The following is a 461,373-nucleotide window of genomic DNA, read 5'->3' as shown; positions in this document are numbered from 1 at the left end:
CTGTTGATAATCAACAACAAAAGGAAGAAATTGAAGCGGTTTCAGAGTTGATTAAACATGAAGTAAATATCAAGGAAATTGAACTTTTACAGGATGCTTCGGACATATTGGTAAAACAGATTAAGCCAAATTTTAAGACGTTAGGCCCAAGATTTGGAAAAGACATGAAGCTGATTGCCAATGCCATAAAGGATTTGAATGCAAATGATATTAAAACTATTGAACAAAAAGGGCAATTAGATTTACAAATTAATGGAAAAAGCATTACCTTAGGAATGGAAGATGTAGAGATTACATCGCAAGATATAGAAGGATGGCTTGTAGCAAACGAAGGTGCACTAACAGTAGCTTTAGATGTTACCATCAATGATGATTTACGTAAAGAAGGAGTGGCAAGAGAGCTTGTAAATCGTATTCAGAATTTACGTAAAGATTCAGGATTCGAGGTTACTGACAGAATTGACGTACAACTTCAAAAACACGATCAGATTGTAGAAGCTGTTTCTTCAAATGAAGCGTATATTAAATCAGAAACCTTAACAGAAGATTTAAAAATTTTAGACAACTTAAGCGATGGTATAGAAATCACTTTTGATGATGTAAATACCAAATTGTTTATAAAAAAACATTAATAAAATTATGGCAACAGAAACCAAAAATAGATATTCGGATAAAGATTTAGAGGAGTTTAAATCTATTGTTAAAGAAAAGATTAAAAAAGCTGAGCACGATTTAGAACTTATAAAAAGTGCATATATGAACGACCACGACAATGGTACCGAAGACACAGCACCAACATTTAAGGCATTTGACGAAGGTAGTGCTGTGAATAGCAAAGAATCTAACTCGGCATTAGCGATTCGTCAAGAAAAATTTATTCGCGATTTAAAGAATGCATTGATTCGTATTGAAAACAAAACTTACGGTGTTTGCCGCGTTACAGGAAAACTGATAAATAAGGACCGTTTAAAATTAGTACCACATGCCACTTTGAGTATTGAAGCTAAAAATATGCAGTAAAATTTCTTTGAAAAAAGGGATCTCATAAAAGTGATCAAAAAAATAATCAACAAAGTAAAAGATAATGAATTTCTCACTTTGTATGAATACAATGACCAGACCTCACAGATTTTTAAAGTCTATGAGGTCTTTTCTATTCTCCACATTTATTATCTGTTCCTCCATATGTTTTTCCCAAAACAAAGTTCAAAAGCAATTATCTGCTCAACATATTACGACCATTTCCATAAATGGTAATCAAATTTTTAATATATCCGTTTCAACATCAAAAACAGATAAAATTAAGGTAACTTCATCGTTAGATGGCGAATATCAAAATAACTTTCAGATCAGTATAAACGAAGACAACCAAACTCTCAATTTAAGTTTAGAACATTTACCCTTAACCGAAATCCCTGACGATAAGCGAAATGCGCACAAAGTTATTGCTGCTACTCTACAACTCGAAATACCTGAACAACGTTCCCTAAATATTCTCAGCGATATTGGCTCTGTAGATTTACAAGGTAATTATAAGTCGCTTTATATAGAATTGTTGCAAGGATCTTGTAATGTTGAGGGTGAAGTAGAATCTGCCGTTGTAAATACTATCGATGGAAACATTGACGTTGTAACCAAAAATGCTACAACTGAAGCAAAATCTAATCATGGGAAAATTATCTTAGATGAATTTTCTAACATAAATTCTATTTGGAAATTGAGATCTATAAATGGTGATATAACAGTTGTAAAGCCGAATTAAACGTCTATTTTTGCCCAAACTAAAAGAGATTTCCACTTTCGTGGGAAGTATCATGTCCCTAAAAAAAGCCTCCATACTCATCATCACAATTCTACTGATAGACCAAATCAGTAAAATTTATATTAAAACCCATTTTCACTTGGGCGAAGATATCAAGGTGTTTTCATGGTTTCATATTGCATTTATTGAGAATAACGGAATGGCTTGGGGAACCAAACTAAGCGATTTTACCACGTTAATCTCAGACCGTACCGCTAAACTTATTTTAACCTTATTTAGAATTATAGCCGTTACAGGAATCGCTTTTTGGTTAGTTGATGTGACGAAAAAGAAGAAGTCTAAAATCCTAATCTTTGCTATTTCTATAATCTTTGCTGGTGCGTTGGGCAATATTATAGATTCTGTATTTTATGGTATTTTATTTAGTGATAGTGTAATGCAGGTCGCTACATTTTTACCAGAAGGTGGTGGTTATGATAGTATATTTCATGGCAACGTTGTGGATATGCTTCATTTTCCAATTTGGAATGGTATTTTACCTGAACAACTGCCTCTTATCGGTGGGAAGCATTTTTCGTTTTTCGACCCTGTTTTTAATGTCGCAGATATGGCTATTAGTTCTGGTATTGGGATATTGATAATGTTTAATAAGAAAGCATTTCATGAAACTTCTAAAACCGATAGATCTGATTCGGAGTCACACAGTAATCCAAACTAACATCATTTTCTTCAATTTCTAAAACCTCTTGTTCAGCTTCGAAAAAAGATAATCCAATTTTTAAGGTCTCGGGTTTACAATTGGCTAAAAAACGATCATAAAACCCTTTGCCATAACCTACTCTATGCCCAAATTTGTCAAACACTAACAATGGAATAAAAACCACTTCTAACTGAGAAGAAGAAATTTCAATACCATCCACAGGTTCTGGAATATTATAGCTGTTTTTTTTAATCCTTGTATTATCCGTTAACAGATAATGATTCATTGAAAAATCTTCAAAATTACTTTTAGATATAATTATATTTTTATCCTTTCCTGAAAGGATATTTAAGATGTAGTCCGTATTAATTTCCTTATGTTCTTCAATAGTTAAAAAAATATGGTAAAAGGATTTAGACCAGATGTCTAATCGCAATAATTGATTCGCAATGGCAAGACTATAGTCGTCTATTTGAGACTCGGAAAGCGATTGTCTTAAAGTTTTATATTTAAGTCGTATTTCTTTCTTTGTCATGATTCGAACTTTGTAGAAATATGAAATATTGCATCTCCTTGATAGATAATTGGCGACTCATTAATATTAAAAATATAACCATCATTTGGTGCCTTTACAAAATGATTAAAACTACCATAAGGATCGGTTATATTCCCGATATCATCTCCCTTTTTAACTTCAGAATTAATACTGACTGTTGCTTTAAACATTCCAGAATATTTCGCTCTAACCCACTTACTATCTTTAATATAAATACAAGATTTTTTAGGGTTAGATACTTTAAATTTTCGGTTTAACATTTCGAGATGATGCAAAACACGTTTTACACCGTTTACCCCAGTATTAGTCACTGTATTATCAATATTAAACGATTTTCCTCCTTCAAATAAAAGTATAGGAATTCCTAATTTATGGCAGGTATTCCTAAATGATTTTTTGAGATTTTTAGAATAAAAAATAAACGGCGCTCCAAAGACTTTAGCCAATTCATTTAATGTTTTTTCACCTTTAATAATACGAACCTGAGCTGCATTAAAACGATCTGCTCCGCCAGTATGAAAATCTAAAACTAAATCGGCATGTGGTAAAATTTCGGTCACTAATTTAAAAGCGACTCTACTTGCGAGAGAACCTCCTCTTATCCCCGGAAACATACGATTAAGATCACGACCATCTGGAAATTCGCGATCCATATGGATAAATCCAAACACATTAATAACAGGAATACAAATAATAGTCCCACGTTTTGGTTTGTTAATTCCTTTTGAAATTATCTGCCGTACGATTTCTACACCATTAACCTCATCTCCATGAATCCCTGCAGTAATTAAAACAATAGGTCCCGGTTTTTTTGAACGTTCAATAATAACCGGAACATCAATGGTATTCTGTGTATGTAGTTTTGCCACATTAAAACTGACTTGGGCACTTTCACCTAATGCCACTTCTTTGCCTAGTATGTGCAGTATATCTTTTTTAATCATGTTAATGGCTCATGTTTATTACGCTATAACACATACAAGTGGTTGCTTATCTGTACTACATTGTGATTCGTAAAACTACTTTCTGCTACGTTCTATAAACGTAATAATAGCTTTGGCTATATTTTTGCCAGTGGCTCCTTCAATACCTTCCAATCCTGGGGTAGAATTTACTTCTAATAATAATGGCCCACGAGATGATTGTAGCATATCTACACCACAAACAGGTAGTTTTAATACCTTAGCTGCATTCATAGCTAATTTAAGTTCGTCTTGGTCTAATTTTATAATATTAGCAGAACCACCACGATGCAAATTAGAACGAAATTCTCCTTCTTTCCCTTGGCGTTTCATGGCTCCGACCACCTGGCCATCTACCACTAAAGCTCTTAAATCTGCTCCTTTGGCCTCTTTAATAAATTCTTGCACAATCACTCTGGCTTGCAAACCATTAAAAGCTTCTAACACCGATTCCGCTGCATTTTTAGTTTCAGCCAAAACAACACCAAGGCCTTGTGTACCTTCTAGCAATTTTATAATTACTGGTGTACCACCTACATACTCTATCACTTCTTCTACGTCTCTAGAATAATTGGTAAATACGGTTTTAGGCATTCCAATTCCTGCTTTACTTAAGCGTTGTAAACTTCTTAACTTATCTCTAGAACGTGTAATAGCATCAGATGGCGCAATGGTAAAGACTCCCATTTCTTCAAATTGTCTAACCACAGCACAGCCGTAAAATGTTATGGATGCCCCAATTCTGGGAATAATGGCATCAACATAATCCAAATATCTATTTTTATAATAAATTGTTGGTTTTTCCTTCTCAATGATAATATCACATTTTAAAGGATCTATGATTTCAACGGAATGTCCTCTGTTTTCAGCTTCTTCAACAAGACGTGTTGTGGAATAAAGCTCAGGATTTCGTGAAAGAATTACTATGTTCATTTAATTATTGTTTGTTTAAAGGATTGGTTTTGCAAATCGACATCGACCATAAATTTGTTTTTCAAAAATTGGCGACCAATTAGTACAGGAAACTTCATATCGTCTCTAGTGCTTAAAGTTAAGTTAATCTTATAGGTTTTACCAAAGAATACAACGGTTGATTTAATTTTGTAGCGATTTTCCCTATGTCCGTTACTACTCTTTACATCTGTATAAGTGTAAGAATCGAAAATTATTTCTTCACTTTTAAAATTAGGATGTCCTTTACTTTCAAAGATACAATGAAGTTTACCATTCACTTCTCTTATTTTAGAACAGTGTATGGCAGAAGTGTAAGCTCCCGTATCCATTTTTACATCAATATTATTAAGTTGCAAATCGGGAAAATTGACCTTATCAATACGACCTAAGATTTTTTTTGTCATAAATTCAATATATAAAAAGAGGCGCAAGATAACGAACTCATAACTACTTTTTCGGGTCGTTAAAAAATTAATCGTTTACGTTTTAAAATTATCTCATAACTATTGTACAGTATAACATCAATAATTCAAAAGCTATCAGCGCGTTAATCTGTAAAAGGTTAAATATTGAGCTCAATAACTTTAAGCACATGTAACTTTTAAATTATAACTTTTATTTACCTTTGATTATATGCCAGAATCGACTTTAGACATTCAGATAAAAACCTTGCCGCACCAACCTGGTGTGTATCAATATTTTGATACAGACGAGCGATTAATCTATGTTGGTAAAGCTAAAAATATTAAAAAACGTGTAAGCAGTTACTTTAATAAACACCATGACTACGGCAAAACACGTGTTTTGGTAAAAAATATCGCATCGGTAAAACACATCGTTGTAGACACCGAAAACGATGCTTTATTACTAGAAAACAACCTTATTAAAAAGTACAAACCAAAGTACAACGTTTTATTAAAAGACGATAAATCTTATCCATGGATTTGTATTAAGAAAGAACGTTTTCCACGCGTATTTCCAACCAGACGCATTATAAAGGATGGCTCAGAATATTTTGGACCTTATACAAGCATGAAAACCGTAAAAACGCTGTTAGGTTTAATAAAAGGATTATACCAATTACGCACGTGTAATTACGATTTATCTGAAGCTAAAATTGAAGCTGGAAAATATAAAGTCTGCCTAGAATATCATTTAGGAAACTGCAAAGGCCCTTGTGAAGGTTATGAATCTGAGGAAGAATACCAAGCCAATATTATAGCTATTAGGGAAATTCTGAAAGGCAATTTTAAGGATTCATTACAACAATTCAAAATACAAATGAAGCGCCATGCTGAAGCGATGCAGTTTGAAGACGCTCAAAAAATAAAAGAAAAATTAGAAGTTCTAGAAAACTACCAAGCCAAATCGACCATTGTAAATCCTAAAATTAGTAATGTAGATGTATTTTCTATAGTAAGTGATGAAAGTTATGCTTACGTTAATTTCTTACAACTAAGTTATGGTTCAATAATTAGGTCACATACGTTAGAATTAAAAAAGAAACTGCAAGAATCTGATGTTGAATTATTAGAATTGGCTATCATTGAAATTAGACAACGGTTCAATTCTAATTCAAAAGAAGTTTATGTACCTTTTAAAGTAAATTTGGGAGACGACATCAAAGTTACTATACCTAAGCTTGGCGATAAAAAAAGCATTCTCGACTTATCTATTCGCAATGCCAAGTATTTTAGAATGGATAAATTAAAACAAATAAAAATTGTAGACCCAGATCGTCATGCCAACAGAGTTATGGCACAGATGAAAGCCGATCTACGGTTGTCTGAAGAACCGAGACATATCGAATGTTTTGATAACTCAAATATACAAGGAACACATCCGGTGGCAGCTTGTGTTGTTTTTAAAAACGGAAAACCAAGTAAAAAGGATTACCGTCATTTCAACATTAAAACGGTTGAAGGTCCCGATGATTTTGCATCCATGGAAGAAGTGGTTTACAGACGCTACAAACGTTTAGTGGAAGAAGATGAGCCTTTACCACAGCTCATTATTATCGATGGAGGAAAAGGACAATTATCCTCGGCCTTAAAAAGTTTAGATATTTTAGGGTTACGAAATGAAATTGCAATAATCGGAATTGCAAAACGTTTAGAAGAATTGTTTTATCCAGATGATCCAATTCCCTTATATTTAAATAAAAAAAGTGAGACCCTTAAAATCATACAACAATTACGAAATGAGGCGCATCGTTTTGGTATAGAACATCATCGAAACAAAAGAAGTAAAAGTGCATTAACTACGGAATTGGAGAATATTCCGGGAGTTGGCGAGCAAACCATTATAGATTTAATGAAACGATTTAAGACGGTTAAACGTATTGCCAATGCAAAGTTAGATGAACTCGAAGCGGTTGTTGGTGTTTCTAGAGCAAATAAAGTCTATAATTATTATCATAAAGAGTAAATAAAAATTTTTATCAAATTAAAAAAAGTATACTAAACTTATTTTCAGAATTGGAACACTCGAAGGTTTAAAATATTCATTGAGAATTCATAGTTGTTGAAGTGAGCGAAAATTGAAACCTGACAAATAGATAAAATGAAAATAAAAAGTCTCATATTAATCTTATTGCTCTTTAGTCTTTTACCAGTAAAGGCTCAAGATTCTACAGCACATAAGCAACCTAAAGTTGGTTTAGTTTTAAGTGGAGGCGGCGCTAAAGGTTTTGCTCATATTGGGGTTTTAAAAGTTATAGATAGTTTAGGTTTAAAGATAGATTATGTTGCTGGCACAAGTATGGGAGCAATTATTGGCTCTTTATATGCCTCAGGATATTCGGGAAAACAACTTGAGCAAATTTTTAAAATCCAGGATTTTGATGAGTTAATAAATGATAATTTTCCAAGACAATCTAAACCTTTCTATGAACGGGAAAATACCGAAAAATACGCAGTAACCTTACCTTTCGATAAGTTTAGAATCTCCTTACCATCGGCATTATCACGCGGTCAAAATGTATACAATTTATTGTACCAATTATTACAACCAGTAAATGGTACTAATGATTTTAGCCAGCTTCCTATTCCTTTCTTTTGTATGACTACCAATATAGAAACGGGCGAATCGGTACTTCTTGAAAAAGGTAAATTAGCAGAAGCTGTTACGGCTAGCGGTGCTCTGCCTTCATTATTTCAACCCGTGGGTATTGATGGAAATATTTTTATTGATGGTGGAGTAACTAATAATTTTCCGGTTGAAGAATTACGAGCCAAAGGTATAGACATTATTATTGGTGTAGATGTTCAAGACGCATTAAGAGACCGTGAGTCATTAAAATCTGCTCCAGATATCTTATTACAAATTAATAATTTCCGCACCATCGATGCCATGAAAAGCAAAGCGGAATTAACCGATATTTACATTAAACCAGATATTACCGATTTTTCAGTAATATCTTTTGATGAGGGCGAAAATATTATTGCTAATGGAGCCGCGGCAGCCAGAACTCAATTGTCTAAATTATTAGACATTAAACAAAAACAGCCTAAATATAAAGAACGATCGGAAGTTAAAATTCTGGACAGTCTTAAAATTAATGAGGTTAATATAGAGGGAAATCAACGCTACACCAGATCTTATCTTATTGGAAAACTAAAATTAAAAGGAGATAAAAAAATAAGCTATTCCGATTTTAGACGTGGAATAAACAACCTTATTGCCACCAATAATTTTGATACGTTTAGATATTATTTAGAAAATACAGAAAATGAATTTGAATATAATTTGTTAGGCAACATTACGGAGACCAGAACCTCAACATTTTTAAGACTTGGGCTTCATTATGATGAGCTTTACAAAAGTGCCATTCTCGCCAATATTACTCAAAAAAAATTATTATTTAATAATGATATTACCTCGTTAGATATAATCTTAGGAGATAACACCCGCTATAATTTCGATTATTTTATAGACAAAGGTTTTTATATTAGTATTGGTGTAAAATCGCGCTATAATCAGTTTAATAAAAATGTAAGTCCTGTATTGGCTTTAGAGGAAGGCTCCCCATTGACGATGGGTATAAATAAAATTGATGCAAAAATTTCAGATTTTACTAATCAGTTATACTTGCAAACCATTTTTAGAAAAGATTTTGCTTTACGAATTGGTGCTGAGCATAAGCATCTTAAAATAACCTCAGAAACTATTATTGATGATAATCAAGAAGATAAAATAGTTTTTGAAAACACTGATTATTTAAGTGTATTCGGTAATTTAAAATTCGACGATTATGATAATTCATACTTTCCTAAAAACGGATTCTATTTTAATGGAGATTTTCATTTGTATCTAAGTGCTTCGGGGTTTAATAAAAACTTTAAAGAGTTTTCTATTGCCAAAGCAGATTTGGGTTATGCTTTTAGTTTTAGCGATAAATTGGCCCTAAAAACAGAGGCTAGTGGTGGTTTTAAAATAGGAGATAAGTCTACAAATGCTTTAGGCTTTGGTATTGGCGGTTATGGAGCAAATTATATCAATAATTTTTATTCGTTTTACGGCTACGATTATTTAGCCTTAATAGGAGATAGTTTTGTAAAAGCGACATTTACTTTAGATTATGAGATTTTTAAAAAACACCACATCATATTAGCAGCTAATATTGCCAATATAGATGATGGTCTTTTTGAATCTGGTCAATTTTTCTCTTCACCCGATTATAGCGGTTATGCTATTGGCTACTCGTTAGAAACATTTTTAGGACCTTTAGAAGCCAAGTATTCGTATTCTCCAGAAACTGGTGATGACTATTGGTATTTTAATCTTGGCTTTTGGTTTTAATAGAACGGATGTTTTATTATGCTAAATTTATTTTCTAATTAAATTATTCTAACCCATAAAAACAGGGCTTAATAGCTATTATTAATAAATTTTCTTATTAATTTAACCATAATCCTTCAAAATAATAAAACCGCTACTTTCTATTATATTTCATATTTATTTTCAAATTGCTACAAATAAAAGCAACACAAACTACATATAGTAGCTAATTTTACCATCTAATTTTTTGCTATCGATTTCATTTTAAGTTTTGTCTTAGACTCCAAAATTTGAGCTTTTATAATGTTATGAAGTTTTTTAATATAACATTTAAATATCGCAATTTCATATTTAAAAAAAGCGCAAGTTTAGTTTCGAGGTTTAATACTTAAAACGGAAATTTTTTTCAAAAAAAGAAAACGTTAATATTAGTCTATTATGTATTTAAACTGTCACACTTACTATAGTCTTCGTTATGGCACTATAAAGCCAGAACAACTGCTCGCTATCGCCTCAGAAAATGGAGTACAAACCCTTGCACTGACTGATATTAACAGCACCTCTGCCTGCATGGATATAATGCGCTTATCCAAAACATATAAAATAAAATCTGTACTTGGTGTAGATTTTAGAAATGGTGCACAGCAACAATTTATTCTCATTGCAAAGAACAATCAAGGATTTCAGAACATTAACAACTATTTATCTCGATTTCTTCATCATCAAGAATTACAAATACCAGACAAGCCACACGAAGTTATAGACGATTGTTTTATTATATATCCCTATCAAAAAAACAAACATTTCGAATTAAAATCTAATGAATTTTTAGGCATTACACCTCAAGATCTTAACCAATTAAAATTTTCAAAGTGGAATCAATTCAAGCATAAATTAGTAATATTAAAAACGGTCTCTTTTCAGAATAAAAAGGGGTACAATACACATCGTTTGTTGCGTGCTATTGCTAACAATACATTATTAAGTAAACTTCCTAAGTCAGAAGAAGGAAAGGCTACTGATATGATGCTGTCTTATGATACACTATGTGAAACTTACGCAGAATTTCCAAACCTTATCCATAATACCAAACAACTTTTAAAACATTGCACTATTGATTTCGATTTTGAAAACATAACACCAAAAAACCAAAAATGCCTGACAGAAAATGAAAGTTCTGATTATAAATTACTAGAAAAATTAACCTATGATGGTATTTCTTATCGCTATGGCTCTGACATTCAAAAAAATGTATATGATCGTATTGAAAAAGAACTCATAATTATTAAACAGAAAGATTTTGTTTCTTATTTTCTTATCAACTGGAAAATTCTAGAATACGCCCGTAGTAAAGACTATTATTACGTTGGTCGTGGTAGCGGCGCCAATAGTATCGTGGCTTATTTATTGCGAATTACAGATGTAGATCCCATTGAACTCGATTTGTATTTTGAACGTTTTATTAACTTATTCCGACAGAATCCTCCAGATTTTGATATCGACTTTTCATGGAAAGATAGAGATGACATTACCAATTATATCTTTAAAACCTTTAAGCATACCTCCTTAATTGCGGTTTATAACACCTTTAAATTTAGAGCTTCAGTACGCGAGTTAGGAAAAGTTTTTGGTTTACCAAAGTCCGAAATGGATTTACTAACTAGAGGAAAATACAATAATAATCAACTCGATAATCTATCGCAACTCGTCATTAAATATGCAAAGTATATCGAAGGATTTCCCAATTATTTAGGGATACATGCAGGTGGAATTTTAATTTCAGAGCAACCCATTCATTCCTACTGTGCTACGTTTATGCCTCCCAAAGGTTTTGCTACTACACAGTTTGATATGGTAGTCGCCGAAGATATTGGTTTGTATAAGTTCGATATTTTGAGTCAACGCGGTTTAGGAAAAATTAAAGAAGCCGTAGAGATTATTGACCATAATTACACAGAGCAACCCCCAATTGATATTCATGATATTAAACGTTTTAAAACAGATGAACGTATAAAAAACCTTCTCAGAAACGCTAAAGCGATTGGCTGCTTTTATGTAGAATCACCAGCAATGCGCATGTTATTAAAAAAATTACAAGTAGATAATTATTTGGGATTGGTAGCTGCGAGTTCGGTAATTAGACCCGGTGTTGCCAAAAGCGGGATGATGCGCGAATATATTTTGCGTTACCGTTATCCTGAGAAACGTAAAGAAGCACATCCTGTTCTTGCACAAATTATGCCCGAAACTTATGGTGTTATGGTCTATCAAGAAGACGTTATTAAAGTAGCGCATCATTTTGGTGGTTTAGATTTAGGCGAATCAGATATGTTGCGTCGTGGTATGTCTGGTAAGTTTCGTTCGCGAGAAGAATTTCTAAAAGTGAAACAAAAATTTTTTGATAATTGTAAAAAAGATGGCAAGTCTGACGATTTAGTTGCCGATGTTTGGCGACAAATAGAAAGTTTTGCTGGTTACGCCTTTGCCAAAGGCCATTCTGCTTCGTATGCTGTAGAAAGTTACCAAAGCCTATTTTTAAAAGCGTACTATCCGTTGGAATATATGACAGCTACCATTAATAATTTTGGTGGGTTTTACAACACAGAGCTTTATGTACACGAAGCCAGAATGCATAACGGATGTATTGAAGCACCCTGTATCAATAAGTCTTCGGTAGAAGCTAACATTTTTAAAAAAACAATCTATCTCGGTTTTATGTTTTTACAATCTTTAGAATCTAAAACCATCAACCGTATTCTTACTGAGCGTAACAAAAATGGAATATTTCAATCGCTTGATGATTTTATAGAACGAGTTTCAATTTCTATTGAACAACTATCCATTTTAATTAAAATAAATGCCTTTCGATTTACAGGAATAAACAAACGTGAATTACTTTGGGAAGCCCATTTAAAAATTAGTAAAACCATAATTCAAGAACCCGTCATTAATCTATTTAAAACTGAAAAAATCAACTACAACACACCCGAATTACCAAGTACAGCCTTAGAAAATGCTTTTGATGAAATAGAACTTTTAGGATTTGCTTTGTGCAATCCGTTTTTATTATTAACCACAAAACCAACAGGAAATTTACGCGCTAGACATCTCGAAAAACTAGAAGACAAACGCATTGTTATTGAAGGCTATTTAATTACCACAAAAAACACCAAAACAGCTAACGGTAAAATAATGCATTTTGGAACATTTTTAGATCGTGATGGTGATTTTATAGACACGGTACACTTCCCTCCTATTGCTGCCAAATATCCTTTTAGAGGCAAAGGAATTTATAGAATTGTAGGCAAAGTGATGGTAGAATTTAATTGTGTTACTATCGAGGTTTCAGAATTAGAACGACTTGCCATTATTGAAGATCCTCGTTATTCGGTAAAATCCTTAAATCCTACATTTCAAAAAAAGAAAAGTTTTCAAGATCTTAAAAAAGTAATCGCGTTATAAGACAACTCGCAAGTTGTCCGTACCTATCGCAAATTCCCCCAAACACAAGCATGAACAACAACCGCAACATCGTACACATGGATTTAGACACCTTTTTTGTGTCTTGCGAACGCTTGCTTGATAGTCGCCTTATTGGCAAACCTGTACTTATTGGTGGCACAAGCGACAGAGGTGTTGTGGCATCTTGCAGTTACGAAGCCCGAACCTTTGGCATCCATTCTGCCATGCCCATGCGAATGGCAAAACAGTTGTGCCCAGAAGCAATTGTATTGAGAGGAAATTCTGGTATTTATACCAAATTTTCAAATGACGTCACTGATGTGATTAAGGAAAGTGTTCCACTTTATGAAAAATCTTCGATTGATGAGTTTTACATGGATCTCACAGGAATGGATAAGTTTTTTGGTTGCCACAAACTCGCTTCAGAATTACGTCAAAAAATTATTAGGGAAACAGGTTTGCCGATTTCCTTTGGATTATCATTAAACAAAACTGTTTCAAAAATTGCCACAGGCGAAGCCAAACCCAATAATGAAATCCGAATACGCTCTGGTACCGAAAAGCCATTTTTAGCGCCACTTTCAGTCAAAAAAATTCCTATGGTTGGAAATGTGACTTATAAAGCCCTATGTGATTTAGGCGTTAAACGCATCAAAACGGTACAGGAAATGCCCATGGAATTGATGCACAAAGTGCTTGGCAAAAATGGACTCGTCATTTGGAAAAAAGCCCACGGCATTGATAATTCGCCTGTGGTACAATACCACGAACGCAAATCTATTTCTACCGAGCGCACCTTTGGGCAAGATACTACAGATGTTACCAAACTAAAAGGCTTGGTTATTGCTATGGCAGAAAACTTAGCGTATCAATTGCGTCGTGGCCATAAATTAACAGCTTGTGTGACATTCAAAATTCGGTATTCCGATTTTCAGACGTATACACAGCAGCAACGTATTCCTTATAGTGCCATGGATCATAGTATTATTCCTGTGGTATTGGATTTGTTCAAAAAACTATATCATCGCCGACTTTTAGTTCGATTGATTGGTGTAAAATTTAGCCATTTGGTGGAAGGTGGCCATCAAGTAAATTTATTTGAGGATAACGAAATGCAGCTCAACCTCAGCAATGCTATGGACAAAATGCGCGAACGTTATGGGGACAGAGCCGTTATGAGTGCTGCGGGTATGGAAGCTAAAAGCATTAGCCGTTGGAATCCTTTTAATGGTGAACCGCCTCCTTTATTGCCCAATCGCCGACGATGATGATGACAGACTTCACAGGATTAAAATATTTGTGAGGTCTGGTAATAATGTGCAAATTTAGTCTTCAACATATTCCAAAATATCACTAGGCTGACAATCCAAAGCTTTACAAATGGCTTCTAAGGTTGAAAATCGAATCGCCTTTGCCTTTCCCGTTTTTAAGATGGAAAGATTAGCCGTTGTAATACCAACGATTTGTGCGAGCTCATTGCTTTTCATACCGCGTTTGGCTAACATTATATCTAGGTTGACTATTATTGGCATGGTTATATGGTTAGGTCGTTATCTTTTTTAAGCTCAATACCTTTATATAAAACATTAGAAAATAGCATAAAGAACAATCCAACAACGGACACAAACACCAATGAAATATTGGTATAATCAATGATAATTCCAATTCTATCTAACAAAATAAGGTCTGCTAAAAACCTAAGAAAAATGGTAGTTAATCCAACAATGACGAATAATTTACCAGATTTTAAAAAACACTGTGAAATTTCAGTTGTAAAAAATTTTCCAAGGCTTAACTTTTTAACGCCACTTCGCATATAAAATAAGGCCAGAATGCATAAAATATATTCCACAGCAAAGGATACTAATATTATATAAGTTTTCCAACTGAATAAATCAACTGATTGATAGCGTTCTGGCATATCAATTATTATAGTTGACTTTTGAATAATAATGTAAAAGAGTACAAATACCGATACCAATAACGATAGCGACAATAGCCCAATTAATACATCAATAAATTTTCTTAACCGAGTAGCTGTTTCCATAATATATTTCAATTAAATTATTGTTTATCAATAACAAATATATTAATAATTATCGATAAACAATAATATTCATGAGCAACAGTGATTTTTTAGGTGAAGTTAAATACTGACAGATGTTCGGGTTTAAGGAATTTGTTAGCTCTCAAATTCTTTATATTATATTTGAAAGGTGAAACCAAATATCATCATTTCAGAAAGCGCAAGACCAATATGGCAAATTCCAATTGCTGCTCTATTTTTTACTATAGCTACGGTGATTCTCATCTTGGGGTTATATAACCTAACCTTTACCGAAAAAGGACTTATTGTATTTCTTTATGAACTTAAATCATCTATACTTTTTATCGCTCCTGGTATTGGGTTTACATTAACAAAAAGTATTCATATCGATATTACAAATTCACGGTTTAGACCAACCTTTAATGTAGGTCCTTTAAAATTTGGATCATGGCAAACCATTAAAAATTACGAATATGTTTCCGTATTTCATCAACCCACCATAAACGGAGATTATGTTTTTGAAGTGAATCTTTGGTACGACCAAAACAAACATTTTGAATTGTATGAGGAAAATGATTATAAAGAAGCCTTCCTCATAGGTTACGAACTCTCAGAACAATTACACATCGATTTATTAGATGCCACTGTTCCAAATAATTTTCAATGGGTTAACAAAGATGAATGGAAATCTAAAATAGCATCTGAAACAATAGAATAGTTTTTTTTAACTTGTGTATGTTTTAAAAATCTAATAGGTCACCAAAACCTTGTTATCTTTACCAAATGCAAAACACCTTCGTTACTATAGCCCAATTCCAATATTCCTCGGAAGCCGAGATTATAAAAGGCCGATTAGAATTTGATGGTATTCAAGTTTTTTTGAAGGACAATATTACCATTGACACCGACCCTTTAGTAAGTAATGCTATTGGTGGCATAAAATTAAAGGTATTAGCTAAAGACGAAGATGAAGCAAAAGCTATTTTAAAATCTATTCAACAATATTCCTTAGATAATGATGGCCATCCTATCACTTGCCCAAATTGCGGTAACAGCCACGTAGAGTTATATTCTACCATCAACGATTTAAAATCTTTGGTTTCTTTTATAGTTGGCTTTGTTACTGGAACTTTACCGTTCAGCACACGCTACCAATACAAATGTGAAGATTGCAATACTGAGTTTCCGGTTAATAATAAATGACCTTATCATAAGCGCTTTTCATTTTTTTAATCACAATTTCAATTTCTTCGTCGTTTAAGTGTCCAAAACCAAAACGAATTGCACAGGTGTTTCTATCCTGATATAAAATGGTTTTAGGTAAAAATAAATCTAATTCTTCGGCCTCTTCTGCCAATTTAATTAATGAAATTGTCTTATTAAAACGCAACCAAATTGCCAGACCACCTGTAGGGATTTCCCACGTCAAAATACCTTCAAAATAATACTTCAAACAATAACATAAATGATCTCGCCGCTGTTTATAAGTAACAATATTCTTTTTCTTAAGACGATATATTTCACCTTCAGCGATAAGTTCAGCAAGCATTTGTTCTTGTATTAAATCGCCTTGTTTATCGAGTAACTGTAAATAATTTTTGGCTTCAGAAATCAAATTTTCTGGTGCAATTACAAATCCTGTGTGAAAGCTTGGAAATAATGATTGTCCCAATTTACCTAAATAAATTACTAAACCATTAGCATCTGCACTTGCCATAGGTAACATGGCTGAACCTTCAAACTGAAAATCATAATCGTAATCATCTTCTATAATAGCAAATCCATACGTTTTTGCCATTTGCAATAATTGTAAACGACGTTTGGCGCTCAAAGTTGTGGTTGTTGGGTAATCTCTATTAGTACAGATATAAACGCATCGCACACTCCCTTTTATAAAATGCTTTTTTATGTAATCTACATTTAAACCTTCGTTATCTATAGGAACTGTTCTAATAGTTGCGCCAGCTTGCTGAAAAATCATGTTTGCCGCATAATTACTCAACTGCCCCACTAAGACTAAATCATTTTGTTTTATTAAAAGCTGAGACACTATATAAAGACTCATTTCTGTACTCCGTGTATTTACTAAATTGCTAGGTTTTACATGAAATCCGCGTGTAGCATTCAAATAATTACAAAGCTGTGCACTAAAAATTGAAGGTCGTAAAGCACTAGTCCTATTCCACTTATTTAGTAAAACTTTACGCTTCATGGCAGCACTATACCACCTTGAAAACTGATGAACAGGATGCAAGCGCAAATCGGGCTTACCATCGTTTATAATATATTTTGCTGTAGTTTCTTCTGCCGTTGAAGCCAAATGAAATGACTGCTCAAAGGGAAATCCTACTGCTTCTGGATACGCATAAACTTTATTTATCTGTTGCATTGAGGCTCTAATCTTAGGTGTGGATGCCTCAGGTACCAATACATAAGTTCCCTTATTTGCAATAATGTCTACCCAACCTTGTGTAGCCAACTCATCATAAATAGCTACGGCTGTATTGCGATGAACGTTCAATATTTGACTTAAAATACGAGTACCAGGTAACTTAGTTCCCTTTTCTAAATAACCACGCTGAATCGCATTTATAACCTGTTGCGATACCTGAATGTAAACCGGTTGCACTAAGGTTTTATCGAACCTAATAAGCTGTTTAAGAATATTATTAACCGGACTATTCATCGTTTTAATACTGGACTAGTTTAATCGTCCGGAAAGTTACGACTTTTGCAGCGTTAAAATTTAAACATACTACAATAACCATTATCAAATTAAATTCAATGAAAAATACTAACTTCATATATACCTTGCTATGCATGGCGATTTTTACTGCGAACGCTCAGCAAAAACCCAGTATTAAAACGGACGCATTAAAAGAGGTTTTGATTACCTCGACACGCATCGATTTACCTTTCAAGGAAAACTCGAGAACCATAAATATCATCACCTCTGCCGATATTAAAAATAGTGCTGCTATAACAGTTAGCGATTTACTTCAACAAGTCGCTGGAGTTGATATTAGACGTCGTGGTACAGGTGGAAGTCAAGCCGATTTATTTATTAGAGGTGGCGGATTTGACCAAACACTTTTATTAATTGACGGTATAAAAATGGACGACGCCCAAACGGGACATCACACTATGAATGCTGCCTTACCTTTAGAAGTAATTGAGCGCATTGAAATCATAAAAGGTCCAGCAGCACGTGTATTCGGACAGAATGCCTTTACAGGTGCTATTAATATTGTAACAAAATCGCGTTTAGATAGCGCTGTTTCAGCCTCTATTGAAACAGGCTCGTTTGGTCAACTTAACGGCTCTGTAACCGTTGGGTCTAAATTAGAAAACTCAACACATATCCTTCATGCGGGCAAAATGACGTCTCAAGGCTACCGAAATAATTCCGATTATGACAATTCTAACTATTTTTTGAAAAGTATTTTTAACAAAAAAGACCAACCTATAGAAATGATAGCCACGTTTTTCGAGAAAAAATTTGGAGCTGAAAATTTTTACACTACCAACCCAACTTATAATGAATACGAAGAAACTCAAAATAGTATACTCGCATTTACAACCAAATTTCAGACTCAGAAATTTAAAATTCAACCGCGTGTTTATTGGAAGCGTAACCAAGATATATTTCTTTTAAAGAGGTTTGAACCTAATTTCTTTAGAAACTTTCATATTTCAAATAAAATTGGGGCGGAAGCCAATGTTTCTCATACGTCTAAATTAGGAGTTACAGGATTCGGTATTGACATATCTAAAGTTTATTTACGGAGTAATAATCTAGGGAATCGCAACCGCTTTATGTCCACGCTATTTTTAGAGCATAGATTTCAATTATTGGATACGCGTTTAGATATAACGCCAGGAGTTGCCGTAACTTATTATTCGGATTTTAAGTTTAATGCCTTTCCTGGATTAGATATTGGTTTTGATGTTACTAACCATCTAAAAGTCTATGGAAATATAGGATTCACCTATAGAATTCCAACTTATACCGATTTATATTATAGTGACCCAAGATCTATCGGAAATTCAGATCTAGAGCCAGAAGAAGCGTTTGCACAAGAAATAGGGATCAAATACAACACTCAAAAAATTAGCGCAAGTCTTTCTGTTTTTAATCGAGATGCTAAAAATTTAATTGATTATATAAGACCAAATGCAGTTGAAGAAATTTTTACAGCCAGCAATATTGCAGAAGTCAACACTAAAGGATTAGAGTTTGATGCTGCCTATAATTTTAAGTGGAATAACTTTAATCAGACCTTAGCGTTTGGCTATGCTTATTTGGATGATAACATATTAGATCAAAATGAAGAATTATCGCGCTATTCTTTAAACACGTTGAAGCACCAATATACCACGCGATTAAGCACTAAATTATTCAAAAATATTAATCAAAATATAGTGTATAAATATGCTGAACGTACTACAGGACAAACCTATAATGTTTGGGATGCGTCTATTGTAATTCGATTAGCAGCACTTGAGTTATCCTTAACTGCAAGTAACATATTTAACGCGGATTATATAGAATCTGGTTTTACACCTATGCCACCGAGTAATGTTTTGTTTGGGTTGCGTTATAAGTTTATCTAAAAAATATTTATTTACTAAAATCTAGAAAACAGCCCTAGAGTTTCCTCAAGAGGATAATCCTATAATTAGGCATTGAGATCAGTCCTCTTGAGGATTAGTTATATGAAAATAGATTTTGTTTTAAAGCTACCGAGCGAAGCTCATAAGATTCTACTCAAAATAATTCTTAATTTTTCTGTAACAAAATTCTTTCATCAGATACTTATATATTGAAAGTCAACCTTTACCCAAATACAATTCGCAAAAATAAGTACAAAAATGACCGTACTATATAACCATCAAATACAATTAACATGCTTTAATTAGATATTAGATCTAATGAATGCTTATCAAAAAAAAACGTGACTAATTATGTCAGCTTGGTCCGATTTTGTAATTGATTACTTTTAAAATAAGATGCAATAATCTTGCAATGGTCGTATATTTATCAACTAATAATCTACTCGTTATGACTGAATGGTTCTCTAATTTAGAATTTCTTTCTAAAATGTATTGGTTAGTTGCCATTATAGGCTCTCTAATTTTCACAATAGTGATGGTTATGGCGTTTACAGGTGGCGATGCAGATGAGATTGGTGATCTCGACTCCGATATTGATGCTGATGGAGCAGGATTTCAATTTATATCTTTTAAAAATCTCGTTGGTTTTTTTACCATTTTTGGCTGGAGTGGCATTGCTTGTCTCGATGCAGGACTCTCAAAACCAATGACTATAATTATTTCGGTAATTAGTGGTTTATTAATGATGGTAATAATGGCCGCACTATTTTATTTTATTAGCAAACTCTCGGATAGTGGCACGTTAAATTACAAAAATGCGCTCGATGCAGTTGGTGAAGTCTATTTAACCATTGGTGCCGATAGATCTCGAATGGGAAAAGTAAGTGTAAGTGTGCAAGGCACAATGCGCACTTTAGATGCTTTGACCGATTCTTTTACTGAATTAAAAACAGGAACAATAATAAAGGTGGTCGATGTTACTTCTAATGGTATTCTTATTGTTGACCACACCAAAAAACCTATTGAACCCACAATAATCCAAAATGATTCTGTATTGAATATTGACGCTCAAAAAAAACTATCAAAATAATAACTAACCTTCAAATTTATTAACTATGAAACTACTAACCATTCAAGAAAATTTTAATGTGGATAGTCTTGGCGGACCAATGCTACTGATTTTCATTACTTTATTTATTGTTTTAACCTTAATTATTTTAATAAAACGTTATAAACGTTGTCCTTCGGATAGAATTTTAGTAGTCTATGGAAAAGTTGGTGGTGGACAATCTGCTAAATGTATTCATGGTGGAGCAGCATTTATAGTACCCGTAATTCAAGATTATGAGTTTTTAGATTTAACGCCGATTTCAATCGAAGTGAACTTGGTCAATGCTTTATCTAAACAAAACATTCGTGTTAACGTACCATCGCGTTTTACTATTGGTGTTTCTACAGAACCTGGGGTAATGCAAAATGCGGCAGAGCGATTACTAGGATTAGGAGCGCAAGATGTACAAGAATTAGCCAAAGAAATTATATTCGGACAATTACGATTGGTGGTTGCCTCAATGGATATTGAAGAAATCAACAACGATAGAGATAAATTTTTAACTAACATTTCGCAATCCGTTGAAACTGAATTGAAGAAAGTCGGTCTTAAGCTTATTAACGTAAACATTACCGATATTGTAGATGAGTCTGGCTATATTGAAGCACTTGGTAAAGAAGCCGCAGCGCATGCTATTAATGCCGCTCGTAAATCGGTTGCCGAGAAAACTAGAGACGGATCGATTGGTGAAGCCAATGCTGTACAAGATGAAAGAACCCAAGTGGCTGCTGCCAATGCACAAGCTGTAGAAGGTGAAAATACGGCCAAAATTGCCGTTGCTAACTCAGATTCCACTCGTCGTCAGCGTGAAGCCGAAGCGGAACGTGTTGCTATTGCATCAGAGAAAGTACAGTCTGCAAAAGCTTTACAAGAATCTTATGCCGCTGAGCAAGAAGCAGAAACTGCGAGAGCAGAACGCGAGCGTTCGTCTCAAATGGCCGATATTATCGTACCTGCGGAAATTGATAAACGTAAAGTTGAAATTGATGCCGAAGCAGAAGCCGAGCGAATTAGAAGAAAAGCAAAAGGTGAGGCTGATGCCATACTTTTTAAAGCACAAGCAGAAGCACAGGGTCAGTTTGAAGTTTTAACAAAACAAGCCGCAGGTTTACAGGAAATTGTGAGAGCTGCAGGAAACAATAGCAGAGATGCTGTTTTACTTTTAATTGCAGATAAATTACCTGAATTGGTGAAAACACAAGCTGAAGCTATTAAAAATATTAAAATTGATAAAGTAACCGTTTGGGATAATGGTTCAGGAGGAGAAGATGGAAAATCATCGACCGCTAACTTCTTATCGGGTATGTACAAATCAGTACCACCGTTACAAGAAATGTTTAATATGGCTGGTATGGATTTGCCAGAGTATCTAAAAGGAAAAGACAAAAAAGAGATAGAAGCAGAAGATGCGACAATTGATAAGTCATAATTATCTCTATTTGAATATAATTAATTCCGAAAGACCAATATCAACATTAAAATATTTTTAGGGTATTGGTCTTTTATTTTTAGGAATTCTTAGTATTAATAACTACTGTTGTATTCTATTCCTCGAGAAGACATTTACTTTTTTTGTAAAGACGGAATTGGAATTATACGTTCGAACAAAAAATTCAGGAGCACTCATAATCTGCTCAGCTTAACTTTTGGTAAATCGCAAAATATATAGTGGTTTTAAATAAAAATAACAAACTAAAAATGGCCCCAAGAACAATGGAGCCATTTGAATATTAAAATTCTAAAAAGTATTATTTACAGTTTCCTGTCATTTCAATTTTCTCAAATCCTAAGATGAACATTTTTGCCGAAATAGTAGTTCTGATATTTGTTACACCATTACTACATTTTCCTTCTAATTGTCTAAGCATATTTCCAGACTCTTTCTGAGCATTCATTGGTGTCAATCCAAAAATGTTCGTGTTTTTTTCTGTTACGCTTACTTCGTTCCCTGCGACACTATAATCTGTTGGTGTAGACACAAGTCCTACAGTTCCACAACTAGTTGCTAAAAACAATGATGCTAAAGATAATGTAAAAATTTTTTTCATAATAAATTGTATTTAAATTTGAGGACGAATTTAGCAAAGTGAATTCCATAAAACAAAAAATCACTTACTAAATTAAGGAATAATTATTGACATTAAATTCCGTTTTACTAACTTTGAAACCTAAATTTTTTTAAGCATTTGAAACTTAATCTTCAAGATATTCCTCGCGTAAAAACCATTTCAAAGGAAGACTTTATAAAACATTATTTCAAACCACAAAAACCAGTGGTTATAGAGCAGTTTATTGAAGATTGGCCGGCGTATTCCAAATGGAATTTAGACTACATAAAAAAAGTTGCAGGAGATGTCACCGTACCGCTTTACGATGATCGACCGGTACACCATAACGATGGTTTTAACCAAGCACATGCTAAAATGAAAATGGCCGATTATGTAGATTTACTAAAACGTGAACCTACAAAATACCGCATTTTTCTCTGGAATATTTTGAAAGAAGTGCCCCAATTCCAAAAGGATTTTAATTATCCAGATTTTGGACTGCGATTAATGAAAAAATTACCAATGCTATTTTTTGGAGGTAAGGACTCTTATACCTTTATGCATTACGATATTGATTTAGCCAATATTTTTCATTTTCATTTTGAAGGCAAAAAAAAATGTATTCTATTCGACCAAAACCAGAATAAATACTTGTACAAAGTACCACACTCTTTAATTACTAGAGAAGATATAGATTTTAATGATCCGGATTTAGAAAAATGGCCAGCTTTAAAAAAAGCGCAAGGTTGGGTGTGCAATTTAAACCACGGTGAAGTGCTCTATATGCCCGAAGGTTATTGGCATTATATGCGTTATCTTACACCAGGATTCTCAATGAGTTTACGCGCCATAGCTAGAAATCCTAAAAACTTAGGCAAAGCGATTTACAATATTTTAGTGATGCGTAATATTGATAATGTAATGCGACGTCTTAAAGGTCAGAAATGGATTGAATGGAAAAACAAAAAAGCCATTACAAACACGGATCGTTTCAGCTAAATTTCGGACATTATTAGATTTCAATTTGTATCTTTGCCCAAATTTTTAAAAATTAAAACATGAAAAATATTCTATTAATAGTCGCTATGTTGGCTATTAGCTTTGGAAATGCCCAAGCTTTTGAAGGTAAGGGAGATACCAAATTTCAAGTGGGTGCCAATTTCCAAGATCATGCTACAGGTATTAACGCAAGTTTCGACTATGGCTTGGGAGAAAATATTTCAGTAGGTGTAACGTCTTCTTATGCATTAGGAGGAGCCAGTGGTATTGAGGATCTCGATTTTGGTGATCGTTATGACTTAAAAGCGCGATTTAATGCTAATTTAGGAAATGTTATCAATATTGACGAAAATTTTGATCTATACCCTGGGCTTAACCTCAGCCTTAAAAATTTTGGCGGACACATCGGAGCACGCTATTTCTTTACGGAAGGTTTTGGTGTTTTTACAGAAGCTAATTTTCCTCTAGCAAAGTACGATACTGATGAAGTAATCGATATTCATAATCAGTTTACCCTTAATCTCGGAGCTGTTTTTAATATATAATAGGCATTAAGTTATTATATGCATTAACCTTTTCTTTCTTCTAAAAATATTTAGAAAAAAGAAAAGGTTTTTTATTTAATATACTCGCTTAATTTTTCATATACTAAATGCGATTCCCAACCTCTGTAAAGCAAATAATCAGCTACTTTTTTCTTTTTCTTATAACTATTTTTTTCGGTGACCTGTGCGATTCGTTTTAAAGTTAGTTCATCTAAAGTTTTAATATAATCCTCTAAATCAATTTCCTTTAAGGCAGCGTCAATACTATATTTAGAAATATCTCTAAATTTCAGTTCTCTCACTAAACGGTTTTTTCCCCATTTTTTTATTCTGAATTTCCCGCTTACAAAGGCTTTAGCAAATCGTTCTTCGTTAAGATAATTATGTTGAATTAAATGCACCAGAATAACATCGATAGCTTCAGGAATCATTTTCATATCTCTTAACTTAGCCCGTACTTCTTTATGGCAGCGTTCTTGGTATGCACAGTAGCTCTCTAGCTTTTTCTGAGCTTCATTAACGGTGTACGTTTTTTGTGAATCCATTAGTTCAAAAATACGATAGAAATGCGATTAACGTCAAATTATTCTAATAAGTACAACTAACGTTATATTATACATCTTAACAAGTGTTACACTTAAACGGAAAACTTGGTTACTCGCAGATAAAACCACCCCAAAACTTAACAATTTGTTAATAAATTTGTAATTTACAAAGTCCTGACATGCAATGATTTTGAGTTAAATTTGGTGTTAGTTAATCCTCATAATTTATCCCTTATGATTAAGAATTACTTATTTTCTTTCCTGTTTATTGGTTTTGTATTTGGCTTTGGTTATGGGCAGACTACAATTTTTAATGTAGGAGGTGGTGGAGCATATCCTTCAGCTAGTTGGTCAGATATAAATAACGTAACTAGTAATGATATAGATAGAGGTACATATTATTTATTGGATGCTGGAAATCCTTCAGATCTTATTTTAACTGCGATTTACGATTTGTCCAGTTATTCATCTGCTGAATTTAGCTTAGATGTTGCTTCTTTTGGTAGTGGTAGCCATAATCAAGCCAAAATAGAAATCTCTTTTAATGGAGGCACAACATTTACACAAACTGAAGTAAGTAGTACAACTACAGGTTCTTCATACATTGACGGCGGCACTTTTACTTTGAACAGTGTAACTAATCAAGTACAAATTAGAATTACTAATAATGGAACAAGTGGTAGAGGCGTAAGACTACGAAATTTAATATTAGAAGCTTCTGCCCCAACTGGACCAACCATAACAGTAGCCCAAGCCACTGGAGGAACAATTTCTCCAGGCACAATAAGCGTTTCTTCAGGAGATGACCAAGATTTTACGGCAACGGCAGATGCTTGTTATACATTTAATAATTGGGTTGTAGATGGCTCAAATGCAGGTAGTATAAATCCTTATTCGTTTACAAATGTTAATGATGACCATGATATTAGTGCGGTTTATACTCCAACAGGCAATACAGTAATGTTTAATAATAATGGTGGTTCAGGTACGATGGCTCCACAAATGGATTGTAATCCTGCCAACCTAACATCTAATACATTTACCAATGCTGGCTTCACTTTTAATAGTTGGAACACAGCTGCTAATGGAAGTGGCACCACTTATGCGGATGGAGCATTATATGAATTTTCCACTGATATTACTTTGTTTGCACAATGGGATGTTTTTGTTGGGCCATGTATTGGTTTAGATGACTTCGATAGTTCACTTCCTGCTGGTTACTCATTAGTTGGTACTTATATAAACACTGGTAGTGCATACTCAGGTTCTCATAAAATTGGTTTTAATGATGTAGGTGATGATTTAGAACTACCAACTATTAGTAATCCATCATCTTTGTCATTTTGGGCGAGATTATCTGGTGGTTCCGGAAGTCAAATAAAGGCACAATATGATAATGGTGGCACATGGACTGATGTTGGAACAACTCAAACTGTTACAGGAACTAGCTATACTCAATACACATTTGATTTATCATCAATCTCAGGCCTTATCAATGTTGATTTGCGTTTAACTATGGTAACAGACAATAATTCTATTTACCTTGATGACTTAGAAGTTTATTGTGGTCCAGCTGCTGCGGAAATCGAAATCCAAGGAAATGCCACTGAAATTGTTGACGGAGATGCAACTCCAACCATAGCAAATGATACTGATTTTGGAGATGTGACCGTTGATGGAGGTACTGCAACACATGCATTTACAATTTATAATACAGGAGGTGCCGATTTAACATTAGACGGAACAGCACCTAACTACGTAACAGTTTCTAATACAACCGATTTTAGTGTAAGCACGCAACCAGCGCTCACTACAATCCCAGACACAGGAACTAATTTTACTACGTTCCAAATAACTTTTGATCCGGCTTCTTTAGGTACTCAAACTGCAACGGTTTCTATTGCTAACAATGATTCAGATGAAGATCCTTATACATTTGTCATTGAAGGAAATGGCACAAACAGTGCTGATTCTGATATTATAGTTAATGGAACATTCACTTATAATTCCAATATTGATTATACGGCCTATCAAGTAGCAACTATTACCAATACTGCGCAATCTATTGACGTATTTAAACTTGATATTCGTGATGGTGGAGCTTCTAATGATGCCGATTCTGAAGCTACAGAATTAACAGCTATTACATTTGATGTAACGAACTTAGCCAATATTAGAACAGCTGCATTATTCGATGGCAATTTGCTTATTGATAACAACCCAACGTTTGGAGCAGGTACAATTTCCTTTTCAGGATTTTCTCAAACGGCAGCAGATGGTGGTTCGGCCTCCTTAACATTGAAAGTTACTTTTTTAACCGCCGTAACCGATAACGATCAATTACAATTTACTATAAGTGCTGCAACGGCAAATCCATCGGGTTCAATTTTTGGAGCAACAAATGCTGGAGGTGCTACGTCTAGCCTTACAGGAAACAGAAACCGAATAGAAGTTATTGCCGACCGTTTAAACTTTTTACAACAGCCTAGCACAACGAGCACAAACGCAACAATGTCACCTGCGGTTCAAGTGGAAGCAACAGATGTTAATGGCAACAGGGATTTAGACTGGACTGGTAATATTTCAATTACATCAGACGGAACAATGACAGGCGATCCTATTACTGTAGCTTCGGCGAGTAGTATTTCTACTTTTAATAGTATAACACATACCGCTGCAGGAACTGGATTTACTTTAACGGCAAGTGCAAGTGGATTATTGGATGATGTTTCTAATCCTTTTGATATTATTCTGTTTACCTTTAATTCTGGTGACTTTAGACCGAAATTCGCTACCGATTTTTCCTTCAATGGAGATTGGGAATACTTTGATGGTTCTGCTTGGGTAAATGTACCAGATGGTAACGCACCACAAAATACATCGGTAAGCATAACACGAATTTTAATTGACAAATATGTTACTGGTGGAGGTAGTTCTAACAATAATTATGATTGTGATATTTTAATACTATCTGGCGGAACACTTGAGTTAACCGATGATGACAATCCTCCTGTTTCTTCAGAATTTTTATCGTCAGGTAATACACTTGAAGTAAGAGATGGCGCCAACTTAATTATTAGAGGTGATATCGATTTACCAAGTTCAGCAAATTTCATTGTAAGAGATGGCGGATATATGACTATCGACCAAAGCTCTATGCATAATCAACACCCAATGTGGGAAGGTATAGAAAAATTTGAAGGTGGTTCAATGCTTGAAATTAATGATTGGGATTGGTCTGTAAATGCAACTCAGAGAAGCCTTATTAATGTTATTACGACCATTAGCGATAACGACAATGGCTATAAATTTGGCAACGTTTATTTTAACCCATCTAATTTAACTACAGAATGGACAATCGTTGGAGGTGATAATATTAATATAAATGTGACAGAAAATGATTTTGAAATTAACAATACATCTAATTATTTTGTAATGGGAATGTCGAATAGATCTGCAGGAATAGCTTCAACTTATAATGGTAACATTATTGTTTCTGATGGCAACTTTACTTTCGGAGGTTCTTTTTCAAATCATACATTCCAACAAAATTTCCTAATTAGAGGTGATGTTATCATTAATTCGGATGACGATTTTTACGTACATCGTGCTTTTAATGATACACCAACAATTGTAGCAGGAAGTGCACCTGTAATAATTGAAGGAAATCTTGAAATTGGTACAACGGTTACTTCTGTTAATAGTGATGTTACCACTAAAGAAATTTTATTTAGCGGAGATAATAACCATACTATTGAGGTCGCTCCTAACTGTTCAAACGTTCCATTTAAAATTGAAAATGGAGATACTGCTGAATTATTAATTGAAAACTTAAAATTCACTGGCGACTCTAGTTTAGAAATAGAATCTGGTGCTACTTTTAACTTTAGTTTTAATGGAACCACTGCGCTCGAAGTTCAAGATATCTCTGGTGCTAGAAATGAATTTATTTCCCAAACTAACTCAACACTATATATAACACATCCACAAGGCATATGGGATAGTAGCTCACAAGGAAATGTTCAGGACTTTGGCTCTACTTATACAACATATAACCAAACCGCGAATTTCTATTACATTGGCAAACAAAACCAAGTTACAGGTAATGCTTTAACGACGGGCTCTACCGTTAAAAACTTTTATGCCATCTTAGATAACAATACCTTAGAGTTAAGATTAACAAATAGAATCGGCATTTCTGATGGAGGAAAATTAGAGATACAACAAGGTATTGTTGTTGGAGAAGAAGCCGGTTCTAATGACCATGATTTTTATGGTTCGGGTCGTTTAGTAATGACAGGTGGAGAATACAGAATTAGTACTATAACCACCAATCAATTATCTGATTATTTGCCACAATTAAGCAATTATTCTAATTATGATTTAACAGACGGAATCGTGCATTTAAATGGTACTGGATTAAATAATACCCAAATTTTATCTGGTGTACCTAATTATGTTAATTTATCATTTAGTGGATCTAATATTTTAGAAGGCCTTCCTCCATTACCTCCTGGGTTGCCAACTTACAAAGGTATTAGCAGTGCCGCTGGTGTTTCTAATACCATCACCATCTCTGAAAACGCTATTGTTGATGTTAAAAACTTTACGTTAGGTGGTGCTGGAACTAATCTAATAATGGAAGACCAATGCCGATTCATTATGGCAGGCTCAGGAACAAAACCTGATGCTTTTGGTGCGACTTCAAACTACAACTTAGGTCCAGATACAACCATAGAATTTAACAATAACGGAGGTTTTGAGTCTATTAGATTATCCAATCCTGTGCCTAGCTATGCCAATATCGTTGTCTCAGGTGATAATGTCGGTACGGTTGCCGATGGTTCTGGCGCTAATTCATTTATACAATTTCAAACTGGTGGCTCATTTATGGTGACAGAAACTGGGATCTTTAAACAATCTAATACCAATGGGTTCTCTGGTCTTGCAAATACATCAATAAGTAGTACTAATAACCCAGAAATTATATTACGTGATGCATCTACTGTGGAATACGCTGGAGACAACCAATCTATCACGGCGCTTACAACAAATCAATTTGCTAGTAATGATTATTATGCGAATCTTACAATCTCTGGTACAGGAATAAAAACTCTTGGTGATCCTATAGATGTTTTTGTCGGAGAAGATTTGACCGTAAATTCGAGTACTTTAATTGTTAAAACCAATGAATTTATTACCGTAGATGAAGGTGTTCATGTTGATGCCAGTGCAAATTTTAATATTGAAGATTCAGGTAGCTTAATTCAAATAAACGAAACTAACACTAACACAGGAAATCTAACTATGAAACGAGACTACAATGTAGATAGTAGTTACGATTACATTTATTGGTCTTCGCCAATTACAGGTTTTGATACAAATCTACTACCCATTAATAATAACCATATTTATACTTGGGATCCTATCGCACCAAATACAGGCACTGGGCAAGGAAATTGGATCTCTGCAGTTAATCAAACCATGGAAGCAGGTATGGGTTATATTGCAAGAAACCCTAATTCTTCTACTACGTTAATCTTTGAGAATGGAGTGCCCCATAGTGGATTGGTAAATGTGAATTTATCAAGAGGAATTGATAATGATGGTTTGGATGGCGATGATGACGACGATGATTGGAACTTGCTTGGCAATCCATATCCTTCAGCTATTTCTGCAGATGACTTTCTAACAGAAAATGCATCTAATAATTCTAGAATTGAAGGTTTTATAGAAATATGGACCCATGGCGCTACACCATCTAACCTCATTGGCGATCCATTTTACGAAAATAATAATGGCTATAATTATGATACAAACGACTATATACGTTATAACAGAACGGGAGCCACAGAAGATTGCAGGAATCTACCATCCCCATGTTTTGATGGCAATATTGCTGCAGGACAAGGCTTTATGGTAAATATGGTGAATGGTGGACAAACCACACTTTTTGCACCAATATTTAACAATACAATGCGAAGTAGAGCATATAGTAATAATGATTTCTTTAGGTCAGCTGCTTCAACTACTCAAAATCAACAGGAAAATAATAATGAAGAACATCGTATTTGGTTAGACTTCACATCCGATAATAATTTTGCCGATAGAATACTATTGGGTTATGTAAATAATGCCACCAACGATAAGGATATTTTGTACGATGCTATAGTCTCAAATTCTGGAGACGAACAGAATTTCTATTTTATGATAGCAAATGATCCGTATAATATTCAAGGGAGAGGGTTACCATTTCTAGATACTGATGTCGTTCCTCTAGGTTATGTGAGCACAGTACCAGGTAATTATACTATAGCTATCAATTCTGCTAGTGGAGTTTTTGAAAATAATCAAACTGTTTACATCAAAGACAATCTGCTTAATTTCGTTCACAATTTAAGTGAAAATCCATTCACTTTTACCTCAGAAGCTGGCGAATTCAACAGCCGTTTTGAAATTGTATTTGCACCAAATGTACTTTCTATAGATGAAAATCTTTTATCTACAAACGATTTAACCATAATTGAATTACAAAATGGTAATGTAGAATTTAATACAAACTCTACACAATACATTATAACCAATGTTGAAATTTTAGACGTTTTAGGCAGACGTATTTACAACTTAAAAGGTAATAATACCATAGAAACATATAACTTATCTAAGCTAAGTCAATCAGCTTATGTTGCTAAAATCACGTTATCTAACGGGCAAGTCATTAGTAAAAAAGCAATTAAACAGCGCTAAGCGATAATACAAATCTTATAAAGGCTCATCGCTAATCCGATGAGCTTTTTTATAATGTATATCTTAAAGCTAGTATTAAATTTCTACCAGCAGCCGAAATACCGGAAGAATATGGTCGGTAACGTTGATCTGTAATATTTTCTAAACTTGCTGTAAAACTCAACTTATCATTATACTGATATTGCGTTCTAAAATTTAACGTGTGCCATGCTGGTGCAAATGGATTTCCGTCAGTGTTTAATGCATATATGTAATCCTTAGAACTTTCGGAGGCCGCCAACTGATTAAATGAAAGTTCATTGTTATACACGACAAAAGCGTCTAATAAAAATTTATTGTGTTTCCAAGTAATATGGGTACGTCCAAAATTTGGTGCTACGTGTCTAACAGGTTCTTCAACACCATTATTATCCTCAGTACCACCAATAACATTATATTGCGATAGTAGCTTTAACTGTTCAGAAAAATTGACTTCTAAACCAAGTTCAAGGCCATAAATCCAAGCTTTAGATGCATTTTGAATGGCCTGAATTGTACTTAACTCCCCATCATATATAATTTCAGATTCACCATTTAATTCATAATCTCTTCTAATTAATGCATTATCTAAAAACGTATAATATGTTGCTATATCTAGAATTATTTTATTCTTAAAATTCAAGGCTAAACCTAATTCACCACCGTAGGCATATTCAGCTTCAAGACTTTTATTCGGCACTACAACAGCGCCTGGTTCACTATCAAAAACCTTGCCTATATCATCTATATTTGGTGCTCTAAAAGCGGTAGAAGCATTTAATTTCCATTGCATTATTTCGATTGGAGACCAGGTTATACCCGCGGTGCCAGTTAATGCACCAGTATTAATATCGGCTTTGCTAAATGGTAAATTTAAAAACACATTGTTCGCTGTAAAATCTGCTTTCGCAATTACTTGATTATACCGAAGACCAGATTGAAAAACAAACTTAGTGTTAGGCTTATGTTTTAAGCTTGCATACGCCGCTATGGATTGCCAAGTAGATCCATCGGGATAGCGCGTTACGTTCGGAGCGATTTGGTTGGTTTCAATATTCTTTTCATGTCCATCAGAACCTACTTTATTATGCAGATATTCGACGCCATAAAAAATACTCGTTTCATTATTTAAATCTTTTTCTAAGTCTAAATTAAAAGATAGGGCATCCACAGATTCTGATCTTATTTCCCGTACGGCCGACTGATAATTCCTATCCTCGCGGCTTTCTTTAAAATTCTGAAATGCTAACGTTGTCTGAATTTTATCATACAAGTTAGACCTGCTGCTTAATTTGGTAAGTTGAAAATTCGCCATAAACCATTGTTGTGGTCCATAATTCCACTCAGCAGAACGCAAATTATCTCCGCTATATCTTATGAGTCTATCATACCTCGCATAATCTGAGGTAGTAGAATAGTACAAGCCAAAATCGATATTTAAATTATCAGTAGGTTCATATCGTGCTTTTTGCAATAGATTAATTTGGTTGTAACCTGTGGGCGTTTGTACTAAAGGATTAGGATTAGTAACGATAACATCTTCATCATTTTTTCGAACAATATATTCGGACCTCAAATAATCCTTAGGCCCATGGCTTCCCATTCTAAGATCATCGAAACTAGTGTAACTGGCACTGGTAAAAAATGCCCATTTTCTATATCCCAAATTTATATCAAAATGTCCCGTCTTTTCTTCGTTTGCACTTGCATATCTTACTAATGCATTAGCCGTTAAAAATAAATTATCCTTATATGATAATTGTGGTTTTTTAGTGTAAAAACTCATAACTCCGCCAATAGCATCACTCCCATAAACCACAGAGCCAGCACCTAAAGTAACCTCTGTGTTTCTTATAGCAAAAGGATCTATAGATATTACATTCTGAAGATTTCCACCTCTAAAAATAGCGTTATTCATACGGACTCCATCTACAGTTAATAAAAGTCTATTAGTTGAAAAACCTCTTATCATGGGACTACCTCCACCTAATTGACTTTTCTGTATGTAGATATTTCCGGTGTGTTCTAATAAATCTGCACTAGTTTGTGGATTCGCCAAAGCGATATCTTTAGCATCTAAACTTACAATAGTTTGAGGAATGTCGCGTTTTTGTTGTTCAAATTTGGACGCTGAAATAACAATTTGCTCTAAACCCTCTACTCTTGGGGTGAGATAAACGACATAGTTATTTTTAGTAATTTCAGCTTTTGTTAATTTCTGCTGTTCATATAAAAGATCTTGAAAAATGATAATCTCATTATTGCTAAAATGTGATAAAGAGGCTTTTCCCTTTAAATCTGTGACTCTAATCTTACTTTTCTTAAGATTATACAAGGTAATACCAGGGATTGGGGCATGACTATCTTCTTCGAGAACTGTAACGGTTTGCCCATAAGTTGTTTGTAGAAATAGAACAGAAAAAATAAGATATAAAATAAGGTTCTTCACTTGTAAACTTATTATCAATTAGCATGTTTTTCTCTAATGAAAGACTTCATTAAGTACTTGTAAAGATTTCGGTGTTTTAAAACTGCCCAAATGTAATTCAAAATAATACAACAACAGATTTAAAAATTCTTGTCTTTGTTTTGAATTAATCTTTATGGCCTGTAAGCCATCAAAGTTTATGCCTAATAGAAGTTTTAACAATGTTAAATTTTCGCCAGACACCGAGTAAATACCATGGTTGGAAGCTTCAAAAATTCCAGTTTCCAAATTAAAATAATCGTAGCCAGTATTCTGATTTTCGGGTTGAAACCCTAAATACCGTGTTAACTTTAATAGAAATAATAAATGAAAATTAGAAAACTGATCTTCATTGTCTAAATACTGAAGTGCCACCGTAATAAATTGAAACAAATCAGGATTCTTTTCTTCTTCTTTTAAAACATTCGAAAGAATTTCAGATAAAAATAATACAATGGCACTCTTATAAATATTAGAATGCAGAGTTTTGTAGATGTAATTAAATTTGACTTCACTTATAAAATGCAGGGATTGATTAAGCTTGTAATTTTCTTCAATTTGCAATTGAGATAAAGCTTGATAGTAAACCGTTTTGGATAGTCCTTTTTTTGATTTTAAAACACCTCGTAACAGATAACTTACCACTCCACGTTGTTCGGTATAGCATTTTACGATAAGATCGTAGTCTCTATATTTTAGTTTGGAAAGAACAATGCTATTATTTTTTGTGCGCATGTCTTAACGGACGATTAGAACTTTTATCACTTTGGTTTCAAAAGAATCTAAATCTGAAATCATAATTAAATAAACCCCAGAGCGTACCACCGAATTTCCTAAATTTTTTCCGTTCCAGATTGCTGTACCTCCATCAATAGCAAAATTATAATTGGCGCTCGAGGATCTTAAATTAACATTAGACTGTGCTTCAGCAACTAAATTCCCTTCGATATCCGTGATTTTAATGTTAACGCGCTCAGTTAATCCACTCACTTTTATACCCTTATTAATGTCGTTAAGATTGTTAAATCCTAGAACATTATATTCTGGCCGAACCGGATTGGGATAAGCAAAAGCATCTTCTAATGTTTCTTGTGGTGTTGAACCACCGGCTTTAAATGATAATAAACCTTTGGTGGTGGCTATGTAAATAAATCCGTTATTGGGATCTATTGAAATATCGTTAATTCGGTTAGTCGGTAATGGAGAATTATCAGTTGTAAAATGATATATGGTATTTTGACCGTCTGGTGAGAAATAAAATACACCAGAATCGAACGTTCCAATCCATTTATTATTTGAACCATCAATTTCAATATCCGTTATAATTTGATTTTCTAATAATTCCTTCGGTATACCATCTTCGAGAATAACGATTTGGTTCAACGTGGCATTCGGATTATCATAAAACCCTGCCGTATTATACAATACTCTTAAACCTTTTGTAGTACCAACCCACAGCTGTTGATTGTTATCTAAACCCAAGCTAATGACGCGAGTAAATGGCAACAAATTTTGGGCTTCACCAGTAATATTACGGAGAGGGTCGTTAGAGATATTTTCATTAAAGGCAATCAATCCGTTATCGTAAGAACCAATCCATTTTGTACCGTTATTATCGATTTCTATAGCAAAGAAACCGTCTTCATCATCAGGATCTTCTATTAAACTCGAAAAACTATAGCTTTGCCAATTTCCATTTGCTGGATCATAAGATTTTAATGGTGATTCAATTCTACTAGATACTGACCATAATAGGCCTTCTCTATCGAATTCAGTATCGGTAATTCTAATACTCGATGCTCCTAAGGGTTCTAATCCGCTATTATTTTGATTGTAGAGCACTGTAGGGTCAAAATTATTTAATTCTAATAATCCGCTATGAGTTGCACTTATAAAAACTTGTCTTCCGTCGAAGGGATTAATTGAAATTTTTGATAAATTTTTTGCTTCAAAAAGACTGTCGTAAGGAATGGTTTTCCATTGTTCATTTCTATAATAATTGAGGCCTCGACTTCTTAATGGATAAGGATTAGTTGTAGTATCGTAATCGCCAAAAGTAGCCCATACGCTTGCTGTTTCTGAATTTAATCTGAAGACATTATTAAATAATGGTCCATTAGGTAAGATTTCGGAATAGGTTTCAGCTGCATTTATATCTACTTTAAGAACTCCCAGCTTACTTGTACCAATATAAACATCATTATTTGAGATGGTTACAGCTCTAAAATTTGTATCAAAATCAGAGTTAGGCTGAAAGGAGTTTACGAGTTGAAGATTTGCATTATAGATATCAACCATATTTGGCATGGCAAACATTAAATTTGAATCTGTAACTTCAGCATCTAAAGGTAATGAAGGTAAGGTAGCTACGGTGTTAACTGTACCGTCTATTTCATACAAAACACGATTAGATCGCACCGAATAAATTTTATTATTAAGGGTGCTCATTGTGTAATAATTCCCTGATATAATTGTTTGCCATTGCTGAAAGTCTATTAGATTCGGATTAGTTAAATCGGCTTTTTTTATACCATTATTATTTAAGCAAGCTGCATAGATTTCATCGTTCAAAATTGCGGTTTGTTCTACAGATATTTGAGTACCACCATTCCCAAGAAAATAAGTATCCCCAAATTCTAAACGCTCTAAATCATAGATTGAAATACCATAGTCTGTAGATATGTATATCAAGCCATCATATTCATAAAAATGGTTAATCCGTTTATTTACGGGAGTGATATTTTGCTTTTCTAAAATGTCTACTATTGATAAGACCTCATCGTCTGTTTCAGAATATATCTCAATTAAGCCTGTCTCATAACCTATAATGAGATATTGGTAGATTTCGCTATAATATATAGTTGTTATTTGCTGCCCAGATAACCCATCTATAGTTGTTATAGTAGTAATCTGATTGGTCAATGTATCGTATTGGAAGATTGCATTATCTGCTGCCGCATATATTTTATTATCGCCGCTTACAGCGTCAACAACATTATTATAAGAGTAATGCCCCTGCCATAAGGTTGCAAAATCTTGACCATAGCATGAAGCAGTAAACCCAAATAGAATAATAAAGATTTTAAAAAGTATATTACGCATCAGCAAGTTTTAGGTTTGGTCAAAGATATTTAATAGTAACGAAAATAATGTACCAATCATATATTATGTAGACAAAAAAAGCCTCTATGAAAACATAGAAGCTTTTAATTACTATTTTCTATTATTTTAAACGACCCCCTGCGCTAACATAGCGTCGGCTACTTTTACGAAACCTGCAATATTTGCACCTTTTATGTAATCTATAGAACCATCTTCATTTTTCCCGTATTCCACGCAAGAATCATGAATATCTTCCATTATGTCTTTCAACCTAGCGTCCACTTCTTCTCTAGACCAACTAAGTCGTAATGAATTCTGACTCATCTCTAAACCTGAAGTCGCTACGCCCCCAGCATTTGAAGCTTTTCCTGGAGCAAACAAGATTTTAGCATTTTGAAACTCATGCACAGCCTCAGGTGTTGATGGCATATTTGCACCTTCAGACACACAAATACAACCATTAGCTACTAATTGTTTTGCTTCTTCTCCATTTAGTTCATTTTGTGTTGCACACGGTAAAGCAATATCACAATTTACCGACCATGGTCTTTCACCTTTAACAAATTTTGCGTTCGGGTAAGTATCTACATACTCACTAATTCTGCCACGTTTTTCATTTTTTAAATACATAACATGCTCTAACTTTTCTGTATCTATGCCATCTGCATCATAAATATAGCCTCCGGAATCTGAAAGTGTTACAACTTTAGCACCTAATTCTATCGCTTTTTCTGCAGCAAATTGAGCCACATTTCCAGAACCAGAAATTACTACGGTTTTTCCATCAAAAGAATCACCTTGTCTTTGCAACATGTTTTGAGCAAAATATACGTTTCCGTAACCAGTCGCTTCTGGTCTAATTAAAGAACCTCCCCACGATGCACCTTTACCAGTTAAAACACCAGTAAAAGTATTGTTTAGTTTTTTATACATGCCAAACATAAATCCAATTTCTCTAGCACCAACTCCAATATCTCCAGCAGGTACATCCGTATTGTGACCAATATGTCTAAATAGCTCGGTCATAAAAGCATGACAGAAGCGCATAATTTCATTATCCGACTTACCTTTAGGATCAAAATCAGAACCTCCTTTACCACCACCCATTGGTAAAGTGGTTAAAGAATTTTTAAAGACTTGTTCGAAAGCTAAAAATTTTAGAATACTAGCGTTAACAGTAGGGTGAAAACGTAAACCGCCTTTATATGGGCCAATAGCAGAATTCATCTGAACTCTATAACCTCTATTCACTTGTATTTCATTATTATCATTAACCCAACAAATTCTGAATGAGATCAATCTTTCTGGCTCTACCATTCTTAAAAGAATGTTTTTCCCCTTATAAATATTGTGTTCTTCTATATAAGGAATTACAGTTTCCGCAACTTCTTGAACAGCTTGCAAAAATTCCGGTTCATGACCATTTCTTTCTTTAACAATATCTAAAAATGCTTCTATTTTATCTTTCATTTAATTATTATATTATTGCGTTAAAATTTAATCTAACTATTATAAAAATAACCTCTTGGATTTATCTATTATTACACAAAAATCATTTTAATCAGTTTTAAGTTAGAAAAATATAATATATTTAGTGCAAATATTTTGTATACACAAAAATAAGTGTTTAATATTTATTTTTCCCTATTTAATTTTTCAAAATCAACATTAATCATTTCCTTTATAAAATTAATAGAATGTGCAGTTTAACCGTTTTATTTGGTAGTTCATCGAGTTTTTATATATTTGCTCGAGAAGAGTCTCAATTTTAAAGTTACATGAAACTAGATTTAAAAAAACTAATCACCCTATTCGTATTACTTTTATCACTCCAATTAAGTTATTCACAATTAGGTTTTTCACATGAGGTTGGCGTAATTACTGGTCCAGTTGCTTTTCAATCAGATTTTGGTGAACGTTATGATTTTGAGACTAATTCTGGGAATACAGGTTTTGGAATCGGACTTGTTTACTTTATGAACTTCGATTACCTTACTAATTACTATTACAGTTCCGCTAACAACTATTTTACAGATCACTTTAAAATTAGAGCGGAAATATCATGGAATAAGACAAAACTTAATCATTTTGGAAAATGGGTAGATACTGAAAGAACAGGTCCTAGTGCAGATAAACTAAGAGCACATTCTGGCGAATCTCAAAACTGGAATTTAGGAGCGCAATTAGAGTATTATCCTTTAAGTATAAAAGCATTTTCACAAGGAGCCTTTTCACTTACTCCCTTTGGCAGCGTTGGTATACAGTATGTATCTTTCAATCCTACCGTAAACACTACCTATGGTGATCAAAACTTTGAAAATCCTAATAATTTCTATCCGTTATGGGAACCTGGATCTATAGATGACAAAGGCGGTTCTACTTGGTCTGCAGTGGCTAGTTTAGGAGCACGCTATAAATTAACAGTGCTTTCGGATTTAATGATTGATTTAAGATTTCAACAATTTTTTCATGATTCTGTAGATGGTTTGGATCATCAATTAGCATCCAACAAAGCCAACGATTGGTTATTGTGGTTAAATTTTGGATATATTTATTACTTTGACTAAAATCTTAGTTTTCTTTAGTTATGGTGCTTCCTTTAACCAATAGCTTGTTTTAAATCGGCGATTAAATCTGCTTCGTCCTCGATACCCACACTTAATCTAATTAACGAATCTACAATTCCAGTTTTTTCACGCTCTGCTTTCGGAATGCTAGCATGCGTCATACTTGCCGGGTGACCAGCCAATGATTCTATTCCACCTAATGATTCTGCGAGCGTAAATATTTTTAGCTTTTCAACGATTTTAATAGCTTCTTCATAATTATTTCCTTTGGTAGCAAAAGATACCATCCCACCATAATTAAGCATTTGAGATTTAGCAATAGCATGATTAGGGTGATGTTCTAAGCCTGGCCAATATACGTTTCCAATTTTGGGATGTTTGTCTAAATACATCGCAATTGCTCTACCGTTTTCGCAATGACGTTGCATTCTTACATGTAGTGTTTTAATACCTCTCAATGCTAAAAATGCGTCTTGCGGTCCACAAACCGCACCACTTGCATTTTGTATAAAATATAATCGATCTGCTAAATCTTTGTCTCTTACAATTAAAGCCCCCATAACCAAATCACTATGGCCACCTAGATATTTGGTTGCAGAATGCATTACAATATCAGCCCCCAAATCTAACGGTTGTTGCAAGTAAGGAGTGGCAAACGTATTATCTACAGCTAAAAGTACATTGTGCTTTTTTGCAATTTTGGCCGTTGATACAATGTCTATAATATTTAGCATCGGGTTAGTTGGCGTTTCTACCCATATCAATTTAGTGTTGGCGTTAATATAATTTTCTATGTGTTCTGTATTATTCATACCAACAAAATGAAATTTTATTCCGAAATTTTCATAGATTTTAGTAAACAATCGGTAAGTCCCCCCATATAAATCATTTGTTGACACCACCTCATCTCCAGGTTTTAATAATTTTAAAATCGCATCTATGGCCGCTAATCCAGAACTAAATGCCAATCCATACTTACCATTTTCTATACTTGCAAAAGATTTTTCTAGAGCATGACGCGTTGGATTTGCTGATCGCGAGTATTCATAACCCTTATGTCCACCCGGTGTGGATTGTGCATATGTTGACGTTTGGTAAATGGGCGGTATCACTGATCCGTAAGCAGCATCTGGTTTTTGACCTCCGTGAATTGTTTTAGTGTTGAATTTCATGATGAAAAATTTAGAAGAATAATCGCCTTACATTACAACAAATTTAATGGATAATTCGTTCTATTCAATTCTAAACAATACCTTTATTCTTTGTTTAACATAGCACTCTTATTATTTTGAAACATATCACTCCTATTATAGCTTTATTATTTGTTTTAAATTCTTGTACCTCCGAAACTAAACCTGCAAAATTTGAAACTATTTCTATTGAAGAGCCATTTGAAGCCGAAATTTCGGCAACTTACAGCAAAGCAAAAGGCAATACTGAACTTAGTAAAGCTATAAATGCAAATGTGGAGAGCGCTATTATAAAAACCTTAAGTAAACCTAAAAATACTGATAATTTAAAAGATGTATTAAAGGCGTTTAATACAGAATATCTGAGTTTTAAGAATGAATTTTCGGAGGTTTCAGAACCCGTTTGGGAACTTCATATTGAAACCGAATTAACGTATCAATCAGACAACGTAATCACCATTGCAATTAGTAATTATGAATTTAAAGGAGGAGCACATGGTAATGACCAAATACAATTTCTTAATTTAGATGCTATCACTGGTAAAGTTTTAAGTAATGATGAAATCATCACAGATAAAGAAAACTTTAAAATATTAGCTAAAGAATATTTCGTAAAATCATTAGATAATAATAAAGACAATCTTACCATTGAAGATTTCTTTTTTGGAAAACCATTTCATTTACCCGAAAATATTGGGTTTAGTAGTGATGGCCTAATATTACTTTACAATGTTTACGAAGTCGCCTCTTACGATAGAGGTTACACCGAATTTTTACTTCCTTATGATACAGTGCAGCCCTATCTAAAAATTAACTAGACTGCTTTTCTAGTTAATTTTTTTATAATTGATCCAACGGTTAACCCTTGACCAACGATAGATACTACAACAACTACGTAAGTAATTACTAAAAATAATTCTCTATGCATTACATCGGTAAGACTTAATGCTAAAGCAATAGAAATACCACCGCGTAATCCTCCCCAGGTCATAATTAAATTTGTTTTTGGCACAAAATCAAGTCGTTTTTCGAAAAATTTAATGGGAATAAATAATGAAATGTAACGGCACACTAATATAATCGGAATAGCCAACAGACCTGCATAAATATAGTTCCCTTCTAAGGTTAATACCAGCATTTCCATACCAATCATTACAAATAAAATAGTGTTAAGTAAAACATCTACAAGTTCCCAAAATTTATCGACATAAAGTTCTGTGGTTTCAGACATAGCCGAATTTCTAACCGTATCATTACCAACAATTAGCCCTGCTGTAACCATTGCTAATGGCGCAGATAAATGAAAATGATGAGCCAACATAGTGCCTCCCATTACTGTTGCGAGCGTTAGTATGACTTCAATTTCATAATTATCTATCGATTTTAATAATTTAAAAGTGATCCATCCTAATAAAAGTCCTAATATTATGCCGCCTATAACTTCTTGCCCGAATAAAGTAGCAATATCCGAAAATTCAATGGCCGCATCTGGTTTTGCGGCTATGGCAAAAATGGTTAAAAACACTACCACACCCACACCGTCATTAAACAACGATTCCCCGACAATTTTGGTTTCTAATTTTTTAGGTGCGCCTGCTTTTTTTAGTATCCCTAAAACTGCAATTGGATCGGTAGGAGAAATTAAAGCTCCAAATAATAAACAGTAGATAAAATCGACCTCTAAATTCATGAGTTTTAATACATAAAACATGGCAATTCCTACTAAAAAAGTAGATACTAAAACACCTAAGGTAGCAAAAGCTAAAATTGGCCACCGCTGTACTTTAAGCTGATTAAAATTAGTATGTAACGCACCCGCAAATAACAGGAAGCTTAACATAATATCTAGTAGAACGGTTTCAAAATCTATCAATTCAATAAATTTTCGCTCTTGTATTAATAAGGTATCATCAAATTGTGCAATACCCACAATAATTACAGTAAACACAATAGTTATTATCATTAGCCCAATGGTGATGGGCAATTTTAAAAACTTCACATTTATATAACCAAAAAGAGCTGACAACACAATTAAAATGGTTGCGATAGAATAATAATCCATAAAACTATAGTGATTTTCTAAGTGCTAAAATATAACCTAAATGAATACCTTCATGAAAATTATTAAAGTCAAGCGCCTCTTCTACGTTACTCAGTATGCTTTTTGTTGTGACGGTATATTGGTTGTAAGTTTGAAAAATCTTAGTATCGTAATCTTCCTTGGTTTTGTCAATAGTAGAAAACAGCAATCCTTTTATGGTGTCCACTTCAGCTTGAGATAAATCGCGTTCTGTTTTAGTTCCTTTTCTAAAGGCACTTACCATATCGTCTGAAACAACCATCGGTAAACCAGATAATTTATATACCAATAATTGCTGCGTTACAATAGTATGTGCAATATTCCAAATGATGTTATTGTTAAATCCATCGGGAACTTTATTCAATTCTTCTAAAGTGTGATTTTCAATAAAACTCTTTAATAATTTTCTGTTTTTTATTGCAATGTCGAATGCCCAATCCATATCTTGATATTTTTCTTAAAAGTAATAAAATTCATTATAAATACGGTTTCTTTGCATTTTGAAAATATAAAGGTTGATTCACCGAAAATTGTCGCTTATCTAGATTATGGTAATAGCGATTACGACCGTGAAATAAATTCAGAATAATATGAACAAAATTTATTATTTAAGCACCTGTAATACTTGTACTCGCATCATTAAAGAACTGAATTTACCTCAAGGGTTTAAACTGCAAGATATAAAGTCCGAACCAATAACGGAATTTCAAATTGAGCAAATGCGCAAATACACTGATCGCTATGAAAATTTATTTAGTAAGCGAGCAAGACTGTTTAAAGAATTGGGATTAAAAGACAAATCACTTTCTGAAGAGGATTACAAAAACTACATTTTAGAACATTATACGTTTTTAAAACGACCTGTAATATTTGTAAATAATCAAATATTTATTGGCAATTCTAAAAAAACGGTTGAAGCCATTAAACAAGCTATACATGAAAAGTAGAGGTTTTGCAATTTTTGCATTATTTATGGTCCAATTATTATATGGGCTCAATTTTACATTTGCAAAAATTGTAATTAATGAAAATTACGTGAAGCCGTTTGCCTTTGTAATACTTAGAGTAGGAGGAGCAACTATTTTGTTTTGGCTATTTAGTTTATTATTACCTAAAGAAAAAATTGAGCGTAATGACTACTTTAAATTCTTTATTGCCGCAATATTTGGAGTGGTGATTAATATGCTTCTATTTTTAAAAGGCTTAGAATTAACAACACCTATACATGCTGCTTCAATAGTGACCGTTACACCAGTTATTATACTTTTATTATCGGCATTTATATTGAAAGAAAAAATAACCAATTTAAAAATTTTGGGAGTTGCTTTAGCGTTTGTTGGCGCACTAACCTTAACCTTATTTGGTGAATCTACTAGAGCAGGCGATAATGTCGTTTTGGGTAACACGTTTATTTTTATTAATGCAATATCATATAGTATTTATATTATTCTCATTAAGCAGCTTACCGCAAAATATCATCCCTTCACTTTTATAAAATGGCTTTTTCTATTCGGCTTTTTTATGGTATTACCATTTGGATATAGTGAGTTATTAGAAGTTAAATGGACAACGTTTACACCTTACGTATCGTTTTCAGTTGGTTTCGTTGTTGTTGGTGCTACCTTTGCGACTTATCTTTTAAACCCACTAGCCTTAAGCAAATTAAAAGCTTCAACTGTTGGTGTATTTATCTATTTACAACCTGTGATTGCTGGTTTATTCGCTATTATTATGGGTGCAGACGTTGTTGATGCCATAAAAATAGTCACCATGGTTTTAATATTTTGTGGGGTGTATTTGGTTTCTAAAAAACCGAAAAAGTCTACCTGATTTGTCATACACGTCTAATGTATATAAAACTGTTGATACCATTCCACAAGTCTATTGGGAAAGCCTCAACTGTTGCTCTAACCTCTATTATTCACCAGAATTTTTACGTTCTTTTGAACTGGCCAATACAGATATTGAATTTAATTATATTTTTATTTTAAAAGACAAGGTAGCCGTCGCTTTTGCCAACACACAAATTGTAACCATTGGCATAGAAACTATTACTAAAAATATTACCATGTCTAATAGAATTAGACGCGTGGTTAATAATATGTTCTGTAAGAAACAAATTCGTGTGTTATTCTGTGGGAATATTTTTTTAAGTGGAGAATATGGAACATTTTTAAAACAAAACGAACCAAAAACTGAAACCTTTACAGCTATTGCTAAAAGTGTAGAACAACTCTCTAAAAATACCAATAGACTTAGTGCTCTATTTATTAAAGATTTCAAAAACGAGTCATTATATATCACTGATCATCTAAAGTCATATGATTATGCTGCTATGCACGTGGAGCCTAATATGATAATTAAGTTAAAACCAGAATGGCAGTCTTTTCAAGATTATACCATGGCACTAAAATCTAAATATCGTGTGAAAGCAAATAGAGCCGATGCTAAAAGTGAAGCGTTGGAAACCAAATTGTTTTCTGAAAAAGACATCGAAATTTATAAAAATGAACTACAAAATTTATATCAAAACACCATTGATAATGCCGATTTTAATGCCCAAATTCTAAATCTCGATACGTACAACCATCTTAAGAAAGCATTTAGGGAAAAATTTATAGTGAAAGGTTATTTTCTCGATAACCACTTAGTTGGCTTTTTGTCTGCTATGCAAAACGACACAAATCTCGATGCCCATTTTATTGGTATAGATTATGCTAAGAACAAGGAATTTTCAATTTATCCGAGGATTTTAAATGATTATGTGAGATTAGGAATTGAAACAAATTCTAACCAAATTAATTTGGGACGCACCGCATCAGAAATAAAAAGTACTTTGGGCGCAAAACCAGAAGCACTAACTTGTTATTGTAAGCATAAACGGTATTTACCAAATCTAGTGTTGAAACCATTTATTCAAAATGTTCAGATCAAAACATTTAAACAGCACCACGTATTTAAGTAAACAAACAGTTCGAAATAAAAACTACCAAACGCCATCACATCAGTTCAATAATCTTTAGAATTCATTCACAAATCGTTTCTAGTTCATTTCCATAGGTTTCGGCTTCACACCATGCTTACGGGTATCTTCTTTTGTTAATACCTTAAAGCTTTTCGATTTTGGAAACTTTTGAGCCAAATCTAACAAAGCATCTGGTAATGCTGTTAATTTTCTGGCTTTTAAGTCTATCCAAGCCCCTTGCATTTCACAATAAGCTAAGTTTTCACCTTTATGATTATAAAAATTATGCTCAAACATAAATAGCATGCCGTCATCACTTAAACCCGAAACTTCAATAGTTACCGTAATTGGTGTCCCTATAAATGATTCCTTAAAATAATACATGTGTTCATAAAAAACTACTGGGCCAACATTATGTTTCATTATTTCTGGCATAGAAAAACCTTGTTCCCCAAAGAATGACATTCTTGCGTGGCTCATAAAATTGGTATAAGCAGAATTGGCTAAATGATTATTTGCATCTACATCGCTCCAACGAATTTCAAATTGTTTTTTATACATCGTATTTTATTTTCTTATTCGATTACAAAGTTAATAAAGTATCTTATGCATGCATAATAGTTTCTAAAAAGATTATTCCATTTTATAAACCATTGGATTTTGTACCTTTGCGCAACTTTTAAAAGTATCGTTTTAATGATTCAATCCATGACAGGTTATGGGAAATCTGTACTTCAGCTCCCGACCAAGAAAATTTCTATAGAATTAAAGTCCTTAAATAGCAAAAGCTTAGACCTCAATGCTCGCATGCCTTCAATGTATCGGGCAAAAGAATTAGAAATACGAAAACTAATTGCTAAAAATTTAGTGAGAGGAAAAGTCGATTTTTCTCTTTATGTAGAAATTACAGGTGAAGACACCAGTTCTAAAATCAACAAAACCGTAGTAAACGAGTATATAAAACAACTTAAGGAGGTTGTTGATGGAGATGCTACAGAACTATTGAAAATGGCAATTCGCTTACCTGATGCGGTTACCACTGAACGCGACGATATTGATGAAGATGAATGGTCATTAATAAGCAACGGTATTAATGACACTATTGCTAAAATAGTAGACTACCGAAAAGATGAAGGTGCAATTTTAAAGCAAGATTTTACCGATAGGATTTCAACATTAAGACGATTACTAGATGAAGTCATCGCTATGGATCCAGACCGTATTGATGGTGTAAGAGCACGGTTAGAAAAAGGTATCGCCGACATTAAGGAAAAAGTAGATGAAAACCGTTTTGAGCAAGAATTGGTTTATTATATTGAAAAATTCGATATCACAGAAGAAAAAGTACGTTTAGACAATCACTTAGATTATTTTTCAAAAACATTAAATTCTGATGATTCAAATGGAAAAAAACTAGGTTTCATTTCTCAGGAAATTGGAAGAGAAATTAATACTATCGGTTCAAAATCTAATTACGCTCCAATGCAAAAATTGGTTGTTCAGATGAAAGATGAACTCGAAAAAATTAAAGAACAAATGTTGAACGTTCTATAATTTAGTTGACCATCGTAGTGCTCATTATTCAGTAAAAAACAATCAAAGTGTCAGAAATTAAAAACGAAGTACAAGGTAAACTCATTGTGTTTTCAGCGCCGTCCGGATCTGGAAAAACAACCATAGTTCGCCATTTATTAAAACAGCAAGAACTCAATCTAGAATTTTCCATATCGGCAACATCTCGCGAAAAACGTGGAAATGAAACCCACGGAAAAGATTATTATTATTTATCGCTTCAAGAATTTAAAAACCGCATTAAAAATGATGAGTTTTTAGAATGGGAGGAAGTCTATAGAGATAATTTTTATGGAACCTTAAAAACCGAAATCGCCCGAATCTGGGCAAAAGGTAAACATGTTATTTTTGATATTGATGTCTCTGGAGGACTACGTATTAAACGAAAATTCCCAGATCAAACCATTGCAATATTTGTAAAACCACCAGATTTGAACGAACTTGTAAGACGTCTTAAAGATCGCGGTGAAGAAAGTCCAGAAAAAATAAGTATGCGTGTAGCAAAAGCACCTGCAGAATTGGCGACTGCCCCTCTTTTTGATGAAATTGTAGTTAATTCTAACTTAGATGAAGCCTTAGAAAATGCTTATAATTTAGTTTCAGATTTTATAAAAGAATAATTACAGCAATAAACTTAATTTTAAATGAAAATCGGTTTATATTTTGGCACGTTCAATCCCATTCATGTTGGTCATTTAACGATTGCTAACCACTTGGCTGAACATAGCGATTTAGACCAAGTTTGGTTTGTAGTTACCCCTTTAAGTCCCTTTAAAAAGAAAAGCAGTTTACTGAACAATTACCATCGCTTAGAAATGGTACATTTAGCGACAAAAGAGTACGACAAATTAAGACCTAGTGATATTGAATTTGGATTAAAGCAACCCAATTACACCATTGACACCCTTACGTATCTTCTTGAAAAGCACCCAGAATATGAATTTGCATTAATTATGGGAGAAGACAATTTAAAAAGTTTTCATAAATGGAAAAACTATGAACTCATTTTAGAAAATCATAACATTTATGTTTATCCAAGAATATCGAAAGGCAGCATAGATACTCGATTTAATGACCACCCTAAAATTATAAAAGTGGATGCTCCTATTATGGAAATCTCGTCTACATTTATAAGGAAGGAAATTAAAGACGGGAAAAATGTACGACCAATATTACCAGAAAATGTATGGCAGTTTTTGGATGAGATGAATTTTTATAGGTAACATTCCTGCGAACGCAGGCAACCCATAAAGCAAAACCTAGATACTTAAAGTTTAGACATAATTTGTCGCAAACTATTTGAAAGTAGTGGTATAAGCATTTAAAATGCTGTAATAATTCATGAAATTGTCGTTTTCACGGGAATTTAAAAGTGATAGAAAGCATCTTCATAATGTGTAAGGCGCTCCATCTTTTTATTTTTTAATACGGCAATAATATCAAAACGGGTTTCTAAATCGATGTCATTTTCTATAATAAAAGCATCCATTGCTTTTACCAATAGTTTAATTTTATTGGGCGTTACAAACTCTTGTGGATCGCCAAAAAAATCAGAATTACGTGTTTTTACTTCTACACAAATCATAAAATTGTTATGCCTGGCAATGATATCAATTTCCGCCTTTTGAAACACATAATTACGAACAAGAATTTTATATCCCTTTTTTATAAGATAGGCTGTCGCTAGTTCTTCACCTAGCTTACCCAGTTCATTATGCTCTGCCATGCTTTCGTTTTAATTATATAGTATGCGGTATAGGACAAATAAAATTTAGGATGATTTAGTGGGTTTCAATATACAAAATTGACACTTACTTATAGCGATTTAAACCTTCAGAGTCAAAGCATTTGTTATTCAAGCACTTTAAATATCACAATAAGAATTATCTTTGATACAGCTTTAAAACTTTTGTAATGGCTAGTCATATTAAATGTCCTAATTGTGGTGTGTATAATATAAACAAAGAGTATTGTACCAATTGTAATACACTATTGTCTTTTAAAAAAAGGCGGGAAATAGAATATGCTAATGCTGAAAAAGATCGCCGTGAGCGCGAACGTCTTCAGAAAGAAGCTTCACCTTCTTTTTATGAAAAACACAAAGATCACCCCCTCTTAATCGTACGAGTTTTAGTAAAAATGTTCCGTTCGTTTTGGTTAGGATTTATTGCTATTGGAGTACTAATTGCTTGGATAATTGTAGCCGTGGCTGCATGAAAATATTAAGACATCCCTTATTTTATTTCAGCGTTTTAGTCGCTTTAGTCCTATACGTCGCACAGCGTTTAGAACTACCACTGCCTAACTGGATAACTTTTTATGTCAATGATTTTCTATGTATGCCTATTGTTTTGAGCTTATGTTTAGCCCTATTAAGAATTATTAAACAAACCGAAAAACTCTATGTGCCATTAGCTGTGGTTTTAATATTAACCATCTACTTTTCTATCTATTTCGAGTGGTGGGTGCCAAAATTTAATCCACGCTATACAAGCGATATCATAGATGTTATACTCTATATTTTAGGTGCGGCTTTATTCTTTAAACTTCAAAAAAAATTATTCTGAAAAATCTAAAGTCGATTGGTCTTTTTTAACTTTCAAATCAACAACACGTCCCAATATTAAGGCTCGATTATCTTTTTCATGACCGGCTGGCATATTAAAAACAATTGGAAAGTTATATTCTTGTAACGCATCAATAATCAGTTCTTCAATAGAAGTCCCCCAAAGCGTGGTGTTTTTTCGCATTCTCGACATATCACCAACAACAAGCCCACTCAAATTATCAAAATAACCAGCGCGCTTCATACTTTGTAACATACGATCAATATGATACTTATATTCCCCTATTTCTTCAATAAATAATATTTTTCCGGAAGTGTCAATGCTTTCTTTAGATCCCAACATGGTATGTAAAATAGTAAGATTTCCTCCAACCAATTCACCTGAAGCTTCACCCACTCTATTATACTTAGAACCTTTTAATGTATAGTTGTTTGGAGTTCCAAAAATTGCAGATTTAAAGGTGGCAACGGTCTCTTTGATATCATCTAAATCCTTGGTTAAACTTACAGCCATTAAGGCATGTAATGATTGAAAACCTTCGTTATGTACTTGATTGTGTAACGCGGTAATATCTGAATAACCGATAATCCATTTCGGATTTTTTCTAAATCTTGTATAATCCAAGTCATCTAAAATCCTCACAGTTCCATAACCGCCTCGTGCGCACCAAATAGCACTTACACTCGGATTGTCCAAAGCATTTTGCAAATCCTCGCAACGTTCTGCATCTGTACCTGCAAAATGGTCTGCTTTTTTAAAAACGTATTTACCAACAACACTATGCAGACCCCAACTTTTTAATAAATCGACGGCCTGTTGAATTTCACGTTCTCTATGTTTTAAAATTCCTGAAGGAGCAACAATAGCTACAGTATCTCCAGCTTTTAAATAGGGAGGTTGTATTAATTTTGAAGTCATTTTGGTAGAATTATCAATTATTTTTTGCGCCTGCATATCTAGATTAACAACGATAATAATCGCAAAAATAACGTACATAAAGTGTTGTCTCAAAATCATAAATAGTACTTTATGTAAAAATACATTTTTTTTCTAATTCGCTTTAATTATGATTACTTTTGTGGCTTGTAAAAAGCGAAAACACTAGTGTTTTTATATATCAAAAAACAATCTTGATATCATTTTTTAGCAAATCCAAATATAAAACTTATGAGCACACCAAAACGATATACTATAACTGCAGCCTTACCTTACACAAACGGACCTATCCACATTGGCCATTTAGCAGGTGTTTATGTGCCGGCGGATATTTACGCACGTTATTTAAGAGGTACAGGAAATGATGTAGCCTTTATTTGCGGTAGTGATGAACATGGAGTGCCTATTACCATAAAAGCAAAAAAAGAAGGAGTTACACCTCAAGATATCGTTGATAAATATCATGCCATTATAAAGCAATCTTTTGTGGATTTCGGAATTACTTTTGACAATTATTCGCGTACAACAGCAGAAATCCACCATAATACAGCTCAAGAGTTTTTTAAAACGCTTTATGATAAAAAAGAATTTGTAGAAGAAATAACCGAGCAGTTATACGATGAAGAGGCCAATCAGTTCTTAGCAGATCGATTTGTTACAGGTACATGCCCTAAATGTGGCAACGAAGAAGCTTACGGAGACCAATGTGAAAACTGCGGATCTAGCTTAAACGCCACGGATCTTATAAATCCTAAATCGGCGATAACAGGTAATGTACCAACCTTAAAAGAAACAAAACACTGGTTTTTACCATTAAATAAACATGAAGATTTTTTAAGAGAATGGATACTTAAAGGACATAAAAAAGACTGGAAATCTAATGTCTACGGTCAAGTAAAATCTTGGATTGATGACGGCTTGCGCCCTAGAGCTGTAACCAGAGATTTAGATTGGGGAATACCTGTGCCAGTTGACGGAGGCGAAGGCAAAGTACTCTATGTCTGGTTTGATGCGCCAATCGGTTATATCTCTGCAACAAAAGAATGGGCAGCACAAGAAGGTAAAAACTGGGAAGACTATTGGAAAGACGACAACACCAAACTAGTGCACTTTATAGGGAAGGATAACATTGTGTTTCACTGTATTATTTTCCCATCCATGTTAAAAGCAGAAGGGTCTTATATTTTACCAGATAATGTACCAGCCAATGAGTTTTTAAATTTGGAAGGCAAAAAACTATCAACCTCAAAAAACTGGGCGGTTTGGTTACCAGATTATTTAGTTGATTTCCCTAACCAACAAGATGTTTTACGATATGCGTTAACAGCCAATGCACCTGAGACTAAGGATAATGATTTTACTTGGAAAGATTTTCAAGCTAGAAACAACAATGAATTGGTAGCTATTTTTGGTAATTTTATTAATCGCGTTGTGGTTCTGACCAACAAATATTACGACGGCATTATTCCTGAACCTGCTGAATATAATGAAATTGACGAAGAAACTTTAGCGGCTGTAAAGGCCTATCCAGCGGTTATTTCTAGCTCAATTGAGCGTTATCGATTTAGGGAAGCTAGCCAAGAATTAATGAATTTAGCACGACTTGGAAACAAATATTTAGCGGACGAAGAACCTTGGAAAACTGTAAAAACAGATGAAGCTAGAACCAAAACTGTGATGTTTGTCGCCTTGCAAATTGCTTCGGCCTTAGCGGTTTTATCTGAACCTTTTTTACCATTTACTTCAGATAAATTAAAAAACATACTCGGTTTGCATCGTAATAACGAAGGTACTGACGGCTTACGTTGGGAGGATGTCTCAACAAAAAACATCTTAATTTCTGCTTCACACCAAATAGGAAAAGGCGAATTATTATTCTCAAAAATCGAAGATTCACAAATAGAAACACAACTCGAAAAATTGGAAGCCAGTAAAAAAGCAAACGAAGCAGCAAATAAAATTGCTGAACCACAAAAAGAGGAAATCACTTTTGAAGATTTCACCAAATTAGATTTACGAGTTGGTACTATTCTCGAAGCTGAGAAAATGCCAAAGACAAAAAAACTCTTAGTCTTAAAAGTTGATACGGGAATTGATACACGCACCATCGTTTCCGGCATTGCCGAAAGTTTCACACCTGAAGACGTCATAGGAAAACGTGTAACTGTTTTAGTGAATTTAGCACCACGGAAATTAAGAGGTGTAGAAAGTCAAGGGATGATTTTAATGACAGAAGATGACGCTGGGAATTTAGTCTTTGTAAATCCAGATATAGCTAAGGTTTCTAATGGCTTACAGATTAGTTAATATCTCAACTTTCAATAATAAACACAAGTTGTAGATTTTCATACATAGATAGCACGATTATAAGTACTAATCGAGAAAACGGTATAATTTTAATCATCTAGATTGATTTTGTTTTGGAACGGATTATTGTGATTTCTAATCAATACGCATTTAATAAAATGATGTTTAGGAAATGCTTTGATCCTAGTATAGTTCCCATGACGATCTGAAAATTATTAAATTGCAATAGGCCTAAACGAACTACTTAATTATTATGCGCGTATTATTCCTATTTCTATTAGTTATAAACTTTAGTTTTCAGTCCTTAAAAGCACAATCCGATTGGTTTTCCATTGAAACCAACACACATTCTGAAGACCAAAAATTGCGACAAGTCATTAACGTCGTTAATGAACAAACCAACGACCTTGCTGTATTCTTTAAATATAATAGGTTCATTGTTGCTCACATTTATAATTCTAGCGGCGAAATTATAAACACCATTAGAGTGGACAACCTTCCAAAATATAATCACAATTATTTTGGAACATCCATTACAGGCAATATCTATACGCTATTTTTTAAAAATGATAATGAAACAAAATATAGTGCTTTAACCTTAAATTTTGAAACCTCTGTTGCTCAGTTTTCAGATAAAATGGAAATTTCCTTAAAATCTGAAAAAGTAATAGCCACCTTTGAATACAATTCTAAAATCCATGTGCTAACAACGTTAAGAAAATCTTCAAAATTAAAAATTTACCAACTTGAAAATTTCGAAAAATTCACGGCTGAAACCTTTGACTTTTCAAATATAGATTTTGTGACCTTTAGAGGTTTTGACACCAGTTTAAATGAGATTCTAAAAGGCCCTAATGCGGACCCAAGAGCAGCAATGATTAATCACGGAGAACCAACTTCGCTCGAAATGGTTACACCATACAACAAGATCTATCTTAATAAAGATAAATTGATATTAACCAATGACGTCGATGATTTATTTACAAACGTTATTTCAATAAACTTAGAGACTAAGGGCAAATCTTATCATAAATTCCCCAAACCATCGTTCGAAAAAAGGGACCGTGGAAGTAAATCGAATTCTTATGTTTTAGACCACTATTTATTTAATATGTATGTCTCTAAAGAAAAGCTCGATTTTTCTGTTTATGATATGACAACTAAAGCATTAGTCAAAAATATTGTGATTTCGGATAAGGATTCTATTGCTTTTAAAAATTCGCCCATTATTTTAGAAGGTGGAGATTTTCAAAGTTATAGAGAACTCGATAGAACTAAACAGTTTATGAGAAAGGTATCAAACTCAAATCCTGGCATAAGTGTTTATAAAAAAAATGGAATATATGTAGTAACTTTAGGCTGTAGCGAAACAACAACGACTTCTGCATTTGCGGTGTTTTATGCTGGTGGAGCTGTCGGAGGAATTTTAGTTGGCATTACATCCTCTATTTTAACAACGAGTTTTTTAACCTATACCAAAACAAAATCTACGCGTATTGAATGTCTTTTTGACAACAACTTAAACAGTATAGAAGGCACCATTCCCGACAACGATTTCAATATCATTAATGCGTACACCGAAAGTAAACCGGATGTAAATTTTGAATTCGAATCTATATTAAAGATCGACAATAAATATGTATTAGGTTATTTTGATAAAAATGCAGAAGCTTATAAATACATTCGTTTTTAAAATAAATTATAAATATTAAACACCACGTAATCAAAATTGTCCCTCTACGTGAATACACTGTTTAGCTTATGCATTAACATTTTATGCTTATGAAATAACGCACTTATCATTGATTAAGTAATTTTGAATTGAAACAAAACATGTAACAATGAAAAAAATAGCTATCATACTTATTACCTTTTGCTTTTTAGCTTGCGGTGCCTCAAAAACAGTTCGAGATTCTAGAAAGACCATTAAAGGAAATTGGACCTTAACGTCCATAAAATCATCGGCGATTGGAGATATTAAAATTACCCTTCTTAATGATGCCGACAAGTCCTGTTTTGAAAACAGTTCTTGGCAATTTATTCCTAATAACAATACTGGGGTTTATACCCTTTCTGGTATGAATTGCTTTAACGAACAACGTTATTTCGCATTTACAATTGACGAAGTTGTTGACGAAGCTACCGGACTATACAATTTTTTATTAAAGCCTACAAATGAGAAAGGACGATCTGATACCAACGCAGGATTTAGATTAGAACTTACCTCGATGACTGAGACTGCAATGCAATGGCAGCAAGTTGTCACTTTAGATGGAAAGCCCGTCACTATTAACATGAACTTTACAAAATTTTAAACATTATGAAATTAACGAATTATAAATCGAATTTAGCCATAACCTTATCTTTACTTTTAGTATTGATGACCAGCTGTAAAGCTGTAGATAATGCTAACAACAAACAAAAAGGCGGCGTCATTGGTGCTGCTGGGGGAGCCATTCTTGGAGCTATTATTGGAAACAATGTTGGCGACGGTAATAATAGCGAATTAGGAGCTGTTATTGGTGGTGTTGTCGGTGGTGGCGCTGGAGTGCTTATCGGTAGAAAGATGGACAAACAAGCCCAAGAAATCGAGAATGAAATACCGGGAGCCACTGTAGAACGTGTTGATGATGGTATTGTTTTAACCTTCGATGAACAAAGTGGAGTCTATTTCGACACTGAAAAGTACAATATCAATGCTAAGTCTCAAGAAGCTCTAAATAAATTAGCAGGTGTATTTACAGAATATCCTGACACTAATATTTTAGTCGTTGGGCACACAGATAATACTGGTAATGATGCTTATAATATGACATTATCTAAAAACAGAGCTCAAGCCGTAACCAATTATTTAACTGATCAAGGATTGAGCAATGGTAGATTTACAACACGCTGGTATGGTGAAGAACAACCTAAATATGACAATAATACTGTCGATGGCCGTTCTAAAAATAGACGTGTGAATATTGCAATTTTGCCTAATGAAAACATGGTAAATGAAGCTGAAAAAGAAGCAGGAATGAACTAATACCTTATGTTAAATCATTCAGCTTATAAAGCTGAGTTAAATATCTTTCAGACCTTATAATTCCTATAATTATAAGGTCTTTTTTTACGATGAATCTAACTTGACATTTTGTTTTCTACCGAAAATGTGAGGAAATTTGTTCAGATGAAACTATTTTTGAAAGGTAAAGCATCGCTACGCATCAGATAATAGCTGAATTATGGATGAATTTGATCCATATTTTAGGAACTAGAAAAAATCAATATGAGTTCAATAATAAAATATATAGCCCAACATACTCAAATACCAGAAAACAATGTTAAAAGTACGGTTCAACTATTAAATGAAGATTGTACCATCCCTTTTATTTCACGTTACAGAAAAGAAGCTACAGGAAATTTAGACGAAGTTCAAATTGGAGACATTGTTAAATATAAAGAACAATTTGAAACCTTAGAAAAACGAAAAGCGACCATATTAAAAACTTTGGAAGAACAAGATGTTTTAACCTCAGATTTAAAACAAAATATTGAAAACACCCAAGAGTTAACGACGCTCGAAGATTTATATCTACCATTCAAGAAAAAGCGAAAAACAAAAGCTGAAACCGCTCGTAAAAATGGCTTAGAACCCTTGGCTAAAATTATAATGAGTCAATCGCGAGATTTTAGAAAAAATGATTTAGAGACTACAGCTTATAGATATTTAAAAGGCGATATTAAAACTATTGACGACGCTCTAGAGGGTGCCAGACATATCATTGCTGAGTGGATAAATGAACGAACTGATATTAGAAACAGTTTACGAAATGAATTAGAACGCCGTGCTCAAATTTCAACTAAAGTCGTAAAATCGAAAATAGCTGATGAAAAGGCACAAAAATTTAAAGATTATTTTGATTGGTCTGAAAGTTTAAGTCGCATTCCATCACATCGTTTATTAGCTATATTAAGAGCAGAGAGTGAAGGATTTATTCGTGTAAAAATTGAAATTGATGATGATCGAGTTTTAGAACGGATAGGCAATAAAATCATACGGAGTAAAAATGCCTGTGCCGATCATATAGAATTGGCGATTTCCGATGCTTATAAACGTTTATTATTTCCATCTTTAAGTAACGAAGCCTTAAGTAAGGCTAAAGAAATGGCGGATGAATCGGCCATAACGGTTTTTGCAAAAAACCTAAAACAATTACTATTAGGCTCACCAATTGGCGAAAAACGAGTTTTAGCCATAGATCCTGGTTTTAGAACCGGTTGTAAAGTGGTTTGTCTAGATGCACAAGGCAATTTAACGCACAACGAAACTATATATCCACATGCCCCAAAAAACGATAGTATTGGTGCGATAAAAAAGATTTCATCGTTGGCCGAAGCTTATAAAATTGAAGCGATTGCTATTGGCAACGGTACAGCATCGAGAGAAACAGAGGCGTTAATTCGAAAAATCCATTTTAAAAACGACGTTCAAGTGTTTGTAGTTAGCGAAGCTGGTGCAAGCATTTATTCAGCTTCAAAAATTGCACGAGAAGAATTCCCCAATTATGATGTTACCGTTCGAGGCTCGGTTTCTATAGGCAGACGGTTACAAGATCCATTGGCGGAGTTGGTAAAAATTGATGCCAAATCCATTGGGGTTGGGCAATATCAACATGATGTCGATCAATCTAAACTTCAAAATCAACTAGATATGGTGGTCGAGAATTGTGTGAATTCGGTTGGTGTAAATATTAATTCAGCAAGCAAACCTTTATTGAGTTATGTCTCTGGTATTGGACCTAAATTAGCTGAAAATATTCTTGATTACAGAATGAAATATGGGGTTTTTAAATCTCGAAAAGATATTCTTAATGTACCGCGTTTAGGTGGAAAAGCATTTGAACAAAGTGCAGCGTTCCTTAGAATTAAAGACGCTCAAAATCCTTTAGACGATTCTGCTGTTCATCCAGAAAGCTATACCATAGTTAAACAAATGGCAAAAGACGAAGGTGTTTCTCTTAAAGAGTTAATTGGAAATAAATCGGTACTTCAAAAAATAGATTTAAAATCTTACGTTTCAAAACAAGTTGGATTGCTTACGCTTCAAGATATAATAAAGGAACTTCAAAAACCTGGTATAGATATTAGAGAAACCGCCAAAGTATTTACATTCAATCAAAATATAAAAACCATCACCGATTTGCAAGAAGGTCAATTATTGCCAGGCATCGTGAATAACATTACCAATTTCGGCTGTTTTGTCGATGTTGGTATTAAGGAAAGTGGACTGATTCATGTGTCCAATTTATCCGATAGTTTTGTAAAAGATGTGAATGAACATGTGCACTTACACCAGCAAATAATTGTCAAGGTTTTGAGTGTTGATGTTGCTCGAAAACGAATTCAATTAAAACTTCATAAATAATGCTCCAAATAGCTTTTCATCCTATTTACAAACATCCATTGCCTGAAGGCCATCGCTTTCCTATGGAAAAATATGACTTATTGCCGAGACAGCTTTTATATGAAGGCACGTGCACGGAAGCGCATTTTTTTGAACCCCAAAAACCTAATGACAAACATATTCTTGCTGTCCATACACCTGAGTATTACTATGACTTGGTCAATTTAACCTTAAATCAACGTGCTGCCAGAAAAATAGGCTTTCCATTAAGCGAAAATTTAGTTGAACGCGAAGTAATTATTGCAGATGGCACTATAAAAGCGAGTGAATTTGCAGTAAAGCATGGTATTGCCATGAATATTGCAGGAGGAACTCACCATGCTTATACCAACAGGGGTGAAGCATTTTGTTTACTCAATGACCAAGCGATAGGTGCGCGCTATCTTCAAAACAAGGATTTGGCAAAAAAGATTTTAATTGTAGATTTAGATGTACATCAAGGCAACGGAACAGCAGAAATTTTTCGGAATGACAGTTCTGTCTTCACATTTTCTATGCATGGCAAAAGTAACTACCCCTTCAAAAAAGAAATCAGTGATTTGGATATCGCTTTAGAAAATGACACTGAAGATGCTACTTATTTGAAAATATTAAAAAACACATTACCAAAATTAATGGAAGGACAACAACCCGATTTTATCTATTATTTATGTGGTGTAGACGTTATTGCATCAGACAAATTAGGAAAATTAGCCTTATCTATTGAAGGTTGTAAAACTAGAGATCGGTTTGTATTAGAGCAATGCAAGATTAACCAAATTCCCGTAATGTGCAGTATGGGAGGTGGTTATTCGCCAGACATTAAAATGATTATAGAAGCACACGCCAATACATTTCGTTTAGCTCAGGAAATTTACTTTTAAGCTAAAATTATTCTAATATTTAACACTTCTTGAAAACTAAAACGCCTACCGTGGCAATTTTCAATAAATTCTTCATCGGTAATTTAACTATCCTTATATTTGTGTAAAACACAGTACATATGCTATCAAAATCCATAGAAACCGCATTAAATAAACAAGTTAGAATTGAAGCTGAGTCTTCACAAATTTATTTGGCTATGGCAATTTGGGCTGAAGTCAAAGGATTGGAAGGTATTTCTAGTTTTATGTACAGTCAGTCAGATGAGGAACGTGAGCATATGTTAAAACTCGTAAAATTCATTAACGAACGCGGCGGACAAGCACATATCTCTGAGCTGAATGCACCAAACGTAAAACATAAATCTTATAAAGAAATGTTTGAAAAACTTTTAGAGCACGAAATATTTGTATCTGAAAGCATAAATGAATTGGTTCATATTTCATTACAAGAAAAAGATTATGCCACACACAATTTCTTACAATGGTATGTCGCCGAACAGATTGAAGAGGAAGCTATGGCAAGAACTATTCTTGATAAAGTAAAAATGATAGGTGACGATAAAGGTGGCTTGTATTTGTTTGATAGAGATATACAACAAATGACCATCACCTCTGCTGCGGAAACGCCTGAGTAATAAAATGTTAAAAATTATTTAGATTAAATACAAATAGTTATTTTTGTCTTCTGAACTTAAAAATTTCCTTTTTAAGAGCATTAAAGATGGGCAAAAAGAAGAAAAATAAAAAGTTAAAAAAGAAACGCATTAAAGAACTTGAAGCTTCGGGAATTGAAGCTCTCGGTAAAGTAAAGTCCAAATGCTGTAAAAAGTATAAAAAGGCAGAAAATAAGCGCTGTAAAAAATGTCCTTGTTTTGATTTACTGAAGAAAGTAGCTTAAAATTTTTTGATATCTTTTATAAAAATAGACATAGCGGCCTCATTGGCCGCTATTTTTTATTTATGTCTAACGTATTTTATTCGCTTTGGTATTAATCTTAAAATTCATTAATTGTTACTTAATGCAATTTTTACTGCTATAATTATAATCACTGAAAAATTCGGTATTAATTTTCAATGTCTTTAACAACAAAAAAGCCATCATTCCCTTTGGCTTGATATAACGGCATAAAAATATAGGCGTCCCAAGAACTTTTGATATCCTTCCCATTGAAAGTAGCGAGAGGCTCACCTTTCTTAATACGTTGAAAATTTTCAAAGCCTGCTAACATTTTAAAATCGTCATTGGCTTCAAGACCGAAACGATGTATAATTTCCAATGTTTTCTGTGGTGGAGTATCATTAATTGTTTTTAATACCGCATTGGGCATTTCTGCTAAGTCTTCAAAATTTAAATTACAGCTTTTTTCTAAGGCGATCCATATAATTCCTTCATGGTATGCTTCACTATCAGAACTGTTATGTTGTCCGGCTTCTACAGTAAAACCCGTCATACCTTGATGGCTTAAATATCCATCGATTGTGCCTTGAACAATATCTGAAAATCCTTTTATAATATGAATAGGAAATTGTTGTGCCCAAGAATTATTTTCGCCTACGTCTTGTACTGAGATATAAGGTAAACTCTCAGAAGAGGTTGTATGGCAATCTATAAAATAACGTTGGGAATGCTCGTGTTCATCAAAACTTTTTAAAAGTTCTATCAGTTCAAACATTTCTCTTTTTTCATTGCTGTCCGTAATTTTATTGTCAATATTATTAGCAGTCCATGTTCTGTTAAGATCTTCATCTAAAAACCGAACATCTTTATCTAAGGCAGATTTGTTGCCCACAACACCAATAAGCGTACCTTTTATTGGAGGTTTTTGAGCATGTAAAATTTCAAATATATTCTCTAGTGCCCTAACACCGCTAGGTTCATTACCATGAACAGCTGCAGTAACAAACAACAAAGGTCCCTTATCATTACTACTGTAAATACCAATTATTCTTTCTTTTTCTGTAAGCCTTTTCATATATTGTTAATTCATGTATTACTATTATATCGTCTTTTTAGAGATTTTCCCTTTTCTAACTATTCCATACAGACAAACCCTTAATCCATTGTAGCTAATACTTTATTAACCATTTTATTATTATAAAGTTTTTTATATTCAATTTTACGCTCAATGGCCTCTATAACAGGTGTGGTAAAACTAGGAAGACCAATACTTTCAAAGTATTCCATACCTCCTGGACTTAAAACATTTATTTCAATTAACTTATCATTTACTATATCCAAACCAACAAAGAAGAGCCCATCGTTAATGAGTTTAGGAGCTGTAACTTCAACAATTTTCTGCATTTCTTTGGTATATTCCGTTTTTTCTACTTTTGCGCCTAAGGCAATGTTACTTCTAAATTCATCCTTGTCTGAATTCACCCGTCTTATAACCGCTTTTTCTCCATTTTCTTCTAGAACTTTACCATTCATTAAAATAATACGCACATCACCTTTAGAAACTTCTGGTAAAAATTCTTGAGCAATTACATAACCTTGGCTACTTATGGTATTAAATATTTGGGTTAAATTTTTCTTGTCTTCATCAATAAGATATACATTTTGACCTCCAGAGCCTTCTAGAGGTTTCAATACCATCTTTTTCCCTACTTCTTCCCAAAATTGTAATAAATCATCAATATCTCTTGTCACTAAACTATCTGGTTTAATGGAAGACGGCAGCTCTTCAAAATAAAGTTTATCGATATAGGCATGAGACATGGCATAGGCGTCGTTAAGCACCAATACACCTTCTTGTTGAATCATACGAGCAAAAGCAATACCACTGTGTTCTGCCCAACGGCGATCATCAGCTTCTTCTGTAGGGTTATTTCGTAAGAACAGCACATCCAAATCTTTACTTGTAATTACTTTCTTTTTAGCGGCATCTTCTTGAATTTGGGCCCAGAATTCGTCGGCATTCTCATACTCCAAATTTGTTTTTACACGTGTACAACGCAAACTCATTGGAGCATTGTGGTGAAAAATAAAATCACCCACTCCCATTATATATAAGGTGTGGCCTCTTTCGTGAGCTTTTTTCATAAGAACCACAGAAGTGCCCACGGCTTCAGTTTTAATATCGCTTATTACAAAACAGATGTTCATAGTTATATCATTTTTGAAAGGGACAAGCCCTTTTTTAATTTATTTATTTTTTTATTAAAATCTTTATGCTCTAAATACCTCGGAGTTATGGTTGGAGGAACCACAAGCCCTCGGTCGGTGAGATCTTGAATTACTTTAACATGTTTTAAAGCAAACTTACCAGATAGCAGCGGTTTTAATTCCCCTCCATGTATTAAATAATCGCGCAAACGCACTAAACCTTTAAGGTATATAATGTCTTTAAGGAATCCTCCACCTTGAAACATCCTCGACGTGATATTAAACGCACGTTCTTTGGTAAAATCATACTGTGAATATAATTTGAAAAATGTTTGGTGAAAATCGGCTCCATCTAATAGTGCTGCACCTGCCACCACGCGACCTGCCAAAATACGCAGTCGATTTCCTGACAGTCCGCCACACAAATATTCGCTTAATACCGCAATACCTTCTTGCAACGCATCGTAATTAGCCAGACCAGATGCCATTTGTGTTAAAGGCTGCTGGGTACCATTATAATATGTTAGCGCATGCGTGCCTATTTCGTGTTGTATAAGGGCTTTAGCATCTTTCTTGTCCATAGTATAATCGGAAGGTAAATACAACTCACCTTTAGAAACCATCATAACATTTACGTCATCGCGAACATGAACTTTACATTTAAAATTCGGATCTTGTTTTTTTAAGAATTCAAACTCTTCATTTGCCAATTTACTAAAGGCTTTAATATCGATGTGTTCGTGCTGTTCTTTCTCATGATCTTCTGCTATGTTTTGAAGTATGAGTTCTGCTTCCGCCAATACATCTTTGTCTAATCCTTTATAAAGACGAATACTACTGTGAAAAAAACTTTTAGATCCACGCTCTTTTAACATGGTGAGCTCATGATCTATTTCCTCACGCTTTTCATCAAACAAATAGGAAATCGCTGGATCATCAATTTCGTCGATTCGCAAATTATATAGTTGTCGTTTTAAAATATCTGGATCAACAGGCAACAATCTATAATGATACCGATCTAATTTTTTAAAATGTGATTCAAAAAATTGGCTTCGTAAGGCCTGAATATTTACAGGTGCCACCAACAATAAAAATTGATAACTGGTTTCAATTTTAGTCAGTTGCCTATCTATCTTAAATACTTCTTCATGAATCGTCCGTTTTCCTAAGGCATTATAATTGGTAAGTGAAGAGGTGGTTTGTACTCTGACAAATTCAAACACAGCTCTTTGAATAGCAATAATAAACTGCGTCTTAAAATCCCTAAAATAAACTGGATAAATAGTTCCATGTTCGTCGCGATAAACGGGAGGCACTTCTAGTCCAATAAGCGTTGCTCCACGTTCTTTAATATCTGAAATATCTAATAATGGTTTTTCACCTAGATGACGATCTTTGGTTTGTTCAATACGCGCCTGTAATTTTAGATTATACTGCCTTGATTTAATTTTAAGCAGTTCATTTTTTAAAACTTGTAAGGAAACCGGAAGTTTGTGTGATGGTCCTTTTATTACAAATTCTTTACTCTTTTGATCGCCCGAAAAAATTTCAACCATTATAAAAGTCCCAAATTTTGCCGCCATTAATTCAGTAAGATCCTGTATAAATTTTTTATAATAATCGAATTCTTCGGTCCCGATAATTAAGTATGAAGCGCCGCCCCGTATTAACCGCTTGGTCGCAGTGTCCTTAGGATTATTTCGATAGATAAGTAAGGAAGGTACATCGTGTTCTAAAAATAAATAACCTCCCGATGGAAGCGTGGTGACGGTTCTTTTCCCCTCTGAGAGCTTTGGAATAAGGTGTTTTACGGTGAATGCTGCATCTTGAGTTGGCACAGTGGTGGACATAGTTTTCTCTTAAATCATTTATAAAAACTTAAGATAAAAAAAAACAATGACTCGCTAGAAAGCTTTTAGGTATGTTTAACAGTCCTTGTCTGTACTTCTTTTTTTTACTAGACCATTTTGAAGTGATTAAACCTAGTTATTTAATAGGCATCAACGGTTTTAAAAACTTACTTAAAACCATTAATGCCTATTTTATATATACAGCAGGACAATCGTCCGTTATATTATTTATTTTATTTATTTCCAAGCATTAATAGCTCATTGCAAACTACTTCTGTGATATAGCGTTTCATACCATCTTTATCTTCCCAAGTCCTAGAGGTCAACTTTCCTTCTATAGCAACTTCTTTGCCTTTAGTTACAAACTTCTCAATAATTTGAGCTGTTTTTCCCCATGCCACAACATTATGCCATTGTGTATCTGTTATTCTTTCACCTTGCGCATTTTTATAACTATCGTTAGTAGCGATAGAAAATTTTGCTAAGGTTTTTCCTGATTCAAAATTGGTGATTTCTGGGTCATTACCTAAGTTACCAATCAACTGTACTTTGTTTTTAAGCGTGTTCATAATTTCTAAATTTTAATGGTTAAACAGTTAATACTATCGAGATTAATTACTGAAACAACTTCAGCATTTGTTCGACACTGCAAAGCTATATGGGCTTTAAAATGGTATTCGGTATTTACTCATTTACATTCGTTTGTAATTAATTGTAAACGCTTAAAACTACTTAGTTACTTTTAATTATGAAATAATTGTTGATTTTAATATCTATTTATTATGTATATTTAGGTGTTGGCAAAAATTAAAAAAAAGGCCGAAAGAAGTTATTGAAGAATTAACATCGGAACTTAATTCTATTGGAGGATTTTCATTTAATAAAAAAAGCACTAATACTTTTAATTTCCGTAAGAGGATTCTGTACCCTTGGTATTATGCGTTCCAAAACATACATTTGAAAAAAATCGTCTACATATCCATTCTTATTTTCATTCTAGGCTGTAAACAAAAATCAACCAAAGAAGTAAGCTATCCTGAGACTAGATATTATCCAACTGACCGTAAATTTATAGTAGAAACCTCTAAGTTTATTGAACTAGATAATACTAGGCTAAATTTCAAACAGATAACCAACGAAATAAGTTCCTTTCAAGAAAAAGTAGATAGAAAAGCAATAATAAGTTTTGAGGATAATGAAATTAAAAAACTAATTATACCATACGTATATGGCATAGGATTAATTAAACAAAAAAATGTATTAAAAATAAAATCAGATTCAATTTTAATAGATAATGGTTATCCGATTAGCGAGCTAAATCGAATTCTAAAAAGACACTATCTTAACAAGGGAAAAATTGCACGATATTCCGCCTCACCTAGAAGAGCGTTGGTGGAAATCACCATTGACACAAATAAAACTGGAAAGGATTTAGAAAAAGTCTTAACAAAACTAACTCAATCATTCGATGAGATAAAAAAGGAAATAAGTGACACAATCCAATTAAGAGTTTTGTTTGATTATCGTCTGTAAATCCCAACACTATCATTACATAAGACGAAGAGCGAAAATCATGAATGATAAAAAACGTATAGTAATACCATGTATGATTAATTGCCCATTATAGTCTATTATTCTATCTGTGATTTATTTACTAAATTAGTCGCTAAATCTCGCCACTAAGCATACACAAAACCGCTAACACAAGTTAAAATGAAAAACTCAATCTTCATTCTATTCATTCTGTTATCACTTAAAGGGTTTAGTCAAGACATAACTGTGGATGGCAACTTTAGATTTGAATTCAAAAAAGCCATTAAAAACTCACGACATTTTGAAGTACATAATTCTGGATACTTCGTTCAAGCAAATAAAAATCAAAAAAAGATTCAGGTTAGATTTAAAATCAAATCTAAATCTAAAAAAAAGGAATATTTTGACCCAAATAAATTCTATCTAGTTTCGGACGAATACAAACAGAGATTAAGACCTGTTGACATGAAACATAATCATGCCATGGGAACTTTTTTAGGATTTAAGAGACTAATTGATGAAAAACCAAAAGATAAAAAGACCTACTGGTATTCTTACAAACCGTCGACTAAAGATTCTTTTGTAGATTACAAAATAGACGGTTATGAAGATGTGGATAATTGCATTAATTTTGGAACAGAACGTAGACCCAAAATTAAATCAATCTATTTTGATTATAAAAAAATAAAATCTAATACAGTTGACATTTATTTCATTGTTCCTAAAAACTTCAAAAGGGGAAAAATATACTTCGGAAATGAATTACTTAAAGAATTTAATGTAAAATAATGCCAACTTGTAACACTGTATATAACTTTTTTCTAGTATTAGCCTACTTAAAATCCCCGAAACGTTAAGACTCAAAGACTTTCTATCTGCAATTTATTTGCTAACTTTAGTGCTTAAACACGCCACTAATCTTAGACAAACGCATAAGCCACCAAGTAAAAATCACGATTCCTAAAGCATGACCTATCTAGACACGACCTATTACTTTGATTTTGAAGATAATTCAGTTCAGAATCTCATATCTGAATTTAAAACTATCGATTTGAATGCTAAGGGAAAAGCTATCGGAATTTACACCAAAGTGCGTGATCATTGGAAATATGACCCTTATAGCATAACCCTGTCGAAAGTAAAATATAAGTCGAGCCATATTGCAAAAAAACAATCTGGCAATTGTGTAGAGAAATCAATACTATTAATTTCTTGTCTTCGTGCTTTGGGCCTACCAGCGCGATTACATTTAGGGAAAGTTAAAAATCACATTGCGGTCGAAAGATTGACGGAAAAGTTTGGCTCAAATGAATTGACTCCACACGGAATGGTTAATGTCTATCTCAATAATAAATGGCTTAAAATGTCACCTGCTTTTAACAAATCGTTGTGTGAGAAATTAAATGTAGAACCATTAGATTTTGACGGGGAAAATAGTTCATTTTTACAACAATTTGATAGCGACGGCAATCGGTTTATGGAATATACAGACGACTATGGATATTTTGATGATGTCCCTCTTGATTTTATGGAAAAGAATATAAAAGAACATTACCCACATATATTTGACACCAATAAACATATAATGGAATATAAGCTGTGAAAACGTCTGTGATTATCGGCATATCTTGTTTTTAGAGCAATATATTATTAACCGCAATCGTACATGGATTCGATATGACCGGAGGATTTTTCAAACCAATTGACAATTACCTAAAGAAATTTAGCAGTAAAACATTTCTAAGCAAAAACTTATATTCGCTAGGAATAAGGTCGAAAGTCAAAATACTCCGCACAGCACCGTGAAAATATATCTATGGTTGTCAACCACTTACAAAGCCCGATATGTTGGAATTCGCACATTTTCTATTCGGTTTTTATTTGCTAAATTACATGCTTAAATTACATTTAAACGCTTGGGCAATAAATAGAGCAAAAATTATGGAAGCCGAGACAACTAGATTATAACAAATGAAAATAACACTTTATATTATACTCGGAATTGTAGTAATTGGCATCGGTTTTTTTGTTTGGTTTTTTGTTTTTTTTCTTCAAGTACCTGAACTAAAGATTCCTGAAAATTCAAGCGAAAAAGAAAAAATAGTTTTGATCGACAATTGGTTAGCAAACCTTAATGCTGAACGGAAATTTAATGGCGGCATATTAATTATAAAAGATGGCATCCCAACTCTTGCAAAAACTTATGGATACACGAATTTCCAAAGAACAGAAAAGTTAAATAATAACGCGTCGTTTCGTCTTGCATCAGTATCAAAACAATTTACAGCCAGCGGAATAATGCTTTTAAATGAGAAAGCACTGATTGATTATGATGACCAGGTTTCAAAATATATCTCAAACTTTCCCTATCAAAATGTTACCATTAGAAATCTATTAAATCATACATCGGGTATACCTGACTCTTATTTATATTTAGCAGAGAACGCGAAGGAAGACATAGGAATTTTAACAAATGAAAAAGCAACGAAACTTATAGTAGAAAATAAACCGAAAGCCCATTTTAATCCTAATGACCAATACCAATATTCAAATACAAACTACATTTTATTAGCTCGGATTATAGAATTAGTTTCGCAACAATCTTTTGAGAATTTTATGAAAGATAACATATTCAATCCGCTAGGAATGAATAACACAAGAGTTTGGAATCTAATTTCAAGAGATAAAACATTCCAAGGTAAAACAGATGATTTTGAAGATTTAGCTGGGGAAACCAGAGAGCTCAAACCAACCTTTGTAGACGGAGTTGCAGGCGATGGCGGTATTTTTAGTAGTATCGACGATTTTGTTATATGGGATAACTTTTGGTACGCTAATAACCTTATTAGCGATAAAAATATGAAAGAAGCTTTTAAGAAACCGACTTTGAATAATGGAGAATTATCGAACTATGGTTTTGGTTGGCTAATTATAAACGAAGATGTTGTGATGCATGATGGAGCTTGGCTAGGAGCAAATACTTATTTCACCAGAAATATTAAAACGAAAACGAGTTTGGTGCTTTTGGATAATTCCTCAAATTTGTTTTTCGACCAAATTATTGAAAATATAAAATAACTTATTGCCAACACTGTATATAGTTTATTAGTAAATAAAGCCTATTTACCAACTGAATCGTTGGAACTCGCGGATTTCCGATTCAATTTCTAATGGCAAAATTAGGTGCTTTAATCCACTGAATATATAAACACGCTTTAGGCAATAAAAACAAACACTAAAAAAAGTGAATTTTACTACTATAATTCTCAATATATTATTACTGAGTGTTTCATTAAACGCATGTCTTTTAAACAAAAAGAATAAAGATTGTCTCGATATAAAATTAAAAAACGTGCTATATTCTAAACAGCCTATAGATACTATAAAACAAAAAAATGACAATTTTTATGTATTAATAAGAGGCTCTCAAAACTATGACATCATTATAACAACTATAGAGAAAGAAGATTATGAAGAAGCTAAACAACTTAAACCGGCTAAATTATTAAACAGCGCTGTAATTCCTACTCAAGTAAATATAACAGAAAACTGTTATACGGTTACCACAAGTATTGAGACTGTAAGAAATTGCCTAGAAGATGATGAACAACTTATTAGTATATCTTATCTTGGATTCATAGAAAAATTAAATAGTTGTGTTCTTTATGAAAATTGGTTTGAATCAACTATTTCAAATCTGTTAATAAACTTAGACGATGGATCAACATCTTACATATCTGGCTACGAGCTTATTTTTTCCCCCAATTTAAAATTCATATATAGTTATGCTAATGATGGTATTGACTTCGATGGTATTTCTTTACATCAAATGATTGACAAAAAAGCACACCCAATTCTTGTTACAGATTACGATATGGAAGAAAAATATAAATTTAATTTTAGTTCTTTCGGTAAAGCCTATTGGGTTTCAGACACTAGCTTCTATGCTAGTAATGGTGATGCGTATTATAAATTTGAGATACAAGATAAACGAATTACTTATAGGAATGAGTTTCAAGAAAACAGTATACATTCTGAAAATAGTAAGTTTACAATAAAAATAGACAAACTAAAAGATGGTACTTTAAGATATATGTCTTGGAATAAACCAAATACTACTAGCGATAGACCAAGTTTGGTTTTATATAATGGGGCTATTGAACAACAAAACAAATATGGTTTGGGTTATGATTATCGATTTGAAAATGGAGAGTATCTTTATTTAATAGAAAATAATATTAGCACAACAAGTTCAAAACGTGTGATACTTAAACTTTATATAGATAATGAAGAGAAACTTAATAGCACCATGAAAGATTTAACGATATTGAAATAAAAGACATAAATACACAAGATGTAAAAATCAAATGTCTTTTTAGTAATTTCTACGAACCCACTTTTATATTCTTTGTTGCAATCTTGTTTTAATTATAAAAGTTTGTTTTAATTAAGTATTACAGACTACTATTAACGTGTTTGGCTGTTTCTACGCTGTCGTATTACAGAATTTTAGTGCTTATTTCATAACTAAACAGTTCTTTTGAACTATTTTAAAATCAAACTAAAATTTTGTTATGTTAAATATTATTTAGATATTTAACTAAATACTTAAACCAAATGAACTCTTTATTTAAAGCGCTTAACGATGCAACGCGCAGACAAATTGTCGAATTACTAAAAGATAAAGATATGAATGCTGGCGAAATTGCAGAACAATTCAATATATCTAAGCCAAGCATTTCGCACCATCTCGATCTTTTAAAAAGAGCTGATTTAATAACTAGTGAAAAAAAAGGACAATTTGTAGAATATTCTTTAAACACTAGCATCCTAGAAGATTTAATAAACTGGATACTCACCTTAAAAAATTAAATTATGAACCTAAAAAAGGAACTGCCGCTAATTGCAATCGTACTATTACCTTTTATCTATTTGGCATATATCTGGGATCAGTTGCCCGATAAAGTTCCGATGCATTGGAATATGGAAGGAGAAATAGACCGATATGGAGAAAAAGTGGAATTAATAATTATTCCAATTATACTACCACTTCTGGTATATCTTATTTTTTTAGTGGTCCCTAAAATTGATCCAAAAAACAAATTGCATAAAATGGGCGACAAACTTCAAACTATAAAATTTTTATTGACCACATTTATGTCAATATTGGCTATGTTTATTATTTATACAGCCGAAAATGAATCTTTTACCAATCCGAATTATTTGGTAATGTTCATCGGAATTTTATACATAATCCTTGGAAATTACTTTAAAACAATAAAAACAAACTATTTTATAGGAATCAAAACCCCTTGGACTTTGGAGAGTGAAACCGTCTGGAAAAAGACGCACATATTAGGCGGAAAACTGTGGTTTGCAGGAGGCATCATTGTTGTGATTTCAAGTTTAATTTTAGAGCAACAAATGAATTTCACACTATTTCTAATTATTACAGGGATAATCACAATAATACCAATAGTTTATTCATATTTCATATTTAAAAATGAAAGAAAAACGATATAAAATAAACAGTTTAATCCATAAACAGTTTAATCCATGGTTTGCCGCTAATACTTACAAAAATCTTGCACTTTTAATATCTTTGATTAGTAGTGGAAATCTGATTGAATTATTACATCACGAAACCATACATTATCCTTAATTTTTAAACTCAAATAACATGGAAAACGAACATAACAATAACAAGAAATACGGGAAATTCTTTGCGATGATTATCACCTCGATGTTAGCAATGTTTCTATTAATGTACACTCATTCTTATCAAATAGTCGACCACTTTTGGTTTAGTGAAACCCGTTTGTTTATGACGATTATTATGGGTGGATCAATGATAATTATTATGCTTCTCTATATGCACAATATGTACAAAAACACCAAGGCCAATATTGCCATATTAGGATTGGGAGCTATAATGATTGTCGGCGGCATTTGGTTGGTAAGAAGCCAAATGACAGTAACCGATACCGATTATATGGAAGGGATGATCCCCCATCATTCTATCGCGGTATTAACTAGCGAAAGAGCAATGATAAAAGATGTAAGAGTTCGAAAATTAGCGGATGACATTATTAAAGCGCAACGCAAAGAAATTATGGAAATGGCATGGTTGATAAAAGATATTAAAGAAAACGGTATTGTGGAAAATGAATCTGATAAAGAAACGAGACAAATTCCAAATTTTAAAGGTCATTTAGATAAAGAAACGACAAATATTAAATAATAATTATTTGATTAGTTATAATATAAATCAATAAATTATTTCAGATTTTAATTAGCGATTTTTTGTTTAATCACATCTTTCAGCGGAAGTAATTTTAATTCTCGAATGCACAATAACTCTTCTATTTTTCTTCCAAAAAACCCAAAACACAGCTCAAGTAATCTGATTAAATTTTAAATTACGAGATAACATTAAACCTTTTATTTTTTAAAATGCTAGAGACAAAACGACTGAGATTAAAACGATTGCACCCTAATTACATCAATGAATTAGAAAAATTGTTCTGCAGCAATAAACTCGTAATGCAAACCGTATTAAAAGGGCGTACTTTCACACAAAAAGAATTTAAGGAGTTATTAAAAACCGACTTTATAGACGCTGACAATCGTAACATTGGCTTTTGGTGTTTAACCACTAAAAATGATGATAAGGTTATTGGAATTTCAGGATTATTGAAATGCAATTACCTTGAAAAAGACAGTTATGAATTTGGATTTATACTCAATGAAAATTATTGGGGCAAGGGATTAGCAACAGAAATCGGAAATTTTTGGTTCGAATATGCTAAAAACGAAATGAATTTAACCGAATTAATCGCTACAGTAAGCCCTGAAAATATAGCCTCTAAAAAAGTTTTAGAAAAACTAAATATGAAATACGTCACTAAGTTCACGTCTATAGAAAGAGGCGATCGGTTGGTCTTAAAAAAAGACTTCTAAAAAGCGAACAAATTATTGTATAAATTTAATTGCTTTTACAAATTCTATTATTAGAATCCATTAAGATTTTTTTATTTGCTAGCTTAATAGTTGAATCATGTAATTAAAACAAGCTTCAAAAATATTACCATTTTATAAAACAGAACTAAAACATTAATCTTATGAGTAATTTAAAAATTATTAAATCGGAAATTGAAAAATACGCGAGTGCGTCAAATTTATCTGAATTGCAAATCGTTGACAAATTAGAAAAACATTTCTTCAACAAAAAGTTAAATGAGAATTTAAAACTATATAAAGAAGGTAAGAAAAAAGTGCAAGATATAACCAAAGATCTCAAAATTTCCCCACGGAAATTCTATGCTATTTTAGAACAGAAGAAAATAGAGCATAAGAAATATAACAAGAGCTGAGTTGAAATCTGAGACACTTCATTTTACAAGTTTGCAAACGCACACATTCTGTTCAATAAAAAATACCGCAATTGCTCAACCATTATTGAAGCATTTCACTTAATAGTAATGGCTAAAAAAACCAAACGCAGATAGCCAATACTACAAGTTTATACGAATTTTAGTTATCTTGTAAAAACTAAAACTTAAAACCATGCGCAAAAAGTGTCCGGAATGTGGTGATGTTATTATTGGCAGAATCGATAAAAAATATTGTAGTGATGGTTGTAGAAATGCGCAAAATAATCGTCTAAATAAAGATTCTAAAAATTTGGTGCGAAATACCAATAACCGCTTAAGAAAAAATTACAGAATATTAGAGGCATTGAACCCTAATAAAAAGATGAAATGTTCTAGAGCTAAACTCATAGAACGAGGATTCGATTTTAATTATTTTACAAGCATATATACTACAAAAGCAGGCACAGTGTACTATTTTGTTTACGACCAAGGCTATTTACCCTTAGAAGGTGAATATTATGCGTTGGTGAAGCGTAACGATTAAGATCCACCTTTGGTGGTACTGTTCCAGTTTTCACCTTTAAGTTCCAACGCAGCGATTAAAATATCCTTTTGGCTAATTTGTCCGACCAGTTTACCATTTTCTACAATAGGAAATCGTCGTCGTTTCGATTGCAAAAATTTATTGGCCGCATCAAAAACATCGAGATTACCGTCAATAGTCTCAACATTTGTCGCCATACGTTTTTCTACATTATCATGGTCTAGTGGCATATTGTAATAACGACTTTCGCTTAACTGTTTAAGACAATCTCCTTCAGAAATAATACCCACCAATTCTTGCTTATGATTAACAACAGGGCCACCAGATATTTTATGTCTTATTAAAGCCTCCACAACTTCTTGCACGGATTGGTCTGGCCTAAATGTAATAAGATTAGTCGTCATATAATCTCTCACTTTGAGTTGTGAAGATCCTGCAGTATTTTGCTGCCTTCGCGATCCTTGAAAACTTTTTATGGCCATAACAATTGTCTTTTATATTAGTTAGTGTGAATATTAAAGTTACTGAATTTTAATGATTTAAAAAAATTGAAATTTAAAAGGATTAATAAATCGTATTTTTGATGTAAAATTCTCTCACTTTATTTTGAAAACACAAATTAGCGTTATTGGTTGTGGTTGGTTGGGCTTACCTTTAGCTAAAACTTTAGTTCACAAAGGATATACCGTTCATGGCTCTACAACCTCAAAAGAAAAATTTAAGACCTTAAGTAATTTTAAAATTAATCCATTTTTAATTGTTTTAAATGTCTTAGATCTCACCGGGAATACGACTGAGTTTCTTGCAGGAAGTGAAACCGTAATTATTAATATTCCCCCGGGTTTACGAAAGAATCCAACTAAAGATCATGTCGCAGAAATAAGACATTTAATGCATGCTATTGAAGTATCTGCGGTGAAACATGTGCTGTACATAAGTTCTACTTCAGTTTTTAAAAACACAACTGATTTTCCTATAATTACTGCAGAGACAGAGCCAAATGCTACATCAGATACGAGTAAACAACTCATTGCGATTGAGAAAATGCTGCAAGCCAATCCTAATTTTAAAACCACCATTTTGCGTTTTGGAGGACTAATAAATGAAGAACGTCATCCTGCAAAATTTTTATCAGGCAGAACTCAAGTTTCAAATCCAGAGGCTCCAATAAATTTAATACATAAAACAGATTGTATACAAATTATTTTAAGCCTTATAGAACAATCCATTTGGGGCGTAACCTTAAATGCTGCTTTTCCATTACATTCTACCAAAAAAAACTATTATTCAAACTATTGTAAACAACATAATTTAGCCGTTCCCAATTTTAATTCTTCTGAAGAAAGTAAAGGAAAAATTATCGATAGTTCTACATTGGTACAACTTTTGAATTACACCTTTTCAATGGAATTGTAGAAATTATCAGTTTTTTAAGACCATTTCTTATTAATTTTTATAGTTTTAGCGCAATAATTTAAAAACAAACTAAGAACAAACAAATGAAGACTATTACCATTGCTATACTTATGCTATTTTCAGTAAGTATGTTTGCACAGACAAATACAGAATTGAAAAATCATTATGAGGCTTTTTATAAGCAAATGAAAAAACAAGGTGACGTACAGGGTATTATTAATGCCATGACGCATCTCGAAGTTTTAGAGCCTTCTATAGCCCGCAAAGATACATTAGCCTATATTTATCTTTCTGATGGCCAGCACATGCAAGCGTTGAATACTATTGGCGTAGAAAAGAATTCAACTGATTCTGATATGAATGTTGAAGTGAAAGCTCTAGCTCTAAAAAACCTCAATCAGCCAAAAATGGCTTTGGAGCATTTCGAAGTACTTTATAAACGTGATCCTAATGTCTATTTGGCCTACGAAATGGCTGATATGAAAATTCAAACTAATGATCTAGCAGGAGCAAAAGTGAATATAGATTACGCACTAGCCAATGTAAAGGATGACATGAAACGTGCGTTTTATGAAAGACAACAACCTTATGAAACTTCCTTGAAGGCTGCTTTAATCTATCTTAAAGGCATTTTGACTTTTACAGAAAATAAAGCTACTAATTTAGATGCGGCATTAGCCTTAATGAACGATGCATTAGATATCGATCCTAATTTTAATCTAGCAAAGGTAAGTCGTGAAGCTTTAGAGGCTCAAAAAGCACAACGCGCTCAAAAAGCAGCTGCTGAGAAGAAAAATTAATATATTACGTTTTATTATATAAAAAAATGCAGCATAAATAGCTGCATTTTTTATTTAAAAACGATATTCCTAAAGCTAGTGTTTATTCAGGTTGAATTTTATCGTACATATCGCGTTCCAACTTTTTATTTATTTGGTAATTTAGATTAGAAAACGCCACAAACATCTCCTTTATACTTACTAATTGAGCAGTTCTTTCAATATTATCTAACGTTAAATTCTCATTCAATTTTAACAGCGTTGTTTCTACAATAGCATTTCGAGATACTACAGGATTGGTTTTTAAACCCTCTGGCAATTGTGACTTAAACTCTTCAATAAATTTTTTTAATTGTTCTTTATCGCCATTAAAAAACGAAAAATCACCACGTTTTAAATAACTAATTTGTGTGGCTAATTCCTGATGTTTTTCCCAAGTAACGACTGCATTTTCTCCTTCAGGGCTTAATGCATAGTCATTGTATTCTATATTTTCGATGGTTTTAGCCGAAATACGCGCACTTTGTTCTGTAGCATCTTTAGTTTCCGTTTCAACCGTATTGTTTTTTTCTTCACCGCAGCTCATAAAAATAACACAACACACACCTAAAAGAACAGAAGTAATTTTCATTATTGACTAAATTTGAATGGTAAATATACTTAAACTATCCTTTTTATATATTCAGTACTTTCACTTTTAATGAGACGATGAAAATTTCATAATAAAACAGACTTATTTTTAAATAATTTAATGAATCAATGCATTAATTCTTACTATTTTTGACGATAATTTAATCTGAACGCATGTCTTCAAAAATTTTAATCATTGGTGCCTGTGGGCAAATAGGTACAGAATTGACCCTCAAATTACGTGAAATCCATGGTGTTGATAACGTTATTGCTAGCGATATTAATACTCGAAAACTAGATTTAGTTAACGCTGGACCATTTGTAATTTTGGATGCTAAAAACTTTAATGCAATTAAAGATTGCTGTATCAATCATAATGTTGATACCGTTTATCTTATGGCTGCCTTACTCAGTGCAACCGGAGAGAAATATCCGATGGAAGCTTGGGATTTAAATATGAACTCATTATTTCATGTGCTGAATTTAGCTAAAGTAGGGCAGATTAAAAAAGTTTTCTGGCCAAGCAGTATCGCTGTTTTCGGACCGACCACTCCTAGAGAAAACACACCTCAGCATACCATTTGTGAGCCTACCACTGTTTACGGTATTACTAAACAAGTTGGGGAAAGATGGTGTGAATATTACCATGACAAATATGGGGTAGATGTAAGAAGTTTACGTTATCCTGGTATTATTAGTCATAAGGCGATGCCTGGAGGTGGTACAACGGATTATGCTGTAGAAATTTATCATGAGGCTATAAAAGAAAAGAAATATGAAAGTTTCTTATCTGAAAACACCAAATTACCAATGATGTTTATGGATGATGCTATTGCAGCCACTACAGAACTCATGGCGGCACCGCCTGAGAATATAACAATAAGGTCTTCTTATAATTTATCTGCAATTAGTTTTACACCACAGGATGTTGCCAATAGCATTAAAGCAGAAATACCAGAATTTACCATGACTTATAATCCCGATTTTAGACAAGCCATTGCAGATAGTTGGCCATCGTCTATTGATGATGCTGTGGCCAGAAAAGATTGGAATTGGGACCATCAGTTTAATTTAAGCCGCATGACCGAGGTGATGCTAAAAAATTTACACGTTAAGTATAATTCTTAAATTAAGTGCTTTTCTATATTTTTATGGCTTATCAAAATTGAACTATTTATCTGTCCTTATAGTAAAAGGACTAACAATTATAGCAATAACAACAAGTTATTATACCGTTTTACAATAGATTGAGTCCGAACCGTAAAACAAAACATAAATGGAAAGCCTAAAAGACTTATTTGAAAAAGAATTTAAAAACTTATATGCTTTAGAAAAGCAAATTCAAGACACCTTAGAGACCCTAAAATCTCCGAGACCAAAAGAGTTGAAAGCTAACGTTGAAGAATTTAAAAAGAATAACACTTCAGATTTCAACACTGTACAAAGCATTGCACAGAATCTTTCCATAAACCCTGGGAATACTGTAGATAGCGTTGCTCAAGAAATGTTGACTAATATTTCTGAAATAGCCGATATGGAAGATATTCCTAATAGAGTTAGGAATGCAGGTCTAGTGGCTTCGCTATACCGCTTAGTAAGCTATAAAACGGTAAATTATTACAGTGTGAGGCAAATGGCCAAAGCATTGAACATGAAACATGAAGCACGACTACTTCGCCCAATCAAAGTTAAGAATGCCAATATTGAATATAACTTAAAGGTTTTAGCTCGAAAAAAAGTATTTAAAAAAGCGGCTAAATAATTCTTGAAATATTAATTAAATTTTCATTTGAGTATTTGAGCTTTGTTCTATTATTCCAGTTTTAAAAACTAGGTTCCGCCAAAATTCGCCTGAAGTTTGAATGAGTCTTGACCTGGTTTTAGATCACATTTTGAAATTCCAATTGGCTAATTCATAAAATATAAAAATATCTATGCCTAATATATAAAGCTAATGATACGATAATCATTAGCTTTATTCTTTTCTGCCAGTTGGTGTAAGTTCACTAAATACTATATTCGCTTATTAGTCATTTATACAGTCGCTTCCAAAACGTAAACGGTCAACACCTAGTCTTAATTCAATTTTCTTCTCAACTGGCGCTAAGTTAATATTAACCACATTCCAAGTATCGTTAAAGTCTGGCAAACCAACTACATTAACTAATAACGTAATATCTCCTCCGTTCTCAACGGCTTCCCAAGTCCCATCAAATATGCTGGTATCCGCAACAACTACAATAGTGCCATCTGCATTGAATGAAAACATATAACCAATATAATTGTTTTCTAGACTATTATTATTTCGTCTTAATTTACTGATTCTCCATTCTTCACATTGCGCAAAAGCATCTTCTAATTCATTAGTAGAACATGTCTCACAATCTTCATCGTCGTCATCATCAAAATCATTATCATCATCTTCATCGCATGTATTATCCGCTGTTACGATAGCATTTTCTAACTCCGCTATGGTATTTATAAGTTGCGTTGTATTATCAGTAAAACTTACTGAAAATGGAAAATTAATTGTAACGGCAGCATACGCTTCTATGTCTTCAATAAAATTATACAATTGGTTATCATTGTAAATTGTAATTGTATCTATGGCATCATTATCTTCGTCAAAAACAGAAATAACAATAGGATATTGAAAATCAACACATTCTATATCTTCGTCATTATCACTGTTAAATGTTAGAGCTTCAAGTTCGGCATCAGAATTCACTTGAACAATAGAATAATCAGTAAGAATCACTGAAGCTGGGTAGGAAATCACTACAGAATCCGTATCGTTATTATCCTCATCAATGATATCTTCTATATCTAAATAATCTTCTTCATCGATGATTTCTAATTCTACATTGTTTACAGTGACGGTCACCGGAAGCTGAACGGTTAGATTACTCGCGCCATCTATTATATTATCTGCAGAGCCGTCATTAGTTGCAACCCTTGCCATTAAGTTGGCGATGGTAGAATTTGGTGCAATATTTGTTTCTGCCGGAGGGTCGATACTTAAATCGTCTTCGGTCCGACAAGAAAACAGTAGTATCATTAGTATAATGCCTATTAAGATATGGGATATGTTCAGTTTATTGTACATCATATATTTTTTTTAAAAGCATTCCGTATTGCACATTCAACATGCAATAGTACCAATTATTCCTTAAAAATAACCATTGGTGTAATAAGTTTTAGTTTTCTAAAACTAAGATTTGATGCTTTCTATTTTCTTTTCTAATTGTTGTAATCCTGCTGCAGTTTCTTTTAATTGATCGTAGCGCAATTTTGCAAACTTGTATTTATACTCATTTATAAGATTATGATCTTGTTCCAATACTGCTTTTAACTCTTGAGTTTTCTTACGGTATAGCGCAATCTCCCTCTCCTTTAGATCGGTTATATAACCTAATAATTTAGTTGTATTTTCTATTTCTAAAGCGTAGATCATTAATATTAGTAGGGCATTTGGGTTAAAACTGATTATAAGATAGTAAACAGTTTTTGTGATCGTAATAGGGTTACATGTCGCAACACTATAGCATAAATAGTATTAGAGTCTTCGATAAGGGTCTAAGACATAAAACAATATTTGAACATTTTAAGTTAATTTCTTCTAGTCAGAATTACGAATCGCTTAGGTTATAACTTAATTGATCCGTTATAATCATTAGAAGTAATTGGTTGCGCTTTGTATTATTCTTTATTCCTTTTTTAAAATAATTTAATTCAGAAAAAATATATCATCCTAAGAATCATACATCACTGAAATTTAAATCGTGTTAAAGAAATATTTCATGCATTATGCTGAAAACCAAATCGGTTTTCACTTTTCGTTTTAGATATGCATTACTCTTCTGCGGTAATAATTGGCTTCTTCAACTTTTAATTCGGCTAAAACGTCATCTAAATTAGGACGAACATTCATATAGCTTAATTTTAATTCGTTTAATGCTTCGTTCAATGTAGTTTGCATAATAAGTAGGATTAAAAGGGGTTATATTATTAAAACAACTCAAGTTTAAAATGTCCCAAAAAAAATTTACATTTTTTAATATTTAAGATTTGTGAGTCGAGTCTTTTATAGTCGATTTAATATCTGAAATCACTTTAGTACTAACACAATTAATTTCTTTTGTTTTTAATTCATTTAAAACTTCTTTTAAGCTGGGACGGAAATCCATATGGCTTAATTTTAATTCGGTCAATGCCTCATTCAATTTGGTTTTCATTATAAGTAGGATCAATCAGGTTTATACTATTAGAACAACTCAAATAAAAAATGTCCCAAGAAAATTTTATTTTTTATATATCTTCACTTTTTATAATATGATCATCTGAATTTTTGTTTGAAACCGAATAACGAATAATTATCGGAATCGCTTTTGTATTGTAATGCAATTGTTTTTTCTTAGCATAGCGTTATTTGTGTCACTGAAGTTTTAGAAGAATAATCGCTACGATTAAAAAAGGGCAGGCCGGCAGATTAGTAGGATTAAATGGAAATTCCTATATAACGGTAACGAGATAAAACAAAAAGACAAGATGAGATCAAAAAAAATCAACCTATTTAATGCCTAAGTCTTTACACGAAAATATCTGTGATAAGTTGCGCTTTTCAAAACTCTACGAAAAATATGCACAGACCTTAAGTAATATTCTTCTATATAAATATGGCCATCTCTTAAATCCATCAGACAAAGTACAAGAAGCTTTTATTAAACTATGGGAAAACTGCGCTAAGGTAACACCAGAGACTACAAAATCGTATTTGTATACTACGGCAAATAATATGATGCTCAATGAAGTAAAACATCAAAAAGTGGTTTTTAAGCATCAAGCAGTAAAGCCAAAAGATTATACTAATGAATCGCCAGAATTTGTATTGCGAAAAAAAGAATTTTCCAAACGCTTTGAGGATGTGCTTTCAAAATTAAAAGACGAAGAACGAGAAGCTTTTCTTCTCAATAAGGTCGATGGCAAAACACATAGAGAAATTGCAGAAATTTTAGGAATTACTAAAAAGGTCGCTGAACATAGAATATATGCGGCATTCAAGAAGTTAAAAACTGAATTAGAAGAATTAAATTAAAAATAATCGGGATTTTATAAACTTCAGTTGTTTTAAGTATATAATAGCATATTATGGAAAACGAGTATTTAGTAAAAAAGTGGTTGAATGATGAATTATCTGCAGCAGAGGAAAAATCATTCAATGCTCTAAAAAACGCCTCTTTATATAAAGAGATTATTGAAGAAGCGCAATACTACAAAGGTGATGATTATGCTAAAGTTGCCGATTTTAATGTATTAGAAGACCAATTATTCTCAACCAAGAAAAATAAGGTTATTCCGCTTAATTGGATCAAAATAGTATCGAGCATTGCCGCTGTATTGGTAATAGGTTTTGCTGTTTTCTCACTTTTAAATAAAAATAATATTAATTCGTTTGCGACCGATTTGGCACATCATGAAGTGATAACACTTCCAGATAATTCAATTGTAAAATTAAATCAGTATTCGCAACTAGACTATAATGCCTCAGATTGGGAAGACAACAGGTTATTGAATCTCAATGGTGAAGCCTATTTTGATGTTGAAAAAGGCAATCGTTTCGAGGTCAAAACCAACCATGGCATCGTGAGTGTTTTAGGAACCGAATTCAACGTGTATTCTAGAGATAACATATTTAAAGTGGCTTGTTACGAAGGATTAGTACAAATAACCTATAATAATGACATCGTTAAAGTACCTGCTGGTACTGAATTTACACTACAATCTGGAACTGCAAATAATACTGAAATTGTAATTGCAGAACCTTACTGGATTAAAAAAATGAGTGTTTTTGATAATGCTTCAATTAATGACGTTATAAAAGAACTTGAAAAGCACTATCGCGTTTCAATTTCTCTTGATTCTGACGTAAATTCCAAATTTACTGGTGCATTTGAGCATAATAATCTAGAAAATGCTTTGAAATCAATTACACAACCCCTTAATTTGACTTTTAGAATTACCCCAAACAAAGTCCTAATTAAGAATGCCAACAAAAACTAGACCTAGCTTAATCTTATTAATTGCCGTTATATGTTGTTTTACACTACAAGGACAAGTCCTAAATAAAAAATTACCTATTAAAGATGTTTTAGACAAGATTATTACGTTTCATAACATCACGTTTAATTATGAAAGCAGTTTTCTTACTGGCATAGAAGTATTTCCACCGCCGAAAAACTTAAGTTTATCCCAAAGTATTGAAAATTTACAGAAGCAAACGAATCTTATATTTAAGAAAGTTAGTGATTATGTCATCACCATATCTAAACCCATAAAAATTTGTGGTTATATTAAAGATGCCTATTACCAGCAACCGATACCTTCCGTAACTATAAAAGGTTATACTAACTACACGGTTACAGATGACAATGGATATTTTGAGTTAGAATTAAACTCGTCTGATGAGCTCGTATCCATGCGACACATTGGCTTTAAGACAATTACCCAACAGGCAGGTAAATTCAATATCGAGAATTGTGAAACCATACTTTTGGCAGAGCAACTAGAAGAAATTAGTGCCGTTTTAATTGATGCCTATTTGGTAAAAGGTATAGACGTAGAATACGACTGGACTACATCTATTGATTTTAGTAAATTCAGCTTATTACCTGGTTTAATCGAATCTGATGTGATGCATACCGTACAAGCTTTACCAAGTGTACTTAGTGTGGATGAAACCGTATCTAACATCAACATTAGAGGTGGATCTAACGACCAAAATCTCATTTTATGGGATGGTATAAAGATGTACCAAACCGGCCATTTTTTTGGACTTATTTCAAGTTTCAATCCGCAAATGACCCAAATGGCAAGCGTTATCAATAACGGATCTGATGTTTCTCTTACCGACGGCGTGTCGGGCACCATACAAATGCAGACTGAAAAAAAAATAAATTCAGAATTTGAAGGACTAGTAGGAGTGAACTTCCTAAATGCTGAATTGTTTTCAAATATTCCTATCGGTCAAAAATCCTCGTTACAAGTAGCCTCTCGAAAATCTTTAAATGACATGGTAAGTACCCCAACCTACAATGTTTATTTCGATAGAATTACTCAAGAAACGGAAGCCCAACAAAATGAAAGCGACGTCACAAATTCTAATCAAGCATTCAATTTTTATGATGCCTCGCTAAGATGGTTATACCAACTAAACACAAAAGATTTAATTAGGCTTAATTTTACGCTTGCTAGTAATGATTTAAGCTTTAACGAAACGGCGACTATGAATGGTATTGCTCGCACAAGAGAAAGTAAGGTCTCTCAAAACAGTATGGCCTTTGGGCTTAATTATAAAAGGCAATGGAATAACAACATCCACTCTGTAATTAACATCTATAATACCGATTATCAATTAGAAGCGGAAAATGCGGATATTTTAGAAAGTCAACTTTTTCTTCAAGAAAATAGTGTGTCTGAAACAGGTATCAACTTCGAAAATGTATATTCTAATAATCATTGGCAATACAAACTTGGCTATAGTTTTACCGAAACGGAAATCATAAACCTTAACGACATCGATTTACCCAGATTTGTGAGACGCGATGAAGAAGTTTTAAGAGAACATGGAGCTTATACACAAGCTTGGTATAATAATAAAAATTATGGTTTTTCAGTTCGTGGTGGTATACGAGCTAATTATATTAGCAAGTTCGAAGAGTTTATTATTGAACCCAGAATCAGTGTACGTAAAACATTAGGAGACCATTTTAAAATTGAAGCTCTTGGAGAGTTTAAACACCAGAATACTTCCCAAATAATTAATTTTCAAAACGACTTTTTGGGCATTGAGAAAAGACGTTGGCAATTAACGGACAATGAAACTATCCCTATTTTAAAGAGCAAACAAGCGTCATTGGGCTTGTTATATACTAAGGAAGGGTGGCTAATTGATGCAAAAGGTTATTTTAAAAATGTTGACGGTATAACTACACAAAGTCAAAGTTTTACTACTAAATACGAATCGAGTAGAGAAAATGGCAGCTATGATGTTTTTGGTTTTGAATTTCTTTTCAGGAAAAAAATTGAATACCTCAGCAGTTGGTTAAGCTATTCGTATATAAATAATACGTATACATTTGAAACTCTCGAGGAAGTTGAGTTTCCAAGTAATTTCGATATAACACATTCGGTTACACTCGGAAGTACATTTAGTAAAAACCATTGGGATATTTCAGCTGGTCTTAATTACAGGTTCGGAAAACCAACGTCGGTTCCAATGATTGAAAATGCAGTAAAAGGAGATAATATTAATTTTGATGCCGCTAATAGTCAACGATTAGACAACTACCTTAGATTAGATGCCTCTGCCCTTTACGACCTTAATATTAGTAAAAAGTTTCGTTCTGAAATTGGAGCTTCGGTTTGGAATCTATTAGATAGACAAAATCCTATTAATAATTACTATAGTATAGATGCTGATAATACTGCAAAAAAATCCTCGAGAGTGTCGCTAGGTTTAACCACCAATGTTGTTTTCCGAATATATTTTTAATGTTTTTTCAGTATTATAACTAATGTTAATGTAAGCTGCGCCTATTACGCTATTCAACATAAACCCACTTTTTTTTCATTTTCAAAAAATTTTATAAGCCCTTTTTGGTTAGCGCTTAGAGTGCAATTTCACGAACTTTAAAAAACAAAGCCTTAGGGTTATTGGCTTTATTTTTTTTAGATATACCCTCGTATTATATGCAATGCCAGATCACATCTCGTTTCCAAAATCGATGACATTTGGTTAAGCTATAATTGGTATAAGCGCTACTCGAGAATAGTAACTTAGTTTTTTTGATTGCTAAATTTCCTTGATCTACTCCTGTAATTAATAGTAAAGCTTCAATTTTAGAGACCGTGAATTCAATTTTTTAGTATTCGATCCGTATATAATTTCTAGCTAAACCAATGTGACACGTATTTATAGAGTACGACATATTTGTGCTAAATTATTAACATCTAGTAATTTATTTATTTCAAATATTAAATATCTGCTTAATGTATTTTCAATATTAAAATAATTTAATACGTATATTCGATAAAAATAATTTTAATGTTTCCATCCCTTGCAAAAAAAGAACTTGGAATTTCTTTTTTTTCTTTTCTCCTACTTAACCTAATTGTTTTAGCCATTTGGAGCATTTCTATCAATACACAAAAATTGGTTTTAAAGAACCAAGTTCAAATTTCTGGTCAGATTTTAACTGAAAAAATTCATACCATTGTAATTCGCGACATTCAACGCTTAGAAAACTTAAAAGATCGCTTTGAAAAAACTGATGGTCAATATTTTCAGTATTGGGAACCCGATGCTGAAATGATTCTAGAACAAAATCAATCTTTCAAATTTGTAGAATGGATAGATAGCTCAATGGTTATCAGAAAAATTAATCCACTTAGAGGCAATGAAGCGGTTATTGGGTTAGATATTTCTAAAATTGGCTATCGCAAGGTCGAATGGTTAAGACACAGTAAAGACGGCTCAACCAATATAACTCCTTGGGCAAAGTTAACACAAGGCGGACATGCCTTTTTAGTCGATGTTCCTGTTTATTTTAATAATAGATTTCAAGGAACAATTACTGCCGGAATGGATTTTAAGAATCGTTTGGATGATTTTGCAGATAATATGCGAGACTATAGCATACAACTTACAGATGGCAAAGGCACTGTATTTTATCAATACAATCCTATATTGAGTGATGATATAAACATGGAGTATCATTATAAAAGTACCTTCACCATAGATCAGTTAGATCAGCAAGAGTGGCAAATAAAAATAACGCCTACATCATCTAGTTTTTTCTTAGATAAGAGTGCGTCTTTATTGAACATGCTTTATTTCGGCATTGTCCTATCAACGCTAATGAGTCTTATCATCTATTTTTATTTAAGGGCTAAAAAAGAAGCTTCGCGTACCATACTCATTAATGAGGAATTAATAAAGACCAATAAAAAACTGAATAAAGAAAGAAATCGAGCCGAAAAAGCCTCAAAAGCGAAAACCGAGTTTTTGTCTAATATGAGTCATGAAATAAGGACGCCTCTCAATGCCATACTTGGTTTTATACAGTTAATAAAACATGCCAAACAAACGTCTGATCACCACACCTATTTAGATTTAATGGATCAATCTTCTAAAAATCTTTTAGCACTAGTGGATGATGTGTTGGATATTGATAAAATAGAATCTCGAGAAACAAAACTCGTTAATGTCACCTTTACCCCTTCCAAAGAAATTAAAGCCATTGTAAGTCAATTCATACCTTATTTTGATGAAAGAAATCTGAAATTAAATTTAGAGTTAAAAACTAATCTTAATGCTAATGTTATTGGAGATGAAGGAAAATTCAACCAAATTATTATTAACCTTCTAAAAAATGCTCTAAAATTTACCGATAAAGGTGGCGTACATGTGCGCTATGAGGAATATATAGAGAATGGAAAATTAAATGTAAGTATAAATGTTAGCGATACCGGAATTGGAATTCCGAAAGAAAGTCTGTCTCGGATTTTTGAGCGCTTCGTTCAAATAGATTTTGGCCTAAAGAAAAAACACTCTGGAAGCGGCTTAGGACTTTATATAAGCAAAAATTTAGCAAATTTAATGGGTGGTAATATCACTGTAGAAAGTGAATTACTAAAAGGTAGCGAGTTTACATTCAGTATCCCGTTTACCATTTCTAACTATGTGAAGGAAGAAGATTTATCGCTTAACCTTAACACTACAGATTTAGAACATTTACATATTTTAATAGTAGACGATAATAAAATTAATAGATTGGTACTATCAAAAATTTTAGAACAGTTAGGCATTACATCTGACAAAGCTAATGATGGTAAAGAAGCATTAGAAAAAGCAACAAGCCACAGCTACCAATTAATTTTAATGGACATCCATATGCCTATTCTTAATGGCTATGAAGCTACCAAAATGATCCGCAACATCGATAAAGATATTTTAATTGTAGGATTATCTGCTAACGTAACCAAAGAGGCTATAGAGCAATCGTTGATGGTTGGTATGAATGATTATTTAACCAAACCCTTATCTAAAGGAAAATTAATACTATTATTAAATAAGTATTTTTCAAAATCGTAATTCTATAATCCCTACCAGCGCAATTCATCTGGTCAGCAATTACAATAAATATAAACGCTTTTTATATAGCTAGGCTTATTAATGTATTTAAGCACGTACCATGGTAAAACTAGTTGTTTGTCTCAGTATATTTAGATTGAAGTCGTTAAATAACTTTTGAAAGAATCTATTTTTTTCGATTTGAGTCTTAGTAATTCCAAAATAGAGAGTAGCTATAACCCCTATAATTCCAAGTAATAATTTTTCATCATACTTGCAATAGAGATAAACCCAAAAAACTATAGTTACTAAAATTATAGCCACAATTGATATCTTAAATTCTTTTAATAATTTTTTCATTTCTAACTATTTTCAACAATTGCAATTTCATCCTCAGTTAACCCATACAACGCATACACCATAGCATCAATTGCTGCATCGGTTTGGTTAATTTGAGTTTGTAAGGCCTGTGCTTTTTAGTTTGTTGTCTTCAAAAAGGCCTAACCACTCAAATTCATCTTTTTCAGTTAAAGTTGGTATACTGTTCGGTTAAAAATATACCTTGATACTCCTCTTCTTTAGAGCTTCTAACATTATCTTGAATCGTTGGGTTTAAAAAGTATTTAGAATACCTTTTATAAGCTTTAAAAACTACAGCTTCGTCTTGCAGTTTGAGGTGCTGATTTAATACGGATACTTGATATAAAGACATTAATAGCTATTATGGATTGAAGTCTTAAAAATAGGAATATATATTGTTTTTATATTATGGTTTACCGTATTTTCTTTATAGAGAACAATCATAATCACAACAGCATAGCAGTAAAATTTATAACTGGTTTATTTTACAGAATATAAACCATGGGTAGTCCGTAGATACTCCGTACATACTCCATAGATACTCCGTACCCACTCCATGGCTGTTGTACAGTTTAAAAACCGACTATCAAAGTGGTGAAAATTTCTGAATAATATCATTTATATTTGAAAGGCAGACTCTAAAAATTTTTCAATTAAGCTAAACATGAAATTTGCCTTAACCATTACATTTATTCTATCGGCATTCATAATAGATGCACAATCCTATATTAGACAAGGTAAAGGTGACTACAACATAGTTTTAAACACTTGGGATGGAAAATACTTAAGACAAGGCAAAGGTGATTACAATACGGTTTTAACCACTTTTGACGGTAAATATTTTAGACAAGGTAAAGGCGATTACAACACGGTTTTATATACTTGGGATGGGAAATACTTCCGGCAAGGTAAAGGAGATTATAACACAGTACTTTACACTTGGGATGGCGAATATATTAGGCAAGGAAAAGGCGATTACAATACCGTTTTATACACTTGGGACGGTAAATACCTTCGGCAAGGTAAAGGCAGCTACAACACCGTTTTATATACGATTACAAATGATATACCTATTGCAGTTTTGATGTTTATCGTTAAATAGTTGCATGTAAATAATAACGAAACAAAGCGTTATTATTCACTAAAACCACATCAACATAGAGTCATTAGGGATTCAGAGCAGTTTTTACCAGAACGATGTAAAAGCGTGATTCAAAAAACAGAACTGTTTAACCTATGTTTGACCAAAAGAAAAAACCTAAGCTTTTCAAATCTCAATAAAACACAAAAAAACCACTACTTTCGTAATGGCTTTGTTTGCTCCTCTTCTTAGGCTCGAACTAAGGACCCTCTGATTAACAGTCAGAAGGCGCACCATGCAAAAGGGTAGTAAAATAAGACGTTCCAGCGGTTTTGTATATTCACGTGCAAGTTATATGCAAGTTTTTAGCTGATTTGTTAATGAACATATTGATATACCAAAGATAAGGTTTTCATTCCGTTCTTCCAATCTCGTCATACTTATTATAAAAGAAATTATGACTAAAGAAGACCTCTCTAATAAAATAAATTTAAAAAGTCCAGAGTTGGTAATAACCAACAAATTAAAAAAAAGACAACATCTCAATATTGATAAAAGAAGTTTCCATTACCGAAGAGCAATAGAAAACATCAGAGAAAAAATAAAATTATTGACTTCAACTGCTTTACAACTTCATCCCATACATACGCTCATCCAGTTCCTTCCAATGTTCAATATGTTTTGATAGTTCCGCCCAAAATTCCTTCGAGTGACTTTTAACTTTGGTATGTACTAATTCATGTACAATAAGATAATCTATTAACGAGTACGGAAGTTTAATGGCTTCAATATTTATAATAATATTATTGGTTGGTGTACAACTCCCCCAGCGCTTATCTAGTTTCCTTATTTTTAATTCGTTGAATTCTAAACCCGTTTTTTTAGACCATTTTTTAAGTCTTGGTGTAATTTTATCAATCGCTTTTTCTCTAAAGAAATTTTCAAAAGCAAGTTCCAAGGCTTCTTGGTTGTTTAATACATGAGGTAATGACACTTTAAACTTAGATTCATTAAAATCTATGGATATAGCATCAAGTTCTTCATTAATTAAGACCTCAACATAATATTTACGTCCAAGGTATTGCATCCTGGACCCCGTAACAATAACATCGTAGTTGATAGCTTCTACCAATTCTAGTTTGTCTAATATCCAACGTGCCTTTTTTAAAATTAAAGCGTGTTCTTTTTCAACGGTTATTGGACTTCCTTTCAAAACAACGCCAGAATCTTTTTCTACACTTATATAATGAGACTTTAACCCTTCTTTTGGTTGTACTGTGTATTCTATGGTTTTATTTCCGTACTGTACGCTAGGCATCTTTATTCTTTATTAAAACATCAATCATTTCCTTAGCTTTTGTTTTTGCTTCGGTTCGTTCAATTTTAGCAGTAGTTAAGTACCTTCTAATTTTGTTTTCTATATCTTTTTTAACACGTCCTTTGGCTTGCCATCCTACTATATCTAATTCTCCTTTTATAAGGTCAAATATCGTTTTTGTAGCATCTTCTGCATCTTCGTTAAATAAGACTTTCATAGAATCATAAACCGCTCGTTCTCGCTCAGTTTTAAACCCTTTTTCTTCACCTTCCTTTTGCTGGTCAATGATTTCGTCTTGAATATCTGCAAACGCTTTAAGAAGTTCTAATTGAGTTATGCGTTCATCCTTTTTAAGCTTTAATAATTCATCTAAACGCTGTGCCAATGGCTTATAAAAATCTGGATTTTTATCCATCCCAACTTTTATGGTATGCTTTAAATTATTTCGCATCTTCAACTCTTTGGTTGCTGGAGATGCATTCATAATTTCTTCTTTAAATTTCTCTTTATCAATAATTGAAATAGGCTCCGCCAATAAACTCTCTACGCCTTCAGAGTGTAAATGCTCATCAATAATACTTTGCAGCATTTTACTCTCATCTTTACTAACTTTTAACTCATCATCATCTGGAAACGCATTCCTGGCCCTCAATTTTATCTCATTAAAAAGCTTGAAGTCACCTTGATACTTCATCGCTTTTACATTAGGTAATACAATATTAACCGACTTATTAAAATCCTTCAACAACACCTTAAAATCATCTCTTTTATTAATAGGCTCAATGTATCTTACTGCGGCATCTATATAATCTTCACGATTGTAATTTCTATCAATCTTCATTGGTTTAAAGAAATCGACTAGCTTGGTATGATTCATTTCTAGTTTAGGCAGCTCTTCGTTTATATTTTTTAAAATATCGTCTGGTCTAATATCACCAGAAAAGATTTCTAAGGCTTGAAGAAGATACCCCGAAATTCCATTATAATCTATAATAAACCCAGCACTCTTACCTTTTCTTGAACGGTTTACCCTAGCAATTGCTTGTAGAAGATTATGCTCTTTAAGCGGCTTGTCTAAATATAGACATGATGCAATTGGCGCATCCCAACCCGTAAGTAACATATCTGATACTATGATTATAGCCGTATTATCATATTTCTTTTTTCCAGATTTCTCCGTTGTACTTTCATCACCAAAAGGCAATTTAAAATTATCAGTAACATCTTTAATAGCTTCTGGAGGCACTACCCAAGTTGGTCTCTGGTCTTGTGGTTTATTCTTATTCCATTCTAAGGTTTCATAATATTCTTTTGCAATAACATCAGATTTTGGTGAACCGATGCTCATGATTACTTTAGTATCAAAATCATGATACCCTTGCGCTTTTAGTTCTAATAAGGTTTGTTGATATTTTAATGCTTGAGGTCGGCCAGAACAAACCAGCATAGCTTTATGTCCATCTGGATAGATTTTATCTCTATAATGATTTATAATATGTTTTGAAATATCATTAATTCGAGCTTTTGAAAGCTGATACTTCCTTAGAGCTTCACTTTTAAGCTTATCTTTTTTCTCTTCAGAGAAATGCCCGAATTTTTCCTCGAATTCTTTATCTAACTCTTCTTTTTTAACATCTAACTTCGCAATGCCTTCATCGTATAAAAGCTCTACCGTTGCACCATCGGCTACCGCTTCTGTAATGGTATATACATCTATATAATTACCACCATAAAACTCTCCTAAAGTAGACTTATCTTCCTTAGAAATTGGTGTACCTGTATAGGCTACAAATTTAGCATTTGGTAGCACGGTTCTCATAAAAGAAGCAAGGAAACCATAATGACTTCGGTGTGCTTCATCTACTAATATGTAAAGATTTTCTTTTTTTGAAAGTTCTTCTAATTCAATTTCTTCACGCTCAATTTCAATCCATTTTCCTTTTTGGAGTTCCTTAGTTATTTTTATCAGCGTTTTTTCTTTTAGATGTTTTTCAATCATCAAATTGCCACGTTCTTCCAATTCGGTTTGGTCCGCAGAACTCGTTGCATCCTTATCTGTTTCTTGAAACTTCTGTATGGTTGTAGTTATAATACCTCCGTAATCATTACGCAAAAGTTTATCTAAATGCACTACAGAAGAGGCTTGATTAACATTTTTGAAACCAACATTTTGAAACGTTGTAGTTATCTGTCGGTCCAAATCTTTTCTATCGGTCATTATCATCACCGTAGGATTCTCAAAACCATATTCGGGTGCTTGTAACTTTCTAGCCACATAAGCCATGGTTAACGATTTACCAGAACCTTGTGTATGCCAAACCACACCACCTTCACCAGCTTGTAAGCGTGCAATAGTTTTATTTGTTGCTCTTAATTGTTGGTATCGTGGTAGTTTTTTAATGGTTGTACCTTCCTCTAATTCAAACAATACAAAATGGCGTATAATATCTAAAAGGCGCTCTTTTTTAAACAGCGCAATAATAAGCTTGTCTTGTTCTTTTTTAGCCAGGTTAATGATTTCTGTATCTTCTTTACTGGTTTTAAAAACAGAATAGAATTGTTGAGGTGAATTAATAGCTCCATACTTACCACCAACATCCCAAATACCAGCGCATATTTGATTAAAATGAAAGAGCTTTTCAGAGTTTTCTTGGTAATAATCTAAATCTCCATAAGCTTTTTCCCAAGCATTTTGTGCAGTGGGCGATTTACATTCTATAATACCAATAGGTAAACCGTTTATATAAACCACTAAATCTGGTATAGAGTTTTGATACCTTCCATGATACCTTATCTGGTTTACCACCAAGAAATCATTATTATCTGGAGTCTTATAATCAATAAAGTGAACCGATTTAAATACTTCTTCACCATCAATGACTTGCTTTACCGTAAATGTTCCGCCTCTAATAAGCTCCCAAATCTTATGGTTAATCTCCATTAAAGATGCGCCATTAACAGACGTTAAAACCGTATATGCTTTATTGAGGTTATTATCGTTTATCCATGGATTTATTCTTTTAATAGCCTCTAGTAGTCGGTCTTTAAGTAATACTTCGGTAATATTTTCTCGCTCATCGTGTTGGCTGGCGTTAAAATACTGATACCCTAATTGCTGAAACAATTGAATGGCTGGTAACTCACTGTGTATGTATTCTGGTGTTTGACTCATTTTATTATTTTGAAACTTTTATCGACCATATATTGACCATATATCGACCATTTATCGACCATATATCGACCGTGCATTAATTATTTGTTAGATTTTGGTCGATAAAATACTTTGTTCCCTTTTTCTCTCCGATAGAATAAACAGTTTTATTCATAACCATTTCATCTAACTTCCTTTTTACTTTTCTTCTGCTGATTTCAATTCCAATACGTTCATTAATATCTCCAATAGAACAAGGTTGATAAATTTTTAAATCCTCTAAAATAAGATGTTCTAAACGATGAGGCTCAATCTTTTTTAAGTCAGTTTTACCTTTAAATTCATTGTCTTTAAGGAGTTCTGGATTTACAAAATACTCAGTTGCTTTCGTTTTTCCTTTACTTAAAACAATTTCATTTTTAAGTAACTTTCCTATCCAATACTTTAAAGAATCATTGTTACGAACACATAATTTATTAGATAAGGAAATAGCTGAAACAACACCACTTTGCGCAATTAGCCCTAATGCAATAATCTCTTTTTGATTGAGATTAAAATCGTCATTAACTCTAGACATTAACCGAACCACTTCTTTACTTATTATTTGCTTTTTTAGGGTTACAATAACACGGTCGTCCCATTCTTCTACTATGGGTTCTGGTTTACCATTAAACAATTGAATTTCATAAACCTTGTCATAACCACTACCTTCTTTTTCAATTAATTTTAAATCGTGAAATACTTTAGAAAGGTGCTGATTACGTTGTACCGATTTTGAAATAATATTTGATGGTGTTACACCCAATGGTAAGCGACCTGGTGAATGAACCTCTAGTCTGTCGTGATATAGATTTATAAAAATATCACCTCGCATAGTATATGCTTTATGGACTAATGCATTAGCTATAATTTCTCTAATCACTTCAATATCATAATTTGGAATTGTTTTTCTAAACAAACCATCTGAAATTTCTATAGATTCCCTCCAATCTGGCAAGGCAATAATTTCATTTAATAATTCTTTTGGATTTTTTGTGTAATCATCCCAAACCGTCTTATTTATTTTATTACCATCTTCATCATACTTAATAAACTGAACCGTAGGAGCGTAATGTAACCTAGCTCTATCCTTACGGCTACCAAACCACAAGACACCCAAATTAGTTAAATAGCCATCTGTAGTAAATAAATAATGCTCCATCAACTCTTCTTGCCCCATCTCTTTTACAAAACCACTCACACGTTCAGAATTCACAATATCCGATAGTAAAGCATCCCTTTTTTGATAATCGGCATCTTCTAACGCTATTTTACGCACCACTTTTTCCTCCCAAATAAAAGCTTGTTTTTCGGCAGCTACTCTAGTCATATCTTCGGGCAAAATGGGTCTGCACTCATCTGCCACACGTATATAATACTTACCACTAGAAGTACACGCAATGGTTTGACTACTTCTAAAAATTTTAAGGTTAATAAACTCTCCACCATTTGAAGCTGTTGTAATAGCAGCCACAACACCTACATTTAAGGTAAGCTGTGGTATGATTTTATTTATTTTATCAACTAATGATTGTTGAATTTTCTGATTAGCATCTGGTAAGTCCTGGTCATCTTCTATACCAATATGTATTTCGCCACCTACACCATTAGCAAAACAAACACAATCTTTAGCAAGCTCACTCCAATCGGCAGTTTTGCCCTGTACTAGCTTTAAAGACTTTTTATCAAAATGACTATTCTCTTCCATAATAAAACGTTTTTTTTTTAAACCGTTACCCTAACCTTACCTGTTAACAACTGTTGCATTAAGCCTTTTTTTAATTCTTGGTATGTGGCTTTCTTTTCTGATAACACCTCTAGTTTTTCATAAATAGAAGTTAATATCTCTGCTATCTTTTGTTGTTCAACTATATTAGGAATAGGTACAAATAATCTTTTAAACTTAACGATTGTTAGAGCTTTCTGACTTGAACCACTAGAAACTATATCTATTGAGTTTTGAAAAATATTTGACCTGAAATAATGCATCAAAAAACTTTTATCTAACTTATTTGTAATTTTTCTAATCCACATAAGATTTCCATCCTTAAAGTAAAATTCATCATTTTCTTTTACTAAATATATGGAGCCGATAGTACCAACAGCAGTTATTAAAACATCACCTGCTTCTGGTGCTCCATATTTCTCCCTAAACTCTTGAAATTTAGATTCCTTTATGTAAACTGTACTATTAAGCTTTTTCCCTTTTGCAAGTTGAGTAATCTCTTTTCCTCTAAAAAAAGGTATTCCTTTATTCGTATAATCAGCTTTATGAACCCTTTTACTAGAAGTTATTTCTCCTATAATATCAGTTGAAACAACCTCCCAATCCACTGGAATCTCACCCAAAGCAGAATCCTTAAACTCGGTATGACCAATACCTTTGATTAACAAGCGTTGCATTAAGCCTTTTTTAAGGTCTTGGGTTTCGGTAATTTGTTGGTCTATGACTTCTATTTTAGCATCTACGGTGCTTAGTATGTCTGCTATTTTTTGTTGTTCTGGGAGTGGTGGTAATTGTATTAATAATTTCTCCATTCCTCCTTTAGTAACATGCATCATTGTAGAACCATGGGATTCGTTCTTCATTCTTCTTGTTACATCATCTAATAAGTAGTAGTGAAAGGCTCTATCTAGTTTTTCTTGATTATGTTCAATTTTCCAAATATGATAATGAAATATTGCCTTTTCCCCAAACCACCAAACTGGTCCAAAAGTAGCAGACCACATATAAAGCAAATCTCCCCTACAACAATATTGATGTTCTGGTAATTGAAGGTTTGAATAATAATATTCTTTCCCAGACCCCGTCAAATTTTGTAATCGAATTACGGGAATCCCTTCCGTCTCCCATTCAGAAAGTTTATAAGCTCTACCATTGAAAAAAGTTGCCACCTCTACTTGTTTTACGACACCCCAATCTTTTGGTAAAATTCCAATTTTTGTTTCCTTATATCCTTCCATCATATCCCCAACTCCTTTAAAAATCGAGCCAATTTATTATTAATATCCGCTTCTTTAGCTTCTAAATCCTCTAAATTTTGTTGTACAGCCTTAATATCAACAATAGGTTCTGGTTCACTGGTATCAATAAAACGAGATATATTTAAGTTGTAATCATTATCTGCTATTTCATCTAACCCAACAATACGCATGTATTTGTCAACGTCTTTAGCATCATCATAAGCGTTTACAATTTTAGTAATATGTTCTGGTAAAATTTCGTTTTGGTTTTTACCATCTTTATAATCGCTACTGGCATCTATAATAGCAACCTTGTTTTTTTGCGCTTCGGTTTTATTTTTATTAATAATCCAAATACTTGCTGGTATGCCCGTATTATAAAATAAGGCAGATGGCAAACCTACAATACCTTCTACCAAATCAGCTTCTAGCAAGGCTTTACGTATTTTACCTTCTGTGCCACTTCTAAACAAAGTACCGTGTGGCAATACAACGCCCGCTTTTCCGTCTTGTTTTAATACGGCTATCATGTGCTGTAAAAAAGCCAAATCGGCGTAACCTCTTGGTGGTATACCGTATTGAAAACGCCCAAAAGGGTCACTTACCACTTTGTTGTAGTTAGGAGATACTTTCTTTTCTTTTCCGTTTTTATCTATTTTAACTTCTATAGAATTTTCGGCTGGTGTCCACCAAGCGTCCATAGAAAATGGCGGGTTTGCAATCACTCTATCAAACAGCGTTAGCTCATTGTTCTCATTTTTATGCTGAGGTGCTACTAAGGTGTCTCCTTTTCGGATATCGGCATCCATAAAGTTATGGAGCAACATGTTTAATTTACCAATGGCCCAAGTGCCTAAGTTTTTCTCTTGCCCATATAAAGAGACATTAATGTTATTGCCCACTTTTCCGTTGGGTTGTTCTGCAATGTACCTAGCAGATTCAATAAGCATACCACCAGAACCACACGTTGGGTCGTACACTTTTTGTTTTGGCTCTGGCTTAATTAGTTGAACTATTAACTGTACCACACCTCTTGGTGTATAGAATTCGCCTCCTTTTTTACCAGCATCATCCGCAAACATCTTAATTAAATACTCGTAAGCATCCCCTAATAAATCATTTGACTCCAGATGGTCGTTACGTAAGGAATGCTGATTGAAGTGACGTAGTAAGCGCTGTAGTAACTCATCAGATAACTTTTCTTTATCACCAAACTTAGTCGCTGTCATTACACCTTCTAAAGCTGTGTTTTCTCGCTCTATACCCGCAAAGGCTTTGTCTAAAGCAATACCAATGTTTTCGGTTTGTTTTTTAATACTGTCCCATCTAGATTCTTCTGGAAGTTGAAAATAAGTATCCTCTTCAGCATCTTCCCTTGAGTAGCCTTCACGTGCCATGATAGCCTCTACTTCTTCTTCAAAAACATCGTTAGAACGCTTTAAGAATAATAATCCGAAAATGTAATTTTTAAAATCTGAAGAATCAATACTTCCTCGTAATATGTTTGCAGAATCCCAGAGCCAGGACTCTAGGGTTTCTAATGATAGTTTTGTATCTGACATGTCTGTTTTAAATCGTGTTTTTTGTTATCAATTAATAAATCCTTCACACTAACATCTAAGATATCAGCAATTTTATATAAGGTTTCAACACTAGGCTGGCGCTTGTTATTGGTATAAGATAATACCATATTATAACTTTTACCAAGCTCTTGAGATAGCCAAATTTGCTTTAATCCTCTTTGGACCAATACATCTTTAATGCGATTCATAATCTTGAATTTTAACGAGTTCCGAATATAGAAAAAAACTATCATTTTATGATTTTTTCTTATTCCTTCCTTTAGCTTAGTTGGTTAGGTCATTACTTCACTTTATAGCACAAAAAAAGTCCAACATTTCTGTTGGACTTCTTTATCTAATAAGCTCCTCTTCTTAGGCTCGAACTAAGGACCCTCTGATTAACAGTCAGATGCTCTAACCAACTGAGCTAAAGAGGAAGGTTATTTTTCGCGTTAGCGAGCGCAAATATATATACTATTTTCAATTTTACAAAACTAAATATTATTTTTTTTGTAAAAATTTAAAATTTTTAATTCGTTATAGCTTTAAAAACATCATTACCATTGGCAAATAACACCAAAGCGATTAAAATAAAGAAACCTATAACTTGTGCGCGCTCTAAAAACTTTTCGCTTGGCTTACGTCCACTAATCATTTCATACAATAAAAACATTACGTGACCGCCATCTAAGGCTGGTATTGGCAGCAAATTTAGAATGGCTAACATTATAGATAAAAACGCCGTTAATCCCCAAAAATAAGGCCAACTCCATACTGGTGAAAATTGATCGTAAATTGCTTTAAATCCACCCAAACCTTTATATGCTCCTGTACTCGGACTAAATATAGCTTTTAACTGATCGAAGTAATTAGATATTGTTTTTGTGAATTTATGGCCACCAGCTGCAAAACTTTCAGCGAAAGTATATTCTTTTCTGAAAATATCGTAATACCCTAGTTCTTCAAATCGCGTAGGGTTCATGTAAGGTAAGATCCCAAACTTCCCATTAGCATCGAGTTGTAATTCTTTGTTGACCACTGAATTGTCTTCTCTCAACACCTCAACATTGACTGTAGAATTTTCTAAACCTTCTGTAACAAGGTCTAGTTGATCAAAATACGTTAGGTCTCTATTATTAATACTTTTTATAATATCGCCTCGTTTTAAATCTTTCTTTGCATTTAAGGATGAATCTGCAACTTCACCTACCATAAAAGGAATACGATATTCAAAATTACGTTTACTCTTACTCGATGAGTATTGTCCTAAAAAGTCTTCAGGTAACTCAATTACTTTTTCTTCCCCTTGTCTATTAATCGTTACGGTTTCTGCACTAATAAGATTAAAACCAATATCAGAATCATTTACAATTGGTGTATCGTTAATGGCTAAAACCTTATCACCTGTTTTAAATCCTATATCTAATAAAGCAGGGTTATCTATCCAGTAACCATCTTTTAAACTGTTTACTTTTACGTCAGAATCTCCATAAGCAAAAGAAATAGCTACATAGATAACGTAGGCCAAAATAAAGTTGACAGTAACTCCACCAAGCATAATAATTAAACGTTGCCAAGCTGGTTTAGAACGAAATTCCCATGGCTGTGGTGGTTGTGCCATTTGTTCCTTGTCCATACTCTCATCAATCATTCCGGCAATTTTAACATAACCCCCTAGTGGCAACCAACCAATACCATAAACGGTGTCACCAATTTTCTTTTTGAAAAGTGAAAATTTCACATCAAAGAAAAGGTAAAACTTTTCTACTTTAGTTTTAAAAAGTTTAGCTGGTATAAAGTGCCCAAGCTCGTGCAGTACGATAAGCAAGGAAAGACTAAGTAAGAATTGAGATATTTTAATTATAAATTCCATGTCATTTTTTCAAAATTCGATTTGCAAAAGTACGGTTTTTATATGAATTCATATTTAAAAAAATGCTACAACATAAAATTATAGTTTAACCTGAAAATCATTTTACCACACTTACACAAATGTTATCCATTGCGGTTAAATTAGAATTATAGTTTGAAGAATAATTCACATCCATCTCGTACCCATTTTCTTTTTACAAAGTACGCGATTGAGAACCCTTCTAATAAAAATTTATAGCACCACTAATGTTTTACAATTCGTTTATTAATGATCTTGTTTTGCGTTTGAAATTGTACAAATAATAAGCCTGAAGCTAAAGCGTCTAAATCTAATTGTGTAGTCCAGCCCGATTGCAACAACAACTGACCTAAGCCATTAAAAATCTTTATACTTTCAATAGTGGTGTGCTCCGATTTTTCCATATAAATTACGGACGATGTCGGATTTGGATATATCTTAATATCGGTTGTAATACCCAAATCTGAATTACTCAAAGTAACAGCGTTGTTTTTTGAAATCAAATGACTCTCGGGATCAAATAACACCTCTTGAACCGTAAAATTTACAGTTTCAAAAAACTCCTCATTATTAAATGTATGGTCTAAAACAATGTCTAAACGTTCACCCATTGTGCCTAAAATTCTAACAGGTACACCGGCTTCGAAAAAAGAAACCGACTCATGACTTTGGGTTTGCGAAAGCTGCAATCGCAATTGATTTTCGTTCTGATTCCAATTAACCGCATAACTTGGATAACCTTGATTGTAAATCCAATCCTCAAAAAATTCATCTAAATTTTCACCAGTTGATAGTTCTATGACATCTTTAAAATCTTGCGTTTTTGCATAAGCGAACGCTAGTTCTGGTGCCATTAAATAATCTTGTAAACCTCGGTAAAAGTTAGCATCACCAAGTTTCTTCCTCAGCATATGCAAGACCATTGATCCTTTATTATAACTAAGTCGACTACTAAAAATTCGATTCACACTTGTGGTGTCTTGATCGGTAAGATATACCGCTCCTCCGGGCTGAGATGTTATACTATTAATTTTCTGTGCTCTCCAAGTTTTAAAATTAGCATCACCATCTAAATTTTCAACAACCAAGCCCGACAAATAAGTAGCAAAACCTTCGTTTAACCAGATGTCTTTCCAACTTCCACAGGTTATTTTATTGCCAAACCATTGGTGCGCCAGTTCGTGAGCAATAAGACCTCTGTTAAAAGAACCCATAAAGGAAACCGTGGTATGCTCCATACCACCTCCCCAACCAAATTGCGCATGACCATATTTTTCGTCTGAATAAGGATATTCTTCGAACAAGTCTGTAAATAAATTCATAATATCTACTGTAACTGCTGTACTCGCCTGAGCAACCGCTAAATCTTCAGGATAAACATAATTAACGATATCAAAAGGTGAACCATTATTAGGAACTTCATGGGTATAAACTTCGTAATTGGTCACTGCAATAGCAATTAAGTAGGCTGGTATGGGATGACGATGCTTAAAATGTGTAATTTTTTCAGAGTTCGAAACTGTTTGACTCATTTCTAAACCATTTGAAACGGCAATATAAGGCTCGTTAGAGGGATTGTATTCTGGAGTTTTAAGATACACATCTATGGCATCTATTTTATCATTTAAATCTTGTTTGCAAGGCCACCAACCTTTTGCACCATAAGGTTCAGACAGCGTCCAGATTATTGGATCTCCGTTATGTGTAGTTTGTTCAAAAGACCCAAAACCCGAGCTCACCGGATTCCCAGAATAGCTAACTGTTAAAGAATCTAAGACCCCTTGTACTTGAGGTTGGGGTAAAGTGATTACTAATTCATCATCGGTGTTTTGCGTAAAACTTAGACTATTACCCCGTTGTAATACTTGAGAAACCGTCATATTATCCGTCAAATCAAAAGTGATATCGGTCATGGTTTCTTTAGCTTCAAAATACGTAGTTACATCACCAGAAATTTGTGCGAATGACGGATTTACATTTAATTCTAAGCGATGGTATTTTACATCATAATTGCCAGTATTTGCATTCTGATTATTCATCATTTGACGCAGGGCAGAATTCGCTTCTGCAGCACGAATGGCATTTAAAGTATCATTATAATCTTGGGCATGTAATTGTAGCGCTAATAAGAATACTAAACAGGTAATAATTTGCTTCATAGAACTCATTTTAGTGTTAAAAATAAGGCTTTTATTGAGATTCAGTCGTATTTTTGCTGTTCAACTTTCTTTAACTTCTACGTAATGTCATTTCTTTCATTTTTTAAAGGTTATAAAAACTTCGGGATTTTCTTTTTGGTGCTTTCTATCATCATTTTAACAATCATTTATAATGTATTAAATGTTAAGCAACCACTTCCTATTTATCAACCAGGAATGGTCAGCGAAGAATTGGTGGACAGTACTATTCAACACCAATTAAAATATCATAAAATTGCTGATTTTAGTCTTACCAATCAAAATGGTAAAACAATTACACAAAACGATTACAAAGACAAAATTTATGTGGCCGATTTTTTCTTTACAACCTGCCAAACCATTTGCCCAATTATGACCGATAATATGGTTCAGATACAAGAGGAAATTATGAAGGATGATGATGTAATGTTATTGTCGCATTCGGTTACTCCCAAAATTGATAGCGTTGCACAACTTAAAAAATATGCCAAAGCAAAAGGGGTTATAGATAAAAAATGGAATTTGGTTACTGGCGATAAAAAACAAATTTACGCACTTGCAAGAAAAAGTTATTTGGCTGTAAAAACAGATGGTAATGGAGATGAATACGATATGATTCATACCGAAAATTTTATGCTTATTGATAAGAAAAGACAGATAAGAGGGTTTTACGATGGCACAAAACCAGAAGATATTGAACGTATTTTGGAAGATATAGAAACCTTAAAGTATTTTGATGAGGAATGAGATTAGTAGGCAGTAATACGTAAAATATCCAGTTGTTAAGTTTTAGTACAAAAATCAAACTGCAGCATGTTCTAACACTAGATATGAGTTGAATGTAAGCCCCACGCCGTCTCTTTTCTATTCTTTCATTTCTAGCGTCTAACTTCTTTTCTTTTACAGCAAAAAGCTTGACATAATTAAATATTCATGGTCTGCCTTTTTACACTAATAAATTTCTCTTACTTTTGCTTCTTTAAAATTAATCTAAATAAGGATAAGGTTGACATTAGCTGAACTAAAACGCGGGCAACAAGGCATTATTACTGATGTATCATCTATTTACATTCCGTTGAAACTTTTGGAAATGGGTTGTTTACCTGGTAATTCAGTTCAACTTGTGCAAGTAGCGCCATTTGCCGACCCCATGTATCTCAATATTAACGGCACCCATTTAGCTATTAGAAAAGAAACAGCGATTCACATTTTAATTGAAACTGTAGATGAGTAAGCAGATCAACGTTGCCTTAATAGGAAATCCTAACACAGGAAAAACCTCTGTGTTTAATGCCCTCACAGGTTTAAATCAGAAAGTAGGAAATTACCCAGGTATTACTGTCGAAAAAAAAGAAGGCATTTGCAAATTACCTCGAGGAGTTAAAGCACACATCATTGATTTACCTGGAACTTACAGCTTAAATGCCTCATCTTTAGATGAAAATGTGGTAATTGAATTATTACTGAATAAAAAAGGTAAGGACTATCCCGATGTGGCTGTTGTAGTTAGTGATGTCGAAAATTTAAAGCGTAATTTATTGTTATTTACGCAGATAAAGGATTTACAAATTCCGACGATATTGGTTATCAATATGTCCGATAGAATGGCTTATAAAGGTATTTCGTTGGATCTCGATTATTTAGAAAAAGAATTAAATACCAAAATTGCTTTAATCAGTACCCGAAAGAAAATGGGCATAACTGAACTTAAAGAACTGATAACAAATTATAAGGAATTATCGATAAAACCTTGTCTAGACGCATCCACTATAGATGAAACCTATTTTAACAACTTAAAAAAGGCTTTTCCAAATCAGTTATTGTATAAATTATGGTTGGTTATTACTCAAGATGTCAACTTCGGAAAAACAGACCGAACAACCTTTGATAAAGTTGAAGATTTTAAAACCAAGTCGAAAGTCGATTTAAAACGTCTTCAACAAAAAGAAACCATAAAACGTTATCAGTTTATTAACCAAACGCTTAAAAAAGGCCAAACCATTGACTTAAAATCAGCAAAAGATTTAAGGATAAAATTAGATAGAATCCTTACCCATAAAGTTTGGGGATATTTAATTTTTGGCGTCATTCTATTAACCATTTTTCAAGCTATATACGATTGGTCCAGTATTCCTATGGATTTTATTGATGGTGCATTTGCATCGTTAAGTGAATGGACAAAAAACACTTTACCAGCAGGAGCTTTTACCAATCTTTTAGCAGAAGGTATTATTTCAGGTCTTGGTGGAATTGTGATTTTTATACCACAAATTGCGTTTTTATTTCTATTTATATCTATTCTTGAAGAGAGTGGTTATATGAGTCGTGTAGTGTTTTTAATGGACCGAATTATGCGACGTTTTGGACTTAGTGGAAAAAGTGTGGTACCTTTAATTTCTGGTACAGCATGTGCAATTCCTGCAATTATGGCAACGCGTAATATTGAAAGCTGGAAAGAACGCTTAATCACCATATTGGTAACGCCATTCACAACATGTTCTGCAAGATTACCAGTGTATCTTATTATTATTGCCTTAGTGATTCCTGAAGGCCGAATTTTAGGATTAAGCTACCAGGCGTTAACTTTAATGTTACTCTATCTTATTGGTTTTGGTGCCGCAGTCGGTTCTGCTTGGATTTTAAACAAAATATTGAAGATAAAAAGTAAAAGCTTTTTTGTAGTAGAAATGCCAAATTACAAATTGCCTTTATTTAAAAATGTAGCATTAACTGTTTTAGAAAAAACAAAAGCCTTTGTTTTTGGTGCTGGTAAAATCATTTTAGCCATTTCTATTGTGCTATGGTTTTTGGCATCCTACGGTCCAGGCGAAAGTTTTAATAATGCAGATGATATTGTTACCGAACAATATGCTTCCGAAAACTTAAATGAAAACGAATTAGAACAAAAAATAGCTTCTCACAAATTAGAGCATTCTTTTATTGGTATTGCTGGCCATGCTATTGAACCCGCAATAAGACCATTAGGTTATGATTGGAAAATAGGAATTGCCATTGTGAGTTCTTTCGCTGCGCGCGAAGTGTTTGTAGGCACCTTGGCTACTATATATAGTGTAGGTAATGATGAAGAAGAAACCATCAAAAACAGAATGGCAGGGGAAGTCAACCCTATTCTCGGTGGACCCTTATTTAATTTCGCTTCTGGTATTTCGTTGCTCTTGTTCTACGCTTTTGCGATGCAATGCATGAGTACTCTAGCGATTGTAAAAAAAGAAACAAATTCTTGGAAATGGCCAATCTATCAATTAGTAATAATGAGTGCTTTTGCTTATATTGTAGCATTAGTGGCTTTTCAAGTATTAAAATAGACTTACAAGTTTTCAAGTTTAGTAGATCAAAAATGTTATATTATGAATATGATCATTCAAAACATATTAGTTTTTTCAGCACTAGCAATAGCACTGCTATTCTTAGTACGTAAATTTATCTGGTCTCCAAAGAAAAAATCTTCAAAAGCTTGTGGAGGAGATGATGGTTGCGGATGTCATTAACAACCTTTCAAACAAAGAAATTTCACTAATTATCATTGGTACATTTTAGATAGTCCCTCAGTATTCGGTTTTAAAAAAAACCATATAAAAAACATCTCTAGAGTATTTTTTTAGAGCTTATAAGTAATGTCATTATGCAAATCATAAAAAGCGTTGATAACGGTTTTAAATTTAATGATTATCCATAGTATTTTCTTGGTAGCGATTAATAGGGTACAACTATTAAACTCACGTATTATACCATCGAAATTTATACACTGTGCTCATATAAGAACACTTATTATCATCACATAATTCATTTCTATAAGTTGATAAACAGTCTCAAGAATAGACGTTAAGGCAACTAAGCTTCTCGATTTAAATAATTCAATTGAATGAGCTGATTTTAAAAAAGTGAAGTGAGAACAGATTTTGAAACTTAATTACCTCCATAATAACATCAATGCACAGCGTCACCCTAGATTGAAATCAAACTTTCTTTAAGTACAAGTTTTTAGCTACACTTTGAGAAACGACCATTTCTGAATTTTCTAAAGATATTTTAATAGAATTATCAAAAGGCTCTTTATGATTAACGGTAATGATGCTTCCTAGCGCTATATTATTACTATCTAAATATTTGAGAAATTTTGAAGACGTGTCATCTACACCTACACATTTATAACTAGAACCAACGTCCGCCTTTGCTAAAACAATTTTTTCAATGTGCTTAAAATTGCCCGCCTTATCAGGTATAGGATCACCGTGAGGATCATGTGTAGGAAATTCTAAAAACGCATCAAGTTCATCAACCAGCTTATCTGATTTAATATGTTCTAAATGTTCTGCTACTTCATGGACTTCATCCCATGAAAAATTTAATTTTTCAACTAAAAACACTTCCCAAAGTCTATGCTTTCTAATAATATTAACTGCTACTCGCCGGCCATCGTCTGTTAAAGTGACTCCTTGATATTTTTTATAATCGGCATAACTCTTATCTGATAATTTCTTAATCATGTCTGTAACAGAAGATGCTTTTGTTTGCATTACTTCAGCTATGGCGTTTGTATTCACTGATTTCTCACCATTGCTTCCTAGATGATAAATAGCTTTAATATAGTTTTCTTCCGTTAGTGTAATCATAATTCTAAAGTGAATAGCAAATATAGAAAAGATAAATTTCTAAATATAAATTTAGATTAATCTAAAAATAATTTTATGTTTGCTTAAAATTAATAAAAGATGAGACTAACAATACTATTACTATTTGCTTTTTTGATGGGTGTAAATGCTCAAAACAATTATGAAATTAGTGGCAAAATAACTGCTGAAGGTGAAGTATTACCTTATGCAAATATTTATATTGAAACCACAACCAAAGGATCTACAACAGACGAAAATGGCCTTTATAGCATCAAAAATTTAGAACCTAAAACATATTATGTTACAGCATTTTTTGCTGGTTATACTCCACAGAAAAAGAAAGTTGACATCACTAATGCGAACGTTACTCTAAATTTTAATTTAAATTATAATAAAAGTTTAGACGAAGTGATAATTTCTGGAACTTTAAAACCCGTTTCTCGACTAGAAAGTCCAGTGCCTGTTGAAGTTTACTCACCGACATTCTTAAAGAAAAACCCAACTCCAAACGTATTTGAAGCACTTCAAAATGTCAATGGAGTCCGACCTCAATTAAATTGCAGTGTTTGTAATACTGGAGATATTCATATTAATGGACTAGAAGGTCCGTATACGTTAGTTCTAATAGATGGTATGCCAATAGTTAGTGGCTTATCTACCGTCTATGGACTTTCTGGTATTCCCAATTCGCTTATTGAACAAGTGGAAGTTGTAAAAGGCCCCGCGTCATCATTATATGGTAGTGAAGCTGTTGGTGGACTTATCAATATTATTACAAAACTACCAGAAAATTCATCCCGTTTCTTTGCAGATGGTTTTGTAACAGGTTGGGGCGAAATGAATTTAGATGTAGGATTTAAAGCCAAAGTAAGCGAAAAAGCCAATGTATTATTTGGGACTAATTATTTTAAATATGATAATCCTATAGATAATAATAATGATAATTTTACGGATGTTACGCTTCAAGATCGAATTTCAATATTTCAAAAATGGGACTTTAAACGCGCTTCTAATCGTAAGTTTTCTGTAGCCGGACGTTATTTTTACGAAGATCGCTGGGGCGGAGAACTGCAATGGAATAAAAACTATAGAGGTGGTGATGAAATTTATGGAGAAAGTATATATACGTCACGTTTTGAAATTTTAGGAAATTATCAACTCCCAATGACCGAAAAAGTGAATCTTCAGTTTTCATATTCTGACCACGATCAAAATTCCGTTTATGGAAATATGCCCTATTTAGCACAACAACGCATCGGTTTTGGTCAATTAATTTGGGATAAGACCGTTAATAAACACGATTTATTATTCGGAACTGCACTCCGTTACAATTATTACAATGATAATACAACGGCGACCATAACAGCAGACGAAGTCACTATACCTTCACTTTTTATACAAGACGAAATCGAATTTACGAAAAAGCAAAGTTTACTTTTGGGCGTAAGATACGATTATGATAGTCGGCACGGTAGCATTTTTACACCAAGATTGGCTTACCGCTATAAACCAACGGACACCGATATTATTCGGTTAAATGCGGGTACAGGATTTAGAGTGGTCAATTTATTTACAGAGGAACACGCTGCACTAACAGGAGCAAGAGATGTTATAATACAATCTGAATTGCAACCTGAAGAATCCTATAACATCAATTTAAATTACTTGAAAAAATTGTACCTCAACAATGGCATGTATTTCACCTTTGACACCTCAGCTTGGTACACTTACTTTACTAATGCCATAATACCAGATTACGATACTAACCCCAACCAAATTATTTATGACAACCTTGATGGTTACTCCACCTCTAAGGGTTTAAGTTTTAATATAGATGCCGTTTTTGGCAGTGGTATAAGTGCTTCAATCGGAGCTACACTTCAAGATGTTTCACAAACTGAAAATGGTGAACGTACCAAACAAATTCTAACAGAGGAATTCTCTGGTGTTTGGTCCTTGTCCTATAAAAATTATGCAACTAACCTTACATTCGATTATACAGGTAATCTCTACGGACCTATGCGTTTACCTTTACTTGGAGACTTAGATCCTAGAGACGAATACTCTCCAACTTGGAGTGTTCAAAATATACAAGCAACCTATGATGGTTTCGATAATTTTGAAGTCTATGGTGGTATAAAAAACTTGCTCAATTGGACACCCAATAAAGGTAATCCCTTTATAATCGCCAGAGCAGATGACCCTTTTGATGAAAACGTACAATTTGATGGAAATGGTGATGTTATTGCTACACCAGATAATCCTTACGCATTAACATTCGATCCGGCTTACGTGTATGGCCCTAATCAGGGAATACGTTTGTTCTTTGGGTTACGCTATACTTTGAAGTAAATCAGACATTTTTTTAGTACTTTCGTAATAAATTTTTAGATATATGAAAAAAATTATTGTTGTTTTAAGTATAGTAATAATACTGCTTAGCTGTAAAAGCGAAACCAAAGACAACGGTAAACTTAACGTAGTTACCACCACCACCATGATCACGGATTTGGTTAAAAATATAGGTGGCGATTCTGTAAATGTACAAGGCTTAATGGGAAGCGGTGTCGATCCGCATTTGTATAAAGCCAGTGAGGGAGATGTTTCAAAATTGGTAAATGCCGATATTATTTTTTACAATGGATTGCATTTAGAAGGCAAACTGGTTGAAGTTTTCGAAAAAATGGGAAGCGCTACAAAAACACCGATTGCCTTAGCTGATCAAATTGATAAAACGACCTTAATCGGTTCAGATTATTTTGCTTCTAACTACGATCCCCATGTATGGTTTGATATTAATTACTACAAACAATTTGCACAAAAAGTAACTGCTATTTTATCTGAAAAAGACAAAGAAAATGCTTCTAAATATGAAGAAAATAAATCAAATTATGTAGCAAGGTTAGAAGAACTTCAAAATAAAGTAAAACAAATTATTGAAACACTTCCTAAAGAAAAACGCGTATTAGTCACGGCTCATGATGCCTTCAATTATTTCGGAAAAGCCTATGGTTTTGAAGTGGTCGGTCTACAAGGTTTATCAACGGCTACTGAGGCAGGTGTTCAAGATGTTCAGAAATTAGCTACCTTTATTATCGACAAACAGATCAAAGCAATCTTTGTAGAAAGTTCGGTTCCAAAACGTACTATTGAAGCCTTACAAGCTGCAGTAAAATCTAAAGGTCATAATGTTGAAATTGGAGGCACCCTATATTCTGATGCTTTAGGAACAACAGGAACCGTTGAAGGTACCTATATTGGAATGTTTGAGTATAATGTGAATACAATTGTTAATGCACTGAAATAACTCCTGCGAAAGCAGGAATCCATCAAGTTTAGTTGCTCCTTAAATATGGAAAAAGAATCAAAGGAAAATATAAAAATTAATACTCCTATTCAGGAGACTCCTGCGTCTGCAGGTGTGATAGCCGTTAAAGTAGACGATTTAACCGTAGCCTACAACTACAAACCTGTACTTTGGGATATTGATTTAGAAATTCCAGAAGGGGTTCTTATGGCCATTGTTGGTCCAAATGGAGCCGGAAAATCTACATTGATAAAAGCAATTTTAGGCATATTGAAACCTATTGCTGGTAGTGTATCAATTTACGACAAACCTTATGATAAACAACGTCAACTCGTCGCTTATGTTCCTCAAAAAGGAAGTGTTGATTGGGATTTTCCCACGACGGCATTAGATGTTGTAATGATGGGTACTTACGGCAGTTTGGGCTGGATAAAACGTCCTGGTCAAAAAGAAAAGAAAGCGTCACTTGAAGCTTTAGAAAAAGTAGGGATGTTAGCTTTTAAAAGTCGACAAATAAGTCAATTGTCTGGAGGACAACAGCAACGGATTTTCTTAGCAAGAGCTTTAGTACAAAATGCTTCTATCTATTTTATGGATGAACCGTTTCAAGGCGTAGATGCCACAACCGAAATCGCCATTATTAATATTTTAAAAGAATTAAGAAAAGCAGGTAAAACAGTCATCGTAGTGCACCACGATTTACAAACGGTACCAGAATATTTTGATTGGGTTACTTTTTTAAACGTGAAAAAAATTGCCACAGGTCCAGTTAGAGATATTTTTAATGATGATAATTTAACAAAGACTTATGGTATTAATTATAAAGTGAGTATTCAGGAGTGACACAATCCTCCGAAGCAGGTACCTCATTAATTAAAACTAAAAACATAAAGTATTGTAAAGACAGAATGATCCCGAAAGCTTTCGGGACTGCTTTTACAGGAATTATGGATATAACAGAATATATAAAATTAGTCTTCACAGACTACACACTAAGAACCATCACCCTCGGTACCGCAATTCTAGGAGCTGTTACAGGTATGTTAGGCAGTTTTGCCGTACTCAGAAAACAAAGTTTATTGGGTGACGCTATTTCGCACGCCGCATTACCAGGCATTGCGATTGCCTTTTTAATTACCGGCGCAAAAGATAGCAATACTTTATTAATTGGAGCATTAATAAGTGGTTTAATCGGTACGTTCTGGATACGAGGAATCGTTACTAAAACGCATTTAAAATCGGATACCGCTTTAGGTTTAATTCTCTCTTTATTTTTTGGCTTTGGAATGTTGTTACTCACTTTTATTCAAAAACAACCTAATGCCAATCAAGCAGGTTTAGACAAGTATTTATTTGGGCAAGCTGCAACTTTAGTAGAAAGTGATGTATGGCTTATGGCAATTGTTACAGGTATTTGTTTAATTGTAATGCTTACCTTTTGGAAAGAATTCAAGATCTTATTATTTGATGCCGATTACACTAAAACCCTAGGGTTCAATACAAAATTTATTGACATTCTTATTACATCTTTCATTGTGTTAGCCATAGTTCTAGGCTTACAAACTGTAGGAGTCGTTTTAATGAGCGCCATGCTTTTAGCACCTGCTGCTGCTGCCAGACAATGGACAAATAGTCTATCGGTCATGGTACTTTTAGCCGCTATTTTTGGCGCATTTTCAGGTGTGTTTGGAACGGCCATTAGCGCGAGTCAGAATAACTTATCTACAGGTCCCGTAATTGTTTTGGTTGCTGGAGTTTTTGTGGTGGTTTCTTTTATATTTTCACCAAGTCGTGGTTTATTGTTTAAACGTATTCGGTTTATTAAAAATCGACGAGATTTAGAATTGCATAAAACTTTGGCCTTTATGCACCACATTGCAGAAACACATGAAGACATTTCGCATCCACACTCTACAAAACTTTTAAATAATTTTCAAGGGTATACGCGCTCTACACTTCAAAAATTAGTAGATAAAAACTATGTACAGCTCAATGGAAACATGTGGAGCCTAACCAAAACTGGTTTTGAAACCGCTTCGAATTTGTACACTAAACAATCCACAGACGATGAGTAACGCGCAACTAGAAATTCAACTCATAGCTTGTATAGTGGCGGTTGCTTGTGCTATACCTGGAACGTTTTTAGTGCTTCGGAAAATGGCCATGATCAGTGATGCCATTAGCCATTCTATTTTACCAGGTATTGTGGTTGGGTTTTTTATCACTCAAGATTTAAATTCCCCTTTATTAATTCTTTTGGCCGCTCTAACCGGAATAATCACAGTGGTATTGGTGGAGTATATTCAAAAAACAGGCTTGGTTAAAGAAGATACTGCGATTGGATTGGTTTTTCCGGCGTTATTTAGTATCGGCGTTATTTTAATCGCCAAAAATGCTAATGATGTTCATTTAGATGTTGATGCAGTATTGTTAGGTGAATTGGCCTTTGCTCCTTTTGATAGATTATTAATTAGCGGGACAGATGTTGGCCCAAAATCACTTTGGGTTGTAGGCACTATCCTTTTAATTATCATTACACTTTTAATACTCTTTTTTAAAGAGTTAAAAGTAAGCACATTCGATAAAGGTTTGTCGGCTTCCTTAGGATTTTCGCCTGCCATTATTCATTACGGCTTAATGTCGGTTTCTTCAGTAACCACTGTAGGAGCGTTTGATGCTGTTGGAGCTATTTTGGTTGTTGCCCTAATGATTGCACCTGCTGCGGCAGCATATTTACTGACTACAGATTTAAAGAAAATGTTAACTTTGGCTGTAGGCTTCGGTATTTTTAGTGCCATTTTCGGATATTGGGTAGCACATTGGTTAGATGCCTCTATTGCCGGTTCAATAACAACGGTTCTTGGCTTGGTCTTTTTATTGGTGTATTTGTTTGCACCGTCAAAAGGTATTATTGCAGTAATGTACCGAGAAAAGCAGCAACGGACAGAAGTATCTCTACTCACATTTTTACTGCATTTAAAAAACCATGATGAAATTGAAGAACGCCATGTCAATCATCTCAGCGAACACATCAACTGGCAAAAAGTACGTTCTAAAACCGTACTCGACTTAGCCCAGAAAAACAATATGATTCATATTGAAAACGAAGTAGTTTCACTGACCAAAAAAGGCGATGAGTTTACTTCTAAAGCCATTGATTATATCATAACCAATGAAGATGCGCAAATCGAAGATATGAAGGATGATTTCTTTTTGTTTAGAGGATAAATTGATTTACGATTGGTGATTTTTACTTTAAGATTCCCAAACAAAAATGATAACTACTTTTGATCAAGCTACCTAAAACTGAAAACTGAGACTGTTATTTAAACCCACGCTCCTGCTGAATATGCTCATAAGCTTCCTGCACTTGTCTAAACTTGGCTTCTGCTCCTTCTCGATGCTCCTTACCAAGATGTGTTACACGATCGGGATGGTATTTTTTAGCCATTGTTCGGTACGCTTTTTTAACTTCGTCATCAGGTACAGACTTATCAATTTCTAAAATTTTATAAGCGTTATCGCTACTATTATAAAACATCGCTTTTATGCTTTGATAATCTCTGTTGCTAATACCTAAATATCCAGTAATGGTATAAATCTGTCGTAATTCATCTTCAGTAACCATACCGTCCGCTTTGGCAATTCCGAACAAAAAGTGAAGTAGTTGTAATCGTGAGGCATGATCCATCATTTGACGGATCTGGGTACAAACCTGACGTGTAGAAATATTCTGTTTACTAATGCGTTTAAACAATTCAAAAGCATGATTGGCTCTTTCCTTGCCATACATATTACTAAACTGCTGACGAACATAATCTAATTCACGTTGGTCTTGTTTACCGTCGGCTTTAATAACAATGGAAGCTAAGATCAGTAAACTAACTTCAAAATCGCCAGACTGAGTTTGTGGTTTCGATTTCCGTTGTCCATAAGACGATGTTCCTCGGTACGTATCTCGTTGTCTTCCTGCTTGACGGTCACCTAATAATGGAATTCCATCACCTGCAAATTTATCGACAAAACTACCTAAAGCCAACCCTATAATCGCACCTATTGGGCCACCAAAAGACCAACCTAGCGCACCACCAATCCATTTTGCAAAACTCATATTATTACTTTTATTTGAAATTCAAATATACTATTTGTTAGTGGGTTGAAAATGGAAATTGTTACGTTTTATGTAAGCTATTGTTTAGAATTTACTTCTTAAAATAAATCTGTACCCCTTAAACAAAAAACGCTTTGATCTCAATGCTAATTATAACGTAGCATAATACCCAGTTCTAAATTATATTTTGGTAACTTTTAGATGGACTTAATTTCGATTTCAAATCGGAAAATATATATGAAAAGTCATCGAAATTAACTTCAACTTTTTCTAATACCGATACTATTATTTCATATAGTTTAAACTACTATAGACAACTAAAATACCTTCATTTAAACTGCTAACTAAATACCGTCATCTGCCGACTATTTTTCATTATCTTTGCAATTCAAATTTTGATTAATTAAATATTAAAAAATATGTATCCAGCAGAATTAGTAAAACCAATGCGTGAGGATTTAACTAACGTAGGTTTCGAAGAATTACATACATCTGAAGCTGTAGATAATGCCATTGCAAAAGAAGGGACAACATTAGTCGTTGTAAATTCAGTTTGCGGGTGTGCCGCAGCAAATGCCAGACCAGGAGCTAGAACAAGTTTGCAAAATGCCAAAACACCAGACCATTTAGTAACGGTTTTTGCAGGTGTAGATAAAGATGCCACAAATAAGGCAAGAGAATATATGATTCCTTTTCCTCCAAGTTCACCATGTATGGCTTTATTTAAAGATGGAGAATTGGTACATATGTTAGAGCGTCACCATATTGAAGGTCGTCCGGCTGAATTAATCTCCGAGAACCTCATGGATGCTTATAACGAGCATTGTTAAAACTATATACTGCTTGAAATCTGAATAACATTCGGGATAAGCACAAAGTTAAAAAACCACGAAATTGTTCGTGGTTTTTTTGTGCATAAATTCCATTGATATACATTTGTATTATGAGAAAACTATTGGCTTATCCTCTTACGGTTTTATTTGCGGTTTGCTTTTTATTAACCTTGTGTATTTTTCATATTATACAATGGTTTTGCCACAAAGTGTTTGGCTATATTGGTCTCAAAAAAGCAGTAGATACGCTGCAATTTTTCATAATGCGCTGCCTTAATGTTTTGGGCACAAGAATTTCATTCTATAATCCTTATAACATTTCCACGGACCGCCCCTTAATTATCGTTTCAAATCATCAAAGTATGTACGACATTTCACCTATAATGTGGTATATGCGCAAACATCATGTAAAGTTTGTTTCCAAAAAAGAGCTAGGTAAAGGTATACCGAGCGTCTCTTATAATTTACGTCACGGTGGGTCAGTTTTAATAGACCGCAAAAACCCGCGACAGTCCTTATCTGCCATGATGAAATTTGGAGAATATATTGAAAACACTAAAAGAGCAGCAGTCATTTTTCCAGAAGGCACGCGTAGTAAAAACGGATGCCCTAAGCCATTTAAAACTAAAGGCTTGGAAATGCTATTAAAAAAAGTGCCCTCTGCCCTTGTCGTTCCCATTACAGTAAACAACTCATGGAAAATGCTTAGGTATGGTAAATTCCCAATGGGAATCGGAAATCATATGACATTTACTGTGCATAAGCCATTAGAAATTATTAACTTTACTAATAAGACCGAATTAATTCAGCAAATTGAACAGACTATTGTTGAAGGAATCGAGAAATAACCCCTAAATAATCAATACATATGTCGTTGAAAAATATAAGATTGGAAGTGATGCAACATCTCGAAAAAGATGTAGATTCTCTTATTGAGAAATATTTAATTCCTATTGAAAAGATATGGCAACCTACCGACTTTTTACCAGATTCCACCAAAGATTCTTTTTATGAAGAGCTTAGGGAAATCAGGGCTTTGTCTAAAGAATTAGATTATGATTTCTGGGTGGTTTTAGTCGGGGATATGATTACCGAAGAAGCTTTACCTACCTATGAATCTTGGTTAATGGATGTTGAAGGCGTAGATCAAGTAGATAAAGAAAATGCTTGGGGAAAATGGGTAAGACACTGGACTGGTGAAGAAAACAGACATGGTGATGTACTCAATAAATACTTATATCTGTCAGGTCGTGTTAACATGAAAGAAATTGAGAAAACCACGCAATATTTAATAGCTGATGGTTTTGATATCGGTACCGATAGAGATCCGTACAAAAACTTTGTTTATACAAGTTTTCAAGAATTGGCAACGTACGTATCACACAATCGAGTTGCTAAAATTGCCAAGGAAAAAGGCAATAAACGATTGGCTAAAATGTGTAAAATAATTTCTGGAGATGAGATGCGTCACCACCACGCTTACGCTGAGTTTGTAGAGCGTATTTTTGCTGTAGATCCTAACCAAATGATGATGGCTTTTCATGATATGATGAAACGGAAGATTGCCATGCCAGCACATTTTTTAAGGGAATCTGGTGATAAAATCGGTACAGCTTTCGAAGAGTTTTCTAATACAGCACAGCGTATTGGAGTTTACACCTCTAATGATTATGTTGATATTCTACAGAAGCTAATAGACCGTTGGGAAATAGGAAATTTAACAGGTTTAAACGAAGAAGCCGAAAAAGCAAGAGATTATTTAATGAAATTACCTCCAAGAATGTACCGTTTGTCTGAACGGATAAAAATTCCTGAAAATTCGTTTCAGTTTAAATGGGTCGATCCAGCTTAACAATTTTAGATGCAAACCACTAGCCGACTAATTACATCAACCAAATCATTTGTAAAACTTGAGCTCAAAAATGCTGAAGGTGGACATGATTGGTTTCATACAGAACGTGTTTATAAAAACGCACTTTTAATTGCCAAAACCGAACCGGTTGATATTTTAGTGGTTTCACTGGCAGCACTGTTACACGATATAGCCGATTCGAAATTTTATGATGGAGACGAAACCATTGGACCAAAAAAAGCACAAACATTTCTTCTAAATAACGATGTGGACAGCAAAGTTATTGAACACGTTACCAAGATTATCGAAAATATGTCTTTTAAAAATTCGTTCGATTTACAATCTTCTTTTAGCTCAAAAGAAATGGAAGTGGTTCAAGATGCTGACCGACTCGATGCTATTGGAGCTATTGGTATTGCCCGCAGTTTTAATTATGGAGGATTTAAGGACAGAGGACTTTATGATCCTGAGATAAAGCCTAATCTCAATATGACAAAGGCAGAATATAAAAACTCAAAAGCACCAACAATCAATCATTTTCACGAAAAACTTTTGCTACTAAAAGACCAAATGAATACAAAAACTGGTAAGCGTATGGCCTTAGCCCGCCATAAATATATGGAAGGATTTTTAAAACAATTTTATGCCGAGTGGGAAGGTAAAAAATAAAAAAAGTTAATTCTCTTCAGCACTTTTGAGAGGTGTCAATTTATATTCAATAGCTGTCATTTCTTCTCCAAAATGAATAATAATTTTGTCTGCGTCTAAAATATTTTAGCCTTTTAGTATAATGAGATAACAACCAGATTTGAATTACTGAACAATCAACTTAAGCTCTCCTCTATATTTAGAAGCACTCTTACCCGTAAATTCTTTGAATAGTTTATTAAAGTGCGAAAAGTTATTAAACCCACATTCATAACTAACATCGGCAATGCTCATTTGGCTTTCTGAGAGTAGTTTAGTGGCGTGTACAATTCTATATTCATTAACGAGCTTAGTAAAGGTTTTACCCGTCACTTTTTTAAAGTATCGACAAAATGCAGGCACCGTCATACTCACCTTATCTGCAATTTCATCTAAACTAATATGTTCTTTAAAATTTTGGTTAACATGTTTAAATACAATATCTATTTTGGCACTATCCTGTGGTTCGGTTTCAAAGGCAAATCCGTCGGCATTTAAAATGGTGTAATCTTCTGATTTCGCCAATCCATGTAAAACTTCTAGTAAAATTAATATTTTCTTAAAGCCTTCTTTTTCATTTAACTTTTCAATTTTAGGTCCTAATTTTCTTTTAGTTTTAACTCCAAATAGAATTCCTTTTTTAGAACGCTCAAACAATTTATTGATTTGTCCCATTTCAGGAATATCAAAAAAATGATTGCCTAGAAACTCAGGTCTAAATTGTACAACAGTTTCACTACCATTTATAGTCAATCGATCGGTAAAGCCATTATGTGGAAGATTAGGACCCAAAAGTAATAGCTGACTATTATTAAAATAAGATAAGTGATTACCAATATGGCGCTTACCTTGACCTTTATTAACATAAACCAATTCTATTTCTGGGTGAAAATGCCAAAATGGTTTGTTCTCGCCAATATAAGCCTCATGTTTATTAACTTTTAATGAACTACCAAATTGAGGACTTATTTTTTCTAAAGTAGGTTTTCTAGCTTTCATATTAATTCTGTTAGTACAAAGTTAATTCAATTTAAACCAAAAACCTATATACAATTACCTGCAACATATACTATTTTACCTAATTAACACAATATTATCAATTATTCGGTTAAATATGCATACATACTCATCAAAAGATATATGCATAATTTACAGTCTGTGTATTTTAATTTAAAGAAGATACGTAATCATTTCTCCGAGCTAATCACCTTCTAAAACTCAGAACCTCTGATTATAATTCGGTTTGCCTGGTCTATATTTTCTGGCGTTCGAGTAATTAATGAAATTAAGGTAATTTCAATATTGTTATCAGAGGTTCTTATTGGTTCAATAATCGTTTTTAAAATATATTTTGTATCCACTATATAGTCATCGTAGTTTTCACTAATTATAGACTTATCAATTTGAAATATAATCGGATTAGAATTTAGTTCTAGATAATTTTCGGAAAATGCAGTAAGAGACATAAAACTCGGTTCGTAGTCCAATTTAGTTTTGATGAATATTTGCCCTTTATTTGTGGTTTCCGCTTTATCGGAATTCTTATTATTAATTTCTACAGTTTCAATTTTATTTTTGTCAATGGTTCTAAGAGCTGATTCATTTTTAATTCTTTTTCCATTAATAAAGATAGCTGGTTTAATATGGATATGCTTCGTTTGTTTATTGTCTTTGTATATAACTTTCATTTCAGAGCTTTCGCTATATCTCGGTTCTGAAGTCGTTGATTTCTTCTCCGTCGTTTGACTAAATAATTGAAATGTAACTAACATGATTATAATGACACTACGATTTTGCATAAGTTGAGATGGTAATAATTTATCATTCAAGTTTAAAACTATTTTAAATATTTAGAAATAAATAATTAGTTAACTCTACTTAGAAGTAAGTTAAACCCACTTACCATTTAGAGAATCGATTTTATGAGTTAAGAAAGTATAACAAATCCACATAACATGGAGTTGAAATATCAATCCTATGGTAAATTATCACCAATGTATACTATATTAACACCACACACAACCTCAGTCTAACTTACGGTTAATTGTGTATACAATGCTGCCAAAATGCTTGTTTTCTAAGGTTACAATGCGCTATATATTTGTACTAGAAATCATTTAAAGATTTTTATTATGAAAACAGTAATTAAAAGTATTTTAATATTAGCAGTAATGTTCGGAACATTTACAAGCTACGCCAACAACGTTATGGAAGTTCCCCCAACTTTCAATTTCGTTAAGAAAGGAAATCAAATTTCAGTAACAGATGCTACTGGTGAAGTTATTTATAGTGGTGAAATTAATTATAACGGAAACCTTACGACACTTTTTGATTTTTCACAATTAAAAAATGGTCAATATACTGTAGAAATTACCAAAGGTTTTGAAATTGAAATCAACACTATTGAAGTTAAAGAACATATCGTATCTTATATCCATGCGAATAAAAAAACCATTTATAAGCCTGTAGTAAGAAACGTAAATGGAAAAATTTTAATTTCAAAATTAGCTATAAATACAAATGAAATGGATGTTGAACTTTATTTTGAAGGCGACATCATCCATACCGAGAAAGTTACTGAAAAAGAGAGAAACACCTTAAACCGTATTTACAAATTAGACCAATCACGTCGTGGTAATTACACCACCATTATAAAGTCTGACGACAGGGTGTTTGTAACAAGTTTTAGAATATAAATTGTTGTTTATTTATATATTTATTAGTTTATTTATTTAGTAAGAAAGTGGGCAGTAGACAGCCCACTTTTTTTTATTTAAAAGAGTTTCATCTGTCCATTTTTGTAGGGCTCGTGAAGCTTTGTATTTAACTTGGGCATCACTTTATTTTTGAAGTATTTCATCTTTGCCAAATTTACCATATCGTTGATTTGTTTGGCTATTTGCCCTTCACCTCGCATCCTAACACCATATCTACTTTCATTGAGTGTGCCTCCATGGCAATTTTCTATTTGATGCAATACTTTTTCTGCTCTGTCTGGTAGTGTTTTATGAATCCAATCGGTAAAAATCTCACCAATTGCACCATTTAATCTTACTATGGTATGCCCAATGCTCAATGCACCAGCTTCAGAAACCGCTTTTGCCATGGGTAAAATTTCATGACTATTTATAGATGGAATTATTGGTGCCAGCATCACATTTACAGGAATACCATATGCACTTAGCTCCTTGACGACTTTTAATCGTCTTTTTATAGTTGCAGTTCTGGGTTCTAAAATACGTCTGGTGTCTTCAGATAATGATGTAATAGAAATATTTACCGAGATTAAGTTATCCGCAGCCAAAGATTTTAAAAGGTCCAAATCCCTTAATATTAAAGCATTTTTGGTAATGATGCCCACAGGATGTTTGTACTTTAAAAACACTTCCAAGCATTGCCTTGTAATCTCGAATTGTTTTTCAGCCGGTTGGTAACAATCTGTATTGCCAGACATGACAATGGTTTGTGCTTGCCAACTTTTCTTTTTGAGATGTTGTTCCAATAGTTTTGGAGCGTTCTTTTTTACTAAGATGCGACGTTCAAAATCCAGTCCGGCGCTGTAACCCCAAAATTCGTGACTGTTCCGTGCATAGCAATAAATACAACCATGTTCGCAACCTTGGTACATATTCATGGAATAGGCCATGCCAACATCTGGACTTGCTACCTTATTAACAATGGTTTTAGGAAATACGTTAAGAAATTGTGCTTTATTTTTGTCGGGGAGCTCCCCTTCTTTTTCACAGAATTCCAAAAAATCATCCCGAACTTCATGAGACAGCTCAAAGAATCGGTTGTGGGTGTTTTGTTGCGCTCCTCTACCTTTTATGTTTGATTTGGGGTTTATCATGTCCCAAAGTTAGATCGAAATATAATCAGGTCTTGCTATCGGTTGTAGTTTTAACGATTATAGTTCTTTATTTATTATAGGTAAAATTTGATCTAATTTATTAATCGTTTAAAGGTGGTTATGGTATTTCAGGAAAATTATAATCTTGGTAAAGAATATAATGCTCAAAAAAAACTTTACCCTGCTGGGTTTCAATTTTATTGAATTCGTCGTATATCCTACTTAAAACCTTTTTGTTAAAGACATCGGATACTTATTGTCAATATTCAACCTTAAAATTGTCTTTTTGAGTTTATCTTCATTATTTCAATAATTGTAAGGTTTTGAAATAAGACTATCTGTATATTCTCCTGAATTTTGAATGAGAACTTTAGTTTGATCGGGTCCTATTTTCATATATAGTGAATCGTTGTGAACATATATACGGTTGACTCTAAAATAGCATGAAGCACCATAAATTGTGGTTAGACATCCAACATATCCCATTAAATTATACTCAACATCATTGTAATTGAAATTCAAAGCAGATGCTTTTTCCTTACAAGTGACAGTACCCATTCTATCTATTAAGGATGAAAAATTCTCAATATCATCTAAGTCGATCATCTCTAAATTGTCTTGGCGCTCATTTTTCAAATAATCAGCAGGCTTAACAACTTTTTTCAGAGTACTATTTTCTGAATGGACTCCATTACATGAGTAAATCAAAATCAAGAAATAATATGTAAAATCCTCTATTCAAGATAAAACTATTTCCCTGGAAATTCAGCTTTACGCTTCTCTAAAAATGCTGTTGTACCTTCCACAAAATCTTCGGTCCCAAAACAGTTTCCGAAACCTTCAATTTCTACATCATAACCATTTACTCCATCTTCGTAATTGGCGTTAATAGCTTTAATGGCTTCCGCAATCGCAACCGATGAATTTCGCATAATTTTGCTCGCAATTTTTTCGGCTAATGGTATTAATTCATCTTGTTCTACAACATGATTTACCAAACCATAAGTCAGTGCTTGGTCAGCATCAATCATACCGGCGGTCATAACCATTTCCATAGCTCTGCCTTTACCAACTAATTGTGGTAAGCGTTGTGTGCCTCCGTAGCCTGGAATCACGCCTAATGAAGTTTCTGGCAAACCCATTTTAGCATTGTTACTTGCAACCCTAAAGTGACAAGCCATGGCCAATTCTAATCCGCCACCAAGGGCGAAACCATTGACAGCCGCAATAACCGGTGTGCTAAGGTTTTCTACAAAATTGAATAATAATTGTTGGCCTTGGGCTGCTAATTTGCCGCCTTCTTCAACACTAAAATCGGCGAACTCGCTAATATCAGCTCCTGCTACAAAGGCTTTTTCACCGCTTCCTGTGATGATGATGACTTTGGTGTGCTCATCATTGTCTGCTGCCTCAAAAGCATCATGCAGTTCTTGGATTGTGGCTTTGTTTAAGGCATTTAACTTTTTTGGTCTGTTGATGGTAATTGTTGTAATGCCGTTTGTAGTTTTGGATAGTATGTTTTCGTAGTTCATTGAAAGTTTATTTCATTCTCACGTAAGTGGGAATCTCGTTATTTTGTTTTCTAAATTTCTTTGCCACCTTGCTGGCAATCCCTTAAGCATTTGCTTCATTATAAAGAGATTTCTGCGTTCGCTGGAATCGAGACCGTGAAAATTGTCCCTTTTCCAAGTTGCGATGTAAAGGTAATACTTCCATTATAGGTTTCCACAATGTTTTTTACCATTCCCAAACCTAAGCCCATGCCACTTGATTTAGTGGTAAATTTTGGTTCGAATATTTTTTCTTTTGTATCTTCTGCTATTCCTGAACCATTGTCTTCGATTGTTATTATCACATTTTCTGCCTCGCTAAATACACACACTTCAATTTTTGGATGATTTACATCTTCAGGAATTGCCTGAATGCCGTTTTTTACTAAATTGGTAACCACTCTAATTAATTGCGTTCTGTCGAATTTAGCTATGATTTCTTCAGCTTCAGAATGAAATACAATATAATCTTCATTAAAAATATCGAGAGCTAATTTTACGATATGGACTACATTGAGGTTTTCATTTTTCTGTGCTGGCATTTTAGCAAAATTAGAAAACGCCGAAGCAATAGAACTCATGGTATCAATTTGCTGAATCAAGGTATTGCTGTATTCATTCACTTTTTGATTGATATTTTCATCGTTAGGATTAAACTTACGCTGAAAACTCTGAACGGTCAATCGCATTGGTGTTAGTGGATTTTTAATTTCGTGGGCGACTTGTTTTGCCATCTCTCGCCATGCTTGCTCACGTTCATTGGTTGCTAAGACTACAGCACTCGCCTCAAGTTCATCAATCATACTATTATAAGAGTTCACTAAGGTTTCTATTTCTTCACTCGACGATTCAATCTGAATTTTTTTATTCCGTTTTTCCAACCGCGTTTCATTCATTTTGTCACTTATAGTACGTAGCGATTTGGTAATAAATTTTGAAATAAGATAGGCAAATATGATGGCCACCAATATCAATACTAAATAAGCATAAGCCAATCGCGTTAAGAACTCTTTTAATTCTTTATTAAGAAAATCATCGTTTTCTAAGTAGGGTAAATTAAGTATCGCTAAATTTTTGAATTTGTCATCGGTAATATAGGTGTAAGAGGATTGAAACGTTTCACCCGCTTCCTTATTTTTTACGACGTAACGATGTTCTAAAGTATTAGACAATGTATTTAGAATTTCGGCATCTAAACAACTATCTAAAGGATCTTTTTGAATGGTTCGTTTTGAACTTTTTAGTAACTGACCTTCTAAATCGTAGAGATTTATCTGAAGGTTGTGAATGGCATCAATTTCAAATATTTTATCCTTAAAAATTAAAGGAATGTTTTCCGTAGTAACTTCATAGGTGTTTTCCCTGCCGTTGAGTATAAAATCAATGTGCTCTTTTATGGCTATCTCTTTTCGTTCTAAACGCTCTTTGTGATAATCTTTTGCTTCTTCACGATACTGATAGATGGTTACCGCAGCAATTAACACTGAAGCCACCAATACCAAAAGTATCATGTTTATAATGATTCGAGCTCTTAAAGACAAACGTTTTCTATTCATAAAAATGCCCATAAAAATGGGTATCTTTTAATTGTAAATTTCTAAGGATTAAATATAGCAATAATCAATCCAAAAGCGCGACGTGTAAATTCCATAATCAAATAACAATATTTTGAGCTTGTATTTTATGAAATTTCAACTATTAGGCTTCTGAATTTTTAGAACGGATATTTTTATACAATTTGAAACCTAGCATTAGTAATATGCCCAAAACAATGATGCCGAGAACACCAAAAATCCAATTGATAGAACTTTTAAGAATCACTAAAAATACAACTGCAAATAGAATAAATGTGGCCCCTTCATTCCAGATACGCATAAAATTAGAAGTAACCTTTACCTCATCGTTTTGAAGTTGTTTGTAATAAATATGTGTTTTATAATGGTAGATAAACAACAGTAGTACAAACCCTAATTTTACATGCATCCAACCTTGATTTAGCCAACTTGGCATTAAAACTAAAAGCCAAATTGCAAAAATCGTAGCCAATATTGCAGAGGGCCATGTGATGATAAACCACAAGCGTTTAGACATTAACTTTAGTTGCTTCCCTAAAATTTCCTTTTTGGGAGAAGACTTGTGAAATGCTTCAATTTGATACACAAATAATCGAGGAATGTAAAACAAACCAGCAAACCATGTGATCACAAAAATGAGATGAAGGGATTTGATGTAGTTATAATATTCCATTAGTCCTCAACGAATAAATAATTCAACTTTTTGCTATTAAACGCCTCATTAAACGCTTTTACCTCATCCTTCAAAATAGTATTAAATACTGATAATTGTTTATCAATCTGTGCGGTTAATTCATTCTTTACCGCAATATCTTGTGCTGTAGGTGGAAAGTCCCCCATACTTACCAATGCATTTAAATGTCCTAATTTGTTCGTTAATTTTATCGGAAAATTTAAAGGGTCTTGCCCACTTTTATTCTGAGTTTGATATAATTCTTTTTCAATATTAATTAATTGCTCTTCTAAAACCTTAGCTTTTTCAACTAACGCTTTTACATTATCGTTATTTTTATACTGCTTTTGGAAACTGTTCAATTGTTTATTTACATTTCGAATTTGTTTAATGGATTTGTGCGCATTATCCATCGTTTTATTCACATCTTTTATAAAGGTAAATTGTTTTTCCATATCTGCTAAAGAGCTCTCAGCTCTTGGATCTGCCAAAATTTTGAAGGTTTTAGACATCTCAATGGCATTTTTATTTCGCTCATTTTCCACTACGGTAGAATCTTTAGTAGGCACAATATTTAGACTTACCTTGTAATTTCCAGGAATTGCGCGCGGACCTTCTAGACTAGCCCACCACAAAATCATACCATCTAAACGTTCTGCCCCATCATAGGTCATATCCCATACAAATTGATTGGCACCTTTTTCTACTTTCAGTTTGTTCGTTTTATCTTTATTTGAATAGGTTTTGATGGTATCGCCTTTGGTATCAAAATAGGTTAAGGATATTTTATCGGCTTCGTTAAAATTCTTCAAGTTAAAATAAGTGATAACACCATTAGGATGATTTGTTCCAGCGGTTTTACTTCCAGATCGACTTCCTCCACGCATTCTATAAGTATCTTTTGGTTTGAACAACAAATTCTTACTTAGATCCGCATCATACAATTGATGAATTAAAGTGAGGTCATCAATCATCCAAAGGCTTCGTCCTTGTGTTGCAACAATTAAATTATTGTCTTTAATTGTTAAATCGGTTATAGGTACAATCGGTAAATTCAATTGAAAAGGCTTCCAATCTTTACCATCGTTAAATGAAATATACATTCCAGTTTCTGTTCCTGCATATAATAACCCTTTTCGTTTTGGGTCTTCGCGAATTACTCTTGTAAAATGCTCTTCATTGATGCCGTTTGTGATCTTTGTCCAACGCTTTCCGTAATCTGTAGTCTTATATAAATATGGAGCAAAATCTCCTGTTTTATATTTTGTACCAGCGACATAGCAGGTACCTTCATCAAAAGCGCTTGGCTCTATGCTATTAATCATCATCCATTCTGGCATTCCGCTTGGTGTTACATTGGTCCAAGTTTCACCTCCATTTTTTGTTACATGGATTAAGCCATCGTCACTACCGACCCAAAGTAAGCCTTCTTTTAATGGCGATTCATTGGCGGCAAAAATGGTACAATAATATTCAACTGAGGTATTATCTTGAGTAATTGGACCCCCTGAAGATTTTAATTTTTCAGGATCATTTCGTGTTAAATCCGGACTGATAATATCCCAAGACTGCCCTTCGTTCTCAGTAACATGAACATGCTGTGAAAAGGTATATAATCGATCTGAATGATGTTTCGAAAAAATAATAGGAAAATTCCACTGAAAACGATATTTCATCCCTTCTGCTCCATGACCCATTGGATTATCGGGCCAAACATTTATAGCTCTAACAGTTCCTGTTTTATGGTTTACACGTGTTAGGAAACCGTCGTAACTGCCACCGTAAACAATATCATTATTTTTAGGATCGACTGCAATATGGGCAGATTCACCTCCAGCTGTACTCTCCCAATCATCTTCTGTTATACTTCTGCCATCAGTTCTGTGTGGAATTCTAACCGTGGAATTATCTTGCTGTGCTGCGTATATGCGATAAGGAAATGCATTATCAGTCGTTACTCTATAAAATTGCGATGTGGGTTGGTTATGGTAAGTGCTCCATGTTTCACCTCCATCGTATGTAACTTGTGCTCCGCCGTCATCACCAATAATCATTCGTTGTGGATTCTCTGGCGCAATCCACAAATCGTGATGATCTCCATGTGGTGCGCTGTAAGTTTCAAAAGATTTGCCTCCATCTGTACTTTTATGGTAACGTACATTTAAAACGTACACTGTATTGACATCTTCCGTATCTGCATAAAGTCTGGTGTAGTACCAAGCACGTTGTCGTAATTTACGTTCACTATTTACTTGACTCCAAGTTTCACCACCATCTTCACTTTTGTATAAGCCACCGTTTTCTTTATTTTCAATCATCGCCCAAACGCGTTCACTATTTACAGGAGACACAGTAACACCAATAATACCTAGCGTTCCTTTTGGAAATCCTTTCTTAGTTGAAATTTCTGTCCAAGTTTCACCACTATCAGTACTTTTCCAAAGGGCGGAGCCTTCTCCCCCTGAGTTTAGACTGTATGGAGTTCTATTAATTCTCCATGTAGATGCATATAAAATTCTCGAATTATTAGGATCCATTATTAAATCTACAACTCCAGCATGCGCATTCGCAAACAGCGTTTTCTTCCACGTTTTGCCGCCATCAACACTTTTATAAACTCCACGTTCTTCTGTAGGTTTGTAGAGATTTCCCATCACTCCTGCGTAAACAATATTGTGATTGGATGGATGTACAGCAATACGCGGTATATGTCTCGATTTTTTTAGTCCAGATGCGGTCCAAGTTTTACCTGCATCTTCACTTTTATAAATTCCATATCCTGAGGATACATTTCCTCTCACCGTTTTCTCTCCACCACCCACATAAATTACATTCGGGTCACTTTTAGCGACCGTAATAGCACCTATACTTCCTCCAAAAAAACCATCTGAGATATTTTCCCATTGGCGCCCACCATTGATTGTTTTCCAAATACCACCTCCGGTTGCTCCAAAATAATATAAGTTAGGCTGATTGGAAACTCCGGTTACTGCCGCACTTCGTCCACCACGAAATGGTCCCAAAAGACGATACTCTAAAGCATCATAATTTGATTCTTGAAAGTTTTGGGATTGAAGATTTAGCGCACAAAAAACTAATAGTAAAATGACCAAGATGTTAGGAAACTTCATAATAAGAAAAACGTTATTTATAGAAACTTAAAATTACGGATTATAATTTATTCAATAGCTTTTGCTGGTAAATTTAACTTGACTTCGCGATATAAGAAGTAGCCAGTTACGATGGTAGACAACACATCTGAAATCGGAAATGCCATCCACACACCCAAAGCTCCAAAATAATGAGGTAAAATAAAAATCAACGGAATGAAGAAAAACCCTTGACGCGTTAAGGTGAGTAATAATGCTGGAATCGCCTTACCTACCGCTTGGAAATACGCCGCACCAATCAGCTGAATCGCAATTATTGGCACAGCTGCAAATACCCAACGCATCGCAGAAGGTGTTTCATTTAATACGTCATTATCTTGTGTAAATAAGCGCGTTATAAATTCAGGAAAAACCATTAGAAATACAAATATGATAGCCGCTAATAGAGCAGCGTATTTAATAGCTGTTATGATTGAGGCTCTTACCCTATCGTATTTTTCTGCTCCATAATTAAATCCGGCAATAGGTAAAAATCCTTGGGTAATGCCATAAATTGGAAAGAGTGCAAACATTAGCATTCGGCCAACAATAGCATAGGCCGTAACCGAAGTTTCGCCACCTAAATCAAAAAGAATATTGTTCATTAATAAGTACGTTACACTTACAATGGCTTGTCTGGCTAAAGTCACAAAGCCGAGGGCTCCGATTTCCTTTACGATAGGTTTGTCTAATCCGAAATGGTTAAAATTAATTTTTAATTCAGAATGTTTTGAGAGAAAGAACCAAAGAATAAATATAAAACACAAGACATAAGAAATGGTTGTTGCCCAAGCTGCACCAGCCATTCCCCAATCAAAAATTTTAATAAAAAGCACATCTAAGAGCAAATTCCCAACTGACGGAAACATCATGGCGTACATGGCAAATTTCGGTTTACCTTCGGCTCTAATTACCGTATTTCCCATCATACAAAGTGCCAAAATTGGCACACCGTACAGTACAATTCTATAGTATATTTTTGCGGGTTCAAAAATGGCGCCTTTACCACCAAAAGCGGGTACAATATCATTGATATACCATAGACCAAAAAACACAAATACCACGGTTACTAAAATGGTTAATGTAATTTGATTTCCAAATGTTTTTAAAGCTTTTATAGAGTTATTGGCCCCTAATGCCCTAGAGATCATGGAAGATCCACCAATCCCAATGGCCATACCAAGTGCCGCTATAAAAAACGATACGGGAAGCACCACATTAATCGCTGCAATTGCCGTTGAACCAATCCAATTTCCCACTAAAATAGTATCGACTAAAATATTTAGTGACATCACTAAAATACCTATAGATGCTGGTACAGCTTGCTTAATTAACAATTTACCAATAGACTGATTTCCTAGCTCAAATGACGATACTTTAGCCATTAATTATTTATAGTTTTTCAGTCAGAGATGTTAAACTACTTTGGTGGAATTGATTAGAAGTCGCCCATTCATTAATCCATTTAGCTAAAAGACTCACCCATTCAGCATCATCATTGAGGCATGGTATAGTTGTAAATTCTTTACCACCCATTTCGTGAAAAATCTCTTCACCTTCCATCGCAATTTCTTCTAATGTTTCTAAACAATCACTCACAAAAGCAGGTGTAACAATCGCCATTTTTTTAATTCCTTGTTTACCGTAACGCTCAATAGTTCGGTCTGTATAAGGCTTTAACCATGGATCGAAACCCAATCGGGACTGAAAAGAAGTAGAATAAGTATGGGCTTTAAGCTGAAGTTTTTCTGCAACTAATCTTGTGACTTCTAAACATTGATGCCTGTAACAAAACTCGTGAGCAGGAGATGGTGTTGCGCAACAACTTCCATCTATAGTACAATGCGATTTGGTAACATCTCTTTTTCTAATATGGCGTTCTGGCACTCCATGATATGAAAATAATAAATGTTCGTAATCGTTACCCTTTAAATGTTCTGAAATACTATTTGAAAGTACTTCAATATAATCTGGTCGGTTATAAAAAGCCGGTAAATCTGAAATTTTTAAATCAGGAAAGTGTGCGTTTCTAATCTCTTCAGCTAAAACCAAAATAGTTTCGGTTGTTGCCATAGCGAACTGCGGATACAATGGCATTAGAAAGACTTCCTTTACACCCTTATCCACTAATTCTTGTAGCCCTTTCTGAATGGTCATACTGCCATAACGCATGGCTAATGCTACAGGATATTCAACTTCCTGCTGTATTTTGTTCTGAAGCCTCTCAGAGATAACAATCAACGGAGAACCTTCGTCCCACCAAATTTTTTGATATGCTGTTGCCGATTGTTTAGGACGCGTATTTAATATAATCCCTTTAACAAGTGCGGTTCTAGCCGCAAATGGAATATCAATGACACGCTCGTCCATTAAAAATTCGCCTAGATATTTTTTAACATCTTTTGGCTTTGGACTATCTGGAGAGCCCAAGTTGATTAATAAAATTCCTTTCATGCGTTTATATGTTTTTAATGGTCACATGGAATATTCATATGATCATTTTCCTTAAATATCAAAATTTAATTAAGGAAGTTTCATGCTGAATTTATTTCAATAATCCTCAGTAGAGGTATATGTTTTCAAATGCAAAAATACAATACTTAATGCAATACTCGTTACTGCTTTTCTTTGGTTTTATTTGTGCCTATAAACGTTAAAAAATCTAAAAACAACCACAATAATTATCGTTTTTTATCGACTTTAACCAATTCTATAGGGCCGTTTAATGGAATTAAATATCTTTACAAGCCCTGATTATGTTTTTATTATGAAGAAAATCCTATCCTTATTCCTAATATTTTTTACCATAATTGCTTTTTCTCAACAACAATATCAAAGTTTGCTATGGAAAATTACTGGAAACGGACTTGAAAAACCATCCTTCCTTTATGGCACTATGCATGTAAGCAAAAAAGTCGCCTTTCGTTTAGATGATGTGTTTTATAAATCGCTAAATCAAAGTGAGTGCATTGCGTTAGAATCAGACCCAACGACATGGCCTGGTTTTAATTATGAAACCATGCTGGATCAAATGGCTGCTTATAGCAATAATACTAACGATTTTTACACCAATCTTTTTAAACTTTCTCATCCAGACGAAATGGCCATTAGAGGCTCAGTTCGGATGGATAACAATGCGGTAAACTCGTATTTATATCGTAAAAGTAGTGCTTCGGATAATTTTGAAGAGGAAACGTATTTAGATATGTTTATTTTTCAGGCAGGTAAAAAGAATAATAAGAAAATATACGGATTAGAAGACTTAGCCGAATCGCGGTACTTAACTACGAAAGCCGCTTACAATGCTAACAAAAAAGAATTAGATCCTTGGGTGCAAAAATTGTATGCTAAGGAAAATGCTTATTTAATTCAAGAAAATTTATATCGTGACAGAAATCTTGATCTTTTAGATTCTATTGGTGCAGGAGTAAATACAGAATTCTACAGGGAAAATATGCTCTATATCCGAAATGAAAACATGGTCATTTCCTTAGAGGAGCTTATGCCTAACAAATCAGTCTTTGCCGGCGTGGGTGCCGCACATTTACCAGGCAACCAAGGCATGATAAATATGTTGCGTCAACGCGGTTATACCGTAAAAGCCTTGACCTCTAAACAAACAGATTACAGTAAAATAGAAAAAGCGAAACTCGATAGTTTATTTGTAACTCCTGAACTCAAAAAGCACAGTACACCAGATGGATTTATAACTATTAATACCTATGATGAATTGCGTGAATTTTCTTTTGGCGGACAAAAATATTATCTCGACCCAGACATGACCAATGGCGCGTATTTAACTTTAAATAGAATAAGTCGTTTCACTTATTTACCCAACCAAAAAGAAAATATTACCTTAAAAGATATTGATCATTTATTATACGAGGATATTCCGGGGGATATCATCGCCAAAGTAGAACTAACAACACCATATCGTGGTATCGGTATTGTAAATAAAACAAAGAAAGGTGAGTTTCAGAAATATCATATTTACCAGACACCCTTAGAAATTATTATTATCAAATTTGCAGGTCGCAGTGATTTTGTATTGCAACATGAAGACAAAATATTCAATTCCATAACTTTAAAAACCCCCTCGAATGACAATCAACTATTCGTAGCGCCAAACAATAAATTTCAGGTTGATTTTCCTGCATATTACGCTGCAAGCAATATGAATAATTATGGCAAAAAATTAGTGGAAGGTTATAAAAATGACGCTTATTATTTCTTTGAAGAAGCCGTTTTAAACGATTTCACCTATATTGAAGAAGATAGTTTTGAAGCTAAATATTTTCATCACGCACTATATAAAAATTATAAACTTACAGAAGCCAAAGGTGGTTTTAAAGCTGGTGATTATAAGACTTATGAATCATATGCTGTTTTAGATTCAAAAACAGATAAAAATTTATATTTAAAAACCATAGTAAAAGATGGAAGTTACTACCTTTTAGGTTATGTTGGCTCCAATGAAGCCGATAAAACCGCCTTTTTCAAATCTTTTAAATTCAATAAAATAGACTATTCAGGTTTTGAAAAAGTAACCGATACGTCATTACATTTTTCGGTGAGCACCAATGCTAAAGTTCCGAATCCAAACCCTTACAGTTACGATAACTACGGCGGACAAAAACCAAAAGATTACGAACAATCTTTAAAACAAAGCACTTACTCTACAGATGCTAATGAGCAAATCTCGGTGTCTAGAACCAAGTTTCACGATTTGCAAATGTTTCATAATGCAGACAGCCTTTGGAAGGATTTAGAGGAAAAAGTAAGTTATAATACCCAATATTATCATAGTAAAAAAAAGTTCAAGATTTCAAACCGAAAATCAACCAAAACGGATGCTTTTTATACCCATAGTTTTAGTTACACCGATTCGGCAAGTGCGAAACAAGTGTTGGTAAAAAATATTTTGAAGGAAGGCGTTCTTTTTGAACTGAAAACTTTGATCGATTCCATAAGTGGGCCTTCAAAATTTGTAACCGAATTTTATAACACCTTCACTCCGAAGGATACGCTTTTAGGAAAAAATGTACTTCACGATAAAACTAAACCCTTTTTTGAAGCGCTGAGAGCCAATGACAGTTTGGTTTTTGAATCTTACAACCTCATTAAATTTAAAAAACATAACAGTAAGGATATTGTTTCTGTGCTCAAGGATTTTGAATTCGATAAGGAACGTTTAAACATAAAATCGTACCTGGTAGAGCAACTTATTGACATCGATTTAAAGAACCATTTGCCGTTTATAAAACAATTATATCGTGATAGTTATTCAGATCCACAGACCCAAACCTCTATTCTAGAAGGCTTATTGCAATCTAAAAAAAAAGAAAATTATGATATTGCTTTAGAACTTATGGAACGCGATTTACCATTAGGAAGTGTTGGTTCAATGTTTTATAGTTATTATAAAAAAGACTCATTAAAGTTGAAGGCTTCATTGTTCCCAAAAATTCTTGAATACAGTACCATTTCAGAATACAAACAACCACTTTACACCTTGTTAGCAAAAGTAAAAGACAGCGGTCTGGTAAAGCCAAAAACCTATAAAAAATACAAAAACCAGCTGATTAATGATGGTAAAATGGAGGTGAAGCGGAATTTAGGAAACTCTAATAATTACGGTTACAATTCGTATTCTTATAATTTAGCAACTTATGTGCGATTGATTTTTCCGTATAGAAATGAGCGCAGTGCAAAAGATTTTTTCGAAAAACTTTTAAATGTAGAAGACACTAAGGCTTTAGTGAAGTACTATGTATTACTAACTAAAGCCAAGGAAACCATTCCAAATCAACTATCTGAAAAGTTGGTAGAAGATGAAGGAAATCAATATTTGCTTTTGGAAGAGTTAGACAAAGCGAAGCTTTTAAACAAATTGAAATCTATAAATATCAGTCAGGAACAATTCGCCAAATCAAAACTCTTAGCTGATGCCAATTTTGAAAAAGAAAAAGATTCAATTCAGTTTCTTTTTAAACGGAATTTTGTAACCGATAAAGGTAAAGCCGCAGCCATGTATTTTTTCAAAATTGACAAGGACGATGAGTATGCTGGTAAGGTTGAAGCCTTGCATTACATTTCCTTTATACAACCAAAAGACCACAACCAATTGGCAATCGATTATTATTCTAAATCCGAAAGTTACGGCACCATCGTTGATAAAACGAAGGAATTGGAAGAACAATATACTGAAATTCTTAACCTAGCGATTTATAAGGACAGGCAGCGTGTAGCATCTAGTGGAAATGATGGATATTATGATTATTAACTAGACCCCATAATATACTTCTTTGGCGTCGTCCCAAACTTCTTTTTAAAAGCTGCAATAAAATGGCTTCCTGTGCTGTAACCAACTCTTAGCCCAACTTCATTGACATTATAATTACCAGATTCTAAAAGTTTGCGCGCTACTTCCATTTTATAATCGAACAAAAAGCTAAAAACAGAATCCCCATAAATTTGTTTAAAGCCTTCTTTTAATTTCTTTAAGCTTAAATCTATTTCATCTGCTAATTCTTGCAATGTTGGCGGCTCGGCCATATTGGCGATGATGATGTCTTTTGCTTTTTTGAGTTTCGCTACATTCACCTCATCCACTAAAAACGGACATTGTTCAATATCGGCATCTTCACTGCGGTTAAAAAACAAGCTCAATAATTCGTAAGCTTTTCCTTTAAAATATAACGGCTTAATAGAATTGTTAAGGTTAAAACTGATTAGCTGATTCAATACTACAGCCATGGAAGGAGAAATTTTACCATCCTTATAGTATTTTTTATCCTTGTTATCGTCTGTTAAAAAAGTCACATAATTCGCATCTTCCGAAAACAGGCCATGAAACTTTTTAATGGAAATGACCAAAGACACCAACCAAGAATGCGGTTTCAACTCTAAATGAATCGGTAAATCCCGCTGTGGATTATAAAGCAATAAGGACGTTTCCTCATTAATATTCAGCGTGTAATTACCTTGATTAAACATAAAATCTGCGGTTCCCTTAGTGCAAAAATGGAATTGAATGTAATTACTATCAATCTTGCGCTCAAGAATATTGGTATTTATATCATCGTTTTTGCACGTCAATATAAAAAAGCCTTCTTCTATATAAATTTCATCAAAAGTACCTCCAGCGATACTTTTTGAAACCATTTTTTCGAATTTCATTTTTATCTTATTTAGATTGGTTCTAAACAAAGCTGTAAAAAACCCTCGTTTTCTCTACAAAAATATGATAATTATCATGTTTTAATAAAAAACAAACATAAAAAACCAGAAGCGATACTTTAAGTTCCTCTAGCGTTGTTTTTATTTGAATAACAAATTTATTTTTGCCGTGCAATATCTCAGTCAGGTAAACGAGCGAATGCAACACATGCCAAATAGAAGTAAATATTTTTATGCCATAGGACTCAGCTATCAAAAAGCAGATGCTGAAGTGCGCGGTCATTTTAGTTTGTGCGAGACAGCTAAACAAAACGTTTTGTCTCAAGCCAAACAAAATGGTATTGAAAGTCTTTTGGTGGTTTCTACCTGCAACCGCACCGAACTTTATGGTTTCGCAGAACATCCTTTTCAATTAATTCAACTATTATGCGAAAACACCAAAGGAACGGTTGAGGAATTTCAAGATGTGGCTTATGTTCATAAAAATAAGGAAGCCATCAATCACATGTTTCGAGTCGGCTCTGGGTTAGACAGTCAGATTTTAGGAGATTTTGAAATTATCTATCAGTTAAAAGCTGGTGCGCGAATGTCCAAAGCAGTCGGTTTATTAAATTCATTTACAGAACGTTTAGTAAACTCTGTAATTCAAGCTAGTAAACGTATTAAAAACGAAACTCAATTATCCTCTGGCGCCACCTCGGTGTCCTTTGCCTCTGTGCAGTATATTATGAATAGCGTAGAGCGGATTTGTGATAAAAATATTTTACTCTTCGGTACAGGTAAAATTGGTAGAAACACTTGCGAAAATTTAGTAAAGCACACCAAGAATTCACATATCACTTTAATTAACAGGACTAAGGATAAAGCGGAAGAAGTTGCCGGAAAATTCAATTTGGTTGTAAAAGATTACGATAATCTAGCTGAAGAACTTAATGTTTCGGATATTGTTATAGTAGCCACTGGTGCCCAAAATCCTACAGTTTATAAATCTTTAATTTCCACCAAAAAACCGTTGTTGATTTTAGATTTATCCATTCCAAAGAATGTTAACGACGACATTAGAGAACTTGAGAATATTACGCTAGTGCATTTAGATGATTTAGCAAAAATCACTGATGATACTTTAGAAAAACGAAAAACTTATATCCCAAAGGCCGAAGCGATTATATCAGAAATTGCAACCGAATTTAATGCGTGGTTAAACACCTTAAAATTTGTTCCTACCATTCAGGCTATAAAACATAAATTGACTGATTTTAAAAATTCTGAATTCAATACACAACGCAAAAAAATGTCTGATTTTAATGAGGACCAAGCGGAGTTGATTACTAATAATTTAATTCAGAAAATAACAAATCAATTTGCGCATCACCTTAGAGAAGATAGTAATTCTTCCGATGAAAGCATCGAGCTTATCAAAAAAATATTTCAGTTAGAAACTACCGATAATGTCTAATAAAATTATTCGCATTGGCACACGCGACAGCCAGCTCGCTATGTGGCAAGCAAAAACTGTTCAATCTCAGCTTGAACATTTAGGTCATAAGACTGTTCTTGTACCTGTAAAATCTACTGGAGATTTAGTCCTTGACAAACCCTTATACGAACTTGGCATAACTGGTATTTTTACTAAAACCTTAGATATTGCAATGCTCAATGGTAGCATTGATATTGCGGTGCATTCTTTAAAAGATGTCCCAACTGTTTTGCCAAAAGGTATTGTACAAGCGGCAGTTTTAAAACGAGGTAATATTAACGACACTTTAGTTTTTAAAACCAACGAAGAATTTTTATCAGCTAGAAATGCTGTAATTGCGACAGGAAGTTTAAGACGACGCGCACAATGGTTAAATCGCTATCCAACACACACTATAGTTGGTTTACGAGGCAACGTGAATTCAAGATTAGAAAAACTTGAAAATAATGAGGATTGGAATGCAGCGATATTTGCAGGTGCAGGTTTGGGACGTTTAAATATTACACCCGAAAATTCAATCAATCTGCATTGGATGATTCCTGCGCCAGCACAAGGTGCTATTATGATTACTGCTTTGGAATCTGATGATGAAACAAGAGCAATCCTTACCGAAATTAATGATGAAGTAACTCAAATTTGCACCTCGATTGAGCGCGAATTTTTGAATCGATTAGAAGGTGGTTGTACAGCACCAATCGGTGCCATTTGTTATATCAACAAAGAGGAAGAAGTCAACTTTAAAGGGGTTCTTTTAAGTAAAGACGGCACTAAAAAAATTGAAGTCACTAAAGTAGTTCCCTTAGGAAAACACGAAAATATAGCGGAATTCTGTGCTGATTATGTTATTGGAAAAGGGGGTAAAGTATTGATCGACGAATTAAGCCAAGGCGATAAAATTACCAATATTTATTCCACTAAAAAGTTAACGAACGACCAAATGGCCAAGTTTCATGAAGACGTGGTTGCGGAAAGTAGTGATGCTGTAAAAATTAATCCGAATCGCTTAACTAAAAATGTGGTTCGAAATGAAATTGAAAATGTCATCATTACGAGTAAAAATGCGGTTGATTCTTTACTTACTAATTTTTCGCCTGTAGAGTTACAATTTAAGAATATTTATTGCGTTGGCAGAAAAACCAAACGTTTGGTTGAAAAACGCATCGGAAAAGTAAAACATTATGAAAATTACGCCAAGGACTTAGCCGAACACATGGCTGAATTTATGGATGGCACAGAAGTAACCTATTTCTGTAGTAATTTGAGATTAGACACTATTCCAGATATTTTAACTGACAACAATATTAAAGTCAACGAAGTAGAAGCCTACGAAACTAAGTTTGATGCTGAAAAAGTAGATGGCGATTTAGATGGTGTTATGTTTTATAGTCCTTCAACAGTGCAAAGTTTTTTAAAACTAAATAAGGCAAAAGGTATTGCATTTTGTATCGGTGAAACAACGGCAACGGAAGCTAAGACATATTTTAAGGAGGTTAGAGTGGCAAAGGTGCCTTTAGTAGAGAGTGTTGTGGATTTGGTGAATGACCATTTTAGTGCTTAATTAAAAAATATCTATAAGGTTTTTGAAAACCTAACAGGTCTGAAATAATTTACTTTAGCCATAATCTCTAATAAACAGATTCCTACGTCAAGCAAAAAAAGCTTAATTCGCATTGACCGAACGTATAAAAACTAAGAGTTTAATTAAAAAGATTCCGATTTTCACGGGAAATGAGCATGATTAAAAACGATTTATTCCTAAGAGCATTAAGAGGTGAGACTGTTGAACGACCACCAGTATGGATGATGCGCCAAGCCGGTCGCTACTTACCAGAGTTTATGGAAATCAAAGCAAAATACGATTTCTTTACACGATGCCAAACACCTGAATTAGCCAGTGAAATAACAGTGCAACCAATTCGTCGATACGGTATGGATGCAGCTATTTTGTTTTCGGATATTTTGGTTATTCCGCAAGCGATGAATATTGAGGTGCAGATGAAACCTAATTTTGGCCCTTATTTGCCTAACCCTGTACGTTCTCAAAAGGATGTGGATAATGTTATCGTTCCAGATGTTAAAGAGGCATTAAACTATGTTTACGAAGCTATAAAAGCGACCAAAGAAAAATTAAATGATGAAATTCCATTAATTGGTTTTGCCGGTTCGCCATGGACAATTTTGTGCTATTGCGTACAAGGACAAGGGTCTAAAAACTTTGATAAAGCCAAGGAATTTTGCTTTACCAATCCGATAGCCGCGCATCAACTTTTACAGAAAATTACGGATACAACGATTGCTTATTTAAAAGAGAAAGTAAAAGCAGGTTGTAATGCTGTCCAAGTATTTGATTCTTGGGGAGGCATGTTGTCGCCTGTGGATTATCAAGAATTTTCTTGGCAATATATTCAACAAATCATCGATGCATTAAAAGATGATGCACCTGTCATTGCTTTTGGCAAAGGCTGTTGGTTTGCTTTAGATACCATGGCAAAATCTGGAGCTTCAGCTCTAGGAATTGATTGGACATGTTCTGCTAGAAACGCACGTTACTTAACGGGTGGGAACATAACATTACAAGGTAATTTTGACCCAACACGTCTATTTTCTCCACCTTCAGAAATTAAAAAGATGGTCACCCAAATGATTAATGAGTTTGGAAAAGATAAATACATTGTGAATTTAGGTCATGGTATTTTGCCAAATATTCCTTTGGAAAATGCTAAAGCCTTTATTGATGCTGTAAAAGAATACAAAAGCCCGTCCTAATTTTCCCTAAGGGAAGAAACTGTTGCTCTTACTGTGTTCTTACTCATACTTAAAAAAAAATCAAAGTTTCTATTGAAATTCTTAACTTTGAAAAACTGAATTTTTTTAATTAAAATGAGATTCCTGCTTTCGCAGGAACTAATGATGATAAAAAACGTAGTACAAGGTATTAAGGCATATTCTGGTGCATTGGCAATAATTTCAAAATTAAAACTTTGGAAATATTTTGCTGTACCTATAATTATTAGCGTAATCACAGCTACTTTAATCGGACTTTCAGCTTATGGTTTATCTGATAATATGGGCCGTTTTATTGCGAAAGCTTGGATATGGGACTGGGGAAAAGAAACCTTTACTTCCATAACTACTTTCATCGGAGCCATCATTATTATTGCTATCGGCCTAATATTATATAAACATATCATCATGGCATTATCTGCGCCATTTATGAGTCCGGTTTCAGAGAAAATCGAAGCGTATTTAACAGGAGTAGAAAAACATCAACATAGAAATACCAGTTTTCAAGAACAACTTTGGCGTGGTATCCGTATCAATGTTAGAAATTTAGGCAAAGAACTGCTAATTACGATGCCCATACTTTTATTGAAATTTATTCCCGTTGTCAATATATTTTCAACGGTGTTATTATTTTTAGTTCAAGCTTACTATGCAGGTTTTGGTAATATGGACTATACTTTAGAGCGTCATTTTAAGTATCGCGAAAGTATTCGTTTTGTAAGACAGCACAGAGGTATCGCTATAGGAAATGGCCTTGTATTTATGCTCTTTTTACTAATACCTGTAATTGGTGTTATTTTAGTTTTGCCTATGAGCGTGACGGCTGCATCACTAAAAACGGTTGAGCTTTTAAAAGATAAAGATCTTTTGCGAAATGACCATCCTGTTTTAAGAACTGAGGTATGATTGCTCAGTTCAATGGTTTCGAAATCAATAAGATTCACAACGGAGATGCTTGGAAAATCTGTAATTTCGTAATTTCTAATGAAGACCGACTAAACCATTATTTTCCTAAAACCTTAGAACAAAATCTCACTCCGACGCTTTCTAACAATTTTGTGGAACAAAAAACAAAACAGTTTCAGAATAATGAAGAACTATTATTCACCCTTAAACATTCTGATACCAGAGCACTTGTTGGCTTATTTTTTCTAAAGGAACTGAATTGGGAAATTAAACAAGGAGAATTCGCCTATTGTATTGGTTATAATTTTGAAGGGCAAGGCTTAGCTTCCAAAGCTATTCAACACTTATCGCAATATGCTTTTGATTTGGGATTAGAAACACTTCAAATTATTGTACATAAAGATAATATGGCAAGTGTTAGAGTGGCCACGAATAATCAGTTTGAATGGATTAAAACTTTGCCGAATGAATTTACACCAAATAGAGAACAGCCTTTGGATATGGAACTTTATGAATTAAATTCTAAAAAATAGCATTATAACCTACACGGTTTTAAAATCGTGACAGATATTTATCAGAATGATACTAATTGGAAAAATGAAAATTACCTTTAAAACTGTTTAGTTCTCTTCATTTCAAAATTTTTTAACCAAAGACGAAAGTTTAATAAATTCAAAAAAAGATTATGTAATTTCATAATTTGAAGATTTATAAAAAATTTAATTTCATGCCTAAAAATAATTCTATTGAAGACCTCTCAAGTTCTGAAAACACTACAGGACAAGGAAAACAATTCAACGAAGAAATAAAAGATAAGTTCTTCAACTATATACACCAACTACAAGACACTATAACCTCAAAACTTGAAGATGTTGATGGTAAGGCAAAATTTCAAGAAGACCTTTGGGAACGACCAGAAGGTGGTGGCGGCAGAACACGCGTTATAGAACATGGAAATGTTTTTGAAAAGGGAGGTGTTAACATTTCTGGAGTTCATGGTAAATTACCAGACAGTATGCAAAAATACTTTGGTGTTGAAGATGCAGATTTTTTTGCTTGTGGATTGAGTTTAGTTCTTCATCCTACTAATCCGATGGTGCCGACAGTTCATGCGAATTGGCGCTATTTTGAAATGTATGATCAAGACGGAAAGATCGTTGATCAATGGTTTGGTGGTGGACAAGATTTAACACCTTACTATTTGTTTGAAGTAGATGCTAAACATTTCCATCAAACTTGTAAGACAGCTTGCGATCCTCATAATGTCGAATTTTATAAAAAATACAAGGCACGTTGCGATGAATATTTTTACAATGCACACCGTAATGAAGGGCGCGGAATTGGTGGTTTGTTTTTTGATTATTGTAAAGCTTCAGAAGAAATGAGCATGCAAAATTGGTATGACTTTGTTACTGAAGTCGGTAATAGTTTTTTAGAAGCTTATGTCCCTATTGTTGAAAAACGAAAAGACATAAAATATACAAAACAACAACGCGACTGGCAAGAAATTAGAAGAGGCCGTTATGTTGAATTCAATTTGGTTCACGATAAAGGTACCTTGTTCGGCTTAAAAACCAATGGACGTATTGAAAGCATTTTAATGAGCTTACCACCACATGTACAATGGGTTTACGACCATCATCCGGAAAAGGGAAGTGAAGAAGAAAAATTGATTGAAGTTTTACAAAATCCTGTAGATTGGGTGTAAGCTATAGACCTGTAAGGTTTCAAAAAAATCTGCCAAATCTAAAAGGAGTAAATACAATTATGAACTGCTATTGCGGAAATAACAAAACCTATAATGAATGCTGCGAGATTTTTCATATAAATCATGGAATAACAGCTACAGCCGAACAATTAATGCGCTCTAGATATAGTGCGTTTGTTTTAGCAAATGGGGATTATTTAATGGCAACGCATCATACATCTACACGACCAATAAAAGAGAAAAAAGCTATTGTAAAATGGGCAAAATCAGTACAATGGATACGATTAGAAATAATAGAATCCTCAAAGGGTTCTAAAGAAGATAATGAAGGTACGGTAACCTTCAACGCCTATTTTTTCGAAAATGGAAAAGTAGATGTTATCAATGAAAAATCCGCTTTTGTAAAAGAAAATAATTGCTGGTTTTATATAGGCTTAAGTAAATAATATCATTTGAAAAGTCTACAGCTTTCTAGCGATAAAAAACGGGTAATTATGAGTAACTTTGTGATTGATAACCGTAATTTTTATCAACCTAAATTTAGATCCTTATTATGTTTCCAATTAGAAGAAATAGAAGACTACGAACCAACGAAGCTATTAGAAGTTTAGTTAGGGAAACTTACATCACACCAAACGATTTTTTGGTACCATTATTTATTGTTGAGGGTAAAGGTGTAAAAGAAGAGATTGCATCGATGCCAAACTACTATCGTTTCAGTTTAGATTTATTAAAAGAGGAAGTAAAAACACTATGGAATTTAGGCCTAAAATCGGTTTTGCTTTTTGTTAAGGTAGACGATAATTTAAAAGACAATAAAGGCACGGAAGCTTGGAATACTAATGGATTAATGCAACGCGCTATAAAAACCGTAAAAGATGTATGTCCAGAAATGTTAGTAATGACAGATGTGGCCTTAGATCCATATTCAACTTATGGACATGATGGCATTGTAGAAAACGGAAAAATAATAAATGATGCCACTGTTGAAGCTTTAGCGGAAATGAGCCTATCCCATGCAGAGGCTGGTGCAAATTTTGTGGCACCTAGCGATATGATGGATGGCAGAATTATTGGAATCCGCGAAGCCTTAGACCAATCTAATTTTATTGATACCGGTATTATGAGTTATTCGGCTAAATATGCTTCGGCGTTTTACGGGCCTTTTAGAGATGCTCTGGATTCTGCTCCTGTAGATTTGGTGGATATTCCTAAGGATAAAAAAACCTATCAAATGGATTTTGCCAACAGAGATGAAGCTATTAAAGAGACCGAAATGGATATCAACGAGGGAGCAGATATGGTAATGGTAAAACCTGGTTTATGTTATTTAGATATTGTTAGAGATATTAAAAATACATTTAATGTACCGGTTGCTGTTTACCAAGTTTCAGGCGAATATGCTATGTTAAAGGCTGCGGCTGAAAAAGGGTGGTTAGACCATGATGCGGTGATGATGGAGCAAGTAACCTCTATTAAGCGTGCTGGTGCAGATATCATTGCAAGCTACTTTGCTAAAGATGTCGTAAAATTAATCGGCTAATTGATCAATGCATAATTATCTTTTCGAAACCAAAATCTTAAAATCTAATATTGCTCAAATAATTATACGGGTAAACTAATTACAAATTTGGCACCTTTATCTTTTCCTTTACTGAAAGGCTCAATAGTACCTCCATGTTTCTCAATAATCTTTTTTGAAAGATAAAGCCCAAGCCCTGTAGTTGGTTCACTGTGCGTACCCAAATGTCCAGGCACAAATTTACTAAAAAGCGTTTTTTTAGTTTTCCTAGTAAAACCTGTACCATTATCGCTAATCTCTATTTGCATCCTATTTCTTATTGGTTTAATAGTAATATCAATCTCACCATTAGTTTTAGAAAATTTAATAGCATTGCTTAATAAATTGGTAAATACCTGTTTTATGCCAAGAGCATGACCGTTGATTCTAATATGTTTAGGGATATTATTTCGCACCTCTAACTGTTTAGAAGTTATTTCTTTTCTATAGTCATTTATCACCTCATTTACTATGTCAAAAACAGGTAATTGCTCAAAATTATTGGAACTAATCTCTACTTGTTTCGCTTTTAAGATTTTTAACATACCATCTAAAAACTTAAGTTGTTTAGACGATATATCGCTTAATAAATTAAGATACTCTTCTCGCTCCACCGCATCTGTTCCATCCGTTTTTAAAAAATTAATTATTTCTAATGATTGAATTACTGGTGTCCGTAAATCGTGCGAAATCAATTCGGTAACATCTTGTTTTTCCTTATCAATTTCATCTAAGCGTTCAATAGTGAGCTGAATGTTTTTGAGAATTTGTCCGACCTCGTCACTATATGTTAAAGGTAAGGTCGGTAGTGTATTATTTTTCACATAGGCATTTAACGCCATTTCACCTTTAATAATTGGCACTAATAATTTGTTTAGAATATGTAGTGTTAATCCTGTTGCTGCAAGCGTTAGCCCTAAAATGGCTACAACTAATTTAGTTGTAGAGATATTTGAAGCAAACAGTGTATAAAACAATATACCTAACAACGGAATATGTATTCCCAAAAAGGCTACAAATAAAAATTTGTAAGAGTACTTTTTTAAAAATGGTATTTTGGAAAGTGAGTGATATATTTTCATAAATATTAATATAAGGCAGCTTATGTCACCTATTACTGTTAGGTTTTAATATATTAAATTTTATATGTTTTAATGAAACTTTTCGTGGAAATGGAGCCAAATTATTACGATATAGACACATATTTATATTCTACTTACCTTTTTTCAATACAATCAAAAATTTACACTTTCTATTATTTCTGAAAACCAGTTAATCTGTCTTTAAAAAAATTGCTTCTATGTTGTAACATTAAACTGAATGTATCTTTCTTAACTTATGATTTCAAAATCGATTTACTTAGGACATTTTTGTACATGTAACTTGTTTTGAATTAATGATTAAATCAATACAGCAAACCTTCTTCTAATTCTCGAAGTATATTTAAAGGAGAATATCAAGATTGTCGTACTAGGTTGACTTACAGTTCAAAGACTTAAAAACATCATGTACGACACAGAAATAATTAACCAAAAAAAACACATTATTATGGCAGAAATTAAAATTGAAAAAAAGAAACCCATATGGCCTTGGATATTACTAGCGATAGTAATCTTGGCATTACTCTATTTCTTGTTCGTGGGAGGTAATGACGACGATGGAGAAATAGACGATGGACCAGACGATGTAGAAATGATTACAGACGATACCGTTAATGATAACAGTATAGACAATGATAGCATTAAAGATGATGAATTTATGATTTCGGATAGTGCGAACTCAAACGTTTCAACATATCGTACGTATATAGACAATAACGACAAAATGGGTATTGATCATGAGTATACTAACCGTGCACTTACTAAGCTTATTGCTGCAACTAAAGCTGTAGCAGATTCATTACAGGTAGATGTGAGTGCAGATCTTTCAACTGCAAGGACCAATGCAGAGTCTGTCACCGAAGATCCTTATAAGGTAGATCATGCAGATAAAATAAGGAATTCTGGGGAAATCATAGTAAATGCATTGAAAACCATACAAACAGCAAAGTTTCCAGATTTAGATAATGATTGGTCTCAATTACAAAATTCGATTATGGCGATTAAGCCAGATACTAAAACCTTAGAACAGAAGACCGCAGTAAAAAACTTCTTCGCTAATGCCGAAGAGTTATTAACTAACATGAAAAAAAGATAAATTATGAGTACTAATAACGAAAAGAGCGTATACTATTTAGAGGAGCTATCCAACTATAAAGTAGCTGACAGTGATAAAGATGTTAGAGGTTGGGACGTAAAAGACAAGGACGGAAGGGTTATTGGCACCGTAGATAACTTAATTGTTAACAAAAACACAGAACGTGTTGTATATTTAGATGTTGAAGTGGATTCATCTATTATTGAAGCCAATTATAAACCTTACAGTGCAAAAGCTAAAGATGGGGTTCACGATTTTATAAATGAAAAAGGTGAAAATCATCTCATTATACCTATTGGTATGGCGCATCTCAATTTAGAAAGCGAACTAGTTTTTACTAAAGAGGTAAATCATAAAACCTTTGCAGAAACTAAACGCTTAAAAAAAGGGACTGACATTTATAGGGATTATGAAATTCTAATTTTAGACTCGTACAATAGAAATGATGATGTAGCGTCTTATCCGCAAGATGAAATGTTTTATGAACGGTCAGAATTCAAAGTAGAGTAAGTGATTTTTAAAATTATTTTATTCTCAATTGAACCTAATATATAAATTGACCTTGACGTAAAAAGTTTCAAAATCATAAGATTTTGGGACTTTTTATTTTAAATCTGAACTTAAACATTCATTTTGTAACTTTGTAACTCTAAAACTTCAAACTATTAATGGGCTTACTCATTTTTTACGCTGTCATATCCATCTTCTTTTCATTTCTATGTTCCATTTTGGAGGCTGTACTTCTAAGTATAACTCCTACATTTATCAATCTTAAAAAGAAAGAAGGAAACGCCTACGCTACTAATTTAGAAGAATTAAAAAAGGATGTAGATCGTCCGTTAATTGCCATTCTTACACTAAATACAATTGCACATACTGTGGGAGCAATCTTAGTTGGTGTACAAGCCAAAGTAGCTTATGTTAAACTTTATGGCTCTACAGAACATACTGTTTTAGGTATAGCGTTCACCGAAGATCTCATGGTTGGTATCGTTTCCACTATAATGACTATTCTTATTTTGGTCGCTTCAGAAATTATCCCTAAAACTATTGGAGCTACTTATTGGAAAAAATTAGCCAATTTTACTTCCAAAGCACTAAATATTTTAATTTTTCCTTTGAAATATACCGGTATCCTTTGGATGCTTCAACTCACTACAAAATTAATTGGCGGTAAGGGCCATGGGAGTGTTTTGAGCAGGGAAAGTTTTGCCGCTATGGCAGAGATTGCCCAAGAAGAAGGAGTTTTTGAAGAAAACGAAAGTACCATTATTAAAAACCTATTAACGTTTAAAGAGGTTTTTGCAAAAGATATTATGACTCCACGAACGGTTATGGAAGCTGTTGATGAAAACACAACTGTAGAACTATTCTTTAAAGAAAATATGAATCTTCGTTTTTCTAGAATTCCTATTTATTCTGATAGTCCAGATAATATTAAAGGTTTGGTTTTAAAAGATGAAGTTTTTAAGGAAATGGCTTTAGATAATGGGAGTAAAAAGCTTTCTGAGTTGATAAGAGACATTATTGTTATTGAGCGTAACTTACCTATTCCAACCTTATTTTCAAAACTGGTTGAAAGTAGAAACCACATGGCATTAGTTGTGGATGAATACGGTTCGGTAAGTGGTTTAGTAACTATGGAGGATGTTATTGAAACGTTGCTCGGTTTAGAAATTATGGACGAAAGCGATGATGTATCAGACTTACAACATATGGCTAGAAAGAGCTGGGAAGTACGCGCTAAAAAACTCGGAATTTTAGAGGAAAAACCTACTACGGAAGAAAACGAATAAAAATGCCAACTTGTATCATTGAAACCCCTTTAGGTTGTGCTAAAATTAATGGCGATAAAGATGGTATAATATCAGTTTCAATTGTAGATACGCAAGAAGAATTATCTCATACAATTCCAGAAGCATTGCTAGATTGTACTACTCAAATTAAAGAATACTTTAAAGAAGAACGTACTTCTTTCGATTTAAAACTTAATCCTGAAGGCACTAGTTTTCAGAAAAAAGTGTGGGAGCGACTTAAAACTATTCCTTTTGGAAAAACCGTATCATATCTAGAATTATCCAAACAATTAGGAAACGTTAAAGCGATTAGAGCCGTCGCAAGTGCCAATGGCAAAAATCCACTATGGATAATCGTGCCCTGCCATAGAGTAATTGGTAGCGACGGAAGCCTTACAGGTTATGCCGGCGGATTATACAGAAAACAATGGCTCATCAATCATGAAAGTGATTACACACAACAATCTTTATTCTAATTTATATATTTTAAATCCTCCTCATGAAGTTACTAAAAAACCTATTAAAATGGCTAATCGGCATAATCGGATTGCTAATCATTGCCGCTTATATTTTTGATTATGATTATATCTTAAAAGGTATTAGAGTAGTGTATTTTACAGGACACTCCACGGCATATATAGATGATTATCCGCATTTTGAAAATGATACTATTAAAAAAGGATCTATAACCGATACTTGGCCTTTGCACGAAAAATACAATTCGGTTAAAGCTACAGAACCGTTAGAAGACATAAATACTCAATTGGGCACCATAGCATATCTCATTATAAAAAATGATAGTATTTTGTATGAACAATACGCAGAAAATTATGATGAGGATTCCAAAACCAATTCGTTTTCTATGGCTAAAAGTATAACTTCCTCTTTATTAGGCAAGGCTATAATGGATGGATATATCAAAAGTTTAGAACAACCAATTAGTGATTTTTTTCCAAAATTTAAGAATACCAAAACCACCGTTGGCGATTTATCCTCAATGGCGTCAGGTTTAGATTGGGTAGAGTCTTATACAAGTCCATTCTCAATTACAGCAAGAGCGAATTATGATGACGATTTGGCTGAAACTATTTTAAATCAAAATGTAGTAAAAACACCTGGAAAAGAATTTGAATATTTAAGCGGAAGTACTCAACTGCTAGGTATGGTGATTCAGAAAGCTACAGGAAAGCAATTGGCAGATTATCTTTCTGAAAGTTTCTGGCAACCTTTAGGAGCTAAAAGTGACGCTTTATGGCAATTAGATGACGACGACAATAAGTTGGCTAAAGCATTTTGTTGCATATCTAGTAATGCTCGAGATTTTGCTCGCTTTGGCAAACTCTATAAAGACCATGGAAAATGGAAAGGAAAGCAACTTCTTGACTCTTCTTTTGTAGCGAAAGCGACACACTCAAGATTTACGGATCAGCCTTACGGCTATGGTTTTTGGATAAGTGACTATAATGGTAAACATACATTTGCAATGCGCGGCATTCTAGGCCAGTACGTAATCGTTATACCAGAAGATAATTTAATTGTGGTTAGATTAGGACATCACAGAAGTCCTGACACCGTTAATTCTTTCCCTTCGGATTTTTATGTTTATATTGATGAGGCTTATGAGATGATGAAGAATTTATAAAAAAACTACAAACTGAATATGATTAGTAAACTCAACTTAGAAAACATCCTATTCCTAGATATCGAAACCGTCCCTGAAACAGAAAATTTCTCTGACTTAGATATTGCTAAACAAGAACTTTGGGAAGCCAAATCCCGTTACCAAAGAAAAGAAGAGTTTACGGCAGATGAGTTTTATGATAGGGCTGGTATTTGGGCAGAATTTGGAAAAATAGTTTGTATATCGGTTGGGTATTTTAAAATGGAAGGTGAATCTAGGACGTTTAGAGTAACTTCTTTTTATGGTGATGAGATTAAGATTCTAAAAGATTTTAAAAATTTATTAGTTACTCATTTTAGTACCAATAAACATCTACTTTGTGCACATAATGGTAAGGAATTCGACTTTCCTTATATAGCAAGACGTATGATTATCCACAACATAGAATTACCATACAAATTAAATCTCTTTGGCAAAAAACCATGGGAAGTACCGCATCTCGATACTTTGGAGTTATGGAAGTTTGGCGATTATAAATCTTATACTTCTTTAAAACTATTAACGAATGTTTTAGGCATTCCTTCACCAAAAGACGATATTGACGGTAGTGAAGTCTACCATGTTTATTATAAGGAAAAAGAAATAGACCGCATTATTATCTATTGCGAAAAAGATACCATTGCAGTGGCCCAAATTTTCCTAAGATTACGAGGTGACGAATTACTTCATAACAATGAAATAAAACATGTGTAATTCTAGTTTAGATACTAACGTTATTTATGGCAAATTTAATAGACATTGAAAATATCAATATTTCATTCTTTAAGAATAAGGTTGAAAAACACATTATAAAAAATGTATCCTTCTCTATTCAACCTAATGAAATTGTAGCGGTAGTTGGCGAATCGGGTTCTGGTAAATCCATCACCTCTTTGGCATTAATGGGATTATTACCAAAAAAAATATCTAAAATAACCTCTGGTTCTATTCTATTCGGAAATAAACAATTAGTTAATTTGGCTGAAAAAGAATTTCAAAATTTAAGAGGAAAAGAAATTGCGATGATTTTCCAAGAGCCAATGAGTTCCTTAAATCCGTCAATGCGTTGTGGTAAGCAAGTACAAGAAATATTGAAACAACATTTCAAACTTACTGCTGCAGAAATAAAATCGGAAGTTATCCATCTTTTTGAAAAAGTAAAATTACCTCATCCCGACCGAATTTTTAAAGCCTATCCACATGAAATTTCAGGAGGTCAAAAACAACGGGTAATGATTGCCATGGCTATCGCTTGTAAGCCAAAATTATTGATTGCAGACGAGCCTACGACGGCATTAGACGTTACCGTGCAAAAAGAGATTTTAGAACTTCTAAAAACGATTCAGAGCACAACTAAAATGAGCGTATTATTCATTTCACATGATTTGTCTTTGGTTTCAGAGTTAGCCGATCGGGTTTTGGTAATGTATCAAGGTGAAATTGTGGAGCAAGGCACAACCGCTACAATATTTAATACACCTCATCATAATTACACCAAAGCACTTATTGCCGCTAGACCTTCAACTGAATTTAGATTAGAACAATTACCAACAATTTCAGATTTTATGTCTGATAATGTGAGTAAAGCTATTATTTCTGATGCTGACAGAGCTAAAAATCATAAAGATCTGTATGCTCAAAACCCGTTATTAGAAGTCATTGATTTGGAAAAAACGTACCTGTCAAAAACAGGCTGGCTTTCTAAAGATGTCGCATTTAATGCGGTAGATGGTGTAAGCTTTAAGGTGTTTCCTGGGGAAACCTTAGGTTTGGTCGGAGAATCTGGCTGCGGAAAGTCGACTCTAGGTAATGCTATTTTACTATTAGATAAAGCCACATCAGGACGTATTTTATACAAAGGAATAGACATCTCTAAATTAAATACGGCCGAAATGCGATCGTTACGAAAAGATATCCAGATTATATTTCAAGATCCGTTCGCCTCTTTAAATCCACGTTTAACAATTGGGAATGCCATATTAGAACCTATGAAAGTCCACGGCATAGGATCTTCAAATAACGAAAGAAAAGAAAAAGTAATTGCTATTTTAGAAAAAGTTGGTTTGGATGCGTCTGCTTTTGATCGTTATCCGCATGAATTTTCTGGTGGGCAACGTCAACGAGTGGGCATTGCTAGAACTATAGCTTTAGAGCCACAACTTATTGTGTGCGATGAATCAGTTTCGGCATTAGATATCTCCGTTCAAGCCCAGGTTTTAAATCTATTAAACAATTTAAAGGAGCAATTTGGCTTTACCTATATCTTTATTTCACACGATTTAGCGGTTGTAAAATATATGGCAGATCAATTATTAGTAATGAATAAAGGAAAAATTGAAGAAATTGGTGATGCCGATATAATTTATGCATCGCCAAAACAAGCTTATACAAAAAAGTTAATTCATGCTATTCCGAAAGGTTTATAGCATGAATACTTTTTTTGCTAATTTAAAAACATTCGAGACTAACTCAAAAGTATTTTCTAAAACTGAAATTCCGTGATCTTCATTAGAAGTAGGTTCTGGTAAAGTAGATTTAGATTTCATAAGCGGTCAATTAGGTAGATTTAGGGCAAAAAGGTTAATTTAGGTTTATGCTAAATCAGGTTAATTTCAGTTTTAATTATTGGGGACTGCTAATATCAAACTTAATTTCAATATATCAGTCTAAATACACTATAAATCGATGAAATACATTATTTTTTAACATTTAAAACATTTTACAAAGAATTTACGCACAAAAAAACCGCTAATTTATTGCGGTTCATATTTATTTAATGCTCTATTTATACATTCATTTCAGGAATTTCACCATCGACAAAAAGATCGCCCTCCGTGGCATTTTTAATGTCTTCCACTGAAACTCCAGGTGCCCGTTCTAAAAGCTTAAATCCATTTGGTGTTACCTCTAAAACTGCCAAGTTTGTTACTATTTTCTTTACACAAGCCACTCCAGTTAATGGTAAAGAGCACTTTTTTAACAACTTAGATTCACCAGCTCTATTCGTATGCATCATAGCCACTATAATATTTTCTGCACTTGCTACTAAATCCATAGCTCCCCCCATACCTTTGACCATTTTCCCGGGAATTTTCCAATTGGCTATATCCCCATTTTCCGAAACTTCCATTGCTCCTAATATGGTTAAATCTACATGTTGTCCTCTGATCATTCCGAAACTCGTTGATGAATCAAAAAATGATGCCCCTGGCAATGTCGTTATCGTCTGTTTCCCTGCATTAATAATATCGGCATCTTCATCTCCTTCGAAAGGAAAAGGCCCCATTCCTAAAACTCCATTTTCACTTTGAAATTCGACTTCAATATCATCTCTAACAAAATTAGCTACTAAAGTGGGTATACCTATGCCTAAATTAACATAGTAACCGTCTCTTACTTCCTTTGCGATGCGCTTTGCTATTCCGTTTTTATCTAACATTTTTTTTGAATTAAAAGTTTTAAGTGCCTATACTGTTATAAAAGTGTGAGTTGAATGGTAGTTATAAAGTTTTATTTTCTGTCTGAGTTGGTAAACCTTAGGCGCTTAACTTATAACTACTAGAGTACATTATTAAAATTAAGAATTCTTTTGCCTCACTGTTCGTTGTTCAATTCTCTTTTCATAGGTCTCGCCTTGAAAAATACGTTGCACAAAAATTCCAGGAATATGAATTTGGTTAGGATCTAATTCACCTACTGGCACTAACTCCTCAACCTCAACAACAGTTACTTTTGCTGCACCACACATATTAGGATTAAAATTCCGAGCTGTACCTTTAAAAATTAAGTTTCCGGCAGCATCACCTTTCCAAGCTTTAATAAAAGCAAAGTCGGCCTTAAAAGCGTGTTCTAAGACATACATTTTTCCATCGAATTCGCGTACTTCTTTACCCTCTGCAACTTCAGTTCCGTAACCTGCAGGAGTAAATATGGCTGGAAATCCAGCTTGTGCCGCTCTACAACGCTCTGCTAATGTTCCTTGAGGAATTAATTCAACATCCAATTCACCAGACAGCATTTGGCGTTCAAACTCATCGTTTTCACCAACATAAGACGATATCATCTTTTTTATCTGTTTTTGATGTAGCAATAGACCTAAGCCAAAATCATCGACTCCAGCATTATTAGAAATACAGGTCAATTCTTTTAAATTAAGTTTCACGAGTTCGGCTATAGCATTTTCTGGAATTCCAGATAGCCCAAAACCGCCAAACATAAAAGTCATATTATCAGATGCACCTTTCAATGCTTCTTTAATATTCTTCACTTTCTTATTAATCATATATAGAAAAATTTTGCTGTTGAAAAATACGAAACTTAGTCTTAAACTTAGAATATTAAGTCATAAAATAAGATGTAGATATTAAAGAAATTAGAAATCGAAATCCATGGAATCTTCAGGATCTTCGTCACTACCAAGATCTCCTTCATCTCTAGCTTCGCAATTAATATCAATCTTTAGATCAGATGGTTTTTCAAACTGACCATCAGAAACTTCTAGGGTTTCATCTTCATAACAAGCTTTCATATATAATCCCCATATTGGTAAGGCCATGGAAGCACCTTGACCGTAGGTAATAGACTTAAAATGAACGGCTCTATCTTCGGCACCAACCCAAACGCCAGTAACCAAGTTAGGAACCATTCCCATAAACCAACCATCACTTTGATTCTGAGTTGTTCCAGTTTTTCCTGCAATTGGATTTTTTAATTCATACGGGTAACCCGTCATGATTTCTCTATATACATGGTTGTATTTATCAACACCTTTATGTCTAAGTCTTCTACCTGATCCGGCTTGGGTTACACCTTCCATTAAATTTACGGTAACGTAAGCCACCTCTTCACTCAATACATCTTTACTCTCTGGTGCAAACTGGTATAATACTGTTCCGTTCTTATCTTCAATACGGGTTACCATTACAGGTTTATTATAAACTCCCTTATTTGCGAAAGTAGAATACGCCGCGACCATCTCATATACACTAATATCAGCAGTACCTAACGCAATTGCCGGTACAGGCAAAATATCTGCAGTAACTCCCAATTTTTTTGCCATTTCTACCACAGGTTGTGGACCGATTTCATTAATTAAACGTGCAGTTACCGTATTGGTTGAACTTGCCAACGCATCCTTTAATGTTTGTTTTCCTGAATAATTACCATCAGAATTTTTAGTGGTCCAAGCTTCTGGGTTTCCAAATTTATTTGCCTCAATGGTAATAGGCGTTCTCGGAAATGAATCGCAAGGGGAAAACTGTAATTGGTCAATGGCTGTGGCATAAACAAATGGCTTAAATGTAGAACCGACTTGCCGTGTGCCTTGCTTTACCATATCGTATTGGAAGTGTTTATAATTCATTCCGCCGACCCATGCCTTTACATGTCCCGTTAACGGATCCATAGACATCATACCAGGACGTAAAAACGACTTGTAATATCGCATGGAATCTATAGGCTTCATAACAGTGTCCACCTCACTTGCTTTACCATCTTTCCATTTAAAAACAGTCATTTCCGTAGGTTTATCAAATGAAGCTCTAATTTCTTTGTCTGATTTTCCTTGAGCCTTTAGTATTCTCCAACGTTCACCACGTTTCATACCATCATTCAATAATTTCTTAACCTCAGCTTGGCTGAGTTCTAAAAATGGGGTGGTTTTGTTTCTTTCTGGAGTGTTTTGAATATCAAACTCAGCTTGCAATCTTGGCATATGTTGAGCAATGGCATCCTCAGCATATTGCTGCATACGAGAATCTATAGTGGTATAAATTTTAAGACCATCTGTATATAAATCGTATTTACTCCCATCTGGCTTTCTGTTAGTTTCTTCTTTTGCCCATTCTTTCATAAAGCCTCTCAAATATTCTCTAAAGTAAGTGGCAATACCTTCACGATGGTTTTCTGGTGTAAAGTCTAAATCGAGTTCTGTTTTTTGAAGTGAATCTTTAATCTCTTCAGAAATATACTCATACTTCTTCATTTGAGCCAATACTACATTTCTTCGGTTTTTTACCCCAACAGGATTCTTTGAAGGTATAGGATTGTACAATGATGAATTTTTGAACATACCGACTAACATAGCAGATTCTTTCAAATTTAAATCTTTGGGTTCTTTATTAAAATATATTCTTGAAGCAGATCGGATGCCATCACCATTATTTCCAAAATCGTAAATATTAAAATATTGGGCAATAATTTCTTCCTTGGTATATTGACGCTCCAAGCGGATCGCTATAATCCATTCTCTAAATTTTTGAAACAACCTTTCTATTTTGTTTGAAGAAACTTGTTTTGTAAACAATTGTTTTGCCAATTGTTGCGAAATTGTACTCGCACCGCCGCCACTTCCGAATTTAGAAAACGCTCTTAGTGTTCCCCTAGCATCTATACCCGAATGGTCATAATATCTAATATCTTCAGTAGCTATTAGCGCATCTACGATATTTTGAGGTAAATCTTCAAACCCTACAGGTGTTCTATTATCATTAAAATAAAATTTACCTAGTGTTTTATTATCTGAAGAGATAATTTCAGTAGCTAAATTTGTTTCTGGATTCTCTAATTTGGTATGATCGGGCATTTCACCTAAAAAGCCCCAAGAAGCGAATAGAAATAACATTACTACGGCTAAAATGCCAGCTAAAAATACCATCCAAAACCAACGTACGTATTTTGAAAAATCTAAAGTTTCCGTCTTAGATTTCGTTGTTTTCTTTTTTGCCATAATTACTACTTTTGAGCCTGTTCTACTCTAAAACCAATATCTGTTATACCTTCTAGATTTTTAACACCATCAACATCACCATTGTTTCGCATGGCGTGTTGAATATTTACCGTGTAATCCCCTTCTTCGTTAAATTTAAAAGGTTCTTTATAACCTCTAAACCACAATTTATTTTCTTTTAGATCTGAAAAACCACTACCCAACAACTCTCCATTTGGTGCTGCCATTTTATATTCTAAGGTATCTTTTACTGCTTTTCCGTTGGGGTAATTCAATTCTACAATAAGAAATAAGTTGCTGAATTTATAGGCATTTGTATTTCTTAAGTTAACGTATAAGTTATATTTTTTTGTAGTGTCTGGTGCTTTAAAATTAAAACTAGCAATAGAATCTTTATTCCATTGATTAGGAACTGAAGTATACTCATCAAACACAGCATCCGAGTCGCAACTTGACAATAAAAAACAACCGATTACAACTAAAAATAACCGACTAGTCTTTTTTAGTATTTGCATTGGATTTGGATTTTGGTTTTTGATTACGGTTTCGATTTTGAGATTTATTTTTAGTATTGTTATTGCTGTTTCGGTTTTTATTACTTCTCTTGTTCTTATTGTTTTTACGTTTCTTATTCGATTTTGGACTATCGAAACGCGTTAAACTGTCTTGACCTACAACGTTCTCAAATTCTGTTTTAGTATCCTCTATATGCTCAGCGGCATATTCCTCAAGGCTTGCCACTTTTTCTTTTTTCTTATTTTTCTCTATAATTTCATTGGCCTGATCTGTAGTAATGACATGCCAATTCATCCACTCTCCCTCATAAGCATACCATATTAATCCTTTAAAAATATCGGTTTTTTGGCAAACTGCTGTTCCTTTTTGAGTGTATAGTTTTATGTCGTTTTTTGGAAAAGCTTTTAATGCATCTAAATAGGCATCTAGCTCATAATTTAAGCAACATTTTAATTTTCCGCATTGACCAGCCAATTTTAATGGATTTAGCGATAATTGCTGATAGCGTGCTGCAGAAGTACTTACCGATCTAAAATCGGTTAACCAAGTAGAACAACATAACTCTCTACCACAAGAGCCTATACCTCCAAGTCTCGCCGCTTCTTGTCTAAAACCGACTTGTTTCATTTCTATTCGCGTTCTAAACTCACGAGCAAAAACCTTAATTAATTCTCTAAAATCAACACGTTCTTCAGCAGTGTAATAAAAGGTTGCTTTACTGCCATCTCCTTGAAATTCGATATCCGAAATTTTCATTTTCAGATTTAGATTGATGGCAAACTGACGGGCTTTAACTTTCATAGGTTCTTCTCTATCTCTAGAAGCAGACCAAATGTCAATATCTTTTTGCGAAGCTTTTCTGTATATTTTTAAAACATTTTCTGTGTCAGTAAGTTTTACTTTTTTACGCTTCATTTGCACTTTTACAAGTTCGCCTGTAAGTGTAACCATGCCTATATCGTGACCAGACTTTGCTTGTGTAGCCACAATATCACCAATGCTTAATGTAAGATTTTCTGTGTTTTTATAATAGTGTTTTCTGCCGTTTTTAAAACGTACTTCAACACCAATAAATGGGTCTTGTCCGTTTGGAAGCGACATGTTGGCTAACCAATCAAAAACAGTTAATTTATTGCAGCTATCTGTACCACAAGTTCCGTTGTTTTTGCATCCTTTTGGTTGGCCGTCTTTACCAGTTGTGCAACTGTTGCAAGCCATAAAAATTGTATATATTAAATCTAAAAACTAATGAGTTCTAGATACAGGATTCGTAAATAAATAATGAGTAAAGATAAGATTATTTATTGAGTTATCTAAAGTCTAATTTGTTATTGCTAAAGCAACGATTTTAATCGAAGTAAAAAATTTAATGCTCACATTTTTATATTGTTTCGATAATATTATGAACCAATACATTATAATATTATGAATTCTAAAATTACAACTTGTGTTTTTTTTCTATTCTTTTTAAGTTTTAGCACAGCACAAAGCACGAGGACACCAGACGGTGGCGGAGAAGTTATTTTTAACTCTGAAAACAGACCATGCGTAACTCCTGAACAACGCAATAAAATGATTAATGATGTTCAAACTAGTATTGCAAAATTACGTCGAGAAAATAGATTGTCATTTTCACATCAACGTGGAGGAAATCATCCTTTTTTCATCTGGCCCGTACAAAAAGCTAATAATATAACTTTCAACGAAATTTATACAATAACGGCTTATGTGGATCATAACACTGAATTTCCGAACCAGCTAACCGATTATACGGGTGGCGCGAGAACTTATGATACAAATGCTGGATATAATCATGAAGGTACTGATATTGCAACATGGCCTTTTGGATGGCAAATGATGGACAACGATGGAGTGGAAATAATCGCTGCAGCTCCTGGACAAATTATTATAAATGATGATGGCGCATTTGATCGTAGTTGTGATTTCAACACAACTACACCTTGGAATTTAATCGTTATACAACATAATGATGGAAGTGTCGCTGCCTATGGACATATAAAAAATGGATCTACGACTACAAAAAACGTTGGAGACATGGTAGTTGCAGGCGAATATTTAGGCATTGTTGGTAGTTCGGGCATATCCACTGGTCCACATTTACATTTTGAAGTTTTAACGGATGAAACATTTACGGAAATAATTGACCCTTACTTTGGGACTTCTAATTCTACAGTTTCAGAGTCCTGGTGGATGACTCAAAGACCCTATAATAGTGCTGGAATTAATGCTGTTTTAACGCATAGTGCCGCACCAGATGTTTTCCCTCCTTGCCCAACAAGTGAAACACCAAATTTAAGAAATGATTTTAATACTGATGATGACATCTATTTTACGGTTTTTGTAAGAGATCAAACTTTGGGAGACATTATAAATTTCGAAATTCTTAGACCAGATAACACCTCATTATTTGATGAGTTTAGTGCAACAGCAACTACTACAGCATACACTTGGTATTATTTATTTGGTCCTTATAATGGCTATTTTGATATGGTTGGCGAATGGAAATGGCGTGCAACTTTTGGTGGAGAAACCGTTACACATACATTTAATGTAACTAATACCTTAAGTGTTGATAAAATTAAGTCTACCGAAACATCAATATATCCAAACCCATTTAGCACTATTGTAAACATAAACTCTACAACCAAAATAAATAAAGTGAGTATCGTAGATATACTTGGTGAAAAAGTATTGATGATTAACGAAAAATCTGATAACGGAATTAAAGCATTAGATCTGCCTCAACTTTCTAATGGCCTCTATTTTGCCATACTTGAAGGAGATTATAACTACAGAAAAATGATTAAATTACTTAAGAAATAGGTCTACATGCGTCAGTCCGAGTGCAGTCTTGAAGCAACTATAATCAATGTTATAGTTTCAAGACTGCCATCGAATGACCAAAAGTATTAATGTATTATTCTGAAGTGTTCATCGTTTCAAAAATATTTCTTAAGTCCTTTTTAAAAGGCAAATGATCTGCGCGTCCTTTTTTGAAAATATCATTACTATTTCCTTGTCCTTTTCTCAGGGCCTTTTGCTCTTCATAAGATAATTTAATAATATCTTGACAATTTGTAGAGCAACAATTTTCCATTTTTTCTTTACAAGAACCGCACTGGATAAATAATAAATGACAGGCTTCGTTAGCGCAATTGGTGTGTAAATCAGCAGGGTTACCACATTGGTGACACTGCGCAATAACATCATCAGAAATACGCTCGGAACGTCGTTGATCAAATACAAAGTTTTTACCTAAGAACTTATTTTCCAAGCCTTCAGATTCAATTTGACGCACATAATTGATTATACCACCTTCTAGCTGAAATACATTTTTAAACCCTTTATGTTTGTAATAGGCACTTGCTTTTTCGCAACGTATTCCACCAGTACAATACATCACCAGTTTCTTATCTTCTTTGTGTTCTCTTAAATCTTCTTCAATTAAATCTAAAGATTCTCTAAAGGTATCCACATCTGGGGTTACGGCATTTTTAAAATGACCTATTTCACTTTCGTAATGGTTTCGCATATCTACCAAAACCGTGTTTGGATCTTCAATGAGTTCGTTGAATTTTTCAGCATTAACGTGAACTCCTTTATCAGTAACATCGAAGGACGCATCATTTAAGCCGTCTGCAACAATTTTGTTACGTACTTTAACTTTCAATTTTAAAAAGGCAAAATTATCGTGCTCAACAGCAATATTCAATCTTACATTTTCTAAAAATGAAATGGTATCTAAATGTTTTTTGAATGGCTCGAAATTTTCTGCAGGTACAGATAATTGAGCATTAATACCTTCGTTTGCCACATAGATTCTTCCCAGAACCTCTAACTGGTCCCAAGCAAGAAATAGATGATTTCTAAAGATTTCGGTATTGTTAATTTTAGCGTACTTGTAGAAAGAGATGGTTAAGCGTTCTTTTCCCGCTTGCTCAATAAGTTCTGCTCTTTCTTTAGCACTTAAGTTGTTGTACAGTTGCATGCTATACTAATTTTAAGGTTAAAGAATTATAAGTTGCAAAGGTATTGTTTTTACTGAAACCGCTTTAAAATTGAGCATAAAAAAAGCACTTTGATATATCAAAGTGCTTTTAGATCAACTTACCAACTTAAACTAAAAAGTTAATCTTCATCGGTTTCACAATTGCAGAGGGATAAAGAACGGCAATTGAAACACCTAATGTTACTAATACTTTTTTGAAAGTGAGCATTAATTTGTTAAACCTAAGCCCATTTTTCTATCAGTACTCATAGCAATTATTTCCTTTTTCATTTATTAGATGTAAAAAGTGTAAAAGGGTTGCGTCATAAAAGTAAAAAAAACAATTTATTATAAACTCACACATCAATCAATACCTTATCAACATTATAAATATCATAATACAAGCATTTTAAACCTCACACCAAATCTATTTATTAATTATAAAATCGATACTTCTTTGAACATTAAATGACATAAAATTCGATGTTATTTATTTATCATGTTATAAAATAACCCATCTTTCACTCAAGCAACTTCTAATCAGACATTAAAAAATAAATTACCCAAAATTCATTATTTTTATTTGGAATGAATAAAAATAGAGATATTTTTGTCAAAAAATTTTAGGTGTTACAATTCAAGGTATTTTCTGCTTTTTTATTACTCTTATGTAGTTTTTCGGCTTTTAGTCAGAATGGAAATTTTTACGGAAAGGTTAAATATGATTCTAACGAACCTGCAGTTTCTACATTTATTATTCTAAACGGCAACAACATAAAACAAGAAACAAACTCTAATATTAATGGGTCTTTTACTTTTAAAGACATCCCATACGGAAACTATACGATTGCATTTTACTCTTTAAATGAGCAACCGAAAACAGTTGACGTAAAATTAGATTCAAAAAATAAGGAGGTCAATGTTACTTTAGAAGTTGCAGCCTTAGATGAAGTTTTTGTAAAATCTAAAACCGTACAGCAAAAAATTGAAGAAAAAGGTTTTGCTGTAAATGTTATAGAAACCAAAGAGATTGCCATACAATCCATTCAAGTAAATGAATTATTAGATCAGTCTGCGGGTGTTAGAGTACGTCAATCGGGTGGTTTAGGGTCTCATGCGCATTACAATTTAAATGGCATGACTGGCAATTCAGTCAAGATTTTTATTGATGGTGTTCCTATTCGGAATTTTGGTCCTTCCTTTTCTTTAAACAGTATTCCTCCGTCGTTAATTAAACGAATTGAAGTTTATAAAGGTGTTGTTCCTCCACATTTGTCTGACGATGCCATGGGTGGAGCTATCAACATTGTATTAAATGGCATTACTAAAAATGAACTAAAAGCCTCTATTTCTGCTGGATCTTTTGGAACCTACAGAGCTGATGTTAATGGTGGTTACCGAAATAACAAAAACGGATTCACAGCTAGAGGTTCTGCGTTTGTAAACTATGCAGATAACGATTATGAAGTTTGGGGAGACCAAGTCGCAGTGGCACTTTCTGCTGGAACTCCAGATGTCTATATACGAGCCAAACGTTTTCATGATCGTTATAGGTCACAAGGTGGAAAGGCTGAATTTGGATACACTAATGTAGGTTGGGCCGATAAATTTTTGGCTGGTGTTTTATTGTCTAACATGGATCAACAAATTCAAACTGGTGCTACCATGGAAATTGTTTACGGTAATCGATTCACCGAACAAAACACCAACATGTATAGTTTAGACTATGCAAAAAAAGGGCTTGTCAAAAATTTAGATGTGAGTGCTTTCGCCTCATATTCTCGACTCAATCGAAAAACAATAGACACCATTGCTACGCAATACAGCTGGTTGGGTTACCCAACAAGTTATTACAATGACCCTGATGTTTGGGCAACCGGTGCCGAAGCTGGCGATCCAACACTTCAGAAAGATATTGATGAAACGATTAACGCACGTACTAATGTAGCCTACAACATCAATGATAACAATGTTATTCAATTAAATCATTTACTAAACACCTTCACTCGAGATTCTGATGACCCCATGCTGCCTGCAGTTGAAAATGCACTAAAGGAAACGCGTGAATATTTGAAATCTATTTTGACGCTTTCCTTCGAAAACAAAGCCTTCGACGAGAAATTAAGAACTTCTGTTTTTGGGAAATCTTACTATATGGATAGAACTTCTAAATTACGCACACGAAGTTCTAACACATCAAGTTCCACTATAATCATAGAAGAAAATAACATTAACTCTAACGACTTTGGTTACGGTGGAGCCATTTCATATACATTCTCACCAAAATTCACCGTATTTGGTTCTGCTGAAAAAGCTATTCGCCTACCTGAAGCCAATGAGGTATTTGGAAATGTTGCCGCCAATGTGAATGCTTCAATAAATCTGAAACCAGAACATAGTAATAATTATAATCTAGGTTTTACCTACGATAATATAAAATTCAAAAAACACACGTTTGGAGTCACCTCTAATATATTTATTAGAGATACTGAAGATTTAATTATGCAGTTTCCTACGGGAAGTAATGAAGAGTTTTTTGAAAACTCTAATGTCGGTAAAATTTATACAGAAGGTTTTGATTTTACATTAAACTATAATTATAACGAAAAGCTATTTTTTAGTGGAAATACTTCGTTTTTCAATGCAAGAGACTACAATGTCACGTATGATGTAGATGGCAATCCAATAACACCAAGTTATGAAAGGCTGGCCAATACACCATACTTTACAATGAATTATAATTTAAAATTTAAAACACCGAATCTTATACAAAAAGGATCCATGGTATCTACCTATACGAATTTACTATATGTACATGAATTTTTTAGAGGTAGTAGTGTTCTTGGTGGTTCCGGAAAAACGGTAATACCGACACAAGTATCTTTGGATGCTGGTTTTGCTTACACCTTTCCTAAAAACAAAGTCACTTTAAGTTTCGATGTTAAAAACATATTAAACAATCAAATATTCGATAATTACGCGCTTCAAAAACCAGGAAGAGGGTTTTACGGAAAACTTTCATTTACAATTTTATAAAACAACTTTAATTTAAAAATTATGAATTTCAATATCAAATCTATTTTAAGTATCGCCTGTATATCGGCTTTAACGTTAACCTCGTTTTCATGTAGTGACGATGACACTCCATCTTCAGGCTCTACAGATTCTGCTTACAGACCATACCACTTAGTCATTGGTTCTAGTCCAACTGGAGAATCGGAAACCTACACACAAGGTGTAACTGTAGAAGAATTAAACGATCCTAATAAAACATTTTCGTTTAATGGTTTTGGGCAAGAAATTCCATCAACACGAACTGCAAGATTATACACTTCTAATGATGGAGAAACAGTATATAACCTAAATTATGGTGGAGGTGATATCGCAAAATATGACTATATCAACGGACAAAACTATAACCTACTTTTAACAACCGACATTCAAGCGGTTATGGGAACAGCATATCCACGTTGGACAAAAATTGATGACAACTACGCGATGTTACACAACGTAACCACAGAAAACATCTACGAAGATCCTACAGATGAAACGTCACCTTACGTAAAAACTAATGCGACAGTTACACTTGCACGTGTAGATCTCAATACAATGACAGTTTTAGAAAACACATCGTTTGAATTTCCTTATAGTGAAGATGAATCTACAGAAGGTATTCATACCTTTAGGATTGATGCTCCTGTAATTACCAACGGAAAACTATATTATGGTGTAGCCAAACGATTTTTTGATGCGTTAACAGGCGAAAGAGGCACAATGGTTTACGATAATATTGAAACCTTAGTTGTAGATTATCCGTCTTTAGAAAACGAAACAACGATAATGTCTACATTAGCACAAGGCTCTACCAATGGGTATAGAACACCTGTTGCACATAAAGATGAAAATGGTGACACTTACCAACTTGTAACTGCTGGAGATGCTTCTATTATGAAAATAAGTAATGGAGCTTATGATACAGCTTACGGTAAATTTGATATAAAATCACTTTTAGGTCATAATGCAGAAGCAAATACGGGGTGGTTTTATGTTGGTAATGGTATTGGTTACGTACCTGTTTTAAACACAGATTTAGGAGACAATGCAAGCTCTAATTGGGATATTGTTCGAGTTGATGTGTATAACAAAACAGCTATTAAAATGAATATTCCATTAGATTTATGGTTACGTCAGTACCAATGGGCAAGTGTCATCGATGGCAAATTATATATGGCTTTAGCATCTTTAGGAGGTGTTGGTAACGTTTACATTTTTGATCCTAGTTCTACAAGTGCAGATGGTTTTACAACAGGTGCTGTATTAGAAACAGGAACTACCGATGCTTCTTACATTGGACTTTTCTAAAACGAATTAATTGATTTAATATATGAAGCCAGAACATGTAATTGTTCTGGCTTTTTTATAATCATAAATTCTAAAAGAACATGAAGCGGTTTCTAAAACTTAAAAAAATGACTAGCATTTGTAGTAATTTGAAACGAGAAATGTTATTAAGTAAAATAAGTGGTATTTTTGAATTATAATTTATAAGGAATTCTAAGAAAACAGAACATATGAGTAGTGAAAAAGACGCAAAGTTAAAAGCTTTAAAACTAACTTTAGACAAGTTAGATAAGGCTTATGGAAAAGGAACAGTAATGAAAATGAGCGACCAGGCTGTAGTTGATGTAGATGCTATACCTTCTGGTTCATTAGGATTAGATATTGCATTAGGTGTTGGCGGTTACCCAAGAGGACGTGTTATTGAAATTTACGGACCAGAATCATCTGGTAAAACAACCTTAACACTTCATGCTATTGCAGAAGCTCAAAAGGCAGGTGGTATTGCGGCATTTATTGATGCAGAGCATGCTTTTGACCGTTTTTATGCTGAAAAATTAAACGTTGATATTGACAACTTAATTATTTCTCAACCAGATAACGGAGAACAAGCTTTAGAAATCGCAGATAATTTAATTCGATCTGGTGCTATTGATATTGTAGTGGTCGATTCTGTTGCTGCCTTAACGCCAAAAAGTGAGATTGAGGGTGAAATGGGAGATTCTAAAATGGGCTTACATGCCCGTTTAATGTCGCAAGCCCTTAGAAAATTAACAGCTTCAATTAGTAAAACAAATTGTACGGTAATTTTCATTAACCAATTACGTGAAAAGATTGGTGTAATGTTTGGTAACCCTGAAACTACAACTGGTGGTAACGCCTTAAAATTCTATGCTTCTGTACGTTTAGATATTAGACGTTCTACACAAATAAAAGATAGCAACAGTAACGTTATGGGTAATAAAACCCGAGTTAAAGTGGTTAAAAATAAAGTCGCTCCTCCATTTAGATTAGCGGAATTTGATATTATGTATGGTGCAGGTATTTCTAAAGTAGGAGAAGTTTTAGATTTAGCTGTAGAACAAGAAATAGTTAAAAAGAGTGGTTCTTGGTTTAGCTATGGAGACACTAAACTTGGTCAAGGGCGTGATGCGGTAAAAATGCTTATTAAAGATAATCCTGATTTAATGGATGAATTAGAAGAAAAAGTGAGAGCTTTTATTAACGATTCTCAATAAGAGTGCTTTAGTTACTTTTTTACATCTTAAAAGATGTGATCATTAAAAAAAATCCTGTTTTTTACAGGATTTTTTTTTGGTTAAATTTTGCTTTACAGAATTTCTTCTATATTATACATTGTATAAAAATAAAAATGGCGTTCCTAAAATACAATAACTGATTTTTTTATGACGACATATTAAAATTTATTTGGTAATAGACGCAACCCTTTTGAGTTTGCTACATCTATATATTGAAATTGATTATTTATATTATGAAAAAATATGCCCTTTTAACCATTTTATTTTTAACAATACTGACCTCGTGTAGTGTTGATGATGGTGATTCTACTTATATTAGTACAGAAACACTGCCGATTGAAAGTGTAGAACTCCCAGAACAGTTTGCATTTAATGAAACTTACGAAATTCTAATCACATACAACAGACCTACTGCCTGTCATCGGTTTTATAATTTTTTTTACGACATACATGAAAATGAACGTACGATAGCCGTTATTAACTCGGTTTATCAAGATGCTTCTTGTGAAGAAAGCCCAGAGTCAGTTACAGTAAGTTTAAATTTTATCGTAACCGGAACAGAAACGTATGTATTTAAATTTTTTCAAGGATATGATGAAGAAGGAGAAGAACAATATCTGGTGGTAGAAGTTCCTGTTTTAGATTAAAAAACCCAATTTGAAAACGTAGCGAAACTAAATATTAATTAATTCCAAAATTCATGTGAGTTTAGAGAAGCTCATTAAAAAATGTATTAATAATGATGCGCAAGCACAAAGCCAATTATACAAGCTATATGCAAGTAAATTATTTTCGCTTTGTCTTAAGTATTCAAAAAACTATGCCGAAGCCGAAGATAATCTGCACGATGCTTTTATAACTATTTTTAGCAAAATAGAACAGTATAATTATAAAGGATCTTTTGAAGGTTGGTTAAAACGAATTGCAATAAACACCGCGTTACAGCGCTACAGAGAAGATGTTGGAGTTTATGCTATCGTTAATGAAAGTGATATTGAAGAAGTCTCTGTAGAAATTAATGATAATGATGTTAGTATTGAATATCTACTAAAAATTATACAAGACTTACCAGACCGGTATCGATTGATATTCAATTTATATGTGCTAGACGGGTATTCTCATGTTGAGATTAGTGAATTAGTACAGATTTCCATTGGGACATCAAAATCTAATTTAGCACGCGCAAGGATGATTTTAAAAGAAAAAATTGAATCCTACAATGCCACTGTCAATTCGCAGCGATTAAAAAAATAGTCTGCAGAGAAACAGACCATAATAATGAACGATAAAAAAAACATAGATAGACTTTTTCAAGAAAAGTTTAAAGATTTTGAAGTTACCCCTAACGATACTGTTTGGGAGAATATCAGTGAGAGTCTTCCTAATAAAAAGAAAAAACGAAAAGTTATCGGTCTTTGGTGGCAGCTTGGGGGAGTTGCTGCTGTAATTGCATTATTACTTACCGTTGGTTTTACAATTTTTAATTCTAATAAATCTAATACTCAAGAATTTCCTATTGTTAATACCGATAAAACAGATTCCGCATCTGAAAATGATTCCAATAATTATTTAAAAGATAATAAGCAAATTGAACTCAATACAGCTGACTCTGATAGTTCAAAAGTTGCAGATTCTAATTCCGATATAGAAGACAATTCGTATTCAAATATATCAGAAAATAATTCTTCCCAAACAACCAGTACTTCGAACCAATTAACCAATTCTAATACTATTAGTAAACCTTTAAATAGGGTTGCTAATAATACTAATGTTGAAGATAATGGTAATGATTTATCTACTCCGACATCTAAAGATAAAAATGGCAAAATTGCGACGCAATCCAAAATATCTAATTCTAATTTAAAAAATGATAATAAATCGATTGTAGAGAAAAACGATAAATCGTTTTTGAATACAGACATAGAACGAAAGTCAACTATTAAAACCGCCATTGAACAACATAAAAATGCTATTGCTGATAATTTATCGACCCAAAATCAGAACAGTAAAACATTAGAAAAAGATAGCAATAAAGAGGATAGCTTAGAAAAAGAAAATTCACTATTAGAAGCTTCCGAACAGGCAACTATTGAGAATGCTATTGCCGAAAACGAAGATACTACTGATGACGGAGAAAAAGACAATAAACGAAATAGATGGAGTATTTCACCCAATATTGCACCTGTCTATTTTAGTTCTATGGGAGAAGGATCTTCAATAGATCAACAGTTTAATAACAATTCTAAAAGCAGTGATGTTAATATGAGTTATGGTATTGCTGGTAGTTATGCTATTTCTAAAAAATTAAAAGTTAGAGCCGGTATCAATCGTATTAATCTTAATCAAACCACTACAGATGTATTCGCTTTTACTGGAGCAGCAACAACTGCACGAGGTGTAGGTGCTCAATATAAAAATATTGCTTTCAACAATGGTAAAGAACATACGTCTTTGATGAGTTCCACTATGATGAATAAATCGTCTACTCCAGAATTATTCAACACTAAATTCCCTGGCGAGATTGAACAAAAATTTGGTTTTATTGAAATACCTGTTGCATTAGAATATGCATTACTCGACAAGAAATTTGGTATTAATATTATCGGCGGATTCAGTACATTTATTTTAAACGGTAATGAAATTTATGCCGATGTTAATGGAACAACAACATTGATTGGAGAAGCAAGCAATATTAATAATACTAGTTTTAGTGCCAATTTTGGTTTGGGAATGGATTACAATCTTTCAAAACAATGGGATATAAATCTCGAACCAACTTTTAAATATCAATTAAATACATTCGATAATACTACAGGAAATTTTAGACCATTTATTATTGGTGTTTATACTGGGTTAAGTTTTAAGTTTTAGGTTAGGTTAGGTTATTGCAGAAAAGCTATGATGAATGCAATGATGACAAAAGCTACTCTTGGTTAGGGTAGCTTTTTATTTGAATTTAAATCACTACTTAGCTCATCCCAAATAATAGCTTTTACTGTGGCGTTTAAAGGTTTTGTATCTGCTATGGTTAAATCTTTGGTAGAAATGAATTTATGAATTCTAGCTCTCATTTTCCCAGGACTACCGCTAAAAAAAGTATATGAAAATCGTTTCTTATTATCGTAAAATGTAATTGGGACTACAGGTATTTGATGATTTATAGCTAATCGGAATGCACCATCTTTAAATTCATCTAACATAATGTGCTCCTCAGGCACGCCACCTTCAGGAAAGATACAAATACTTAAGTCTTGTTTTAGCCGTCGTTGTGCTCTTAAAAATACCGCTTGTCTACTTTTAGCACTCGTTCTATCTACCAAAATACACGTGCGTTTGTAAAAGAATCCAAAGAGTGGAATTTTAGCCAATTCTTTTTTGCCTACAAAAACAAATGGATTTTTAACCGTAACCAACATCAGCATAATATCAGCCATCGAGGTATGATTGGCCACAAACATATAACTCTTATTAGGATCTGGTGTTTCTTCTCTAACAATCTTATAGCCAAAACCCATACCTATTAGAATAAATTTAGACCAAATACGAGCTAATCGAAAAAAATAGGGATACCATTGCTCTCGTGAGATGGATACTATAAGAAAAGGAAACAAAACAATAATCGGAATAGCCACCAAAATATAGAACCATATACGATATAAAAGCCAAAATGGATATTTAAAAATTGCCATGGCACCAAAACTAGTTAATTAAATTAAAGGACTTCTTATAGTCTACTAAAAAATTTACCTTTGCTTTTTACAAAAGTTAAATTTGAAAAGATTCCTGCTTAATTCAATTACTAAATATAATTTCAAAATGGATTAAGATAAAGGAACAATTAAAGAGATACCTGCTTATACAGGCATTATTATGGCAAGAATACTAACAGGAGTACAAAGTACAGGAACACCACATTTAGGTAACATCTTAGGGGCAATTTTACCAGCAATAGAAATGGCAAATGATGCTAAAAATGAATCGTTTCTATTTATTGCAAATTTGCACACACTCACCCAAATTAAAGATGCTGAAGAATTAAGAAATCATACGTATTCCGTTGCAGCAACATGGTTGGCTTGTGGTTTAGATATTGAAAAAACCGTATTTTACAGACAAAGTGATATTCCACAAGTTGCTGAATTATCGTGGTATTTAAGTTGTTTCTTTCCGTACCAACGCTTAACATTAGCACATGGTTTTAAAGATAAAGCAGACCGTTTAGAAGATGTCAACGCAGGTTTATTTACCTACCCAATGCTTATGGCTGCAGATATTTTATTGTACGATGCTGAAATTATTCCGGTAGGAAAAGATCAATTACAACATATTGAAATGACTCGTGATGTTGCGTCTCGTTTTCACGCTAAAATGGGTGAAGCTTTTGTTTTACCTGAAGGAAAAATACAGAAAGATGGTATGCTTATTCCTGGAACAGACGGTGAAAAAATGAGTAAGAGTAGAGGAAATTTCATCAATATCTTTTTACCAGACAAAAAGCTACGTAAAAAAATAATGTCTATTGAAACTGATAGTACTCCACTGGAAGACCCAAAAGATTGGACCACTTGCAATTGTTTTGCGATTTACAGTTTATTAGCTTCTGAAACTCAAATAGAAACGATGAAAGCAAATTATGAAGGAGGCAATTACGGTTACGGACACGCTAAACAAGCTCTATACGAATTGGTGGTAGATCGTTTTGAGACACAAAGAGAACGTTATCATTATTATATGAATAATCTCGACGAAGTTGATGCAGCCTTGGCTAAAGGCGCTGCAAAAGCTAAACTTGTAGCCGATGACGTTTTACAACGAGTAAGAGAAAAAGTTGGTTATTAGAACTAATTCAGGTCTTACATGATTTGTGGTGACTGAATTGAAGTCAAAATCAAAACATGAAAGGCCTTTATTTTCTATATTATCTCAAACAACTTACCTGGTAAAGGACGCACAACACCTTTCAATTCCATATTAAGAAGCAATCCTGCTAATTTATAAGTTGGCATTTCGCACCGTAATGCAATAACATCTAATAATTCCTTATTATTCTCCTTTAGGAAATTATAAATTATTTTTTCGTCGGGTTCCAATTCTACAAATAGTTGTTGTTGTATGGCTGGTTTCTTATCGGATTCCAACTCCCAATTCAGCATATACGGTACATCTAACGGATTAGATAATAAATGGGCTTTCTGGAATTTTATTAAATTATTACAACCTACGCTTTGGCTGTCCGTGGTTCTACCTGGTACAGCAAAAACTTCCCTATTATACGAATTGGCAATATCAGCTGTAACCAAACTACCTCCTTTTTCGGCAGATTCTATAACGATTGTAGCTTCACTGAGTCCTGCAATAATACGGTTCCGTTTTAAAAAATTGTTTCTATCAAAAGTATCCGCACTCCAAAAATCGGTATAAAATCCCCCATGGTTTTCAATATTAGCAACATACTTTTTATGCACTTTAGGATAAATTTGGTTGAGACCATGTGCCAAACAGCCTATGGTTTGTAAGTTATGTTTTACGGCAGCTTTTTGTGCCGTAATATCTGTTCCGTAAGCAAAACCAGAAACTATAATTGGGTTAAAGGATGCTAATGCTTCTACCAGTTTTTCACAGAATGCAATGCCGCTCGTTGTGATTTTCCGAGCTCCCACAATACTAATAATACGTTGCTGTTTTATATTAATATTTCCAGATTGAAATAATACAATCGGACCATCAATGCAATGTTTTAGGCGTTCGGGATACGTATCTTCCGTAAAATAATGAGTTTTGATGTTATTGTCTTTTATAAATTTCAGTTCCTCTTCGGCTTCATTAATATGGTTTTTATCAAAAAGCCCTTGAATCGTTATCGTACCGATACCATCAATTTTTAAAAGTTTAGATTTCTTTTCAGTTAAAACCGCTTCCGCTGATCCACAATGATTTATTAATTTTTTAGCAGTGGTCGCGCCAATTTTAGGCACATGTTGCAATGCTAAAGCATAAATAAGCTGTTGATCGGTCATTGAATAATAGGTTTTTGAAGAATTAAATCGTCTGTATACGAATATAATTATTTAATTTTGAATGGGTTCGGATTATATATGGTTCTCAACCTCTTCAAAAGAAACTGTTGGAATATTTGAAGTTATACGTATTTTAATAGTCACAAAATTCAACGGGAAAAATAATTGTGTATGCTTTGTATAAAACAGCTTACTTAAAAAATTTTATATTGAGAATCCTTGGTAAATCAATTACATAGATAAATATAAGTTTCTATGTTAATAACTAAACGGAACTAACCTCTATTCAGCAACAAAAATTTATAACTTTGCGTTACTATGCAGTTAGAGACTTACATTAGCGACCTATTATACCGTTACGATTGTGTTACCGTTCCTGAATTTGGAGCATTTTTAACACACCGTGTTTCAGCCACAATACACGAAACCACACATACATTTTATCCACCAAAAAAAGCGTTGTCGTTTAACGAGCAATTACAGCAAAATGATGGGTTATTAGCCAATTATATTGCTGAGGTAGAAAAAATACCGTACGCAACGGCTTTAAATAGAATCTCAAAACAGATTAAATCGATTAAATCGTATTTGGTGGAAGGTGAAACTATTCAGCTTAAAAATATTGGTGAATTGGTGCTAAACACTGATGGAAAAATACAATTTGATCCATCTAGTCATGTTAATTATTTAACTGATTCTTTTGGTTTATCACATTTTACATCTTCGGACATTACGCGCGAAGTTCTTAAAGAAACCGTTGAAACTGTAGAAGAAACTGCTCCGATTACATTGACACCAGAAAAACGTGCTAATCGTAATTGGTTTAAATATGCTGCTGCAGCTGTAGTTTTACTAGGACTTGGTGGTTTTGGCGCCGCAACGTACTACAATAATTCTATTGAAAATCACAATCAACTAGCGCAAGAACAAGCCAACGACAAACTCGATGCTAAAGTACAAGAAGCAACTTTTGTAATAAGCAACCCTTTACCCGCTGCGACGTTATCTTTAGAAAAACAAAGTGGAAACTACCACATTATAGCTGGTGCTTTTAGAGTAGAAGCCAATTCTGAAAAAAAAGTAAAACAATTAAGGAGTCAAGGATTTAAAGCACGAAAAATTGGTGCAAATCGTTATGGTTTGCATGAAGTAGTTTATGCAAGTTTTGAATCGAGAGGTGAAGCACAACAAGAACTTTCTAAAATTCGTCGTGAACATAACCGTGATGCTTGGCTGTTGATAAAGCGACTTAAGTAAAGATTTGATTCGATTTTACTAATTTTCACTAATCTTTGCTAAAATATACGGTGATTTTTTTTTGACATGGATTTCACGGATTTTCATAGATGCGTAACGTTGATATGGCCGCTTAGTATAATACATTTTAGGCGATCCGTAAAAATTCCGATGGCTACATTAGACTGTTCAAGAGGATAGTTATAAATATTTCCTTTAAATCTAAAAAATCAAACTGAGCCTAAGACTCAATTTAGCACTTTTCACTTAAAATAGCACGTCTTCATCCCAAAATCCCATTATCTTTGCACAAATTTTAAAAAAATATATGCAATCAAGAACCGCATTTCAGTCTAAAACCATTGTTACCGATTTAGTTCTACCGAGCGAAACCAATCCTATAAATAATTTATTTGGTGGTGAGCTATTGGCCCGTATGGATAGAGCTGCTAGTATTTCTGCCCGAAGACACTCAAGACGTATTGTAGTAACCGCATCAGTAAACCATGTGGCATTTAATAGATCTGTACCTTTAGGAAGTGTGGTAATGATTGAAGCCAAAGTATCACGAGCATTTACTTCATCAATGGAAGTTTATATGGATGTTTGGATTGAAGATAGAGAGTCTGGAGAATGTATTAAAGCCAACGAGGCCATTTATACTTTTGTAGCTGTGGATGAAACTGGCCGACCTGTAAAAGTACCAGAATTACTGCCTGAAACTGATTTAGAAAAAGAACGCTTTGATGCCGCCTTGCGAAGAAAGCAATTGAGCTTATTGTTGGCTGGAAAAATGAAACCAAACGAGGCTACGGAGTTGAAAGCACTTTTTGAATAAGTTTTAAAATTTAGCTAGCCATGGTTCTGGATTCATTACTTGATCGTTTTTGTAGATTCTAAAACCTAACAAGGATTCGCCTTTAATCTTATTAGTAAATACTTCTCCAATAATTTGACCTGCCGTGACTTTATCCCCTTTTTTAACATGAACTTTAGACAAGTTCATATAGACACTAAAATAAATACCGTGTCTAATAAACACCGCTGGATTACCATTTTTAATGACCAAAACTCTGGTTACTTCACCACTAAATACAGACTTTACTTCTGATTTGTCTTCAGTAGCAATATAAATACTTTTATAGTTTTGGGTTACGGCATTATCTACTAAAGAGCGTTGTTTTCCATATTTCACTTTTACCACACCTCTAGAAACAGGCCAGCCTAATTTTCCTCTATTAGATTCAAAATTCGACGACAATGCTTTGGCTTCTGGTGTTAATACAAACTTTCCTTTGGAAGTGGATGTGCCGGTTTTCTTATTTTCAGCTGCAATCGTTTCTTTAATTATTCGATTGATTTCTTTATCTAAACGAGCAGCTTCTTGCTCTTTCTGTTTAATTTGAGAAGCGAATTTGCCCATATCAGCCTTTATAGATGCCATTAAAACTTCACGTTGTTTTAATTCACCTTCTAATTCTCTTTTGGCTATTCTGTTCTCCTCAATAAGTTTTTGCTTGTCCTCTTTTTGCTTCGATAATTGAATGTTAAGCTCTTGTAATTCTTTAGTTTTGGTCTTAATGGATTCACCCTGTTCTTTCTGATAGTCTCTATATTGTTTGATGTATTGCAGTCGTTTATAAGCTTGTTGAAAATTGCTTGAAGACAATAAAAACATTACTTTACTCTGTTCCGATTTACTTTTATATGATTTTACAACCATAGCGGCATAATCATCTTTAAGCTCTTGTAATTGTGTTCTGAGACTTGTGATTTCTGTTTGATTCGCGTTGATTTCCCTTGTGAGCAAATTGGCTTGTTCGTTAGTAATTCTAATTAGGTTTTTTCTAACGTTTACCTTATAATTAATATCCTCAATGAGTGTAATTGCTGATTTTTCCTCTTTCTTTTTAGTGAATAATAAAGCATTAATTTGCTTCATCTCCTTTAACACCTGCTGACGTTGTTGCTCGAGTCTCTTTTGCTTATCGCTTTGTGCAAAGAGTGAAGTGTAGGACATTACAAGTCCAAATAATAAAATAATATAAAACCGATTTTTAATCATTCTTTGATTTCAATTTCTTTATAACCTGCCGGAATATTAAACGGAAAACGCACATCACCATTCAGAGATACCGATTTAAAATGCAAGGTAATTGTTACTTGGTCGGTATCATCTACAGCGATAATTCGAATATTTTCTGGTATAATTTGTTTTTTTACTTCTTGATACGACGAATAATCGACTTGTAACATACGTTTTTTAAGCTGTTGTTGCAGTTGTAAGCTATCCATTTTAAAATGCGAAGGATTTATTAAATAGAATAATTCCATGAGTGCATCCTGATCTTTTGGACTTAGAGCATAAGAATTACCATTAACATTAACCTGATGCTGCGCGTCTTTTAAATCATAAATCGATTGCCCTAACAGAATGTTTTGCACTTTTAAAAAATCGAGGTCGACGCCAACAACATCACTTAATAATTTATAATCACCATCAAAATATTCATTGTCTAGTTTATTATAGAATCTAACTTTCTCTGGCGTAATCATCATACGAGCCATACCCAAAGTGGCACTTAACCATATCACTTTATCTTTTTCCATACGAAGACTAAACGTGTGGCCTTGCTCTTTTTCTCCTTCAATGAGATCTATAGAAACTCTTGCCGTCATAGTCTTAAAATCAGCCTTATGCTTTTCATGCTGTTTTATCACTTGTTTTGCAGACAGCTTATCACTTGCTACACCAGATTCTATAACACTTTTAGTGGAACTACAGCTCACTGTCAACACAATGAGTACTGCACTAACTATAACTTTTCTATTTAAATATACTTGAGATAATGTCATTTACTTTTGTGACTTTAAGACCTTTGCCTTTTTAGCAAACGCTTCAGATTTACTAATATTATTTAAAGCTTTGTATGCAATGCTTAACTCAGAATAAAAATCGGCTTCCATATTAGGGTTGTCAATTAAGTAATCGAGTCCCATTTCTAAATTATCGATGGCTTCTTGGTGTTCCCCCAAGTTGTTACGTGCTACTCCATTTGTTAAGTATAAAATAGGCTGTGCTGGGTACAACTCTAAGGCTTGTGTGCTATCACTAATAACAGCTTTATAATCTTTTATATCTATTTGCAATAACAACACATCCTTTATAAGTTTAAAGTTATTAGGATCTTGCTTTAATGCGGCTTTAAAATTAGACAGCGCTTTCGCCTTATCACCTGCTTTTAAATAATAATGTCCCAAATCGCTATGCGTTTGCGCATCTTTATTGTCATCTATAAGTGCGGTAATATCAATTAAATTTGATTCGTACTCAGGATTTTTAGCCACAAAAGCCACAAAATCTTTCAGAACTTTTGCTTTGGCGTCTGCATTTATGGTTGGACTCGTTAATATTATTTTCACCGAATTGATAGCTTCCTGGATTTTTTCATCTTGAAGATAAAACTTGTAGAGCGCCAAATGCACAAATTTTGAATCTGGCTTCACTCTTAATAAGTTTTTAGCGGCTTTATACGCGTTTTTATGATCACCTGTTTGGCTATATCTATATATTAATTTTAAGTGATTATCCTCATTATTAGGATTGTTTTCAATACGTTGTTCCAAATTCTCGATTCTATCGTCTGCATTACCTGTAATGCTGTATATATCATTTCGCATAGCATCTCTAGACTCACTTAAACCGAATTCTGCATCTAACTCATCTAATAAATCTAAAGCTTGTTTGTAATTTTCTTCGCGTACATAAAGCGACGCTAAATCCTCTTTATAATCCGGATGATATTTAACCAACTGTTTAATGGTCTTCAAAGCATTTCTAATATCGTCTTGTTGAAAATAGACATCATAAAGCTCATCTAAAAACCATACATTATCGGGTTGCATGTCTATAGCTTTTTTTAAATTTTCTTCTGCTGCCCCGAAGTTTTTAAGCTTATTATAATTTTTACCCAGTTCAAAATAAATGACTGGTTTTTTGCTATCTAGATTCAAACATTTGTGAAGGGACTCAACTGCCCGATCATAATTCTCGATGCCTTTTTGCTTTAATGCTTCGAAAAAATGCTCTTGAAATTCGTCTTCAACATTTCCCAAATCATCATCTGGACTTTTATTGAAATCGACTTGAGCATAACTCGTCTGCGGAACTATTAATGTTCCGAAGAAAAAGAATAATATCAAGATCAGTTTTTTATTCACTCGGTAGTTGCTTTAACAAGTCTTCAATCATTTCAAATTTTTCTAAAACCTCAAACGTTTCACAAGTTTCTCTCATTGTATCTCTAAAATGATTAACCTCTTCTGGTAGATTTTCTCCAGCATTATCAAACGTGTTTTTATCTGGCCATTGTGCATAAGCAAAGAAATTTAATGCATCTTTTTTGTGCAATCTAGAGCCTAAACTTCCTTCGTATTTATAAATTAATTCTGTTAAACCTTTCCAAGCTTCGATGAATTTTTCTTCTTGGTTGGGCTTTATTACGATATTGTATAAAACTATATACATGCTGGTTAGGTCCCATTTCTAAAGTTATTCCGAAAATAATTTGAACTTAATAGTTTGTAAACAATTCATCTCAATCTTCGATTAATGCTTTATATATTTAGACTTGTATCTTGAGAAGTTTTAGGTTCTGAGTTAAACTTGAACTAAACTTCATTGGATTCCCGCTTTTGCGGGAATTTATTCTATAGTCGTATAATCACCTATACTAATCTTAGTAAACTCGCCATTATACTTTACATGATTACCAATCATAGCTTCGTCTAAATTAGCATTTTTAATACTTGTTTGGTTTTGTATTAAGCTATTTTTAACGCTTGAATTTTCAAGTGTACAATCTTTTCCGATTGAAACGTTAGGGCCAACGGTTGTATTTTTCAATACGGTACCTTTACCGATATAACACGGTTCAATTACTTTTGAGTTGTCTAAAACCACGGATTCATCAATTAATTGTTCTTCATTATCTGCGGATAAAAAGCCCAACATTTTAGCATTGGTTTCTAAAGTAACAGTTTTGTTTCCACAATCCATCCATTCATCAACTGTACCTGTTTTAAATATTTTGCCATCAGCCATCATGCGCTTTATACCATCGTTGATTTGGTATTCACCACCATTCATTACATTTTCATCTAATACTTCTTGTAATTTTTCTTTTAGAACGGCCACATCTTTGAAATAATATATTCCGATTACTGCTTGGTCGCTTACAAATGTTTCAGGTTTTTCAACCAATTCAACAATATTTTGATCAGCATTTAATTTTACTACCCCGTAGGCTTCTGGGTTTGCAACGCATTTTGTCCAGATTACACTATCTGCGGTAGGGTCTAAATCAAATTCAGCCCTAATCAATGTATCAGCATAAGCAATTACAGCAGGTCCTGATAAAGATGGCTCTGCACTCATTATGGCATGCCCGGTTCCTAAAGGCTGATTTTGTCTGTAAATGGATGCTTTTGCACCCAAGCCTTCAGCAAGTTCTGTTAAACTTTCCACCACATCATCTCCAAAAAATGCTGGATCACCTAAAACAAAAGCAATTTCTTCGATTGGTTGTTTTAAAACTTTGGCTATATCCTTCACCAAACGATGTACTATCGGTTGCCCTGCAACTGGGATTAATGGTTTTGGTACGGTTAAACTATGTGGTCTAAGACGAGATCCTCGTCCTGCCATTGGTACTATTATTTTCATATTACTGTCCGCGAAAGCGGGTATCTTTTAGATTCAACTATATTTCCGTATTTACAGAAATCTTTTTAATTTTTTCTTAATTTATTAAAAGTTAGATTTCAATTAGTTCTTGAATCAGAATTCTAATATCTAACTTCTATACATCTTTTAAATTGGTTTACACAATCTCCAGCTTTATTACCATTTATTAACGTATTAAAACACCATAACTTATACCTTACCGTAAAGGACTTTAGATAAGCTTTCAATGTATATGTCTTTACGCTGTTCTCAATAGTATTAGTTGCACCGGTATAGGTTAAACTACCCCTGTGCTCCCAAAGCCACCTTCACCACGATCAGTTTCGGACAATTCTATAGCATCTACCCATTCTGCACGCTCGTGTTTTGCAACAACCAACTGTGCGATGCGCTCACCATTGTTAATTTCAAAATCTTCGTTAGAAAGATTGACCAAGATCACTCCGATTTCGCCTCTATAATCAGCATCGATAGTTCCAGGTGCATTTAAGACTGTAATTCCTTTTTTGGCAGCCAATCCGCTTCTTGGTCTTACTTGAGCTTCTGTACCAATTGGTAATTCAATAAATAAACCTGTGCCAACAATACTGCGTTCTAATGGTTTTAAGATTCTAGATTCTGATAAATTAGCACGTAAATCCATACCAGCAGAAGCTACAGTTTCATAGTGTGGTAAATCGTGTCTTGATTTGTTTATTATTTTTATTTTCATAACATTTCCCTCGAATATTGGGGATCTGATTTTAATTAAACATTGGTTTTTTAAAATGCCTCGACTGTTCTAACGCTAACCAACTTAGCATTAGCGCCTACTAAGGCCGAAAAGCATCATCAACACGCGTGCGCTCAATAAGTCAAAATTCTTATCGTTTCAACAATTGTTTTAATTCCTTCTTTTCAAGTAAAATAACTAATCCCAAAAATACAATTATCATTGTAATTCCGAGAATATATTGCTCTCGATATCGATAGAAAAAGAGAAATGAAAACGATATAGATATCGTAAGGTATAGGCCTATTTTTTTCAAATTATAAGGAACTGGATAATATTGTTTTCCAAAATAAAAAGATAGCAGCATCATTATTGAATAAGCTGAGAGCGTTGCAATAGCTGAACCTTTAAATCCTATAATCGGAATTAAAACATAATTTAAGACTAAGGTTATAACGGCGCCAAGTATTGAAATATAAGCCCCAAATTTTGTACGATCCGTAATTTTATACCATACTGAAAGGTTATGATAAATACCTAAACAAAGATTTGCCAATAGAATGAATGGCACAATCCACATCGCTTCGTAATAAGCTTCACTTCTTATAATAAACGGTTTTAATACATCTGCAAAAACGACTACTGTTAATAAAATAACTGACCCCAAAGCCACAAAATATTCTAAGATTTTAGCATAGTTTTTTTGCGGATTATTAGTATTAGAATGACTAAAAAAGTAAGGCTCTATACCTAACCTAAAGGCGGTTGCAAACAATGTCATGAATAAAGCGAGTTTGTAGCAAGCGGAATACATGCCTATATTCTCGTCTGCGACCTCTGGTGGTAATAGGGATTCCAACAAAATTCGGTCGAAGGTTTCATTTACAGAATAAGCTATACCTGCAATGAGAACAGGCATGGCATATTTCATCATTTTTTTCCATAAATCGGTATCGAATTTGAAAGTGATTCGAGCATAGAACGGCAGTAATAATGCTAAGGTTAATCCACTTGCGATTAGATTAGAAATAAAAATGTAATTAATTTGATAATCTTGAATATAAAAACTGCTGAAAAATGAACTGCCCTGAGCTAAATCTTTTAAATATAATAACAAAAAGATATTGAGCCCAAGATTAACAGCTACATTAAATATTTTAATAATGGCATAGCGCATTGGTCTTGCTGTGGCACGCAACCAAGCAAATGGTATTATAACCAAAGCATCTAAAAGTAGAATGATAAAGACTAAATTGAGATATTTGAGATCGATGTTTATGAGTGTTGAAATCTGATCTCTAAATAGAAAAGCAATGGCTAATAATGCAAAAGAACTTAAAACTAGGGAGATTGCCGATGTGCTTGTCACTTTTTCTTGGCTTGCCTCTTTGTTGAAAAACCTAAAAAAAGCGGTTTCCATACCGTAAGCCAAAACCACATTAAAAAGCACAAAATAAGCGAATATAAATGACACACGTCCATACTCTTCAACCGATAAAACAGAAGGATCTGTGTAAAGTGGCACCAAAATAAAACTCAACATTCGTGGCAATACAGTCGCTAAGCCATATATAAATGTCTGTTTAAAAAGTGATTTGAATCCGCTCAATTGTTTAATTTTTCAACGCTAAAAATAACTATATATTGCTAGCAAACAAAGTTGATTACTATCAATCTCTAGTGAGGTAAAAAGGTAGATGCGACACATCTTTTACGTGCTTTATTTTATTGTATAATTTTATACTATCATGTTTATAGGTGACAATACATTCATCTTCTCCTAACTGGGCATAATATTTAGACGCTTCAATAGAATTATTTATATTGAATTTAGAATTCTTGTAAAATCTACCTATAAAATAATTGATTTCATCATGATGCCAAGTGGTAAGCTTTGCTGTCATATTTTTAAAATATACACTATCTAATTCAACATTTTCAGGATTATATTTAATTGGTATCAATAAATCAAATCCAGAGGTATTTTGATCATCTAAAATCCAATTTTGGTATGTAACATCGTAGGTTGATATCTTTGAAAGTTCGCTAACGTGTTTTTTTGAAACACATTGAGAACACAACAGTAAAATTGTAATGTACAATAAGGTCTGTATAACTAATGACTTCATCTTTAAACTATTTTAAAATTCAATTCATTAAAAGTAATAAACACATTGTTCGTTTTGTGGATTAAAACAAAAAAGCCTTGCGTTTTAGGCAAGGCTATATATTATAAATTTAAAGCACTAGTTTTCAACCATGTCATCATCGAGAGCAGCTAAACCAGTGGAGGTCTCAGTTTGGTAAATTGTAGGTGGCCCGTTTTCATAATAAGTACCCGCAACTTCATTGATAGTTGAAATTTTAAAATACTTTACAATGTCATTCTCTATATAACTAATAATACATTCGTCATCCTTGAGCGTAAATGGATAATCCGCGGGTTTTTCTGATTTTCTAAAAGTATAATTTCTAGATTTGTTTTTGAGTGTTGCAAAATATCGGCCATCTTTTTTACTCAGCTGACCTTGAAGATTTCTGAAATAGATTTCATTTATTTCAACATTTTCAGCAAGATCGATAATTGGAAGAAAAATGTTTATTCCTGTACCTCCCACTTTAATTCCTGCATACCACTCTTGAAAATATACATGATTCACCGTAAATGGTGCTCGAGTCTCTATAGTAGTTACCGTTGTGTTTTGTTGGGCGGTACAAGGAAATGAGATACCATAAATCACTGCAAAAATTAGGGCGTAGGTTGCCTTTTTAAGTAATTTCATTTTAATTTAGGTTTAGATTTGGTAGACCAATATAGCTAAAAAAAATATTTTTATCTTTTAAAAACATATTTTATCGACGAAATACAACTTAGACTTAATAAAATGACTATTCCTATTTTTTTTCATTATGTTAAGCAATTACAGCCGATGATGTGTTTTCGTAAACCGAAAGAGGTCCGTTTTCGTAATAAGTTCCTTCTACTATATTAACCTGTGCAACCTTAATATATTTTGTTTTGCCATTATCAATGTAGCTAATTGCACATTCAGCATCATTTAAGGCAAAAGGATAGACAATACCTTTTTCACCTTTGGTAAAAATATAATGTGGTGAATCATTTTTTAGCACGGCAAAATACCTGTCATCTTTTATAATAAGTTTTCCTTTTAGATTTCTGAAATATACACTGTCTATAATAGTGTACTTAGATTTATTGACAATTGGAACAAAAACATTAATCCCAGTACCGCCAACTTTAATACCAACATACCATTCTCGAAAAGAAACAGAACTAACGTTAAACGTGGTTGGTTTTTCGAAAGGTTGTTACTTGATCTTTTGAACTAGAACATTGAAAAGTGAATAATATAACGAATAAGCAAGCTAGCCTTGTGTGGAATCTCATTGTATTAAAGGTTACGATTTGAAAGCCGATATATATTAAGAACCAATTTATCCTTCAAAGCATATGTTTTAATTAGATGTAATGTATTTATTTATAAGAATATAACCAACTGCAACGTGTCAATATGGGAAATAGTCTATGACAATAGTAAATAAAACTATAGATTGTTTGAGTTAAGAGTCGTATGATGTAATGTTAGATAGTATCACAGTTTATATTATAATACATTCGCCCATTTAACAGTGTCTACAAGTTTCATATCGCTTTTTGAAACGTGTGTAACAAAAAAAGCCTAACTCACTAAAGTTAGGCTTTCATAATTTTGAATCTTCTCTCTCAATATTAGGGGAAGGAACAGTTTAGTGTAATTCGTTAGTTATTTAAAGCTTCAGCTCCACCAACAATCTCAAGGATTTCGTTGGTAATTGCTGCTTGCCTTGCTTTATTATAAGTTAATTTTAACTGATCTCTCAACTCCGTCGCGTTATCCGTTGCTTTATGCATTGCAGTCATACGAGCACCGTGCTCAGAAGCAAATGAATCTCTAATACCTTTGTAAAGTTGCGTCTTTAAAGACTTAGGTATTAATTCTTCAACAATTTCTAATTTAGACGGTTCAAAAATGTAATCTAAATTCACGTTTTCATCACTTTCTACCGGTACAATTGGTAAAAATTGTTCAGTTATTACAAGTTGTGTTGCAGCGTTTTTAAAGTGATTGTAAACAATCTCAATTTTATCGAACTCACCAGATACGAATTTCTCCATTAACATTTCTGCTATTTTAGAAACGTTATCAAACGTTAAGTCATCATACAACTCACTTTCGTTGGCAATAACTTTATTCGTTTTCTTAAATGCATCATTCGCCTTCTTACCAATAGCTAAATATGACACTTCTTTATTGGTATAAGTCTCATTAGTCAATTTTGAAACTTGCTTAATGATATTAGAATTAAATGCACCTGCTAAACCTCTGTTAGAAGTAATGGCAACAATAAGTACTTTTTCAACTTCGCGTTGTTCGGCATACTTACTAGCAGAATCAGCTTCTGAAGTGGCGCTCAAACTCTGAAGTAATTCAGTTAACTTATTAGAATAAGGACGCATTGCCGTAATAGCATCTTGAGCTTTCTTTAACTTAGCAGCAGATACCATTTTCATAGCACTGGTAATCTGCATGGTTGAAGACACTGATGATATTCTGTTTCTAATTTCCTTTAAATTCGCCATTCTATATAATATTAAAGACTCCTCTATACTTTAGCTGTGTTTAGCACAGTAGATATTCCGAGTAACATTAATTTAAATTTTGAGTTATGAAAGCGTAAAAACCAAGATCTCATAACTCAAAACTCATTACTTTTTTTAAGCTCTATATTTTCCTGAAAGATCTTTAGCTACTGTAGTCAACACGTCAATAACTTCATCAGTTAATTTACCTGCTTTCAGCGTATCTAATGTATCTCTATGCTTTGCATTTAAGTACTCTAAATAATCGCGTTCAAATTCTTTTACTTTCTCTACAGGAACATCTTTTAATAAGTTCTTCGATCCTGCATAAATGATAGCCACCTGATCTTCTACTTTAAAAGGATCGTTCTGCGCTTGCTTTAAAATTTCTACGTTACGCTTACCTTTATTAATTACGTTTAAGGTCACGGCATCTAAATCTGAACCAAACTTAGCAAACGCTTCTAATTCGCGGAATTGTGCTTGATCTAATTTTAAGGTACCAGATACTTTCTTCATAGATTTAATCTGAGCGTTACCACCAACACGAGATACAGAAATACCTACATTAATCGCTGGACGTACACCAGAGTTAAATAAATCACCATCTAAGAAAATCTGACCATCAGTAATAGAAATTACATTGGTAGGAATATATGCTGAAACGTCACCTGCTTGTGTTTCGATAATAGGTAAAGCTGTAAGAGAACCACCACCTTTCACTAAAGGTTTTAAAACCTCTGGTAAATCGTTCATTTCTCTAGCAATAGAATCATCGTTAATTACTTTCGCAGAACGCTCTAATAATCTTGAGTGTAAATAGAATACATCACCAGGATATGCCTCACGTCCTGGAGGACGTCTTAATAATAAAGATACTTCACGGTATGCCACGGCTTGTTTTGACAAATCATCAAACACAATTAAAGCAGGACGACCAGTATCTCTAAAATACTCTCCAATAGATGCTCCTGTAAACGGCGCATAAACTTGCATTGCAGCAGGGTCTGATGCATTCGCAGCAACTATAGTTGTGTATGCTAAAGCACCTTTTTCTTCTAAAGTTTTAGCAATTAAAGCTACTGTTGAAGCCTTCTGACCTACAGCAACATATATACAATATACAGGCTCACCTGCATCGTAAAATTCTTTTTGATTTAAGATAGCATCAATACAAACTGCAGTTTTACCTGTTTGTCTGTCACCAATCACCAACTCACGTTGTCCTCTACCAACTGGGATCATAGCATCAATTGCTTTAATTCCTGTTTGTAATGGTTCAGTTACCGGTTCTCTATAGATTACACCTGGCGCTTTACGCTCTAAAGGCATCTCATAAGTTTCACCAGCAATGGGTCCCTTACCATCGATAGGGTTACCTAAAGTATCTACTACACGACCAACGATACCTTCACCTACTTTTACAGAGGCGATACGTTCAGTACGTTTTACTGTAGAACCTTCTTTTACACCTACTGAAGTCCCTAAAAGTACAATACCTACGTTATCTTCTTCCAGGTTAAGTACGATACCTTCAGCACCACCTTCGAATTCCACTAATTCGCCATATTCTGCGTTAGCCAATCCGTAAGCACGTACAATACCATCACCTACCGTTAATACAGTTCCCACTTCGTCTAATGAAGCACTTGCTTCAAAGCCTGAAATTTGTTCTTTTAAGATTGCTGATATTTCAGCTGGTTTTACTTCTGCCATCTTTATTTAGATATTAGATATTAGGCACTCACATCGCATAGGCTCAGTGAACGAATATCGTTTAATTAAATGTAAATTCTCTTTTTAATTTATCGAGTTTATTTGCGATACTAGCATTATACTGAATATCACCAACTCTTAAAATGAAACCACCTAAAATGCTTTCATCTATAATATTTTTTACTTCTGCTTCTTTACCCGTTAATTCCTTCACCTTAGCCATTACCTTAAGTTTTAAATCCTCAGTTAAAGGTACTGCTGTAGTTACTTTTGCTATTTGTGAATCTCTTAACCTGTCGAACAATGTATTATAACTAGAAGCAACATCGTTTAAGAGTGCTAATCTTTTATTATCAATCAACGTGTCTATTAAGTTCATCGTTGATGCATTAGCGTCCTTGAATACTTTGGTAAGTACTGCTTTTTTATCAGATGATTTTACAACCGGACTTTGTAGCATTTGATTTAAATCTTCACTTCCAGCAATAGCGTTAACGATTGATTTCATATCACTATTAACCGCTTCCGCTGATTTTTGATCTGTCGCTAAACTTAAAACTGCTTTAGCATATCTTATGGCTGCTCTGTTCATATCCTTTTCAACTTTTATATTGAGTGCATTTTTAGTACGTTCAATATGACACCTTGGTTACTAATTAGTTTAAAGTTGCTTCACCTAACATAGACTCAACCAATGCCAGTTGCTTGTCTTTATCAGATAATTCTTTTCTTACTACCTTTTCTGCAATCTCTAGAGATAAACCTGCAACATGACTTTTTAATTCTGCCATAGCCGCTTTCTTTTCACTTAAAATAGCTTCTTGTGCTTGTGAAATTATTTTATTAGCTTGGTCTTGTGCTTGTGCTTCTGCATCAGCAATCATTTTAGCTTTCAATTCACGCGCTTCTTTAAGCATTGTTTCTCTTTCTAAACGTGCTTCTTGTAATAACTTTTGGTTATCAGCTTGAAGATTTGCCATTTCAAGCTTTGCTTTTTCAGCTGCATCTAAAGCTCCTTGAATACCTTCTTCTCTTTCATTTAATGATGTCAAAATTGGTTTCCAAGCAAACTTTACCATTAATGCAATCAATACCAACAAAAGTATGGTCGATACTACAAATAATCCTGGCGAAAAATCGTTTAATAATGTTTCCATCCTATTAACTAATTAGGTGTTTGTTTTTTTTTAATTTAAAAAACACGTCCTGCAACCAACCGTTACAGGATAGTGTTCTTGTAATTTTGATTTGGTTCTTATTTTCCTAAGAATAAAGCACCAAATGCTAAACCTTCTAAAAGTGCGGCAACAATAATCATTGCTGTTTGAATTTTACCTGCTGCTTCTGGTTGACGTGCAATACCTTCCATTGCTTTTCCACCAATTTGACCAAGTCCAATACCTGCTCCGATTACGATTAATCCTGCTCCAATTAAATTGTACATAGTAAATAAATTTATATAGTTAAATTAAAAAAAACTCTTGTTAAATAAAATCTCCTCTTACGTCTTCCACATCCGCTGTTTCACGCTCAAGATCATGTCCATGATCATGCTCTGCTACAGCCATACCTATAAATAATGCTGAAAGCATCGTAAAAATATAGGCTTGTAAGAATGCTACTAATAATTCTATTAATAAAAGGAAAAATGATAATACAAATGATAAACCCGTTGCACCAGCTACGCCCAAAGAATCTTTAAGTGTAAACATAATAGCAATTAAACTCATTAGTACAATATGACCTGCAGAAATATTTGCAAACAAACGCACTAGTAATGAAAACGGCTTAATGATAAAGGCTCCTACCAATTCTATAACTGCTAAAATTGGCTTAACAAAAATCGGTACTCCTGGCATCCATAAGATGTGCATCCAGTAGTCCTTATTACCACTTATAGTATAAATTACAAGTGTAAAGATTGCTAAACACGCCGTTACAGCCAGCTGACCAGTAACATTAAAACCAAGCGGTGTTAAACCTGCCATGTTTAAAATCCAAATAAAGAAAAATACAGTTAATAAATAGCCTGTAAATTTGCGATAATGCTTCTCACCAACATTAGGTCTTGAAATTTCATCACGTACATAAAGCACCAAAGGCTCTAACACACGTCCAAACCCAGTTGGAATTTGTTTCTTCTTGTATTGATTTGCCAATCTAGAAAACCAGAATAACATTAAAAGGCCTATTAATAAGATTCCAACAACACTTTTAGTAATTGAAAAATCTAAAAGCTTAGTTCCGTTTGTGGCATGATGATCCGCATCGAAATTAACAGCAGTAGCTCCTTTTTCTAATTCATATATTTTAGAATGAATCTTTGTAAACTTAAGTCCATTTTTCTCAACGATAACTTCGCCATTATCGTCATGATGAAACTCAGAAGACATAAAAGTAACTAAACCTTCCGAAGACCAAAGAATCACTGGCAACGGAAAACCAACATGCTTACGCTCACCAGAATCATCTGTATATGAGAATAAATTAAAATCGTGAGAATCTTTAAGGTGATGTAAAATATACCCTTCTACTTCTTGCTTCGTTGAAACACGACCACCATCTCCCTCTGCAATATTTGCAAAAATAGTTGTTGGCAAAATCACCAATATTGCAAGTACGAAACTTCTAAAACTTTGTTGAAATATCTTCATTATTATAAAATCAAAAAAACCTCTTCTCAAATTCCGTGCAAAAGTACGCAATTTATTAAAATAACAATGTGTTTTTATACTAATTATTCATAGCTCATCTTTATCAATGATTTTTACTACAAAAAAGACCTCCAATGCTAAGAATAAGAGCAATGGAATTAAAAGACTTAATCGTTCTGTCATATTTAACACCTCAATTTTGAAAACAGAATCCTTAAATGCTACATAGAATAAAACACCTTTTATAAATAGTGTAGGTAAGTAAATAAAACCTAGTTGAGTTTCTAAGTTCTTAATAAGTGAAAAAAATTGAAAATGGATACATATCAGTAATGAGGCCGCCGCGAAATAGACATTGGTATCCCATAGACTAAATCGAATATTTGATTTGTCCATAAGGTATTCTTGCGAAAAATGGATTAACACAAATAATACCAAAAAAGATATTATATAAACCATAAGAGCCTTAATCATCTTCCTTCGACATTTTAATGACCTGAGAAATTACCAAATACATAGATAGGAGGACTGAAATAAGCGTTATGGTGGTTTCCCAAAAATCAGTACTGTATTTGGCGTCTAGCCATTGTCCTAAATAGTTACCAAGGAAAATGGTGCCCCCCATTTGAAATGCCACAGCGGTAAACCTTATAAACTTATTTGGACCTTTATTTGCTTTCAGCTTTAACTTGTTGTTGTGGTTGTTGTAATTTGTTTGGCTCGCCTGATAAAGATTTTACAGTGCCTTTCATGCTACACGTAGCATTGAATGTTGCACCAGGCTCAACAGACAACTTATTAATATGCACTTCGCCTTCAATATGCGCAGTAGACTTTAATGATAACGTGCCCGATAAAATAAGTTTACCAGAAAATTTACCTTCAAAATCGGCATTTTCACCTTGTAAAGTTCCTTTAATATATCCCGATTTTCCAACAACCACTTTACCCGAAGTTTTCACATTACCTTCTACGGTACCGTCGATTCTAAATGGGCCTTGGCTAGCAATATCACCTACAATTTTTGTGCCTTGTGCTATAATATTTTGCTGCGTACTTGTTTCCATGGTTGCTTGTTTTGGTTTTTTGTTGTCTGAAGAAAACATGTTGATTTGGTTTTTGATTTTAAGTTACTCTAAATCTAAATATGCATTTAAGTTTTTATGTCTCTGAATTATAGCATAGTTTGGTGAAGAAATAGCAAAATAAGGTCGAGTGATTTTTGGCTTTGCGACGCGACCTCGGTTATCTTTTTCACCAGATTTAAGCAATTCGGCAAATCCATTTGCGCCTCCTATACTTTTTAATCCATGAACCACTACAAAGGTAGTGTTTTCGTCATAAACATCTTTTGAGGTGGTTAAATCAAAATAATCAATTTTAGCGACCTCTTCGTCTAATGTCTTTATAAAAGCCTCTATATCTTCACCTGCATTATTTTCGAATTGAAAAATTACATTAAACTTGTTGGCCGCATCATTAGCTACAAAATCTTTCTTTGCTAAAACCGGAAAAGCATTTGATATAATGTCTTGCGCTTTTTTTCCTGCCTCAGTATTAGCATAAGTTAGCGCAATATAATTAATGCCTTTTTTATAAGCTTCAAAACCATAAAGCCTTCCTTTTGCCGAAGCTTTTAAAATTTCGAATTTAGGTACAAAATTATCACCTTCTAATCGTTTTATTTGTGTTTCCGCTTCCGCAATTACAGCTGTATATTCCTCGTTTTCGAATTGTTTATAGAGTTTAGTATAAATAGCCTCTGGACTGTTCTCGTCTTTAGATAATTCAGATTGTGGATTTAATAAAATTTCGGCATAACGGGACTCTGGATATTCATTAATAATTGCCGTTTTCATCGCTTCCGCCTTTCGGTTTAAACCAAGTTCAACATACAGACGGTACAAATTATATTTTGAAGGCAAAATTAATCGGTCTTCAGGGTTGTTTTCCAATAGATTTTCGAACCTTGTTTTAGCCAATTCAAGCTCTTTAAATTTCTCCTTATATATGATTCCCAATTGGTAATAAGCAAAATTACGCTCCTTAGCGATGCTATCTAATTCTATTTGCTCGGTTGGTAGAGAAGCCAAATAAGTGTCGGGATTAAATCGTATATCGTCTACAACAGTATCGGTTAAACTATCATTTGCTACAGTGTTAGCCATACTGGAACGCTCACTAGAAAGTCTCCAATTATCTTGAAGCTTACGATCTCCCCAAATTTTTAAAAACTCATTTTTACCATAAGCCACCGTTGTTTGATTGTAAAAATAAAAACTGCTATTTTTATTATTGACGTTTCTAGTGGAGTTTTTGGTTTGAATGGCTTTAGATTGCGAACCCCTAGATATACTTGGTGGACCGTTGACACTTCTTACGTTTCGTGATTTTCTTTGATCAATATTAGTCATTATCGGCTGACTTGTTTGTCGCTCTAAGGCTGCTTCTTGCGCTTTTTGCGCCTCTAAAGCTCTTACCCTTTGGTCTTCTGCCAATTTTGTGTAAATCGCCAATTGTTCTGCTTTTGGAAGACTGACCATTCTTAAAATACTGTCATTGGTTTGAGCAATACCTTCATAATAAATAACGTCAACAAGATTTTCCCGTTTCTTTTTAATTACTCTGTAAGGTTTAGTATTGTCAACCATAGCAGTCATCGTAGAATCGTAATATGCTCCCGCAGTTTTATAAGAATTTCTGTCGAAATACATATTCCCCAACGTTTCGTAATTGAGAGATTTTAAGTACTTATCTGATGTTGTTTTTCGAAGTGACTTATTATAATAGACTTCCGAAAGACTGTCTGATGCCTTATGGCGGTGGTGTTCTGCAATTCTGTAATAGATTTTATCTAAAAACGGCCTGTTTTCCCTGTTTTCTTCTAATTCAGCTAAAAATTCTTCAAACTCTATTTCGTTGCCATTTAAAGCATCAAAATTGTTTGATTTTTCAATATGAGCATTAATATAGAAAGACCTTGGCACTTGGCGATGCATATCAATAATGGCGTCGAACTCTATGTTAGCACTGTCTTTTTTTCCGAATTCATTATAAATTTGTCCTTTAATAAAATGGTAACGGGCCTTTTCTCTTTTAATTTCTGTGTTTTCCGCAGCAATAGTTAGTTGGGCAAGCGCACTATCTTTAGATTCTGTGTTTAGGTAAGCCTGAGCCAAGGCTGCCGAGGCGTCTGCCAAATCTTGTCCTTCAATGTCCTCCTCCCTAAGCAGTCTAGTTAGTTTCTCAATGGCACCTACGTTATTATCTAAACGCATACTTGTTTTTTCGCGCCAGATTTTAACTTGATTTATTTTATCGCTTGTTGGATATTTATTTAAAATATTATTAAAAGCAGCCATCGCCGGGACAAAACGTTGATCGAAATAACGTGCTTGACCTAACAATAAATAGGCTTCGTCAATTTGAGGATTTTTTTCCTTACCCCCAATATTCATTCCGTGTGTCTGAATAGCTTTAATGGCTTTTTCTTCGGCACGTTCAAAATCAGCATTTTTAGTTTGTCCTGGTAGAAATATATCTTCGGACACATCCATACGCTCTATAGGCAACGGTTCCCAAAAATTTTCGGTAAACTCATCATTCACTCCCTCAATGCCTCTTTGCAAAGCAATGTTACCATTATACAACACATTATATTTTGTGCCTAAAGCATGAAATTGACGGTTAATGAATTTGTCTTTTTTGCGTGAACAGCTTTGGGTTAGGATGGCTGTGCAGAAAAGCAATAATATGATTTTGTAATAGGTTTTCAAACGTTGATTCTCTTTGGTTTATAGATAACTAATATGTGTTGAATATATTATGTTAATTGGTAAAAATACGTAGTTTTTTAATATTGAGGCTGAAATTCTAGTTGAAAATAAGATATCTCGTTGAAGCTTAAAACTATAATTCTAAAGAATATCGCAAAGCCGCAGAGACGCTAGGACCAACTCGAACTCTAAAATTATTAACAGCATGGCGCAAAATCATCAATTTTAGGAAATTCTACAGTATTACCATTATTAGAGTTATATAAGGCTAAATACGTATTAGCATTTAGCGCCTCGCTGCACTTGTCCGTGACGAGTGCAATACGCTTTTTTTAATTGCACTCGTTTATAAAAGTGCGATATACTTTGTTGCTATTATTTGCTATATTCTTAATTTTTTTCTACGGCACTCGTCGAACACGAGGGCTAGCGGGGTTTAATAAAGATTTTTAATAACCCATAAATCTGTATCCATCAATGATTTTCCAGTTTTTATTTTCCTTTCTTAATAAAAATAGACCACTTCCATTTGGATGCCTGTCTTCATAGCGTTGTAAATAACGTATTACAGCGTGAGTCTTATCTTTGTTATAATAAATTTTAGAAAAATTAAACCTATAATCTATTCCTTGATAACTTCTGTATTTGGTTAAATGTTTAGATGGATTAAAGTACGTTATGGAATCATAGTAAATTATATTTTTTCTCTTTTTTAAATTAATTTTATTTATATCGATTTTTATTTTTTGAAGGCTGTCAGAACTTGGGTTAATTGTAGCAAATATATCACGTGCTTCAATAATTTTTTTTGTGGTTTCATAATCTGGCAAATTAAGTGCTAAACTCGTATCTATTGCAATTGTTCTGAATAATTCAATATATTTAATAGTTCCCTGTTTAGCCTTAAGTGAATCTTCTCTGGTTAATGTTTTTTTTATTCTATTTTGTGGTGGTGGCCCTGGCCATAAACTTCTTGGGCTATCATAAGCAGCAATACTATCTATTACTGCGGCAATAATCTCTGTATCTTCTTGTTCTATTTTTAAATGCTCTATTGTTTTTTTCTTTCTACAAGAAAAAAACAATAGTATTAAAATTATATATTTAAATTTATTCATCGCAAAAAGTGCCTATTGCAGTAGTCTCTAGAATCTCTTCTAATTCTGAATAATAATTAATATGCTCAAATTGATTGAACTCAAGGTCATCATTATAATAGCCATCGAAACCATAATCTCTTAAACCATCCCATCCAAAACCTAGATACTGTTCTACAGGAAACCTGAATCCATCTAGTTCCCTTATGGCTTTGGTTATTGGATAAGCATATCTATCTGACAAATACGTATTTTTGTGCCTAAGCAACAACATTGATTGTTTTTTCATATATTTTAATAACCAATAAAAAAATGAGATTTCAATATTGCCCAATCATCCTTTCTTTTCTCCAACAGGAAGATAGCACCATTAGGGTAACGGTCTTCAAATCTATAGATACACCTTAGGGCTGCTCTGGTTTTCTCTTCATTATAGATGATGTTAGAAAAATTGAACCTATAATCTATATTTGTGTAACTCCTGTACTTCGTTAAATGATCTGATGGGTCGTAATAAGTAATCGAATCAAAATAAATAGCGTTTTTTACCCCTTTCAGTTTTATTCTATCAATATCTATTTTTATCTTTAAAAGACTGTCGTAAGCTTTGTCGATGGGTGAAAAGTCCTTTGTTTTAAACATATTTTCTGTAATCGCATAATCTGGTATGTCAATCACCAGACTTGTATCGATGCCAATTGTTCTAAATTCGTTAATATATCCTATAATTAACCTCCTAGCTTTAAGAGAATCTTCCTTGGTAAGTGTTTTCTTAAATCTATTTTGAGGTGGCGGTACGGGCCATAAACTTCTTGGTCTTTTATACATTGCAATACTATCAAGTACAGCACTTAAAATTTGGTGGTCACTCACTAGCTCTAATGAGTCCGAAGAGCGATTTTCTCTCTCGCTACAAGAAAATACCAATATCAGTAAAATAAAAAGTTTAAAATTATTCATCACAATTATCTCCTACTGCTGTTGTTTCTACTATTTCTGCCTTTTCTGAGTGGTAATCTATATGTTCAAATCGAATGTACTCAAGATTGTCATTATAGTAGCCATCGAAACCATAACCTCTTAAACCATCCCACACAAATCCTAAATATTTTTCTACAGGAAAGCGGAACTCATCTAAATTCCCTATTGCTCTGCATATCGGATAAAGATGTAAATTAAAGTTGTTTTATCAATTTAATCGTTTGATTATTCTTTTTAAGCTCAATATAAGTATCGGTATGCTCAATAATTTTATATTTTTCTACTTCATTTTTAATCGCTGTAGGCTTGTTAAATTTCTTTCTTAAAAAAACATCTACCTCATAGTTAAATTCAGAATTTATTTTAAAAGAATAATTACCACAACACAAATCAGATATCTCAATTTTTCTACTACCTTTTTCTTTTTTAAATTTTAGATATGCAATTCCTTCACCGTTTGATTCCACGCCATATCTCTCTTTTGAACTTCCTAAAACCGAGACATGAGCTAGTCTCTTCTTGTCTAGATTGTAAATATTAATTTTTAGTATTATAGAATCTGAAGTATTTATGTAGTTTTTAAATTTGTGATAGCTATTATCTTTTAAATCGGTTAAATCATACTGTAAAATTAAACTATCTTTTTTAATAAAATAATGTCCATTTCCATATTTATCATCGCCTAAGCTTGCCCCTGAATGATAATCAAATAACCCATTTTTATAAAACGAGTAATAATTGTAATTTTCTTGATTAGTTGCTAAACTCGAATAATTTCCGTTTAAAAGCATGTTTTGACCATAAAAAATTGCCGGCAAAACCATTATACACGATAAAAAGAGGTATTTAATTACATTCCGTTCCATTTGCGTTTTCGTTGTTTTTTTGTTCATTTATTAAAATGTCCGCTATTTCTTGTCTATCATCTTGACCAGATACTAATTCACTGAAAGCATCAACGAATGAGACAATATTACCGCTAGTATCAACTTGAAACATACCTGAATATGCCATCGATTTATAATAGTTCCATCCAAGATTTCCACCTGTACCATAATCTTTATCCACTCATAAAGTGAAACGGCTATACCATCAAGATATTGACCCATAAAATTATGATGAAATTCATTCGTACCAATTACATATCCGTTATCTTCTGCGTATCTTTCTATTTTTTCTCGATAGGAAAAATTATTAATAGATACTACATTAGAGTATAATGCATTAATATAAGCATGAACCATTTCATGTATCATTGTTCTTACAATTGACAGTTGTGTCGCATTTGCTAAATAACTATTACTAATTAAAGTTGATGCGCCTGTGGTTTCAGCATTTTTCCCTGTTAAATCACTATTAGTTATTGTATAGTCTGTATTATCGGAATTATTAAAAAGCGCAAGAATGGATTCAGCAAAATTCAACTCACCGAGGTTTGGCACTTGTACTTCAGGCTTTACAGGGTAATCCATAAAAATTCCATCCTCTAATTGAGTGAAGAGATTATTCGCACATGGGTTAAGTAAATTATTTTCAATCTTATCCTCTTCAACACAACCACCATTTGCGCCTGGAACTAGTCCTTCTGCACAATTATTAGTATCATCATCAATGAATACAAAGAGCTCTTCAACTTATCTCAATCCATATTCTTTATCAGATTTACATACAGTGATCACTACATCTTTAACTAATATTCAATAATTTACTATCTATTACTTCCCATACCCCGTTTTTTTTCTCGCAAATAATTAAACTACTAAACCCATTCAATTTACCTCTAGAAACACCTAATTTAAGAATTGCTTTATCATAATTGGGATTAAATAAAATTTCAGAGAATGACAAAACAATATCTACATTCTCAAAATTATCTAAAGTATTAGATTTTATCTCAAATAAATTAATACTTTCTCTACTCTCAATTTTAGTTAAGTTAATAAATTTTATCCTACTATAAATTTTATTAGATAGATTAATAAAAGGATAATTATCTATTATCTTTTTATTAATTTTTCCAATTTCAGAAAGAGGTTTTAGATATACTGTGAATTCTTTATCACTATTATAACCTTTAGCATACAAATCATTTATCGAATCTAACCTTTGATTTATTTCAAGCTTACCTAAAGAAGATGGTGGAGGGGTAGGAATGGGTACAACATATTCATTAATAAGTATTGAAATCAATTTATAGGCTTCTACTTCGGTAGTATCTTGTTTGTTACATCTAAACAAAATCACAAAACATAATAAAAATAAACTTCTAATTACAATTGACATCTGTATTTTGATTTACTATTGATTGATAATAATTGTAAGCAGTTTCTAATTCTGGTGATAATTTATCTTGATGATCATATTGATCTAAACTTTCCCAACCGTACCACATGTAATAATCTAAAGAATATTTATTAGAGTCAAGCTCTCTAATTGATTCTGCAATTGACTTAACATAGTTCTCTGCCATATAAGACGTGTTGTGCATCTGATATGGCATAGAATTCATTCGGATTCCCTTTTCGGGAATTAAAGTGGATTATTCTTCCTCTTCTTTTGATGCCATAGATCCACCAGCAAAATGCGCCTCCAATTCCTTTAATGTGGCAGGATTGGTTTCCAAATCTTTTATCACGTTTCCTTTTTCCAAAACCACAATGCGTTCACAGACATCCGTAACGTGCATTAAATCGTGACTAGATACTAACACGGTAACGCCTTTTTTTTGTGCTAAATCTTTTATGATTTCCTTCAATCGTATCTGTGTGGTTGGGTCTAAGTTCGCGAAAGGTTCATCAAGGATTATAACTTCAGGATTTCCGATAAGTGCTGCTACGATTCCGGCTTTCTTTTGATTCCCTTTACTTAAATCCCTTAGATATTTTTTCTGATTAAGAATTTCGTCATGGAAAAAATCTTCAAACTGTGATAATAAAGCATCAACATCTGCTTTGTTCTGTCCACGCAGTTCGCCAATAAAATAAAAATATTCTTCTGGTGTTAAATAACCGATTAAAAAGGTTTCGTCAATAAATGCTGATGTAAATGGTTTCCAGTCTTCGCTTTCATTTACTAAAATAGTGTTGTTTTTAATATGACCTGTGGTGGGCTGAATTAAGTCTAACAATAAACTAAAATACGTTGTTTTTCCTGCTCCATTGTTGCCTACAAGTCCAAAACTTTGGCCTTTAGGAATCTCTAAACTATCGATTTTTAAAACCGTGTTGCTGTTATATGTTTTTGATAAATTGGTTGTAATAATCATAATCTAATTGTTTTGTTTGTAAGCGACTAGTGTTTTATACTTTTCAGCTTTATAAATCTTCTCGATAATACTAAATACCTTGTTTTTAAATAATAATCCTATAAGTCCTGTTACCGCAACCAGAGCAAAACCTAAAACTTCGCTGTAAGCAAAATGACCGATCGCATAAATTACCATTGGTAATACCAATTTTGGAATGGTTAACAGCAACGTTTTTACATTAAAGGATTTTTTGTCGCCAAATGCTTTTTTTGCAGACGATAAATCTATTGGTGTCTTTATGTACGCGCCTCCCCAAAGTACCATGTGGGAATTTACACCAATATTATAAATGGCTCCTACCACAACAGCGGCATAAGCTTGCCAACCAAAATAGAGATAGAATGAGGCAATAAGTGTTGTGAATACCGTAGCAATAACCATAAGATACCATTTGGATTCTAAATATTCCTTATACCTAATATTCTGACTCATTAAGAGCGGATAATAAGCACTGTCCCAACTCGGCACAAACTGACCAAAGCTAAATAGGAAACCGCCCGATACAAAAATACCTGCAAAAATGCGCCAAAAAGGGCCGTCGTAGGCTTCAATACTTCCTGTAAAAAATAATAGGCCATAGAAAATAAATAGAAAGCTCATAAAGATGGTCATTTTGGAACGTTTATTACGTTTTATGAGTTTAATATCGTTTTTTAGAAAGGTTGAAATGCTACCAAAACGATTTAAATAATCCATAGTATCCGTTTCCGCGATATCCACTTTCTTTGCCAAACCAGCATCTAAATAGAAGTTGTTCCTGAAATATTTGAATGCCATTTTATACAATACAAACGCCAATATTAATGGGGTTATAGCTAAATAGGGCTGATTATAAAATGCTGAAAATAATGGTGCTGTAAATTGTGTAACATCAAAAATGTCGAAATAAAGCAGAGCGCCTAAAACTGCTATGACACCAATTACAGCGAAAAAAACAACATCTTTACTGTTAACAAAAATATTTATGAAATTGTTACAATAAACAAGTGCAAGCATTGCTAAATGCCATCCTAAAACATTTAAAAACGGATGACCTTCTATGATTAAAACAATTGAAAAAGGAATAAAAAAGAAAGCATGCCAAATATTGAAAAATGAAATCATTGTTTTATTGATTCCGAATTTAACAACTTGATCCTTCTTTAGTGGTAAATACAATAAAGGTTTAATGTTTACAATAGGCATTTTTTGTAGAAAATACTTGAAAACCAAATCGAAAATGAAATAGAAGATTAAAAATTTATTGATGATTTTTAAGGGATTTGGATCTACCATATCCTCAATAATGTAGTACGCGCCAATTCCTAATCCCAAAGCATACAATATCATAAAAAATGCCCCAGCAATCATTAAGATTTTTAGTGCGAGGTTGACTTTAAATGACGCTGAACGTGTAAACGCTTTCCATTCGAGATTAATAAATTGTTTTATCATAGTGTTATGATGGATTGGTTTGTTAGATAAGTAGTGAAAAGTTGAAATTTGTTACAAACTAAACTCTGGATAGGTTTCTTTGAGTAGTTTTTCGGCTTTATTTGGAATGAGTTCTAGGCTGATATAATTGATTAGGACAACCGCAGTGAAAGCTACTGAAAAACCAATAATGGCATAAATATTATCTAAATATCTATCTGACATTATAAAAATATTTCCAATTTGCGAAATAAATATCATGGCAGCACCTCCAGCTTGTTTAAAAATCAATTCTTCGAGCATCCATTTTTTGTTAGATATTTTTTTTCTGTGATTAAATTGTTTTTTAAGCTTAATACCTTTAAATATAGACCAAATGGCAATAATTAGAAAAAAAGTAAAAACTAAAACAGATACAAATCTTGATGAAAAGGCGAAGTAAAACACCAGAAATAAGGTAATTGTTGCTACGAATTGCGGCAACTCAAACCATTTTTTGAGTTCGGTCCAAAAATAACGCATATAACGTTTATTCATCGCTTTCCCTTTCTGCTCAATAGCATCCATAAAACCAAATATGCCGAATTTCTTGAAAGCTCTGTTTTTAGCGTCTTCAAATAATAATTGAGGTTCTACTTGCCATTGCGATTCAATATCGTTGGCTAAATGGTCAACGAGTTCGGTTTGCAAATCGTAATGCTCCACATAATGCTCTCTTGTGAAGGTGTAGAGTTGTTTTATTTGAGGTTCGGTGAGTTTCATTTTTTCTTTTTAGAATTCAGAAAAGGATAATTACATACTAAATTGTGGATATGTATCTTTTAGCAATTCTTCCGCTTTGTTAGGAATGACTTCAAAACTTATATAATTGATTAACATTAAGACTGTAAATAATAGTGACATAAAAAGTAGTCCATAAACAGACTTAACTGAATCATTGAGTATAAAAATATTTTGCAAATGCAATAAAAAAAGAAATGAAACATAGCCAGCCTGTTTAAAAATTAACTCTTCTAAGAGCCACTTTTTATTCGTCATCTTCCTTCTTTTTATAAATTTTCTGTGCAATATGAAACCTTTAACCATACACCAAAGGGCTACAAATACATAAAGTGAAATAGAGAAAAGTTTAACATAACTTGAAGCGAGTGCAAAATAAATCAATACAAACAGAGTAATTGTTGCAATTATCTGTGGCAGTTTGAACCATTGTTTCAATTCACGCCATAAATAATATCTATAGCGTTTATTCATGGTTTTTTGTCTTTGCTCAATAGCATCCATAAAACCAAAAACGCCAAATTTTTTGAAGGCTTTGTTTTTAGCGTCTTCAAAACTAAGTTTAGGTTGCTTTTGCCATTGGGTTTCAATATCATTGGCTAAATGGTCAACGAGTTCGGTTTGTAAATCGTAATGCTCCACAAAATGTTGTCTTGTGAAGGCGTAAAGATCTTCTATTTGAGGTTCGGTGAGTTTCATTTTAGACAACACTTTTAAATCGGCTTTCATAATCCACAAATAGTTTTATACTTATTATTACCAATATCAACATTAATGTTAGTGCTATACTTGCACTCCCAATTGTCCAGAATAAATCACTTGTTCCGTTTATGTCTTTTGTTCTACTAATAAAGATATTAGGCAATTGGTAAAAAGCTAAAAAAGGAAATGCTAAGCGTTCTACTACTGAGAATCTTTTATTCTGTCTTACACCTTGATAAACGACATAGGTTAGGATAAATCCAGTAAATCCAACGAGCGGAATTATAGAAATAAACTGCCTAAACGTTTCTATGGAATAATTTTGAAATAAGGCATCAAACCCAATACAAGATGCTAAAAAAAGTAAAGGTGTAAGTGGGTTTTTAAGCTGTTTCACAAAGGTTTTCCATATTTTTTTATCAGCGGATTTTAAAAATTGTTTATTATCATCTAAAAGTTGTGCTTTGTTTTCAACCATGTAATCTTTAAAAATGTCATAAAAACTTCTTGTATCACCAGCTTCTATTCTGTTTTCAATGTCTGAAGCTACGTGATCAATCATTTCCATTCTTATATCAACGTAAATAACTTCAGAATTCTCTAGGTAGTTATCTATAAATTGTATGTCTTCTTTTGTTAGTTTCATTTTCTAAATAAAGTTAGACCTACTAGGTTTTAAAAACCTAGTAGGTCTGAAATATTTTAAGCCAATTTAGGATTCACCAAAGCTTGCATCGTCTTTATATATTCCGCTAATTCTTCCAATTTATTAACGGTTTCTTTGGTGCCAGTTTCTGTGAGTTTGTAGTATTTGCGTAATCGATTATCGACTTTCGCGACCTCAACATCCAGCAAACCTTCGGCTTCTAATTTGTGTAACGCAGGATATAATGCACCTTCCGTGATTTTTAGTTCGCCTTTAGTCAATGCTTTTACCTTTTGGGTAATTTCATAACCATACATTTTATCGTGCTCATTTAATAACTTTAAAATGATGGTGGTTAAACTGCCTTTGTATAATTTTGAGTTGCTCATCGTATTACGAATATATACATAATTTTCTTATGTATAAGAATTTTAGGTATGTTGCGTATAAAAAAATACATGTCAGATTCCAAAAATCTCTCAGCTCTATAGAAGATTGTTTATCTTTGCGAAAAATTATTTTTAATGTCACAATTTCATTCACTCACTATAAAATCCATTGATAAGGTAACCAACAATTCAGTTGCCATTACTTTTGATATTCCTGAAACGCTTAAGGACAAATTCCGTTTTAAAGCCGGACAGTATATTACCTTAAAGACCACTATTAATGGCGATGATATTCGTAGAGATTATTCTATTTGTGCCTCTCAAAACAGTGGAAATGTAACTGTTGCCGTAAAAGCGGTAGAAGGAGGTACATTCTCTATTTATGCCAATACAACTTTAAAAGCCGGTGACACCTTAGAGGTTGCAGAACCCAATGGCCGTTTTACGTTTGACGCTAATGCAGCTAAAACCAGAACTATTGCTGCTTTTGCTGCAGGAAGTGGTATTACACCAGTTCTCAGTATTGCTAAAACCCTTTTAGAAGAAGAACCGTTTAGTAATTTTATATTGGTTTATGGTAACAAAACTTTGGCTGATGCCATGTTTATAGATGAGTTATTGCAACTAAAAAAACAATACGACAATCGTTTTCATGCTCACTTCATTTACAGTCAGGCACAAGAAGAAGATGCCTTATTTGGGAGAATTGAAAAAAGCACCGTTAATCTCATTGTAAAAAATAAATACAAAGATGTTACCATTGAACAGTTCTATCTCTGTGGACCGGAGCAAATGATTAATACTGTTAATGATGTGTTGATTGAGAATGGAGTAAAAAAACAAGCCATTAAATTCGAATTGTTTACACCGCCTGTTGAAGAAAGTGCTGCAGTTGTTTCAGATTTACCTTCTGGTGAAACTAAAATTAAGGTTGTTGTTGACGATGAAGAATTTGAATTCAACATGTCGAAAAAACAAACTATTCTTGAAGCGTCATTAAAGCAAGATATTGATGCGCCTTATTCGTGTCAAGGTGGCATTTGTAGTAGCTGTATCGCAAAAATCACAGAAGGAACTGCTGAAATGCGCCAGAATAATATATTAACCGATGGTGAAGTTGCAGAAGGGTTGATATTGACTTGCCAAGCACATCCGACTTCAGCTCATGTTGCTGTAGATTATGATGATGTTTAGGAAATAAATCGCAAATTAAGACCGCTACGCTTTTAGAATCAAGAATTCGGACTTATTAGGTTTTTTAATTACGAAGTCTTATCGTTGGTTATAAATTCTAATAGGTCTTTTTTATTTGGAAAAAAATTAAGGTTTCTTTGTTCCGCATTAAATGACAGATGCTACTTTAGCAACTATTTTTTCTACTGAAACACTGCCAGCCGCATCCTCGTAACCTTCAGGAAATTTATTTCCGTAGATTGAAGTTGGGATTAATGGGAATTTTACTCTATCCGCCGTTAATGCAAAATCCTCACGCTGATTGAAAGGTGCAAAGCCTGCAAATGGATGTGTCACACCCCAAATGGTGATTACTTTTTGCCCCAACATGGCTGCAATATGCGCGTTGCCTGAATCCATAGCTAGCATAAGATTCAAATTTGAAATCAGTACTAACTCATCTTCGAGGTTTAATTTTCCTGCTACTGATTTTACAGTGGTGAATTTGCTTTCAAGTTGATTTAAAATTTCAATTTCATTTTTACCTCCTCCAAATAAAATTATATTGTAATCTTTAGACAGTGTTTCAATTACGCTTTCCATTTGCGCTAAAGGATACATTTTACTTTGGTGTGCTGCAAAAGGTGCAATTCCTATAGTCTTTAAATTTTTGTTTGAAATAAAAGTCTTTAGATTTTCGGACCATGGTTTTGGTTTCGGAAATGTAGGTTCTGATAAATCAATTGAAAAACCTAATGCTTCAAAAACGTCCCCATAACGTTGGTGTGTCGTTTTTAATGCCGTAAAATTTTTTCCGGTGGTAAGCGCTTTTTTATCGGCTCTGCCTTTATCTAACTGTACCACTTTCTTTCCAAAAAAAAAGAATTTTAGAATTTTGCTTCGTAGTACATTGTGCAAATCTGCAACGACATCAAAACCTAGAGCTTTTAATTCTTTCGCCAATTTATACAGTCCTAAGATGCCCTTGTGTTTGCCTTTTAAATCTGCTTCGTAAACACTTACATTTTCTAAATCGTTAAAGAATGGTTTAAAAAATGCCTTCGTAACGACTGTAATTTTTAGGTCTCGATGTTGCTCAGATAGCGCCCTTAAAACAGGAATCGTCATCGCCACGTCTCCCATGGCAGAAAACCTAAGGACTAATATGTGTTTTGGTTTTGGCATTTTATAGGATTAGACCTGTTTAATATTGAAAACCTAAAAGGTCTATTGGAAGTTACTTTTGTCCTCGCAAAACAGGATTAAGCTCATCGTCATTGTACATTTTCATTTGTTTGTACACCTTCATATACTTATCACCATTAGAGATATCATTTAGCAAATCGTCAATAGCGGTACTTAAATCTTCACGTTGCTCTAATAAAACATTGAGTTTTGTTTGGCATGCTGCTTTGTGTGCATCACTGGCATCGTCTCTGACTGTTTCTTGATGCATGTGGTATATTTTTAATGCTAAAATCGATAAGCGATCTATGGCCCAAGCCGGACTTTCAGAATTGATTTTGGCATCAGGTTTTACCGTCACATCTTTGTATTTATTCAAGAAATAGCTGTCAATAAATTCAACCGTGTCCGTTCTATCTTGGTTAGAGGCGTCAATCATCCGTTTTAATTTCAAAGCCGCAACAGGATCAATGTTTGGATCTCTAATAATATCTTCATAAGCCCATTGGACGGTATCTATCCACGATTTTCTATATAATAAATGCGCAATAAGATCGCCATTTTTATCGTACTTGTTTGTAAAAGGCTGATCTACTGAATTTAAAACTTTATAAGTTTTTATAACCTCTTGAAAAATAGCGTTAGCTTTTTGTGAAAACATAATAAAATCAATTTAATCTTTACAAAAGTACATGAAATTATTAAGTTGTAATTTCTTTATAGTAACTTAAAAAATACATGGACTAACTTAGCGGTTCCTTTTGTATGGTTTATTTTTACTACTTATTTTTTAAAAATTAATCTTACAATAAAAATTTAGTAGGAATTATTAACTTTAACGCTTGAATCAATTTTCTTAATATGCAAATTCATAACCTTTCTAAAACACCTTCAATTCTAAATACGTTTATGTCTGAATTACGAGATAAAACGGTCCAAAAAGATAGTATGCGTTTTAGGAGAAATATTGAGCGTATTGGCGAAATAATAGCCTTTGAATTGAGTAAATCACTTCAATTTGAATCACACCGCATTGAAACTCCGTTAGGCGCCTCTGAAACAGTTTTGCATCATAGCGATATTGTGCTATGTTCTATTTTAAGAGCAGGTGTTCCGCTTCATAATGGTTTGTTAAATTATTTTGATGCTGCGGAAAATGCTTTTATCTCGGCTTATAGACAGCACAAGCATGATCCAGAAAGTTTTGAAATTGTGGTGGAGTATTTAGCGTGTCCTAGTTTAGAAGGTAAAACTTTAATATTAGCAGACCCCATGCTCGCCACAGGACAATCTATGGTAGCAACTTTTGAAGCCTTAAAACCCTTTGGTACGCCAAAAGCAATTCATTTGGTAAGCGTTATTGGTGCACAACCTGGTATAGACTATGTTACTAAAGCGTTTGATGCTGACGTACAACTTTGGATAGCAACAGTTGATGATGAGCTAAATGATAAAGGTTATATTATTCCGGGATTAGGAGATGCTGGTGATTTAGCTTTTGGAAATAAGTTACAACAGTAAACTGATTATAGGAACAATAAGTAAAAGAGCTACAAATACTTCTTTAAACCATCGCTCTGAAATCACTTCGATATAATTGGCCATTATTATAGAAAACGGAACGAACAAAAATATAAATTCACTTCCATTTTTAGTAGACGCAATAATAGCGACTAAGACGGCTATAATTGAAGCCCATGCCATAATAAAATAAGATGGCTTTAGTTTTTTACTTTTATCCGGAATATTTTTAAAATAATAAATAAGCGTCCACACCAATGCGGTGAATAATACCGTGAGTTTTAAAATGCCTGCTTTACTATTATATGCTGTAAATTCTAAACTCGCATAGCGTTTAAAGTTAGTTGGTCGCAAAAACACGTCGTGGACCATAATGTTATAAGTTAAGAGTAAAATAAAAACGGTTGCAATGCCTGCAAAAGGAATAATAATGTTCTTAAAATCATTTTGGGAATGGTAAATTAAGGCTACAATGACCAAGGCAAAAAAGAGAATGGCCCAAAAATAGAATAAGGCCGCCAGTGCAATCCAAAAAGCAGCATCGAACAACTTCTTTTTTATATTGAGTTTAGAATGTAAACTTATTAATCGTCTTAAGGCAAAAATTATAAATAAGTTAGACACTAATAAATCTAAATGGGACATGGCTTCAGGGAACATGCCAAAGAGCAGTCCAAAAGTTAATATAGCATAACTGTTTCTTTGGGTTAAATTATTTTTTGAAACAATGAAATCGAGCAAAAAAATCAAAAACAGTGTAATTGCCCATTTAGAAATTGTAACTAGAATAGTATTTAGGTTTGAAAAAAGCTGGGTATAATTAGTAATAACGAAAAGTAAGGAGACACAAACTGCAACAATTATGAAGTTTATAGGCTGAGATTTACTAAAAATTCGTGTAATCATATAGGACTAATAAAAAAATCACTTAAATTTTTATGCCTTTTTTAAGGCATAATTTCACTAACATTCTGAACCGTAATTAGGTTCTGATTTAAATTTGTACTTCATTTTGAACTAAAATAAACTATAAAAATTCCATCTACACTTTTATAACAGTATCAATCAGATTTTGTATTTTTGTTGCTTCGAATCCCAATTCAATATTAGAATTGGTGTAAATTTATAAAGTTATGAAAGATTTCTTTTACGCAATACAAGATTTATTTGTCGATGTCTTACTTGCTCCATTGGATTGGCTTAGAGCCTTAGAGCTAGAAAGCTGGTTTGGTGCCAACTTTATGTCTTGGATTTTTATGGCTATTGGCTTTGTGGCATTTGTTTATTGGATGCTTGAGCTTAAAAAATATAACGATAATGGTGAAGAAGATAAAAGTATTTCTTCACATTCTTATTTATAGATCAAAACCAATATCCTTACGATAATTCATCTTATCAAAATGTAGATTTTCTATACTTTGGTAAGATTTTTTTATGGCCTCAGGATACGTGTTTCCATAAGATGTAATGGCCATAACACGGCCGCCAGAAGTTACTATTTTACCGTCTTCTTGAGCTTTGGCACCAGCATGAAATACTATTGAATCTGTAATATTTTCTATTCCTGTAATTTCTTTCCCTTTTTCATAAGCTTCCGGATAACCACCTGACACTAACATTATGGTTGTTGCTGCACGCTCGTCAATTTCGATATTGATTGCAGATAAGCTTTGGTTGGCCATGGCTTCAAACACTTCAACCAAATCTGTTTTTAATCGTGGTAAAACGACTTCCGTTTCCGGATCTCCCATTCTTACATTGTATTCAATGACCTTTGGGTCGTCTCCAACTTTTATCAAACCTATAAAGATAAAGCCAACATAAGGGAGATTATCTTTCTTTAAGCCTTCAACCGTAGGTTTAACAACGCTGTTTTCAATTTTATCCAAAAATTCTTTGGTTGCAAATGGTACTGGCGACACGGCTCCCATACCACCTGTATTAAGTCCGGTGTCCCCTTCCCCAATACGCTTGTAATCTTTTGCAGTTGGTAGAATTTTATAATCTTTTCCGTCGGTTAATACAAAACAGCTCAATTCTATACCATCTAAAAATTCTTCAATGACCACTTTAGTACTTGCGTCACCAAATTTTGCATCAACAAGCATACTTTTTAGTTCGTCTTTCGCTTCTTGTAAATCATTTAAGATTAAAACGCCTTTTCCAGCAGCCAATCCATCGGCTTTTAATACGTAAGGTGGTTTTAAGGTATCTAAAAACTTGTAGCCGTCTTCAACATTATCTTTTGTGAAACTTTCGTAAGCAGCGGTTGGAATGTTATGGCGCATCATAAATTCTTTCGCAAATTCTTTACTACCTTCCAGTTCAGCTGCGGCTTTTTGAGGTCCGATTACAGCGACACTTTTTAACTCATTATCTTGTAAAAAGAAATCGTGAATACCTTGAACTAAAGGATCTTCCGGGCCAACGACTACCAAATCAATATGATGTTCTAAAACAGCAATTTTAATGGCTTCAAAATCAGTAACCCCAACATTTAGATTTGTGGCAATTGCTTCTGTTCCTGAGTTTCCCGGAGCTACAAAAAGTGACTTACAACGGTCGCTTTGCGCTAATTTCCATGCAAATGTGTGTTCTCTTCCGCCAGAGCCAAGTATCAAAATATTCATATCTAAAAAGGATTTAAGAATTCGTCTCGACAATTCGATATTTTCTCAAAATTAAAAGTCAAAATGAGTTCTTTGCAAAAATAATTGGTTTTAAGTTTAAAAAACAATTATTTTACCAAAGAACTCAACTTAGTACTGGGATCCAAATTTAAAAAGCAAAAAAAACAGCTTGAGATTATTCGATTTTTCTTTAAAAGTAAACGGCTTTGATATAGATAAGGCAAAATTGGCTTTAGCTAAAATCCAAGCTAAATCAGATATAGATTTTGAGTCTTATGTTCTACATCAGAAAAAAGACATTATTTCGTATCATTTAGAACATAATTCATTTTATAAAATCTTTGGGAAATCGATTGATCTAAACCATTGGAATTCTGTACCAATTATGACCAAACGTCACTTGCAGCAACCTTTAGAGCAACGTTTAAGTGATGATTTTTCACCTAAAAATGTCTACGTAAACAAAACATCCGGAAGTTCTGGTGATCCGTTTATTTTTGCGAAAGATAAATGGTGTCACTCATTGACATGGGCGGAAATTATAAATCGATTTGGTTGGTATGGTATTGATTTTAATACATCTAAGCAGGCCCGTTTTTATGGCATTCCATTAGACCAGAAAGGTTATTATAAGGAACGACTGAAAGATTACTTTAGTAACCGCTTTCGATTTTCGGTATTTGATTTAAGTGATGATGCTTTTGAGAACACTTTGGCCAAATTTAAGAGAACCGATTTCGATTATATAAATGGTTATACAAGTTCAATCGTTCAGTTTGCAAAATTTTTGAAGCGTAAAAATAGTATCCTAAGTACTATTTGCCCTTCTTTAAAAGCCTGTATAGTGACTTCAGAAATGTTATTTGAAGATGATAAGGAATTATTAGAAAAACACCTTGGACTGCCTATAATTAATGAATATGGGGCTTCGGAATTAGATTTAATTGCGTTTCAGAATATAAATGATGAATGGCAAATAAATAGCAAAACGCTCTTTGTTGAAATTTTGGATGAAAATAATATGGTGTTGCCAAATGGTGAAGAAGGTAGAATCGTCATTACATCCTTATATAACAAAGCGCACCCTTTTATACGCTACGATATTGGTGATATAGGCGTATTATCTAAAAATAGCACAATTAAAAAACCTATTTTAAAAACACTAATTGGTAGAACCAATGACCTAGTCGTTTTACCAAGTGGAAAAAAAGCAGCAGGATTAACTTTTTATTACATTACCAAAAGCGTAATAGAGAATGATGGCAATGTTTTAGAGTTTATTGTGGAACAGTTGCATATAGATACTTTTAAAATTAGTTACGTTAGCAATAATGCTCTTTCTAACGCTGATGAAGTTAATATTAAGCGTGAAATGATTCGGTATCTCGAACCGGCTATTGAAATTAAGTTTGAGCGTGTTGAAAAGCTCAAACGTTCTAAAGCTGGGAAATTAAAACAATTCACATCACATTTAAATTAAAGCATTCGTGAAGCCATTGATGATCATAACAAGTTACTATCCTCCTGAAATTGGAGCCGCTTCTAATCGGATTCATCATTTGGCAGTAGGTCTAAAAAATGACTATGCGGTGCACGTTATCACTCCACTGCCTAACTACCCGACTGGAAAAATTTTTTCAGATTATAAAGGGAAATTCAGCTCTAAACCAGAAGAAAATGGCATAACTATTAATCGTTTATGGATATATGCATCGGTTTCAAAAAATAAGTTTTTACGCTTAATTGCCATGCTTTCCTATAGTTTCAGCCTGATTTGGTTTTTTATGTGGCATAAGATTCCGGAAAAAGTGATAGTGCAATCGCCACCACTATTAGTGGCATTTACATGTATGTTCTTTTTAAAGTCTAAAAAAAGGAAACTCATACTAAATGTTAGTGATTTATGGCCAAGTGCCGGTTTGGAATTGGGAGCTTTAAAGGATGGATTTTCGTATAAAATGCTAAAGAAGCTTGAAGCTTTTAATTATAAAAAAGCGGATTTAATTTTAGGTCAAAGTAATGAAATTCTTACTCATGTTAAAACGATAACCTCAAAACCCGAGCTGTTTTTATATAGAAATTTTCCTGAAATTGAGTTTCCAAAACTTGAACAAAAAGAGGACTCGAATAATAAAACAAAAATGGTTTATGCAGGGCTTTTAGGTGTAGCACAAGGGATCCATAAACTTTGTAAGGAGATAGATTACACTTCTATTGAATTTCATATTTATGGTTCTGGCGCGGAAGAGGAAGCGATAAAAACCTTAATTGCTTCAAACAAAAATCTACCACTATATTTTCATGGTAGAGTAAATAGAGGTGAATTGCATAAGGAACTTTTACATTATGATTTAACTATAATTCCGTTGCTGAATAGGATTTATGGTTCTGTCCCTTCTAAAATTTTTGAATATGCTAAATTAGGTCTGCCAATGCTTTATTTTGGAGGTGGAGAAGGAGAAACGATTATTGAAAAAAATAATTTGGGTTGGGTTGCAAATGAAGGAGATTACCGTCACTTGAATGTCATTTTAAATTCAATTTCTCTTAATGATTTAAAGATGGAGCGAAAACAAATGATTCAACAAAAAGCTAAGGTTATGTTTGATTTTGGGACACAATTAGAGGAACTTAAAAAGATACTTTAATAGGCTTTGTCTTCACCTTTAACAGCATTAACAAAAGTTTGAATAATAATCTTGAGATCTAAAAGCAAAGACCAGTTTTCAATATAAAATATATCGTATTTTACTCTACCAATAATATCTTTATCGGTTTCTACCTCTCCTCTAAATCCACTAGTTTGTGCAAGGCCTGTTATGCCTGGTTTTACAAAATGCCTTACCATAAACTTATCGATTTTTTTTGCATACATCGTTGTGTGGCTTACCATGTGTGGTCTTGGTCCTACTACAGACATGTCGCCGAAGAGTACATTAAAAAATTGGGGCAATTCGTCTATACTGGTTTTTCTAATAAATTTTCCGACTTTGGTAACACGTTGGTCTCCTCTAGTCGCTTGGTATAAATGAGCATCTTTATTGGGCATCATAGACCTAAACTTATAGCAATCGAATTCTTTATAATTAAACCCGTTTCTAGACTGTTTAAAAAACACGGTTCCGCGCGATTCTAATTTTATTAAGATAGCAATAATTGGTGTCAACCAAGATAAAATAAAGACAATAACGATACTAGAGAATATTATATCGAAGCCCCGTTTTATAAAAGTGTTAACATTATCTTCTAAAGGAATATTTCTTAAGGTCAATATGGGAATATAGTCGTAATATTCGTAACGGAGTTTTTTTGAATAAATCTCTTTACTATCTGGAATGAATTTTAAGATTTTAAGATTATTATCTGCAAAATCTACAATATCTGCAATTTGAGTATTTGTAAGTTCAGAAATTGAACAGTAGATTTCATCTATTCCTTCATCTAAAATATAGTGAAAACATTCTACAAGTGTATGTTCCTTATTTTTAAAATTAAACGTTTTTTGATGGGAATAACCGTACTCTGGGTTCTTATTAAAGTAGTTATCTAACGCTATTGTTTTTTTATTTAAACCTAAAATCACAGTTTTTCTAAAGTTACCACCAAACGAGGTTCTGTACTTCTGTAATAAATAATATATAGTAAACTTAAAAATTGCAATTAGTAAAAAACACAGCAAAGTGTATTTTACAATTGGTCTTGGGTATATATCTAGCTCATGGTATAAACCAGCTAACGCAAATACTAATAGCAAAAACAATATAAATTGCTTTACTATAAGCGCTAAAATATTAATTGGTCTTGTGTATCTATATACTTCGTAGAAATGTGAATAAACAGACAGTAAAACCCAACTTATAGACATTATGGTTGAAAAAACAAAAGGATCTTTCCCGTTCAGTAAATAGAATATAGCTACTCCATTAATAATTGTTAAATCAATTATATATGAAATAGGTCTTAAATAGCCCGAATATCTTCCGTGTTTAAATAAACTCAAATTGCTTAAAAATGATTGACAAAAGTAGTTTTTTTCCTGAGTTTATCGGTTTAATGAATGAATGTATTTTGTTTGTATAAATTTAGGACAAAAATTTGATATTGGCAATACGGTGTCAATGATAAAAAAGACATATATTGGGTATTAAATCAGTCGTTAACAGCGTTGAAAACCAGGTGTGATTTTGGAAATATAGCTATATAATTAATTAGCTTTAAAACGATTATACTCTTCTGTCACAAAATCGTGCATTTCTTTTTCGAATCGTTCTTTTGAAAATCGCATAGCATTCTTTCTAATTAATAAAGGATCAAAGTTAAGTTTTTCAAAATCTGATATGGCATCAATTAAAGATTTCTCATTTTGATGACTAAATAATATGCCTGTTTCTTTGTCTATAACCGTTTCTCTTGTGCCTCCTTTGTTATAAGCTATAACAGGAGTTCCACAAGCTTGCGCTTCTACAGGTATAATGCCAAAATCTTCTTCTGCTGCAAAAACAAAAGCTTTTGCTTTAGATAAATATATTTTTAATTCTTTTGCTTCTAAAAAACCCACTAATTCTATATTAGATTTAGCAATTGCTTTAATATTTTTATATTCTGGCCCATCACCTGCAACTACCAGTTTTTTATTTGGCATGTTGTTAAACGCTCTTACAATAAGTTCTATTTTTTTGTAAGGTACCATTCGAGATGCCGTAAAGTAATACTCTTCTTTTTGTTCTACTAATTCAAAATTAACGACATCCACTGGTGGATAAATAACCTTGGCATTTCTATTATAAACCTTTTTTATTCGACCTTTTATATAGTTTGAATTGGCAATAAATATATCGACACGGTTAGTATTAATAACATCCCACATTCTAATTTTGTGTAAAACACGTTTAGCGTATATACCAGACAAGAACCCAAAATTAGATTCTTCTAAATATTGATGGTACAAATCCCACGCATATCTCATGGGAGAGTGACAATAGCAAATATGTAATTGATTTTGGTTGGTCATTACTCCTTTTGCGATGGATGATGAAGAGCTTAAAACTAAGTCATAATCGTGTAAATTAAATTGTTCTATAGCGTAAGGGAATAACTGTAAAAATTTGCGATGATTAGATTTTGAAGTAGGCAATTTCTGAATAAAGCTTGTGTTCACATTAGCTCCATTTAAAATATACTCGCGATCAGATTCATTTAAAAAGTCTACTAAAGCGTAATGCTCAAAGTCTTTCCAGATGGTGTTAAAAGAGTGAATTACTTTTTCAGCACCTCCATTTACATAATACCAATCGTGTATTAAGGCTTTTTTCATTTAAATAGTTATTCTAAAAATTCTATAGTAAATTTTGCAAAAGTCCAACATCCAATTCTTCTAAATCTTGGTAATATGCATCAGTATGCTACTTATTTTTATTTAAATTGTCATTTTTTTGTTTAGAAACTATTTTATCGTCTTGAAAACATTCAATAATAAAATGTCTTTATTGCATTTGAATAATTAATCTTTAGTTTCTTTAAATTTTAATATTCTCTCTCTTTTATTTTTCAAAATTAAAATAGTAATAAATGCGAACAAGTAGCATCCAACCTGTCTATGTAGTATATTTTCAACTAACATAATTAAAATTAAAACAACTAAAAGCCCAATTCCTAAAAAACTAACACGACCAATTTTTATTAAATGATATAGATATAAAAGAAACAATAAAAGAGCAATAGAACCTGAGCTTAAAAGTATATCAAAAAATTGATTGTGAGTATTAAATCTACTTTTTATAAACCATTCCTTTCTTTCAGTATCTTCAATGTTATTGGAGTAGCAATTCACTAAAAGATCCTTTGTTTTATTGTAACCATTTCCTATTAATAGTTCTTTATTATAATCAATAAATCCTAAGGAACAATTCCAAATTTCATATCTTGGTTCGTGTTTTTTTATTTTTTCAAAAAATGAATCACTGTATTTATGATGAATATGAAAAAAACGTTTTGAAAGATTTGGGTTCGCTAAAAATAATAGTCCTGTAATAACGATTGTCCCAAACACAATAATATACTTGTAATTAGACTTAAGCTTAGTTATTATAAAGTATATACATACTAAAACAGCCGATATGATAGCGATTCTTGCTGCTATAAAAAGTAAAAAAATCAGAATTATTAAAGCATTTATTAAAAATAATAATCGAACAGCTTTTTTTAAGTTTAGCGTATTATGATTATAAAGTTGTAATGATAATACTAAACTAATTACACAAGTAAATCCTATATATAAGCGTTCAGCAATTAAAATATCGTTAATAATATTTCCCTGCGAAAAGCTGAATTCACCTATATTATTTATGTATAACACAATATTATAAATTGAAATAAGTATAGCCAATAAAACAGCTATAATAAATGTGATTTTTAAATGAATTGTGGTCTTTAATGGAATAGAAAGGGGAATAAGAATAAGCGGTATCGCTAATTTTTGAAAAAAGAATAAGTCATTTTCAATTTCACCGTTAATAATGGAAAATAGTAATATGACACCAAAAAATATAGCAAAAACGGCATAACTTTTTTCCTTTTGCATAAATGCTTTAAATGCATTTCTTTTAATGATGAATACACTTAAAAGTATCAAAGTTATTAGCATAACATTTGGAGCCGCAGACAACACCTTCTCAAAAGGTAAAGTAAAGCACAACACACAAAAAAACAGGTTGTAGGTTTGATGAAGGTATTTATTTAATGTCATTGCTTTTTAATAACTGATTTTAATTTGGTTGTAGTTTCTCTAGATAGAAAATAAAGTAAAGAGCTTCTAGCAATACCATAAATGGGATAAAACCCAAAGTAAAAGTTGTCTTTTATTATATTAATCCGACTCTTAACCTGTAATTTTCTTCGTTTCGAAGAAATAGAATTTAAGGACATTTCGTAGATTAATAATGCTTCAGGATAATTAGCTGTTTCATATTTTTTTACGATTCTAAAGAACAATTCGAAGTCTTGCGCTGCTTTCGTATATTTTATATTATAATCCCCAAGATCACTAAAAATATCGGTTCTCATTATTACTGAAGGATGCACAAACATGTTATTGAGATACATGTTTTTCTTAATTTTTTTATGATTGATTGGATGCTTTAAAATATAAAGTTGATTATTATGTTCGTCAACCATTTTTGCCCAGGTGCCTAATAACTTTATATTTTTATGAGACTCTAAAAAAGCCAATTGCTTGGTGCATTTATTTTTAACAAATAAATCTCTACAATCTAAGCGACCCGTATACTTATAATTGTTTTTTAGAGCAAATTCAATTCCTGTGTTTAGCGCATAACTTAGCCCTTTATTTTCTTCTAAATAATTGAAAAATATTTCACCATTACTATAACTGTCTATTAATTCTTTTTCGTTTGGTTTTAAGCTACTTCCGTCATCAATAACAAAAACATCTACCTGAGATTCTTCATCAATAGATCCAATAGACTTTTGCAGTCCTTCTGGATCATTGTAATGCGGAATTAGGACTACTAATTTTTTCTTCATAATTCTTTTTCTTTTCTTCTTTTTGCAGCATAATGATTAAGGTCAAACAAAGCCAAAAAAAGTATATTCTAAATGTATCGGATTTAAACCAATTCAGCAAAAAACCCACCATAGATATGGCAATTACAATTGGTATTATAGTTTCACTTCCTTGTTTTTTAAATGCTTTATTAAAACACCAAAGCAATATTAATAAAATGAAAAACATAAATAGGGAAAACCCGATAATACCTGTTTCTGCTAACAACCTAACATACAAATTATATCCAGGGGGAAAGCTTTTATGGTTCTCATTTAAATATTTATACTTAAACTCCCAATTATCCTTTACTGCCCATTCAGGATATAAATCTTTTGATTCATAAGCTTGCAAGCCATAACCAGTACCTTTAATAGGGTTCTCTAAAAAAACTTCGAATAACGCTACTTGAATTCCAAAGCGGGATTTGTTAGAGATCGCATGCACATCGTCTGAGGTTTTAAAAGAAGAGATCTTTGATAATGCATATTCATAAATAGGATTTGCAAAAAATAATAAAGCAAAAAATACCAATACTGCACCGACTGAAAATATTCTTGCAAATAGTTTATGAAACTTTTTATCCTTTATGATATAAGCCAAAAAGACCATTATTTGAATAATAATTATAAAAATACCGGCCCTAGAACCTGATAGAAAAGACAATACAATGGTTAATAAAATTGGGAAAAATCGACTGAGCTTTTTATCTGTAAGGACATAACTAAACATCCATCCAGAAATACTTAATAAATAGGTCGCTAACGCCGGAGATTCAAATGTAACTGAAGATAATCGATTTGAAGTTGTATCAATACGCACTTCAGTAAATGGGAAGTAATCAAAAACCCTTAAAATATCTAATAACTGAACCATATTGAACTTTACAATGAAAAGTTCGAATACAGCATAAACTGCTACAACATACAATGAATAGGTTAATACCTTTCTAATTTTATAAAAAACCACTGTGGTATCGTAGTTTTTAAATACATTGTAAAACAACCCAATGAGAAATAAAGATGATAATATCAGGGATGTATATTGTCTCGCAAATCTTGATAAACCTGAAGTTTTTTTGAAATAATAATTGGATAAATCGTAAAAATTTAAAATTCCAGTTAAGAAAAAATAAAGAATAACTAAGATAAAAACCTGAAATAACATATTGTTAACAGGTAATTCTAGTTTCTTTTTATTTATAACAAATAAAGCGGCAAGTAAGAAAAACAAAATACAAGAGTCGCGCTTAAATTCGCCTAAAAATTCAATACCTTCAAAAGAGTTAAACGGCATAAAGAATATACCGAGTAAAACAATAAAAAAAGTAAATTCATTTAATTTAATCACTACGCTACTTTTAAATTTATCTAAAAAATAGAATCATAAATAGAGACAATAACATCTGAAGCTTTCTAAATATATTCATTATTCTCTAAGCACTTAATTAAATAAACTTATGCTTTAATTTATATTGTCGATTATAGTTAAAAATACACGTATCTCTTATGAAACTAATTCTTTTTTTATTTTAGCAGGACTACCTGCAACAACAACATTTGAGGGAATATCATTTAACACAATTGAACCTGCACCAATAATTACGTTATCTCCAATAGTTATATCTCCAATAATAATACTGTTAGGATAAATAATTACATTATTTCCGATTTTAGGATAGCGCCCTTCTTTGAAATTTTGAGTGTCTTTGGTTCCTATTGTTACATTCTGAAATATTTGACAATTATTGCCTAATTCTACTTTAAAGCCAATTACAATGCCTATAGGATGATGAAAGATTGTTTTCTTTTTATATAACGTCCATATTCCAATATTAAAATGATTACATAGGTAGACTTTAATATTTCTGTAACAGTATATACTTAATATTAAACCAATAAAAAACCGAATGAATGCTTTGGCAGAACGTAATAGTTTCATCATTTATAATATGTTATATTTTCTACACATAATATATCTATATAAAGCATCAACCATAAAAGAAAACACAAATATTAAACTCAGTAAAAATAGAGATATTTGATTTCCTAAACTAAAATATACGATAATTATTGTTAAAATATATACTAGACTAGATAAGGCCATACTATATAACACGTCTTTATCATAACCGTGTATAATTAAGCAATTACGCCCAAATAAACCACTTAAGATTTCTAAAGGGACAAAAAAGACCACCACCTTTAAAATAAATATGGCTTCGGTCATATCTTCACCTCCTAAAATTGAAACTAATAAAGGAGCTAAAAACTGAACTGCAAGAACAAAGCCGAAGGATAAAGCTATACAGATATAGATTATTTTTCTTAAAAAGAATTTGTTTTTATCTCTACTCATTTTTGGAAAAATAGAAATACTAATCAATTCTAAAAATGACATACCTATCCTGGATATTTTAAGGGCTAAATCAAAATAAGCTACTTCCTTATACGAGAATAGAAACTTAACAATAACAATATTCAAATTTGTTTTTAACGTATTTGATGCATATGCCAAAGCCATTATATAAGACTTTTTTATGTATAATTTTAAAATTCTTAATGGCTGCCAAGCGTACCTTATACCTTTCTTAATTATAATATATTGAGAAACAATCCCAGCAATTAAAGCTCCTGTTCCATTAATTATCGGAACTAGTAAATAATCTCCGGTTTCATTCACTAATAAAAACGTTAACAACAAAAATATACTTCGGCTTATTAAAGTTATAATAGTTATGTATTTCATTTCTTCAATACCTTGAAAGTAATACACAGGAAAAATAAGCTCGTAAACACACAACCAAAGCGTTAAATAAAATAAAAGTTTATTATCTCTAAGCTCGGGAATAAAGACTATTAGCGCAGTAAGAATTACAACTGAAATTATAAAGAATATACCTTTCAATATAAAAACGCTACTAATTATTTTGTTAAGTTTTTCGCTATTATCTTTATTAATACTTATTTCTTTGGTTGCAGTTATATTAAACCCAAAATTTATTAAAACAACAAAGTAACCGATAATAGCTTGTGCATAAATTACTAAACCGTAGGTAGTACTTCCTAATACTCTAATTAAATAAGGAAATATAACTAAAGGGATAAGCATATTTAAAACCTGTAGAACAGATAAATATGAGAAATTCTCAATTATTTTTCTGTTTCTATCTAGGATTTTAGAAAACTTAGGATTTAATTTCATTCTATTTTTTTGTCGCTCAGACTATTCTACGCAAATATTGTATTATTTTGTTAGAATATTCTATATAGTTTATAAATCCGAGCTGTACCTATTTTTATACACTTCAATTATCTTAGCAACACTTTGTTGCCATGTAAAAAGTTCACGATAATTTTTTTCCGTGTTTTTTAAGTTTAAAACACTATATCGTGGTCGTTTAGCAACGGTCTTAAACGTGTTGGTTGACAGAATATTATCTTTCTTTTCGGGACTTAAATTAATCACTATTTCCTTAGCAAATTCGTACCAAGTGGCACTACCATTCGCCGAGAAATTATAAATGCCATACGGTATGTTGTCTGTTTTAATAATGTATAAAATAAACTGAGCCAATTCCACACAACTCGTCGGAGTGCCCTCTTCCTCTGTTGTAATATTTAAAACAGAGTCGTTTTCAATTTTATTAATTATTGTTTTTAGAAAATTTTTACCAAATAAGGAATACAGCCAAGATGTTCTAATAATATAATGTTCTTTTAGATGGTCTTGAATGTATTGTTCGCCTAATAATTTAGATTTGCCATATTGGTTTATAGGATGCGGTTGATCTATAGTGGTATAAGGCATTTCTGATTTACCATCAAACACGTAATCTGTAGAAATATGAATTAATTTAACCTGATATTTTTCACATACTTCAGCGACATTTTTTGCTCCTTCCGCATTTATTAAAAAGGCATCTTCAACATTACTTTCGGCCCCTTCTACATTGGTATACGCAGCACAATTAATACAATAATCAAAGGCTGTACTCTCAAAAAATGATACTAGCTTATTTTTATCGGTGATATCAAGATCATTTTTTGATATAAAAACGAAATTATTAGCATCGGTTTCTGTAATAGATCTGATCGTTTTACCCAATTGTCCACTCGCACCAAGCACAATTACCTTTTTCATAGCTTTGCATTCTTAAAATTAGGCAATAATAAATCCTTGTCCGAAATAATTAGTTCTTGCTCTGAAAATCCCCAATCTATATCTAATTCTTGATCATTAAATATTATACCACCCTCAGAGGCTACATGGTAAAAGTTATCGCACTTATAACTTAAAATAGTTTCATTTTCTAATACAACAAAGCCATGTGCAAACCCTCTAGGGACAAACAATTGCGTTTTATTTTCTTCAGTCAGTTTAATTGAAAAATGTTCTCCAAAAGTTTCGGAACCTATTCTTATGTCTACAACCACATCTAAAACAGCACCTTTTATCACGCGTACTAGTTTAGCCTGAGCATGTTTTCCTATTTGATAATGTAGTCCCCTTAAAACACCTTTAGAAGACTGAGATTCGTTATCTTGAACAAAATGAACTTTTAAACCCAATTTATTATTAAATGTTTCCAAATTGAAAGTTTCAAGAAAATAACCTCTCTTGTCTTTAAAAACTTTAGGTTCAATAACAAAACAGCCCTTTAGTTTTGTTTCTTTTAATATCATATTATTCTGATAATAAACTTAAAAAATGAGTTCCATAACCACTTTTAGTTAATGGCTTCACTATTTTTTTAAATTGTTTCTTGTCAATATAACCCATTCTATAGGCTACTTCTTCTATTGCACCAATTTTTAATCCTTGACGGTCTTCAATGACTTGAACAAACTGAGAAGCTTGCATTAAGGATTTAAATGTGCCTGTGTCTAACCAGGCGGTGCCCTTGTCTAAAACGCTAACTTGTAACTTACCCTGACTTAAATACGTTTTATTTACATCTGTAATTTCTAACTCACCTCTATGACTTGGTTTTATGTTCTTCGCAATTTCTACAACAGAGTTATCATAAAAATAAATACCTGGAACGGCATAATTAGACTTTGGCTTTTTAGGCTTTTCTTCAATCGAGATGGCTTTGTCGTTTTCATCGAACTCAACAACACCGTAACGTTCTGGATCATGAACATGATACGCATATATAATTCCACCAACAGGATCATTATTTTGCTGAAGTAAATCCGCTAAACCAGTACCATAAAAAATATTATCTCCAAGAATTAAGGCTACCTTATCTTCTCCAATAAATTCTTCTCCAATAATAAAGGCTTCCGCTAATCCGTTTGGTGATTCTTGGACCGCATATTGAAAATCACAACCATAAGATGTTCCATCCCCTAAAAGTTTTTTAAATAATGGGAGATCCTGAGGTGTAGAAATAATTAAAATTTCGTTAATCCCTGCCCACATTAAGGTAGACAAAGGATAGTAAATCATAGGTTTATCATAAATAGGCATTAACTGCTTGCTTACAGCTAATGTTAATGGGTGTAATCTTGTACCTGATCCTCCTGCTAAAATTATTCCTTTCATACGTATGGACTATATTAAAATATATATTTAAAAAATCTAAAAACTATACTGCTCTTCGTATTTTTCTAAATACCATTCTATGGTTTTAATAATTCCTGTTTCAAAGTTTTCATCTGCTTTCCAACCCAATTCTTTTTCAATTTTTGAAGCATCTATAGCATATCTAAAATCATGACCTGGTCTATCGGTAACAAAAGAAATTTGTTCAGAATAAGATGTATTCTTTGGTTTTAACTCATTTAATATATCACAAATTTTATGTGCTATATATAAATTATCACGTTCATTTTTTCCACCAATATTGTACGTTTCTCCAGCTTCCCCTTTTCTATAGGCTAAATCAATACCTTTACAATGATCCTCCACATATAGCCAATCTCTAATATTTTTCCCATCTCCATATATTGGTATAGGTGCATTGCGCAATGCTTTTCTAATAATAGTAGGTATCAGTTTTTCATCGTGTTGTTTAGGGCCATAATTATTACTACAATTGGTAGTTACGACGTTCATGCCATACGTGTGAAAATAACTTCTCACTATGAAATCTGACGAGGCCTTTGAGGCACTATATGGGCTGTTTGGCGCATAGGGGGTCTCTTCAGTAAACAGTCCGTCTGCACCTAGTGTACCGTAAACCTCATCTGTAGAAATATGGTGAAATCGATTAGATTCACAACCTTCTTTAAAAGTAAAAGGAGCATCCATCCAATGGTGCTTTGCGGTATTCAATACATTGAATGTTCCGTTAACATTGGTAGTAATAAACGCATCTGGATTTTTGATAGAATTATCTACATGAGATTCTGCGGCAAAATGAATTACTCCTGAAAATTGATACTTTATAAAAAGCTCATTTACTAACTCAGAATCGCAAATATCTCCTTCTATAAATGTATAATTTGCATTAGATTCAAGAGTTTTTAAATTAAACAAATCACCAGCATAAGTAAGTTTATCCAAATTTACAATCCTTACATTTTTATGATGTTCTAAAAAATGAAAAATAAAATTAGATCCAATAAATCCTGCACCACCAGTGATTAATATTGTTTTACTCATAGTTTTTAATGTAGTTGAATGCTTTTACAATTAAAAACCCACAGAGGATTAAAATTAAAGCTATAATTGGAAAAGAGATTGAATAGCGTTTTTCAAAACTTTTATCTTTTTTACCAACTTTATCAAACGAAGATAAGACATCAAAGTAGGTGTTCTCCTTAGCTATTTTTTGATTCAAATAATTTAAAGTATTTCTAATTTCTCTCTCCTTTAAAAATAACTCGTATTCTTTAGTGGCAGTTTTTTCTTCTTGTAATGGTAATACACTATTCAATCCGAGTGAAAGCTTAGAGTTTTTAGATTCATTTTTAATGACTTCTAAATACGTTTTTTGGATGCTATCTAAGCGCGATAATTCTGTAGTTAACGATAAACGTTCAATATAAGCCGTCGTATCTCTCACCCTTTTTTGATGTTTTGAAAAATCATTTTCAAAAGTTTTTCTAAAGCCTTCATGTAGCTTAGGGAAAATATCACTTTTAAAAGACTTCGCTTTAATAGCAAACAAACTACCAGATATGAGATCTCTATTCTTTACATAATCTACATAACTCAATTCATCCACCAAAGACGTATCAATAGATTTCACATATTTATCATATTCTATAAATAAATCATTTTGAGTTTCAGGGCCCGCCTCAATATCAAAACTCACAAGTTCTTTAGCATCTGTGCTATCGATTTCAAAAATATTTGATAATTCAGTGATATTTTCTGAATTGATCAATGAATTAAAATAATTGATATTGTTAAATAATTGATATTTAGAATCGAAGTACGGTTTTACCACCATATTAGAATAGTAAACAGGTTCTTTAACCTTTTCTAACGTATATCCTAAAATAGCTGCAATTATTAATACCACCGCAACCATTTTAAAGTAAACGACTAACGGTTTTATGATGAAAATAATTAAAGAAAAAAGACCTTTTAAAATCTTACCAATAAAATTAAAAAATCTTTGAAATAAATTGCCAATGGCATTAAACAATTGCCCTAAATCAACCTCCTCATTTTGGGATTGTTGTGGTAATTTTTCACTCATGTTTTATGAATTAAATATTTGTTCTAAAATCTTTTTTGTAATGACATATGTTGGCTTTACGCCAGAAGTTCCTAAACCACCAGAAGCTAATGTACTTCCTGTTTCTAATGGATTATCACTAGCATAATAGGCGTATCTTACTTTAACGTCTTCATTGATACTACTCCTTACTTTAGATGCCGCTTGTACGGCTTTTTGATAATGTGCTCCTTCCATCTCTAAACCAATAACATTCCAAGTAGAATTCTTAAAGAATTTTAAGATTTCTTTATTTTGAAGTGAGGTGCCTAGAACGGTAACCATGGTACCCTCATATACATCTACACCACAATCTTTTAAATCGTTTTTACTCAACTCATTTTTAAATGGGTAGTTGTCTGCGGTACCTTCAAATATATGAGCATTAGGTATCATAATGTCACCTTTTCCGCCTTCTAATATGCCTGCCTTGCCCATTATTGAAATCGACTTTACATCTAGATGTACATTTTTACCATCAACATCAATGGGTTTTAATAACTCGTCTAATGTTTCGTAAGCCTGCTCACCAAAGGCATAATCCATGACAAAAATGACCGCTTTATTTGCTTTGGTTTCTTCTAAATACTTAAATTCAGAATTCGAAAAATCAATCTGATCCGTATCAAAAATCTGAATATCTATATTCGTTCCAGAACTATCTTTTATGTGAATCATTCCATTTTGCAACGCTGATTTTTCCACTTTATTGCGCAATACTGAGTTTTTAGAATTGCTTAAAGCTTCATAGGTCTGAAAAATATCTTTTTTAGCGTCTGCTCCTTTTAATGTGCCTTTAGCAAACAAAGAATTCATAACGCTATGCATATTGGCACTGATAATATGGATTGGTCGTTCTAATAAACCGTTTTTACGTAATGCCGATTTAATAGTGTCTGCCCAAATTTCTCCATGGATATGATGTCCGAGACGCTCTCTTAAAACTGGACTAAATGTAATAGTACGTTTATTGTTATTTATCGTCTCTTCTATAGCTAATTTACCTAACCAATACACGATGTGCAATAAACGCTCTGGTTGGCTTTCTGTGGCAAACTTCGGATAAGCTTCTGTTAATTCATTAAACGTCCGTCCTAAAATATTTGCCGTATGTGTTATAGCTATTTCGCGTTCTTTTTGTGTCAATTTTTTTGTTGAAGTAACGGCGTTTTCTAACTTTTGCCAATCTCTAACTGTTGTGCCTTCTTCATCTATAATAACCCGTTTACTTATTTTGTGAGACTCTACAAATATAAACGTAAGGTGTGTTAGAATATCGTAAATCTCAGAACGTCCTCTTGTGATTTCAATATTCATTTGTTCATCGTCTATACGGTAACAATTACGTCTTCTTTTTGGAGGAATAATAGGCTTAAAATGCGAGTTAGCATAACCCTCATCACTAGTAAGGTTAATAAATGTACATTCTTCTATTCCTTGTGGTAAACGGTCTACTACGTAAAGCAAGCCTTCTAATTCAGCTTTTTCCTCTCCGATAGAACCATAGATTTCTGGACGCAAAAGCAATAATGCTTCGCGTAATGTTTCACCAGAAACTCCCATAGGTTTATAAAATCCACGATTAAAAAGATGACGCATCGTAATATACATGCGCTCTATAGCACTAGAACTTTCTTGTGCTCTAGTCCTTCCTAATATTTTCTTATTTGTGATTATCATATGTTATTTTAGCCCGCAAATATAGCGTTATTTAGTTAAATTTAATTCGTATAGACGGTCTGCGATTTTTCGGTCATTTGAAAGCCTTGGTATTTTATTCTGACCCCCTAATTTTCCAATAGACTTCATATACGTCTGAAAACCATCTTTTTTAATTTTTGTGAGTTTTAAAGGCTTCAAGACTTTCCCGTTAATTAAATCTAAATAATAACTGTTTTGTTGTTGTAAAGAGGTTTCTAAAGCTTCAATTAATTGGGGTTCATTATCTGGTTCGTTTTCAAACTCAACTAGCCATTCGTGATATGGTAAACCTTCCTCAGGGTTTATCTGTGGTGCCACGGTAAATTCATTGACAGAAATCGAGGTATTTTCAATCGCATCCTTTAAAGCTTGCTCTACTTCTTTTCCTATAACGTGTTCTCCAAAGGCCGAGATAAAATGTTTTATTCGTCCACTTACAATCACGCGATACGGTTTAAGTGATGTAAACTGAATGGTATCTCCAATATTGTATGCCCAAAGTCCAGCGGTTGTAGAGATAATCATCACATAATTTACGCTTAACTTTACATTAGCAATGGTTATACGTTTTGGGTACTTTTCAAAAAAATGTTCGGCTTCTACAAATTCATAAAAAATTCCTGAATCGAGTTGAAGTAACATGCCTTTTTCGCCTTGTTTATCTTGAAATGCAAAAAAGCCTTCACTTGCAGGATACAATTCTATACTATCCACTTTTCTACCGATTAAATTTTCGAATTTAGCTCGGTAAGGTTCATAATTGACACCTCCAAAGATGAATAAATTGAAATTCTTAAAAAGATCTCCAACATTTTGACCTGACTTTTCTATCAGTTTTTCAAAATACATTTGCACCCAAGACGGAATTCCAGATATGATGCTCATATCTTCATTTATGGTTTCATCTACTATAGCTTCAACTTTAGTTTCCCAATCCTCAATACAATTTGTTTCTAAGCTTGGCATTCTGTTTTTTTGAAGATATTTTGGTACAAAATGCGCTACAATACCAGACAACCTACCCAATTTTATACCATTCTTTTCTTCTAAAACCGGACTGCCTTGAAGAAAAATCATTTTTCCATCTACAAATTTCGAATTTCCAGTTTCATGAATGTACATTAAAATAGCATTTCTGGCAGCTTCTACATGAGTTGGCATACTTTCTTTGGTAATAGGAATGTATTTTGCACCAGAGGTTGTGCCCGAAGTTTTGGCAAAATAAGTAGGTTTTCCTTTCCATAGAATATCTTCATCTCCAGCAACAACACGTTCAACATAAGGTTTTAGGTCTTCGTAATCCCTTATAGGTACATTGCTTTGAAAATCTTCAATAGATGAAATTGCATTAAAATTATGATCCTTGCCAAATGCAGTGTGTTTGGCTTCGGAAATTAAATTTTCAAACACCTTTTGTTGGGTTTCCACAGGTTTGGTGGCCCATTTTTGAATTCGCATTGCAATAAACTTTGCGAATAGTTTTGATAACGCAGCTTTAAATGATGCCATTATTCGAAATTGATAAAATTAGTTGGATCCACAGAATACCCTTTACTCCATAATTCAAAATGAAGATGTGGCCCTGTCGTATATTCACCGGCATTCCCAGACATGGCGATAACTTCACCTGCCTTTACTAAATCACCTTGAGTTTTTGTAATAGCGGAATTGTGTTTATATACCGAAATTAACTCTCTGTTATGTTCTATAATAACCACATAGCCCGTTTCCACAGTCCATTCGGCAAAAATAACCGTACCATCCGCCGTTGCTTTTACTGGTGTGTTTTCTTGTACAACCACGTCTACAGCAAAATGTTTATCTTCTAAATTATAACCTTCTGAAATCGTACCATTTACTGGTGGAAATAATACATAATTAGATTGATCTCCAGAGACTTCAAACAGATTATACTTATCCTCTTTTGCCACTTTTAGTCTTAACAAAGAATCTTCTCTGTTGGTTGGTACCTGTAAAATATCGAGGTCATTTTTAGCCGCTTCTAAAATTGAATCCTTATTAAATTCTGAAGACGTCACATCCCCTGTAAGTACTTTTCGTATAGATGCGTAATAACGTTTATTTAATTCTAATTCTTGAACTAAAGAATCGGTTTTGTAATTTAATATAGTGGCTTTCTTTTTTAATTTCGCTGATGAATACCCAGGGATATATTCTCTTAATGGTGTAAATGCAATAAGAAGAACCGTAAAGAATACTAATGAAATAGCAGAAATCGAGGATAAAATAAACACGTTGAGTCGTGTTAACTTTATAGCAAAACGCTCCTCAAAAGTATCTTCATTTAGAATGACCAAACGGTACTTATGCAAAAGCTTTTTTGCTAATTTTTTTTCTTTTTTTTTCTTTTTTGCCATTAAAACAAAATTAGTGAAATTAGTGAAATAGCACCATGATTAACTCTTAAAGTTCTTAGCTACCAATTTAGCCACAAGGCAGTATTATTAAATTTCGGTTTTCCAATCTGTCCCAACCATACCTTAAAACGAGCTAAAGTTGTACTTTCATTTTATAATATTTATTGAAATCATAATCACCATTCCGTTTTCATTTTCTCAAAGTTAAAATGGGATGAACATTACTAATATTAAACTATAATTACTTAACTTTGCAATCTAAATTTAAAATTATGAGTTTAACTATTATACCTTTAATGATTGGTCCATGGCAATGGGTTATCATAGGACTCGCAATTCTTTTATTGTTTGGCGGTAAAAAAATTCCGGAATTAATGAAAGGCTTAGGTAGTGGTATTAAAGAATTTAAAGACGCTAGCAAAGAAGAAACTGCTGAGAGCAAAGAGAAAGAATAACATCTAGCATTGAGGTTTTATTCATTCTAAACATATAAAAAAGAGGATTTCTAAATAATTAGTATTAGAAGTCCTCTTTTTTTATATAACATACCGAAATGATTTGAAAGATCTTTGGCAACCTCAGAAAATGATAAAAGTTCTGTATGGCGAATTTTATAATTTTTATGTCCCTCCAATTAAAATTTACGATAGTTAAAAAAATTGAAAAATGTATAGTTATTCATTAATAGATATTGACCTTTGTAAGTAACATGTATCTCAAAAACCCTACTGATATTTATATTTAGTACTTTTCATTTGTAATACACCTAAGAACCATCTAACTAAAATAATATGAAGAAATTATTTATTTGTGCCTTTCTTATTGCACTAACTTCCTCAACAGCAATTGCTCAAGTTTTAGAGCCCGTAGAATGGTCCACAAGTACTGAAAAAATTTCAGAAACGGAATATGATTTAATTATAAATGCCACTATAGATTCGGGCTGGCATCTCTATTCTCAGGAAGTTCCTGATGACGGGCCTATTCCGACAACTTTTACCTACGTAGAATCTGAAGATTACACATTGGTAAATAAAACGTTAGAAGAAGAAGGACATACCGTGGATGATCCAATCTTTGGTATGATGATTAAGTTCTTTGGAGACAAAGCAGAATTTAGACAGCGTGTAAAAATCTTAAATAATGAAATTTCGGTTATTAAAGGCGAAGTAGAATTTATGGTTTGTGATGATTCTAAATGTTTACCTCCAACGTATGTTGATCTCAATTTTAATATTCAGAATATTGAGTCCTCCGAACAAGATGATGATAAAAATGGTATAGGATTTTCGGAAATAGCACCAAAGGATACTTATACTCCAGAAGGTAAAGATGAGTCACAAAAAGGATTATGGACCATTTTTATTTTGGCTTTTATTTCGGGTTTCGCAGCTTTATTAACTCCATGTGTTTTTCCTATGATTCCTATGACCGTGAGCTTTTTTACGAAGCAAAGTAAAACTAGAGCAGCAGGAATTAGAAATGCAATTATTTATGGTCTGGCAATCATAGTTATTTATGTACTATTGGGAACAGGTGTAACGGCAATTTTTGGTGCAGATGTACTCAACGCCTTGGCTACAAACGTATGGTTTAATGTTATATTCTTTGTACTATTAATCATTTTTGCACTCTCATTTTTAGGCGCCTTCGAAATTATGCTACCAAATTCTTGGGCCAATAAGGTCGATAAGCAAGCTGATCGTGGCGGTCTCATTGGTATTTTCTTTATGGCACTGGCACTGGCAATTGTCTCTTTTTCATGTACAGGACCTATTGTAGGAACTCTTCTCGTGGAAGCAGCTTCTAAAGGTGGGATTGCACCAATAATAGGTATGCTAGGATTTTCCTTAGCTATTGCCTTACCGTTTGCTCTATTTGCAGCGTTTCCAGGATGGCTAAACTCGTTGCCAAAATCAGGTGGTTGGTTAAATACTGTGAAAGTGGTTTTAGGTTTTCTGGAACTGGCTTTGGCATTCAAATTTTTATCGCAGGCCGATTTAGTTTTACAACTTCATATACTCGAAAGAGAAGTGTTCATAGCCATTTGGATTGCTATTTTTGGAGCGTTAGCCATGTATTTATTCGGAAAAATTAAATTACCTCATGATTCTCCTCTAACGCATATTTCTGTTGGACGATTGAGTTTGGCCTTAATAGTTTCTACATTCACAATTTATATGATTCCTGGATTATGGGGCGCACCACTAAATTTAATTAGTGCTTTTCCTCCTCCTATGGAATATAGCGAATCGCCGTATGGAGTTGGATACTCAAAAATAACCGGTGGTTCGTCAGCAAATCACGAAGAATTACCTGAAGGAGCTCATTTACTAGCTCCGCATGATATTATGGCATTTAATGACTATGAGACTGGTTTGGCCTATGCTAAAAAAGTGGGTAAACCGGTAATGATTGATTTTACAGGTTGGGCTTGTGTAAATTGCCGAAAAATGGAACAAAATGTATGGCCAAAAGCTAAAATTTTGAGTATACTAAAAAACGATGTGGTATTAATTTCACTCTATGTAGATGATAAAAGAAAATTGGCTGAAGGTGATATTGTAGAATCTCAATTAAAACCTGGAAAGAAACTTAAATACATTGGCCAAAAATGGAGTGAATTGCAAACTATTAAATACAAGGCCAACACACAACCATTTTATATTTTAATGGATCATGACGAAGAAAATTTAATAAAACCCGTGGCTTATACTCCCGATGCGGATGTCTATTACGAATGGCTAAAAACAGGTGTGGAAAATTTCAATAAATTAACAGTTGATTAATTATATATTCAAAATTGAAATTATAAATTTTTCAGGTGGATATAATCCTTCTATCCGATAATGGGTAATGTGGTTAAAGACCTACCTTATTTACCGTTACAGATAACTTTCAATTGCGGTCTAATCTTCACAAGCAATTAACTCATCATTTAAAATATCGATAATTAATTGGTATTAGAGACAATTGATAGTATTCTTAAACCATAAAAACATATGAGATTAACTCCATTTTAATTAAAAGCAGAGCTTCCTTTTCATTTATTTGAATTCATTTTTTTTTAACCCACGTGAATTTTTGCTCAGACAACTCAAGCTCATTATCAAAGCTGTAAGCTACTAAATGACCATTTTTAGCCACACTATAATCTAAACAACAAATATTGTCCCTGAATAATGTTGGTTTTTGTTTCGGCCCATCTTCGACCCTCAACCAATAATGCCCAAAAAACACGGACTTATCGTCTTTTTTGTAATAGTTTTTGTCTTTTATTTCTGATAAATCAATAGTACCCGTAGGAAGATTTGTTATGGGATGCATTTTAATTTCTTCATAAGTCATCTCAGAAAGATTTTCCCACCATTTGTACCTCATTTCATCTCGTTTATTGCCATCTGAATCCATAAAAAATTCGTTATTAGGCAATTTTAACTCTTTACCTTTTAAAGTATTCTCAATAGCTTCATACAATGCTGTATCTTTCTTTACAGATTGATGGATTAAATCATCTGTTAACCGGTTGTTACTCAAATGCTTTTTGAGATAGTCAATACTTTTATAGTCCCAACATGCGTGGACAGCTCTGAATGATTCTGTTTCGTAGAATAATGGGAGTGTTTTAAACCATTCTAAATATTCAGCATACTTCTCTTCTCCTTTTGGAAACTCTTTTCTAGTTCGAAATTGATTAAGTGTTTGGTAATGTTGGTGAATATTCTTTATGGAGTGTTTGCGTAAATGACCACCTTCAGGATTTTCGAAGTTAAAAGTTAGTGCATTATATTCGTGATTCCCCATTAATGCAATAGCACTATCATGGTCCACCATTTGCTTTACAATTTCTAAAGTTTCTCTAATTTTTGGCCCTCTATCTATATAATCCCCAACAAATAAAACTTTCCTGTCTGGATTAATATGAGAATAATAGTTGTCTTTTTTACTATAGCCCAATTTGGCAAGTAATTCTTCTAGTTCGTCGGCGTGCCCATGCACGTCTCCAATTAAGTCAATCATTATTATAAATTTTTTATTAGTTCTATAATCTAGAAATATAATTAAATCGCATTATAAGTTTACAATAATTAAAAGTTAAAACTCTAACGATTCATTAACTGACGTGCAGCTCAGCTTCTGTTAAATAAATTCTTATATCGTTAAAAGAATGATGTCTATATAACGCTTATTAACCACCATCAAAATGGGCTCAAAATTAGGTGATAAATCTCAAATAATATTTTAACTTTAATTATCTTTTTAGAAGTACACCAAGTGATAGCAATTTGCAACAAAAAGCGATAGTGTTAGCGCTATGAGCTCATTTGTTGGGGACATATGATTTCTTCCTATTTAATGTAGAATCCATATTAATTTTTCACCTTGTTTTAAAAGTTTAAAATCATTTAGCACTAAATTCTCTGAATCAAAAGTCCTTATGAAAAAATTGAAATTATGCTTAATTATAAAGTGTGCAAACAACTGTTAATCGTATTGTTTTATGCTAAACTTATGGTGATTCTATGTAATAATGAATACACAATAATTAAGAAATTATAACCGACTTAAATATATCGAATATGGAAGCATTGACTATCAAGAAAATCATAGAAGACTACAGAGAATATTTAACAGACCGTGAAATTAACGATTTAGAACGTATTCAATTATCCGTACCCTATAACATTTCCGCTGACAGCTTAAAACTTGCCTTATTCGGTGAGGAATGGGATTTTATGACATACGAAAAATCTAATCCTTGGTCTCAGGAGTACACCAATCGCGTGAATAGAAAAAGAAAAGCTTTTGGGATAAAACCAATAGATGGACAAGGATCGGTTTCTGATATGTCTTCAGAATTATTTTGTGAAGAAGTGATAAAGCAATCTAAAATCGTTAAATGAATATTTACCATATACTACAACTTTAAGCGTCTAAAATTCCGAACTAACCATTTTTAAATATGATGTCCGTAATAATCTTTTCACTTTACCATTGGACACAGCAAATTAAATACTACTCAAATTTATCTAAAATCTTTACCGACAAAGATTTTAGATGAATATAATGCAAAATTAAACACCTTTTCTTAAGCCTAAAAAGAGAAACAATAAAAAAAATCGTTTAAAATGTATGATAGAGAAAACGAACCAAAAATATAGAACTCATAATTCAATGTCCATTCGGACGTACGGGTTCAAGTCCCATCTTCAATACAGATGAAAAGTCGAAACGAAAGTTTCGACTTTTCTCAAAATGCTGAAACTGGGACTCGGCGACGCCAATTCCTGTCTTTAGGACTAAGCCTTAACAAGATTTCGTGTAAAGGCTTTTTTGTTTAGGTACAACAATTGAATAAAATTGTTAAATTTATTAAGTTTGATGAATTTTCATATCAATTACTATTATTTTGCTTTGGAACTACCATTATTATTGAGAGGAAAGCAAAAGAATTAAATTTAAGATGTAAATTTAATCGTTTATGGGAAATCTTTCATAAATCATTCATCTCTAAACGCAGTTGATTTGAAGATCATATTTTTCAAATGAATTAATTAAAACATCACTTGAGAAACACCCGGGTAAAAGACATCGAGACCAAATGGAAGAATAGTTTACAGAAGAAAAAACGTTCGATAGAAAAGACTTTGCAAAAAATGGACTCGAAAAGGAGAATACGAATTGTGTGTTTTTTCAAATTGTAAGTTCTCGAAGTCTGACTTATAGCGCTTTTGCTTTATAAAAATCTATTTACAACAAAACTTTTTAGATATTTGTTCAAGAGGTAAAATAAATTATTGTCCTTAATGACTTCAAGAAAAAAAGCATCAAGATTAATTCGTGTACTTTCAATATTATTTTTGGTTACACCCTCTCTTTCTTACACCCAAAATATTGATTCCTTGCTTGTGGTATTAGAAGATACAATGTCAAAACAAATGGACTACGATCTTTTAAAAGAGAAAAGAATTAATAACTTAAAAATATTACTCGAAGACCCTAATGCTTCATTAGAAAACCAATATTATATAATAAATAGATTAATTGATGAATATGAATACTATAGCTTCGATGCTACCTTAAATTTCATAGAAAAGAATTTAAAACTAGCGAATGAGTTAGATAATAATTTATTTAAACAAGAAATAACTTTAAGACTAGCTAAGCTTTTAGCAACAACAGGTAGGTACGATGAGTCTATAAAATTACTTGAGGAAATTAACCCGTCAAATTTATCACAAGATTTAATTAGGGAATATTATATCATTTATAAAAGATGCTATTATGAGCTTAGAAGTATTTCGAGAGTAAATCATATAAGCGATAAATATAACCAATTGTATTTTGCTTATAAAGATTCTTTAGATGCACAGATATCCAAACTAGGTAAAAACTCAAAACTTTATTTAGAAGTTGCTGAACAAAATTATAGAGATGAGGGCATTACAAAAAAAGCACTAGAGATAAATGCTCAAAGATTAGCACTGGCAAAAATGGGAACTAGAGAATATGCTATGATAGCATTTAATAGATCTTATATGAGCCATGAATTAGATGGCAATACATTAAACCAAAAGAAATATTTAATTCTGTCTGCCATTTCAGACATTAAATCATCGGTAAAAGATAATGCCTCTATGGCAAATTTGGCTGTAATTTTATTTGAGGAAGGTGATGTTGAAAGAGCACATAAATATATAGACTTTTCCTTTGAAGATGCTAAGTTTTATAACTCAAAATTGAGGTTTTTAGATATATCTAATGTATTACCAGCCATATCTAAATCTTACGAGAATGAAAGTATAATACAAAACAACAAACTTAAAAAACAGCTAATTTTTATTAGTGTTCTTTCTGGCGTTTTAATGATAGCATTATTTCTTATTTTCAAACAATACAAGAAGATAAAGTTGGGAAGAGAACATTTGAGAACTGCCAATATGCAACTCAGTGAATTAAATGAAAAATTAAATTTTACAAATAAAGATCTAAAAAGATTATATGAAGAACTTTCAGCTGTTGACCTCATTAAAGAACAATATATAGGCACGTTTTTAAATTTATACTCAGATTATATAGATAAATTAGATTCATACAGAAAAACAGTACGAAAATATATAGTTACTAATAAAACAAATGATTTGTTAGAACTTATTAAAACTAAAAACATCGTAGATGAAGAATTGAAAATATTCTATAAGAATTTTGATAAATCCTTCTTGCACATTTATCCAAATTTTATTAAAAATTTTAATGCCCTCTTAAAAGAAGATGAAAGAATTGTTGTAAAAGAGGACAATTCTTTGTCAGTAGAATTAAGAATCTTTGCTTTAATCAGATTAGGAATATCAAATAGTTCACAAATCGCAAAAATACTAAGGTATTCTGTAAACACCATTTATAACTATCGTGTTAAGATTAGAAATATAGCTATTAATAGAGAAGAGTTTGAAAATAAGGTTAAGGAGATTACATAACTTAATCCCTCTTTTTTAATAGTATTTTATATTATAAATTAACTCAATAGTGTCCTATATTGATATTTTAATCCACTTATCAGTTATATATTCACTACTTTTTGAAACACAGGTATTTTTTATAAAAAACTAGTAATCTGATGTTTAATTATATTTTTTATATTTAAAATTCTACTTTAAAGGTACTTCCCATTGTACCACCAAAAGATCTTCGTTTAATTTGTTAAATAATTCCAAATATTTAGATGTTATAAAGATTCGTAACTAACTAAATTAAACTTTTATAAAACAAATTATTCTGTTTTGTCGAAAAAGTGGCAAAACAGGATGAAGTGTTTCTCGAATGAATAGAGAAATAAAAACGAAAAATTAAAATTAACTAATATGAAAAAACACAATTTGATTATGAAATCATTCGTGATTTTATTTACGATTTCTACATGGTTTTCTTTTGCACAAGAAATAAATATAAATGGAGTTGTAAATGATGAAACAGGAATACCTATTCCTGGTGTAAACATTATTATAAAAGGAACTACTATTGGTGCAACAACAGATTTTGATGGTATTTTCGAGATTACGACCGAAATTGGATCTACATTATCATTTAGTTATGTTGGATATCTGACGCAAGATATTGTTGTAACTAACAACGATAATTTGACAGTTATATTAATTGAAGACCTCGCAAAACTTGACGAAGTGGTTGTTATTGGTTACGGTACCCAGAAAAAAAGCGTAGTAACTGGAGCTATTTCTGGAGTTAAGCAAAGTGAATTGGAAGATTTACCAATAACAAGAGTTGAACAAACTTTACAAGGTAGAGTGTCAGGTGTTACAATTGCAGCTAATTCAGGACAACCAGGTTCGTCGTCAACGGTAAGGGTTCGTGGTATTACTACCTTAGGTAATAACGAGCCATTATGGGTTGTTGATGGTGTAGTTGTAGATGCTGGCGGTATTGGTTTTTTAAATCAATCAGATATTGCTTCGGTAGAAGTTTTAAAAGATGCTGCATCTCAAGCTATATATGGTGCAAGGTCAGCAGCAGGCGTTATACTTATTACCACTAAAAAAGGAAAGTCTGGGAAGATGAGTATTAACTACAACGGATATGCTGGATTTTCTTCCGCTACAAGAGAGTTAGATTTATTAAACGCTACACAGTACGCAACGCTTTTAAATGAAAAATCGGTTAATGGAGGTGGCAATATTTTATTTTCCAATCCAGAGGCTTTAGGAGAAGGAACAGATTGGCAAGATGAAATATTTAATAATGGTGCGCAGAGGACAAGCCACGAACTAAGTTTAAGCGGTGGAAATGACGTTTCTAAATTCTATGTTTCATTTGGACTTACCGATCAAGAAGGAATTGTACTCAGCGATATTTCTAACTATAATAGAAAAAATATTCGTTTAAACTCTACACATAAAATATCAGACAAACTTACTTTTGGACAAACAGTTGGGTATTCAAACGAAAAAAATATAGGTATAGGGAATACCAATAGCGAATTTGGAGGACCATTAGCTTCAGCTATAAATTTAGATCCGTTAACACCTATCGTAGAAACCGACCCAATACTTGTAAATCAAGCACCTTACACTAACAATGGTATTTGGAGAGATTCTAATGGAAACCCTTATGGTATTTCTAATCTTGTAGCCCAAGAAATGTCAAATCCATTAGCCTATCAGCAAACTTTATTAGGAAATTATGGTTGGGCAGACAATTTTGTTGGTAACGCCTATTTAGAACTAGAACTTATAGAAGGTCTTAAAGTTAGAAGTACTGTAGGAGGAAAATTGGCATATTGGGGTTACGAAAGCTTTACGCCTGTATCTTATTTAAATGCATCTTCCATAACCACACAAAATAATATTTCTCGAGGTACTAATAAAGGGTTTGGTTGGAATTTAGAAAATACAGTTTCCTATACGAAAGAACTAAAAAAGCATAATTTCAGTCTTTTACTTGGACAAGGTGTTTATGTTGATAATATATCATCTGGAACAAACGTAACATATTTCGATATACCTGTTGATAATTATAAAGACGCTTCATTCAATTATAGTGTGCCTACAGATCAAATTACCGCTTCTGCTTATACAGGAAATGAGCATATAGTAACATCATTGTTTTCTAGATTGAATTATAACTATGACGAAAAATATTTGTTTACAGCAATAATAAGAAGAGATGGATCTTCTCGTTTTGGAGACAATAATAAATATGGTTATTTTCCTTCATTTTCTGCTGGTTGGGTACCATCTAAAGAAGATTTTTGGAACGATAATGATATTTTAAACCAACTAAAAATTCGTGGAGGTTATGGTGTAACAGGAAATGATAATATTGGCGATTTTCAATATTTATCAACAATTGGAGGTGGAAGAGACTATACGATAGGTACTTCTGGTTCGGTAACTATTGGTAATAGTCCTAATGCTCCTTCGAACCCAGATTTAAAATGGGAAGAAACGAGTCAACTCAACATTGGTTTTGATGCGAGGTTATTTGATAAAATTTCGGTTGCCTTTGATTGGTATAAAAAAGAAACTACAGGTATTTTACAAGCTGTTACACTTCCTGGCTATGTTGGTGCAATAGGTAGCCCAACAGGAAATGTTGCCGATATGGAAAACACAGGTATAGATTTAGAAATTGGCTATAATACACAAATTAATGATCTAAATCTTTCTCTAAATGGAAATGTTTCATATTTAGAAAACGAAGTTACATTTTTAGGAAACGGTGTAGATTTTTTATCTGGCGGTGCAACTATTCAATCTAGTACGTTCCCAATAACAAGAACTCAAGTTGGGCAACCCGTAAATTCATTTTATGGATTTAGAACCAATGGCATCTTTCAAAATCAGGAAGAGATTGATAATTATGTAAATTCTACAGGAACTGTAATTCAACCTAATGCGCAGCCTGGAGATTTTAGATGGAAAGATTTGGATGATGATGGCGATATCGATTCTGATGATAGGGATTTTCTTGGGAGTTCAATACCAAAATTCACTTTTGGTTTAACTTTAAACTTAGACTATAAAAACTTTGACTTTTTAGTATTTGTTCAAGGTGCTACAGGAAATAAGATTTTTCAAGGCCTAAGAAGACTTGATATATCTAACGCCAATTATCAAACATCTGCTTTAGGAAGATGGGTTGGTGAAGGAACATCTAACAGTTATCCTAGATTAACAACAAATGATACTAATAACAATTTTTCAAATCCCTCAGACTTTTATCTTGAAGATGGCGATTATTTAAGGTTTAAAACTATTCAAATTGGTTATACACTTCCTTCTGATCTATTGAATAAATACGGAATTGATAGAATTAGAATATATTTTACTACTGAAAATCTTTTCACATTTACAAAATATAGTGGATACGATCCAGAGATTGGTGGGGGAATATTTGGAATAGACCGTGGCTATTATCCACAGGCCCAAACAAATCAACTTGGAATTAATTTACAATTTTAAAAAAAAGGAAAATGAAAAAACTAGGAAAATTAATGAATATATGGATTGGACTACCGATTCTGATATTTATGACATCATGTAACGAAGAGTTTTTAGAAGTGAAGCCGTCAGGGACTGCACTTGAAGATAATTATTATCAAAACGAAGCCGAAGCCTATTCTGGGTTAATTGCCGTTTACGATGTTGTAGGAAAACAATCTAGAGGATTTGAAAATATGATTGCGCTATTAAATTCTGGTTCTGATGATCATTTTACAGGTGGCGGTAGTTCTTCTGATGGTCCGCAATTGCAGGCATTTTCAAACTATACTATAAGCGAGTCAAATATTGCTGCAAGTTATTGGAACGATTTTTATCAAGGTATTTTTAGAGCAAACACCTTATTAACGAAATTGCCTGGTGTTGATATGCCTGATGAAACCAAAGCTAGATTTACTGCTGAGACAAAAGCTTTGAGAGCGATATATTATTTTGAATTGGTAAGACTATTCAGAAACATTCCGCTTATTACTGCACCTCTTGCAACTGATGAATTTTACAGTGTAACACAAGCAGACCCGAACGATGTATACACTCAAATAGAAACAGATTTAATAGATGCTATTCAAAACTTACCGGTAACATTAGATATTGAAAATGAAGGTGGACGTATTTCACGAGGATCAGCTAAAGCACTTTTAGGCAAAGTATATTTATATCAAGGTAAAAACACCTTAGCTGTTGCAGAATTTGCTGAGGTAAACGGAACACCAGGCGCAACTAGTGCTTTTGGATATAGACTTCTTGATAACTTTTCAGATTTATGGGAAATTAGTAATATTTATAATACGGAATCAATCATTGAAGTGGCACACACTAATCAGAGTAATGCAGACTGGGGTAACTGGGGCTGGTCTGATGATGAAGGTAACAGTTTAGCTCAAATGATAGGGCCAAGAGGTTTTGTTAATTCATCTGGTTCTCCTGAAACAGATTATGCTGGTGGTTGGGGATTTAATGTTGTTACGCAAAGTTTATATGATGCATTGAATGGAGATCCAAGATTTGACCAAACCATAGTAGATATCGGAGCACTTGCAGATGCAGGACAAGTAGAATATGAGCAAGGTTATCAAGACACGGGCTATTTTCTTAAAAAGTTTTTGCCAATGGTATCAGATAGGTCAACTGGTGGAGGAGCTACTGAATTAAACTTTAAACAACACACTTATATAATGCGATTAGCGGATACGTATTTAATGGAAGCTGAAGCATTAGGTGGCACTGGAGCTAGAGCTCAGGCTTTACTTGACGCGGTTAGGGCAAGAGTAGGCTTACCATCTGTTCCTGTTTCTATGGAGACCATTATGCAAGAAAGACGTTTAGAACTAGCTGGTGAAGGTCATAGATGGTACGATTTGGTAAGAACTGGTAATGCGGCTATAGCATTGGCCTTTAAAGGATTTACACCTGGTAAAAATGAAATATTACCAATACCACTAGCTGAGTTAGAGAATACTTTGTTAGAACAAAATCCTAATTATTAATATTTAAAAAAATTATTATGAAATTAAATATAAAATCAAAATGGGGTATTAAGTTTTTACCTGTTGTTTTAGTTACGGTAATTTTATCCTGTCAACCCAATGAACTGGGAAATGGTAATGGGCTAGCTACAACTGAAATAGATGCTGGATTTACAATAACTGAGGTAGCTGCCTTAAACAATACATATTTACTTACTGCTAATGAAAGCTATATTACCTCAAGTTGGGATTTAGATAATGGCACAGGCCTTGTTTCTGGAGGACCAATTCAAGAAGTGTTTTTACCAGACGCTGAAGAGTATACGATAACAAGAAAAGTTACTGGTTTAGGAGGAGCTTCTGACATTGTAACACAAATTATAGATGTAGAAACACCCGATCCTGTAGTAGGAAACTTAATAGTTGGAGGGAGATTTAAGGATGCAGACGACCATGCAGAATGGACCATATTGAATATTTCAGGTGAAGGTGCAGATTGGACATTTAGTGAAGGAGGCGCAACTATTGTAGCTAATAACTATAACCAACAAGGCATTTATCAAGCCGTTGAAGTTGTTGCAGGAAGAGAATATAAAATTGATATGTTTATATCTGGAGATGGCAATGATGAAGCTTGGTTTGAAGTATTTGCAAGCCCAGTAGAACCAACACAATGGAGTGATTATGGAAACAATATTGTAATGGGCCTTAATACATGGGCTGAATGTGGAACAGGGACATTTAGCGAGTTTCTTTCTTCAGTAAGTTGTGTTGAAAATTCGTACTCAGGTTCAATTAGCAATACCGTTACATTTGATACTTCAGGAACCGTCTATTTTGTTATTAAATGTGGTGGGAATACCGTATCTGGATTTACAATTTCAAATGTGGAAATGAGAGGCACAGGAGAATAACCAAATTGAATCTAGGTTAGTTTAGCAATTATTTTGAGTTAGTTTATTTTGATTTAAAGCCCATGTTTTAGTGGATGTGGGCTTTAATTAATTCATCACTCGTTTAATTACCTGCTATTTCGCTTAACAATTCAAATTATTAATAACAAATTTAGACTTTAGTCATGAAAAAATTAAAGTACATTTTGAACCTTAATAAATTTTCTCATATGAATAAATTTATTGTACTATTTTCTTTAATTGCAATTCTTATAAGTTGTTCTTCAAATGGTTCAGATTCTAACGATCCAATTGATCCAAACCCAAATATCACAAATAGCAACGTAAATTTCTATTTAACAAAGGGAGATAAATCACAATTATTAAGCTTACAACCTAATCCTCTATTATTTTCAACAAATGTAAATGAATCGATTACGGTTAATCCAGAGGTAACATACCAAGAAATGGATGGATTTGGATTTTCTTTAACCGGAGGCAGTGCTCTGCATTTAAATAATATGTCCACTTCAGGAAGATCAACTATTTTAAATGAGCTTTTTGGCGAAGACAATTTAGCTGTAAGTTATTTGCGCGTTAGCATCGGAGCTTCAGATCTTGATGCTGAACCATTTACATACAATGACTTACCAGCTGGGGAAACAGATGAAAATTTGGAACAATTCTCTATTTCTAAAGATCAAGAACATCTAATCCCTGTATTAAATGAAATTCTTGAAATAAATCCTAACATAAAAATAATGGGATCACCTTGGTCTGCTCCTGCATGGATGAAAACTAATAACAATTCTATTGGTGGAAGTCTCAAGCCTGAACATTTTTCAACCTATGCTAATTACTTTGTAAAGTATATACAAGCTTATGAAGCAGAAGGCATTACCATAGATGCTATTACTGTTCAAAATGAGCCGTATCATGATGGGAATAACCCAAGTATGTTTATGGAACTCATGGATCAGACCATATTTATCAAAGATCATTTAGGACCTGCTTTCGAAACAGCAAACATTGATACTAAAATTATAATTTGGGATCACAATGCAGATAATACCTGGTACGCAACGAGTATTTTAGATGACGCTGATGCAAACGCTTACATCGATGGTTCGGCATTTCATTTATACAATGGTTCTATAAACAATCTTACCACTGTTCACAATGCGTATCCAGATAAGAACTTATATTTTACAGAGCAATGGGTAGGTGTTAACAGTGAGTTTGATGATAATCTACTCTGGCACACTAGAGAACTGATTGTTGGAGCAAGCCGTAATTGGTGTAAAACAGTTTTAGAATGGAATCTAGCTTCTAACCCAAATTTAGAACCACATACTCAAGGAGGTTGTACCGAATGTTTGGGAGGAATAACAATAAATGGAAATAATGTAGAAAGAAATGTAGGCTACTATATTATTGGTCACGCTTCAAAATTTGTTAGACCTGGATCCCATAGGATAGCTTCTAATTATTCTACAGATTTACCAAATGTAGCCTTTAAAACACTAACTGGAAATTTAGTAGTAATTGTTGTTAATAACACCGAAATCGATAAATCATTTAACATAAAAACGCCTAGAGAGTCTATTTCAACAACTTTAGAGGCAGGTGCTGTAGGCACCTATGTTTGGTAAAAATAAAATAATCATGATAAAAAAAACATTATACACCCTTACAATGTTACTTTTAATATTGTCTTGTAATAATAAGAAAGAAACTAACGATTTAGCAGTTTTAGAAACCAATAAAATTGAAGAAAAAAAATCATTACTAGGAAAAGAAGTGCTTGTTTATACAACCGCACAGGATACTGACAAACGACTGTCTTTAGACCTAAAAACAACCTTCAAAAAGGCGACGCAACCCTTAGAATCTGAAGTAGCCGTTTTTGTCAATCCAGAAAAACAATTCCAAGAATTCTTGGGTATTGGTGGTGCCATTACAGATGCATCGGCCGAGGTGTTTTCAACCTTAAGCCAAGACAAACAAGAAGAGCTACTAAAAGCTTATTATTCTGAAGAAGGCATCAACTATAATATTATAAGAACCAGTATTCATAGTAGTGACTTTGGGTTAGGAAGTCATACCTATATTGAAGAAGGGGATAAGGAGCTCAAAACATTTTCTATAGAAAAAGATAAGGAAAAGCGTATCCCAATGATTAAACGAGCACAAGCATTAATCAACGACGATTTAGTGTTTTACGCAAGTCCATGGAGTCCACCAGCTTTTATGAAAACCAATAATAATATGTTACAGGGTGGAAAATTATTACCAGAATATAACCAAGCATGGGCAAATTACTATGTAAAATTTATTGAAGCTTATGAAGCTGAAGATATACCAGTTTGGGGAGTTACCATTCAAAATGAGCCTATGGCTGTTCAACGTTGGGAATCTTGTATATATACGGCTGAAGAAGAACGCGATTTTTTAAAGAATTATTTAGGACCAACATTTGAAAATAATGGCTTAGGTGATAAAAACATTGTGGCTTGGGACCATAACAGAGATTTAATATCGCACCGAGCCAATACTATTTTTGAAGACCCAGAAGCCATGAAATATGCTTGGGGAATTGGTTTTCACTGGTATGAAACTTGGGCAGGTGGCGAACCTAAATACGATAACTTAAAAAATATTAATGAATCTTTTCCTGAAATGAATTTATTATTCACAGAGGGCTGCCAAGAAGGATTCGATCCAACACAATACCAACGCTGGTCTAATGCAGAACGTTATGGCAATTCTATGATTAACGATTTTAATAGTGGAACGGTTGGTTGGACCGATTGGAACATTTTATTAAATGAAAAAGGAGGTCCAAATCACGTACAAAACTTTTGTTTTGCGCCTATACATGCCGACACTAAAACAAACGAACTGATATACACGCCAACGTATTTTTATATTGGTCATTTTTCAAAATTCATAAAAAAAGGCGCTTATAGAGTCAGTACAACGACAAGCAGAAGTACTATAGAAAGTACATCGTTTCAAAATCCAGATGGTACAATTGTAACTGTGGCTATGAATAAAACAGACGATAAAATTACTTATAAATTAATAGTTGGTGATCGTGAAATAGCCTTAGAGATAGAACCACATGCTATGCAATCTGTAATATACTAAAACATGAAAAAAGTAATCATACTTGTTTTGGTAACATGTTTATCATGCCACGTTTCAAAACAAAATAAAACCGATTCTATTTCTCAAAATGCTACCATAGCGGTTTCTGAAAAGGTAGGAATAGAACGTCGTGTTGATAGCATATTGAAACTAATGACCTTGGAAGAAAAAATAGGTCAGATGAATCAATACAATGGGTTTTGGGATGCTACAGGACCAGCACCAAAATCCAACGAACAAGCAGCATTAAAATACGAGCACTTAAAAAAAGGCTTAGTCGGTTCCATGCTTAACGTCAAGGGGACAAAACAAGTTAAAGCGCTTCAAAAAATAGCGGTAGAAGAAACTAGATTAGGCATCCCTTTAATTTTTGGTTTTGATGTCATTCATGGCTATAAAACTATTGGTCCCATTCCCTTAGCGGAATCTGCGAGTTGGGATTTAGAGGCTATAGAAAAAGCGGCTCAAAATGCAGCTGAAGAAACAGCCGCTTCTGGAATTAACTGGACGTTTGCTCCTATGGTTGATATTTCTCGAGATGCACGTTGGGGGCGTGTTATGGAAGGCGCTGGAGAAGACCCGTATCTAGGGTCTAAAATTGGTGTGGCTAGAGTGCAAGGATTTCAAGGAGATGATTTAGCATCACCAAAAACCATTGCTGCATGTGCCAAACATTTTGCAGCCTACGGGTTTGCAGAAGCCGGACGCGATTACAACACCGCAGATATTGGTACGTCAACCTTATATAATGTGGTATTTCCGCCTTTTAAAGCCGTTACAGACGCAGGTGTAAGAACTTTTATGAATTCTTTTAATCTTCTTAATGATGTACCAGCAACTGGGGATAGATTTTTACAAAGAGAAATTTTAAAGAATGAATGGGGATTTGATGGGTTTATAGTTTCAGATTGGGGCTCTATTTCCGAAATGATACCTCACGGTTATGCCCAAAACATTAAACATGCAGCAGAATTAGCAGCCAATGCAGGGTCTGATATGGATATGGAATCTAGCGCATACGTAGCAGAATTAGCAAATTTGGTTAGAGATGGAAAAGTAGATCAAACACTAATTGATGATGCTGCAAAACGCATTTTAAGAGTAAAATTTGAGTTAGGGTTATTTGACGACCCGTATCTATATTGTAATGAAGAACATGAAAAAGAGGTTGTAGGCAAACAAGCGTTTCATGAAGACGCTTTAGATATCGCTAAAAAATCAATCGTTCTGCTTAAAAATGAAAATAACCTATTGCCTTTAAAAAAGGAAAATCAGAAAATTGCATTAATAGGAGCCTTGGCTAATGATAAAACCAGTCCGCTAGGTAGTTGGAGAATTGCTGGTGACGATGGTACTGCAGTTTCAGTGTTAGAAGGCCTACAGCAGTATAAAGGGAATACCTTATCATACGCTAAGGGAGCAGATGTAGTAACACCAGATTCTAAAATCACCTTTGTAAACGAACTTAAAATAAATGAAACAGATACTTCAGGATTTTCAGAAGCTATAGAGGTCGCAAAAGCATCCGATGTTGTAGTGATGGTATTGGGAGAACATGGCTATCAAACAGGTGAAGGCAGAAGTAGAACTAATATTGACCTTCCAGGGGTTCAACAAGACCTTTTGGAAGCAGTGTATAAAGTAAATAAAAATATTGTATTGGTACTAAACAATGGAAGACCATTAGCCATTACATGGGCAGACGAAAACATTCCAGCCATTGTAGAAACATGGCATTTAGGAGTTCAAAGCGGAAATGCTATCGCTCAAGTTTTGTATGGTGACTATAATCCTAGTGGTAAATTGCCAATGACATTTCCTCGAAGTGTAGGACAAATTCCAATTTACTACAATTACAAAAATACAGGACGGCCAATTGGGGAAGATAGTGATGTGGTGTTTTGGTCGCATTACAGCGATGAAAGTAACAGGCCCTTATACCCATTTGGACATGGCTTAAGTTATACTACCTTTTCTTATGAAGATTTAAAAATAAGCACATTGACAGGAAAAGAAATTAAAGCTTCTGTTAATGTTACAAACACAGGTACAGTAAGAGGCAAGGAGGTTTCACAACTTTATATTCAAGACAAAGTTGCGTCATTAGCAAGACCAGTAAAAGAATTAAAGGGATTTGAAATGGTAGAGCTAGAGCCTAATGAAACCAAAACAATAGAATTTATACTCACGGAAAAAGAGCTTGGATTTTACACAAACACAGGTGAATTTATTGTAGAGCCTGGCGCATTTAAGGTGTATGTTGGTGGAAGTTCTAATGCGAGCTTGTCAAGTGAATTTATATTGAAATAATTTCCAAATAAGATAATTTAAATAAAAATATATAAACTATGAAACAAAGAATTTTCTTAATCTTAACAGCAGCATTACTATCATTAGTATCTTGTAGTAGCAGTGATAATGACAATGATGAACCGGTGGTTCCAACGGAATTATCTATTACTAGTGTAAAAGTTGGTGCCGACGGCAACAATCCTAATGGTGACGGAAGCGGAGTCGTCAACTTCACTATTACGGCGACAAATGCCGATTACTTTAGAGCTTTAATTAATAATGAAGCTCTTGACATTACAGGAAACACCTTTAGTTATACCTTTACTCAAGGAGGGACAAATGACTATGAAATATTAGTAGCAGCCTATAATTCAGCAGGAAATACTAGTATTACATATCCAATAACTGTTTATGTAGAAACAGAACTCAATTTAATATGGCAAGATGAGTTTGATACCAATGGATCACCTAATGCTTCAAATTGGGGCTACAATATTGGAACAGGTGATAATGGTTGGGGAAATAATGAATCTCAATATTACACAGATAGATTAGATAATGCAATAGTGGAAGATGGTGTTTTAAAACTTGTTGCTAAAAAAGAAGATTTTCAAGGAGCTGAATATACTTCTGCAAGACTTATTACTTCAGGTAAATTTGAGTTTACCTATGGACGAGTAGATGTTCGAGCTAAACTACCAGCAGGTGGTGGTGTATGGCCTGCTATTTGGATGCTTGGTGCTAATTTTGGGACGGTAGGTTGGCCAGCTTGTGGTGAAATTGATATGATGGAGTATGTTGGTAATAATCCTGGACAAATTTCAAGTGCCTTACACACACCTTCTAGCTCTGGAGCAACAATTAATCACCATGTAACTTCAATTAGCAATGAAACTACAGAGTTTCATTTATACTCAGCTGTTTGGACAGAAGACAGTATTACATTTATGTTAGATGATGTTGAATATTACACCTATAATCCATCAGTTAAAAATGACGATACGTGGCCATTTTACAACAATCAATTTTTAATTCTAAATATTGCTATGGGTGGTAATCTAGGAGGTACAATTGATCCAAATTTTGATGTGTCTACGATGGAGGTTGATTATGTTAGAGTTTATCAGTAAATACAGATAAGTAAACGTGCAAAATTTAGTGTGATAAGTAAATCCTAATTTTAATACAACACTTCATGAATAAAAAAATATACTTATTACTAATAACAATTATTTCTGCTTTAGGTGGTCTTTTATTTGGTTACGATACAGGCGTTATTAATGGTGCTCAATTTTACTTTAGCAAGTACTTTGAATTAAGCGATGCCTTAAAAGGTTGGGTCGTAGGCAGCGCTCTTTTAGGATGTTTTATTGGTGCAATAATAGCAGGGAAATTAAGTATCAAAATAGGGAGAAAAAGATCCTTAATTATATCAGCAATTCTTTTTGCTATATCAGCTTATGGATCCGGATTACCAAGCATATTTCCAGAAACAGTTACAACGCTGGTTATATTTAGAATTATTGGTGGTTTAGGTATAGGAATTGCATCCATGAACGCACCAATGTATATTGCTGAGATTGCACCAAGCTCTATTAGAGGAAAAATGGTAACCTATTATCAGCTTGCTATAGTTATTGGTTTTTTTAGTGTGTTTTTAGTGACTTATTTTATTGGTGATAATTTAACGCAGGCCGAAAATATTGATTTTGGTTGGAGACGGATGTTTTGGTCAGAGCTAATTCCAAGTACATTATTTTTAGTCTTATTGTTTTTTGTTCCTAGAAGTCCAAGGTGGTTATGTTTAAAAGGTAAAAATGAAGAGGCTATTGAGGTATTAAATAAACTTCAAGATGAAGAGAGCGCGCAGGCCGATTACGATGAAATACAAACCTCATTGCATAATGAAAAAGTAACAAGTACTAAGGTTAATTATTTTTCAAAGATAATTTTGAGCATCATAATTATTGGCACCACACTATCTGTATTACAACAATTTACGGGAATTAATGCTGTGCTTTATTACGGAGCGGATATATTTGAAAAAGCCCTTGGTTTTGGTCAAGAAGACGTTCTAGAACAACAAATTCTCTTAGCATTTATAAATGTAGTTTTCACTTTTGTTGCTATGTTTACTGTAGATAAATTTGGACGAAAGCCTTTAATTTATATTGGCAGTACAGGAATGATTATTGGTTTTTTACTTTTAGGAGTAACGTTACAGCAACAGAATGTTGGTATCCTATCTTTATTAGGCGTCTTAATTTTTATTGCTTCATTTTCACTCTCAATGGGACCGGTTGTATGGGTTTTATTATCTGAGATGTTTCCAAATAAAATTAGGAGTGTTGTCATGTCTATTGCCGTAGCTGCTCAATGGGCTGCGAATTACGTTGTGTCGCAAGCATTCCCAATGGTAGTGGGTAGTGAGACAAATAATAATGCTTTTTGGAATGGTTCTTTACCGTACTTTATTTTTATTTTCTTTATCATAACAATTATTATTGTGACATACAAATTCGTTCCAGAAACAAAAGGTAAATCGCTCGAACAACTAGAAGATATTTGGAAATAGTTTTAAAACGTTCAGCACATGTCATTTCATTTCTCGAAAAGCGATATTCTGAGAAAGGAGCTTCACTATAAAATCTTGAACCCTGTTGCAGAAAAAGTAACAGCGTTCTCCATGCAAAAAGATAGCCTCAATCTATTTCTTCACAAATTTTAAAATTCTACCCGAGACGAACTGCATAACCTCTTTTATAAGTTCTTACTCGGTCACAATTTTAGTACCGGTTACCGAAAAGGTAACGGTGATGGCGCTATGGGAAATAAGTAAATAAAATTATAGCACTATAAACCGTATTTGGTATCTTCTTATAAACATAAAACAAAAGAAAACTTTAATAAACTGGCAAAAGTCAATTTTAATGAAAAAGAAGTTACTTTATTTTTTAAAAAGAATAATTGGCCAGAAATAGAAGCTATAAAATTTTATATTTTTATTAAATCAAAAAAATGGAAAACGGATAAATGGAAAATTATTGCTAAAATTTTTGTCAAAAAAAATTACAAATTAGAAGAACCAAAACCGACCAGTCCAATTTCTGGCTATCTGGATCGTATTGAAAAGTTGAAGAAGAATAATCAACTTTAATAATTCCTATTAATGATTAAATAAGGTCTAACAGATACAAAGCAACGCAAACACCGTCAATCTACGTTAAAAAACGTTAAATTTTTATCTGTCTGCAAATTGTTTGCAAATAAAAAAGCTTCAAAGAGCAGAAACTCTGTGAAGCCTTGTTATTACTAGTGGTCCCACATGGACTCGAACCATGGACCACCTGATTATGAGTCAGGTGCTCTAACCAACTGAGCTATAGGACCATTGACAATTGTCAATCTCTTTATAACTAAAGAGTGTGCAATATTACTACATATTTTAAAACTCTACAAGAAAAATAAACCGTTTTAGTCCTTTAAGTCTTGGCACAACTCAATTAAAACTCCATTTGTGGATTTTGGATGTAAAAAAGCGATTAACTTATTATCTGCTCCTTTTTTTGGTTTTTTGTGTATCATCGTAAAACCTTCCTGAGTTAAGCGTTCGATTTCTCGTTCAATATCATCGACGGCAAAAGCTATATGATGCATACCCTCTCCTTTTTTTTCAATAAACTTCGCAATCGGACTGTCGTCGTTGGTTGCCTGAAGCAGTTCAATTTTATTTGGTCCACATTTAAAAAATGACGTTTTTACACCTTCACTTTCTACATCTTCAATCTTATAGTGTTCTTTCCCGAATAAAGCCTTAAATAATTCATTAGAATTTTCAATGTTCTTTACGGCAATTCCGATATGTTCTATTTTTTTCATCCTTAGTGCCCGTAAAAACGGGTGTCTTTAATTCTTTTATTTATTTCTAAAAAAAAGAATCCTTGTTTCAGTTTCCGCATAAGCAGAAATCTCCTTAATAATTTACACCCAAAAATAAGATAATCCTTAAATATCCGCTATTTTTGTATCTAATAATAAGATAGATTATTATGGAAGAGCTTACACAAAGACAGAAAAAAATAGGAGGAATACTTCAACAAGATTTAGCAGAAGTATTTCAAAAAGCAGCTACTGATGGTGGATTAAAAGGCGTTATCATATCAGTTAGTAAAGTAAATGTAACTACGGATTTGTCTGTAGCTAAGGTCTATTTAAGTATTTTCCCAAATAAAGAAGCAAAAGCGCTGCTAGAAGGTATAAGGTCTAATAAACCACTTATTAGACACGAATTGTCGCAACGTACACGTCATCAATTAAGACGTATGCCACAGTTAGAATTTTTTATCGACGATTCCCTTGAATATATTGATGGTATTGAGCGTTCACTAAAAGGTGAAGATAATCCTCTAGAAAAACCAGATTTATTAGGTAAGCGCAAAAAATCTTAAGTGAATTTTCCTTTATATATAGCAAAACGTTATCTATTTTCTAAAAGTAGTAATAATGCTATTAATATAATGACACTCATCGCTTCTGGCGGGGTTATTATTGCCTCGGCGGCACTATTAATTGTACTCTCTGTTTTTGCTGGTCTCAAAGATTTTAGTCTGGAATTTTCTTCATTTGTAGATCCAGATTTGAAATTAACACCCTCAACGGGAAAATCATTTGAATGGACGGCAACTGATAAAGCTAAACTTTTAAAAATTAAAGGTATTGCTCATCATTCTGAGATTATTGAGGAACGCATTATCATAAAATCCGAAAATAAAAACCTATTAGCAACTCTAAAAGGGGTAGACAAAAATTACTTAAACGTTACCAATATTGATACCATGGTGACCAAAGGCAATTGGTTAACGCCACTAAGTAACGAAGTTGTTTCGGGATGGGGAATTTCTAATAATCTATCTTTTGGTGTTCTCGATTATTTAAAGCCGCTCTCCCTCTACGTCCCCAAAGCTGGAAAAGGACAAGCGAGCTCATTAAAAGGGTATTATAATTCTGTGTATGTTAAAAATGTTGGATTGTTTCATATTAATGAGGAATTGAACAATAATTATATTTTTTCAGATATTGTCTTGGCTAAACGTTTATTGGGCTATAGTGATGAGCAATTAAGCGCCTTGGAGCTTAAGTTAAGCTCAGAAGCTGTTGAAGATAACATTAGAACGCAACTTAAAACTTCTTTTGGAAATAAATTTGATATAAAAAATAGAGCTGAACTCAATGATGCTCTTTTTAAAATGTTGAATACTGAAAATCTTGCTATTTACCTCATCTTTACTTTAGTTATCATTATTGCCCTGTTTAATGTAATTGGCGCCATTATTATGATGATATTAGATAAGAAGACTTCTTTGAACACCTTGTTTAATTTAGGAACGGAAACTAAAATCATTAAATCTATTTTCTTCCTACAAGGTAGCTTAATGACTTTGGTAAGTGGGCTAATTGGTGTGGGTATAGGATTATTAATTGTATTCTTACAGCAAACTTTTGAATTGGTAATGTTAACACCCGATTTGGCTTACCCTGTACGTATTCACATTTTGAATGTGCTAATAGTATTAATTACCATATTTACTTTGGGAATGGTGGCTTCTAAAATTGCATCTCAGCGGATTACTCAAGGCCTAATAAAAAGCTAATTTAAGAAGACCATGACTTAAATTTTAACCGATATATAGCCTAATTAATTAGCTAGATTTCCATTAAATAAGAGAAGTCACCAATTTTGAAGAAATTATCAACGACGAGCTTTATTTTTTTTCACACAAATTGATAATCAGAAAAGGTTTCCAAAACCTCATCAAAAGCAGCAAAAACATCCTTAGAATCATCACTGGTTACCATTTTCATTCTATATTCCTTAAAGTGCGGAATACCTTTAAAATAATTGGTATAATGTCTTCGCGTTTCAAAAACCCCCAAAACTTCACCTTTCCAATCAATGGCCATTTGTAAGTGACGTCTGGCAGCTTCCACCCGCTCTGCTAAAGTAATTGGAGCTAAGTGTTCACCAGTTTCAAAAAAATGTTTCACTTGTTTAAAAAACCAAGGATTTCCAATGGTTGCTCTGCCTATCATGGCTCCATCTAAACCATAAGAATCTCGCATTTCCATGGCTTTTTCTGGTGTATCTATATCTCCGTTACCAAAAACAGGAATATGCATCCTAGGGTTGTTTTTTACTTCTGAAATAGGTTTCCAATCGGCATCACCTTTATACATTTGTGCCCTGGTTCTACCATGAATAGCAATAGCCTTACAGCCTACATCTTGCAAACGCTCTGCAACTTCAACAATTTTTATGGAATCGTGATCCCAACCTAATCTTGTTTTAACGGTTACAGGTAAATTGGTGCGTTTTACCATTTCGGCGGTAAGCTGTTCCATTAAACAAATGTCTTTTAAAATACCTGCTCCTGCACCTTTAGAGACGACTTTTTTAACCGGACACCCAAAATTGATATCTATAATATCTGGATTCGATTTTTCAACTATATCAATAGTCTGTAACATACTTTCCATATTGGCTCCAAAAATCTGAATACCAACTGGTCGTTCTTTTTCGTAAATATCTAATTTCATAACGCTTTTAGCCGCATTACGAATTAAACCTTCACTACTCACAAACTCAGTATAAACCACATCTGCTCCCTGCTCTTTGCATAATGCACGAAAAGGAGGATCGCTTACATCTTCCATCGGTGCCAAAAGCAATGGAAAGTCTGGTAATTCTATGTCGCCTATTTTAACCAAGTCTTAAATTTTTCTGCAAAATTACAGTTTTTTATATAATTCTATAAATCAAATTATAGTTCGAATTTAGTACACTATTGTCTCGTCCAGATGGAGGTTGAATTTGTAGTATTGCTTGTTACGATACCTGATATAGTGTCTGTTTCAGAAGTCGTTTCATCTTGAGAGAATGTAAGTGTTTGTCCATCCGCAGATATCGTAAACATTACTGTTTGTTCACCATTTAAAGTATCTTCTTCGGAACCTTCATATTCAAATTCAAAAAACTCACCGTCAATCGTCATTTCATTTCCGTTGATACTATATGTTCCGCTGCCATTGACATTTTCTAACATATAAGGCTCTGATGAAAACGTCTCACCGTTCACTATAATATTAGTGTCGTAAGCATAGCTGCCATTAGTTGTGAAATTGTTTGGAGTTAAGTTTAGAACATAATTTTCTTCAGTACTTTGAATAGCAATCTCCGAGGTTAAATTTTGTCCATTGAATTCTGTAGAAGATGTAAGTGTGACGTCAAAATCAGTTAAATCCCAAGTTCCAATTATATCAACATTATTTACACCGGTATCAGTTTCTGAATCTATACCATCATCCAACGGTTCGTTTTCGCAAGTAAATGCAGTTAACATTGTAAAAAGACAGAAAAGTGACACTATTTTTTTCATTTTAAAGAGGAATTAAATTTTGTTGAGACAAATTTACATTAATTATTTAAGTCGCTATTTTTAAGTTAAAAACTAACTTTAGTTTCTATGGTTTGAGAACCTCGCTTCACCGTAATATTTGCGTCATCACCATTATCAAAAACAGATAAAGCGCGCATATAACTCATCATATCTGTAATGGTACTATCTCCTAACTTTACAACTACATCACCTTTTTTCAAACCTGCTGAAAACGCTGGAGTATCTTCGCGTGTGCCATCGATTCGCATCCCTTCTCCATCGAATAAATAATCGGGAACAACACCTAAACCGACTTTAAATCGCGGAGTTTCTTCACTTTCATTTTTTGTTTTTCTGAAACCTAATGCGCCATTATCATCTAAATCCATTATAATATTATAGATATAATCTGAAATGAGATTCATACCTTCATAATTTAGTTTTTCGGTATCGTCATCGGGTTTGTGATAATCTTCATGCTGACCGGTAAAGAAATGTAACACCGGAATATCAATTAAATAAAACGACGTGTGATCGCTTGGGCCTACTCCACTTTCATTTTCAATGATTTTGAATTTATCGTTATTTGCCTTTATGGTTTGCTTAAACATAGGTGAGGTTCCTGTGCCATACACGGCCAATGTACTGTCAGCTTTCATTCTACCAACCATATCCATATTGATCATATAATTGATACTTTTAGCATCAATCGTTGGGTTTTTTGAAAAATAATTAGAGCCCAATAATCCCATTTCCTCGCCAGAAAACGCCATGAATAAATAGTTGTTTCTATCTTTTATGTCGTTTTGGTCATTTTTAACTTTTAATCGCGTTGCTAAGTGCAACATTACCGCTACTCCACTAGCGTTGTCATCCGCTCCATTATGGATAGCCTTTTCCTTTTCACGGTATAATGAACCTTCTCCTCCAAAGCCTAAATGATCGTAATGTGCGCCAATAACAATCGTTGTTTTTGCATTGTTATCTATATAACCAATGACATTACTTCCTGTGATGGTACTGTCTGCGTTAGTTGTAAATTCAACCTCACTATGCGGATCTGTTTTTGGCTTAAAGGAAAACGATTGTAAATAATCTTCAGTGCCCTTGGGCTGTAGTCCGATCTCTTTATAGCGTTTTATTAAATATTCCGCAGCTAAAATTTCCCCTTGTGTTCCTGTTTGTCGACCCTCAAGTTTATCGTCTGCCAAATATGCAACATCATTTTTTATGTTATTCTCAGCAACTTCAGGTACTGGATTACAGGAAAGCATTCCTGCCAACAGAAATATAAACAGTACTATTTTCATACTAAATTATTTATTTTTTAAAATCCATAAAATGCAATTCGTCAGGAAAATCCAAGTTAACTTTTAAGTATCGTAACTGGCTCATTTCATGTCTAAATCTTACTTTTACACAAAATTAGGCATTAATAGCCACTTATTATAATTCTTAATTATGAACAAAATCGCTGCTATTTTAATTCTACTTGTTACGTTTTCATCATGTAAAAATAAAACATCAAATGATGTCACCGATACTTCAACAGGAGCTACAAAACCAATGGATTCCTTAATTTATCCTGAAGAAACGCATTTTAAGTCTATAAGACAAGTAACCTACGGGGGCGATAATGCTGAAGCTTATTGGAGTTTTGACGATACCCAATTAGTATTTCAATCTAATAATGCCAAATGGAAGGTAGGATGCGACCAAATGTTTTTAATGGACGCTACCGAAACCTTTACCGATAGTATCCCTCCACCAATGTTGAGTACAGGAAAAGGCAGAACCACTTGTGCTTATTTTTTGCCAGACAATAAGCATATTATTTACGCTTCCACCCATCTTGGAGGAGACGATTGTCCTGAAACCCCTTTAAGAAATGAAAACGGAAAGTACATCTGGCCAATCTATGATAGTTACGATATTTTTGTGGCTGATCTCAATGGTAATATTGTGAATCAATTAACCGATGAAGTCGGTTATGATGCAGAACCAACCGTTTCCCCAAAAGGCGATAAAATAGTGTTTACTTCAACCAGAAGCGGAGATTTAGAACTCTTCACCATGAATATTGATGGCTCTGAGGTGACACAAATAACGCACGAATTGGGTTATGATGGAGGCGCGTTCTTTTCACCAGATGGTACTAAATTAATCTTTAGATCTTCACGTCCAAAAACTGAACAAGAAATAAAAGAATATAAGGATTTATTAGCTCAAGGTTTGGTGCAGCCAACGGAAATGGAACTCTATATTTGTAATGCGGATGGAACTGATTTAAGACAGTTAACAGATTTAGGAAATGCCAATTGGAGTCCGTTTTTCCATCCTTCTGGTGAGAAAATATTGTTCTCTTCTAATTTTGAAGCCGAACGTGGATTTCCTTTCAATTTATACTTGATTGATATTGATGGGAAAAACTTAAAACGTGTAACCCATGGTGAAACCTTTGATGCGTTTCCGGTGTTTTCTAATGATGGAAAGTATTTGGCATTTTCTTCCAACCGGAATAATGGGGGTGGACGTGATACCAATTTGTTTATTGCAGAGTGGCAAGATTAACCCACTCCCTATAAAAAAAGAGATCTCTAAGTTTTTATAGTACTTAGAGACACCAGTCAAAATTCATAATTAAGTATTTTTACTATGTCGTTGGCAAGAACTAATAACCCAAAAAAAAATTAAAATAGTCCGTACAAACAGAAACATATATTAAGTAAATCTACTGCATATCTTTAAGTCGATCACGTTCTTCTGCACTTGTAGCGCGTTCATTAGTACTTAATTTTGTATTACCAAATTTATAACGGAAGCCTAATTTTATAAAGCGATTATCAGAATCGACAAAGCTAGAATTTGATTGATTGAGATAGTCTGTAGTGGTCTCAAAGTCTTGTAGATTAAAGATATCTTCAACCGTTAAAGAAATAACACCTTTTTTCTTAAAAATAGATTTTGAAATACTCAACTCTGTAACCAATCGATTTTCAATTTTTTGAAATTGTTGTAAATTTTTACCAACCCATGTCAACGTTAGACTCGCATTTAAACTTTGGTCTTCTAAAAAAGAGAAATTATTATATAAAACACTGTAGTTAGACCACTGGTCTTGTTCTACAAAACCTTCGCCAAAATTCATTTCTTCAGAACTATTGTAAAATGAAGTTACGGCATACAGAAAATAGTTATTGGTTATATATTTCTGAAATATAAAATCGAATCCAAATTCTACTTTTTTATCCAAATTTGTAGGAGTAAAAGCAATAATATTAGTCACGTTGTTTTGTCTGGGTAATTCTAAGATATCTCCATCGAAATTTTTATAATAAGCTTCAACGGTAAAATTCTCTAAAAAATTAGTCCCTAATACAATATGATCAATATAAGTGGGCACCAAATTTGGATTACCAAGAACAACCGTATTTTCATTTATGAAGAATGTGAACGGGTTTAAATTCGTATAACTTGGTCTTGTAATGCTCCGTTTATAATTGCCGTAAATACTAATATTTTCAAATATTTGATGGGACAAACTCGCATTGGGGAACCAATTAAAATAATCTTGCGTATTGGTTGCGCTCAATGTAGCAGATTCCCCTTCAATATTACTTTGTTCAACTCTTAAGCCCACATTTAAATCCCATTTATCCCAAGATTTCGTAAAGTTGGAATAGGCCGCAAATACTTTTTCATCATATTTAAAGACATCTGAGTTATTGGCATCTAATATTTCAGTGCCTCCAATAATATCAAATCTTGTTATATCGCTATCCGTATTAATATTTGAGTATTTTAAGCCTGCATCAAAATTAGAGGTTTCATTAATTGGCAAACTATAATCAACTTTTCCTGTTATGATATCAGTGTTTTGATTCGCTATTGTGTTGAATTCGGTAGCATTTAAAAACATATTGTTAATATCAAAATTTGAAGTGTGCACATTTTGCGTACGATCGTAATCATAAATGGTATAATGTGCATTGAATGTAAGGTTGGCACTATTATCAAAATCGTGCCTAAAAATTATATCCGTACCAATGTTGTACTTATTATCTCGTGACAGATTATCGGCTGTAAAACGCGAGTCGAATACCAAATTTTCATCAAAAATATTGGTATTGTTTCTAATTTGATATTTGAAATATGGTAAGTATAAACCTGTACTTGTGAGGCTCAATGTGTTTTTATCATCTAAATAATAATCGAAATTAAGGTTAAGGTTATGGGTTTCAGACCAAGTATTTCTATTTACATTCGATTTCCAAATTTGATCTATTTCATCTGAAGTATCGAAAAAATTAACTCTATCATCTTGATCTCTGTTAATTTTTTTACTGGTGTAAGTGTAATTGACATTGACGTTAACTTTATCGTTTTTGAAATAATGGCTTGTACCAACATTGTATCTCGGAAAAACGCCTTGTGTATAATTGGTAAAACCACTTCCTCTATAGCCTGCTACCAAATTTCTGCTCATTATAATATTGATCACAGCACCAGAATCAGCATCGTAACTTGCTGATGGATTGGTGATGACCTCAATCGACTTAATACTGTTTGCAGATGAACTTTCTAATAGTTGAATTAACTCGTCACTATTTAACTGAACGCGTCGATTATTAATAAAAACGGTTGCTGGCGAACTTTTAATAGTAATACCTCCTTCAGACACAATAATACCAGGTGTACTTTTTAGAACGCCAAGCGTAGAGCCTTCAATTAAAGCTGTATTTTCAACATTAAATATTAAGCGGTCTGGTTTACGTGTTAGGGTTGGTTTTTTTGAAATAACTGTAACCTCGTCTAAATTTTCTGGAATGGCTTTAAGTTGAATTATTTGTAAATCTAAATCTCCTGTAAGATCAATTTTTTGCTGAAATTCTTCGAAACCTATATAGCTGATTTTAATATAAAGTGTTGCCTCTGATAAACCCGATAAATTGAAAAAACCTTTAGTATCTGTAGAGGTTCCTTTAAAATAATCACCATCGATTTCGGTTAAAATGACCACATTAGCAAACTCAATTGGTGAATTATTAGGATCTAATACCTGTCCTGAAATTGAGAAATCTTGTGCAAAAGCCGTAAAACATAGTGCAAATAGAAATACACCAAAAAAATACCGTAGGCGCCTAATCATAAATTTGGTTTGTCTTGCAAGATATTAATAGTTTTTTAATTTTTACTGTGGTTTTTCCGTAAAACATTGAGTTTTTTATTGTTATAATAGATACACTATTGCCCAAGAAATCAATTATATTTGCAAATTACATATTGAACTTTTTTAAAAGGGTTCATTGCTTTAGAAAGACATGAAAAATATACGTAATTTTTGCATTATTGCACATATAGACCACGGAAAAAGTACCTTAGCCGATCGCTTACTCGATGTAACTGGTTCAGTAACTGCTCGTGAAAAACAAGCCCAGCTTTTAGATAGTATGGACTTGGAACGCGAACGTGGTATTACCATAAAATCGCACGCTATACAAATGGACTATATATTTGAAGGCGAAAACTATGTATTGAATCTTATCGATACACCTGGTCATGTAGATTTCTCTTATGAAGTATCCCGTTCCATCGCGGCTTGTGAAGGTGCATTGCTTATTGTAGATGCTGCCCAAAGTATCCAAGCACAAACCATTTCGAATTTATATTTGGCTTTAGAGAATGATCTGGAAATAATTCCGGTATTGAATAAAGTGGATTTACCAAGTGCAAATCCGGAGGAAGTAACTGATGATATCGTGGATTTGTTGGGTTGTGATCCTGAAGAAGTGATTCATGCCAGTGGTAAAACCGGTTTTGGTGTCGAAAATATTTTAAAAGCTATTATTGAACGAATTCCAGCTCCCAAAGGCAATGTGGATGAACCGCTACAAGCCTTGATTTTCGATTCTGTTTACAACACTTTTAGAGGTATTGAAACCTATTTTAGGGTTTTTAATGGTGAAATAAAAAAAGGTCAGAAAATTAAATTCGTTGCTACGGATAAGGAATATTATGCAGACGAAGTTGGAACTTTAAAATTAAACCAAGTTCCAAAACAAAGTGTAAAAGCAGGTGATGTTGGCTATTTAATTACGGGTATAAAAACAGCCAAAGAAGTAAAGGTGGGTGATACTATTACCGATTTTGCAAACCCAACAAAAAATATTGTAGCAGGTTTTGAGGATGTAAAACCTATGGTTTTTGCGGGTATTTATCCCGTTGATACAGAAGATTATGAAGAGTTAAGAAACTCGATGGAAAAACTACAACTTAACGACGCGTCGTTAGTCTTTCAGCCCGAAAGTTCTGCGGCTCTAGGTTTTGGTTTCCGATGTGGTTTTTTAGGCATGTTGCACATGGAAATTATTCAAGAACGTTTAGAACGTGAGTTTGATATGACTGTGATTACTACCGTGCCTAACGTATCATACCACGCCTATACCAACAAAAATCCTGATGAGGCTTTTATAGTTAATAATCCAAGTGATTTACCAGAACCAACAACGGTTAATCGTGTGGAAGAACCGTTTATTAAAGCAACTATTATCACAAAATCTGATTTTGTCGGTAACGTGATGAGTTTGTGTATAGAAAAACGTGGAATGATTGTTAATCAGACCTATTTAACCACAGAACGTGTAGAACTGATTTTCGAAATGCCTTTGGCTGAAATAGTATTCGATTTTTACGACCGTTTAAAGACCGTTTCTAAAGGGTATGCCTCTTTCGATTATTCTCCAATTGGTATGAAGGTTTCTAAATTGGTACGATTAGATGTATTGTTAAATGCACAACCTGTTGATGCACTTTCAGCTTTAATTCATGCGGACAATGCCCATAATATTGGTAAAAAAATGTGTGAGAAATTAAAGGAATTAATACCAAGACAACAGTTTGATATTCCAATTCAAGCAGCCATTGGTGCAAAAATTATTGCGCGCGAAACTGTAAAAGCACTCAGAAAAGATGTTACTGCAAAATGTTATGGTGGTGATATTTCACGTAAACGTAAACTGCTTGAAAAGCAGAAAAAAGGTAAAAAACGTATGCGCCAAGTTGGAAACGTAGAAATACCTCAGCAAGCATTTATGGCTGTTTTAAAGTTGAATGATTAATTAATTTCTATAACTTAACTTGTTATAAACTCGTTTATGGGCAAAAATTCTGCAAATCTACAACTAAACAATATAACCCAATTATATTCTTAAGGGATTAATTTTAATGGCTTTCCTATTATTGCTGATTTAGTTTATTTCAGGTTAATATACTTCGATGAATAATTTTGAAATTAAACAGTATATTTCAAATTATTTAGAGGTTTGTTTTTAAATAGTAATAAAAAAAACAGAAGTAATTGACTTCTGTTTTTTTATACCTATAAATTATGACTTCTTAGTTACAAGAAAAACGAGATGATTCTAAAGCAGATATAAAAGCATCTTCTCCATCTAAATCAACTGTTTTAGTTTGTCCTTCTGTAATAACGTACATAGTTCCATCCACTATTGTCACAATATAAGTAGTGAGATCTAAAACTAAAACAACATAGTTCTGCCGTTATTAACGAAGAGATTTTAATAACTGAAACATGCAAAATTTAAATTCTTATTTTTTTTTGCGAATCTCTTATATAGAGGTAGATTATAATTAGCCTCATTCAATATCAACAGCACAGGGATAATTTCTACTTTATTCAAATAATAATTATTCAACAGAGATTAAGAACGCTAGCAAATTGAATATTATTTGGTAAGTTCTATATCTTCCTTCGCCACTTTTTCAACATCAAAGGGTTTACCCAAGTAGACCAATTTGTTGTCATTTCCAATCTCATCAACTTTCATATTGCCAGTTGAAATAATATGAAGTTCTCCTTCTTCATCTTTTAAAAATAGTGGAATCATGTACTGATCCTTGCTCGCCATTTCCATAAGACTTTCATAGTGCGCAGCATCCGCTATTTCTATTTCTTGTATGGCAGGATATTTTCGAGTGACTTCAGTTAAATTAATATAATCATCTGTTGGAGAAAACAATCCTTCCTTTGGATTTTTATCTGGGTTATTCATTTCATCGGAAGTAACTAATCGATACGAACCGTTTTCGCCAAATTCCTTTCCGAATTTTTCAATTACATAAGCGTTAATATCAGAATTACCAGTCATGGCCATGATATAGCCCACATCATTCAACTCAATATTATCCGAGAGGGTATCTGAATAAATATTACTGTTAAGCGCATCTAATCCTAATTCCTCAGCTTTATCTATATTATTTTGATTACTATCTATAAGCACAACATGTCGGCCGTTATTAACTAAATAATGACCTAATAATCGAGGTAATTTGGAGGCTCCAACAATTAAAATACCGTTCGATTTGGTTAAAAACACTCCAACCAATCTTGCAAACAAACGTGCTGTGGTAGCGTTTAACAATACTGTTCCCAAAACTATCATAAAAACTAAAGGAGTAATGTATTCGGCACCTTCTACACCTTCTCGCATTAGTTTACTTCCAAATAGTGAAGCAATACCGGCAGCTACAATACCACGAGGTCCCACCCAACTGATAAACAGTTTTTCATTTAAGTTCAATTTAGAGCCATGAGTACTTACAAAAACGGCCAATGGTCTTATTAAAAAGACGACCACAGCGAAAAGTACAGCCGTTTTCCAAGTGTAGAGTAACATGAGATCATCTATATTGATATTGGCGGCTAAAAGAATGAATAGAATAGAAATTAATAATACACTCAGTGACTCTTTAAAATAGAGTAATTCTTTTAAGTTTTCGAGCTTACTGTTTCCTAAAACCATTCCCATGACTACCACAGCTAATAAACCAGATTCGTGCGCAAATAATTCAGATTCTACAAAGACTAATAAAACTGTAGATAGAGAAACCACATTTAATAAATAATGCGGAATAAATTTTCTATTAATAGCAAAGGCCAAAGCATGAGCAAAAGTGAAACCGAAAGTAGTTCCGAAAAGTACAATCTTACCAAATTCAATAAGTGCGGTTTTGGTAAAACCACTATCTCCGCCAACACTTATAAATTCAAAAACCAAAACGGCAACCAAAGCACCAATCGGATCGATAAGAATTCCTTCCCATTTTAAAACTGTAGACACATCTTTTTTTAGTGGAATATTACGTAAAATGGGGGTTATTACCGTTGGACCCGTTACAATTATTAAACCAGCAAATAAGAAAGCCAAATCCCATCTAAGATCAAAAATATAATGTGCCACAATACCTGAACCAAAAAAAGTAATAGCAGAACCAACAGTTATTAATTTGGTAATTACAGGACCTACATTTTTTATTTCAGATCGTCTTAATGTTAAACCGCCTTCAAATAGAATAATACTGATGGCGAGCGATACAAAATAATATAAACTTTCCCCAGGAAAAAGACCTCTTCCTGGAATTGGATCACCATGTTCATCTAAAACAGGTTTTCCTATATCATCCAACTCTGGCTCAATCCACATAGGTTCTATCCACTTACTGCCGTCTTCGCTTAAAAATTCCGCTGCAATAGGCCCTACTAAAAGACCAATTAATATTAACGGTAAAATCGCCGGAATTTTAAACTTCCAAGCGACCCATTGTGCTAATATTCCTAATATAATTATTCCTGCTAATTCTAACATTTTACAACATTTTGCGTGAAAATACTAAATTCTACTTTTAAAAATGATTTCAATTTCATTTAACACTTTAATAAATAGTATCTGTAAGGTGATAGTATCTAATTAATAATTAAAGCGCAATAAAACCTTTTTTTCTTATTTAAACTTGAAATAATATAATTTTTGAGGTATTCGGTAATGTTGAAATAACCTTTTTTTAGAATTACCGTAGACCTTTATAACCTATAAAAGCAATTGTTTATTAGATAGTTATAATTCAATCAAATATCTCTAACGTTCAATAATTTTAATTAAATGATCGTCTATAATGTAGCATTTGATGAGAATAGTGTATAAAAAATTATTCAGCTTTTTTAGATTCTTCTTTTTCTTCAGATTTATAATAAACTCGTTTCAAACTTTTTTTAAGCAATGTGAAGCGATACACCCCAATAATAAAAAATAACACACTAAAAATAATAGCTGTAAATGCTAAATATTGAAAATTCGCAAACTCTTTAAGTTGAAAAAGCGCAATGGCACCTAATAGCAGATATAGTGATGAACGTATGTAAGAAAGTAAAGTACGTTCATTAGCCAACCGTGTTCTTTCAATTGCGAGATAATCTCTTAAAATCACTTCTTGATCGGGCTTAAAATCACGACCGAAGCGCAAGAGTTTAATCTTTTTCAATTTTAAAGGTGATTTTGTGATTCGTTTCATTACCAATTCATTTTATCAATCTAAATGTAATTATTTTTTAAGATTATATACTTCATATTTGTTAAATATCCCCTAATTTATTAAGACTAACAACAATTAGTTTTAAAGCTTTTAGTAATTTGCAGGACTTTAAAAAACCGTCAATGCAGTTATACCCTATCCAATCTGGAAATTTTAAACTCGATGGTGGCGCTATGTTTGGTGTGGTGCCTAAATCGTTATGGCAACGTACCAATCCGGCGGATAACAATAATATGATTGACATTGCTGCACGTTGTCTATTAATTGAAGATGATAATCGTCTCATTTTAATCGATACTGGTATGGGTGATAAACAAAGTGATAAATTTTATGGTTACTATTATCGCTACGGTGACGATAGTTTAGATAAATCTTTGGCCGCACATGGTTTTCATCGCGATGATATTACAGATGTTTTTATGACTCATCTTCATTTTGATCATTGCGGAGGCAGTATTCAATGGAACATAGACCGAACAGGTTACGAACCCGCTTTTAAAAATGCGCACTTTTGGAGTAATGCAGAACATTGGAAATGGGCAACAGAACCTAACCGACGTGAAGTTGCATCATTTTTGAAAGAAAATATTTTACCAATGGAAGAAAGTGGTCAGTTAAAATTTACTGATGTACCTGAAAAACATATTTTAAAAGACTCCGCTTTAGGTTTCGATATTTTCTACGCTAACGGTCATACAGACAAACAAATGATTCCTATGATAAACTACAAAGGGAAAACCATCTGTTTTATGGCAGATTTATTACCTACCGTTGGTCACTTACCTTTACCTTTTGTAATGGGTTACGATACAAGACCACTGTTAACACTCAACGAAAAAGAATTATTTTTAAATAAGGCTGCGGATAAGAACTATTATTTATTTTTAGAGCATGACGCCCATAATGAAATTATTACAGTGAAGCATACCGAAAAAGGGGTGCGACTTAACGAAACATTTACTACAAACGATTTATTTAACTAAAAGCAATAAACAATAATTACACATGAAATTGAATTATAGATTAATAGCCTATTTAGGATTTGCAGGAACCTTATTTTTAGGATGTGGTGGTACATCGGAAGTACTTTCTACTCCAATTGAAAACATAGACGCTAACCCTTTAAAAGTCTCAGATTTAACTGATTCAGAAGCTAAAAATTGGGGCCATTTAGACCTAGTAAAAGATACGATTCCAGGTATGAGTGTCGACAAAGCTTATTCCGAAATCATTAAAACTAAAAAAGGGAAAAAAGTTATTGTTGCTGTCATTGATTCTGGTATAGACATCGATCACGAAGATCTAAGAAACGTACTTTGGACCAACAAAGATGAAAAACCAAACAATGGTATTGACGATGACAAAAATGGTTATATCGATGATGTTCACGGCTGGAATTTCTTAGGAGATGCCTACGATGAGCAATTGGAATTTGTGCGTATTTTAGCTTCTAAAGATGAAGCTAATCCAAGTTATGCTGCGGCAAAAGCACAATATGAAGAAGATTACCAAATGTGGACTGGTCGAAAAACACAATACGACCAAATTGCACAAACCGTAAATAGCGCACACGAAACTTTGACTAAACATTTTGGTAAAAGTGATTATACAATTAAAGAAGTTAATGCTATAAAAACTGAAGATCAGGCATTATCTCAAGCCATTCAAATTGCCAATGGTATGAATGGTAACGGATTGTCTTTAGCGGATGCAAAAGATGAGATTAATGGTGCTTTAGAGAGTATAAACGAACGTTTAAATTTCAACTTAAATAAAGATTTTTCTGGTCGTACTACGAATGATGACATTAATGATATAACTGATATTGGTTACGGTAATGGAAATGTTAAGCCTGTAAAAAAATCAGAATCCCATGGCACGCACGTAGCTGGTATAATTGCAGCAGAGCGTAATAATGGTAAAGGAGCTAATGGCGTAGCAAACAATGTAGAAATTATGTCTATAAGAGCAGTGCCAAATGGTGATGAATACGATAAGGATGTCGCTCTAGCTATACGTTATGCCGTAGATAATGGTGCAAAGGTAATTAACGGTAGTTTTGGTAAATCATTTTCTCCTCATGCAGAATGGGTAAGGGATGCTATTAAATACGCTTCAGACAATGATGTTGTATTTGTACATGCAGCAGGTAACTCTAGTGAAGATATCGATGTTGAACCTAATTTTCCTGACGATAACGTAAATTTTGTAGAAGTTTCCTCTTCGTATATTAGAGTCGGTTCTTTAGCTTCTAAATATGGTTCTAAAATGGTTTCAAGTTTTTCTAATTTCGGAAAAAAGAATGTTGACGTTTTTGCACCAGGATCTGCTATCTATTCTACATTTCCAGAAAATGAATATAAAAGTATAAGCGGAACATCTATGGCGTCTCCAGCGGTTGCAGGTGTTGCAGCACTTATACGTTCTTATTATCCAAAATTAACAGCGACACAAGTAAAACAAGTAATTATCGACTCTGGTTTGCCAATAGCAACCAAAGTTGTGGTTGGTGGAGATGCTTCTAATATTCGCCCATTTGCTGATTTATCAAAAACAGGACGAATAGTTAATGCTTATAACGCCTTAATTATGGCTTCAAAATTATAATACAGATTATTAATTTTTAAATTATTAAAAGATGAAGTTGTGTAGTAATAGTGAATTTACTATCATTAACTTCATCTTTTTATTAATTCTATTATGATGATCTAATCCGTTGTACCTACTGGAAAAAATTATTAGTAATGTCAATTTAAAACCTTTTTTTATGAAATATTTCATATTTAGTCTCGTATCTTTTTTTGTTATAACATCTTGTGGTACTGCAAATCAAATAACTAACGAAAGCCAAGCTTCAAGAGTTACAAATAGTGATTACTGGCAGCAACACGTCGATTATTCCATGGAAATTGATATGGATGTTAACAACTATCAATATAAAGGAAAACAAAAATTGGTCTATACCAATAATTCCCCAGATGTATTAAATCGTGTCTATTACCATTTGTACTTTAATGCCTTTCAGCCGGGTAGTGAAATGGATGTACGTTCGCGTACCATACAGGATCCTAGTCCTAAAATTGGCGATCGTATAAGTAAACTTCAACCAAATGAAATTGGATATATTAAAGTGAATTCACTTAAACAGAATGGAACAGTGATAGCACATAAAACCGTCGGAACCGTTTTAGAAGTACACTTAAAGAATCCTATTCAACCTGGTGAAAAAGTAACTTTTGATATGGATTTTGATGCGCAAGTGCCTATTCAAATTCGTCGTTCTGGTAGAGACAACTCAGAAGGTGTTGCTTTATCTATGTCGCAATGGTATCCAAAACTAGCGGAATACGATGATGAAGGCTGGCATGCAGATCCTTACATCGGACGAGAATTTCACGGTGTTTGGGGAGATTTTGATGTCAAATTAACCATCGACAAAGATTACGTTGTTGGCGGCACAGGTTATCTTCAAGGAGAACCAACTGACAAATCTGGCAAAAAAACCTATCATTTTAAAGCCCCTAAAGTACACGATTTCACTTGGGCTGCCGATCCGGACTTTATCCATGATACCCTTCAAATGCCAAATGGACCTTTACTCCATTTCTACTATAAAAAAGATTTAGATCAAGAATATCTAGATAATTGGAAAAAATTACCATCTGATACTGCTCTATTAATGGAGTTCTTTAATGAGAATATTGGTGAATATCCTTACGACCAATATTCGGTTATACAAGGTGGTGATGGTGGTATGGAATATGCTATGAGCACGCTCATTACAGGTGAGCGAAAATACGGCAGTTTATTAGGTGTTACAGCACACGAATTGGCACATACGTGGTTTCAATTTTTATTAGCCACAAACGAATCTAAGCACGAATGGATGGACGAAGGTTTTACAAGTTATATTTCTACTTTAGCCATGAACGCCCTTAACAATAATAAAAATCCAAATCCTTTAGATAGAACTTATCGTGGTTATATTGCATTGGCGAATTCTGGTGTTGAACAACCTTTAACCACGCATTCTGATCGTTATGCAACTAATAGAGTATATGGTACAGCTGCTTATAGTAAAGGTGCAGTGTTTTTAGCACAATTAGGTTATGTTATTGGAGAAGATAACTTAAAGAAAACTATTAAAAAATATTTCGATAATTTTTCATTCAAACACCCTAAACCATTCGATATTATTAGAACCGCAGAACGCCTTACAGATTTTGAACTCGATTGGTATTTTATAGATTTTGCACAAACAACTAATACCATTGATTATGGTGTAAAATCCGTTGAAAATAATACCATCACTTTAGAGCGCATTGGTTTAATGCCAATGCCAATAGATCTTACTGTAACATATAACGATGGCACTATAGAAAACTACTATATTCCATTGAGAATGATGCGTGGCACAAAACCAACTTCAGCGACGATAATTGATGATTGGGCTTGGGCAATGCCAACTTATACTTTTGATGCTAAAAAGGCCGTTAAATCAGTTGAGATTGACGCCTCACAGATGATGGCAGATGTTAATCGTGAGAATAATGTTTTCACAAAAGAATAACCAACAGTAATATATTTGAAGTAAAACCGTATCAAATTGATACGGTTTTTTATTTTTGTTAAACCTGAAGCTATTAATGTGAACTTCAATTATTCGAAAAAAGATAAACTAAAAAGTAAAAAAGTTATCGAACGACTTTTTACTGAAGGAAAGGCTGTTACAGCTTATCCGTTACGACTTATATATCTTAAAACAGATTTTGAGGATGGATCACAATTAAAAACTGGAGTTTCCGTAAGCAAACGATTGCATAAAACGGCGGTATCTAGAAATAGAATAAAACGTTTACTTCGCGAAGCGTACAGACTTAATAAACCACTTCATTTTAACAATAGTTCTGCTTCTTATGCGTTTATGATTTTGTACCTTAGTAAAGATCAAACAACGCTTGATAAACTAGATACAAATATGAAAATATTGTTTCGGAAATTTACCGAAAAAACTGCGGACTAACTCAATGAACAAATGAAAAAATCGCTTTATAAGAAAATAGTATTTCCTGCTGTAGCCGTACTTTTCTTCTTTGGTACAACAGCATTTAAAAACGACTTTTTTGAAATTGCCAAACAAATAGAAATATTTACGACGCTTTTTAAAGAAATTAATATGAATTATGTAGATGATACCAATCCTGGCGAACTTATGGATACGGCCATAAAAAGTATGCTAGATGATTTAGATCCCTATACACAATTTTATAATGAACAAGATGTAGAAGCGTCTAGAATTAACAACGCGGGCGATTATACAGGTATCGGAGCTAGGGTGCTTACCTTAGAGAACAAATTGGTTATAATAGAACCCTATCAACATTATGCTGCTGATAAGGCGGGACTTAAAGCTGGAGATGAAATTATAAAAGTAGATAACGTAAATGTTGCCGATTTTAAAGACGATGCTGCCAACTTATTACAAGGGGCTGCTGGTACAGAAGTTTCTATTACCTACAAGCGTCAAGGCAAAACTAATACAGTTAAAATTATTAGAGAATCTCAAGAAATTAAAGCGGTACCCTACTATGCGATGGTAGATGAGAAAACAGGCTATGTGGTGTTAAGAAAATTTAATGATAAAGCCTCTTCAGAAACTATTAGAGCAATAAAAGCATTAAAAAACCAAGGAGCAACACAATTAATTTTAGATCTTAGAGGAAATCCCGGCGGATTGCTTCATGAGGCTGTTAACGTAACCAATATTTTTGTTCCAAAAGATCAATTGGTCGTTACCACCAAGTCTAAAGTTAAAAAATATAACAAAACCTATTATACAAAACGCGAAGCCATTGATACCGAAATTCCATTAGTGGTATTAATTGATGGTCATAGTGCTTCGGCAAGCGAGATTGTTTCGGGTGCATTACAAGATATGGATCGTGCTGTGGTCGTAGGAACGAGAAGTTTCGGAAAAGGCTTAGTACAGCGACCAAAGCCTTTAACTTATGGTACACAAATGAAAATTACCATTTCAAGATACTATACGCCTTCGGGTCGTTGTATTCAGGCCTTAGACTATTGGAATCGTGATGCAGACGGAAAAGCTACAAGAACCCAACAAGAAAATTACAATGCTTTTAAAACTAGAAACGGTCGCAATGTTTTTGATGGAGGCGGTGTACAACCCGATATTGAAGTCGAATTTGCAAAACAAACTCCGATCACCAAAGCCATATCTAATGAAAATTTAGTTTTTAACTTTTCAACTGATTATTATTACAGTCATAATATTGAAGATTTACAAAATTTTGAAGTTACGGATTCAGACTTCAAAGCATTTAAAACATTTATAAAAGCTAATAATTTTAATTTTGAAACAAAAACAGAAAAAGCGTTAACAAATGCTATATATGTAGCAAAAGAAGAAGAACTCGATGCCGTAATTGCTTCAGATTATAAAGATTTGACTGATGCTTTACATTCGTATAAAGCTAATGCCGTTGAAGCCAATAAAACCCAATTAAAATCATTGCTAACTGACGAGATTATTAAACGTTATTTTTACAGTGAAGGTTTATATGACTATTACACCACACATAATGCTGAAATAAAAAAAGCTCTGAGTATCATTAATAATCCAACGCAATATGCGAGTATTTTGAGATAGAAATTTATTTTTTTTATATTTAGAGTCAAATTATAAATGAAACCGACGTAATTATAATCGTTTTTTTATATTCAAATAGAAAATTATATAATTATAAGCGTTTATGTGAGACCCTTTTGAAACAATATAAAACAACACATGAGACCCCTAATTGTTTTTTTATGCCTATGTTTTCAGCTCTCTTTTTCTCAAAAAGAATTGAAGCATGAGGTCTATTTTGAAACTGATCAACACGATATTCCAGAAACCGAAGAGAGTAGGTTACTCCTATTTTTATCTAAAATTGAAGATATAGATATTGAAAAGATTTCCATCTATGGTTTTACTGACGATAGAGGAAGTGATAATTACAATTTAGTGCTATCGCAAAATCGTGCAGATGCAATAAAAGAAGTGTTTTCTAATAATGAATTTGATGAATCGGTAATTACTAACGTTGATGGTAAAGGTGAAATTTTAGTAAATATTATTCGCGAAGAAAACTTGAGTAAAATTCGTGGTTTAAATCGTAAAGTTGAAATAATTGTTACCCCTGTTTTTCCGCCAAAACCCAAAGAAGTCATACCAGAAAAAGTAAATACGGAAGATATTCTAAACGGAGATCTGAAAGAAGGGGATAAGATTTTACTCGAAAATTTGCTATTTAGAACCGGTTATAGCTATTTAACCAAAGATTCTAAGCTTGTACTAGATAAGATTGCTGAAATACTTGCAAAACGCACCAATATATATTTCACTATTGAAGGTCATGTTTGTTGTACACAAGGTAATAGAGATGCTGTAGATAGAAAAACTAAAAAAAGAAATCTTTCAGTGGCTAGAGCTAAATACGTTTATGATTATTTGGCTAAAAAAGGTGTAAAACATTACCGAATGAAATTTGCTGGTATGCGAAGAAAACAACCGCTGGGTGGTGAACCAGAACTAGATAGACGGGTTGAAATCTTGGTGACTCGTATTTACGATAAATCTAATTAATCTAAGTGCGTAACATAGCAATATGCGGAATGCCATCTTCTAAATATTCTTCTCCTGATTCAAAAAATTCTAAATTATTATAAAATTTCTTTAAATAACATTGCGCTGAAATTTTGATTTCGGTCTCATTATACTGTGCTTTAATAGCTTCTATTGAAGCTTTCATTATAGCATTTCCAAATTTATACTCTCGTTCTTTTTTAACTACAACTACGCGGCCAATACTAGCTTCCTCAAAATAATAACCTGGCTTAAATACTCTTGTATAAGCCACTAATTTTTCATTTTTATAACCTAAAACATGAAGTGCCTTTTGATCCTTTCCGTCTATATCTTGATACACACAATCTTGTTCTACTACAAAGACTTCACTTCTTAATTGAAGTAGATCGTAGAGTTGTTGCGTAGTTAATTCTCTAAAAGTTTTAGTTTCTATTTTAAGCATTTAATTTTGTAATCAATGATTTCTAATTTTGAAAAAACGAACGTTCTAATTGTTGTTTATAAATCTTAGAAAGTTTAAATTCAATAGTATCTAATTCTACAATATTACCATGTACTGCCTTTATATAATTAAGATTTACAACTGTACTTCTGTTAACTTTAACCAAACTATCTTTTGGAAATAACGTTAATATATGATCTATTGAAGCACGTACTAATAAATTATCCGTAGTAGCAAAATACAACTGCAAATATACGTGGTCTGATTTTATATACATTAAATCATCAACATCAATACTATAAATAGATTTCCCAATTTTCAATTCAAAAATTGAACTATTATTCTTAATTTTTTTAGTTACTAAATTTAAGGCCGTTACAATATCTATTTGCTTAAAGGGTTTAGATAAATACGCATTTGGTTCGGTTGCTTCTAATTGTTTTAAAGTAGCCTGATCGCTATGAGAAGTTAAATAGATAAATGGTATTTGAGACGTATTATTAATATAATTGGCAATGTCTATACCGTTCTTAGAACTAGAAATTGTAACATCTAAAAGTACCAAATCTATCCGTTTAGTGTTCAATAATTCTATGGCTTGCTTATAATCTACAGCAATGCCAACACAACGGTAATTATAAGCTTCAATATAGCCTTTAATTAAATTAGCTATTAACAATTCGTCCTCTACAATTAGTATATTTCTAATCACTATGCTTGTATTTATTTATTTGAATATGGTAGGATGTTATCTCACGATTATATGTTCCCTTTAACTGTTTAATCATGCTATCGATAATAAGGAGACCCAAGCTCGATTTTTTATTATCAACTTCAAAAGCCTTACCGTTATCCAAATAGTCGATGTGAAGTTTATTATTAGCTTCTGCGATGGTTATAGAAATTAATAAATTATTTTGAACTTTGGCATGTTTGAGACTATTGGCTATTAATTCATTTATCAAAATACCTATTGGTACCGCAACATCCATAGTTACAAAAATTTCTGGAATTTGAGATCTAAAATTAACTGTTCTTCTATCTAAACGAATTAGTGATTTTGCTATTTTTTGGATATAGTCATTTAAATTTTGAGCATCTTCTAAATCCCTACCTGATTTAAAATGCATCATTTGTTCATGTACAATTGAAATCGCTTCTATACGTTGCTGTAAAGACACAAACTTAGATTTATAGAATTCATCTTCTATCTCTTGCTTCTGAAAATTTATTAAACTTAATACTAAGGATAAATTATTTTTAACACGATGATTTAATTCTTTGAGAAGCAGTTCTTTTTCTTTTATACTAACTTGAAGTGCTTTATTTTTTGTATTAATATTTTTTTTGGCGAGTTTCACTACTTGATTTCTTTTTTTAAGTAGAATAACGGAAATGATAAAGGCAATCAAAACTATTACCAAACTGTAAATAGCCCATTTTAACTTAGTGTTAAAATCATTTATTTTCTTATTGTTTATTTCAAGTTGTGCTTTATCAATTTCCTCTTTTTCAATTTCAAATTGATATTCTAATGCTCTAACATTCAACGCTTGCTTATCTAAATTGGTCTCTTGGAATAATTTATGATACGTTTCAAAATTGATTAAAGCAGAATCCAATTTATTTTCGGCTTTAAAAATTGAAGCTCTTAATTGATACGCTTCATTATATGCAAAGAAATAGGGGAATGGTTTTGCATATACCATAATTGAATCCGTATAATGTAAGGCACTTTGATAATCTTTCAGTTTAAAATTCAATTTACTCAAGTTAAAATACATTGCAGATGTACCTAAAGAATCGTGATGCGATTTATAATGGTGTAACGCTTTGTAATAGTAGTCCGTTTGCTTTTGGTAATCTGCATTTGTAAAAAATCCTTTTAGCATATAAGATACCGCTAAAGCATCATAGTGATTATTTGCTTTAGAAAAGGACAATGCTTGGTTTATATAATTTTCTGCAATGGTATCCATATCTTGAATTCTATATAAAGATCCGTAACGATATAATAGCTCGGCCTTTAATTCACTCTTATGAAAGCTAGAATCGCCTAAAATTTCAGAAGCCCTGTCTAATTCTAATTTACTCTTATCGAAAAGCTCTGTAATTTCGTACACCAGTGCACGTCGTAAATGAATAACAATTCTTAAATTTTTTGGTAGCTGGGAATCGGTTAATAATTTTGAAGAGTTAACTATAATAATATCATACATTTCAGCACTCAACATAGGAAATAATTTTACCGTATTTAAAGTTTGCCGTGCGAGTATACTTTTTTCGTTTTTAAGTAAAATGTCTATATAATCTAATCCTTCCGTTGGGCTGTGATTTCTAACATAGGTATTTGCTTCATTATATAGGTCGCTAAATCCATTAGATTGCGCAAAACCTATAAAACAACTTAAAATTAAAAGAATATGGATGATGATAAATTTCACTCTAAGTATTAACATATAACTATAAATTAAAACATAAAAATTTACTTTATTAAAACAATAAAGAGCCGCTATTATTAAACGACTCTTTACTTCCCTAGAAACAATAATTTACCTGGTCTCTAATTCTTAATGAACTTAAAGGTTTGTTGGTTATTGATGTTTAAAAAATATAGCCCGTTAGTTAAACCATTTACTCGGGTCGAGACATTAGAATCAATATAACCTTGCATTACTATTTTGCCTAGCACATTACTAATTTGATACGATTTTTTTTAAGTTAAACCATTAACATGCAATTCAAAATTGGTAATAGTTAAGTATTCAAATATAGAAACTGTGAGGTTAATACTTCCATCTAATTATATTAAATAAAAAACAGTCAGAGCGTTATAAATTAAACTTTTGACTGTTTTTAAAAAATTTACTTTATGTTATTTTTTTATAAATTTCAGAGTATTTTGCCCATTAATTTGTAAAAAATACATGCCATTTGTTAAGTTCTGAATATCAATTTTATCATTTTTAGATATAAAACCATTTTTAATTTTTGTTCCCTGTATATTATAAATTCTATAATTTTCTGTTTTTGATAGACCAGAAACTTGAATAAATTCATGAGCAGGTATTGGAAATAATGAAATTTCACTTCTATTTAAACTAAAATTATCTTCTAGTGATAATGTTGAAAAATCAACACCACCAACCCAATTAGAAGTCATACCAGTTAATTGAAAATTATTTAAAGTTCCAATTAAATTATTAGCAGATAAATCCATTAAAGTAGTTAATGACGTGTTGTCACCATTTGCTGTTCCTTGATTAAAATTATAATATGCGACTAATCCAATTTCATTTCCTGTTAATTCCGTATTATAATTATCTAAAATATCAGAATCCGATATTGCTATATTCCATATTCTAACTTCATCTATATTTCCATTAAAAGAATTTGATCCGTTCCATTTTCCAATTTTTACAGTAGAAGTAGAGACATCAATATTCCCAGTTTGAGGTACCGTAGTATTAGGCACACCATTTATATATAATTTCATAGAAGTTCCATTATAAACAGCTGAAATATGAGACCAAGTATTAAGTGGTATTGCACTTATTGAATTAACAGAAACCCAAGTATCATTTATTTTAAGGTCAAAATAAACAACTCCATTGATTGTTCTTAATAAATAGGAATCTCGGTAAACAGAATCTCCAAATTTTGTAATAATATTGTTTTCTCCTGTAAGTTGTGTAGAATATACTGATGCTTCTAATGTAATTTGAGAAGTTATATCGAAAATTGCATTGTTACCTAATTCAACATAATCATCATTTCCATCAAAATTTAACGCATTATTTCCACTTAAATTTGGTGCTACATAAGTTTGTAAATAAAAATCACCAGGGTATATTACACATCCCGGGTCGTAAGCTGTACCTCCTGAATACGTTCCCCCACAATTAGCTTCATTTTCTAAATGCCATCGTATAAAAACACTTCTATCTTCATCTGGCATAAAGGGATCAATAGTACAAGGTTGGTTAGGATTAACCGAAAGCTCTAAAGTGTAAACCTCTCCAGAAGTAACTATTGCAGGTGTAGTAAAAATAATCTCTTTTATTGATAATGATGAACCTGTTGCAAAAGAAAATGATTGTGTAGTTAACAATTGACCAGCACAAGTACCTTGATAAATTTTAGCTGTACCATTAACTATAGAAGTTTCAGTACAAGCATCAATACTAATACCAACCCCTACTTTAGTTAAATTTCCATTTAAGCCCGAAGTGAAAGATTGAGATAGTTCACTATCATCTGCAATGCCAATGTAACTACCGCAGTTCCCAGTAAAATTGACATCTAATGTTTGTGAACTTAAATTAAAAATAGTAAAAAATAAAAATGAGGTTAAAAGGTAAATTTGTTTCATAAATGTTTAATTAATTTAATTGTTTATATTTCGTTTTAAATTTTTTCTAAAAAAGTAACAGCAATATTTTCTGATATTACAATTGCAGAACTTAAGATTATTAGTATTACAAATATTTTGCTTCTATAAGTGGATTCCTTATTCATATTTTCTATAGTATTGACGGTTTTAGATAAGAGAATGGGGCTATTACTATTTATTATTTAATTAGGAACATTTCATTACTTAAATGATTTTTATAAAAATTTGTGTATTAACAATTTTTGAAAAATACTGTGTATTCTTAGTCAGCATTAATGTTTTTAATTAGGTCAATTATTATTATTACAGAGCAAGTGTATGATTTTAGCTATAAAATTTAAAAAAAATGATACGAAACGTGGGCTTTTGTTCTAAAACTATAAGAAAGTGCATTTCGTCGATGTTTTTAATGAATAGCAACATCTATAAAAATTTCAGCAGAAGCTATGACATAAAGCACTCTTTATTATGTAACAGCAATGTTTTGGTAGCACAGTTTTACTCTACTACAAAGATTTCACTTCTTAGTAAGTGTTAATTGTAGAGTAGTTGATTCTCGGAAAGTTTTGGATGTAATTCTCAATATAATTAATGTATCCTCATTGCTAAGTCGTGCAAAAGTGTGGTATCGTTATGTTATTTATTACGAGATATAAGTTTCTGCAGGGCTCTTAATCTTGAACAATAATATCTTTAGCATCCGTTTTACTAAATTCTGGTTGAATATTAACATGATTGATATCGTAATTATGATATATAAATTCTTCAATTTTATTCAGAATAACGTCAAATTCAGATAATAAAATGTCCTTTTCAAAATCAATATGAGCTTCAAAATGAATTTCTTCTTCGTTCAATTGCCATACATGTACGTGATGTACATTTTTAATAGCATCAAAACCATTTAGTTTATTAACAATATCATCTATAGGAATGGCATCTGGTGTAAATAGCATCAATACTTTGGTCGATGCTTTTAATAAATCGAATCCCATCCAAATTAGATAAATGGCAATTGCGAAAGTCAAAACACTATCGATCCACCAAATTTGATAAAATTTCATCAGCAACCCCCCAACTAAAACGGCCACACTCGCCATCATATCTGTTAACAAATGAAGGTAAGCACTCTTCATATTCATGTTATCGTCCGCATTTTTTTTTAATAACAACACGCTAAAACCATTACCTAAAATAGCAACTATAGATAACCAAATTACTAAGTTATATTCTATTTGTTGTGGACTCTGAAAACGTTCAGCAGCTTCTATAATAAGAAGTACTGCAACAATGATTAAAGTAGAAGCATTAATAAAAGCGGCTAAAATTTCGGCTCGTTTATAACCAAAGGTGCGTTTTAAAGACGCTTTTCGTTTTACTAATTTATTAGCAATGTAACTTATCAATAAAGATACGACATCGCTAAAATTATGAAGTGCATCACTCAGTAAGGCCAAGCTACCAGACAATACACCTCCAATTATTTGTGCAATTGTAATAGCAATATTAAGTGCAATGGAGATGATAAGATTACGACCATTAAGATCGTGTGTGTGTGCATGATTATGAGAATGTGAATGACTCATATTTTTAGCAATTTTAAATTGGTATCTAATTTATAACCAATTGAAATTTTAGCAGGATAATGGAATTTTATCCACCCGATTTTGATGACGACCACCTTCAAATTTAGTGTTTAAAAAAGTATCTACCATTTTAAGCGCTTGTGGAATCGACGTAAATCGCGCAGGAATACAGATAATATTTGCATTATTATGTAAACGTGTTAATTCTGTGATTTCATTGGTCCAACATACACCTGCTCTAACATGTTGATATTTATTGGCTGTCATAGCCACACCATTGGCACTTCCACAGATAAGAATACCAAAATCTACTTTTTTAGCTTCGACATCTTTAGCGACTGGATGTACAAAATCTGGATAATCTACACTATCTAATGTATCGGTTCCGTAGTTATTAACAGTATAACCTTTATTTTCTAAATGTTTTACGATAGCAAATTTATAATCTGGACCTGCGTGATCGTTTCCTATTGAAATGTTCATTCCTTAACTGTTAAGTCATTATAAAGAAGCGCGACAATATTATTAAAGATTTAATAATATTTTCTAACCTCATAATAACAATTATTTATTTAATTTTAGAACACAAAGTTACAAATAATAAAAGTCGGTTAATAGAAACACTCATTACTTGTTAATAACTGTTCACAAGTCTTTAAAAATAAAATTAGGTTTATCCATAAATTTTTACAAACCAAAATACAGATGAGATAACCTAATTAGTTAGCGGTTTTTTTAAAAGAAGTTATTAAACATCATTTGTAATGAAATGAACAGTATTTTTAAAAATACATATAAGCTAATTCTATTAACATCGGTTATTAACAGTTGTTAATAGCTTTTGAAATTCGCTTTAAAATGAAGTACTTATATGTAAATTTAATGTTAACTAAATTGTAGTAAATTGTAAACTGTGAGTATTCAAAATAAAACTTCAAAAAGTTATAGCAGATATTAACAGACTATAATAACCACTATTTTATTTTTTAAAATTTAAAAGAAAAATGATAATATGTATATATATGTTGATAACATCAATTTTTATTAATTTAACCTTATCTAAACATGATTCAAAAATTATAATGTAACTTTGTACCAAACTTAATAACCTCTCTCCGCCCTAATTAGGTTTTAAAACAATACTGTCATTGCGAGTGTTACACTAAATGCAGACGTAGTGTAATAGTTTAGAATCTCATTTAAAATTCAGATTCTGCGTTTTATTCACAATGATAAATTCAATAATAGATTACAAATTAAATGACAAATAAGAAAAAAAGGAAATCATCAAATAATAAGATTTCCAACCTTACAAATACAATTCTTAGTATTTTAAAAAAAGATAGAAATCAAACTTATAATTATAAACAGATTGCAGCTAAATTAGGTGTTAATGACGCTAGTAGTCGCAATCAAATTATTAAGAAATTACAACAACTTAAAGCCAAGCAAGAGATTGAAGAAGTAGACCGTGGAAAATTTAAGGCTATCGTAAGTACCGAATATCATACAGGTATTTTAGATCTCGCTTCTAAAGGAAATGGTTATATTATTTCAGATGATTTTGAAAATGATGTTTTCATTGCTTCTAATAATATTAACAAAGCCTTACATGGTGATGAAGTAGAATTTTATGCTTACAAAAGAAAACATAGAGGCAAACAAGAAGGCGAAATAACCAATATTATAAAACGTGCAAAAACGGAATATGTGGGGACCATTCAAATTCACGATAAGAAGAATTTTGCCTTTGTAGTTCCTGATAGTAACAAAATGTACACTGATATTTTTGTACCTATCAATAAAACAATGAAAGCTGAAGATGGTTATAAAGTATTAGTTTCTTTCGAAGATTGGCCAGAGAAAGCAGATTCGCCTAACGGTAAAGTCATTGAGGTTTTAGGAAAACCAGGTGAACACAGTACAGAAATTCATGCTATTCTAGCAGAATACGGACTTCCTAGTGAATTTCCTAAAGAAGTTGAAGACTATGCCAATAACATAGATTTAGAAATTAGACCTGAAGAAATCGCTAAGCGACGTGATATGCGTAAAGATCTTACTTTTACCATAGATCCGAAGGATGCTAAGGATTTTGATGATGCTTTGTCATTTAAAGTATTAGATAACGGTTTATATGAAATAGGCATCCATATTGCAGATGTATCACATTATTTACAACCAGGAACGGTTTTAGATGATGAAGCTTACGAACGCGCAACATCAATTTATTTAGTAGATAGAGTAGTACCAATGTTACCAGAAGTATTATCTAATGGGGCTTGTTCATTACGTCCGCATGAAGAAAAATATACCTTTTCTGCGGTGTTTCAAATGAATGATAAATGTGAAATTAAAAATGATTGGTTCGGAAGAACGGTCACTTATTCTGATGCGCGTTTCGCTTACGAAGAAGCGCAAGCTATAATAGAATCTAAAACAAACGAAATTCCAAAAGAAGTTTCGCTTACAGGTAAGCCTTATAAAACTGACCAAGCGATAGCTGATGCTATTCTTAAAATGGATGAACTTGCCAAAAAAATGCGGTCACGAAGAATGCGAGAAGGAGCGATTTCTTTTGATAAGGTTGAAGTGAAATTCGATTTGGACGATGAAGCAAATCCAGTTGGTGTATTTTTTAAAACCAGTAAGGATGCTAATAAATTAATTGAAGAATTTATGTTATTGGCCAACCGAAAAGTATCGGAATTCGTTGGAAAGAAAAAACCAGAAAAAACCTTTGTTTACCGTGTTCACGATGAACCAGATGAATCAAAATTGGCTCAGCTTCAAACTGTTGTAGCACGTTTTGGACACAAATTGAACTTTAAAGATAAAGGCAGTATTGCATCCTCTTTAAATAATTTGCTTAAAAACGTTGAAGGTAAAAAAGAACAGAATTTAGTCGATACCTTGACGATTAGAACCATGTCTAAGGCCGAATATACTACGCATAACATTGGCCATTACGGATTAGCGTTCGATTATTATAGTCATTTTACTTCGCCAATTCGTCGTTATCCAGATGTGATGGCTCATCGCTTATTGCAACGGTATTTAGATGGCGAAAAATCAGCTAATGAAGAAGTTTACGAAGAGAAATGTAAACATTCTAGTAATATGGAATACTTAGCTACAAAAGCTGAGCGCGACTCCATTAAATACATGCAAATTCGATTTATGCAAGATCACCAAGATGAAGAATTTTTGGGTGTAATTTCGGGAGTTACAGATTGGGGAATTTATGTAGAGATCATCTCTAATAAATGCGAAGGTATGGTAAGTGTAAGGGATATGAAAGACGATCATTACCAGTTCGACCAAGATCAGTATGCTATGGTTGGTAAAAAAACAGGAACCATCTACCAACTTGGAGATGAAGTAATTGTAAAAGTTAAAAACACAGATTTAACTAAGAAACATTTGGATTTTTATATGGTGGGAAAGCCGGAATAAATTTAAAGTAGCAGACAAGAATGCAACCGAAAAAAATACTCATTATAATTGGTGTAATTCTACTTATAGTAATTGGATTTTTTTATGCTTATATGCATGCACTTGGTTCCGCTTGGGTAACTAATAAACCTGATAAAAGACCGTTTTATGTTACTACAAAACCAGTAACCATTAAAAATATAACGCTGCCCGAAGGGACGAAAATTATATATGAAAAGCAATACTTTTGGGAAAAATACGAACAAGAGAAATTGCTCAATGAGGAAGATATTACAATTGTTAACTTTAAGGAAGGAACGACAATAAATTGGGGTGGAGTACCAATCACATCAATTGTTAAGTTTTTTAATTCTGATATGAAAGGCTTCTCTGTTTATGCAGATTTCAATAAAATTAACAACCATAAAAAGTCGCAATTTTCTAATCTATGGCTAAGCTGTAATAGTGAGTTGGGAATAACTGTAGAAAATATAGAGGATTGGTCTTTTAATAAAGACAATATTTTAGATATTGAATCTTGTGGTGTTAATAACCAGCGATATTTTAAAGATGATAGTAAACAACAGAAGTTTTTAGACGAGTTGTTTAGTGAACTAATGAAAATTAAAGATTAAATATAAAAATTACATAAAGGTGCTCGGAGGTTTAGGTTATGGATTTGTAATGCTGAATTTTTGAAAATCTAATAAAAACAAAATTTAAAAATTTAGTATAATATACCGTGCAATCATATTCTAATAACAGCTCAATAACACTTAGATAAATTCATTTTATAATAATTAAATATATGATATTAACCACTACCAACTCAATAGAAAACCATAAAATTGTAGATTACTTAGGTATAGTTACTGGTATTTCGTATAATTCTTCGCACTCTTATGAAGGCAAAAAAATGTCTTTCAAAGATATGTTTAGCATGAAAAAATATTATGAAGTGTATGCCAAAGGATTGGAAAAAATTAAAGAAGAAGCATTTCAAAAACTTCGAGATAATGCGAAAGGGCTAGGTTCTAATGCCGTTGTTGGTATTCAAATAGATATCGAGACATTAGCCACTACAAATACATTAATTGTTTCAATTACAGGAACAGCAGTAAAAGTAGCCGTATAACCATGAAGACAGACACAAAAGCCGGCATATACGTTTTCATAATATTTGGCGTTACTTACCTATTGGTGAGATTCGGTATTCAAATGATGTTCGAAGACATCCATACGTATTTATTATCTGGAATTTCAGCGATAATAACTGTAATTCTATCACCACAGAGGCGAATAGTAAAAAAACAATCTGGAAACGAAATTCAGTTGAAATGGTTGTTCAGTAAAAAAGTAATTATCTTAAAATAAAAAACCCAAATGAAATATTACCTTATTATTTTCACATTCGTATTATCTTTTATAAGTCACTCTCAAACAATAGAGAAAAATGTTGGTGACTTTTCGACAGTTAAAGTATTCGATTTAATTCACCTTAAAATGATATCATCTGATGAAAATAAAGTGGTTATATCTGGTGAAAACTCACGAAATGTTGAAGTTGTTAACAACAACGGTACTCTTAAAATTAGAATGAATTTTAGAGAAATTTTCGATGGTAATCAAACTAATGTAACCTTGTATTACAATAATATCGATGTTATTGATGCTAATGAAGGAGCAAACATAACTGTAAATGACCAAATAAAACAATACGAAATTGACCTAAGTGTGCAAGAAGGTGGCGAAATCACAGCAGAGGTAGAAACCACTTACGCTAATTATAAAGCTGTTACAGGTGGTATTATTAATGTTACCGGAAGTTCAAAACACCAAGATATTTCAATTTATACTGGTGGCGTTTTTAATGGTAAGGATTTTATTACCGATAAAACTGAGGTAAGTATTAATGCGGCAGGTGAGGCGTATATTCATGCAAATACTTCCGTAGATGCCAAAGTAAAAGCTGGTGGTACAGTTTATATTTATGGTAATCCAACCGATGTTGATGAAAGTACCCTTCTTGGTGGTAGAATAAAACGTATGTAAATTCCGCTTAGTTTCTTACATTTGTGTAAACAGCAGTTTATACATGTTAGACGATATTTTAACAGCTATTCCTTTCGGAATTATTTTAGCCTTCACCATTGGTCCTGTTTTTTTTGTATTATTAGAAACAGGTGCAACCAAAGGATTTACTCGTGCTGTTATTTTTGATTTAGGAGTTATTTTTGCCGATATCGTTTTTATCTTTGTTATTTTTTTAAGTACAGATACACTTTTGGATAAAATAAAGGACGATCCCAAATTATTGGTTTTCGGGGGAGCATTGCTTATTATTTACGGAATTATAAGTTTTATTAAAACGAAAAAATCTTTTAGATCTATTGTTAGAGAACACCATAGAATTGAGCTTCCAAAAAAAGACTTCGGAAAATTATTTATGAAAGGCTTTCTGCTCAATTTTATTAATATTGGTGTATTATTGGGTTGGTTAGGTTTTATAGTGATTGGAACATCGATCACATCTTCAGAGAATGGAGTTTTAATTTTTATAACTACCATGCTGATTTCCTATTTTTTAACGGATTTAGTGAAAATTGCCGCTGCAAAACGATTACGTAGCAAACTTACACCACGACTTATTTTTAAAACCAAGAAAATCGTATCTATTGTGATTTTAATTTTTGGTATTTTTCTATTAGTTCAAGGTCTCTTTCCCAAGGTTTATGAAAAGAGTATTGAGCAGATAGAACGTGTTAATCCTATTGATTAAAACCTAATAAATATAAGATAGAGTAGTATGCAATTATTTCTTTCTCATCTGTTTGACGATTGCTTAAAATTCAAATAATACAAAAAATAAAGGTTTTTGTAGATCTGAGGATAACCTTAAACGTGTGTAAATCCCTGTAGATGGTTATGTTTAAATGCAACAAAAAATAGAACCATAGTTAAAGAATTATATCGCTTCTTGGGTATAGAGCGTTTTGAAGTGCAAAGAAAATTGCTGTAGGAATTGAATTGTAATGAATTCCAATATTTATACAAAAAAAAAACCTCTAAGAGAATCTTAGAGGCTTTTGAGGTGTCGAGCGGATTCGAACCGCTGTAGATGGTGTTGCAGACCACTGCCTAGCCACTCGGCCACGACACCTTAATGCGAGTGCAAATATATAAATTATATAGGTTTTAAGCTAAATAGGATTACTTTTTTCGTCTTTCACTCATTTTTATCGTAACCATCTCAACATCACCACCAATTGGAGGATTAATTTTACTCACCGCAACAGTTGCGTTAGTAATCAACGAAACTTCCCTTAAAACACGGTCTAAAATACGTTTAGCAACCGTTTCAAGAAGTTTAGAAGGCAGAGCCATCTCTTCTCGGACTACTTTATTTAAAAATACATAATCAACTGTATCGGATAATTCATCAGATTTAGATGATATTTTTAAATCAGCTTCAACTTCCAAATCTACCCTATAATCGCTCCCAATGGCTGTTTCCTCTTTTAAACAACCATGATTGGCAAACACTCTTATATTTTCAACTTTAATTATTCCCATATAGCAAAAGTACACTAAACGTTGATATTTTATCTAACTTGTAAATAAATCAAAAATATTACTTAAAGCTCCCGTTTTTGCTTTGTAAAATTCGGTATAACTACATTTTTTACAAGTAACTGAGCTAAATTTCTTATTCTGTACATCGAATATTTTAGACCAAGTACCACCTGTAGCTCTCATTTCACTTATTTCATATGTTGTATTAGCACATTTTGGACAGATATAATTCATTTCAATATAAAATTTTGTATTCATAGTATCAGTATAAAAAAGTTAATAAATGTTACATTTTGCTTAATTTTACCCACTGGAATAATGCTATTGTTTTTTACTGCTTGTCTTGAATTTTTCAAGCAGTTATGATACAATAACTAAACCCTTAAACATGTCAGAAGAAAAAAAATCACTCAATTTTATTGAGCATATAATAGAAGAAGATTTAGCAAATGGTTTACCAAAGGAGCAACTAAGGTTTCGTTTTCCTCCAGAACCAAATGGTTATTTACATATCGGTCATACTAAAGCAATAGGAATCAGTTTTGGGTTGGGTGAAACTTATAACGCCCCTGTTAATTTAAGATTCGATGATACCAATCCGGCTAAAGAAGAGCAAGAATATGTTGATGCTATAAAAAAAGATATTGCTTGGTTAGGGTATTCTTGGGCAAATGAATTCTACTCATCCGATTATTTTCAAAAATTATACGATTGGGCAATACTGATGATAAAGGATGGCAAAGCTTATGTAGATAGCCAAACTTCGAAAGCAATTGCAGAACAAAAGGGGACACCAACGCAAGTGGGTACTAACAGTCCGTTTAGAAATCGTAGTGTGGAAGAGAATTTAGATTTGTTTCAACGTATGAAAGCTGGAGAATTTCCTGCTGGTACCCATATTCTCAGAGCAAAAATCGATATGGAAGATCCAAATATGTTAATGCGAGATCCTATGATGTATCGTATAATGCATACAGAACATCATCGTACAGGTAACGATTGGTGTATTTATCCGATGTATGATTGGACGCATGGAGAAAGTGATTATCTCGAACAGATTTCACATTCTTTGTGTTCTTTAGAATTTAAACCTCACCGAAAGCTGTACGATTGGTTTAAAGATAACGTTTATGAATACAGCGCTGACCTTTTACCATTAGCGCCGAAACAACGGGAATTTGCACGTTTAAATCTCAGTTACACCATAATGAGCAAACGTAAACTTTTGCGTTTGGTAGAAGAAGGTATTGTTTCTGGTTGGGATGATCCTCGTATGCCAACCATTTCTGGTTTGCGTCGACGTGGTTACACACCAAATTCTATTCGTAAATTTATTGAAAAAGTAGGAGTAGCTAAGCGTGAAAACATAATTGATGTTTCGTTATTAGAATTTTGCATTCGCGAAGATTTGAACAAAACGGCTAATCGCGTAATGGCGGTTTTAAACCCGTTGAAGGTGGTTATAACTAATTACCCTGAAGATAAAGAAGAATGGTTAGAAGCGGAGAACAATCAGGAAGACGAATCAGCAGGATATAGAAAAGTACCGTTTTCTAAAGAAATATACATCGAACAAGAAGATTTTAAGGAAGAGGCAAGTGCTAAGTTCTTTAGATTACAAATTGGTGGTGAAGTCCGATTAAAAAATGCTTACATCATTAAAGCAAATGCTGTTGTAAAAGATAATAACGGAAACATAATAGAGGTACATTGTACTTACGATAAAGACACCTCTAAAAAAGTAAAGGGTACACTCCATTGGGTATCTATAAAACATGCGATTACAGCAGAAGTAAGAGAATACGATCGTTTATTTATGCACGAATCTCCAGATAGCGATAAAGATAAAGATTTTATGGAATTTGTAAATCCGAAATCATTAACAGTAAAAACAGGATATTTAGAACCAAGTTTAGCAGATGCAAAAGTAGGGGAGCAGTTTCAATTTCAACGGTTGGGATATTTTAATGTAGATGATGATTCAACGGCAGACAAATTGGTATTTAATAAAACAGTAGGATTAAGAGATAGTTGGACCAAACAAAAACCGAAACCACAGAATAAACCAAAACCACAACAGCAAAAGCGTACTGCGATTAGTGTTATACAACAATTAGGAAAAAAATACACCAATTATTCCGAAGAAAAACAACTCAGAACGAAAGCTGAGATACAAGAATTGGCCAAAGATGTTTCCTATAATGATTTAGAGCCGTTATTTGGCACCGCTGTGAAAAAAGTAGGTACTCGTGTCGCGGTGTTAATTGCGTTAAAGGTATTGCTTGCAAATGGCTTAGAACGAAATGAAGTTATAAATGACTTTATTGAGAAAGCTAAGGAAGATAAACATGAAGTCTTAGTGGCAGAGGCAACAGAAATTTAATCGCTAAAGGCGATATTCACGAAGAATATATTTGTTGCTAATATTGTTTAGAATACAATATAAATTTAGTAGAAGGTTTCTAGCGCTATTCCGAATATTAAATACTCTATAAGATAATCCATAGTATAAAATGCAAAATATTAATGAGTTAGACTTATAATTAAACCTTTTTATAAGTAAAATAGAATATATAAAAAAACCTCGAAAAGTTCATTTTCGAGGTTTTTTTTAAAGTAATTTATAACCTATTTTTTAAGTTCTTCGATTTTCATATCATCCTCAGGAATGTCGAGTTGAGTTTCAAAATTAGGTAGCACTTTAGCAGTCAAAGCTTTGTTTTTAAGTTGTTTTGCTTCAATAAACCACCAGTGTTTATCAATGTCATTAAAGATACCTAAGAGATAACTTTTAGAAGAAATACGTTGGTCGCCCATTTTCATTTGATTATAACCTTCAACCACGCATCTAAATTGTCCTTGTTCTTTAACAATTTCTGAAACCTTGTTAATTTCGGCTTTTTCAAATACGAAACCTTGTGTCTTCATACCTTCAAAAGTCTTATTTATGACTTGTAAAGCGGCATCTTTTCCTCCCATCATTTCCAAAACCGAAGGAAGTGTATACTTCACAACCGTTTCAAAATCCATATTTAAGGTCGCTTTTGAAGTTATTTTTGCATCTCTTAAAGCTTCTGCTTTAGTTTGTGAAAACATAGTTACACTTACTGTTAATACAACTAAGAGCATTATTTTTTTTAATTTATCCATCATTTTTATATAAGATTTATAAGTTCTAATGCAATTATAGCATACATGAGATTTTAAAAGTAAGTTAATTTAACTTATTTATAAATATTGTTTATATCGAACTACTATTATAAATAAAGGTAAGGGTTATAACGAGACGGACTCACATTTGATTTTTAAAAAGTAAAAGATTCCTTTTATAGAAAAATGTTATTAATACATTTTTAGAAGATCATTAATATTTTTATAGTCAATCTATATAGCGACTTGCTTAATAGCAGAATAAGCGCCATTTAGTTGCTAAGAATAACTTACTAAATTTAATCTAAAATAATATTTATAAAGAAATAATAGTAGCAGTATTTTGATATTTAAGACCTTTCAGATTGTCATAACCCAAAAGGTCGTATTAAATATTAAATCTGCTTGATAAACCGATCAATGCGCTGAACCGTTTCAGCCTTACCAATCATAAACATTATATCAAACACATCAGGTCCTTGCAAAGCGCCAACTAAGGCTAATCGTAATGGCATCATAACTTTACCAAAACCGACATCGTTGGTTGTAATCCAATCTTTAATTTTAGCTTGTAAATTTTGCACAGTGAATTCTGAAGTTCTAGTAACAATATTTATAACCTCTTGAAGAATCGCTGGAGTTTCATCTTTTATAGCTTTTTTAGATGCTTTTGCGTCATAAGAAGTCGGAGCGGTAAAAAAGAAATGACTCAATTCCCAAAAATCGTGAATGAACGTAGCTCGTTCTTTAATTAAACCCACAACCAAGGCGATAAAATTAACATCAATGTCTGCCAATTCAGGTCGAATGGCTTTAAACTGTTCTGCCAAATCCAAATCCAATTGCTCTTGCATATAATGATGATTGAACCACTTGGTTTTGTCTGGATCAAAGCGAGCACCAGCTTTATTTACACGTGCCAAATCAAAATCTGAAACTAATTGTTCTAAGCTAAAAATTTCTTGTTCTGTGCCTGGATTCCAACCTAAAAATGCTAAAAAGTTAACTACAGCTTCAGGAAAATAACCGTCTTCTTTATAACCTGCAGAAACGGTTCCATCTGGGGCATTATATTCTAAAGGAAACACAGGAAAGCCCATCTTATCGCCATCGCGTTTACTTAATTTTCCTTTTCCCGTTGGTTTTAATATTAATGGTAAATGCGCAAATTTTGGCGCATCCCAGCTAAAAGCGTCATATAATAATTGGTGTAATGCTAGAGAAGGCAACCATTCTTCGCCACGAATTACATGGGTGATTTCCATTAAATGGTCGTCCACAATATTAGCCAAATGGTAGGTGGGCATTCCATCACTTTTAAACAACACTTTATCATCTAAAACATTGGTATCAATCGTCATATTACCACGAATAATATCAGTTAGATGTAAGGTTTCATCTTGAGGAGATTTAAAGCGAATGACGTAATCATCACCTGCTTCAATTTTAGCTTTTGTTTCTGCTTCAGTTAACACTAAAGAATTAACCAAACGACCTTTTTCTCGGTTGTGCCAGTTATAAATAAAAGTTTTTCCTTCAGCTTCATGACCCTTTCGTTCGGCATCCAATTGTTCAGCCGTATCAAAAGCATAATAGGCTTTACCATTTGCTATTAACTCATCAGCATATTGCTTATATAACGCTTTACGCTCACTTTGTCTATAAGGCCCAAACTTTTCATTTTTAGAAGGCCCTTCGTCAAAAGAAATTCCACACCAATCTAAAGCATTAACAATATAATCTTCAGCACCTTCTACATAACGATTTTGGTCTGTATCTTCGATTCTGAGCACAAAATCGCCACCATGTTTTTTGGCAAATAAATAGTTAAATAAAGCGGTTCTTACACCACCAATATGTAAAGGTCCTGTTGGACTAGGTGCAAAACGCACACGTACTTTTTGACTCATAATAATTATTAAGATTGTCAGGCTGAGCGCAGTCGAAGCCTTAATTTTTAGAATGCAAAGATAGAATTTTGAAGTCCAAAGTTCAAGAGTTTAATGTTCAAAGTTTCTATATTGATGAACTGTAAATCGAGACTGATAATGAGAACTATTCCACAATCATTTCTTGAGGCACACGCTTATTCATTATAGCAAACCAAAGAGGAGGGATCATTGCCAAAACCATAGAAGTCGGGTACCCATAAGGCATTTGAGGACTGTCGTCATGGCAATCTAAAACTTGATATTTTTTGGTTGTTTTATAATGATGATCGCTGTGTCGTGTTAATTCATAGAGTACAATTCTACCTATAACATGATTAGAATTCCAAGAATGTATTTTCTTAACGCGTTCGTAACGGCCCGATTTAGTTTTTAAACGTAGTAAACCGTAATGCTCAATGTAATTAACGGACTCGAGAAGAATAAATCCTACAATTCCTGCAAGGATAGCAAATGCTAAAGCTGAAGTGCCAAACAACCAAAATACGACAGTAATATAGCAGATTTGAAGAAATAAATACCAAAACATGTCATTTTTCAACGAAATGAAGGGTTTTTCATAATTTTTCAATAATTTTTTTTGAATTTTCCAAGCTTTAAAATATTGTCTCAGGGTTGAAGTGAACCAAAAGGAATACACCGTTTGGTTATACCGAGCCGTTGCTGGATCTTCTGGAGTTGCGGCATGCAAATGATGACCAAAATTATGTTCAATATAAAAATGCATGTAAAATGAAGGTAGAAGTAGAGCTTTACCTAAAAATCGCTCGTTCGTTGTTTGTCGGTGACCAAGTTCATGCGCCACATTAATACCGTTAACGCCCAAAACAATTCCTACTGAGAAAATTAATCCAATAAACTCATGTGATTGTAATGCCGTGTTCGATACGGTAAATAACCCATAAATAACCAAACCATAAACAATAGGTAGATTTAAATATAATAACCAATCAAACAATTTTTGTTTCAATTTACTATCAGCTTCATTGGGCTTTAAATTAGCAGTATTTACAGGGAAAATCAATTCTAAAATAGGAATACAAACAAATCCAAAAATAGGTGTTGCCCAAACCCAATAGCCTTTTAGAAACACACCTATAAAACAGACCAAAGGAATTGAAAAAGCGGCTAAGTATTTGAGGTCTTTCATTGTTTTGTCATTTCTACGAAGACAGGCATATAAATTTGAGTTAAGATTATGCTTTCTTTGATCTAATTTAACACTAAAAACCTCTAAATTAACAGAATCTTACCAATTTTACCGAAATTGAAATTAAAATAAAATTGTAGATTAGACAGTTGATACGGTTTAATGGTTAAACGTGAGTTATCTTATCGAAATGAAGTAATTTTAAAATCAGAATTTCGCTTGATTCGAAATTTGAGAAAATTTAGTATTAAATTATAATTATTAATGCATTAAAAAATTGTTTTTGCCAATGCGACGCATACAAGAAAACCGAATTAAAAATATGGTATTAACGCAACTACAAAGCAGAATATGAGTTCATCTAAATATCATATAAATAGACGAATAAAATGAACATAAAGGAATATATATTTTATAACCACCAATGAAAAAATTCTTGTTAATAGTGTCAATTATCACCATTTTTAGCTCATGTAAAAATGACGTTAAAGAAGTTGATGTAGAATCTGAAAGCATCCCAGAAAAAACATCTTTAGAAATAAAGAACGATAACTACGAATTGCACACCCCAACAAATAATATAAGAGCAACATTAATTCTTTTTGGAGGATATCCGGAAAGCGTAGAAGATATAAAACGCGAATTTAAAATATTAGAAACTGCTATAGATCATAACATTTCAGTGCTGCTTATGAACTATAATAAAAAATTGTGGCTAGGAAAAAATGAATTAGAAGGTTTAGCTGAGCAATTTCAAAATATTTTTGAAACACATAAATTACCTACAGATAATTTTTATGTTGGAGGCTTTTCAAGCGGTGGTAATATGGCGCTTTTAATTAGTGATTTTATGACCAAGGAAAATACAAATTTAATTCCTAAAGGGGTTTTTATTGTCGATTCGCCTATTGATTTGGCAGCTTTGTATAATACCGCTCAAAAAAACATAGAGCGTGATTCATTAAATGCTACGATTGCTGAAAGTACATGGTTGCTAGAAACTTTAAGTAAAGAGTTTGGAAACCCGAACATAAATATTTCTAATTATGAAGCGTTTTCAGTCTATACTGCAAAAACAAATAATATTGATAATATAGAACACTTAAAAAACACTAAAATCAGACTTTATACGGAACCAGATTCCCTTTGGTGGAAAGAGAAGACCATGGCTAAATACGATGAAATGAATGCCTATTACATAAAGAGTTTGTACGAATCGTTGAATACGTCTGAATTTTCGAATGTTGAATATATTCCAACAAAAAATAAAGGTTATCGATCGGATGGCGAGCGAAATCCCCACAGTTGGTCTATTATTGATAAAGAGAATTTGATAAATTGGATGTTAAATGAAAAGTAATATTAGCTAAATGACCAATTTCAATACCATAAAACAAAAACTAGAACAGTTCATAAAACGGTACTACACCAATGAACTACTAAAAGGCACCATACTATTCTTCGCTACAGGTTTACTATATGGCATCATGACACTATTCGTAGAATACGTATTTTGGCTTAATCCAACGGCAAGAACCATTCTATTCTGGACGTTCATTGCTGTAGAAGTAGCGCTTTTCGTAAAGTTTATCTCCATTCCATTAGCCTATTTATTCAAACTGCGACAAGGCATCAATTTCGAAACGGCCTCCCAGTTAATTGGTAATCATTTTCCAGAAATCAACGATAAATTATTGAATGTTTTACAGCTCAACCATAACCCAACACAATCGGATTTATTATTGGCAAGCATAGAGCAAAAGTCACAAGAATTACAACCCATTCCGTTTAAATCCGCCATTAATTTCAAATCGAATACTAAATATTTAAAATACGCAGCCATACCGATTGCTATTATATTATTGTCTTTTGTCACAGGAAAAATAAATTGGTTCAGCGACAGTTACAATCGTGTGGTCAATTACAAAACGGCTTACGAACCACCAGCACCTTTTCAATTTTATGTGCTGAATGAATCCCTTCAAGCAGTTGAAAATAAAGACTTTAAATTGAAAGTGTCAACCGTAGGAAATGTCATTCCCGAGAACGCCCAAATCAAATTTAACGGTCAATCCTATTTTTTACAGCAAGTAGCTATGGGTGAATTTCAATACACTTTCAGTTTGCCAAAAGAAGCCGTAGAATTTACATTATCGGCTAATGAAGTCACGTCCAAACCTTATGAATTAACCGTTGTCAACACACCAAGTCTGGTCAATTTTGAAATGGTTTTAGACTATCCGTCGCACACTAAAAAACGAGATGAAGTTCTAAAAAGTACAGGTTCCGCCGTCATTCCAGAAGGTACCAATGTCACTTGGAGAGCAAAGACAAAATCTACTACTGGAGTTCAAATTTATGCTGAAGACACTGTGAGTTTCAAACCGAGTGGAAAGGGTAATTTTAAAGCTTCAAAACGCCTGTATAAAAACTATAATTATAGCATTACAACCAGTAACGATGACTTAAAGGATTACGAGAATTTAGCGTACAACATCAATGTCGTTAAGGACACTCATCCAGAAATGAATATTAAGGTTCAAAAAGACTCAATAGACCAACAAAGTCTTTATTTCTATGGGCAAGCGAGTGATGATTATGGATTGACCAAGCTTCAGATGGTATATTATCCGGCAGAGGATGAATCTAAAAAGATTATGGCACCTATCAACATATCAAAATCTAATTTTAGTGAATTTGTGAGTGCATTTCCTAATCAATTCAATTTGGAAGAAGGCGTCAGTTACCAGCTCTATTTTGAAGTGTTCGATAACGATGCGCTTCATAATTACAAACGCACCAAAAGTTCTATTTTTAACTATAGAAAACTTACAAAAGACGAAGAAGAGCGAAAGCAACTCAATGACCAAAACGAAACCATAAAAGATATTAGTAAAACATACGATAAGCTTCAAGAACAAGATAAAAAACTCGAAGAATTATCGAAAATCCAAAAGGAAAAAGAAAGCCTAAATTTTAATGATAAAAAGAAATTTGAAGACTTCCTAAAACGTCAGAAAAATCAGGAACAGTTGATGAAAAATTTCAACAAAAAACTACAAGATAATTTAGAAGAATTTCAAAAAGACGAGAAAAAAGACGATCAATTCAAAGAAGATTTAAAAGAACGTTTAAAGGAAAATGAAGAGCAATTAAAAAAGGACGAAGCATTATTAAAAGAACTCGAAGAATTAAAAGATAAAATAAACAAGGAAGAATTTACGCAAAAGCTTGAAGAATTAGCCAAACAAAACAAGAATAAAAAGCGAAGCATGAAGCAACTTTTGGAACTCACCAAACGTTTTTATGTGATGAAAAAGGCTGAGAAAATGTCTAGCGATTTAGAAAAGTTATCCAAAGAACAACAAAAACTATCCGAAGAAGACAATGAAAATACCAAAGAAGCTCAAGAAAAATTAAACAAAAATTTTGATGATCTTCAAAAAGAACTGGAAGAATTAGAACGTGAAGACGGACAACTTGAAAAACCAATGAAGATTTCACGGGATGAATTTTTAGAAGACGAAATAAAATTTGATCAAAAAGAAGCCAAAGAGGCTCTAGAAAAGAAAGAAGAATCCGAATCTAAAGACGAGCAAAAAGACGCTCAAGAACTAAAGGAAAAAGCCAAAGAAAAGCAAAAGAAAGCCGCTAAGAAGATGAAGCAAATGAGCGAGATGATGAAGATGAAAGCTGGTGGCGGTGGCGGCGGTGGCGACCAAATGTCTGAAGATATTGACACCTTACGCCAAATATTAGAGAATTTACTACTCTATTCGTTTGATCAAGAAGAGCTTATGGAAACGTTTGAAAGTATTGGCATCAATAACAACAATTACGGAAAGTATATTATTGAGCAGAGCAATTTAAGAGAACACTTTGAGCATATAGATGACAGTTTATTTGCATTATCCTTGAGACAACCTAAAATTTCAGAAAAAGTAAATTCACAGATTACTGAAGTTTTTTTTAACATTGATAAGGCCTTAGATCATCTTTCTGAGAATAGGCTTTACCAAGGTGTCGGAACCCAACAGTATGCAGTGACCTCAACTAATGAATTAGCTAGTTTTTTAAGCGATGTATTGGATAATATGGAAATGACTATGAATCCATCGCTTGGTGAAGGTGAAGGTGATTCACAATTACCCGATATTATTAAGTCCCAAGAAGAGCTTAATAAGGAGATGGAAGATGGTGTAAAAAAAGAAGAAGGTAAACAAGGAGAAGAGGGTAAAGAAGGAGAAGAGAGTAAGGAAGGTGAAGGTGATAAACCTGGAAAGAAGGGACAAGAAGGTAAGGAAGGCGATGGTGAAAAGCCAGGTGAACAGGGCAAAGACGGAAAAGATGGAAAAAGCGGTCAAAGTGGTGAGAACGGTAAAACGGGTAAACAGCAAGGAAAAGGGGGACACGAAGGAAACTCTGGTGAAAATGGTGAACAGAAAGGTAAAGGCAACCAAAATGGTCAAACTAAAGGTGAAAATGGTGAAGGCAACGGTGGAAAAAACGGAAAGGACGATAAAAACGGTGGAGTAGGGTCTGATGGTGAAGGCGAGGGTGAAAAAAACGATGGTTATGGTGAAGGTGGAAGTGAGGAACAGAATGGAAAGCTATTCAAAATTTATCAGCAACAACAGTTGTTGCGTCAGGCTTTAGAAGATAAATTTACTAAAGAAGGAAAGATTGAATCTGCAGGTGAGTTAATTAAGCAAATGGAAGATATTGAACTTGATTTGTTGAATACGGGTTTCACAAATCAAACGCTTCAAAAAATGATGGATGTACAGCATCAATTGTTAAAAATGGAGAATGCAACTTTCATGCAAGGTCAAGATACGAAGCGAAAATCTGAAACTAATAAAGAAGAATTCAACCAAAATAATCAGAGTCAGATTCCTACAGCGAAACAATATTTTAATACTACTGAAATTTTAAATCGACAAGCCTTACCTTTGCAAAATCATTATAAGAAAAAGATTAAAACGTATTTTAAAAACAACGATGATTAGCTTTAACTACGAAACTGATTTTACACTGGATAAACCAGAGGTTATTTCTAACTGGATTTCCAACACCATCTTGGAAGAAAATTGCAAGGAAGGGGAAATAAATTATGTTTTTTGTTCTGATGATTATCTGCATAAGTTAAATGTTGATTTCTTAAATCACGATACATTAACCGACATTATTAGTTTTGATTACTCAGTAGGAAAGGAACTACATGGCGATATTTACATTTCAGTAGATAGGGTCAAGGAAAATGCATCTGATTTCGAGGTTTCATTTGAAGACGAATTAGCACGCGTAATTATTCACGGTATCTTACACTATTGTGGATATAAAGATAAGTCAGAAGCTGACGAAAAAACAATGCGTTCAAAAGAAGATCTCTATTTATCTAAACGAAATTAGCACTTACGTTTTCGTTGTATATTTGCACGCTTTAATTTTCAGTTCAATTAACGAATAGATTTTTATAAGTATTAATAAACGTTATTAATAATTATTCCTTATTACAAAGGAATGTAATTGTTCCACGTGGAACAAAAAGAAATTTCACTATGTTTAACGAAGAATATGATGTTATTGTTGTTGGTGCAGGTCACGCAGGAAGTGAGGCTGCGGCAGCTGCTGCGAATATGGGAAGTAAAACATTATTAATCACCATGAATCTTCAGAATATTGCGCAGATGTCTTGTAATCCGGCTATGGGCGGTATTGCAAAGGGGCAAATTGTCCGCGAGATCGATGCACTTGGTGGTTACAGTGGTATTGTGTCTGATACTTCAGCAATTCAATTTAAAATGCTGAATAAATCTAAAGGACCAGCGATGTGGAGTCCAAGGGTGCAATCAGACAGAATGCGATTTGCAGAAGATTGGAGAATGCTTTTAGAGAACACTGAAAATCTTGATTTCTATCAAGAAATGGTTTCTGGTTTAATAGTTGAGAATCATAAAGTCGTTGGAGTAAAAACCTCACTCGGAATTGAAGTAAAAGCAAAAACGGTGGTGCTTACAAACGGAACCTTTTTAAATGGTTTAATTCATATTGGAGATAAAAATTTCGGTGGAGGTAGAGCAGGAGAAAGAGCTGCAACTGGTATTACCGAGCAACTTGTTAATCTTGGGTTTGAATCTGGAAGAATGAAAACGGGAACGCCGCCTCGAGTAGATGGTCGTTCATTAGATTTTTCGAAAATGATAGAACAGCCAGGTGATGAGAAACCTGAAAAATTTTCATATTTGGATATTACTAAACCTTTGACCGAACAACGTTCTTGTCACATGTCATATACTAGTGAATTGGTACACGATTTATTACGTGAAGGTTTTGACCGTTCACCAATGTTTAATGGTAGAATTAAAAGTGTAGGTCCGAGATATTGTCCGTCAATTGAGGATAAAATAAATCGATTTGCAGATAAAGACAGACATCAATTATTTGTTGAACCTGAAGGTTGGAATACTTGCGAATATTATATCAATGGGTTTTCTACATCATTACCTGAAGATGTTCAATTTAAAGCATTACGCTCGGTTGTAGGATTTGAAAATGTAAAATTCTTTAGGCCAGGTTATGCTATAGAATATGATTATTTTCCGCCTACCCAATTAAAGCATACTTTAGAAACAAAGCTGATAGAGGGATTGTATTTTGCTGGCCAAATTAATGGTACTACTGGTTATGAAGAAGCGGCCTCTCAGGGACTAATGGCTGGTATAAATGCTAGTTTAAAAGTTAAGGAAAAAGAAGCGTTTACTCTACAAAGAGATGAAGCTTATATTGGTGTTTTAATTGATGATTTAATTACAAAGGGAACTGAAGAGCCGTACAGAATGTTTACATCTCGTGCGGAATACCGAACATTATTAAGACAAGATAACGCTGATTTTAGACTTACTCCAAAAGGTTACGCTTTAGGTTTGGCTTCTGAAAAACGTTTAAAAAGAATGGAAGAAAAACAAGCTAAATCTGAAGGTTTTGTTCAGTTTTTTAGAAATACTAGTGTAACACCAGAAGAGGCTAATCCGGTGTTAGAATCTAAAAATTCAGCTGCGGTTAAACAACAGGATAAAATGTTTAAATTGTATGCAAGACCGAATATTACTATAGACGATGTTCGGCAATTTGAAGCGGTTGAAAACTATATTCAATCAAATGATTTAGATACTGAAATTATAGAGCAAACTGAAATTCAAGTAAAATATGCGGGGTATATTGAGAAAGAAAAGAATAATGCAGACAAGTTAAATCGATTAGAAAATCTAAAAATTCCTGCTGATTTTGATTATTCGAAATTGAAATCTATGAGTATAGAAGCACGACAGAAATTAAATAAAATACAACCTGTAACGATATCTCAGGCTTCCAGAATTAGTGGTGTTTCTCCTAATGATATCTCTGTCTTATTAGTTTATTTGGGACGCTAAATATCTGTGGAAGCTGAAATCTCATGAAACTATATATTGTTGTTCCACGTGGAACAGTAGTTTATTTGGTTTTAACAAATACATTTAAGAGCTTTGTTCGGTAGTTTAAAAACAAAATAATATTTAGTTTCTCTAATTCTCAAGTGTACAATTTATAGATTAAAAATTTTACTAACTGAAAATAAAAGGTGCGTTGAAACAAATGGCTGTAATCATAATTACTGAAATATTATTAGAACTATTGTCTCCTTGAGAGGGAACTTTAGAGGTGTTAGAAATCTGAATACTATTAAAGGATGATTTTTTTTAAGCTTAAAATTGATATTTGTTAAACAATAATTACCATCGAATTAGTGCCAGAAAATAAACGAACATACCTAACCTTAAAAGACCATTCCGTCTCAAAAGATGAGTTTCAATTATTACACAATAAGGAACTCGATATGTTGGAAACTTATCCGCAACCCAAAGGTCAAAAACTTTCAGAATATTATAAAAGTGAAGATTACATTTCGCATACCGATAAAAAGCGAAATCTGTTGGAATTAACTTATCATAAAGTGAGAGAAATTTCTTTAAAGAAAAAATTGAGATTAATTAATTCTTTTCAGTCAGAGTCAAAAACACTTTTAGATGTTGGATGCGGAACAGGGGATTTTTTAGAAACTGCGCTAAAAAATAATTGGCAAATAACAGGGATTGAACCAGACGAAAATGCACGTGATATTGCTAATTCAAAAACAAATAATGCGGTACACCAAAGCGATGAATTAAAAGAATTAAAACCTCATAGTTTTGACGTTATTACACTATGGCATGTTTTAGAGCATTTACCAGATTTAGATATGCACATAGCTTTGTTTAAGTCATTATTAAAACCTAATGGGACTTTAGTAATCGCAGTTCCTAATTTTAAAAGTTATGATGCGGCTTATTATAAAGGCTTTTGGGCAGCTTTTGATGTGCCACGTCATCTTTGGCATTTTTCTAAAACATCAATTGTAAAATTATTCAACAAAGAAGGACTTTCATTGATTAATACATTACCAATGAAATTTGATGCATATTATGTTTGCTTGCTTTCAGAAAAATATAAATTGGGTTTTATGAATCCTATTAAAGCTTTGTGGATTGGGTGGCGATCGAATCGCAAAGCAAAACACACTAACGAGTATTCTTCGCACATATATCTCTTAAGTAATGAAAATTCTTAATATAGAAACGTATAATCTTGGATTATTATTGTTATTATAATATAACCCCAAAAAAGTTTAAAGCAGGCTTAAAACGCCTTATTTGAGGTTGTTTTCCATTATAATTATCAATACCAGTAGCTTATTTCAATAGAAAATATGAATACTAAAATAATTTAGGTAAACACAGACTAACTTTTATACATTTGCAAAAATTAAATTAAAAAATAATTATGAAGAGAATAATTTTAGGCTTAACAGCTCTAGTCGCTTTAGCATCTTGCCAAGAACAACAAAAAATCGCTTTCGTAGATAATGGCGAAGTGATTGAAGCTTATCAAATGAAAATTGATATCGAAGAAAGATTCAAAACTCAAAATGATAATTTTTCGAAACAAAGAGATAGTATTGCACAAGTATACCAAATGGAGATGCAGTCGATACAGCAACGTTTGTCTAAAATGTCACCACAAAAACAACAAGAAGAATCTCAGACATTTTCACAAAAATGGCAACCTGTTCAACAACAAATGCAGATGCAACAACAACAGATGGAACAGATGTTTAGTACAGAAATGGATTCTGTAATTTCAAAGATGAATGCATTTGTAGCAGACTATGGAAAAAAGAATGGTTATACTTTTATTCTTGGAAAAAACCAAGCGGGTAGTGTAATGTATGGTAAAGACGCTAATGATATTACTGATGTGGTCACTGAAGCTATAAATGCGGATTACAAAGGAAACGAATCTAAGACAGAAGAATCTTCAGAAGAAACTCCTAAAAATTAAGCACTATCAAATGTAAATAGTAGAGAGCCAAGTTTAAAACACTTGGCTTTTTTCATTACGTAAATTTAGTGTTTCACACTACAATAAAATATATACTTGCGCATAATTAAAAGTATAATGCGTTTAACATTATGTAACTTATTCATGCTTAAAACGTCTATAAATTAATCATACAATTAAGATCAAATGAAACATGTTTTTTTAGTCATAATTTTAGGCTTAAGTCAATTTATTTTCTCTCAAGAAACTCACACTATACGAGGGACGGTAAAGGATTTTTCAAATGGTGAAACGGTATTTGGTGCGTCTGTTTTTCTTAAAGGAACAACAATAGGCACTACGACCAATGAATATGGCTTTTATTCTATTACTGCACCTAAGGACAGTTATACGTTAATTATTTCTTACGTGGGTTTTGAAGATATTTTTAAAGAAATAAATTTAAATACGGATCAGACTTTAAATTTTGAGATTAAAGAATCCGAAACTTTGCTAGATGAAGTTATTATAAATGCAGACGAGCCAGAACGTGTAAATATTAAGAAGCCTCAAATGAGTGTTTCTAAATTAAATTCAACCACCATAAAGAAAATGCCTGCGGTTTTGGGAGAGGTTGATGTTATTAAATCCATACAAATGCTGCCTGGTGTTACTAATAGTGGTGAAGGGTCAGCGGGATTTAATGTGAGAGGTGGTGCAGCAGATCAGAACCTAGTACTGCTTGATGAAGCCATTATTTATAATACCTCTCATTTTTTCGGATTCTTTTCTGTTTTTAATACCGATGCTATAAAGGATATAAAATTATATAAGGGAGATATTCCGGCAAAATTTGGAGGTCGTGTGTCTTCGGTATTAGATATTAGACAAAAGGACGGTAATAGTAAAAAATTCACGCTAAATGGTGGTATAGGTTTAATTTCTAGTCGTTTAGCTGCTGAAGCGCCATTATTTAAAAAGAAAGGATCATTTTTAATTGCTGGCAGAACATCATATGCGCATTTATTTATGCCGTTAATTGAAGCCGTAGAAGATAGTAAACTTTCATTTTATGATATCAATCTCAAAACCAACTACGAAATAAATGAAAATAACCGTGTTTATCTTTCGGGTTATTTTGGAAGAGATATTTTCGATATTTCAAGTCTTATTAAAAATCAATATGGAAATACGTCAGCCAATTTAAGATGGAACCACGTTTATAATGATAAATTGTTTTCGAATTTATCTTTAATTTATAGTAAATACGATTATCAAATTATATTAGATTTCATACAACTCGATTGGGTAGCAGATATTAACAATTACAATCTAAAATATGATTTAGGATACTATATCAATGAAAAAATAAAATTAGACTTTGGTGTCAGCGGGATTTTATATAATTTAAATCCAGGCGAGATAAAACCTACTGATGAAACGTCACCAATAAACTATTTAAAACTAGAACAAAAGCGAGCATTCGAAAGTGGTGTTTATGTTAGTGCAGAGCACAAAATAACCGATAAATTGACAGCTCAGTATGGACTGCGATACAGTCGATTTTCAAGATTAGGGGGTCAATATATCACCACCTACATTGACGACCAACCCTTAGTATATAATAGCCTAATAGGAATTTATGAAGAAGGAGAAGAAAACGGTGAAACCTTTTATGAGAAAAGTGAATCTATAAAAACCTTCAATAATTTAGAACCTAGATTAGGGTTGTCTTACCAGCTCAATGATTTCTCTTCTGTTAAAGCAAGTTATACCAGAACTTCACAGTATTTGCATTTACTGTCTAATACCGCTTCTGTGACGCCTTTAGATGTTTGGACTCCTAGTGGTAAATATATAAAACCACAGCAAGCCAATCAGTACGCTATAGGATACTACCGTAATATTAATGACAGCAAATATTCAATAGAATTAGAAACGTATTATAAAACTACCGATAACCGAATTGATTACGTTGACGGTTCTGATTTAATAGGAAATAATAATATTGAAACAGAAATCTTAAATGGTGAAGCCAGAGCTTACGGATTGGAAGTAATGCTTAGAAAAAACGAAGGAAAGTTAACAGGTTGGTTGGCTTATACATGGTCTAAATCCGAACAAAAAACAACTGGAGGAAAAGCTGGTGGACCTGGCATTAATAATGGAAAATGGTACAATACACCTTACGATAGAACTCATGATGTGTCATTAACAGGAATTTATAATTTCAGCAAAAAATGGGACTTTAGTGCTAATTTAGTGTACCAAACAGGGCGACCGGTAACGTACCCAAATAGTCAATATATTTACGAAGACTTATCTATAGCAAGTTATTCTGGTAGAAATGAAAGCCGCTTACCAGCATACCACCGTCTTGATCTGTCGGCAACATATATACCAAATAGTAACATTGATAAACGTTGGAAAGGAGAGTGGGTGTTCGGCATTTATAATTTGTATAACCGAAAAAATGCGGCCTCAATTTCGTTTAATCAAAATGAAGATACCGGAGTAAATGAAGCCACTAGAACTGCCATTTTCGGAATCATCCCTTCAGTCACTTATAATTTTAAATTTTAATATCATGACAAATTATATAAAATTAACCTTTGTTTTAGTCCTACTGAGCTTTACTTCATGTAGCGATGTTATTGATGTAGAAGTACCAACGGCAACCGAACGATTAAATATTGAAGCCTCTATAGATTGGCAAAAAGGTACGACAGGAAATGAACAAACTATTATATTAAGCACATCTACGCCGTATTTTGATACTACTATTGATAATACAGTGGTTGGTGCTTCAGTGAAAGTTACCAATATAGATTCTGGTACGGAATATATTTTTACAGACCAAAACAATGGTACCTATACCATTTCTAATTTTACGCCAGTATTTAATAACACATTTACCTTAGAAGTGCTTTATAATAATGAGGTTTATACTGCAACAGAAACAATGATTGCGGTTCCTGCAATAAATAGGGCAGAGCAATCGCTAGAAGGAGGTTTTGACGATGAAGTCTTAGATGTAACTATCTATTGGGATGATCCAGAAGCTGAAGAAAACTTCTATTTTTCTAAGTTCGATTATCAAGAGTTGTTATTTCCTAATTTAGATACAGGGTCAGATGAGTTTAGCAATGGCAACGAAATGGACGAGTTTTTTGAACGCGATAAAGAGGATGATGACGGAAACTCAACCGAATTCTTACCAGGAGATACTGTAGAAATTAGTTTATATGGCATTTCAGAGCGATACTACAATTACTTAAGTTTATTATTAGATCAGTATTACGGAGGAGGCAATCCATTTAGCTCGATTCCTGCAGAGTTGAGAGGAAATTGTATCAATGTTACAAATTCAGAAAATTATGCTTTTGGGTATTTTAGATTGTCGGAATATGATACGTTAACCTATACGTTTGAGTAATATATTTAAAGCATTGTTGCTAAAATTTAATTTAATTGAAAAAGGAAATACTAAAGATATTTATTTCAACTAGAAGACTTCTTATGCAATAAGCGCGTCAATTTTATAGATAAATCCGTTAGTATAATTTTAGAATTGCCATTGCGTTCAATATGATAAATAGCATTTTGCAATTCTTCTGAAATTTCCATAATATTTGAGTCGTGTACAAAAGGGGCAAATTTTTCGAGTTTAAAATTGTCCGATTTTGGTTCTAGGTACACCAGCTCATTAGCCTTATAATTGAGCAATAACGCTTGCCTAAAATAATTTAAACAAAAAGCTAAAAATTTCTTTTGGGTTTCACGACCAGTTTTTGCAATTTCCTCAGACCATGAAATTAAATCGTGAATTGCAGCCTTATTACCTTTGGCCTTAAATGCTGAACGAATCCAGAGCACAAACCATTTTTCAAATTGAATATCTTCACTATCATGATATATTAAATCACAAGCCTTATTGTAATTACCATTAGCTTGATGTGCAATTTTTATGGCAACCGATTCTTCAATATGATAATTTTTAACTAAAGCTTCAGTAATAGCGTCTTCTGCTAATGGAGGAAAATGTAAAATTTGACAGCGCGAACGAATAGTATTAATGATTTGTTCCTCGTCTTCAGCAATAAGAATAAAGATGGTTTTTTCTGGAGGCTCTTCAATCAGTTTCAGCAATTTATTAGCACTTGGGGTATTCATTTTTTCGGCCATCCAAATGAGCATCACTTTATAACCACCTTCATAAGATTTTAGCGTTAAGGATTTTACAATTTGTAATGCTTCATCGACACCAATTTGTCCTTGTTTGTTATCCACGCCAAGCAATTTGTACCAATCAAATAAATTACCGTAAGGCTGTTGGTTTAAAAGTTGTCGCCATTCTTCAAGATAGAAACTAGAAACGGGTTTGCTTTTTACTTTATCACTTGTAGTTACTGGAAATGCAAAATGCAAATCGGGATGCGAAAAATTCTTAAATTTAATATTACAAGAGGCGTTTCCACCTGAGTTTTCCCCATTGGTATTGCTACATAGAATATATTGAGCGTAAGCCAATGCCATTGGTAATGTGCCAGAACCCTCTGGGCCAACAAACAATTGTGCATGTGCAATTCTGCCTGCATCGACGCTTGTGGTAAGGTGGTTTTTAATATGTTGTTGTCCTAAAACTTCAGAAAATTGCATAAGGCAAAACTATGCCTTTTTTGTCAATCTAAAAATTGATTTTTTAAGTAGTAAAATGGTTTAATATTTCTTTCAAATCTTTCATTTAAATTTTTAAAAAAATCACATTGAAAAGCGAAAAGGTTATCGTAAATAAAGGTAGTACCGTACAAAATTGAAGCACTTTAAAGTATTACTTTTACTTGTTAATCTTTATATTTGTAAATCAAAATAAAAATTTTTCATTTCTTATTTATATACCCATGAAGACATTAAACGATTTCAATTTTAAAGATAAAAAAGCATTAATCCGAGTTGATTTTAATGTGCCATTAAATGATAATTTTGAGGTGACTGATGCCACAAGAATTGTATCAGCAAAACCGACCATAATTAAAATTTTAGAAGATGGCGGAAGTTGTGTTTTAATGTCTCATCTAGGTCGTCCTAGTGGTGTACAAGATGAATTTTCCTTAAAGCATATTATTCCTAAGATTGAAGATGTATTAGGAGTTGAAGTAAAATTTGCTAACGATTGTGTTGGTTCAGAAGCTGAAGAAAAAGCTAATGCTTTACAACCAGGTGAAATTTTGTTACTTGAAAATTTACGTTTTCATGAAGAAGAAAAACAAGGAAATAAAGAGTTTGCTGAACAATTATCTAAACTTGGAGATATCTATGTTAACGATGCGTTTGGTACAGCTCACAGAGCTCATGCCTCAACCACAATTGTAGCTGAATTTTTTCCAGAGAATAAATGTTTTGGCTTATTATTAGCTAAAGAGATAGACAGCATTAAAAAAGTTTTGGAAGATGGTGAAAAACCTGTTTTAGCTGTACTCGGTGGTGCGAAAGTGTCATCAAAAATAACCGTTATAGAAAATATTTTAGACAAGGTTGATCATTTAATTATTGGAGGCGGAATGACATTTACCTTCATAAAAGCGCAAGGAGGTAAAGTAGGGGATTCTATTTGTGAAGATGATAAAATGGAATTGGCACTAGATATTTTAGAACAAGCCAAAGCAAAAGATGTTCAAATTCATTTACCGGTAGATGTCATCGCTGCAGATGAATTTAGTAATACCGCAAAAACTCAAATTTGTAAGGTTACTGAAATTCCTGATGGTTGGCAAGGCTTGGATGCTGGTCCAAAATCCATAGAAAACTTTGACGCAGTTGTTAACCAATGTAAAACAATTCTTTGGAATGGGCCTTTAGGCGTTTTCGAAATGGATAGCTATGCAAACGGAACTATAGAACTCGGTAACTCAATTGCAAATGCTACTAAAAATGGTGCATTTTCTTTAGTCGGAGGTGGTGATTCTGTGGCTGCCGTAAAACAGTTTGGGTTTGAGGATAAAGTGAGCTACGTAAGTACAGGTGGTGGAGCCATGCTCGAAAGTTTAGAGGGTAAAACTTTACCAGGAATTGCTGCTATATTAGAATAATAGTAAAAAAATACTATTTTTAGCGATTCCAACGTTTATATTACGTTGACTATTTTCGATTCAACATCTGTAATCATGACTATAAAACCTTTTTTATTGGCTTGTATTTGTCTGTCTATTTTTAGTGGGTTTTCCCAAACTAAAAAAGATAGTATTGTAAAAAAGCCATCTGAAGTTGTATCGAAAAATGGTGCTGTTATTGATGGTAAACTTTTTTCTGAAATAAAAGAAATTGCTGCAGAGGCAGATACAACTGGTGTTAAAAACCTTAAAGATATTCCTGAAATAGCTGAACTCGATAAAAAATGGTTAGACGAATTATATAGCAATTCACTTTTCGATACCATATATAAATCGGTTACTGAGCTAGAATATGAACCTATCGATTATCCAGAACTTTCCACAGATACATTAAAAGCGAGATTAGCTCGTCTTAATGCTAGAACCCCTTTTAATGTAGAGTATAATTCGTCTTTAGAAAGTGTGATTAAGCGTTATTTAAAGTATAGACGAACATCTTTGGAAAAACTCATGGGATTAAGTCATTTTTACTTTCCCATGTTCGAGCAAGAATTCGACAATCATAATATTCCATTAGAAATGAAATATTTGGCGATTGTAGAATCGGCCTTAAAGCCAAGAGCACGTTCGCGCGTTGGTGCAACAGGTATTTGGCAATTTATGTATGGCACAGGTAAAGAGCACAATTTAGACGTTAGTAGTTACGTAGATGATAGGAGTGACCCTATAAAAGCCACAACCGCTGCTGCCGAATATTTAAATAGAGTTTACCGTATTTTTAATGACTGGGATTTAGCTCTAGCCGCTTATAACTCGGGCCCAGGAAATGTTAATAAAGCTATTAGGCGTTCTGGTGGTTCTAAAAATTATTGGAATATTCGCCATAATTTACCCAGAGAAACCGCAGGTTATGTACCCGCTTTTTTAGCGACTATGTATATTTTTGAATACGCTAAAGAACATGGGTTTAAACCCGAGCGACCAGAATTTCAATTGATACAAACCGATACGGTTCACGTAAAACAAATGATTTCTTTAGGTCATGTTTCTGAAGCCACGGGTATTAATATTGAAGAATTACAGTTTTTAAATCCAGCATACAAATTAGATATTATCCCTAAAGTTGAAGGCAAGAATTATACATTAAGATTGCCACGAAAAGCTATTGGAACTTTTGTAACTAATGAAGATAAAATTTATGCTTTTGCTACAGCAGAATTTAGTCAACGTGAAAAACCTTTACCAGAGATTGTAAATAATGATACAAAAATTAGATATCGTGTAAAAAACGGTGATTACCTTGGTAAAATTGCCCGAAAATATGGTGTAAGGGTAAGTCAGTTAAAGCAATGGAATAACTTAAGAGGTAATAATCTTAAAATCGGACAACGATTAACTATATTTCCTAGACATCACGGCAGCTCAAGTACATCAAATCCGACTAAAAAAGTTGTAAATACAGCAGGAAAACAAACTTACAAAGTTAGGTCTGGAGATTCACTTTGGACGATTTCTCAAAAATTTTCAGGTGTTTCGGTTCAAAATATTAAAGATTGGAACGATATTAGTGGTAATAAACTCAAAATAGGAATGACATTAATAGTGTCTGATGCCAAATAAATTTTGGTCACATAACAGAAAACCAACAAAAAATTTTACTTATGAGAGCTTTTTATACAGTATTATTATCTGCGTTACTCTTAGCTTGTGGAGAGTCTAAGAAAGAAGATAACAAAACGTATTTGCCTGCATCCAATGGCAATCTAAATACAATTTCGGTTGTAGCCGATAACTTATTATGGGAAGGAAATATAGGTGAAAACATCAGAAATATTTTTGCGACACCGTTAAACGGTTTGCCTACACAAGAACCAATGTTTAACATGAAACAAATTCCGACTCAAGTATTCGATGGTTTTGCTGCTAGAAGTAGAATTGTGCTTAAAATTGAGAAAGGAGTAGGAGAAGCTACTACAAAGGTGGTTAATGATGCTTTTGCTAAACCACAAACAGTTGTAGTTGTCGGAGGTAAAACAGATCAAGATATTATTAACCAATTAAAGACAAATCGAGATAAAATAATTGATGCGTTTAATAAAGAGGAAGTAAAAGAAAAGTTAAGACGTATTAACCTATCCTTATTGGCAGATGAGGATATGGAAAAAGCATTAGGAATTTCCATCGATATTCCTTCAGCATATAGAATCAGTAAAGCGGAAGACGATTTTTTCTGGATTCGTAAAAATCTAAGTAATACCAAAACCATTGAATTAATGTTATATGAAGTTCCTTTAGAAACCCTTTCTAATGGAGACAGCACTATTGTTGATATTGTAAAAATGCGCAATAACATTACCAAAACGAAAATACAAGGTGAAGATGGTATTTATATGGCTGTTGAAGATGCCTATGCACCATCAATGTATACAACCATTATAGACAATAAACCGGCTTACGAAGTAAGAGGTATGTGGGAAATGAAAGGGTATACTATGGCAGGTCCTTTTATTACATATGCCATTGAAGATAAAATAAATAAGCGTTACTTAGTTGCCGATGGTTATGTCTATGCACCATCTTTAGAAAAGCGAGATTACATCTTTGAGTTGGAAGCGATGATTAAATCGATTACAATTGAATAGTTGCAAAGATTGCATGAAAAAAAGATGTCGTTCTTAGCTCTAATCATTAATTATAACGGTGCGCTTATTTCAGAGTTTTTAATCTTATTAGAATATTTGAAGAACTATTGATATTCTTGCTTAATTTTTGACGTATTTCATTACGTGATATAACTTTTTTATCTGATAGCATATAAACACTATTAATAAGTAAAAATTCGTGCTTTATACAGCTTAAATATTTACGATGTTCTAATTTTGACTTCAGGGGAATACCATTAGCGAAGTTAAGGTTTCATATTGTTTCTTCTTTCGAGCATTTTTTCTAAGCTTTTAATCTCTAACTACTTTCAAATTAAAATTTACAGATGATTATTACAGAAAAAATTTTGGTAGTATAGATAATCAGAACGTTAAAAATTTTACATTAAAAAATCTAAACGGTATTGTAATTAATATTTTAAATTATGGAGGTATAATTACATCGATAAAAACACCAAATAAAGAAGGTGAATTAGAAAATATTACTATAGGTTACGATTCGCTGTCAAAATACCTCGGCGACAACTCTTACTTCGGAGCTTTAATTGGACGTTACGGCAATAGAATAGCCCATGGTAAGTTTACTTTAGACCACATAGAATATACCTTAGCACATAATAACGGTTCTAATAATTTGCATGGTGGCTATAAAGACTTTGATAAAGTGATTTGGAAGGCTTCAACAAGAACAAACGAAGATTCGGTATCCTTAATATTGACGCATGAGAGTAAAGATATGGAAGAAGGTTTCCCCGGAAATCTAAATACCACTGTCATTTATACATTAACGTCAGATAATAGCTTAGACATATATTATGAAGCCTCAACCGATAAGAAAACGATTGTTAACTTAACAAATCATGCTTATTTCAATTTGTCTGGCAATTTTAAAAATAACATTCTAGACCATCAATTACAAATTGACGCTAATGAAATGTTGCCCATTACTGATGCGCTTATTCCCACTGGAAAAATTTTAAGAGTGGCAAATACACCTTTTGATTTTAGAACCTTTAAAACAATTGGAGACGATATTGAATGCGATAACGAACAACTAAAATTAGGTTCTGGATATGACCATTGTTGGGTATTGAACAGCCAAAACAAAGGCAATAAATTAATTGCTAAAGCTTATTATGAAGAAAGTGGTAGAGTGCTTGAGGTATATTCGGACCAACCCGGCGTGCAATTGTACACAGGAAATCATTTAAGTGGTAGTCATGGTTGCAGAACAGGCTTTTGCCTAGAAACCCAGCATTATCCAGATTCGCCTAATCAGCCTAAATTTTCTTCGGTTGTTTTAAAATCTAATGAAATATATAAATCGAATACGTCGTATAAATTTTCGGTTATATAATTTGACCCATATAATTTGGATACTACTTTCCAATGGTTTGTTTTCCTTCTACAAAACCTAGTGAATTTAAATAAAACCACTCTCATAAGTAGTTTGAATAAAATATTTCATGGGCTTTTTAGCAAAAAAATATAACCAACAGCTTCCATTTTAGATATATATTAACCGTATTCTAAGGAATCAATTTACTGCGTTAAATTAAAAGGTTCTATTGTAAACGAATATTTATAAGTTTTGTTTGCAGGAACCGTATACTTAGCATGTACTAATCGTCCCCAAGATGTATCACCACCAACTCCCATTTGCAAATAATCTATATTCCATTGCACATTTTTGCCAATATTGATATCTGTTCCATGCTTTTTGGTAACAGGTACTAAGCCCGACGCTGATTCACTCGCATCTCCATTTTTAAAATCAATTTCTACCATGTTAAAAGGCCAAACACTTGTATTAAGCAAAGTAGTGTTGCTCGAAGCTTTTAAAATGAGTCGATTAGAAGCTATTTCAACCCATCTTATATCTGTTTTATTCCCGGTTTCTTGAGGGCGTAAATAGCGTTCAAACTGTTGTTGAATTTTCCCAGAATAAATACCGGTTTTTACACCTGTTTTTCGATCCCAATAGCTTTCAGTAGCACCTTTTCCAAACCAAGAGATATCTGTAAAATCATTAGGTAAAGTTAAATACATGCCTAATCTTGGTATGTTTGGTAAGTCTTCTGTATTTGGCTCAAAACTATAGTCAACCTCTAAGTTGCCATTAGTTTTTATAGTAAATTGAACGTCTACTTTGGCCTCATCGTTTGGCAACATGTAATTCACTTTAAACGTTATATCATCGCCTAATTTGGTCGGTGCTTCAATTAATTTTGAGATATAATGATAGGAGGCATCTTGCCATATTTTGGCCCAATTATGCATATTATTCCCTAAGTCATTATCGGTCGGTGGTCTCCAAAAGTTAGGACGGATTGGTGCTTTAGTAATAATTTTACCTGCATGTAACCACGATACTACTTCTCCTGTTTTAGCATTAATTTGAAAATCGCTAATATCATTTTTAATAGTTATTGTATCATTTAAAGCTGAAATTTTGAGAGTATTACCGCTTTGAGCTGGGGTCTTTTTAGCAGTCCCTTTTTGAATTAGAAATTCATCCCAAGCCACTTCATGTCCTTTCGAAATTAAAGGAGTATCTTCCTTTTGAATGAGACTTACCTGAAGAATATAATCACTTTCTGAGGTTAACGACTTTGGAAATTCATTGAGTTTAATCTGTATGGTTTCCTGAGGTTGAATAGTAATCTCTATATGTTCAGTATCTATAACCGTTTTACCATCTTTTAAAAGTTGCCAAGTTATTGTTTTATCCGAAAAATCACGAAAGAAGTTTTTATTGGTAATTTCAATAATTCCATAACCTAAATAATTGATTTGAGATGGTTCATACACTTTTTTAACTTCGGTTAAATGTGGATGCGGATTACGGTAAGGATCTACTAAACCATTGTTTAAAAAATTACCATCTGTTGGCAAATCTGGATGATAATCATGCCCATAAGCTAAATACGGATTGCCATTATCATCTTTATATTCTAAAGCTTGATCTACCCAATCCCAAATATATCCACCTTGAAGATTGGAATATTGCTCTATAATATCCCAATAATCTTGCAGATTCCCCACGGAATTTCCCATAGCGTGGGCATATTCAATCATAATGGAAGGCTTATCCGAATCTGATTTGCCATGGTTTATTAAGTATTCTGGCTTTGGGTACATAGGACAATAAATATCAGTATAATCATCCTTTCCTGCAGGTTCATACTGTACAATGCGATTATCATCTTGTTGTTTTAACCAATTATAAGTCGTTCTGAAAACTTCGCCTTTTCCTGCTTCATTGCCTAAAGACCAAGAATAAATTGATGCGTGATTTCTATCGCGGTAATACATACGTTTTATGCGCATTTCGTGAGCGGGCAACCAACTCATCTCATTGCCTATTTGGGTGTCTTCATTAATAGCTAAAGGATGACTCTCAATATTGGCTTCATCTACAACATATAAGCCAAATTTATCACATAAATCTAACCAATAGGGATCGTTAGGATAGTGTGAAGAGCGTACAGCGTTTATGTTGTTTTCTTTCATAAGTTTGATATCCTTTTGCATGGTTTCTTTCGAGACTACGTGACCATTAAAAGGATCCGTTTCATGTCGGTTTACTCCACGGATATATATAGCTTTTCCGTTAATTAGAACTTGAGAGTTTTTTATTTCAACACGTTTAAAGCCTATATTTTTAGTGATAAATTGGTTGTTTTTGGTGTTAGATTCATCCTCTAAGGCTATTTTTAAAGTGTATAAATTTGGAACTTCAGCAGACCACTGTTTTACATCTTTAAATATTTTTTCTGATGTAAATTGAATACTATCATGGGCAGGAATTTCAATTAATTTAGAATCTTTAAATTTTGAAACTTCACCATCAAAAACTTCAACAGTCACTTGTCTTTTCGCGGTATCTTCTGAATTATTAAAGATGGTAACCGTATTTTTTAAATGCCCGTTGGTATAACTGTCGTCTAAATTAGTGTAAGCATAATAATCGGAAACAGATATTTTGGGTGTCGTATATAAATAAACATCACGTTCAATGCCGCTCATACGCAACATGTCCTGACTTTCTAAATAACTGGCATCACTCCAGCGAAATAACTGAAGTGCCAATAAATTTGTTCCTTCTTTTAAATATTTAGTAATATTAAATTCGGCTGGTGTTTTACTGCCTTGTGAATAACCAACATAGTCCCCGTTCAAATAAACATACATCGCAGATTTCGCTCCAGCAAAATGAAGAATGACGTCTTCATCTAAAAAATCTTTATCTAAATTAATTTCCTTACGGTAGGTTCCAACAGGGTTATAATCTGTTGGTGCATTTGGCCATTTTGTAGTAAACGGGTAGCGTTCATCTAAGTATATAGGATTTCCAAAACCTTCAACTTCCCAGTTAGAAGGAACAGAAATTTGATTCCAATTTGAATCATCATAATCGATATGTTGAAAAGTTGTTGGGCGTTGTTTAGGATCTTTTACCCAATTAAATTTCCATTGACCATTTAAGCTCAAAAATCGTTTTGAGTTTTCTTTATCAGTAATATGAGTCGTTTCAAAACTAAAAAAATCAGCCCTTGGTGCCAGTTTACGAACTTCAAATATGGCGAGATTAAAATGAGATGTTTGTTCTGGAACTTCTACGTGTGGAGCTTTCGTGCAGCTGAGTACAATTACATTACAGAAAAGAACAAGATATAATAAATTTATTTTCATGAATTTAGTCGTTTAATTGCATTGCGTCTTCTGCAAATATTTTTCTTAAATAAAAGATTAACTCTTCAGCGTTTGCTTTTGTAAATACTAGAGGTGGTTTAATCTTTAAAACATTATGATCTGGACCATCGGTACTCATTAAAATACCATGCGCTTTCATTCGGTTTTCTAAATAGTCGGTTTGGTTTGCTAAAGGATTTAATTTATGGTCTACCAGTTCAATACCAAGAAATAAACCTTGGCCTCTAACACTCCCAATAATTGGAAAGTCCATTGATAATAGATGGAGCTCTGCTTTTAAAAAAGCACCTATTTGTAGCGCATTTTCTTGAAGTTTTTCGCGTTTAACCGTTTTTATAACTTCTGCTCCTATGGCGCAAGACACAGGGTTACCACCAAATGTATTAAAGTACTCCATGCCATTAGCGAATTTTTCTGCCACATCTTGTGTGCAGGCAACAGCAGCAATAGGATGACCATTACCTAATGGTTTGCCAATAGTTACAATATCTGGAACAACGTTATGTAGTTGAAATCCCCAAAATGTTTTCCCCATTCTGCCACAGCCTGTTTGTACTTCGTCTGATATACAAATTCCTCCTGCAGCTCTTATATACTCATAGGCTTTGGGTAAAAAACCTTTAGGTAATTCTACTTGTCCACCACAACTAATTATAGGTTCAATTATAAGTGCTCCAACTCCACGCCCGTTTTTATGAATATCTTCTATTTGTTTTTGAATTTCTTTGGCGTATAACTCACCGGAATCAGGTCCACGGTATTTACCCCGAAAAGCATCTGATAACGGGAAAATATGCGTGTGTTCTGGTGCACCTTGCCCACCTTTGCCATCAAATTTATAAGAGCTAATATCAATAGTCATATTAGTATTGCCATGGTAACCCACTTCGCTGGCAATAATATCGCGTTCACCAGTAGTAGCTTTTACCATTCTAATGGCCAATTCATTTGCCTCGCTTCCAGAGTTTACAAAGTGTAATACACTCAGTTCAGGCGGTAACGTTTCAAGAAGTTCTTTTGCTAAGGTGTTTATATTCTCATGTAAATAGCGCGAATTAGTATTAATCAATGCCATTTGTTTTTGTCCTGCTTTTACGATAGCATAATGCTCATGGCCAACATGCGCAACATTATTTACGGTATCTAAATATTTTCTACCATATTGGTCCATTAAATATTGTTCTGCTCCACGTACCATTTTAATAGGTATGTTATATTGAAGGCTTAAACTTTTTCCTAAATGTTGTTTTCTATATTGTATTAAATCCTCATTTGACTTCTGGTTATTTTTTTGAAGTTCTTCTGAATTAAATAATAAATTTGGATTAGGGCATATACTTTTCCAAACGTCCATCTGATTGTAATAGGTAACACCTGGAAAATCATTTTTGTAATCTAATAATGAGAGCATCACTTGAAAATGAAGGTGCGGTGCCCAGTTGCCATTTTCTAAAGGAGTGCCTAATTCTGCAATTTTATCTCCTTTTTTTAGCGTTAGTCCGCAAGATAGTTTCTTAGTACTTTCAGTTTTTAAATGCCCATAAAGTGTATAGAATTCAAAATTGGTAGTGTGGTGTTTTAAAATAACTAATCCGCCATATTTTTTGTCGCCTTCATCATTAACGGCTATAACAACTTCACTATCAAATAAAGCATAAACTGGTGTGTTTTCGGGCAACCAGAAATCGAGACCTAAGTGAACGGTTCTGTTTTCCTTGCCAGAATTTCCTATTTTGTCATAGGCACTAGAAGTATATAATGCTCGTGGTTCTAAATAACCTCCTGCAATGATTTGATCTGGAATTTCTTTTTGAAGCTGGTGGATTTTAAATTGAAATAAATCGATATCATTAAATTCTGCTTGGTGACCAATCCATTGGCTAGAAACACTTAAATCAAGGTGATGAGCACGATCTTTTTTTACAGTTTGAAAAAGCTCTGAAAGCTTTAATTTTTGATTTGTTGACCAGTTTTTAAACGCTTTAGCGTTGGGATGTGCTTCAAAATTACAGCAATATCTAAAGCTAAAACAAGCAAATTCTGCACTAATTTTTTGCCATTTTTTAAGTATTTCCCAGGCGGGTCTTTCACTAATTAGTAAATAGGTGTTGCCTGGTTCTTTAATTTTATTTAAAGCAGATTTTGTAACTGAAATAACCAAGCGCATGGCTATGGCATTATAAAGATGACGTAATTCTTCTTCTTGCAATTTAAAAGTAGAGTGATATCCTTTTACAATCGGTAGCGCCGCCTCTAGTGGATCGTTGTGATGCATTATGGCATAGGCACATGTAATGGCAACATCATTTATTATTGGAGTATAAATGGCATCTCCATAATCTATTGCGGCCAGAACTTTTGGATCCAACACCTCTGAAGAAACAATAACATTATTATCATTAGCGTCGTTATGAACAACAGCTTTTCTGAGTTTAGAATAGCTTTCTAAAGATTTTTCAAATTCATTTTGAAAATATTCTACAATAGCACGATCTTCACTAGTAAATAAATCAATATGTTTTTTTGTCCAAAGACATTGTGCGATGTCCCATTCAAATTCTCTATGAGCTTCTGTATGGTCAAAGCCTTGTAGTGCTTTAGTGAGCAGTCCACATTGCGCTCCTAAACTATAACGGAGATTGGTTAATTGTGGATTTACACTACTCCAAACTCTTCCACTAATCCAACTTAATACTCGTACATTTCTAAGATTGCCATACGCATCAGTAAATTGAGATATCGATTTTCCATTTTTATCGTTAATGACTTTTGGTGCGATAAGTTCTTGGTCATTTTTTTCAATAAATTGTAACAATTTTTGTTGAAAGTCGAGATAATTTAGAGGTTCATTTGGACGTGAAATTTTTAAAATATAACCGTCTGAATTTTTAGTTTTAATTCTAAAATTAAAATCTATTTCACCTGGAAGTGCAGATGCCGTTCCCTTAATATGATACAAGTCATAAAGAATGTCTTCGGCATGCTGAGGTGTTATTTTTAAGTTATCGTAATTCATTTAATCGTTTTGTAATAACATAATTAGGTGAGCGGCACTCCAACTAAAGTTTTCAGCATTTAAACCTTCGCCTGTTAATGGATGGTAGTTTTCTCTTATTGAAGCCCCTTTTCCTAATATTCCGTTTGCCCCTTTAATAATTTGGAAGCCAGCTTTATTGGCAGCATCATCAAACCCATAATTACGTAAACCTTTGACCCCGAAATAAGCTTGGTCTAGCCAATTTGGCCCTCTCCAGTAACCTTCTAATGGATCAAAACGATTATGATCGGCACTCATAGTTTGAAAAGGGACTTTGGTATAGAATTTCTCAGGATTCATTAGTTTTAATTTTACAGCATTAGCTTGTTCTTGTGTTGCTGTGCCGGTCCAAAGCGCAGTCCATCCTTCGCTACCTTCTCCTTTAATAAACTTATCTCCCTTTAAAGTTGTATCGTAAAACCATCCATCTTGTGTGTCGAAAAACTGTTCTTGTATTTTAATTTTTAATTTCTCGGCTTCCGAGGCGAATTGTTCACTTTCCTTGGTGTAGTTTAGTGCAAGAGCTAATGCACTTAAGTAAACTTTCTCGGCGTGTAAATAGGCATTTAGATCAACACTCTCTTGATTTAGAGAATAAGCACCTTCACTATTTTTTAAGATTTTAGAATCATCGAAACGAATGGCATTATCCATACCACTTTCCCATTTAGCGGCTACTAAGGTGCCATCTGTAGATCCAAATTCGCATAAACCATCTTGATCATGATCTCTGTTTTTGTACCACCATTGGTGATATTTTTTTAACATAGGATAGAATTCTTTTACAAATTCAATATCCTCATCTTTTTCATAAATTTCGGCTACAGCCCAAGCTGAAAGTGGTGGTTTGGTATCACGGTAATTATGAGCTTCAATGGTAGTATCTCTATAAATACAATCTACAATAAAACCATCTTCTCTCTGAAAATCGAACATAGCCCGCATTTGATTTTTAGCCAAATCTATATCGTAATAAGACAAGCCAACAGCATGTTTCCAAGAATCCCAAGACCAGAATCCGTGAAACCATGTATAATGATAGCTTGGAAAAAGACCTTCAAATGTAAGTTCACCAGCCGGAATACGCCAGTTATTTTGTAATGTTAAATGGGCTTTGGCTAAAACTTCGGCATATTTGGTATCTTTAAACTGTGGTTTTCTATTGTTGATTAATGATTTTAATTGATTGTTTTTTTCTTCCTTTCGCGTATCTAAAATAGAATCAAAATTTAGTGTTTCAATATGCTTTTTTTCTGCTTTCCAAGAATACTGTGGGAAAATGAAAGTTTGAGCAACGCTGATGGTTTTAGTTTCATTAGGTTTTAAAGTTAAGGGATTAAGCGTCATATTGTAGAAACGATTATCTTCTATGATGCCAATACTCTTAATGGTATTAGAGGTATTAATGAATCCGATAGCTGGTGATTTCTCTGAAATTATTTTTATACCCGTACTTCCTTTGGATAAGGAAATTTGAATGTCGGTAACCTCTCCTAGTACATTAGCTTTTATTTCTAAAGGATGTTGGCTGACATTGGTAATGGTCGTGTTCTGAATCGCGGTATGACCAGAACTAAAAACTAAAGTTTGTTTCAATGTAACGTTGTCATTTTTAAATTCTTGTTCTAAATGACTAGCATAACTATTTTGGTACACGAGATCGTTTTTAAAGTCTACTAAAGGGGCGTTAGATGTTATGGAGGATAGTTTTAAACGCGATAAGGATTTACTACTCCAAATTCCATTTTGTTGAGTCATTAAGAATGGTCCCGAAAAACCAATAATATTGTCATCGGACTTTGGAAAGCTATAAGCAAACCATGCTCCTTGATCTGAAAACATTAAGCCGGACTTGTCTAAAGAATCTTTTGGAGTTATACGATAGTCTAAAATATTTTGACTGTAATTAAGGTAATCGGTAGCAGGTGTAGTTGTCTTAGGTTTGCTAGAGTCATTACAACTAAAACTTAATATTAAAACCATAAAACCAAAATGCTTTATTATGCTGTTTTTATTCATTAGTGTAGCGGTTGAAAAAAATATTAATATTGAACAAATACTGTAAAAACAAATTTCGATTATTTTTATTTAAATACTAAAATACCACCTTTACTTAACCTTACATTGTGCGTTTTTTTACGGTTAGAATCACTAATGGTAATATTGATCTTTGTAAATTGAGCCACTGATGAAAACAATCATAATTGGAGACATGCGAATTAATAATTTAAAACTTTTGGTGATGAAAACTATTATTCAACAATTATTCTTCGTGATTTTTTTTATGGGTTTCATTGCTAATTCTCAAACAAATATTTGGGATGAAAATCCAAATGAATCTCAGCTAGAATTAGATAGTTTATTGGCTATTCTTCCTAAAACTGAAGGTCGGGAAAAAATTCCCATATTAAATAGAGTGGCTGAAATTTACTGGACTGTAAACCCAGATATAACCATTGAATATGCAAATGAAGCTTTACGTTTATCCAAAGAGTATGAAGACAAAAGCCAAGAGGGTTTGGCGCTTATAAATCTTTGTCAAGGGTATTTGTTTAATGATCTATATGATAAAGCATTACAATTTGGTTTGCAGTCGTTAGAGATTAGGAATGAAATAGGTGATGATTATGATTTAGCATTTACGCTAAGAACGCTGGGTTGGTTATATTATGATATTGGGTATTTTGATAAAGCACTAGAATACCACACAGAAACTTTTAAAATACATGAAAAAATAGGTGATAAACAACGTATTGCATATAGTTACAATAGTATTGGGTTGATTCATGAGAAGAAAGGTGATTGTTATTTAGCATTAGATTTTTTCAAAAATTCTTTAAAATTAAAACAAGAATTTAATAATAAAGATAGAATTGCTGAAACCTTGGGAAATATGGGTATCTGCTATCGTAAAACTAATGATCTTGCAAAAGCTCAAGAATTTTTAGAAGCAGCATTAGACATTGTCAAAGAAATTGATGACCGTCAAAATATGGTATATATTTTAAATGAACTTGCGATTGTAAATTTAGAGCTAAAGCATTATGAAAAAAGCTATTCTATTCTAGAAGAATCGTGTATAATCATAAAAACCCTAAGAGACAATAAAGAGTTGACTTTAGAGAATGATCGTATTAGATCTGATTATTATTTAGCAGTTGGAAATTATCAAGAGTCACTTTTGTATTATAAGAAATTTACAAAAGGAAACACTGAAATTTTTTCAAATAATAAAAGTGAACAATTAGCTGATATGAGGATTTTATACGAGAATGAACGAAGAGAATCCGAAATTAAATTATTAGAACAACAGCGTAGCTTGGAAGCGCAAAAGAAGAAAGCTATATTTATTGGTTTAATATTATTAGTTATAATTGCTGTTCTTATTATTGTATCGCTTCGAAACAATATAAAGAAGAAAAAAGCATCTTACCTTCAAAATCAAGAATTATCAAAAGAAAAACTTAAAACACAATCTTTAATAAGGGAAAACCTTGAACACAAATTAGAGTTTCGCAAAACAGAGCTTACCAACTTAGCACTTTTTATATCTCAAAGAACATCAATATATAAAGATCTTACAAAATCTTTCAAAAGTTTGAAATTTAATGATATAAGTCAAATAAAAAAAGACATTAACGCACTGATTAAGGAATATACGTTTAAGTTCGATTTTAATGAAGATATTAAACGATTTCATAATAATGTAGAAACCTTACAAAGCGATTTTTTATTTAGAATTAAAAAAGAGTATCCACTATTAACGAATAAAGATATACAATTAGCAGTCCAAGTAAAGCTTAAGTTGAGCTCTAAAGAAATCGCAAATATTAATAATATTTCGTTAAATTCTGTAGAAGTTGGAAGGCATAGGTTAAGAAAAAAATTAGGTCTAGAGAAAAAGGATAATCTTGTAGATTTTCTCGAAAATATATAGATCTCAACGTTATATCTTAAAGTTTCAAATTCATTTTTTATACAAATCCGTCTAGTGATTTTAACGTTATTGCCGAATTAACCATTGTTTAATTTTATGGTTAAATAACTAATTTGATCAGTAAAATAGGGGGATTTGATAAGTCTGTAAAGGTTAAGTAAAGGTGGTTTTCCGTGTTATATGTTAAAATATTTTCATATTTGAGAATATTATAAAACCCTTAATAAGGTCTAACTAACAAAATAACTATCTAATGGAAAAAAAACAACCAAAAAATCAAAAACAGTCATATAGCAGTCTGTTTTTATTGCTTTTTATGCTTGTCTCGTTTGGATTTACAACACATTCTTATTCTCAGAGCATTGTAGTCAACGGAACTATTACAGATAATACCGGAATGCCACTGCCAGGTGCTACAGTTGTAGTTAAAAACAAACCAACTATTGGTGTCCAAACAGATATGGATGGCAATTATTCTATTAGTGCTCCTAGTAAGGAAACTATATTGGTCTTTAGTTATTTAGGTTTTTTAAACCAAGAAATTAAAGTAGAAAATCAAACAACAATCAATGTATTATTAGAAGAAAGTACTGAGAACTTAGACCAAGTTGTAATTGTAGGTTATGGAACTCAAAAGAAAAGTGATGTCACTGGCGCTATAAGCTCAGTAAAAGCAGAAGATTTAAATAAGGTAGTTACTACAAGCTCTGTAGAAGCACTACAAGGTAGAGTTGCAGGTGTTACAGTAACGGCTTCTTCAGGAAGTCCAGGTTCTACGGCGGACATTACTATTAGAGGTATTGGAAGTTTTGGGAATAATCAACCACTTTATATAGTGGATGGTGTACAAGCTGATCCTTATTTTATTAATTCAAATGATATTGCCTCTATAGAGGTGTTAAAAGATGCTGCTTCTGGTGCTATTTATGGAACAAGAGCAGCTAATGGAGTTGTTATAATTACCACAAAAAAAGGAAAACTAGGCAAAACAAGAATTGAAATTGAAAATTCGTTTAGTTCTAACACAGCAAGAGAAGAAATGAAATTGTTAGATGCTGATGGTTATTTAGCCGTACATAGACAAATGTATGAAAATGCCGGAGCTAGTTTGCCTCAATACATTCAAAACCCATCTAATATCAACACAGATTGGATTGATGAAACCCACAGAGATGGTCAATTAAACGTATTGAATGTTAGAGTAAGTGGTGCTTCTGAAAATGTAACTTATAGCGTAGCAGGTAACTATGCAGACGAAAAAGGGGTCTTAATAGGGTCTAAATTTTCTAAAAAAGGAATAAATGCGAACTTAGGAATTACAAAAGGAAAACTAAAAATTAATACGAGTTTAAATTATAGTGAAACGTTTCGTGAAGATTATAAGTTTTCACTTAGAGAAACCTATTTTATATCACCGCTTATTCCAGTTTATGATTCTTCTAATGAATCAGGTTTTGGGTATAGAGATGGTGATTTGCCAGATCATCGTAATCCAGTAGGTGAAGATGCAATAATCGATGGCTACACAAAATTCAAATATTTTTTAGGAAATGTAGGTTTTAATTATGAAATACTTGAAGGACTTAATGCTAATGCAAATTTCTCACTTGCTAATAGAGCGAGTTATACCTATGCATTTCATCCGCCTTTTAGGGTAAGAGACATTGATGATAATCCTCAAAACGAGTTTGCTTTTGTATCTGAATATAATAGTGAATTTAGAAGATTAAACCAAGAATATACGTTGAATTATAAATTTGATATAGACAAACATTCTATTAGTTTATTAGCAGGTTATCAGAGAATTTCTGAGCCATTTAAAGAAAACTATGTACAGGCAGAAGGGTATAAGTTTGATGATGATGGCAATAAAATCCCTGCAATTATTTTAGATCCTAGTTTTGACACGCTCAATGCTTTTGGTGATGGAACTTATTCCGGGTCAGGTACAAATGCAGAATATGCTTTAGTGTCGCAATTTGGAAGGATTAATTATGCTTATAATGATCGCTATTTATTGCAAGCGAGTGTTCGTAGAGATGGAAGTTCAAAATTTGGAAAAAACAATACTTACGGAACGTTCCCTTCTTTTGCGCTTGGGTGGAAGATAACTGAAGAAGATTTTATGCAAAACCAAGATGTTTTCAACTTTTTAAAATTGCGATATAGTTGGGGTCAGGCTGGTAATGATAGTGCTTTAGGATATTATGATTATGTAGCGCTTATTTCTCAAGGTAAAGACCAAGACACTGGAGGTTATGTATTTGGAAACCCACAAACTTCATATTTAGGTAGTATAGCGAGAGATTTACAGAATGATGATTTAAAATGGGAAACCAATACGTCTTCAAATATTGGAATCGATTTTGCCTCATTGGGCAATAAGTTAAAAGGTTCTATAAACTACTATAAAACAACTACCGCAGATTTACTGATTACAAAAGAAGTTTCGCCATCAAGTGGTGTAAATAATCCGATAGTAAATGTTGGCGAATTTGAAAATAAAGGTTTAGAACTTGAATTAGGCTATGTAAATAAAGATGGTGAACTTAATTTCTCGGCTTTTGGCACCTTTACTACAGTAAATAGTGAAGTAACAAAACTGAGTAATCCTAATCAAAAATTATATGGAATAGGGTTGTTGTTTGGATCTGATCATTTTGTAAACCAAACCCAAATAGGTTATGAGCCTGGTGCTTATTTTTTACCGGTTGCAGATGGTATTTTTCAAACTCAAGCTGAGGTAGATGCGCATGGTGCACAACCAGACGCTTCGCCTGGAGATATTAGATTTGTAGATCAGAATAATGATGGCGTAATTGATGCTGAAGATGAAACCTATCAAGGGACAGCAATACCAAAATATGAATACAGTTTAAATTTATCATTCGATTATAAGAATTTTGATTTAAATGTCTTCTTTCAAGGTGTTGGAGGTAACAAAATATATAACGGAAATGATTTTAGATTGTTAAGTTTAGATACCGGAAGAAACTTTAGATCTGAAGCATTGAATGCTTGGACACCTACAAATACTAACACAAGTATTCCGCGAGCAGTCTTAGGTGATCCTAATAGAAATAATAGAGCGTCAACACGGTTTTTAGAAGATGGCGATTATTTAAGAATAAAAACGATACAACTTGGATATTCCTTACCAACCGACATTCTCGAGACTCTAAAAGTAGACAAACTTAGGTTTTATGTAACTGGCCAAAATCTATTTACGTTTACCAAATATAGCGGTTTAGATCCTGAAGTTGGTGGAAGTGTCTTATCTAGAGGTATTGATATTAACTTATATCCAAAATATAAATCTGTAATATTTGGAGTACAATTAGCATTTTAAGAAATATAAAAAAAACAATAAAATGAAAAACTTATTTAAACTAATTATAGTTTTTAGTGTATTGCTAACTATAACGTCATGTTCCGACGATGAATTTTTAGAACAAACATCACCAGACCAATTAACGACAGAAAATTTTTGGAGAAATGCCGAAGATGCACAGTCGGGTTTGGTTGCAGCATATTCAGAATTAGAATCAAGAAGTAATTTTTGGGATGGCTGGCAAGAAGGAAGACCTGTTATAGAATATTTTAAATCCGACTATGCGCTTCCAGGACCTGACGCAAGTAACTATGCGCATTGGATGTCAATATTCAATTTTAGCTATACTAATGGTCATACCTTTATAGATGTTTTATGGACCACTAATTATAAAGGACTGAATTTTTCAAACCAAGTTATTACTAAAGTAGGGGAAATGACATCCAATCAGATTTCCGATGCAGAAAAACGTCAAATTATTGGAGAAGCTACATTTTTAAGAGCTTATTACCATTTTAAATTATTGACACTTTATGATAAAATAATTTTAAGAACCGAAATAATTTCTAATGAAACCTTAGACAAGCCATTGGCTTCTAGACCAGAATCTTGGGAGGTTGTTATTAACGATTTTACTGAAGCAGCAGATATGTTGCAAACAGCTGATAACACTGAGCCGGGCAGAGCAACTAAAGGTGCTGCTTTGGCTTATTTAGGAAAAGCGTATATGTATAAAGCAGGTGATCTGTCTTCTGCTGAATCTTCAGATTTTCAAAATGCAGTTTCAGCCTTTGAGCCAATTATAAATGGATCTGCTGGTGCTTATGATTTAGAGTCTGATTTCTCAAGTTTATTTAACGGAGAAAACGAAAATAATATAGAATCAATTTTTGAACTTCAATTTAAAAGTGGAGATGCTACCTCCTGGAATGCTACTAGGTTACATGCTTTTGTAGGCGATTGGTCTATAGGAGGATGGGGAGGTCTTGCAGCAACAATGAACGTTGTAAATGAAATGAAGAGCGAAGGTATGGTTGCAAATAATGGGTTGTATGATAATAGGTTATATGGCTCACTTTATTTTAGAGATCCGTTTTATAATAATACCAGTACAAATGAAATGCAAGGCAGTACTTGGGATGTGTTAATGAACGATACATACGGAAACACAAATGAAAATGCAGCTTATTTTAGAAAATGGTTACCAAATTATGTATCGAACAGTGGTTATGTAGGGGTAAATGTTGTTTTAATGCGTTACGCCGATGTGTTACTAATGTATGCTGAAGCCTTAAATGAAACAGGGGATACACCTCAGGCTATCAATATTATAAATGAAATTAGAGCCGTTCATGGTCTTATGCCTCCTATTACTGTAAGTTCTCAAGCCGACGTTAAAAATCAAATTATCCATGAGAGAACTATGGAGCTCACATTAGAATCTGTACGGTTTTTTGATTTGAGACGATGGGGAATGTTAGATCAAGCCATGCAAGCAGCTGGCAGAACTGGTTTTAATGCTGAGTCTCATGCTTATTTGCCTGTTCCTTTGTCAGAAATCCAATCAAATTCCCAAATTGATTAGTTAATTTTTTTTTTTGAATTAGTTAAAAGGGGGCTGTCATTAATTGAATGAAAGCCCTTTTTCTGTGCAGTAAACACAATTTATTTTATCGTAAAAAAAATAATTATTGCTAGCCACTTAAGAACATCTCTTTTATAAAACATATATGTGATGTATTTCACTGTAATTAGACTTTAAGCATACTACATTAATTACGCATCTAAAAAATCTCATTTTTAGGCCTTTGATCTTGACTTAATTTCATTTCAATAAAGGTAACTATCCTTCTAGTCATGTTGCTGAAAAAATTAAAAATCCATTTGATTAGAGATTAGTTCTAGTCGTAGATATTAATACCGAAGCATTAAATGAAAATAGCAAAACGGTATTGGCAATAGATAAAATTATAGTAGGTAAATTAAAAAAGTAGAATTAATGGTTGCTAAAAGCACCTAGCGCGTCATGCGTTCTAGGTGCTTTTTTTATTCTAAAATTTAAGACTGTATTCTTTGCGCGTCAGTTCAACGTTTTTATTCCTTAAATAGCATTATGAGTATTACCAGAATAAGGCATATAAAACCGTTAGAAGCAAGCAAATAACCATAGATCCAATATTAAATAATGGGGATGTTTTAAATAGGTTTTTAGAAATTTCTATACCTTTCTCGTCATCGGCACCTTTGTTTTGAAGATAGCTTAATACAATAATTATGGACATGGTAACTAATGCGGTAATGCCCATTTGATGCATCCAAGGTTCAAAAACAGGAATTGGAGCAAATTTTAGAATCAAGGCAACCGGAATCGATAAAATAGCTCCCCAGATAGCGGCATTATTTGTAGTTTTCTTCCAAAATAAACCTAATAAAAATACGGCTAATATTCCCGGACTTACAATTCCTGTGTATTCTTGAATAAATTGAAAAGCCTGATCAATGCCACCTAATAACGGCGCGACTATAACGGCAATTAATAAAGCTACGGCACCAGAAATACGACCGATATTAACGGTTGTTTTATCTGACGCTGTTTTATTTATGTACTGTTTGTAAATGTCCATGGTGAAAATTGTAGACGTTGAGTTTACCATAGAAGCTAGAGAGGACACTACTGCTGCTGCCAAAGCGGCAAAAGCAATACCCTTAAGACCTACAGGTAAAAATTGGAGTAACCATGGATAAGCTTTGTCAGCTTGTTCAGTAGTTGGTAAATTTAGCATGCCAGCTTCACCTAAATTAGTTATAATTGCTGGGTCGTTAACCATCACATAAGCTGCGATGCCAGGCACAACAACAATTAAAGGAATTACAAGCTTTAGAAAAGCAGCGAGTAGAATTCCCTTTTGAGATTCCTTAAGCGATTTTGCAGCTAAAGTACGCTGTATAATATACTGATTGAAGCCCCAGTAATATAAATTAGCAACCCATAAACCACCAACTAAAACCCAAATACCAGGAAGGTTGACGAAATTGTCATTCGTTTCGTCGAGTATCATATGAAATTTATCGGGTGCAGCGTCCCAAACTTTTGTGAAACCAGCTATAACACCTTCTCCACTAGATACTGTGTTTAGGGCTAAGTAGGTGGTAACTAATCCGCCAAGTACTAAGAAAACGACTTGGATAACGTCTGTCCAAGCTACTGCAGATAAGCCGCCATATAAAGAGTATGCAGCAGCAAATAGGGCTAAACCAATGATAGCGTATATCATATCAATCCCCATAATCGTTTCTATAGCTAGCCCTCCGAGATAAAGCACGGACGCCAGGTTAACGAAAATATACAAGCCTAACCAAAATACAGCGAGAATAGATTTAAGGTTTGTGGAATATCTTTTTTCAACAAATTCAGGAATGGTATATAGACCTTTTTCTATAAATATGGGTAAAAAATACTTCCCAACAATAATAAGGGTTAAAGCAGCCATCCACTCATATGAAGCTATAGCAATACCAAGTGCAAAACCAGAGCCAGACATGCCAATAAATTGCTCGGCTGAAATATTTGCAGCTATTAATGATGCGCCGATTGCCCACCACGGCAAAGATTTGCTGGCTAAAAAGTAATCCTCTGCATTTTTCTGATGCCCTTTTTTGTCTCTTGAAACCCAAAGTCCAACGCCTAAGATTAAGGCGGCATAGGCTATAAAAACGATATAATCTAACATTTGGAAACCTGCTGTCATAATAATGAAATGGTATTAAATGGTTGTTTTTTGAACTCAAATATATATAATAAATTGCTTTATTTACCGATTCTAGATTGATTTTTAAATACTAGTACGAACTAGTATGTTTTTTGATTATATTTGTTATGATGATAAATGTAAAAAACCACATAGGCGTTCCTAAATACAAGCAAATTATAAATGCTATAGAAAAGGCGATAAGTGAAGGAGAACTTCAAAAAGGCGACCAGATTCCTTCCATCAATCAAATAAAAAATGATAATAAGCTTTCTAGAGATACTGTTCTCACTGCGTTTAACGAACTTAAAAATCGAGGTATCATCACATCCATTGTCGGAAAAGGATATTATGTGAGTAGTGAAAATGTGACAGTAACCCAAAATATATTTTTACTTTTTGATGAACTCAACTCTTTTAAGGAAGATCTTTACAATGCGTTTATTGATCATTTAGGTTCAAATATTAAGGTCGATATTTATTTTCATCACTTTAATCGCAATACGTTTAAAAAAATAATTTCTGATAACAAAGAGAATTATAACTATTATGTGATTATGCCTGCTAATTTCATTAATACAAAATCAATTATTGGGCAATTACCAAAAGATAAAGTTTATATACTAGATCAATTACATAGCGATCTAAAAGATTACCCTGCGGTTTATCAGAATTTCGAAAAATCAATTTTTAACAACTTGACAAGCGTATTAGAAAGCATTAAAAAATATCAAAAATTAATTCTTGTGTTTTCTGATGATAAACAACCCGATGCGATGCAGAATGGATTTATTGCGTTTTGCGAAAATCATAACATATCATATGGTTTAGTAGAGCATCTTAAAGACAAAATGCTACAAGAGGGTGAATTGTATATCATTCCTGAAGATAAAGATTTGTTAAGGCTCATAAAAAAAATGAAAACCCAGGGATTAATCATGGCTCAAGATATTGGCGTAATTTCTTATAATGAAACGTTATTAAAAGAAATTGTAGAAGGTGGTATTACTACTATATCAACCGATTTTGAAGGTATGGGGAAACGATTAGCTGAAATGATACTTGCTAAGGACCAACTTCAAATTGAGAACCCAAATCAATTAATCATTAGAAACTCATTGTAAATTTATACTTAGTGTACATAATAACGCATCATACAAATAACAATCAGGTTGAAATAAAAAATAAAGAGTACGGCACTTATGCTAAACTTCATCTCAACGATGGAGCCAGTTTGCAAAAGCTTGTTGTAAACAATATAACACTCATTTCAGATTTAGAGCCTTTAACTTACCAAAATACTTTTGCTTCTGCTGTATTATTTCCTTTCGCAAATAGAATAGAGGATGGGTCGTATAAATTCAATACTAAAACCTTTCAACTAGATATTAATAACAAAGAAGAACATAATGCGTTGCATGGTTTGGTCTATAATAAGACGTTTTTAATTAAAGCAAAATCTGCTGATAAGCATAGTGCGCAGATAATATTGGAGTATGAATACAATCGGCCAGAAACTGGATTTCCTTTTCCATTCCGTATGCAGTTAAAATACACTTTTACCAAAGAAGGTTTAGATTTTAATATTTTGGTTGAGAATACATCTGAAATCGCTTTTCCTTTTACCATAGGCTGGCATCCTTATTTTCTAAGTCATAATCTCAACAAAAGCGTTTTAAAATTTGATAGTAATTTAAAATTGAATATTGGAGAACGTAATATAGGTATGGGTCTATTAGAGATAAATCCAGTTAAAAGTTTGAACTTAAAGCAGAAAATCTTAGATGATTGCTGGCAAATAAATGGCAATACTGTAGTTTTTGAAACCCCTAAATATAAACTTCATTTAGCCTCGTCAGAACCTAATGGTTTTCTTCAAGTTTATACTCCACTCAAAAAAAACACAGTTGCTATAGAACCGTGCACAGGACTTTCTAATAGTTTTAATAATAAAATCGGATTAAAAATTCTAGACCCAAAAGCAGTATTTGACATTACGTGGTCTATTGGGTTGAAAACAAAATTATTATGAGCGAGAATTTGATCAAAAAAGTTGAAAGATCATTTAAAAATGAATTCAAATTAAAACCAGTAATAGTGTTTTCTCCAGGACGAATAAATCTTATTGGAGAGCATACGGATTATAATGAAGGATTTGTATTGCCTGCAGCTATTAATAAAGGTATTGCATTGGCTATTAGTAAAAGCGAGTCTAAAACATCTACGATCATTGCTTTAGATAAAAATGAAATTTATGAATTTGAAACTAAAACTATTAAACCTTTAACCGATGGTGGGTGGAGAAACTATGTTTTAGGCGTCATTTCAGAATTGCATAAATTAGGTAAGACAATCGCTCCATTCAATGCAGTTTTTGCTGGAAATATTCCAGATGGGGCTGGGTTATCTTCTTCGGCTGCTTTGGAAAATAGTTTCGTTTATGGATTAAACGAATTATTCAATTTAGGCCTGTCTAAACAAGATATGATTTTTGTGTCTCAAAAAGCAGAACACAATTACGCAGATGTAAAATGTGGAATTATGGATCAGTATGCAAGTATGTTCGGCATAAAAAAGAGTGCCTTACTTTTAGACTGTAGAACCATTGCCTCTAAGTCATACAGAATAGATTTTAAAACTTATAAATTAATGCTTATTAACACCAATGTTAAGCATAATTTATCAGAAAGCGCTTACAATGAAAGGCGTACGGTTTGCGAAAAAGTATCAAAGCAACTCGGAGTTAAAGCTTTAAGAGATGTTACAAAAATTGATCTAGACAGTATTAAGGATACTATAACTACGGAAGACTACCAAAAAGCATTATATGTTATTGATGAGAATAAGCGCGTAAAACTATGTGCTAAAGCTATAGAAGCACATGATTTAGAAACTATTGGCAATTTATTGTTTCAATCTCATAATGGATTAAGGAATCAATATAAAGTAAGTTGTGATGAGCTCGATTTTTTAGTTGATATGGCAAAGGAAAGCAATGGGGTTCTAGGATCCCGAATGATGGGTGGGGGTTTTGGTGGCTGCACTATTAACTTGGTGAAAAAGAACGCTTATAAAAAATATAAGAAACAGGTTTTCAAATCGTACACTAAACAATTTGGAAAAAAATGTTCTATTTACAAAGTAAAACTATCACAAGGAACACGTATGGTTAAGTCCTAATTATAAAATTAAACTAAGATGAACAAAGACCTACAAGAGTATTCGCATAAGCGTTATAATATTCTAACTGGAGAATGGGTTCTCGTATCTCCGCATAGGGCAAAGCGACCATGGCAAGGACAGAATGAGACGATACCTAATGAGCAACGACCATCGTACGACCCAATATGTTACTTGTGTGCTGGGAATACTAGAATTAACGGTGAACAAAACCCTAAGTACGAAGATGTATATGTTTTTACAAATGATTTTGCAGCCTTACAAACCACATCTCCAAATTTTTTTATAAATGAAGGTTTGTTAAAAGCGCAAAGTGAACAAGGAATTTGCAAAGTAGTATGTTTTAGTCCAGATCATTCTAAAAGTTTAGCAGACTTGACTGTTATTGATATTAATAAAGTCGTTAAAGCATGGCAGAAAGAATACATGTTGCTAGGTTCAAATGATATTATAAATTATGTTCAGATTTTTGAAAACAAAGGTGCTGTAATGGGTTGCAGCAATCCACATCCGCATGGGCAAATTTGGAGTCAATCGACATTACCGAATGAAGTGGTAAAAAAAGATGAACGGCAAAGCGCTTATTACAATAAAAATAAAAGCAGTTTGTTGGGTGATTATCTAAAACAAGAAATCCAAGCTAATGAGCGTATTATCTATGAAAATGAAGACTTTGTTGTGCTAACACCATTTTGGGCGATTTGGCCATTTGAAACTATGATTGTGCCAAAACATAATCACACTAATATCACAGAGATTTCAGATAATGAATGTCTAGCTTTTGCAGATGCCATTTCGAAAATCACTAAAGCTTATGACCAATTATTTGAGTGTTCATTCCCTTATTCTAGTGGAATTCATCAAGCACCAACGGATGGAAAACCTAATACACATTGGCATTGGCATATGAGTTTTTATCCTCCTTTACTACGAAGTGCTACTGTAAAGAAATTTATGGTAGGTTATGAGATGTTTGGGTCGCCACAGCGTGATATTACCGCAGAGCAAGCTGTGGAACGTCTCAAATCATTAGTAGATTAGTACCATAAATTGATGATTTTTTCTATTAAAACACGTTTCTTGGGGGGTGTTATTAATAGGTGACCTCTTCCTTAATTTAAAACCCTTATATTTTGCTTGGAGTAACAAAGCCACAATTATTACGACTAATGTAGAGCAGTTCGTTTTTATATAAACAAAGCGGTGGCCATGCCATTAAATTAAGAAAAGTTAAACTTGAAACCTTGAACCTCATCACCAATACCTTAGCAGAAGAAGATAAAGATGCCTTAATGCAAGCAAAATCTAGCATGCAGAATTTAGGTTGGGCCATTCGGAACGTTAATAAAATAGGAAGTACGGTAGAAACGGGAATTAATTATGTCCCAGAAAATGTATTAGTTAAAGTACAGAAGATCACAGAATCTGTATTATTAAAAATCATAAAAGCTAACTTACTTACCATTCAAAAAGACAAAAAGTTTAAAAAACCGTCTAAAGTCACCTATAAAAGTATAGTCACCGGTACTGGTGCTGTCAGTGGCTTTTTTGGTTCTTCTACAGGTTTAGGAACTGCTATTTTTGCATCTGAAGTTACGATTACAACTAAATTTTTACTGCGAACTATTATGGATATCGCCCGTAGTGAGGGCGAAGATATCTATACGTTTGAAGGGCAAATGGCGTGTTTGCAAGTTTTTGCACTTGGTGGAGATTCAAAAGATGATGATGGTATGGAAATGAGTTATTACACCACACGTATGGCTTTAAATTCGGCCTTAAATAATGTGTCATCGGCTGGATTAAAAATGGGTTTGGAAAGCTTAATAAAAGGCGCTGGCGTTTTAGGTTCTGGCGCTCTTGGAAACTTTATATCAAAAATCGCTACGAGATTAAGTCTATTAATTAGTGAAAAGTTTTTGGCACAAGCAGTACCTATTGCTGGAGCGATCGGTGGCGGTGGATTAAATTACGTATTTGTTGATCATTTTCAAAAAATGGCAACAGCGCATTTTACAATTAGACGCTTAGAACGAAAATATGGAGCGAATGAGATTAAGCTAATTTATGAGAATGTTTAAACAAATTTCTATAACAAGATAAGATATACTGTTGAAGGCTAAAGCGATCTAATGTAAATTCTAGGTTAAATTCGGTATAAGTTAAAACACTATTGATAGTTATAAGAAATAAATATTATATTTGTCGCTGATACAATGTTAGAAATGTAGCTCTCTTCCCTAATTTAGGCTCATTTTTAACCATTCGTCGGAATAATTTGCCGTTTAAAGATGTTCTTTGTGCGATTTAATTTTGTGAATTCAGTTTTTTTTATACTTTTACACCTTTACCTCTAAAATGCAGAATAAGTATATATTTGCCTCAATTTTAATTAGTTTCGTAGGTTTAGCAGCTATGGCTCAAGAAAGTGGTAGGTTTCCTTCTCCTCCGACTCCCTCTAATGGACCAGGACCACCGGGTCTTCCAATTGACGGAGGAATTGTTATACTATTTGTAATTGCTTTGATTTTTGGTGTTTATAAAACATATGGTTTAGTCGCTAAAAAAACATCTTAATTTCTTAGCGCATTAAGTCGTTTCACATATTTTCCAATTACATCAAATTCTAAGTTTACCGTATCTCCTATTTTTAAATTTTTAAAAGTCGTGTTATTATAAGTATAGGGTATTATGGCGACAGAAAAACTATTTAATTGGGAATTTACAACTGTTAAACTCACTCCGTTAACCGTAATAGAGCCTTTTTCAATTGTAATATTATTAAGAGCGCTATCATATTCAAAAGTATAAATCCAACTGCCATTGTCTTCAGAGATAGCTATGCACTTTGCTATTTGGTCTACATGGCCCTGTACAATATGACCATCTAAACGATCACCCAACTTCATAGCGCGTTCAATATTTACAATAGTATTTTCTTTTAAATAACCAAGGTTAGTTTTGTCTAAAGTTTCTTGGATGGCCGTTACGGTGTACGTATCACCGTTAATTTTAACAACCGTAAGACAAACACCATTATGTGCCACGCTTTGATCTATTTTTAAATCATTTGTAATAGAGGTGCGAACCGTAATATGTAGATTTCCCCCATCTTTCACTAAACTTTTTATTATACCCAGATCTTCAATAATACCTGTAAACATATATTTTATTTAATTAAATTTGTAATTGCAAAGTTAAACCCAAATTATGGAATAAACCTTTGTTAAATATACGCATCTTGAATATTAACTTGAAAATACATCACCAACGGTAGCAAAAGTGTTTGTTTCTTAATATCACTTTTAAGCATTCGGAAAATCGTTAATATCTCAGCTTTGTGTACAAAGTGTGAATTTTTTAGTCAAGAAATGATAAATTGGGTATAATACAGAAAACTTTGATTGGAATAAATATATTATTCATTGCATAAATTATTAAGATAGAATTAATCTATGAAACATAAAAAAACGGTCCTCGTAGGCATTTCAGTTGGTGACCTTAATGGAATAGGACCAGAAATTATCCTTAAAGCTTATGAAGATCCTAGGTCTTTAGAACTAAATACCCCTATTATCTTTGCATCGGGGAAAACCATGCAGTTTTTTAAAAATCATTTTAAAAGCAAAATCAATTTTTCAATTATTGATTCACCTGACAAAGCTGTTGTTGGGAAGGTTAATGTGGTCAATGTTTGGAATGAAAACGTTTCTATCGAATTTGGAAAAGAGAATATAAAAATTGGTGAATATGCTATAAAATCGTTAGAGGCAGCTACTGCCGCTTTAAAAGACGGTGTTATAAATGTCTTGGTAACGGCCCCAATTAATAAACATAATATACAATCTGAAAAATTTAATTTTCCTGGTCATACCGATTATTTGGCAAAAGCATTAAATGGAAAAAGCTTAATGTTTATGGTTTCAGATGATTTACGTGTAGGGCTTTTAACCGATCACGTTCCTTTAAAAGATGCGAGTCAAACCATAACTGAGACGCTTATAATTGAAAAATTGACAACGGTAATTAAATCATTACAACAAGATTTCGGAATTAGAAAACCAAAAGTAGCCGTATTAGCTATTAATCCACATGCGGGCGATAACGGAGTAATTGGTAATGAAGATGATACCATATTAAAACCCACCTTAGAAAAAATAAAATCACAAGGTAATTTGGTTTATGGCCCTTATTCTGCGGATAGTTTTTTTGGGTCAAACAATTACAAGAATTTTGATGCCATTATTGCATCGTATCACGATCAGGGCTTAATTCCATTTAAAACCATAGCATTTGGTCAGGGTGTCAATTTCACGGCCGGATTAGATAAAGTAAGAACATCTCCAGACCACGGCACTGCTTATGAAATTGCAGGAAAGGGTGTTGCTGATGAAAGTTCAATGAAACAAGCTATTTTCACGGCGATCAAAATTTTTCAACTTAGAGAAGCCTATAATTACTATAGCAGAAACCCACTAAAAAAGGGATCTAGATAGTTATAAACAAAATTTGTTGATATCTAGGCTTTAAGTAACGAAAATTTTATATATTTGCACGCTCAAAATGAATGTGATAATGAAGGCATTGAAATCTTATACCGTCCCTTTTGTTGGATTAAAAGTAGGAGAGCATAATTTTGATTATCAAATTGATAATACGTTCTTTAAGCATTTTGAATATGATGAGTTTAACGCGGTTGATGTAAAAATCGACTTAAAATTCGAAAAAAAAACGACACTTTTAGAGTTGTATTTTTCAGCAAAAGGTTCAGTAAATATTAATTGTGATATTACGAACGAACCTTATGATCAGTCTATTGATGACAGTTTTAAGTTAGTCGTTAAGTTTGGAAATGAATTTAATGATGATAATGAAGATATATTAATTGTACCCCATGGAGAATACGAAATTAATGTGGCGCAGTATATATACGAACTTATTATTTTAGCAGTTCCAATAAAACGTATTCATCCAGGTATTGAAGACGGTACAATGCAGTCTGAAATACTTTCAAAATTAGAAGAATTAAGTCCACAAAAGGACCAAAAGGTAAAATCATCTGAGGACGACATTGATCCTCGTTGGAATAATTTAAAAAAACTATTAACGGATAAATAACATTTAAAATGGCACATCCAAAGCGTAAAATATCGAAAACAAGAAGAGATAAAAGAAGAACACATTATAAAGCTTCTGTACCTCAAATAGCAACTTGCCCAACAACTGGTGAGCCACACTTATACCACAGAGCTCATTGGCATGAAGGTAAATTATATTACCGTGGTCAAGTACTTATTGATAATTCTGTTGAAGAAGAAAACGCAGCATAATTACTATGCATGCATACAAGAAAACGCTCCTTTGTGAGCGTTTTTTTTGTTATTATTTTTTCAATAGCGCAAAAACCACTTACTTTGCGTAATAATTTGCCTAAAAATGGTAAAAACTGATTGAAACGCTTCAATTTTTGTCATTTTTCCATACTTTTAATTATCAAATTCCTAATAATGAGTAAAATCACAGCGGCGATTACAGCTGTCGGAGGCTATGTTCCTGACTTTGTTTTAACTAACAAGGCGCTAGAGACTATGGTCGAAACCAATGATGAGTGGATTACCACAAGAACTGGTATCAAAGAACGTAGAATCTTAAAAGAAGATGGAAAAGGAACATCGTTTTTAGCCATTAAAGCCGCAGAAGATTTAATTCAGAAAAAAGGATTGGATCCTAAAGAAATAGATTTGGTTATTGTCTGTACGGCAACACCAGATATGAAAGCGGCTGCAACAGCAGCATATACAGCAACACAAATTGGAGCAGTAAATGCGTTTTCTTATGATTTGGAAGCGGCATGTTCTAGTTTTCTTTTTGGTATGTCAACGGCATCAGCCTATATAGAGTCTGGTCGTTATAAAAAAATTCTCTTAATTGGAGCAGATAAAAATTCATCTTTTATCAATTATAAAGACAGAGCAACGTGCATTATTTTTGGAGATGGAGCGGGAGCAGTGCTTTTTGAACCTAATGAAGAGGGCTTAGGTCTGCAAGATGAATTACTAAAAAGTAATGGTGAGGGTCGTGATTTTCTTCAAGCGACTTATGGAGGTTCTTCATACCCTATAAATGAAAATACATATAAAGAAGGCAAGCATTATATTTTTCAGGATGGAAAAACTGTATTTAAAAATGCTGTGTTCAATATGGCCGATGTTTCAGAACGCATAATGCAAAGAAATCAGCTTACTAATGATGATATTGCGTGGCTTGTGGCACATCAGGCCAATAAGCGTATTATTGATGCTACTGCAAACAGAATTAATTTAGAAGACGAGAAAGTAATGATGAATATCCAGAGGTATGGTAATACAACTTCTGCAACATTACCATTATTATTATACGATTACGAATCGCAACTTAAAAAAGGCGATAAAATAATATTCGCTGCTTTTGGTGGCGGATTCACTTGGGGCTCAATTTATTTAAAATGGGCTTATAATTCCTAATAAAACACTAACTAACAAATATCTAAAACATTATGGATTTAAAAGAAATTCAGAACCTAATAAAATTTGTAGCTAAATCTGGCGCAAATGAGGTTAAGTTGGAAATGGATGACGTTAAAATAACAATTAGAACAGGTTCCGACGAAACTACAATTGTACAGCAGGTTCCTATGCAAGCAGCTCCAGTAATGCAGCAACAAGTGCCTTCACAACAGGCTCCAGTTGCTCAAGCACAAGAAACGTCTGCTGCCAATTCTCAAGCAGCAAATGAAGATTCTAAATATATTACAATAAAGTCTCCAATAATTGGGACATTTTATCGCAAGCCATCACCAGACAAACCCGTTTTTGTTGAGGTTGGTACGGACATAAAAGAAGGCGATGTACTTTGTGTTATTGAAGCGATGAAATTATTTAATGAAATTGAATCCGAGATTTCTGGAAAAATTGTAAAAGTACTTGTAGATGATTCGTCTCCAGTTGAGTTCGATCAACCGTTATTCTTAGTAGATCCGTCATAAATTTTAAGTTTAGAAGTTTTAAGTTTTAAGTTTAGATGCAGCGATGTTTAAACCAAAAAACGACTAAACAATTAGACTCTTAAACTAAAAGATATGTTTAAAAAAATTTTAATTGCCAATAGAGGTGAAATAGCACTAAGAGTTATTAGAACCTGTAAAGAAATGGGCATACAAACTGTAGCTGTTTATTCTACTGCAGATGCGGATAGCTTACATATTAAGTTTGCTGATGAAGCCGTTTGTATAGGTCCTCCTCCAAGTAGTGAATCTTATCTTAAAATATCTAATATAATAGCAGCAGCTGAGATTACAAATGCAGATGCTATACATCCAGGATATGGATTCTTATCTGAAAATGCAAAGTTCTCCAAAATATGCGAAGAACATGGTATTAAGTTTATTGGGGCTTCAGAAGATATGATTAACAGAATGGGTGACAAGGCAAACGCTAAAGCAACCATGAAAGCCGCAGGTGTACCGTGTGTACCAGGAAGTGAAGGTGTTATTGAAACTTTTGAAGATTGTAAAAAGGTTGCCAAAGAAACTGGCTATCCAGTAATGCTTAAAGCATCTGCCGGTGGTGGTGGAAAAGGTATGCGTGCCGTTTGGAAACCAGAAGATCTTCAAAATGCTTGGGAATCTGCTCGTTCAGAATCTAAAGCCGCATTCGGAAATGATGATATGTACATGGAGAAACTCATTGAAGAGCCAAGACATATTGAAATACAAATTGTTGGTGATTCACGTGGAAAAGCCTGTCATTTATCGGAAAGAGATTGTTCTATTCAAAGACGTCATCAAAAATTAACAGAAGAAGTGCCTTCTCCGTTTATGACCGATAAACTGAGAACTAAAATGGGTAAAGCTGCAGTAAAAGCTGCTGAATATATTAAATATGAAGGAGCTGGTACCGTTGAGTTTTTGGTAGATAAACATAGAAATTTCTATTTTATGGAAATGAATACGCGTATCCAAGTAGAGCACCCAATTACAGAGCAAGTTATTGATTTCGACCTAATTCGCGAACAAATCTTAGTCGCTGCTGGTGTTCCAATTTCTGGTAAAAATTATACCCCAAATTTACATTCTATTGAGTGTAGAATTAATGCTGAAGATCCGTTTAATGATTTTAGGCCTTCTCCAGGAAAAATCACCACACTTCATGCACCAGGCGGACATGGAGTAAGATTAGATACCCACGTATATGCAGGTTATAGTATTCCTCCAAATTACGATTCTATGATCGCAAAATTGATTACAACGGCTCAAACTAGAGAAGAAGCTATCAATAAAATGAAACGTGCATTAGATGAATTTGTAATAGAAGGTATTAAAACCACCATACCATTTCACAGACAACTAATGGACCATCCAGATTATTTAGCAGGAAATTATACCACTAAATTTATGGAAGACTTTAAAATTCAAAGAGAGACTGAAAAATAAATATCAACCCAAGCTAATACGCTTGGGTTTTTTTAGGCCTATTTTTTCTTTTTTATTAAAGAAATTATAGATTGAAAATTAGACTATTATACGTTGTCAGGTTTTAAAACTAAATAGGTTAACTTTTACATATTTGTTAACAATAACAGACTGAGCACAGAAAGTCACCAAGAAAAATAGTTCTAGAATAATAATATTAATTATATTTAAAAGCTCCTTAATCTGGAGCTTTTTTTTGTGTTATGAATCTATCGTATTGGGAAATAAAAAATTGGTTATCTCACATTGATTTTACAATTGTCGGGAGCGGTATTGTAGGGCTTAGTTGTGCTCTACAATTGAAGAATCGCTTTCCTAAAGCTAAAATTGTAATTATAGAAAAAGGAATTCTTCCACAGGGAGCTAGTACTAAAAATGCTGGTTTTGCTTGTTTCGGCAGTTTAAGTGAAATAATAGATGATTTAAAATATCATACTGAAGAAGAGGTACTAAATCTTATTCAAAACCGTATAAACGGACTCCAATTGCTTAGAAAAACGCTAGGTGATAGATCCATAGATTATCAGAATTTGGGCGGGTATGAATTATTTTCAGATGCTAATGAAAAACTTTATTGTACCTGTGTAGATAATCTAAAAGCGATTAACCATCTGTTAAACCCTATTTTCAATACAGAAGTGTTTTCTTTTAGAAAGAATATGTTTGGTTTTAAACATATAAAATCAAACTGTAGTTTCAACTCTTTTGAAGGACAAATTGATACAGGAAAAATGATGAACGCGTTATTGAATAAAGTTCAAGCCTTAGATATAAAAATTTTAAATAACACAACGATAGATGCCTTTTCTGAAGATATAAATTCGGTAAAACTTAAAACAAACCATTTCAACTTTAGTACCAAAAAGTTATGTATTGCCACTAATGGATTTGCTAGTCAATTGAATATTCCCAAGGTAAACCCAGCTCGGGCGCAAGTAGTAATAACAAAACCAATTAATAACTTACCTATTAAAGGCACGTTTCATTTGGACGAAGGATTTTACTATTTTAGAAATATTGATAATAGAATATTGCTTGGGGGTGGACGAAATTTGGATTTTAAAACCGAAGAAACTACGGAATTTGGACAAACGGAAATCATTCAAAAGAAACTCGAAGCGTTACTCAAAACTACAATTTTACCTAACACAAATTTTGAGATAGAACATCGCTGGTCTGGAATTATGGGAGTAGGCAAAAAGAAGAAACCAATAGTAAAACAATTATCAAATAACGTATTTTGTGGAGTACGATTAGGAGGCATGGGAGTTGCAATTGGCAGTATTATAGGTAAAGAACTAGCAGAACTCGTAGAATAACTTATGAAGCGAATATTTCGATTTTTCATTAAAATATTACTTTGGAGTATTGTCCTTTCTGTAGGTTTGGTGGTGCTATTTAAATATGTACCTGTGCCTGTAACTCCGTTAATGGTTATTCGTTATTTCGAAGACACAAAAGCTACCAAAACCAAATGGGAACACAATTGGGTGGCTATAGATAATATTTCGAAGCACATACAACTTGCTGCCATCTGTAGCGAAGACCAAAAGTTTATGGAACACAACGGTTTTGATATTAAAGCTATTGAAAAAGCTTACGAGTACAATAAACAGGGAAAACACATTAAAGGCGGAAGTACTATTAGCCAGCAAACCGCAAAAAATGTGTTCTTATGGCCAGATCGTTCATGGTTACGGAAAGGGTTAGAAACGTACTTTACATTTTTAATTGAAATATTTTGGAGTAAAGAGCGGATTCTCGAAGTCTATTTAAACAGTATTGAAATGGGAAATGGTATTTATGGAACAGAGGCAGCAGCGCAATACTGGTTCAAAAAATCGGCTGCGAATCTGAGTGCACAAGAAGCCGCAGCTATTATTGCAATATTACCAAATCCAAGAAATTACAAGGCAAATCCGGCTTCGGTATATATTCAAGGCCGAAAACAATGGATTGTTAAGCAGATGCGATTTTATGGAAAATTTAATTTGAATTCTGATTAATAAATAGGTCAAATGAGTTCTATAAAAACAAAGTTATACAATCAATGTGTGGAATTTTTGGAAGCGCGATTAACCATTGTAAATCAAACGATTTCAGACCTTCAAAACGCATTACAAGCCGAAACCAAAAGTAGTGCTGGAGATAAGCACGAAACAGGTCGCGCTATGCTGCAATTAGAACGCGAAAAAGCAGGTAACCAATTGGCCGAAATTGAAAAACAAAAGCAAATCCTTCAGAAAATAAATCCTGCATCAAACTATCAAAAAGTGACTTTAGGTTCCGTGGTAAAAACAACAGGAGCCAACTACTTTATTTCTATTAGTGCTGGTAAAATAGAAGTAGAATACAATTCTTATTTTGCGATTTCAGCAGCAACACCAATTGCACAATTGTTAATTTCGAAATGCGTTAATGATACGGTTCGATTTAGGGAAACTGAATTTACAATTCTAGACATAATTTGAACGCGTGCAATAGAAAAACGTTAAACCTATTCCTTTTGTCTCATTTCTAGCTTAACTTCACATCACAGTTTTAATAAGCGATACCGAAAAAATAAGTGTTGCCTACTTTCAAGAACTTTAAAGGACAATGCAACAGTGCGATGTGATTATTATTGGAGGTGGTTTAGCAGGTTTAACTAGTGCTATTCATTTATCAAAAGCAAATTTCAATGTTTTATTGATTGAGAAAAACGAATATCCAAAACATAAAGTATGTGGAGAATATATATCAAATGAAGTCTTACCGTATTTAAATTATCTCGGTTTCAATCCCTTTGAACACGGGGCTAAACAAATTTCAAATTTTAAATTAACAACCCACAGCAACAACCGTATTACAGCGAAATTACCCCTTGGTGGTTTTGGAATGAGCCGATATGAATTAGATTTTCAATTATACCAATTAGCACTTAAAAATGGAGTGGAAGTGGTTAAAGATTCGGTACTAGATGTAAAGTTTAAAGATGATATCTTTCAAGTTGAAACCAAAACTCAACAAATTCTTCACACAAAAATTGTGATTGGTGCTTATGGCAAACGTTCAAATTTAGATGTACATTTCAACCGAAAATTCATCAAAAAAAAATCGCCTTATTTAGGAGTTAAAATGCATTTTTCTGGAGATTTCCCGGAAGACATGGTTGCACTTCATAATTTTAAAGGTGGTTATTGTGGAGTGTCAAAAGTAGAAAGCGATCACATCAATCTATGTTATATAACCAATTTCGAATCTTTCAAAAAATATAAGGACATTGAAACGTTTCAAGAAGAAGTCCTGTTTAAAAATTCAGCATTAAAAGCGATTTTTAAAAACTCGAAACCAGAATTTGAGAAGCCTTTAACCATAAGTCAGATCTCATTCAAGACCAAAAAACCTGTTGAGAACCATATTATTATGTGTGGAGATACGGCGGGCATGATTCATCCATTATGTGGAAACGGTATGGGCATGGCGATTAGAAGCGCACAATTAGCATCGCAATTGATTATTGATTATCTTCATGGAAAAATTGTATCACGCCAAACATTAGAAAACACGTATACTGAACGTTGGAAAAAAACGTTTGGGATGCGACTGAAAGTCGGCCACATCATTGCTTATTTATTTAGGCAAAACTGGTTAGCCTCAAAACTGTTAACTGTTTTAAACGTGATGCCATATTTAATGCCATTAGTAATAAAAATGACACATGGTAAACCGATGAAAATCAAATGAGTATATTTATAGATACCACATTTCGCAGTAATAAGACCGAAATCATGGACGATTTTACCTTGAAAGGGGAATTGCTTCGGGACACCTTGGATAAGCTTGGAAATATAAATAAATGGTTGGGCGGTAATCAAATAACATTAAATGGTATAGACCAATTAATGCTTAATCAGCCGAAAGATAAAATTTATACAATAATTGATTTAGGTTGTGGTCATGGAGACATATTAAGATTAGTTGCAAAATATGGCCGTAAGCATCGGTATAACTTTCAATTAATTGGTATTGATGCTAATGAAGATGCTATTGCTTATGCTACTGAACTATCAGCCAATTTTCCAGAATTGAGCTTTAAAACGATTGATATTTTTTCTGAAGAATTTAAAAATATAAATTTTGATATTGCGCTAACCACCTTGTTTCTACATCATTTTAAAGATGAAGATATCGTCAAAATATTAAAGGATCTTTCGAAATATTCTAATCTCGGAATTGTAATCAACGATTTGCAACGTAGCAAATTAGCGTATATTTTGTTTAAATTATTAGGGTTGACTATTTCAAACCATATGATCGTTCAAGATGGATTAACATCTATATTAAGAGCGTTTAAGCGAAAAGATTTAGAGCAATTTTCAACACAGTTGAATGTTAAATCTAAAATCCGGTGGAGATGGGCATTTCGTTATCAATGGATTATTTTCGGGAGAATCCACTAGAAATAAATAAATTCTATATATTAAAGATTATTATTCTCTTATTAATCAATGAGAAAGAATATTTTTTTGTTTTAAAGCTAGTATATAAAGCTTCTAAAGGATTATAAAATGAAAAAAAAGGGGAAATATTAATCAAAAATATTTCTGCCGTAGCAGTAAGAAGGTATGAGCGTAAAAATAACAGCAGTAGCCAAACAACTACCAAAATACACGAGAGAGACCAAAGATATTTTACCTTTTGTTGAATTATGGTTAGATAGTAAAGAGGAGCGTTTTAAACGAAAAGTCTTAAAGATTTTCGAGAATGCTGCAGTAGATAGACGCTATTCTATTATGAATCCAGAAGAGGTATTTTTAATGACTTCTTTTGAAGAAAAGAACGACATCTATACCAAAGAATCTATAAAATTAGCCGAGGCTAGTTTGATAAAAGCTTTAAAGAAAGCCAATTTAGAACCTACTGATATTGATTATATTATAACGGTAAGTTGCACAGGTATTACGATTCCGTCATTAGATGCCTTTTTGATTAATAACTTAAAAATGAAACAAGATATAGTGCGCTTGCCAGTTACGGAAATGGGTTGTGCGGCAGGAGTTTCTGGAATCATATATGCTAAAAATTTTTTAAAAGCGAATCCAGATAAACGCGCTGCAATCATTGCGGTAGAATCGCCAACGGCCACCTTTCAGCTCGAGGATTATTCTATGGTTAATATTGTGAGTGCTGCCATATTTGGTGATGGGTGTGCAAGCGTAATCCTATCGTCTTACGAAAATGAAGAAGGACCAGAAATTATAGACGAAGCCATGTATCATTTTTATGATGCCGAACACATGATGGGGTTTAAATTAAAAAACAGCGGCTTGCAAATGGTATTAGATCAATCGGTACCGCAAACTATTGCCAATCATTTTCCAAATATTATTCATCCGTTTTTAGAGCGAAATAATTTATCCATTGGAGATATTAACCATTTGGTATTTCATCCTGGAGGTAAAAAAATAGTACAAACCGTAGAAGAATTGTTTGGCGATTTAGGTAAAAATATAGATGATACCAAAGAGGTGTTAAGACTATATGGCAACATGAGCAGTGCCACGGTGCTGTATGTTTTAGAACGATTTATGGATAGGAAATTGCCCAAAGGTGATAAAGGAATTATGCTCAGTTTTGGGCCTGGTTTTTCTGCGCAGCGTGTTTTGTTAGAGTGGTAAAAATTTAAATATTAAAAAGTAAATTTTAATGTATCTTAAGATTGTATTGCGTAAAAATTATCTATAAAATCAATTGATTTTCAAATAATGAATAAAAGCCAAATTATAACATACTTACCTTATCAAAAACCATTCTTATTCGTTGATGGTATCGATTCCGTTTCAGAAAACGAAATTACGGGCCATTATACTTTTAAAACAAACGAATTTTTTTATCAAGGGCATTTTAAAAATAATCCCGTCACTCCAGGAGTAATTCTAACAGAATGTATGGCGCAAATTGGTTTGGTGTGTTTTGGTATTTATTTATTAAAAGAAGAATTAAATAATTTTAGCTCACCGAAAATTGCGTTAACATCACATCAAATGGATTTTTACTTACCGGTTTTACCTAATGAAAAGGTGACAGTTATTTCAGAAAAAGATGTGTTTCGGTTTAATAAGTTGAAGTGTAAGGTGAGGATGATGAATGAGAAAGGAGAATTGATTTGTAGGGGTTTTATTTCTGGAATGGCACAAATTCTTGCGAAGGCAGAAATCTCATAATTGAGAAGCCGAACTGAGGGTTTAATAACACATTTTATAGTTTTGTAGAACATAGAAAAATTTTAAGTTTAAGTAATAATCCCTACGTTTCGGGACGGCTTTCGCACAATTGTGGATGAAAAAAAGAGTAGTTATAACAGGCTTAGGCGTAGTAGCACCAAACGGAGTTGGAGTTGCCGATTTCACTAATGCCTTAAAACAAGGAAAATCAGGGATCACATTTCATCAAGATTTGAAAGACCTCAATTTTTCGTGTCAGATTGGAGGCATACCTCAAATTTCAAAAGATAAAATTTCAGTCTATTTTACCGATTTACAATTAAGAGGATTCAACAGCTCCGGAATTTTATATGGATGTATGGCAGGCATTGACGCATGGAAAGATGCAGGTTTTGATATGAATCCTGAAAGTAAACTCGACTACGACACAGGACTTATTTTCGGAACAGGAACCTCTGGAGTTGAGAAGTTTCGTGAAGCCATTTACAGTTTAGACGAAGGGAATGTAAGACGCTTAGGAAGCACCGTTGTGTTGCAAACTATGGCTAGTGGTGTGAGTGCGTATCTCAGTGGCATGTTGGGCTTAGGAAATCAGGTAACCACTAATTCATCAGCTTGCACTACAGGAACAGAAGCGTTACTAATGGGCTATGACCGCATTATCAACGGCAAAACGAAACGCATGCTAGTAGGCAGTTGTAGTGATCACGGTCCATACATTTGGGGAGGTTTTGATGCCATGCGAGTAATGACTTATAAACATAATGAAAACCCTGAAGAAGGCTCTCGACCAATGAGTGCCACCGCAACAGGATTTGTGCCAGGCAGTGGAGCAGGAGCTATGGTTATAGAATCTTTAGACAGTGCCTTAGAACGTGGTGCAAAAATATATGCTGAGGTATTGGGCGGAGAAATAAATTCTGGAGGTCAACGTCAAGGAGGCACGTTAACGGCACCAAATCCTGAAGCTGTACAGCGTTGTATTGAGAAAGCCATAGAGAATTCAGGAATAACATCCAATCAAGTACAAGTGATTAATGGACATTTAACAGCCACTTCAAAAGACAGTCTAGAAATTGAAAATTGGTCGAAAGCCTTAAATAGAACAGGAAACGATTTCCCCTATATAAATTCTACGAAATCCATGATTGGCCATTGTTTGGCTGCAGCAGGGGCGATTGAATGTGTGGCAAGTGTAATTCAATTAAAAGAACAATTTGTGGCACCTAATATAAATTGCAGCGATTTACATCCCGAAATTGAATCTACTGTAAAACCAGATAAAATCCCAACGAAAGCAATCGATGTTAATTTCGATGTGTTGGCCAAAGCGAGTTTTGGTTTTGGCGATGTGAATGCGTGTGTGGTTTTTAGGAAGTTTATTAAAATTTCGTAAGTTTTTAAATTGTACTAGGTCTAAATATTCACGACACTTTGCTTAACTTTACAATAGAAAATTAGTTTAATTAAAAAATCTCGAAGTGTCGGGCCCACCTTCGTGAAAAATGAATATGACAAAAGACGAATTAATCCCTAAATTAAAAACTATCATCGCACCATACATTCAAGATGAAGAAGCTTTTAAAAATTTAACAGAAGAAACTGATTTTGTAAATGATTTAAAAATCAATTCGGCCAACTTAGTCGATATAATCCTTGATATTGAAGATGAATTCGATATTCGATTAGAAAATGAAGACATGGAAAAAATGCTCGATGTAAAATCGGCCATGGACATTATAAATGCGAAATTGGAACGTTAATGGTAGGTAATGACATTGTCGATTTGGTAGAAGCAAAAAGCGCATCAAATTGGCAACGTCCTCGATTTTTAGAAAAGCTGTTTACTAAAGCAGAACAAGAATTAATTTATAATTCTGAAAATAAATTCCTTATGGTTTGGCGACTTTGGAGTATGAAAGAAGCATCATACAAACTCTACACTCAGCAAAACCCAAGCCGATTCTACAATCCAAAAGGTTTTGAATGCCACATCGAAAATGAAAATGGGACAGTAAGATATAACAACTTTAAATGCCAGACTAAAACTAAATACACTTCAAATTATATCTTGTCTGAAGCCCGAATTTCAGACTTTAAAATGACTTCAAAAGTGATTGGATTAAAATCTGACATCACAAACATTCAAAGTGAAATTATGAAACAAACATTGTTGAATGAAATTTCGACGTTGTTTCAGGTTTCAATTTTGGATTTAAAATTTAAAAAGTCAGAATTAGGAATTCCATCTGTTATAATTAATTCTGAAGAGATTCCAGTTAGTTTGAGTTATCATGGTTCTTTTGGTGCTTATGTGATTTGAATTGGTTAGAAATGTTGCAGGTCAGCACTAACAAGCCTGGTAAATTAATTTACTTTTAGAATAATTATTGTTGACACCAATTTTTATACATGGTGTATAGTTTTGCACTAGAACCACTTGAACCATGTTGTGTTATTAATATGTTGTTTTTTGAATTTATTAAAAAAAAGATGTGGTTTTTACTATTAGGATAATCGGCATCTAAAATGGTTTTTACATCGGCTTTGCCCAAATCGGTCAACATTGATTTATTAGTGAGCGTAATGACGTATTAAAACCGCTAATATTGTGTAATAGAATGCTTAAAAGATTAAAATTTTCGATAAAAAATTATGAAGAAATGGTAAAGTAAATTAAAGCATCTTTTTCTAGTTTAAGATGATGCTCAATAAAAATTGGTTTCGACTTATAATTAGCCTCTATTAACCAATTTCTACCATTGAAATACGTTTTTGTTACAACAGCTTTTAAATCGGATAGTACCACAATTTGAAGCTGATGTGCGTAGACTATCCCGTAAGGTTCAATAACATTAAATTCTCCGAAGAACGATGCAATTAAGGGTAATTTAGGATTTTTAAAAATATGCTGAGGTGTATCTTTTGCAATAATCTTTGATTGATGAATAACCAAAAGTTGATCAGCAAAACCAAGGACGTCATTTTTATTATGTGTGGCTACAATACAAGAGATCTTATGGTTTTTGAGATATTTAAAAACACTTCGTCTCAGGGATTGTTTTTTAAAATTATCAATATGGCTGAAAGGTTCATCTAATAACAAGATCTCTGGCTCTTTTGCTAGTGCTCTTGCGATCGCCACTCGTTGTTTCTGACCACCACTTAAAAATTTTACTTTAGTATTGGTAAAAGCTTCAAGTTCTACTACCTTAATTAAATCCTTGGTGCGTTTTTGCTTTTCTTCAGGATAAAAACGCGATAAGTATTTGCCAATATTTTCTTCTACCGTAGTGTAAGGCATTAGGTCGAATTCTTGGGTTACGTATTTCATAAAATCATAACCGATAACCAAATTAAATTTAGGTCCCAGAATTTCTTCGTTATTCCAGAAAATGTTTCCTTGTTTTAGATCGTATTTACCATAAATAAGATTAAGAAGCGTGCTTTTGCCTGAACCACTTTCTCCTATAATGGCGAGGTTTTCTCCAGCTTCAACTTTAAAGTCAATAGCTTTTAAGACTTCGGTTTTAGAATACCCGAAAGTGACGTTTTTCACCTCTAACATATTAGACTTATTTAAAAGAGTAGAATGATTTCATTACAAAAATACTATAAAAAAACCGCTTGATTTCTCAAACGGTTTCAGCTTTATCAGGACTTAAATTATTGCTTTATGAACTTTCGTTTCATCGTTTTTCCTTCAGATTCTAATCTCAAAAAGTACACACCACTTGTTAATTTCGAAACGTCGATTTTATTCGATTTAAGTTTCATGCTAAGTATACGCTTTCCATTGATATCAAAAACAGTTGCTATTTTATTAATAACATTGGCTGAGGTTTTGATGGTAAGTTCTTCTTTTACAGGATTAGGATAAATAGAAACATCTCCTAAAGTTTCATCTTCAACATTTAACGCAGTACCTTCAATGATATTTATTGTTGAATTTATGGCTGGATTCGGAATATAATCGACAACACCAGATGGCCAATAAATGGTAATATTATTAATTGTAGTGTCAGCACCGATACCAAAATGTGTATTTAGCGAACTCATAAATTCAAAACCTTCTCCGCTTCTTACTTCTCTAATTTGTATTCCCGAAGGTGTTAATATTTCTACTCGAGCTCCAATGCCATTGATATTACTATCAGTACCTATCGTATTTATTTTTAACCAATTATTTGAATTCGTATTATTTAAATAAATAGTACCACTTCGAAAAATATCTAAGAAGCCATCGTTATTTGCATCGCCAATAGCACCGCTTGGTGGCATATTTGACGCGTAATTGGTAAACGTAAAATCGCCGTTGTTGAACAAAACATCTCCATTAGATATAATGTCAACGTAACCATCGTTATCAAAATCGGCTGGTGCATTTTCTACGCCCAATTGTGCATCTAAAACTCCAGAACCAGCTGTTACATCGGTAAATGTGCCGTCTCCATTATTACGCATAAGTTTAGACGTACCATTAGTAGGGCTGCTACTACTTGCACCAACATATACATCCATATCACCGTCATTATCAAAATCTGCCCATGCAGAAGACCATGTTTGTACAATATCTCCTAAATTTGATGTGTTGTTATGTCCATCGATTGGGTAATTATCATTATACCATCCTGTATCTGCTACATTAACAAATATACCATTTCCATCATTTCGCCACAATTCATTGGTGTTAATAGGAGTGGAGCCACCACGACATTTAGCGATAAACATATCCATATCACGATCATTATCATAATCAATCCAAACCGTACCATAGTTTCCACCTCCTGGAATTAAACCCAATCCATTTGGAACAACTCCTTCACTGCGACCTTGATAATACGTTAAATTACCAGTACCATCATTTATATAATATACGTTTGCTTGAACATCGTGACAAACAAATGCATCTAAATTACCATCGTTATTAATATCCACAAAATTTGTCCGTTGAGAGAAAATATCTTCAGTACCTGATATTTCGGTATATCCAGTACCTGTTTCGTTAGCTTTCATAAAAGTTACTCCACTAGTTGAGCCATATACGAGATCATTATACCCGTTATTATCAAAATCTCCCGCAGCTAAACTCCATGTTGGTAAATTATCGGCTTGGGTAGTAGTAATATTTACCGAATTAAAACCACCTGTAGCTAATTGATAATGAACATTTATATTAGTATCACTAACAGAAACAGCATCATCTAAAAAGTCTCCATTAAGGTCAACTAAAGCGATGTCATAGCTTCCAGTCGTACTAAGCGGGTTTGCGGTGAAGGTTACTGGATATCCAGATAAATCGGTACCTGTAGTAAGACTTATCGATTCCCAAAGACTAAATCCATCAGCGCCGCAAACTGCTCTAACATATATTAGGTAATTAGTTTCTTGGGTTAAGTTAGAAAATGTATATGCGGTATTGTTAGTTATTGTTCCAGAACTAGGAGGATTTGCAGAAGCTAAAATAATGGCAACTTCCCAAGACGTTTCAGAATCTCCTATATCCCAATTAGCCTGGGCACTATTATCACTTACATTACTAACCGTTAAGTTGAGTATACTTGGACAGGCAGGTGGAGCATTAGAAATTAGTGTGGGAGCATCCATGCAAAATCCCCAGCCATAAGATGTATTATCGTTGTAATCTAAACGATATTTAAAATTTTGTAATTGATTACCAGAAAACTGGGCAATGGATAAAGGATCACTTGTAAAGTCTGTGCGTGGTCTTGTACAAAAATCTGATCCGGCGGCGGTACTATCTTCAATTGCCTCTCCCCAATTTAACCATTGGTTGTTATCGGCATCCCAATATTGTAGTCTAAAAGTTTCGGTTTGATATATATTATATACATATTGAAAAACGACAATTATTTCAGTTTCATTAGCATTAAAAGCCGTAGAAAGATCAATTGTAGGCGATTCGGCAGCTACATTATTGTCAGAGGTACCACCAGCTTCATCATCATTAAACGAAAATGAGGAAGAACCATTTAGCACTGTTGGATCTTCATATACGAAAGCAGCATCATAACTACCTGAAAGACTCCAGTTCTCATTAGGCCAATTTGCGGATTGATTTAATACCTGTGCTTGAGTAATAAAGCCATACAGCGTAAAAAGCAATGTGGTTAGTAAAGTTTTTTTCATAATTATTTAATTTAGTTACAGTCTGTGATTAATGAATCTATCCATTCTTCGATAAGGGCGACACCTTCATTGTGTCTTAAACTTCTTCCTAGAAGCGGCATTCTGGTTGAGGGTTCGTTAGAGCTAAGTCTATAGTGCAGAACCGAATTGCGTGCATCTCCTGGCTCGACGATATGGCCAAGTCCTTCTTCAAGTTCTGTATCGGGATCTACACAAACCCCGATATTATCATAATTTTGAGTGTCAATATATTCAAAACGCATGGGTCTATAAGAACAATGGGTTTCTTCAGAGTGACAGTGTGCGCAATTTATTTCTAAATAAGCTCTAACTCTAGATTCTAAAGGTTCCGAAATGTCGCTATAATTGGGTAATTGCGAAATGGTTTCTGGTAGTGAATTCTCTAGATAACCCAAAGATACTAATTTATTAAGTTGGTTTTCTGGTCCATCTTCATATTCAAAATTTAAATTTCTAGGTTTTGGGCCAATAGGTTCGGGTGTTTCCAATATTTTATGACAAGTAAAACATTTCGCTTCTGAAGGCACCCTATATTGAACGGTATTTACTTCTTCATTTTCTAGCCATTGCAAATTTACAAAGCGACCATTAAGATCTAAAGCGGCTTCCGTCTGTGTTTCGTTCCAAATATAATTGGCGAATATCCAACCCTCGTTTTTTCTTATCATTAGACGGGTTTCAATGAGTTGTGTTTTGTTATGGGGAAGCACATTGTCATAATAAAAACTTTTAATTAAAACGGTGCCAATGGGAAAATTTAAAGATACGTCATCACTAATATAGGTGGCTTTGGTATTATTTGGCATCCAAACAAATCGTTTCTTTTTAGCATAATCCGTGAATAACACTGAATTTAAACCGTAAGGAACCACCCCAAAGTTTGGTTTTAAATCCTTAAGGTTTCCTTGAAAAAAGTTGTATTCTGAAAGTGTTTCATATGGAATGCTGCCAAGATCTAAATTAATATTTGATGCTGATACAATTGTTAATGACACATTTTCTGTTATGCAATCACCAGAAATTGTACATATTGTATAAGTAAAATTATCTTCACCAATTTCATTTGAATTGGCGGTATATTTTATGCTATCGTCACTAGGATTATTAGGAGTATCATTGTCTAATATAAAAACTGTTCCTTTTGTAGGTTGACTTAAAGTTAAAGTTCCTTTGGATGGAATGTTTAAATCATTTAGAAATATATAAATCTCAATTTCTGAATTTTGAGTGAGTGTAAATTCATCTGGGTTAGTCTCAATAAGCAATGGTGATATGCCATCATCTTTAGCGCAAGACAACATTAGAAGGACGAGATATAAAAAAAGAATGTATTTTTTTGTCATCTATTGTAATTATGGTACACATACAAAACAATTAAGTACGTATAAGCCCTACCTTATTTAAAAAAATTAAAAATCTTTTATAGCAAATAATTAAAATTTTTTAAAGCATTTATAAGCCATGTTTCATATCGTTATTAAACACATTATACTTTAATAAAAAGAAGTGCTTTAAGACTTTAAATCTCAAATACTTATTGATGCCAAAATAAAGGTAAATTAAATACATTGGCGCAAAAAATGCTACGATTTTATTTTTTTTATAGAGCATCGGTTTTAATTTCACTAAATACCTAAAGAATTTTTCGGGAGTTAATAAAAATTGTATCCCCATTTTTACTGGATTCACAATTTTTGGCGGTTCATAAGAAATTCCAACTTTATTGTGACCTACGTTTTGATAAAACCCATGACTTAAAGTGTTTAAAAATTTTAATTTTTTAGTGCCCTGAAACAATCCAGATTTTAAAGCCGTTTTAGAAATCGCGGCTTGCATGGTATCTTCACTATAGCAGATGGGAGCTAAGCTTTTCAACAATGATATGTGCAAAGCAAACATTTGTTCTTGGTGTGCTTTTATATGGTTATCATACAACCATTTTTCTTCAGGTTTATGATGTTCTATAACATAGCCATCAGTCTTCAAGTTGTAATCAAAAGCACTGCCGTGATCTGCGCCAGAAAATTGCTCATAAAGCTGTTGGTTAGCCATTAATATGTGATCATAATAACCAGTATAAGGCATTATAGATGATATAAGTCCGTAACGCTTAGTTTTCGGTTGTATATTATAAATGTTGCCAAGCCCTAGATAATAACCAGTAACAGGAATTTGTTGTTCAAAAAATTCATAGATAGCTTCTTGCATGGTGCCTCCCCAACCAATATCAACTAAATTAATTCCATTTGCCTCTATGTTTAAATTTAAAGAATCGACATAAGCTTTAAAAGCATTATGACTTTCTTTTCTATGTTTCTCATAGTAATTCTTTAAGTTGTCATTTCGCTTTAATGTTTCAAAAACTGAAGAATTAAAGAAATCTTCGATTTTAGTATGAGCATCAATTTTGAGTTCTGAAATGATTTGAGCTCTCAATTCATCTGAACAGTTAAGTGCTAACAGAAAATCATCGACAGCGAGATTACTATATTTTAATCGTAAAAAAGTAAATGGTTCTTCCTCTATAGCTTTCAAAGACATTTGTAACGCAGCATGTCTCGATATTTTTAAATAATGGGTTTTTATTCTCCGGCCCTCATTTATAAGCGCAAAGTTTTGATAAGAATCGAATAGTTTTTTTAAATATTGACCTTCACGAGATAAAAAGACAAGATCTTTAATGCCTTGTCTTTTGGCTGTTTCATACAGGCGCTCTACAAACGTATGGTACTGTATTATAAACTCCGTGTAAGGAATAGAAGTGTTTTTTTGACAAGCTTTATAAACATTATTAATAATACGTTCTAGCTGTTTTTTATCATTGCCAAAATTGTTTCGCTTGTTTTTGTTGAGGTATTTTTTATGTGGTAAATGGTAGGCATTCAAACCATTTTTTATGGCATTTGTATAATCACTTCTTAAGTTGTCGCCTATCATCATGGCTGTCTTAGAATCGATGGATAATTCTGAAACAATTTGGTTATAAACCGTACCATGGTGTTTACTCTTTTTTAATTCTGCCGAACTGTAAATGCCATCAAACACATCTAAAATGCCATGATGTGTAAGTAATTTTTCAAAAAGCGTTTTAGAGCCATAAAAATCTGAAATCAAATACACTTTTCCGCCATTAGACTTAAAATTTTTTAACGTATTTAATACCTCTTGATTTAAATATTGAATATCCGATTCTGCTCTAACATCAATTGCTTCAAATAAATTTATAAAATCTTCTTTTTCATTATACGAAATGACATTTGCATTGATAAGACGATTTGCAACCTCTCCCTTTAAAATAGGGTAAGGAATTTCGTCAGTAGTTTTATTTAATTTTGAGACGAGGTACTTGCTTGATTCTTGCCTAATGAAATAGAGTTCGTCTATGGTGATAGACAAACCCAATTCCCTAATCATAAGCTTTGCCCAAATTCGTTGCACATAATTAGGGTGTACGTGTCTATGTACAACAGTATCGTAATAATCTGTAAAAAGATACTTTATATTCTTTTCCCTAAGCTGTTTATGAAGTTGGTTTAAAGACAAATAATACGATTTGGTTAGTTACTCACTGATGTTATCCCTTTATTTTTTCATCGGTTTTAGATGGTAACACCTCAAATCCCATATTGTAAAGTGTAAATCCATAAATATCAGCGTACTGTTCAATGGTTTTACTTACCGGAGTTCCTGCTCCATGGCCCGCATCTGTTTCAATTCTGATAAGTGTTGGATTATTTCCCGATTGTTTACTTTGTAATTCGGCAGCGAATTTAAAACTGTGCGCAGGTACTACACGATCATCATGATCACCTGTAGTAACCATTGTGGCAGGGTATTCTACACCTTCTTTGACATTATGCACTGGTGAGTAACCTTTAAGGTAATCGAACATTTCTTCGCTGTCTTCTGCTGTTCCGTAATCGTATGCCCAACCCGCGCCTGCAGTAAAGGTGTGGTAGCGTAACATATCTAAAACTCCAACGGCAGGTAAAGCGACTTTCATTAATTCTGGGCGTTGCGTCATGGTAGCTCCCACTAATAAACCTCCATTAGAACCTCCTCTAATAGCTAAATAATCTGACGATGTATATTTCTCTATTATAAGATATTCGGCAGCGGCAATAAAATCATCAAATACATTCTGCTTTTGAAGCTTTGTACCAGCATCGTGCCATGCTTTTCCGTACTCTCCTCCACCTCTTAGGTTAGGTACAGCATAAATTCCGCCTTGCTCCATCCAAACCGCATTGGCAATACTGAAACTTGGAGTTAAACTTACATTAAAACCTCCATAGCCATAAAGAATTGTCGGGTTTTTACCGTTAAGTTTAATACCTTTTTTATGCGTGATAATCATTGGCACCTTAGTACCATCTTTAGAGGTGTAAAAGACCTGTTTGCTTTCAAAATTTTCTGGATTAAAATCAATATTTGGTTTTCTGTATAGCTCAGAAGTCCCATTGTCAATATTAAATTTATAGATACTACCAGGCGTTACATAATTAGTAAATGAATAATATAATTCTTTCTCTTCTTTCTTTGCTCCGAAACCACCTGCACTTCCTATACCAGGTAATTTAACTTCTCTTACTAATTTTCCATCATAATCGTATTGCAATACTTTTGAAACGGCATCTACCATATAATTTGCAAAAAAGTATCCTCCACCTGTTGATGGATTTAATACATTTTCTGTTTCAGGAATAAAATCTTCCCAGTTTTCAGGAGCAGGATTAGTGGCATCTACCGTTACGATTTTTTGGTTTGGAGCATCCAAATTCGTCATAATATAAAGTGTAGAACCTACGTTTTCTATAATATTGGAGTCTGAATCCGTATGATTTAATATTTCTACAAAAGATGCATTAGGATCTGTTAAATCTTTAATATAAAGTTTGTTACCTGAAGTTGATACGCGTGGTGTTAATACTAAGTAGTTGTCATCGTTTGTAACACTTCCATATATATAACGGTGTTTTTCATCAGGTGTTCCACCATAAATTAATTGATCTTCAGATTGGTTTGTACCTAATTTATGATAATAAACTTTGTGCTGATCTGTTTTAGCAGAGAGTTCGCTACCTTTTGGTTTATCGTAGCTAGAGTAGTAGAAGCCTTCATTTTTGTACCAAGACATACCACTAAATTTGATATCAACTAGCGTATCTTCAACAATTTCTTGTGTTTCGGTATTCATAATTAGAATTTTTCTCCAATCACTCCCTCCTTCAGAAATAGCGTATGCTAATGTTTTACCATCTTTTGAAAAACTGGTGCCTCCTAACGATATCGTACCATCTTTTTTAAAGGTATTGGGATCTAAAAATACGGATGCCGTACTTGGGTCATCACCTGTTTTGTAACGATAAATAACATATTGGTTTTGTAAACCGTCATTTTTATAAAAATAGGTGTAGTCTCCCTCTATAAATGGTGCACCTATTTTTTCGTAATTCCAGAGTTTGGTCAATCGTTCTTTTAACTCTTCACGGTATGGAATGTTGTCTAAATATCCGAAGGTTACTTCATTTTGCGACTTAACCCATGATTCAGTTTCTTTACTTCGATCGTCTTCTAACCAACGGTAAGGGTCGTCTACGGTTTTTCCAAAGAATGTATCTGTAGTGACAGCTTTATTGGTTTCAGGATAATTAACAGTAATTGTTTTCAAAGTTTCAGTTTCGTTTTTACAAGAAACAAAAATACTTAGTACTAATACAATAAGAAGAAAATTTTTCATATTTGGTTTGTTTGAAATAAAATAACATTACTCCAAATATAAGACTTTCGTAATTTGACGAATATCAAAACTTAAAAAACTTAAGAGTAAAATAAAATAGCCCTACCGATCATATAATAACTAATGTGTTACGATATACGAAAAGTAAGACTATTTTGAAAAATATTATACTACGTTAAAGGGCTTTATATTAAATTATTATTAATGAGGTACTCAGCTATCTGAACAGTATTAGTGGCCGCCCCTTTTCTTAGGTTATCACTTACAACCCACATATTTAAAGTGTTTGGTTGCGAGCCATCTCGTCTAATACGTCCAACAAATACATCATCTTTACCGTTAGCATAGATAGGCATAGGATAGACATTAACATCCAAATTATCTTGTAGGGTTACACCCTCGGTTTCGTCGAGCAATTGCCTTACTTTAGTAAGATCAAAATCAGTCGCGAATTCTACATTAATCGATTCACTATGGCCGCCAGCAGTTGGGATTCTAACAGCCGTTGCGGTGACAGCAATAGAACTATCGTCAAGAATTTTTTGTGTTTCTCTAACCAATTTCATTTCTTCTTTGGTATACCCATTTTCTTCGAAGACATCGCAATGCGGAATGGCATTTTTGTGAATAGGGTGCGGATAAGCCATTTCTCCTTTTTTGCCTAATATTTCGTTTTCCATTTGCTCAACAGCTTTAATTCCTGTGCCAGACACGGATTGATAAGTAGAAACGACAATACGTTTAATTTTATAAGTTGCATGAAGTGGTGCTAAAGCCATTACCATTTGTATTGTAGAGCAATTTGGATTGGCAATAATTTTGTCTGATTTAGACAATTGCTTGGCGTTAATTTCTGGAACAATCAATTTTTTGGTAGCATCCATTCTCCAAGCCGAAGAATTATCGATAACAGTAGTGCCAACTTCAGCAAATTTAGGAGCCCATTCTAAAGATGTATCACCACCAGCAGAAAATAGAGCAATATCAGGGCGTGCTTCAATAGCACTTGGAATACTAATTACAGCAATATCTTTTCCTTTATATTTTATTTTCTTACCAACTGAACGTTCAGAAGCTACTAATAATAATTCATTCATTGGAAAATTACGCTCCTCTAATACTTTTAGCATCACATTTCCTACTAAACCGGTTGCGCCAACAATTGCTACTTTCATGTGTAAATATTTATTGTTAATTAAAGTTTCAAATTTATAGTATTTCTTTAAAGAAATGAGACTATTTCGTCTTAAAAATGTAATAAAAATTTGGGTTTCAATTATCAATTTTACAATTAACAATAGATGTTTCTGCTACTAATATCTGAGTTTTTAATTATTTATAAATGCGCATTAAATAGTTTGTTTTTACCGCCAATCGTCAAAGTAAAAAACGGTTAATAAGCTAGGAAAAGAAAAACCCAGACTTTTAGAGTCTGGGTTTAATTAAAAATAGTAGTGTAGCGATGACACTAATTATTTCTTTAAAGAATCTCTGATTTCCTTTAATAAATCAATTTCAGAAGGACCAGAAGGTGCTGCTGGAGCAGGCTCTTCTTTCTTTTTCATTCTATTGACTCCTTTAACAACTAAGAACATCACAAATGCTACAATAATAAAGTCTATAACGTTGGTTAAGAATGTACCATATTCTAGAAAAACCTCACCAACCATTTCGCCAGCGTCGTTTAAAGTGCCTTCTTTTAATTGGTATCTCAAGGCTTTAAAATCCGCTTCGAATATCATACCAATTAACGGCGATACTATACCTCCTGTAAACGAGGAAACGACTTCTTTGAAGGCGGCACCCATTACAAAGCCAACTGCAATGTCTACAAGGTTCCCCTTCATTGCAAATTCTTTGAATTCTTTTAACATAATTAAGTGTTTTTTTAATAGTGAGTTGATATGTCTTAGACACTAAGGTAAAAAAAAAGTCACATATATTTAAAAACTAGTTAAGCTACTCTAGAAAAACACGCTTAACACGTTGAGAAACAGCAGTTATAATTTCGTATGAAATTGTTTTTGCAGATGCTGATAAATGACTAGCGCTATAGTCTGAATTAAATATAATTACCTCGTCGCCTTCTTTACACTCAATGTCAGATATATTAACCATGATCATATCCATACAGACATTCCCAATTATTGGAGCTTTTTCGCCATTTATAATTACAAACCCGTTGCCTTTACCATAAATTCTATTGATGCCATCTGCATGGCCAATAGGAATAGTAGCCGATTTTTCAAATCCTTTAGACGTGTATGCTCTGTTATAGCCTACAGTTTCATCTTTATCAATTTTGTGAATTTGAGAAATTACTGATTTTAAACATGCTATTGGTTTCAGATTTTTATCTTCTTCCACAGAATTTCCAAACCCATATAGCCCAATACCACAACGAACCATATCAAAATGAGCTTCCGGATAATTAAGAACTCCAGATGTATTACATAAATGTAGCCAAGGTTTGTAGTCTATTTTAGATTCAAAATTGTCAGCAATAGACTTAAATCTTTTAATTTGAAGTTCCGTAAAATTGAGTTCGTTATTATCTTCACTTGCCGCCAAATGTGAAAATAATGAGACAACTTTAACCGATGCAGAGGTATTAAGTTTTGAAACTATAGAAGGAATGTCGCTATTTATAAAACCAAGACGATTTAAACCCGTATTGAATTTTAAGTGTATTGGATAATGTTTTTGATTTTTTGCCTCGGCGGTTTTTATAAATTCGTTTAAAACGTTGGCACTATATATACTCGGTTCTAAACATCTGTCAATTAAAATTTCGAAATTTATAGGCTGTGGATGAAGCACAATGATAGGAGTTGTAACCCCAGCATCTCTTAACACTACACCTTCTTTAGCATAGGCTACGGCAAAATAATCGACATTTAATTTTTCAAGATGTTTGGCAACTTCAACAGAATCGCTTCCATAAGCAAACGCCTTAATTACAGCTAAGAATTTAGTTTGGGGTTGTATTTTTGATTTTAAATAATTGAAATTATGAGTCAGTGCGCTTAAATCAATCTCTAGAACAGTTTCTTGGGCTTTAGGCATTCCGTTTTTGGTCTTTAGAATCAATTTCTTCCGGATTATTCACCTTTATGTGTCGCACTTTATCTCGATGCATACTTTTGTAATAAGCCGCTCTACTTAAAGGCTCGTATTCGTCGACTTCACCTAATAAAACTAAGTCGTCACTTAGAGCTTTTCTGTAACTGTATTGTGCTAAATTTCCTGTTTTTGTACAAACGGCATGCACCTTAGTTACATATTCTGCTGTTGCCATAAGATTTGGCATAGGACCAAAAGGATTACCTTTAAAATCCATATCTAAACCAGCAACAATAACACGAATACCTTTGTTGGCCAAATCGTTACAGACTCTCACAATTTCGTCATCAAAAAATTGGGCTTCATCAATACCGACCACATCACAACCATCGGCTAAAATAGGAATATTAGCAGCGGCTGGTACAGGAGTAGAGCGGATTTCATTAGCATCATGAGAGACTACCATGTCTTCATCGTAACGTACATCAACGGCAGGTTTAAAAATCTCTACCCTTTGTTTAGCAAATTTTGCGCGTTTTAGTCGTCGAATTAATTCTTCGGTCTTACCTGAGAACATTGATCCACAGATGACTTCAATCCATCCAAATTGTTCTTTCTGATTTACTGTATTTTCGAGAAACATTTTGTAATTTTAGCACTAAATCAGATACTGACTCTGATTTTATAAAGGTCTCGCAAATTTATTAAAAATCAAAAGTAAAACTTACGAAAAGATGAAAAAGAAATTAGAATCAGAATTAGTTAGCATTGCACATAGAATTCTGAAACTGACAGGTAGGGAAGATGTTGATCAGCTGCACAGTGAAGTAGCAAAGCTTTATGAAAAATTGACGGTTTTAAAGTTTGCTCAAGATAATTTTGAAAATAAAATGCCAACTATTGGTCATGACTCGTCGTTTTTTGGAATGTTAGATACGGCGTTCAACAATAAAGTGAGTGATAATATAGAGGTTGAGAATAAAACATATATTAATTTAGACGAGGTTGAAGATGATGGTATTATTGAGCCCGTTATGACTAAAATTAAGGATATGTTTGAACATATGCCTAAAGAAACCAAACCCATAGATCCGGTATTAGAAAAAGCTTTGGGAGGCGATATTGGAACACTTTCTAATACCGATGAATTTGAGACCATTACATCTGGTTTTGAGGCTATCCCAGAGTTTGAACCTATTGAAGACGCACAAAAGCGAGAAGCCGAAATTGAAAAGAAATCCCTTAACGATAAGCTTAAAGGCAAGCGATTAAATATTGGTCTCAACGATAAATTGGCGTTTATTAAACATTTATTTGAAGGAAAAAATGAGGACTATGATCGTGTTATTTCACAAATTAATACCACACGTTCTATTAGTGATGCACGAAAATTAATTCTAGAAATGGTAAAGCCCGACTATAATAATTGGGAAGGAAAGGAAGTGTATGAAGCCCGTTTTATGGACATTATTGAGGGTCGATTTAATTAGGGAATTATCTTTATGAGTAAACTTTATATTGTTCCAACCCCAATAGGAAATCTAAAAGACATGACATTCAGGGCTGTTGAGGTCTTAAAAGAAGTCGATTTAATTTTGGCTGAAGACACCAGAACTTCAGGAAAACTATTAAAACATTTTGAAATTACAACACAAATGCACAGTCACCATATGCACAACGAGCATAAAACGACTGGAGGCTTAATAGAAAAATTAAAATCAGGATTGACTATTGCTTTAATTAGTGATGCAGGGACACCTGCTATTTCAGATCCGGGATTTTTATTGGTGAGAACGTGTATTGAGAACAATATTGAGGTCGATTGTTTACCTGGTGCCACTGCGTTTGTGCCTGCTCTGGTAAATAGTGGTTTGCCAAACGATAAGTTTGTATTCGAGGGATTTTTACCTGTTAAAAAAGGAAGACAGACTAGGTTATTATTACTTGCTGAAGAAACCCGAACTATCATTTTTTATGAAAGTCCACACAAGTTGCTCAAAACTTTAGGGCATTTTTGTGAGTATTTTGGTGAAGAAAGAGCTGTATCTGTCTCTCGAGAGTTAACCAAACTTTATGAAGAAACCATTAGAGGTACTGCAAAAGAAGTTTTAGAACACTACAAGAATAAACCTCCTAAGGGTGAAATTGTGATTGTGGTCGGTGGTAAAAAGTAAATGGGTTAAGCTTTAATTCTACAGCATCACCTGTTACCGATTAGATTTTATATTTTTCTGCTTAATTACAAACTATGAAAACTAAACATTACAACGTATTTGTTATTGGCAGTGGAATTGCGGGTCAGACTGCAGCTAAAATCTGTGCGAAAGCGGGTATGTCAGTTGCTATATCCGATAATCGTAAATTTGGCGGCACTTGCGCTACTAGAGGCTGCGACCCTAAAAAGATTTTAATGCAATTTGCGGATATCACAAAAAAAACGCATCAACTCAAAGATTTAGGATTTAAAAAAACACCTAAGGTAAAATGGAAAGATGTTCAGAAATTTAAAAAGTCTTTTACTAAACCAGTCCCTTTAGAGACAGAAACGACGTTAACCGAATTAAACATTGATTTATACCATCAATCGCCACGATTCTCGAATATAAATGAAATCATCGTTGAAGGCAAAACTGTAACGGCAGATAAATTTGTAATAGCAACGGGTTTCGTTGCGCGGGCATTAGAATTTAAAGGTGCCGATTTACTAGAAACAAGTGATACGATTTTAAAATTAAAAAATATCCCGAAGTCGGCTGTATTTATCGGTTCGGGTTATGTTGGTATGGAATTTTGTTACATGCTTTCTACTATGGGGTGTAAAGTTACTATGATTGAAGCTTCTGATAGCGCTTTGTCACCTTTTGATTCGTTCTTGGTAGAGAAACTTGTTAAGTTATTAGAAAATAACGGGGTAGAATTTATTTTTAATGCAGAGCCTACAAAACTAGAAAAGAAGAAGAAAAACAATAAATTAACCTATAAGAAAGGTGGCGAAATAAAATCTATAAAGGCCAGAAAAGTGTTCAATACGGCTGGTCGTGTTCCTGCTGTAGGCAAATTGGAATTAGCAAATGCAAATATTAAAGCTGATGACTCGGGTGTTTTAGTTAATGATTTTATGCAGAGTGTAAGCAACGATAATGTTTTTGCTTGTGGTGATGTATCTAGTAAATCTTTGCCGTTGACTCCACTCTCAGGCTTGCAAGGTTATATTGCAGGTCATAATCTTGTGAATGGTAACTCGAAAGAATTTGAAAACCCTTTAGTGCCTTCTGTTGTTTTTACACAACCACAATTAGCAAGCGTTGGCTATTCGGAAGAAGAAGCCAAAGACAGATATAAAAATGTATTAATTTATAAAGGTGATGCGTTGGATTGGTACAATGCACAGAAGGAAAATGCGGAGGGTTATGCTTACAAAATTTTGGTCAACGAACGTACTAAAAAAATAGTAGGGGCACATCTATTGAGTTCACAAGCCAACGAAACTATCAACGTTTTCGCGATGGCTATCAATAATAATATGACAGTCGATGAGTTTAAGAAGCAGATATTTACCTATCCTTCTTTTACTAATGATCTAAAGAGTATGTTGAAGGATCCGGATTAATCAAAAGAAATTAATCAATGGAGAACTTACTGCACAATATAAGCCAATGTACCTTTTGCACCGCGCATTTACCATTAGGGCCAAGGCCCGTGGTTACAGCAAACGTTAATTCCAAAATTGTAATAATAGGTCAGGCACCAGGGACTAAGGTTCACGAGTCTGGAATTCCTTGGGACGATCAAAGTGGAAAAAGACTAAGACAATGGCTCAATGTGTCGGATGAACAATTCTATAACACCACAAATTTCGCGATTGTACCTATGGGATTTTGTTACCCAGGAAAAGCAAAGACAGGTGATTTGCCTCCAAGACCAGAATGTGCACCGCAATGGCACGAGCAATTATTAGATAAAATGCCAAATGTAGAGCTGATTATATTAATTGGTGCTTATGCACAAAAATATTATTTAAAAGATAAAGCAAAACGAACATTAACGGAAACAGTTGAAGAGTACCATTCCTTTTTACCAGCCTATTTTCCTATTCCACATCCTTCACCGACTAATCGGTTTTGGATAAGTAAGAATCCCTGGTTTGAAGAATTGGTGGTACCTAAATTGCGCGAGACTGTTGAAAGAATTTTAAGATAAAACATACTCATTTGGGTTGACATAATTTGTAATCAACGGAACTCCGTGGTTTTGTTAAAAATTAAAATAATTTAATTTTATTCTGAATCAAAGCTGCAATCAAGATTTATAATAAAATAGGACACAAAAAAACCTTACTATCGTTAGTAAGGTTTCAATGTATTTGTTTGATATTATTGAAATCTAATTCACAACAATTTTCAATGATTGTTCTTTATTATTAGCATCAATTATTTTAGCAAAATAAGCACCAGAAGCATAAGTACTCATGTCTATAGTAAGTCTTTTGAAAAATGAGTTATCATAAATTTTCTTACCTAAAAGATTATGAATTTCTATTTTTTTCTCACTATTATCGCTAGTACTAATAGTCACTTTATTTGAGGTCGGATTCGGATAAAGTTTAAAGTCAATAGTTTCTTCATCAATACTTAGTGGGTTTAGTCGTTGTGCAAACATCCAATCCCATACAACTTGTTCACTATAAGTTCTCGTCCAAGAATTATGACCACCATTTTTATATAAAGTAAATGCCAATTTATCAGTGGGTTGAGTTAGACCAGTAGTAATAGACCAATCTTGAGATTCTGTATTAAACTGCATTGTGTAATTTTCCGTAGCGGGATTATTTCCGTTTTCGTAAGGATAAATTGCCATAACCGAACTATTAATATTAGCAATGTAATTTACATTGTTAATCGTTCTAGATACATTAATTGTTTCGTCATCAAAACTATGAACAGCCCAAATAGGAGTTTCTTGTAAAAAAGGTGAAGGATTATTGACATTGGTGTAACCACAAATTGGCAGCGCAGCAGCAATTAATTCAGAATGTGCTCTTAAAGCATTCCACGTGCTACTACCCCCAGAGCTTAAACCTGTAACATATACTTGATTTAAATTTATAGGATAATTAGAAATTATATAGTTATATAAATTTATAAAATCATTTCCTGTATAATTAGCGTTTTCTTTTTGAGGTGTTATAATAACAGCATCAAAATTAGAACTTTGTGTAGCCAATTGGGTAGGGTTAGAAGATAATAAACTGCTTAAGTCGGTTGTTCCGTTGCCTCTATCGCTATAACCATGATAGAATATAATTAGAGGATAGGTATCATTGGATGCGTCGTTAAAACTACTTGGTAAATATTCAATATAACCAAATGGAGAGTTAGAGCTTCCTAAGGGTACGGCTGTCCGATCTCCAGGTTCTCCATATGGCGCCTGCGCAGTTAATACGATTGAGTTGCATAATGCCACGATACAAAATACAGCAACTTTTAAAGTTTTAGTGTTCATAGAATAAAAATTATTTAATAAAAATTTGATGAAAGTAGATCAAAATTCAAAAGATAGATTTTTAGCGCGGGCAATATAGCAAAAAGAGTTTTTGCTTTAAGCGTATTTACTTGCTTAATAGTCAGACTATTCGTTAATATGCACAAAACATGGACTAATACCGTGATCCATCATGTTTTCCAACCTCAAACCCGTGTTTTTCAAGGTATTGCTTGCCGCTTTTTACAGCATCTTCTTCAATATTGGTTCCCATAGAATCATTCCAACGGTTCAAATAACCAAAGAGCGAAATAACACCTAACATTTCTACTATTTCACCTTCATTCCAATACGCATATAGCCGATCCTTTATTTCTGCATCTACCGCATTTGGTACCTGCGATGCTGCCAAACTAAAATCTAAAGCCGCACGTTCTGCTTCCGAAAAAGCATCATGAGTTCTATAATCCCAAATATTATCTAATTGTTCTTGTTCTGCACCATATCGTTCTGCGGCTCTAATAGCATGGGCTTGGCAATAGCGACACCCCGTAGAATTACTACTTACCCAAGCAATCATACGTTTTAAAGCAGAGGTTACGCGACCTTCATTTTCCATTACGGCTTTGTTCAAATTTATAAAAGCTTTACTTATCGCTGGTCTATGCTGCATGGTTAATACCGAGTTTGGACAAAACCCGAGAGTTTCATTGAAAAATTCAGCTAATTTTTTAGTTTCTAAATCATGGTTTGCAGACAATGGTGTTACTAAAGGCATAGTTTCTGTTTATTAGGATTAATTGAAGAATATTTTTTTTAAATTTATTGTAAATATAAAACTTTGCTAGTATGAAAATGATTTTAAGGACTTTCGATTTGCAGTTGAAACATACATTTACCATTTCTCGAGAATCTCACAATCAACAACCGTCTCTAATTGTAGAATTAAAGGCTGATGGCCATTCTGGTTTTGGTGAAGCAACATCTAATCCTTACTACAATATTTCTGTAGAAAATATGGTTAGTGACTTAGAGGCAATACGTGAGATTATAGAATCTTTAGACCACCTAACACCTGAATTATTTTGGACTACCGTACAGCCTCATTTAAAACATAATATGTTTGCACTTTGTGCATTAGATTTGGCTTTCCATGATTTGTATGCCACCAGAAAAGGAAAAAAGTTATATGAGTTATGGAATTATGATATTTCAAAAAACCCCTTAACTGATTATACCATTGGATTAGATACCATTGAAAAAATGGTAGAAAAAATGCAAGAAATGCCATGGCCAATTTATAAAATTAAACTAGGTACAAAAAATGATTTAGACATTATTAAGGAATTACGAAGCCATAGTGATGCTGTATTTAGGGTTGATGCCAATTGTGGTTGGGAGGTTGAAGAAACAATTAAAAACTCGCACGATTTAAAAGCGTTAGGTGTAGAATTTATAGAGCAACCGTTAAAAGCGGATCATTGGGAAGGGCATATGAAGGTATATCAAAATTCAGTATTACCAATTGTTGCTGATGAAAGTTGTCAAATTGAATCAGATGTCGAAAAATGCTATGGTCATTTTCATGGTGTAAATGTAAAATTAACGAAATGTGGTGGATTAACCCCAGCGCGGAGAATGTTAAATAAAGCTAAGGATTTAGGAATGAAAACTATGGTTGGTTGCATGACGGAATCGACCGTGGGTATTTCAGCTATAGCACATCTATTACCTCTATTAGATTACGTAGATATGGATGGAGCGTTACTTTTAGCGAATGATATTGCTAAAGGTGTATCTATTTCCAATGGAAAAACAACATATAGTAATGAACTTGGTACAGGTGTATCTTTAATCTAAATAATGATGTTAGTTGATGAGTTCCCAGATAGAACTATAACCGTAAGGGGTAAAACGTATTTATATTTTGGGGGCACTTCTTATCTAGGTTTAGCCACTCATAAAGGATTTCAGCAATTAATTATTGAAGGATTAACCCAATGGGGAACATCCTTTGGTAGTTCTCGAAATGCTAATGTTAAGCTTTCAGTTTATGCTACCGCAGAAACATTATTGACGAAATGGATTAAGGCTGAAGACGTAGTTACCGTTTCGTCGGGCGCATTGGCTGGTAAATTAGTTCTTGATTATTTATCAAAATCCAATCCCGTTTTTTATCATTATCCTAAAACACATCCAGCAATAGTGGCTAAAAATAGCTTGTTATTATTTGAGGCCAATCAACTTCATCCAAGATTATTAGACCATAAAATTGAAGATATAGTTATTTCTGCGGACGCGGTTTTGGCATCAGAAATGTTTTCAACGTCATTTGACTTCTTAAATGAAATTCCAAAACATAAAACAATAACGCTTCTAGTTGACGAGTCGCACTCAATTGGAATATTAGGTGAATCTGGTCGTGGAATTTTTACCGAAATAAATACTAACAGGGCCATTAATACAATTGTAGTCGCATCTATGGGTAAAGCCTTAGGGGTTTCAGGTGGGTTTATCGGTGGTGAAAAGACGGTGATCAATTCAATTAAAAATGAAGCAACATTTATCAGTTCATCAGGAGCAAATCCATGTTATTTGCAAGCCTTTATCAGAGGTCAGCATATTTACAAATCTCAATTGAATCTATTAAAAGCTAATATCTCATATCTGTTTTCGCAATTAAACGAAAGAATAAGTAGCTCGCAAAACGAAAATTACCCTGTGCTTTATTTCAAAAATGAAGATATCTATCAAAATCTTTTGGAACAAAAAATAGTGATTACTAGTTTTCTATATCCCACATATAATGTACCGATGAATAGAATTGTAATCACAGCCAATCATACGGAAGCTGATTTAAAAATTTTAGCGAACGCCTTAAATAATTTGATATAAAATAAGTTATTCCAAATTTCAATTTAATAGTGGTATTTTTGAATTACAACACTAATTTTATTGTATATAAATATGACGCATCAAATTACTACGCATTGGCAAGGTGGATTAACATTTGAATCCGATAACCCTTCAGGTAAATCTGTAAAAATGGATACCAATATCGAAGGGCAAGTAGAACGTTACGGTTTGTCACCAAAGGCTATGATGTTATCTTCTTTAGCGGGTTGCTCAGCATTAGACGTGATTTCTACCTTAGATAAGATGAAAGTAGAACTAAGTGATTTTAAAATAGAGGTTACTGGTGAGTTGACAGAGGTACATCCAAAATATTACCATTCGGTAGTTGTAGATTATCATTTTTACGGTACAGATTTAAATCAAATAAAATGTGAACGTGCCGTGAACCTATCCGTAGAAAAATACTGTGGAGTGATGGAAATGTTTAGGCGATTTGCAAAAATTGAAACCAATATTATTTATCATATAAGTACAAAACTATAATTGATGTCACTTTGAGCTTAGGCCTCTACCGGCTCGATTGTACAAAAAAATCGCGATTAATTAAATGCGTTGGACACTTAAACCAAAACCACAAGCCACTCAAGTGGTTTTAATGAAAGAATCACTTGGAGTTGATGATATTGTTGCTACTTTATTATTGCAAAGAGGTATAGATTCCTATCAAGCTGCCAAAACATTTTTTAGACCGGGTTTTAATGAACTTCATGATCCATTTTTAATGATGGATATGGATAAAGCCGTCACTAGAATAGAACATGCCATTAAGCATGGTGAAAACATAATGGTTTATGGAGATTATGATGTAGATGGTACAACATCAGTGGCTTTAATGTCTTCTTATTTAAAAACGAGAACCCCAAATATAACCACGTATATTCCCGATCGTTATGATGAGGGCTATGGTATTTCTTATAAGGGAATAGATTTTGCAGACGACAATGAATTTTCTTTAATTATTGCTTTAGATTGTGGAATTAAAGCCATAGATAAAGTGGCTTATGCTAAAGAAAAGGGCATTGATTTTATTATCTGCGATCACCACCGGCCTGGAGATAGAATTCCAGATGCCGTTGCAGTTTTAGATCCAAAACGTGAGGATTGTAAATATCCTTTTAAAGAATTGTGTGGTTGTGGGGTGGGCTTTAAACTCATTACGGCAATAGCATCAAAAAAGGGGCAGAGCGTTGAAGATTTAGTCGAGTATCTCGATTTGGTGGCCACTGCAATCGGGGCCGACATTGTGCCAATTGTTGACGAAAATAGAGCATTGGCATATATGGGTTTACAGGTCATTAACACCAATCCAAGACCCGGCATGAAAGCTATTATTGCTGAGGTGAAAAAAGAAAAGCTTACTATTACAGATGTTGTGTTTATAATCGCACCCCGTATAAATGCCGCAGGACGAATGAAACACGGCAATCACGCAGTAACACTTTTAACTGAAACTGACTTCAATTTAGCCGCAAAATATGCTATGGATATTGATCAGTTTAATACAGATCGGAGAGAAACTGATAAACGGATTACGGAAGAGGCCTTAGTTCAAATTGAAGAAACGAAAGAGCAAGACCGTTTTACTACCGTTGTTTATGATGAATCTTGGCACAAAGGTGTTATTGGTATTGTAGCTTCGCGCTTAATTGAAACCTATTATAGACCTACTTTAGTATTTACCAAAAGTGGCGATAAGTTAGCGGCCTCGGCTCGATCAGTTTCAGGATTCGATGTTTACAATGCGTTGGAAGCCTGTTCAGAATATATTGAACAATTTGGAGGCCATAAATATGCCGCAGGATTGACGTTATTACCAGAAAATTACGAAGCTTTTAAAGCTAAATTTGAAAGCGTAGTCAAAGCTACCATAGCACCAAAATTGTTAACTCGAGAACTTAAAATCGATTTAGATATTGAGCTCAGCCAGATAAACGATAAACTATTGCGCATAATACGACAGTTTGCACCTTTTGGTCCAGGCAATATGTCTCCCATTTTTATGACCCAGAACTTAAGAGATACAGGTTGGGGTAAATGTGTGGGTGCAGATGACAAACATCTGCGCGTCACTGCCACTCAAACTTTTAATGATAAGATAGTTTGTATTGGTTTTGGCTTAGGAGACAAAATAGATCTTATTAAAGATAAAAAGAATTTTAGCGCTGCTTATTCCATTGATGAAAATCATTGGAATGGTAATGTTAGTTTGCAATTGAAATTGAAGGATATAAAGGCTTAATATGCGTAACGTGATCACATCGCTTTAAATATATAAAATATTGGGCTATAGCAGTTCAACAAAATTTGCAGCAAGAAACTAGCTTGCTAAACAATTGAATATAAATTATATCTGACCTATTAGACTTTCATTTCATTAATGATTTAAAACCTACTAATTCTCTGAGCAAAATTTTGGCAAAAAACGATCCATACGCGGCATTAAGAATTAAAGAATTCAACATCTTTTTATTAGTAAGATTTGCCTTAGTTTTTGGCTGGTCAATGCAATTTATTGTTATCGAATGGCAAGTCTACTCTTTAACCAATGATAAATTAAGTTTAGGTATTATTGGGCTTTGCGAATTTTTACCAGCTTTTTTATTCGCGCCTTTTGCAGGTCACATTGTAGACAAAAAAGAAAAACGAAACCTATTTACACTCTGTATAGCACTATTCTCTTTAATTAGCTTTGGTTTATTTTGGCTGACATCAGATCAGATTGAATCCACATGGGAAATGAATTATATTTTATACAGTATCTATGGATTAATATTTTTTGGTGGAGTCTTACGCGCGTTTTTTGGTCCGACTATATTCTCCCTCATAGCACTTATTGTTCCCAAAAAAATATATCCGAATGCAGCCACGTGGAGTAGTAGTACTTGGAAAGGCGCGAGTGTATTTGGAGCACTCTGCGGTGGTTTTTTAATTGCTTGGATTGGCGTTCATTATACGCTTGGTATAATATTTTCATTAGTAATGCTGGCTTTAGTATTCGTTTTCGGGATAAAGAAGAAACCCGTTTTAAATAAAAAAACAAATGAATCCGTTATGGATAGTCTAAAAGTTGGACTAAAATTTGTGTTTAGCGATAAAGTTGTTTTAGGCGCCTTAACCTTAGACATGATTGCTGTTTTATTTGGTGGCGCGGTCGCCATTTTTGCGGTATTTGCAAAAGATGTGTTAGATGCAGGACCAAGAGGTTTTGGATATTTGAATGCAGCGCTTTCTTCGGGTAGTATTATAACAATGGTAGCAACAACTTATATTCCTATTACCAAAAACACCGGAAGAAAATTATTAATTTCCGTATTTGGTTTTGGTGTTTTTATGATCATTTTTGGGGCCTCCAAATTATTATGGCTGAGTATTATTGCATTGTTTTTATCTGGAGTGTGCGATGGCGTGTCTATGGTAATTCGTCAAACCATTTTGCAACTCAAAACACCTGATGACATGAGAGGACGCGTCGGAGCAGTAAATTCTATGTTTGTAGGGTCTTCTAATGAGCTTGGTGCGCTTGAAAGTGGAGTGGCTGCAAAATTATTTGGAGCGCCATTGGCCGTTGTACTTGGTGGAACTGTAACGCTCATTACTGTGGCTACAATGAGTATTAAAAACAAAGCGCTACGGAATTTAGATCTGACTAAGGATATTGAAGCACATGACAAAGATGAAGTGTAAATCACTTCTAAGCCTTATCATTTTTATTATTTTTGCCGACTATAGATTTTAAAACTTCATCTAACATGATTCTAAAACTGCTTAAAATAGCTTTAGAAAAAGATATTGTCATTTCTTCGATTAAAGTCGCTATAGTGGTTGGTTTTATCTTAAATATTATCAATCAAGGTGACCTTTTTTATCATCTAAATTTTGAAAAGGTAAATTGGTTGAAACTTGGCTTATGTTTTGTGGTACCTTATTCAGTGTCTACTTACGCTTCTGTTAAAGTAAAAACAAGTCAGAATTAATAGGTTTTCAGTTCAAAATTTTTACCGTCAAAAACCCCATAAGTATAATATTGAATCCAATCTCCTAAGTTGATGTACTTTGAGGTATCGTTCAAGTTAATTTCTAAGGGTAGGTGTCTGTGACCAAAAACAAAGAAATCTCTATGCTTCTCTTCAAGCTTTCGTTTGCAATAAATCGCTAACCATTCATTGTCCTCACCTAAAAATTTAGCATCATCATCACCAGAAATCATCTTGTTTTTTACAGACATATATTGACCGACTTTTATGCCAATATCAGGATGCGTCCATCTAAATAACCATTGAAAGAAAGGACTTGTAAATACCTTTTTCATGCGTTTATAACCTTTGTCCCCAGGTCCTAAACCATCACCATGACCGATAAATACGGAAGTATTATTAAAAGTAAATTCTTCAGGTTTATGATATACAGGAATACCCAATTCTTCTTCAAAATAACCATTCATCCATAAATCATGATTTCCCACAAAATAATGAATAGGAACGCCGGAATCACTAATTTCAGCTAGTTTCCCTAAAGTTCTTGTAAACCCTTTTGGGACAACCGTTTTATATTCAAACCAAAAATCAAACAAATCTCCAATTAAGAAAATCGCCGCAGCATCGTGTTTAATTTCATCTAACCAAGCGACAAATTTTTTTTCACGCGGTTTTGACGCTTTACTTGTAGGAGCGCCTAAATGATTATCTGAAGCAAAGTAAATTTTTTTTCCTTCTGCGATTTGTATGTGGTTAGATTTAGTCATTATCACTGGCAAACCATTCTGCGAAAGAAGACGCTGTTTCAGAAAGTTTTAAAGAATGTAGTTTTATGTTATTAGGTAAACGTTGCTTAATTTTTTCAGAAAAATCTATCACCATCATTTCACTTGTAGGCTGATAATCGACTAACAACACATTATGATCTCTAGCTTGTAATTCTTTTGCCAAATCTACATGAGGTGTGTTTTTATTAAATACCGTTGCGTGGTCAAAAACATCAACTATTTCTTCCTTTACTATTTTCTTTAAATCGCCAAAATCGATAACCATACCATATTTTACATCGGTTGTATCCGATATTGGTGTTCCAATAACAGTAACATATAAATTATAGCTATGACCATGGACGTTTTTACACTTACCATCATAACCATAAAGTGCGTGACCTGTTTCAAAAGAAAACTGTTTTGTAATGCGAATTTTGCTCATGCGATTCTAAATTATGGTACAAAGATATTATAAATGTAAAAGGAATGGCTTTTTAGATTACATTTGCGCACTTTTTTTAGAAATTATGATTTTAAAACTTGGCTTAATATAACGTGAGTAGTCTTTTTGAAGCTATTCCGTTCGTTGAAAACTCGCTTTACGAGCGTGTTATTTCAGACATATCATCGCAAAAATATAGTATTGTTGATGATTTTTTTTCCGAAGAGGAAGTTATTGCTTTGCGACATTCCTTGCTTTTAAAATATGAAGAAGACGCGTTTAAGAAATCGGCTATTGGCAATAAAACTAATGAGCTAGTTAAAAAAGCGGTACGTGGTGATATTATTCTTTGGATCGATGAAAATGTTATCAACTTTGCAGAAGAATTATTTTTCAATAAAATTAATGATTTAAAAGATTACCTTAATCGTACGTGTTTTTTAGGAATTAATCAGAAAGAATTTCATTACGCTATTTATCCAAAAGACACATTTTACAAACGCCATTTAGATACGTTTCAGAACGATGATAGACGCAAATTATCATTTGTTTGTTATTTAAATAGTGAGGATTGGAAACCCGAAAATGGTGGCGAACTTGTTTTATATTTGGATAACGAAGACAAAATAATATACCCATTTCCTGGCAAAGTTGTTATTTTCGAAAGTCAAGAATTAGAACACGAAGTTAAGCCAGTTAACACACCACGATTGAGTATTACAGGGTGGTTAAAAACACGATAGTTATTTTTAACGTCTTTTATTTCTATTGTAGAAATAAACAATGATAAGCACTATTCCTAAAATTAGAAACAGGCCATTTCCGCCTAAAAACCCAAGTATATCCATATTAAATGTCTTTATTTCTGTTTTTATTATATCTATAAATAGTAAAAGCTATAATCACTAAGACTACAAAAGGTAAGAGTGTACCAATAAACACACCAATGCCATAACTGCTATCGGGTGCATTTTTTATTTTTTCGTCAATATTAACATTTTGAAATATGGAAGCTAATACATTCATCTGTAGCACTAGGTTTTATAGCACAAATTTAACCGTTTTGAGCTAGGGATTTAAAAGTTTTACGAAATTTTATAATTAATGGTAAGCCTCGCGCGACCATCCATAATGTGAATGCTATAAAAATACCGTAAAGTTTATAATCTAATTGATCTGTCCAAAAAACGATAGGCACAAACACAATAAGTGTAGAAAAGAGTAGAACGTTTCTGAGATATTTCATTTTACCGAGTCCTTTAAAAACGCCATCGAAAATAAAAGCTAAAGCACATAGAGGTTGCATGGCGAGCACAATCCAAAATATGTTATAGAATTCATTGAGCACCTCTTGATCATTGCTGAATATGTTTCCTATTGGATAATAAAATACAGCGCCCATTACACCAATTAAAAGTCCCACAATAAGTCCATATTTAATGAGTTTGTTACTTAATTCAATAAGGCTGCTATAAGCTTTGGCACCAAATAATTTACCCGATAAAATATTACCGGCACTCGCATATCCATCAATTAAAAAAGCACCTAAAAACCACAGGTTAATTGCTATAGTGTAAGCGGCGATGTAATTTTCACCATATTTAGTGGCAAAACTAGTCCCAAAATATAAGGCAATATTTAATGCTAGAGTTCTAATGAATAAATTTAGAATCATTAACGTGAACTTTTTCATTTCAGGATTTACGGGCAATTTTGCGAGAATAGGAATATCCGTTTTTTTAAGTAAATAATGACCTGAAAGTAGTGCCATAAGTATTTGAGCTATAACACTGGCATAGGCAGCACCTTCTATGTGCATTTCGGGAATAATGTCGTTGACACCATACACAAAAATAAAATCGAGAATAATATTAGCTGACGCGCCCGCGATAGCAATCAACATGGGATAAAAGGTATTCTGAAGTCCTCTAAATGTTCCGAAAACAGCTATAGTAAATAAAGTAAAAGGAAAACCAAAAACACGGATGCGATAATAATTCACACTATAGTCTAGAATGTCGCCTGAAGCATTATAAAGTTTAAAAATCTGTGAAGCCATTGGGTAAGTCGTGGCAATAATTATTAAACTCAAACCTGTAATAACAAAAATGGCTTGCGCGGGCAAATTTTTAACCGCTTCAACATTTCCTGCTCCTAAATATTGTGAAATAATAGAAGAAATTGCACTTCGAGTTTGGCCTAAAACCCAAATTAACATGGATAAAAATGTAGTAACAATACCTACTGCTGCTAAAGACGTTGTAGCATTTTGTTCCATATTACCAATTATAGCAGCATCAGTTAAAGACAAAATAGGCTCTGACACTCCAGAAATTAAAGCCGGAATTGCTAATTTGTTAATCTGTTTTAAAGTTATGGACGTGCTCACAATACCAATTCGTAACAATGAAAAGGAAAATCACTTTGCTTTGGAAAGTAGATATCGCCTAATCGCTTATAACCGCGAAGTTCGTAAAAATTTTGATTTCTTTTGTTTTGAGAAAAGGTATCTAATCGAACAGAGCTATAGTTGTTATCAAAAGCAAATTGCTCTGCAAAGTCCATTAATTGTTGGGCATAACCTCTACCTTGAAATTTTGGGTGAATGGCCAAGCGGTGAATGTAAATATTATTATCGTTTAAAGTCATCCATTTTATAGGTTCATATTCTACATCCATAAATGTTGAAATGACTATACATCCTTGTATTGTAGCATTAATTTCTAAAACGTAAAGCTCTCGTCGCTTTAGGTCATTCTGAAAAGCAGACGGGCTTGGGTAATATTCGTTCCATTGAAAAATGTCCTTAGCAATCATGTCTTTAGCACACGCTTTTGTGACATTAATAATTGTTTCAATATCCTTTTGGTTAGCTTTACGTATCATTTTTTATGTTTTCATTATTGTGAAAATTTCATAGCTAATAAGAACAATATTAGTACGTTTTAGTACATTATAAAAATCAATTTCAAAAATTCTTATGCACGGCTTGACGATGCGCAGATTCTACGACTAAATTTGGACATAGGATAGAATTTTTAAAAAATATGTCTTTAGTACAAAAATGTTCGTTTTAGTGCCGAGTGGATTAAAATAAACGTATTTTGCGAAAGCAAATAATTCTGGGGCATTAGCTCAGTTGGCTAGAGCGCTACGCTGGCAGCGTAGAGGTCATCGGTTCGAATCCGATATGCTCCACGAAAGCGTGTATTTACAAATGAATTTTAAACCGCATTTGTAATTATGCGCTTTTTTATTACAGTTTAATTTTCAATGGCTGGGTAGTTAACTTCATCATTATATAAAAGCCGGTTTTACTTCAATTTAGGGCTATTAATTATTATTTTTTTAACTTTAACTAAGACTACGCTTTTACAGCCATTTCATCTGTTAAAACAAAAAAGCAATATGTTATGGAAAATTACTTTACGAGAAAATGAGAGCTTGAATCATTACGCCTAGTTTAAATGTCTTAAAAAAGATTAAATTCATTTTAAAAACTCAAAAATAGAAGTAACGGTTTCGTTTAAGGAATCAGATAGCTCACTTTTATCCCAAGGATGCTTAGTATTAAACACATGGTCTGCATCTTCAATAATCCTAAATTCGCTATTAGGATTCCATTGGTGTAAAGCTTTGGCTTCACTAATATTTACGGAAGTGTCGTCTGATCCATGAATAATTAAATGTGGAATTTCCAATCGTTTTTCAGCCGATTCAATATGAAGTCTTTCTTCGTTCGCTTCAAAATCTTCATAAAATTGATAAAAATGCGGCATCTGTTGTTTCGTTCTACCATTTAATACATACCTAACTCCATTTTCTTTCCATGTATTTAATTCTCTAGTGGACGGCATTCTACGACCGAAGTCGCTCACACTCGCTAAAGTAATAAGTTTACTAATTCTAGTATCTTCTGATGCTTTTATAATGGTAATACCGCCACCGCGACTGTGACCTATTAAGTTTATGTTAGTATTATTTATGTTAGCATTGGTACTTAAGTAAGTTTGAGTCCAGGTGATAACATCATTTAAATCCTCGAGTTCTTTGGTGTAGTTGTTATTTCCAAAAGCCTCCAAATCCGGAAAATCTATTGGGTTTTCAACCGTTCCACCATTATGCGAAAAGTTGAATTTTATAAAACAAAAGCCTGCCTCAGCAAAACGTTCTGCCATAACATTCCATGCGCCCCAATCTTTAAAACCTTTATATCCATGACAAAATATTACAATAGATTGATTTGTTTTTTCTTCAACATAAAACGCATCAATTAATAGCGGTTTCTTAGTATCCCTCTTTAGAATTATGTTTTTATCAATTGTCATTAGTCGAGTACTTTTTCAGTGAAATTTACCTCCGAATTACAGATTTCGATTATAAGGTTTTTCAATTCTACTTCAAAATTATTGAGTGTCTCGGCGGTTATTAATTGATCTTTTGATCTGGCATGAGACGATGCTTTTTTTCCGAATTTTAAAAAACCTTCATTAAGGTTTTTAAATGAAATAATACCAGCCTCGATTGGTAACTGTATAAGGTTTTGTTGCCACATCATATACGCATAACACAAAATCTGAAAGGATTTGCTGTACTTATCATAATCTGTGGTGATATCTTCCCAGTCGGTAATTTCTACTTTGTTTTGTTCTACTTTTCCAGATTTATAGTCAATTACCCTCGTGATACCATTAAAGCTATCGATCCTATCTACTTTTCCTTTTAGCTTAATAGGAAAATCTAAGCCGTCTATTTTAATATCTATGGTTTTATCGGCTTCTATAGACAGAATTTTAATTTCATTCCCTTGCCTAATACTTTTTATTTCTTGATTAATGAAATTAGAGATATAACGTTGTGCAATTTCAAAAATGATAAGATTTTTACCGCTCGAAAAGCCACCTTTATTGTAGAGCTTTTCAAAATGCTTGGTAACCATATCCTGTATCTGATTCTTAAATGTTTTAAGATGCTCAATAGTTAAAATCTGATTTTCCAAGGGTTTGTAAAAATCTTCTAATGAGTTATGAATCACAGAACCTAACGTGTTGGCAGCAATATTTTCTTCAACTTCTTCAAATTCCTTAATGCCAAGAATTTTTTCATAATAAAAATCTATAGGGTTTCTAATATAATTAGTTAATGAAGAAGGGGAAAACCCTTTATTAGATAGCAGTTTTATTTTTTCCATAACTGCAGGGGTCTTTTTTATTTCTTCGGTCTTTGGTTCTATAATGGGAACATCTGGAGAAATTATTTTGTGGTTAATCTTATGGATGTTTTCTATATCTAACTGTGTTATAAATCTACTTTTTTCACCTCCTTTTAAAACATCAATTTCAGTATTATATAGAATATAAACGTTTTTAGCACGCTGCAAAAGTCTATAAAAGTGATAAGTATAGACAGCATCTTTTTCTTTAAAAGTAGGTAAGTTGTTTTCAATTTTAACATCAAAAGGAATAAATGAATTGTTTGTCTTTCCAGATGGTAAAATCCCTTCGTTAACAGAACTTATTATAACCGTTTCAAAATCTAGAACACGTGTTTCTAGCATACCCATAATTTGGAGTCCTTCTAAAGGTTCACCTTTAAAGTCTAATGTCTCCGTACTTAATAACTCTTTATAGATCGTTTCTAAAGCTGCAATTGAATTTAGGTATTTATAATCTGTATTGAGTTCAATTAATTGATTAAATAAGGTGTTAAAGCGATATAAATATTCTAATTCTAGGCTATGGTTTTGTTTGTCGCTATCGAGTTTCGATTTTATTTTAAAAATCAATTCTGAACATGTCTTTAAAGCGATTTCCGGATTATTATTCCAGGTTTGAAAGAGTAAGTCAATATAAACTGAATGAGAGTTTGAAATCAGTTTTAAATCAGCAACAGTAAGATATACTAAATTGTGTGTTTGAATGTGGGCTACAATGTCACTTGAAACATTGTTGGTTTCTGTTTCGAATAATCTCGAAATTGAAGGATGACTTAATAAATTGATAACATCCTTGTAATATAATTGACTTGGGTTGTTTTTGTGTACGATAAATAAAAGTTCAAAAAAGGAAGCTAAGGGCACATATTCTAATGCTAAGCCCATCGTAACATTTAATTTTGTAATGCTTTTAGGAATAGAATTAAGTACCGGTAATAGGAGTTGTTCTTCTCCTAAAACCACGGCAATTTTTGAAAGTTCAGTTTTACTTTTAGTTAATTCATCTAATATCTGACCGATATATTTCGCTTGCCCAACAAGTTTAGGAATTCCAATAGATTGTATGTTCTTTTCTTCGGTATAATGAGAGGTAACCCAATTAAATGGGTGAGATGTAAAGTAAGTCCATTGATTTCTGTGTTGTCTGGTAAAATAACCAGCATCATGAATATTATCGTCGATAAATGCCGCATCAATGTCCCAATAAATATGTGCTAAGTTCTTTTTAAGTAAGCCTTGAATAATAAGCGATTCGGATGTGTTCAGAGCATTGAAGCCGAGAAAAACATGAATTTTATTAGTAGAATTGTTAATGTAAGCGTCTAAGTTTTTAACCGCTTCTCTATATATAAGTCCTTGATAACCTTGTTTGGATTGTAGCAAGTTATCAGTAAAGGCGGCGTAATAATTTTTAAGCTGTTTCCAGAATTTTAAATGATTTTTTATAAGATCTGTTGGGTTAGTTTCCAAAGACCAGTGATTAAGTTCTTTTATGGCGTTTAAATAATCGAATATGTGTTCTTGGGGAATAAGGTAACGATCAATTTCGTTAAAATCTTGTAATAAGATCTGTGCCCATTTTGAAAAGGACTCAAAAGTATCCTGCTCGTTTTCGGGTGTTACATGTTTATACGATTCATATAATCTAAAGAGGAGGTCTGTATTAGGCAGTGTTTCTAACCCTGATAATTCTGCTACAAACTCTTCAATGCTTAGAATGTCGGGGGTGAAAATGGGTTTTTCTATTATTGTTGAAAGATGATATTTAAGAAAAACTCCAGCACGTTTACTGGGAAGAATAAAATTTAAATCTTCAAAATTTAAGTTTTTGGATTGGAGGTCTATAAGTACAGTTTTGATAAAAGAAAGCATGGCACTTATTTTAAGAATTATATTATTTTAAATAATGAAACCTATTGAATTCGTTTCTTGTATAAAAATAAAAAACGCTCCGAAATTCGGAGCGTTTTTAAAATATATTTTAGAGATGTTTGTGATTAGTTTTTCAACTTCACTTCTACACGTCTGTTTTCTTTTTTACCAGATCTAGTTTTGTTGGTTGCTATTGGGTTTTCTTCTCCGAAACCTTTAGCAGTTAATCTCTCAGAACTAATTCCATTTGCAATTAAGTAATCTCTAACTGCATTTGCTCTTCTGTCTGATAATGCTTGGTTCATTGATTTAGAACCGTCGCTATCTGTATGACCTTCTAGTGCAAAGTTAGCTTCTGGATATTCTTTAAATATCGCTACCATAGACTGTAATACTTGATCAGTTTGCTTCTGGAAAGTTGCTTTACCTGAATTAAATAGGATAGATCTAGAATATTCATTTAAAGTTTTCATAACCTCTGGAGTTGGCTTAACTTCTGGACAACCATTGTTTGCAACTGTACCAGCTTCTTCCGGACATTTGTCATCTTTATCTAAGACACCATCACCATCAGTATCTGGCCAAGGACATCCACTGTTTGCAGCAGGTCCAGCTTCATTAGGACAGTTATCATCACCATCAGCAACACCGTCACCGTCAGCATCTGGACAACCAGCTAAAGTTTTTAAACCAGCAACGTTAGGACAGTTATCATCTTTATCCATAACACCATCGCCATCTGCATCTGGACAACCGTTAAATTCAGCTAAGCCAGCAGTATTTGGACAATCATCTTTAGAATCTTGAATACCATCATTATCAGAATCAGGACAACCATTAAAGATTTCTAATCCAGCTTCTTCAGGACAAGCATCATCTTGGTCATAAATGCCATCACCGTCAGTATCAGTACCACCAAACTTAAACGTAAGACCAACTGAATGTTGGAAATGCTTTGGTAAATAATCTTCGAAAGCGTGCTTGTATGTAGATTGAAGATCTAAACCTAAGTTATCAGAGAACCAGAATTTAAATCCTAAAGTACCATTTAATGTTCCTGCTCCAATTTCATCTAACCAAGTGTAACCACCACCAACACCGATATAAGGATCGATAGTGTTAGAATTAATAAGATTCATTAAGCTATAAGAAATTCTACCATCAACACCATAATAAGTTAAGTCATCTACATCATTGGTAGTTTCCTCACCAGTCATTGGGTCAGTGTTAGTTCCGAATTTATCAATTTTGTTTAAAGAACCTTTAGCAGTAAAGGTAAAACCATCACTTAGGTATCTAGATACAGAGATCGTAGAAAGCGAAGGAAGAATGTTCCAATGATCTGATACATTAAAGAATTCGTCAAAATAGTCACCTTGAGGTGCGTCTTCTCCTACAGGGTATGGATCAACGGCGTTGGCGCCAATTGTAATAGCCCATGGATTGTTCTTGTCTTGAGCATTAGAAGTGCTGAAACTTGCGAGAAGCACTGCTACAAAAAATAATCTGCTAAGATTTTTCATATTCAAATTAGTTTTAATTTTTAAGTGTTAATTGTTGGTAAAAGTATGATGTTAAATTTTATTAACAAAGACAAATATATAAAATTATTAGGACATCGCCCTAAATTCGTGTGTTTGAATTAATAATTTTCGGATATCAGATAACATTGAGTGATTTTCCAACTTTTATAAAAGCGGTTATAGCTTTATCGAGTTGTTCTTGGTTATGCGCGGCAGAGAGTTGTACTCTAATTCTGGCTTTATCTTTTGGTACTACTGGATAAAAGAAACCAATAACATATATCCCTTCTTCTAGTAACTTATTGGCCATATTCTGTGATAATTTAGCATCATACAACATTACTGGAACAATCGCTGAATCTCCATCTATAATATCAAAACCAGCTTCTTTCATTCCTTTTTTAAAGTATTTTGTATTCCAATCTACTTTATCTCTTAAGGTGGTATCGTTTTTAAGCATGTCAAACACTTTAATAGACGCACCCACAATAGCAGGAGCCAAAGAGTTTGAAAATAAATAAGGTCTTGAGCGCTGGCGTAGTAATTCGACAATTTCTTTTTTAGCTGTCGTGTAACCTCCCATGGCTCCTCCCATAGCTTTTCCTAAAGTTCCAGTAATAATATCTATTCTTCCTAATACTCCTTTTTCTTCAAGTGTTCCAATACCTGTTTCGCCAATAAAACCTGTAGCATGACATTCGTCTATCATTACCATGGCATCATATTTCTCAGCTAAGTCACATATTTTATCTAATGGTGCCACTAAACCGTCCATTGAGAATACTCCATCTGTAACTATAATTTTAAAGCGTGCACCATTAGCATTGGCTTCAATTAATTGGGTTTCTAAATCGGCCATATCGCTATTTTGATAACGGTACCTCGCTGCCTTACATAATCTTACACCATCTATAATTGAGGCATGATTTAAAGAGTCTGAAATAATAGCATCTTCTTTTGTTAATAAAGGTTCAAATACACCACCATTGGCATCAAAAGCTGCTGCATATAAAATGGTATCTTCAGTGCCATAGAAATCGGCAATTTTTTGCTCTAGTTCTTTATGAATATCTTGGGTGCCGCAAATAAAACGTACGGAGGACATACCAAATCCATGGGTGTCCATCGTATCTTTTGCTGCTTGTATAACATCTGGATGCGCTGATAACCCCAAGTAATTATTGGCACAGAAGTTTAAAACTTTTTGTCCGGTGTTTAAGGTTATTTCCGCTCCTTGAGGAGAGGTTATGATGCGCTCTTCTTTAAAAAGACCAGCTTCTTTTATAGATTCTATTTCTTGCTGTAAGTAGTTCTTTATGTCTCCGTACATGATTTTAATTTTGAATTAAAACAAAGATAGTAGGATTTTTAGACTTCGAGAACTTCAACGGAGTCATTTATATAAACTATTAGTTTTTGGGTTACGGTAAATTTCATCTGATTTAAAATAGACGCATAATTATTAAGTTGTATCGCATAAATTTCTTGTGCCTCACCAGTTTTATAATCCATAATTACCACTTCATTTTTAGAGTTAATATTTAATCTATCTGGTCGAAGTAGTTGACCAGAGCTCGTAATAATATCACGTTCGTTGTAAATCTTAAAATTGTCTTTGTAAAAAGACTTTAATTTCGGGTGATTTAAAACCTCTAAGACTAAGGCTTTTAATTTTTCATTGTTATCAGAAGTTACATCACCAGAAATTAGTAATTCCTTAAATGCGAGATCAACATCTTTAACGGTCTGAATTTTTGATAAAATTAAATGAACTAAATTTCCACGTTCAATAGCTGTTTCTTGTTGCGTATCCCAAAGTAAACCAGATTTGGTTACAATATTTAAATTGTGTTCTTCTTTAGGGACTGAAATAAGTTGCAACGCGCTAGGCGTAATTTCTTTTTTCACTAAAGTTTTATTTGGTTTTAATGCACCATAACTATAATTTAATAGTCCGTCATTCCATTTATCTTCATAAATCAAGAAGTTAATAAACTTGCCGGCATAGGTGTCTTTATTGACTTCACCATTAGATTTAATATCTTTTTTAGAAATAATATACAGTTGCTCAACAGCTCTTGTTAGAACAACATAAAGTAAATTGAGATTATCGAGTTCTAATTGCGATTGGTGTGTATTGTAGATATGATTTCCAATATCTCCATAATGTGCTATATCTTTATTATAGTTAAGTAATAAAGTGCTAAAACCATTATAACTATTGGCTTCAACAGGAAACCAAACTTTTGGCTCTAATTCCTTATAGATATTAAGATCTGCAAATGGAAATATTACTACAGGGAATTCTAAGCCTTTAGACTTGTGTATGGTCATAATCTGAACCGCGTTCATATTCTCTGGGGTGACAACACTTAACTTATCAGCTTTATTTTCAAAATAATTTATAAAAGCGGCAACATCAGCATTTATTTTTTGAGTAAACTCTAAAACGACATCTAAATAAAACTGAACATAGGCGTCTGATGCTTCATTGAGATGAAATTGTCTAATAATGTGCTCCACCAAATCATAAAGTGGGAATTGAAGACATTGATTTTTATCAATAAAAATATCCAGGTCTTTAAACATTAAAAACGTTTCCTCTAGATTCTTCTTAAGATAAGGCACAAAGAATTGATGTTTGTCTTTAATTTGATATTGTTCTGCTAAATAAGAGAGAACTTCAATTTTTAAACTGTCATTTGTGGGTTGAATGAGTAATTTTAAAAATGAATTAATAAAGGAAACCTTTGCTGAATTTTTTAAAAGTAATGTCTCCGACGAGGTGATTTTAATACCTTTTTCATTTAAATAGTTGGCAATGGCAACACCTTCTTTTCTTTTTCTCACTAAAACACAAATATCATCTAATTGAAATCCATTAGCTTCACATTGTTTGATGGTTTCTAACGCTTCCATAGCATATAACTCGTACTTATCATCATCTTTCTGAATATCCAAAAAATTTAAATGCACGTAGCCTTCTGAAGCACTATGTGTTTTTTGTTGTGCTTTTTTAAAAAGATCAGCATAAGCAACTTCACTAAACGAAGTTTCACTCAAATAATTGAAAAACGCATTATTAAATTCAATAACCGATCTTGCACTGCGGTAATTGGTTTCTAAAGGCAAAACTTGTGCTTCGAGCTGAAATGGATTATCAACTTTATTATATAATTTAATAAATTGTTCAGCTTCTCCACCTCTCCATCTATATATCGCTTGTTTGGCATCGCCAACTAACATGGCTTTACCGTGCGATGCGGATAATGCATTATCTAATAATGGTACCAAATTGTCCCATTGCATTTTAGACGTATCCTGAAACTCATCAATAAAATAATGTTTAAACTTTTCACCTAAGCGTTCATAAATAAATGGAGTAGGTTGGTCTTTAATTTCATTACTTATTATTGTGTTGAATTCTGAAATCAACATTTTATTTTGGTCAGCTTTTAAAACATCCAATTCGTTTTTTATAGCGTTTAAAACTGAAAGTGGAGTGATGTTTCTATAAAAGCCTTTTTTAAGTTTTATATTGAAAAGTGCTTTTTTTGAATCGGAAAAATACGTCGCTAATTGTGGTTGAATATTTTCAATGGTTGAAGCTACTACGTCTGATACCCGTTTTGGATATAATGTTCTTCCTTCGATTAAATCGTTTTGCCAAGCAGAATCGAAACCTACAGTGAATTGGCGATCACGTAATTTTTCAAAATGTTTTGGAAGTGAGCTTCTGTTGAAGTCATTAAATTGTAATCCCGATTCTTCAATTAAAATCAAAGCAGTGTTTGCTGTTTGAACAATATCTTCCTCTAATTGATTAATTTCTTGTAATAATTGTTGTTTTAAAATTTTAAAATCATCGAACGATTTATTTTTTAAAGTTTGGATAGCAAGTAGGTCATTTTCGTTCACCAATAGTTTCGAAATTTTATTAAAATCGTAACTAATGTCCCAACTTTTATCGTCGTCGGCTTTTTCAATTGCAAAATCTACCAAAACTTTAGTTAGGGTTTTGTCGCTTCCAGCTTTGGCGATCAAACTATCAACAGCTTCGTTGAGGAGACGTTCTTGGTCGAGTTCAACTTCAAAATTAATCGGTATTTTTAAGTCGTGAGCAAAAGTTCTAATTACTCTATGCGTAAATCCGTCAATGGTAGAAATATCGAAAGCACCGTAATTATGAATAATATGTTTTAAGATGTGTTTAGATTTATTATGAAGTATCTCTGGCTGAATATTTAATTCTATACAAATAGCTTCAAACATGGGGTGCGGCTGAGAGAGACTTTTTTCTTGTGAAAAAGATGTTAGCATTGTAATAATTCGTTCCTTCATTTCGCCTACCGCTTTATTAGTAAAGGTTATAGCTAAAATCGTTTTGAATTGATCGTAGCTTTTAGCCTGAATTAAAATTTTGAGATAGGCTTTTGCGAGCGTGAAGGTTTTTCCACTGCCAGCTGAAGCATTGTATATTTTGAAGGTTGAATTTTGCAAGAGATAAATTTTATACCAAAATAGGGAATCTTAATAGTTTATTAAGAGAAAATCATGGACAAAATCGTAAATTTGAGTACAAACAAATTATTAACCAATTAAATATAAAAATATTATGGCTTTCGAATTACCGAAAATAAAATATGCTTATGATGCTTTAGAACCGCATATTGATGCGCGTACTATGGAGATTCATCATACTAAACATCACCAAGGTTATACTAACAAATTAAATGATGCAATTAAAGGCACAGACTTAGAAGGAAAAACCATTGAAAATATTCTAATTAATTTAGATAAAGATAATAAGGCTGTTAGAAATAATGGAGGTGGTTTTTATAACCATTCTTTATTCTGGGAGATTATGAATCCTGAGAAAGGTCGTTTATCTGGTGACTTAAAGGATGCAATCGAGGCCAAATATGGTTCTTTTGATGCTTTTAAAGACGAATTTTCTAAAGCTGCAGCCACGCAGTTTGGGTCTGGTTGGGCATGGTTGTGCGTACACAAAGGAGGAAAGGTTGAAGTATGTTCTTCGCCAAACCAAGATAATCCACTGATGCCAGGAGTTGGTTGTGGTGGTACGCCAATTTTAGGCTTAGATGTTTGGGAACATGCATACTATTTGAACTACCAGAACAGAAGACCAGATTATATTGAAGCTTTCTTTAATGTAATTAACTGGAATGAAGTTGAAAGACGTTATGCTGAAGCTAAATAAGCTATAGCAATCTTATAAAATGTAAAACCGAGCTTTATGAAAGACTCGGTTTTTTTATGTTTTAAAAAATAAATTCTGCTTGATCAGATTCTTACTTCCTTGTAATTAAAAATGAAAAAGGGCGAACAGATGTTCACCCTTTTTGCCCCAAATCTACCATAAACTTAACCTACTTATGTTATGGTGAGTCAAATATAGGTGGACATTTTAAACACATTCAATTTTTTGGATAAACGACCTATATATTAGTCTAAGCGTGGAATGTACTACGATTCTGATATTTTAGGTAGTATTGTTATCTATTATCAGATATTTAATTTTAGGTATGTCTTTAATTGAAGGCATAAAAAAAGGCGAACGAAGTTCACCTTTTTTTGCCCCAAATCTACCATGAACTTAACCTACTTATGTTATGGTGATACCAATGTAAATGTAAAATGCTAAAACCAACCAAAAATCGGACAAAATACATTTAAATCCGACAAAACACAGTTATTGTCGGATAAAGCGATGTTTTGACCATGAATTTAGTAAGCGCGCTCTTTATTGCCTTCATAAAAATTAATAAATGCTCTATTTACGACCCTATTTCCTCCAGCTGTTGGATAATTCCCTGTAAAATACCAATCCCCTAAATTTTTTGGACAAGCCTTATGTAAATTTTCTACAGGTTGGAAAATAATTTTGACTTCGGATTTAATGTTGTCTCCGCCAAGTAATTCAGATATCTTATCAGAAATCTCTTCATCTGTAAAGTTGCCGTATATTTCTTTTACGTAGTTCACAACGTTTTTGTCCTTCATATTTACTTGTTCAAGACATTTATTATAAACGTCTTCAACAATATGATATTGATTATTATCCTTCAATAATTCTAAGGCTGCTCTAAACGCAATTAAAGTTTCCAAATTGGCCATATCAATGCCATAACAGTCTGGATAACGAATTTGTGGTGCGGAGGATACGACTACAATTTTTTTCGGGTTCAATCGATCCATCATTTTAATGATACTTTTCTTAAGCGTTGTACCTCTCACAATACTATCATCAATAATGACTAAATTGTCCGTAGGTTTAATCACACCATAAGTCACGTCATAAACGTGCGCCACCAAATCATCTCTACTGCTATCTTCGGTAATAAAAGTTCTTAATTTAACGTCCTTAATGGCTATTTTTTCTATCCTAGGTCGTTCCGATAAAATCTCTGTAACCTTTTCGGCAGATAGTTTGCCGCCTCCATTAAGTATTGATTTTGTTTTCTGTTCGTTCAGGTGATCTTCAACAGTTTCTATCATACCATAAAACGAAGTTTCAGCAGTATTAGGTATATATGAGAACACACTATTTTTGGTATCATTGTTAATGGCTTCAAGAACTTTCGGCATTAGTAATCGCCCTAATTTTTTTCGTTCTTGATAAATTTCTGCATCACTACCACGAGAAAAATAAATACGTTCAAAAGAGCAAGCTTTACGTTCTAAAGGTTCTAATATTTTTTTAATTTTAGTGGCGCCAGACTTTTTGGTGATGATGGCGTGGCCAGGATCTAGTTCTTTTACGGATTCAAAAGGTACATCAAAAACAGTTTGGATTACTGGACGCTCTGAGGCTACTACTACGATTTCATCATCTTTGTAATAGTAAGCCGGTCTTATTCCAGAAGGATCTCTTAAAACGAAAGAATCGCCATGACCTAATAAGCCTGCCATAACATAACCACCATCCCAATTTTTCGCTGCTCTTTTTAAAATTTTACCAACTTTTAAACGTTCGGCAATTAATGGTGAACATTCATTTTTATTATAACCTTCTTTTTTAAGATCTCTATATATTTTTGAGACGGCATCATCTAAAAAATGGCCGATTTTTTCCATAACAGTTATGGTGTCCGCTTTTTCCTTTGGGTGTTGTCCGATTTCTATAAGATTATCAAAGAGCTCGTTAACATTTGTCATGTTAAAATTACCAGCCACTATAAGGTTTCTGTGCATCCAATTGTTCTGTCTTAAAAAGGGATGAACACTTTCAACACTGTTTTTTCCAAATGTGCCATAGCGCACATGGCCTAGTAAAACTTCTCCTATATAAGGAATGTTCTTTTTTTGTAAATCAACATCGTTTTGGTATTCAGGATGCTGAGTTAATTCGGTATTTATACGTTCATTAATTTGAGCAAAAATATCTTGTATAGGCTGCTGCGCAATAGAGCGCACACGACTAATGTAACGTTCACCAGGCTTTACATCTAATTTTATACTTGCAAATCCAGCACCATCTTGGCCACGGTTGTGCTGTTTTTCCATCATTAAGTACATCTTGTTAACACCATAAAATGCACTTCCATACTTTTCTTTATAGTATTCTAAAGGTTTCAAAAGTCTAATAAGTGCAATACCGCACTCATGTTTTAAAGCATCGCTCATAATGTGTAAAAAAAAAGCGCTCAATAATGAGCGCATAAGTTTAATTTAATTCTATATCAAATTGCGTTAGACTCTTAAATTGGTCTAATCGTTTGTATATTTCTTTATCTGTTAAGTTCTCCATGCGCTCTGTGCCAAATTTCTCTACACAAAACGAAGCTAAGGTCGATCCATATATGACGGCGGTTTTCATATTCTCAAACGAGAAATCACCAGTCTTAGCTAAATAACCAGCAAAACCACCAGCAAAGGTGTCACCAGCGCCAGTCGGATCAAATACTTCTTCTAAAGGTAAAGCAGGAGCGTAGAATACGTTACCAAGATGAAACAATAAAGCTCCATGTTCTCCTTTCTTTATTACTACATATTTAGGACCCATATCATGTATCTTTCTTGCGGCAACCACTAAAGAATATTCACCAGTTAGTTGTCTCGCTTCCTCATCATTAATTGTTATAACATCAACGTTCTTTATTACAGAACGTAAATCGTCGAGTGCAATATCCATCCAAAAATTCATTGTGTCTAAAATGGCTAACTTAGGTTTTGTTGTCATTTGGTCTAGAACCCCTTGCTGTACCAGAGGGTGCAAATTACCTAACATTACCACTTCTGAATCTCTGTAACTTTCTGGAACTATAGGTTTAAAATGTTCTAAAACATTCAACTCGGTCACCAAAGTGTCGCGTGAATTCATATCGTTGTGATACTTACCGCTCCAAAAAAATGTTTTACCATCTTTTACAATTTCTACACCTTCAATATCAATATTTCTATTTTTTAAAAGGTCTAAATATTCTTGAGGGAAATCGCCACCTACTACAGAAACGGCTGCAGCATCTACGTTAAAATTTGAAGCTGATAAACCTATATATGTTGCTGCTCCACCAAGGATTTTATCGGTTTTTCCAAACGGAGTTTCAATGGCATCAAAGGCTACAGTACCAACAATCACTAATTTACTCATAAAAGTATTTTGAATTAAAGGGCAAATTTACGTAAAAATTATTCCTTGTGAAACATGAAGTTTTACAATACACATTGTGATTTATTATTTATAATAAATTCATTATGAATTATTAAATTTTCAAGAAATAGGCTATTCATTTAGGTTTTAATACGAAAAAGCTGCAATTTTTAGAATTGCAGCTTTTTTAATATTATATAATGTACGTTAAATTATAATTTAACGATGCCAATATGCAATAAATCGCCAGGGACGTCACTAGCAGAGTTACCAATATAATAACTGATATCTAAGATATCATCTGCAGCAAATACATGTTGAAATGTTCCAGAAGCCCCAAAATAATCATTTGAAGGTAGATTAACTGCACCCCTTGCCATATACCCAGTGCGAATTCCGTTTTTAAATACTGCAAAAATATATTTTACACTCCCAGACTCTAAATCTCTAGTCGCCCAACTGGCATTAATTGAATAAACTCCTGCTTTTAAAATTTTTATTTTACCATTACCTACAACTTCAAAATAATCACTGTCATTATCTAAAACATGACTAGTTCCTAAAGGGAACTGATCAAAATTAGTACTATTGCTTGATGTTACTAGATTTGCTCCATTCATATTTCTATACATCGTTAAAGACGGTATGCCATCTTCTTCTGCAGATAAACGTTTCCAACTTGTTGAACTTAATTCATATACCTCAATACTCTCGGTAGTGGTATTATAAATTGTGAGACCTTCTACTGATCCAGAAATTGCATCACGTTGTGTAGTTGTAAGTCTTGGCAGTAACAAACCTTTATCTGTGCTTTGTAATTCTAATATACTAGACTCAGCTGGATCTTCCGTCCCTATACCAACTTGGGCAAAACTTGCAGTGGTGCATATTAAAAATGCGCCTAAAAATTTTAAAATGGATTTCATAACTTTAAATTAATTAACTTTAACATAAGGACAAATAAACATTAAAATTTGTAAAATATCTAATTTAAAAATTCTGAAGCCACACTGTTAGGCGGGTTTTAAGAGTATAATCTATTTGTTATTTAATTTAAATAATTTATTACGAGCGCTTTAGATGTGTTTGTTAGGCCTTGTAGGAAAAATATTTTTATTTGTTATTTTTCTGATGATAGCTTTTTAGAATATTAAATCATAATTATAAGCTAATTTGATTCAGATTGGTTTATGAATTTTATGTTTATTTTCTTGAAAATTAAAAATTATTGGTGTTTATTGCGTGTTACCCTATAAAAAATGGATTAATATGAAATATCGCTTTCTTGCTTTACTATCAATTTTTTGTTTATGTCTTGGTGCTCAGGATTTGTCTAGTAAAATGACTGTAACTGCTGGGACATCCATGATTATAAAATCTGGCACCACATTAGATGCTACTGAATTAAACCTTAAGTCAACTTCAAATCGTTTTGCAACTGTTTTGGATGAAACAGGAAGTATTTCTTCTGGAACGGTGGTTAATTATGATAGATATGTTAATGTTGTAGGTTCTGGAGCAGGTGGTGGAAATGATTTAATATCATTACCAGTGAAAGCTGTAGATGCTAATTTTGGTGATTTTTTAGCCTATAATACGGATGGTACTGCAACAACAGCTAATTCTGAGTATATGCCTACTTCAGGTACATTATATGCTTTTGGACCTTACAGTAATGTTCAAAAAGCTTACATAAATTATGATACTGCTACAGATTTAGCGGTTTCTTTAGAACGTGCTGTTGGTTACAGAGCGGCTACAAATAGTGGTCAGACTTTAAGATTTACTGGTACAATTTCTACAGGTACAGAAACAGTAAGTATTACTACAGTTGACGATTATAAATGGAATTCGGTTGGGAATCCTTATCCTACTTACATAGATTCTCAAGCATTTTTAACTGCAAATGAATCTAATTTAGACCCAGCATCTACGGCAATATATGCTTATAATAATGGTGCGTCATCTGGTCCTGGAACCATCGGTGATTTTACCATAATAAACTATTTAACCAATACAGCTTTAAATATAGCTCCGGGTCAAGGGTTTTTATTGGCTAATGCTGGTACTACAACTCACGATATTAGTTTTACACCAGCGATGCGCTTATTTAGCGGTTCGGACGATTTTATAGCGGGAAGAGTTGAAAATACTCACCAGATGTTGAGATTAAAGGCAGAACATGCAAATGCAGATTTTGCCACGGAGATTTATTTTAATAATTTTTCTACTCAAGGTTTAGATCTTGGCTATGATGCGAAATTATTTAGAGAGTCATCATTAAGTTTTTCATTATATTCTCATTTAGTTGAAGATAATGAAGGCGCCAGTATGGCAATCCAAAGTTTAGAAACTTTAAATGGAGAGGTGATTATTCCGCTTGGACTTAAGGTTGAAGAAGGTGAACAAGTAAAGTTTAGCATTGAGAATTCTACGTTATCAAGCGATATTGAAATATATCTTGAAGATAATTTGACAAATACATTTACCTTATTAAATGATGCTAACTATACGTTTGTGACCAATACAGCCCTCTCAGGAACTGGAAGATTTTATTTACGCATAGGTAATGTATCCTTATCTCAAATTAATAAGGAACTCAATAGTCTTAACTTATATACAGCGAATCAGAAAATTTTTGTAAAAGGACAATTATTGCAAGCAACTCAAATGGGTGTTTATGATAGTTTAGGACGTTTAGTGATGCGTTCTAGTTTAGAAACAGGATCTAATACTAATGAAATTGATGTGGCACATTTAAGCACTGGTATTTACATCGTTAAGTTAACGAACGGTAAACAGAAGCTTACTCAAAAAGTTATACTTAAGTAATATTAAGAAAAAGAAATAATCTCATTAATGGGTTAGTAATTAAAAGAAGATTTAATTACTAATCCATTTTTTATTGGATTTTTTTGTTCAATGAATTCGTAAAATTAATAGACTAGTAAAATAGGTAATGTGAAACATTTAGTGTCATTTCCTTCCAAAATCAGCAGGAATCTCACCCCAAGCTTTAGTTTCCCATTTTACAATTGTAGTTGAGTATTCATTAGTTTTTAACCATTGCACTGCGCGATCTACCAAGTCGTAAACGGGTTTGTTTTTAGCATTACGCTCTAATTTTGAATTGCAGGTTTTTTTACGGACCCAACTCATTGCTGTTCTTGAGTCTGTATACATTATACGTGTACTTTTGTGCTGTTTTAAAAATGCTAACCCATGTACCAAGGCTAAAAACTCACCAATATTATTGGTACCTTGTTCAAATGGCCCTTGAATAAAAAGTTGTTTTTTGGTTTTGGTATCGACTCCTCTATATTCCATGATGCCAGGATTACCACTTGAAGCGGCATCTACTGAAATAGAATTATGATTAGGCAGTCCGATTCTTTTAAGTTCGGCTTCAGAAAGTCCACTTTTAAAGGATTTAGATTTTCCTATATAATCAAAGTAATTCCCTTTTAAAGCTTTGTCGGCTTCCTCGCGTGTGGAAAATGATTTGTATTGTGCACCTTGAAAATCTTTTATTTGAACTTTACAATCGTTCCAAGTATTAAAGACTCCTTTTTTGTGACCTTTCCAAACGGTGTAATATTTTTTCTTCTTTTTACTCATCTTTAGTTCTCGTGAAAACGGGAATCTCTGTTGTCATTCTGAATGAAATAAAGAATCTCAAAACGATGTTTCAAAAAACTCAACATGACATTTGATTAATTTAATAATAACTCATTAACTACTCTCGGAAAATGCTCCATCTCCAACAAATGAATTTTCTCAGCCACATCTTCGACAGAGTCTGTCGATAAAACTGGGCATTTGGCCTGAAAAATAATAGCTCCTTCATCATAATGTTCATTGACGTAATGGATGGTGATGCCAGTGTCGGTTTCCTTATTAGTTACAATAGCTTCATGTACATATTTACCATACATGCCTTTCCCCCCATATTTAGGTAACAATGCAGGATGAATATTAATCACCTTATTTTCAAAATTTTCTAAAATGAATGCTGGAAATTTCCATAGAAAACCAGCTAAAATAATGAGATCTGGTTGAGCTGCTTTTAAAATATTTAAGACATCTTCGGATTTTGAGAAGGCGATTCTGTTGAAAGACAATGCGCTAACATTTAATTTTTTGCAGCGATCCAAAACTTTGGCATGAGGATTGTTGGTTAGTACCTGAATAACAGACGCCTTATCGCTGTTGTGAAAAAACTTAATTAAATTTTCAGCATTAGAGCCGCTTCCGGACGCAAAAATTACAATACGTTTCATCAATTAGTTTATATTTTAAATTATTGTATGATGGAATTCACTAATTCAAAAATTACAGAATGCACTGCAACCTTTGTTTAAGCTCATTTCATTTACAGGTATATTTCTTCTATAGATTCAAACAAAAAAAAGAATAATAATTAACAATTAAGAGCAAAAACTAAATACTTTATCTTTATTTTTACTAAATTAAAAACACATTTTATCGGTAAAGATGATTATTCAAATAAAGTTTTTTATTTTTGCCATCTAAATTAAAACTTAAAATTAAAAAATTATGTCAGACATTGCATCACGAGTAAAAGCGATTATCGTAGATAAATTAGGTGTTGATGAAAACGAAGTTGTAACTGAAGCTAGCTTCACTAACGATTTAGGAGCGGATTCATTAGATACTGTAGAATTAATAATGGAATTCGAAAAAGAATTCGATATTCAAATACCAGATGACCAAGCAGAGAACATTGCAACAGTTGGTCAAGCGGTTTCTTATATAGAAGAAGCAAAATAATACCTCTATTTTTATGGAATTAAAGCGAGTCGTAGTAACGGGTTTAGGTGCACTTACGCCAATAGGAAATACCAAGGATGAATATTGGGATGCTCTAATTGATGGAAAGAGTGGTGCCGCAACTGTCACACATTTTGATCCAGAAAAGTTCAAAACGAAATTCGCTTGTGAAGTAAAAAACTTTGAAGTTACTGACTTTATTGATAGGAAATTAGCAAAGCGAATGGATAAGTTTTCGCAGTACGCAATGGTTGCTTCAGATGAAGCCATTGTGGACTCTAAACTTGATCTTGATGCGGTAAACAAGTTAAGAGTAGGAGTAATTTGGGGAGCTGGTATTGGTGGTTTAGAAACATTTCAGGAAGAAGTGTTAAACTATGCTGCTGGTGACGGAACTCCTCGCTTTAATCCTTTCTTCATTCCTAAAATGATTGCTGATATAGCCCCAGGAAATATATCTATAAAATATGGTTTTATGGGTCCTAACTATACCACCGTATCTGCATGCGCATCTTCTGCCAATTCTATGATCGATGCTTTAAACACTATTCGTTTAGGTCATTGTGATGTGATTATAACAGGAGGAAGTGAAGCGGCAGTTACTATTGCTGGTATGGGAGGATTTAATGCTATGCATGCTATGAGTACTCGAAACGATGATCCGAAAACGGCTTCGCGACCATTTGATGCAAACCGTGATGGTTTTGTATTAGGTGAAGGAGCTGGAGCGATTGTTTTAGAAGAGTATGAGCATGCTAAAGCCAGAGGAGCTAAAATCTACGCGGAAGTTGTAGGTGGAGGTTTATCTTCTGATGCTTATCATATGACAGCACCACATCCTGATGGTATTGGTGTGGTCGCAGTAATGAAAAATTGTTTAGAAAATGCAGGTTTAAATCCTGAAGATGTAGATCATATAAATACACACGGTACATCAACACCTTTAGGTGATGTTGCCGAATTAAAAGCTATATCTGAAGTATTTGGAAGCCACGCTAAAAATATAAATATTAATTCTACAAAATCTATGACAGGTCATTTGTTGGGTGCTGCTGGAGCTGTTGAAGCTATTGCTTCTATTTTAGCCTTAGAGCATGGTATTATACCGCCAACAATTAATCATGAAACGGTGGACGAAAACATAGATCCAGAATTAAATTTAACGCTCAATAAACCTCAGAAACGAGATATTAAAATCGCAATGAGTAATACCTTTGGATTTGGCGGACACAACGCTTGTGTATTATTTAAAAAATTAGATTAAATCCCGAATGAGCTTCATTCGTAACATATTAAATTCCCGCTCTCATGAGAACGGGGATTTTTTTTTACAACTCAAGAAAATACTTGGGTTTAAGCCTAAAACACCATCGATTTATTTAACAGCATTTACGCATCGCTCTATGAATATTAAGGACGATAAAGGTAATGTTATTAACTACGAGCGCTTAGAGTTTGTTGGCGATGCTATTCTTGGATCTGTCATTGCTGCTTATCTATTCGAAAAAGTACCACATGGTGACGAAGGTTACCTTACCAAGATGCGCTCTAAAGTTGTAAGTAGAGAACATCTAAATAAGTTAGGTGAAGAATTAGGTCTTATAGATTTTGTAGAAAGTAAAATTCCGAAGTCTAATTTTGGTAATAATATTCATGGCAATTTATTTGAAGCATTAGTTGGTGCCATTTATTTAGATAAAGGCTACAGTTTTTGCGAAAAGTTTATATATAAACGTGTTATTGATCCGCACATTGATATAGAAGCTTTAGAAGGTAAAGTTATTAGTTATAAAAGTCTATTGATAGAGTGGTGCCAAAAAGAGAAAAATACCTTTGATTACCAAGTCTATGAAGATACCGGTAATGATGAGCTTAAACACTTCTCAGTAAAATTGCTTATTAATGACAAAGTTATTTCAAAAGCTCGAGCGACTTCAAAGAAAAAAGCTGAAGAAAAAGCATCTAAACGTGCCTTTTTTGCATTTCAAAATGAAATTACAAAGTTAAACTAAATTCAGTTCTGTCCATATTTTGAACGAATCATACGATAACGTTTTCGTAGATTTTACTAGTCAATCTTAACCTATTCTTAATAAAATTACCCTTTTATTATATTATATTTACGAATTATACGAGTTTAAATAAAAAATTTTCTAATAGTTTAATTAGAAAATTTAGTTGTTATCAAAGTTATAAATGTATGGCTTTACACAAACTTCAGGTTGATGATTTTATCGATGATTCTTACAAATTAATTGCTATTCATTGTAGGATAGAAGATTATCGATTAGCTTATTTGCTTAATAAACAATTAGATCTAAAATTAAAGCGAAAAGAGAAAGATTTAGACTTTAAATATTTGGAGTCGTCATACAGCATTTTTGAATGGAATAATGAAACAGAATACATAATGTGGAATTTAATTTCTAACGTATGTAAGCGGGAAGAAGATAGTTTGTCTAGTAGTGGAACTTTATTTACGGAGAGTGAAAAAGTACTTAAAACTTTCAATTTAATTTCCGAATATCAAAAAGTAGATTACTTCATTAAGATTTCAGACGAAATACAAAATGTGAATGAAAAACTCATTTTGAATAAATTACAAGCCATTCCACAAATAATCACAAGTTATACGGTAGATCCGTTAAAAATAAAGTCGAAAGACCATTTAATTTTTTGAATTGATGTTAAACAAGAAAACAAAAATAGTAGCGACATTAGGTCCTGCAACCAGAACAAAAGAAGTATTGAAAGCAATGCTAGATGAAGGTGCAAATGTATTTAGAATTAACTTCTCTCATGCAGATTATAAAGATGTAGAAGAACGCATAAAAATGATTAGAGAACTCAACGCAGAGTTTGGTTATAATGCATCGATTTTAGGCGATTTACAAGGCCCGAAATTGCGAGTAGGTACGATGAAAGGCGAAGTAATTGTCAATGAAGGTGACGAAATTGTATTTGCTACAGGAAAACGCTTTGAGGGAACAAAAGATCGTGTTTATATGACCTACGATAAGTTTCCACAAGATGCGAAACCAGGTGAACGTATTCTCTTGGATGACGGGAAACTAATTTTCGAAGTGGTGTCAACAGACAAAAAATCAGAAGTTAAAGCAAGAGTAATACAAGGAGGTCCTTTAAAATCTAAAAAAGGAGTTAACCTCCCTAATACCAATATTTCACAACCTGCATTAACAGAAAAAGATGTTGAAGATGCTATTTTCGCTTGTGGTCAGCAAGTGGATTGGATGGCATTGTCATTTGTGCGTCATGCAGAGGATTTAATGGAACTTGAACAATTAATATCAGAGCATAGCGATTATAAAATTCCTATTATAGCGAAGATAGAAAAACCCGAAGCTGTTGAAAATATCGATAAAATTGTAGCCTATTGTGATGGATTGATGGTAGCTCGTGGTGATCTAGGAGTTGAGATTCCTGCTGAAGAAGTCCCATTAATACAAAAACAATTAGTGCTTAGAGCAAAACGCGCTAGAATACCTGTAATCATCGCCACTCAAATGATGGAAACTATGATTACAAGCCTTACACCAACACGTGCTGAGGTTAATGATGTTGCCAATTCCGTAATGGATGGTGCTGATGCTGTAATGTTATCTGGGGAAACTTCTGTAGGGCAATATCCGGTGCAAGTCATCCGTCAGATGTCAAATATTATTCGTAGTGTAGAACATTCTCCTCTAATTGAGGTGCCGCAATCGCCGCCGCATATTCGAACGAAACGTTATATAACAAAAGCTATCTGTTATCATGCCGCTAATATGGCGAATGAAATTAATGCAAAAGCGATTTCTACCTTAACGAACAGTGGATATACAGCATTTCAGATTTCGGCTTGGCGTCCACAAGCGCATATATTAGTTTTTACTTCTAACAAGAGAATTTTAACACAACTCAGTTTACTGTGGGGAGTTACAGCATTTTATTATGATAAATTTGTAAGTACAGACGAAACCATTGAAGATGTAAACGCCATTGCCTGTAAAAAAGGGTATTTAGATGTGGGCGATATGTTGATTAGTTTAGCAGCAATGCCAATTCAAGATAAGGGTATGGTGAATACGCTTAGAGTTACTGAAATTGAAAATTGCAGTTTTTAGGTTTCTTATTTTATTTTAATACAATTATATCAACGCTATTTTTATATTCATAATAATAGCGTTGTTTTTTTTTGTTTATCTGCTATGGATTAAACTTAATTCTGTTCAAAAATTTCACTAAAATTAACCTTATAAATTCTACTAGATCCGTTTTCATATTTATTAAGCACATTAAGGAGCGATTGGGTATCAACGAATCCTGTGTCGTGGTTTGAAATTGTACTTCTACGACTGGTAAAATATAGGATCTTTGTGTTCTGATTGACAAATGGACTATAGTCTATATGCTTAGAATTTATCTTATCACTAAGATTTTTTGCTTGTGTCCATTTCCCATTATTTTGCTTACTTATATACAGATCTCCACTGCCAACACCATCTTTTCTTTTCCATCCACTAAAGAGTAGATAAGATTCATCTGGAGCAATAAATGCATTAAATTCTGACCCATCGCTGTTGATTGTTGAATCTAATTTAATGGGGTTACTATAAGTGTTATTTTCCCACCTGCTCACATAAATATCATCTTGCGACTCAGAATTTTCTTTTACAGATGTAAAGTACAGATTCTTTGATAGTGCAATAGACGGATAGAATTCATCTGAACTAGTGTTAATTGGAGGACCTAAATTAATTGGTTGAGACCAACTAGAAGTTTTGTTTGTTCTTTCAACGTACCAAATGTCAAAATCTTTTGTCGCCGTACTATTATTAGAAGTTGGTCTATTTGAGGCAAAGTATAATCTTAGATTATCAGGAGAAAGAAAAGGTTCTAAGTCAGTGAATTTGCCAGAAAAACTACTGATTTTAGGTTGGTTCCACCTGTTGTCTTCACGTACTATTTTCATAATAACGGATAATTCACTCAATGGGCTCAAAACGGTAAAATAGGCTTCACTTTCTTCAGTATCGATAGTAAAATCCCTAATATTTGTAAATTGAGAGAGTATATTTTCTGCAACGGGCTGAACTCCTGCATCAATATGATTTATATCGGATTTAGATGTTTCAGTGTTTTTTATACTAGAGTTACAATTTAAAAGTGTAAAAGCTATGGCTATAAATGAAAAAATATTAAAGAATTTCATGGTTTGGAATTGAATGGAATAATAAAGTTAATAATATAGTAGTATTAAAATTCAAACTTTAGTTGCACGCTAACCGTTTCTTTTTCAGACTTTTTTATTGTTTTCACATCCGTATTTAAATTAGACAAAGAGATGCCTAAAAGTCGAACTGAATTATTTAAAGCATCTTGATACAACAGATCTTTGGCGGTTTCTAATAGAATCGCTTTTTCACTTACATAATAGGGCAAGGTTTTACTACGCGTTTGCAATGTGAAATCGCTGTACTTTATCTTTAAAGTTATCGTTTTTCCTGTAACTTTAGTTTTATGTAAGCGTTTGGAGACTTCCTCTGCAATATGATCTAGCTTTTCGAGCATAAAAACTTCCGAAGATAGATTTTCGCTAAAGGTGCGTTCGGCAGCTAAAGATTTACGAATACGATTTGGTTTTACCTCGTTGTTATGAATTCCTCTAACGACGTGATAATAGTGGCTTCCAGATTTTCCAAAATTGTCTTTTAAGTACTCTAGTGTTTTAGATTTCAAATCTTTACCTGTAAAAATCCCTTTTTGGTACATTTTTTCTGCCGTCACTTTTCCGACACCGTAAAATTTTCTGATATCCAAAACTTCTAAAAATTCTAGTACGTCTTCAGGATTAACCGTTTTTTGACCATTTGGTTTATTATAATCACTCGCCACCTTTGCAATGAACTTATTAATAGAAATGCCTGCGGAAGCTGTTAAACCAACTTCGTCAAAGATACGTTGTCTTATCTTTTGGGCAAGTAAAGTGGCGCTAGGTAAGCCTATTTTGTTATTTGTAACGTCTAAATAAGCTTCATCTAATGATAAAGGTTCAACCAAATCGGTATACTCAAAAAATATCTGACGAATGCGTTTTGAAATTTCTGAGTAGCGCTCAAAATCTGTTTTAACAAAGATTAAATCCGGACAAAGTTTTATAGCTAAACGGCCAGACATAGCACTTTTTACACCAAATTTTCGTGCTTCATAACTTGCAGCACTGACTACTCCTCTTGTACCACCACCTCCAACGGCTATCGCTTTACCTCTAAGTTCAGGATTATCCATTTGGGCTACGGAAGCATAAAACGCATCCATATCCACATGAATTATCTTTCTTATTGGTAAATCATTTAGCATGGTGTAAATTTAGGGATTAAATGTCTTTTAATTTTATATTTAGTTCCTATGAATATCGAAATAGAACGTAAATTTTTGGTAAACTCTGAAGCCTTCAAAGTATTAGCCTTTAATAGTTATTCCATTAAACAAGGCTTCTTAAATAGTCACAAAGAAAGAACTGTTAGAGTAAGACTCAAAAATGACAATGGCTATTTAACTATAAAAGGGCTTTCTTCAAAAAACGGTTTATCACGTTTTGAATGGGAAAAAGAAATTTCTATAACAGAAGCGGAACAGCTTTTACAATTATGTGAAAAAGGGATAATTAATAAAACCCGATTCGAGATAAAAAGTGGTAAACATATTTTTGAAGTTGATGAATTTTATGATGAGAATGCAGGATTAATAATTGCAGAAGTTGAACTGAATTCTGAAATTGAAAATTTTGAGAAACCGAAATGGTTGGGTAAAGAGGTTACAGGTGATGTACGGTACTATAACTCCCAATTAAGTGTAAATCCTTTTTTATCTTGGTAAAAAAAAAAGCCTATTCTTTTTAAGAAATAGGCTCTTTTTAATGTACTAAGATATTATTTAGTCGTTTTGCGGATCACCACTTTCAATTATAAATTCTGAACGTCTATTTTCTGCATGTTGTTCTTGAGTACAACCTCCAGAACAATCTATTTTTGGTTCTGATTCCCCTTTACCTATTCCAGAAATACGAGATTCATCTATACCTTGAGAAATTACATATTGCACTGTAGTTTTTGCTCTACGATCAGAAAGTGCTTCATTATATGCTTCTCGTCCTCTTTCATCTGTATGTGATGTAGCTTTAATAATTAGTTGAGGATATTTTTTCATTACTTGTACAAGTTTATCTAATTCAAAAGCGGCTTGTGCTGTTATATTAGATTTGTCGAATTCAAAGAAAATTGGAGCTAATACAATTTCTTCAGGAGCAATAATTGTTTCAATTGGTTGTAATGAAATTTGAACGTTGTTTTCTTCATCGTTAGTACCTTTTACTGGAACTTTTTTACTGTCAAAACCATCCATTACTACCTCGAGCTCAGAATCTTTATCACATTCTACAATAAATTCAGCGATACCATCATCATTGGTCATTTTTGAAATTACTTTATTACCTTCATCATCATATAAAGCTACAGATGCACCACTAATTGGTTCTCTGGTTTCATCATCTAATACTGTGGCACTTATTACAACATCACATAATGGTTGTAGTTTTTTAAACTTGTAAATATCATCACTTCCTTTTCCACCTTCTCTATTAGATGATATAAATCCATTATCATTCTCTTCATCTATAGAAAATGCGAAATCATCAGCATTACTATTTATTGGTATACCAACATTACGAGCTGGCGCAAGGGTACCGTCAATTAGTTTAGTATAGAAAACATCTAAGCCACCTAGTCCTAAATGACCATTAGATGAAAAATAGAGTGTTTCGTTACTACTAATGTATGGGAACATTTCTTGTCCTTCTGTATTTACCTTTTGTCCTAAGTTTTCTGGCTTTCCTATAGTGCCATCTGCATTTATGGAGGCTTTATAAATATCGAATTGACCAAAACCACCTGGCATGTTCGACGCAAAATACAAGGTTTTACCATCCGAACTTACCGAAGGATTTTTAACAGAATAATTCTCACTATTAATACCTAAATCCTCTACAGTATCCCAATCCTCACCTAATTTAGTGACTTTGAATAAATAAATTTGACTAAAACGCGCACTCGTTAATGAGTCTTTTTCATAATCTTTTTCGAAAAAACTCTCTCTAGAGAAATACATGGTATTTCCATCTGGTGAAAATGAAACTAAACCTTCGTGAAATTTTGTGTTGATTTTATTATTTGCTAAAGTTGGTTCTTGATATGTACTATCAGAGTTTTGAGCAATTGTATATATATCTAGAAAAGGTTGATCATTCCAACCATAAGTTTTACGACTGTCGTTACGGCCAGAAGTAATGTAAAGCTTACCATCATTTTTAGTACCACCAAAATCTGATTGTGTTGAGTTGAAATCCGCATTCTGTACATTGAACTTTTTACCTTGTTCTAAAATTTTAGGAAGGTAATTTGGGTTTTTTCTATATGCTGTAGCTCGGTTGTCCGATGGACGCATATTAGCAAATTTTTCCATTTGCTGGTTAGAGGCTTCGTACTTACCATTCGCTTTAAGCATTTGCGAGTATTTATAAACCATTTCTGGCTTATCTGAAGTCTCTAAAGCTTTTGCATACCAACGCTCTGCCGCTTCAGTATTAAAAATGTTATAGTAACTTTCGGCAAGTTGTCCATAAACATACGCATCGGCTTTTCCATCCTCCACTAGTTTGTTATAACTTTCGGCTGCTTTTACATATTGAAATCTTGCAAAGAGTTTATCTGCCTTTTTTGTATCGTTATTCTGAGCAGTTAAGCATAAGCTACTCATCAACGTAATAAATAATAATGTTTTAAAGTTTTTCATAATTGTTTTTAGCTTAACTGATTAAAAGTATCTTGGTGAACGTGAAACACGCTTTGGAAAATTAAGATCGAATAAAATCATAACTTCGTGAGATGCTGGTGAATACTTCTTGATATCTGAAGAAATCGCATCATACGCATATCCAATTCTTAAACCGTCTGTAAGTGCAAAATTTACAAGACCAGAAAATGAATCATCTAATCTATAGGATGCTCCAATTTCAAATTTCTTAAAGAACCTTGCATTTAAGTTTACATCAAATGATGTCGGAGCATCAAATGCCGATTTTACCAGCACTGAAGGTTTAAGTTCTGTGTTTGGTGAGAGGTCGAACACGTAACCACCAGTTAAGAAATAGTGCTGTGTTTCGGATCCTATATTGCGACCATCTGAATCTAAATGTACCGAGGATAATAAATTTGGTACGGATAAAGAAACATAGTATTTGTTGGTATAATAAAAGAAGCCTGGTCCAATATTTGGCGTGGTTGAACTAATATCTTGATTAAGAAATATATCATCTTCATCAATAATATCTATATCAGATAAACCAATATCATGAAAAGTGGCACCAGCTTTTACACCAAAGGCCAGTTTATGTTCACCTCCTAAATTTAAAGTATAGGATACATCGACATAAGCATTAGTTTCCTTAACGGGACCAATATTATCTGATATTACTGACAGACCTAACCCGAGATTGTTGCCAATTGGAGTATGGCCAAAAAACGTTCCTGTTTCTGGACCTCCATCAATTTTAGACCATTGGTTTCTGTATAGTAATCCAAAAGAAAGTCCTTCTTTTGAGCCTGCATAAGCAGGGTTTACTACGTTCATATTATACATGTACTGTGTGTACTGAGGGTCTTGTTGCCCGTGCATCTGAAATGCTAAGAGCAAAACCACTATAATAGAGAGTTTTTTCATTATATAAAGTTGATTCTGTTAGTTGATTATCTGTTAATGTATACCCAAGCACTTTTTGATTTTGTACCACCTTCGTAAATAATGGTATAGAAATACGTACCTACAGGTAGCTCTTCACCGTCATTGGTTTGGCCAACCCATTCATTAGTATAATTGTTTTTAGAATATACTAAAGTTCCATTTCTATTGAATATTTCAAGTTTAGTAACATCGAAACTTCTTAGGTCAAAATTATCGTTCTTATCATCGTTGTTTGGCGATATTCCTTCTGGGAATATGCACGACTCTAATTGAATCACTGTGGTTTCAATAACTTCTGAACAGCTTGTATTATTAACGGTTATAGTTGCAGAATATACACCAGCAGTAAAGACATTATTTAGCATTAATCCACTTCCACTAAAAGGACTACCATCTAATGTCCAGCTAACCGATACATCTGATTCTGTAAAATTATCAGGTACAATACCTATTGAAATAGGAACGGTTGCTTCTGGACAAACTTCATAAGAAACGGTATCAAAACTTGCCACTGGTGGCACATTAACTATGATTTCAAATGTCGTTGTTTGGTAACATTGTGTATCATTATCTGCTGCTCGGATATATAGTGTTTCACCAGTAGTATCATAAGACGTACTAGTTACATCGCCGGTCCCAGCGTCTGCATCTTCTTGAGATGTATGGAACGTTACAGTTAAATTAGGATCAGTGGTGACCTCGCTACTTATAGATGTTAAATCAACGGTAGTTTCACCGGCAACGTTGCCGCATATTGGTAATGGATCTGGTTGCGTTATAGCAAGTGCTGGATTCACAACTAAATTAACGACCACTAACTTACGACAGCCGAAATAATTAGGATTGTCGATTTGGTCTGTGTCTTCTATCCGCATAACCAAGGTTTCACCTGTAGTTGAGCTATATGGCGAAGTAACAGGGTTCATTGTCGAATTCGCATCTATTGAATTTTCATAAAAACTTACCGTAAATTCATCAGATATTCCTAGAGTTTCAGTGAATGCATCTAAATCAAATAATTCAATACCATCAGCTTCTGGTCCATCACAAGTTGTAATAGTTTGTGGTGCAAGAGCATCTGGATCGGTATATAAATTCACAACAACCACTTCAGAATACGTATTTGCATCACATTGGGTATCGATTGCTTGTACCTGATAGTTACTAGCTCCTAAGCCAAAACCTCCTGCTGTTACTGTAAGCGTGCTAGACGTTTCATTTGGAATGACAAAACCATCTTCAAACCAAATAAATTCATCAGCAAGTGGTGAGTTAGCTTCTAACACAACTGATTCAGCACAAGCATTCAATTCATCTGGTGTTGATGGATCATTATCGGCATCTGAAATTTGATAACCTTCGTTATTTACAATTTCTGCGTCAATGTCTGCCACAATACTGCCACTACCATCACCATTAATATTTGTTTGCTCGATGGTTATATTACCAGCACCTCCGTTAAAATTAGTCACTAATAACATGTATACATCACCTTCTTGAGCATTATCTATTGTAAGGTTTTCCGTAGCATCTGCAGAGTAGCTACAATCTATAATATTACCAAACGGATAAAAACCGTTATCAGGATCATTAGAAAAAGGACAAGACGGACAATCATCTAATACTATATCAATACAGGCATCTTCAACGCTAGAAAATGGTCCCCAAATTACGAAATCGACGTCCAAGCCGTTACCACTATCATCCTGTTGGTTAATTTCAATTTCAATCGGTCCAGATTCACCTACTTGAATTATGTTCCATACCGGATTTGGAGTTGTACCTAAACAGGCTACCGCTCCTACACCATCTATTCCAACAATATTAGGTGTGGTAAGTGCTCCACCAACAGAACAGAAGTTGTCAGCGTTTTCACAAATAAGGTTACCTGGTGCTTCTCTTATACATAAATCGAATGTAGAGAGTTCAGATACACTTCCACCACTAAAAATACGAATGTAATACGTGTTTCCGATTTCTAATTGTGTTGTAACACTAGAGTCTTCATCTGAACAATAAAGTTCCGTTAATGTTCCACAACTACCATCGTAAACAGCATGGTCTAAGTTAGTGGTGCCTCCAGTTATATTTATAATTGAGATTATTTGTAATTCGCTTAAAGCTGTAAAAGAAAACCACACATCATCATTAGGTGTACCACCACAAGTTCCTGCATCAATTCCAGAAGGAGTGGCGGCAAGAATTGTTCCAGGTGTTACATTATCGCACAAAGCACCATCATTTACAACCGCTACTATAGCTTCGCTACATTCATCATTACTCGGTGGACATGCCAATACTTCAAACGTTTCGCTACCAATAACGCAATCATTGTCTTGCTCATTAGTTACAAATATTTTTACGGCCGTTCCAAAAGGGAAAGGACCAGCTTGATAAGTATCTATCGCTGATGCTTGAATTGTTGCTGCATCAAAATTATTTGAAATTTCTAAGGATGTAGCATCACCTAAATCAGTAATATTTACATCAATAAAGAACTGATCATTATCACAGTCTGGAACAGTAGTATAATTAGCTTCAGCAATTGTACAGTTTAACTCCTGAATATTTAACGTAAAATCGAGAGTTACACCCCAAGGTCCACTATAGCATGGATTAAGTGGTGTTTGAACATAATCATGCGTAACAATTCGCATTCTATGTTCGCCTATGGTTGCAGTAGCAGGCATTATGAAAGAGGCGTCTAATAAATGTGGAGTGCTACTTCCAGAAGATTCTCCTTCAAATACTAACTCGTCTGTATCGAAGACTAAATTGTCGTTAAAATCAATCCATATACTAGTAAAGTATGAGGTACCATGTCCAAATTCAATTTCTACATTTGTATCAATCCCTTGAAATGCATTTACAACCGGGGTAGTATGATTTTCATAAAACTCATCACCAAAACTTGGGAAATCTGTAATACCAACGGTTACATTATTAACACCACTACCATCATTACTCGTTGGTATGGACTCACAATAGCCGGTATAAAATTCAAAAGGACCGAAATAAGAACTTTCATTACCCGCTCCACATATAGCGGAAACGTAGAATTCATAACTAGTATCAGGCATTAAATCTGTTAGAACATAAGGAATTGACGAAATATTAGTCTCAATGGTTCCATCTCCTAACACAAAATTAGTTTCACCATATTGAATATTCCATGATGTTGCCGTTCCATTTTCAGTCCAACTTATTTCAGTAGACGTTAAACTTAAGTTGTTTGCCGTTAAATCTGATGGTTCAGGACACGTTGGTATGCCTCTTACTCTGAAGTTATCTACGAAAACGTCATTATCGTTATCATCAGCCACAGTACCATTAGTAGCATAAAATGCAAATTCCACAATTTGACCACTGTATGATGTTAAATCTATTACAGGATGCTCACCATTATCACTTAAATCGGAAGCACTATCGTATGTAATTAAAGCAGTCCATGTGGCACCATTATCTGTAGATATTAAGAAATGAACTACATCATCTGATCCTAAAGTTCCTGCTGTTGGATCTCCCCAAGTTGTGATACCAAAATCAAACTCAACTTGAAAAGGTCCACCAGTTAAATCAAATTGTGGGGATAAAATCCACTCATTTAAATCACCAGTAAATATTTCATATACATTTATTTTGTAGGCTCCGGTAGTGCCATCGTTAAGAAAACCGTCAACCGTCCAAGAGCTATCTCCAAATTCTGTTGGGCCAGTTGTAGGGTCTCCTTCACCAGCTTCCTCCCAACAATCAGGTGCGTTATCAAATGTAACCGATGAGAAATTCTGTATATAATCTGGTGTAAAAACCTCACATAAAGTTGAAAAAGTTAAAGGACCAACCCAAGAACTCATTTCATCAGCACTACATATAGTTTGAACATAAAAATCGTAAGCACTTATAGCATCTAAACCTGTTGCAATATATGGGTTAGGAGCGTCACTAACAGTTGGTGTACCTGTAGGAGTATCGCCGGCTGTTACAATTTCAATATTCCACATAGATACTGGGCCATCTTGCGACCAACTTAATTCAGCACTATTTGAAGTGATGTTATTTGCAACTAACATAGAAGGATTAAAACAACTCGGTGCTTCATCAAAAGTGACATCGTCAATGGCAATATCATCTGAAAAGTCACCAGTTACAGTCTCAGAGAAAATAAAACGAGCTTGCACATCTCCAGTAATCGTTAATGTGCTTAAATCTATAACCTTTAGCTCCCAACCTGCAGTGTTGGTATTATAAGTTGCCATTAGATTCCAAGCGGCTCCATCCCAAACTTCAACTTCTAACGTACTGTTTGCATCATCTTGATTATCACTAATTTCAAAAAATGAGAGTGCAGGTGCAGCTAAGCCACTAACGTCAATTAAAGGACTTGTTAATGTACTAGGACCATCATCGCCAGAAGAATCAACCCAAGCAAAATACTCGTTAGTATTGGTAGAACCTGTTATAATTCCGTTATCACCAATTTCATCAAACCCAGTATCATTATCAAATTGCCAATCTTCTCCACCGCTCATAGACCAACACAGCGGAATATCTCCAGCATTTTCAAAACCTTCTGTATAAGGTGCCGTAAAGGTCACACACTCGGTAGAAAAGATAAATGGACCTACCCATAAACTTAAATCGTCTGTGCCACAGTTAGCTTGATAATAAACATAATATGTTGTTGCAGCCGTTAAACCTGATAGAGTAATATTTGGTGTTCCAGATACTGAACTCGCACTTTCTTCTTCCCCATTTCCTGGTGCGAAATCATCATTACTGTTGTATTCTAAATTCCAATCGGTTTCTGAGTCTCCTGCCGTCCAATCTAAAATTACTGACTCTGATGTGGCTCCAGTTGCGGTGATCCCAGAAGGCTCAAGACAGGTAGGAGTTTCAAATAAGGTTACTACAATATTTGACCAATCGGCATCCGATCCGGTCCAGCTCTGGTTAAGAATTAGGTCTAAAAAACCATCCGTAGTAGGATCGTAAGGGTTAACAAAATCACCTTCGAATGTTATTACGGTATCATCACCAGCCGCACCATTAGTTGTTGGTGGGTCTATTACAACCGTCCCAGCTGTTGTAATTACGGTTAAATCTGCTTCACTAGAATAAGGGTTACTACCTCCGGCAACCCAATCAGCTGTTACGGAAAAGGATTCGTAAGAACCCGATGACGATGCTGGTACGGCAGTGCTATTTGACACATCATTAAGATTAATAGTCACTGGTGTTCCTTGAGCCACATTTGTTGGGCCTTCAATCGGATCAAAACTATATTGAGCGCTCGCTGTGAGGAAGAACCCAAACATAATTAAAAATAGAGTAATTTTTTTCATTATTAATCGGTTTGTTAAGAATTATTTAATCCCCTTATAATCATTGAATTAAAGAGATTTTTGCTAGTGTTTCTAAGAAAAATGTGTTGTAATGTGCATGGTTGGCGCTGGTTGGACGATTTAACTATGCGAACTCGAATATATAAAAAATGACAATTAACAGATGGTTAACAATGTTATAATAGATTAACTACATTATTAATCGACAAAAGGGCTGGGAAGCATTTATGATGGCTTTAATTGGATAAAAACAGGAAAATGATCACTATAACCGCCCTGATATTTCTTGCCAACATAGGTTCTAAATGGCTGTCCTTGATACTTTCCGTGATACTGAGTTAGAAACTTATTGTTAAACACCTCGCCATCATAAAATGTCAGAGCGTTATCAGTGACTTCAAAAAAATTAGTAGAAAATAATATTTGATCAAAATTATTCCATTGAAAATTATGATTCAAACTACCATTGCTCGGAGACCAAACTGTCTTAAAAGGATTGTATAGATCACTTCTTTTTTCTAATAATAGCATGGTTCTGTCATTCGGATTGTCATTAAAATCTCCCATTACAATTATTTTGTTATCTGGGTTTTCATTTTTCAATTCGCTAATTACAGAATTTACAACTTTTGCCGCTGCTAAACGTTTAAACTCAGTTTCTATTACACCTTCTCGTCGAGAAGACCAGTGGTTAACTAATATACACAGGTTTTCGTTATGCAATTGACCCTTAACTAAAAGTATATCTCTAGTATAATCTTGTTGACTTTTGTTGTTTTCCAAATACACGGAAAACGTTTCAGAATGGTCAACCTTAAAAACATCGGGATTATAGAGTAGGGCGACATTGATACCTCGTTCATCTAAAGAATCATAATGCACATATTTGTAATTTTCATTCAATAAGTTTTTGCTTTTTACTAAATCTGATAGTACTTTTTTGTTTTCAACTTCAGCTAAGCCTATTATGGCAGGTGCGAGTTTAGATTGTGCTTTTCCTATTTGAGAAATTACGATGCTTAACTTCATTATTTTATTCAAATAGCGCTTTGTTGTCCACCGTTTTGCAGAATTAGGCAGAAAGTCATCGTCGTGGATTAAAGGATCATTTTTAGTGTCGAATAAATTTTCTACATTGTAAAACGCTATGGTGTAAATTTCAGAATTACTAATCATGGGATTAAATATAGCCTATTTTTTAAATAAGAGTGCGCTTAGAAATGGGCGCAAAAATATTAAACTGAAAATTCAACCATTTTATTTTACCTTTGTTTCTAATATAAGTCTTTCAAGGATTTAAACAGAGGTAACGTGCAAAAAAAATGAAGAATATGAAGCATAGATCGCACCCCAAAAACCATAAACTATTCCTTAACTTTGTACTTTAATTAATATATGATAGAGAAAAAAGATATCGCTTTAGAAAAGGTTGTACTTATTGGTATAATTACCCAAGAACAAGATGAAGAAACATCTAAAGAATATTTAGATGAGTTAGAATTTCTAACCTTTACAGCAGGGGGTGAAGTTATAAAACGCTACACACAAAAAATGACAATGCCTAATCCTAAAACCTTTATTGGAACTGGAAAAATGGAAGAGGTCACTAATTTTGTTAAAGAAAATGATATTGGTACAGTAATTTTTGATGATGAATTATCTCCCGCTCAAGAACGAAATATTAGTAAAATTCTGAATTGTAAAATATTAGATAGAACGAACCTTATCTTAGATATTTTTGCACAACGAGCACAGACAAGTTACGCTCGTACGCAAGTAGAATTAGCACAATGTGAATATTTATTACCGCGATTAAAAGGTATGTGGACACACCTTGAACGACAAAAAGGTGGAATTGGAATGCGCGGGCCAGGGGAAACGGAAATAGAAACAGATCGACGTATTGTACGCGATAAAATCGCCTTATTAAAATCTAAAATTAAAACCATTGATAAGCAAATGGCCGTACAACGCGGTAACCGCGGTAAAATGGTACGAGTGGCCCTAGTCGGTTATACCAATGTGGGTAAATCTACATTAATGAATGTTATTAGTAAAAGTGACGTCTTTGCTGAAAATAAATTATTTGCTACATTAGATACTACGGTTAGAAAAGTAGTTATAGGAAATTTACCATTTTTAGTAAGTGATACCGTTGGATTTATTAGAAAACTACCAACACAATTGGTGGAATCATTTAAAAGTACTCTAGATGAAGTAAGAGAAGCCGATTTATTACTGCATGTAGTAGATATTTCGCATTCAAATTTTGAAGAACACATCGATTCTGTAAATCAGATTTTAGACGAAATAGATAGTAAGGACAAAGCAACCATAATGGTGTTTAATAAAATTGATGCCTATGAAGCCGAACCTTATGACGAAGACGATTTAGTAGAAGAACGGACCAAAGCCAACTTCACCATAGAAGAATGGAAAAAAACGTGGATGTCTCGTTTAGATGGTAATGCTTTGTTTATATCGGCGTTGAATAAGGAAAATATGGATGAATTTAGAAAACGTGTTTATAAGGAGGTTAGAGAAATTCATGTAACACGCTTTCCGTACAATCAATTTCTTTATCCAGATGTTGAAGATATCGAATGATTTTGCAATTCGGATAAATCTAAAATATCACTTCACTTTTAAGTGAAAAAACAAAACATTGAATGCAACTTATTGATTACATGTGTTTTAATTAGGTGTATGATATTTCTAATTTTTAGTGAATTTGCTTAAAACCATATTTATTTAAAGATCTTGACATCTTTTAAAATAAAAACCAGAAAATTACTGTGTTTTTAATGCCATATTAATAACAAAATTTTAAAGTTTTCGTTTCAATATGAATTCTACTGGGAAAGGAATGAACACTAAATTCAAGCAATTTTTTAAAAACAAGTGGATAAGATGGGCTGTTGTATTAATAGCTGCTGTCTTAATATTTCTTATCGGTCTTTATATTAGTATATATTTGGGAGTGTTCGGGAAATTGCCAACGCAAAGCGATATCAGTTCTATACAGCAAGAACAAGCCACACAACTTTTAGATAAAAACGAAAAATTAATAGGTAAATATTACATTTATGATAGACAGCCAGTAAAATTTGAAGATTTTCCAAACCATTTAATTAATGCCTTAGTGGCTACGGAGGATTCAAGATTTTATGAGCATGACGGTATTGATAATATTAGCCTAATACGTGTATTTGTCAAAAACTTAATCCTTCAAGATAAATCTGCCGGTGGCGGCAGCACTATAACGCTTCAGTTGGCTAAAAATCTATATGGTAGAAAGAATTATGCGCTTTTCAGTATGCTCATCAATAAGTTCAAAGAATCTATTGTAGCCAAGCGTATAGAAGAAGTCTATTCCAAAAAAGAAATTTTAACCCTATATCTTAATACTGTTCCGTTTTCTGATAATACGTATGGCATCGAAAGTGCTTCACGTAAATTTTTTAATAAATCAGTCCGAGATATTTCAATTAACGAAGCTGCCACCTTAGTTGGGACCTTAAAAGCGAATACGTATTACAATCCAAGAGTCCATATTGAGCGTAGTAAGAACCGAAGAAATGTAGTTTTAAACCAAATGGTAAACTACAATTATTTGTCCGAAGACTCATTGAGTTATTATGTAAATCAAGATATAGAATTGGAGTATCGTTCCTTTAATCACGATGTAGGTTTAGCACCTTATTTTAGGGCGGAAGTAAAGAAACAATTAGAATTTATTTTAGACACCTTAAAAACACCTCAAGGTGAAAAGTACAATTTATATAAAGACGGGCTAATTGTTCATACGACTTTAGATTACAAAATGCAAGAATTGGCAGAAAACGCTATGGAAGAACATATTGGCGAACTTCAAACTGCTTTTGAAAATTCATATGGTAATGACGGCCCGTGGGAAACGAATGAGAAACTCATTGAAAACGTCTTAAATAAATTACCTCAAGTTATAGCTTATAAGGCGCAAGGCTTGTCTAAAAATCAAATTAAAGATTCATTAAATGTTTCGAGACCCATAGCGTTATTTAGTTGGAAAGGTGATACGGTTAAAAATGTATCTACCATAGATAGTTTAAAACATTATCTTAAGTTTTTAAATACAGGAATGCTGTCTGTTGAACCAACTACAGGAGCTGTAAGAACTTACGTTGGTGGCATTGACTACAGATATTTTAAGTTCGATCATATATCGCAAAGTGAACGGCAAGTCGGTTCTACTTTCAAACCTCTTGTGTATACTGCTGCTATAGAAAATGGCTTAGAACCATGTACTTATTTTTCGTTAAACAAGGTGACTTACACAGATTATGATGATTGGACACCACGTAATTCTGGCAGTGACGAAGAAGATCCTTATATTAATTATACTTTAGAAAATGCATTGAGCAATTCCATTAATACCATTTCTGTTAAAGTCATGGAGAGCGTTGGTATACCAAAGGTTTTAGAGCAGGTTAAAAAATTAGGAATTACCAAAGTTCTACCTAATGAACCATCTTTGGCTTTGGGCGTCGCGGAAATTAGTTTGAAGGATTTAACAGGTGCTTATGTTAGTTATTTAAATGATAGTAGATCCGTTAAACCGTATTACATTACTAAAATTGAAGATAAAGCTGGAAATATCATAGCTACCTTTGAACCTGAAATTTCAGAGGAAGCCGCCTTTAGTGATTATACAAGACAAGTGCTCTTAGAAATAATGAAATCTACGGTTAATAAAGGCACGGCATCAAGATTAAGAAGTACTTATGGTTTATCTAATGAAATTGCAGGAAAAACGGGGACTACTCAAAACAATAAAGATGGTTGGTATGTAGGTTTAACCCCAAATTTAGTAACAATTACATGGGTCGGAAACGATAATCATAGTATCGGATTTAAATCTACTGGAATGGGACAAGGCGCCAATTCGGCATTACCAATATTTGCAAAATTCTATCAGAAATTGAATCGTGATAGTGAGTTTAATAGTTTTACAAAAGCTAAATTTGAAAATCCTTCACAAAAAGTTTTAGATGACTTGGATTGCGAACCCACAAAACGCGATGGTTTTCTAAAACGTTTGTTTAAGAAAAAGAACAAGAAGAAAACGTTTAACTAACTAATTTTAATAAAAAAACCTGTCCGAATATAGTTCAAGACAGGTTTAAAATATTGTGAGCGTTTGTTTTAAAACTTATAGCTCAAACCAACTGTATAATACGATTGTAATTTGTTATCAGCATCTGCTAAATCAACCTCTTGTACATTGGCAGCCTCTTGTTTGTTGTTTCTTAACGCAAAGTCAAAACCAACACCAATCATTTTCCAAAGCGTATAACTGAATGAGTTTGTCCAAGTGAAGTTAGATAAATCGCTATTCTCGTAACTTTGGAAGGTTGAAAAATTAGATTTAAAAGCAATTGCTCCGATTTGTCTAGTGTAATCTGCCACAATTTTAGCACCAGCTGACGATTCGAAAGCCGCATCATTTTCAGCAAATACAAAGTTGTAGTTTAAAGGGTGTATAACTACAATCAAATTTTCAAGTGGAGTCCAAGTAGCACCTAGACCAACATCTAAAAATCCAGGATCGTTAAAGTTGTCTAATAATGTGGTTCTGTATTCAGCTAAACCAGATATCGCCCACGTTTGGCTGATATTTCTACCATAGAGTGATGAAATATTAAAAACATCTGATGTCGGCTCAAAGTCAGAATCAACCTCATCATCTTTGTCATCTAATTTTACCCAAGCAAGGTTAGTGTTTAAAGAATTTCTCCAGAAATATTTCTCTTCAATTTTATTGGCAAACGCATTAAAAGTGATACCTATATTACCTGTAATATTATTTGGTACATCCTGAGAATACCAATTATTAAAGTTAGACAAACTACCACCAATAGTACCAAAAGCCCCAATTCTCCAACCTGGTAATGCATTAATTTTTGCTTGTATGGCATCTGCCTCACTTTGAAATTTATCTGCTTCGGCTTGTTTTTCAGCTTTTTGAGCTTGCAATTCTTCTTTCGATTGTGCAAAACCAAAAGTTAAAGCAAACAATAAGAATGCGGATAAAAATAAATTTTTCTTCATAACGGATTAATTTTTAATAATTTAAAGTTGTTATTAGTGTACAAATATAAGTGTTTTCTGATTTTAGTAAATTTTATAAATCAATACAGCACTGCTTATGAGACCCTAAAAGGTCATAAAAGTCACATAATAATTTATAAATACTAACGTTTTTTGTGCAGAGGCACCGAAGAACAAGCTTCGCCAAACATAATTGATTTTGCTATTGGCTTGAGTTTTTGAGATAATAATACCAAAGCATTAGAAGGCACCGGTTTATGAGAGCAACCTTTTATAATTACAGGTTGATTTTGATATGCTGAAAGATCTAAATTTGCAATAATATCGGCATATACTATAGATTCTAAGGCACTCAGAGAGCCAATAATGGTTAACTTAGAATAGGCTTGAAGCTCAATGGAAATTAACATATAAGCCCAATCTGGTACAATGGCATCCGTTGAACAATGCAAAGCCACATAACAATCTTGGTATTGCGACCAATTATGTTCAGCCACAAAAGCCCTAAACACTTTTTCGCGCAATACTAGCCCTTCCAGCAACCAATCTTTGATATCAAAGAGAATTCGTTTTCCATTTGGGTAATAATCTTCTAAATCAATGACTTTAAGTTTGCTATTTGCAACTCTATTGATAATCTCTTCTGCCATAATACAAAGATAATGTTTTACTGATAGCCTTCAGCTTGTAACGTGAACAATTCCGCATATAAATTCTGATTCTCCATAAGTTCTTCATGCGTTCCAATTTCTAAAACTTTACCATTTTCAAGCACTAAAATTCTATCTGCTTGCCGTACTGTACTAAATCGGTGCGATATTATAATACTTGTTTTACCTTCAGTAAGTCCAATAAATCTTCCAAACACTTCACTTTCTGCTCTTGCATCCAGAGCAGAGGTCGGTTCGTCTAAAATCATAACTTCCGCACGTTTCATATACGCTCTGGCCAAAGCGACTTTTTGCCATTGCCCACCAGATAATTCCATACCATCAGAAAAACGCTTACCTAATTGTTGATTGTAGCCTTGTTTTAGCTTAGACACAACCTCGTTTGCTAAACTTAACTCTGCCGCACTTTCAATTTTGTCTAGATTGGCTAGTTCTTCTATGTTTCCAACGGCTATATTTTCTCTTATGGTAAATTCGTATTTAAAGAAATCCTGAAAAATGACCCCAAAGTACTTTTGATATTCAGCAATATTAAAACGGTTAATATTGATGCCGTCCAAAAGAATTTCACCTGAAGTCGGTTTATAGAAACGCAATAACAATTTGATTAAAGTCGTTTTTCCGGCTCCATTCTGGCCAACAAAAGCTAATTTCTCCCCAGCTTGAAGTTTAAAACTAATACCTTTTAATATGTCAACTTCAGAATTAGGATAGGCAAACCGAACATTTTTCAATTCAAAACCGTGTTGAATATGTTTTGGTAATGGCACATCTTTCTCTGCTTTTGAATCAATTGAAATATCAATAAAATCGAAATAATCTTTCAGGTAAAGCGCACTTTCGGATATACGTGTAAATTTTGAAAAGAATTCTTGCAGGTTTTTCATTAACCGATTAAAAGAACCAGATAAAAAGGTTAATTCTCCGATGGTAATAACTCCAGAAAGCACACGATAAATGATAAACACGTATGCAGCGTAATAACTTATTGAACCTAAAAGATTGAATAAAAAGCCTAAGCTCGAGCGCTTAATAGCAAGGGTTTTGTTGAGTTGGTAATATTTTTCAGAAAGGTTTTTGAAACGGTCAACTACAAAGTCAGTTAAGCCAAATAGTTTGATTTCTTTAGCGGTTTTATCGTTTGCTCCAATAAATCTTAAATAATCTAATTCGCGTCGTTCTGAGGTCCAACTTCGTGCTAACGAATATTGACGTTGACTAAATCTAATTTCATTTATAAATGAAGGAATAATACTTAATACTAAAAGAATAATTAAGTAAGGTTCAAAATAAATTAAGCCCGCAACCAGAGTGGTTATGGAAATAGCACTTTGCGCCTGTCCTAATACATTAGACATTAGAGCAACACGCCCAGTAGTTTGCGATCTGGCACGTTCTAATTTATCATAAAACTCAGCGTCTTCTAATAAACTGATGTTAATTTGATTGGTTTTTTTGATAATAGTGACTGAAGTAGTAATATTATATTCGTCACCAAGTAAACCATCTGTTAAAGAAATGGCTCTGCTTATTAGATCTGATAGCACAATTAATCCGAATTCAATAACAACATAAGTCCAAAGCACATGATAATCTGAATTATCTAATGAAATTTGAAGGATAATTTCATCAATAATTAGTTTACCAATCCATAAGATAACAACAGGAAGTAGAGCACCAATAAGTCTACAAAACGCAGATAATAGAAATAACTTTTTATTAACTCTCCATATTTCCTTAAAAAATCGGGGAATATATACTAAGGCATTAAAGGACGATTTTAAATTTGCTTTTTTGCCGTCCTTTATGGAAGTGGGTTTGCGTCTTGGCATTCAGTATTTTTAATTAAAGCATCCCAAGCTCTAACTTGGCCTCTTCGCTCATTAAATCTTGTGACCAAGGTGGATCGAAGGTAATTTCTACCTCAGCATCTTTGACTTCATTAATGGATTTTACTTTTTCTTCCACTTCTAGAGGTAAGGTTTCTGCTACAGGACAGTTTGGTGTCGTTAAAGTCATTAAGATCTTAACTTCTAAATCCTCATTTACGAAAACATCGTAAATTAAGCCTAACTCGTAAATGTCTACGGGAATTTCAGGATCGTATATGGTTTTTATTACTCTTAGGATTTTTTCTCCTAATACTGCTGTGTCTATAGTTGTATCGCTCATCAGAAAATTTATTTTTTGTTCCTATATCATTAGGAATCTGTTTAATTGTTAGAGGGTTTGTCGTAGAGTACTTTATTATTTTGATAATAACAAGTTCTTAACTCCATTGTAAACTACTTAACTCAATTGTGTTTGGTATGCAATAGCATACATTTTTAATTGCTTTATCATACTCACTAAACCATTGGCTCTAGTGGGTGATAAATGTTCTTTTAATCCTATTTTATCGATAAAATCAGTATCGGCATCTAAGATATCTTTAGGATGCTGATTGGAAAACGCCCGTATCAAAATCGCAATTATCCCTTTAGTAATTATAGCATCACTGTCTGCTGTAAAACTTACTTTATCATCTTGCATATTAGCGTGTACCCAAACCTTACTTTGACAACCTTTTATAATATTGTCTTCGGTTTTATATTTCTCATCGATTAAAGGTAGGTCCTTTCCTAAGTCTATCATGTATTGGTAGCGTTCCTCCCAATCTTCGAACATAGCGAACTCTTCTATAATTTCGTTTTGTACTTCTTCAATAGTCATAGTCTCAATTTTTTGTGCAAAATTACAAAATCACTATTGTTTTATAGTGTTTTCTTTAATGGATAACACTTTATTAACTAAAGCTTCAATAGCGCTTGGCGGATTTCCGTGGTCAAAAGCAGGGGTTGTGTATTCCATATCGCCTTGTGTAATGGATAGGGTGGCATATGCTGCTCCGTCAAATTGATGTTTTTTGGAAGGCGCATCCAGATCTTGCATCATCTCAAAATCTAATCGCTTAATGAGTTGATACACTTCATTCCATAGGTTAGTGTCTATGGTGTACGAATTAATATTTTTAAGATCACGATCTTTAGAAATTAGTATGTTAGATTCGGTAATTACTATATAGTCGAACTCAGCTCTGGATAAGGCTTGATACTTAACTGACAGTTGATTTGAATAATTATCCAACTCACTTTTTTCCGAAGACACTACTTTTGATATGCCTTTTATTAAAACAACATCTTTAGATAAAAAAGATATGATATTTCCACGTTTTGAAAACGAATCAACCGAATTTAAAGATTTTAATATTTGATTTTCAAATGTCATAATAGGATTTGGGCAAAACTTTTTGGAAGCAGCAATATTATGAAATTTAACTCTATCGTTTTCTAAGGTGTAGTTTCCAGAAAAACTATTACATCCAGCAAATCCTGTGACTTTGTTGGTTGATTCATCAAATGAAATAGTGATTTTGGTTGAGATAACATCTTCTTTTGCAAGTTGAGTTATGGCATAAGTTCCAGATAGCGTTTCTTGAATTATGTTCCTTTGCTTTATGACATTTTTAGACGAATCACAAGAATTGAAGGTTAGGATAAACGCGAACAAACTGAGTAAAATTTTCATCAATGACATATTTATTACTGAAAAGATACACTTTTAATGGCAAAGGTAATTACGACAACATCATAATAGCTTTTTTTAGAGCAACGATAAAAGTATCAATTTCCTCCTTCGTATTATAAAACATAAAAGAAGCACGTATGGTGCCAGGAATGTTATAAAAGTCCATAATCGGTTGCGCACAATGGTGACCGGTTCTAACAGCGATTCCCATTTTGTCTAGGATGGTTCCTATATCGTAGGGATGAATAGCGCCCACATTAAAAGATATAACTGAAGTTTTTTCTTTTGCCGTACCGTAAATCTTTAAGTCGTCAATTTTGAGTAATTCTGAAGTCCCGTAGTCTAAAAGTTCATTTTCATAGGTCGCAATAGAATCAAAACCGATAGCATTCATATAATCTAAAGCTGATCCGAAAGCAATGCCTCCACAAATATTAGGTGTACCTGCTTCAAATTTATGTGGTAATCCAGCGTATGTGGTTTTTTCAAATGAAACTTCAGCAATCATTTCGCCACCGCCTTGATATGGTGGTAATTTATTGAGCCACTCTTCTTTACCATACAACATACCAACACCTGTAGGACCGCACATTTTGTGTGCTGAACACACATAGAAATCAACATCCAAAGCTTGGACATCAGGTTTTATATGTGGGCAAGATTGTGCGCCATCGACTAAAACGGCAGCTCCAACTGAATGTGCTTTCTCAATAATATCTTCAATAGGATTTATGGTTCCTAAAGCATTTGAAATATGATTTACAAAAACTAGTTTCGTATTGTCATTTAATAACACATCGTATTCTGACATAACTAATTCGCCATTCGCATTCATCGGAATGACTTTCAGAGCGGATCCTGTGCGCTCACAGAGCATTTGCCAAGGTACAATGTTACTATGATGTTCTAAGGCAGAGACCAACACTTCATCTCCTTTTTTCAATATTGAAGAAAATCCGTTGGCGATTAAATTAATGCCATGCGTTGTACCAGAGGTATAGATAATTTCATGACTGTGTTTGGCGTTAAAATGATTTTGAATTTTTAGCCGTGCTTGTTCGTATGCATCAGTCGCTTCTTGACTTAAACTGTGTACCCCTCTGTGAATATTGGCGTTATAATTACTGTAGTAATCTACAATTACATCAATAACTTGCTGAGGTGTTTGTGATGTTGCTGCATTATCGAAATATACTAGAGGTTTACCATTAACGGTTCTGTTAAGGATAGGGAAATCTTTTCTAATTTTCTGTACGTCTAACATAATTATTTAACCATAATAGGTTTCTAAAAAACCTTAAAAGTCAGTATTCAGATTGACTATAAGTCGAACCCAATATTCACTCCTAGTTTATTAGCAATAATTTTAGTGATTCTGTTCTTAATTTCAGGAATCTTTACAGAGTCTAAAACGTTGTTACTAAATGCAAACATCAATAAAGCTCTAGCTTCTTTTTCGGGAATACCTCGAGAGCGCAAATAAAACATAGCACTCTCATCTAATTGACCAATAGTACAACCATGAGAACATTTTACATCGTCTGCAAAAATTTCAAGTTGAGGTTTGGTATTAATACTCGCTTTGTCACTCATTAAAACATTATTGTTGGCCTGAAAAGCGTTGGTTTTTTGTGCTTCTTTTTCAACCACAACTTTCCCATTAAAAACACCTGTTGAATTATCATCAAAAATACCCTTGTAATCTTGATGACTTTCGCAATTTGGTTCTATATGATGCACTAAAGTATTATGGTCTACATGTTGCTTATCTCCAATAATCGTGATGCCTTTCATGGTAGAATCTATGCGTTCTCCATTTTGGTAGAAGTTGAGATTGTTTCTAATCAGTTTTCCGCCAAAAGAAAAAGTATGCACTTTAGCTAAACTTTCTTGTTTTTGATTGACAAAAGTATTATCAATTAAGGATGCACTTTGTCTATCGTTCTGAATTTTATAATAATCTACAATGGCACGCTTGTTTGTAAAAATCTCGGTTACAGAATTTGTTAAAACCGGATTGTCCGTTAAACTCTGATGACGTTCTATAATTTGTACATGTGCATTCTCGTTGACTACAATTAAGTTTCGAGGTTGTAGCATAACGGCCGCTTCATTGCCTGTTGAAAAATGAATGATTTGAATCGGTTTTTCAACCACTTTATTCTTAGGGATATTGATGTAAGCTCCTTCATAAGAAAATGCCGTATTTAAAGAAGATATACCATTCTTTGCAGCGATTTTATTAAAATAATTATCAATAATTACTTTGTATTTTGGTTTGGTTAAAGCTGCAGACATTAAACAAACATCTAATCCATCGTGCGTAGTTTGAGACAAATGTGATGCATATTTTCCATCAATAAAAATAATTTTGTACGCATCTATATCATGGATAAAGTATTTCTTAACGTCCTTAAATTCAATATCATTTTCATGCTTTGGAAACACGCTATAATCATGTTTCAAAATTGAATTCAATGAGGTATATTTCCAGTCTTCTAAACGCTTAGAAGGGAATCCTTCTTCCTCAAACGTTTTTATAGCTTCAGTTCGAATATCATGTATTGAAGAGTGTACATCAACAGTGTCTTCAAAGGCCATAAATGACGATACTAATTTTTCTTTTAATTCCATTCTTATTCAGTTTTCAGTTTTCTGGCGCAGTATTCAATTTTTCAGAAATAGTGCCAAAAAATCTGCTTACTATATTATATTAAAACGTTCTGTTAATAAAAGAGGAATCAGTTTCGAGTAAGCAACTGCCTACTGAAGACTGAACCCTGCTAACGAATTTAAGCGCTAACCTCTTCCTTAATCCAATCATAACCTTTAGCCTCTAACTCGTGTGCTAATTCTTTTCCACCTGATTTTACAATTTTACCATTATGTAATACATGTACAAAATCTGGAACGATATGGTCTAACAAGCGCTGGTAATGTGTTATTACAATTACAGCGTTATCTTTAGATTTTAATTTGTTGACACCATTAGCTACAATACGAAGCGCATCAATATCTAAACCAGAATCGGTTTCATCTAGGATGGCTAATTTTGGTTCTAACATCGCCATTTGAAAGATTTCATTTCGCTTCTTTTCACCGCCAGAAAAACCTTCATTTATAGAACGGGACAAAAACTTACGATCAATTTCTAAAAGTTCAGATTTATCGCGGATCATTTTCAGCATATCTTTAGCTGGCATATCTTCTAAACCTTTGGCTTTGCGAGATTCGTTAATGGCTGTTTTCATAAAGTTGGTGACACTCACACCAGGTATTTCAACAGGGTATTGAAATGAAAGAAATATGCCCTTGTGTGCGCGTTCTTCGGCTGCAAGTTCATCGATATCTTCACCTTCTAATTCAATTGAGCCTTCATTAACTTCATATTCTTCTTTACCAGCAATTACAGCAGCTAAAGTACTTTTACCAGAACCATTTGGTCCCATTATAGCATGAACTTCTCCTGCTTTTACTTCGAGATTAATCCCTTTTAAAATGGCTTTATCTTCTATACTTGCGTGTAAATTATTAATTTTTAACATAGTTTTAATTTGCTAATTTTATAACGTCTTTTGCTTCTGAACTTGGCGCTTCTACCTTTAATATTTCTTTAATTTCAACTCGGTATTGCCAACCTTCTTCATCTTTATTTTTTTCGAATTTTCTAACTCTCACAGTTACAGGAACCATATCAGTCGCTTCTTTTTTAAATGCTTTTACTTGCGCTTCTAATAGGTGCATATTTTCGTCAATAACCACTCCATAAATTTCTTTCGGAGTTTGTAAAACAGCAGCATCTGCATAATATACAAAGTCACCTCTTAAAGTGGTGAATCCATCGTTTTGATCGTAGGATTTTGCTCTGTTATCCTCAAGATTAACGTCTTGTTTGGCTTCGTTTTTGCAACCAAATAGAACCAATGTTAAGATGAAAAGAATACTGATTTGTTTCATTTTTATTTATTTTGCGTTGTGGTTTTCTCTGTGCTGAACCAGGTTTTTAAATGTTATCCAACAGAACCTTCTAAACTGATCTCTAATAATTTTTGGGCTTCTACAGCAAATTCCATTGGTAATTTATTAAGAACTTCCTTACTAAAACCATTTACGATTAATGCAATTGCTTTTTCAGTATCAATACCTCTTTGGTTACAATAGAAAATTTGATCTTCACCAATTTTACTCGTGGTTGCCTCGTGCTCAATCATAGCACTTTTGTTTTTCGCTTCGATATATGGAAAAGTGTGAGCTCCACATTCATTACCCATCAATAAACTATCGCATTGCGAAAAATTTCGTGCATTTTCTGCTCGAGAATTGATTTGAACCAATCCACGATATGAGTTTTGTGAATGACCAGCCGAAATACCTTTAGAAATAATAGTTGATTTTGTGTTTTTTCCTAAGTGGATCATTTTAGTTCCGGTGTCGGCTTGCTGATAATTATTAGTGACAGCAATAGAATAAAATTCACCTACTGAATTATCTCCTTTTAATATACAACTTGGATATTTCCATGTTACCGCAGAACCCGTTTCTACTTGGGTCCAAGAAATTTTAGCATTTTTCTCACAAAGCCCTCTTTTCGTTACGAAATTAAAGACACCACCCTTACCTTCAGCGTTTCCTGGGTACCAGTTTTGTACCGTAGAGTATTTTATTTCGGCATCCTCCATGGCAATCAATTCTACAACAGCCGCGTGCAATTGATTTTCGTCACGGCTTGGAGCTGTACAACCTTCCAAATAACTTACATAACTGCCTTCGTCGGCAACAACCAAGGTTCTTTCAAATTGACCAGTCCCTGCTTGATTAATTCTGAAATATGTAGATAATTCCATTGGGCAACGTACTCCTTTAGGTATATAACAGAACGATCCATCACTGAAGACAGCAGAGTTTAAAGCTGCGTAAAAATTATCTTTTTGTGGTACCACAGTGCCCAAATGTTTTTTTACCAATTCTGGATGTTCCTTTATAGCTTCAGACATACTCATAAAGATAATGCCTTTCTCTCCTAAAGTCTTTTTGAAAGTTGTTGCTACTGATACCGAATCAACCACCACATCCATGGCCACACCAGCTAATTTTTTTTGCTCATCTAATGAAATACCGAGTTTTTCAAAAGTGGCTAATAATTCTGGGTCAACTTCATCAATACTATCGTATTTTGGTTTACTATTTGGTGCCGAATAATAAGAAATTGCTTGAAAGTCTGGTTTTTCGTAATTTACATTAGCCCAATCTGGCTCTTCCATTTCTTTCCAAATCTTAAAGGCCTCTAATCTCCAAGCTGTCATCCATTCTGGCTCTTCTTTCTTTTTAGAAATTGCTATAACAATCTCTTCATTAAGCCCATTGGGAAATGTATCGGATTCTATATCTGTATAAAAACCATATTCGTATTCTTTGGTTTTTAACTCTTCTCTAAGATCGTCTTCAGTGTACTTTGACATAGTTTGTCTTTCAGTTTATTTTATAATGAAAATGATTCTCCGCAACCACATGTGCGGTTAGCGTTAGGATTGTTGAAAACAAAGCCTGTTCCATTCAACCCTCCAGAATATTCTAATGTAGTTCCAATGAGATAAAGAAAACTCTTTTTATCTACGATAATTTTAATATCGTTATTTTCAAAGACTTTATCTTCTTCGGCTTGTGATTTATCAAACTTTAAATCGTACGATAAACCAGAGCAGCCACCACTTTTAACACCAACTCTAACATAGTCGGTGCTTGGGTTGAAGCCATCATCAGTCATAAGTTCCATGACTTTCTTTTTTGCGTGATCAGACACTTTAATCATATCGTTTAACTAGATTAGTTCTAAATAGAATGCAAATATACGATATAACAAAGGTTTAACCATAGCTACTAACATTATATTAGTATATGATTTAATAATGTAAGACTATGAAGGTGAATCTATGTCACAGTCAATAAAATAAGAGGCTATATTGCTACTTTTGTTTTAGGGAAGTGCCTAGTGAGTCGATATAATTCTTGCAAGGTGTCGGCAATTTGGCTGTTAGAAACTGTATAGTTTTCAAAATTACCATAGCGATCGGTTACAACAACTGTTTCACAGTGCGAACAAGTCATTTCTATGGTGTGATCTATATTAGTTTTTGATCGTTCATAATTGTGACCAAAAATGGCACACGGCAATATTTTCGTAGAAGTAGGTTTCATTCAATTAGCGTATTTTTGGGGGGTACAATTTATATAAAAGCTTATTAAAAATAGGTCAAAACGCTAATATTTTCGATGAAATACACTGTTTTTTGTAATATGGCTATGAAATTGGTCTTAGAAGTACATATTTTAATAACCTAGGCTACAACTTATTGACAAGCATTTTTTAAAATATTTGCTTTAAGTTATGTGGTCATTTCAATTTCGGTAAATATCATTTAGTAGTTGACAGCGAATTAAGCAATAAATAATTCTTTAAATAGGGACTATTAAAAAAAAGCATAATATTTTTGCATTATGATTGAAGATAAAAACCCACAGCGCACTCCGTTGAGTGAATTAGGAGAATTTAAACTCATTGAGCATTTAACATCTCATTTTAAGATAACACAAAAGTCGACCATAAAAGGTATTGGGGATGATGCTGCTGTTTTAAATTTTGAAAAACAACAAATCGTTGTTTCTACAGATTTATTAGTGGAAGGTGTGCATTTCGATTTAAGTTACGCGCCGTTAAAACATCTCGGTTATAAAGCCGTTGTTGTAAATCTCTCAGATATTTACGCAATGAATGCCACAGCAACACAGGTCACAGTATCGATAGCGGTATCTAATCGTTTTCCTTTAGAGGCACTTGAAGAATTGTATGCAGGTATAACAACGGCAGCTAAAATTTATAATGTTGATGTGGTTGGTGGAGATACCACATCTTCAACTTCAGGATTAATAATTTCTGTAACAGCTATTGGAGAGGTGAAAAAAGGAAACGAAGTTTTAAGATCGGGAGCTAAACCCAATGATTTAATTGTAGTTACAGGTGATGTCGGTGGTGCATTTATGGGTTTGCAGGTTTTAGAACGTGAAAAAGAAGTGTTTAAGGTAAATCCTAATAATCAACCAGATTTATCCATGTATACCTATATCATAGAACGACAATTAAAACCCGAAGCACGTAAAGATATTGTTGAGCTATTGAAAACTTTAAATGTGAAACCAACGAGCATGATAGACGTTAGCGATGGTATTTCCTCTGAAATTATTCATTTGTGCAAGCAGAGTAATGTTGGTGCAGATGTATACGAAACGAAAATTCCATTAGATCCTCAAGTTATTTCAACTTGTGAAGAATTCAATGTGGATAGTACTACTATAGCTTTAAATGGAGGAGAGGATTACGAATTGTTAATGACAATTTCTCAAGACGATTTTCCTAAAATAAAAGGAAATCCAAATTTAACGGTTATAGGATATATAACTGAAGAAGATAGAGGAATGCATTTGGTAACGAGAGCGGAAGAAAAAATTCCGATTATTGCTAAAGGTTGGAATGCACTTAAAAATCAAGCATAACAAATTGTTGACTTTTTTCTAAACGCTTCTTATGCACGCGGTGCAATACGTTATTAATTTCTTTGAATTTTGAAGTTAAAGGAATGAAATGTCCATTTCCATCGATAGTCATTTCAGTTTTACATTTTCTACACTTATATTCTTTAACATAATATGTAATGTCTTTGGAAACTTGGTAATTGTGTCCAAATAACGAGCAATAAACATTTTTCATTAACTAGTTTTCTATAGGGTTTTTAAAGGGATTGGAATATAAGAAAATTAGTGGCTAAAAAAGTTATTAACAATTAATAAATCGACGAACTGAGCATTTTTTGCTTTAAACGCATCGTTCTGTAGTTATAAACGCGTTCTAGCACTGAATTTATTTCTTGACGGGTTTCGGTTAATTCTGTGAGGCTACCATTAATCGTTGTAGTTACCTGTTTTTTACAGCATTTACAGGTGTACTCATTAACGTGATTGGTTACTTTTTTAGTGATTTGATAGTTATGACCAAATAAATCACAGTATAGTTTTGTAGGTTTCATGATGGGTAGGTTTACAATTTCTTTTCTGATTTATGAAGTAAACTTAGAAAAAAACAATTAACAAAACGTTAAAGGGGTTTATTTTTCGATAAGTTGTATTAAAATGTCAGTTAATTCTGATTTATTTTCAATATGACTCATATGTCCTTCCGAAAATTCGACATAATCAATAGGGGTGCTTTTTACTTTACTGATAAGCCGGTTGCCATTAATTAAAGTATCCTTTTTACCAATAATTACTAATTTTTTTGCATCTAAGTGTTTAAATACCTCAAAACGATCGGGTCTTACTTTCATGCCTTCAGATGCTGCAATATAGCCTTGTACTGGAATTTGAAGTGCAATTTGCAAGGCTTCACTAAATTCGTTTTTAAATTTAATTTTACTTTCCACCGCAAATAGATTTTCGAAAGACATACGAACTAAATTTATAAAATTGGTTTGTGCCATTTTGTTTGCTCGCGTTCTCAATGCTTTTTTATTTTCATCATCTGCTTCAAATGTAGAATTCATTAAGCATAAGCTTGTAAAAAGATCAGGATGTTTTTCTGCCAAAGCTAAAGCCACATAGCCTCCCATAGAATGACCCACAAAGTTCGCACTCACAATATTGAGATGGTTTAAAACACTAAAAACAGCTTCCGCCATTTCTTCCATGGTATGAATATAACCTAAACAACCAGTTTTGCCATGACCTAGTAAATCAATACAAATAACTTGATGTGTTTTAGAAAATTTTGGAATTAAATGGTTCCACATTGCAGTAGTTTCTAGAAACCCATGAAGTAATACTATGGATTCACCTTTACCATCAACGGTATAATGAATTTGGCTGTTTTTACAATCTATATACATAATGGCAAAGATATATGTTGCAAGTGTTTGATGAGGTGATCTCTAGTTATTCTTTTATGGTAGTAATTTAAATGTTATTAATTGTAATTCCGACACTTTCATAATCTTATAGCAAAAGGAAATAGTGTGATTTAACATTCGCAATTGCATACGTAGAGAATTCGCAATACACTAATAGATAAGATAAATTTGAGACGGTTATCATTATAACATTTTAGTATCTTTGGAAAAGTTTAAACTCCATCAATTTTAAAATTTATAACTCATGTTTGTAAAACGATTAATTACGATACTTCTCCTTGTTATAGCGTTGTCACTAAACGCTCAAATTAAAGAACAGCAACTCGATAACTTAATTAAAGAAACCTTAACCACCTTTCAGGTTCCTGGTATTTCTGTCGGAATTTATAAAGATGGAAAAGTTGTATATTCTAAAGGACATGGTGTTCGTTCGTTAACCAACAAAAAAGATATGAACGATGAAACTTTGGTTGGGGTAGCTTCAAACAGTAAAGGATTTACCTGTTTTGCTTTAGCAATGATGGTAGATGCGGGTAAATTGAATTGGGATGATAAAGTTAGAAAACACATTCCGGAATTTCAGTTATACGATGCTTGGGTAACAGAAGAATTTACAATTAGAGATTTGGTAACGCATCGCAGTGGTATGGGTTTAGGAGCAGGAGATTTAATGTTTTTTCCTGAAGGAAGTGATTTTACCGTCAATGATGTTATTAATAATGTAAAATATTTAGAACCAGAAACGTCGTTTAGAAGCAAATTTGCTTATAACAATAATATGTTCATTATTGCTGGGGAGGTCTTAAAACGGGCAAGCGGTTTATCTTGGGAAGAATTTATCGAAAACAAAATTCTAAAGCCTGTAGGCATGTCTAGCAGTAAAGCCTCTTACAACCGAGTGTCGGACAAAACCAATATTATCGATGCACATACAATGGCTGAAGGTGAGGTTGTTCAGATTCCGCACGATTGGAGTGAAATTGCAAACCCTGCAGGTGGCATTGTAAGTAACGTGCCAGATATGTTGACTTGGGCAGAATTTTTAATGAATGATGCCGTCACAGCAAGTGGAGACCGTTTATTAAGCGAAAAACAATTTCATGAGCTTTGGCAATTACAAACTCCATTAAATGTTTCGGCAAATGATTCTTATAATTCTAATTTTAAAGGTTATGGCTTAGGTTGGTTTGTTACCGATGTAAAAGGCGGACACAAACAAGTTTATCATACCGGTGGTTTATTAGGAACAGTAACACAATTTACTATGATCCCAGATTTGGACTTAGGCATTGTGGTATTAACCAACCAAATGAATGGCTCTGCGTTTAATACTATTACCAACACGATTAAAGATTCATATTTAGGCTATGAAAACAGAGGTTGGATTGAAAAGTATGGAAAGCGAAATGCAGATTATATTAAATACAATGATAGTTTAAAGGCTGATGTTTACGCTAAAGTTGAAAAAGCCGCAAAACTAAAGAATTTACCAAATCCTAAACATATTGTAGGAACGTACACAGACGATTGGTTTGGGGACGTGATAATTTCGCATAAAGCAAAAAAAGGTTATACCATAAAGAGTAAACGGTCTTCAAGATTGTATGGCGAGTTGCTGCCATTGAACGCCACTACTTTTGTTGCCAAATGGAACGATAGAAGTTACGATGCAGATGTCTATGTGCGATTTACTTATAATGAAAAAGGTGACGCTGTTTCTGCAACTATGAAATACATTGCTCCAATCACTGATTTTAGTTTTGATTTTCACGATTTGGAACTTTTAAAAATCAAATAATTGAATATACAACGTAAAGAACTTCTAGTCACTAGCTTCGGGTTATTTTCTCTGTTTTTCGGTGCAGGAAACTTATTGTTACCGCCATTACTAGGTTATAACGCTGGTGAGGATTGGCTTTGGGTCACTATCGGATTTATGATTACCGCTGTAGTGATTCCAATTATTGGAATTTTAGCCCATGCGAGATTACAAGGTACATTGTTTGATTTTGGTAAAAAGGTGTCACCCACCTTCAGTTTAATATATTGTATATTAATTTATTGTATTGCCGTTGCGATTCCTTCACCTAGAACGGCAGCGGCTACGCACGAAATTGCTATTTTTCCGGCCTTTGGTACCTCTCCTTTGTTAACAAGTGCCATTTATTTTACTTTGGTTTTAGTATTTGTGTTGAATCGTTCCAAAATTCTTAATTTTATAGGTAAGTTCTTAACTCCTTTAATTGTTGTTATGTTATTACTTGTAATAGGAATAGGTTTGTTTTCTTCACAATTGTACGCAGAAGCTCCAAATTACGAAACACCAATTGTGACTGGCTTATTAGAGGGATATCAAACTTTTGATGCGATAGGAGCTGTTGTTGTAGGAGCCGTAATAATTGTATCATTAAACTTTAAAAACATGGCCGTCGAAGCCTACGAGTCTAAACGATCATTGATCCGAAAATCAGGGTTTATAGCGGGCATGGGCTTATTTGTTATCTATGCAGGTTTAATTTCTGTCGGTGCTTATTATGGTTCTGAAATTGATGTGAATTCAGAATTAAGCAATGATATGCAGCGTGCCAATTTATTGCGTGGTATTAGTATTGCTTCCTTGGGTGAATTTGGAAATACCCTTTTGAGTATTTTAATTTCTTTAGCTTGTTTTACTACGGCCATTGGTATTGTTGCGGGTACAGCGGACTATTTTAAAGGTTTGCTGAATAATTCGCAAACGGTTTATGTAATTACGGCAATCATGGCCTGTGTTCTTGGAGTTGTGGTTGGTCAACTTGATTTTAATAGTATCATTATGGTGGCGATTCCTGTATTATTATTTATTTATCCGATTACCATTATACTCATTTTATTAAATATTTTACCCGAAAAGTTGGCAACCCCTGTAATATTTAGAGCGGTGGTGATTGTTACTTTTATATTTAGTATTCCAGATGTTATTGGGTTTTTAAGTCCTACTGAAAATTTAATAACCTTAACTAGTTATATTCCTTTCGCAAGTCATAGTTTGGGTTGGGTATTACCAGCTTTGGTGGTTTTTATTATTACAGCGCTTGTTCAACCAAAACTGAAACGTTTTTAATGAAGTACATGGGCAGCAAGGCACGATTTGCCAAGGACTTATTACCAATTATTCTGAACGATAGAAAACCAAATCAAATCTATCTCGAACCATTTGCCGGAGGTATGAATATGATTGAAAGCGTAGAGGGTTTTCGCATAGCTAACGATCAACATGAAGAGTTAATGGCTATGTGGCAAGCTTTAATTTATGAAAATTGGGATCCTCCACAATTGGTCAGTGAACAAGAATACAAGAAAATTAAATACAATCAAGAAGATTATCCTAAACATTTGGTTGGGTATGTGGGCTTTAATTCGTTTGGTGGGAAGTGGTTTGCAGGTTACCGACGTGATAAAGAAGGCAAGCGCGATTATTGGGGAGAACATTATCGGAATATCTCAAAGCAAGTTCCAAAATTAGAAGGAGTGGTTCTATCTTGTAAATCTTACTTAGACTTAAATATTTCAAAAAATAGTATTATCTATTGTGACCCACCTTATGCTGCAACAACCAAATATCGCAATTCGTTTAAACATGACGAATTCTGGGATTGGTGCCGAAAGCAAAGCAACGCTGGTCATCAAATTTTTATTAGTGAATACAATGCACCGAAAGATTTTAAATGTATTTGGGAAAAAGGATCAAAAACTACCTTTTCCTGGCACGCAGAAAACGACTCAACTAAAGAAAGTGTAGAGCGCTTGTTCGTTTTTAAAGATTAGAATATAATAGAGATAGTTACATTCATATTGGAATTTTTTTCCGAGGAGAAATAATATTTCAAGGCAATCACATTTGTATAATATTGATGTTGTTTAAAAATTGACTTTTAAATTTCCTTAAAGTAAGCTTCAAACACATTATTTAAAATACCATAAATGCGTATCAAACAGCTCATGCGGTTTTCGCTCTATTATAATTTGTTGTATAATTAACATTTTGTGTAAAAACAGACTTATTTTGACATTTTTATGTTTTTCCCAAAAATCGCCAATACCTTTGTTTTATAAATTTAGAGAATATGTTAGTATATAAGTTTGGTGGTACATCAGTAGGTTCTGTTGTCAACATGAATCATGTAAAAGATATTATAAGCCCAGCTGGAAAAAAAATTGTCGTGTTATCTGCAATGTCGGGTACTACAAATGCTTTGGTAGAAATTTCTGGCTTAATAGCGACTCAGAAGTTCAATCAAGCTAAAAAACAAATTAAGAATCTTCGCGAAACTTACAATCAAACGGTTAATGATTTGCTCCAAGATAAATCCCTTCATACAGAAGTAAGCCATTATCTGAATTCAATATTTGGGGCTTTGTTAGAGGCCGTTAATGAGCCGTTTTTACCATTACTACATAACACAATACTCGCAAACGGAGAATTGTTATCAACCTTTATGTTTAGTAGATTGTTACAGCAAGAAGGGTTAAAAGTTGCTTTATTGCCTGCATTAGACTTTATGCGAATCGATAGAGCTGACGAGCCAGATAATTTTTACATCAAGCAGAATTTAGAGCGATTAATACAACAAACTAATAATGCAGATATTTATATCACTCAGGGTTTTATTTGTTTAGATGCCGACGGGCAAATCACCAATTTACAACGAGGTGGTAGCGATTATACGGCCACTATAATTGGCGCAGCCATCAACGCAGCGGAAGTACAAATCTGGACAGACATTGATGGATTTCATAACAACGATCCACGTTTTGTAAATGGCACTACAGCACTATCAAATTTATCTTACGATGAAGCTGCGGAATTGGCTTATTTTGGAGCGAAGATTTTACATCCACAAACCGTAATGCCAGTGCGTAATTTAGATATTCCGTTACGCCTCAAAAATACAATGGCTCCTAATGCACATGGTACACTAATTACCAATCAAATTCATGGTGAAGGTATAAAAGCCATTGCTGCCAAAGATAATATTACGGCTATAAAAATAAAATCGGTACGCATGCTGCTAGCTCACGGGTTTTTAAAGAAAGTCTTTGAAGTCTTTGAAAAATACGAAACCTCTATAGATATGATTACAACGTCTGAAATCGCCGTATCTCTTACTGTTGATAATACCACACATTTAGAAGGAATTACTGAAGAATTAGAAAAATTCGCGACCGTTGAGCTCGATGATTATATGAGTATCGTTTGTCTCGTTGGTAACCAAATTATTTATCATCCAGATACTCCAGAACTCTTCCAAATACTGCAAGATGTCAATGTTCGTATGATTGCTTACGGTGGCAGCAATAATAACATTTCATTATTAGTAAATACGAGCGATAAATTAGAAACGCTGCAAAAATTACAGCGTTATGTGTTTACCGATCGTTTAGTTGAGGTTTAAAATATATAGAGTAATAAAATCATCAAACTTGCGGAGAAGTTTTCGATATATAAATATGTAGTTTACAACAATCAGAAATAAGTTCTTTTAATTCAAGAATTAATTCATAATATCCTCAATTTCTTCAGCTTCAATAGGAATATTGCGCATCAAGTTAAAAGGTTCACCTGTGTCTTGTATAACTACATCATCCTCTAATCGAATTCCGAAACCTTCATCTGGAATATAAATACCAGGTTCTACGGTAAAGACCATATTTGTTTTTATGGGTTCGTGAAGTAAACCATAATCATGAGTGTCTAGTCCCATATGATGCGAAGTTCCATGCATAAAATACTTTTTATAAGCAGGCCAATCTTTATCTTCATTTTGTACATCGGCTTTGTCTAATAAACCAAGGCCTAATAATTCTGATGTTATTAATTTGCCAACTTCCACATGATAATCTGCCCAAATTGCACCAGGAATTAATAATTTTGTCGCCTCATTTTTTACGCGATTAACAGCATTGTAAACCTCTTTTTGACGTTTAGTGAACTGACCCGAAACAGGAATTGTTCTACTCATATCACTCGCGTAATTTGCGTATTCTGCACCAACATCTAAGAGGATTAAATCGCCGGCCTTACATTGTTGATTATTTTCAATATAATGTAGTACGTTGGCATTGTTACCTGAAGCTACAATTGGAGTATAGGCGAAGCCTCGTGAACGATTGTTTAAAAACTCGTGCATAAACTCAGCTTCAATGTTATATTCCCAAATACCAGGCTTCACAAAGTTTAAAATTCTTCGAAACCCTTTCTCTGTGATATTGCAAGCATTTTGTATAAGGTCAATTTCCAAAGGATCTTTTACAGATCGTAAACGCTGTAAAATAGGATTGCTTTTTTCTACCTTGTGTGCTGGGAATTGTGATCTTATTTTTTTATTGAATCGTGCTTCACGAGTTTCGGTTTCTGAGTTGGCGCGGTAATGTTCATTTGTGTTTATGTAAATCGTTTCGGCTTGCGCCATGATTTCTTTCATGATTTTATCGAAATCTCCTAACCAATACACTGTTTTTATTCCAGAAGTTTCTAGTGCTTTTTCTTTGGTTAGTTTTTCTCCTTCCCAAACGGCAATATGCTCATTGGTTTCCGTTAAAAATAAAATTTCTCGATATTTTGAATTCGGAGAATCGGGAAACAATACCAAAATACTTTCTTCTTGGTCTACACCACTTAAATAAAATATATTACGATCTTGTTGAAAAGGCATCGTACTATCTGCGCCAATTGGATAAATATCGTTAGAATTGAAAACTGCTAAACTATTTGGCGTCATCTCAGCCATAAAGTTTTTGCGATTTTTTATAAAAAGTTGGTTGTTGATTAGATCGTATTTCATAGGTGTTATTTTGAATTTGAATTCACACTCGCCATTAATAAAGTGTATGTATTATATCCCAAAAATAACAAACTAAACGGCACGTAAAAAGTCAAACCTTACAATCTCGTAAACTTTAAGAGACTTTTATGAAGATTTATTCTGAAATGTGTAATTTCATCGCGATAAAAATTCAACATGTATGTTTAAGTCAAAATTCTTTTTTTTAGCATTAATTGTAACTTCATTTTCTGCTTTTTCCCAACAACCTGCTACTGCTGCAGAAACCGTGCAAAAAGCTTTGGTTGAAAAACGAAAAATGGCAGAAAGCTCCTTAGTAAAAAATGTACCTTTTAGAAATATTGGGCCAACCATTATGAGTGGGCGTGTTGTAGATATTGATGTTAACCCAGAGAAGCCTTCGGAATTTTATGTGGGTTATGCTTCTGGAGGTGTCTGGCATACCACAAATAATGGCACCACATTCACATCGATTTTTGATAATTCTGATACTCAAAATGTGGGCGATATAGCTGTAGATTGGAAAAATAGGACCATTTGGGTTGGTACAGGAGAAAATAATAGTTCGCGATCGAGTTATGCTGGTATCGGTATTTTAAAATCATCAGATAATGGAGCCACTTGGGAAAATGTAGGTCTTTCAGATTCGCATCATATAGGTCGTATTTTAATTAATCCTAAAAACCCTGACGAAGTAGTAATTGGCGTAACAGGACATTTGTATTCTCCAAACGATGAACGCGGAGTTTATAAAACTACTGATGGCGGAACAACATGGAACAAAACGCTATTTGTTGATAACGCGAGTGGTATTATTGATATACAGCATGCGCCAGATAATTTTAGCGTTATGTATGCAACGTCTTGGACTAGGGACAGAAAAGCTTGGAATTTTACGGGTAGTGGAGATAATTCTGCCATTTTTAAAAGTATTGACGGAGGAGATACTTGGGAAAGAATTTCAACAAAGAACAGCGGTTTTCCAACAGGCCAAGGTGTAGGTAGAATTGGTATTGCAGTATTCGATGAAACTACTGTTTATGCATTGCACGACAGTCAGTTTCATAGAGAAAATCAAACGAAGAAAAGTAATGCTTCAGGATTATCAAAAGAGGATTTTAAAACTATGAATGTTGATGCATTTTTGAAACTGGAAGACAAAAAGCTTAACGAATATTTAAAAACTAATGGGTTTCAAGAAAAATATAGAGCATCAAATGTAAAGCAATTAGTAAGTAGTGGCACTGTAAAGCCTGTTGATTTAGCTAATTATTTAGAAGATGCCAATGCCTTGTTGTTCGATACGCCTGTTATTGGGGCTGAGGTTTACAAAAGTACGGATGGTGGTAAATCTTGGAACAAAACACACAAGAATTATATTGATGGATTATACTATAGTTACGGTTATTATTTTGGGGAAATTAGAGTAGATCCACAAGATAAAAACGGAATTTATATTTTAGGAGTGCCTATATTAAAATCGAAAGATGCTGGTAAAACTTTTACATCGATCAGTCGTGAGAATGTGCATGCCGATCATCAGGCGCTGTGGATAAACCCTAAAATGCAAGGTCATTTAATCGACGGAAATGATGGTGGACTCAACATGAGTTACGACGATGGTGAAAGCTGGATTAAGTTAAATTCGCCAGCTGTTGGTCAGTTTTATACGGTAAATGTAGATAATGAAAAGCCCTATAATGTATATGGAGGTTTGCAAGACAATGGAGTTTGGGTTGGCGCAAATAACGCTCGAGAAGATAAAAGCTGGCACCAACAAGGACAATATCCTTGGGAGTCGTTAATGGGTGGAGATGGAATGCAGGTTCAAATTGATAGTCGTGATGCAAATATTATATATACGGGTTATCAGTTTGGTAATTATTTTAGAATTAATCATAAAACAAATACGCAAACATATATTCAGCCTAAACATACTTTGGGTGAAACTCCATATCGATTCAATTGGCAGACCCCGATTTTATTGTCGCCACATAACCAAGATATTTTATATTTAGGCGGAAATAAATTAATGCGCTCTATGAATAAGGGCGATGATTTTGAAGCTATTAGTGATGATTTAACCCATGGTGGAAAAAAGGGAAATGTGGCTTATGGAACATTAACAACTATAAGCGAGAGTCCATTTCAATTTGGCTTAATTTATACAGGTAGTGATGATGGAGCCGTCAATATTACAAAAGATGGAGGTGGTAGCTGGACGACAATTTCTACCACATTACCAAAAGATTTGTGGGTGAGTAGAGTAATTGCTTCTCAACATAAAAAAGAACGCGTTTACGTTACATTAAATGGATACCGTTGGGACGATTTTAAAGTTTATGCTTATGTGAGTGATGATTACGGCAAAACTTGGAAATCTATAAGTAGTAATATACCTGCATCCGCTGTTAACGTGATTAAAGAGGATGCTACAAATGAAAATTTATTGTATTTGGGAACCGATAATGGTGCCTACGTTTCATTTAACAGGGGAGCATCTTGGGAAGCGTTTGTAAACGGCCTTCCAAACGTTGCTATTCATGATATTGTTATTCAACCTGAAGCTAAAGATTTATTATTAGGAACGCATGGGCGAAGTATTTATAAAGCTAATATAGAAGGGATTCAGATTATAAATACCAACGAAACATCCAAAAATATTACTTTTATGGATGTACAGCCTATTAAACATTCTGAGAGGTGGGGAAGTTCTTGGAGTCCTTGGTTTAGTACTTTTGAACCAGAGTTATCAATTCAATTTTATAGTAATTCCTCAGGAAATAAAACCTTAAAAATTCTTTCTGAAGATGATGTTGAATTAGTAACGAAGTCGATAGAGGTCGAAAAAGGATTTAATTATGTGGATTATAATTTAGAGCTTTCTGAAAAAGGAAAAAAGGCTTTGATAAAAGAAAATAAGAATATCTATTTTAAAGAAACGGGCAATAAAAAAAATTATTTACCTCAAGGTACTTACACCATTGAAATTGATAAGGTTAAAACAAAACTCGAAATAAAGTAATTTAGGATTTACTTAAATTCATTCTAAATAATTAATTATAATAAAGCACAGTTGTCAAAACGGCAATTGCGCAGTATCTTTGTTACACTAAAATAAATTTAGACTACAATGAGCGGAATTCTGAATTCTACGATTGGAAGAAAGTTTGCCATGGCACTTTCGGCACTCTTCCTAATGATTTTTTTATTACAACATTTTGCAATTAATATTTTATCTGTCTTTAGCGAAGAAGCTTTTAATGAAACATCTCATTTTATGGGTACGTTTTGGGCCGTACAATATTTGTTACAGCCTGTTTTAATTTTTGGAGTAATCTTCCATTTTGTAATGGGTTTTGTTCTAGAAATCAAAAATAATAGAGCTCGAAAAATTAGTTATGTAAAAAATAATGGTGCGGCAAATTCTACTTGGATGAGCAGAAACATGATTTGGAGCGGTCTGGCTATATTAGCATTTATTGTATTACATTTTATAGATTTTTGGGCACCAGAAATAAATATAAAATACTTTAAAGGTGATATGAGTGGACTTTTAGATCCAGACAATGTCGATAGCGGTTTTAGATACTACGAAGAATTGGTGCATAAGTTTGAAAACCCTATTCGAGTTGGTGCATATGTTATAGCATTTGTATTTTTAAGCTTGCATTTATTGCATGGTTTTAGTTCTGCATTCCAATCTATTGGAGCAAATAATAAGTACACGAAAGGATTAAAAGGATTTGCAAAAGTGTATGCCATTGGTCTTCCGGCTGGTTTCATTTTCATTGCATTATTCCATCATTTTAATCAATAAAAAAATATCCCTGATATGGCTTTAGATTCTAAAATACCAAATGGTCCAATTGCAGACAAATGGACTAATTATAAAAATAATATCGATTTAGTAAATCCTGCTAATAAACGTAACATAGATGTAATTATCGTTGGTACAGGTTTAGCTGGTGGGTCTGCCGCTGCAACTTTGGCAGAATTGGGCTATAATGTAAAAGCATTTTGTTTTCAAGATTCTCCAAGACGTGCGCACTCTATTGCGGCGCAGGGAGGAATTAATGCGGCAAAAAACTATCAAGGTGATGGTGATTCTACATACCGCTTATTTTACGATACCGTAAAAGGTGGTGATTACCGATCTCGTGAAGCTAATGTTTATCGTTTGGCAGAGGTTTCTGCTAATATTATTGACCAATGTGTGGCTCAAGGTGTTCCTTTTGCTCGTGAATATGGTGGCTTACTTGATAACCGTTCGTTTGGTGGAGTATTAGTATCTCGTACGTTTTACGCCGCAGGTCAAACGGGACAACAATTATTATTAGGCGCTTATTCTGCCATGAACCGTCAGATTGGACGTGGGAAAATAAAAATGTATAACCGTCACGAAATGCTTGATGTTGTAATTGTCGACGGAAAAGCGCGAGGCATTATAACGCGTAATTTAATTACTGGCGAAATTGAAAGACATTCAGCACATGCTGTAGTGCTTGGCACTGGTGGTTATGGTAACGTATTTTTCTTATCTACAAATGCGATGGGATCTAATGTTACTGCAGCTTGGAAAGCACACAAACGTGGGGCTTACTTTGCAAATCCGTGTTACACACAAATTCACCCAACATGTATTCCTGTTTCTGGAGATCATCAGTCTAAACTAACGTTAATGTCTGAGTCTTTACGAAATGATGGTCGTATCTGGGTACCAAAACATATGAAGGATGTTGAGGCTATTAAAGCTGGAACATTAAAACCTAAAGATTTAGCGGAGAACGATCGCGATTATTATTTAGAACGTCGTTATCCAGCTTTCGGAAACTTAGTACCGCGTGATGTTGCCTCTCGTGCAGCAAAAGAGCGTTGTGATGCTGGTTTCGGAGTGAATGCAACCGGTGAAGCGGTATTTTTAGATTTTGCATCAGCCATTCAACGTTATGGAAAAGAGGCAGCTCATGTTAAAGGTTTAGATGAGAATGATGCAGCATTGGTTAAAAAATTAGGGCAAGAAGTGATTAAGAATAAGTATGGAAACTTATTCCAGATGTATGAGAAAATCGTTGATCAAGATCCTTATAACACTCCAATGATGATTTATCCGGCCGTACACTACACCATGGGAGGTATTTGGGTTGATTATAACTTAATGACTACCGTTCCTGGTTTATATTGTATTGGTGAAGCTAATTTCTCAGATCATGGTGCTAACAGACTTGGTGCTTCAGCTTTAATGCAAGGTCTGGCAGATGGCTATTTTGTATTACCTTATACTATTGGTGATTATTTATCAAATGATATAAGAACAGGAGAAATTGCAACCGATAGTAAAGAATTTGATGACGCAGAAAAGAATGTTAGAGATAACATTGAGCATTTAATCAATAATAATGGGTCACAATCAGTAGATCACTTCCATAGAAGATTAGGTAAAATCATGTGGAATAAGTGTGGTATGGCTAGGAATGCTGCAGATTTAAAGGCAGCAATCACTGAAATTTCTGAACTACGAGCAGAATTTTGGAAAGACGTAAGAGTACCAGGAACTAACGACGAGTTTAATGAAGAGTTAGCCAAAGGATTACGTGTGGCAGATTTCTTAGAATTGGGTGAGCTATTTGCAAAAGATGCTTTATTGCGTGAAGAATCTGCAGGAGGTCACTTTAGAGAGGAATATCAAACAGCCGAAGGAGAAGCTATGAGAATGAAAGAGTTTCAATATGTTTCTGCTTGGGAATATAAAGGTGAACCAAAAGATGCTGTATTGCATAAAGAAGATTTGGTTTATGAAAATATAGAAGTAAAAGAGCGAAGTTATAAATAAAAGGGAAGCTATGAATTTAACGTTAAAAATATGGCGTCAAAAAAACGCTAACGATAAAGGAGGAATGGTCGATTATCCAGTTACTGATATTTCGCCAGATATGTCTTTTCTTGAAATGTTAGACGTTTTAAACGAACAATTAGTCTATAAAGGCGAAGAACCTGTTGCTTTTGATCACGATTGTCGAGAAGGTATCTGCGGTATGTGTTCATTATATATTAATGGTGAGGCCCATGGTCCAGATCGTGGAATTACTACATGCCAATTACATATGCGTATGTTTAAAGATGGAGATACAATTGTTATCGAACCATTTAGAGCTACAGCATTCCCTGTAATTAAAGATTTAGTTGTAGATAGATCTTCTTTTGATAGAATACAACATGCTGGTGGATTTATATCGGTTAATACGTCTGGAAATACTATTGATGCCAATGCAATTCCGGTTAATAAACACGATGCAGACGAAGCTTTTGAAGCTGCAACATGTATCGGTTGTGGTGCTTGTGTAGCAAGTTGTAAAAACTCTTCCGCCATGTTATTTGTAGGCGCAAAAGTATCTCAATTTGCGTTATTACCTCAAGGTCAAGTTGAAGCGACGGATCGTGTTTTAAATATGGTAAAACAAATGGACGAGGAAGGTTTTGGTAACTGTACCAATACAGGAGCTTGCGAAGTAGAATGTCCTAAAGGTATTTCACTAGAGAATATAGCGCGTATGAATCGTGAGTATTTAGCGGCTAGTTTAAAAGGTTAATTACTGTATCTGCTAGTTTGGCAGACAGGAAAACAGTCCCGAAATTTCGGGTTTATAAAATTTAATCCCAAGGTAAAATCTTATCTTGGGATTTTTTAATTTCAAATTATGCAAAATCCAAATATATTTTATACAGAACAATTAGAAATCAATCAAAGTGAGTCTAAACGTATTTTTAAGCAGTTAAGTTTATACAGTATTTTAAGACTAGCTATTTTTGTGCTAACCGGAGTCGGCATTTATTTTACGTATCAGAATTGGCAAGTTGCTGTGGGCATTGCCGTTATTGGTATAGCGAGCTTTCTATTCTTGTTATCTAAATACACCGATTTAAAGTCTAAACGAAACTTACACAAACGGTTAATTGCTATTAATGAAGACGAATTGAAAATAGCTAAAGGAGATTTTCAAGAGCGGTTGGATGGTTCAGAATTTCAAAATCCGAAACATTATTTTAGTTTAGATATTGATTTATTTGGGAAAGGATCATTCTTTCAATATATCAACAGAACGGCCATTAAAGAGGGAACAAAAAAATTAGTTCATCATTTATTATCTAATGATATTAGCGCAATAGAAACAAGGCAATTGGCCATTAAAGAATTAGCTGCTCTGCCAAGTTGGAGACAACGCTATACAGGAATTGCTCAAGGTGTAGAAATTGAGCATTCCGCAAATTCCATCATTACATGGTTGAATGATTACAAACCATTTTTAGGAAGAGTACAATATTATATAACTATTGGATTTAGCATAGCTTCCCTAATAATTATAGGATTGGGAGTCACTGAAATAATACCGATTTCAACAATTGGGTATTGGCTATTGTTGGGGCTTGGAATTACAGGTATATATTGGAAAAAAACAGATACACTGGCACATCATACTGGGAATGCAAAAGATACCTTTAAGCAATATGCATTGCTATTAGAGGCTATAGAAACTACCGAGTTCACGTCCGACTTATTAAAATCGAAACAAAATTTAATTCGGTCTGAAGATCAGAAAGCCTCCGAAATATTTTCAAAATTTTCGAAAGCGCTAGATGCATTAGATAACAGGAATAACCTTATTTCTTTAGTTTTAGGGAATGGCTATTTTCTGCTAGATCTAAGATATAGTTATGCAGTAGAAAAATGGATTAGAAAATATGGTCATAAAGTAGAAGATTGGTTTGAAGTTGTAACGTTCTTTGATGCCTTTAATAGCTTTGGCAATTACGCCTTTAATCATCAAAGTTTCACATATCCAATACTTACGGAAAAACCCGTAACTATTTTAGCTGAAGGTATTGGTCATCCATTATTAAGGTCGGAAAAACGAGTAGATAGTAACTTAAAATTAGAACAAGAACAATTTTTTATTGTCACTGGGGCGAACATGGCAGGGAAAAGTACATTTTTAAGAACCGTTGCGCTTCATATCGTTATGGCCAATGTAGGACTTCCGATTTGTGCAAAGCAGAGTGTTTATAAGCCTATTAAGCTCATTACAAGCATGAGAACAACAGATTCTTTAACCGATGATAGTTCTTATTTTTTCAGTGAACTCACACGTTTAAAATTTGTAGTAGATACCATTATTAAAGATAAAAATTACTTTGTTATACTTGATGAAATTTTAAAAGGAACCAACAGTACCGATAAAGCTATTGGTTCGCGAAAATTTGTTGAGAAGCTAGTAAAACATAATGCCACAGGAATTATTGCAACACACGATTTAAGTCTAACAGAAATCGAAAATGAATTGGAAGCGGTGAAGAATTATTATTTTGATGCAGAAATTGTTAATGACGAACTCTATTTCGATTACAAATTAAAACAAGGGGTTTGCCAAAACATGAACGCAAGTTTTTTGTTGAAAAAGATGGAAATTGTATAAAGAAAAAACGAAGTTTCCTAAAACTAGCACAAGTACTGATTAGTTACTCTGACAGGTAATATAAGGTACGTTCTGAATAAAAAAAAGGTAATACACAAAAAGACCTCACAAGAAAATTCTTGTGAGGTCTTAATCATTTTAAGAAAATAATTTCTTAAGCCTGAAAAGGCTCAATAGAAACGTAAGACTTATTGTCTTTTTTCTTAGTGAATTTTACTAGACCATCAACTTTAGCGTGTAAAGTATGATCTTTTCCTTGGTATACATTTTCACCAGGATGGTGAGTGTTACCACGTTGTCTTATGATAATGTTTCCAGCAATAGCAGCTTGTCCACCAAAAATCTTAACGCCTAAACGTTTCGATTCTGATTCTCTACCATTTTTCGAACTACCAACTCCTTTTTTATGAGCCATGATCTTAAGGTTTTATTTGTTAATATTAAAGGACTAAAAATTATTTTCTTCCTCCGTCTAAATTGTCTTGTAATTCTTTAAGCTCATCCCACTTACCATCAGCAGCTAATTGTGCTTGTTGTGGCCAAGTATTAGCAACTAAATGTGCTAATCTAGAATTTGCTTCAGCTAGAATAGCTTCAATAGCTTCTGGCTTAGCCTTAGCTACTTTTGCAAAAGTATCTAAACCTGCTTCAACCAATGCTTCTGCAGCTTTAGGTCCAACACCTTCAATTTTCTTTAAATCGTCAGCTTTTCCTGTTGCTTTTTTAGCTTTAGGAGCAGCAGCTCTCGCTTCTACTTTTTTTGTTTCCTTTTTGGGGTCTGCCTTTTTAGACGGCTTAGCTCCAGAAGAAACAATACTCTCAATTACGATTTCGGTTAAAGATTGTCTGTGTCCGTTTTTTACACGGTAACCTTTACGTCTTTTCTTTTTGAAGACGATTACTTTGTCACCTTTAAGGTGTCTTAAGACTTTTGCACCTACTAGTGCTCCGTCTATAGCTGGGGCGCCTAAAGTAGTATTGTCACCATCACCTATTAGAAGAACGTTGTCAAAATCAACAGTTTTACCTTCTTCAGTAGATAAACGGTTCACAAAAACTTTTTGGTCTTTTGCAACTTTAAATTGCTGCCCTGCTATCTCTACAATTGCGTACATAGCGTAACGTTTTTATTAATTTGTTTATTAATTAAAGTGCCTTCTTCTCAGAAAGCGGATGCAAATATACTTCTAATTTATTAATGTACAAACGTTTCGATTGTTTTTGGGTTAGTTAGGGTTAAATAAATGGCTTTTAATCGTTATGTATTAAATTCAATATGTGATAGATAGTGAGTTTTTTGTCTTGTATTCTATTAAATAAGACGAATCATTGTTTATTTTTGTAGGACGCTGTAACAAATTACATGGCGTTTAGACTAACACATTATATATAAAACTTAAACAAAACTACAATGAAAAACTATTTACTGGCCTTGGCCTCTTTGTTGTTTATTAGCCATCAGGCAATAGCACAAGAAGTTAAATTTGAGGAATTTGATTTAGACAATGGCTTGCATGTTATTATGCATAAAGATAATACGGCTCCAGTTGTAATTACATCTGTTATGTACGATGTTGGTGGAAAAGATGGGGATAGAGAGCGTACTGGTTTCGCTCATTTTTTTGAACATTTATTGTTTGAAGGTTCAGAGAATATCGATCGTGGAGAATTTATGAAAATAATACCTGCCAATGGAGGTACTTTTAATGCCAACACGTCTCAAGACAGAACATATTATTACGAAATCTTTCCGTCTAACAAATTAGAATTAGGGTTATGGTTAGAATCTGAACGTATGTTGCATCCAGTGATTGACCAAGTTGGGGTCGATACTCAGAATGAGGTCGTAAAAGAGGAAAAACGTCAGAGTATGGATAACAGACCTTACGGCGGACTTCTAAAAGCTATTGGCGAAAATCTTTTTAAGGTACATCCTTATAAAGATGAAAATATTGGCAAAATGGAGCATTTAGATGCGGCTACTTTAGAAGAATTTAATGCCTATTTCGATAAATATTACGTGCCTAACAACGCTGTATTAGTCATTGCAGGCGATATAGATTATACCAAGACAAGAAAAATGGTTAAAGATTACTTTAGTGCAGTGAAAAAAGGGCCAGAAGTAGTGCGTAATTTTCCAAAGGAAACTCCAATTACAGAAACGGTAAAAGCTACGGCTTATGATAAAAATATTCAGATTCCTGCCATCATTGCTGCCTACCGTTTACCAGGTCAATCGACTAGAGAAGCCTATGTCTTAGATATGATTTCAACGTATTTAAGTGGTGGAAAAAGCTCTGTACTATACAAAAAATTAATTGACGAACAAAAACAAGCGCTTACTGTACAAGCTGTTAATTTGGGTCAAGTAGATTATAATATTTTCGCCTTGTTCGCATTGCCATTAGGTGATGTAAGTTTAGAGACGCTATTAGCAGAAATGGATGAAGAGATTGTAAAAATGCAGGAGGAATTAATAAGTGAGCGCGATTATCAAAAACTATTAAATCAGTTTGAAAACGATTTTGTAAGCTCTAACTCAAGTGTAGCAGGTATTGCGAGCTCATTGGCAACGTATTATTTATTATATGGCGATGTAAATATTATAAACAATCAGTTAGAGACATACAGATCTATAACGAGAGAAGAAATTCAAGATGTGGCCAAAAAATACTTAAGCCCTAATCAGCGTGTGGAAGTAGAATACCTACCAAAAAAAGAAGATCAATAATAAGACATATGCATGTTCTATACTTATTCAATATAAATGGAGAACGAACCGCATATGCCCTTTGAAAAACAATAGAATTAAACATGAAAACTATATTAAACATGAATAATAAAATAGTAGCGTTTTTCGCATTATTTATAATGACTATTGGTGTCAGCGCACAAATAGACAGATCTAAGCCACCTGTAGCAGGGCCAGAACCAGAAATTTCAATAGATAAACCACAAGAGTTTAAACTGAAAAACGGCTTAAAGGTACTTGTGGTAGAAAATCATAAGTTACCAAGAGTTTCTTATTCATTAAGAATAGACAATCAGCCAATTTCAACAGGGAAAAAAGCGGGTGTAGAAAGTCTTTTAGGGAGTATGTTAGGCAATGGAACTACAACAATTTCTAAAGATGAATTTAATGAAGAAGTAGATTTCTTAGGGGCTAGTTTAAGCTTTGGTTTTAGTGGTGGATTTGCAAGTTCACTGACCAAGTATTCAGATAGAATTTTAGAATTATTAGCAGGTGCTGCAATTGACCCATTATTAACGCAAGAAGAATTCGAGAAAGAAAAAACCATTCTTATTGAAAATTTAAAAGCAGACAAAAAAAATCCAGACGCTATTGCAAGCCGAGTAGGATCCGCTTTGTCTTATGGTAAAAATCATCCTTACGGAGAATTTGTTACTGAAGAAACAATTAACAATGTGTCATTTGGAGATGCAGTGGCGTTCTACGAAAAACACTTTAATCCAAATAATGCTTATTTAGTGGTTATAGGTGATGTTGAATTTAAAGACGTTGAAAAACAGGTTAAAAAATATTTTAATAGTTGGAAGAAATCAGTAGAAGTAAATTCTGAAGTACCAAAACCAAATTCAAATGTACAGTACACGCAAATTAATTTTGTTGACGTACCTGATGCTACACAATCTAACCTTTCAATCACCAATAATGTGGTGTTAAAGATGGGTGATGAAGACTACCACACAGCCTTAATTACTAATAATATCTTAGGTGGTGGAGGTGAAGGCTATTTGTTTAAAAACCTAAGGGAAGATAAGGGCTATACTTATGGAGCTTATTCAAGTTTAGGTAATGATCGATACGGAGCATCGCGTTTTAATGCCTCGGCTAAAGTTAGAAACGCCGTTACCGACAGTGCTGTTGTAGAAGCTTTAAAAGAAATAAATAGAATTAGAACTGAACCTGTAGATGCGCAAACTCTTAAGGATGCGAAAGCAAAATATGTTGGTAATTTTGTTATGGCTTTAGAAAGTCCTCAAACGGTTGCCAATTATGCTTTAAATATTGAATTAAACGATTTACCTGAAGATTTTTACTCCAATTATTTACAGAAAATAAACGAGGTATCTGTAGAAGATATTCAAAGAGTAGCTAACAAATATTTTAAAGCTGATAATCTTAGAATTATTGTTGTTGGTAATGGTTCTGAGGTATTACCTAATTTAGAAAAAACAGGTATTCCTATAAAGTACTTTGATACCTATGCTAATACAGCTAAGAAACCAGAATTTGAGGTGGAATTACCAGAAGGTGTTACTGTAACATCTGTATTAAATAAATATTTTGAAGCGATTGGTGGTAAAGCGAAAATTGAAGGTTTAAATTCAATTTTATTGAAATACGAAGCTAGCGCTATGGGATCGACGATTATAAACGAAGAAAAGCGCATGCAAGGCAAATTAGCGCAAACTATATTTATGAATGGTAATCAAATGATGTCCGTCTTAACGACCCAAGAGAAAGTGGCCATGAATAAGAATCCACTTCCAGAGAATATCGCTAATGATATGAAACCATTAGGTGGTTTGTTTACAGAATTAAATCTTTTTAATTTTGAAAATGCAAAAATCGCTGGTGTAGAAAAAGTAGAAGACAAAGACGCTTACAAAATTCAATTTCCTGGTGAAGTTGTAACTTTAACATATTTCTATGATGTTGAGACAGGATTAAAGGTAAAAGAAATTCAAACTACATCCATGCAAGGACAAACGCAAAGTCAAGATGCTGTTTTAAAGGATTACAAAGCATTCGATGGTATTAAGTTTCCTGCTACAAGAGAAAGTGTGCAAATGGGCCAACCGATCGTTTATAAATTGCTTGAGGCAAAGATTAATGAAGGCGTTACTGATGCAGATTTTAACTAATCGCCATTAAATACGAAAAAACTAAAACCGAAGTGAATGCTTCGGTTTTTTTTATGAAACTAATTGTGAATACTATTTCCAATGGAATCAATATAACTGTTTAACTATTCTTTTTAAGCACGCAATCTTAGTATGGCTACCTTCGCCTTACGCTGATGCGAAAGATAAACACCAACTAATATTAATAGCGCCGCAAAGCCTTGAGTAAAGCTAAAAGTTTCATCATCTAAAATGCCCCAGCCTAATGCAACGATAGGCATAATGTAGGTCACTGAAGACGCAAAAACAGGAGTAGACAATTGTACCAATTTAAAAAACACCACTTTTGCTATGGCCGTACCAAAAACGGCTAAAATACTAACATACAGAAGTGCTTTTGGTAACGTTGGTTGATTAAATGTATCGGTCGTAAAAAAGTCGCTGAATAGAAGAACAATTATTGCAGGAATAATTATAAATATATAATTGCCAGCAGCAATCGCTAACGGTTTTACATCTTGCAGATAGCGTTTTATAATGTTTACATTTGCAGCATACATCAGGGTAGAAGCAATTACAAATCCGGCATATAAATAATTTTGATTCGGATTTAATTCTGAACCTTTCAAGATTAATATTGCTGTGCCAATAAAGCCTACAATAACACCTAATATTTGTCGCTTTGTGGAGGTAATGCCAAAAACGGCAAAACCGAGTAAAATGGTATTGAGTAGGACGAGCGAATTTAATACTGAAGCTACGGCACTATCAATTTCTGTTTCGGCAATGGCAAAAAAGAAAGCTGGAATAAAGGAACCTAAAAGTCCAGAAATGCAAAGCCATTTCCATTTTATCTTTGGGACGGTTTTCAATTTATGAAATCCAAAAGCTAATAGAATGATCCCGGTAATAATTGTTCGTAATGCTCCTAGTTGATATGGAGTTAATCCAATAAGTGATTTCTTAATTAATATAAACGAGCTTCCCCAAATAATAGAAAGAATTAAAAGGTAAATCCACTTAATGTTAAGGTTTTTCATACAAAAGCATTCTAAATGAATCACAAAATTCGTTAATTCTCTCGCAATAAACACCAATATTTGTTAGATTTATCCAAAATATCAATAGATCTATGAATACGTTAAAAACAATAAGTTTAATTGCCATTATGGCGATAGTTTTTTCTTCGTGTAAAAATGAATCACAGCCAGAAGTAAAAACGGTTGATGTGGAAGTGGGAGATAAAGATGTTGCTCAACATTTAGATCCTAACGCCACTTATGCAAAAGTAGAATTTGGAATTGACGGCATGACGTGTGCTATGGGTTGTGCTAAAACCATAGAAAAGAAAATGGCTAAAATGGATGGGGTTAAGTCCGCTAAAGTCGATTTTGACAAACGTTTAGCTATGGTAGAATATGATGAAGCTAAAGTAACTCCGCAATCTTTAGAAGAGGCTGTGGGTAATGTTTCAGATACTTATAAAGTTAAAGACATGCAAGCCGTTGATAACTTTAATACCGATAAAAAAGTATGTAGCGCAGATTGTAAAATGGCATGTTGTGCAAATAAAACAGATGCAGAAAAAGTCGCATGTAAAGCAGATTGCAAAAAAGAGTGTTGCAGTAAAGAAAAGAAAACAAAGTAAATAAATACTAAAACAAAATTAAAACCAAACGCTATCCGAAAGGATGGCGTTTTTTTATTGTACCTGTAGCAAAATAACAGCTAAAAGAAAACAACCGACAGGTAGGAGCCAAAGTAGATATATAGACGTTTCGTTGCGTTTTAATTTAACACTTAAAACGTTCCTTTTTTTGCCATTATAACGCATCCAATTTTTTGAAATTATAAAGAGTCCGATTAATACTAATAGTATCCAAAATTTTGTAGAAGACATTGTGGGCATTTTCATTTGAATTGCAAAAGCCATAAAGAAGGCTCCTAAAGCTAAGACAATGGATAGCTCCAAAAAGTTGATATACAATTGTGCTATAGTTAAACTACGTTTACCTAAAGATTTTTTATAGTAATTGAATACAGCAATATAATATTTGTCTAACATAAATTATAGTTTTTAATCTTTTCAACTTTAACGCTTCACTTTATATCAATAGTCTGTTCTTTTATTTTAGCTATTGCTGCTGTAAAAACGGTATACATTATTTTAATTAATAGTTATAAAAAAAGACTGCCTTTTCAGACAGTCTTTTTCTTCTCTGTATAAGATAAGTTTTTTGTTATTGTGCTAAAATTTGCACATTACTTAGATCAATAGTACTAGATATTGTAGCTTCATTACTGTCGTATACGAATGCTAATACAGCATTACCTGTAATCATTGAAATATTAATTAATCCTGTTTCTTGATAATTATTATCGAAAAAACCTGTGTTTTCTGGTAAAGCGGCGATTTCTGAAGCTCCTATTTCTGTCCAAGTTGAATCATCTGGATTACTGCCAGAGGTATAATCATTAGAATAATAAGCTTTAATCGGTTGTCCATTGTTAAAACCATCTGCTATTTGCAATAGTAGACGCTCATTATCTTGAGCATCAAAGTCTATAGAAGGAGAAATTAACCAACTTACCATGTCATCAATGTCGTCACCACCAGCAAAAGCAGAACCTCTCATATAACCTTCACCGTTAAAACTTCCTGCAGACCAATCTCTTGTGCCTACCGTGTTGGTAACTTCCCAGTTACCTTGACCGCTTGAAAATCCTTCTTCAAAAACGACTTCAAAATCGTCAATATTCAATAAGGTACATCTAGAATTTTTCATATCAACATCTTCGATAGAGTTTAAGGCTAATATTAAATTAGCTCCATCAAACGTTTTACTAACAACCGCTGTTATAGATCCATTTCCAGTAGGTAATTTTTCATTTTTAAAATTTGAAAAACTACTAGTTTCTAAAATGAATTCTGGGTATGTAAATCCGCTACAATCTTGTAATGTTCTTTTTGTATCAAAAGTTTCAGTTGGGTCAAAATAATTTAAACCAATTTCATCATCTGCAAACTCTACATTTTCGACTTTTACTAATAAACCGACATGGTCACCACTAATTGCAGTTAAACCTATATTTAAAGGTGTAATAGTTTCTGTAACTGAAGATCTTAAAACTTTTTGTCTAATCTGAATTTCATTTAAGCTTGTTACAGTAGTGCCAAATTGATCGGTTTCAATACCGCCACCAATGGTAGTTACTCCATTACCAACTCTCTCTTCACCTATAAAAAGATTTTCTAAACTTATATAGACTTCTCTTCCAATATTAAATTGATTATAAACATCTACTTGATTTAGAATAATTTTTAAACCAGAGGTTGGATTGGAAGGACTGTCTTGAATAAAAAATTCTTTAAAGAAATTTCCAGTTCGGTCAGATGAAGTTACATAACCTTTTACATAGTCATTAGCGTTGACAGGTTCGATGAATTCTCCTTCTTGATACAATGCTTTTACTGTAGCAAAGGATACCTCATTGCCTGTTGCTAATAATTGTTCAAGAGCTCTATTTTCTTCTTCTCCTAAACTGTTAGGAACCGTATAATCATCATCTTGAACACAAGATGTAATAGCTACAGAAGCTATTAAGACTAACATTAATTTTAAAGATTTAATCGCTTTATTCATAACTTTTTTATTTATAATTATTGAATCTATGAAAGTTACACATTTCATAATTGTGATATTATTTATTAATTTTTCTTTTAGAATCTTACGTTTAAGTTAACAAAGTAGTTAGCACCTCGTCCATACCAATATTTAGAACCAAATTGTGGATTACCACCGGCGTTATCATCTCTAAGCGCTCTAAAGTTAGCATTTCTACCTTGCTCAAAACCACCCGTTTTATATATTTCATCTAATAAGTTTCCAACACTCGCAAATATGCCAATGTAATAATCGCCTACTTTCCAAGATTTACCTCCAACTAGGTTAATGACCATATAATCACTAATTTGTTCTTGTTTTAATAATTCAGTAGCCAACGCTTCATCAAAATCATTGATTGGTAAACCATCTGAATCTAAATATAGATTTTCTGTTCTTGTTAAAGAATTTACATCAATATAAGCATGAGAAAAGAAGTTCGCGGTTGCGCCAAACCACCAGAAATCTGGATCTCTATATTCAAAACCAATAGATGATGCTCTCTGTGGACCTCCGGCAAGCTTATAATCTTTTAAATTAGCTTTACCAAAGGGTAAAGAACCATCTGGTGTGTTAAAACTAGCTGATGTTAAATAGAGGTCAGGGTTGTTATCATAAGTATATTGACCTATTGAAGAAGCCCCTTTTAGTTTAATTGTTGGTGTAACCTGTGCTTCAATGCCTATTTCAACACCAAAGTGCTTTTTATCTATACCCTGTAAAACTTCTTGAACAAATGCAGAGGTAGCATTTTCATCAATATCATTGCTTCCACTTATACCATCAGCATAATAAAAACCAACTTCATTAGCGTCTTCTACTTTAGTATAGAATCCTGTAATTTTGGCATTTACAATAGGTGATCTAAAAATATAACTAGCATCAACCGACGTTAAAATTTCTTCACTGATATTATTCACTATCGAATGATTTTCTCGAGAGTTAGAAAATGTATTACGCAAATTTGGTGCTCTCGTTATATAACCTCCATTAATATCAATTAAATGTTTTCCTGAAATTTTGTATGTTAATCCCGCTTTTGCTCCAACTCCCGTAAAAGTAATTTCCTTGCCTTTACCTAAAGATGTAGGGGCTTCTTCTCCAAAAGAGCGAGCTTCATCAAATCTACTATGTTCCCATAACCCTTCTCTTTGGTAAGTGGTGCTAGTAACGCTCCCAGATAAATAAAAATCAAATTTATTATACTTAAACTGTCCCTGTGCATAACCAGAAATGACATCAGCATATAAGTTATAATTATATCTGTATTTATCACCTTCACCCAATAGTCTATTTTTGTTTTGGTTGTCGTACTGAAAACCATCAAAAGAATCTACATTTAATAAACCAACTTCAGAACCTAATAAATCGATGACCTCACCAAAATTTTCGGACTTTAAGTTTTTATAGTTTACTGCTCCGTTAATTATAATGTTTTCATTAATTTCAGAAGTAAATATAGAGTTGATTGATAATTGCTTATCATCTGATCTATCTTCGTATAATGCGTAAGCAGAACTTACATCATTAATATTATTAGTAACGTTGGCGTCTATAATACGATTCCAATCTAATTGACCATCATTTATAAATTCCTGTTCTTTTTCATAAGCTTTAGCAAAATCATTTCTATCATCATTAATCCAATAGCTTGGTAACTCTTGGTAATAAGCTGCACTTGGATTACCGCCTCCACTATAATCTAATCGACTGTTTCCTAATTTACCAAATTGGTATCCGATATTGGTGTTTAATCTTGTTTTAGACGAAATATCCCAATAATGGTTTAACATAAAAATTGGTTCTTCGACTTCTTTAATACGAGAGTTACGTTGCTCGCCATCTAGATCTCCCCAATATTCATTATATCTAATATCTTTTAGATCATAAATTTCTTGAGTGTTTGGTGACGATTTTCCTCTTCTATTTGGTGTGTATATTGAAGTGAAGTTAATACTATGTTTATCGTTGATTTTTTTCTCAATGGAAGCAAAAAATGAATTAGAATCATAAAGTGTCGCATCTTGGTAGCCTTCATCACCCCAACGTCTACCAAGCATAAATGCATAAGACCAGCCGTCATCTACTAAGCCAGAAGCGTAACTTGCCATAATACGGTTTGTGTAACTTCTGTTTGAAGATGAATAGGTAATACGTCCACCTTTTCTATATGAAGACGCTCTAGTTATAATATTAGAGGTTCCTAAAACTCCACCAAAATTGTAGTCAGAAGGAGTAAGACCAGTTGTTAAAACTTGGTTACGCATCATATCGTTCAAGCCTCCCCAGTTACTCCATTGTGGTCTACCATTATACAATTTGTTCATTTCAATTCCATTCATTAAAACAGAACCATTTTCGGAATCTAATCCTCTTACTTTAAAGAATGAAGAACTGAATTCAAATGCAGCTGTTCTTTGAAAAACATCTAATGAAGATGACAATAATCCAGAGATATTATCTGCACCACTCGTATCATCATTTAATTCATCATCAGAAAGTGTAATCGTAAACATATCTTGCACATCAGTGACATCGATATCTAATGTCATGTCGGTAATGTCAACGGTTTGTCCTTCGTTTACAATAATAGGATAACGTTTAGTTTTATAACCTGCTTTTGAGATTTTTAAAACCTGCTCTCCTAATGGCACGTTGCTTGAAAAAATAAATTCACCCAAACCATCGGTTAAGGTAGATTGTTGAGTTTCTTCAATTGTAATGGTGACATCTGGAATTGGTTCTGAAGATGCAGCATCCTTTACACTACCTTTTATAACGGTACTTTGTGCCATCATAGTAAAGGAAGAAAAAATCCCAAATAATAAAATAATTAAACTTTTTTTCATACCTAATTTTAAAGTTAATACGCCTTGTACAATAAATAATAATGTTATTTAAAGCGTGCAAATTTACATTATTTATAATAAATATATACTTTTGGCTCAAGATTTGTAAAGTAATTAATGTTAACATAACATCTTTTAAATGAAAAATATAAGACACAGTTTAATTATCATATTTGTATTAGCATTTATAAGTATAAATGCACAAGAAAAGAAAAAGTATAAAATTCATACTGTAGCGTTTTACAACGTGGAGAACTTATTTGATACTATTAATGATACCACTAAGTATGATGAGGCAAGCCCTATAATGGAGATGAATGCATCCATAAGAGCAGAGGTTTATGAGAAAAAAGTGAAAAATATGGCTAAGGTCGTTTCAGATATTGGCTATGACGATACAAATAATACTCCTGTAATTATTGGTGTTTCGGAGGTTGAAAACCGCCAAGTACTTGTAGACTTGGTAAATGATTCTCAGTTATTAAATAAAGATTATGGTATTATTCACTTTGATTCTCCAGATAAAAGAGGAATTGACGTCGCTCTATTGTATCAAAAATCACTATTTAAACCAATTGAAACAAGTTCTCATGAATTGCTAATTTATGATGACTCCTCAAGAAAACGTGTGTATACAAGAGATCAATTATTGGTAAGTGGAGAATTAGAAGGAGATTTAATTCATGTCATTGTTAATCACTGGCCGTCTAGAAGTGGAGGCGAAGCAAGAAGCCGATTTAAACGTGTTGCAGCCGGTAAATTAAATAAACGTATTATTGATTCGTTACAATCTATTGATCCGTACGCTAAAATCATTACCATGGGAGATTTTAATGACAACCCTACAAATGATAGTATGAAGAAAGAATTAAAAACGGAATCAGATAAAGAGCGCGTAAAGTTAAAAGGTATTTATAATCCTTATGAGGATCAGTTTAAAAAAATGGGCTTAGGAACAACTGGATATAGAGATTCTTGGAGTTTGTTCGATATGATTTTATTTACACAGCCGTTTTTAGAAAAGGATTATTCATCATTTAGATTCTATAAAGCTGGAATTTTTAACAAGTCTTATTTAACCAATAAGGAAGGTCGATTTAAAGGTTACCCTTTTAGAAGTTATGATTACGGTGGGTTTTCTGGTGGATATAGTGATCACTTTCCGGTGTATATTTATCTAATAAAAGAAGTGGAATAAGACAATTCCAATACAAAAAGTTTAACCTTAAATTTAAGATGTAAAAAAAAGCGTTTCGATATTTGTCGAAACGCTTTTTTTGTGATTTATTTAAAGTTTAGAACCAAAGATTCCATGGAATTTTAGCCAATACTAAAATTAAAGCAAGACTATAAAAAATAGCCAATAGTTTAAATTTTGGTTTAGAAGTCAGTTTCTTTTTATGTTTTGAATATCCCACAGTAACCAATACTACCGCAATTATCATAGTTAAAGGGTGCTCTATAATTAAATTTCTTAATCCCGAATTCTTCATCATTTCTCCCATACCACCAACTTGCTCTATAGTTGAAAAGTAATCCTTCATTAAAAACAAAACAATACCAATCAATAATTGGATGTGCATGGTTATTAATGCGAATAACGAAATCCTAAAATCCTTAGCATCAAATTCCTTATCTCCAAAGAATTTTATAAGAGCGTTAAACGTAGCTAATACTAATACTATAAGTACTAAATAAGCCCATTTTGAATGTATAAACTGAACAATTTCCATAATTAATAAGTTGATTTATTTCTGCAAAAATAGGAATTTACCTTTGATTGTTATTGTTGTGCCAACAAGTATTATATAAAGTAAGTAGCATTTCTATCTTATCATCATAGTAAAAGCTCCAATTTTAATCTTAAATGACTACTTTGAAATCGAAACTAATTAGTTGCCTTATTTAGTAGCGCTATAAAAAAATACATTACTTAAATTGTGATATTTATTCAGTAATTGTAATGTTATGTTTTAAGACATTACCTAATTCATCCATAACCGTAATTGTATGATCTCCAGAACTTGGCAAAACAGCCATATCATGAATATCTTTAGTGCTACCAATAAATTGATTATCAACATACCAATAGAGTTCTAATTCTGGT

Annotated in this window: 401 protein-coding genes and 4 tRNA genes (2 of these 405 cut by a window edge); 204 read left to right on the top strand and 201 right to left on the bottom strand. The window is 33.3% G+C overall.

The features are described 5' to 3' along the window. The 4 genes from ileS to QMA06_RS03575 all read left to right on the top strand — a co-directional run. Window positions 1–632 carry the final stretch of an isoleucine--tRNA ligase gene (gene ileS / locus QMA06_RS03590; RefSeq protein ID WP_290205483.1) on the top strand. Its footprint begins 2,839 nt before the window's first position, so the window shows 632 of its 3,471 coding nt (coding positions 2,840–3,471); its start codon lies beyond the left edge, outside the window; it ends in the stop codon at window positions 630–632. A 7-nt stretch (window positions 633–639) separates the two neighbouring features. Then, window positions 640–1,020 (top strand): TraR/DksA family transcriptional regulator, encoded by a 381-nt coding sequence (locus QMA06_RS03585; protein ID WP_290205482.1) that lies wholly within the window; start codon window positions 640–642, stop codon window positions 1,018–1,020. 121 nt (window positions 1,021–1,141) lie between these two features. Then, window positions 1,142–1,762: a hypothetical protein gene (locus QMA06_RS03580; RefSeq protein ID WP_290205481.1), complete on the top strand. Its 621-nt coding sequence runs from the start codon at window positions 1,142–1,144 to the stop codon at window positions 1,760–1,762. Between the two features lie 52 nt (window positions 1,763–1,814). Then, a complete protein-coding gene (locus QMA06_RS03575) occupies window positions 1,815–2,480 on the top strand; it encodes a lipoprotein signal peptidase (RefSeq protein WP_290205763.1) in 666 nt (221 codons plus the stop codon). Here QMA06_RS03575 and QMA06_RS03570 read toward each other — a convergent pair. From QMA06_RS03570 to QMA06_RS03555, 4 genes are all read right to left on the bottom strand, one after another. Then, window positions 2,434–2,997 (bottom strand): 5-formyltetrahydrofolate cyclo-ligase, encoded by a 564-nt coding sequence (locus QMA06_RS03570; RefSeq protein WP_290205480.1) that lies wholly within the window; start codon window positions 2,995–2,997, stop codon window positions 2,434–2,436. The two genes, QMA06_RS03575 and QMA06_RS03570, sit on opposite strands and share 47 nt — an antisense overlap. After that, window positions 2,994–3,962, bottom strand: a complete 969-nt coding sequence (locus QMA06_RS03565; protein ID WP_290205479.1) for a succinylglutamate desuccinylase/aspartoacylase family protein — start codon at window positions 3,960–3,962, stop codon at window positions 2,994–2,996. Before QMA06_RS03565 ends, QMA06_RS03570 begins: the two co-directional genes overlap by 4 nt. 75 nt (window positions 3,963–4,037) lie before the next feature. Beyond that, window positions 4,038–4,913: a 30S ribosomal protein S6--L-glutamate ligase gene (rimK, locus tag QMA06_RS03560; RefSeq protein ID WP_290205478.1), complete on the bottom strand. Its 876-nt coding sequence runs from the start codon at window positions 4,911–4,913 to the stop codon at window positions 4,038–4,040. After that, window positions 4,910–5,338 (bottom strand): ATP-dependent zinc protease family protein, encoded by a 429-nt coding sequence (locus tag QMA06_RS03555; protein WP_290205477.1) that lies wholly within the window; start codon window positions 5,336–5,338, stop codon window positions 4,910–4,912. The genes rimK and QMA06_RS03555 overlap by 4 nt, the downstream gene beginning before the upstream one ends. 229 nt (window positions 5,339–5,567) lie before the next feature. Here QMA06_RS03555 and uvrC point away from each other — a divergent pair, with 229 nt between their 5' ends. The 4 genes from uvrC to dinB (QMA06_RS03535) all read left to right on the top strand — a co-directional run bounded on the left by uvrC (window position 5,568) and on the right by dinB (QMA06_RS03535) (window position 14,443). Next, window positions 5,568–7,361 (top strand): excinuclease ABC subunit UvrC, encoded by a 1,794-nt coding sequence (uvrC, locus tag QMA06_RS03550; RefSeq protein WP_290205476.1) that lies wholly within the window; start codon window positions 5,568–5,570, stop codon window positions 7,359–7,361. Between the two features lie 135 nt (window positions 7,362–7,496). Beyond that, window positions 7,497–9,734, top strand: a complete 2,238-nt coding sequence (locus tag QMA06_RS03545) for a patatin-like phospholipase family protein (RefSeq protein ID WP_290205475.1) — start codon at window positions 7,497–7,499, stop codon at window positions 9,732–9,734. Window positions 9,735–10,151: 417 nt separating this feature from the next. After that, complete coding sequence (locus tag QMA06_RS03540; protein WP_290205474.1) at window positions 10,152–13,175, top strand: DNA polymerase III subunit alpha; 3,024 nt, start codon at window positions 10,152–10,154, stop codon at window positions 13,173–13,175. Between the two features lie 50 nt (window positions 13,176–13,225). Further along, the gene (gene dinB / locus QMA06_RS03535; protein ID WP_290205473.1) at window positions 13,226–14,443 is read left to right on the top strand and encodes a DNA polymerase IV; all 1,218 of its coding nucleotides are present in this window, start codon (window positions 13,226–13,228) and stop codon (window positions 14,441–14,443) included. Between the two features lie 57 nt (window positions 14,444–14,500). Here dinB (QMA06_RS03535) and QMA06_RS03530 read toward each other — a convergent pair whose 3' ends face one another. Further along, window positions 14,501–14,707, bottom strand: coding sequence for a helix-turn-helix domain-containing protein (locus QMA06_RS03530; protein WP_290205472.1), 207 nt, complete (start codon window positions 14,705–14,707; stop codon window positions 14,501–14,503). A gap of 2 nt (window positions 14,708–14,709) precedes the next feature. Further along, a complete protein-coding gene (locus QMA06_RS03525) occupies window positions 14,710–15,222 on the bottom strand; it encodes a DUF2975 domain-containing protein (RefSeq protein ID WP_290205471.1) in 513 nt (170 codons plus the stop codon). Between the two features lie 169 nt (window positions 15,223–15,391). Here QMA06_RS03525 and QMA06_RS03520 point away from each other — a divergent pair, with 169 nt between their 5' ends. Continuing rightward, window positions 15,392–15,940 (top strand): hypothetical protein, encoded by a 549-nt coding sequence (locus QMA06_RS03520; RefSeq protein ID WP_290205470.1) that lies wholly within the window; start codon window positions 15,392–15,394, stop codon window positions 15,938–15,940. A 65-nt stretch (window positions 15,941–16,005) separates the two neighbouring features. Further along, window positions 16,006–16,425 (top strand): putative signal transducing protein, encoded by a 420-nt coding sequence (locus tag QMA06_RS03515; protein WP_290205469.1) that lies wholly within the window; start codon window positions 16,006–16,008, stop codon window positions 16,423–16,425. Here QMA06_RS03515 and QMA06_RS03510 read toward each other — a convergent pair. Next, window positions 16,412–17,908 (bottom strand): aminotransferase-like domain-containing protein, encoded by a 1,497-nt coding sequence (locus QMA06_RS03510; protein WP_290205468.1) that lies wholly within the window; start codon window positions 17,906–17,908, stop codon window positions 16,412–16,414. The genes QMA06_RS03515 and QMA06_RS03510 overlap by 14 nt on opposite strands. A 98-nt stretch (window positions 17,909–18,006) precedes the next feature. Between QMA06_RS03510 and QMA06_RS03505 the strand changes: the two genes are divergently transcribed. The 3 genes from QMA06_RS03505 to QMA06_RS03495 all read left to right on the top strand — a co-directional run bounded on the left by QMA06_RS03505 (window position 18,007) and on the right by QMA06_RS03495 (window position 22,376). Continuing rightward, the gene (locus tag QMA06_RS03505) at window positions 18,007–19,836 is read left to right on the top strand and encodes a TonB-dependent receptor plug domain-containing protein (protein WP_290205467.1); all 1,830 of its coding nucleotides are present in this window, start codon (window positions 18,007–18,009) and stop codon (window positions 19,834–19,836) included. Window positions 19,837–20,284: 448 nt separating this feature from the next. After that, the gene (locus QMA06_RS03500) at window positions 20,285–20,926 is read left to right on the top strand and encodes a hypothetical protein (protein WP_290205466.1); all 642 of its coding nucleotides are present in this window, start codon (window positions 20,285–20,287) and stop codon (window positions 20,924–20,926) included. Between the two features lie 25 nt (window positions 20,927–20,951). Further along, window positions 20,952–22,376 carry a flotillin family protein gene (locus QMA06_RS03495; protein ID WP_290205465.1) on the top strand — a complete coding sequence of 475 codons (1,425 nt, stop codon included), beginning with the start codon at window positions 20,952–20,954 and terminating at the stop codon, window positions 22,374–22,376. Between the two features lie 319 nt (window positions 22,377–22,695). Here the strand turns inward: QMA06_RS03495 and QMA06_RS03490 are convergent, their stop codons facing one another. After that, on the bottom strand, window positions 22,696–22,995 hold the full coding sequence (locus tag QMA06_RS03490) for a hypothetical protein (protein ID WP_290205464.1): 300 nt from the start codon (window positions 22,993–22,995) through the stop codon (window positions 22,696–22,698). A gap of 138 nt (window positions 22,996–23,133) precedes the next feature. Here QMA06_RS03490 and QMA06_RS03485 point away from each other — a divergent pair, with 138 nt between their 5' ends. Together QMA06_RS03485 and QMA06_RS03480 are read left to right on the top strand one after the other, a co-directional pair. Next, the gene (locus QMA06_RS03485; protein ID WP_290205463.1) at window positions 23,134–23,994 is read left to right on the top strand and encodes a cupin-like domain-containing protein; all 861 of its coding nucleotides are present in this window, start codon (window positions 23,134–23,136) and stop codon (window positions 23,992–23,994) included. A gap of 59 nt (window positions 23,995–24,053) precedes the next feature. Further along, window positions 24,054–24,539: a DUF6646 family protein gene (locus QMA06_RS03480; RefSeq protein ID WP_290205462.1), complete on the top strand. Its 486-nt coding sequence runs from the start codon at window positions 24,054–24,056 to the stop codon at window positions 24,537–24,539. A 71-nt stretch (window positions 24,540–24,610) separates the two neighbouring features. On the opposite strand, the gene QMA06_RS03475 is transcribed toward QMA06_RS03480, so the two are convergent. After that, window positions 24,611–25,084 (bottom strand): regulatory protein RecX, encoded by a 474-nt coding sequence (locus QMA06_RS03475; RefSeq protein ID WP_290205461.1) that lies wholly within the window; start codon window positions 25,082–25,084, stop codon window positions 24,611–24,613. A gap of 234 nt (window positions 25,085–25,318) precedes the next feature. Here QMA06_RS03475 and QMA06_RS03470 point away from each other — a divergent pair, with 234 nt between their 5' ends. Further along, window positions 25,319–31,831 (top strand): choice-of-anchor D domain-containing protein, encoded by a 6,513-nt coding sequence (locus tag QMA06_RS03470; protein WP_290205460.1) that lies wholly within the window; start codon window positions 25,319–25,321, stop codon window positions 31,829–31,831. Between the two features lie 49 nt (window positions 31,832–31,880). On the opposite strand, the gene QMA06_RS03465 is transcribed toward QMA06_RS03470, so the two are convergent. The 4 genes from QMA06_RS03465 to gdhA form a co-directional block, all read right to left on the bottom strand. Next, on the bottom strand, window positions 31,881–34,298 hold the full coding sequence (locus QMA06_RS03465; RefSeq protein ID WP_290205459.1) for a TonB-dependent receptor plug domain-containing protein: 2,418 nt from the start codon (window positions 34,296–34,298) through the stop codon (window positions 31,881–31,883). A gap of 33 nt (window positions 34,299–34,331) precedes the next feature. Beyond that, complete coding sequence (gene recO, locus QMA06_RS03460) at window positions 34,332–35,051, bottom strand: DNA repair protein RecO (RefSeq protein WP_290205458.1); 720 nt, start codon at window positions 35,049–35,051, stop codon at window positions 34,332–34,334. 3 nt (window positions 35,052–35,054) lie between these two features. Then, on the bottom strand, window positions 35,055–37,418 hold the full coding sequence (porZ, locus tag QMA06_RS03455) for a type IX secretion system anionic LPS delivery protein PorZ (RefSeq protein ID WP_290205457.1): 2,364 nt from the start codon (window positions 37,416–37,418) through the stop codon (window positions 35,055–35,057). Window positions 37,419–37,544: 126 nt separating this feature from the next. Further along, a complete protein-coding gene (gene gdhA / locus QMA06_RS03450; RefSeq protein WP_290205456.1) occupies window positions 37,545–38,888 on the bottom strand; it encodes an NADP-specific glutamate dehydrogenase in 1,344 nt (447 codons plus the stop codon). Window positions 38,889–39,196: 308 nt separating this feature from the next. Here gdhA and QMA06_RS03445 point away from each other — a divergent pair, with 308 nt between their 5' ends. Further along, window positions 39,197–39,985, top strand: a complete 789-nt coding sequence (locus QMA06_RS03445; RefSeq protein ID WP_290205455.1) for a THC0290_0291 family protein — start codon at window positions 39,197–39,199, stop codon at window positions 39,983–39,985. A gap of 32 nt (window positions 39,986–40,017) precedes the next feature. On the opposite strand, the gene QMA06_RS03440 is transcribed toward QMA06_RS03445, so the two are convergent. Further along, a complete protein-coding gene (locus QMA06_RS03440) occupies window positions 40,018–41,157 on the bottom strand; it encodes a cystathionine gamma-synthase (protein WP_290205454.1) in 1,140 nt (379 codons plus the stop codon). Between the two features lie 116 nt (window positions 41,158–41,273). Between QMA06_RS03440 and QMA06_RS03435 the strand changes: the two genes are divergently transcribed. Continuing rightward, window positions 41,274–41,993, top strand: a complete 720-nt coding sequence (locus QMA06_RS03435; RefSeq protein ID WP_290205453.1) for a DUF3298 and DUF4163 domain-containing protein — start codon at window positions 41,274–41,276, stop codon at window positions 41,991–41,993. Here QMA06_RS03435 and QMA06_RS03430 read toward each other — a convergent pair. Continuing rightward, entirely contained in the window at window positions 41,990–43,237 is a 1,248-nt protein-coding gene (locus tag QMA06_RS03430; protein ID WP_290205452.1) for a cation:proton antiporter, read from the bottom strand. The two genes, QMA06_RS03435 and QMA06_RS03430, sit on opposite strands and share 4 nt — an antisense overlap. Window positions 43,238–43,241: 4 nt before the next feature. Next, entirely contained in the window at window positions 43,242–43,697 is a 456-nt protein-coding gene (locus QMA06_RS03425; RefSeq protein WP_290205451.1) for a DinB family protein, read from the bottom strand. A 148-nt stretch (window positions 43,698–43,845) separates the two neighbouring features. Here QMA06_RS03425 and QMA06_RS03420 point away from each other — a divergent pair, with 148 nt between their 5' ends. The 3 genes from QMA06_RS03420 to QMA06_RS03410 are packed head-to-tail and all read left to right on the top strand — an operon-like array spanning window position 43,846 to window position 46,220. After that, window positions 43,846–44,202 (top strand): arsenate reductase family protein, encoded by a 357-nt coding sequence (locus tag QMA06_RS03420; protein ID WP_290205450.1) that lies wholly within the window; start codon window positions 43,846–43,848, stop codon window positions 44,200–44,202. Continuing rightward, the gene (locus QMA06_RS03415) at window positions 44,192–45,085 is read left to right on the top strand and encodes a DMT family transporter (protein ID WP_290205449.1); all 894 of its coding nucleotides are present in this window, start codon (window positions 44,192–44,194) and stop codon (window positions 45,083–45,085) included. Before QMA06_RS03420 ends, QMA06_RS03415 begins: the two co-directional genes overlap by 11 nt. Before the next feature lies 1 nt (window position 45,086). Next, window positions 45,087–46,220: a hypothetical protein gene (locus QMA06_RS03410; RefSeq protein WP_290205448.1), complete on the top strand. Its 1,134-nt coding sequence runs from the start codon at window positions 45,087–45,089 to the stop codon at window positions 46,218–46,220. Between the two features lie 78 nt (window positions 46,221–46,298). Here QMA06_RS03410 and QMA06_RS03405 read toward each other — a convergent pair whose 3' ends face one another. Further along, the gene (locus QMA06_RS03405) at window positions 46,299–46,781 is read right to left on the bottom strand and encodes an acyl-CoA thioesterase (RefSeq protein WP_290205447.1); all 483 of its coding nucleotides are present in this window, start codon (window positions 46,779–46,781) and stop codon (window positions 46,299–46,301) included. Window positions 46,782–46,916: 135 nt separating this feature from the next. On the opposite strand from QMA06_RS03405, the gene QMA06_RS03400 reads away from it, so the two are divergent. From QMA06_RS03400 to nadD, 3 genes are read left to right on the top strand one after another with little or no spacing between them, the layout of a single operon-like run. Further along, window positions 46,917–47,774, top strand: coding sequence for a YicC/YloC family endoribonuclease (locus QMA06_RS03400; protein ID WP_290205446.1), 858 nt, complete (start codon window positions 46,917–46,919; stop codon window positions 47,772–47,774). A 47-nt stretch (window positions 47,775–47,821) separates the two neighbouring features. After that, window positions 47,822–48,412, top strand: coding sequence for a guanylate kinase (gene gmk, locus QMA06_RS03395; RefSeq protein ID WP_290205445.1), 591 nt, complete (start codon window positions 47,822–47,824; stop codon window positions 48,410–48,412). A 24-nt stretch (window positions 48,413–48,436) separates the two neighbouring features. Beyond that, window positions 48,437–49,015, top strand: coding sequence for a nicotinate (nicotinamide) nucleotide adenylyltransferase (gene nadD / locus QMA06_RS03390; protein ID WP_290205444.1), 579 nt, complete (start codon window positions 48,437–48,439; stop codon window positions 49,013–49,015). A 143-nt stretch (window positions 49,016–49,158) separates the two neighbouring features. On the opposite strand, the gene QMA06_RS03385 is transcribed toward nadD, so the two are convergent. Then, window positions 49,159–49,518 carry a YraN family protein gene (locus QMA06_RS03385; RefSeq protein ID WP_290205443.1) on the bottom strand — a complete coding sequence of 120 codons (360 nt, stop codon included), beginning with the start codon at window positions 49,516–49,518 and terminating at the stop codon, window positions 49,159–49,161. Between the two features lie 188 nt (window positions 49,519–49,706). Here QMA06_RS03385 and QMA06_RS03380 point away from each other — a divergent pair, with 188 nt between their 5' ends. Both QMA06_RS03380 and QMA06_RS03375 read left to right on the top strand, forming a co-directional pair. Further along, window positions 49,707–50,009 (top strand): hypothetical protein, encoded by a 303-nt coding sequence (locus QMA06_RS03380; RefSeq protein WP_290205442.1) that lies wholly within the window; start codon window positions 49,707–49,709, stop codon window positions 50,007–50,009. Next, entirely contained in the window at window positions 50,006–50,359 is a 354-nt protein-coding gene (locus QMA06_RS03375) for a hypothetical protein (RefSeq protein ID WP_290205440.1), read from the top strand. Before QMA06_RS03380 ends, QMA06_RS03375 begins: the two co-directional genes overlap by 4 nt. Here the strand turns inward: QMA06_RS03375 and QMA06_RS03370 are convergent. Beyond that, window positions 50,351–51,355 carry a S66 peptidase family protein gene (locus tag QMA06_RS03370; RefSeq protein ID WP_407704291.1) on the bottom strand — a complete coding sequence of 335 codons (1,005 nt, stop codon included), beginning with the start codon at window positions 51,353–51,355 and terminating at the stop codon, window positions 50,351–50,353. The genes QMA06_RS03375 and QMA06_RS03370 overlap by 9 nt on opposite strands. A 171-nt stretch (window positions 51,356–51,526) precedes the next feature. On the opposite strand from QMA06_RS03370, the gene metG reads away from it, so the two are divergent. The 8 genes from metG (at window position 51,527) to QMA06_RS03330 (ending at window position 60,812) form a co-directional block, all read left to right on the top strand. Next, on the top strand, window positions 51,527–53,602 hold the full coding sequence (gene metG, locus QMA06_RS03365) for a methionine--tRNA ligase (RefSeq protein ID WP_290205438.1): 2,076 nt from the start codon (window positions 51,527–51,529) through the stop codon (window positions 53,600–53,602). 253 nt (window positions 53,603–53,855) lie between these two features. After that, window positions 53,856–55,295 (top strand): hypothetical protein, encoded by a 1,440-nt coding sequence (locus tag QMA06_RS03360; protein WP_290205437.1) that lies wholly within the window; start codon window positions 53,856–53,858, stop codon window positions 55,293–55,295. A 148-nt stretch (window positions 55,296–55,443) separates the two neighbouring features. After that, window positions 55,444–55,917, top strand: coding sequence for a lipocalin family protein (locus tag QMA06_RS03355; RefSeq protein ID WP_290205436.1), 474 nt, complete (start codon window positions 55,444–55,446; stop codon window positions 55,915–55,917). A gap of 5 nt (window positions 55,918–55,922) precedes the next feature. Then, a complete protein-coding gene (locus QMA06_RS03350; protein ID WP_290205435.1) occupies window positions 55,923–56,630 on the top strand; it encodes an OmpA family protein in 708 nt (235 codons plus the stop codon). A 243-nt stretch (window positions 56,631–56,873) separates the two neighbouring features. Beyond that, a complete protein-coding gene (locus QMA06_RS03345) occupies window positions 56,874–59,012 on the top strand; it encodes a Tex family protein (protein WP_290205434.1) in 2,139 nt (712 codons plus the stop codon). Further along, on the top strand, window positions 59,012–59,914 hold the full coding sequence (locus tag QMA06_RS03340; RefSeq protein ID WP_290205433.1) for a histone deacetylase family protein: 903 nt from the start codon (window positions 59,012–59,014) through the stop codon (window positions 59,912–59,914). The genes QMA06_RS03345 and QMA06_RS03340 overlap by 1 nt, the downstream gene beginning before the upstream one ends. 119 nt (window positions 59,915–60,033) lie before the next feature. Continuing rightward, complete coding sequence (locus QMA06_RS03335) at window positions 60,034–60,549, top strand: ferritin (RefSeq protein ID WP_290205432.1); 516 nt, start codon at window positions 60,034–60,036, stop codon at window positions 60,547–60,549. Between the two features lie 86 nt (window positions 60,550–60,635). Continuing rightward, window positions 60,636–60,812, top strand: a complete 177-nt coding sequence (locus tag QMA06_RS03330; protein WP_290205431.1) for a hypothetical protein — start codon at window positions 60,636–60,638, stop codon at window positions 60,810–60,812. 166 nt (window positions 60,813–60,978) lie between these two features. On the opposite strand, the gene QMA06_RS03325 is transcribed toward QMA06_RS03330, so the two are convergent. From QMA06_RS03325 to QMA06_RS03310, 4 genes are all read right to left on the bottom strand, one after another. Next, the gene (locus QMA06_RS03325; protein ID WP_290205430.1) at window positions 60,979–61,887 is read right to left on the bottom strand and encodes a M14 family metallopeptidase; all 909 of its coding nucleotides are present in this window, start codon (window positions 61,885–61,887) and stop codon (window positions 60,979–60,981) included. An 80-nt stretch (window positions 61,888–61,967) separates the two neighbouring features. Further along, on the bottom strand, window positions 61,968–63,020 hold the full coding sequence (locus QMA06_RS03320; protein WP_290205429.1) for an ATP-grasp domain-containing protein: 1,053 nt from the start codon (window positions 63,018–63,020) through the stop codon (window positions 61,968–61,970). 2 nt (window positions 63,021–63,022) lie between these two features. Next, window positions 63,023–64,870 carry a flavohemoglobin expression-modulating QEGLA motif protein gene (locus tag QMA06_RS03315; protein WP_290205428.1) on the bottom strand — a complete coding sequence of 616 codons (1,848 nt, stop codon included), beginning with the start codon at window positions 64,868–64,870 and terminating at the stop codon, window positions 63,023–63,025. A 233-nt stretch (window positions 64,871–65,103) separates the two neighbouring features. Further along, window positions 65,104–65,439, bottom strand: a complete 336-nt coding sequence (locus QMA06_RS03310; RefSeq protein ID WP_290205427.1) for a single-stranded DNA-binding protein — start codon at window positions 65,437–65,439, stop codon at window positions 65,104–65,106. A 388-nt stretch (window positions 65,440–65,827) separates the two neighbouring features. On the opposite strand from QMA06_RS03310, the gene QMA06_RS03305 reads away from it, so the two are divergent. The 12 genes from QMA06_RS03305 (at window position 65,828) to QMA06_RS03250 (ending at window position 74,320) form a co-directional block, all read left to right on the top strand. Further along, window positions 65,828–66,403 (top strand): hypothetical protein, encoded by a 576-nt coding sequence (locus QMA06_RS03305; protein WP_290205426.1) that lies wholly within the window; start codon window positions 65,828–65,830, stop codon window positions 66,401–66,403. Window positions 66,404–66,583: 180 nt separating this feature from the next. Further along, window positions 66,584–67,192 (top strand): hypothetical protein, encoded by a 609-nt coding sequence (locus QMA06_RS03300; protein ID WP_290205425.1) that lies wholly within the window; start codon window positions 66,584–66,586, stop codon window positions 67,190–67,192. 178 nt (window positions 67,193–67,370) lie between these two features. Next, window positions 67,371–68,006 carry a transglutaminase-like domain-containing protein gene (locus QMA06_RS03295; protein ID WP_290205424.1) on the top strand — a complete coding sequence of 212 codons (636 nt, stop codon included), beginning with the start codon at window positions 67,371–67,373 and terminating at the stop codon, window positions 68,004–68,006. Window positions 68,007–68,374: 368 nt separating this feature from the next. Beyond that, window positions 68,375–69,481 carry a serine hydrolase domain-containing protein gene (locus QMA06_RS03290; protein WP_290205423.1) on the top strand — a complete coding sequence of 369 codons (1,107 nt, stop codon included), beginning with the start codon at window positions 68,375–68,377 and terminating at the stop codon, window positions 69,479–69,481. Window positions 69,482–69,755: 274 nt separating this feature from the next. After that, the gene (locus QMA06_RS03285) at window positions 69,756–70,739 is read left to right on the top strand and encodes a hypothetical protein (RefSeq protein WP_290205422.1); all 984 of its coding nucleotides are present in this window, start codon (window positions 69,756–69,758) and stop codon (window positions 70,737–70,739) included. 245 nt (window positions 70,740–70,984) lie between these two features. Next, window positions 70,985–71,275: an autorepressor SdpR family transcription factor gene (locus QMA06_RS03280; RefSeq protein ID WP_290205761.1), complete on the top strand. Its 291-nt coding sequence runs from the start codon at window positions 70,985–70,987 to the stop codon at window positions 71,273–71,275. Between the two features lie 3 nt (window positions 71,276–71,278). Continuing rightward, the gene (locus tag QMA06_RS03275) at window positions 71,279–71,926 is read left to right on the top strand and encodes an SdpI family protein (RefSeq protein ID WP_290205421.1); all 648 of its coding nucleotides are present in this window, start codon (window positions 71,279–71,281) and stop codon (window positions 71,924–71,926) included. Further along, window positions 71,907–72,065, top strand: a complete 159-nt coding sequence (locus tag QMA06_RS03270; RefSeq protein ID WP_290205420.1) for a hypothetical protein — start codon at window positions 71,907–71,909, stop codon at window positions 72,063–72,065. The genes QMA06_RS03275 and QMA06_RS03270 overlap by 20 nt, the downstream gene beginning before the upstream one ends. A gap of 18 nt (window positions 72,066–72,083) precedes the next feature. Then, window positions 72,084–72,644 carry a DUF305 domain-containing protein gene (locus tag QMA06_RS03265; protein ID WP_290205419.1) on the top strand — a complete coding sequence of 187 codons (561 nt, stop codon included), beginning with the start codon at window positions 72,084–72,086 and terminating at the stop codon, window positions 72,642–72,644. A 212-nt stretch (window positions 72,645–72,856) separates the two neighbouring features. After that, window positions 72,857–73,363, top strand: a complete 507-nt coding sequence (locus QMA06_RS03260) for a GNAT family N-acetyltransferase (protein WP_290205418.1) — start codon at window positions 72,857–72,859, stop codon at window positions 73,361–73,363. Between the two features lie 161 nt (window positions 73,364–73,524). Then, a complete protein-coding gene (locus tag QMA06_RS03255; protein WP_290205417.1) occupies window positions 73,525–73,776 on the top strand; it encodes a hypothetical protein in 252 nt (83 codons plus the stop codon). A 193-nt stretch (window positions 73,777–73,969) separates the two neighbouring features. After that, window positions 73,970–74,320 (top strand): hypothetical protein, encoded by a 351-nt coding sequence (locus tag QMA06_RS03250; protein ID WP_290205416.1) that lies wholly within the window; start codon window positions 73,970–73,972, stop codon window positions 74,318–74,320. Here the strand turns inward: QMA06_RS03250 and QMA06_RS03245 are convergent. Beyond that, window positions 74,317–74,802 carry a CBS domain-containing protein gene (locus tag QMA06_RS03245; RefSeq protein WP_290205415.1) on the bottom strand — a complete coding sequence of 162 codons (486 nt, stop codon included), beginning with the start codon at window positions 74,800–74,802 and terminating at the stop codon, window positions 74,317–74,319. The two genes, QMA06_RS03250 and QMA06_RS03245, sit on opposite strands and share 4 nt — an antisense overlap. A gap of 124 nt (window positions 74,803–74,926) precedes the next feature. Here QMA06_RS03245 and QMA06_RS03240 point away from each other — a divergent pair, with 124 nt between their 5' ends. After that, window positions 74,927–75,736 (top strand): NAD(P)H-binding protein, encoded by an 810-nt coding sequence (locus tag QMA06_RS03240; RefSeq protein WP_290205414.1) that lies wholly within the window; start codon window positions 74,927–74,929, stop codon window positions 75,734–75,736. Window positions 75,737–75,819: 83 nt separating this feature from the next. Beyond that, window positions 75,820–76,536, top strand: a complete 717-nt coding sequence (locus tag QMA06_RS03235) for a hypothetical protein (protein WP_290205413.1) — start codon at window positions 75,820–75,822, stop codon at window positions 76,534–76,536. Window positions 76,537–76,618: 82 nt separating this feature from the next. Here the strand turns inward: QMA06_RS03235 and QMA06_RS03230 are convergent, their stop codons facing one another. Next, window positions 76,619–77,146, bottom strand: a complete 528-nt coding sequence (locus QMA06_RS03230; protein WP_290205412.1) for a hypothetical protein — start codon at window positions 77,144–77,146, stop codon at window positions 76,619–76,621. A gap of 173 nt (window positions 77,147–77,319) precedes the next feature. Between QMA06_RS03230 and QMA06_RS03225 the strand changes: the two genes are divergently transcribed. Both QMA06_RS03225 and QMA06_RS03220 read left to right on the top strand, forming a co-directional pair. Further along, window positions 77,320–78,273, top strand: coding sequence for an NAD-dependent epimerase/dehydratase family protein (locus QMA06_RS03225; RefSeq protein ID WP_290205411.1), 954 nt, complete (start codon window positions 77,320–77,322; stop codon window positions 78,271–78,273). A 148-nt stretch (window positions 78,274–78,421) separates the two neighbouring features. After that, window positions 78,422–78,907, top strand: a complete 486-nt coding sequence (locus QMA06_RS03220) for a DUF892 family protein (RefSeq protein WP_290205410.1) — start codon at window positions 78,422–78,424, stop codon at window positions 78,905–78,907. Between the two features lie 264 nt (window positions 78,908–79,171). On the opposite strand, the gene QMA06_RS03215 is transcribed toward QMA06_RS03220, so the two are convergent. The 4 genes from QMA06_RS03215 to QMA06_RS03200 all read right to left on the bottom strand — a co-directional run bounded on the left by QMA06_RS03215 (window position 79,172) and on the right by QMA06_RS03200 (window position 81,380). Next, the gene (locus tag QMA06_RS03215; protein ID WP_290205409.1) at window positions 79,172–80,254 is read right to left on the bottom strand and encodes a hypothetical protein; all 1,083 of its coding nucleotides are present in this window, start codon (window positions 80,252–80,254) and stop codon (window positions 79,172–79,174) included. 102 nt (window positions 80,255–80,356) lie between these two features. Continuing rightward, window positions 80,357–80,599, bottom strand: coding sequence for a hypothetical protein (locus QMA06_RS03210; RefSeq protein WP_290205408.1), 243 nt, complete (start codon window positions 80,597–80,599; stop codon window positions 80,357–80,359). A 387-nt stretch (window positions 80,600–80,986) separates the two neighbouring features. Continuing rightward, window positions 80,987–81,124, bottom strand: coding sequence for a hypothetical protein (locus QMA06_RS03205; RefSeq protein ID WP_290205407.1), 138 nt, complete (start codon window positions 81,122–81,124; stop codon window positions 80,987–80,989). 82 nt (window positions 81,125–81,206) lie between these two features. After that, the gene (locus QMA06_RS03200; RefSeq protein WP_290205406.1) at window positions 81,207–81,380 is read right to left on the bottom strand and encodes a hypothetical protein; all 174 of its coding nucleotides are present in this window, start codon (window positions 81,378–81,380) and stop codon (window positions 81,207–81,209) included. 341 nt (window positions 81,381–81,721) lie between these two features. Here QMA06_RS03200 and QMA06_RS03195 point away from each other — a divergent pair, with 341 nt between their 5' ends. The 4 genes from QMA06_RS03195 (at window position 81,722) to QMA06_RS03180 (ending at window position 88,297) form a co-directional block, all read left to right on the top strand. Next, window positions 81,722–82,240 (top strand): RNA polymerase sigma factor, encoded by a 519-nt coding sequence (locus tag QMA06_RS03195; RefSeq protein WP_290205405.1) that lies wholly within the window; start codon window positions 81,722–81,724, stop codon window positions 82,238–82,240. Window positions 82,241–82,293: 53 nt separating this feature from the next. After that, complete coding sequence (locus QMA06_RS03190) at window positions 82,294–83,205, top strand: FecR family protein (protein WP_290205404.1); 912 nt, start codon at window positions 82,294–82,296, stop codon at window positions 83,203–83,205. Then, a complete protein-coding gene (locus QMA06_RS03185; protein ID WP_290205403.1) occupies window positions 83,189–85,696 on the top strand; it encodes a TonB-dependent receptor in 2,508 nt (835 codons plus the stop codon). Before QMA06_RS03190 ends, QMA06_RS03185 begins: the two co-directional genes overlap by 17 nt. Window positions 85,697–86,248: 552 nt before the next feature. Next, window positions 86,249–88,297 (top strand): ATP-binding protein, encoded by a 2,049-nt coding sequence (locus QMA06_RS03180; RefSeq protein ID WP_290205402.1) that lies wholly within the window; start codon window positions 86,249–86,251, stop codon window positions 88,295–88,297. 87 nt (window positions 88,298–88,384) lie between these two features. Here QMA06_RS03180 and QMA06_RS03175 read toward each other — a convergent pair whose 3' ends face one another. Together QMA06_RS03175 and QMA06_RS03170 are read right to left on the bottom strand one after the other, a co-directional pair. After that, window positions 88,385–88,636, bottom strand: coding sequence for a hypothetical protein (locus QMA06_RS03175; RefSeq protein WP_290205401.1), 252 nt, complete (start codon window positions 88,634–88,636; stop codon window positions 88,385–88,387). A 163-nt stretch (window positions 88,637–88,799) separates the two neighbouring features. Further along, window positions 88,800–88,988 (bottom strand): hypothetical protein, encoded by a 189-nt coding sequence (locus QMA06_RS03170; RefSeq protein WP_290205400.1) that lies wholly within the window; start codon window positions 88,986–88,988, stop codon window positions 88,800–88,802. Between the two features lie 312 nt (window positions 88,989–89,300). Between QMA06_RS03170 and QMA06_RS03165 the strand changes: the two genes are divergently transcribed. Then, on the top strand, window positions 89,301–89,738 hold the full coding sequence (locus QMA06_RS03165) for a hypothetical protein (protein ID WP_290205399.1): 438 nt from the start codon (window positions 89,301–89,303) through the stop codon (window positions 89,736–89,738). 604 nt (window positions 89,739–90,342) lie between these two features. On the opposite strand, the gene QMA06_RS03160 is transcribed toward QMA06_RS03165, so the two are convergent. The 9 genes from QMA06_RS03160 to QMA06_RS03120 all read right to left on the bottom strand — a co-directional run bounded on the left by QMA06_RS03160 (window position 90,343) and on the right by QMA06_RS03120 (window position 102,801). After that, a complete protein-coding gene (locus QMA06_RS03160; RefSeq protein ID WP_290205398.1) occupies window positions 90,343–91,035 on the bottom strand; it encodes a M48 family metallopeptidase in 693 nt (230 codons plus the stop codon). Beyond that, window positions 91,028–94,207, bottom strand: a complete 3,180-nt coding sequence (locus QMA06_RS03155; protein ID WP_290205397.1) for a type I restriction endonuclease subunit R — start codon at window positions 94,205–94,207, stop codon at window positions 91,028–91,030. Before QMA06_RS03155 ends, QMA06_RS03160 begins: the two co-directional genes overlap by 8 nt. A 76-nt stretch (window positions 94,208–94,283) precedes the next feature. Continuing rightward, the gene (locus QMA06_RS03150; RefSeq protein WP_290205396.1) at window positions 94,284–95,933 is read right to left on the bottom strand and encodes an ATP-binding protein; all 1,650 of its coding nucleotides are present in this window, start codon (window positions 95,931–95,933) and stop codon (window positions 94,284–94,286) included. Window positions 95,934–95,950: 17 nt separating this feature from the next. After that, window positions 95,951–97,192, bottom strand: a complete 1,242-nt coding sequence (locus QMA06_RS03145) for a restriction endonuclease subunit S (RefSeq protein WP_290205395.1) — start codon at window positions 97,190–97,192, stop codon at window positions 95,951–95,953. Further along, window positions 97,189–98,751, bottom strand: coding sequence for a type I restriction-modification system subunit M (locus QMA06_RS03140; protein ID WP_290205394.1), 1,563 nt, complete (start codon window positions 98,749–98,751; stop codon window positions 97,189–97,191). Before QMA06_RS03140 ends, QMA06_RS03145 begins: the two co-directional genes overlap by 4 nt. After that, complete coding sequence (locus tag QMA06_RS03135) at window positions 98,727–98,960, bottom strand: helix-turn-helix transcriptional regulator (RefSeq protein ID WP_290205393.1); 234 nt, start codon at window positions 98,958–98,960, stop codon at window positions 98,727–98,729. The genes QMA06_RS03140 and QMA06_RS03135 overlap by 25 nt, the downstream gene beginning before the upstream one ends. 154 nt (window positions 98,961–99,114) lie before the next feature. Further along, window positions 99,115–99,188: transfer RNA gene (locus QMA06_RS03130), tRNA-Asn, on the bottom strand. 92 nt (window positions 99,189–99,280) lie between these two features. Next, on the bottom strand, window positions 99,281–100,624 hold the full coding sequence (gene rseP, locus QMA06_RS03125; protein WP_290205392.1) for an RIP metalloprotease RseP: 1,344 nt from the start codon (window positions 100,622–100,624) through the stop codon (window positions 99,281–99,283). A 242-nt stretch (window positions 100,625–100,866) separates the two neighbouring features. Continuing rightward, complete coding sequence (locus tag QMA06_RS03120; protein ID WP_290205391.1) at window positions 100,867–102,801, bottom strand: M1 family aminopeptidase; 1,935 nt, start codon at window positions 102,799–102,801, stop codon at window positions 100,867–100,869. A gap of 84 nt (window positions 102,802–102,885) precedes the next feature. Here QMA06_RS03120 and QMA06_RS03115 point away from each other — a divergent pair, with 84 nt between their 5' ends. From QMA06_RS03115 to QMA06_RS03100, 4 genes are all read left to right on the top strand, one after another. Continuing rightward, window positions 102,886–103,566, top strand: coding sequence for an SCO family protein (locus tag QMA06_RS03115; RefSeq protein ID WP_290205390.1), 681 nt, complete (start codon window positions 102,886–102,888; stop codon window positions 103,564–103,566). A gap of 253 nt (window positions 103,567–103,819) precedes the next feature. Then, window positions 103,820–104,053, top strand: a complete 234-nt coding sequence (locus tag QMA06_RS03110) for a FeoA family protein (RefSeq protein WP_290205760.1) — start codon at window positions 103,820–103,822, stop codon at window positions 104,051–104,053. Continuing rightward, window positions 104,046–106,145, top strand: coding sequence for a ferrous iron transport protein B (gene feoB / locus QMA06_RS03105; protein WP_290205389.1), 2,100 nt, complete (start codon window positions 104,046–104,048; stop codon window positions 106,143–106,145). Before QMA06_RS03110 ends, feoB begins: the two co-directional genes overlap by 8 nt. A gap of 42 nt (window positions 106,146–106,187) precedes the next feature. Continuing rightward, a complete protein-coding gene (locus QMA06_RS03100) occupies window positions 106,188–106,328 on the top strand; it encodes a FeoB-associated Cys-rich membrane protein (protein WP_290205388.1) in 141 nt (46 codons plus the stop codon). Between the two features lie 468 nt (window positions 106,329–106,796). Here the strand turns inward: QMA06_RS03100 and QMA06_RS03095 are convergent, their stop codons facing one another. Next, on the bottom strand, window positions 106,797–107,453 hold the full coding sequence (locus QMA06_RS03095) for a metal-dependent transcriptional regulator (RefSeq protein WP_290205387.1): 657 nt from the start codon (window positions 107,451–107,453) through the stop codon (window positions 106,797–106,799). A 99-nt stretch (window positions 107,454–107,552) separates the two neighbouring features. Here QMA06_RS03095 and QMA06_RS03090 point away from each other — a divergent pair, with 99 nt between their 5' ends. The 5 genes from QMA06_RS03090 to QMA06_RS03070 all read left to right on the top strand — a co-directional run bounded on the left by QMA06_RS03090 (window position 107,553) and on the right by QMA06_RS03070 (window position 113,988). Further along, window positions 107,553–109,805, top strand: coding sequence for a TonB-dependent receptor (locus tag QMA06_RS03090; RefSeq protein WP_290205386.1), 2,253 nt, complete (start codon window positions 107,553–107,555; stop codon window positions 109,803–109,805). Between the two features lie 43 nt (window positions 109,806–109,848). Beyond that, entirely contained in the window at window positions 109,849–110,760 is a 912-nt protein-coding gene (locus QMA06_RS03085) for a metal ABC transporter solute-binding protein, Zn/Mn family (protein WP_290205385.1), read from the top strand. A gap of 45 nt (window positions 110,761–110,805) precedes the next feature. After that, entirely contained in the window at window positions 110,806–111,603 is a 798-nt protein-coding gene (locus tag QMA06_RS03080; RefSeq protein ID WP_290205384.1) for a metal ABC transporter ATP-binding protein, read from the top strand. 104 nt (window positions 111,604–111,707) lie between these two features. Continuing rightward, window positions 111,708–112,835, top strand: coding sequence for a metal ABC transporter permease (locus QMA06_RS03075; protein WP_290205759.1), 1,128 nt, complete (start codon window positions 111,708–111,710; stop codon window positions 112,833–112,835). Next, on the top strand, window positions 112,828–113,988 hold the full coding sequence (locus QMA06_RS03070; protein WP_290205383.1) for a metal ABC transporter permease: 1,161 nt from the start codon (window positions 112,828–112,830) through the stop codon (window positions 113,986–113,988). Before QMA06_RS03075 ends, QMA06_RS03070 begins: the two co-directional genes overlap by 8 nt. Before the next feature lie 94 nt (window positions 113,989–114,082). Here the strand turns inward: QMA06_RS03070 and QMA06_RS03065 are convergent, their stop codons facing one another. After that, a complete protein-coding gene (locus tag QMA06_RS03065) occupies window positions 114,083–114,871 on the bottom strand; it encodes a TerB family tellurite resistance protein (protein ID WP_290205382.1) in 789 nt (262 codons plus the stop codon). A gap of 419 nt (window positions 114,872–115,290) precedes the next feature. Between QMA06_RS03065 and QMA06_RS03060 the strand changes: the two genes are divergently transcribed. The 4 genes from QMA06_RS03060 (at window position 115,291) to QMA06_RS03045 (ending at window position 118,225) form a co-directional block, all read left to right on the top strand. Next, window positions 115,291–115,701: a BrxA/BrxB family bacilliredoxin gene (locus QMA06_RS03060; protein WP_290205381.1), complete on the top strand. Its 411-nt coding sequence runs from the start codon at window positions 115,291–115,293 to the stop codon at window positions 115,699–115,701. A gap of 113 nt (window positions 115,702–115,814) precedes the next feature. Beyond that, window positions 115,815–116,552: a lysophospholipid acyltransferase family protein gene (locus QMA06_RS03055; RefSeq protein ID WP_290205380.1), complete on the top strand. Its 738-nt coding sequence runs from the start codon at window positions 115,815–115,817 to the stop codon at window positions 116,550–116,552. 20 nt (window positions 116,553–116,572) lie between these two features. Then, window positions 116,573–117,556 (top strand): acyl-ACP desaturase, encoded by a 984-nt coding sequence (locus QMA06_RS03050; protein WP_290205379.1) that lies wholly within the window; start codon window positions 116,573–116,575, stop codon window positions 117,554–117,556. A 9-nt stretch (window positions 117,557–117,565) separates the two neighbouring features. After that, window positions 117,566–118,225 (top strand): HD domain-containing protein, encoded by a 660-nt coding sequence (locus QMA06_RS03045; RefSeq protein ID WP_290205378.1) that lies wholly within the window; start codon window positions 117,566–117,568, stop codon window positions 118,223–118,225. Window positions 118,226–118,369: 144 nt separating this feature from the next. Here QMA06_RS03045 and QMA06_RS03040 read toward each other — a convergent pair whose 3' ends face one another. Further along, on the bottom strand, window positions 118,370–119,242 hold the full coding sequence (locus QMA06_RS03040) for an AraC family transcriptional regulator (RefSeq protein WP_290205377.1): 873 nt from the start codon (window positions 119,240–119,242) through the stop codon (window positions 118,370–118,372). A 212-nt stretch (window positions 119,243–119,454) separates the two neighbouring features. Further along, the gene (locus tag QMA06_RS03035; RefSeq protein ID WP_290205376.1) at window positions 119,455–120,072 is read right to left on the bottom strand and encodes a hypothetical protein; all 618 of its coding nucleotides are present in this window, start codon (window positions 120,070–120,072) and stop codon (window positions 119,455–119,457) included. A gap of 303 nt (window positions 120,073–120,375) precedes the next feature. Here QMA06_RS03035 and QMA06_RS03030 point away from each other — a divergent pair, with 303 nt between their 5' ends. Next, window positions 120,376–120,939 (top strand): hypothetical protein, encoded by a 564-nt coding sequence (locus tag QMA06_RS03030; protein WP_290205375.1) that lies wholly within the window; start codon window positions 120,376–120,378, stop codon window positions 120,937–120,939. A gap of 77 nt (window positions 120,940–121,016) precedes the next feature. On the opposite strand, the gene QMA06_RS03025 is transcribed toward QMA06_RS03030, so the two are convergent. The 8 genes from QMA06_RS03025 to hemH form a co-directional block, all read right to left on the bottom strand. Beyond that, window positions 121,017–122,093, bottom strand: coding sequence for a PA0069 family radical SAM protein (locus QMA06_RS03025; protein ID WP_290205374.1), 1,077 nt, complete (start codon window positions 122,091–122,093; stop codon window positions 121,017–121,019). Between the two features lie 306 nt (window positions 122,094–122,399). Then, window positions 122,400–122,807, bottom strand: a complete 408-nt coding sequence (locus QMA06_RS03020; protein WP_290205373.1) for a hypothetical protein — start codon at window positions 122,805–122,807, stop codon at window positions 122,400–122,402. A gap of 35 nt (window positions 122,808–122,842) precedes the next feature. Further along, entirely contained in the window at window positions 122,843–123,625 is a 783-nt protein-coding gene (locus tag QMA06_RS03015; RefSeq protein ID WP_290205372.1) for an enoyl-CoA hydratase/isomerase family protein, read from the bottom strand. Window positions 123,626–123,723: 98 nt separating this feature from the next. Further along, window positions 123,724–125,154 (bottom strand): sensor histidine kinase, encoded by a 1,431-nt coding sequence (locus QMA06_RS03010; RefSeq protein WP_290205371.1) that lies wholly within the window; start codon window positions 125,152–125,154, stop codon window positions 123,724–123,726. A 187-nt stretch (window positions 125,155–125,341) separates the two neighbouring features. Then, complete coding sequence (locus QMA06_RS03005) at window positions 125,342–125,890, bottom strand: CopD family protein (RefSeq protein WP_290205370.1); 549 nt, start codon at window positions 125,888–125,890, stop codon at window positions 125,342–125,344. Next, the gene (locus QMA06_RS03000) at window positions 125,890–129,021 is read right to left on the bottom strand and encodes a VPS10 domain-containing protein (RefSeq protein ID WP_290205369.1); all 3,132 of its coding nucleotides are present in this window, start codon (window positions 129,019–129,021) and stop codon (window positions 125,890–125,892) included. The genes QMA06_RS03005 and QMA06_RS03000 overlap by 1 nt, the downstream gene beginning before the upstream one ends. A 47-nt stretch (window positions 129,022–129,068) precedes the next feature. Further along, window positions 129,069–130,424, bottom strand: coding sequence for an MATE family efflux transporter (locus QMA06_RS02995; protein WP_290205368.1), 1,356 nt, complete (start codon window positions 130,422–130,424; stop codon window positions 129,069–129,071). A gap of 7 nt (window positions 130,425–130,431) precedes the next feature. Then, window positions 130,432–131,493 (bottom strand): ferrochelatase, encoded by a 1,062-nt coding sequence (hemH, locus tag QMA06_RS02990; protein ID WP_290205367.1) that lies wholly within the window; start codon window positions 131,491–131,493, stop codon window positions 130,432–130,434. Between the two features lie 313 nt (window positions 131,494–131,806). On the opposite strand from hemH, the gene QMA06_RS02985 reads away from it, so the two are divergent. Beyond that, window positions 131,807–135,322 carry a TraB/GumN family protein gene (locus QMA06_RS02985; protein ID WP_290205366.1) on the top strand — a complete coding sequence of 1,172 codons (3,516 nt, stop codon included), beginning with the start codon at window positions 131,807–131,809 and terminating at the stop codon, window positions 135,320–135,322. Here QMA06_RS02985 and QMA06_RS02980 read toward each other — a convergent pair. Then, window positions 135,319–136,218, bottom strand: a complete 900-nt coding sequence (locus QMA06_RS02980; RefSeq protein WP_290205364.1) for a helix-turn-helix transcriptional regulator — start codon at window positions 136,216–136,218, stop codon at window positions 135,319–135,321. The genes QMA06_RS02985 and QMA06_RS02980 overlap by 4 nt on opposite strands. A gap of 208 nt (window positions 136,219–136,426) precedes the next feature. On the opposite strand from QMA06_RS02980, the gene hemA reads away from it, so the two are divergent. The 8 genes from hemA to hemB all read left to right on the top strand — a co-directional run bounded on the left by hemA (window position 136,427) and on the right by hemB (window position 144,636). Then, window positions 136,427–137,674 (top strand): glutamyl-tRNA reductase, encoded by a 1,248-nt coding sequence (gene hemA / locus QMA06_RS02975; RefSeq protein WP_407704295.1) that lies wholly within the window; start codon window positions 136,427–136,429, stop codon window positions 137,672–137,674. Further along, window positions 137,667–139,253: a hydroxymethylbilane synthase gene (gene hemC, locus QMA06_RS02970; protein ID WP_290205363.1), complete on the top strand. Its 1,587-nt coding sequence runs from the start codon at window positions 137,667–137,669 to the stop codon at window positions 139,251–139,253. Before hemA ends, hemC begins: the two co-directional genes overlap by 8 nt. Before the next feature lie 176 nt (window positions 139,254–139,429). Further along, entirely contained in the window at window positions 139,430–140,461 is a 1,032-nt protein-coding gene (gene hemE, locus QMA06_RS02965; protein ID WP_290205362.1) for a uroporphyrinogen decarboxylase, read from the top strand. A gap of 144 nt (window positions 140,462–140,605) precedes the next feature. After that, a complete protein-coding gene (locus tag QMA06_RS02960) occupies window positions 140,606–141,385 on the top strand; it encodes an EI24 domain-containing protein (protein ID WP_290205361.1) in 780 nt (259 codons plus the stop codon). Further along, the gene (locus QMA06_RS02955) at window positions 141,382–141,918 is read left to right on the top strand and encodes a GNAT family N-acetyltransferase (protein WP_290205360.1); all 537 of its coding nucleotides are present in this window, start codon (window positions 141,382–141,384) and stop codon (window positions 141,916–141,918) included. The genes QMA06_RS02960 and QMA06_RS02955 overlap by 4 nt, the downstream gene beginning before the upstream one ends. A 272-nt stretch (window positions 141,919–142,190) precedes the next feature. Then, window positions 142,191–143,093: an oxygen-dependent coproporphyrinogen oxidase gene (gene hemF / locus QMA06_RS02950; protein ID WP_290205757.1), complete on the top strand. Its 903-nt coding sequence runs from the start codon at window positions 142,191–142,193 to the stop codon at window positions 143,091–143,093. 59 nt (window positions 143,094–143,152) lie between these two features. After that, entirely contained in the window at window positions 143,153–143,539 is a 387-nt protein-coding gene (locus QMA06_RS02945) for a YchJ family protein (RefSeq protein ID WP_290205359.1), read from the top strand. A gap of 107 nt (window positions 143,540–143,646) precedes the next feature. Further along, the gene (hemB, locus tag QMA06_RS02940) at window positions 143,647–144,636 is read left to right on the top strand and encodes a porphobilinogen synthase (RefSeq protein WP_290205358.1); all 990 of its coding nucleotides are present in this window, start codon (window positions 143,647–143,649) and stop codon (window positions 144,634–144,636) included. Window positions 144,637–144,698: 62 nt separating this feature from the next. On the opposite strand, the gene QMA06_RS02935 is transcribed toward hemB, so the two are convergent. After that, window positions 144,699–145,736, bottom strand: coding sequence for a sensor histidine kinase (locus QMA06_RS02935; RefSeq protein WP_290205357.1), 1,038 nt, complete (start codon window positions 145,734–145,736; stop codon window positions 144,699–144,701). Between the two features lie 466 nt (window positions 145,737–146,202). Between QMA06_RS02935 and QMA06_RS02930 the strand changes: the two genes are divergently transcribed. From QMA06_RS02930 to QMA06_RS02900, 7 genes are all read left to right on the top strand, one after another. After that, entirely contained in the window at window positions 146,203–146,850 is a 648-nt protein-coding gene (locus QMA06_RS02930; protein WP_290205356.1) for a hypothetical protein, read from the top strand. A gap of 3 nt (window positions 146,851–146,853) precedes the next feature. Beyond that, window positions 146,854–147,360 (top strand): PRC-barrel domain-containing protein, encoded by a 507-nt coding sequence (locus QMA06_RS02925; protein ID WP_290205355.1) that lies wholly within the window; start codon window positions 146,854–146,856, stop codon window positions 147,358–147,360. A 158-nt stretch (window positions 147,361–147,518) separates the two neighbouring features. Then, window positions 147,519–148,646 (top strand): CNNM domain-containing protein, encoded by a 1,128-nt coding sequence (locus QMA06_RS02920; RefSeq protein WP_290205354.1) that lies wholly within the window; start codon window positions 147,519–147,521, stop codon window positions 148,644–148,646. Window positions 148,647–148,648: 2 nt separating this feature from the next. Then, entirely contained in the window at window positions 148,649–149,122 is a 474-nt protein-coding gene (locus QMA06_RS02915) for a methylated-DNA--[protein]-cysteine S-methyltransferase (protein WP_290205353.1), read from the top strand. A gap of 23 nt (window positions 149,123–149,145) precedes the next feature. Continuing rightward, complete coding sequence (locus tag QMA06_RS02910) at window positions 149,146–150,288, top strand: serine hydrolase domain-containing protein (protein ID WP_290205352.1); 1,143 nt, start codon at window positions 149,146–149,148, stop codon at window positions 150,286–150,288. 18 nt (window positions 150,289–150,306) lie between these two features. After that, window positions 150,307–151,020 carry a 3'-5' exonuclease gene (locus tag QMA06_RS02905; RefSeq protein ID WP_290205351.1) on the top strand — a complete coding sequence of 238 codons (714 nt, stop codon included), beginning with the start codon at window positions 150,307–150,309 and terminating at the stop codon, window positions 151,018–151,020. 26 nt (window positions 151,021–151,046) lie between these two features. Further along, entirely contained in the window at window positions 151,047–152,732 is a 1,686-nt protein-coding gene (locus tag QMA06_RS02900) for an ABC transporter ATP-binding protein (RefSeq protein ID WP_290205350.1), read from the top strand. Here QMA06_RS02900 and QMA06_RS02895 read toward each other — a convergent pair. From QMA06_RS02895 to QMA06_RS02870, 6 genes are all read right to left on the bottom strand, one after another. Further along, the gene (locus QMA06_RS02895) at window positions 152,727–152,852 is read right to left on the bottom strand and encodes a hypothetical protein (RefSeq protein WP_290205349.1); all 126 of its coding nucleotides are present in this window, start codon (window positions 152,850–152,852) and stop codon (window positions 152,727–152,729) included. The genes QMA06_RS02900 and QMA06_RS02895 overlap by 6 nt on opposite strands. A gap of 239 nt (window positions 152,853–153,091) precedes the next feature. Then, the gene (locus tag QMA06_RS02890) at window positions 153,092–153,745 is read right to left on the bottom strand and encodes a CoA transferase subunit B (RefSeq protein WP_290205348.1); all 654 of its coding nucleotides are present in this window, start codon (window positions 153,743–153,745) and stop codon (window positions 153,092–153,094) included. A 138-nt stretch (window positions 153,746–153,883) separates the two neighbouring features. Continuing rightward, window positions 153,884–154,588, bottom strand: coding sequence for a CoA transferase subunit A (locus tag QMA06_RS02885; protein ID WP_290205347.1), 705 nt, complete (start codon window positions 154,586–154,588; stop codon window positions 153,884–153,886). A gap of 90 nt (window positions 154,589–154,678) precedes the next feature. Next, a complete protein-coding gene (locus QMA06_RS02880; RefSeq protein ID WP_290205346.1) occupies window positions 154,679–157,033 on the bottom strand; it encodes a penicillin-binding protein 1A in 2,355 nt (784 codons plus the stop codon). 5 nt (window positions 157,034–157,038) lie between these two features. Continuing rightward, entirely contained in the window at window positions 157,039–157,548 is a 510-nt protein-coding gene (locus tag QMA06_RS02875; RefSeq protein ID WP_290205345.1) for a gliding motility lipoprotein GldH, read from the bottom strand. Continuing rightward, window positions 157,526–158,767 carry a PSP1 domain-containing protein gene (locus QMA06_RS02870; RefSeq protein ID WP_290205344.1) on the bottom strand — a complete coding sequence of 414 codons (1,242 nt, stop codon included), beginning with the start codon at window positions 158,765–158,767 and terminating at the stop codon, window positions 157,526–157,528. Before QMA06_RS02870 ends, QMA06_RS02875 begins: the two co-directional genes overlap by 23 nt. A 207-nt stretch (window positions 158,768–158,974) precedes the next feature. Here QMA06_RS02870 and QMA06_RS02865 point away from each other — a divergent pair, with 207 nt between their 5' ends. Next, window positions 158,975–160,393 carry a peptidoglycan DD-metalloendopeptidase family protein gene (locus tag QMA06_RS02865; protein WP_290205343.1) on the top strand — a complete coding sequence of 473 codons (1,419 nt, stop codon included), beginning with the start codon at window positions 158,975–158,977 and terminating at the stop codon, window positions 160,391–160,393. 94 nt (window positions 160,394–160,487) lie between these two features. Here the strand turns inward: QMA06_RS02865 and trhO are convergent, their stop codons facing one another. Then, window positions 160,488–161,558: an oxygen-dependent tRNA uridine(34) hydroxylase TrhO gene (gene trhO / locus QMA06_RS02860; RefSeq protein ID WP_290205342.1), complete on the bottom strand. Its 1,071-nt coding sequence runs from the start codon at window positions 161,556–161,558 to the stop codon at window positions 160,488–160,490. 627 nt (window positions 161,559–162,185) lie between these two features. Here trhO and QMA06_RS02855 point away from each other — a divergent pair. The 6 genes from QMA06_RS02855 (at window position 162,186) to QMA06_RS02830 (ending at window position 170,026) form a co-directional block, all read left to right on the top strand. Continuing rightward, window positions 162,186–164,594 carry a TonB-dependent receptor gene (locus tag QMA06_RS02855; protein ID WP_290205341.1) on the top strand — a complete coding sequence of 803 codons (2,409 nt, stop codon included), beginning with the start codon at window positions 162,186–162,188 and terminating at the stop codon, window positions 164,592–164,594. 21 nt (window positions 164,595–164,615) lie between these two features. Further along, the gene (locus tag QMA06_RS02850) at window positions 164,616–165,920 is read left to right on the top strand and encodes a hypothetical protein (RefSeq protein ID WP_290205340.1); all 1,305 of its coding nucleotides are present in this window, start codon (window positions 164,616–164,618) and stop codon (window positions 165,918–165,920) included. 209 nt (window positions 165,921–166,129) lie between these two features. Continuing rightward, on the top strand, window positions 166,130–167,134 hold the full coding sequence (gene recA, locus QMA06_RS02845; protein ID WP_290205339.1) for a recombinase RecA: 1,005 nt from the start codon (window positions 166,130–166,132) through the stop codon (window positions 167,132–167,134). 254 nt (window positions 167,135–167,388) lie between these two features. After that, window positions 167,389–167,802: a hypothetical protein gene (locus tag QMA06_RS02840; protein WP_290205338.1), complete on the top strand. Its 414-nt coding sequence runs from the start codon at window positions 167,389–167,391 to the stop codon at window positions 167,800–167,802. Window positions 167,803–167,857: 55 nt separating this feature from the next. Next, window positions 167,858–168,409 carry an RNA polymerase sigma factor gene (locus QMA06_RS02835; protein ID WP_290205337.1) on the top strand — a complete coding sequence of 184 codons (552 nt, stop codon included), beginning with the start codon at window positions 167,858–167,860 and terminating at the stop codon, window positions 168,407–168,409. Between the two features lie 24 nt (window positions 168,410–168,433). Further along, on the top strand, window positions 168,434–170,026 hold the full coding sequence (locus tag QMA06_RS02830; protein ID WP_290205336.1) for a hypothetical protein: 1,593 nt from the start codon (window positions 168,434–168,436) through the stop codon (window positions 170,024–170,026). A gap of 62 nt (window positions 170,027–170,088) precedes the next feature. Here the strand turns inward: QMA06_RS02830 and QMA06_RS02825 are convergent, their stop codons facing one another. After that, entirely contained in the window at window positions 170,089–170,844 is a 756-nt protein-coding gene (locus tag QMA06_RS02825) for a lysophospholipid acyltransferase family protein (protein WP_290205335.1), read from the bottom strand. A gap of 181 nt (window positions 170,845–171,025) precedes the next feature. Between QMA06_RS02825 and trpS the strand changes: the two genes are divergently transcribed. Beyond that, window positions 171,026–171,994 (top strand): tryptophan--tRNA ligase, encoded by a 969-nt coding sequence (trpS, locus tag QMA06_RS02820; RefSeq protein ID WP_290205334.1) that lies wholly within the window; start codon window positions 171,026–171,028, stop codon window positions 171,992–171,994. 74 nt (window positions 171,995–172,068) lie between these two features. On the opposite strand, the gene dprA is transcribed toward trpS, so the two are convergent. Next, a complete protein-coding gene (gene dprA, locus QMA06_RS02815) occupies window positions 172,069–173,172 on the bottom strand; it encodes a DNA-processing protein DprA (protein ID WP_290205333.1) in 1,104 nt (367 codons plus the stop codon). Between the two features lie 318 nt (window positions 173,173–173,490). Between dprA and QMA06_RS02810 the strand changes: the two genes are divergently transcribed. Both QMA06_RS02810 and QMA06_RS02805 read left to right on the top strand, forming a co-directional pair. After that, a complete protein-coding gene (locus QMA06_RS02810) occupies window positions 173,491–174,429 on the top strand; it encodes an HU domain-containing protein (protein ID WP_290205332.1) in 939 nt (312 codons plus the stop codon). A gap of 307 nt (window positions 174,430–174,736) precedes the next feature. Further along, complete coding sequence (locus tag QMA06_RS02805) at window positions 174,737–175,246, top strand: acyl-CoA thioesterase (RefSeq protein ID WP_290205331.1); 510 nt, start codon at window positions 174,737–174,739, stop codon at window positions 175,244–175,246. Window positions 175,247–175,249: 3 nt separating this feature from the next. Here the strand turns inward: QMA06_RS02805 and QMA06_RS02800 are convergent, their stop codons facing one another. The 26 genes from QMA06_RS02800 to QMA06_RS02675 all read right to left on the bottom strand — a co-directional run bounded on the left by QMA06_RS02800 (window position 175,250) and on the right by QMA06_RS02675 (window position 197,204). Continuing rightward, window positions 175,250–176,473, bottom strand: a complete 1,224-nt coding sequence (locus tag QMA06_RS02800; protein ID WP_290205330.1) for a murein hydrolase activator EnvC family protein — start codon at window positions 176,471–176,473, stop codon at window positions 175,250–175,252. Continuing rightward, window positions 176,470–177,264 carry a DUF4292 domain-containing protein gene (locus QMA06_RS02795; RefSeq protein WP_290205329.1) on the bottom strand — a complete coding sequence of 265 codons (795 nt, stop codon included), beginning with the start codon at window positions 177,262–177,264 and terminating at the stop codon, window positions 176,470–176,472. Before QMA06_RS02795 ends, QMA06_RS02800 begins: the two co-directional genes overlap by 4 nt. Next, on the bottom strand, window positions 177,265–178,629 hold the full coding sequence (locus QMA06_RS02790; RefSeq protein ID WP_290205328.1) for a tetratricopeptide repeat protein: 1,365 nt from the start codon (window positions 178,627–178,629) through the stop codon (window positions 177,265–177,267). Further along, a complete protein-coding gene (locus QMA06_RS02785) occupies window positions 178,622–178,936 on the bottom strand; it encodes an antibiotic biosynthesis monooxygenase family protein (RefSeq protein WP_290205327.1) in 315 nt (104 codons plus the stop codon). Before QMA06_RS02785 ends, QMA06_RS02790 begins: the two co-directional genes overlap by 8 nt. 177 nt (window positions 178,937–179,113) lie before the next feature. Beyond that, the gene (locus tag QMA06_RS02780; RefSeq protein WP_290205326.1) at window positions 179,114–180,133 is read right to left on the bottom strand and encodes a sugar phosphate nucleotidyltransferase; all 1,020 of its coding nucleotides are present in this window, start codon (window positions 180,131–180,133) and stop codon (window positions 179,114–179,116) included. A 298-nt stretch (window positions 180,134–180,431) separates the two neighbouring features. After that, the gene (dut, locus tag QMA06_RS02775) at window positions 180,432–180,866 is read right to left on the bottom strand and encodes a dUTP diphosphatase (protein ID WP_290205325.1); all 435 of its coding nucleotides are present in this window, start codon (window positions 180,864–180,866) and stop codon (window positions 180,432–180,434) included. 151 nt (window positions 180,867–181,017) lie between these two features. Beyond that, a complete protein-coding gene (locus QMA06_RS02770; protein ID WP_290205324.1) occupies window positions 181,018–182,475 on the bottom strand; it encodes an oligosaccharide flippase family protein in 1,458 nt (485 codons plus the stop codon). A 61-nt stretch (window positions 182,476–182,536) separates the two neighbouring features. Continuing rightward, window positions 182,537–182,995, bottom strand: coding sequence for a hypothetical protein (locus QMA06_RS02765; RefSeq protein ID WP_290205323.1), 459 nt, complete (start codon window positions 182,993–182,995; stop codon window positions 182,537–182,539). 117 nt (window positions 182,996–183,112) lie between these two features. Beyond that, window positions 183,113–183,649: a hypothetical protein gene (locus tag QMA06_RS02760; protein ID WP_290205322.1), complete on the bottom strand. Its 537-nt coding sequence runs from the start codon at window positions 183,647–183,649 to the stop codon at window positions 183,113–183,115. Window positions 183,650–183,779: 130 nt separating this feature from the next. Next, window positions 183,780–183,998: a hypothetical protein gene (locus QMA06_RS02755; protein ID WP_290205321.1), complete on the bottom strand. Its 219-nt coding sequence runs from the start codon at window positions 183,996–183,998 to the stop codon at window positions 183,780–183,782. Between the two features lie 649 nt (window positions 183,999–184,647). Then, the gene (gene atpG / locus QMA06_RS02750) at window positions 184,648–185,508 is read right to left on the bottom strand and encodes an ATP synthase F1 subunit gamma (RefSeq protein ID WP_290205320.1); all 861 of its coding nucleotides are present in this window, start codon (window positions 185,506–185,508) and stop codon (window positions 184,648–184,650) included. 135 nt (window positions 185,509–185,643) lie between these two features. After that, window positions 185,644–187,224, bottom strand: a complete 1,581-nt coding sequence (gene atpA / locus QMA06_RS02745) for a F0F1 ATP synthase subunit alpha (RefSeq protein WP_290205319.1) — start codon at window positions 187,222–187,224, stop codon at window positions 185,644–185,646. A 61-nt stretch (window positions 187,225–187,285) separates the two neighbouring features. Further along, window positions 187,286–187,816 carry an ATP synthase F1 subunit delta gene (gene atpH, locus QMA06_RS02740; protein WP_290205318.1) on the bottom strand — a complete coding sequence of 177 codons (531 nt, stop codon included), beginning with the start codon at window positions 187,814–187,816 and terminating at the stop codon, window positions 187,286–187,288. Between the two features lie 64 nt (window positions 187,817–187,880). Next, window positions 187,881–188,381 (bottom strand): F0F1 ATP synthase subunit B, encoded by a 501-nt coding sequence (locus tag QMA06_RS02735; RefSeq protein WP_290205317.1) that lies wholly within the window; start codon window positions 188,379–188,381, stop codon window positions 187,881–187,883. A gap of 98 nt (window positions 188,382–188,479) precedes the next feature. After that, window positions 188,480–188,668 carry an ATP synthase F0 subunit C gene (gene atpE / locus QMA06_RS02730; RefSeq protein ID WP_290205316.1) on the bottom strand — a complete coding sequence of 63 codons (189 nt, stop codon included), beginning with the start codon at window positions 188,666–188,668 and terminating at the stop codon, window positions 188,480–188,482. Between the two features lie 40 nt (window positions 188,669–188,708). After that, window positions 188,709–189,878, bottom strand: a complete 1,170-nt coding sequence (gene atpB / locus QMA06_RS02725; RefSeq protein ID WP_290205315.1) for a F0F1 ATP synthase subunit A — start codon at window positions 189,876–189,878, stop codon at window positions 188,709–188,711. An 87-nt stretch (window positions 189,879–189,965) separates the two neighbouring features. Then, window positions 189,966–190,337: a DUF6168 family protein gene (locus QMA06_RS02720; RefSeq protein WP_290205756.1), complete on the bottom strand. Its 372-nt coding sequence runs from the start codon at window positions 190,335–190,337 to the stop codon at window positions 189,966–189,968. Between the two features lie 7 nt (window positions 190,338–190,344). After that, window positions 190,345–190,530 (bottom strand): AtpZ/AtpI family protein, encoded by a 186-nt coding sequence (locus tag QMA06_RS02715; protein WP_290205755.1) that lies wholly within the window; start codon window positions 190,528–190,530, stop codon window positions 190,345–190,347. 16 nt (window positions 190,531–190,546) lie between these two features. Next, window positions 190,547–190,984: a bactofilin family protein gene (locus tag QMA06_RS02710; protein WP_290205314.1), complete on the bottom strand. Its 438-nt coding sequence runs from the start codon at window positions 190,982–190,984 to the stop codon at window positions 190,547–190,549. Window positions 190,985–191,008: 24 nt separating this feature from the next. After that, complete coding sequence (gene porW / locus QMA06_RS02705; protein ID WP_290205313.1) at window positions 191,009–193,627, bottom strand: type IX secretion system periplasmic lipoprotein PorW/SprE; 2,619 nt, start codon at window positions 193,625–193,627, stop codon at window positions 191,009–191,011. A gap of 476 nt (window positions 193,628–194,103) precedes the next feature. Continuing rightward, window positions 194,104–194,772: a hypothetical protein gene (locus tag QMA06_RS02700; RefSeq protein WP_290205312.1), complete on the bottom strand. Its 669-nt coding sequence runs from the start codon at window positions 194,770–194,772 to the stop codon at window positions 194,104–194,106. Continuing rightward, window positions 194,765–195,040 (bottom strand): hypothetical protein, encoded by a 276-nt coding sequence (locus QMA06_RS02695; RefSeq protein WP_290205311.1) that lies wholly within the window; start codon window positions 195,038–195,040, stop codon window positions 194,765–194,767. The genes QMA06_RS02700 and QMA06_RS02695 overlap by 8 nt, the downstream gene beginning before the upstream one ends. Window positions 195,041–195,045: 5 nt before the next feature. Further along, complete coding sequence (locus QMA06_RS02690) at window positions 195,046–195,624, bottom strand: hypothetical protein (RefSeq protein WP_290205310.1); 579 nt, start codon at window positions 195,622–195,624, stop codon at window positions 195,046–195,048. Window positions 195,625–195,703: 79 nt separating this feature from the next. Next, window positions 195,704–195,847, bottom strand: coding sequence for a hypothetical protein (locus tag QMA06_RS02685; protein ID WP_290205309.1), 144 nt, complete (start codon window positions 195,845–195,847; stop codon window positions 195,704–195,706). Between the two features lie 79 nt (window positions 195,848–195,926). Further along, entirely contained in the window at window positions 195,927–196,523 is a 597-nt protein-coding gene (locus tag QMA06_RS02680; protein ID WP_290205308.1) for a hypothetical protein, read from the bottom strand. A gap of 147 nt (window positions 196,524–196,670) precedes the next feature. Further along, on the bottom strand, window positions 196,671–197,204 hold the full coding sequence (locus QMA06_RS02675; protein ID WP_290205307.1) for a hypothetical protein: 534 nt from the start codon (window positions 197,202–197,204) through the stop codon (window positions 196,671–196,673). A gap of 22 nt (window positions 197,205–197,226) precedes the next feature. Here QMA06_RS02675 and QMA06_RS02670 point away from each other — a divergent pair, with 22 nt between their 5' ends. Next, window positions 197,227–197,436 (top strand): hypothetical protein, encoded by a 210-nt coding sequence (locus tag QMA06_RS02670; protein ID WP_290205306.1) that lies wholly within the window; start codon window positions 197,227–197,229, stop codon window positions 197,434–197,436. Here the strand turns inward: QMA06_RS02670 and QMA06_RS02665 are convergent. Genes QMA06_RS02665 through QMA06_RS02630 form a run of 8 tightly spaced genes read right to left on the bottom strand, consistent with a single transcriptional unit; the run spans window position 197,419 to window position 202,969 of the window. Then, on the bottom strand, window positions 197,419–198,015 hold the full coding sequence (locus QMA06_RS02665; RefSeq protein ID WP_290205305.1) for a hypothetical protein: 597 nt from the start codon (window positions 198,013–198,015) through the stop codon (window positions 197,419–197,421). The genes QMA06_RS02670 and QMA06_RS02665 overlap by 18 nt on opposite strands. Next, on the bottom strand, window positions 197,999–198,241 hold the full coding sequence (locus QMA06_RS02660) for a hypothetical protein (protein WP_290205304.1): 243 nt from the start codon (window positions 198,239–198,241) through the stop codon (window positions 197,999–198,001). The genes QMA06_RS02665 and QMA06_RS02660 overlap by 17 nt, the downstream gene beginning before the upstream one ends. A gap of 30 nt (window positions 198,242–198,271) precedes the next feature. Beyond that, the gene (locus tag QMA06_RS02655) at window positions 198,272–198,997 is read right to left on the bottom strand and encodes an ABC transporter ATP-binding protein (protein WP_290205303.1); all 726 of its coding nucleotides are present in this window, start codon (window positions 198,995–198,997) and stop codon (window positions 198,272–198,274) included. Window positions 198,998–199,000: 3 nt separating this feature from the next. After that, window positions 199,001–200,473 carry a DUF5687 family protein gene (locus tag QMA06_RS02650; RefSeq protein ID WP_290205302.1) on the bottom strand — a complete coding sequence of 491 codons (1,473 nt, stop codon included), beginning with the start codon at window positions 200,471–200,473 and terminating at the stop codon, window positions 199,001–199,003. Between the two features lie 51 nt (window positions 200,474–200,524). Next, window positions 200,525–201,214: a hypothetical protein gene (locus QMA06_RS02645; RefSeq protein WP_290205301.1), complete on the bottom strand. Its 690-nt coding sequence runs from the start codon at window positions 201,212–201,214 to the stop codon at window positions 200,525–200,527. A 30-nt stretch (window positions 201,215–201,244) separates the two neighbouring features. Continuing rightward, window positions 201,245–201,961, bottom strand: a complete 717-nt coding sequence (locus tag QMA06_RS02640; RefSeq protein WP_290205300.1) for a hypothetical protein — start codon at window positions 201,959–201,961, stop codon at window positions 201,245–201,247. Then, window positions 201,933–202,580, bottom strand: coding sequence for a hypothetical protein (locus tag QMA06_RS02635; RefSeq protein WP_290205299.1), 648 nt, complete (start codon window positions 202,578–202,580; stop codon window positions 201,933–201,935). Before QMA06_RS02635 ends, QMA06_RS02640 begins: the two co-directional genes overlap by 29 nt. A 56-nt stretch (window positions 202,581–202,636) precedes the next feature. Continuing rightward, a complete protein-coding gene (locus QMA06_RS02630) occupies window positions 202,637–202,969 on the bottom strand; it encodes a PadR family transcriptional regulator (protein WP_179337539.1) in 333 nt (110 codons plus the stop codon). Between the two features lie 135 nt (window positions 202,970–203,104). On the opposite strand from QMA06_RS02630, the gene QMA06_RS02625 reads away from it, so the two are divergent. Continuing rightward, the gene (locus QMA06_RS02625) at window positions 203,105–204,163 is read left to right on the top strand and encodes a ferredoxin--NADP reductase (protein ID WP_290205298.1); all 1,059 of its coding nucleotides are present in this window, start codon (window positions 203,105–203,107) and stop codon (window positions 204,161–204,163) included. 147 nt (window positions 204,164–204,310) lie between these two features. Here the strand turns inward: QMA06_RS02625 and QMA06_RS02620 are convergent, their stop codons facing one another. Both QMA06_RS02620 and QMA06_RS02615 read right to left on the bottom strand, forming a co-directional pair. Further along, entirely contained in the window at window positions 204,311–205,327 is a 1,017-nt protein-coding gene (locus QMA06_RS02620) for a glycosyltransferase family 9 protein (protein WP_290205297.1), read from the bottom strand. 52 nt (window positions 205,328–205,379) lie between these two features. Next, window positions 205,380–205,988 (bottom strand): DUF4254 domain-containing protein, encoded by a 609-nt coding sequence (locus QMA06_RS02615; protein ID WP_290205296.1) that lies wholly within the window; start codon window positions 205,986–205,988, stop codon window positions 205,380–205,382. A gap of 200 nt (window positions 205,989–206,188) precedes the next feature. Between QMA06_RS02615 and upp the strand changes: the two genes are divergently transcribed. After that, the gene (gene upp / locus QMA06_RS02610) at window positions 206,189–206,848 is read left to right on the top strand and encodes a uracil phosphoribosyltransferase (RefSeq protein ID WP_290205295.1); all 660 of its coding nucleotides are present in this window, start codon (window positions 206,189–206,191) and stop codon (window positions 206,846–206,848) included. On the opposite strand, the gene QMA06_RS02605 is transcribed toward upp, so the two are convergent. Then, complete coding sequence (locus QMA06_RS02605; protein ID WP_290205294.1) at window positions 206,837–207,754, bottom strand: DUF6427 family protein; 918 nt, start codon at window positions 207,752–207,754, stop codon at window positions 206,837–206,839. The genes upp and QMA06_RS02605 overlap by 12 nt on opposite strands. Before the next feature lie 227 nt (window positions 207,755–207,981). On the opposite strand from QMA06_RS02605, the gene QMA06_RS02600 reads away from it, so the two are divergent. Beyond that, complete coding sequence (locus QMA06_RS02600; protein ID WP_290205293.1) at window positions 207,982–208,209, top strand: DUF6341 family protein; 228 nt, start codon at window positions 207,982–207,984, stop codon at window positions 208,207–208,209. On the opposite strand, the gene purD is transcribed toward QMA06_RS02600, so the two are convergent. After that, window positions 208,204–209,478, bottom strand: a complete 1,275-nt coding sequence (gene purD, locus QMA06_RS02595; protein ID WP_290205292.1) for a phosphoribosylamine--glycine ligase — start codon at window positions 209,476–209,478, stop codon at window positions 208,204–208,206. The genes QMA06_RS02600 and purD overlap by 6 nt on opposite strands. Window positions 209,479–209,647: 169 nt before the next feature. On the opposite strand from purD, the gene QMA06_RS02590 reads away from it, so the two are divergent. Beyond that, the gene (locus QMA06_RS02590) at window positions 209,648–210,958 is read left to right on the top strand and encodes a phenylacetate--CoA ligase family protein (RefSeq protein ID WP_290205291.1); all 1,311 of its coding nucleotides are present in this window, start codon (window positions 209,648–209,650) and stop codon (window positions 210,956–210,958) included. Between the two features lie 7 nt (window positions 210,959–210,965). Then, window positions 210,966–212,126, top strand: a complete 1,161-nt coding sequence (locus tag QMA06_RS02585; RefSeq protein WP_290205290.1) for a glycosyltransferase family 4 protein — start codon at window positions 210,966–210,968, stop codon at window positions 212,124–212,126. Here the strand turns inward: QMA06_RS02585 and QMA06_RS02580 are convergent. The 15 genes from QMA06_RS02580 to QMA06_RS02510 all read right to left on the bottom strand — a co-directional run bounded on the left by QMA06_RS02580 (window position 212,123) and on the right by QMA06_RS02510 (window position 228,793). After that, on the bottom strand, window positions 212,123–213,478 hold the full coding sequence (locus QMA06_RS02580; protein WP_290205289.1) for an exopolysaccharide biosynthesis polyprenyl glycosylphosphotransferase: 1,356 nt from the start codon (window positions 213,476–213,478) through the stop codon (window positions 212,123–212,125). The genes QMA06_RS02585 and QMA06_RS02580 overlap by 4 nt on opposite strands. A gap of 204 nt (window positions 213,479–213,682) precedes the next feature. Then, window positions 213,683–214,792 carry a glycosyltransferase gene (locus QMA06_RS02575; RefSeq protein WP_290205288.1) on the bottom strand — a complete coding sequence of 370 codons (1,110 nt, stop codon included), beginning with the start codon at window positions 214,790–214,792 and terminating at the stop codon, window positions 213,683–213,685. 186 nt (window positions 214,793–214,978) lie between these two features. Further along, the gene (locus QMA06_RS02570; RefSeq protein ID WP_290205287.1) at window positions 214,979–216,223 is read right to left on the bottom strand and encodes an O-antigen ligase family protein; all 1,245 of its coding nucleotides are present in this window, start codon (window positions 216,221–216,223) and stop codon (window positions 214,979–214,981) included. Continuing rightward, window positions 216,220–217,020, bottom strand: a complete 801-nt coding sequence (locus QMA06_RS02565; protein ID WP_290205286.1) for a glycosyltransferase — start codon at window positions 217,018–217,020, stop codon at window positions 216,220–216,222. The genes QMA06_RS02570 and QMA06_RS02565 overlap by 4 nt, the downstream gene beginning before the upstream one ends. Beyond that, window positions 216,980–218,389, bottom strand: a complete 1,410-nt coding sequence (locus tag QMA06_RS02560; protein ID WP_290205285.1) for an O-antigen ligase family protein — start codon at window positions 218,387–218,389, stop codon at window positions 216,980–216,982. The genes QMA06_RS02565 and QMA06_RS02560 overlap by 41 nt, the downstream gene beginning before the upstream one ends. A 156-nt stretch (window positions 218,390–218,545) precedes the next feature. After that, complete coding sequence (locus QMA06_RS02555) at window positions 218,546–218,983, bottom strand: serine O-acetyltransferase (RefSeq protein ID WP_290205284.1); 438 nt, start codon at window positions 218,981–218,983, stop codon at window positions 218,546–218,548. Beyond that, the gene (locus QMA06_RS02550) at window positions 218,984–220,243 is read right to left on the bottom strand and encodes an oligosaccharide flippase family protein (protein ID WP_290205283.1); all 1,260 of its coding nucleotides are present in this window, start codon (window positions 220,241–220,243) and stop codon (window positions 218,984–218,986) included. Between the two features lie 69 nt (window positions 220,244–220,312). Next, window positions 220,313–221,182 (bottom strand): dTDP-4-dehydrorhamnose reductase, encoded by an 870-nt coding sequence (gene rfbD / locus QMA06_RS02545; protein WP_290205282.1) that lies wholly within the window; start codon window positions 221,180–221,182, stop codon window positions 220,313–220,315. Beyond that, window positions 221,179–221,724 carry a dTDP-4-dehydrorhamnose 3,5-epimerase gene (rfbC, locus tag QMA06_RS02540; protein ID WP_290205281.1) on the bottom strand — a complete coding sequence of 182 codons (546 nt, stop codon included), beginning with the start codon at window positions 221,722–221,724 and terminating at the stop codon, window positions 221,179–221,181. The genes rfbD and rfbC overlap by 4 nt, the downstream gene beginning before the upstream one ends. Window position 221,725: 1 nt before the next feature. Further along, window positions 221,726–222,589: a glucose-1-phosphate thymidylyltransferase RfbA gene (rfbA, locus tag QMA06_RS02535; RefSeq protein WP_290205280.1), complete on the bottom strand. Its 864-nt coding sequence runs from the start codon at window positions 222,587–222,589 to the stop codon at window positions 221,726–221,728. Between the two features lie 36 nt (window positions 222,590–222,625). Beyond that, window positions 222,626–223,651 carry a dTDP-glucose 4,6-dehydratase gene (gene rfbB, locus QMA06_RS02530; RefSeq protein WP_290205279.1) on the bottom strand — a complete coding sequence of 342 codons (1,026 nt, stop codon included), beginning with the start codon at window positions 223,649–223,651 and terminating at the stop codon, window positions 222,626–222,628. Next, a complete protein-coding gene (locus QMA06_RS02525; protein ID WP_290205278.1) occupies window positions 223,644–224,696 on the bottom strand; it encodes a hypothetical protein in 1,053 nt (350 codons plus the stop codon). The genes rfbB and QMA06_RS02525 overlap by 8 nt, the downstream gene beginning before the upstream one ends. 3 nt (window positions 224,697–224,699) lie before the next feature. Then, window positions 224,700–226,394: a DUF6909 family protein gene (locus QMA06_RS02520; protein WP_290205277.1), complete on the bottom strand. Its 1,695-nt coding sequence runs from the start codon at window positions 226,392–226,394 to the stop codon at window positions 224,700–224,702. 27 nt (window positions 226,395–226,421) lie between these two features. Then, entirely contained in the window at window positions 226,422–227,924 is a 1,503-nt protein-coding gene (locus QMA06_RS02515) for a GH3 auxin-responsive promoter family protein (protein WP_290205276.1), read from the bottom strand. Further along, window positions 227,924–228,793 carry a M23 family metallopeptidase gene (locus tag QMA06_RS02510; protein ID WP_290205275.1) on the bottom strand — a complete coding sequence of 290 codons (870 nt, stop codon included), beginning with the start codon at window positions 228,791–228,793 and terminating at the stop codon, window positions 227,924–227,926. Before QMA06_RS02510 ends, QMA06_RS02515 begins: the two co-directional genes overlap by 1 nt. A gap of 272 nt (window positions 228,794–229,065) precedes the next feature. Between QMA06_RS02510 and QMA06_RS02505 the strand changes: the two genes are divergently transcribed. Then, entirely contained in the window at window positions 229,066–229,248 is a 183-nt protein-coding gene (locus tag QMA06_RS02505) for a twin-arginine translocase TatA/TatE family subunit (RefSeq protein ID WP_290205274.1), read from the top strand. A gap of 336 nt (window positions 229,249–229,584) precedes the next feature. Next, on the top strand, window positions 229,585–231,582 hold the full coding sequence (locus QMA06_RS02500) for a protein-disulfide reductase DsbD family protein (protein ID WP_290205273.1): 1,998 nt from the start codon (window positions 229,585–229,587) through the stop codon (window positions 231,580–231,582). A 268-nt stretch (window positions 231,583–231,850) separates the two neighbouring features. Here QMA06_RS02500 and QMA06_RS02495 read toward each other — a convergent pair whose 3' ends face one another. Continuing rightward, entirely contained in the window at window positions 231,851–232,813 is a 963-nt protein-coding gene (locus tag QMA06_RS02495) for a metallophosphoesterase (RefSeq protein WP_290205272.1), read from the bottom strand. Window positions 232,814–233,373: 560 nt separating this feature from the next. Between QMA06_RS02495 and QMA06_RS02490 the strand changes: the two genes are divergently transcribed. The 11 genes from QMA06_RS02490 (at window position 233,374) to QMA06_RS02440 (ending at window position 250,766) form a co-directional block, all read left to right on the top strand. Further along, complete coding sequence (locus QMA06_RS02490; protein ID WP_290205271.1) at window positions 233,374–233,697, top strand: hypothetical protein; 324 nt, start codon at window positions 233,374–233,376, stop codon at window positions 233,695–233,697. Between the two features lie 903 nt (window positions 233,698–234,600). Then, window positions 234,601–236,271, top strand: coding sequence for a DUF6377 domain-containing protein (locus QMA06_RS02485; protein WP_290205270.1), 1,671 nt, complete (start codon window positions 234,601–234,603; stop codon window positions 236,269–236,271). Between the two features lie 384 nt (window positions 236,272–236,655). Further along, the gene (locus QMA06_RS02480) at window positions 236,656–239,769 is read left to right on the top strand and encodes a SusC/RagA family TonB-linked outer membrane protein (protein WP_290205269.1); all 3,114 of its coding nucleotides are present in this window, start codon (window positions 236,656–236,658) and stop codon (window positions 239,767–239,769) included. Window positions 239,770–239,780: 11 nt separating this feature from the next. Next, the gene (locus QMA06_RS02475; RefSeq protein WP_290205268.1) at window positions 239,781–241,295 is read left to right on the top strand and encodes a RagB/SusD family nutrient uptake outer membrane protein; all 1,515 of its coding nucleotides are present in this window, start codon (window positions 239,781–239,783) and stop codon (window positions 241,293–241,295) included. Between the two features lie 17 nt (window positions 241,296–241,312). Then, entirely contained in the window at window positions 241,313–242,188 is an 876-nt protein-coding gene (locus tag QMA06_RS02470) for a hypothetical protein (protein ID WP_290205267.1), read from the top strand. 209 nt (window positions 242,189–242,397) lie between these two features. Next, a complete protein-coding gene (locus QMA06_RS02465; RefSeq protein WP_290205266.1) occupies window positions 242,398–243,819 on the top strand; it encodes a glycoside hydrolase family 30 protein in 1,422 nt (473 codons plus the stop codon). Between the two features lie 13 nt (window positions 243,820–243,832). Continuing rightward, a complete protein-coding gene (locus tag QMA06_RS02460) occupies window positions 243,833–245,317 on the top strand; it encodes a glycoside hydrolase family 30 protein (protein WP_290205265.1) in 1,485 nt (494 codons plus the stop codon). 3 nt (window positions 245,318–245,320) lie between these two features. Then, entirely contained in the window at window positions 245,321–247,627 is a 2,307-nt protein-coding gene (gene bglX / locus QMA06_RS02455) for a beta-glucosidase BglX (RefSeq protein WP_290205264.1), read from the top strand. Between the two features lie 38 nt (window positions 247,628–247,665). Then, window positions 247,666–248,739, top strand: a complete 1,074-nt coding sequence (locus QMA06_RS02450) for a glycoside hydrolase family 16 protein (RefSeq protein ID WP_290205263.1) — start codon at window positions 247,666–247,668, stop codon at window positions 248,737–248,739. Window positions 248,740–248,804: 65 nt separating this feature from the next. Then, a complete protein-coding gene (locus tag QMA06_RS02445; RefSeq protein WP_290205262.1) occupies window positions 248,805–250,184 on the top strand; it encodes a sugar porter family MFS transporter in 1,380 nt (459 codons plus the stop codon). A 291-nt stretch (window positions 250,185–250,475) separates the two neighbouring features. Continuing rightward, on the top strand, window positions 250,476–250,766 hold the full coding sequence (locus QMA06_RS02440) for a hypothetical protein (RefSeq protein ID WP_290205261.1): 291 nt from the start codon (window positions 250,476–250,478) through the stop codon (window positions 250,764–250,766). Between the two features lie 159 nt (window positions 250,767–250,925). Here QMA06_RS02440 and QMA06_RS02435 read toward each other — a convergent pair. Continuing rightward, window positions 250,926–250,999, bottom strand: a tRNA-Ile gene (locus tag QMA06_RS02435). An 84-nt stretch (window positions 251,000–251,083) separates the two neighbouring features. Then, window positions 251,084–251,488 carry a methylmalonyl-CoA epimerase gene (gene mce / locus QMA06_RS02430; protein WP_290205260.1) on the bottom strand — a complete coding sequence of 135 codons (405 nt, stop codon included), beginning with the start codon at window positions 251,486–251,488 and terminating at the stop codon, window positions 251,084–251,086. Between the two features lie 170 nt (window positions 251,489–251,658). Here mce and rbfA point away from each other — a divergent pair, with 170 nt between their 5' ends. Both rbfA and QMA06_RS02420 read left to right on the top strand, forming a co-directional pair. Continuing rightward, window positions 251,659–252,057, top strand: coding sequence for a 30S ribosome-binding factor RbfA (gene rbfA / locus QMA06_RS02425; protein ID WP_290205259.1), 399 nt, complete (start codon window positions 251,659–251,661; stop codon window positions 252,055–252,057). Further along, window positions 252,058–253,260, top strand: coding sequence for an ABC transporter permease (locus QMA06_RS02420; RefSeq protein ID WP_290205258.1), 1,203 nt, complete (start codon window positions 252,058–252,060; stop codon window positions 253,258–253,260). Between the two features lie 121 nt (window positions 253,261–253,381). Here the strand turns inward: QMA06_RS02420 and dusB are convergent, their stop codons facing one another. The 3 genes from dusB to QMA06_RS02405 form a co-directional block, all read right to left on the bottom strand. Continuing rightward, on the bottom strand, window positions 253,382–254,374 hold the full coding sequence (dusB, locus tag QMA06_RS02415) for a tRNA dihydrouridine synthase DusB (protein ID WP_290205257.1): 993 nt from the start codon (window positions 254,372–254,374) through the stop codon (window positions 253,382–253,384). Between the two features lie 74 nt (window positions 254,375–254,448). Beyond that, window positions 254,449–255,042 carry a hypothetical protein gene (locus tag QMA06_RS02410; RefSeq protein ID WP_290205256.1) on the bottom strand — a complete coding sequence of 198 codons (594 nt, stop codon included), beginning with the start codon at window positions 255,040–255,042 and terminating at the stop codon, window positions 254,449–254,451. Window positions 255,043–255,107: 65 nt separating this feature from the next. Then, on the bottom strand, window positions 255,108–256,352 hold the full coding sequence (locus QMA06_RS02405; protein WP_290205255.1) for a M28 family peptidase: 1,245 nt from the start codon (window positions 256,350–256,352) through the stop codon (window positions 255,108–255,110). A 151-nt stretch (window positions 256,353–256,503) separates the two neighbouring features. Between QMA06_RS02405 and QMA06_RS02400 the strand changes: the two genes are divergently transcribed. Next, on the top strand, window positions 256,504–257,613 hold the full coding sequence (locus QMA06_RS02400; RefSeq protein WP_290205254.1) for a TolB family protein: 1,110 nt from the start codon (window positions 256,504–256,506) through the stop codon (window positions 257,611–257,613). A 160-nt stretch (window positions 257,614–257,773) separates the two neighbouring features. On the opposite strand, the gene QMA06_RS02395 is transcribed toward QMA06_RS02400, so the two are convergent. Continuing rightward, window positions 257,774–260,191, bottom strand: coding sequence for a TonB-dependent receptor domain-containing protein (locus tag QMA06_RS02395; RefSeq protein ID WP_290205253.1), 2,418 nt, complete (start codon window positions 260,189–260,191; stop codon window positions 257,774–257,776). A gap of 172 nt (window positions 260,192–260,363) precedes the next feature. Between QMA06_RS02395 and lepA the strand changes: the two genes are divergently transcribed. Next, entirely contained in the window at window positions 260,364–262,160 is a 1,797-nt protein-coding gene (gene lepA / locus QMA06_RS02390) for a translation elongation factor 4 (RefSeq protein WP_290205252.1), read from the top strand. 627 nt (window positions 262,161–262,787) lie between these two features. Here the strand turns inward: lepA and QMA06_RS02385 are convergent. Next, window positions 262,788–264,707, bottom strand: coding sequence for a cation:proton antiporter (locus QMA06_RS02385; protein ID WP_290205251.1), 1,920 nt, complete (start codon window positions 264,705–264,707; stop codon window positions 262,788–262,790). A 340-nt stretch (window positions 264,708–265,047) separates the two neighbouring features. Beyond that, window positions 265,048–265,410 (bottom strand): DUF202 domain-containing protein, encoded by a 363-nt coding sequence (locus tag QMA06_RS02380; protein WP_290205250.1) that lies wholly within the window; start codon window positions 265,408–265,410, stop codon window positions 265,048–265,050. Between the two features lie 143 nt (window positions 265,411–265,553). On the opposite strand from QMA06_RS02380, the gene QMA06_RS02375 reads away from it, so the two are divergent. The 6 genes from QMA06_RS02375 to QMA06_RS02350 all read left to right on the top strand — a co-directional run bounded on the left by QMA06_RS02375 (window position 265,554) and on the right by QMA06_RS02350 (window position 273,079). Further along, window positions 265,554–266,414, top strand: coding sequence for an MBL fold metallo-hydrolase (locus QMA06_RS02375; protein ID WP_290205249.1), 861 nt, complete (start codon window positions 265,554–265,556; stop codon window positions 266,412–266,414). A gap of 22 nt (window positions 266,415–266,436) precedes the next feature. After that, window positions 266,437–268,038, top strand: a complete 1,602-nt coding sequence (locus QMA06_RS02370; protein ID WP_290205248.1) for a S8 family peptidase — start codon at window positions 266,437–266,439, stop codon at window positions 268,036–268,038. 160 nt (window positions 268,039–268,198) lie between these two features. Then, entirely contained in the window at window positions 268,199–270,001 is a 1,803-nt protein-coding gene (locus tag QMA06_RS02365; protein WP_290205247.1) for a M1 family metallopeptidase, read from the top strand. Window positions 270,002–270,079: 78 nt separating this feature from the next. Next, window positions 270,080–270,454: a ribonuclease P protein component gene (rnpA, locus tag QMA06_RS02360; protein ID WP_290205754.1), complete on the top strand. Its 375-nt coding sequence runs from the start codon at window positions 270,080–270,082 to the stop codon at window positions 270,452–270,454. 12 nt (window positions 270,455–270,466) lie between these two features. Continuing rightward, window positions 270,467–272,101 (top strand): S41 family peptidase, encoded by a 1,635-nt coding sequence (locus tag QMA06_RS02355; protein ID WP_290205246.1) that lies wholly within the window; start codon window positions 270,467–270,469, stop codon window positions 272,099–272,101. Window positions 272,102–272,239: 138 nt separating this feature from the next. Next, window positions 272,240–273,079 (top strand): OmpA family protein, encoded by an 840-nt coding sequence (locus QMA06_RS02350; protein ID WP_290205245.1) that lies wholly within the window; start codon window positions 272,240–272,242, stop codon window positions 273,077–273,079. 1 nt (window position 273,080) lies between these two features. Here the strand turns inward: QMA06_RS02350 and QMA06_RS02345 are convergent, their stop codons facing one another. From QMA06_RS02345 to rpiB, 7 genes are all read right to left on the bottom strand, one after another. Then, complete coding sequence (locus QMA06_RS02345) at window positions 273,081–273,524, bottom strand: GNAT family N-acetyltransferase (RefSeq protein ID WP_290205244.1); 444 nt, start codon at window positions 273,522–273,524, stop codon at window positions 273,081–273,083. Window positions 273,525–273,546: 22 nt separating this feature from the next. After that, window positions 273,547–274,236 (bottom strand): LytR/AlgR family response regulator transcription factor, encoded by a 690-nt coding sequence (locus QMA06_RS02340; protein WP_290205243.1) that lies wholly within the window; start codon window positions 274,234–274,236, stop codon window positions 273,547–273,549. Beyond that, the gene (locus QMA06_RS02335) at window positions 274,229–275,983 is read right to left on the bottom strand and encodes a sensor histidine kinase (RefSeq protein WP_290205242.1); all 1,755 of its coding nucleotides are present in this window, start codon (window positions 275,981–275,983) and stop codon (window positions 274,229–274,231) included. The genes QMA06_RS02340 and QMA06_RS02335 overlap by 8 nt, the downstream gene beginning before the upstream one ends. Window positions 275,984–276,087: 104 nt before the next feature. Then, window positions 276,088–276,225: a T9SS type A sorting domain-containing protein gene (locus tag QMA06_RS16500; RefSeq protein WP_407704294.1), complete on the bottom strand. Its 138-nt coding sequence runs from the start codon at window positions 276,223–276,225 to the stop codon at window positions 276,088–276,090. 174 nt (window positions 276,226–276,399) lie between these two features. Then, window positions 276,400–277,896: a LamG-like jellyroll fold domain-containing protein gene (locus QMA06_RS02330; protein WP_290205241.1), complete on the bottom strand. Its 1,497-nt coding sequence runs from the start codon at window positions 277,894–277,896 to the stop codon at window positions 276,400–276,402. 692 nt (window positions 277,897–278,588) lie between these two features. Beyond that, the gene (locus QMA06_RS02325; RefSeq protein WP_290205240.1) at window positions 278,589–279,503 is read right to left on the bottom strand and encodes a cation diffusion facilitator family transporter; all 915 of its coding nucleotides are present in this window, start codon (window positions 279,501–279,503) and stop codon (window positions 278,589–278,591) included. 48 nt (window positions 279,504–279,551) lie between these two features. Then, window positions 279,552–279,986 (bottom strand): ribose 5-phosphate isomerase B, encoded by a 435-nt coding sequence (rpiB, locus tag QMA06_RS02320; RefSeq protein WP_290205239.1) that lies wholly within the window; start codon window positions 279,984–279,986, stop codon window positions 279,552–279,554. Window positions 279,987–280,763: 777 nt separating this feature from the next. Here rpiB and rnr point away from each other — a divergent pair. The 6 genes from rnr (at window position 280,764) to QMA06_RS02290 (ending at window position 285,717) form a co-directional block, all read left to right on the top strand. Next, on the top strand, window positions 280,764–282,959 hold the full coding sequence (gene rnr, locus QMA06_RS02315) for a ribonuclease R (protein WP_290205238.1): 2,196 nt from the start codon (window positions 280,764–280,766) through the stop codon (window positions 282,957–282,959). A 20-nt stretch (window positions 282,960–282,979) separates the two neighbouring features. Continuing rightward, window positions 282,980–283,573 (top strand): hypothetical protein, encoded by a 594-nt coding sequence (locus QMA06_RS02310; protein WP_290205237.1) that lies wholly within the window; start codon window positions 282,980–282,982, stop codon window positions 283,571–283,573. Window positions 283,574–283,746: 173 nt separating this feature from the next. Next, window positions 283,747–284,073, top strand: a complete 327-nt coding sequence (locus QMA06_RS02305; protein WP_290205236.1) for a YbjQ family protein — start codon at window positions 283,747–283,749, stop codon at window positions 284,071–284,073. Between the two features lie 2 nt (window positions 284,074–284,075). Next, window positions 284,076–284,312, top strand: coding sequence for a hypothetical protein (locus QMA06_RS02300; RefSeq protein ID WP_290205235.1), 237 nt, complete (start codon window positions 284,076–284,078; stop codon window positions 284,310–284,312). Window positions 284,313–284,321: 9 nt separating this feature from the next. Beyond that, window positions 284,322–284,990: a head GIN domain-containing protein gene (locus QMA06_RS02295; protein WP_290205234.1), complete on the top strand. Its 669-nt coding sequence runs from the start codon at window positions 284,322–284,324 to the stop codon at window positions 284,988–284,990. A 43-nt stretch (window positions 284,991–285,033) separates the two neighbouring features. After that, window positions 285,034–285,717 (top strand): LysE family translocator, encoded by a 684-nt coding sequence (locus tag QMA06_RS02290; protein ID WP_290205233.1) that lies wholly within the window; start codon window positions 285,034–285,036, stop codon window positions 285,715–285,717. A 310-nt stretch (window positions 285,718–286,027) separates the two neighbouring features. Here QMA06_RS02290 and QMA06_RS02285 read toward each other — a convergent pair. The 3 genes from QMA06_RS02285 to QMA06_RS02275 form a co-directional block, all read right to left on the bottom strand. Next, window positions 286,028–286,098: transfer RNA gene (locus QMA06_RS02285), tRNA-Cys, on the bottom strand. A gap of 50 nt (window positions 286,099–286,148) precedes the next feature. Then, window positions 286,149–286,511, bottom strand: coding sequence for a dihydroneopterin aldolase (gene folB, locus QMA06_RS02280; RefSeq protein WP_290205232.1), 363 nt, complete (start codon window positions 286,509–286,511; stop codon window positions 286,149–286,151). A 33-nt stretch (window positions 286,512–286,544) separates the two neighbouring features. Next, window positions 286,545–286,769: a zinc ribbon domain-containing protein gene (locus tag QMA06_RS02275; RefSeq protein WP_290205231.1), complete on the bottom strand. Its 225-nt coding sequence runs from the start codon at window positions 286,767–286,769 to the stop codon at window positions 286,545–286,547. Between the two features lie 130 nt (window positions 286,770–286,899). On the opposite strand from QMA06_RS02275, the gene QMA06_RS02270 reads away from it, so the two are divergent. Then, window positions 286,900–288,894, top strand: coding sequence for a glutamine--tRNA ligase/YqeY domain fusion protein (locus tag QMA06_RS02270; protein WP_290205230.1), 1,995 nt, complete (start codon window positions 286,900–286,902; stop codon window positions 288,892–288,894). A 245-nt stretch (window positions 288,895–289,139) separates the two neighbouring features. Here QMA06_RS02270 and QMA06_RS02265 read toward each other — a convergent pair whose 3' ends face one another. The 3 genes from QMA06_RS02265 to QMA06_RS02255 all read right to left on the bottom strand — a co-directional run bounded on the left by QMA06_RS02265 (window position 289,140) and on the right by QMA06_RS02255 (window position 292,760). Beyond that, window positions 289,140–289,664: a hypothetical protein gene (locus tag QMA06_RS02265; protein ID WP_290205229.1), complete on the bottom strand. Its 525-nt coding sequence runs from the start codon at window positions 289,662–289,664 to the stop codon at window positions 289,140–289,142. A 392-nt stretch (window positions 289,665–290,056) separates the two neighbouring features. Further along, window positions 290,057–291,571 (bottom strand): glutamate--tRNA ligase, encoded by a 1,515-nt coding sequence (gene gltX, locus QMA06_RS02260; RefSeq protein WP_290205228.1) that lies wholly within the window; start codon window positions 291,569–291,571, stop codon window positions 290,057–290,059. A 145-nt stretch (window positions 291,572–291,716) separates the two neighbouring features. Further along, window positions 291,717–292,760: an alkane 1-monooxygenase gene (locus tag QMA06_RS02255; RefSeq protein WP_290205227.1), complete on the bottom strand. Its 1,044-nt coding sequence runs from the start codon at window positions 292,758–292,760 to the stop codon at window positions 291,717–291,719. A 424-nt stretch (window positions 292,761–293,184) separates the two neighbouring features. Between QMA06_RS02255 and QMA06_RS02250 the strand changes: the two genes are divergently transcribed. From QMA06_RS02250 to QMA06_RS02215, 8 genes are all read left to right on the top strand, one after another. After that, window positions 293,185–294,120, top strand: coding sequence for a hypothetical protein (locus tag QMA06_RS02250; protein WP_290205226.1), 936 nt, complete (start codon window positions 293,185–293,187; stop codon window positions 294,118–294,120). 10 nt (window positions 294,121–294,130) lie between these two features. After that, the gene (locus QMA06_RS02245) at window positions 294,131–297,769 is read left to right on the top strand and encodes a DUF4175 family protein (protein ID WP_290205225.1); all 3,639 of its coding nucleotides are present in this window, start codon (window positions 294,131–294,133) and stop codon (window positions 297,767–297,769) included. After that, window positions 297,762–298,172 carry an rRNA maturation RNase YbeY gene (gene ybeY, locus QMA06_RS02240; RefSeq protein ID WP_290205224.1) on the top strand — a complete coding sequence of 137 codons (411 nt, stop codon included), beginning with the start codon at window positions 297,762–297,764 and terminating at the stop codon, window positions 298,170–298,172. Before QMA06_RS02245 ends, ybeY begins: the two co-directional genes overlap by 8 nt. A gap of 149 nt (window positions 298,173–298,321) precedes the next feature. Further along, window positions 298,322–300,193, top strand: coding sequence for a tRNA uridine-5-carboxymethylaminomethyl(34) synthesis enzyme MnmG (gene mnmG / locus QMA06_RS02235; RefSeq protein ID WP_290205223.1), 1,872 nt, complete (start codon window positions 298,322–298,324; stop codon window positions 300,191–300,193). Window positions 300,194–300,546: 353 nt separating this feature from the next. Next, window positions 300,547–301,407: a class I SAM-dependent methyltransferase gene (locus tag QMA06_RS02230; protein ID WP_290205222.1), complete on the top strand. Its 861-nt coding sequence runs from the start codon at window positions 300,547–300,549 to the stop codon at window positions 301,405–301,407. 212 nt (window positions 301,408–301,619) lie between these two features. Continuing rightward, window positions 301,620–302,177 carry an OmpH family outer membrane protein gene (locus QMA06_RS02225; protein ID WP_290205221.1) on the top strand — a complete coding sequence of 186 codons (558 nt, stop codon included), beginning with the start codon at window positions 301,620–301,622 and terminating at the stop codon, window positions 302,175–302,177. Window positions 302,178–302,363: 186 nt separating this feature from the next. Beyond that, window positions 302,364–304,739 (top strand): TonB-dependent receptor, encoded by a 2,376-nt coding sequence (locus tag QMA06_RS02220; RefSeq protein WP_290205220.1) that lies wholly within the window; start codon window positions 302,364–302,366, stop codon window positions 304,737–304,739. A gap of 4 nt (window positions 304,740–304,743) precedes the next feature. Continuing rightward, window positions 304,744–305,592 (top strand): DUF4249 domain-containing protein, encoded by an 849-nt coding sequence (locus tag QMA06_RS02215; RefSeq protein WP_290205219.1) that lies wholly within the window; start codon window positions 304,744–304,746, stop codon window positions 305,590–305,592. A gap of 65 nt (window positions 305,593–305,657) precedes the next feature. Here the strand turns inward: QMA06_RS02215 and QMA06_RS02210 are convergent, their stop codons facing one another. Then, a complete protein-coding gene (locus tag QMA06_RS02210; protein ID WP_290205218.1) occupies window positions 305,658–306,815 on the bottom strand; it encodes a DNA polymerase III subunit in 1,158 nt (385 codons plus the stop codon). Window positions 306,816–307,057: 242 nt separating this feature from the next. On the opposite strand from QMA06_RS02210, the gene QMA06_RS02205 reads away from it, so the two are divergent. The 4 genes from QMA06_RS02205 to QMA06_RS02190 all read left to right on the top strand — a co-directional run bounded on the left by QMA06_RS02205 (window position 307,058) and on the right by QMA06_RS02190 (window position 312,286). Further along, a complete protein-coding gene (locus QMA06_RS02205; RefSeq protein ID WP_290205217.1) occupies window positions 307,058–308,245 on the top strand; it encodes a phosphoglycerate kinase in 1,188 nt (395 codons plus the stop codon). A gap of 75 nt (window positions 308,246–308,320) precedes the next feature. Then, window positions 308,321–309,886 carry a LysM peptidoglycan-binding domain-containing protein gene (locus QMA06_RS02200; RefSeq protein WP_290205216.1) on the top strand — a complete coding sequence of 522 codons (1,566 nt, stop codon included), beginning with the start codon at window positions 308,321–308,323 and terminating at the stop codon, window positions 309,884–309,886. 41 nt (window positions 309,887–309,927) lie between these two features. Further along, window positions 309,928–310,908 (top strand): DUF4837 family protein, encoded by a 981-nt coding sequence (locus QMA06_RS02195; protein ID WP_290205215.1) that lies wholly within the window; start codon window positions 309,928–309,930, stop codon window positions 310,906–310,908. Window positions 310,909–311,284: 376 nt separating this feature from the next. Next, the gene (locus QMA06_RS02190) at window positions 311,285–312,286 is read left to right on the top strand and encodes an aldose epimerase family protein (RefSeq protein ID WP_290205753.1); all 1,002 of its coding nucleotides are present in this window, start codon (window positions 311,285–311,287) and stop codon (window positions 312,284–312,286) included. Window positions 312,287–312,471: 185 nt separating this feature from the next. On the opposite strand, the gene QMA06_RS02185 is transcribed toward QMA06_RS02190, so the two are convergent. From QMA06_RS02185 to QMA06_RS02175, 3 genes are read right to left on the bottom strand one after another with little or no spacing between them, the layout of a single operon-like run. Next, window positions 312,472–315,624: a glycoside hydrolase family 2 TIM barrel-domain containing protein gene (locus tag QMA06_RS02185; protein WP_290205214.1), complete on the bottom strand. Its 3,153-nt coding sequence runs from the start codon at window positions 315,622–315,624 to the stop codon at window positions 312,472–312,474. Between the two features lie 4 nt (window positions 315,625–315,628). Further along, complete coding sequence (locus QMA06_RS02180) at window positions 315,629–318,661, bottom strand: aminotransferase class III-fold pyridoxal phosphate-dependent enzyme (protein WP_290205213.1); 3,033 nt, start codon at window positions 318,659–318,661, stop codon at window positions 315,629–315,631. Beyond that, window positions 318,662–320,701: an MGH1-like glycoside hydrolase domain-containing protein gene (locus QMA06_RS02175; protein ID WP_290205212.1), complete on the bottom strand. Its 2,040-nt coding sequence runs from the start codon at window positions 320,699–320,701 to the stop codon at window positions 318,662–318,664. Between the two features lie 169 nt (window positions 320,702–320,870). On the opposite strand from QMA06_RS02175, the gene QMA06_RS02170 reads away from it, so the two are divergent. The 3 genes from QMA06_RS02170 to QMA06_RS02160 all read left to right on the top strand — a co-directional run bounded on the left by QMA06_RS02170 (window position 320,871) and on the right by QMA06_RS02160 (window position 327,535). Then, on the top strand, window positions 320,871–322,619 hold the full coding sequence (locus QMA06_RS02170; protein WP_290205211.1) for a tetratricopeptide repeat protein: 1,749 nt from the start codon (window positions 320,871–320,873) through the stop codon (window positions 322,617–322,619). Between the two features lie 253 nt (window positions 322,620–322,872). Then, the gene (locus QMA06_RS02165) at window positions 322,873–325,968 is read left to right on the top strand and encodes a SusC/RagA family TonB-linked outer membrane protein (protein WP_290205210.1); all 3,096 of its coding nucleotides are present in this window, start codon (window positions 322,873–322,875) and stop codon (window positions 325,966–325,968) included. A gap of 22 nt (window positions 325,969–325,990) precedes the next feature. Next, window positions 325,991–327,535 carry a RagB/SusD family nutrient uptake outer membrane protein gene (locus QMA06_RS02160; RefSeq protein ID WP_290205209.1) on the top strand — a complete coding sequence of 515 codons (1,545 nt, stop codon included), beginning with the start codon at window positions 325,991–325,993 and terminating at the stop codon, window positions 327,533–327,535. Window positions 327,536–328,070: 535 nt separating this feature from the next. On the opposite strand, the gene QMA06_RS02155 is transcribed toward QMA06_RS02160, so the two are convergent. Then, the gene (locus QMA06_RS02155) at window positions 328,071–329,699 is read right to left on the bottom strand and encodes a sodium/sugar symporter (RefSeq protein ID WP_290205208.1); all 1,629 of its coding nucleotides are present in this window, start codon (window positions 329,697–329,699) and stop codon (window positions 328,071–328,073) included. Window positions 329,700–329,827: 128 nt separating this feature from the next. Here QMA06_RS02155 and QMA06_RS02150 point away from each other — a divergent pair, with 128 nt between their 5' ends. The 6 genes from QMA06_RS02150 to QMA06_RS02125 all read left to right on the top strand — a co-directional run bounded on the left by QMA06_RS02150 (window position 329,828) and on the right by QMA06_RS02125 (window position 335,456). Next, on the top strand, window positions 329,828–330,823 hold the full coding sequence (locus QMA06_RS02150; protein ID WP_318036587.1) for a GntR family transcriptional regulator: 996 nt from the start codon (window positions 329,828–329,830) through the stop codon (window positions 330,821–330,823). Between the two features lie 11 nt (window positions 330,824–330,834). Beyond that, window positions 330,835–331,731, top strand: a complete 897-nt coding sequence (locus QMA06_RS02145) for an aldose 1-epimerase (protein WP_290205207.1) — start codon at window positions 330,835–330,837, stop codon at window positions 331,729–331,731. Beyond that, on the top strand, window positions 331,728–332,879 hold the full coding sequence (gene galK / locus QMA06_RS02140; protein WP_290205206.1) for a galactokinase: 1,152 nt from the start codon (window positions 331,728–331,730) through the stop codon (window positions 332,877–332,879). Before QMA06_RS02145 ends, galK begins: the two co-directional genes overlap by 4 nt. An 18-nt stretch (window positions 332,880–332,897) precedes the next feature. Next, window positions 332,898–333,920, top strand: coding sequence for a UDP-glucose--hexose-1-phosphate uridylyltransferase (locus QMA06_RS02135; RefSeq protein ID WP_290205205.1), 1,023 nt, complete (start codon window positions 332,898–332,900; stop codon window positions 333,918–333,920). A gap of 203 nt (window positions 333,921–334,123) precedes the next feature. Beyond that, window positions 334,124–334,960, top strand: coding sequence for an EcsC family protein (locus QMA06_RS02130; RefSeq protein ID WP_290205204.1), 837 nt, complete (start codon window positions 334,124–334,126; stop codon window positions 334,958–334,960). A gap of 277 nt (window positions 334,961–335,237) precedes the next feature. Further along, the gene (locus QMA06_RS02125) at window positions 335,238–335,456 is read left to right on the top strand and encodes a PID-CTERM protein-sorting domain-containing protein (RefSeq protein ID WP_290205203.1); all 219 of its coding nucleotides are present in this window, start codon (window positions 335,238–335,240) and stop codon (window positions 335,454–335,456) included. On the opposite strand, the gene QMA06_RS02120 is transcribed toward QMA06_RS02125, so the two are convergent. Further along, a complete protein-coding gene (locus QMA06_RS02120; RefSeq protein WP_290205202.1) occupies window positions 335,453–336,043 on the bottom strand; it encodes a riboflavin synthase in 591 nt (196 codons plus the stop codon). The two genes, QMA06_RS02125 and QMA06_RS02120, sit on opposite strands and share 4 nt — an antisense overlap. A 291-nt stretch (window positions 336,044–336,334) precedes the next feature. Between QMA06_RS02120 and pdxA the strand changes: the two genes are divergently transcribed. The 16 genes from pdxA (at window position 336,335) to QMA06_RS02040 (ending at window position 349,917) form a co-directional block, all read left to right on the top strand. Further along, entirely contained in the window at window positions 336,335–337,375 is a 1,041-nt protein-coding gene (gene pdxA, locus QMA06_RS02115; protein ID WP_290205201.1) for a 4-hydroxythreonine-4-phosphate dehydrogenase PdxA, read from the top strand. Window positions 337,376–337,454: 79 nt separating this feature from the next. Beyond that, complete coding sequence (locus QMA06_RS02110) at window positions 337,455–337,997, top strand: YceD family protein (protein ID WP_290205200.1); 543 nt, start codon at window positions 337,455–337,457, stop codon at window positions 337,995–337,997. A gap of 8 nt (window positions 337,998–338,005) precedes the next feature. Continuing rightward, window positions 338,006–338,209: a 50S ribosomal protein L32 gene (rpmF, locus tag QMA06_RS02105; protein WP_115815437.1), complete on the top strand. Its 204-nt coding sequence runs from the start codon at window positions 338,006–338,008 to the stop codon at window positions 338,207–338,209. 177 nt (window positions 338,210–338,386) lie between these two features. Continuing rightward, complete coding sequence (locus QMA06_RS02100; RefSeq protein WP_290205199.1) at window positions 338,387–339,382, top strand: beta-ketoacyl-ACP synthase III; 996 nt, start codon at window positions 338,387–338,389, stop codon at window positions 339,380–339,382. Between the two features lie 32 nt (window positions 339,383–339,414). Beyond that, on the top strand, window positions 339,415–339,903 hold the full coding sequence (accB, locus tag QMA06_RS02095; protein ID WP_290205198.1) for an acetyl-CoA carboxylase biotin carboxyl carrier protein: 489 nt from the start codon (window positions 339,415–339,417) through the stop codon (window positions 339,901–339,903). Window positions 339,904–339,996: 93 nt separating this feature from the next. After that, window positions 339,997–341,349, top strand: coding sequence for an acetyl-CoA carboxylase biotin carboxylase subunit (gene accC, locus QMA06_RS02090; RefSeq protein WP_290205197.1), 1,353 nt, complete (start codon window positions 339,997–339,999; stop codon window positions 341,347–341,349). Between the two features lie 242 nt (window positions 341,350–341,591). Next, window positions 341,592–342,707, top strand: coding sequence for an NAD(P)/FAD-dependent oxidoreductase (locus QMA06_RS02085; RefSeq protein ID WP_290205196.1), 1,116 nt, complete (start codon window positions 341,592–341,594; stop codon window positions 342,705–342,707). Window positions 342,708–342,710: 3 nt separating this feature from the next. Beyond that, window positions 342,711–343,394: a monofunctional biosynthetic peptidoglycan transglycosylase gene (gene mtgA / locus QMA06_RS02080; protein WP_290205195.1), complete on the top strand. Its 684-nt coding sequence runs from the start codon at window positions 342,711–342,713 to the stop codon at window positions 343,392–343,394. 12 nt (window positions 343,395–343,406) lie between these two features. Further along, window positions 343,407–343,859 (top strand): 3-oxoacyl-ACP synthase, encoded by a 453-nt coding sequence (locus tag QMA06_RS02075; RefSeq protein WP_290205194.1) that lies wholly within the window; start codon window positions 343,407–343,409, stop codon window positions 343,857–343,859. Window positions 343,860–343,986: 127 nt separating this feature from the next. Then, window positions 343,987–345,114: an NAD(P)/FAD-dependent oxidoreductase gene (locus tag QMA06_RS02070; protein WP_290205193.1), complete on the top strand. Its 1,128-nt coding sequence runs from the start codon at window positions 343,987–343,989 to the stop codon at window positions 345,112–345,114. Further along, on the top strand, window positions 345,111–345,830 hold the full coding sequence (locus QMA06_RS02065; RefSeq protein ID WP_290205192.1) for a methyltransferase domain-containing protein: 720 nt from the start codon (window positions 345,111–345,113) through the stop codon (window positions 345,828–345,830). Before QMA06_RS02070 ends, QMA06_RS02065 begins: the two co-directional genes overlap by 4 nt. Window positions 345,831–345,995: 165 nt before the next feature. Further along, the gene (locus QMA06_RS02060; protein ID WP_290205191.1) at window positions 345,996–347,048 is read left to right on the top strand and encodes a type III polyketide synthase; all 1,053 of its coding nucleotides are present in this window, start codon (window positions 345,996–345,998) and stop codon (window positions 347,046–347,048) included. A gap of 87 nt (window positions 347,049–347,135) precedes the next feature. Continuing rightward, the gene (locus QMA06_RS02055) at window positions 347,136–347,594 is read left to right on the top strand and encodes a 3-hydroxyacyl-ACP dehydratase FabZ family protein (protein ID WP_290205190.1); all 459 of its coding nucleotides are present in this window, start codon (window positions 347,136–347,138) and stop codon (window positions 347,592–347,594) included. Between the two features lie 115 nt (window positions 347,595–347,709). Further along, window positions 347,710–348,990 carry a beta-ketoacyl-[acyl-carrier-protein] synthase family protein gene (locus QMA06_RS02050; RefSeq protein ID WP_290205189.1) on the top strand — a complete coding sequence of 427 codons (1,281 nt, stop codon included), beginning with the start codon at window positions 347,710–347,712 and terminating at the stop codon, window positions 348,988–348,990. Window positions 348,991–349,105: 115 nt separating this feature from the next. After that, window positions 349,106–349,357: an acyl carrier protein gene (locus QMA06_RS02045; protein WP_290205188.1), complete on the top strand. Its 252-nt coding sequence runs from the start codon at window positions 349,106–349,108 to the stop codon at window positions 349,355–349,357. Next, a complete protein-coding gene (locus QMA06_RS02040) occupies window positions 349,357–349,917 on the top strand; it encodes a 4'-phosphopantetheinyl transferase family protein (protein WP_290205187.1) in 561 nt (186 codons plus the stop codon). The genes QMA06_RS02045 and QMA06_RS02040 overlap by 1 nt, the downstream gene beginning before the upstream one ends. A gap of 64 nt (window positions 349,918–349,981) precedes the next feature. On the opposite strand, the gene QMA06_RS02035 is transcribed toward QMA06_RS02040, so the two are convergent. The 10 genes from QMA06_RS02035 to QMA06_RS01990 form a co-directional block, all read right to left on the bottom strand. Then, window positions 349,982–350,161 carry a hypothetical protein gene (locus QMA06_RS02035; RefSeq protein WP_290205186.1) on the bottom strand — a complete coding sequence of 60 codons (180 nt, stop codon included), beginning with the start codon at window positions 350,159–350,161 and terminating at the stop codon, window positions 349,982–349,984. 86 nt (window positions 350,162–350,247) lie between these two features. Further along, entirely contained in the window at window positions 350,248–351,162 is a 915-nt protein-coding gene (locus QMA06_RS02030) for an ABC transporter ATP-binding protein (RefSeq protein WP_290205185.1), read from the bottom strand. A gap of 98 nt (window positions 351,163–351,260) precedes the next feature. Continuing rightward, a complete protein-coding gene (locus QMA06_RS02025; RefSeq protein ID WP_290205184.1) occupies window positions 351,261–353,744 on the bottom strand; it encodes an FG-GAP-like repeat-containing protein in 2,484 nt (827 codons plus the stop codon). 11 nt (window positions 353,745–353,755) lie between these two features. Then, on the bottom strand, window positions 353,756–355,108 hold the full coding sequence (locus QMA06_RS02020; RefSeq protein ID WP_290205183.1) for an Ig-like domain-containing protein: 1,353 nt from the start codon (window positions 355,106–355,108) through the stop codon (window positions 353,756–353,758). Between the two features lie 109 nt (window positions 355,109–355,217). Next, a complete protein-coding gene (locus QMA06_RS02015) occupies window positions 355,218–357,308 on the bottom strand; it encodes an HAD family hydrolase (protein ID WP_290205182.1) in 2,091 nt (696 codons plus the stop codon). Between the two features lie 31 nt (window positions 357,309–357,339). Then, window positions 357,340–359,505: a prolyl oligopeptidase family serine peptidase gene (locus QMA06_RS02010; protein ID WP_290205181.1), complete on the bottom strand. Its 2,166-nt coding sequence runs from the start codon at window positions 359,503–359,505 to the stop codon at window positions 357,340–357,342. A 185-nt stretch (window positions 359,506–359,690) separates the two neighbouring features. Continuing rightward, window positions 359,691–360,680, bottom strand: coding sequence for an aspartate-semialdehyde dehydrogenase (locus tag QMA06_RS02005; RefSeq protein ID WP_290205180.1), 990 nt, complete (start codon window positions 360,678–360,680; stop codon window positions 359,691–359,693). Between the two features lie 297 nt (window positions 360,681–360,977). Then, complete coding sequence (mscL, locus tag QMA06_RS02000) at window positions 360,978–361,379, bottom strand: large conductance mechanosensitive channel protein MscL (protein ID WP_290205179.1); 402 nt, start codon at window positions 361,377–361,379, stop codon at window positions 360,978–360,980. An 85-nt stretch (window positions 361,380–361,464) separates the two neighbouring features. Next, complete coding sequence (alr, locus tag QMA06_RS01995) at window positions 361,465–362,571, bottom strand: alanine racemase (protein WP_290205178.1); 1,107 nt, start codon at window positions 362,569–362,571, stop codon at window positions 361,465–361,467. Then, window positions 362,564–363,211: a thymidine kinase gene (locus QMA06_RS01990; protein ID WP_290205177.1), complete on the bottom strand. Its 648-nt coding sequence runs from the start codon at window positions 363,209–363,211 to the stop codon at window positions 362,564–362,566. Before QMA06_RS01990 ends, alr begins: the two co-directional genes overlap by 8 nt. 91 nt (window positions 363,212–363,302) lie before the next feature. Between QMA06_RS01990 and QMA06_RS01985 the strand changes: the two genes are divergently transcribed. From QMA06_RS01985 to QMA06_RS01970, 4 genes are all read left to right on the top strand, one after another. Further along, window positions 363,303–364,058 (top strand): hypothetical protein, encoded by a 756-nt coding sequence (locus QMA06_RS01985; protein ID WP_290205176.1) that lies wholly within the window; start codon window positions 363,303–363,305, stop codon window positions 364,056–364,058. Between the two features lie 12 nt (window positions 364,059–364,070). Next, window positions 364,071–364,742 carry a 16S rRNA (cytidine(1402)-2'-O)-methyltransferase gene (gene rsmI / locus QMA06_RS01980; protein ID WP_290205175.1) on the top strand — a complete coding sequence of 224 codons (672 nt, stop codon included), beginning with the start codon at window positions 364,071–364,073 and terminating at the stop codon, window positions 364,740–364,742. A 74-nt stretch (window positions 364,743–364,816) separates the two neighbouring features. Continuing rightward, complete coding sequence (locus QMA06_RS01975; protein WP_290205174.1) at window positions 364,817–366,178, top strand: dihydrolipoyl dehydrogenase family protein; 1,362 nt, start codon at window positions 364,817–364,819, stop codon at window positions 366,176–366,178. Between the two features lie 17 nt (window positions 366,179–366,195). Then, window positions 366,196–366,768, top strand: a complete 573-nt coding sequence (locus QMA06_RS01970; RefSeq protein WP_290205173.1) for a uracil-DNA glycosylase family protein — start codon at window positions 366,196–366,198, stop codon at window positions 366,766–366,768. 183 nt (window positions 366,769–366,951) lie between these two features. Here the strand turns inward: QMA06_RS01970 and QMA06_RS01965 are convergent, their stop codons facing one another. Together QMA06_RS01965 and QMA06_RS01960 are read right to left on the bottom strand one after the other, a co-directional pair. Then, the gene (locus QMA06_RS01965; RefSeq protein ID WP_290205172.1) at window positions 366,952–368,070 is read right to left on the bottom strand and encodes a T9SS type A sorting domain-containing protein; all 1,119 of its coding nucleotides are present in this window, start codon (window positions 368,068–368,070) and stop codon (window positions 366,952–366,954) included. A 154-nt stretch (window positions 368,071–368,224) separates the two neighbouring features. Beyond that, window positions 368,225–368,827 (bottom strand): carboxymuconolactone decarboxylase family protein, encoded by a 603-nt coding sequence (locus tag QMA06_RS01960; protein WP_290205171.1) that lies wholly within the window; start codon window positions 368,825–368,827, stop codon window positions 368,225–368,227. A 71-nt stretch (window positions 368,828–368,898) separates the two neighbouring features. On the opposite strand from QMA06_RS01960, the gene QMA06_RS01955 reads away from it, so the two are divergent. The 6 genes from QMA06_RS01955 (at window position 368,899) to nrtS (ending at window position 374,939) form a co-directional block, all read left to right on the top strand. After that, a complete protein-coding gene (locus QMA06_RS01955) occupies window positions 368,899–369,909 on the top strand; it encodes a dipeptide epimerase (protein ID WP_290205170.1) in 1,011 nt (336 codons plus the stop codon). 3 nt (window positions 369,910–369,912) lie between these two features. Further along, window positions 369,913–370,944, top strand: a complete 1,032-nt coding sequence (locus QMA06_RS01950; RefSeq protein WP_290205169.1) for an aminotransferase class I/II-fold pyridoxal phosphate-dependent enzyme — start codon at window positions 369,913–369,915, stop codon at window positions 370,942–370,944. 72 nt (window positions 370,945–371,016) lie between these two features. Next, complete coding sequence (locus QMA06_RS01945; RefSeq protein WP_290205168.1) at window positions 371,017–371,448, top strand: OsmC family protein; 432 nt, start codon at window positions 371,017–371,019, stop codon at window positions 371,446–371,448. A 64-nt stretch (window positions 371,449–371,512) separates the two neighbouring features. Next, window positions 371,513–373,204: a single-stranded-DNA-specific exonuclease RecJ gene (recJ, locus tag QMA06_RS01940; protein ID WP_290205167.1), complete on the top strand. Its 1,692-nt coding sequence runs from the start codon at window positions 371,513–371,515 to the stop codon at window positions 373,202–373,204. A 173-nt stretch (window positions 373,205–373,377) separates the two neighbouring features. Beyond that, window positions 373,378–374,649 carry an MFS transporter gene (locus QMA06_RS01935; RefSeq protein ID WP_290205166.1) on the top strand — a complete coding sequence of 424 codons (1,272 nt, stop codon included), beginning with the start codon at window positions 373,378–373,380 and terminating at the stop codon, window positions 374,647–374,649. 65 nt (window positions 374,650–374,714) lie between these two features. Then, the gene (gene nrtS, locus QMA06_RS01930) at window positions 374,715–374,939 is read left to right on the top strand and encodes a nitrate/nitrite transporter NrtS (RefSeq protein ID WP_290205165.1); all 225 of its coding nucleotides are present in this window, start codon (window positions 374,715–374,717) and stop codon (window positions 374,937–374,939) included. On the opposite strand, the gene QMA06_RS01925 is transcribed toward nrtS, so the two are convergent. Continuing rightward, entirely contained in the window at window positions 374,936–375,688 is a 753-nt protein-coding gene (locus QMA06_RS01925) for a UDP-2,3-diacylglucosamine diphosphatase (protein ID WP_290205751.1), read from the bottom strand. The genes nrtS and QMA06_RS01925 overlap by 4 nt on opposite strands. A gap of 10 nt (window positions 375,689–375,698) precedes the next feature. Continuing rightward, window positions 375,699–376,151: a 6-pyruvoyl trahydropterin synthase family protein gene (locus QMA06_RS01920; RefSeq protein ID WP_290205164.1), complete on the bottom strand. Its 453-nt coding sequence runs from the start codon at window positions 376,149–376,151 to the stop codon at window positions 375,699–375,701. A gap of 113 nt (window positions 376,152–376,264) precedes the next feature. Here QMA06_RS01920 and QMA06_RS01915 point away from each other — a divergent pair, with 113 nt between their 5' ends. Next, window positions 376,265–376,894, top strand: coding sequence for a 2OG-Fe(II) oxygenase (locus QMA06_RS01915; RefSeq protein ID WP_290205163.1), 630 nt, complete (start codon window positions 376,265–376,267; stop codon window positions 376,892–376,894). Window positions 376,895–377,000: 106 nt separating this feature from the next. Here the strand turns inward: QMA06_RS01915 and QMA06_RS01910 are convergent, their stop codons facing one another. From QMA06_RS01910 to QMA06_RS01900, 3 genes are read right to left on the bottom strand one after another with little or no spacing between them, the layout of a single operon-like run. Further along, window positions 377,001–377,177 (bottom strand): hypothetical protein, encoded by a 177-nt coding sequence (locus QMA06_RS01910; protein ID WP_290205162.1) that lies wholly within the window; start codon window positions 377,175–377,177, stop codon window positions 377,001–377,003. Between the two features lie 28 nt (window positions 377,178–377,205). Next, window positions 377,206–378,540 (bottom strand): MATE family efflux transporter, encoded by a 1,335-nt coding sequence (locus tag QMA06_RS01905; RefSeq protein ID WP_290205161.1) that lies wholly within the window; start codon window positions 378,538–378,540, stop codon window positions 377,206–377,208. After that, window positions 378,537–379,037: a GNAT family N-acetyltransferase gene (locus tag QMA06_RS01900; protein ID WP_290205160.1), complete on the bottom strand. Its 501-nt coding sequence runs from the start codon at window positions 379,035–379,037 to the stop codon at window positions 378,537–378,539. The genes QMA06_RS01905 and QMA06_RS01900 overlap by 4 nt, the downstream gene beginning before the upstream one ends. Before the next feature lie 238 nt (window positions 379,038–379,275). On the opposite strand from QMA06_RS01900, the gene QMA06_RS01895 reads away from it, so the two are divergent. Continuing rightward, a tRNA-Ala gene (locus tag QMA06_RS01895) sits at window positions 379,276–379,349 on the top strand. A 290-nt stretch (window positions 379,350–379,639) separates the two neighbouring features. On the opposite strand, the gene QMA06_RS01890 is transcribed toward QMA06_RS01895, so the two are convergent. From QMA06_RS01890 to QMA06_RS01870, 5 genes are all read right to left on the bottom strand, one after another. Beyond that, window positions 379,640–380,479 carry an alpha/beta hydrolase family protein gene (locus QMA06_RS01890; protein WP_290205159.1) on the bottom strand — a complete coding sequence of 280 codons (840 nt, stop codon included), beginning with the start codon at window positions 380,477–380,479 and terminating at the stop codon, window positions 379,640–379,642. After that, the gene (locus tag QMA06_RS01885) at window positions 380,479–383,238 is read right to left on the bottom strand and encodes a PD-(D/E)XK nuclease family protein (protein WP_290205158.1); all 2,760 of its coding nucleotides are present in this window, start codon (window positions 383,236–383,238) and stop codon (window positions 380,479–380,481) included. The genes QMA06_RS01890 and QMA06_RS01885 overlap by 1 nt, the downstream gene beginning before the upstream one ends. 125 nt (window positions 383,239–383,363) lie before the next feature. Beyond that, the gene (locus QMA06_RS01880; protein ID WP_290205157.1) at window positions 383,364–384,761 is read right to left on the bottom strand and encodes an OmpA family protein; all 1,398 of its coding nucleotides are present in this window, start codon (window positions 384,759–384,761) and stop codon (window positions 383,364–383,366) included. A 136-nt stretch (window positions 384,762–384,897) separates the two neighbouring features. Further along, entirely contained in the window at window positions 384,898–386,091 is a 1,194-nt protein-coding gene (kbl, locus tag QMA06_RS01875) for a glycine C-acetyltransferase (RefSeq protein WP_290205156.1), read from the bottom strand. Between the two features lie 38 nt (window positions 386,092–386,129). Beyond that, window positions 386,130–389,261: a UvrD-helicase domain-containing protein gene (locus tag QMA06_RS01870; RefSeq protein ID WP_290205155.1), complete on the bottom strand. Its 3,132-nt coding sequence runs from the start codon at window positions 389,259–389,261 to the stop codon at window positions 386,130–386,132. A gap of 115 nt (window positions 389,262–389,376) precedes the next feature. On the opposite strand from QMA06_RS01870, the gene QMA06_RS01865 reads away from it, so the two are divergent. Further along, on the top strand, window positions 389,377–389,982 hold the full coding sequence (locus tag QMA06_RS01865; protein ID WP_290205154.1) for a superoxide dismutase: 606 nt from the start codon (window positions 389,377–389,379) through the stop codon (window positions 389,980–389,982). A gap of 527 nt (window positions 389,983–390,509) precedes the next feature. On the opposite strand, the gene QMA06_RS01860 is transcribed toward QMA06_RS01865, so the two are convergent. The 3 genes from QMA06_RS01860 to QMA06_RS01850 form a co-directional block, all read right to left on the bottom strand. Then, window positions 390,510–392,408 (bottom strand): amidophosphoribosyltransferase, encoded by a 1,899-nt coding sequence (locus tag QMA06_RS01860; RefSeq protein WP_290205750.1) that lies wholly within the window; start codon window positions 392,406–392,408, stop codon window positions 390,510–390,512. Window positions 392,409–392,448: 40 nt separating this feature from the next. Then, window positions 392,449–393,375, bottom strand: coding sequence for a PfkB family carbohydrate kinase (locus tag QMA06_RS01855; RefSeq protein WP_290205153.1), 927 nt, complete (start codon window positions 393,373–393,375; stop codon window positions 392,449–392,451). A gap of 212 nt (window positions 393,376–393,587) precedes the next feature. Then, window positions 393,588–394,301 carry a hypothetical protein gene (locus QMA06_RS01850; RefSeq protein ID WP_290205152.1) on the bottom strand — a complete coding sequence of 238 codons (714 nt, stop codon included), beginning with the start codon at window positions 394,299–394,301 and terminating at the stop codon, window positions 393,588–393,590. A 343-nt stretch (window positions 394,302–394,644) separates the two neighbouring features. On the opposite strand from QMA06_RS01850, the gene QMA06_RS01845 reads away from it, so the two are divergent. Beyond that, the gene (locus QMA06_RS01845; protein WP_290205151.1) at window positions 394,645–396,207 is read left to right on the top strand and encodes a T9SS type A sorting domain-containing protein; all 1,563 of its coding nucleotides are present in this window, start codon (window positions 394,645–394,647) and stop codon (window positions 396,205–396,207) included. A gap of 144 nt (window positions 396,208–396,351) precedes the next feature. Here the strand turns inward: QMA06_RS01845 and QMA06_RS01840 are convergent, their stop codons facing one another. After that, entirely contained in the window at window positions 396,352–396,993 is a 642-nt protein-coding gene (locus QMA06_RS01840) for a ribonuclease H family protein (RefSeq protein ID WP_290205150.1), read from the bottom strand. Window positions 396,994–397,088: 95 nt separating this feature from the next. Next, the gene (purN, locus tag QMA06_RS01835) at window positions 397,089–397,655 is read right to left on the bottom strand and encodes a phosphoribosylglycinamide formyltransferase (RefSeq protein ID WP_290205149.1); all 567 of its coding nucleotides are present in this window, start codon (window positions 397,653–397,655) and stop codon (window positions 397,089–397,091) included. A gap of 277 nt (window positions 397,656–397,932) precedes the next feature. Between purN and QMA06_RS01830 the strand changes: the two genes are divergently transcribed. From QMA06_RS01830 to pyk, 5 genes are all read left to right on the top strand, one after another. Next, window positions 397,933–398,166, top strand: a complete 234-nt coding sequence (locus QMA06_RS01830; RefSeq protein WP_013750595.1) for an acyl carrier protein — start codon at window positions 397,933–397,935, stop codon at window positions 398,164–398,166. A 13-nt stretch (window positions 398,167–398,179) separates the two neighbouring features. Further along, window positions 398,180–399,430: a beta-ketoacyl-ACP synthase II gene (gene fabF, locus QMA06_RS01825; protein ID WP_290205148.1), complete on the top strand. Its 1,251-nt coding sequence runs from the start codon at window positions 398,180–398,182 to the stop codon at window positions 399,428–399,430. Window positions 399,431–399,437: 7 nt separating this feature from the next. Beyond that, window positions 399,438–400,178 carry a ribonuclease III gene (gene rnc / locus QMA06_RS01820; RefSeq protein WP_290205147.1) on the top strand — a complete coding sequence of 247 codons (741 nt, stop codon included), beginning with the start codon at window positions 399,438–399,440 and terminating at the stop codon, window positions 400,176–400,178. 188 nt (window positions 400,179–400,366) lie between these two features. Beyond that, complete coding sequence (locus tag QMA06_RS01815; RefSeq protein WP_290205146.1) at window positions 400,367–400,846, top strand: IPExxxVDY family protein; 480 nt, start codon at window positions 400,367–400,369, stop codon at window positions 400,844–400,846. 4 nt (window positions 400,847–400,850) lie between these two features. Beyond that, on the top strand, window positions 400,851–402,290 hold the full coding sequence (pyk, locus tag QMA06_RS01810; RefSeq protein WP_407704289.1) for a pyruvate kinase: 1,440 nt from the start codon (window positions 400,851–400,853) through the stop codon (window positions 402,288–402,290). Between the two features lie 95 nt (window positions 402,291–402,385). Here pyk and QMA06_RS01805 read toward each other — a convergent pair whose 3' ends face one another. Together QMA06_RS01805 and dinB (QMA06_RS01800) are read right to left on the bottom strand one after the other, a co-directional pair. After that, window positions 402,386–403,378, bottom strand: a complete 993-nt coding sequence (locus QMA06_RS01805) for a TolB-like translocation protein (RefSeq protein ID WP_290205144.1) — start codon at window positions 403,376–403,378, stop codon at window positions 402,386–402,388. Window positions 403,379–403,422: 44 nt separating this feature from the next. Next, window positions 403,423–404,526 (bottom strand): DNA polymerase IV, encoded by a 1,104-nt coding sequence (gene dinB / locus QMA06_RS01800; RefSeq protein ID WP_290205143.1) that lies wholly within the window; start codon window positions 404,524–404,526, stop codon window positions 403,423–403,425. 48 nt (window positions 404,527–404,574) lie between these two features. Here dinB (QMA06_RS01800) and QMA06_RS01795 point away from each other — a divergent pair, with 48 nt between their 5' ends. Beyond that, the gene (locus tag QMA06_RS01795; RefSeq protein WP_290205142.1) at window positions 404,575–405,045 is read left to right on the top strand and encodes a CYTH domain-containing protein; all 471 of its coding nucleotides are present in this window, start codon (window positions 404,575–404,577) and stop codon (window positions 405,043–405,045) included. A gap of 57 nt (window positions 405,046–405,102) precedes the next feature. Here QMA06_RS01795 and QMA06_RS01790 read toward each other — a convergent pair whose 3' ends face one another. From QMA06_RS01790 to QMA06_RS01775, 4 genes are all read right to left on the bottom strand, one after another. Then, window positions 405,103–407,016, bottom strand: coding sequence for an OmpA family protein (locus QMA06_RS01790; RefSeq protein ID WP_290205141.1), 1,914 nt, complete (start codon window positions 407,014–407,016; stop codon window positions 405,103–405,105). A 21-nt stretch (window positions 407,017–407,037) separates the two neighbouring features. Beyond that, complete coding sequence (locus QMA06_RS01785; RefSeq protein ID WP_290205140.1) at window positions 407,038–407,943, bottom strand: PorP/SprF family type IX secretion system membrane protein; 906 nt, start codon at window positions 407,941–407,943, stop codon at window positions 407,038–407,040. A gap of 26 nt (window positions 407,944–407,969) precedes the next feature. Beyond that, window positions 407,970–413,306, bottom strand: coding sequence for a fibronectin type III domain-containing protein (locus QMA06_RS01780; protein ID WP_290205139.1), 5,337 nt, complete (start codon window positions 413,304–413,306; stop codon window positions 407,970–407,972). 225 nt (window positions 413,307–413,531) lie between these two features. Next, entirely contained in the window at window positions 413,532–414,482 is a 951-nt protein-coding gene (locus tag QMA06_RS01775) for an endonuclease/exonuclease/phosphatase family protein (RefSeq protein ID WP_290205138.1), read from the bottom strand. 219 nt (window positions 414,483–414,701) lie between these two features. On the opposite strand from QMA06_RS01775, the gene hflX reads away from it, so the two are divergent. Then, window positions 414,702–415,913, top strand: coding sequence for a GTPase HflX (hflX, locus tag QMA06_RS01770; RefSeq protein ID WP_290205137.1), 1,212 nt, complete (start codon window positions 414,702–414,704; stop codon window positions 415,911–415,913). Between the two features lie 238 nt (window positions 415,914–416,151). Further along, entirely contained in the window at window positions 416,152–418,422 is a 2,271-nt protein-coding gene (locus QMA06_RS01765; protein ID WP_290205136.1) for a transglycosylase domain-containing protein, read from the top strand. Between the two features lie 68 nt (window positions 418,423–418,490). Here the strand turns inward: QMA06_RS01765 and QMA06_RS01760 are convergent, their stop codons facing one another. From QMA06_RS01760 to QMA06_RS01700, 13 genes are all read right to left on the bottom strand, one after another. Beyond that, complete coding sequence (locus QMA06_RS01760; protein WP_290205135.1) at window positions 418,491–419,396, bottom strand: DUF3078 domain-containing protein; 906 nt, start codon at window positions 419,394–419,396, stop codon at window positions 418,491–418,493. Window positions 419,397–419,539: 143 nt separating this feature from the next. Then, on the bottom strand, window positions 419,540–420,046 hold the full coding sequence (locus QMA06_RS01755) for a DUF2480 family protein (RefSeq protein ID WP_290205134.1): 507 nt from the start codon (window positions 420,044–420,046) through the stop codon (window positions 419,540–419,542). Between the two features lie 17 nt (window positions 420,047–420,063). After that, window positions 420,064–421,899: an ABC transporter ATP-binding protein gene (locus tag QMA06_RS01750; RefSeq protein ID WP_290205133.1), complete on the bottom strand. Its 1,836-nt coding sequence runs from the start codon at window positions 421,897–421,899 to the stop codon at window positions 420,064–420,066. A 13-nt stretch (window positions 421,900–421,912) separates the two neighbouring features. Beyond that, window positions 421,913–422,239 carry an iron-sulfur cluster assembly protein gene (locus tag QMA06_RS01745; protein WP_290205132.1) on the bottom strand — a complete coding sequence of 109 codons (327 nt, stop codon included), beginning with the start codon at window positions 422,237–422,239 and terminating at the stop codon, window positions 421,913–421,915. 117 nt (window positions 422,240–422,356) lie between these two features. After that, window positions 422,357–422,779: a SufE family protein gene (locus tag QMA06_RS01740; RefSeq protein ID WP_290205131.1), complete on the bottom strand. Its 423-nt coding sequence runs from the start codon at window positions 422,777–422,779 to the stop codon at window positions 422,357–422,359. 33 nt (window positions 422,780–422,812) lie between these two features. Then, window positions 422,813–423,634: an META domain-containing protein gene (locus QMA06_RS01735; protein ID WP_290205130.1), complete on the bottom strand. Its 822-nt coding sequence runs from the start codon at window positions 423,632–423,634 to the stop codon at window positions 422,813–422,815. A 49-nt stretch (window positions 423,635–423,683) separates the two neighbouring features. Continuing rightward, complete coding sequence (locus QMA06_RS01730) at window positions 423,684–424,898, bottom strand: aminotransferase class V-fold PLP-dependent enzyme (protein ID WP_290205129.1); 1,215 nt, start codon at window positions 424,896–424,898, stop codon at window positions 423,684–423,686. Between the two features lie 56 nt (window positions 424,899–424,954). Further along, complete coding sequence (sufD, locus tag QMA06_RS01725) at window positions 424,955–426,268, bottom strand: Fe-S cluster assembly protein SufD (RefSeq protein WP_290205128.1); 1,314 nt, start codon at window positions 426,266–426,268, stop codon at window positions 424,955–424,957. Window positions 426,269–426,426: 158 nt separating this feature from the next. Next, a complete protein-coding gene (gene sufC, locus QMA06_RS01720) occupies window positions 426,427–427,179 on the bottom strand; it encodes a Fe-S cluster assembly ATPase SufC (RefSeq protein ID WP_290205127.1) in 753 nt (250 codons plus the stop codon). Between the two features lie 4 nt (window positions 427,180–427,183). Continuing rightward, entirely contained in the window at window positions 427,184–427,591 is a 408-nt protein-coding gene (locus QMA06_RS01715) for a hypothetical protein (RefSeq protein WP_290205126.1), read from the bottom strand. 53 nt (window positions 427,592–427,644) lie between these two features. Continuing rightward, complete coding sequence (gene sufB / locus QMA06_RS01710; RefSeq protein WP_290205125.1) at window positions 427,645–429,093, bottom strand: Fe-S cluster assembly protein SufB; 1,449 nt, start codon at window positions 429,091–429,093, stop codon at window positions 427,645–427,647. A gap of 20 nt (window positions 429,094–429,113) precedes the next feature. Next, window positions 429,114–429,443 carry a HesB/IscA family protein gene (locus tag QMA06_RS01705; RefSeq protein WP_290205124.1) on the bottom strand — a complete coding sequence of 110 codons (330 nt, stop codon included), beginning with the start codon at window positions 429,441–429,443 and terminating at the stop codon, window positions 429,114–429,116. Window positions 429,444–429,589: 146 nt separating this feature from the next. Further along, the gene (locus QMA06_RS01700; protein WP_290205123.1) at window positions 429,590–429,829 is read right to left on the bottom strand and encodes a hypothetical protein; all 240 of its coding nucleotides are present in this window, start codon (window positions 429,827–429,829) and stop codon (window positions 429,590–429,592) included. A gap of 300 nt (window positions 429,830–430,129) precedes the next feature. On the opposite strand from QMA06_RS01700, the gene thiL reads away from it, so the two are divergent. Then, a complete protein-coding gene (gene thiL, locus QMA06_RS01695; RefSeq protein WP_290205122.1) occupies window positions 430,130–431,182 on the top strand; it encodes a thiamine-phosphate kinase in 1,053 nt (350 codons plus the stop codon). Window positions 431,183–431,469: 287 nt separating this feature from the next. Here thiL and QMA06_RS01690 read toward each other — a convergent pair whose 3' ends face one another. Beyond that, window positions 431,470–431,712, bottom strand: coding sequence for a hypothetical protein (locus QMA06_RS01690; protein WP_290205121.1), 243 nt, complete (start codon window positions 431,710–431,712; stop codon window positions 431,470–431,472). A gap of 78 nt (window positions 431,713–431,790) precedes the next feature. Continuing rightward, on the bottom strand, window positions 431,791–432,567 hold the full coding sequence (locus QMA06_RS01685) for an alpha/beta fold hydrolase (RefSeq protein WP_290205120.1): 777 nt from the start codon (window positions 432,565–432,567) through the stop codon (window positions 431,791–431,793). Window positions 432,568–432,832: 265 nt separating this feature from the next. On the opposite strand from QMA06_RS01685, the gene QMA06_RS01680 reads away from it, so the two are divergent. From QMA06_RS01680 to QMA06_RS01665, 4 genes are all read left to right on the top strand, one after another. Beyond that, a complete protein-coding gene (locus tag QMA06_RS01680; protein WP_290205119.1) occupies window positions 432,833–434,386 on the top strand; it encodes a serine hydrolase in 1,554 nt (517 codons plus the stop codon). Beyond that, entirely contained in the window at window positions 434,387–435,691 is a 1,305-nt protein-coding gene (gene brnQ, locus QMA06_RS01675; protein WP_290205118.1) for a branched-chain amino acid transport system II carrier protein, read from the top strand. Further along, window positions 435,691–436,395 (top strand): DNA adenine methylase, encoded by a 705-nt coding sequence (locus QMA06_RS01670; protein WP_290205117.1) that lies wholly within the window; start codon window positions 435,691–435,693, stop codon window positions 436,393–436,395. The genes brnQ and QMA06_RS01670 overlap by 1 nt, the downstream gene beginning before the upstream one ends. A gap of 299 nt (window positions 436,396–436,694) precedes the next feature. Then, the gene (locus QMA06_RS01665; RefSeq protein WP_290205116.1) at window positions 436,695–438,023 is read left to right on the top strand and encodes an aspartate kinase; all 1,329 of its coding nucleotides are present in this window, start codon (window positions 436,695–436,697) and stop codon (window positions 438,021–438,023) included. Window positions 438,024–438,122: 99 nt separating this feature from the next. On the opposite strand, the gene QMA06_RS01660 is transcribed toward QMA06_RS01665, so the two are convergent. Continuing rightward, window positions 438,123–439,412, bottom strand: coding sequence for an aminopeptidase P family protein (locus QMA06_RS01660; RefSeq protein WP_290205115.1), 1,290 nt, complete (start codon window positions 439,410–439,412; stop codon window positions 438,123–438,125). Window positions 439,413–439,593: 181 nt separating this feature from the next. On the opposite strand from QMA06_RS01660, the gene QMA06_RS01655 reads away from it, so the two are divergent. The 5 genes from QMA06_RS01655 (at window position 439,594) to QMA06_RS01635 (ending at window position 447,883) form a co-directional block, all read left to right on the top strand. Next, window positions 439,594–442,437, top strand: coding sequence for a beta propeller repeat protein (locus tag QMA06_RS01655; RefSeq protein ID WP_290205114.1), 2,844 nt, complete (start codon window positions 439,594–439,596; stop codon window positions 442,435–442,437). Between the two features lie 108 nt (window positions 442,438–442,545). Next, on the top strand, window positions 442,546–443,232 hold the full coding sequence (locus QMA06_RS01650) for a succinate dehydrogenase cytochrome b subunit (protein WP_290205113.1): 687 nt from the start codon (window positions 442,546–442,548) through the stop codon (window positions 443,230–443,232). Between the two features lie 15 nt (window positions 443,233–443,247). Further along, window positions 443,248–445,245 carry a fumarate reductase/succinate dehydrogenase flavoprotein subunit gene (locus QMA06_RS01645; RefSeq protein ID WP_290205112.1) on the top strand — a complete coding sequence of 666 codons (1,998 nt, stop codon included), beginning with the start codon at window positions 443,248–443,250 and terminating at the stop codon, window positions 445,243–445,245. 10 nt (window positions 445,246–445,255) lie between these two features. Further along, on the top strand, window positions 445,256–446,002 hold the full coding sequence (locus QMA06_RS01640; protein WP_290205111.1) for a succinate dehydrogenase/fumarate reductase iron-sulfur subunit: 747 nt from the start codon (window positions 445,256–445,258) through the stop codon (window positions 446,000–446,002). A gap of 108 nt (window positions 446,003–446,110) precedes the next feature. After that, a complete protein-coding gene (locus QMA06_RS01635; protein ID WP_290205110.1) occupies window positions 446,111–447,883 on the top strand; it encodes a MutS-related protein in 1,773 nt (590 codons plus the stop codon). 154 nt (window positions 447,884–448,037) lie between these two features. On the opposite strand, the gene rpmA is transcribed toward QMA06_RS01635, so the two are convergent. Together rpmA and rplU are read right to left on the bottom strand one after the other, a co-directional pair. Next, window positions 448,038–448,298 (bottom strand): 50S ribosomal protein L27, encoded by a 261-nt coding sequence (rpmA, locus tag QMA06_RS01630; RefSeq protein WP_290205109.1) that lies wholly within the window; start codon window positions 448,296–448,298, stop codon window positions 448,038–448,040. 40 nt (window positions 448,299–448,338) lie between these two features. Then, a complete protein-coding gene (gene rplU, locus QMA06_RS01625; protein ID WP_290205108.1) occupies window positions 448,339–448,998 on the bottom strand; it encodes a 50S ribosomal protein L21 in 660 nt (219 codons plus the stop codon). Window positions 448,999–449,294: 296 nt separating this feature from the next. Here rplU and QMA06_RS01620 point away from each other — a divergent pair, with 296 nt between their 5' ends. Continuing rightward, the gene (locus QMA06_RS01620; RefSeq protein ID WP_290205107.1) at window positions 449,295–450,614 is read left to right on the top strand and encodes a M16 family metallopeptidase; all 1,320 of its coding nucleotides are present in this window, start codon (window positions 449,295–449,297) and stop codon (window positions 450,612–450,614) included. 83 nt (window positions 450,615–450,697) lie between these two features. Next, on the top strand, window positions 450,698–452,773 hold the full coding sequence (locus QMA06_RS01615; RefSeq protein WP_290205106.1) for a M16 family metallopeptidase: 2,076 nt from the start codon (window positions 450,698–450,700) through the stop codon (window positions 452,771–452,773). Between the two features lie 113 nt (window positions 452,774–452,886). Here the strand turns inward: QMA06_RS01615 and QMA06_RS01610 are convergent, their stop codons facing one another. Beyond that, window positions 452,887–453,792, bottom strand: coding sequence for a DMT family transporter (locus tag QMA06_RS01610; RefSeq protein WP_290205105.1), 906 nt, complete (start codon window positions 453,790–453,792; stop codon window positions 452,887–452,889). 92 nt (window positions 453,793–453,884) lie between these two features. Between QMA06_RS01610 and QMA06_RS01605 the strand changes: the two genes are divergently transcribed. Next, window positions 453,885–454,400 (top strand): heavy-metal-associated domain-containing protein, encoded by a 516-nt coding sequence (locus QMA06_RS01605; protein WP_290205104.1) that lies wholly within the window; start codon window positions 453,885–453,887, stop codon window positions 454,398–454,400. A gap of 54 nt (window positions 454,401–454,454) precedes the next feature. Here QMA06_RS01605 and QMA06_RS01600 read toward each other — a convergent pair whose 3' ends face one another. From QMA06_RS01600 to QMA06_RS01590, 3 genes are all read right to left on the bottom strand, one after another. Then, a complete protein-coding gene (locus tag QMA06_RS01600) occupies window positions 454,455–454,817 on the bottom strand; it encodes a hypothetical protein (RefSeq protein ID WP_290205103.1) in 363 nt (120 codons plus the stop codon). A gap of 175 nt (window positions 454,818–454,992) precedes the next feature. Then, a complete protein-coding gene (locus QMA06_RS01595) occupies window positions 454,993–456,396 on the bottom strand; it encodes a DUF5689 domain-containing protein (RefSeq protein ID WP_290205102.1) in 1,404 nt (467 codons plus the stop codon). Between the two features lie 77 nt (window positions 456,397–456,473). Continuing rightward, window positions 456,474–459,266, bottom strand: a complete 2,793-nt coding sequence (locus QMA06_RS01590; RefSeq protein WP_290205101.1) for a TonB-dependent receptor — start codon at window positions 459,264–459,266, stop codon at window positions 456,474–456,476. A gap of 139 nt (window positions 459,267–459,405) precedes the next feature. Here QMA06_RS01590 and QMA06_RS01585 point away from each other — a divergent pair, with 139 nt between their 5' ends. Next, the gene (locus QMA06_RS01585) at window positions 459,406–460,464 is read left to right on the top strand and encodes an endonuclease/exonuclease/phosphatase family protein (RefSeq protein WP_290205100.1); all 1,059 of its coding nucleotides are present in this window, start codon (window positions 459,406–459,408) and stop codon (window positions 460,462–460,464) included. Window positions 460,465–460,561: 97 nt separating this feature from the next. Here the strand turns inward: QMA06_RS01585 and QMA06_RS01580 are convergent, their stop codons facing one another. Next, window positions 460,562–461,002 carry a hypothetical protein gene (locus QMA06_RS01580; RefSeq protein ID WP_290205749.1) on the bottom strand — a complete coding sequence of 147 codons (441 nt, stop codon included), beginning with the start codon at window positions 461,000–461,002 and terminating at the stop codon, window positions 460,562–460,564. Window positions 461,003–461,213: 211 nt separating this feature from the next. After that, window positions 461,214–461,373, bottom strand: the end of a protein-coding gene (gene pbpC, locus QMA06_RS01575; protein ID WP_290205748.1) for a penicillin-binding protein 1C. The gene runs 2,192 nt beyond the window's last position; only the last 160 of its 2,352 coding nucleotides appear in the window; its start codon lies off the right edge, out of view; its stop codon occupies window positions 461,214–461,216.

Origin of the sequence: Winogradskyella bathintestinalis (assembly GCF_030407435.1) — a bacterium.
GTDB classification, from domain to species: domain Bacteria; phylum Bacteroidota; class Bacteroidia; order Flavobacteriales; family Flavobacteriaceae; genus Winogradskyella; species Winogradskyella bathintestinalis.
Note: the sequence above shows the minus strand (reverse complement) of the source record. Positions and strands in the feature narration are given on the sequence as shown.

Coding starts and splice junctions, on each gene's coding strand:
- QMA06_RS03585 (WP_290205482.1), top strand. CDS start 640: ATGGCAACAGAAACCAAAAATAGATATTCGGATAAAGATTTAGAGGAG.
- QMA06_RS03580 (WP_290205481.1), top strand. CDS start 1,142: ATGAGGTCTTTTCTATTCTCCACATTTATTATCTGTTCCTCCATATGT.
- QMA06_RS03575 (WP_290205763.1), top strand. CDS start 1,815: ATGTCCCTAAAAAAAGCCTCCATACTCATCATCACAATTCTACTGATA.
- QMA06_RS03570 (WP_290205480.1), bottom strand. CDS start 2,997: ATGACAAAGAAAGAAATACGACTTAAATATAAAACTTTAAGACAATCG.
- QMA06_RS03565 (WP_290205479.1), bottom strand. CDS start 3,962: ATGATTAAAAAAGATATACTGCACATACTAGGCAAAGAAGTGGCATTA.
- rimK (WP_290205478.1), bottom strand. CDS start 4,913: ATGAACATAGTAATTCTTTCACGAAATCCTGAGCTTTATTCCACAACA.
- QMA06_RS03555 (WP_290205477.1), bottom strand. CDS start 5,338: ATGACAAAAAAAATCTTAGGTCGTATTGATAAGGTCAATTTTCCCGAT.
- uvrC (WP_290205476.1), top strand. CDS start 5,568: ATGCCAGAATCGACTTTAGACATTCAGATAAAAACCTTGCCGCACCAA.
- QMA06_RS03545 (WP_290205475.1), top strand. CDS start 7,497: ATGAAAATAAAAAGTCTCATATTAATCTTATTGCTCTTTAGTCTTTTA.
- QMA06_RS03540 (WP_290205474.1), top strand. CDS start 10,152: ATGTATTTAAACTGTCACACTTACTATAGTCTTCGTTATGGCACTATA.
- dinB (WP_290205473.1), top strand. CDS start 13,226: ATGAACAACAACCGCAACATCGTACACATGGATTTAGACACCTTTTTT.
- QMA06_RS03530 (WP_290205472.1), bottom strand. CDS start 14,707: ATGCCAATAATAGTCAACCTAGATATAATGTTAGCCAAACGCGGTATG.
- QMA06_RS03525 (WP_290205471.1), bottom strand. CDS start 15,222: ATGGAAACAGCTACTCGGTTAAGAAAATTTATTGATGTATTAATTGGG.
- QMA06_RS03515 (WP_290205469.1), top strand. CDS start 16,006: ATGCAAAACACCTTCGTTACTATAGCCCAATTCCAATATTCCTCGGAA.
- QMA06_RS03510 (WP_290205468.1), bottom strand. CDS start 17,908: ATGAATAGTCCGGTTAATAATATTCTTAAACAGCTTATTAGGTTCGAT.
- QMA06_RS03505 (WP_290205467.1), top strand. CDS start 18,007: ATGAAAAATACTAACTTCATATATACCTTGCTATGCATGGCGATTTTT.
- QMA06_RS03500 (WP_290205466.1), top strand. CDS start 20,285: ATGACTGAATGGTTCTCTAATTTAGAATTTCTTTCTAAAATGTATTGG.
- QMA06_RS03495 (WP_290205465.1), top strand. CDS start 20,952: ATGAAACTACTAACCATTCAAGAAAATTTTAATGTGGATAGTCTTGGC.
- QMA06_RS03490 (WP_290205464.1), bottom strand. CDS start 22,995: ATGAAAAAAATTTTTACATTATCTTTAGCATCATTGTTTTTAGCAACT.
- QMA06_RS03480 (WP_290205462.1), top strand. CDS start 24,054: ATGAAAAATATTCTATTAATAGTCGCTATGTTGGCTATTAGCTTTGGA.
- QMA06_RS03475 (WP_290205461.1), bottom strand. CDS start 25,084: ATGGATTCACAAAAAACGTACACCGTTAATGAAGCTCAGAAAAAGCTA.
- QMA06_RS03470 (WP_290205460.1), top strand. CDS start 25,319: ATGATTAAGAATTACTTATTTTCTTTCCTGTTTATTGGTTTTGTATTT.
- recO (WP_290205458.1), bottom strand. CDS start 35,051: ATGCGCACAAAAAATAATAGCATTGTTCTTTCCAAACTAAAATATAGA.
- porZ (WP_290205457.1), bottom strand. CDS start 37,418: ATGCGTAATATACTTTTTAAAATCTTTATTATTCTATTTGGGTTTACT.
- gdhA (WP_290205456.1), bottom strand. CDS start 38,888: ATGAAAGATAAAATAGAAGCATTTTTAGATATTGTTAAAGAAAGAAAT.
- QMA06_RS03445 (WP_290205455.1), top strand. CDS start 39,197: ATGAAACTAGATTTAAAAAAACTAATCACCCTATTCGTATTACTTTTA.
- QMA06_RS03440 (WP_290205454.1), bottom strand. CDS start 41,157: ATGAAATTCAACACTAAAACAATTCACGGAGGTCAAAAACCAGATGCT.
- QMA06_RS03430 (WP_290205452.1), bottom strand. CDS start 43,237: ATGGATTATTATTCTATCGCAACCATTTTAATTGTGTTGTCAGCTCTT.
- QMA06_RS03425 (WP_290205451.1), bottom strand. CDS start 43,697: ATGGATTGGGCATTCGACATTGCAATAAAAAACAGAAAATTATTAAAG.
- QMA06_RS03420 (WP_290205450.1), top strand. CDS start 43,846: ATGAACAAAATTTATTATTTAAGCACCTGTAATACTTGTACTCGCATC.
- QMA06_RS03415 (WP_290205449.1), top strand. CDS start 44,192: ATGAAAAGTAGAGGTTTTGCAATTTTTGCATTATTTATGGTCCAATTA.
- QMA06_RS03405 (WP_290205447.1), bottom strand. CDS start 46,781: ATGTATAAAAAACAATTTGAAATTCGTTGGAGCGATGTAGATGCAAAT.
- QMA06_RS03400 (WP_290205446.1), top strand. CDS start 46,917: ATGATTCAATCCATGACAGGTTATGGGAAATCTGTACTTCAGCTCCCG.
- nadD (WP_290205444.1), top strand. CDS start 48,437: ATGAAAATCGGTTTATATTTTGGCACGTTCAATCCCATTCATGTTGGT.
- QMA06_RS03385 (WP_290205443.1), bottom strand. CDS start 49,518: ATGGCAGAGCATAATGAACTGGGTAAGCTAGGTGAAGAACTAGCGACA.
- QMA06_RS03380 (WP_290205442.1), top strand. CDS start 49,707: ATGGCTAGTCATATTAAATGTCCTAATTGTGGTGTGTATAATATAAAC.
- QMA06_RS03375 (WP_290205440.1), top strand. CDS start 50,006: ATGAAAATATTAAGACATCCCTTATTTTATTTCAGCGTTTTAGTCGCT.
- QMA06_RS03370 (WP_407704291.1), bottom strand. CDS start 51,355: ATGTACGTTATTTTTGCGATTATTATCGTTGTTAATCTAGATATGCAG.
- metG (WP_290205438.1), top strand. CDS start 51,527: ATGAGCACACCAAAACGATATACTATAACTGCAGCCTTACCTTACACA.
- QMA06_RS03360 (WP_290205437.1), top strand. CDS start 53,856: ATGCGCGTATTATTCCTATTTCTATTAGTTATAAACTTTAGTTTTCAG.
- QMA06_RS03355 (WP_290205436.1), top strand. CDS start 55,444: ATGAAAAAAATAGCTATCATACTTATTACCTTTTGCTTTTTAGCTTGC.
- QMA06_RS03350 (WP_290205435.1), top strand. CDS start 55,923: ATGAAATTAACGAATTATAAATCGAATTTAGCCATAACCTTATCTTTA.
- QMA06_RS03345 (WP_290205434.1), top strand. CDS start 56,874: ATGAGTTCAATAATAAAATATATAGCCCAACATACTCAAATACCAGAA.
- QMA06_RS03340 (WP_290205433.1), top strand. CDS start 59,012: ATGCTCCAAATAGCTTTTCATCCTATTTACAAACATCCATTGCCTGAA.
- QMA06_RS03335 (WP_290205432.1), top strand. CDS start 60,034: ATGCTATCAAAATCCATAGAAACCGCATTAAATAAACAAGTTAGAATT.
- QMA06_RS03330 (WP_290205431.1), top strand. CDS start 60,636: ATGGGCAAAAAGAAGAAAAATAAAAAGTTAAAAAAGAAACGCATTAAA.
- QMA06_RS03325 (WP_290205430.1), bottom strand. CDS start 61,887: ATGAAAAGGCTTACAGAAAAAGAAAGAATAATTGGTATTTACAGTAGT.
- QMA06_RS03320 (WP_290205429.1), bottom strand. CDS start 63,020: ATGAACATCTGTTTTGTAATAAGCGATATTAAAACTGAAGCCGTGGGC.
- QMA06_RS03315 (WP_290205428.1), bottom strand. CDS start 64,870: ATGTCCACCACTGTGCCAACTCAAGATGCAGCATTCACCGTAAAACAC.
- QMA06_RS03310 (WP_290205427.1), bottom strand. CDS start 65,439: ATGAACACGCTTAAAAACAAAGTACAGTTGATTGGTAACTTAGGTAAT.
- QMA06_RS03300 (WP_290205425.1), top strand. CDS start 66,584: ATGAAAAACTCAATCTTCATTCTATTCATTCTGTTATCACTTAAAGGG.
- QMA06_RS03295 (WP_290205424.1), top strand. CDS start 67,371: ATGACCTATCTAGACACGACCTATTACTTTGATTTTGAAGATAATTCA.
- QMA06_RS03290 (WP_290205423.1), top strand. CDS start 68,375: ATGAAAATAACACTTTATATTATACTCGGAATTGTAGTAATTGGCATC.
- QMA06_RS03275 (WP_290205421.1), top strand. CDS start 71,279: ATGAACCTAAAAAAGGAACTGCCGCTAATTGCAATCGTACTATTACCT.
- QMA06_RS03270 (WP_290205420.1), top strand. CDS start 71,907: ATGAAAGAAAAACGATATAAAATAAACAGTTTAATCCATAAACAGTTT.
- QMA06_RS03265 (WP_290205419.1), top strand. CDS start 72,084: ATGGAAAACGAACATAACAATAACAAGAAATACGGGAAATTCTTTGCG.
- QMA06_RS03260 (WP_290205418.1), top strand. CDS start 72,857: ATGCTAGAGACAAAACGACTGAGATTAAAACGATTGCACCCTAATTAC.
- QMA06_RS03255 (WP_290205417.1), top strand. CDS start 73,525: ATGAGTAATTTAAAAATTATTAAATCGGAAATTGAAAAATACGCGAGT.
- QMA06_RS03250 (WP_290205416.1), top strand. CDS start 73,970: ATGCGCAAAAAGTGTCCGGAATGTGGTGATGTTATTATTGGCAGAATC.
- QMA06_RS03245 (WP_290205415.1), bottom strand. CDS start 74,802: ATGGCCATAAAAAGTTTTCAAGGATCGCGAAGGCAGCAAAATACTGCA.
- QMA06_RS03235 (WP_290205413.1), top strand. CDS start 75,820: ATGAAGACTATTACCATTGCTATACTTATGCTATTTTCAGTAAGTATG.
- QMA06_RS03230 (WP_290205412.1), bottom strand. CDS start 77,146: ATGAAAATTACTTCTGTTCTTTTAGGTGTGTGTTGTGTTATTTTTATG.
- QMA06_RS03225 (WP_290205411.1), top strand. CDS start 77,320: ATGTCTTCAAAAATTTTAATCATTGGTGCCTGTGGGCAAATAGGTACA.
- QMA06_RS03220 (WP_290205410.1), top strand. CDS start 78,422: ATGGAAAGCCTAAAAGACTTATTTGAAAAAGAATTTAAAAACTTATAT.
- QMA06_RS03215 (WP_290205409.1), bottom strand. CDS start 80,254: ATGATGTACAATAAACTGAACATATCCCATATCTTAATAGGCATTATA.
- QMA06_RS03210 (WP_290205408.1), bottom strand. CDS start 80,599: ATGATCTACGCTTTAGAAATAGAAAATACAACTAAATTATTAGGTTAT.
- QMA06_RS03205 (WP_290205407.1), bottom strand. CDS start 81,124: ATGCAAACTACATTGAACGAAGCATTAAACGAATTAAAATTAAGCTAT.
- QMA06_RS03200 (WP_290205406.1), bottom strand. CDS start 81,380: ATGAAAACCAAATTGAATGAGGCATTGACCGAATTAAAATTAAGCCAT.
- QMA06_RS03195 (WP_290205405.1), top strand. CDS start 81,722: ATGCCTAAGTCTTTACACGAAAATATCTGTGATAAGTTGCGCTTTTCA.
- QMA06_RS03190 (WP_290205404.1), top strand. CDS start 82,294: ATGGAAAACGAGTATTTAGTAAAAAAGTGGTTGAATGATGAATTATCT.
- QMA06_RS03185 (WP_290205403.1), top strand. CDS start 83,189: ATGCCAACAAAAACTAGACCTAGCTTAATCTTATTAATTGCCGTTATA.
- QMA06_RS03180 (WP_290205402.1), top strand. CDS start 86,249: ATGTTTCCATCCCTTGCAAAAAAAGAACTTGGAATTTCTTTTTTTTCT.
- QMA06_RS03175 (WP_290205401.1), bottom strand. CDS start 88,636: ATGAAAAAATTATTAAAAGAATTTAAGATATCAATTGTGGCTATAATT.
- QMA06_RS03170 (WP_290205400.1), bottom strand. CDS start 88,988: ATGTCTTTATATCAAGTATCCGTATTAAATCAGCACCTCAAACTGCAA.
- QMA06_RS03165 (WP_290205399.1), top strand. CDS start 89,301: ATGAAATTTGCCTTAACCATTACATTTATTCTATCGGCATTCATAATA.
- QMA06_RS03160 (WP_290205398.1), bottom strand. CDS start 91,035: ATGCCTAGCGTACAGTACGGAAATAAAACCATAGAATACACAGTACAA.
- QMA06_RS03155 (WP_290205397.1), bottom strand. CDS start 94,207: ATGAGTCAAACACCAGAATACATACACAGTGAGTTACCAGCCATTCAA.
- QMA06_RS03150 (WP_290205396.1), bottom strand. CDS start 95,933: ATGGAAGAGAATAGTCATTTTGATAAAAAGTCTTTAAAGCTAGTACAG.
- QMA06_RS03145 (WP_290205395.1), bottom strand. CDS start 97,192: ATGATGGAAGGATATAAGGAAACAAAAATTGGAATTTTACCAAAAGAT.
- QMA06_RS03140 (WP_290205394.1), bottom strand. CDS start 98,751: ATGTCAGATACAAAACTATCATTAGAAACCCTAGAGTCCTGGCTCTGG.
- QMA06_RS03135 (WP_290205393.1), bottom strand. CDS start 98,960: ATGAATCGCATTAAAGATGTATTGGTCCAAAGAGGATTAAAGCAAATT.
- rseP (WP_290205392.1), bottom strand. CDS start 100,624: ATGGAATTTATAATTAAAATATCTCAATTCTTACTTAGTCTTTCCTTG.
- QMA06_RS03120 (WP_290205391.1), bottom strand. CDS start 102,801: ATGAAGCAAATTATTACCTGTTTAGTATTCTTATTAGCGCTACAATTA.
- QMA06_RS03115 (WP_290205390.1), top strand. CDS start 102,886: ATGTCATTTCTTTCATTTTTTAAAGGTTATAAAAACTTCGGGATTTTC.
- feoB (WP_290205389.1), top strand. CDS start 104,046: ATGAGTAAGCAGATCAACGTTGCCTTAATAGGAAATCCTAACACAGGA.
- QMA06_RS03100 (WP_290205388.1), top strand. CDS start 106,188: ATGAATATGATCATTCAAAACATATTAGTTTTTTCAGCACTAGCAATA.
- QMA06_RS03095 (WP_290205387.1), bottom strand. CDS start 107,453: ATGATTACACTAACGGAAGAAAACTATATTAAAGCTATTTATCATCTA.
- QMA06_RS03090 (WP_290205386.1), top strand. CDS start 107,553: ATGAGACTAACAATACTATTACTATTTGCTTTTTTGATGGGTGTAAAT.
- QMA06_RS03085 (WP_290205385.1), top strand. CDS start 109,849: ATGAAAAAAATTATTGTTGTTTTAAGTATAGTAATAATACTGCTTAGC.
- QMA06_RS03080 (WP_290205384.1), top strand. CDS start 110,806: ATGGAAAAAGAATCAAAGGAAAATATAAAAATTAATACTCCTATTCAG.
- QMA06_RS03075 (WP_290205759.1), top strand. CDS start 111,708: ATGGATATAACAGAATATATAAAATTAGTCTTCACAGACTACACACTA.
- QMA06_RS03070 (WP_290205383.1), top strand. CDS start 112,828: ATGAGTAACGCGCAACTAGAAATTCAACTCATAGCTTGTATAGTGGCG.
- QMA06_RS03065 (WP_290205382.1), bottom strand. CDS start 114,871: ATGAGTTTTGCAAAATGGATTGGTGGTGCGCTAGGTTGGTCTTTTGGT.
- QMA06_RS03060 (WP_290205381.1), top strand. CDS start 115,291: ATGTATCCAGCAGAATTAGTAAAACCAATGCGTGAGGATTTAACTAAC.
- QMA06_RS03055 (WP_290205380.1), top strand. CDS start 115,815: ATGAGAAAACTATTGGCTTATCCTCTTACGGTTTTATTTGCGGTTTGC.
- QMA06_RS03050 (WP_290205379.1), top strand. CDS start 116,573: ATGTCGTTGAAAAATATAAGATTGGAAGTGATGCAACATCTCGAAAAA.
- QMA06_RS03045 (WP_290205378.1), top strand. CDS start 117,566: ATGCAAACCACTAGCCGACTAATTACATCAACCAAATCATTTGTAAAA.
- QMA06_RS03040 (WP_290205377.1), bottom strand. CDS start 119,242: ATGAAAGCTAGAAAACCTACTTTAGAAAAAATAAGTCCTCAATTTGGT.
- QMA06_RS03030 (WP_290205375.1), top strand. CDS start 120,376: ATGAAAACAGTAATTAAAAGTATTTTAATATTAGCAGTAATGTTCGGA.
- QMA06_RS03025 (WP_290205374.1), bottom strand. CDS start 122,093: ATGATAAACCCCAAATCAAACATAAAAGGTAGAGGAGCGCAACAAAAC.
- QMA06_RS03015 (WP_290205372.1), bottom strand. CDS start 123,625: ATGAACTACGAAAACATACTATCCAAAACTACAAACGGCATTACAACA.
- QMA06_RS03010 (WP_290205371.1), bottom strand. CDS start 125,154: ATGATACTTTTGGTATTGGTGGCTTCAGTGTTAATTGCTGCGGTAACC.
- QMA06_RS03005 (WP_290205370.1), bottom strand. CDS start 125,890: ATGGAATATTATAACTACATCAAATCCCTTCATCTCATTTTTGTGATC.
- QMA06_RS03000 (WP_290205369.1), bottom strand. CDS start 129,021: ATGAAGTTTCCTAACATCTTGGTCATTTTACTATTAGTTTTTTGTGCG.
- QMA06_RS02995 (WP_290205368.1), bottom strand. CDS start 130,424: ATGGCTAAAGTATCGTCATTTGAGCTAGGAAATCAGTCTATTGGTAAA.
- hemH (WP_290205367.1), bottom strand. CDS start 131,493: ATGAAAGGAATTTTATTAATCAACTTGGGCTCTCCAGATAGTCCAAAG.
- QMA06_RS02985 (WP_290205366.1), top strand. CDS start 131,807: ATGAAGAAAATCCTATCCTTATTCCTAATATTTTTTACCATAATTGCT.
- QMA06_RS02980 (WP_290205364.1), bottom strand. CDS start 136,218: ATGAAATTCGAAAAAATGGTTTCAAAAAGTATCGCTGGAGGTACTTTT.
- hemA (WP_407704295.1), top strand. CDS start 136,427: ATGCCAAATAGAAGTAAATATTTTTATGCCATAGGACTCAGCTATCAA.
- hemC (WP_290205363.1), top strand. CDS start 137,667: ATGTCTAATAAAATTATTCGCATTGGCACACGCGACAGCCAGCTCGCT.
- hemE (WP_290205362.1), top strand. CDS start 139,430: ATGATTAAAAACGATTTATTCCTAAGAGCATTAAGAGGTGAGACTGTT.
- QMA06_RS02960 (WP_290205361.1), top strand. CDS start 140,606: ATGATAAAAAACGTAGTACAAGGTATTAAGGCATATTCTGGTGCATTG.
- QMA06_RS02955 (WP_290205360.1), top strand. CDS start 141,382: ATGATTGCTCAGTTCAATGGTTTCGAAATCAATAAGATTCACAACGGA.
- QMA06_RS02945 (WP_290205359.1), top strand. CDS start 143,153: ATGAACTGCTATTGCGGAAATAACAAAACCTATAATGAATGCTGCGAG.
- hemB (WP_290205358.1), top strand. CDS start 143,647: ATGTTTCCAATTAGAAGAAATAGAAGACTACGAACCAACGAAGCTATT.
- QMA06_RS02935 (WP_290205357.1), bottom strand. CDS start 145,736: ATGAAAATATATCACTCACTTTCCAAAATACCATTTTTAAAAAAGTAC.
- QMA06_RS02930 (WP_290205356.1), top strand. CDS start 146,203: ATGGCAGAAATTAAAATTGAAAAAAAGAAACCCATATGGCCTTGGATA.
- QMA06_RS02925 (WP_290205355.1), top strand. CDS start 146,854: ATGAGTACTAATAACGAAAAGAGCGTATACTATTTAGAGGAGCTATCC.
- QMA06_RS02920 (WP_290205354.1), top strand. CDS start 147,519: ATGGGCTTACTCATTTTTTACGCTGTCATATCCATCTTCTTTTCATTT.
- QMA06_RS02915 (WP_290205353.1), top strand. CDS start 148,649: ATGCCAACTTGTATCATTGAAACCCCTTTAGGTTGTGCTAAAATTAAT.
- QMA06_RS02910 (WP_290205352.1), top strand. CDS start 149,146: ATGAAGTTACTAAAAAACCTATTAAAATGGCTAATCGGCATAATCGGA.
- QMA06_RS02905 (WP_290205351.1), top strand. CDS start 150,307: ATGATTAGTAAACTCAACTTAGAAAACATCCTATTCCTAGATATCGAA.
- QMA06_RS02900 (WP_290205350.1), top strand. CDS start 151,047: ATGGCAAATTTAATAGACATTGAAAATATCAATATTTCATTCTTTAAG.
- QMA06_RS02895 (WP_290205349.1), bottom strand. CDS start 152,852: ATGAAATCTAAATCTACTTTACCAGAACCTACTTCTAATGAAGATCAC.
- QMA06_RS02890 (WP_290205348.1), bottom strand. CDS start 153,745: ATGTTAGATAAAAACGGAATAGCAAAGCGCATCGCAAAGGAAGTAAGA.
- QMA06_RS02885 (WP_290205347.1), bottom strand. CDS start 154,588: ATGATTAATAAGAAAGTGAAGAATATTAAAGAAGCATTGAAAGGTGCA.
- QMA06_RS02880 (WP_290205346.1), bottom strand. CDS start 157,033: ATGGCAAAAAAGAAAACAACGAAATCTAAGACGGAAACTTTAGATTTT.
- QMA06_RS02875 (WP_290205345.1), bottom strand. CDS start 157,548: ATGCAAATACTAAAAAAGACTAGTCGGTTATTTTTAGTTGTAATCGGT.
- QMA06_RS02870 (WP_290205344.1), bottom strand. CDS start 158,767: ATGGCTTGCAACAGTTGCACAACTGGTAAAGACGGCCAACCAAAAGGA.
- QMA06_RS02865 (WP_290205343.1), top strand. CDS start 158,975: ATGAATTCTAAAATTACAACTTGTGTTTTTTTTCTATTCTTTTTAAGT.
- trhO (WP_290205342.1), bottom strand. CDS start 161,558: ATGCAACTGTACAACAACTTAAGTGCTAAAGAAAGAGCAGAACTTATT.
- QMA06_RS02850 (WP_290205340.1), top strand. CDS start 164,616: ATGAATTTCAATATCAAATCTATTTTAAGTATCGCCTGTATATCGGCT.
- recA (WP_290205339.1), top strand. CDS start 166,130: ATGAGTAGTGAAAAAGACGCAAAGTTAAAAGCTTTAAAACTAACTTTA.
- QMA06_RS02840 (WP_290205338.1), top strand. CDS start 167,389: ATGAAAAAATATGCCCTTTTAACCATTTTATTTTTAACAATACTGACC.
- QMA06_RS02830 (WP_290205336.1), top strand. CDS start 168,434: ATGAACGATAAAAAAAACATAGATAGACTTTTTCAAGAAAAGTTTAAA.
- QMA06_RS02825 (WP_290205335.1), bottom strand. CDS start 170,844: ATGGCAATTTTTAAATATCCATTTTGGCTTTTATATCGTATATGGTTC.
- trpS (WP_290205334.1), top strand. CDS start 171,026: ATGGCAAGAATACTAACAGGAGTACAAAGTACAGGAACACCACATTTA.
- dprA (WP_290205333.1), bottom strand. CDS start 173,172: ATGACCGATCAACAGCTTATTTATGCTTTAGCATTGCAACATGTGCCT.
- QMA06_RS02810 (WP_290205332.1), top strand. CDS start 173,491: ATGCAGTTAGAGACTTACATTAGCGACCTATTATACCGTTACGATTGT.
- QMA06_RS02805 (WP_290205331.1), top strand. CDS start 174,737: ATGCAATCAAGAACCGCATTTCAGTCTAAAACCATTGTTACCGATTTA.
- QMA06_RS02800 (WP_290205330.1), bottom strand. CDS start 176,473: ATGATTAAAAATCGGTTTTATATTATTTTATTATTTGGACTTGTAATG.
- QMA06_RS02795 (WP_290205329.1), bottom strand. CDS start 177,264: ATGACATTATCTCAAGTATATTTAAATAGAAAAGTTATAGTTAGTGCA.
- QMA06_RS02785 (WP_290205327.1), bottom strand. CDS start 178,936: ATGTATATAGTTTTATACAATATCGTAATAAAGCCCAACCAAGAAGAA.
- QMA06_RS02780 (WP_290205326.1), bottom strand. CDS start 180,133: ATGAAAATAATAGTACCAATGGCAGGACGAGGATCTCGTCTTAGACCA.
- dut (WP_290205325.1), bottom strand. CDS start 180,866: ATGAAAATAAAAATAATAAACAAATCAAGACACGATTTACCACACTAT.
- QMA06_RS02765 (WP_290205323.1), bottom strand. CDS start 182,995: ATGAAGTCATTAGTTATACAGACCTTATTGTACATTACAATTTTACTG.
- QMA06_RS02760 (WP_290205322.1), bottom strand. CDS start 183,649: ATGAAATTACTTAAAAAGGCAACCTACGCCCTAATTTTTGCAGTGATT.
- atpG (WP_290205320.1), bottom strand. CDS start 185,508: ATGGCGAATTTAAAGGAAATTAGAAACAGAATATCATCAGTGTCTTCA.
- atpA (WP_290205319.1), bottom strand. CDS start 187,224: ATGGCAGAAGTAAAACCAGCTGAAATATCAGCAATCTTAAAAGAACAA.
- atpH (WP_290205318.1), bottom strand. CDS start 187,816: ATGAACAGAGCAGCCATAAGATATGCTAAAGCAGTTTTAAGTTTAGCG.
- QMA06_RS02735 (WP_290205317.1), bottom strand. CDS start 188,381: ATGGAAACATTATTAAACGATTTTTCGCCAGGATTATTTGTAGTATCG.
- atpE (WP_290205316.1), bottom strand. CDS start 188,668: ATGTACAATTTAATTGGAGCAGGATTAATCGTAATCGGAGCAGGTATT.
- atpB (WP_290205315.1), bottom strand. CDS start 189,878: ATGAAGATATTTCAACAAAGTTTTAGAAGTTTCGTACTTGCAATATTG.
- QMA06_RS02720 (WP_290205756.1), bottom strand. CDS start 190,337: ATGGTTTATATAATATCTTTTTTGGTATTATTTGTGTTAATCCATTTT.
- QMA06_RS02710 (WP_290205314.1), bottom strand. CDS start 190,984: ATGTTTTCTTCAGACAACAAAAAACCAAAACAAGCAACCATGGAAACA.
- QMA06_RS02700 (WP_290205312.1), bottom strand. CDS start 194,772: ATGAATAAATTTAAATATATAATTTTAATACTATTGTTTTTTTCTTGT.
- QMA06_RS02695 (WP_290205311.1), bottom strand. CDS start 195,040: ATGAAAAAACAATCAATGTTGTTGCTTAGGCACAAAAATACGTATTTG.
- QMA06_RS02680 (WP_290205308.1), bottom strand. CDS start 196,523: ATGCTTTTAAACGGAAATTATTCGAGTTTAGCAACTAATCAAGAAAAT.
- QMA06_RS02675 (WP_290205307.1), bottom strand. CDS start 197,204: ATGGATTACCCTGTAAAGCCTGAAGTACAAGTGCCAAACCTCGGTGAG.
- QMA06_RS02665 (WP_290205305.1), bottom strand. CDS start 198,015: ATGTCAATTGTAATTAGAAGTTTATTTTTATTATGTTTTGTGATTTTG.
- QMA06_RS02660 (WP_290205304.1), bottom strand. CDS start 198,241: ATGAATTCTATGCCATATCAGATGCACAACACGTCTTATATGGCAGAG.
- QMA06_RS02655 (WP_290205303.1), bottom strand. CDS start 198,997: ATGATTATTACAACCAATTTATCAAAAACATATAACAGCAACACGGTT.
- QMA06_RS02650 (WP_290205302.1), bottom strand. CDS start 200,473: ATGATAAAACAATTTATTAATCTCGAATGGAAAGCGTTTACACGTTCA.
- QMA06_RS02645 (WP_290205301.1), bottom strand. CDS start 201,214: ATGAAACTCACCGAACCTCAAATAAAACAACTCTACACCTTCACAAGA.
- QMA06_RS02640 (WP_290205300.1), bottom strand. CDS start 201,961: ATGAAAGCCGATTTAAAAGTGTTGTCTAAAATGAAACTCACCGAACCT.
- QMA06_RS02635 (WP_290205299.1), bottom strand. CDS start 202,580: ATGAAACTAACAAAAGAAGACATACAATTTATAGATAACTACCTAGAG.
- QMA06_RS02630 (WP_179337539.1), bottom strand. CDS start 202,969: ATGAGCAACTCAAAATTATACAAAGGCAGTTTAACCACCATCATTTTA.
- QMA06_RS02625 (WP_290205298.1), top strand. CDS start 203,105: ATGTCACAATTTCATTCACTCACTATAAAATCCATTGATAAGGTAACC.
- QMA06_RS02620 (WP_290205297.1), bottom strand. CDS start 205,327: ATGCCAAAACCAAAACACATATTAGTCCTTAGGTTTTCTGCCATGGGA.
- QMA06_RS02615 (WP_290205296.1), bottom strand. CDS start 205,988: ATGTTTTCACAAAAAGCTAACGCTATTTTTCAAGAGGTTATAAAAACT.
- upp (WP_290205295.1), top strand. CDS start 206,189: ATGCAAATTCATAACCTTTCTAAAACACCTTCAATTCTAAATACGTTT.
- QMA06_RS02605 (WP_290205294.1), bottom strand. CDS start 207,754: ATGATTACACGAATTTTTAGTAAATCTCAGCCTATAAACTTCATAATT.
- QMA06_RS02600 (WP_290205293.1), top strand. CDS start 207,982: ATGAAAGATTTCTTTTACGCAATACAAGATTTATTTGTCGATGTCTTA.
- purD (WP_290205292.1), bottom strand. CDS start 209,478: ATGAATATTTTGATACTTGGCTCTGGCGGAAGAGAACACACATTTGCA.
- QMA06_RS02575 (WP_290205288.1), bottom strand. CDS start 214,792: ATGAAAAAAGCCTTAATACACGATTGGTATTATGTAAATGGAGGTGCT.
- QMA06_RS02570 (WP_290205287.1), bottom strand. CDS start 216,223: ATGACATTAAATAAATACCTTCATCAAACCTACAACCTGTTTTTTTGT.
- QMA06_RS02565 (WP_290205286.1), bottom strand. CDS start 217,020: ATGAAGAAAAAATTAGTAGTCCTAATTCCGCATTACAATGATCCAGAA.
- QMA06_RS02555 (WP_290205284.1), bottom strand. CDS start 218,983: ATGATGAAACTATTACGTTCTGCCAAAGCATTCATTCGGTTTTTTATT.
- QMA06_RS02550 (WP_290205283.1), bottom strand. CDS start 220,243: ATGAAATTAAATCCTAAGTTTTCTAAAATCCTAGATAGAAACAGAAAA.
- rfbD (WP_290205282.1), bottom strand. CDS start 221,182: ATGAAAAAGGTAATTGTGCTTGGTGCGAGTGGACAATTGGGTAAAACG.
- rfbC (WP_290205281.1), bottom strand. CDS start 221,724: ATGATATTAAAAGAAACAAAACTAAAGGGCTGTTTTGTTATTGAACCT.
- rfbA (WP_290205280.1), bottom strand. CDS start 222,589: ATGAAAGGAATAATTTTAGCAGGAGGATCAGGTACAAGATTACACCCA.
- rfbB (WP_290205279.1), bottom strand. CDS start 223,651: ATGAGTAAAACAATATTAATCACTGGTGGTGCAGGATTTATTGGATCT.
- QMA06_RS02525 (WP_290205278.1), bottom strand. CDS start 224,696: ATGAGTGAAAAATTACCACAACAATCCCAAAATGAGGAGGTTGATTTA.
- QMA06_RS02520 (WP_290205277.1), bottom strand. CDS start 226,394: ATGATAATCACAAATAAGAAAATATTAGGAAGGACTAGAGCACAAGAA.
- QMA06_RS02515 (WP_290205276.1), bottom strand. CDS start 227,924: ATGGCATCATTTAAAGCTGCGTTATCAAAACTATTCGCAAAGTTTATT.
- QMA06_RS02510 (WP_290205275.1), bottom strand. CDS start 228,793: ATGGCAAAAAAGAAAAAAAAAGAAAAAAAATTAGCAAAAAAGCTTTTG.
- QMA06_RS02505 (WP_290205274.1), top strand. CDS start 229,066: ATGAGTTTAACTATTATACCTTTAATGATTGGTCCATGGCAATGGGTT.
- QMA06_RS02500 (WP_290205273.1), top strand. CDS start 229,585: ATGAAGAAATTATTTATTTGTGCCTTTCTTATTGCACTAACTTCCTCA.
- QMA06_RS02495 (WP_290205272.1), bottom strand. CDS start 232,813: ATGATTGACTTAATTGGAGACGTGCATGGGCACGCCGACGAACTAGAA.
- QMA06_RS02490 (WP_290205271.1), top strand. CDS start 233,374: ATGGAAGCATTGACTATCAAGAAAATCATAGAAGACTACAGAGAATAT.
- QMA06_RS02485 (WP_290205270.1), top strand. CDS start 234,601: ATGACTTCAAGAAAAAAAGCATCAAGATTAATTCGTGTACTTTCAATA.
- QMA06_RS02480 (WP_290205269.1), top strand. CDS start 236,656: ATGAAAAAACACAATTTGATTATGAAATCATTCGTGATTTTATTTACG.
- QMA06_RS02475 (WP_290205268.1), top strand. CDS start 239,781: ATGAAAAAACTAGGAAAATTAATGAATATATGGATTGGACTACCGATT.
- QMA06_RS02470 (WP_290205267.1), top strand. CDS start 241,313: ATGAAATTAAATATAAAATCAAAATGGGGTATTAAGTTTTTACCTGTT.
- QMA06_RS02465 (WP_290205266.1), top strand. CDS start 242,398: ATGAATAAATTTATTGTACTATTTTCTTTAATTGCAATTCTTATAAGT.
- QMA06_RS02460 (WP_290205265.1), top strand. CDS start 243,833: ATGATAAAAAAAACATTATACACCCTTACAATGTTACTTTTAATATTG.
- bglX (WP_290205264.1), top strand. CDS start 245,321: ATGAAAAAAGTAATCATACTTGTTTTGGTAACATGTTTATCATGCCAC.
- QMA06_RS02450 (WP_290205263.1), top strand. CDS start 247,666: ATGAAACAAAGAATTTTCTTAATCTTAACAGCAGCATTACTATCATTA.
- QMA06_RS02445 (WP_290205262.1), top strand. CDS start 248,805: ATGAATAAAAAAATATACTTATTACTAATAACAATTATTTCTGCTTTA.
- mce (WP_290205260.1), bottom strand. CDS start 251,488: ATGAAAAAAATAGAACATATCGGAATTGCCGTAAAGAACATTGAAAAT.
- rbfA (WP_290205259.1), top strand. CDS start 251,659: ATGGAAGAGCTTACACAAAGACAGAAAAAAATAGGAGGAATACTTCAA.
- QMA06_RS02410 (WP_290205256.1), bottom strand. CDS start 255,042: ATGAAAAAAATAGTGTCACTTTTCTGTCTTTTTACAATGTTAACTGCA.
- QMA06_RS02405 (WP_290205255.1), bottom strand. CDS start 256,352: ATGAAAATAGTACTGTTTATATTTCTGTTGGCAGGAATGCTTTCCTGT.
- QMA06_RS02400 (WP_290205254.1), top strand. CDS start 256,504: ATGAACAAAATCGCTGCTATTTTAATTCTACTTGTTACGTTTTCATCA.
- QMA06_RS02395 (WP_290205253.1), bottom strand. CDS start 260,191: ATGATTAGGCGCCTACGGTATTTTTTTGGTGTATTTCTATTTGCACTA.
- lepA (WP_290205252.1), top strand. CDS start 260,364: ATGAAAAATATACGTAATTTTTGCATTATTGCACATATAGACCACGGA.
- QMA06_RS02385 (WP_290205251.1), bottom strand. CDS start 264,707: ATGTTAGAATTAGCAGGAATAATTATATTAGGAATATTAGCACAATGG.
- QMA06_RS02380 (WP_290205250.1), bottom strand. CDS start 265,410: ATGAAACGAATCACAAAATCACCTTTAAAATTGAAAAAGATTAAACTC.
- QMA06_RS02375 (WP_290205249.1), top strand. CDS start 265,554: ATGCAGTTATACCCTATCCAATCTGGAAATTTTAAACTCGATGGTGGC.
- QMA06_RS02370 (WP_290205248.1), top strand. CDS start 266,437: ATGAAATTGAATTATAGATTAATAGCCTATTTAGGATTTGCAGGAACC.
- QMA06_RS02365 (WP_290205247.1), top strand. CDS start 268,199: ATGAAATATTTCATATTTAGTCTCGTATCTTTTTTTGTTATAACATCT.
- QMA06_RS02355 (WP_290205246.1), top strand. CDS start 270,467: ATGAAAAAATCGCTTTATAAGAAAATAGTATTTCCTGCTGTAGCCGTA.
- QMA06_RS02350 (WP_290205245.1), top strand. CDS start 272,240: ATGAGACCCCTAATTGTTTTTTTATGCCTATGTTTTCAGCTCTCTTTT.
- QMA06_RS02345 (WP_290205244.1), bottom strand. CDS start 273,524: ATGCTTAAAATAGAAACTAAAACTTTTAGAGAATTAACTACGCAACAA.
- QMA06_RS02335 (WP_290205242.1), bottom strand. CDS start 275,983: ATGTTAATACTTAGAGTGAAATTTATCATCATCCATATTCTTTTAATT.
- QMA06_RS02330 (WP_290205241.1), bottom strand. CDS start 277,896: ATGAAACAAATTTACCTTTTAACCTCATTTTTATTTTTTACTATTTTT.
- QMA06_RS02325 (WP_290205240.1), bottom strand. CDS start 279,503: ATGAGTCATTCACATTCTCATAATCATGCACACACACACGATCTTAAT.
- rpiB (WP_290205239.1), bottom strand. CDS start 279,986: ATGAACATTTCAATAGGAAACGATCACGCAGGTCCAGATTATAAATTT.
- rnr (WP_290205238.1), top strand. CDS start 280,764: ATGACAAATAAGAAAAAAAGGAAATCATCAAATAATAAGATTTCCAAC.
- QMA06_RS02310 (WP_290205237.1), top strand. CDS start 282,980: ATGCAACCGAAAAAAATACTCATTATAATTGGTGTAATTCTACTTATA.
- QMA06_RS02305 (WP_290205236.1), top strand. CDS start 283,747: ATGATATTAACCACTACCAACTCAATAGAAAACCATAAAATTGTAGAT.
- QMA06_RS02300 (WP_290205235.1), top strand. CDS start 284,076: ATGAAGACAGACACAAAAGCCGGCATATACGTTTTCATAATATTTGGC.
- QMA06_RS02295 (WP_290205234.1), top strand. CDS start 284,322: ATGAAATATTACCTTATTATTTTCACATTCGTATTATCTTTTATAAGT.
- QMA06_RS02290 (WP_290205233.1), top strand. CDS start 285,034: ATGTTAGACGATATTTTAACAGCTATTCCTTTCGGAATTATTTTAGCC.
- folB (WP_290205232.1), bottom strand. CDS start 286,511: ATGGGAATAATTAAAGTTGAAAATATAAGAGTGTTTGCCAATCATGGT.
- QMA06_RS02275 (WP_290205231.1), bottom strand. CDS start 286,769: ATGAATACAAAATTTTATATTGAAATGAATTATATCTGTCCAAAATGT.
- QMA06_RS02270 (WP_290205230.1), top strand. CDS start 286,900: ATGTCAGAAGAAAAAAAATCACTCAATTTTATTGAGCATATAATAGAA.
- QMA06_RS02265 (WP_290205229.1), bottom strand. CDS start 289,664: ATGATGGATAAATTAAAAAAAATAATGCTCTTAGTTGTATTAACAGTA.
- gltX (WP_290205228.1), bottom strand. CDS start 291,571: ATGAGTCAAAAAGTACGTGTGCGTTTTGCACCTAGTCCAACAGGACCT.
- QMA06_RS02255 (WP_290205227.1), bottom strand. CDS start 292,760: ATGAAAGACCTCAAATACTTAGCCGCTTTTTCAATTCCTTTGGTCTGT.
- QMA06_RS02250 (WP_290205226.1), top strand. CDS start 293,185: ATGAAAAAATTCTTGTTAATAGTGTCAATTATCACCATTTTTAGCTCA.
- QMA06_RS02245 (WP_290205225.1), top strand. CDS start 294,131: ATGACCAATTTCAATACCATAAAACAAAAACTAGAACAGTTCATAAAA.
- ybeY (WP_290205224.1), top strand. CDS start 297,762: ATGATTAGCTTTAACTACGAAACTGATTTTACACTGGATAAACCAGAG.
- mnmG (WP_290205223.1), top strand. CDS start 298,322: ATGTTTAACGAAGAATATGATGTTATTGTTGTTGGTGCAGGTCACGCA.
- QMA06_RS02225 (WP_290205221.1), top strand. CDS start 301,620: ATGAAGAGAATAATTTTAGGCTTAACAGCTCTAGTCGCTTTAGCATCT.
- QMA06_RS02220 (WP_290205220.1), top strand. CDS start 302,364: ATGAAACATGTTTTTTTAGTCATAATTTTAGGCTTAAGTCAATTTATT.
- QMA06_RS02215 (WP_290205219.1), top strand. CDS start 304,744: ATGACAAATTATATAAAATTAACCTTTGTTTTAGTCCTACTGAGCTTT.
- QMA06_RS02210 (WP_290205218.1), bottom strand. CDS start 306,815: ATGCAATTTTCTGAAGTTTTAGGACAACAACATATTAAAAACCACCTT.
- QMA06_RS02205 (WP_290205217.1), top strand. CDS start 307,058: ATGAAGACATTAAACGATTTCAATTTTAAAGATAAAAAAGCATTAATC.
- QMA06_RS02200 (WP_290205216.1), top strand. CDS start 308,321: ATGACTATAAAACCTTTTTTATTGGCTTGTATTTGTCTGTCTATTTTT.
- QMA06_RS02195 (WP_290205215.1), top strand. CDS start 309,928: ATGAGAGCTTTTTATACAGTATTATTATCTGCGTTACTCTTAGCTTGT.
- QMA06_RS02185 (WP_290205214.1), bottom strand. CDS start 315,624: ATGAAAATAAATTTATTATATCTTGTTCTTTTCTGTAATGTAATTGTA.
- QMA06_RS02180 (WP_290205213.1), bottom strand. CDS start 318,661: ATGAATTACGATAACTTAAAAATAACACCTCAGCATGCCGAAGACATT.
- QMA06_RS02175 (WP_290205212.1), bottom strand. CDS start 320,701: ATGAATAAAAACAGCATAATAAAGCATTTTGGTTTTATGGTTTTAATA.
- QMA06_RS02170 (WP_290205211.1), top strand. CDS start 320,871: ATGAAAACAATCATAATTGGAGACATGCGAATTAATAATTTAAAACTT.
- QMA06_RS02165 (WP_290205210.1), top strand. CDS start 322,873: ATGGAAAAAAAACAACCAAAAAATCAAAAACAGTCATATAGCAGTCTG.
- QMA06_RS02160 (WP_290205209.1), top strand. CDS start 325,991: ATGAAAAACTTATTTAAACTAATTATAGTTTTTAGTGTATTGCTAACT.
- QMA06_RS02155 (WP_290205208.1), bottom strand. CDS start 329,699: ATGACAGCAGGTTTCCAAATGTTAGATTATATCGTTTTTATAGCCTAT.
- QMA06_RS02150 (WP_318036587.1), top strand. CDS start 329,828: ATGATGATAAATGTAAAAAACCACATAGGCGTTCCTAAATACAAGCAA.
- galK (WP_290205206.1), top strand. CDS start 331,728: ATGAGCGAGAATTTGATCAAAAAAGTTGAAAGATCATTTAAAAATGAA.
- QMA06_RS02135 (WP_290205205.1), top strand. CDS start 332,898: ATGAACAAAGACCTACAAGAGTATTCGCATAAGCGTTATAATATTCTA.
- QMA06_RS02125 (WP_290205203.1), top strand. CDS start 335,238: ATGCAGAATAAGTATATATTTGCCTCAATTTTAATTAGTTTCGTAGGT.
- QMA06_RS02120 (WP_290205202.1), bottom strand. CDS start 336,043: ATGTTTACAGGTATTATTGAAGATCTGGGTATAATAAAAAGTTTAGTG.
- pdxA (WP_290205201.1), top strand. CDS start 336,335: ATGAAACATAAAAAAACGGTCCTCGTAGGCATTTCAGTTGGTGACCTT.
- QMA06_RS02110 (WP_290205200.1), top strand. CDS start 337,455: ATGAAGGCATTGAAATCTTATACCGTCCCTTTTGTTGGATTAAAAGTA.
- rpmF (WP_115815437.1), top strand. CDS start 338,006: ATGGCACATCCAAAGCGTAAAATATCGAAAACAAGAAGAGATAAAAGA.
- QMA06_RS02100 (WP_290205199.1), top strand. CDS start 338,387: ATGAGTAAAATCACAGCGGCGATTACAGCTGTCGGAGGCTATGTTCCT.
- accB (WP_290205198.1), top strand. CDS start 339,415: ATGGATTTAAAAGAAATTCAGAACCTAATAAAATTTGTAGCTAAATCT.
- accC (WP_290205197.1), top strand. CDS start 339,997: ATGTTTAAAAAAATTTTAATTGCCAATAGAGGTGAAATAGCACTAAGA.
- QMA06_RS02085 (WP_290205196.1), top strand. CDS start 341,592: ATGAATCTATCGTATTGGGAAATAAAAAATTGGTTATCTCACATTGAT.
- mtgA (WP_290205195.1), top strand. CDS start 342,711: ATGAAGCGAATATTTCGATTTTTCATTAAAATATTACTTTGGAGTATT.
- QMA06_RS02075 (WP_290205194.1), top strand. CDS start 343,407: ATGAGTTCTATAAAAACAAAGTTATACAATCAATGTGTGGAATTTTTG.
- QMA06_RS02070 (WP_290205193.1), top strand. CDS start 343,987: ATGCAACAGTGCGATGTGATTATTATTGGAGGTGGTTTAGCAGGTTTA.
- QMA06_RS02065 (WP_290205192.1), top strand. CDS start 345,111: ATGAGTATATTTATAGATACCACATTTCGCAGTAATAAGACCGAAATC.
- QMA06_RS02060 (WP_290205191.1), top strand. CDS start 345,996: ATGAGCGTAAAAATAACAGCAGTAGCCAAACAACTACCAAAATACACG.
- QMA06_RS02055 (WP_290205190.1), top strand. CDS start 347,136: ATGAATAAAAGCCAAATTATAACATACTTACCTTATCAAAAACCATTC.
- QMA06_RS02050 (WP_290205189.1), top strand. CDS start 347,710: ATGAAAAAAAGAGTAGTTATAACAGGCTTAGGCGTAGTAGCACCAAAC.
- QMA06_RS02045 (WP_290205188.1), top strand. CDS start 349,106: ATGACAAAAGACGAATTAATCCCTAAATTAAAAACTATCATCGCACCA.
- QMA06_RS02040 (WP_290205187.1), top strand. CDS start 349,357: ATGGTAGGTAATGACATTGTCGATTTGGTAGAAGCAAAAAGCGCATCA.
- QMA06_RS02035 (WP_290205186.1), bottom strand. CDS start 350,161: ATGTTGACCGATTTGGGCAAAGCCGATGTAAAAACCATTTTAGATGCC.
- QMA06_RS02030 (WP_290205185.1), bottom strand. CDS start 351,162: ATGTTAGAGGTGAAAAACGTCACTTTCGGGTATTCTAAAACCGAAGTC.
- QMA06_RS02025 (WP_290205184.1), bottom strand. CDS start 353,744: ATGAAAAAAACTTTACTAACCACATTGCTTTTTACGCTGTATGGCTTT.
- QMA06_RS02020 (WP_290205183.1), bottom strand. CDS start 355,108: ATGACAAAAAAATACATTCTTTTTTTATATCTCGTCCTTCTAATGTTG.
- QMA06_RS02010 (WP_290205181.1), bottom strand. CDS start 359,505: ATGAAAAATTTTCTTCTTATTGTATTAGTACTAAGTATTTTTGTTTCT.
- QMA06_RS02005 (WP_290205180.1), bottom strand. CDS start 360,680: ATGAAAGTAGCAATTGTTGGCGCAACCGGTTTAGTAGGAAATGTGATG.
- mscL (WP_290205179.1), bottom strand. CDS start 361,379: ATGTTAAAAGAATTCAAAGAATTTGCAATGAAGGGGAACCTTGTAGAC.
- alr (WP_290205178.1), bottom strand. CDS start 362,571: ATGCCTAAAGCCCAAGAAACTGTTCTAGAGATTGATTTAAGCGCACTG.
- QMA06_RS01990 (WP_290205177.1), bottom strand. CDS start 363,211: ATGTTTCTCGAAAATACAGTAAATCAGAAAGAACAATTTGGATGGATT.
- QMA06_RS01985 (WP_290205176.1), top strand. CDS start 363,303: ATGAAAAAGAAATTAGAATCAGAATTAGTTAGCATTGCACATAGAATT.
- rsmI (WP_290205175.1), top strand. CDS start 364,071: ATGAGTAAACTTTATATTGTTCCAACCCCAATAGGAAATCTAAAAGAC.
- QMA06_RS01975 (WP_290205174.1), top strand. CDS start 364,817: ATGAAAACTAAACATTACAACGTATTTGTTATTGGCAGTGGAATTGCG.
- QMA06_RS01970 (WP_290205173.1), top strand. CDS start 366,196: ATGGAGAACTTACTGCACAATATAAGCCAATGTACCTTTTGCACCGCG.
- QMA06_RS01965 (WP_290205172.1), bottom strand. CDS start 368,070: ATGAACACTAAAACTTTAAAAGTTGCTGTATTTTGTATCGTGGCATTA.
- QMA06_RS01960 (WP_290205171.1), bottom strand. CDS start 368,827: ATGCCTTTAGTAACACCATTGTCTGCAAACCATGATTTAGAAACTAAA.
- QMA06_RS01955 (WP_290205170.1), top strand. CDS start 368,899: ATGAAAATGATTTTAAGGACTTTCGATTTGCAGTTGAAACATACATTT.
- QMA06_RS01950 (WP_290205169.1), top strand. CDS start 369,913: ATGATGTTAGTTGATGAGTTCCCAGATAGAACTATAACCGTAAGGGGT.
- QMA06_RS01945 (WP_290205168.1), top strand. CDS start 371,017: ATGACGCATCAAATTACTACGCATTGGCAAGGTGGATTAACATTTGAA.
- recJ (WP_290205167.1), top strand. CDS start 371,513: ATGCGTTGGACACTTAAACCAAAACCACAAGCCACTCAAGTGGTTTTA.
- nrtS (WP_290205165.1), top strand. CDS start 374,715: ATGATTCTAAAACTGCTTAAAATAGCTTTAGAAAAAGATATTGTCATT.
- QMA06_RS01920 (WP_290205164.1), bottom strand. CDS start 376,151: ATGAGCAAAATTCGCATTACAAAACAGTTTTCTTTTGAAACAGGTCAC.
- QMA06_RS01910 (WP_290205162.1), bottom strand. CDS start 377,177: ATGAATGTATTAGCTTCCATATTTCAAAATGTTAATATTGACGAAAAA.
- QMA06_RS01900 (WP_290205160.1), bottom strand. CDS start 379,037: ATGATACGTAAAGCTAACCAAAAGGATATTGAAACAATTATTAATGTC.
- QMA06_RS01890 (WP_290205159.1), bottom strand. CDS start 380,479: ATGACAATTGATAAAAACATAATTCTAAAGAGGGATACTAAGAAACCG.
- QMA06_RS01885 (WP_290205158.1), bottom strand. CDS start 383,238: ATGCTTTCTTTTATCAAAACTGTACTTATAGACCTCCAATCCAAAAAC.
- QMA06_RS01880 (WP_290205157.1), bottom strand. CDS start 384,761: ATGAAAAATCTTAGCAGATTATTTTTTGTAGCAGTGCTTCTCGCAAGT.
- kbl (WP_290205156.1), bottom strand. CDS start 386,091: ATGTACGGAGACATAAAGAACTACTTACAGCAAGAAATAGAATCTATA.
- QMA06_RS01865 (WP_290205154.1), top strand. CDS start 389,377: ATGGCTTTCGAATTACCGAAAATAAAATATGCTTATGATGCTTTAGAA.
- QMA06_RS01860 (WP_290205750.1), bottom strand. CDS start 392,408: ATGAGCGATGCTTTAAAACATGAGTGCGGTATTGCACTTATTAGACTT.
- QMA06_RS01855 (WP_290205153.1), bottom strand. CDS start 393,375: ATGAGTAAATTAGTGATTGTTGGTACTGTAGCCTTTGATGCCATTGAA.
- QMA06_RS01850 (WP_290205152.1), bottom strand. CDS start 394,301: ATGAAATCCATTTTAAAATTTTTAGGCGCATTTTTAATATGCACCACT.
- QMA06_RS01845 (WP_290205151.1), top strand. CDS start 394,645: ATGAAATATCGCTTTCTTGCTTTACTATCAATTTTTTGTTTATGTCTT.
- QMA06_RS01840 (WP_290205150.1), bottom strand. CDS start 396,993: ATGAGTAAAAAGAAGAAAAAATATTACACCGTTTGGAAAGGTCACAAA.
- purN (WP_290205149.1), bottom strand. CDS start 397,655: ATGAAACGTATTGTAATTTTTGCGTCCGGAAGCGGCTCTAATGCTGAA.
- QMA06_RS01830 (WP_013750595.1), top strand. CDS start 397,933: ATGTCAGACATTGCATCACGAGTAAAAGCGATTATCGTAGATAAATTA.
- fabF (WP_290205148.1), top strand. CDS start 398,180: ATGGAATTAAAGCGAGTCGTAGTAACGGGTTTAGGTGCACTTACGCCA.
- rnc (WP_290205147.1), top strand. CDS start 399,438: ATGAGCTTCATTCGTAACATATTAAATTCCCGCTCTCATGAGAACGGG.
- QMA06_RS01815 (WP_290205146.1), top strand. CDS start 400,367: ATGGCTTTACACAAACTTCAGGTTGATGATTTTATCGATGATTCTTAC.
- pyk (WP_407704289.1), top strand. CDS start 400,851: ATGTTAAACAAGAAAACAAAAATAGTAGCGACATTAGGTCCTGCAACC.
- QMA06_RS01805 (WP_290205144.1), bottom strand. CDS start 403,378: ATGAAATTCTTTAATATTTTTTCATTTATAGCCATAGCTTTTACACTT.
- dinB (WP_290205143.1), bottom strand. CDS start 404,526: ATGCTAAATGATTTACCAATAAGAAAGATAATTCATGTGGATATGGAT.
- QMA06_RS01795 (WP_290205142.1), top strand. CDS start 404,575: ATGAATATCGAAATAGAACGTAAATTTTTGGTAAACTCTGAAGCCTTC.
- QMA06_RS01790 (WP_290205141.1), bottom strand. CDS start 407,016: ATGAAAAACTTTAAAACATTATTATTTATTACGTTGATGAGTAGCTTA.
- QMA06_RS01785 (WP_290205140.1), bottom strand. CDS start 407,943: ATGAAAAAACTCTCTATTATAGTGGTTTTGCTCTTAGCATTTCAGATG.
- QMA06_RS01780 (WP_290205139.1), bottom strand. CDS start 413,306: ATGAAAAAAATTACTCTATTTTTAATTATGTTTGGGTTCTTCCTCACA.
- QMA06_RS01775 (WP_290205138.1), bottom strand. CDS start 414,482: ATGATTAGTAATTCTGAAATTTACACCATAGCGTTTTACAATGTAGAA.
- hflX (WP_290205137.1), top strand. CDS start 414,702: ATGATAGAGAAAAAAGATATCGCTTTAGAAAAGGTTGTACTTATTGGT.
- QMA06_RS01765 (WP_290205136.1), top strand. CDS start 416,152: ATGAATTCTACTGGGAAAGGAATGAACACTAAATTCAAGCAATTTTTT.
- QMA06_RS01760 (WP_290205135.1), bottom strand. CDS start 419,396: ATGAAGAAAAATTTATTTTTATCCGCATTCTTATTGTTTGCTTTAACT.
- QMA06_RS01755 (WP_290205134.1), bottom strand. CDS start 420,046: ATGGCAGAAGAGATTATCAATAGAGTTGCAAATAGCAAACTTAAAGTC.
- QMA06_RS01750 (WP_290205133.1), bottom strand. CDS start 421,899: ATGCCAAGACGCAAACCCACTTCCATAAAGGACGGCAAAAAAGCAAAT.
- QMA06_RS01745 (WP_290205132.1), bottom strand. CDS start 422,239: ATGAGCGATACAACTATAGACACAGCAGTATTAGGAGAAAAAATCCTA.
- QMA06_RS01740 (WP_290205131.1), bottom strand. CDS start 422,779: ATGACTATTGAAGAAGTACAAAACGAAATTATAGAAGAGTTCGCTATG.
- QMA06_RS01735 (WP_290205130.1), bottom strand. CDS start 423,634: ATGAAAATTTTACTCAGTTTGTTCGCGTTTATCCTAACCTTCAATTCT.
- QMA06_RS01730 (WP_290205129.1), bottom strand. CDS start 424,898: ATGTTAGACGTACAGAAAATTAGAAAAGATTTCCCTATCCTTAACAGA.
- sufD (WP_290205128.1), bottom strand. CDS start 426,268: ATGGAATTAAAAGAAAAATTAGTATCGTCATTTATGGCCTTTGAAGAC.
- sufC (WP_290205127.1), bottom strand. CDS start 427,179: ATGTTAAAAATTAATAATTTACACGCAAGTATAGAAGATAAAGCCATT.
- QMA06_RS01715 (WP_290205126.1), bottom strand. CDS start 427,591: ATGAAACAAATCAGTATTCTTTTCATCTTAACATTGGTTCTATTTGGT.
- sufB (WP_290205125.1), bottom strand. CDS start 429,093: ATGTCAAAGTACACTGAAGACGATCTTAGAGAAGAGTTAAAAACCAAA.
- QMA06_RS01705 (WP_290205124.1), bottom strand. CDS start 429,443: ATGATTAAAGTGTCTGATCACGCAAAAAAGAAAGTCATGGAACTTATG.
- QMA06_RS01700 (WP_290205123.1), bottom strand. CDS start 429,829: ATGAAACCTACTTCTACGAAAATATTGCCGTGTGCCATTTTTGGTCAC.
- thiL (WP_290205122.1), top strand. CDS start 430,130: ATGATTGAAGATAAAAACCCACAGCGCACTCCGTTGAGTGAATTAGGA.
- QMA06_RS01690 (WP_290205121.1), bottom strand. CDS start 431,712: ATGAAACCTACAAAACTATACTGTGATTTATTTGGTCATAACTATCAA.
- QMA06_RS01685 (WP_290205120.1), bottom strand. CDS start 432,567: ATGTATATAGATTGTAAAAACAGCCAAATTCATTATACCGTTGATGGT.
- QMA06_RS01680 (WP_290205119.1), top strand. CDS start 432,833: ATGTTTGTAAAACGATTAATTACGATACTTCTCCTTGTTATAGCGTTG.
- QMA06_RS01670 (WP_290205117.1), top strand. CDS start 435,691: ATGAAGTACATGGGCAGCAAGGCACGATTTGCCAAGGACTTATTACCA.
- QMA06_RS01665 (WP_290205116.1), top strand. CDS start 436,695: ATGTTAGTATATAAGTTTGGTGGTACATCAGTAGGTTCTGTTGTCAAC.
- QMA06_RS01660 (WP_290205115.1), bottom strand. CDS start 439,412: ATGAAATACGATCTAATCAACAACCAACTTTTTATAAAAAATCGCAAA.
- QMA06_RS01655 (WP_290205114.1), top strand. CDS start 439,594: ATGTTTAAGTCAAAATTCTTTTTTTTAGCATTAATTGTAACTTCATTT.
- QMA06_RS01650 (WP_290205113.1), top strand. CDS start 442,546: ATGAGCGGAATTCTGAATTCTACGATTGGAAGAAAGTTTGCCATGGCA.
- QMA06_RS01645 (WP_290205112.1), top strand. CDS start 443,248: ATGGCTTTAGATTCTAAAATACCAAATGGTCCAATTGCAGACAAATGG.
- QMA06_RS01640 (WP_290205111.1), top strand. CDS start 445,256: ATGAATTTAACGTTAAAAATATGGCGTCAAAAAAACGCTAACGATAAA.
- QMA06_RS01635 (WP_290205110.1), top strand. CDS start 446,111: ATGCAAAATCCAAATATATTTTATACAGAACAATTAGAAATCAATCAA.
- rpmA (WP_290205109.1), bottom strand. CDS start 448,298: ATGGCTCATAAAAAAGGAGTTGGTAGTTCGAAAAATGGTAGAGAATCA.
- rplU (WP_290205108.1), bottom strand. CDS start 448,998: ATGTACGCAATTGTAGAGATAGCAGGGCAGCAATTTAAAGTTGCAAAA.
- QMA06_RS01620 (WP_290205107.1), top strand. CDS start 449,295: ATGAAAAACTATTTACTGGCCTTGGCCTCTTTGTTGTTTATTAGCCAT.
- QMA06_RS01615 (WP_290205106.1), top strand. CDS start 450,698: ATGAAAACTATATTAAACATGAATAATAAAATAGTAGCGTTTTTCGCA.
- QMA06_RS01610 (WP_290205105.1), bottom strand. CDS start 453,792: ATGAAAAACCTTAACATTAAGTGGATTTACCTTTTAATTCTTTCTATT.
- QMA06_RS01605 (WP_290205104.1), top strand. CDS start 453,885: ATGAATACGTTAAAAACAATAAGTTTAATTGCCATTATGGCGATAGTT.
- QMA06_RS01600 (WP_290205103.1), bottom strand. CDS start 454,817: ATGTTAGACAAATATTATATTGCTGTATTCAATTACTATAAAAAATCT.
- QMA06_RS01595 (WP_290205102.1), bottom strand. CDS start 456,396: ATGAATAAAGCGATTAAATCTTTAAAATTAATGTTAGTCTTAATAGCT.
- QMA06_RS01590 (WP_290205101.1), bottom strand. CDS start 459,266: ATGAAAAAAAGTTTAATTATTTTATTATTTGGGATTTTTTCTTCCTTT.
- QMA06_RS01585 (WP_290205100.1), top strand. CDS start 459,406: ATGAAAAATATAAGACACAGTTTAATTATCATATTTGTATTAGCATTT.